The organism is Candidatus Palauibacter sp. (genome assembly GCF_965197445.1).
GTDB lineage: Bacteria > Gemmatimonadota > Gemmatimonadetes > Palauibacterales > Palauibacteraceae > Palauibacter.
The window spans coordinates 1-461373 of sequence record NZ_CBDANE010000003.1; the positions used below are offsets into that span (position 1 = coordinate 1).

Below are 461373 nucleotides of genomic sequence, written 5' to 3' on the forward strand. Positions count from 1 at the left end.
CGGCTCGCGGAGACACGGGAGTGGGCGCCGCGGCGCGGCGCCTCCGGAAGGCCGGGGCCGGACCGGTCAGGCGGGCGCGGGCGGCGGGAGACCGGTCCCGAGGCCCGAGGCTGGTCGCAGGAGGCCGAGGGCCGGTTCGCCGCGGGCGAACCCGAGCGAGGTTCGGCGGGCGTGGGAGGTGATCCTCGCGGGCGCGCGCAGCAGGCGCAGCCGGATGCCGCGCGGCTGCACCGGCGCGCCAGCGGCCGCCGAGGAAGTTCGCGCGCAGGATGTGAAGAAGCTGGTAGGCGAGCGCGGCGAGGCGCCACAGCAGGGCGTTGCCGCCGAGGTCGTCCACCGCGGTGCGGCCGGCCGAGAGCTGGCCCAGCTCCCCGATTCCGCTGCTCGACGACCGCGCCCCGCGTTGTAGGCGCGCCACGCCTCCACGGGGCCGGTGCCCTCGATGTTGGTCAGAACGTCGGCGCTCACCGTGGTCTCCCACGTCGCGAGATCGAGTTCCCCCTCCTCCGGTCCGGTCCGTCTCCCGCCTCTCGACCGAGAGAAGCCTGGTCCCCCACAGCTCGCCGGAGGCGGTCCTCAGCTCCCGGTCCCCGGCCTCGTCCCGGGCGGCGGTCTCCCAGGCGCCCCGGAAGCCGCCGAGCCAGGCGTGCCGCGGCACCTTGAGCAGATAGGACACGCCGAGCTCCTCCATGTGCCGCGCGATGGACCTGGAGAAGAACCCCTTGTCCAGCCGCACGGTGATCCGCCGCACCCCCGCCCCCCTCAGGCGGGCCACCAGCCCGGCCAGCCACGCCTCCGCCCCCCGGGCCGTGTGCGCGTTGCCCGGCCGCCAGCGCACCCCGAGGCAGTCGCCCGTCTCCAGGACGTAGGCCAGCAGGGGGTGGTGCGAGGGACGGCCCGGCTTCTTCGGGTTGTAGCCCCGCTCCGCCCCGGCCTGCTTCAGCCCGTAGCGCACCACGACGGTCGAGTCCATCACGATCGTCGCCGACCGGGGCGCCCCGCCGGCCAGCTCCCAGCGCCGCCGCACCATCCGCCACAGCAGATCGTCGAGCAGGGGGGACATCACCGCGGCCGAGCACCGCAGCCAGCGCCCGAACGTGGCCGGGTGCGGCACCCGCGCCCAGCCGAAGATGCGGCGCACGCCCCGCCGTTCCAGAAGCGGCAGGTCGTCCATCACCCCGCCGCCGTACAGGAGCAGCACCACCCACCAACTCGACCATCAGCGACGGCCGGTAGCGGCCGGGGACGTTCCGGGCCCGGTCGTCGATCCACCGGCCCAGCCCCAGCGCGTCCCACAGCCTCCGGACCACGACCAGGCCGCCCGCGTCGGTGATCCGCCCGCCGCCCCCGCGGACCCTCAGCGCGGCCGGCGATCCTTGCACGTGCGGGCGCCATCCGGTATAGTCGTTTCCACGCACCATTCGGGTGTCCTCCGTGACGCGGTGAACCTTCGCCAGTCCACCATGAACGTAGGGCCCCGGGTGGTGCTTTTCCATAGTCCGACACTATGATCTCACTATCGTCAAGGCCTCCACGGCCCGGCCACGGCCGCCCTCCCGGACGAACCCCGCGTCCACGATCGCAGGATCCGGGGTCAAGGATCGTCTTGTGGACGTCTTTGAAAGGCACAGCGATCTCGCCGCGCTTACGATGGAGATTCGTCTCGAAATAGGAGGAATCGGCATAATCGGCTCGCAACGACGCAAAGGGCTGGATGTTCATAGCAACTCCTGTAGTGGTCCCGGTTTTCTGGACAGATGGACGGCTTAACCATTAGGCCGCCCGCCGGCTGAGCTTCTCGCGGGCGCGGGCCGGGGTCAGGTACCCGTGCCGCTGGAGGAGCCAGCCGCTGTTGTAGCGCTCGACGAAGGCCCCGATCACGTCCCGGGCCTGCTCGAGCGTCTCGAAGTCGTTCAGGTATATGCACTCCTCCTTCAGGGTGCGGATGAACCGCTCGGCGACGCCGTTGCACTCGGGCTCACCCACGTACGCCGGCGTCGAGCGGATCCCGAGCCATTTGATCTCGGCCTGGAACGCCTTCGCCCGGTACTGCGAGCCCCAGTCGTGCCTGAGACCGAGGCCCGAAGCGATCACCTTTCCGAAGCCCCCCATGTGGGCCCGCACGCCCTGCCGCACCGGCTCCAGCGCCGCCCAGCGGTCCCCCTTCTTCGCCACGTGCCAGCCCACCACATCGGTCACGCAGTGGTCGACCGCCCCGAAGAACCAGCACCAGCCCTCCACCCGCGTCCAGAACCGCGCCGCGTCGGTACCCCACAGCTCGTCGGGCCGATCCGTCCGGATCCGGCCGCCGTGGCTCCGGTCGCCTCGCGGGTGCCCCCGCCTCACCGGCGCCAGCAGCCCGTTCTCCCGCATGAGCCTCAGGACCCGGTTCTTGCCCGCCCGGATCCCCTTGGCCGCCAGACGCGCCCTCACCTTCCGGTGCCCCTCGCCCACGAACGGACTCTCCGACAGCACCGTCCGGATCTCCACGACCAGTTCCTCGTCGCTCCACTCCGTCTTCGGACCGCGCTTGCCCGGCTGCGCCGCGCCACCGGGCGCCGAGCGCAGCGCGTACACGCTCGACCGTGGCACCCGCCACGCCGCGCACAGCAGCCTCAGAGGATACGTGCGCCCCGTTGAAGGACTCACCCGCCCGAGCGCCGCAAGAGCCTCCTCAGCTCGTCCCCGTACCCCCTTTTTTCCAGCAGCTCCGCCTGAAGCTCCACCCGCATCGTCATCTCCCCCAGCTTCGCACGCGTCCGCATCAGTGCCCCGTCCGGCGCGCTCTTCGCCTTCAGGCCCTCACGAGCCCCCTCCAGGAACCGTCGCCGCCAGCGCTCCAGTTCCGGCGGCGGCACCCGGATCTCCCGGCTCACCTCGCCCAGGTCCTCCCCCCGCAGCAGCCGAAGCACGATCTCGGCCTTCCGCCCAGCGCTCCAACGCTTCGGTAGACCCTCGCTCCCGCTCTCCGTCGGCTTCTCCGACATCCTCGCACCCCCTCTCTCCAGACCCCGTAAGGTTGAACCCTGCTAAACGGGTGTCCAGAAAAACCGGGTGCGCTATAACCTCACGCGAACGCCCGTCATGGAGGCGTCTGCTTCCTGCTCTTTAGGCGTGTCAGGGATGGTCATCTCAGTTCACCCAGCATTCATCAGCGGTCTGAGAATCTGGTTCCGGAACTTGGTGCGGTCCTTTCCACTCACCACTGCCATGAGCTGCGTGATGGGCCGTGGCGACAACGACTTCCGTAAAATCGCCACTTGGTGCCGACCTGGTGCCTCGGAGGTCGCGTCCGAAGCGTTCCGGTGCATCACCGCATTCGGGAGCGCCTCCCGAAGCGCCGACTCGGGCATCGGATAGCCGCGTTGGAACTGATGTCGAAGTCGATGCGCTTGTTCGCCGTCACGCCATCCCGGGTGCGGCGCGGTCGCCGAGCGTGTCGGTGATCCATTGATTCAGACTCTTCCCTTCGGCGGCGGCGGCGGCGGCGACGTTCGCGTGCAGCTCGGACGGGATGCGCACGTTGAACCTCCCGGAGTACCGGCGTCCGGGCTCGACGCCGTCCTCCTCGCACATCTCGAGAAACACCCTGAGCGATGCCGCGCCCTCCCTCTTGAGACCGGCGACATCGCGGGCGTAGAAGTCCGCGCCGCCGTTCAGGCCGACGAACTCGCCCCGGAACATCTCGATGTCGGGGTCGAACTGGACGATGGCCCGGTAGCCGTCGATCTCCATCGTGTTTCTCACGGCTCCACTCCGTTCTCCCTCAGCCAATTTCGAATACTCGCCACGGCGCCCTTGTCCGTATCGGGCGAGGGATGCGGACGGTGGAACACGCGCCGCTCGCCAAACAGCCTCACGCCGATGCGGGACCCCTTCCCGTTGGCTGATTTCCGCGCCCAACTCGGCAAGCAGCGCCTCGATGTCCCGCCACGGTATGTTCGCGCTGACGGGATAGCGGAATATCAGGGCGAGTGTTCTTCGATGCCTGCGCCTCACAAGACGTATAGTACCGAATAACAGTACCGCACGTCAACGGACGGCTCCAACGTTCCGGAGGGGCCGGGACCACTTCGTGGCGTCGATCACCCGCACCTTGCCCCGCCGGTGCTCGAGTTTCCGGTTCGTGAGTACCCAGACGTAGGTGGCGATGCCGGTGTTGTAGAACATGTTGAGCGGCAGGGCGACGATCGCCTCCAGCCAGTCGTTCTCGATGATCCAGCGGAACATGCTGCTTGGCAGGAGAAGGCGGCGGGGTCGTGTCGGCTTCCGAGCTACGTGCCCAGGAGCGGCACGGACTCGAACGTGGAGCGCGCCGGCATGGCCGGCGAGCGGGAACGCATCTGGCAGGGGAATCGGCTGTGACCGGAGTTCCCGCGACGTGCCGGGAATCGGATCCTCTCCCAGTCGATTGCGGCTTGACGCTCACGTTTCGTGCGGATACCGTCGACCGAATCGGACTCACTGGAATCCGGTGTCACCTCAGGACGGACGTGGGAGCATCGCTGCCTGTGGCGGATAATCGATTGTTTGGTCCAGACACGATCTGGAGGTGAAGAAGGCCTTTCCTCGAACTCCGAATGCGTTCCGTGTAGCGCGAATCGTGGAGCGGATGGTGTCCACTGGACTCCTTCTTCGCACAGGGCCTGGCAGCCCCTCCATTGTGGGGCTCCAAGACCACTACGTGTACATGCCGATGATCGAGGGATCACGGAGGGATCTGTTTCAACTGGTTCCCGTGCTTGGCGCCGAGTACCTATATCGGTTGTGTGCGCCGAGCTTAGTCCACATCGCGGGAACAAATGCCGGTGTTCCTGTAGCGGGAACCGGGCTTGTCGTTCAGGCCTCCCATATCCTCACCTGTCGTCATGTGGTCTCCGACATGGCACTCGACCAGAGCCAGGTGTTTCAGGGTAGGGAGTACGTGATCAACGCCGACTCGATCCACCGACACCCCGATCTTGACGTGGCCGTGATGCGTGTGGACGGCGTCTTCGCCTGGCCCACCACCTGGTTCGTCGACCGCGAGGGCCGCATCCAGTTCGTGCAGGTCGGCGCCAGCAACAGGCTGGACGAGGAGTTCATGTGGCGCGTCGAAGCGAGCCGGGAAGGCGCCGAGCCAGCGACGCCGTAGTCGCGTAGCGCAGCCCGCGCCGGCGAGCGTTCAAGGGCGGGGCCCGGTGTAGTGTCGCAGCCGAAGCGGACGGCCGCGTGCCTGATTCAGTGGGATCGCGGTTCGGCACACGTCGAGGCACTCTCGGTGGGAGCGACGGACGCCGACCTGCGTGAGCTGTTCAGGCGCGCGGACAAGACCCGGGGCGGTGCCTCTGCCTGACGGCGCTGGACTGGAATACTTCGTGCAGCGTACCGAGCACTCCGTCGGCCGTACCGGCCGGCCCCGCCGCCGGACATGTCACGCGAGGCCGAATCAAGGCGGGCCCCGAAGCAGTCCTCCGCGATCAGCTGGGCGATGCGGCTGGCCGGAGCACAAGGTCGGGCCGCATAAGGTATACTGGGGCAGGACGCATGCTGTATCTTTGGCGGCCATCCGGGTCCGGGAGCTTGCCCGGGCCCCGACGTGAGACGGATCCTGATGACGGCGATGGCGAGCACGCAAACCGACAGCGCTGCGACGACGGGTTACGAGGCCGAGTTGGGGGCGATGGCCGGCCCGCGGTGGGGGGAGTCCGTGAAGCCCGGAGGCGACTCGTGAACATAACCGACGGGGAGATCCGCCAGCGTTTGCGCCTGGGCGAGGACAGCGGGTGGGAGTTCAAGCAGATCGAGTTCAGCGGGGACCGCCCGACGAGCCCACGGCGCGAGGATCTCGCCGATGAGATGGCGGCCTTCGCCAACGCGACCGGGGGCGTACTTCTTTGCGGGGTTTCCGACGGCGGTCGGATTCAGGGCATGTCCCCGAAGCAGATGGCCACCCTTGACCGACTGTTGGTCGAAGTGAGCACGGATGCGGTGGAACCGCCCCTTCGCATCAACGTTCATCACCGAGAACTCGACGGAAGGGCCTTCGTACTCGTGGACGTGTCGCGGGGCGATGCCGTGCACGAGCGGGCCGGTCGCGCATACATCCGGGTCGGCGGGGCCAAACGCCGCCTTGGAGGCGACGAACGTCTGCGGCTGGCGCAGAGACGCGCCCAGAGCCGCTACCTCTGGTTCGACCAACAGCTTGTTCCGCAGACCGGCTTCCAGACCCTCAACGAACGCCTCTGGGAACCGCTGCTCAGTGTGGCGGGAGCGGCCGACCCTCGCCGGGCACTGATGAACCTGCGGCTGCTCGCGTCTGATGAAGCCGATGTGGACCGGGCCACGGTCGCCGGCGTGCTGCTCTGCACCGACTCGCCCCAGGAGTGGTTGCCGCAGGCAACTATCGTCGCGACCCGCTATCGGGGCAGGGACCGCGCCTCCGGCCAGTTGGACTCACAGGAGATTGCCGGGCCGCTTCCCAGCCAGATTGCCGACGCGGTGAAGTTCGTGGTCCGCAACATGCGGGTTGCGGCACGCAAGGCGCCTGCGCGGGAAGATGCGCCGCAGTACGGCAAGGCTGCCGTGTTCGAGGCAGTCGTGAACGCGATTGTGCATCGCGACTACTCCATGTCCTCGCGGCGCATCAGGCTGTCGATGTTCAAGGATCGGCTGGAGATCGACTCGCCCGGCCAGCTTCCCAACGGGATGACGATAGACGGCATGAATTCGAGCCAGGCGACACGCAACGAGGTGCTCGCTTCCATATTCGCAAGAACCCCCGTTGGCGACGTTCCCGGGTCGCGGCAGCGCCGATACATGATGGAACGGCGAGGGGACGGCGTCTCGATCATCCTCACGGAGACTCGTGAGACCGCCGGCATTGAGCCGGAGTACAGAATGATCGATGGGTCGAGTCTGGTCCTGGTCATCCCGGCCGCCAGACTCGAACTCACGCCGTCGGACGCCACGGTCACGGTGCACTCGGAGGGCGAACCGCTAGCCGATGTCGATGTCCTGGCCCTGTTCCCGAACAAGACCTGGCAGCGGGCAACAACCGATGAAGCTGGTGAAGCGGAGTTCGACCTGTACACGACGCACCTGCCGATGACGGTTTACGCCGCAGTGCGCGGGTATGCTGCCGGGCTGGCACGGGAGTGGACGCCGCGCCAGGGCGGCCTGGTGCTGGAATTGGCTCCGCTCCCAGCCGGAGGCGCCGTGATATTCCCAAAGGCCACCGGGCATATCCCGGGACTGCGCGGACGACTGAATCCGAAACGCGATGCGTCCGACCGGACCTATCTGTACGCGGACAACGTCGCAATCGAGGAGGGACGGCCGCAGCCCGTGTCCTTCCGGTTGGGCAAGCCGATGCGGCTCACGGACGCGTTCGGCGTCGAGATGTCGGTAACCATAGTCGACATCTTCGGGCGGGCGGCCCTGGTGGAGTACAGGCCGTTCGATAGAGGAGCGGAAGACTGAACGAGGCGGGACCGCGTCAGGCACCGGCGCCGGGCGCCATCAAACCGTGCGCCTTCGGCAGGAACTCCGACATCATCCTCGCATAGTGGCGATAGTACTCATCCCACGAGATCCCTTCGAAGTCCCTCGGGTTCGCGTCAATGTTCCCCTGTAGCCGGCGCGCGCACAGCGCCTCGGCCACCACCTCCGCCAGCAGCACGCGGAAGTGGAGGGTGTCCTGCTCCGGGTACTGCTCCGACTTCGGACCCAGGTAGCGCTTCAGCGAGGGGTGCCGGGCTCCGATTTCCAGCACGTTCTTGTTCCACCGGTAGCGCAGCGCGCCATGATCCACGTCCTCCAGCTTGATCACGATTCCCGAGCCCGCCGCGGGCGCGGCGCGGAGTTCCGTCTCGGCCTCGTGTTCTCCCAGGCGGGCAATCACCTTGGTTGGCGCGGCCTCGTCGTCCAGTAACGCCACCTTGAGCTTGCACAGGGCGATCCCGAGACTCGCGCTCAGGACCAGCTTCCTCGGCCCCGAGATGCGGAAGTCGTCCGATGACAGCTCGAGATCGAACTCACGGCCCGCCGCCCGCGCGAGCCCGACGGGGGCGAGTAGCCGGATGCTCCTGCGCGAGCCGCCGCGGATGCGATAGCTCTTCCGTTCGAACTGGAGTTCGGCGACGTCGGAGTACCTGTCCGCCTCCGAAGCGAGCACCGCAACCGTCGACTCCGCCTTGATGGGGCCGATGCTCGCCTCGAGCCCGGTCGCTACCGTCTCCTCCAACGCCTTGACCGACCAGGTCGCCCGCAAGACGCCCTCCTGCGCCTCGAGCCTCGCCAGAGGCACTCCGGTCGCGTCCGCCCGGATCTCGTCCGTCAGGCACCGCACCCGCACCGGCTGGCCTTCGCCGATCTCCGGGAACGCCTCCGACCTCACCGTCAGCCAGCACTTGAAGGAATGCCCTCGCACGACCTGCGCGTACTGCGGAGTCAGCGAATAGCCGCGAATCTGGAACTGGCTACCCCTCTCTCTACTCTTCGGGTCGCGGGACATCTCTTCGTCCGAGAAGTCCTCCATGAACTGGTTCGCGGCTTTCTCGAGCGCGTCGAGCCGCTTGCGCGTCTTCTGGCTCTCGACGCTGCGCGCTCTCTCTCGCTCCTCCCGTGTCCGTTCCTCCTCGACCAGGGGCCTGAGCATGGCAAGCGCCCTGGCGTAGAGCGCCTCCACGAACGGATGATCCGGGGTAAGCCCGGTCTTGCGTGACGGATCGAGAATCGGGACCGGGTTCTCGGGCGGATGCGGGTCGCCGCGCGCCTGGCGCTCGTCGTATTCGTTCCAGAGGTCGTCGATCGCTTCGCAGGTCAATCGGCCGAAGAACCACTGCGCATGGGAGTCCCATTCCAGCCCGCGGTCGAAGAGCGTCGCCTCGTGGATCGCATGCCGTGACTTGACCAGAATGCCGCCGAGCCGGAACCGGTTCCGCTCCGAATGGAACCGCTTTCGCGCTCTGAAGACGACAAGCTTCGCCTTTGCCCCGGGATATCCGGGTACGGCGAACGTCTTCGAGACACGCTTCCTGCCCGCGGGCCTGGGGAGGCCGACCGCGCGGTCCCCGTCCGCCTTGAGCCCCCGCACCACAAGCGTCGTTTGTTCCTGCCACACGATGTCACGGAGGCGCACCAGCCGCGCCACGTTCGGCACGAGCGTGTCGATCTTCGGAATCCGGTGGTTCCGTTCGATCTCGATGGTGACCACCGTGCCGGTGCCCTGGCCGATGCCCAACCGCTTGCGCACCTCGGGCAGGACCTCGAGGGAGTCTTCCGCCTCGTACTCCAGATTCGAAAAGATGCGGCAGGTGTGCATCCGGCCGTCGCCCGCGATCGACTCGAAGGTCACCGTCCCGAGCGCCGCGATGTCCTTGGCCCCCCGAGAATTCGTACCGCGGACGGGTTTGCCCACCTCCATCCCACTCACCCGCCCACCGATTCTCCCGAGCTTCCGGTTCATCTGTTCGGTGGTCATCCCGTCGGCGAAGTCGCGCACCCGCAGAATCGAGGGCTGCCCCTTGCCGCGTCGGCCGAGCTCGATTTCGACGCGCCCCTTTGTTCCAAGAATCTGATACCGGTCGTCGGAGTTGGTGACCAGTTCGACAATCGCGTCGTAGACGTCCCGTATGGCGAGCTTGGCGTCCTGTACGACGCGCCGCGACGCGACTTCAAGTGGTCTTCGGCTGACAGCGGTCATAGGCCGGGCTGGTGTCCAGGTGGGCGTGACAGGGACGAAGAATCTTCAACCGCAGTCGGTCGCAGGCAACGTGTTGGACTCTTGGGAGGGCCTTGCAACGGACCACGCCGCAGCGGTGCCCACGGCAGGGACGCGAGAGGGGCGACACCCCCTCACCGATGAGAGAGTCGCCGCCTGTAGTGGTCGCGGTTTTTCGACGGAAGGACGGCTTAACCATCAGATCGCCATGCGGAAGGAGCCAGCCCGGCTTCCCGGGCGTTGGACAACCCGCAACTGCAGCACGCGAACCTCGCCTATCCCGGCGCTGCGTCTCCCACGCAGGGTGCGCGGCCGACTTCCCGAACGAACAGATCTGGCTGCTTCTGATGCGGTATGGGAAGGACGCCGACGATTGTCCACGGGTTCGGCGCCCGCCTGTGCCAAGCGAGGGTGGTACCGAGGAAGAGGTGCAGGTCGGCCTTCACGAATTCGTTGAAGTATTTCTGCTTCACCTTCACGAGCGCCTTGGTCTCGTCACCTCCCGCCGAGCGCAGACAGTTCCGATACAGCGCTCCGAGCTGCCACTCAAGGATCCGCATGCGACTCGGCCGACCGTCGGCGTCCTCAATGCGGTAATAGAACTTGTACGGCACCTTGTCGACGATCCGAAACGTTCGACTCCACGACTGATCGTCGAACAGGTCCGGCTGGTTCGCGATCGCACGCATGGCCTCCAGTTTGCCGGTATCCCACTCGCGGTCGGTTTCTTCCCATTCGAAATCGATGAGCCTTGCGGGTTTGAAGACCGCGAGCGACGAGACGTTGTTCTTCGCGGCCCTGATGAGTTCGTCCAGCGACCCGTATACGTTTGGACGCCCGAGGAGAAGCTCCCGTCGTTCCCGCCAACTATCCGCCGTCCCGACGTGGTCAACCCGCTCGATCTCACCGGTCGGCCGATAGGATTCCGGACGCGGGTCCCGCGAGTGCTTAGCCAGAGGGCATGTGATCCAATCGTAAAGCCTGTACTGCTCGCCCTCGTCCAGTCGGCGGAACGGCACCGGATAGAGACGCACCCACGTACCATCTTCCCGGATTCCCGCCGTGCACACGGTCTCTCCGTATGTCTTGGACAGCTCGGGATAGGTCTTGACGGTCACGAGGATGCGGTCTTTCGTCACTACGCCGCCTACAGGTGCTTCGGCCGCAGAGGCCCGGCGGCGGTCGCGACGATGGCCCCGGCGAGACGGGAACGGTGACAGTCTCCGGAATCGCGTTCGTAGCAGGTGATCGCCACGCGTTCTCCGGCGTCGATCCATCCGGCGATTCTTGACACGGCGTCCCGACATCGAGGCAGGGTCGTGGCTTCGTACTGGGCAAAGAGGCGCTCGTACGCTGCGCGATCGCTGAGGTTCTCGCGCGCCCCGGATTCGATGCCGAGCTCCCGGAACGGCTCATACCGGATGCCAAGCTCGTCACAGCCTTGGGAGAGGAGTCGCTTCGAGAATCCCCACTTTCGACTGAGCGGGTTCCGGCGCACGTCGCAGAGGCGGGAGATTCCAGACTTGAGAAGTTCGTTGAAGTAGGCTTCGAAGCTTCGTCCCTCGTAACCGATCGTCGCGAGAAGGCCGCCCTTGGGGTGGGCGTTGTCTCCCGCAGCTTCGTCGCGGTCGCGATGGACAACCGGCGGTCGGTGATTCCCGCCAGTTCCAGGATCGCCCGGGTCTCGCCTCCGGAAGCGAGCCGCGAAAACGGATACGTCGCGGTTCTTGAGACTACGGGCGAGCCGATGGCCTTCCGGCGTGAGACGCCAAGCACCGGAGACCAGGATGCCACGGGACGCGAGTTTGTCCCGGTCGGCTACGGCGGTGAAGGAACGCGGCCCGTGCTCGTCGAGGATGAAGTCGTATGGCGGATCGCTGCCGCGCTCCCGACACCGGCGGCCGTAGTCGAAGAGGAGCCACTGGACATCGCTCTCACCCATCCTCCCTCCGAAGGTGCGCAGGAGAGAGAGAAGGACGCGTTGACGATGAAATAGCCGGGGGATTGCCGCACCGACTTCCTCACCCATGCCGCAGGTGGCCTCCGGACTTGGATGCACTCCGAACTCGAGCGCCGCGACGAGGGGACGGCGGTGCATACAGGAGCGGGAACGGAAATCGGCCAGGGGTTGTGAGCATGGCGAGCAACCTAGCCAAGCGACAGCTGCCGTACCACTTCCACGTACTCGCGGACGGCATCCGCGATGTTCGCCAGGGCTTCCTCCTCCGTCGTCCCCTGGGACGCACAATCCGGAAGCCCCGGAACCCAGACGGAGAACCCCTCGTCGGACTCTTGAAGCGCCACCCGGTATTTCATCCTTCATCCGCTGCGCGCGACGTCGAGTCACGCACGAACTCCACGGGTACCCGAGGCTCCAAGCCCTCCTCTGGAGAGATGAACCCTTCGATGAGGTTCCGGTCCGCGTGTTTCCCGTCGAAGTGCTGCCGCACGTCCCCATGGTCCGTGAAGTTCAACTGCACTTTCGATCCGCGACGGGATCCCCCCACGGTCCAGGTCTGGGGAGGCGGCCGGCGCTCCGGCAGCGGAGGGACATCGTAATACACGGCCGGCGAGATCGCGGCCCTGGATCGAACTCATCCTCCGCCTCAATCCAAGTGTGTGGCGATTTCGGCGCTGATACACGTCGGTGGACCACCGGATCCGTTGCACGGCGTCGGCCGGCGCGCGGGCGCCGGACCGCACTAGTCACGTCTTCCGTGGCGGTCGAAGAATTCGTCCGTGCGCGCGGGGAGGAGGAGATTGTCGGCGATGGCCGCGATCTCTTCCGCCTGCCTCCACGCCTGCTCCAGTATCCAGAGTTCGTCGTCGGGGCCCAGACCGCAGGCCCCGACGAACAGCAGCAGCAGGATGCTGCGCCTCACGATGGATCGACGCGCACGAAATCCAGTGCCGTCTCACCCTCGACCCGGAAGATGTTCGCCTCAACCTGCTGGCCTTCGTACCGGCTCGGGCGCCCGTCCTCAAAGATGAAGAGCAGGACGACGACAAACCTCTACCCGTTCACGTCGTAGAGGTTCTTCAGCCACAGCGGCCGCACCGCCCGGGGGTGGTTGACACCGGGAATCTTCGGCACGGCCTATACCGCAAGTTTGGGTGATCGCCGCTAGACACCGAACTGCCGGAGGTGGTAGTCGAGGTGTCGCCAGCAGACCAATCCCCATTCCGGCCCCGAGATCGAACCAAACCAGGGATGACGGCCCCACGCTTCGACCGGAGACCTGTCGCCGACGCGATCCACGAGAGCATGAAGCGAAGCGATATCCTCCCGCCACTCGCCCGGGGCGGTCTTCCGCATTTCGGGAGGAGCACCGAACCTTGCTCTCGGCCACGGCAGACGGTGAACGAAGAGGTGTCGAAACGGTTTGAGCCGAAGCAGTCCGGGGCTCACCGCGACTTCCCGGTCGCCAAATCGGAGCGCGAGTTTCCTGGGATTGACCTCCGTGTCGCCAAGCGCGACGCGCAGATGATCGGCCGCATGACAAACCATCTGCTCCGAGGACATCGTTCCCCAGCGGGGGTCGCTCTCCGGCGAGAGTCGGTCCAGCCGCGCGTGCATCCTCGCACACGCTGAGCGACTGAGGAGGGTGCGGCTCACTTGACGCCGAATTTCTGTAGTAACATTAATTCGTGAAGATCGAGTTCGACGAAGTGAAACGTGCGGATACGATCAGGGCCCGCCGGGGTCATCAGCATTAGGAAGGCCAATGAACGAGAACGACGGCCCTACGGCCCGCAGTCTTGATCCGGACACGGCACCCGACCTCTCGAAGGACGGCTGGCCGGAGAAGTTCGCCAAGGCGCCCGTGCGCCGGGGCCGTCCCCCCAAGGCGCGGCCAAAGGTATCTACGACCATTCGGCTGTCCCGAGAGGTCATCGACCACTTTCGGGCGGGAGGGCGCGGTTGGCAGACCCGAATAGATGACGCCCTGCGCGACTGGATCAAGCAGCAAGGCGTGGCCTGATCCGACCGCGCGCCTGCGGTCGCCTTCCCCGTCGCCTCTGTCGGCTTCAATCAACCCGCACGTTCCCGCCCTCAGGAACCCTCCGGCGGGCTGTTCAACCATTCTGACCAGGCTTCACGGTCCGGGCCGAAATCCTCCCCGCTCACGGTCTCGAGGAACTCCACGGCGGACTCGCGAGTTCCCTCGTGCTCCGCGCCGACGTACGCCAGCACCAGGTCCGGCGCCGCGCGGATCAGTTGTCTCCCGAACTCCGGCTCCATCCGGGTGGCGGTGAGGACCTTCAGCACCGTGGGGAACGCGAAGAGGTTGGTGCCGTCGAGCAGCGCCATGAGGGGCTCCCGGGCCGGAGCCCACCGGACGGGAGGGACCCTCTCCGTTGCGATGAACCCCTTCAGAACGGCCTCGGCAACCCCCTGAACCCGCTGCTGGGGATCGATCATCGTCGACATCAGGTCGTGCCAGACGGCGTCGTGGTCGCTGAAGTTGACGAGGACGGCCGCCGCGGTCGCGCGCGACGACCAGGAGGCGGCCCGGGTGAGCACTTCATGGGCGAGGCGACGATCCGCTTCCCCATCCATGCTTTCGAGCCGTTCCCAGATCGGATCGAGAACGGCCGGGTCCATGCCCATGAGGTCGGTCACCTGCCGCACGCTCTCGGGGTCGTGTCGCGAGTGGAACATCTGCGCGGCCAGGACCAGCGTCCCGAAGTTGTCCTCCACTACGGACTTCAGGGCCTGCCAGGGCTCCGGCAGCGCGATCGTCTCGCTCCCGGCGGTGCGGAAGCGGACCCGGGCACTGTCCTCTACGCCGACGACGACGGTGTACAGTTCGGCGTCACCGGACATGATGAGTTCGGGCGACTCGGCGTCGAAGTGGCCGAAGACGGCGGCATCGGGGAAGCCCAGCTCACTCTTCATGGTGGCCGCGCACGCGTGGAGGGGCTGGTCGGGAGCGATCCGCTGGATAGCCTCGAGCAACTCCGGCGCCTTCCAACGCTCCAGCCCGATGAATTCGACGGGCCCCAGTGGCCCGGAGAGGACCTGACCGACACCCTGTGCTGCTGTCGCAGCGAGGAGTATCACGGCGCAAAGGACGGATCGCAGCTTCGTCACGGTCTCACTCCCATTCCTGGCGTTCCCGGTAGTCATCGCCCGGTCACCGCGTCTCGATGCAGGACCCATCGATTGTCCTCGGAGGCGCCGGACGCGGCGCGCAATGCCGCTGCTGTCGCCTACGATCCCTTGACTGGATCGGTTTCGGCGCCACAGGCGGAGGCCCCATGGTCCCCAACCTTCAGCCCCCTGCGGCAGGCGCAACCCTTCCTGCGGTGGGCGCATCTACGGTGTCAACGTGGTCGACCGCGCCAGACTGAGGACACAATCCCCGGGGGGTGAGATGTCGCGACTTCTCCACCGCACCGGTCCCGCGGCCGGATTCGCCTTCGTGGGGCTCCTGCTGGTCTGTGGCGCCTGCGGGGACGATACGACGCCGGACTACACCGCCGAGGAACTCGCGGCGGCGAAGACCCAGCTTCGGGACCACGTACGCCTTCGAACCTCCGAGGCGGGTCTCCTGTTCGGCCGGGAATGGGTCGGGCGGGCGCCGGACGATGCCGAGTTGCGGGCGTTGTACGCGCGCCAGCTCTCCGCCTGGAGGCTGTCCAGGGAGATACGGGAACAGGCCGAGCTTGTCCTCGGGGAGGATCCGGAAGATCCCTGGGGCCTCTATATGGAGACGCTCGGACACTTCGCGGCGAACGATTGGGAACCTGCGCTGGAGTCCAGCCGCCGCGCATGGGAGGCGTCGCCGCGTCCGGAGTTCGCCGCCGCCCACCTTCGCGCCCTGAGCCGCCACGATTACGACGCGGCGTTCGCGTTCCTCGAGTCGCTGGACGCGGATACTCGCACCACCCCGGAAGTTTTCTCGGAGCGGGCGCAACTGGAGAGCCGGCTCCAGTACGACCGGCCGGGTCCGGCTTGGGCGGACTCGAGTCTCGCGACGTACGCGGAGATGCGGGAGCGATGGCCGGAATACGTGGAGGGCTTTCTGCATCCGGCCGAGGCTCTGTTCGGTGCCAACCGGTCCGGCGAAGCGCTGCCGCTGATCGAACGGGCGCTGGCGCTCGCGCCGGGATCCGCGGACGTGCGGCAGTGGCACTGGACCATCCTCTCGCAGTCGGACGTGCTCCCGGTCGAGGAACGTCGTCCGGCGGTCGAGGCGAGCCTCGCCGCCTTCCGGGACGCGGCTCCCGAGACCCTTCGCGGCCTTTCCATGATGGCGAGCGCGTACCGCGACCTGGAGGACGATGAGCGTGCATCGGAGCTCGAGGCCCTCGTCATCGAACGGGAGCCGAGGAGCCGGCACGCGTCGCTCGTGTATCTCCGTGAACAGCGGGCGGCGGACGCGGAACTGCGACGGGTTCACGAGGCGCACGGCGAGGGTTCGCCCGAATACCGCGCCCAGTTGGAGGCGGTCCGCGATGCCGTGTACCGGTATCTCGAGCGCCCGCTCTACGACGACACGTATATCGGCGGGGCGTACATGTCCCTCTTCAACGCCCTCAAGGAGATGGACCCGGTCCCGGCGGAAGAGCTGGCCGACGCGGTGCGCGGACTCACGGCGCATGCGAGGGGTACGCCCCCCTGGATCACCTATGTCGAGGCGCCCCTGGCCCTGGTCGAGCACACACCCCATGCGCTCGAAGCCGCGGAGATTGCGAGAGCGGGACTTCAGGCATCGCTCGACTACACGATGAGCTGGAGGGACATCTTCGACACCGAAGGAGAATGGGAACAACAGGTCCGAGCCACACTGAGCGCAAGCTACGATGCGATGGGCTGGGCCTACCTGAGTGCCGGACGGACCGATGACGGGCGACACACGCTCGAGCGCGCGCTCACCCTGTGGCCGGAGAACCCGACGGCTCTCCATCACATGGGACAACTGCACGAGCAGCTGGCCGCCGAAGCGGCAGAGCGAGGGGACGGCGAAGAATCGACACGCCGGCTGGACGAGGCCGAGGACGCCTACATCGTCGGCCTGGGGATCACGACCTTCGGCGAGAATCCAAACCGCGCGGCGCTCGAGAGCTGTACCAGAAGCGGTACGGGACTTCCGACGGGATCGACGAATACTTCGCGACCCTCGATGAACGGAACAGAATCCGGCGCCGCGAGCGGATTCTGGCGTCCCGCGTGGAGGCCGCGGGCACGTACGAGTCGTTCCGGCTCGCCCGTCTGGACGGCCAGGTGGTCGACTCCGGCGAACTCGAGGGGAAGATCGCGGTCCTTCATTTCTGGGGCACGTGGTGTGGGCCGTGCATCGTCGAGATGCCCGAATACCAGGAGTTCCACGAACGGTACCGGGAGGACGCCGATGTGGAGGTGATTTCGATCAGCAACGACCCCTCCAACACCGTCGTGGAAGAGTATCTGGCCAAGAACGAGTTCGACTTCACCGTGCTGTTGGACGACGGCTACGTCTCGAAGGCCGGCGTCTTCGCCTGGCCCACCACCTGGTTCGTCGACCGCGAGGGCCGCGTCCAGTTCGTGCAGCTCGGGGCCAGCAACAGGCTCGACGAGGAGTTCATGTGGCGCGTCGAAGCGATCCGGGAAGGCGCCGAGCCAGCGACGCCGTAGACCTGCGGCGCAGCCGGCGGCGCCGAGCGTTCAAGGGCAGGGCCTAGCAGCGAGGTGGCGGTCTCTGGCCTGGCCATGGATCTAGCAGCGACAGCTTCCGCCGAGCTATCTTCTCGGCCTGGACGGTGGTCATTCTTCTCTCCTCCGTGGTTGTCGAGTTGTTTAGAGCACTTCTCAACTAACCTCGTTGGAGGCCGGGTGGCCACCGTCCCCTTTTTCGGGGGCAGCTGTCAGGTGCTTACCGTATCAGAACAGGCGAAGGTCATGAGGGACCGGCGATGACAGCTCGTCAGACAGCGCTGGACCAAACGATTGGCAGGTACTACGACGAGTGTGCTCGTGATCCAGACGGTCGCGACCGGTCGTGGGAGCACTGCTACAGGTTCTTCCGCAAACACCGCAGCGACCTCCTTGAAGTAGAACGCGACGCTGCCCTCCAGCTGGGCTTCTACCTCGCGAGCTGGGGCATGTATCGGGGCTCGGCTTTCCTCCTGCAGCATACGTACACGGTCCACATTCCCGTCATCCGTGCCTTGGCGTCGTCCCAGTTCACGAGGCTCTGGCAGGTTGATGTCGGCACCAACGGTGATCACATCGGGCTCGCGTCGACGATCATGGACGTGGTGGACTCGGTCAAAGCGGCGTACAAGCCGTTCGGAAACGCGACAGACACGTTGGCCACGAAGGTTCTGCTCGGAACGATCGGCTGCCTGCCCGCGTTGGATCGCTTGTTCATCGATGGCTTCAGAGAACGGGGGTTTCCCTATTCTCGTTTGAATGGACTTTTCGTCGGTCGCATCCTGCGGTTCTCCATTGACCATCGACGGGAACTGGCCAAGATACAGTCCGAGATCATGGATCGTGGTGGCCTTCGGTATCCGCTCATGAAGCTGGTGGACATGCACTTCTGGCAGATCGGCGCCGACCTGGAATCCACATGACTCCCGCAGCAGGCTGGCCCCGGCAAACGATCCGCGTACCGGGCTACATGGAGACTTGGTGACGTCCGTCACGTTTTCCATCTCGCGGGTGAATCGGCTGCGGAACGCTGCCGCACGCGCCAGAGCGCCCGCCCCGCTCACCGAGCCGATCGGACCCGACGACCCCTGGCTGGAGCCCCGGGAGCGCGACGGCTGGTTCGTCAGCGATGGCGACCCGAACGATCTGATCGCGGTCTTCAAGGCGCTTCGGCTCAAGGCGGGATTCGCCGCGCACGCCTACGAGTTCAGGTCGGGCGGCAACGGAAACGGCATCATCTGGGCGGTCCCGACCGACGCCCCGCTGCTCGCGCCGGAGGACTGTCCCAAACTTGAGGGCGTGTTCCTGGACCCGCCGAAACCGCCGGCGGCGATCCCGCTGATGGAGGCGATCGAGGGGGACGGGAGTCCCTGGTCCTACCTCTCCGCGTCGATCCTGGGCCGCGAGGCGGCGGAGTTCGGGGCCCGGTGGCACGGCTGCGTCTGGAGTGCCCAGAAGATCATCGCCAAACCCCCGCGAGAGGCCGGAGGCCGCGAGCCGTCGCATGCGCCGGAATCGAGGGACGACGCACCGATGGGAGGCTGGTCTGGCACGGCCCCGTTCCTCGCACATGGTCGCCGGCCTATTCCGAGAGCGGTGCGACCAAGAGGATCGTGCTGTACATCCGGAATCCCGTCGGCCAGAACACGATCTACCGCGCCACGGACACCTACCGCGGCGACAGCTACGTCTGCGAGACCTCAAGCACCGAGGTCTGCACCGGCCCCGGCGGGTTCGTCTACTGACGGGGCCTGGCAACTGCGCCAACAGCGGCCGCGAGCCCCTCAATGCCACAGGGATCCGTCAGGCGCCGGATCGGGTTCAAGCCGATCGTCTTCTGCTTCGGTAGTTCCGGCTCCGGGATCACGTAGAACTCCCAAGTCGCCGGATCCCGCTGGTCTGCCGTTTCGCGCGGCGCTCCGTGCCAGGCGAAGACGTAGATGTGGGCATGGCGTCGCTCCTTGAACACCCAACTTCCCGTATCGTAGTCCCAGTACCTCGTGCGGGAGGCAACATCAAAGCGAGGGGCGCTGGGTTTCCCGTCGCTCCACCAGGACTGGGCGGCGGCGGACTGCTTGACCTCCAGCCTGAGTCCCGACTCATGCTCGCAGTCCCATGCGTCCCACGGCTCCATGCGGGTCCAACCGATGTCCCGGAGCGCCAAGCCCACGATCGCCTCCACGTACTCGGATCGGTGGACGTTGTTCATCACCCGCTTCGAGTACGGGCGACTGACCTCCGCCAGCACGCTGGCGGGAGTGAGTAACGATGTCACGCGAAATCCAGCGTGCCACTGATCCGTCCCAAGGCGGTCGCGACTCCCACGGTCGCTCAGCCGCCTCCCGTCCAATCGAATCGGACGTTCAGGGCCCGAAGCATGGCGAACGTGTTGCCGTGCTCGACTTCGAACTGATCGCACACATTGGGCAACTTGATCTCCCTCCGAGACTCCGGCGCACTCTGCTCGTTCGTCACGACGGTGTGGCCGTGGACCCGTGCGTAAGCCACGAGCCAGCCGTCCTCACCCTGTCGACGCTGAAGACTCGACCGTCCCGGTGGTGATGCAGCACGCTCTGCCAGAACCCGGGGCAGAGGTCGAACGCGTAGTACACGTTCTTAGCCGTGATGAAGACATCCGAGTCCACGAGGTAGATCCGGCTCGCCATCAGGGCAGATCCACGCCCAGCTGTCTCGCGTACTTCTGGAAGGATCCTCCACGCAGCCCTGTCAGGTCATAGGCCTGCTTGAATCCGATTCGGCCCTCCATCGCCGAACGCAGCACCTGGGTCGCAAACAGCTCGCCGACGCGCGTGTTCTGGTTGTTGTAGAAGTTCCCGCCCGTCGACTTCGTGCCACTCCTGCGTTCTCGATTCACATACTCTTCGTAGAAGTCGAAGAAGGTGCGGCGGTCAACGAGCTTCAGGTCGAGGGCACGGCGGGCGGCGACCACCGGGCTCACCTTGAAGGTCCGGGCGAGCGCCTCGAAGGGACTCGCCGTCCGTCGGACTTCCGGCCAGCGCGCCCGGACCTCCTGCTCCGGCGCGAGCAGTTCCGCCGCGGCCTGGTTGCACCAGTCCTCCACGTCCGTGCCGCCGGGAAGGAGCGCTTCGAAGCCGGAGAGCCCCTCCCTGCCCAACCAGATGTGCGCCAGTTCGTGAGCGAGCGTGAACATCTGCGCCGACTTGGCATCCGCGCCATTGACGAAGATGAGCGGCGCGTAGGGATCGGTGAGCGCGAAGCCGCGAAACTCCTCTACGCTCAGCCGACGATAGGTGTTGTTCCCCACCACGCCGTTGATCACCGCCATCACGCCGAGCTCCTCGATCGCTCGGCGCAACTCGCGCACCGCGTCCTGCCAGGTGGCGACGCCCGCTGCCCATTCGCCATCTAGGCCGAGCGACCGTCGCATCTCTCGACCCACGGCACCGGGGTCATCGGCAAGGCGGGCGCTCGCGACGAAAGCCAGTGGCTCCGCGTCGCTCTCGACGAGCGACTCCCGCAGCCACTCCTGCCGCCGTCGCATCGTGTAGAGCGTGTCGAGCAGGTCGGGACTTGGCCTGTCTCGCGGGGCGTCAGCCACGGTACGGTAGTCCGGAACGGGAAGTCGTTCCTCGGGGGGCTCGGGGAGAAACAGGTAGCCGAGCGGCGTATGCGTAACCTTGGCCAGATTCTCCAGTTGCCTAAGCGTGGGCAGTCTTTCACGCCGAACCCAGGCCTGAAGCTGGGGCACGCGCGCTGCGAGGTCCCCCACATCGTAGCCGGCGCGCCGGCAGGCCCAGCGAAGCATCTCGGGAGGCACGTCAACGCGGGTCATGGCACCAACCTCGCGACACCGACCGGTCGGATGCCCACGCAAGGCGCATCGTAGCGGTCCAGCTGCGCGCTGGCCCGCCTCCCCTCCCTGCCCTCCGCGGACAACTGCCTCATGGCTCAGACCTCCCGGCGACCCTATCCAGGCGTGGCGGCTGCCATCGCGTCATGAAGGAGCGATTCCCCAAGCCGACCGCGTCTGCAATCTACGGCGTTGAGCCCGGCTTCCAAACGAAACCTTCTTGACATCGAATTTTCGTAGTAACATTAATTCGTGAAGAGTCAGTTCGACGAAGCGAAACGCGCGGATACGGCCAGTGAACGAGAACGACGGCTCTACGCTCCGAGGTCTTGATCCGGACACGGCACCCGATCTCTCGAAGGACGGGTGGCCGGAGAAGTTCGCCAAGGCACCCGTCCGCCGGGGCCGGCCTCGGAAGGCGCGGCCGAAGGTCTCCACCACCATCCGCCTGTCCCCGGAGGTCATCGATCATTTTCGGGCTGGAGGCCGCGGCTGGCAGACCCGGATAGATGAGGTTCTGCGCGACTGGATCCAGCAGCAGGACGTGACCTGACCCGACCCGTTCGGGTGTCGGTCTCAGTTCCACAGGGCTCCGATCGGGACGGCGAAGAGTCCGTCGCCGAACGACGTGGTGTGATCTCCGTCGTAGAGGAGCACGCCCATCCGGAACCGCTTGCCCGCAATGCGCCGGAGGCGCTTCAGGCCGGTGAAGTCCCGGGAGCGAAGCGATGCCGCCGCCTTGACCTCGATTCCGTAGCAGTCGCCCGCGGCGTCTTCGATCACCACATCGACCTCGACCCTGTCCTTGTCGCGGTAGTGATGGAAGGTCAGGGGCTCCTCCGTCCACAGTGCCTGTTTCCGCAGCTCGTTGTAGACGAACGATTCCAGGAGCGATCCGAATTCTGCCGGATTGCGGAGCAGCCGGCGGCGGTTGATCCCTCGAAGGGCGCATATCATTCCGGTGTCGGCCGCCGGCCGCCGCGCGCTCGACATCGGCGCCCTCGGCTACGGCTCGGTGAAGTCCATCCTCGCCTCCGGCCTCGACCGCGCCGGCGATGACGAGGCGCGCACCGCGTCGCTGCCCGCCGACCACGCCCACATCCGGCGGGCCGGACGTACTACGCCGCCGCCCGCAACGGAACGTCCCCGAACCGAAAGGAGTCCTGACCATCATGCTTCGACAACCCACCCTCGACCTGCTCCACGAACTCCGGCTCTCCGGCATGGCACAGGCCTTCCAGGAGCATGCCGCCATGCCCGACATCGCCGAGCTGTCCTTCGAGGACCGCCTCTCGCTCCTCCTCGAACGAGAGAAGACCGACCGCGAGCGGCGCCGCTACCAGCGACTGAAGGACCACGCCAGGCTCCACCTCGACGCCGCCATCGAAGATCTCAACTTCAAGGCGCCCCGGGGCCTCGACCGCTCCCTCGTCCTCCGCCTCGCCTCCGGGCAGTGGATCAGGGACGGCCAGACCGTCCTCGTCACCGGCGCCACCGGATCCGGCAAGTCCTACCTCGCCTGCGCCCTCGGCCACCAGGCCTGCCGCAACGGCATCTCCACCCGCTACTACCGCCTCTCCCGGCTCCTCGACGAACTCACCCTCGCCCGCGGGGACGGCACCTATCCCAAGGTCGTCCAACGGCTCGCCAAAACCTGGCTCCGCATCCTCGACGACTGGGGCCTCGCTTCACTCTCCGGACAGGGGCGCCACGACCTGCTCGAGATCCTCGACGACCGCTACGCCCGGCGCGGCACGCCCTCAAGGGCGCTTCCATGAGGAGGCTCTACGACTCGACGAAGACCGGTGATAGCCGGTAGACTCCAACCCTCAACCCACACCCCGGCTCCGCTATGGACCCCCGTTCTCCAACGTGATCGGCATGGCTCGGAATCGCCGGTCGGCTTGTCGGAATCGGTGGTCGGCTTCGTCGGAATGCGCACAGGCGCGCGCGCACCTTCCGGTGCCCCTCGCTCACGAACGGGCTCTCCGACAGCACGGTGCGGATCTCGACGACCAACTCCTCGTCGCTCAGCTCCGTCTTCGGGCCGTGCTTGCCCGGCTTGCGGCCGCCGGCACCAGCCGAGCACAGCGCGTACACGCTCGAACGAGGCACCCGCCAAGCCTCGCACACCAGCGTCAGCGCATACGGAAACCCCAGGTCGATTTCCGCGGAGACCCCGGACCTGGAGTGGTCGCCGGCCCCTGTCGCGGCCTCGTACCCGGAGAGGGTGGCGCTAACGACGCCTCCCCTGAGGCCGATGGTCGTCTGCGCGGCCAGCGGCGCGGCCGCCAGCGTGAGGGATCAGGGGCACGAAGGCGGCGGCGACGCTGGAACGGCGACCTCCGGGCAGACCTCGGTCGGGCTGGCGGAGCCTTCCGTGGCCGATCAGGGGTGTTCCCGACCGTCGCCTGACTGCTGTGCCGCCAGAACGCGGAGGTGATCGCGGATCGCCTGCTCGCTCTGCGTGGTGCGGCGCCTGCACTCTCCGCTCCACTTGAACCCGTGGACCGCGGAGACGGCGAGCCCGCCTGCGTGGATCCCGCTACCCCATCGGTAGTTGTCGAAGGTTTCGTCCGAGTCGAAGTCGTCGCGCGATGGCCCGTAGACCCCGGCGGCGAGGGCGAGAGCGTTCAGAGCCAGGACGCCATCGATAATCGGCGCCGCCGCGCTGCGCGTACAGTGTCCACGCTCCACCGGTCCCTCGGCCTTGGGCGGTCTGGTCATGAAGAACATGGAGCATGCGCTCGAGAGCGGGGCGATGACGAGGACGGCGGCGAGCGTCGAACGACGGGTTCGGGACACGGTGTTTCTCCCTGCGGATGTGATTTGTCTGTCGGCAACGACAATGTCTCGCCACCGGAGCGTTCTCGCCACGTAGACGACCGATCCCCAGGCGGAGTCACCCCTCCGCCTCACCACAGGGCCGGCGTCGAGTTCCTCCCGTAATCGGTCGCTGAACGGTCTGCTCGTACGCGTACGGGTGCCGGTCTCAATTCCACAGGGCTCCGATCGGCACGGCGAAGAGTCCGTCGCCGAACGACGTGGTGTGATCTCCGTCGTAGAGGAGCACCCCCATCCGGAACCGCTTGCCCGATTGGCTTGTCGTCCAATCGTTATCGTGGATACGCCGGAACCCGGAGGTGGCGGAGAAGTTCCCGAGGTCCTTGTGACGTTTGACATCCGGGAGCGGTGCTGCTCAGGGTAGAACCTGGCAGACCGGAGGGAGGTCGACATGGCGCGGCGGCGGTACACACCCAAGCTGAAGACGCAGGTCTAAATTGCGCGCCATCCTCCTCCTTGCCTGTGTCGCGGCCTGCGCCGCGCCGGACGCCGGCTTCTCCCCCGCAGCCTTCGACCGGATTCAGCCGGAACTCTTCGAGACACCCGGAGCCCAGTCCAACTCCTGGATCGACTACGACGGGGACGGCGACCTGGATCTGTTCGTGGGGATGCGCTACACCCCGAACCTCCTCTACCGCAACGACGGAGGGCGCTTCGTGGATGTGGCGGCGGAGGTCGGGCTCGCGGACCTCGAGGACACGCGCGCGGGTGCCTGGGGAGACTACGACGGGGACGGCGATCCGGACCTCTATGCGGGGTATCCGGCGACGGCGGGCTCACCCAACCGCCTGTATCGCAACGACGACGGAAGCTTCGTAGACGTTGCGCCCGGCCTGGGCGTGGATCTGGTAGGCACCACCCGCCAACCCAGCTGGATCGACTACGACGGCGACGGCGACCTCGACCTGTTCGTCGCGCTGCGCGACCAGCCCAACCGGATGTTTCGGAACGACGGGGCTCCGGGGGATGGCGGTCCGGCGTGGATCTTCACTGACGTGACCGCGGAGTCGGGGGTCGGCGATCCCCGCCGCACCGTGGGCGTCGCGTGGTTCGACTACGACCGGGACGGCGACCTGGACGTCCACGTGTCCAACCAGAACGGCGACGAGGACGCCTTCTACCGCAACGAGGGCGACGGCACCTTCGTGGACGTCGCACCTGCGCTCGGCATGAACCACCCCGGTCGGGGGCCGGAATACGGCAGCGTGGCGGCGGCCGTGACCGACTACGACAACGACGGCGACCTGGACATCTTTGTCGCCACCTACGGGCCGGACATCCTGTGGAGCAACAACGGCGACGGCACCTTCACGGACGTGACCGATCCGGCCACGCTGGGGGTCGACTACCATTCCACCTCGGCCGTGTGGGGCGATGCGGACCACAACGGCCTGCCCGACCTGGTGGTGACGTCCTACCTGTCCGGCATCGCCGCGGTCGAGGACCACCTGTTCATGAACGCCGGGGGCGGCCGCTTCCACAACGCGCTTCCGGCCAGCCTCCTCGAGAACGGGCCGAGCCACGGCGTGGCCTGGGCGGACTTCGACGGCGACGGCGACCTGGACCTGTCGATCGCCAACAACCACGAGACCGGCGGCACCCACCACCTCTACCGCAACCTTCTCGACGCCGGCGCGGCCGCCCGCTCGCTGCAGGTCGTGGCCGTCGACGCCACGGGACGGTCGGTGGTTCCCGGCGCGGAAGTCCAGCTCCTCGACCCCGCGAGTGGGGGGCTGCTGGGCACCCGCCTGATCGACACGGGTGGCGGCTACTGCTCCCAGGGCGCCGCGCCGGCCCACTTCGGTCTTCCGCCGGGAGTCGAGCGCGTGGACGTGCGCGTGACCTTCGTGGCGGACGGGCGGCGGTCGACGGTGGTGCGGGAGGGCGTCCTGCCGGCGGACTACCAAGGGCGGTGGCTAATCGTGCCAGCTCATGATCAGAAACGGTAGGCTTCCGATGAAGTCTTCCGCGCAGCACGACATGGCATGACGCGTCAGGAAGTCGGCGTTACCGGCCGGGGGCAACCACAGGCAGATCCGTGGTCACGATGGCGAAGATGCCCTCCGCGTCCTGCGCCGGAACCGAGCGGGTGGTCATCCAGATCTCACCGCCGCCCGCATCGAAGTAGGGGGGCGTCCAGACGCTCCCGTCGGCGGCGAGCGGCATCGTGATCCACTCCTGCCCGTCGATGTTGTAATCGGGCTGGGCGAGATCGAGCGTTTGGAAGCCATCGGCCGCGCGATAGACGTACGGGCTTGCGGTGACGGCGCCGGCCTCGTCCAGCAGCGCGCCGGCTCTCGGTGACTCGCAGGGTCCACCGCAGCGGAAACGTCCACGGGTCGGCAGACTCGCCAAGGACGCTCCCCACCCATGTTCCGGTGATCGAGCCATGTGAAGGATCGAACAGCACCCCACAGGCCTTCGAGCGCCGGAAGGCTCAGCACGAAGCAAATCGCCAGCACTCCTCTCGGCTTCGCCCGAATCAACGCGAGCCCTCCTATCGCCCCCGATGGGCCAAAGGCACTGCTAGCAGAGATCCACGCACTCGTCCGGGTGGACGCGCGAGACCCAGAGCCATAGCGCCTCATCCTCGTAGTTGCGGGCATCGGCGTTGATCTCGAATCGCCAGACGGAGTGGCACCAGAACCAGTTACACTTGATGGGATTGGGACCGGTGATGTTTTCGGGGACCGCGCCAGCTGGATACGGAGCGCGCATGACGCGGGCCGTCCACTCCACGTCTGCCTCGAGATCCCATATCGCGAGGCCCTCGGCCACGACCCGGCCGTCGCGCCGGAGCCGCACAGCGCAATGGAGTCATCCGACTCGGTCCCTCCGGTAGCGGGTAATCGGTCGACCGGGGGGAGCCGCTCGCCCGGGCTCAGCCCTGATCAGGCGTACGCCCGTCTCTACCAGACCGAGCGGGATATGATCCGTCGACGGACGCGACGGGCTCGTGCAACGCCGCCGTCGTCGAGGCTAAGGGCCAGTGTCGGGATCGTAACTTGTCACCTGACAGGCGACGATCTAAGATGAGCAACTGGTGCGTGACCTTCCGGTTCGAGGACGGCGCGGCGGCAGATGTAGACTACGTGGATTATCACTGAGGAGAGTACGGATCATGGCCATGCACAACCCGCCGCATCCGGGCGGCATCGTGAAGCGGCAGTGCCTCGAACCTCTCGGTTTGACCGTGACCCGGGCCGCCGAGGGCTTGGGCGTGACCCGGCAGGCGCTCTCGGAACTCGTGAACGGGCGAACCGGGATCTCGGTCGAGATGGCGATGCGGCTGTCGAAGGCCTTCGGCTCCACGCCCGAGACCTGGCTGGGGATGCAGATGGCCTACGATCTCTGGCAGGCCCGCGACCGCGCGAGCGAGATCGCGGTGGAGCGCTTTGTAGCGGTATGACCGAGCCGAGTGACCCCGACACCGCGCCCGACCTCTCGAGGGACGGCTGGCCGGAGAAGTTCGCCAAGGCGCCCGTGCGCAGGGGCAGTCCCCCGAAGGTATCCACCACCATCCGGCTGTCACCGGAGGTCATCGATCATTTCCGGGCCGGAGGGCGCGGTTGGCAGACCCGGATCGATGACGCCCTGCGCGACTGGATCAAGCAGCACGACGTTTCTTGAGCCAAGCTGATCGCGACGTTTCACGATGGCACGGGGGCGGATCGATATTCCAATACTCCTGCTTCGTGATCGTTCCCGTCACCGCACCATCGGAACTCTCGGTGACGTCCAGGGTCCACGTCGGCGGAAACGGCCACCACGTGGCAGGCTCCTCATTCGGAAAACGACGCGCCCACGTGCCCGTAATCGATCCGTGGACAGGATCGAAGAGACCTCCACAGGCCTCGACCGCCGGCATGCTCAGCACCCGGCAGATCGCCAGCATGCGCCCCCGATGGGCCTTCAGCCGCACCGCTACTCCGGAAGGACGAAGTGAGTCAGAATCGTGTCGGGAGGCACCGGCGTGCGTCGCGGTATCAGGAATGCTACCGTTCTTCGTACTCTCCTCCCGTTCCGCATGTCATCCCGACTTCTTGCTCCCCACAGATGCAGACACCCTCGATCCGCCACGACCGATCCCCGGTGAACATTCTCGTATGCACCCAAAGAGTCGGTAGTTCCCCTGAGACTGATCCTGTATTGCTCACAGTCCCAAGTGAACAGGACATGAGATTCTATGTAGCCCTCGGGCACAGGATCCCCATCAGCGGTCTTCAGGGTCCCCACCAAATGATAGGCAACCTGTCTGATGTGAGTCGGAGCAGGGTATAGCGGTGTCGGGACAGGGGCGGGACGGACATCGACACCGGGGAACACGGAACCGGCCAACGACTGAGACACATGACGATTCAGTTTAGTACCCTCCTTTCGCACCGTTGGCCGGCTCTGCTCCATCGGCCGCCGTGACGGGGATCGCGCGGTTGATCCAGACAACCGCCGGTAGTTCCGCGGCCCTCGGCGGGCCACCCACGAAGCGGTTGGGCCGGGCGGCTAGGCCGCGGCCAGCACGTTCCGGCGGTGCTCGATCACCTCGGGGGCCTGCCACAGGTGGACCTGCTGCCGGCGTGAGCAGGCCGATGCCGCCGTGCCGGTGTTCGGTGTTGTACCACTGGAAGAACTCCCCAGAAGTCCTTCGCCTCCTCGATGAACGAACCGGCCGGGAAGCCACGGGTGGTACTTGGCGGTCTTGAAGTGCGCCTCCGAGAGGGGTTGTCGTTCGAGACCCGGGGGCGGCCCAGCGACTGCGTGACGCCGAGGTCGGCCAGGATCTGCGCCGTGCACTTGGCCGTCATGGGAGATCCCCTGTCCGAGTGCAGCGTGAGCACCCGGGGCTCAACACCGTGCTTGAGACACGTCTCGCCAACCAGGTGTCCGGCCAGGCCGGCGGTCTCGCGCTCCGCCACCAGCCATCCGGTGGCGTAGCGGCTGAAGATGTCCAGAATGACGTAGAGATAGAAGTACCGCCACTTCTCCGGCTCGAGGAGCCGCTGATATCCCAGGACCACAGTTCCCGATCTCGGGCTTCGGGTGGTTCGGGTGGCTGCGCTGGGCCCGGCTGCTCGACTACGGACCGCCCGGTGACGCGGTACATCGTCCGCTCCGACACGCCCTCGGCCAGCAGACTTCCGCGGGAGCGCGGTCCGCGAAGCGCGGCGAGCACAGCACGCCGAAGACGTCCGTGACGCTCCGTCGCCCAGGGACGGGCGGCGAGCCGGCCGGGGCCGCCGCTGCCCGGTCTTCGGCCTCCGGCGACGGTAGAACGTGGCGCGGGACCCCGAGGGGCACGCCTGCGCGTCCCACATCATCCCCGGCCGCGCTCAAGAGGTCGTTCAGGGTCCCCACCAGTTCCTCGCGCAGCACGCGCGTTCTCCCGCTCCAGCTTCCGCAATCACGCTTGCCGTCCGAGGGCCTCGGGCCGCGCTTCTTCGCCAGGCAGCGACCTGTCGACGATGTGAGCCCCTCGCAACTCTCCGATCTCGCCCAGCGTCCGGCTATATCGTGAAACGCCGCCGCGTCGCCTTCGGGACAGGGGCGGCCGGACATCGACACCGGCGGTTCAACTTCAACATCTCCCTGCCTCGCCCTACTCGACATCCGTGGGCACGACATCCACAATCAGAGGATTGGTTGCGACCAGGGGATCGTTTGGCCCGTCGATCGTAAACTCGACGGAATCTGCCGACACCGCTTCCAGACCGGACTCGTCCGGGGGTGTGAATTGCAGAGAAAGCAGTCCATCACACGGAGCCCCGAACACGGGATTGCTCACCCGCGCACGATACAGACCGTCTGGAAAAGTGTACCGTGTACGAACCTCGCCGGCTATGTAACCGCATGGCCTCTCCAACCCGCGAGACCATGCCCATCCGTTCACTCTGACACCGCTTACGGGACGTCCCGTGGAGTCTGTCACCATCCCGCCGATGTGCAGAAAACTGTACCGCGCAGGCTCAGGTTCAGGGACAGGGTCAGGATCGGAGGGGGGTGGAGGATCCAGGTGTCCTCCATCACAAGCAATCCCGCTCAGGATCCATCCCGTCAACAGGAACTTCCGGATCCGCACATTGTTCCCTTCGCCAAAGGCATGACAACTCCGGTCCGTACTCTCCCTTCCTACCGGACCGGGCGCTGTATGATCCTCCGAGCGAAAGACCGCTCAGTTTCGAAGCGGGCGGCTTGATTCACAGGTCCGCTGGTACAGTGCGCGGTCGGGGCCGTCTTCCGTATCCACCAGGTAGTAGCCCGTGATGCACCACCTGGACAGGTTCGGACACCGGTTCGCGGGACCGCACGGAGGGGGGCGTTCACTGGCCGCGAACACTCGCCTCACGTAGTCCGTACCGCCCGCCCGGACGACGTACCCGAGGGTGATCACCGCCCCGCCCGATCCTTCCGGTATCCCCTCGACCGCCCGTATCAGGGCGTCGAGCGCGCCGGCGTATGAAGTGCCGGTGTCCGTGGTGGGCAGTGCAGCGGCGAAGAGCGCTATGGAGGCGTTGCGATTCTGGACTTCGGTGCCCTCGAGAATCAGCCGTAGGAGTTCGTCGACAAGCGGCTCCAACTCCTCGGGCGGGTACCTGTCATACGATGCCCGCAGCACCGCCACGGCGGGCTCGATGGCCGTGACATCCCACTCCTCCCCGGTGGCCAGGATCTGCAGGGCTTCGGCGGTCGTGGGGATTCGCCATTCGCCTTCGCCTTCGTCAGGGACCATGCCGTAGGGGCCGCGCTCTTCCGGCTCGCCAACGAGACGGCCGATGACTCTGCCGCCCGATACAAGGTTGCCGTCGACGACCCGCGCACTGTCGAGTTCGTCCACATGCTCGAGGGGAACCCGGGCGAGGCCCTCATATCCTCGGCATCCGACCATAGCCACCGCGGCCAACACGACCGCCAGGGCGCTGCCTGCGTTACCCAACATCAGGCGCTGGCCTGCTCCACCTTGGCCCGCTCTTTCCCGTGGTCTGCGATTGCCTGGCTCCCGTTGGTGCTGCTGGTCGTCTGCGCGCCGAGCGGCGCGGCCGCCAGCGTGAGGACCAAGGCCACGACGCGGGTGGCGGCCCTCCCACTCCCTATTCTCGAAGCTCGTCGACCCTCAGGAAAGAATCTGGGCGCGGTCCGGGTCTCGCCGTTCCCCCCGCCTGCACCGCCTCGGCCTGCTTTACCTTCAGGCGAACGCCCGACTCGTGCTCGAAGTCTCATGCATCCCACGGAGCCTTGCGGGTCCAGCCGCCATCCCTGAGCGCGAGGGCCTCGACGTGGTCGGCGCACCGGCGCCAATGCCGTTACCGATGCGGTAGGCCTCGTAGCTATTGTCCGATTCGAAGGCATCACGCCTCTGGAGCCCATGGCGCCTGCCAGCCGATCAGCGTCGGGATCGCAAGTTTGTCACAGTCGGGGGCCGGAGGGCATGAATCTGCCGGGGTTCCGGTTGCACGCGCTCAAGGGAACCGCTGAAGGGGCATTACGCCGTTTCGGTATCCGGCAACTGGCGCGTGACCTTCCGGTTCGAGGACGCGCGGAGGATGAGAATACCGACCAATGGCCATGCACAACCCGCCGCACCAGGGCCGCCGAGGGCTTGGGCGTGACCCGGCAGGCGTTTTCGGAACTCGTGAACGGGCGAACGGGAATCTCGGTGGAGATGGCGATGCGGCTGTCGAAGGCCTTCGGCTCGACGCCCGAGACCTGGCTGGGGATGCAGATGGCCTACGATCTGTGGCAGGCCCGCGACCGCGCCAAGGAGATCGCGGTGGAGCGCTTTGTAGCGGTATGACGGAGCCAATCGACCCCGACACCGCGCCCGAGGTCGCGACCGCCGGAGCAGCCTCACCCGATCGCGAACACGAGCCCGCTCTGCAAGGCCACGTGTTGGTTCCTGGTCCCCTCATCGTCGATTTCGGAGAGACCCATGGCGTAGATCAGGTCGAACGCCAGACTGAGCGAATCTGACAGCTTCACCTCGAACCCTCCGCCAAAGGCCAGTCCGAAGTCGCTTGACCTGACGTCGCTGCTCCCGTCCTCACCGCATGCCACGCCCGTGTCCGGCGCAATCCTCATCCCCCCCGCAGCGGCGCGGTTGGGAACCCCCGGAGGGGCGGGAGGGCGGATGGGCGGAGGCTCGACTATCGTCACCGCCACGTTACACGAGTAGTTGAAGGCCACGTAGGGCCCGGCGAGGACGCCGAAGTTGAGACGCCCCTCTTCGGCGTCGGCGCTCGCGCGAAGGAGCATGGAGAATTGCAGGTAGTCCAACTCGGCCACTGACTCGACGAACGACCTGCTCGCTGTGATCGACGGCGGTACATCCGTGGCGCCACCCTTCTGGGCCAGCCCTATGCCGATGCGTACACTCAGGCCGCCGCTCAGCGGGATCCCCGCGTCGATCCCCGGCACGATCCCGTATCGGGGTCCGTCGAACGCGGATCCGCTCCGTGCTCCCGATCCCTCCCCGGACAGGGTTGCGGCGCCGACTCCGGCCCTGAGACCGATGGTCGTCTGCGCGCCGAGCGGCGCGGCCGCCAGCGTGAGGATCAGGGCCACGACGTGGGTGGCGGCGAGCGCGGAACAACGACCTGCGGACATAACGTCTCCCTCCATGCGGATGCGATACGCTGGCGGCCAACCCCGGAGTTTGGTACTCCCCCAGGAACGAAGCGGCGGCCCTCCCACTCCCCATTCTCGAAGCTCGTCGACCCACGGTAAAGCACCTGGGCGTGGATGACGCCGGGAACCTCGCGGCGGCTCACCCATCGCGGCGCCGTCGGCCAACCACCACGTCGTCGCCTACAACCAGCGGTTCGCCCTCGATCTCGTCCGGCTGGAGAACGGGCACATCTTCACCGACGAGACCGGCAACGCGGATGTCCATAGCTGAGAGCAGCCGCTCCTGTCGCCCGCGGACGGCAAGGTAGTAGTCGCGCGCGACGAGATGGAGGATGCCGACGGCGCCAACTTCGTGACCGATGCCGCGGACGCTGCGGGGAACGTCATCGGGGCACGGCCTATACGGCGACCTCGATCTCACGGATCATCATGCCAGCGGCATTCTCGACGGCCACTTCCATGTACTCGCGGACCGCATCCGCGATGTTCGCCAAGGCTTCCTCCTCCCAGCACGGTCCTCTCCAAGGGCTCACCCGATCTCGAACACGAGCCCGCTCTGCACGGCCAGGTGACGGTGCCTGGATCCGTCATCGTCGATACTGGAGAGACCCATGGCGTAGATCATGTCGAATGCCAGGGCGAGTGAATCGCTCAGCTTTACCTCGACCCCTGCCCCGAAGGCCAGCCCGAAGTCGGTTGACCTGAAGTCGGTGCCCTCGGCCTCGATGCATGACGTTCCCAGGTCTTGGCGAATGCCGAACAGCCTGGCAAATCCTGATCCGGGCGGAGGGCGATTTATCGCCACCGCCACGTCACACGAGTGGTTCAACGCCATGTAGGGCCCGGCGAGGACGCCCAACCTGAGAAGCCCCCGCTCGGCCTCCGTACTCGCGCGGAGAAGCGTGGAGAATTGCAGGTAGTCCAGTTCGGCGGTCACATCGAGGAACGACCTGCCCGCGGTGATCGACCGCGGTGCATCCGTGCTGCCGCCCTTCTGGGCCAACCCCAGGCCGATGCGTACATCCAGGATGCCGCCCAGCGGGATCCCCACGTCGATCCCCGATACGGCCCCGAATCTGGATCCCTTTTCTACTTGCGACCCGTCCACGGACATGACCCCGGACAGCGTGGCGTTGCTGATTCCGCCCCGGAGGCCGATGGTCGTCTGCGCGGCGAGAGGCGCGGCCGCCAGGGTGGTGAGCAGGGTCACGACAAGAGTCTTCTTCATGTGTTCACCAAGGTCGTTTCGGCTGGTCGCCCAGCTGCCGTGCCGCCAGAACGCGGAGATGGTCGCGAACCGCCTGCTCGCTCAGCGGGGTGCGGCGCCTGCATTCCGCACTCCACATGAAACCATGGATCGTGGAGACGGCGAACGCACCCGCGATAATGGCCGAGCCGATGCGGAGGTTGTCGTAGGCCTCCTCCGTGTCGAACTCATCGCGCGATTCCCCCCAGATTCCTGCAGCCTGTCCGAGGTGGCCCAATCCGACGACGCCATCGATGACGGGAGCGGCAAGGCTACGGGTGCAGTCGCCACGCGCCACCGGTCCATCGCCCCTGGGCGGTCGTCGCATGAAGAGCATGGAGCATGCGCTCGAGAGGAGGGAGATGACGAGGACAGCGGCGAGCGCGGAACGACGACCTCCCGACACCGGGTCTCCCAGTCAAAGAGTTTCGTGCGCGGAACAGCCTCTCCATGTAGACGACCGATCCCCGAGGCAAGTCACACAACTCCGTCCCCCCGGAGGGCCTTGGACTACCCGAGTCCGATTCCGGGTCCGGGACGGCCGAATCGAGATCGAGCCGGTACCGCTGGACGTCTCGCTCAAACGGCATGGCTCCACGGTGGTCGCGGTCCCACGAGGGGGACGACCCGTATTGACGGCATCGGAAGTCGAGGAGACGATCGCCGGCCTCCGCTCCGGCGCATCGTCTCCGGGCGGCACCTGACGACGGCTTGCCGCGTCCCGGCGCGGCGAGATCCGTCGGGCCTGAGGAAACCGTCCCTGGAGCCCGGCCGTAGAATCTGACGGATCTCATCCCTCGATACCTCGGAGGACGTGAGCGCTATGGGCAGGTGGTCGCGCAGGTGGTCGCCGAAGTATTGGCCGACATGGTATCGCATCCTTTTCGGCTGCTGCCTCGCAGTGATGCTGCTGGGGGGAGTCCTGGCCTGGTTCGGAGGACCATGGCTCTACACGAACCTCGTCGGCGTCATTCTGGTCGGCATCTGCATCCTGATCCTTCAGATGGGCCCCGACGACTTCGACGCCGACGACTGAACTCCGGCTCACCGCCGCGCGGGGGACGCGATATCACCCCGGCGGTGCCTGGGGTTCCAGCAACAACAGGCGGGCATGACGGTCGTTTCCTCCGGCCAGCAGTAGACCGTCACGCCATGGAGTGCGTCGGCGACGTAGGAATACTCGCTGACGCGTCCGTCCGGCTCCCAGCGCAGCCAGCTTCCTTCCCGGCTGCCCCGCACCATGGACCATTCGTGGATGGTGCCGCCCGGAAGCCAGGATACCCAGATTCCATGCTGCCGTACGTAGCGAAGAGCCCCCTCGTCGTCGGTGTGCAAGGGCCCTTTCCTGACGGTCCCGTCCGGTTCCCGTTGTACCCAATCTCCGCGCTGCTTCCCGTGTATCATGAGCCCTTCGGACTCCCCTCCTCTCGGGTGCGGCCGTACCCAGTGGCCGTGCTCCCTGCCGCCGACATAGGGACCCTCGAACGACTTCCCCGACGCCAGCCGGGTGACCCAGTGTCCCTGCCGTTTCCCATCGACCAGGAGCCCGTGAGCCGTGCGGTCCACCATGGGGAGGCGGCCGCCACGCCTGTAGCTGTACCCGATCGTTCCCGTCCCCTGGGCGTACCCGTCGGAACACTCCCCGCTCCAGGTCACGGTCGGATTGACGTGTCTCTGTACCCAGATGTAGCACTCCGGTTGATCGGCCAATTCCATCCAGCACGGGTAGGCACTCGGTCCCTGAAGGCAAACCTCCCTGCGGTCGGCCGAAGGGGGAGGCGCTGCGCCAGGGGCGTCGGCCGCGAAGCTGAAGTCCACGCTCCCGGTCTCGAACCGGGGCTCGTGCTGGTGAAGCGCGAAGATGTACTTCGTATCGGTCAGCGTCTCACCCGGCGCCGTCGGATTTCTGCTGCCCGTCCGCTGGATGAGACCGGCGACGCCTCCCCACCCGATCAGGTCGGGATAGCGCCCCGTCTCGGGCCAGCTCCAGTCCGTGCACGGCGGATTCTCGGACGCGATCCGGTAGTCCGCGATCAGGTGCTCGAGCGGCTCCCCGGACCCGTTGTACACGGAGAAGTCCAGCCGCCAGATATCGATGGGTCGGCCGTGGTTCGCCTTCTTCCGCTCGTACGACGCCGCCGTCTCCCGCGCCTCGGACACGTTGCACGTACCTGCTCCGGTTTCCACGAGCCGCGCCACACCCCGCAACTCGATCCCCTCCTCCTCCTCCTCAAGAAGGAGCTGAGCCTGCACACCCGGCGCCGTGAGCGGCAGCAACGCCGCGGCCATCAAGCGGACAACGTTCGTTCGAGTCATGGGGGAGCCTCCAACCATGATCCAGGCGGTCCTGCCGGACACTCGCGCCCCTCCGGCGAAGTTTCGCACCCTGCCCTCCTACGAATCCGATCCAGACGGCAACACGACGTTCAACTCCAGCGTATCCGTTTGGAGCGCCGGATCATTCACGTCGTAGAATGTCACCCGCAAGCTATCGATCGAGACGGTGCCCAGACCGGAGCTCTCCGGCGGCGTAACCGTCAGGGACAAACAGCCCCCGAAGGTTCCTCCGGGACGGCGGTGCCACCTCGCAACATATTGCCCGTCCGAACCGGTCGATGCCTCCAATTCGCCCGAAGCAAATGCGCATTGCCTACGGACCTCATCCGTGGCTCCGTATCCAGTCACAGACGCACCAACAACCGGGTTGCCGGAAGAATCCGTAACCGTACCGGATACCCACAACAAGCTCGGCCCGAACAGACTCGGAAGAGGAGGAGGAGGAGGGATGGCGGGACTGGGAGACGCTGAAGAGAGCTCGTCGGACTTATCCAGCACACCGTCACAGGCAGTCGACAACAGGACGGCGCACATCCCCGCGCATACCACTCCACGCCTGCCGTTTCTCAACCGTTCCATGTTACCCTTCGTTCAACACTACATTGACGACCACAGTATCCGGAGGTAGCGGATCTTCAATACTCCGTAGCACCACATCAGAGAGACTCCCGCGCCCCAGCAGATCGCCCTTCGTCGCAAACACACGGACGCATCCTCGACCCAGCCGGCCGTCCTCACCCCATCTGTTGAAGTACACTCCCTTCGAATCCGTGATTCCGCCCGTTACCAGCGCGGTGAAATCGCATTCCGTTCTATGCGAGTCAGCCGATACGTCAACGACAACCAGCGCGCCCTCCACCGGCTGCCCCGCTCTGTTCGTCACGGTGCCGGTCACATAGAGCCTCGCCAGGTACGGCGCCGGCACGGGAGGGTCGGGAGGTTCAGGCTCAGGACGAGTCGTTGCCAGCTCCGGCCCACACCCACTCATGCTCAATATCAGTCCTGCCAGCAATCGACGTCCCATGCCGCCCAATCCACCCACCTCGGTCACGAGTCCGACGCCGGAAGCACCACATCCACAACCAGAGTGTCGGCTACTCCCGCAGCATCGCGCGAGTCATAAAACACCACTTCCATTATCTGGAACGAGTACGAGGGCCCGGAGTCTTCCTCACGCGTGAGGGTCAGGCCGACACAATGACTCTGCCATATGCCGCGCAGTCTTGCCAGGTATTTTCCATCCGGAAACGTGGGTACGGTACGACCACTCAGGATAGTTGGCCTGCATACAGTGGATTCCTCGGGTTGAGTCAGTCCCATGTGAATGCTCACTGTTGCGTTCGACACCGGCGCCATGGACGAATCGACTACGGTTCCCGATACCAGACGCACATATGAGGGATGAGGACAGGAAGTCGTGACAGCCCTCGTCGACTCTGACGATCTGTTCGCCGGGTCCCAACATGAACCGATTCCCGTAGGCCCATCGCAGGCGACGATCGCCAGGAGTCCCACCCATTTGACCAGGCTAAGACGCATGTCGGGTCTCCGATCTCACGCCTTTCACGATCCGGACAGGACCATATCCACCACCATGGTGTCCGGGAGAAGGTCATCACGCAGCGGGACAAGAAAAGCGACACGCCTGACTTCCCGGTTGAGCTCCTGATGCCATGCCTCGACGGTCAGGCAACCTCGGTCCAGTTCCGTGTGCCTTACGATGGTCTTGCGGTATCGGCCGTCCGCATCCGTCTCCACCGCTGGTGGGGCATAGCGATCCCCCTCGCAATGAAAGCCGAACGTCAGACGAGTCCGAACGCCGGCACCCAGCACCGGTTGCCCATCATCTGTCACGACAATACCGGTCGCATGAATCCGGACTGGCGTTGTTTCGGCCGGCAACTCATATGGAAGCCCCGAATCGCCCCCGCACCCGGCCACGCTCGGCAGCAGGCAGCTGACGAAGACTCGAACTCGCCCAAGTCTCACGAATTCAACCGCGTCATCGTTCCCTCCCCATTCGAGACCCCGCGTAATCATCGGTGGTACCGACCCGGGTCCCGGCTGTTCCGCCGTTGAGGCGCCTCCTACCAGCCCTGATTCGTGCAGCCTCCTTCCTCTCCCCTGGCCGTATAGCCCTTTCGGACAACGACCGTACATCTGATCTCGAGGGGTCCGGACAGATGGGCGAAACGGTGTTCCCCTACCACAGTCACGTAACCCCATCCGCGGCTATCGAGTACGACCTTCACCGCATGATCAGCGCGACGACCTCGGTCACAGTTCGAGTGGGCGGTCCTCCTCATGGTATACACGGTCATTCTCACGGTTCGATCACCGGTCAACCGGAGATTCGTCGCTCCCTTCTCTTCGCCACAGTCCAGATATGTTCGGACGCGCACAAGAAAGGGTTCACCTGCATCAACCGTGTCCGGTACGCTGATGACCAGCGGGTAGATCTGATCTTCCAGCCTTGTGTCCGGAGCGTCTCCCCAGATCGTCGCAAGGAATTCCGGGCCTTCGCGTTCAAGTTCAGATTCCAGTAGCACGTATCGGCAACCAGCCGACCCGGCAGCGATCAACAGCGCGGCGAGCACCGTACCTTTCCTTATCGAGCGTTCCATGCTGTCCTCCGGGCGCTCCGTCCTGCACCTGCCCACTCTTAGGAACGGATATGACCGGCAACTCTTGGACACCCCGGGCCGACGGAGGGAGGAGGAAAGGGGGGGGAGGCGAGATGGCGGGCAGGGGGTGTGACCTGCTTCGTAAAGCGGTCGTCTAACACGTGCGAGTCACACGCCTTCACGGAGCTGCGGAGGAGAAACAATGCGCCTGCGGGCACAACTCTTGAACCTGGGCGGGATGGCGGCCGGGTTGATCGCCCTGGGCGCGCTGGTACCGGCGGCGATGTCGGCACAGGACCAGGGTGAGGCCGTCGCGGACCCGCCCTCGCGCGTCGGCGACGCACGCTGGGAGCTGGGCGCGGCCTTCACGATCATGTCTCCGCGGGGTCACTTCGGCACGCTGGTCGCGGAGCGTTTCGGCGCGGGACTAAGCGCCACGCTTGGATTCGATGACATCCCCGTCTTCCGGGTCCGGTTCGACGCCGGGTATGTGAACTACGGGTCGGAGACGGTCGAGTTCCCGTTGTTTTCGGCCACGGATCGAGTCCTGGACAGCATCGTCACCCTGAACCACATCCTGTACAGCGGCCTGGGGCCCGAAGTGCGGCTTCCTTACGGTCCGGTCCAACCCTACGTGAACGGTTTCGTCGGAATCGGCTATTTCTTCACCGCGAGCGCGAGCGACCACGCGATGACGGTGAACCTCGGCGACCTCCGTCCGGCATATGGGTTCGGCGGCGGACTCTCGATCCGGCTCAACCGCTCCGGGAGGCCCCTGAGACTGAAGCTCGACGCGCAGTACCGGCAGCACGGTCAGACGGAATACCTCATACCGGGAAGCATCGTGGAAGACGGATCGGGAGGTACCTCGGTCACTGCGATTTCCTCGGACGTCGATTTCCTGCTCTTCCAGGTAGGGCTTACAGTCGGCCTCTGACCGAAGCAGTGGCCCGCTTCACTGCCTCCTCACGCCCTCAGCCTGAAGCGCTGTATCTTCCCGGTCGCCGTCTTCGGCAGTTCCGCCACGAACCGGATCCAGCGCGGGTACATGTAGCGCGGGAGCGCCTCCTGGCAATGCCGGACCAGTTCCGCCGCCAGCGCGTCCGCAGCCGGTTCCGCGCCCACCGTCTCCGTGAGCGGCTCCGAGAGGACCACGTGCGCCTCCGGCTTCACCAGGCCGTGCTTGTCTTCGCGGCCCACGACCGCCGCTTCCAGCACCGACGGGTGTTCCATGAGCCGGGCCTCGATGTCGAACGGGGAACACCAGATCCCCCCCACCTTGATCATGTCGTCGGCGCGGCCCCGGTAGTGGAACCAGCCCTCCGCGTCGCGCACGTACTGGTCGCCCGTGCGGAGCCAGCCGTCCACGATCGTGCTTCCCTCGAGTTCGGGACGGTTCCGGTAGCCGGGGGTCGTCGAGCCGCCGCGGATCTCGAGCTGCCCCGCCTCGCCCGGGCCGGCCTCGGCCCCGTCCTCGCCCAGGATCCGCGCCTCGTAGCCGGGGACGACGCGGCCCGTGCTCCCCGGCTTCACGTCTCCCGGGGCGTTCGAGATGAAGATGTGGAGCGCCTCGGTGGAGCCGATCCCGTCCAGGATCTCGAGTCCCGTCGCCTCCTTCCAGCGCCGGAACAGGTCCGGGGGCAGCGCCTCCCCCGCGGAGACGCACAGCCGCAGCGAACCCAGATCGGGACCGCCCTCCCCTGCCGCGTCCAGCGCCTGAAGCTGGGCCGCGTACAGCGTCGGCACCCCGAAGTAGGCCGTCGGACGCAGCGTCTCGATCGTCTGGAACGTGGTGTCGGGCGTCGGACGACGCGCGTCGAGGATCGCGGCACCTCCCACCCACAGCGGGAAGGTCATCGCGTTCCCGAGCCCGTACGCGAAGAAGAGCTTCGCCGCGGAGTAGCAGCGGTCGTCCTCGCCCAGCCCCAGGATCCCGACCGCGTAGTGCTCGCAGGTGGCCGGCATGTCGCGGTGGCGGTGCGGCACCCCCTTGGGACGCCCCGTCGTGCCCGAGGAGTAGAGCCAGAACGCGATGTCCTCCGGTCGGGCCGGCGCCGCCGCCAGCTCGGGAGAGGCCGCGGCCACCTCGTCGAGCACGCCGTCCCCCGCCTCGAGCACGAGACCGCGGGCCCCCGTGCGCGCGGTCGCCAGCCCCGGCACGACCTCCGCCGCGAACTCGGGCGAGTAGACGACGGCCCGACACGCCGAGTCCGCGATGATGAACGCGAGGTCCCGCGCCCGCATGAGGTAGCTCACGGGGACGGGCACGATCCCGGCCTTGATCGCCCCCCAGAAGAAATAGAAGAACTCGGGACAGTCCTTCACGACCATCAGCATGCGGTCGCCCGGCTTCAGCCCGAGCCCGAGGAGGGCATTTCCCGCCTGGCCCACCCGGTGCGCCAACTCCCCGTAGGTGACCCGGGCGCCAGCCTGCTCGATGGCGACCTTCTCGCCCCGCCCCTCGACCAGGTGCCGGTCGATGTACCAAGACGCCGCATTGAATCCGTCTCCGTACCGGAGCCGTGCGGGGCTCGTCGAACGATCGATCGTCAGCTGGGCGGAATGCATGCCTGCCAGTCTACGGTTGGCCGTCCCCACTGGCGACCTGCGCTGTCGGCTCCTCAAGACCCTCATCGACAAGACCTTGACCCATGGCCGGCTCGATCTCGATTCGGCCGTCCCGGACCCGGCCAATGACTCATATCGTGCGGTGCGGTCGCACCACCATGGATGCTTCCCTGCGTTTCGGGACGAGAAGGTCGACCGGTTCAAGGTCGTATCTGGCCAGCCGATGGTCGTGGGCCAGGCAGGCGCGCACGACGATCCTGCCATCGTTCTGCCTGTGGCGATCGAATTGGAGCGTGCGTGCGACCATGATCGCAAACGTTACATGGCCCGGGGCGCTGAGATCACCGCGGCCGGCCCGCGGTCCCCCGGGGCGCTTACCTGCATCTGGAGCCGAACGATAGTCCCGCAAGCATCGACGGGAAGATCCCGTACACGCCTCGGTATTCCAGCCTGAAGCGGAGATTGCGTGCGATCGACAGATCCGCGCCGACGATCAACAATGGCGCCACGCCGATTCCCGTCTCTTCGTGGGGCATCGTGTCGGTTCGATACAGCGTGGCCCCCAGACCCAGCAACGGTGCCAGCCTGCGGTCCCTGAAGAAGAGGCGGGCCGCCGACACCTCCCCACCGATTCTCAGTGAGGAGTCCGATTGGAGTACGAGCGCGGCCGCGGAAGCTCGGTATTCCCAACCGCCGGGAGCCCATGACACGCCGGCCAGGAAGTACATCTCCTCGTAACCCGCATCACGGTCCCACAGGTCCATGGCGACTCCCCCGTGAACTCCGACCTGCGCCTGGAGCGGGAGCGCCAGCACCAACCCCGGGAAGGCGAGGATTCTTGCCCATCTCTTCATGTCCATTCGCCCATCGTTGGAGAGCCGCCCTCCACGGAGACGGCGAAGGCCTCCACCGCGCGGGAAGATCTGAGGCGCACGAACCGGATGCGGCCCCAGCGTGGCTCCGACATGCACGCGATCATGTTACGTCGCTTGCGGGCATGCTGCGTGATGGTCCAGCCGAGCAGCGAATCGTTCTTCCGCCAGATCATGAGCTGGGGCCAGAATCGCTCCTGGTTCGTTCCCGACACCAGTTCCCGCGATCGCCACCGCTTCCATGAGCGGCGGAGCAGGCGCCAGACGAGGATCCGCAGCGGCAGATCGAGCCACACGACGGTATCGAGGCGCGGCCACAGGATCAGCCGGGAGAACTTCTCGTACGAACCCGCGACGACCCAACGCTCGCCCGCAGTCGCCTCTCGAATCCGGCGCCCGGGGTGGCCGCCTCGACTCAGTTGCCCGACGTCCTTCTGAGCCGTCCCAGCGCCGTCAGGTCCATGCGCACCTGAAGCGGCACGGCATGCCCGGACATCATGTCTCCGCGGAATGCGCCGCGGCTGGCGCAGGCACCAGCACCAACGCGAACGGTCCGAGGATCGCCACCCCAGCGACGGTGCGAAGTGTTCTTGGTGTCATGATTCACACTCTCGAAATGGGTGACCGGCTCAGATCGAAGACCTGATCGAGGAAGGCATCACACGCCCCGTGCGTTGGCCGCCGCGCGCGGGGGCGGCTAGAATGGCATGTACCATTAAGGACAGGGGTTTCGGTCGATGAAAACCTATACTGCGGTCGTGGAGCGCTGCCCGGATACGGGCCTTTACGTGGGCTACGTTCCCGGCTTCCCGGGGGCGCATAGCCAGGGCGAGACGCTTGATGAGTTGAACGGCAACCTCAAGGAAGTGATTGCCATGCTTCTGGCTGAGGGACCGCCTGCGTTCGTGGGCGAGTATGTCGGTACCCAGACCGTAGTCGTGACCTAGCGTCGGGTGCCGCCGGTCCCCGTCCTCAAACCGCGTCAAGTCATCGCGATCCTCACCACGCTCGGCTTCAAGGAAGTGCGGCAACGCGGTTCTCACAAGCGGTTTCGGCATCCCGATGGCCGCGCGACCACCGTACCGGTCCACGGAGGCCGCGACGTGTCACCTATCCTGCTTCGTCGCATCGCCCGCGATGTCGGCATACCGGTTGACGAGTTCGTCGAATACCGCTGATCGGGAGAGCCGGAGGGCGGGCGTCCAACTCCTGGGGGGTCACTTCAAGATGCAAGATGCACGCAGAGTCGATACCGGACGGCCAGGCTGGCCGGCGTTCCGTGGCGGGGCCCTGCTCTCGTTCGGTGCAGCCCTCGCGCTCCTGGTCCTCGGGCTCGGCGGCTGCCAGTCCGACGGCACCGAAGGCGGAGCGGCGGGCGGCGGCGCGAGCGCCACGGCCAGCGCTTTCGTCGAGGCGGGCGGCGCCTTCCCTCAGGACTGGCCATTCGCCGCCGGAGACCAGCCCGTCTCGGCCACCGAGGGCATGGTCGCCTCGACCGATGAGTATGCGTCGCGCGTAGGCGTGGAGATCCTCGCGGCCGGAGGTAACGCGGTCGACGCGGCGGTCGCCACCGGACTCGCGCTCGCCGTCGTGAACCCCGAGGCCGGCAATCTCGGCGGGGGCGGGTTCATGATGATCCGCCTCGCCGACGGCAGCGTCTACGCGCAGGATCACCGCGAGAAGGCGCCCCTGGCCGCCACCCGCGACATGTACCTGGACGAGGACGGGAACGTGACGGACCGTTCCGTGCGGGGGCATCTGGCGGCGGGCGTTCCCGGGACGGTGTCGGGGTTGTGGGAGGCGCACCAGCGCTTCGGTGCGCTCGAATGGACCGACGTGATGGGGCCCGCCATCGACCTCGCGAACGGGTTCGAGGTCACCACGCGCCTCGTCTCGACGCTCGACGCGGCCCAGGAGGGGATCCGCGCCTTCCCGGCGAGCGCGCGTACCTTCCTCCCCGGCGACGCCGTTCCCCAGATCGGCGACATGTTCGCGCAGCCGGAGCTTGCCGCCGTCCTCACGCGGCTCCGCGACCAGGGGCCCGACGACTTCTACCGCGGAGAGACCGCCGCTCTGATCGCGGCCGAAATGGAGCGCGGCGGCGGGATCATTACGCTTGAAGATCTCGGCGGCTACGAATCGGTGTGGCGCGAACCGGTCGCCTTCGACTACCGCGGCTACACGGTGCATTCGATGCCGCCCCCGTCTTCGGGCGGCCTCACGATGGCCGCCATCGCCAATATCGTGGAGCGGTGGGATCTGGGCGCGATGGGGTGGAACAGCCCCGAGACGATCCACGTCATGGCCGAGTCCTTCCGGCGCGCCTACGCCGACCGCAACGAGTACCTCGCGGATCCGGACTTCGTCGAACTTCCCGTGGACGAATTCCTCTCGGAGGCGTACGCGGACAGTCGCGCGGCGACGATCTCCCCGGAGCGGGCGACGCCCTCCGCCGAGGTGCGGCCCGGGATCGGTGCCTTCCTCGACGAAAGTCACACAACCCACTATTCGGTCGTCGACGGCGAGGGCAACGCGGTCGCGGTCACGACCAGCGTCAACTCGTGGTACGGCGGAAAGGTCGTCGTGGAGGGCGGGGGGTTCTTCCTCAACAACACGATGGACGACTTCGCCGCCAAGCCGGGCACCCCCAACCAGTTCGGCCTCGTTCAGGGCGAGCGGAACGCGATCGGCCCCGGGAAGCGCATGCTGTCCGCGATGAGCCCCACGATCGTCGAGGGCCCGGACGGCGATCTCTTCCTCGTCACCGGAACCCCCGGCGGCGCTACGATCATCACCACGGTGCTGCAGTCCATCTTCAACGTCGTCGATCACGGGATGAACGTCGTGCAGGCGGTCCACGCGCCGCGGGTTCACCACCAGCATCTCCCCGATCTCGTCTTCTTCGAACACGGGGGACTGCGGCCAGCCACCGCGAGTGCGCTGGAGGCGCTGGGCCACACCGCCCTGGAGCGCGACCCCGGGCCGCCCGACGCCTATTTCACGGGTGGAATGTCGGGCGACCTGCAGCTGATCATGGCGATGCCCGACGGATCCTACGCGGGCTGGTCGGATCCCCGCCGCGGCGGGAGAACCCTCGGTCGCTAGCTCTGGATTTCAGGATGGTTGCCTCACGCTGCCTCGGCCCCGTGCGCGTCACAACGGGTCTGGTCGCCACGGCCCGCCTGAGCAACGGCGCGAGATCTCGATCAATCATGGGGGTGTCGGTGCCTCTGTCTTGTCCTATGCCAATTGAAAGTCTGATTTTGAATTGGCATAAGGCTTCACAGGGACTTCCAGCAACCACCCACAGGCAGACCCTCGGGTCGCGCTCGTCATGAGGACGATCCGGCCATGGGGCGAAGATCGGCCAGCTCATGGCCGACAACGGAGCGGCGTACCCCCTTCCCGCGCCTCGTGGAGGCCACCGGTCACCAATGTCCTTGTTACGCGCAGCTAGACGACGCCACTCTCGCGGGTCACCTCACGGGTGCAGCGCGAGGTCTCGCCCGTTCAGGGGCTGCACGGGGCGCGCGTTCATCGGATACAGTGCCGCGAAGACGTCGACCTGGGCCTGTGAGACGGAGATCGACTCCGTCATCACGACCCAGCTCACGACCTCCGAACAGGGCGGCGTGGTGAGCGAGCCCTGGTACCGGAAGTAGCCGCGTCCCCCGGGAAGCAGCGTGCCCGGATCGAGCGCGCCGACCGCGGCGGGCGACTCATCCGGGCCGGGAATCGCCTCCCAGAGGCTCTGGATCGTCGGGTCGGCATCGCCTGCCTCCATGAAGACGCCGATCACGGCGAGGTCTCCCTCCTCGGCCGCATGCACGAAGTGCACCTCCATCGGGGAGGCGGCCCCGTCGACCGTGTGTTCGCTCGGCAGGTGGAAGTGGAACTGCACGAGCGAGAACTGCCGCCCTTCCAGGACGATGGAACTCCCCTCCGCCATGTTGACCTGGATCGTGTGGCCGTTGTCCACGACCTCTGCTTCCGTGGCCTGCCACTCGATGTCGAGGCCGCCGGCATCCGCGTCGGCCGGTGTCGCAGACCGCGAAGGACGGGTCGAGCCCGCCCCGGTCAGCCCGTCAAGAGCCCGCGGTGCGGGTCGAGGGGACGGCGATTACGTTGCCTTCTCCACCGCCCACACCTGCTCCGCTTACCACTTTTCCAGGAGGCGACGCCTTGACGGCGGGACGAATCATCTCGCAATCCATCTCCCGCGCCGACCTCACGGCCATGGCCGAGGCCCAGTTCGGCGACTGGATCAAGGGGGTGGTCGACGTATCACGGGGCATCATGGCGGTTGGGGGAGACCTGCACGCGGACGATGAGGCGCTCCTCCTCGAGCACCGCTCCCGTCAGCAGGACCTCTGGGGAATCAACCTGTGTCTGGATGAAGAGGGACCGGACTGGATCGAGTTCGACTCGCTGATCAACATTCGGCCCGGGCAGGGGAACCGCTCCCGCGGTGTAGACGACGACGAGACGCGCCAGCGCATTCGCGCCCTGGTCGAGTCCCTCGTCATCGCCGAGTAGCCGCCGGGGAAGCGCGCGTAATGGGAAGCCCCCTGCACAGGCGGGCCGCCGAGGGCGGCTGGGCCAAGCTCGATCTGGTCGAACAGCTCGGAAACGTGGGCAGCGAGGTGGAGCGCGCCATTCGGGCCCACGAAGCCGGGCGAACGAGCCGATTCGAGGGTGCCTTCGCGCGGGCGCTCGAACTCTTCGACCTGACGGCCGCGGATCCCCGCTGGCACGGCCACCGCTGCCAGGAGGTCCTGCGGGCCCGCGAGGAGTTCTGCCGCCTCTTCTTCGACCCCGATGTCCCGCCCGGCTCGGCGGACGGCCTGCGCAGGTACTTCTTCGGCTTCGCCTACGCCGCGCGCATGCGTCACTACCGGCGTCTCTCGGACGCCACATAGCAACCCATCCCCCAAGGGGAATATCCTTGCCTCGGACCCTGGCTCTGCGGACATTCCGCTTGAACTGCGCTGACCGAACGGGCGTCGGCGTCGTGGATGCCAAGGTTGCGGAAGCACCCGGCGACAAGGTGACATGAGGCAAATGGACAGGTTCTCGTCTAGCGAGCCGACGTTGAGCGAAGCCTGGCCCCGTGTGGATGCTGCGAGGTTGGTAGGGGGCCTCCAGGAGTTCCTGCTCTTCGTCTTTGTTCTGGAATTCATCTTTTCGGTGCTCCAGTAAGTTCGCACGGACTCAGCCCGCCACCGCACCCTCCGCTTCACGCTCGCGTTGGTCTTGCCGAGGGGTAACGGACGTGGCGCATTGCCCCGCCCCCGCCCAGAGAACGGAGATGACCCCCATGTCCCACGTATCGGTGTCCCGCGGCTGTCGTTCCTTCAGCGGGCTGACCCCGCTGGCGGCGCTGCTTCTCCTGCCCCTGGCGGCGCCCACAGCGGCCCATGCCCAGGATCGTGACGTTCGCGTCACCGTGTCCGAGGGCACGAACATGGCCGCGGCCGTCTCCCCCGACGGGAGCCGGATGGTGCTCGACCTCCAGGGCACGCTGTGGGTGATGGACGCCGGGGGCGGCGAGGCGCGCGCGATCACGGACATGTACTACGACGCGCGGCAGCCGCAGTGGGCCCCGGACGGGAGCCGCATCGTCTTCCAGTCCTTCCGGGATGGGCGCTGGCACATCTGGTCGATCCGGCCCGATGGCTCCGATCCGGTGCAACACACCTTCGGCCCCTATGACGAACGGGAACCGGCCTACGCCCCCGACGGCGCCTCGATCGCTTTCTCCTCGGACCGCTCCGGCAACTACGACATCTGGACCCTCGACCTCTCCGACGGCCCCACCGATGGCCGCGTACGCCGGGTGACGAACGCCCCGAGCCACGAGTTCACCCCGCAGTGGTCGCCCGATGGGGACGCGCTGGCCTACGCCTCGGATCGCAACGGCGGATCGATCGTCGTGCGGCGCAGCAACGGCTCGGGACAGGTCGTGGCCGAGACGCCGGGTGCGGTCTCCCCCGCGTGGAGCCCGGACGGACGGCACATTGCCTACGCGGCCGTGGGCCGGGGCCAGACGGGACTCTACGTGGCGGCGCTCGAGGCGGGGGCCGACGCCGCGCCGCGACATCTCAGCGGGGACGGCGCCGATGTCTTCCCCTTCCGTCCCCACTGGGTATCGGGAGATGAGATCGTCTACACCTCCGACGGCGTGATCCGGACGACCTCGGTGGACGGGAGCGGGAGTTCCGTCATCCCCTTCGAGGCCACCTTCGCCTTCACCCGGCGGGACTACGAGCGCACGCCGCGTTCGTTCGAGGCGGGCGGGCCGGAGCCGGCGCAGGGAATCGTCGCCCCCGCCGTCTCCCCCGACGGCCGGCACATCGCCTTCACGGCCCTCGGCGACCTGTGGCTCCTGGACATCGAGTCCGACACCGAGTCCGACACCGGGGCCGGCAACGCGACACCCCGCCAACTCACGGACGACCCCTTCGTCGACGTGCTGCCCTCGTGGTCCCGCGACGGCTCGAAGCTCGCCTACGCTTCCGACCGGGCGGGCTCGCTCGACATCTGGATCCGCGACATGGACACGGGCATGGAGCAGCGCGCGACCACCTCCCCGGGCGGCGAAATCGCGCCGGTGTTCTCCCCCGATGGCGACCGGATCGTCTTCGCCTCCGTCATGGGTCTGGCGAGTGCGGTCCACGTGGTGGACCTCGCCTCGGGCAACGTACGCACGATCCGCGACGACCTGTTCGCCCCCAGCCGCCCCTCGTTCTCCCCGGACGGGCGGACGATCGCAATGTCCGTCCTCTCCCAGTACTCCTCGCGTTTCCGGGAGGGGCGGAACGAGATCCTCCTCCAGCCGCTCGACGCGGGCGAGACGCGCCGGGTCACGGCCGCCGAGCACAGGAACATGGGTGTGCGGGTGCTGGACGGCCCGGTGTGGTCGCCGGACGGACGGCGCATGGCGTACGCCAGCGAAGGCGTGCTGTGGCTGGTCGAGGTGGACGCGGACGGGGCGCCGAGCGGCCCGCCGCTGCGGCTCAACAACCACCACACCGACGCGATCTCCTGGACGGGCGACTCGCGCTCGATCGTCTATCAGTCGACCCGCGGCCTCCGCCGCTACCATCTCGACGACGGACGCTCCGAGGAGATCCCGGTGCGGATCGAGTGGCGGCGCCCCGCGCGCGAGGGTTCGGTCGTCGTACACGCGGCCCGCGCCTGGGACGGGGTCTCGGACGACGTAACGGAGAACGTGGACCTCATCGTCGAGGGCAACCGCATCTCCTCCGTCGTCCCTCACAGCGACGCCAACCACGAGGCGGGGGCGGCCAATGGGGGCGAAGTCGTGGACGCCGGCGACCACACCGTCCTCCCCGGCCTCGTCGACATGCACTCCCACATGGGCTACGGGATGGGCGAGGCGCTCGGCCGCACCTTCCTCGCCTACGGCGTCACGACGATCCGCGACCCGACCTCCGACCCCTATGAGATCGCGGAGCGCCGCGAGTCCATCGACTCCGGCCGCCGCATCGGACCCCGGGAGTTCGCCACCGGCCGCACGATGGACGGCAGCCGGATCTACTACTCGGGCGCCGGATCGCTCGGCCCCAACGGGAATCTCGAGCTGGAACTCGACCGCGCCGAGCACCTGCGATATTCCCTCATCAAGACCTACGTCCGCCTGCCGGACCTCATCCAGCGCCGGATCATCGACTTCGCGCATTCGATCGGGATCCCCGTTTCGAGCCACGAGATCTACCCCGCCGTCGCGTATGGTGCGGACCACGTCGAACACATCTCGGGCACGAGCCGCCGCGGCTACTCGCCCAAGGTGACGGCGATGTACCGCACCTATGACGACGTGATCCAGCTCCTCACCGCCTCGGGCATGACGATCACCCCGACCATGGCTCTCATGGGCGGCTGGTGGAAGTCCGTCGGAGAGGACTCGTCGTGGACGACCGAACCCCGCTTCCAGGCGCTCTTCCCGGAGGGAATGGCCGAGGCCATGGCCGCCCGCGCCGCCGCCCGAGGCCGAGCCAGCGGCATCGACGACATGCTCGCCGACGCCGGCCGAACCGTGACCCGCGTCGTCCGGGGCGGAGGCCGCGTCGTGGCCGGCACCGACTCCCCCATCATCCCCTTCGGCGCCGCCCTCGTCGCCGAGGTCGAGAACTACGTCTGGGGCGGCCTCACCGAGGTCGAAGCCCTGCGGACGGCAACCTCCGTCGCCGCCGAAGCCCTCGCCATGGAAGGAGAAATCGGAACTCTCACCGGCGGCGCGCTCGCCGACATCCTGATCGTTGAAGGCAACCCGCTGCAGAACATCGAGGACCTCCGCCGCGCCCGCATCGTGATCAAGGACGGAGAGGTCTTCCGCCTCGAGGAACTGCTGACGCCGCCGAGGGTTCTCGTGCCCTGAGCCTGCGCGCGTGCTCCGTTGAGACCGGATTGAGACCGGCCCGTGATATTGGTGCCAGACGTAATCGGCCGAAGCCGTGCGCGGAGCCGCGTCAGGTCGCAGGTTTCTTCCCTTACGTAACCGCAGTCCAGGAATAGCCGAAGCCAAATGAGCATCTACGAAACCCTCGGCCGAATCGACGCCGAGCTGGCCCTTGGGCACGGCGAGGAGCCGCAACGAGCCCTCACCGACCTCATCCGGAATATGAGCCGACCGGTGTTGGAAGAATGGCGCGTCGATCTCCAGGCACGGATCGATAGATTCCAGCGGAAGCGTCACCTCGAACTCCAGCAGCTCCTTGACGAGAGAACGGGCGTTCAGCCCGCCAACTACGCTGAGCGCACCGATGCCATGGTGAGAGAACGGCCCGCCGTGGCGGAAGACCTCTATTCCGAAGTTGACGCTGCGGATAGCGACTTCAACGACGCACTGAGAACGCTCGGCGAGAAACACATCTTTCAGTGGGCGACCTCATACACCCAATCTCTAAGCCATCACTTCAACTGCTACCTTCCACTACTTCAGTCGGAGTTGGCCGGTGAAGCCGCTCATTCCATCCAGCGGCAACTGGAGGAACACACGCGAGCGATCTTCACCCAGGGGTACAAGTACGGCCAGGAACAGGGCCTAACCCAAGAGATCTTGACGCAAAAGTCGATCGGGGGACTGGCCAGCCTGCTGGACCTGCCGCTCGAGTACTACTTGCAGCGTGCGAACTACAGCCACGCTCGCGAGGAAACCGTGTCGCTTCGATCCCTACTGTCGGCCGGCAGCAGGGGTATTCTGCGAGGGTACACTTCCCTCCGCCTCGGAGACATGGACGGTGCAACCCTCCTAGGGAGATTCCCCAACCGCTGGGCGTACCAACTCGCCTTTCTTTCCGCCGACGCCATCGAAGACATCGTCACTCAGCTGCCCGATGGTTCCTTGAAGGCCGGTCTCGAGACTGCGGCGTTGCCGCTCGCCGATTGTCTCGATTCCCTCATGTCTCGACCGCGGGAAACATATTTCCCGCTCCCGCTCTTCGGTCAGTTCTCCTGGGAGCACCGACGCTTGGACATCGGCGTGCGTTCACCCTCTGCGTGGGGATCCGACCGGCTGATCTACGCGCGTGCTCACCTTGCTGAAGCTTTTGTCTCGGAACGCGATCTGGACGAAGCCGCCGCTCGCCGCCTTGCCCTCGTTCTGGCGCCCCTAAAGCCGGATGTTGCCCACCGCGTCCGAAGCAGTGACCAGTTCGGAAGGATTGTGATTGAAGTCGGTGATGCGGATCGATCCGAGGTGGCTGAGCGCGCCACGGAGTTGCTTGCCAGACGTATCTACAAGCTGCGCAGTAAGATCGAGGGCGCGAGATCGATCACCTACAACGTTGCACGCGATTTTCCACTCCATATACCGGGGAAGTCGCCATTCTACCACGTTCGGCGCACAAGCGTCCGTGACGTGCTGGCTCGATTCGACCGCAAGAACGGCGTTCGGCTCTGGTGCAGCGTACGCCGCAGCGGCAAGACGACGGCCTGCTTCGACCTCGACGCCACGCCGGGAGGATCGGTGATTGTTTCGCAGACGTGCGGAACCGAGCAGACAACCAATGGACGGGTCTTCTACGATGGGGTCCGTAGGGCGATCGAATCTAGAACGCAGCTGAGAGCGACTTTCGTCAACTCGGTCGTCCGCGATTGCGCGCCGCTCTCCGTAGATCCGGCGAATCGTACGGTGCTGGTCATCGACGAATACGAGACTCTTTTCGGCCATCTTGGCTCCGCCGCGGAATCCGAACCCGCGATCCGCTATACGGTGGCCCAGCCGCTCCTAAACCAGATGGTCGAGTTCGCACGCGACAACCTGCTGGTGTTACTGGGTCAGCAGCCGGGCGCGCATTTCATCCTGATGGACCAGAATCAACTCGCGCCCTACGTGAAGCAGGATCCGTTCCCCTTGTTCGAACACCACTTGAAGACCGGAGAGTTCTCCCAACTCGTGGATAAGGTGCTGAGGGATCAGATTAGCGTCGATACAGGCTTTGTCGACGCTCTCCACACGGAGACGGCCGGCCATCCCTTCTTGACCGTCAACGTCCTCTGTGGGTTGGTGGATTGGCTGATCGAGCAGAAGCGTCCGGCGAGGGGGATCACCCTCGACGATGGAGACTTCGCGCAATTCCGGGCTGAAAAACTCGGACTTGAACAGGTGAGCCTGGGCCGCGACTACGACTTCTTCCGTGAGACGGCGAAGGCGGCGATGGCCGAGACCAGCTACCGTCACAACCCTTGGCTGTACACTGCTTACTGGCTCGTGCGACAAATCGCCCAGGCTGATTCGGAGAGATTCGCCATTCCGCGCGACGACTTGCCCGATGTGATGAAGAAGATTCCCGCTCCCGGCGTACTGCCGGAGATGAGCGAGATGTTGCGTACCGCGACACAGGCTAATTTCCTGTCGTATACGGACACAGCCGTCTTTGTGAAGGTGCGGACTCTGGGCCGACTCGCCGCATCGGTTCGCCCGGCATTGGCGTAGGGGGATGCGGCCCGGTCATGTCGTGGCGGAGGTGGGCAGGCGCTCTGGCACGCGGCGAGGTGAACTTTGCTTCTATTGGATCGCCGCCCAAGGCGACCGGGACGAGTTCGCGCGAGACCTGATCGAGCTGAGCGACGCCCTGCCGCTCTGCTCAATCGTCGTTCGCATAGAGGGGTTCGTTGATCCGAACGCGGTCGCGCACGACCTCTTGCGAGTGCTCGAGAGTGCCAAGGCCGAATTGGTTCGTCCGGATCTTGCGGAGCGGATTCGGGGGGCGGACTGCCTAGATGTGGTATTGATCGCGCGCCGAGAACTGGAGTTGGAGAGCACCTCATCGCCGATCGCCCTTCCGGAATGGTTCCCTCTCCGCCCGGCTACCTCCGTGACGGCGACAATCGCCGACCTTACCTGGTCAACGCGAGTTCCCCTTAGCGCGACCGAACTCCGCCTGGGCGAGCTGCAGAGTCTGCTATTCGATTTGGATCGGGAACTCCTCAGGAATCTGCGCACCAGTCACGACCGGGACTATCGACTGGTCAATTCACTCCACGACCGGCTGAAACCGAAACTTGACAAGCCCATTTCGTTCGACGAGCTATTGTCCCGGGCGGAGACGAAGCTCGATCGCATCCAGAACCCTCGCGACTACCGGCCGAGCGCGGCACACAATCCAACGATCATGGGCCACCTCTGGCGTCTCGCTAACGCTACATCGACCGACGGGCTAGTGAAGCTGGCTAAAGTCGTTGTCAAAGCCTTGGACATCTCACCCGCGGCCGTGGAGAACCGCCATGAGAGCATCGTCACGATACTCAACCGGCCGAAGGATCTGAGCAGTGACCCTTTGGAGCGGTGGGGCTTCAACCTAATCGTAACCATCCGCGGGGCCTGTCAGCTTGCCACGGCTGCGGCGCATGCGGACGAATACGCGGAGTATTCGTTGCCGTTGGTGCGTTCTCTCTCGCGCGACCTTCGCATCTCCATCGACGAATCCGTCAACGCGCTGGCCTCTCTGCGACGAGTCCGCAGCGCCGGATGAGTCATCACTTCAGGGCTCGGCGGCTGTGAACAACAGCGCGATCGCGGGCAGCCCCCAGACCACGCGGTCGCCGCGCTTCTGGAGCCCGCGCCTGTTGAGAGTCGCCCCGATCGGGGCGGTAAGGGCGTAGACGGCGAAGGACATCTGGAACATTTCCGACAATGCCCCCCCCCCCGGTTGAAGCCGCCTCCGGAGGCTTGGCCGACATCCTCATCGTCGAAGGCAACCCGCTGGAGAACATCGAGGACCTCCGACGTGCACGCATCGTGATCAAGGACGGCGAGGTCTTCCGCCTCGAGGACCTGCTGACGCCGCCGAGGGTTCTCGTGCCGTGACCCCGCCGCCGCCGGCCGCGATCCCGAAATCCATCGTCTTCACGTCCCCGCACCCCGATTCGACGATCAAGCCGGACTCCAGAAGGTCGGGATCGCTGCTTTCATTGCAGGAGACGCGGAAGGCTGTCCACGGGCCCGTCAGCGCACCGACGGATAGTCGGCCATTTCGGGACGTTCCCACTCTCGCCAGGGCCGACAATTGAAAATAGTCCAGCCCGCGACTGAAAAACCCGGCGCCCTTCTCACCCACGCTGTAGCCCTTTTGCGCGTACGCTCCCCCGACACGAAGCTCGATCGCATTTGCCAGAGGAAGAGCCGCATCGACCCCCAGGATCAGACCCTTGCGGGCGTCCTGGTGTCGAGGACCCCCGGTATTCGTAGACCGGTTCCATCCCGCTCGAACCCCTACCAGCGTCTGCCCCATCAGTGGAGCGACGACAAGCAGCGGGAGCAGTGACACGACAATTCTGCGTATCATCGGAGCCCGGGTTGTCTCTCTTTCTGGAGCCGATATCGATAGACGAGTGGGATGCCGAGGGCATCTTCTCGAACGCCCCACACGTGCTCTACGCCTACGTGGTGAATGACCAAGTCGTTCGGCGCCTCGACTTCCGCGATTCTCTCGCCGGATCGGTCGAAGACGAGCCACCGCGTGCCCGCGACATCCCGATGCCGCACCCAAGTCGTCCCATCCATCGCCACAATTGCGGCTCCCCCAGAAGCGGAGCGGGTCACGGCTTCAACGCCGGGGAGGAACTGGGGCGTGTACAGGGTCTCCGAGAGGGCGCGTCTCATCGAACGGAGATCCAGACGCATTTGCTCGGCCAGCCCTTCGGCGAGTCCTTCGCGAAGTGAATCGATCACTGTCTGGGCCAGTTCAACGCCGTGAAAAGGGACGAAAGCCGACCGCGTCGGCCCACCGTCAACGTCGAACCACGTGAGCGTATAGCGGCCGGACTCGTTTTCGGTCCCGCGTCCGCTGACGACGACGAACCCATCCCCCCGAGGAGACACCGCGAGCAGATCGTGCACGGACCAAGGCTGTACCGTAGCGGCAATCGTCTCGTTCGACAGGGATAGACGCAGCCACACCGTCGAAACAGCCAGCCTGAGGATGTCGTCACTGTTCCCATCATCGATCGACAGGAGACGGACCTCCGCACCCTCGGACAGATACTCGGCGCTCCAATGGGTCCCGACCGACTCCATCAGGAGCGCGGTGCCATTTGCCAGCAGCGCGGTCGGGTTCAGGAGGAACCCCTTGTTCGATTGAACCGCGCGTAGCTGCCTCCCGCCGACGAGGTCGCCGGAGAGACCAAATTGGGAGACGCGCCGGAGGCGCCGATCCAGGGCCCACAGCGTATCGGCGAGCAGGCCGATCTGCGGAGTAGTCCTGAACTCGCCGGGGCCATCGCCCTCCCGACCCATCGCGCGCTCGTACTGGCCGTCGCGGCTGAGCACGTGAATCGCCACATGCCCCTGCCCCGCGACGAAGACCGAGCCATCGGGCCCCGGAACAAGCTGATCGATGGACCCGAGGGGCAGTTCCGACGATCCGTCGAATCGAAACTCGTCGACCAGCTGCCACGCGTTGTCCTGAGCGTTCGCTGCAACCGGGACACCGAGAAAGGCGAAGGCCGCGAGCACGCGGCGCCGCACAGACGGATACCTGACTAACATTGCCGGGTCTCGTCAGCCTCCGAACGGAATCACGACCCCGGCCTGAACCCCCAGGTTCCGGTGCTTGCCCGCGCCCCCGCCCTCGGCCCACGGGCCCAGCAGCACGCCGAGCGATAGCGGGCCCTCTCGCGACGTTCCCACTCTCGCCAGGGCCGACAATTGAAGATAGTCCATCTCGAGATCGACCCGCCCAACGCTTTCCTCCACGCTGAGACCCTTTTGCACGTACGCCCCTCCGACACGAACCTCAAGCGCATTCGAGACGGGAAGACCCACATCGACCCCTGCGGTGAACCCCGTGCGGTGGGTGTCCAGGCCCAGGTCCGGGAAATCCTCTCTGCGCATCATCGGAGTCCCCTCGTCCAGGCGTGAATGATCCGTGAGCAGCTCTGCATCCTCAGACTCATGACGATTCCAACCGATGGATCGTCACCGCTGCTCAGAAGACGCCGATGGCCATGAACACCACGGCAACCGCGCTCAGCACCCAGATCACGCGGTCGCTGCGCTGCAGGAGCATGTGCTTGTTGAGGATCGCGCCGATCGGGGCGGCGAAGGCGTAGGTGGCGAAGAACGTCTGGAACATGTCCAGCGCGAGGGACCCCGGATTGAACCCGCCGGAGCTCCCGATGCCGAACGCCTGAATAAGATCGACACCCGTGAAGATGATCGTGAACCAGGCGCCGAGCTTCAGGTACATCCTGACCTCGGCGCGCCGCCGCTTGCGAAAGAAGGCGAAGAACGCGAGCACCTGACGGAAGGCGAGTGACAGCGCCCCGCCGGGATCGTTCGTGTAGTAGAACAGTCGCAGTCGGTGCGCCCAGCGATCGAAGCCCCGCAGGATCGGCAGTTCGGCGAGCGCGTCCCAGCGCGTCCCCAGCAGGATGATGGCAATGAGCGCCACCACCGCGATGATCGGCTCGTACACCCCGCTCTGGCGCGCGAAGGCGCCCATCGACCCCGCAGCCAGCATCATCACGATGGAATCGGCGACGAGACGGACCCGCGTCGACCGCTTCGCGGCCCAGTACGGCTCCGACGGGAGCGCCTCTCCCTTGGCCGGCATGAAGGCGAGCTGGCGCGGGGCCCGGCCTTCGAACTCCCGCTGCACCTGATCCGCGTTGAACTTCCGCACCATCTTGCCGATCAGGAAGACGTCGATCAGCGTCCACAGTCCCGCACCGCCCACGGTGAACAGCATGAGAAGACCGGTGCCCGTCCGGTCGAGATAGAGGCGGTGTCCCCCGAACAGACCCGTCAGAAGCCACAGCAGGTAGGCGACCGACGGCCGCTTGAGGGGATAGCTGTACAGCTTCTCGAGCACAGCGCGCGAGAAATCGAGATCTCCCCTGCCCTCAACCTGCAGCGGCCCGGCGTGGAGCGTGGACGGCTCGTCCGAGGTCCCGTCGCCTGAGGAACCGTCTCCCCGCATCTAGAAGGCGACCGGCTCCTTGAAGCGGCCGTACACCTTCTCCAGCACGATCCGGATCTCGCCCAGCGTCGCGTAGGCCCGCACCGCGTCGAGCAGCGGCGGCAGCAGGTTCTCGTCTTCGCGGGCGGCCCTTCCCAGGGCTTCGAGGCGGCGCTCGACATCCTCCGAATCCCGACGCCCCCGAACCTCCGCCAGCCGCGCCTCCTGAATAGCCGCGGCCTCCTCCCCGATCCTCAGAATCTCCAGCGGAGGCTCCTCGGCGTCCTGGAACCGGTTCACGCCGACGATCGTCTGCAGCTCCTGCTCCACCTCATCCTGGAACCGCCGCGCCGAAGCCGCGATCTGCGCCTGGAAGTACCCGGCCTCGATGCCGTACACGACCCCGCCAATGTCGTCGATCTCGCGGAAGATCTCCTCCGCTTCCTCCTCGAGCTGGTCGGTGAGGGACTCAAGGTAGTAGGAGCCCGCGAGCGGGTCGATCGTGTTGGGAACCCCTGTCTCGTAGGCGAGAATCTGCTGCGTGCGGAGGGCGATCTTCGCCGCCTCCTCGGTGGGAAGCGCCAGCGTCTCATCCATCGCGTTGGTGTGCAGCGACTGCGTGCCGCCCAGCGCCGCCGCCATCGCCTGATACGCGACCCGCACGATGTTGTTGTGGGGCTGCTGCGCCGTGAGCGACACCCCCGCCGTCTGCGCGTGTGTCCTCAGCCGGAGGCTCGCCGGGTTCCTGGCCCCGTACTCGTCGCGCATGTGCCGGGCCCAGATCCGTCGTCCGGCGCGGAACTTGGCGATCTCTTCGAAGAAGTCGTTGTGTACGTCCCAGAAGAAGGAGAGCCGCGGCGCGAAACTGTCCACGTCCAGCCCGCGCTCGATCCCCCGCTCCACATAGGTGAAGCCGTTCTTGAGCGTGTAGGCGAGTTCCTGCGCGGCGGTCGCCCCCGCCTCCCGGATGTGATAGCCGGAGATGGAGATCGTGTTGAAGCGCCGCGCCTCGACGGCCGACCACTCGAAGATGTCGGCGATGATCTTGAGCGCGGGCTCGGGCGGAAAGATCCACGCGTGCTGCGCCTGGTATTCCTTGAGGATGTCGTTCTGGATCGTCCCGCGAACCTGGTCGAACGGCACCCCCTGCTTCTCCGCCGTCACCAGCAGGAACGCGTACAGCATGAGGGCCGGCCCGTTGATCGTCATCGACACGGACACCTTGTCGAGCGGGATCCCGTCGAACAGCGTCTCCATGTCGGCGAGGCTCGAGATCGCAACGCCGCACTTCCCGACCTCTCCCTCGGAGCGGCGATCGTCGGAGTCGTATCCCATGAGGGTGGGAAAGTCGAACGCCACGGAGAGCCCCGTCTGCCCGCGCTCGAGGAGGTACTTGTAGCGCTCGTTCGTCTCGTGCGCGGTCGCGAAGCCCGAGAACAGACGCATCGTCCACAGCTTGGTCCGATACATCGAATGATACGGACCCCGCGTGAACGGAAACTCGCCCGGCGTCCCGAGCCGCTCCAGGTATCCCTCCGCCCCTGCGTCGAGAGCGCCACCCCGGCCGCCGCCGACGTCGAATGGTGTGTAGAGCGGCTTGATCTCTCGACCCGGAGATGCTGCGGAAGCTCGTGTCGTCACGCAGCGGACTCTGCCGGTAGACCGCCTCCCAAAGCTCGAGCTGATCGCTCAACGCACCGTGCCTGCTCGTCCCTGCGTCATCCGTCGTCATGTATCCTGGCTCCCGGTAGCTCCGATTCAGCGTGGTCCCGCGCCGCACCGCCTGCTCAGATTCTCAATTTAGGGAAGAACCGGCGCGCTGAGTAGACAGGAGCGAACGGCCGGGCGCAGCCTCCATCGACGTTTCCGCGGAAACGTGTTCGCGGCCGATGTCCCAAGGGATGAAGACACGCGGGTTGATACGCCGTTGACAGGCGACCCGAAATTATACCGAAAGCGGCTTCGGCTTCGCGTGCCGCGCCCGACCCTTGAGATTCGGATGGAACAACATGGCGCATGACACCCCCCACGACCCGCTCGGCGACGAGATCGCGGAACTCTGCGCCCACCTCGACGCCGGCCAGTACCGTCTGCTGCTTCTGCTCTACCGCTTCGACAAGGAGGAGCGCTGGACAGGTTGGCGCTCCTGCGCCCACTGGCTGTCCTGGCGCGCCGGGCTCACGATGAATCCGGCCCGGGAGCGGGTGCGAGTAGCGCGGTGCCTCGCCACGCTGCCGCAGATCGCCGCCAATATGGAGAAGGGACGGCTCTCCTGGTCCAAGGTCCGGGCCCTGACGCGGGTGGCGACGGCCGAGAACGAGGGGCGGCTGATCGAATTCGCCCTGCACCACACGGCAAGCCAGTTGGAGCGTTTCGTGCGCGCGTGGAGGAGTGCAGAAGCCGCGACCGCGACGGTGGACGGGGAGTCGGAGATGGCCGCGCGCCGCCACCTGTCGGTGCAGGTGGACGAGGACGGCATGTACCGGATCCGGGGGCGGCTCCTGCCGGAAGTCGGCGCCCTCCTCATGCGGACGCTGGACGCCGCCGGCGATGAACTGTACCGCGCCGAACAGGCCGCCGAACGGGAGGCCGAGGCCGCCCCCGAACCGGAGGCCGCGTGGGAGCCGGCCCCACTCAGGCTCCCGCGGACGCCCAGGGAGCGACACCACGACGCGCTCGGGGCGTGGCTGGAGGCGCGCACCGAGGCCAACGTGCAGCTCGTTGTCCACACCGTGGCCGGGAGCACCGGCATCGTGGCCACCGAGGACGGGTCATACGTTCCCGCGGAAACGTCCCGCCGCCTGACCTGCGACGCGGAGGCCGTGCGGGTCACGCGCGAGCTGGACGGCTCGGTGCTGGACGTGGGCCGGCGCCGCAGGACGGTGGACTGGCGGCTGCGGAAGGCGTTGGACGTCAGAGACGGGGGGTGCCGCTTTCCCGGCTGCGGATCGCGGTATACTCAGGCTCACCACGCGGTTCCATGGGCCGAAGGCGGGGAGACGACACTGGACAACCTGATCCTGTTGTGCCGGCTCCACCACCGGACCGTGCACGAGGGCGGCTGGCGCGTGGAGATGGGGGCGACGGGCGCGGCCCGGTTCCGCGATCCGGACGGCAGAGACGTCCCGGCGGTGCCGCCGGCGCGGGAGGACGTGAACGCGCCGCGGACGCCCGACGCGGGACTCGGGAGCTGGCACCGCCAGGCGGGTATCAACCCCTGGACGGCCGCAGGCAAGTGGGCGGGCGATCGGCTGGATCTGGACTGGGCCCTGTGGGTGCTATGGGGACAGTACGAGACAATCCAGGAGGCGGCATGAGGTGCGGAACGGTACGCAGATTGACCCGCAGACTATCGATGACTCTGGCTGGCGGGGCTGGCTGGCTACTCGCCGCGGCGGGCGACGGATACGCACAACGGGGGGCCCTGGTCGCGGACCGCCCGGATTTCACGGAGGCCCCGCAGACCGTGGGGCGCGGCGTCTTCCAGCTCGAGTTCGGCTATACGCTCGAGTACGAGGAGCTGGGCGACCGCAGCAACCATGCGGGCGGTGACGATGCCGCATGGACGCACTCTCTTGGGGAGCCGTTGCTCAGGGCGGGTGTCTTCGCCGACTGGCTGGAACTCCGGCTCGGGCTGAGCCCGGTGTCGCAACGCGTTGGCGTGGACGGCCGGAGCCTCAGCGAGACGGGAATGGAAGACCTCTATCTGGGCATCAAGCTGGCCTTGACCGGGCAGGACGGCGCCCGACCGGCCATCGCCCTCCTTCCTCAGATCACCGTCCCCACGGGGAACGAGGCGTTCTCGAGCGACCGCAACCTGCCGGGGGTGAACCTCATCTACGCGTGGGATCTCTCCGACGACGTCTCGCTCGCGGGCAGTACTCAGGTGAACCGCGCCGTGGACGAGTCGGCAAGCAGCTATGCGGAGTGGGCCCAGTCACTGGCGACCGGGCTGGGGATAGGCGCGCGCATGGGGCTCTATGCCGAGTGGTTCGCGCTGTTCCATGCCGAAGCTGGGGGGACCCGGGCCGAACACTACGCCAACGGCGGCCTCGCCTGGAGCGTGAACGATGATGTCCAGTGGGATATCCGCGCCGGGGTGGGGTTGAACGAAGCCGCCACCGACTTCTTCCTGGGGACGGGCCTCGCGCTTCGGATCCCGTGAGCGGGGGAGCCTACTCCAGTTCCTCGTACAGTCGGCGCGCGATGGCGTAGGGGGACGCCCCGGAATCCAGGATCTCGGCGGAGGCGGCCTGCCACACCCGCTCGGCGTCGCGGTGTGAGCGCCGGAGGAGGGCGTCGTGTGCCCGTCGGAGCCGCGCGGCCCGGCGGCGCGCCTCGAGCTCGCCGGTCGAGGTCAGCCACTCGAAGTGCTGATCCAGCCGTTCGGCGAACTCCTCGACGCCCCGGGCTTCCGAGGCGACCGTCTGCGTGATCGGCATACGCCAGTCGACCCCCGCACCGGCGGCAGCGCCCGGAGTCCGGTTCGCGAACCGGATCGACATGATGATCGCGATCTCCTTCTCGAGGCGGTCGGCTCCGGGCCGGTCGGACTTGTTGATGACGAAGAGGTCGGCCACCTCCATGAGTCCGGCCTTCATGGCCTGTACACCGTCTCCCGACTCCGGGACGAGGACGACAGCGGTGGTGTCGGCGGAGACGGCGATGTCGAGTTCCGCCTGGCCCACCCCCAGCGTCTCCAGAATCACGCGATCGTAGCCGGCGGCGTCCATCAGGTCGGCGGCTTCGCGGGTGGCCGTGGCCAGACCTCCCAATGAACCACGACTCGCCATCGAGCGGATGAAGACGCCGGGTTCGGTCGAGAGTTCCCCCATGCGGATGCGGTCGCCGAGCAGGGCGCCGCCGGTGAAAGGGCTCGTCGGGTCCACTGCGACGATCCCCACCTTCAGCGACTGGTCGAGGTAGTGCCGGGCGAGCGCGGCGGTAAGCGTGGATTTGCCGGCGCCGGGCGGCCCCGTGATGCCGATGCGACGCGCGCGACCGGTGCGCCCGTCCAGCCGCTCGAGAAGCGCCTCGAAGCCGACGCTCTCGTTCTCCACGTGCGAGATCCCCCGGGCCAGCGCGAGCGGCTCGCCGCCCGCGATGCGGTCGGCGAGCGCCCCCGGATCGAACCCCGCCCTCACAGCAGAAACTGGGTTGCCAGCCCGAGGAGCAGCACGAAGCCGAACAGATCCGTGAACGTGGTGACGAAGATCGACGAGGCCACGGCCGGGTCGACGCCCAGGCGCTCCAGCACGATCGGGAAGAACGCGCCCAGCGCGGACGCAACGGCCAGATTCCCCCACATCGAGATCATCACGACGAGCCCGAACACGGGCCCGGTGTTCGGAAGCAGGAACGACAGCGCGGCGACCAGCAGTCCGATCGCGAGCCCGTTCACGAGGCCCACGATCAGTTCCTTGACGACGGCGGACCAGCGCTCCTCCGGCAGTTCGTCGGCCAGCGCAATGCGGCGAATCGTGACGGCCAGCGCCTGCGTTCCCGCGTTCCCGCCCAGCCCGGCGATCACCGGCATCACCGCCGCGAGGATGGCCAGCTGTTCGATCGTGTCCTCGTAGGCCCACACCACGAGCGCGGCGAGCGACAGCGTCAGGGCGTTGGCCGCGAGCCATGGCAGCCGGCTTCGGATCGCGCCCAGTGTCGTCCCCCGGAGCTGTTCTTCATCCGACACCGAGGCGAAGCGCAGGATGTCCTCGGTAACCTCCGCCTCTACCACATCGATCACGTCATCGAAGGTGATCTGCCCGACGAGCCGACTCTCCGCGTCGACGACCCCGATCGCGGCCAGGTTGTAGCGGGAGAGAAGCCGCCCCACCTCCTCCTGATCGAGATCCACGGAGACCACGGCCGGCGGCTCCTCCAGCAGGTCCCCGATCCTCGTCCGCGGCGCGGCGAGGACCAGGTCCCGCAGCGTCACGACACCCTGCAGCCGCCCGCCCCGATCCACGACGAAGACGGTGTAGAGGTCCTCGCTCTCCTCCGCCTGCGCCCGCAACTCCTCGATCGCCTCGGCGGCCATCGCCTCGGAGCCCACCGCGCACAGATCGCGGGTCATGATCCCGCCCGCAGACTCCTCCGGATACTCGAGAAGTTGGCGGATCTCCTGCTCTTCCTCGTCCGGAACCGACTCGAAGACGCGGTCCTGTTCCTCCGGGTCGAGTTCGCCGATGAGGTCGGCCGCGTCGTCGTCCGCGAGTTCCTCGACCAGTTCGGCGATTCGCTCGGGGCCCATGCTCGCGAGCAGCTCGCCCGGACGTTCTTCCTCTTCCATCTCGGCCAGCGCGTACGAGGCGAGCGGGGCCGGGATGAGTTGGAGCAGAGCGATGCGCTCGACTCCGTCAAAGTGCTCGAGCACGTCCGCCACGTCGCTGGGATGCAGCGGTTCCACGAACGCGATGAGCGCGTCCGTATCGCCCGATTCCAGGCGGATCCGGATCTCGTCGATCAGGAGGTGACGCTGCTCTTCCGGGTTCTCGGGCATGCTCGCTCGCGCGCCGGCAGGTGGTGCAACAGACCGTGGAAAACCGTGGGAATGCTACGCGCGGTCGCGAACCTCGGCCAGCAGTCGTTCCTGAAGCTCGAACATCGGAGACGCGTAGCGCCCCTCGCCTTCCGGGTGGTCGTGACCCAGCAGGTGGAGGATCCCGTGGATGACGAGCCGCAGGATCTCCTCGTCCGGATCGAGGCCGAGTGCGCGCGCCGAAGCCTCCGCCACCTCGGGACAAATGTAGACGTCACCCAGCAGCGGGTCCTCGCCCAGCCCGAAGGCCAGCACGTCGGTAACGTCGTCGACCCCGTGATAGTCGCGGTTCAGTACCCGGATCGATTCCGCCGACACGAGGGTGATCGACAGCTCGGCGTCCTGCGTCGGCGCGCGCCCCCTCCCGAGCGGCGCGCGCGCGGCGGCCTCGAGGGCGAGTTCCGGGGGACCGTCCCACTCAGGCGGGAGGTTGAGGCGGATCGTGGGCAGTGAGGGCTCCGGCCGGGTCAATCCGGCTCGGCTTCCGGCTCCAGCGGCGGGATGGGGCCCGTGTCGCCCTGGGCCGCCTGCTCGAGATCGATCGCCAGCTGCCCACCGTCCTCCCCCGCGGCCGCAGATGGTTCCAATTCCTCCGGCTCCGGCTTGTCCGACGAGGGCTCGGGCGCGGCCTCGCCGGGCGCCACGGGCGTGGGGTAGTCGATCCGGTGGTGGTACAGCCCCGTGAGGACGTGGGCGAACTCCCGCTTGACGATACGCAGATCCCTGTAGGTGAGCTGACAGTCGTCGAGTTCGCCGTGGTCGATCCGGTCTCCCACGAGACGATCGATGAGCGCGCGGATCCGCTCCGGGCTCGGGTTCGTCAGCACGCGCGACGCCGCTTCCACCGCATCCCCCAGCATCGCGACGCCTGTCTCCCTGCTCTGCGGCTTGGGTCCCGGATAGGCGAAATCGTTGGGATCGATGTCGGCGCCCCCCTCCTGGGAACGCGCCTTCTGGTAGAAGTACTGGATCGTCTGGGTGCCGTGATGTTCGCGGATGAAGTCCTTCACGACCTCGGGCAGGCGGGCCTCCTCGGCCATCCGCAGCCCCTGCCGCACATGGTCGCGCAGGATCTCGGCGCTCTGCCACGGCGTGAGGCGGTCGTGCGGGTTCAGCCCGCGGGGCTGGTTCTCGATGAAGTACTGCGGCCGCTCCAGTTTCCCGATGTCGTGGTAGTAGACGCCGACCCGCGCCCGCAGCGAGTCGGCCCCGATTTCCTCGCACGCCGCCTCGACCAGATTCGCGACGTTGATCGAGTGGGCGTAGGTACCGGGCGCCTCGCGCGCGAGCCGTCTCAGGAGCGGCCGGTTCATGTCGGACAGTTCGAGCAGCGACTGATCGGTCGTCCGACCCGTGAAGACCTCGAGCAGCGGCAGCGCCACCCCCATGCCGAGCCCGGTGCACAGCGTCGCATTCAGGGCTCCGAACGCCGCGGTCGAGCCGAGATCACTGAGCGAATAGTGGCCGGTGAGGTTGAGAAGGACGCCGGCGCCGATGTAGGCCGCCGAAATCAGGACGATCAGCACCCAGCTCTGCGAGCGCGTCCGGATGCTGCTCATCACGAAGGCCGCCGTCACCCCGCCGGCCACCGTCACCATGGGCGCCGCGAGTCCCGTGAAATGCGGCTGGCCCATGAGGATCCCGGCGATGGTCGAGACGACGATCAGACCCAGCAGACTGTCGAACAGCGCCGCCGCGAGCAGCCCGGCGAGGGCCACGGGCACGAGCGCCGGGGAACTCTCCGTGGCGGCGACGACACCGGCCGCCGACATCACGACCACGATCAGGCCGAGGAGGACGCTGAAGCTGCGCAGGTCCTCGTAGATGTCACACCGGAAGCGGTACGTGGCGAAGACGAGGATCCCGAGCATGCTCATCACGAGGAGGATCATGCCCAGGTCGTGCACGAACCCCGTCCCCGAGGCGGCCAGGCCGCGTTCGATGAGTTGCGTCTCGTAGGCGACCAGGCGCCGGTGGGCTTCCTCGCTCACCACCTCGTTCTCGGTGATGATGCGCTCGCCCTCGAGCACGAAGCCCTCGAACTGGGGGATCGCGGCCCGGGCCAGGTCCCGCGTCTGGCGCGTCTCGTCCTGATCGATCCGCAGCGTCGGCTGCGCCTGAAGGATCAGCTGCTGGAAGATCATCGCCCCCTCGGGCTCCAGCCGACCGGTGATCCCTTCCCGCGCCTCCCGGGAGAAGTCGCCAAATCGGAGGAGGTCGGCGACGGGCCGCACGCGGTCTTCGCCCCCCGCGCCCTCGTGCACGACGACGTTGACGGAGCTGATGTCCGCGAGATCGCTCTGGCGGACTACCCCTTCCCGCAGTCTCTCGAACGCGGCCTCCAGTTCCGTGCGCAGCTGCTCGCGCGCGTCCTCGTCGAGGAAGTGGTCGATGAGGAGGGAGTCGATCGCCTGTTCGGCCGAGACGTTGATGCCCATCTTCCGCACCACTCCCTCGACGCCGGTGCGGACGAGCGACGCTCCGGCCACCGGATCCAGCCCTTCCTCGGCGGCCCGCGCTTCCGCCCCGCTGATGACCGTGTCGATTCGTGCGAAGAACGCGTTTGCCCGCTCGATGCTGCTGTCGGCGCGCGCCGGTTCGAAGCGCAGCGTCGGCGTGACCCCGGCCTCGGCTTCTTCCTGCTGTTCGCGAAGCCGGTCGGGATCCTTGGGGACATCGAAATCGAACGCGGCGTTCACCGTCTGCCGGGCGACGCTGCCGGGGAGGATGCCCTCGAATTCGGGCAGCGAGGTCTGCGGGAAAAGCAGGGGGACGGCGAGCGCGATGAGGAGTACGATCCCCGCCCGGAACCCGTGGTGGACCCACGCGTCCTTCCGCCCCCCGGCCGGCGGCCGGTTCACGGGGCGCAGGTAGTCTCGGACGCGGCGGAGCAGACTCAACGCTCAGACTCCCGGTACGCGCGAATGATCTCCTTCACGAGGCGGTGTCGCACGACGTCCGCGTCGTCCAGGTAAACGAAGTCGATCCCCTCCACGTCGCGCAAGACGTCCTCGATCTCGAGGAGACCCGAATCTTCCGGTTTCGGGAGGTCGATCTGGGTCTTGTCTCCCGTGATCACGGTCTTGGAGTTCAGCCCCAGCCGGGTGAGGAACATCTTCATCTGGGCCGTGGTCGCGTTCTGCGCCTCGTCGAGGATGAGGAAGGCGTCGGAGAGGGTGCGGCCCCGCATGTAGGCGAGCGGCGCCACCTCGATCACGCAGTCCTCGATCGACCGGCGGACGCGGTCCGGCGGCATCATGTCTTCGAGCGCGTCGTACAGAGGGCGCAGGTAGGGGTCGACCTTCTCGCGGATGTCGCCCGGCAGGAAGCCCAGCGCCTCGCCGGCTTCGACCGCGGGACGGGTGAGGATGATGCGCCGCACCCGCTTCCGGTTCAGTGCCTCCACCGCCGCGGCCACCGCGAGGTAGGTCTTGCCCGTGCCGGCCGGACCGATACCGACGACGATGTCGCGGTCGCGGATGGCGGCCAGATACTTCTCCTGCCCCGGAGACTTGGGCCGGATCGCCCGCCGCGCCCCCGCCAGCGCGACCTCGGCCTGCCGCGGGGCGGAGGATTCGGCGTCCCCGGCGTCCCCGTTCGGAGGGTCGAGGAACCGCTCCACATCCACGGCATCGAACGGGCGTCGCAGTCGGGCGTAGCGGATCATGCGCCGGGCCGTGGGCGAGGCGCGGTCGACGTCGGCCTGCGGCCCGGAGAGGATCATCTCGTCGTGGCGCAGCACCACGCGGATGTCGCAGTGGCGGGCGAGCGTGGTGAGGTGCGAGTCGTTCACGCCGGCCAGCAGTTGCTGATCGGCGCCCTCGATGGAAAGGCGTCTTTCTGTCGCGACGGTCACGCCTCGCTACTCCTGTGTCTTTCTCTGCGTGTTTCTCGGAGACGCCGAGATACCGACTTCCTCCAGTTCCGACGGGTCCACGGTCGAGGGCGATCGCTCGAGCAGCCCCCGGGCCGCTGCCGTCTTCGGGAACGCAATCACGTCCCGGATCGACGCGCACCCGACCATCTCGGCCACGAGGCGATCCATGCCGATCGCGAACCCTCCGTGCGGCGGGACCCCGAACCGGAACGCCTCGAGCAGGAAACCGAACCGCGTCTCGACCTCTTCCGGCGTCAGCCCCGTCGCTTCGAGGATTACGCGCTGAACGTCGGGAAGGTGACAGCGGATGCTGCCGCTCCCGAACTCGATCCCGTTGTAGACGAGGTCGTACGCGCGCGCCGTGACGGAGAGGGGATCCTCGCGCAGGCGCTCGGGGTCGGGGTCCGACGGCATGGTGAAGGCGTGCTGCGCCGGGACGGGGAGACCGGTGTCGGGGTTCTCCTCGTAGAGCGGGAACTCGGTGATCCAGAGCCATGCCTCCCGACTCTCGTCGAGGGCGTCGAGTTCCCGGGCCGCCGCGCGCCGCAGTCGGTCGAGGGCAGGCGAACTCTCCGAGTCCGTACCCGCGACCAGGAAGACGAGGTCGCCCTCCCCTACCCCGAACTTCGTTTCGAGCACGCTCGCCACCTCTTCGCTCACGACCTTCGCGGGGGGCCCGGACCAGCCTGCCGCGGAGCGCTTGAGCCACAGGGCGCCCTTGGCGCCGGCCTCGCGGGCAAGTCCGTCGTAGTGTGCGATCCGGGAGCGGGAGAGCGTCGCTCCGCCCGGGAGAACCAGCCCTCGCACGCGGCCCCCGGCTCTCGCCGCGCCATCGAATATGCCGAACCCGATGCCGGTCAGCGCGTCGGTGAAATCCCGGATCTCCCACGGGATCCGCAGGTCCGGCTTGTCGGTACCGAAGCGTTCCATCGCCTCCGCGTGGGGCAGCCGCGGGAAGGGCACCGGGAGGTCGAGGTCGAGTCCGTCCCGCCACACGCGCTGGAACATCTTCTCTGCGGCCAGGAATACGTCATCCTGTTCGACGAACGCCATCTCGACGTCGATCTGGGTGAACTCCGGCTGCCGGTCCGCGCGCAGGTCTTCATCGCGCAGGCACTTGGCGATCTGGAAGTAGCGGTCGAAGCCGCCGCACATGAGGAGCTGCTTGTACAGCTGCGGCGACTGCGGCAGCGCGAAGAACCGGCCCTGATGGACCCGGCTGGGGACAAGATAATCGCGGGCCCCCTCCGGCGTCTGGCGCGTGAGGAGCGGGGTCTCGATCTCGACGAACCCCTGTTCGGAGAGCGAGGCGCGCACCGCGTTCGTCGCCACGTGCCGGAGCCTCAGGTTCCGCTGCATCTCCGGGCGCCGGAGGTCGAGGACGCGGTGACGGAGGCGCAACTCCTCCGACGGCAGCTCTTCATCGGGAGGCTGGTACACGAGGATCGGCAGCGGGTCGGCGACGGAGATCCGCTCGAGACTCGACACCCGGAGATCGATCTCGCCCGTGAGCATGTCCGGGTTCGCCTCGGGCCGCGGCGTGACGACGCCCGTCGCCTGGACCACGTCCTCGGGGTTGAGCGCGGCTGCGAGTTCGAGAGCCTCCGGATCCGACCACTCCGGGCCGAACGAGAGCTGGAGCAGGCCGGTCCGGTCGCGGAGGTCGACGAAGAAGAGCCCGCCCAGGTCGCGCCTGCGGTGCACCCACCCGATGACCCGGACTTCGCGCTCCGCCCACGAGGCCTCGACCTGTCCGCAGCCGGCGTCGCGCCAAGCCGTTTCGAGATGGGCCGGCTCACGCCGTTCGATCAGGGGCGATAGTTTGGTCAGGGGAGTTCGTGGCACCAGGAACCGGGTTCGCAGAAGTGGTGAGAACGCCTGAAGATATGGCTTTTTCGACGACGCCAGCAAGGCGAGAGGGGGGGCGTGCGACCTGCGACCTGCCGGAGCTTCTCGCCGAGCCGGGGGAGGACACGCGGCAGCGGCTGGGCCGTTTCTTTCGAGAGCGGGGAGAGCCCGAGTACCGGGCCGGGCAGGTCGAGAAATGGGTCTGGGAGCGGGCCGCGCGTTCGTTCGATGAGATGACGAACATCCCCGCGGCGCTCCGGGAGCCGCTGGCGGAGGCGTACTCCCTCACCCCGATCGAACCGGACTACGTGGCCCGTTCGAGAGACGGGACGATCAAACACCTGTGGCGGCTGGACGACGGAGAACGCGTCGAGTCGGTGCTCATCCCCACGCGTGACCGTCTCACGCTGTGCCTGTCCTCGCAGGCCGGGTGCGCGCTCGCCTGCCGGTTCTGCGCCACGGGGTACTTCGGGTTCCGGCGCCAGCTGCGGGCCGCCGAGATCGTGGCGCAGTACCGGGAATCGCTGCGCGTGGCGCGCGAGGAACTGGGGCGGCCGATCTCAAACGTCGTGTACATGGGGATGGGCGAACCGCTGGCGAACCTCGACGCGGTCATCGGCTCGCTCCGGGCGCTGCACGAGGGGTTCGGACTCGGGGCCCGGCGGATCACCGTGTCGACGGTGGGGCTCATCCCCGGGATCCTCGAACTCGCGCGGCGTCCCGAGCCGTTCGAACTCGCGCTCTCGCTGCACGCGCCGACGCACGACCTGCGGCTCGAGTTGATGCCGATCGAGAAACGGTATCCGCTCCCGGAGCTGTTCGAGGCGCTACGGAAGTATCAGAGCTACAAGAACCGGCGCCTGAGCTTCGAGTACACGCTCATCCGAGGGGTAAACGACGACCCGGCGCTGGCCGACGCGCTCGCGGACCTGGCGGAAGGACTCATCTGCTTCGTGAATCTCATCCCCTTCAACTCCATCCCCTCCAGGCCGGAGTGGAGCCCGAGCTCTCCATCGGCGATCGAACGTTTCTCGGCGGGGCTGGCGGCGCGCGGGGTGGGCAACGCGGTGCGGAGGCCGCGGGGACGGGATATCGCGGCCGCGTGCGGGCAGCTTCGGCTGTCGCGGGAAAGCTGAGCGGGCGCCGGATCAGCGGGCGCCGGATCAACGGGCGCCGGATCAGCGGCGGCCGAACGCCTCCGGCCAGTCGCTCCCCACCACGACCGTCACATCGAGGTAGAGGTCGGGATTGAGCTCGACGGTGACCGAGTCCGTCTGCAGCCCGTCCGCGACTTCCACGGCGGCCCCGAGCCGGCCGGAGCGATCCAGGACGTGGGTGACGCCGTGCTCGAAGTGGTCGGCGTTGTCGGTGGCCACGACATCGAAGCCGAGTTCCCGTAGTCGGTTGGCGAACCGGCGGGCGAGACCCGCCTCTCCGACCCCGTTGAGAACCTCGACCTTGATCCGGTTGGAGAAGTTGAGCTGGGTCGACAGACTCTCCGGTGGCGGGGGCGTCGTTGGGTCCACCGCGGCTGGCTCGACCGCCGGATCCGCCGCCGGCGCCACCAGCCGCACGACCTGCCCCTCCTCCCAGAACAGACCGATGAGCGCACCCGCCCCGACCAGTACCGCCGTCGTGATCAGGCCCCGGAACGCGGAGACCACTTTCTGGAAGGGGCCCCGCCTTCTGCGATAGCGTTCGCGACCCTGGGGAACTCTTCGAACCTGCCGTCTTGACCTCGAACGCACCTAGCCGCCTCCCGTCGTCCTCCCCACCACCACCGACAGCGCTCGACCACCCTACACGTCCTCACTATACCGCGGGAGCCCACATGCTCCCTGAAACGATTTGCGCAAATCAGCGCGGGGACGCAAGCCCGGCGGCCAGTCTGGAGCCAGTCAGGGGCCAGTCCGCGGCCAGCCGGGGGGCGGCTCCGGCGCCGTGATCAGCTGCCAGAAGCCCGCCGTGATGGCGGGGATCGGGATTCGGCGCTCAAGGAGGGTCCCGATCTTTGCGGTCGCGATCTCGCCCAGCACGGCGTACCAGTCCCGGGGCATTCGGCGACGCCACTCGGCCCGCTCCGGCACCAGGCCCCGGCGGCCGGGCTCCAGATAGTCGGCCATGTAGAGCGCCTGTCCCAGCGCGCGGAAGTCGGAGTGACCGGTGGTGTGGTGTGCGATGGCCGTCAGCAGCGGCTCGTCGTCGACCCCCGCGGCCCGCAGCCGGCTCGCACACGCGGGGCCGTGGAGAAGTGACCCGGGCCATTCTTCCGCGTCGTCGAGATCGACGACCTCGGGGCGCAGGGTTTTCGGAGATTCGCCCTTGAGGGCGTCGTGAAGGAGTCCGGCCGCGCGCCAGCGGATCCGTTTCGTGGTGCCGTGGCCGAGGACTCCACTCCACTCCCACAGCAACTCGCCGACCCGCTCGGTGTGGCGGCGGCGGCGGTCGCTCATCACGGCCCATGCGGGGTGCCGCTGCTCGGCGCCGGCCGCGTGGATGATGGGGTGGATTGTGGAGTGGGGCTTCGCCAAGAGGGATCGCCTCGAGCGTGGAGTTTGTCGGGATCGCGCGGGGAGCCGAATATAGACGCAATGTCCGTCCGTTACGACTCGCTCCTCGCCCGAACCCTGGCCCGCGAGATTCTCGACCGCTGGCAGGGCTGCCGCATCGCCGGTCTCCGCATGGCGTCGGGGCGGCGCGCCCTTGAACTGGCCTTCGAGGACGGGTCACGGCTCGTCGCGATGCTGCACCCCCTGCACGGGTACCTGCTCGAACGTGCGCCCCACGCACCGGCCGCCGGAGTGGGAGGGAAGGCGCTGCGCGTGGGACGCCTGTCGCTCCTCGACGCGCGGGCTCCCGCGGACGAACGGGCTCTGCTGCTGACTTTCGGGGACCGGACGGGATGCCCGTGGGAGCTGCTGGCGATCGAACTTCAGACCCGCCGCCGGAACGCCGTGCACTGCCGCCGGATCGAGGACGGCGAGGGCGGTACGGACGGCGCGGGTGCCCCGGACGGCGACAGCTCCCCGTGGCGTATCGAGACGGCCCTGCTGTCGCGCGATGCGGGCGACCGCCCCCTGCGCCGGGGCGCGTGCTACGTCCCGCCGGCGTCCGCCCGCCGCGGGGTCGCGGCTCCACCGTCGGAAGCCGACTGGGCCGCCGTGCTGACCGGGGACGACGCCGGGCAGGCTCCGGACGACGCTGGCCGCCGCCGGGCCGTGCTGCAAACCTGGGCCTGGACGAGCGCGCTCAACGTCGACTGGATCCTGGCCGGCGAGGATCCGGCCGAAACGTACGCGCGATATCGCGACCTCCACGCGCTCGCGGCGGCACCTCCGGAGGGCCGCCGCCCGGCCTACCTGCTCGAACGCCGGGCAGGCCCCCAGCCCTACCCGCTTGCTCTCGGCCCTGGCCGCAAGGCGCAGGCCGGACTCCTCGATGCGGCCACGCAACTGGTCGCCGCGGCCGGCGGCCCCGCCTCGCTCCTCGACGCTCTCCCCGCGAAGACCGACGACGACGCCGACGGGGACGAAGCCGCGCAACTCGGAAAGCGGCTGAAGGCCCGCCGCAAGCGACACCAGCGTCGCGCCGCCGCCCTCGAACGACAGCTCGCGGCGGCCGGGCCCCCGGACGAACCGCGCCTCCTGGGGCAAATCCTCCTCGCCCGCAAGGACGAGGTTCGGAAGGGGGCTTCGACCGTCACCCTGGCGGGCTTCGACGGAGCGGATCACGAGATCGCACTCGACCCGGCGCGTGACGTCGTCGCCAACGCGGAGGGCTACTTCGACGAAGCCCGCCGCCGCGAGCGCGCGCTGGAACGACTACCCTCCGAGATCGCCGCGGCTGCGGAGCGCGCGGCCGAGTATGACGCACACCTCGAACAGTTCGCCGAGTCCGGGCCATCGGAGGCCCTGTGGGCCGTGGCCGGAGGGAAGCCTTCGCGCCCCGGGGCCCGCGGGGGGGCCAGCCGCCAGCCCGAACCTCGGCTGCCCTACATACGGCTCCGCACGTCCGGCGGCCTGGAACTCCGGGTGGGGCGCGGTCCCCACGACAACGACGACCTGACCTTCCGGCACTCCGCGCCGGACGACATCTGGCTACACGCCTCGCAGGCGTCGGGCGCCCACGTGATCCTGCGCTGGGGACGCAAGGACGAGAATCCCCCCCGCCGCGACCTGCTCGAGGCCGCCGTCGCGGCTGCGGTCCACAGCGGCGCGCGCCATAGTGGCACAGCCCCGGTCGTCTGGACCCGCCGCAAGTACGTGCGGAAACCTCGGAAGTCCCCACCGGGAACGGTCACACCCACCCGAGTCCAAACGATCTTCGCCAAACCGGACGGCAACCTCGTGAAGACGTTGCGCCAGGATGATCGTTGACGTTTCCGCGGAAACGTTTCGGGGCACGGATCCCCGTCCGGATCGCGCGCACGGCTGCCTTCTCGGCCAGCTCGCCGGGGATTCGCTCGGCAGTCTCGTCGAGTTCAAGGGTCCCGGGGAGATTCGACGCCTGTACCCCGAGGGCGTCCGCGACCTCGAAGACGGAGGGCCGTGGAACATCCTGGCCGGGCAGCCGACGGACGATTCCGAAATGGCGCTGGCGCTGGCCCGAACGCTCGTCGCACGCGGGAGCTATGACGCGGATGCGGCGGAGGCCGTGTACAGAGATTGGCTTGACTCCGGCCCGTTCGATTGCGGCGAGACCATCCGCCGGGGCCTGCAGGGGAACTCCAACCCGGACAGCCAGGCCAACGGGGCGCTGATGCGGATCAGTCCTCTGGGGATCTTCGGAGCACGCCTCCCGCTCGACACGGGACTCGAAACGATCGCGGCGTGGGCACGACAGGACTCGGAACTCACGCACCCAAATCGTGTGTGCCTCGACGCGAATTCTCTCTTCACCAAGGCGCTGGTACATGCCGGCGTCATGCGTCCGCGTCCCCAGGTGTATTGGCCAGGCGACGCCCTGGACCTCGCCGCGCAGTTGCTCGGACCTGATCCCGTTCCGTAGGCCGAAGCGCCGGGTGCAGGGTCCCGGAAGACGTTTCCGCGGAAACGTCCGGGGGAAGTCAGCGCGCCTCGAGGAGGGCGCGGATCTCGGCGAGTTCCTGGCGGATCGCGCTCAACTGCCGATCCTTCGCATTCTCTCTCGGCCGGATCACCCACGACACCAGCGTGGCCGTCAGCGTCCCGACCAGAGCCGCGCCGACCGTCATCAGACCGAGGCCGATCACGCGTCCTTCCGGTGTGACCGGGAAGGGGTCCGTCTGCTGGCCGGTCATGACCGTGAAGAAGGACCATCACAGGGCGGCCGGACCCGAGCCGATGTCGCCACCCGCCCCCCGTTCGAGATAGAGGACGGCGATGCTCGATCCCACCACCGTCAGGATCGCGACGGATACGGCGACCAGGGCCGACGACCCTCGCCGCGCGGACCCCTCTCAGGAGTCTCGGAATCCGCAGGATGCGTCCGATCCGGAACGCCCGGAGTTCGACGATCGCGGGCAGACTCGAGAGAAGATCGATCCAGCCCCAGGTGATCAGGTATCGCTTGCGATCTTCGGCACGCGCGAGGGAGATCAGGAAATCCATGAAGAAGACGCCGCAGAAGGCGGTGTCCAGATACAGGAGTATGCGCATGATCTCGGGTGACGCGGTGCGAGATCCCTGATCTCCTCCAGTCATGCTTCCTCCCGGTTTTCCTAGAGGCCGATCGAGCCTTCGAGGCAGAAACGGGGAACGTCGAACGCGTCCACGAGCGGGATCGCCTGCGGACGAATCTCTGCGCAGAGGGCGGTGACCATCTTGCGGATCGCCTTGCTCTTGGGCGGGTCCAGATAGCCTTGCTCGAGGAACCACGCCGCATCCCGCTCAATCGCTCCGAGCGCATAGAGACAGCGCAGCCGCTCGAGCCACTCGGCGACGCCCGAAGTGGGCGTTCGGGCCTCGGCTGCGATCGTCGACCGCAGGATCTCGCGCTCGACGTGGGCGCGGGCGGCGGTCAGAGCGTGATGCTGGCAGGCGGTGAGGGCGTCGAAGGAGGTCATTCCGCTCGCCGTCCGGTGTCGGATCCGCCGGGCGAGCGAGAGCACGAGATCCGAGCAGCGGGCCACGAGGAGCACGTCCTGAAACTCGGGGTCGCGAAGGTGGGCTTCGCTCGTTTTTCGAGAGACGATCGGGTTGCGGTCGGCCACGGCCCGCCGGGCGCGCTCCGCCGCGAAACGCGCCATGCCGAGCGCGCCCAGATCGCCGAACTGCTGGCGGAAGCCGGTGAGCAGATCCTTCGCCACGAGCTGCATGAGGACGGTGTTGTCGCCCTCGAACGTCGTGAACACTTCGGTGTCGGCCTTGAGCGCGGCGAAGCGGTTGTGCGCCAGATAGCCGCGGCCCCCGCACGCCTCCCGGCACGTCTGGATCGTGTCCGACGCGTGCCACGTGGCGTAGGCCTTGAGCCCGGCGGCGATCGCCTCCACGCGCCGGCGGTCCGCGCTGCCCGATGCCCCGGATTCCGCAGATTCCGCAGATTCCGCAGATTCCGCGGCGAGGTGCTGCGCCTGGAGGTCGTGGAGCGCGAAGTTGAGCGCGTACGTGGTGGCGAGGCGGGGGAGCAGGCGCCGCTGGTGGCTGGGATAGTCGAGCAATACTCGCTCCGGCTCCCCCGGCGGACCGAACTGGCGGCGGCGGGCGCCGTAACGGACCGCGATGGCGAGGGCCACCTTGGTCGCGCTCAGCGCGGCGCTCCCCACCGCCACGCGGCCACCCACCAGGGTGCCGAGCATGGTGAAGAACCGTCGGGCGGGGCTGGCGATCGAGCTCCGGTAGACCCCCTCGCCGTCGATGGAGCCGAACCGGTCGAGGAGGTTCTCGCTCGGCACGCGCACCTGATCGAACAGTAGCCGTCCGTTGTCCACGCCGTTCAGGCCCAGCTTCTCGCCGCAGTCTTCGATCGTCACGCCGGGCATCGGTGCCCCGTGCTCGTCGCGGAGGGGGACGAGGATCGCGTGCACCCCCCGCCCTTCGCCGTCCACCTCCAACTGCGCGAACACTGTGGCGAGGCGGCCGTCCCGGGCCGCATTGCCGATGTAGTCCTTGCGCGCCCCCGGGACCGGCGTGTGGACCACAAGCTCGCGCGTGTCGGGCTCGAAGACGGCCGTGGTCTCGATGTCATAGACGTTGGACCCGTGCAGCGTCTCGCTCATCGCGAAACAGCCCGCGAGTTCGAGCGTGCCGACGTCTTTCAGATATTTTCGGTGATGCCGCCGCGAGCCCAGTTGGTAGATGCTGCCGCCGAACAGTCCGAACTGGACGCCGAACTTCGTGAGCAGGCTGAGGTCGAAGAAGGCGAGCGTCTCGAAGGTGGCGACGAAGCCCGCGGGGTCACCGCCGCCCCCGTACTCCGCGGGATAGCCGAGGGCCCCCAGCCCCTCGTCGGCAAGCATGCGGCACCAGGCCGTCACCTGCGTTCGGTAGTCCGACGTGGACAGGCCGATCACATGTCGGAAGCGGCCGTCCGCCAGGAGTTCGCGGACCCGCCGCCGGGTTCCGGGGGCCGCGCCGCCGATGAAGCGCGCCATGGCCTCCTGGTCGAACCTCGTCGGGACGACAGGGAGCGGCGCGATGGGCCGGATCGGGTCGAACAGCGTGGCCACGGCGTCGGCCCCTCCCAGCCCCAGGGCCTCCTCGATGCGCAGGATCGCTTCGCGCTCCTCGCGCGTCGGGTGCTCCCCATCGGCCTCCGCGATCGCGATCCCCAGCTCGGTGAGGGAACGACGGCGCTCGGGCAACACCTCGGCTGCTCGGCGACGAACTGTACTGAGCAGGTGGACGAGACGATCCGCGGGAGGCGGCGCGTCGGGATCCAGCCACTCGGCCAGCGTCCCCTCGGGGAGGCCCGCCACGCGCAGGTGCCGCCGCAGCATGTCGAGTTCTTCGGCCGCGAGTTCGCCGTCCGCCCAGGCGATGTAGAGGAGGGGGTAGAAGGCGAGCGATCCCGGCTCAGCCACGGTCAGAGGCCTTCCGCCTCGAACTCGATCTCCTTGTGGGCCCCGTCGCAGAAGGGCTTGTTCTTCGAGGCTCCGCAGCGGCACAGCGATGGACTCGCGAACCGCGCGGTCCCCTCGTGCCCGGCACCGCTGAGTTCGATCACGCCGTCAAAACGGTACGGACCGTTCGCGTTCGCCCCCACGACGACTGCGGCCCGGTCCTCACCGACATGATCGCTGGCTACGGCGCGCGTCGTGTTGATGGGGCCCGACGCCTCGAACCCGGCGTCCCGGTGCGAGCCGTCGCAGAACGGCTTGTTGCCGGAGTGCCCGCAACGACAGAACCAGACCCGGGACTCCGACCGCGCGTCCTCCTCTCCCGGCACCCGCACCCGCAGCGGGCCCTGCGCCAGAAGGGGCCCGTCGCCCTCGCAGCGGACCGTGCAGACTTCGCCGCTGTCGCCATCGGTGTGTGTCGGCATCGAGATATTCGCCTCCGCGCCTCGGATTCCGGTGCGGAATCGTGATGGCTCGTCGTGGATCATCCTGGATCGACGAAAGGAAACCCCGCGACATCCCCTCTGCAAGGCGCCACAGGACCCCGCGGCGCGCTGGTTGCTACCCCTCTCAACCGCCGGTATCGTACCGGCGACGCTTTACCCGAGCAGGGACCTCATGTCGGGTCTCCTGCTGAATACAAGAGCCCATATCACGCCGAAGGGTAGCTCCCCGAGGCAGGGTGAATAGGCAGGACCAACCCGCAGTTATCCTGCTTGGGTGGCGTCAATGGCCCGACGCCATCTATCCAGGCAAGCCTGACGATGGCCGACCGGTAACACCCCGAAGCCGAATCATTGAACCCGGCCCCCTGCCCACTCGCTCCCGGGACCTGCCGATGGCGACAGATGCTGTCTCGCCGGACTCGAAGATGTGGACGATCCATCACCAGACCGACGCGGTGATGGACCCGTTCGATGAATCCGATCCCCTGAGCTGGATTCTCGGTTTCCCCAATGCCGAGGTCCTGTTCCTGGGCGAGATTCTCGGCAGAAACGCCCTTCTCTGCCGGGATGTGCGCAGGGATCGATTCCGTGAACTCGTCTCTCCGGAAGTATCGAACCGGGATCTCGAGACCCAGGCCCCCGGACCGGGAGAGAGTGCGGTTGTCCTCGAGGCCTTCGACGAGCGGCACGAGCCGCTGGGGCGATTGTGCGCCGCGTTCGCCCGGCAGGCGGGAGCCCTGACCTGGGCGGACCTGCATCTGAGCTTCCCCGGACCGCGAGGTCCCAGGCCGCTCTGGGAGGCGCACGACACTTTCGTGATGCAGATCGATGGCTCGACACGGTGGCGCATCTACGAGGGGGGTCGAGAGGCCCCGACGGGCAACCCGCCCCTGCACCCGGCGGCGTACAGGCCCGGGCCGGTGGCGGCGGAACTCACCCTGTCGGCGGGGGATGCGCTCTATGTTCCGCGCGGGATCATGCACGCCGCGGAAGCTCGGGAGAACGCCGCTCTCCATATCGCGCTGATCTCGCTCCCCTACACATGGTCCCAGTTCCTGCGAGACTGTCTCGAAGACCTGACATCGAAGTCGAGGCGGTGGCGGGACAGCCTCCCCTACGGCTTCCCGCAGCAGGCGGAGATGGACTTCGGCCCGATCCGGGACGAACTGAAGAGCCGGCTCCTGACCCTCCCCTACGAACTCGACTCCGCAGCCATACTGGCCGCGTGGCTGGATGAGGTCGGCGCCGCAGTCCGGCGCGATGATCGGTCGGGAGACGCCTGAGGTCACCGTCCGGGCACGGCGGTCGGTTGGTGGTCGAGGCTCGGCGTGGTACTCTCGGGGCGAACCACAAGCCGATAGAGGAGCATATGAAGAACCCGCCGGATGGCTGGCCGAGAATCGCGCCCGCCGTGTTCTACGACGATGCCGCCGCCGCGATCGACTGGCTGACGCGCGCCTTCGGATTCGACGTGCAGGAGAGAGTCGAGAACGAGCAGGGACAGATCGTGCATTCGCAGCTCGTCATGAACGGCGGCCTCATCATGGTCGGACAGGCGGGCCTGTCACCGGACCGGACATACCTTCGATCTCCCCGGGCCGTCGACGGCGCGAACACGCAGGCACTGGCCGTGTTCGTGGACGACGCCGACGTCCATTGCGAGCAGGCGCGTGAGGCCGGCGCCGAGATCGTGACGGAGCCGGCCACGCAGGACTACGGCGAGGGCTACTGGTCGGAGAGAGGCTACCAGGCCCGGGACCCCGAGGGTCACTACTGGTGGTTCATGCAGCGCCTGTGAGGCCGGCAGGGATCAGGGGACGAGTTCGGTTCGTCTCGGTTTGAGGAGGAAGACGCCCTCGAGCATGCTCGTCACCAGCACGGTCTCGCTCTCGAACCAGGGGAAGGCGGTCCAGGCGCCGTTGAAGCCCGGGGGATCCGCACCGTAGGGCGTGGTGTCGAAGAAGCCCACCTCCCGCAAGTTCTCGGGATCGCTGATATCGACGACGCGGAAGCCGGCCTGATAGTTGGCCTGATACATCCGGTCGCCCTTCACATAGAGGTTGTGGTCCGTCGCGTTGTTGGGTCCGTAGTACTCCGCGACCGCGACCGGGTCGTCGAGGTCCGTGACGTCCCAGACGATCGTCTTCGTGCGGTCCGTCGTGCCGACGAGTTCGTCGAGTTCGTCGTCCAGGTAGAAGTAGCGCCGGTCGTCGCTCAGCCACCCCTGATGGATGTACGCGACGCCGGGGTACGCGGCGGCCGAGATCGGGGTCGGGTTCGACTTGTCCGTCACGTCGACGATCCGGAGCGCGGTCTCGTTCGAGGCGAAGCACAGTTCCCGGCCCTGGTAGTCCATGTCGGGCCCGTCGTAGACGAGACACTGCGCGTCGTGCGTCCGCCCCTGGAAGAGCAGCCCCTCGGTGTCGGTGAAGCAGCCCGCGAACTCGGGCGACAGCGGCTGGCGGATGTCGATCATCACGAGCCCGCCGCCGCAGGTGTGACCGTCCCCGCTCGTGGAGACGGTGAACGCGGTGCCCGCGTCGGTGTCGATGATGAGGTTGTGCGCGCTCCCGATCTCGTCCCAGCGCAGGTCGGGGGTGAACTCGACCGGGGCGTTCGTCACGTCCCTCAGCCGGGTGAGATCGAACACGACGAGGCCGTGGTCCCCCGCCCCGTCGCCGGTGAAGAAGAGGTGGTCCGCGTAGACCTTGAGGTCGCGGGCGCCGCTGCGGTTCGCGGGGATGACGCCGAGGTAGACGGGGTTCACAGCGTCGGTGACGTCGACGATCGCCGCGCCGGCCGAGCGGCCGACGAGCCCGTATTCCCGGCCCGTCTCGGGGTCGGTCCAGCCCCACGCGTCGCTGACCCGTTCGCCGGGTTCGGCCCCGATCGAGGCGAGGGGGAGGTAGGCCTGGAGGTCGACGTCGGCGCAATCGAAGCCGGCGGCCCGGTCGTCCTCGCAGCGGACTTCCGCCGCTGTCACGGCCTCGGGCGGGCTGCCGGCGCGCAGCCAGACCGGCCCGGACCAGTCGCCATCGCCGGTCTCCTCGTAGACGGCGACCAGACCCGCGCTCCCCTCGGCCTCGGGGCTCCCGACGACGGCGAGGCCGGAGCGGAGGGACAGCGCGGCCCCGAAGCCGGCGACGGACTCGGTTCCCTCCGCGGTGAAGGAGCCGGTGCCCCGCCATCCGGACGCCATGTCCGCGCGAGCGAATCCGTCCACGCGGCCGCGGCCGTCCGTGGCTCCCGGGGCGCCGACGAGCAGTTGGAGCCGGGTGGCGGCGAGCGCAGCGCCGAAACGCTGGCCCGCTCCAGACTCGCGCGGCGCCAGCGTCGTGCTCTCGACCCACTCGCCCGTGGCCCGGCGGACGAACGGGATCACCCGGCCGGTGGAGCCGTCGGCGGCAGGCGCGCCGACCGCGAGTTCGTCGTCCGTGACGAAGAGGATAGTGGCCCCCAGACTCGCGCCGCGGCCGAGCCCGGGCGATGCGAGCGTGGCCTGGCGGTTCCAGCTCCCGTCCTCGCCGCGCGCGAAGACGTATACCGTCCCGGACGCTCCCTGGCCCGGCGCCCCCACCGCCGCGATACCGCCACGTACGGCCATCGCCGCCCCGTACCGTGCGGCAGCCTGAAGATCTCCGGCCATCAGCGACGCCGTGGCGCTCCACGCGCCGTCGCCGCCGCGCTCGAACACCTGCACGCCGGTTCGCGCGCCCTGCCCGTTTGGCGCCGCCACGAGCGCCACATCGCCGTCCGCCGCAACGACCCGTGCGGGGGGCCGCAGGATGGCCATGACCCGGCCCATACTCATCTCTTCCGGCGCGGCGGCGGCTTCGGACCGGAGCTCCAGCGCCCCCGACTCCGTCCAGTCTCCCCCCGTTGCGCGTGTGAACCCGTACGCTCCCAGCTTCACCTGCGGGTCCCCGCTCGCCACGAGAAACCCGCCCCTCACCGGCGACATGGTGCGGCCGAACGACTCTCCGAGAAGCGAGCCCGTCGACCACAGTTCCTGTGCCTGCGTCCAGCTGTCCCCGTTCTTCTCGAACACGAGAACCGACGCCGGCCCCCGGCCGAACTCGGGCTTGACCACGAGGATCTGGTCCGCCGCCGGAGCCCAGACCGCCGCTCCAAACCCGTCCTGTGCGGCGGCGGACCCAGCCGAGGCGGCCAGGAAGAGCACGAAGAGTGGGAGCAACAGAGCACGCTTTGTCATTGTTCTTTTCCGTTCAGTGCACGGCGGCGGCAAGGGCAGCGGACAGCTCCCCGAACGCGGCTTCGCTGCGGCCGAGCGCCGCGATGAGTGCGGATCCCACGACGACCCCGTCGGCCATGCCCGCGACCGCAGCCGCCTGGTCCGGCGTCGAGATCCCGAACCCCACGGCCACGGGCAGCTGCACCATCCTCCGGAGCTTGCCGACCTGGTCTTCGAGCGCGGCATCCAGCGCCTTTCGCGCGCCCGTCACGCCGAGCCGGGAGATGTAGTAGAGGAACCCCGAGGCGTGGCCGAGGATCGTCTCGAGCCGCGCCCGCGGCGTCGTCGGCGCCGCGAGGGGAATCAGATCGAGCGAGCCGGCAGCGATCCGACGCTCGAGCGGCGGGTGCGACCCCACGGGGAGGTCGGTGACGAGCAGGCCCGCCGCACCCGCGGCCTCCGCGCGCTCGAGGAAGCGTTCCACCCCCATGCGCAGGATCGGGTTCAGGTAGGAGAAGATGACGACCGGCGGCAGGTCGACCGAGAGTTCGGCGAGTTGGTCGAGCGCGGACTCGACCGTGACCCCCTGCTCCAGCGCGCGCCAGCTCGCGGCCTGGATCGTCGGCCCGTCCGCGAGCGGATCGCTGAACGGGATGCCGAGTTCGATGATGTCCGCGCCGTCCGCCGCCAGCCGCTCGAGTAGACGAGGCGTGTCCGCCGGCCGCGGAAACCCGCTGGACAGAAAGGGGATGAAGGCTTTGCGCCCGTTGAACGCCCCTTCGATCCGGGACGTCAAGAAGCGTCGTCCTCCGTCGTCACGGCCGCCCGGTGCGTCCCCCACTTCTCGAACCACTTCCTGAGGTAGAGCTGCGTGCGCAGGAAGTTGGACGGCTTCGAGCTCGTCCCGTGCCATTCGCCCTGGAATCGTACCATGACCGTCGGCACGCCCTCATAGTGGAGCGCCTGATAGAACTCCTCCGTCTGGCCCATGGGCGTCCGCAGGTCCATCTCCCCCGTCATCAGCATGGTGGGCGTCGTCACGTTCTCCACATAGAAGATCGAGGACCGGTCCATCCACTCGGCCGCGTCCTCCCAGAACGGCTTCTCGAACGTGCGCAGATAGCCGATCGCGTCCGACGTCCCCATGGCGGACATCCAGTTCACGATCGGACAGTTGGCCGACGCCGCGCGGAAGCGGTCGGTGTTGCCGACGATATAGGAGGTGAGGATGCCGCCGCCCGAACATCCATAGACGAAGAGATTGTCCCGGTCGATGTAGCCCCGCCGCAGCATCTCGTCGACGCCGCCCATGAGGTCGGGGAAGTCCGCGCCCGGATAGTCGTGGTTGATCGCGTTCGCGAACCGTGTGCCGTAGCCCGTGCTCCCCCGGGGGTTCGTGTAGAGGACCACATAGTCGTTCGACGCGTGTTCCTGGAAGGCGAAGTTGAACCCGCCGTTGTACATGCCGTGCGGCCCGCCGTGAATGGCGAGGACCAGCGGATATTCGCGCTCCGGATCGAAGTCGGGCGGCTTCACGATCCACCCCTGGATATCGAAGCCGTCCGTCGACTCGTACCAGACTTCCTCCACCTCACCGAGCGTCACGCCGTGCAGCACGTCCGCGTTGACCTCCGTGAGGCGGACCGCGTCGCGAGCGTTCGAGAGAGAGAACCGATACAGGTCGCCGGGCTGATGATCGGTCGAAATCGTGCCCACCGCCGTCCCGTTCTCCGCGAACGAGGAAAGCGAGAACAGTTGGGCCCCCTCCGTCAGTTGCGTGACCCCGCCGTCCACCGAAACGAAGTGGAGTTGACGATACCCCTCCCGGTTCACGTTGAAGTAGAGACCACTCCCGTCCGGCGCCCACTGGAAACCCCCGGACTGGCGGTCATAGTCACCCGAGATCAATCGCGAGCCGGACCCGTCGCGGTTCATGACGTAGATCTTCTGGTTCCGGTACGTGTCCCGGTGTTCGTCCCCCGCGGTGTAGGCGATCAGACGGCCGTCGGGCGAGGGGACGGGTCCCGCGTCGGGGCCGCGCCGGTCCGTGAGCCGCCGGATCTCGCCGGACTCCAGGGAGACGGCGTAGATCTCCGACTCCTGCCAGTTCGAGGGACGGTCCCAGTCGGGAGAGCGGTAGGACGTGAAGTAGATCTCGGTCCCGTCGGGGCTCCAGGCGATGCCCCCGTGGTTCCAGTCTCCGTCCGTGAGCTGGCGGGCGGCGCCGCCATCTGCCGGCACGATGAACACATGCGTCCAGCCCGTGTCCACGTAGCCCTGGCGGTCGCGCTTGTAGCCGGCGCGCTCGACGATCTTGGGGCCTTCCGTCCAGGTGGCCCCGTCGGGACGGGAGGGAAGGTCCACGCCCGCGAAGTCCGCCCGGTGGTCCACGCGGCTCGTGAACGCGATCCACCTCCCGTCCGGAGACCAGCGGGGCGACGACGGCCCGTTCTCGAGGCGTGTGATCTGGCTCGTGAGGCCCTCGTCGTCCATCCAGCGCACGAAGATCTGCGACCCCGAGGGCTCCCCCGCCGCCGTATACAGGATGCGGGTTCCGTCGGGGGACCAGCGCGCGCCGCCCCCGTCGATGAGCGCCCGCTTGCGGCCCCCGTCGGCGTCCATGATCCGCAGGGAGGACTCCCGCCGGTCATTGATCCTGTCCACCCAGCCGAGCGTGTACACGACCTGCGACCCGTCGGGCGAAATCCGGGGATCGGAGACGGATTCCATGTCCATGTAGATGTCGAGCGACAGCCGCCGGGTCTGGGCCTCGGCGTCGGCAGCCAACCCTCCGGCGAAGAGGGCCGCCAGGAGGGCGGCGCATCCAAGTCTCGTCTTCATCCTTCACTCCTTCAGCTTCGCGCAGCCCGCAGCCGCGCAATGGTGGGCGCTCAGCGCGCAGCCGCCGGACCATCGGCGTCCATGCCATGGCGGCAAGACAGGATTATCGGAGATCCGCGAAGGGGTGGCCAGACGGGCAGGATCTTGCCGCGGACCGGCTGCTAGCTCCGCCTGTAGACGGTCCCTCGATGAGCGACGCGTACGACGAGTACCACCAGCGCATCGTCAAGCACCTCGTACACCACCCGGTAATCGCCGACCCGGACGCGCCGAAGGCCGCGGAGGCCTCCTTTCAGGGAACTGCCCGGAGTATGTCACCCCTGACCTCATCCCAGTCCAGGACGGGATCGCTGGGATCGCGAAGTCGTTCCAGCGCGACCGTCAGATCATCGAAGTCTTCCGGATATCGCTCCAGAGCGTGGCGAACGACATCGGCCCGGCTTCGCCTCAAGGCGGCCGCCGCCGCATCCAGGGCTTCAACCATCGCAGGGGGCACGCGGGCGGTGATCTGATCCATTATCGAGTGTCTCCGACATTCATGTTGGGCCTGCTATGGGTCGATGCGACGGTAGCGCTCGAAGAGTTGCAGCTGCCGCGAGGTCGTGTCGACCTGCCGGCCGTCGATGAAGACGGTCTCGGCGTAGCCGACGAAGTCGAGCGGGTCGTCGGACCAGATCACGACGTTGGCCCGTTTGCCGGGCTCGAGACTTCCGACCGCGTCGTCGATCCCGAACGCGCGGGCCGGCGCCAGAGTGATGGCCTCCAGCGCATCGTCCCAGTCCATCCCGTACCGGACCGCGTTTCCGGCCTCGTGCGTGACCTGACCCACGCGGTGCGAGCTTTGCGTGGTGAGGATCACGTCGACGCCGGCCGCCGAGAGCAGGCCCGGATTCTCGTATCGGGTGGAGAGCCGGTCGAACTGCGTGGGCAGATTCGCGAGCGCCCGGACCATCACGGGCACCCCGGCCGCGGCAAGGCGCTCCGCCAGCAGCCATGCCTCCTCCCCACCGTCGATGACCATGCGAAAGCCGTATTCGGCCTGGATTTCGAGCGCCATTTCGATGTCGGTCGCACCGCTGGCCCGTACGATCAGGGGGATCTCGCCGGCGAGCACCGCGGCGACCGCCGCCTGGCCCGGCTCGCCTGCGTCCTCCTCCACGTCGTCCACCTCGTCCCGGGCGTCCTCGAGCGCTTCGCGAAGCTCCATGACCGCACCGGCCCGGCTCCCCCCGGCGGCCGCCCCGGGGCCGGGGCCGAGCGACGCGTAGAGCGCCACCGGATCGCGGAACAGCACCTCGGCGCGCGTGGCGCCGAGGGTCGTGAGCGCCGCGCCCTGCCCGGAGAGGACGCCGCCCGTGGGCGACGTGATCGCGCCGGTGACGCCGTCGGCCCGGGCGATCGCAAACAGCATCGATCGCGGGTCGAGCCCGTCGCTGACCCGGAACGCACTCCGGTTCGCGCCCCGGTCGAGACTCCCGTGCCGCGTGGACGCCACGGCGCCCACCTCGACGAGGCCCAGCTGCGTGCCGGCTTCGATGAGACCCGGCGTGACCACCTTGCCGGTCGCATCGACGATGGCCGCGTCTCCGACGGGCACCTCCGCGGCCGGCCCGACGGCGACGATGCGGCCGTCCTCCATGAGGACGACGCCGTTCTCGATCGGCGGCCCCGCGACGGGGTGCACGGTCCCGCCGGTGATCGCGATGGTCTGGGCGGCGGCGCCGGCCACGCCGGCCGCGCCCGCGAAGAGCGCCGAGAGTCCGAGCGCAATGCAGGCCCCGCGCCGGGTCGAGGTCATCGGCCGCCTCCCTTCTTCACCAGCCCGAGTTCGAAGTCGCTCACCCGCTGGTAGTCGGAGTCCTTCCGGTCCCAGCGCCGCGCGCCGTCGATCCACACCTGATCTGGAACGGAGTAGACCGAGAACGGGTCGCCGGACCAGAGCACGAGGTCGGCGTGCTTCCCGACCTCCAGCGTCCCCACACGGTCGTCGATCCCGAGGGCCCAGGCGGGGTTGGCCGTGACCCAGCGCAGCGCCTCGTCGCGCGAAATGTCCATCCCCCGTCGCCGGCCCGCCCACATCGACTTGGCGGCCTCGTGGTTCATGTACTGCGCGCGCATGTCGTCGTCGGAATGAACGATCGCGCGGGCGCCCGAAGCGGAGACGAGGGCGACGTTCTCCGGGATCCCGTCGATCGCCTCCATCTTGAATCCCCAGTTCTCCGACCACATGGAGGCGGAGGTCCCGCTCTCGGCCAGGAGATCGCGGATCTTGTAGGCCTCGACCGCGTGGTGGAATGACCGCACCTGGAAGCCGAACTCGCGTGCCACCTGGAGGTTGGTGGCCATCTCGTCCGCCGTGTAGCAGTGCCACTGCACGAGGATGTTGCCCCTCAGCACCTCGGCGAGCGTCTCCAGGCCCAGGTCGCGGTCCGGCGGCCCACCCCGGGGATCGGCCAGCCACGCGTCCCACTCGTCGCGGTACTTCGCCCCGGCGATGAACGCCTCACGGTAGCCGAAGACGTTGCCCATCTTCGTGGTGGGGAACTCGTCGCCGCGCTTCGGATTCTCGCCGCAGGCCAGTTTGACCGTGCGGGGCGCGTCGGGGAACAGCATCTCCTGGGGCGTGCGGGCGGGCACGGGCTTGACCGTCACCCCGCGCCCTTCGATGAGGTCGCCGGAGCCGGGCAACAGTTGCAGCGTCGTCGTCCCGCCCGCGAGGACGCGCACGAACCCGGGACCCTGCGGCCAGATCGAATGTTCGATCCAGACGCCGGGCGTGGTCATGCCGGTCTCGTTGTTGTCGAAGCTCGTCGGAACCTCGGGCGTCGCCGACACGCCGAGGTGAGAGTGCGAGTCGATGAGACCCGGCGTCACGAAGCGCCCGGCTCCGTCGAGGATCACCGCATCCGCCGGCGCCTCGACGTCGCGGCCGATCTGTACGATGACCCCGTCTTCGAACAGGATGCTGCCGACGTATTCCTCGCCGGCCGCGGTCATCAGCGTCGCGCCCCGGATCAGGGTCGGCGGATGCCCGGGGGCGGCGTAGGTCGAGCGCCACGCGCCGTTGGGGACGCCGTGGCGAAGGTCGGCCAGCTCCGCCGCAGTGGGTTGCTGCGCGTCTGCCGATCGGGCCGGCGCGGACCCGGCCAGCCCGGCGGCCGTGGCGGTCGCGAGGAGCAACCGTGCAATCGTGTCATGCATGTGACCCCCTCGATCGTGGTTCCCGCGGGGACCGCGGCGACCGAAAGAATCCGTCGGGCCGGCGCCGGGCCGCAAGTCGGCGGGGTCTCCTACAGAATCGTGGCGCCGAGAGCGGAGGCGACGAGACCCACGCCGAGCTGGGCGGTCTGGTTGCGGTCGTCGAGGACCGGGTTGAGTTCGACGAGTTCCAGGCTGACGAGCCGCCCGGAGCGCGACGCCTTCTCGCACACGAGGTGCCCTTCCCGGTAGGTCAGCCCCCCGCGCACGGGCGTGCCCACGCCGGGAGCGATGCGCGGATCGAGCGCGTCGAGGTCGAACGAGAGGTGGAACCCGGCGGTCCCCGCGTTGGCGCGCTCCAGCGCCTCGTCCATGCACGGCGCCGCGCCGCGTTCGTCGATCTCGGACATCGTGAACACGCGGATGCCGAGTTCGCGGATCAGGCGCTTCTCGCCGGCGTCCAGGGACCGCGCGCCCAGGACGCTCACGTTCCGGGGGCGGACGCTGGCCATCCCGCGGGTGAGCCGCGACTCCCCGTGCCCCAGCAGCACCGCGAGGGACATCCCGTGGATGTTGCCGCTGGGCGACGTGTGGGGCCGGTTCATGTCGGCGTGGGCGTCGACCCAGATGACGCCGATGGACGCCTCCTGCGGCCGATAGTGGTCCGCTACGGCCGCGACCGATCCGATCGAAAGCGAGTGATCCCCGCCGAGCACGAGCGGGGTGCAGCCCCGATCCAGACCCTGGCCCACGAGGGCGTGCGTGCCCTCGGCGACATGGGCGACCTCATCCAGAAAACGCAGTTCGCTCTCGCCCGCCGCGGTCGTTTCGAGTCCTCCGGCCGTCAGCGTGCCGAGCTCGGTGACGGAGTGGCCCATGGCCTCGATCTCCCGGCTGATTCCCGCGATACGCAGCGCGGAGGGGCCCATGTCCACGCCCCGCCGGCCGGCGCCGAGGTCGATGGAAACGGAGATCAGCGCGATGTCCCGATGGTTGCCCAAGGATCGTTCCTCTTTTGTTGGTCGCGAGTGCCAGCCGACACTACTATTCGGGGTTCAAACCGCAACCTCCGGAACGGAGTCGCCGTATGTTCTCCTTCCCTCGTCGCCCCTGGGCAGCCGCTCTGCTCCTGCTCATCCCCCTGTCCGCGCTCCCGGCGCAGGGCCAGGAAGAGGAGAAGAAGGATCCCGACCGGGGCCTTCCCCTGGAACCGGCCCGCTGGGCGCGCTTCACCACGAGCGAGGGGACCTGGATCTCCCTCGACGTGAGTCCCGACGGTCAGACGATCGTCTTCGACCTCCTGGGCGACCTCTATCGGATGCCCATCACCGGAGGCGAGGCGACGCGGCTCACGAGCGGTCTGCCGCACGACATGCAGCCGCGCTTCAGCCCGGACGGGTCGCGGATCGTGTACGTCTCGGACCGGAGCGGCGACGAGAACGTGTGGCTCATCGACGCGGAGGGGGGCGAGCCGACCCAGCTCAGCAAGGGGATCGGGAGCGTCTTCCTGTCGCCGGAGTGGATGCCCGACGGCAAGTACGTCGTCGTCTCGCGCTCGCGGGCCTTCTTCGGTCTGGAGAAGCTCTGGCTCTATCACATGGACGGCGGGACCGGCCTCGAGATGGTGGGTGGAGGCGGGGGTCAGCGCATGCTGGGCGCCGCGGTGGACGCCGAGGGACGCTACATCTGGTACGCGGAGCGCTTCGGCACCTGGCAGTACAACGCGATCTTCCCGCAGTACCAGCTCTGGGTCTACGACCGCCGAACCGGGACGCGCACACCGATGACGAGCCGCTACGGCTCCGCGTTCCGCCCCGCGCTCTCACCCGACGGCGAGCTGCTCGCCTACGCCACGCGCGAGGACGCCGACACGGGAATCCGGCTCCGCGAACTGGATTCGGGAGAGGAACGCTGGCTCGCCTACCCGGTGCAGCGCGACGACCAGGAGTCGACGGCCTCGATGGACGTGCTGCCGGGCTATTCCTTCACGCCGGACTCCGAGGCGCTCGTCATCTCGTACGGGGGCGGGATCTGGCGCGTCCCGATCGACGGCGGCGAGGCGACCGCGATTCCGTTCACGGTCGAGGCGGAGGTCGCCGTCGGCCCCGAGGTGGATTTCGAGTATCCGATCGAGGACACGCCGACCTTCGTCGTGAAACAGATCCGGAACACGCGGCCGTCGCCCGACGGACCGCGGATCGCCTTCACCGCGCTGGACCGGCTATATGTCGCCGACCTGCCCGACGGGGAGCCCCGCCGCCTCACGGAGGACGAGGTGGGGGAGTATCACCCGGTGTGGTCTCCCGACGGACGCTCCGTGGCGTACGTGACGTGGGATGACGACACGGGCGAAGGCCACATCCGGCGCGTGTCCGCAGACGGGGGCTCGAGCACGAACCTCACCCGGACCCCCGCCTACTACCAGCAGCTCGCCTGGTCCCCCGACGGCGGGCGCATCGTGGCGATCCGCTCGTCGCGACGGAACGTGCAGGAGGCCATCGATCCCTTCATCGGATTCGGCCTGGACTCCGAGTTGGTCTGGGTTCCGGCGAGTGGAGGGGAGCTGACCAGGATCGGGCCGACGGGCGGACGCAGGCAGCCGCACTTCACGTCGGACCCGGACCGCATCTACTACTACGGAACGGCGCGGGCCGACGCCGTGCCGGGTTCGCCGAACCCGCCCACCGTAACGACCGCTCTCTCCTCCGCCCGCTGGGACGACACCGACAGGCGGCGCCACCTGCAGGTCACCGCCCGGGCCAACCTCGACGCGGGCGGCGTCCCGCCGGGGTACGAGCGCTCCCCGCAGTCGGACCTCCCGATGCCGCGGACGTTCGACGACGACCAGCCCCGCGAACTCATCATCCGGCTCGGCGCCGGGTCGGTCGTCATGGCGCCGCAGGGTGACCTCGCGCTGGCGCACGTGGGCGATGACCTGTACGCGGTCACGGTGCCGGACCTTGGCGCCACGCTGCCGAGAATCGATGTCGCCAAGCCGGACTCGGCGGGCGTGCCCGTGTGGAAGCTCAACGAACTCGGGGCCGAGTTCCCCGTGTGGGGCGCGGACGGACGGACGGTCCACTGGTCGCTGGGCAACGCCCTCTTCTCCTACGACCTCGACGCCGCGGCCGGCGACACGGCCTACGCGCCGGCGGAGCAGCGGATCGAGGTCTCGGCGGAACGCGATATCCCGCGGGGCACCGTCGTCCTGCGCGGCGGACGGGCGATCACCATGAACGGCGACGAGATCATCGACAACGCCGACATCGTGGTCACCGACAACCGCATCGCCTCGGTCACCTCGGGGCCGGGGGCGGTGCCCGAGGGCGCGCAGGTCATCGACATCAGCGGCAAGACGGTCGTGCCCGGGTTCGTGGACACGCACTCGCACATGTGGAACCTGTGGGACTTCCACTGGGCGCGCCCCTGGATCTACCAGGCGAACCTGGCCTACGGGGTCACGACGACGCGCGATCCGCAGACGGCCACCACGGACGTCCTCTCCTACGAGGACATGGTGCGGGCGGGAAGAATGGCCGGGCCGCGCGTCTATCACACCGGCCCCGGTGTGTTCCAGTTCGACTTCATCCGCAGCTACGAGCACGCGCTCGATGTACTGCGCAAGTACAGCCAGTACTACGACACGAAGACGTTCAAGATGTACATGTCGGGCAACCGGCGGCAGCGTCAGTGGCTGATCATGGCGGCGCGCGAACTCGGGCTCATGCCCACGACGGAGGGTGGCCTGGAATATCGCCTGAATATGACGCACGCCATGGACGGCTATCCGGGGATCGAGCACTCGATGCCGATCGTTCCGGCCTATCAGGACGTTGTGGAGCTGTTCACGACCTCGGGCACCGTGAACTCCCCCACGCTTCTGGTCTCGTACGGGGGACCGTGGGGGGAGAACTACTTCTACACGCACGAGGACGTCTTCGGCGACGAGAAGCTGACCCACTTCACGCCGAAGCGGGAGCTCGACTTCAAGGCCCGGCGCCTGCAGACCACGGGGCCGGGACCGGGCGGCTGGTTCGCCGAGGAGGAATACGCGTTCCCGAAGCACTCGGCGTGGCTGGCACAGCTCGTCGAGAACGGCGGCAACACCGGCGTCGGCAGCCACGGACAGTTGCAGGGCCTCGGCTACCACTGGGAGCTGTGGGCGCTGCAGAGCGGCGGCATGGACGAGCACGACGCGCTGCGCGCCGCGACGCTCATGGGGGCGGACGCGATCGGCCTCAGCGGCGACCTGGGTTCCATCGAGGCCGGCAAGCTCGCGGATCTCGTGATCCTCGACGCCGATCCCCTCGAAGACATCCGAAACACGAACACCATCGACAAGGTGATGATGAACGGGCGACTCTACGACGGCGATACGCTCGACGAGCTGTGGCCCCGGCAAAGACCCGCGCCGGACGAACCCTGGAGGAACACGGCGCCCATTGTGAATACCGTGCGTGCGGGGCTCGGGGGAGGTGACCGATGAGGCGGCGGGCGAGGCTGACGAGGACCGCGGCGGCGGCGGCGCTGGGCGCGCTGATCGCTCCGGTGGCCGCGGCGGAGGCTGCGGCCCAGATGACGGTCGGCCCCGGCGGCCCCGGAAGGCCCGACCCACTCCCCCTGAGGGGTGCCCGCACGGCCAGTTTCACGGCCACGGAGGGCACCTGGATCTCGCTCGATGTCAGTCCCGACGGGACGATGATCGTGTTCGATCTCCTGGGCGACCTCTACACCATGCCGATCGAGGGCGGGGAGGCTTCGCCGCTCCTGACCGGCATGGCCTACGAGACGCAGCCCCGCTTCAGCCCGGACGGCGAGACGGTGGCCTTCATCTCCGACCGCAACGGGGGCGACGCGCTGTGGACCATGCGTCTCGACCGGACGGACACGACGCGGGTGGCCGGGGGCGGGCCGAGCCTCTTCCTGTCGCCGGAGTGGGCCCCGGACGGGGAGTTCATCGTGGCCAGCCGCGCGAGCGGGCTGGGCGGGGTCGCGCAGCTCGCCATGTACCACGCCGAGCGCGGCTCTCCGCTGTCGCTGCCGGGATCCATCTTCCTCAAGCGGATCGGGGCGGCGTTCAGCCCGGATGGCCGCTACATCTGGTACGCGGGCGGCTTCGGCGACTGGCAGTACAACGCGGCCCTGCCCCGCTACCAGCTCTATCGGTACGATCGCGAGCTGGGGGCCACCACGACGATGACGAACCGGTACGGGTCGGCGTTCCGTCCGGCGATCTCGCCCGATGGCCGCTGGCTGGTGTACGGGACGCGCTACAACGCGGACACGGGACTCCGAAAGCGCGACCTCGAGACGGGCGAGGAGACGTGGCTCGCCTACCCCGTGCAGCGAGACGAGCAGGAGTCGCGGGCGCCGCTCGACCTGTTGCCCGGCTATGCCTTCCTCCCGGACGGTTCGGCGATCATCGCCTCGTACGGCGGCAGGATCTGGAAGGTCCCCATGGACGGGGGCGAGGCCGCCGAGATTCCGTTCGAGGCCGAGGTCGAACTCAGCGTCGGTCCGGAGGTGAAGTTCGAGTATCAGATCGACACCATTGCGATGGTCACGGCGAGCCAGATCCGCAGCCCCGTCGTCGCGCCCGGCAACGGCCAGGTGGTCTTCACCGCCTTCGACCGCCTCTGGGTCCGCGACCTGCCCGAGGGTGAGGCGCGCCGGCTGACCGATGGCGACGCGGGTGAGTTCCATCCCCAGTGGTCGCCGGACGGCCGGTGGATCGCCTACACCACGTGGGACGACACCGAGGGCGGCCACATCATGAAGGTGCCGGCGGCCGGCGGTGAACCTGTCCAGCTGACGGCCACGACGGCCCTTTACTACAACGTGGCGTGGTCGCCGGATGGCCAGCGCATCGTCGCTTCGCGCGGAGCCGCTCGTCAGCTCAAGGAAGCGTCCGGCGCCTTCTTCGGCCCCATCGGCGGTGAGTTCGTCTGGGTGCCGTCGGCCGGCACGGCGCCGGCGGACGCGGAGGTGATTTCGCCCACCGGGCTCCGCGACGTGCCGCACTTCGCCGCGGACGATCCCGACCGCATCTACGCCTACAGCCCGATCGAGGGCCTGGTGTCCTTCCGCTGGGACGGCACCGACGTGAAGCGCCACCTGATCGTGCGCGGACGCCAGGGGATCGCCGGGATCGGCGACCCCCACCCCAACGAGTGGGAGTTCCTCCCCCGGCGCGTCTTCCCGTGGCGGCAGGGGCCCGACCCGACGGATCCCGATCCCCCGGCGGAGCCGGGCGGACCGGCCCCCGCGGGACTGGTGATGCTCTCTCCGGAGGGAGACCGGGCCTTCGTGCAGTTCGGCCGGGATCTCTTCGTCGTGGATCTGGCCGAGGTGGGGACCCAGCCCCCCGAGATCACGCTGTTCCGGCTGGACGACGCCCCGGTGCCCGTCCGGAAGCTCACGGATGTCGGCGGCGAGTTCCCCTCGTGGGCGCCCGATGGCGGCGCCCTGCACTGGGCCATGGGGAACGTCCTCTTCAGCTACGACCTCGACCATATCGAGGCCGAGGAAGCGGAGGAGGAAGAAACGGCGCACGCGCGGGCACTCCTCCGCGCGAAGGCGATGGCGATCACGGACACGCTCGAGGAGAAGCGGGCCGAGGCGGACAGCCTCGAGAAGGCCGACGAGGATCTCCCGGAGGAGCTGGAGGCCGAGATCAACCGGCTCGCGGCGGATTCCGTGATGGTCGTTGCGGACTCTCTGCTCGCGCGCGCGGACTCGATCCGGCGGGCGGCGGAGGAGGTCGCAGAGAAATCCAACGCGGTACGCGCGGGCGACGACGCGGTCCTGGCCGACACGACGGACACGTACGAGGCCGTCGAACGCAGGATCGAGGCCCAGCTTCCGCGAGACATCCCTCGCGGCACGGTCGCGCTGCGGGGCGGACGGATCATCACGATGACCTATGTGCCCGACGCGCCCGCTGATACCACCGGCGCCGCCCCTGACACCACCGGGGTGCCCGCCGACACCACGGGTGCGCCCAGCGACAGTACGGACGCACCCGACGACAGCCCCCGCGTGCGTGAACCGCGCGTGATCGAGAACGGCGTCGTGCTCGTGACGGACAACCGGATTGTCGCGGTGGGGCCCGCCGACTCGGTCGAGGTCCCGGACAGTGCCACGGTGATCGACGTCAGCGGAAAGACGCTCGTGCCGGGCTACATCGACACCCACTATCACGCGCAGTGGCTCGTTCCCGAAGTCCATCCGGAGGAGGTGTGGCAGTACCTCGCGACCCTCTCCTACGGGGTCACGACGACGCGTGATCCACAGACGGCTTCCACCGACATCCTCAGCTACACCGACCGGGTGCGGACGGGCGGCATGACCGGACCCCGCATCTATTCGACGGGCCCCGGGGTGTTCGCGGGCGAGAACATCCGCGACGCGGACCACGCCAGGACGATTCTGCGGCGCTACGCGGAGTACTTCGATACCAAGACGCTGAAGATGTACATGACGGGGAACCGCCAGCAGCGTCAGTGGATCATTCAGGCGGCGCGCGACCTCGAACTCATGCCGACGACCGAGGGCGGACTCGACTTCAAGCTCGACATCACCCACGCGATCGACGGATATCCCGGCATCGAACACAACCTGCCCATCGCGCCTATCTATTCGGATGTGGTGGAACTCTTCAAGACCTCACAGACGACGAACAGTCCGACGTTGCTCGTCTCGTACGGCGGCCCCTTCGGCGAGAACTACTTCTACGCCCATGAAGACGTACTGGGTGACGAGAAGCTCGCGACGTTCGTGCCCAAGGCGAATATCGACGCGAGGGCGAGGCGACGCGGACCCGGCGCGGGCGGGAGCCCCGGACAGGCCGGCTGGTTCCTGGAAGAGGAGTACGTCTTCCCGCGCCACGGCGAGTTCGTGAAGAAGATGCTCGAGGGTGATGCCCGCATGGGAGTGGGCAGCCACGGGCAGATCCAGGGCGTGGGATACCACTGGGAGATGTGGGCGATGGGCTCCGGGGGCGCGTCGAACTACGACATCCTCAGGGCCGCGACGATCCTGGGCGCCGAAGCGATCGGGTTCGGAAAGCAGCTCGGGAGTATCGAGGAGGGCAAGTTCGCCGACCTCGTGATCCTGAACACCAACCCGCTCGACGACCTGCGCAGCACGGTCGACATCCACTATGTGATGAAGGACGGGCGACTGTTCGACGGGACGACGCTCGACGAGATCCATCCCGAGGCGCGCACACTCGAGCGGCAGCGCCCCGCCGAGGAGAACGCGGCGGGCGCCGCCGCCGGGATCCGGAGGAGGTAAGTCCGCTAGCAGAGGCCGGGATCAGCGCATCAGGCACGGGGTCGCGTTCGCGATGGCCCAGGGGTGGATGATGCGCAGGGCGAGGCCGCCCGCACCGTCGTCCTGCCATTGGACCTGGAGACCCGTGAGGGCGCGCTGCGCACCGGCCTTCGGGTCCTCGAGCGGGTAGACGCCGAACGGGCCGAGCACGCTCTGGGTCATGGCCGTAAACAGGAAGTCGCGGATCGCGGTGCGGTCCGCGTCTCCCGTGGCGGATATCGCCTGGTCGATCCCCTCGGCCAGGAGTTCCACCGCCCCGAAGCCCGCGGCCGGATGGTAGCCGGGTGTCGTTCCGTGCGCCGCCTCATAGCGCTGGACCATCGTCTCGCTGTCCGAGATGAAACCCGACGTGCGGATCGTCGGGTCCCAGGGTGCGTTGCCCGCGACGCAGCGCCCCGCTTCGCCCACCGCGTCGATGAAGTCGGGTTCCGCGGGGCCGAGGAGAAGGCTCATCAGGCGCGGCTGGTAGCCCACGGCAGCCGCGGCCCTGGCGAATTCCATCGCGTCGGTGGCGTATCTCCCGCCGATGAATAGAGTCGCGCCCGCATCGCGGGCCGCGGCCACGACCGCCTCGTGGTCCGCCGCCCCGACCGCGTAGGACTCGTCCATGACGATGTCGAGCCCGTGCGCCCGGGCCACTTCGCGCACGCCGTCCGCCACCGCCGCCGGGAACGAGGTGTCCTCGTGGACCAGGGCGACGGCGCGAGCCCCCACCAGGGCGGCCACTTCCACGGAGCCCTTCAGATAGCTGGGGGCTGGGTTCAGCAGCTGGGCGCTCCACTGCCTCTGCCGTCCCGTCCACAGCTCGGGCGCCGCCGCCGGCGCCACCAGCGGGATGCCGGCGGCCTCGGTCACGGCCAGCACGGCCTCGGTGATCGGGCTGCTATATGGGCCCAGCAGGACGTCGATCGTATCCGAGGCGATGAACTCCGCGTACAGGCGGGCGCTCGTCTCCGCGTCGCTCCCATCGTCCCGCAGCACGAGCTGCAGCGGCCGGTCGCGGATGCCCCCCTTCTCGTTGATCATCTCCACCGCAAGGCGGTATCCGCGCGCGACTGCGCTTCCCAGTTCGCCGTGGCGTCCGCTCTGGGCCACGGCCGCCGCCAGCGTGATCGGTCCCCCCTCCGGCTCCGGCGCGGCCGGGTCATCGACGCAGCCGGCCGCCACCAGCGCCAGAAGGCCCAGGCCGACCAGATATCCGTGTTTCATGGAATCGTTGCTCCAACCTTGAAGGTTCGCCTCTTCCGCGACCGCTGCGAACTTGCGACGCGACACTTCTAGCGCAACTCCACCTCATCGCCGCTCAGGGTGCGGATCCCTGCCAGCAGCGCGGGCTCCGGTCCCTCGTCCACCTCGAGGGCCAGAGACAGCGCGGCCAGCGTGGAACGTACCGCGGCAGGGTCCGGATGTTCGGCTCGGAAGGAGAGCAGCTGCCCGCCCGCCGGCGTGGCGCGGGCCGGGTGCGGGGTTGTTCCCCAGTCGATGAAGAACGGCACGAGGCCATCGTGAAGGAAGGCGGTCAGGGCCGTGACTTCCCACCGAAGTTCACTCCCGTCGGGCCGAAGCCGCGAACCGGGCCGCACCGGCCCGAGGGGTACGCCCCGATCCGAAGCCTGTGCGGCGAGCGCGGCGAGGTTGGTCGCCCGGGCCGCCCATGTGATGAGCCTGGGTTCCTCGAGTTCCGCGATCCCGAACGGGGGCGGTTCGCCTCCGGATGGAGCTTCAGGGTCCGGGCCCAGAATCTCCAGATAGATGTCGCTGCCGAGCGACAGGAGGTAGTTCGCGGTGCCCAGGTTCGCGTGCCGGCCGCCAAACACGGCCTCGACACCGAGACGGTCGGCCACCCACGCCACGCCGTCGCGCAGGTCGGCGGTTCCCAGCAGTAGATGGTCCAGGTTGGGTGGCACACTTCCGGGAGCCGCCGGGGGGAGGGTAGCCAACGTCGTCAGCCTCTCTTGTCTTCGAGTTGTACGCCGAGCCCGTCGGCGATCCGATTCACGAACGCGTAGTAGGCCGTGACCGCGCAGATGTCGTGGATGGCACGATCGTCGAAACCATGCGTTCTCAGAGCCTCGACATCCGTTTCGGCGATCTCGCCGGGGGTGCGCGTCAGCCGCACAACATAGTCCAGCATCGCCCGGTCGGTCTCGTCCAGCTCCGCGGTGGCATGGTCCTCGGCCAGCGCGGCGACGAGCCGCTCGTTCTCCTCATCGGAGCGACCGGTGACTGCGAGCAGGCGACGGAGACCCTCCCCGTGATGGACGATTCAGTAGTGGCAGTCGTTGAGGCCCGATACCGTGACCGCGATCATCTCGCGCTGAGTGCGGGACAGCGGTCCTGCCCCGTACATGAGTTCACGGTAGAGATCGTAGTGGAGGGGGATGGTGCGACTATGGACTCCGTGAACGCGGATGATGTTGTCGTCATCCGCGACACGGTCCTGTTCGGGGATCTCCGACGGATCCGGAACGTCGATGAAGGCCACGGTCAACTCCCGCCCTGGTCGAGGATGCGGGCGACTTCCTCCACGTCCTTGTCGCCCCGTCCGCTGAGGCAGATGACGACGTTTCGTCCGGCCCAGCTCGCGGCCTCGCGCCGCAGGCCCGCCAGCGCGTGCGCGCTCTCGAGCGCCGGGATCAGACCCTCGAGCCGGCAGAGATCCTGGAATGCGGCCAGGGCCTCGTCGTCGGTCACCGACTCGTAGCGCACCTGACCTGTCTCCTTGAGCCAGGCGTGCTCGGGACCCACGCCGGGATAGTCGAGACCGGCCGAGACGGAGTGGGCGGGAATGACCTGTCCGTCGTCATCCTGGAGGAGGTAGCTGTAGTTGCCGTGAAGCACACCCGGCTCGCCGGCCGTGAGCGAAGCCGAGTGCCGCCCCGTGTCGAGGCCGTGGCCCGCCGCCTCCACCCCGACGAGCGCGACGCGCTTCCCTTCCGCGCGCTCCCGGTTGCCCTCGAGGAAGGGCGTGAAGATGCCGATCGCGTTCGAACCGCCCCCGACGCAGGCGAAGACGGCGTCGGGCCGCACCCCACGCTCGGCGAGCTGCCCGGCCGTCTCATCACCGATAATGCGCTGAAAATCGCGCACGAGAGCCGGATAGGGGGCCGGGCCGACGACGGAGCCAATGATGTAGTGGGTCGTGTCCACGTTCGTAACCCAGTCGCGGATCGCCTCGTTCGTCGCGTCCTTGAGCGTCCGGCTTCCGCTCGAGACGGGGATCACTTCGGCGCCGAGCAGTTCCATTCGCTCGACGTTGAGCGCCTGCCGGCGCATGTCCTCTTCGCCCATATAGACGGCACAGTCGAAGTCGAGTACGGCGCAGGCGGTCGCGGTCGCCACGCCGTGCTGACCCGCGCCGGTCTCCGCGATGATGCGGGCCTTGTTCATCCGCGTCGCGAGCAGCGCCTGGCCCATCGTGTTGTTGATCTTGTGGGCGCCGGTGTGGTTGAGGTCCTCGCGCTTGAGCCACAACTCGAGGCCGAGGTCCTCGCCGAGGCGGGACGCGCGGTAGAGGGGCGTGGGCCGGCCCACATAGTCCGCGAGGCTGGCTTCGAGGGCTTCCCGGAACGAGGGATCGCCGCGGGCGTCGGCCCAGGCCGCAGTCAACTCGTCCAGGGCCGGGATCAGCGTTTCGGGCACGAACTGCCCACCGAAGTCGCCGAACCAGCCGGTCCTCATGTCGCTCATTCGGCGGCCACGGGTTCCCGGACGGTCGCCAGGAACTCGAGGATCTTGTCGAGAGACTTCTCTCCCGGGGCTCGCTCGACACCCGAGGAGACGTCGACGATGTCGGGGCGTCCTTGATGGATCGCCCGCCGCACGTTGTCCGAGTTCAGTCCGCCGGCGAGTACGAGCGCGCACTCGTCCCGGTCCAGTCCCGCCAGCCACTCGTGCGGGAACGAGGCGCCGGTTCCACCGGGCCCGTGCGCCGAGAAGCCCTCGACGAGGATCGCGTCGGCCGCGTCCGCGTACGTTTTCCACTGCTGGAGCAACATGTCGGACGAGGCGGGCCGGATCGCCTTCCACACGCCCAGGCCTTCCGCCCGAAGGGTTTCGCAGGCTTCGGGCGGTTCCGTGCCGTGGAGCTGAGCGATGTGAAAGCCCGCGGTGTCCCGCCGGCGCAGGATGTCCGCCGGGCTCGCGTCCAGGAACACGCCCACCGCGCGCGCCCCGTCTTCCAGTGCTCCCACGACCGCCCCGGCCTGTTCGGCCGTTACCTCCCGCACCCGGCCGGCGAACACCACGCCGACGTAGTCCGCTCCCGCCCGGGAAGTCTCCACCGCATGCCGGGGGTTCCTGAGGCCACAGATCTTCACCTCAACCGGGGTCATGGCCCGCCGTCGCCATCGAAGGCGGCCTCGTAGTCAGCCTCGACGCCCGCCGCCTCCATCGCGCCGCTGCGAGGGCGCCGCGGGTGGCCGACGAGCGCCTCCACACCCGCCCCGGGGTCGCCCGCCATCAACCAGCCGCCGACGAGAACCGCGTCCGCCCCCGCCGACCCGGCCGCCGCCGCGTCTTCCGACGACCGGATCCCGCTTTCGGCCACCGCGACCACGTCCGCCGGGAGCCTCTTGATCAGACGCAGCGAGCCCTCGATATCGACTTCGAACGTCGCGAGGTCCCTCGCGTTTACGCCGACGATACGGGCACCCGCCTCCAGCGCCCGGTCGATCTCTTCCCCGTCGTGCGCCTCGACCAGCGCCGCGAGACCGAGTTCGCTCGACAGTTCGAGGAATTCGCGCAGCCGGGTGTCGCCGAGCGCCCGGACGATGAGCAGGATCGCGTCTGCGCCGGCAGCGCGTGCTTCGTAGAGCTGCACGGGGTCCAGGATGAAGTCCTTCCGCAGCATGGGGACGCCGACCGCGTGCCTCGCCGACCGGAGATCGTCGAGCGACCCGCCGAAGTACGGCTCGTCCGTGAGGACGGAGATCGCTGCCGCACCGGCCGACGCGTACACGCTCGCCACGCCGGCCACCTGCGCGTAGGGGTTGATCTCTCCGGCCGAAGGCGAGCGACGCTTGAACTCGGCGATCACGGAGACCTCACCCGGGCGCCGCAGGGCAGACTCGAACCCCCGCGGCGGAGGCGCCTCTTCAGCCTGCGCGCGCACCGCCCTCCGAAACAACTGGAGCCGCGCGACCTCTTCGCGCTTCGCCGCGAGGATCTCGTCGAGGATCGTGTTCGGTGTCATGGCGCCAAGCTGTACCTGTCGGCAGTTCGTGGCAAAACCCCGGATCGCGAGAAGTTTCCGCCCGTCGGGGTTGCGATTCGGTGCTTGTTCGGGTAGATTCGGGACTCGTTCGGTACCCCGCAAGGGGTCAGCAGCGGAATCAGCTACCGGAGGACGGGAAAACGATGGCGCTCACGAAGCGGCAGCGCGAGATGCTGGACTTCATCGAGGGGTTCATACGGTTCCGCGGATATTCGCCGAGCTTCGAGGAGATCGCGGAACATTTCGGCTACCGATCGCTCGCGACGGTTCACGAGCACCTCGAGAACCTCCGGACGAAGGGATACGTCCGCAAGAACTATAACGAGAGTCGGTCGATCGAACTGGTGGAGGGAAAACTCCAGGTCGCCGCGGTGGAGCTGCCACTGTACGGGAACGTGGCCGCGGGGCAGCCCATAGAGGTCATCGAGGAACAGGAGACGGTCTCCGTCCCCGAGGACATGATCTCAGGCTCCCTGAGCGAGCACTATGTGCTTCGGGTGCGTGGCGATTCGATGATCGACGAGCAGATTCGCGACGGTGACTATGTGATCGTTCAGTCACGGCAGACGGCACACAATGGCGAGATGGTGATCGCGCTTGTCGATGATGAGAGCGCGACCATGAAGAAGTTCTATATGGAGCGCGGACAGATCCGGCTGCAGCCCGCCAACCCGGCGCTCGCGCCACTGTACATGAACCCGTCGCAGGTCGCGATCCAGGGCGTGGTGATCGGAGTGATCCGCCGGTACTGACCCGCGGGGGCGCCTGCAGGACCTTTTCTCCGAGGTATCGACCTCGGACGCTGCAAAGACGGAGGACCGCTCTCAACTCCCCGAGAGTACCCGTCCCGACGGCCACCCACCTCCCACAATTAACCGTCGGGGCGGAGGTTCCCGTCACCGAAGCGATCCGACCCCTGGCTCAAACGCCTGCAGGACTTCCAGCTGGTCCCGTCCGGCCCCGGAATCGATCGATCGCTCGGCAGCGGCGACGCCTTCGGCTAACGTGTCGACGGTGCCCGCGACCCAGAAGGCGGCTGCTGCGTTGAGTACGACGGCTGCGCGGCCGGCCCCGCCCTCGGTCCCGCAGACAACCCGCCTCACCCGTTCCGCGTTCTCGGCCGGTTCGCCCCCCGCGAGATCACCCGGGTCGTAGTCCGGCCAGCCGAGGCCGGAGGGCGTGACCTCGAATTCGGAGAGGGTTCCGTTCTCCACCTGGAAGACGCGGGTCGGGCCGAGGGGACTCAGTTCGTCCATGCCGGGCTCCCCGTGCACGACCAGGGCCCGCTCGTGGCCCAGTTCGAGGAGGGCGTCCGCGACGAGGCGCTGCAGGCCGGGGTGCGCGACGCCGACGACCTGCCGTCGGACGCCGGCGGGGTTCGCAAGCGGTCCGAGCAGGTTCATGATCGTGGTGACGCCGAGCGCCGAGCGGACGGGCCCCACATGGCGCATGGCCGGGTGGTGCGCCGGCGCGAACATGAACGCGAAGCCGGTCTCCTCGAACATCCGTTTCTCGTCCTCGAGCGGGAGCTGGATCGGGACGCCAAGCGTCTCGAGCACGTCGGCGCTGCCGCACTTCGAGGTAAAGGAGCGGTTGCCGTGCTTGGCGATGCGGACGCCGCCGGCAACGGCCACGATGGAGGCCGCAGTGGAGATGTTGAAGGTCGTGAGCGTACCCCCGCCGGTCCCGCAGGTGTCGATGATGCGGTCGTCGTCGAGTTCCAGCGGGACCATCGCCTTCCTCAGGGCGCGGACGCCCCCGGCGACCTCGGCCGGGGTCTCGCCCCGCATCCGCAGGCCTGTGAGGAGCGCGGCCATCTCGGCCTGCGTGGCTTCGCCGCTCATGAAGCGGTCGAACGCGGCTTCGGCCGTGGCGGCATCGAGCGTCTCTCCGGAAAGCACGCGGCGGATCGTGTCCATCACCTGGTTCCCCTGCTAGTCTTCGCGGATGTCAGACCCCGCGGCCTCTCTCGCCCGTTTTCGGGCCACCATCGAGTACGATGGGACCTCGTTCCATGGCTCCCAACTACAGCCCGGTGTGCGCACCGTCCAGCGTGCGGTCGAGGGTGTGCTGTCGAAGCTCTTCGACCGACCCACCCGGATCGACCTCGCCGGGCGCACCGACAGGGGGGTCCACGCGACGGCGCAGGAGATCGCTTTCGGGGCTCCTCTTACGTGGGACCCGGACGAACTGGGCCGGGCTCTGGGCGCCACGCTTCCCCCTGATGTCGGCGTCCGGGAGGTGCGGGAGGCGGTGGGGGACTTTCATCCGCGCTTCGACGCGGAGGCACGTCGATACAGCTACGTGGTCGCGGAAGGCGAGCGGAAGCGGCCGTTGCTGCGCGACCGCTGCTGGAGCCCCGGCTGGCCGCTCGACCCCGAGGTGCTTGCAAGACTGGCCGCGGCCCTGCCCGGAGAGCGCTCGTTCGAACGATTTGCCCGCGCGGGCCAGCCCGAACGTGGCACGCGCTGCCGGGTCCGAAGCGCCGCCTGGCGCTTCGACCGCCCTCCCTTCGTCTTCCTCGAGATCGTCGCCGACCGCTTCCTTCACCACATGGTGCGGTACCTGGTGGGAACCTCCATCGAGATCGCGGCCGGACGACGGCCGTTCGAGGATTTCGAGTGCATGCTGGGAGGCGAAGCAGGCACGAGACCCGTCTTCCCCGCCCCGCCCGGCGGCCTCTATCTCACCGGTGTGCGCTACGCGAACGCGTGGAACGCGGACCCCGAGGTCCCTTGGCTCCCCGGATGAATCCTTCGACGTTGTTCCGCGTACAACTCTCGTGTGCGGCGGCGCGTTTTTTCTAATGAGGACGTCAAGCGGGATGATCACGAGCACGCAGACAGCGCCCACAGACGGACTGAACGGACTGAATCGATGACGGACGGAAGTCGAACCGGACGAACGATGGTTGCGGCCGCGCGCGTCCTCGTCGCGGCCACCGTGCTCGTCTTCGCCGGCCTCGGCGTGGGCGCGGTCGTGACGGCGCTCGGGAATCGCACGGCTGACCTCGAGGAGAGCCAGCCTGCGCAGAGTCCGTTTACGCAGACGTCGATGGCCGGGCCCGCGCTCGAGCCGCAGTCGCTCACGGATATCTCGGGCGCCCGGCGCACGCCGACGGTCGTCGCCGCATTCCGCGTGCTGCCGTCGGTGGTGAGCCTGCGCACCGAGCGGACCGTTCAGACACGGGACATGTTCGACCGCTTCCTGGGCCGTGGCGGGCGGGCGCGGATCGAGTCGGGTCTCGGGTCGGGGTTCGCCATCGACGATTTTGGGACGATCGTGACCAACGCCCACGTCGTCAGCGGCGCGGACCGCATCGAGGTGGTGGACGCCGAGGGTCAGCGATTCGAGGCGGAGGTGGTCGGTTTCGACGAACTCACCGACCTGGCGGTGGTCCGGATCCCCCCGAACCGTGTCCCCGGGGCCCCGCTCGGCACCTCCTCGAATCTCTTCATCGGAGAACCCGCCGTCGCGCTCGGTAACCCATCGGGCTATGCCCTCAGGAACACGGAGGCGACCGTAACCTCGGGGGTGGTGAGCGGTGTGGGTCGTGACATCCAGTCGTCGAGCGGACAGGAGGTTCTGTACGCCGACATGATTCAGACGGACGCGTCGATCAACCCCGGCAACTCGGGCGGACCTCTGGCCAACGCGGACGGCGAGGTCATCGGGGTCAACAGCTCGATCTTCTCGCGATCCGGCGGGTCCGAGGGCTTGGGCTTCGCGATCCCCATCGACCGCGCGCTCGTGGTCGCCGCCGAGCTCCTCGAGTTCGGGCGGGTGAGGCGGCCCTGGGCCGGCCTCCAGGTGCTCACCGACCGGCAGGATCCGGAATCGGTCTTCGGCCGGCCGCTGGTCGTTGAAGTCTACGACGGTACACCGGCCCAGGAAGCTGGACTGCAGGTGGGCGACGAGATCGTGACGCTCAACGGCCGCGACGTAAACCACGATCTCGACTGGCAGGTGGGGCTCGTGGATGCCGGCGTCGGTGCGACCGTGGACGTGTTGTTCCGCCGGGCGGGGAGCGAACTTCAGACTCAGCTCCGGCTCGACGAAGTGCCTACGGGTCGAGCCGAGCGGATCGAGGTCCTCGCGGGGCTGCGGCTGATCACCGTCACGCCGCAGATCCAGCAGGAGCGTAGTCTGGCCGTGGACTTCGGGGCGCTCATCGCCTCGGTCGGCGAGGAGGCGCGGAGCACGCGACTCCGCGAGGGCGACGTCATCATCAGCATCAACCGGAACGAGGTGCGATCCGCCGAGGAGGCGGGTGAGTTGTTCGGGTACTACGCCCGGGCGGGAGACGGCTGGGTTCAGCTCTACATCGCCCGCGGAACGGAGATCGGAAACCTCCAGCCGTTCCGCGTCCGGTGACGGCGGCGGGACTTTTGCCGGTGACGATCAAAGGCTAGACTTCGACCTTACGGCGACCGAGGTCGCCCCGGGAGGGCCGCTGGATCGGACTGTGCGCCGTGCAGCCCATTGCAACAACTCCGCTGCATTCGAACGGCGATCCATCGCCCGTGAACGCTTCGCTCATCGTTGCTCCTCGGTCACATAGCTCTGCTATGCTCCCTTGTCGCGCCTCGTCACGAGCGTGCCTCACCGCTCTCGGTGCGACGCGGGGCTGTGCCACGGACTGCTGATGGCGGAACGTCACTACCCACATCCTCTCATCGACCGCTACGCCTCTGGCGAGATGGCGGCAATCTTCTCCCCACGCACGCAGGCGCTCGTCTGGCGCGACCTGTGGATCGCGCTCGCGGAAGAAGAGCGGGCGCTCGGCGTCGAGATCCCCGACGACGCCATCGTGTCGATGCACGCGGCGCGGGAGCAGATCGACCTCGACCGTATCGCCGAGATCGAGCGGGAACTCCGGCACGACGTCATGGCGCATGTGCACCACTTCGGCGAAGTGGCGCCTGAAGCCCGGAAGTACATCCACCTCGGCGCGACGAGCGCCTTCGTTGGTGACAACCACGGGCTGATCCAGCATCGGCAGGGCCTCGAAATCGTGCGGGACCGGCTGCTGGGCACGATCGGCGACCTCGCCGCCTTCGCTCGGGAACAGGTGGGTGAGCCGACGCTGGGCTACACGCACCTGCAGCCGGCCCAGCCCACGACGATCGGCAAGCGCGCCTGCCTCTGGCTCCAGGACCTGCTCTTCGACCTCGAGCAGATCGAGGCCGTGCGGTCGGAACTCCGCTTCCGCGGCGCCCGGGGAACGACGGGCACGGAGGCGACGTTCCTCGAATTGTTCGAGGGCGACGGCGGCAAGGTGGACCGGCTCAACGAGCGGCTCGCGGAGCGGTTCGGGTTCGCGGGCACATACGACGTCATCGGCCAGACGTACCCGCGGAAGGTCGACCACCGGGCGCTCGCCGTCCTCGCCGGCATCGGCGCCTCGACGGCGCGCTTCGGTCACGACATCCGGATCCTGCAGGCGTTCGGCGAGATCGAGGAGCCGTTCGGGAAGCGGCAGATCGGCTCGTCGGCGATGCCCTACAAGCGCAACCCGATGCGGAGCGAGCGGATCTGCGCGCTCGCTCGGCACCTGTGCACGCTCGAGCTCAACGCCTCGTGGACCGCCTCGGTCCAGTGGTTCGAACGTACACTCGACGACTCCGCCAACCGCCGGATCTCGCTTCCCGAAGGCTACCTCTCGGCGGATGCGCTCCTCATCCTCGCGCGCAACGTGGGCGCGGGGCTCGTCGTCCACCCGGCCGTCGTGGCGCGCCGGCTGGGACGGGCCCTCCCGTTCATGGTCGCCGAGGAGATCCTCATCGCCGGCGTGCGCGGGGGCGGCGACCGGCAGGATCTGCACGAACGGGTGCGGGGGCACGCGCTGGCCGCGCGCGAACGGCTCGACGAGGGCGCGGAGGACAACGATTTCTTCACGCGCATCGCCGGCGACGGCGCCTTCGGGCTCACCATGGAGGCGCTCGACGGGCTGGCCGATCCGCACCGGCTGGTGGGCCGCTCCGCCCGCCAGGTCGAACGCTTCCTGGCCACCCGTATCGACCCGCTGTTCGAGGCCGCGGAGGCGCCGCGGCCCGCCGAGGAAGTGCGCGTATGAACCCGAGCTTCGCCCGAAAGGACGCCATGACCCACACCACGATCGGCACGAACCCGCCGACCGCGCTACATGACATCGACCTTCCGCTGCCGCTGCTCCGCAAGGGTAAAGTCCGCTCGATGTACGACCTCGGCGACCGGATCCTGATGGTCGCCAGTGACCGCATAAGCGCCTTCGACTGCGTGATCCCGAACCCGATCCCCCACAAGGGCGCCGTTCTGACGCAACTCTCGGCGTTCTGGTTCGACCGGACGACGGACATCGTGAGCAACCACCGCATCGCCAGCACGCCCGAGGGCATCGTCGAGGCGGCGCCGGAACTCGCCGACACGGTCGATGTCTGGGGCCATCGAGGGATGCTCGTCGAGAAGGCGCAGCCCTTCCCGGTGGAGTGCGTCGTGCGCGGCTTCATCTCGGGCTCCGCCTGGAAGGAATACAGCCGCCACGGGACGCTGGCGGGCGAACCTCTCCCGGAGGGTCTTCGGGAGTCCGAGGAATACCCGAGTCCGATCTTCTCACCCTCGACAAAAGCCGAACAGGGCCTCCACGACGAAAACATCACATTCGATCAGATGTGCGACATCGTGGGGACGGAACTCGCGACGGAGCTGCGGGACATCAGCCTCGCACTCTACACGGCGGGCCGCGACACGCTCCGTGAGCGAGGGATTATTTTCGCCGACACCAAGTACGAGTTCGGCCGCGCCCCGGACGGAAGGATCATCCTCATCGACGAGGTGATGACGCCGGATTCGTCCCGCTTCTGGCCCGCGGCTTCGTACCGGATCGGGGGCGGCCAGCCCTCGCTCGACAAGCAGCCGGTGCGCGACCACCTGCAGGCGATGGCCGGACGCGGGGAATGGGACAAGACGCCGCCGGCGCCCGCGCTGCCCGGAGAGGTGATCGACACGACGTCGGAGCGCTATCTGGAGGCGTTCCGGCGCATCGCGGGACACGACCTCTACGAGGCGCCCGCATGAGCCGCCCCAACCGCGTCTGGTCGGTGGATGTCCGGATCACGCCGCGCGGGGGGATCCTCGACCCGGCGGGCGAGACGATCCGCAGGGCGCTCGGCAACCTGGGCTACGACGGCGTGCGCTCCGTGCGCGCCGGAAGGCTGATCCGGCTCGAAGTCGAAGCGGAAGGGGCGGAGGCCGCGCAGGCCGCCACCGAGAAGATGTGCGAACAGCTGATCGCGAACCCGATCATCGAAGACTACGTCGTGCGCGTACACGAGGAGGGAACGGGGGGGTGAACGGATGAAGGTGGGGATCGTGCGGTTCCCGGGCTCGAACTGCGATGCGGACGTGTACCGGGCGGTGACGGAAGGGCTGGGCGAGAGCGCCACCTACCTGTGGCACAAGTCGAATGACCTCGAGGGCGCGGACGTCGTGGTGCTGCCGGGAGGGTTCTCGTACGGGGACTACCTGCGGGCCGGGGCGATCGCCCGCTTCAGCCCGATCATGCGGGAGGTGATCGACTTCGCGCGCGGCGGGGGCCTCACGCTCGGGATCTGCAACGGGTTCCAGGTGCTGTGCGAGGCGCACCTCCTGCCCGGCGCGCTCGTGCGCAACCAGGGACTCCGGTTCCGCTGCCACGATGTGGGACTCCGGGTGGAGAACGCGGACACCTCGTTCACGACGGCCTACTCCGAAGGCGACCTGCTGCACATCCCGATCGCCCACGGCGAAGGCCAGTTCGTCGCCGAAGCTTCGACCCTCGATGAACTGGAGGCGGAGCACCGGGTGGTGTTCCGCTACGCCGACGCCCGGGGGAAGGCGACGCCCGCCGCGAACCCCAACGGCTCCGCACGCAACATCGCCGGGATCACGAACGCCGAGGGCAACATCCTGGGGCTGATGCCGCACCCGGAACGCCATTCCCTGGCAGTCCTCGGCAATACGGACGGACTCGGCGTGTTCCAGTCGCTCGTCGCCGCTGTATCCGCATGGAGCCGCCACGGGAGCGAAGGGGCACCGCTGGCCGTCGCGGGGGTCTCTTCATGACCGACATCGCGCTCGATCACCGCGTACAGGCCCGGCCGGGTGACCCCGTCGTGAGCCCCGCGCTGGTCGCGGAGCACGGCCTGAGCCCGGAGGAGTGGGAGCAGATCCTCGACTTCATGGGACGGGAGCCCACCTTCACCGAACTGGGCGTATTCAGCGCCATGTGGTCGGAGCACTGCGGATACAAGAACTCGCGGCCCCTGCTGAAGACGCTGCCCACCGAGAGTGCCGCGGTGGTCCAGGGCCCGGGCGAGAACGCCGGCGTCATCGATGTCGGCTGCGGCTGGGGCGTCGCGTTCAAGATCGAGTCCCACAACCATCCGTCGGCGGTGGAGCCCTACCAGGGCGCCGCCACGGGGTCGGGCGGGATCCTGCGCGACGTGTTCACCATGGGCGCGCGGCCGATCGCCATCTTCGACAGCCTCCACTTCGGCTCGCTCGACTCGCCCCAGTCGAGGTACCTGTTCGACGGGGTCGTGCGGGGGGTCGGGGACTACGGAAACTGCGTCGGCGTCCCCACCGTGGGCGGCGAGGCGATCTTCGACCCGGCGTACGAAAAGAACCCGCTCATCAACGTGATGTGTATCGGCGTCCTGCCGCTCGAGCGCCTGATTCGGGGCGAGGCGGAAGGCGTCGGGAACCCTGTGATGGCCGTCGGCGCACGCACGGGACGGGACGGGATCCACGGGGCCACCTTCGCGTCGGAGGAACTGGACGAAGAGGCGGTCGACAGTCGGCCGCAGGTGCAGGTGGGCGACCCGTTCACGGAGAAGTTGCTCCTCGAGGCGAGCCTGGAGTTGATCGAACGGGACCTCCTCGTCGGGATCCAGGACATGGGCGCGGCGGGACTGACGTCGAGCGGGACGGAGATGGCCGCCCGCTCGGGGTCGGGGATCGACATCGACGTGGCGTACCTCCCGGTGCGGGAGGAGGGGATGACGCCGTACGAGATGCTCCTGTCGGAGTCGCAGGAGCGGATGCTCCTCGTGGCGAAGCCGGAGCACGAGGCGGACGTGCGCGAAGTGCTGGAGCGCTGGGACCTGCAGGCGGCGACGATCGGGCGCGTGACGGACGACGGGATGTTCCGTGTGCGGGAAGCGGGCCGGGTGCGGGTCGAGATCCCGGTGAAGCCGCTCGTGGACGAGTGTCCCACCTATGTCCGCGAGGGCGTCATGAGCCCGGCGGTGGCCGAAGCGCGCGCGGTGGACCTGGAGGCCTACGGGTCCTTCGCCGCGGACGGGGATGTGGACGAGGCGCTGCGGACGCTGCTCGACGCGCCGGTCATCGCTTCGCGCCGCTGGATCTACGAGCAATACGACACCACGGTCCAGACAAACACGCTCGCGGGCCCGGGCTCCGACGCGGCGGTGCTGCGGCTGCCCGCGGCGGGGCGCGCCCTCGCCGCGTCCACCGACGGGAACGGACGGCACACCTGGCTCGATCCGCGGACGGGCGGACGGGCGGCGGTCGCCGAGGCCGCGCGTAACGTGGCCTGCTCCGGGGCGCAGCCGCTCGCGGTGACCAACTGCCTCAACTTCGGGAGCCCGCTCCGGCCGGAGGTGTATTATCAGTTGTCGGGCGCCGTCCGCGGGATGGGGGAGGCGTGCCGAGCGCTCGGAACGCCCGTGACGGGGGGCAACGTCTCGCTCTACAACGAGACGGGCGGGCAGCCGGTCTATCCCACGCCGGTCATCGGGATGCTGGGGGTGATCGAGGACCTCGAGCGTTGCGTCCCGTCGGCCTTTCAGCGCGAGGGGGACGAGATCTGGGTGGCGGGCGCGACCCGCGACGAGATCGGGGGATCGGAATACCTCGCCGCCTGTCACGGCGTGGTCGCCGGGTTGCCGCCGGCCGTGGACCTCGAGGAGGCGTCGGCTCTGGTCGACTTCCTGGTCGAGGGAGCGGCGGACGGGGCCTTCGCCTCGGCTCATGACTGCTCCGACGGCGGGCTTGCGGTCGCGCTTGTGGAGTGCGCGATCCGCGCCTCGGGGGGGCCGCTCGGCTGCACGGTCGACCTGGACGCGGCGCCCGCCGAAGCCGACCTGACGGCGGCGGGGCGCTGGTTCGGCGAGTCGCACTCGCGCGTCGTACTGACGTGCCGGCCCGGCGGGGGAGAACAACTCGCCGCGCACGGGTGGCACCACGGCGTACCCGTGTCGCATGTCGGCACCGTGGGTGGGCCCGACGGCCCGTGCCGGCTGACCGGCGCCGGCCACACGATCGCTCCGCCGGTCCGGGAGCTTGCCCGGACCTACGACGAGGCGATCCCGCGTCGCATGAGCGAGGAGGCAGGCATCACCTCATGAGAAAGCTCCCGACGGACGTGACCGGGGACGCGACGCGCGAGCCGCCGGACAAGCTGCGCGAGGAGTGCGGCATCGTGGCGGTCAGCGGCTCGGGCGCGGCGGCCGAACTCTCGTTCCTGGCGTTGTACGCGCTCCAGCACCGCGGCCAGGAGTCCGCCGGGATCGTCACGGTGGATGACGAGGGGGCGTCGAGAGTTCACAAGGGCATGGGGCTCGTGGCCGACGTCTTCACCGACCAGGTGCTCGGTCGCCTGGAGGGCTCGATTTCGATCGGGCACGTGCGGTACTCGACGGCGGGCGACTCCAGCCTGCGGAACGCCCAGCCGCTCCTCGTACAGTACGAGGACAATCCGCTGGCCCTGGCGCACAACGGCAACCTCACCAACGCGAACCAGCTCCGGCGATCGCTGGCGCGAGACGGAACCATCTTCCAGACGGACTCCGACTCCGAAGTCATCGTCCACCTCATCGCCCGCTCCCGGCGCCGGGATCTGGACGGGAAGATCGACGATGCGCTGTCGCAGGTGGTCGGCGCCTTCTCGCTCCTGCTCTGCATCGGCGACACCATCTACGCGACGAGAGACGCGCGGGGGTTCCGCCCGCTCGTGATGGGGAGGCTCGGGGAAGCCGTCGTCTTCGCGTCGGAGACCTGCGCCCTGGACATCATCGGAGCCGCCTACGTCCGCGATGTGGCCCCCGGGGAAGTCCTCAAGATCCGCGCCGGCCACGTCGAATCCATGCGGCCGCTGCCTCCCGAGACGCCGAGTGCCTGCCTGTTCGAACTCGTCTACTTCGCCCGCCCCGACTCGCGCGTGTGGGGGTGCAGCGTGGACGAGGCGCGACGGGCGTTCGGGCGGCAGCTCGCCCGCGAGCACCCGGCCGAGGCCGATTGCGTGTTCGCCGTGCCGGACTCGTCGAACTCGGCCGCCCTGGGATACTCCGAGGTGAGCGGCCTGCCGTTCGAACTCGCGCTCATCCGCAACCACTACGTCGGGCGCACCTTCATCCACCCGACGCAGACCGGACGCGACTTCAAGGTGCGCGTGAAATACAATCCCGTGCGGGAACTGGTGGACGGGAAACGCATCGTCGTCGTGGACGATTCACTCGTTCGGGGTACGACGAGCTGCGGTCTCGTGACGCTGCTGCGCGATGCCGGTGCGGCCGAGGTGCATTTCCGGGTCGCCTCGCCGCCGGTGCGCTCCCCCTGCTACTACGGGATCGATATGCCCACGCGGGAGGAGCTGATCGGCTCCAGTCATTCGGTCGATGAGATTCGGCAGCATCTGGGCGTCGACTCGCTGGGCTATCTCAGCATGGAGGGGATGCGCGACGCGGTCGGGGACCACGGGCCGTTCTGTGACGCCTGCTGGACGGGCAACTACGCGGCGCCCCTCGTCGACATCGAGCGTCTCAAGGCTCTGCAGGGCACCTGATGGCCCGTCGTCTCGCCCTCTGCTGCCTCGCAGGCCTCACCGTCGCGGGGCTCTCGGGCTGTGAATCTCCTGGATCCGCGGACGTCACCGCGTCGGGCGACGCCCTCTGTGCGCAGATCTTTTCGACCAACGACACGCACGGACGCCTGCTGCCCGCCGTCCAGAGCTGGTCGGAGGGGCGGCCCGTCGGAGGGTCGGCCGCCCTGGCCGCGTACGTGGCCCGTGAACGCTCCTCGACTCCCGAATGCCCCCTGTTCATCGTGTCCGGCGGCGACGTCATGCAGGGCACGCTGATCTCGAACCTTACGGACGGCCGCTCGACGATCGAGGCCATGAACGGGATCGGCTACGACGCCGTCGCGATCGGAAACCACGAGTTCGATTGGGGCGTGGATGTGCTCGTCGAACGGGTCGCCGAGGCCGACTTCGCCATGCTCGGGGCGAACGTCTACCTGAAGGATACCGACCGGCACCCCGACTGGGTCCGGCCGTGGACGATCGTCGAGAAGGACGGCGTCCGCATCGGCTTCGTCGGGATGGTCACGCCGTCCACCCCGACCATCACGCGGGCCGCAAACGTGGTGGACTTCGAGTTCCGCTCCATCCCGGACGCCCTCGACCACTACATCCCCGTCGTGCGCGAGACGGGGGTCGATTTCGTCGTCGCCGTCATGCACGAAGGCGCCTTCTGCGAAGATGATGTGTGTGAGGGCCGGGCTCTGGAGGCGCTGGCCGCGACGACGGAGCGCTTCGACTACGCAGTCACGGGACACACCCACTCGCGGGTCGAGGCCGAGGTCGGCGGCGTGCCCGTGATCCAGTCATTCTCGAACACGACGGCCTATGGACTCGGCCGGATCGACCGGAGCGCGGACGGGACCGTGAGCGCGCGACGCCTCGGCATCCGACAGGTGTGGGCGGACGAAATTGCGCCGGATCCCGCCCTCGAGGAGGTAGTCGCCTCCTACACCGCCGAACTGTCGCACCTCATCGACCGCATCGTGGTGACACTTCCCGAGCCGCTACCGGCCCCGCGAAACGGTGACTTCGCTCTGGGCCGGATCGTGGCCGACGCGCAGCGGCACGCGAGCGGCGCCGACATCGCGCTCATGAACAACGGCGGTATCCGGCGGCCACTCCCCGCCGGTCCCGTCAGCTACTCCGACCTGTTCGAACTGCAGCCGTTCGCCAACATGCTGATCCGGCACACGATGTCCGGCGCACAGCTACTGCGGACACTGGAGCATTCTGTCCGGTCGTCCGGGGACGTGGACCTCCATGTGAGCGGGATCACCGTCCGCTACGATCCGGCCGCCCCCGAGGGCGAGCGGATCCTGCAGGTGACGCTCGACGACGGCTCCCCGGTTCGGCGGGAGGGCCGCTACGAGGTCACGGTCAACGACTTCCTCTCAACCGGGGGCGGTGGCTACACCACCTTCGCGGAGGCCGAGGCCGCCGAAGCCGTCGGTCTCGCGGATCTCGAGGCCCTCGTCTCATACCTGGAAGCGCAGCCGCAGCCCTTCCCCATTCCGCGCGACCCCCGCTGGATCGAGTCCCCCGCCCGCTAGCCCCGGCCGCTAGCCCCGGCCGTCAGGCGAAACAAACCCCGGAACCGCTCGCAGGTCCCTCACGTAGGGAGGTCGCTATCGCGGCGGGGCAGTGCTGGGCGTCGACGCCATCCCGAATGACAACCCGGCCATGCAATACATCATGAACCCGCAGCTTTCCGTGCCCATCGCCTCGAGTAGACGCGTGATGGCGTTACGAAAAACACCGTCCATCGTTACATTTTGAGGGAATTCTGCTGCATACCGTTTGGAGTGATAAACACCCGGCGCCTGCGCCCCGGAGTCTCTACCTCACCAGGCAGGAGTACGCCATGAAATACGCTACCCTCTTCAGAAGCCTGGCCCTCGTCGCTTTCGCGGCATTCGGCGGCCTCTTTCTGCCCTCGGGGACCCTCGCCCAGGGCGTCACCACCGCGGCCGTCAACGGGCGCGTGACCGGGCAGGATCTGGCCCCCCTTCCGAGCGCCGTCGTTACCGCCGTGCACGGCCCGAGCGGAACCTCCTATTCGACGCTCACGCGCGAGGATGGCCGCTTCAACCTTCCGGGCATGCGCGTGGGTGGACCGTACACGATCTCGGTCTCGCTCATCGGCTTTCAGGACGAGTCGCTGGCGTCGCTCACGCTCGCTCTGGGTGAAAACCGGCGGATCGACTTCGTTTTGGGCGTGCAGGCGGTCGCCGTGGGCGAGATCACGGTGACGGCCGAACGCGGCGCGATCCTCTCGAGCGGGCGTACGGGGCCCCAGCAGACCGTGACGACGCGCGAGATCGAGAGCCTCCCGACGATCGCCCGCAGCATCCAGGACTTCGCGCGCCTCACGCCGCAGGCGCTGGGGACGAACATCGGGAGCAGCGAGAACATCGGTGGGGTGAGCATCGGCGGAAAGAACAACCGTTTCAACAACATCTCCGTCGACGGCGCGATCCTCAACGACGTGTTCGGCCTGCCGGCCAGCGGCACGCCGGGTGGCCAGGCGAACTCGCAGCCGATCTCGCTCGACGCGGTCCAGGAGTTCCAGGTCGCGATCGCGCCCTTCGACATCCGCCAGGGCGGCTTCACGGGGGGCTCGATCAACGTGATCACGCGCTCGGGGACGAACGACTTCGACGCCTCGGGCTACTTCTTCGGACGTAACGAGAGTTTCACGGGCGCCCTCGACGAGAACGAACTCAGCCAGTTCAGCGAACTGCAGGCCGGATTCAGGGCGGGCGGCCCGATCCAGCGCGACAGGATCCACTTCTTCACGAGCGGCGAGATCAAGCAGTCGAGTCGCCCGCTGGCCCTCGGACTCGCCGGCAGCAGTCAGACCACGACGATCCCCATCAATTCGGCGTCGGTCAACGAGATCATCGACATCGCCAACGCCGTCTGGCGCCATAATCCTGGTTTGTTCGAGGAGGAACTCCAGCGCGAAACGGACGATCTCAAGCTCTTCGGCCGCCTCGACTTCAATCTGTCGGACGATCAGCATCTCACCGTGCGGCACAACCATGTGAACGCGAGTTCGGACCGCGGGATTTCCCGCAGCAGGTCGACATTGGGGTTGCCGAGCCAGGGGTACGAGTTCGGTGCCGTCTCCAACTCCACTGTGCTGCAGCTGGACAGCCGATTCGGGGCGAGCACCTCGAACATGTTGCGTGTGTCTTACCAGCGTCAGCGAGACATCCGAAACCCGGACTTCCCGAACTTCCCGTCGGTGACCATCGAACCGCCCGAAGGCCCGCGCGGCGAAAGCGTCAGGCTGGGCGTGGAGCGCTTCTCTCAGCAGAACGCGCTTGACCAGGACGTGTTCGAGATCACCGACGACCTTAGCCTCTTCCGAGGCGACCACACGATCACCCTGGGGACGCACAACGAGTTCTACTCGTTCTCGAATCTCTTCGTGCAGGATGCGTTCGGAGAATGGCTGTTCTCGGGAGATGACGCCCTCGAGAACTTCCGGAACGGGGTTGCGACCCGGTATCGGGCCTCCGTCTCGCGCCTGTCGGAACGATTCCCCCGGGCCGAATGGAGCGCCATGCAGTTCGGCTTCTACGCCCAGGACCGGATCGAGCTGAGTGACCGCTTCAACGTCACGCTCGGCCTCCGCGCGGACATCATGGCGATGCCCGGCGCACCGCTCGAGAACCCCAACTTCGCCGCCGCCTTCCCCGGCCGAAGCACGAGCGAAGTGCCGAGCGGGAACGTCATGTGGTCGCCTCGGCTCGGCTTCAACGCCGCGCTCGACGAAGACCGGACGACCCAGATCCGGGGCGGCACCGGGATCTTCACGGGCCGCAATCCCTTCGTGTGGCTCTCGAACCAGTATTCGAACACCGGGATGGACTTCATCCGCATCAACTGCCCCGTCTGGGAGGGCTGCACTCCGCCTCCGTTCACGGGGGATCCGGACAATCTGCCGAGCGCGCGCGAGGAGGCCACGACGGAGGTGAACCTCACTGACACGGACTTCAAGTTTCCCCAGGCGTGGCGGACGTCCGTCGGCATCGACCGGGAGCTTCGCGACGGGCTGGTGCTGACAGTCGAGGGGATCTATACGAAAAACGTCAACGATGTCATGTTCCAGGATCTGAGCCTCGTCCGCGAGGGGCGGGCGATCGACGGCCGCGTGTTCTTCGCCAGAGAGAGGGTGGACCCCGAGTTCTCGCCCGGCGTCTTCCTGCTCGACAACACGAACCAGGGCCGTCAGATGCAGTTCACGACCCAGCTCCAGAAGCGCTTCGGTGGCGATTTTATGCCCAACATGTTCGGGAGTCTCTCGTACACCTGGACGGACGCCACGGACGTGAACAGCGGCCAGTCCAGCCGCGCGATCTCGAACTTCCAGTACAACGAGGTCGGCGTCGACCCGAACGATCCGGGCGAGGGGACGGCGGACTTCGAGATCAAGCACCGGATCGTCGCCTCGGTCTCGCAGCGCATTGCCTGGAGCGAGGACGTGGGGACGACGATCACGGCCTTCTACGAGGCGCGGGCGGGCCGACCCTTCAGTTGGACGTACTTCGGCGACGCGAACAACGACAGGCGCAGGTTCAACGATCTCGTGTTCGTACCCGGTGACGCCGACGACGCGATCTTCGACACGGATTGCAGAGGGTGCCTGGACTTCGCCGCCTGGGACGCCTTCGTGAGCAACGTTCCCGACCTGGACGCGTCCCGGGGCCAGATCGTGGATCGGAACTCGTCGCGAGAACCGTGGGTGCGGAGCCTGGATCTGCGGATCGCCCAGGATCTGCCTCTGCCTGGCGCCGGCAGCCAGAACCTCCAGGTTACCCTCGACTTCATCAACGTGGGGAACTTCTTCAACGAGGAGTGGGGGCGGCAGAGGTACGCTCCCTTCCAGGCCCCCACGATTCTGTCGTTCCGCGGCTACGACTCCGACTCGGGACGTCCCATCGTCCGCTTCTATCAGGGCGACGAGAACGACGACGGCGTGGCCGACGCCAGCGATGTGCTTGACATCGACAACATCCTGTCCCGGTGGGCGATTCAGCTCGGCGTGCGACTCTCTCTCTAGCGGGCACCGGCCCGCAATGTGACCGGGGTTCCGGTCCTGAGCGCTGTACGGGGGGGGCCTTCGGGCCCCATCTTCGCATCCGCGGGCGCCGCGGGTCAGTCGTCCGCCAGATAGCGCTCCGCCATCTCGACCAGACCCGGGCTGCCGATGAACGTCGGCACGCGCTGGTGCAGCCCGGTGGGCTGGAGGTCGAGGACGCGGCTTCGGCCATCGCTGGCGCGCCCGCCCGCCTGCTCGCAGATCATCGCCATCGGAGCCACCTCGTACAGCAGCCGGAGCTTCCCCTCGGGACTCTTCGTCGTCGCCGGGTACATGAAGATCCCGCCGCGGAGGAGGGTGCGATGGAAATCCGCCACCATCGAGCCGACGTAGCGCGCGGAGAAGGGAGCGCCGCCGGTGGGAGGGCGCCGGAAGCGCTCGACCAGTCGCTGCTGGCCCGGCGTCCATTGATCGTGGTAGGCCTCGTTGATGCTGTAGATGTTCTTGCCGGGCGAGGGGATCCGCATGTTCCGGTAGGAGAGCAGAAACTCCCCGATCCCCGGGTCGAGCGTGAAGCCGTGTACCCCCGTCCCGGTCGTGAACACGAGCATCGTGGACGAGCCGTACAGGACGTATCCGGCCGCGAGCTGCTCCGATCCCGGCTGCAGCAGGTCGTCGATCTGCACCCGCGGGCCGTCGCTCCGCTTGCGGTACACGGAGAAGATCGTCCCCACCGAAATGTTCACGTCGATGTTCGAACTGCCGTCGAGCGGGTCGAAGGCGATGATGTAGGGCCCGGGGTCCCGTGATTCGGGGATCTGGATGAACCCCTCTTCCTCCTCGGAGATCATGCCGCTCAGGCTGCCGCAGCGGCCGAGAATGCCGACCAGCACGCCGTTCGCGTAGTCGTCCAGCTTCTGCACCGCCTCGCCGTGCACGTTCTCGGTGCCGCTCACGCCGAGGACGTCGATGAGGCCGGCCCGGTTCACCGCCGCGGAGATGACCTTCGCGGCGAGGCTGATCCCCAGGAGGATATCGGTGAAGGCACCGGTGGCCTGGGGGTGCTCGCGCTCCTGCTCGGCGATGAAATGTTCGACGGTGACGATCGGTCCGGTCACAGTAGCTCCGAGGACGGGGTATTCGGCCGCGCGTGGCTGCTCCTGCGGGTGGCGTCGGAGGTTAGGGAGAGTCGGTTTCGGGAGTCAAGGTGCGTCGACGATGCGCCAGCCGTCTGCGTCGATCTCGACGCACAGCGGGCCCTCGAGGTCCGTCCGCCACACGCGCTCCACGCGAGCGGAGTCGAGTCGCGCCAGCGTGGCGGCGTGCGGATGGCCGTAGCGATTGAGGGCGCCGGCCGAGATGATCGCGATATCGGGCTGCGTGGCCCGGAGCCATTCGAGCGAGGTCGATGTGCGGCTGCCGTGGTGGCCGAGCTTCAGCATGTCGGCCTCGGGCCGGATCGGGGCGAGCTGCTCCAGGATCGCCCGCTCGACCGGCTGGGAGGCGTCCCCCGTGTTCACATAGCGGAAGTCGCGCACGGTCAGCCGGAACGAGAGCGAGCCTTCGTTCGCGTCGGTGCCGGCCTCGTCTTCGGGCCACAGGAATTCGAGTTCGACGTCGTCGATACGCAGCCGGTCGCCGGCGCGGGGGGCGTGCCACGAGGCGCCCTCCAGCTCGAGCCGCTCGAGGAAGGCGAGGTAGGCGGAGCTGGGCTCGGGGACTCCGGGGTCGAGTACCCGGCGCACTCGTACGGCGTCGAATACGGCGGCGCCGCCTCCGAAGTGGTCGAGGTGGGGATGGGAGATGGCGAACAGCTCCACGGTCCGTACGCCCATCGCGCGCAGGAACGGCACCACGACGCGGCCACCGGCATCCGACATGGCGGGCGGGCCGGATGCCGTGCCGGCCGTGCGGAAGGCGTCGCCCGGGCCCGCGTCGAAGACGAGCCAACGGCCGGCGCCGGTCCGCGCCACGGCAGCGTCACCCTGCCCCACGTCCAGGGTGCAGACGAGCGCCGTACCGCGGTCGAGCATCGCCCGGACGGACGGCCAGGCGCTCGTCAGGGCAAGCGCGGCGCCGATGGCCACGATGCCCAGGCCCCGGCGCAGGCGCGTACGGTCGAGCGCGAGCCCGGCGAGCCCGGCGGCGACCAGCCACGCCCGGGGGCCGAGGCCGGGACCGGACCAGCTCAGCGGCAGTTCGGCGAAGAACGACGCGATCGCCGCCAGGCAGGCGAGCGAGATGTCCGCGGCGCCGGCGAACAGCACCCATGTGCCCCACGGCAGGATCAGCGTGAGCGCGAGGGCGGGGAGCGCGAGCCCCACCACTGCACCCGCCACGACGCTGGCCGGAATCGATGCGATCACGATGCGGTCGAAGTGGAACGCCGCGATGGGCGCGGTCGCGAGGAAGGCCCCGCAGCTCACGGCCAGCGCCCGAGCGAGCCCTCGCAGCCGGCGGGCCGAGAGCGGGCGCGGGAGCCTCAGGCGGCCTCCGAATACGACCCCCGTGAAGCCCGCGAACGAGAGCTGAAAGCCCGGATCCGTCACGATCAGCGGATCGGCCAGAATCGCGAGCATCGCGGCCAGCGCCGCCAGGTCGCTGATCCGTGCGGGCCGCTCCCGGCGGAAGGCGAGCGCCCAGCCCCAGAACATCAGCGCGGCGCGAACCGCCGATGGGGGTGCGCCGATCAGCACGACGTACGCGCTCGTACACCCGGCTGCCCACAGCAAACGCCGCGGACCGCGCACCCGGAGCCCGATCAGCCAGGCGAGCGACGCGCCGATGAGGCCCACGTGCAGCCCGGAGATCGCGAGCAGGTGGATGATCCCTGCCCCCACGAACGCCTCCCTCGTGGCCGGATCGAGCGTACTCCGGTCCGCGAGCAGCAGCGCCTTCCCGATCGCGCGGTGGCGTGGGGCGAGCCGCGCGTCGAGTCGGGCCAGCAGGGCCGCCCGCCACTCGATGAGCCAGCGGCGGACACCGCGGGGGCCCAACCTGCTTCCCGTGCCCTCGTGGGCATCAAGCGCTTCGAGCGTTGCGCCGCTCAGCCAGCCGAGCGCTTCGGGCGGCCGGGGGAGCCAGCCGGCCTCCGCCGTGCGCCACACGCCCCGGGCGAGCACCGCCGTGCCGGCCTCGTGCGCCGCTCCGGGCCGCACGAAGGCGCGCACCGCACCCAGGCGGCAGATCTCGCCACCCGAGACGATGCGGACGTCGCGGATCGACACCCGGACCAGGCCGTCCTCCGAGCCTGCGTCCCGCGCGGGCACGGCGTCTCCGACCGTGCCGGCCACCACGGCCGGCACATTTCCACGCAGTTCCGCCGCGCAGGCCCCCAGGGCGGCCGTCCCCCGCCGCAACCCGGCGTACAGCCCGGCCAGACCGATGAAGACGAGGGCCATCCCCACCGGGATCGCGCCCCCGCGGCGCCCCCGCGAGGCGTGGCCCAGCGCCGCGCGCCCGGCGAGGACGCAGAGGAGGCCGACTCCGGCGCCGACCGGAGCGTAGGAAAGCGCGGCCTCGCCCCGTGCCAGGGCGAGCCCGGCCACATCGCCGACCGCGAGGGCCAGCGCCGCCAGGAGCAGGGGTGAGAGCGAGAACGGCGTCGGTCAGCCTCCGAACGCAGGGGTGCGCCCCACGCTCGAAGAGATCGTCAACCGTGCATCAAGAGGGAGGGTTTCCCTCCGCAGGTTCCAGTCGCGACTCCGCCGGAGCCGGGGCCGGAGCAGGAGCAGGGTCCTCCCGGAAGTCGTGCATCGCTTCCGGGGCACGCCGCACAATCGCGGCGCGACTGGCCTCGCGGCGGGTCGCCCTGCGCTCCGCTCGCCACGCGAACGCCGCCGACAGGCCCATGCCTCCCAGAATAGACGAGAACACGACGAGGGGCAGCGATGCGCGGATCCGCAGAAACGCGAGGTCGACGTTCACGAGTTCGTTCGCGTTCTCCGTCGTGAACCAGAACGCCGCGAGAATGACGACGGCGAAGACGATGATGCGCATGACGAAGCGCATCAGTACCTCCGATGGCTCAGCACGGGCGCCCCATGAAGGTGGCGCCGGTCGTCCCCGTGAGCCGGACATCCATGTACGCGCCGATCCGCTCCGGCTCGCCGGGGAAGGCGACCACCTTGTTCTGTTCCGTCCGGCCGAGCATGTCGCCGCACGACCGCGCCGGCCGCTCGACCAGAACCTCGCGAACCGTCCCCACCTCGGACTCGTTGATCTCGCGCTGGATCGCGCGATGAACCTCGATCAGGCGCTCCAGCCGCTCACCGCCCACCTCATCCGCCACGAAATCCGCGGCCGGGAATCGGGTGGCGGGCGTCCCCTCCCGCATCGAGTACCGGTAAAGGTAGGCGTCGTCGAACCGGATCTGCTCCATCAACTTCAGGGTGGCCTCGAAGTCCTCCTCCGTCTCACCGGGAAAGGCCACGATGACGTCCGTGGAGAGCGCGATCCCCGGCACCTGCCGGCGCGTCGCCTCCACCTTCGCGAGGAATCCGTCGGTCGTGTACCGCCGCACCATCCGCTTCAGCACGCGGTCGGATCCCGACTGCGCGGGCAGATGGAGTTGTCGGCACACCGTCGGCTCCTCGGCCATCACTTCGAGCAGGCCCGGCGTGACGTCGTTGGGGTGGGGCGAGGTGAAGCGTACGCGACGGATCCCGTCCACGCGGCTCACCGAGCGCAGGAGCGTCGCGAAGTCCCAGTCGCCGGCCCGGTAGGAGTTGACCGTCTGCCCGAGAAGAACGACCTCGCTGAAGCCGTCCTCGACGGCCCGGCGGGTCTCGGCCAGAATGGCCTCGGGCGCGCGATTCTTCTCGCCCCCCCTCACGTAGGGGACGATGCAGAAAGTGCAGCGGTGATCGCAGCCGCGCTGGACCGTGATCCACGCGCTCACTCCCTGCCGCCTCACGCTGGCCACGCCCTCGTAGTTCTCTTCGGTATCGAGTTCGAGCAGCGTCTGGCCCCGCTCGATCGCGTTCGCCTGGATCGATCCGATCAGTTCCGGCAGCCCGCGATAGGCGTCCGGGCCGGCGACCAGATCGATCCCGGCGGCGGCTTCGATGAGACGGGGGCCGAGCCGCTGGGCCATGCAGCCGGTCACTCCGAGGACGAGTTCCGGGTGCCGCTTCCGGTGACGCTGCAGTTCGCCGATGCGCCCTCGCACGCGTCGCTCCGCGTGCTCCCGGATCGCGCAGGTGTTCACGAGAATCACGTCTGCGCGGTCGGGTCCGTCCACACGCACGAACCCCTCGTCGGCGAGGAGCCCCTCCATCAACTCGGTGTCGTTGATGTTCATCTGGCAACCGTAGGTCTCGATGTAGACCCGGCTGCCGAACGGGCGGGGGCCCCGGACGCCGCGTCCGCCGCGTCCGCCCACTGCTGCTCTCCGGGAGGTCTTCAGAGTTACGAGACTCGTATCCACGGGCTGCTAGCGCTGGCGCAGGGAGAAGGACAGCGTCACGCGCTGAAAGCCTTCCGCGAGCCCGACGGCCGCCACATCTCCGCGGGATCCACTCTCGAAGGCGAGATCGAACACGGCGAGGCCCTCCCGGAACTCCCAGCCGAAGCCCCCGGTGAATGCCTGTTCATCCAGGGCCTCGCCACCACGGCTGAACGGCAGGCCCCGCTTCCTCACGCCGATCCGCACGGGCAACCGGCCCCCGATAAGCGAAAGTCCGCCGTACTCCAATCCGCCGCCCATCCAGACGGTGTCGTGCGAGGTGAACTCCGACCCGGTCTGGCCGCCGAACGGCTGCACCGCAGACCATCCGGACCGGCCGCCGCCGGCCGTGACCAGCAGGTTGTTCGTCACACGCACGCTTCCACCGACCTCGATCGAAGTCGGCAGTTCGAAATCCGCGTCCGGTTCTTCGGCGTTCCCGACCGTCGCGTAGAGCGTTCCGCCGGTCCCGAAGGCGGCCCCGACGACCGCACGGTCGCCCACCTGGATCGAACCGCCCGCCTTGAACCGCCAGGCGCGCCACGACAGTTCCCGCGCGCCCACGACGGCTGCGAGCGGCGGGGCGCCGTCGAGCGGATCCTGAAACACGCGGAAGAACGACTGCCTCAGCGACCCCGTCAGCCGCTGCGCCGAGACTCCGACGCCGACCGGCCCCACCCGTCGCGCGATCGACAGGTCGATGTTGCTGATTCCGCCATCATGCTCACGGGTCTCCTCATACGGGACCGAACCGTCGCTCAGGGGCAGCGTGTCCCGCAGGATGTTCGACCAGTCCTGGTCGAACTCGCCTCCGAAGGCCAGACCGGCCGCCCAGTCGCCGAACGGGACCAGCGCCCGGATCGTGCTGAAACGCTCGCGTCCCGTATTCAGGGAGCTCCCCTCGCCCTTCACGGTGACCGCTTCGCCCAGCAGCGAGAGCGAAAAGCCCGGTTCATCGTGGAGGAGAAGATCGGCGGGATTCCCGACGCTGAACGAGCCGCCGAGCAGGCCGGTCCCGGAACCGCCGAGTGCCGCCGACCGGCCATCCACCGGCGCGACGGGATAGCCGAGGCCGATGGAAGTCAACGGCGTCTGGGCCGAGAGCGGAAACGCCGCGAGGGCAAACAGCACCGGGCCGGCCCAGAGCCGGCGGCCTTCGCGCATCACGGCACCCTGAAGTTCGGAGCCGAGCTGAAGACGACTCGGAGCTGGGGCTGGAACTCGACCGGCGATTCGGCCGAACCGAACTCCCAGTAGCCCAGAACCTGCGCGTCCGGGTTCGCGCGAAACCCGAACCGGATGCTGCCCAGGGAATCGCGTACCGCTCGCGCGAGCAGCAGCGTGATGTCGAGCCGCACCGGTTCGCCGCTCTCGAGCAGGCTGGGTTCGAGCGATTTCGCCACCAGGTCACCGCGCCCGATCGGCGTCTTCGCGCCCGTCACGAACGGGTCGCCGAGCAGGCTGATCTTCGTCGCTTCGATCGCGCGTTCGGCCGCGTAGAGCTCGGGCGCGGCGAGCGGATGCAGGATGACTTCGGCCTGGCTGATCGTCGCCCCTCCAAGCGAGGCGCCGCCCAGGCCTTCCGGAGGTGTGAAGTCGAAGTACATTCGCGACGCGGGCAGGCCGCCGATCCGGAGTGCGGAGCCAGTGGGCGGCAGGGGGGGATCCTGGATGAACGTGCGTTCGGTCCACTGCTCGACCTGAGGCACCGGAATCAGCCGTCCGACGAGCGTCGGATCGTACCGGAGGACCATCCGCGTGAGTCGCAGGCGCGTCTCCGGGCCTTCCAGGACGAGGGCGAAGCCATTGCCGCCGTCCCTGTCCTGCCACGCTTTCATGAGCGAGTCCTCGGGCAGCGCCACCGACAGAAACAGAGAGTCGGAGACCTCCTCGAAGACGCCCGAAGCGATCTCGGGTCCCAGATCGCCCCCCGGGACCGCCCACGGCACGCCCTCGCCCGCCTGCATCCATGTCGCGGAGTCCGTTTCGAAGGGCTGGTCCAGGGCGATCATGCGAAGCGTCAACGGGAAGCCCCCGAATTCGGAGCGGAGAGTGTCGACCCGCAGCAGCAGCTCCACCTCGGCGAACGTGGCGACCGGTAGCGTGTCGGCCAGCGTGCGGATGGTATCCGGAACGTTGAAACGCCCCAGCGCCCGGCCCGACACCTCGGAACCGTTCGACACGAACACGAACGGCGCAGTCGAAGGGCCTGCGAAGCCGGTCAGCGTCGTGTCCCGCCACCTCGCCAGTTCGGACACGGACACGGTGACATCTCGCGTCTCCGCGCCCGCGCCCGGCACCGTCTCGGAGCCGAGCGACAGAGGATCCTCGGTACACGCGCCGAGCGTGACCAGCGCCCCGACCGCCAGCGCACACCCCGGAAGCAGGAGACCGCGCGAACGTCTCACGATCCGGCCTCCGGCTGAGCAGCCACCCGCTCCAGGGATTCCAGGGACTCCGGGGAAAAGTGGGCCGGCAGCAGATCGCGCAGCCGCCACGTCGTCGCTTCCCCGCCCGCCCCGACGCTCATGACCTCGAGATCCATGCCGAACTCGGCGAGCGCCTGCCGGCACATGCCGCACGGAGACGCCGGAACGGCGCCGCTGGTCGCCACCACGATTCGCGCGAACGAACGGGCCCCCGACACGACGGCCTGACCCAGCGCCATCCGTTCCGCGCACGTCCCGACCGGGTACGACGCGTTCTCGACGTTGCACCCGGTGAACACCCGTCCGTCATCGGCCTCGAGCGCAGCCCCCACGAGGAAACGAGAGTACGGGGCGTACGCGCACTCGCGGGCGACGCTCGCTTTGGCGGCAAGATCGTCCCACGAGAGCGCGGCTCCCTCCGGCGGGCAGGTTTCGGTCATCGGCTCCGTTCACCGGCGACGTCCGGCCCGCCGACGTAGTGTCGGGGCAGGCGACGTCCGATCGCCGTCAGCACTTCGTATTCGATCGTTCCGGCGGTCTCCGCGAAGTCCGCCGGCGTAATCTCTTCGGTTCCGTCGCGGCCAAGCAGCGTCGCCACGTCCGAAGGTTCGACACCCGAAACCGAGGAAACGTCTACCGAGGTCACGTCCATGCACACGCTTCCCCGGATCGGCACGCGGATCCCGTGGATCAGTGCCTGTCCCCGGTTCGAGAGACGCCACGACAACCCGTCGGCGTACCCGATCCCCAGCGTGGCGAGACGCTCGACACCCTTCGTCGTATACGTCGCTCCGTAGCTGACGGTCGATCCCGGTGCCAAGTCACGGACCTCGAGCACCCGGGCCCGTACCCGCGCCACACTCTCCGGGTCCGCCAGCGAGCCTCCGATTCCCGCCCCCCGCCGTCCTCCGTACAGGTAGATCCCCGGTCTGACGAGATCTAGATGATACTGCGGATCCACCATCACCGCATCGCTGTTCGCCGCGTGGAGGAGCGGGACGTCGATTCCGATCGCTTTGAGACTGGAGATCGCGCCCCTGAGACGAGCCAGTTGCGCGCGCGTGGCCGCCGGATCCGCCGCCGCGGAATGGAAGTGCGTGTAGACGCTGGCGAGCGAGACCCCGCCTCCGGCCAGGATCGAGGCGACCTCGGGAGCCCAGGCTCCGGCCGCGGAGGCGGGGAGGCCCGCCCGGCCCATGCCGGTGTCGACCTCCAGATGCACAGGGATGTGGCCGGCCTCCGCCCTCGCCCGCTCCGCAAGCTTGCGGAGCGACTCCAGGCTGAGGGCCGCGCCTTCCAGCCGGGACTCGAGCAGTTCGGAGGCTTCGAAGGCAGCCGAGGGCGCGAAGACGATGACGCGCCGCTCGATCCCGCCTCGCCGCAGTTCGGCTCCCTCCGGCGGGGTGGCGACCCCGAACGCGCAGGGCTCCAGCCGGTCCAGCGTCCGGGCGACCCTGATCGCCCCCAGGCCGTACGCGTCGGCCTTGACCATTGGGACGAGCCGGGCGGGAGCCACATGATCGGCCACGCGTTGGGTGTTGCGCGTGAGCGCGGCCAGATCCACCTCCAGCCACGCCCGGGTTCCGGGATCTTCGGGGCTGCGGGTCAAGAGACACCGGGGGTCGCGGGGATCAGTTCCTGGCAGCCCGTGCCATACTGGAGTTGCCACCCTATCCCCCGTAGCTTCCGCGCGCCATGAAGAGAGATCCGGCCGCTACCGAGACCGACCGCCTGCACATGGAGCGGACGCGAGCGGGGGATGAGACCCTCGGCCGCGCCCTCGCCCTCGTGCGCTTCCTCCGCGTCCGCTGCCCCTGGGACGCAAAGCAGACTCCGCAGACGCTGCGTCCATATCTCCTCGAGGAGGCGCACGAAGTCGCCGACGCGATCCGCGGCGCGGATGACGAGGGCCTCTCCGGCGAACTCGGGGACCTGCTGCTCAACGTGGCGTTTCAGATCGTACTCGCCGAAGAGCGCGGCGCCTTTGACGCCGCCGGTGTCGTCGAGGCACTCGAAGCGAAGATGGAAGCGCGCCACCCGCACGTATACGGCGATGCGGAGGCACCGCCGGACTGGGAAGCGCTGAAGGCGGCGGAGCGCGACGCACGAGGCCGGACGGGATCCGCGGGAACGGACCCGTTCGCAGGCGTGTCCACCGGACTCGACCCCCTGAGCCGCGCCGCCCGCGTGCAGGAACGAATGGCCGCCCTCGGCTTCGACTGGCCCGATCTCGACGGCCCCCTCGAGAAGGTGCGCGAGGAGACGACGGAACTCGAGCGGGCCGCCGCAGGCACACAGGGGCCGACAGAGGGGCCAGCGGAGGGGCCAGCCGTCGCACGCCGGATCGGGGACGCGAGCGAGGCGGTCATCGAGGAGGTGGGAGACCTTCTCTTCGCGGCGGTGAACGCGTCCCGGTTGGCCGGCGTTCACCCCGCCAACGCGCTCCTCGGCGCGATCGAGAAGTTCGAACGCCGCTGCCGACGCCTGATCGAGTTGGCGGCGAGCCGCGGCATCGAGTGGGAAACCGCCGACCTCGATACGCTCGACGAGGTCTGGGAAGAGGTGAAGGCGGCCGAGTAACGCGGTCGCCCGGCAGCACCCCGCGGCTACGCCCGATCGGGCTCGCGAGGCGGTGTGCGCTCCTCCGTGCGTTCCCCCGTGAGTTCGTAGATGTTGCAGACCAGGCGGCCCGCGTCGGTCTCGACCGGGGCGAGGATCCTCCGGTAGGCCGCCCCCTCGAACGCGTCCAGCCGCTTCCAGGCGTCGGGCAGGGCCAGGCTCTCGAACACCTTCACGGCCAGGCGATCGCCCGGGATCCGGTGGACGAACCCGGGATAGCCCTCTCGCGAGGCCCAGCCCCGGTCGTGAAGCGTGCCCTCGACCGTACCGGGCACCCAGCGCCCCACCAGGGTCGCCACATGGCGGTGGTTGTTCTCGCCGGGGAGAAGTGACCCGTACGCGGCGAGGCGCCGCTCGGGATAGTCGAGCAGTCCTTCGACGAGCCGCTCGAGGATCGGTTCCAGATAGCTCCGCAGAGAGGCGGCACCGTCCCCCGCCCCCTGCGCGGCGAGAAGCGTCTCGAGTTCGGCGAAAGCGGCAGCGGCGTCCGGCCCCCGAACCCCGCCCGGCAGGGCCGTCACGAGCCCCTCGAACCCCGCCAGGAGTTCGCGCAGGCGGGTCGGACTCCGGTCCGGGGCACGCCGCCCCCGGTTGAGGCGGGAGAGCGCCCCTGCAAGTTGGTCCGGATCGTGGACCAGACCCGGCGCCGGGTCGCCCCCCGTCACGGAGCGTCCTGTCGCCGCCCGCTCAGGAAGCCGTGGATCGCCGCCCAGAGCGGCACCGGCTTCTCGATGAACGGGAAGTGTCCCGCGCCGTCGATCGTCACGAGCCGGCTGTCCGGCAGGGCCTCGTTCAGGGCTTGCACCATCTCCACCGGGATCGGGTCCTGTCTTCCATGGGCGATGAGCACGGGCACGTCGATGTCGCCGAGTTGGTCCCAGAAATCGAGGCCCTGGAGCGGCGTCATGAGCGCGGCCGCGACGCGCTGTCCCTGGCGCGCCGTCCTCTCGTGAAGCGCGATCCGCAGCAGGCTGTCCGCGACGCCCGCATCGGCGAAGGTGCCGCGGAACACGTGGAAGAAGATCTGGCTCAGCGCCTCCGCGTCCCGCTGCTCGAACGCCGGCGTGTTCCTGATCGAGTCAATGGCGGCGAGATCGACCGAATCCCTTCGGGCCAGCTGATTCCCGTCGGTCTGCTCGCGGAACCGGCTGCCGGGCTCGACGGGGGAGACGAGGATGAGGGCGTTCAGGCGTTCGGGCCGCTCGAGAGCGTAGAGCAGGGCCGGAATCGCACCCCACGAGTGTGCCAGGAGGGTGAACCGTTCCCGCTCCGCAACGCGCTCGCGGATCCGGTCGATGTCCGTCAGATACCGCTCCATCGAGATGCTCGCCGCGTCGAGCACTGCGTTGGAGGCACCCAGGCCCCGCTGATCGTAGAAAACGACCTGGTTGGTCTCGGCCAGAGGCCCGAACCAGGGGCGCAGGTAGGAGTGGTCGAGCCCCGGTCCGCCGTGAATGACGACCACGGGCTCTCCGACGCCGATCTTCTGATAGAAGAGTTCTGCCTCGTAGACCGACAGCGACCCGGCGCTGACGGGCGGTCCCGCCGCCGGGGCCGGGGGCTCGCACCCCGTGGCGAAAGCCCACAGGGCCAGCAGCCCTGCCGCCCGGCGCGTGCTCACTGCGCGACCGTCAGGATTCCCAGGCCACCACGTCGCCGAGCGCGAGCGGACCCCCGTCGAGCACCAACCCGTACGCGCCGCCGCGCCAGTCGGGTCCCAACGCCGCCTGAAGCCCCGGCGCCGCCTCCTCCATGCGCTCGCAGGGCAGCGTCTCCCCACGGATCCTGATGCGGCAGCCGGCGACTCGCAGGATCCGGCCCGCCGTGTCGGCAAGATCGACGCCCCGCAGCAGCAGATTGGCCCGGCGGGCTTCCGGGCTCACGTCGACCCCGATCTCACCCGTCGCGGTCTCCCACGCGTTCGCGTCGAGCAGCGTCACCTGCCGGTAGCCGCCGCGATTGGCGTTGCCCTCCAGCCCCTGCCCCGCGACGAGGGTGGCCTCCGACACGGGACGCATGGGTCCCAGCTTCGCCGACTTGAGCCAGATCGCCTCGAGTCGCGCCCTACCCGACTCAGCCATTGGACACCAGCGGCAGCCCGAGGGCCGACGCGGACAGGAGCCACCCGGCGGTCGCGAGGCGGACGCTCCGGACACGCAGTTTCGAGAGAGACAGCATGTTCAACCTTGCTCCGGTTTCAGGTTGTGTGGCCGATTTCGGCGGCATGATAGTCACTCCGGCGACGGCTCGCAGGTCTCGCAGCGCGTCAGTTTCAGCGAGACGACTTCGGGCGGCACGAGGAAGCGGACGCCAAGCCGGCTGGTCCCGACTCCGGTCGTCACGAACAGGTGTCGTCCGTCCTCCACCACATGGCCCGACGCATAGCGGTCGCCGAACCGGGAGGGGGTGATTCCGGGGCCGACGAAGGGGATGATCACCTGCCCGCCGTGCGTGTGTCCGGCCAGGGTCAGCGAGACGCGCGCGGGCACTTCGGGGAAGAGGTCCGGGTTGTGCGTGACCAGGACCACCGGCTCACCGCGGCGAGCGCCGTCGAGCGCATCTTCGATCGAGGGGTGGCCCGTCCAGTAGTCGGCCACACCCGCGATCCAGATGTCGTTCCCCCGCACGCTCACGCGCCGCCCCCGGTTGTCGAGCACTGCGATCCCGGCCCCGGCCAGCGCCTCCTCCACCCGCGCCGCCGACAGCCAGCGATCGTGATTTCCAAGCACGGCGTAGACGCCGTGGCGCGCGTCCAGGGCGGCGAGATCCTCCGCGATCTCCTCCGGCGGGACGAAGCGGCCGCCGACCACGTTGTCGATGGTCAGGTCGCCGGCGATCAGCACCAGGTCCGGGAGGGTCTCGTTTGCCCTCCGAACCACGCGCCTGAGGTTGTCGCGGCCGTTTCTGGGTGACCCGACGTGAAGGTCGGCGATCAGCGCGATGCGGGTTTCCTCGCCGCCAGGCCATCCCGGAACCTCGAGTTCGATCTCGTTGAGGACGAGCCGGCCGGGTTCCCACCAGAACGCCCACGCGGCCAGCCCGGCCGCGGCCGCGAGAAGGAAGAGCAGCATCCAGCCCGTCCAGCCGATCCTCGATCGCCGGGCCGCTATGATCCGCCGCCCCCGGGCTCGCCTTCATCCTCCGTCTCCTCGGGAGCGGTCCAGAAGTCCGACGACTCCGGCGTAGCATCGGCGAGTTCACGGCCGTAGAGCGCCGCGTTGAACAGGATCCGGAAGTTCCCGAACGGCTGTCCGCGCCACTGCGGCCGCATGCCCAGCAGCACGACCCGCCCTTCCCCGTGCGCCACGTCGACCGCCGCCGCGTAGCCCGCGAGATGTTCCGCTCCCAGCAAGTATCCCGAGATCAGCGGTGAACCTTCCGTCTCGTACCTGGCCATCACCCGTCCCTCGAACTCCTCCTCGGTCGTGAACACCGGGCTCTGTCCGACGACGACCGCCGCCCGCTCCGGCATCCCCGCCATCACGGGGTGCGACGGATCGACGAGCAACTCGACGATCGAGCCGCTCTGAAAGTAGTCCTGCCGGCTGAGCCCGGCGACGACGTTCCGAACGGGCAGGTGCAGCGCCTCGATCGCGAACATCGAACTCCGGTTGAGCGTGACCAGCGTGCCCCCGCCCCGCACGAAGGCGTCGAGTTCCCGTATGCCGTCCGGCCCGATCCCGCCCTCGTAGCGCGGCGGCACCGAGCCCTTCGCGAACCCGTCGACGATCTGGCCCCGCGACATGTCCGCCATGATGATCACGTCGTAGCGGCTGTCGAGGTCACCGGCGAGTACATCCGCGTTGTACAGGCTGGCGAAGTCGAACCCGTATCTCTCCAGCGTCCAGCGCGTCCACCCCTCGTCGCTGCTGGGGCTCCAGGGACGGTAGAGTCCGATCCGCGGCGGGCGCAGGTTCTCGCCGCCGGAGCCGCGCGTCGCCTGCAGCCCGAGGTCGCGCACGATCTGCGCCTCGCCGGGAAGCCCCGAGATCGCGTACCGGCCGCCGGTGCCCGGCTCCCCGTCCGCGCCCGTCCGACCCGGTACCCAGGAGACCCGCGCCCCCGTGGCCCACGCCCGGTTGACGGCCTTGAACGCGTTGTTCTGGGCCGGGTCCACGACGAGCGCCGATCCCCCGCCCGTGACCCGGCCGGCCGGCGGCACGATCGCCGCCGCGACGGGGTGCGAGTCGAACCCGACGCCGATCGGGGCGTCGAACGGCGCCGCATCCTCCACGGCGGCATCCCACGCGAGCGCCTCGCCCGACAGTGGCTCGAGCGCATCCCGCACCTCCGCGCCGAGCGGGGATGCCGCCTCGATCACGCGCACACCCATCTGGACGGGAAGCGTCCACCCCGAGACGTCATACGGCTGATCGGGCGGCCCCTCGGGATACTCCCTCAGGTCGGGATACTCCTGAAGCACGAACAGCTGACGCACGAAGTTGGCGAACTCCTGGTCCATGCGGATGACCCACGTACCCGCCGGATGGTCCAGGCCCTGGTGGTTCACCGCCCGCGCGAGCTGGTCGATCTCGATCCCGTTGAAGGCGAGCCGCCGCAGCAACTCCACAGCTGCGACCGGATCGCGTTGTTCCTGCGGCACGAAGTACGCGTAGGGTGGCCCTTCCTCGTACTGCGCGATGATGTCCCGGCCCGCCTGATACCGGTTATAGAGGAGATCCGTCTTGTACTTCGCCGCCACGTCCAGCACCGAGATCGACGCCGTGAGCATGTAGTCGACGGCGTCGCGAAGCCGCCACCACCCGCCCTCCCACGGACTCGAATAGAGCGATTCAGGCCTCAGGTCGCGCTCCGACGCCGGGAAATCTCCGATCGTGTAGAAACCCGGGGTCGCGTAGCGGTACAGCGCCGTCTCGGTGAGAAACGACACGACGTTGTGGAAGTTGTGCGCGTGGTCCATGAACCCCGGATACCAGTTGTCGAACCCCGTACCCATGTGCGTCGCGCCCCGCTGGCCCCGCTCCTCGAGCCCCTGCGACATCGCCATCCCGATCAGGTTCACCATGCGCCACATGAGCGGATGCACGTGCGGCGAAATCGGCTCGGCGAAGGGCGGAATCCAGATCCGGGTCGGGAACGGCGAACTCTGATGGTGGTTGTAGAGGATGTGCGGTTCCCACTGCCGCGCCACGCGGGTCGTGTACCGGGACTCGATCTGGTTGATCATGTAGCCGTCCCGGTTGTTGTCGTGCCCGACATACTTCTGATAGAGGAACGGCGCGGGCGCGACCTCGTACGGCGTCCCCAGATTCGATCGATACCAGTCCACGATGAGCGACTGCCCATCGGGGTTGATCGAGGGCCACAGCATGAAGATGACGTTGTCGAGGATCGCGGCGATCTCCGGGTCCGCGTCCCCTGTCACCAGGTCGTACGCCAGCTGGATCGTGTGCTGCGCGTGCGCCACCTCCGACGCGTGCAGCCCTCCATCGACCCAGACCAGTGCCTTCCCTTCCGCGGCGAGTTGTCGCGCTTCCTCGTCGGTCAGTCCGCGGGGATGCGCCAGCCGCTGCGCGATCTCGCGATGGCGGTCGAGGTTCGCGAGGTTCTCGGCGCTGGAGATCAACGCCAGGTAGACCGGCCGCCCGAAGGATGAACGCCCCACCTCGCGCAGCTCCAGACGGTCGCTCGCGGCGGCCAGCCGCTCGAAGTACTCGATCGATGTCTCGTACGTCGCGAGTTCGAAGTCCGCGCCCACGGGGTGCCCGAGGACCGACTCCGGCGTCGGAACCGAGTTCGGCGCCTGGGCTTCGGCCGGGCCGGCCCCGGTCACGAGCGCGAGGGCGCTGGCCACCGCCATCGTCCGTATCGTCATCGTCCGCGTCGTCATCGTCCGCGTCGTCATCTCCCGCCTCCCTCCGCGTCGATCCAGGCGTCGACCTGCCCCTCCAGCACGACCATCGGCACCGACCCGTTCCGGAGCACCACATCGTGGAAGCGGCGGATGTCGAACCCGTCGCCGAGTGCGTCTTCGGCCCGGGCCCGCAATGCGAGCAGCTTGCGCTTCCCCATCTGATAGGCGAGTGCCTGCCCCGGCAGATCTGTTGAATACCGCAGGGATTCCGTTGCGATCTGGGTCTCGGATTCGAGCGTGTTTTCGCGCATGAACTGCCGCGCCTCCTCCCGGGTCATGCCGAAGTAGTTCATCCCCGGATCGACGACGAGCCGCGTCGCCAGGAAGCTCCCCCGCCGTGGCGCGGACCAGCTGGATCACGGGCGTCAGGTTCTGGCTCGAGACGATGAAGTCGCGCTCGAACTGCCCCCTTACGTAGCCCTCGAGGTCGCGCACGTGGGACGGAACCTGCTCGACGAGCGACACGAAGCGGTCGAGATCCTCCTCATCCTCGAGCGGGAGAAGGGGGAAGAGTGCCTCGGCGTCGATGGCGAGGGCGCGGTCGAGCTGCCGCTGGAAGAAGGCCGCCCGGTCCTCCGCCTCCCCGTAGCCGAGGTTGGGGAGCCGCTCCACGTTGAGCCCCTCGCCGCCCGGATCGCCGGCCGGGGCGCCGCACGCCGTCGCCCAGACGGTCAACCCCACCCAGAGCCCGATCGACGTTCCGGGCTTTCGGAGGAGTGACACGTCAGCGGCCTCCGGCCTCGATCTGCGGGACCTCTTCCTCCGGCTCCTCCTCCCGAGGCCCGAAGCGGACGAGCAATCCGCCCAGGAACGAGGTAATCAACCAGACCACAAAAACCGGCCCGATGATTTCCTCGGCGAACAAGACATCCGTGGCCAGACCGCCCATCGCCACCCCGAACCAGACGGCGAAGTTCTGGAGCTGGAAGTCGAGCTGGTTGCCGCGCTTCAGGCTCTGCACGGCGCGCAGCATGAGGTAGATGACGGTAGAGCCGAAGCCCAAAGCCCCGCCCGCAGTCGATTGGGAGATGATGAACCCGAAGGCCAGGCCGACCGCTCCGCCCGCGACGATGCGGCCGGAGGAGGGCGAGGCCGAGGTCCCGGGCCGAGGCTCCGCGGCCGGCGGAACCTGTGGCTTCGCGGCGGGCATCTCCTCGGCGATGAATTCCGCGATCGCCGTTCTCGTCGCCCGTGTATCGATCCCGGCTTCCGCTGCGATGCGCTCCAACTCGTCGATCCTCATCGTGTCGCCGCGGGCGTCGATCTCGGCCGCGCGCTGGAGAATGAGGGAGACCTGCGAGGTGGTGAGCTTCATCGGTGCGTCATTCATGCGTCATCGCCCTCCGGACTCGATCTGTGGGACATCTTCCTCCGTCGTCTCTTCCCGGGGCCCGAAGCGGACGAGGAGTCCGCCGACGATCGAGGTGAGGATCCAGCCGAGCAAGGTCAACATAAACCCTTCGAACCCATGCGCGGCCGAGACTATCAGAGTCGCCATGAACCAGAGGGTGAAGTTCTGGAGCTGGAAGTCGAGCTGGCTGCCGCGCTTCATGCCCTGCACGGCACGCAGTATGAGGTAGATGACCGTGGCGCCGGATCCCACGATGGCGCTCCCCAGTGAAAGTGCGAAGAGGAACCCGAAGGCCAGCCCGACCGCCCCGCCCGTGAGGATACGCCCGGGAGAGGGAGATGCCGGGTTGCCGTCGCGAGCCGTGGTGACGGCCGGAGGTCGGGGCTCGGGGGCGGGGACCGGGGCGGGCATCTCCTCCGCGATCAATTCCGCGATCGCCGTTCGCGTCGCTCGCGGATCGATCCCCGCCTCGGCCGCGATGCGCTCCAACTCCTCGACGCTCATCGAGTCGCCGCGGGCGTCGATCTCGGCCGCGCGCTTGAGGACGAGCGAGACCTGGGAGGCGGTGAGCTTCATCGGGGGACCGGATACGGGCGGGTCGGTCATGCGTCTCGCCCTCCGCTGCTGTTGTCCGCCACTACGTCGGTTCCTGCCCGGCCACCCGCGCCTGGCCGGCGCGCCAGTGCGCACCCAGATACGCGATGTAGTGAACGCTCAACTGGTCCACCATACGGATTGCGTGATCGAGGAGCCTCCGCCGCGTCATCCGTTCGTCCCTTCCGAGCCAGCCGAGGACCAGCAGATCCACGCGCTCCTCGTGCTCCAGAGTCCGAATCAGCCGCAACAGCCTCCGGTACGTAGGCGATGTCCGGACGGAGTTCTCGACCATCCTGCCGTGTTCCGGCGTGATGATCCGAACCCCTGCGGTCGATTCCCCTGCGAAAGTGTCCTCCAGAACGCTTTTTTCCGTCGCTGCAAGACGGTCCCACGCCTGGATCAGTTCGCCGACGCTTTCCGGGCCAATGATCAGCCGAACGCCGGCGGCTTCGATCGCGGCCATCCCGTCCCCGTCTTCGAGGGTAACGGCCGTAACGGAGGGGGCCCATCGCGGTACGATCTCTGCCAGTCGGCGATCCGCCGTGACGAGGATCGAGTCCGTCTGCTTTGCGCATGCGATGTAGAAGCAGTCGTACACCGAGTGTCCGGCTTGAACGGCGATCATCGTCGCATCCCGTACCAGTTCCGCGCCGGGGTGAAGAACCAGGACCTCCGACAGTCTGGAGATCTCGTGAATGAAGGATTCAATTGAACGAACCTCTCCGCGACGGCTCTTCTTCCAGATCACGTTGGCGCACTCGGGCAACACGAGGTCCGGTGCGTGCCGCTCGATCCGGGCACCCGCCACCTTCAGTGCTTCGTGGCGTCCTTCCTCCGCCACAAACCACTTCACGGCGACGCTGGCGTCGACCGTGACTCTCACCGAACGCGGTCTTCCCTGACCAGAGCGGTACTGTCGGTCTGTCTGGCGTCGACCGTCGTCGCCGCCAAGGCGTCGGCACGTGCGAAGAACTCGGCCGCGCGGGGAGGTCTCGACACTTCTCGCTTGAGCACGTGACGGACTTCGCCCTCAAGGGAACGTTCGTTTTCCCTCGCCTGCGCCTTCAGCCGGGCGATTACCGCGTCGTCCAGGTTCCGTATCGTCAGACTTCCCATCCTGGTCTCCCATCTCCGGATCTCAGTGACGCTATCATAATGAGCGCATATCGCATGCGCGAGCACTCATGCGTCACGTCTCGACCGGATTCGGGGCACGCCGTCGTCGAGGATGGTCGACAGGCTCGACGGATCGAGATTTCCCCCGGAAACGATGCAGGCGATCTTTTCGCCCTTGACGGCGCCCGACAGGCCGGCGGCGACGCCGGCCGCGGCGGCGCCTTCGGCCACGACGCGGTTGCGGGTTGCGAGGAGCCGGATTGCGCTCGCCGCCTCGGAGAGCGAGACCTCGACCGAGCCCGCGAGCAGGTCCCGCGACAACTCCCACATGGCGGGCTCGACGTGCGGACCGCCGATCCCGTCGACGAAGGACGGCGTGTACGGGATCGAGACGGCGCGGCCCGCGCGCAGCGATTCCGCGAACGGGGCCTGTCCCGTGACCTCGGACGCGAACACGGGAACGTCCGGTGCGAGGGCGCGCATCCCGGCCGCGATCCCGCACGCCAGCCCGCCGCCGCCGAAGGGGACGATGACCGCGTTGACGTCCGGGAGATCCTCGATGAGTTCGAGCGCGATCGTGCCGTTGCCCGCCATCACGTCGCGGTCCATGAACGCGTGCACGAAGCGCCCTCTCATCCCCTCGAAACGCTGCGTTCGGAAGACCTCGAACCAGGAGGCGACGGAGGTCTTCACGGCGGTCGCGCCGAGGCGGGCGATCGCGTCCAGCTTGAGCCGCGGCGCCGTCTCCGGGACGACGACCGAGCACGGGACGCCGAGCCGGCGGGCGTTCCAGGCGACGCCCTGCGCCATGTTGCCTGCGCTCGCCGTCCACACGCCCGCCGCCAACTCCTCGGGAGGGATGAGACCGATCGCGTTCGCCGAGCCGCGGATCTTGAACGAGCCGATCGGCTGCAGGTTCTCCAGCTTGAGCCAGATCTCGGGTCCCTCGTCGACGCCGAGACGGACGAGCGGGGAGCGGAGCGCCGCCGCGTAGACCCGCTCCCGCGCCGCCTCGATGTCCGGCAGGCCGGGTGGCTTCACGCGGTCGAACCCGCGACCGCCCGCGGCAGGCTCGCCAGCGCCCGGTTCAGATCGGCCGCGAGGTCGTCGGTCCCCTCCAGCCCTGTGGAGAAGCGGATCAGGGCGTCCCTGATGCCGGCCTTGGCCCGCTCCTCGGCGGACATGCCCGCGTGGATGGCGGCGGCGGGCCGCACGACGAGCGACTCCGGGCCGCCGAGACTTGCCGCGACGGTCGGGATCGTGAGCGCAGCGATGAAGGCCTCGGCCGCGTCGACCCCGCCCGCAAGCTCGAACGACATCATCCCTCCGAAGCCGTCGAACAGGCGCGCCGCACGCGCGTGGTGGGCATGGCTCTCCAGCCCCGGATAGTGCACGACGGACACGGCGGGGTGGGCTTCGAGCAGCACGGCGAGCCGGCCGGCCGACGCGTTCTGCTGACGGACGCGCACGCTCAGCGTCTTCAGCCCGCGCTCGAGCAGGAACGCCGCGTGCGGGTCGAGCGAGCCGCCGAGGTGGTCGTGCAACACCTTCACGCGGCGCACCAGATCGGCCCGGCCGGCCACGCTCCCGGCCACGATGTCGCTGTGCCCGTTCATGTACTTCGTGCAGCTCTCGAGCACGAGATCGAAGCCGATTTCCGCAGGCCTGAAGTTCACCGGGCTCGCAAACGTGTTGTCGATCAGCGTCACCAGCCCGTGCTCGCGGGCGAACGCCACGACCGCCTCAAGATCCGCGACCTGCACGAGCGGATTCGTGAGTGTCTCCACGTACATGGCGCGCGTCGTCGGCCTCAACTGTGCGGCCCAACTCGACGGATCCTGCGGATCGATCACCGAGTGCTCGATCCGGAAGCGCGGCAGGTCCTGCTGCAGGAAGCTGGCCGTGCCGCCGTACAGCGTATCCTGCACGAGCACGTGGTCTCCCGACGAGAGCACCGTGAGCAGGGATCCGGAGATCGCCGCCATCCCGCTCGCGAGGACGAGCGCCGCCTCCGTCCCCTCGAGCGCGGCAATGCGCTTCCCGAGGACCCGATGGTTCGGCGTCGTGCTGAGCCGGATATACCCGATGTCGTGGTAGTCCTCGCCGCGCAGCAGGTAGTTGGCCGTCTGGTAGATCGGCGTCACGATGGCCCCCTCGGGCCTCGGCTCCTGCTGCCCCGCGTGTACGGCGTCTGTGGAGGGCGACCTTCCCGTCTTCTTCATCTTCATCGCGTCGGAATCTCCCGCAGAGTTGTCAGTGCGCGGCGACATGCGGCCACCCGGGCACGTTCCCGCGGGAACGTGTCGTCGCCGCGAGATCGCGTCCCGTAGCCGGTGCGGACGTTCCCGCGGGAACGTCTGCGCGCTAGTCCCACATCACGCGGTGGATGCGCCACCCGGCCGCCGTCCGCCTCCACACCTCGAGGAACTTGCCGCTCAGTTCGACCCCGTCGGGGCCCCGCACGCGGTATGTCCCGTTCGCGAAGGCCAGACGCCCGTCCACCTCGAGATCGTCGATAGTGAATCGGGCTTCGAGGAGCGGCGCGGAACCCTCGAGCGCGCGGGCGATCGCCTCGTGTCCCTGTACCGCGGGCTCTCCGGACGGCAGTCGTACCGCGTCCGGCGTGAAGACGTCCGCCACGGCCTCCTCCGGCGTCCCGGCGAGCAGAGAGGCTTCCCAGCGGAGGGTCACGGCCTCGATCTCCGCCCGCACCGTGGCCGCATCGCCAGACTGTCGCGCCGCTCCCGCGCCGGACCCATTGCCGGATCCGGCGCCGCACGCTGCCGTGAACAAGCCGCAGGCTACGACGATCCCCCGAAACTTCTGTTTCATGCGCCCTATTGTATCGGACGCGCGATGGACCGGCGACGCATCCCGCTTTCCCGGTCGGGGAGGCGAACGTAGGATGGCGCTCGCGCTGCGGGGATTCGCCGCCGCGCCGTTGAACGAAGCTGCCTCGTGCACCCCCTTGGAGGTTCGAATGAAGAAGATGTCTCGCTCGATTCCCTGCCTCGCCATCGCCCTCGGCGCCGCGCTCGCGTTCGCCACGGCCGCGGAGGCCCAGAACCGCCGCATGAGCCCGCGCGGCGAGGCCGCGACGCAGGTCGGCGGTTCCTTCGACGCGGAGGGGAGCTACCAGGGCGGGTCCTGGGTCGTCGTGACCTACGGCCGCCCCATCCTGCGGGGCAGGGATCTGTTCGGGTCGGGGGTTGAGTACGGACAGCAGTTCCTGCGCGGCGCCCCCCTGTGGCGCGTCGGGGCCGACCAGTCCACGCGCTTCATGACCGAGGTCGACCTCATGTTCGGCGGCGAGCGACTGCCGGCCGGAGAGTACAGCGTCTTCGCGGAACTCACGGAGAGCGAGTGGACGCTCATCTTCTCGAACTGGGGCGCGAAGCAGAGCTTCCGCGAGGATAACCCCGACGCGCTGTGGGGCGCCTACGAATACACGCCCGACCGCGACGTGCTGCGGACCACGATGGACGTATCGACGATCATGATGTCCGCCGACCAGCTCGTCATCTCGTTCATGGACATGACGCAGGAGGGCGGCGTGTTCACGATCTGGTGGGACGACCAGGTCGCGACCGTCCCCTTCCAGGTCGCCCGCTAGCGGAGCGAAATGTCCCCGATTCGCTTCAGCGGCAGGGCGGTGATGGTGTCGGTCAACGGGTACTCGACATCCCCGGGGTAGACGACCCATAGACGTTCGAGGCCCAGATCCCGGATCACGACGTGCATCGACTTCGTGGTCCGGGGAGCGTCCGTGCACTTGAACTCGAAGCCCCAGCGCCGCCCTCGCCGCAGAAGCAGCAGATCCAGTTCCGCCCCCCGCTGCGTGCCGTAGAAATAGGCCTCCCGCTCTCCGTGCTCGAGGAGCGTCTGCTCCAGGGCGAACCCCTCCCAGCTGGCGCCGTAACGGGGATGCACGGCCAATTCCATCGTTCCCTCGATCCCGAGCAGGGAATGCAGGATGCCGCTGTCTCGAAGGAAGACCTTCGGCGACTTCACCAGCCGTTTGCCCAGATTCTCGAACCACGGCGGGAGCAGGCGGATCATGAATGAACCCGCCAGCAGGTCGCGGTAGTTCCTCACCGCGGTCACGCTCACGTCCATGGAGCGCGCCAGTTCAGCCGCGTTCCACGTCTGCCCGTGGTAGTGCGCCAGCATCCTCCAGAAGCGGCCAAGCGCCGCCGGTGCGACTCTCGAACCGAGCCCCGGAATGTCCCGTTCCAGGAAGGTGCGCGCGAAGGACTCCATCCAGCGGGACCACGCCCCGCCCGAGGAGGCGAGGTAGGCTCGCGGAAAGCCGCCCCGCAGCCACAGGCGATCCTGGTTCTCCGGCCCGACCTCGGCGAGCGAGAAGCCGCCCACATCCACGAAGAGGACGCGGCCGGCCAGGGTCTCCGAAACGCCCTCGATCAGGTCCAGCGAAGCGCTACCCAGGACGAGGAACACGGCCTTGCGGGCGCGGGCGTCGCAAATCGGGCGCAGGACTTCAAACAGCTCCGGCATGCGCTGGATTTCGTCAATGACGACGAGCCCTTCAGTGCTGCGGAGCAGCCTCTCGGGCGTTGCGGTCAGGGCTGCCCTCTCGGCGCGCACTTCCAGGTCGAAGATGACGGCTGGCCCATTCCGGGCGGACACGACCTGCTCGGCGAGGGTCGTTTTCCCGACTTGGCGGGCACCCAGAAGAGCCACCACCGGAGCCTCGGACAGCCCCCGCCGGATCGCACTCTCGAGACGCGGTCTCGGTATAGATTGTTGCATATCGTACTCCAGCGATTCGATATTCAACAATCTTAGGGTACGACGATCAGATCCTCTTGTCCACCGGGCTGCCGCTGTAATTCCTGGCCCAGGCCCCGCGTCTTCAGGACGTTGTCGCCGAGTAGCGGCGGAACCACTCCAGCGTCGACAGCATCTTCCCGATGTGGTGGCTCGGGCGGCGGCGGATGCCGTGCGGCTCGCCCGGGAAGCGCACCAGCGACGTCTCCACCCCGAGCAGCTTCAGCGCCTTGAAGTACTGCTCGGACTCGGACATCGGCGTGCGCCAGTCCTCCTCGCCCGTCACGATCCGCGTCGGCGTCGTCACGTTCTCCACCACGCTCAGGAGCGAGCGCGACTCGTAGTGCTCGACGTGGTCCCAGGGCAGTCCCGGGAACCAGTATTTGACCCCGGAGGCGGACATGTCCGCCGTGAGGACGAAGCTGTACCAGTTGATGACCGGATACCACGACACCGCGGCCCGGAAGCGGTCGGTGCGGCCTACGAGCCACGCCGTCAGCACGCCGCCGCCGCTCCCGCCCACGACGTTCAGCTCGTCAGGGTCCGCGTAGCCGCGGTCGATCACTGCGTCGACGCCCGACATGAGGTCGTAGAAGTCGTCGCCCGGGTACGCGTGGTGGATGAGGTTCCCGAACTCCTCCCCATAGCTCGTGCTGCCGCGGGGGTTCGTGTACAGGACGACGTAGCCCTGCGCCGCCATGAGCTGCTTCTCGAGGTCGAAGCGCGCTCCGTAGTTGGAGAACGGGCCGCCGTGGATCTCGAGGATGAGCGGATACCGGCGCGACGGGTCGAAGCCCGGCGGCTTGATGATCCAGCCCTGGATCGGCCGTCCGTCGTGTGAGGACTCGTACCAGATCTCCTCGGCTTCGCCGATCTCCCGCTTCGCGAACAGGTCGTCGTTGATCCCCGTAAGCACCCGGATGTCGCTGCCGGGGCGACCCGTTGCGATCTCCGAGAGGACAGCGAGCGTCGTGTAGTTCATCGCGAAGCTGCCGTCCTGGGCCACGGTATAGGTCGCGCCGGCGTACGCCCGGCCGACACCGCCGACGTTCTCGGTCAGCACCCGGTGGTCGGTTCCGTCGTCCCCGGGACCGAAGAGCGCGAGCTTGGTCATTCCCTCGTCGTCGTACAGCGCGTACAGGCCCGACCCGTCGGGCGCCCACGTGGCGTTGTACACCTCGCGGTCGAGCCCGGCCGAGATCGAGCGCGGGTCGCTCCCATCACGGTTCATGACGTAGAGCTGCGTGAGTTGATAGCCCTGGAAGCGGTCGTCCATCCCGAAATAGGCGATGTGACGGCCGTCCGGGGAGACGATCGGCCCGTCGTCCGGGCCCCGGCGATCCGTCAACTGCGTCGCCGCGCCGTCGCCGACGGAAACCTCGAATACCTCCGTGTCCGCCACGAACACGCTCTCGGTGTCGCCCCCCCGCGGGTCGCGCGACATGACGAGGGAGCCGCCGTCCGGCGTCCACGAGAAGTGCGTCCCGCCGATCCCGTTTCCGGCCCAGTGGTTGTCGCCGCTGGTGATCTGGCGCGGCGTGCCCCCTTCGGCCGGGACCACAAAGACATGGACGAACCCGTGCGGCAGGTCTCCCAGCTGGTCGAAGCGATAGACCAGCCGCTCGACGACCTGGGCGGGCTCGGCCCACTCCGCTCCCTCCGGCGGGCTCGGCATCCCGCCTATGGCCGGGGCCGGCTTCGGCACCAGTTTGCCGAAGGCGATCCGGTTTCCATCCGGCGACCACGCGAAGGATCTCGGCGGTTCCGTCACGTTCGTGATCGCGGCGGTCTCGCCCGAATCCATCCAGCGGACGTGGATCTGCGCATCCCCGCTCCGGTTCGAGATGAACGCGAGCCGCGTCCCGTCGGGCGACCAGCGCGGCGAACTGTCCGTGAAATCTCCGGCGGTGAGCGGCCGGTGACCCGACCCGTCGGCGCCCACGATCCACAGGTTCGAGAACCGGCCGTCGGTCATGATGTCGGCGCGCTGCCGGACGTAGACGACCCAGCGGCCGTCGGGCGAGATCTGCGGGTCGGCCGCGATCTCGACTTCGAAGATGTCCTCCATGCGCAGCGGCCCGGACTCGGCCCCGGTCTGTGCTGCCATGGACGAGGTAACCGATAGAAAGACCGAGAGGAAGGCGGCGATCACGAGAAGCAGGGAGCGGACGAGTGGGACAGGGCGGCGGCGGGTCATGATGTTCTCCGTGGATCCGGGGTGCGGATCGATCCGCCGATCGCGACGAGCCGCTACGGCGGCGACCTCTGAATCATAACAAAAAAAGGGCCGCCCGTCGCCGGGCGGCCCTTTGCTGAATCACCGTACGCCTGGTGGCGGCCAGCGATCAATCGACGCGAATCACGTTCTCCGCCGCAGGACCCTTGGTCCCGTCAGTGACTTCGAACTCGACGGCCTCGCCCTCCTTGAGGGTGCGAAAACCGTCCGACTGGATCGCCGTGTGGTGAACGAAGCAGTCCTTACCACCGCTCTCGGGCGTGATGAAACCGAAACCCTTTTGGTCGTTGAACCACTTCACTGTACCTCTCGTACGCATTTCCTACTCCTTGCTGTAGTCACTGTCGGAGTTCGGAAAACCCGTACCTGCCGACCGCTGACCAGTTTGACGCGGTCTCCCCCGCGCCAGGGTCGTGGCACACGCCACGCAAAACAACGCAAAAAAAGGGCGACCCTGTTGAGAGGCCCCCCGATCCTGCGATCCTGCCATCTCAGTCTGTCGTCCGGCACGCGGCCGGATCGGTCCATACCGGCGCAATGATCGCTTGGTGGGGGCCTGACGTCAAGGGGCAGACCCCAGCGTTACCCGAAGCCCGGGTCGTCGATCCCCACGCGGGGGCACGCCGCGAGGTGCTCCCGGTCCCACGAGGCCCAGCTTGGGGCCTCGGTCTCGAAGGTCGCGTCCCCTGTCTCCATGCCCTGCACGTAGATCGTGCGCACCCCGTCCCAGTCCTCGGGCCGCAGCGGCCGAATCTCGATCAATGCCGGTCCTGTCAGCCCGCGAGGAGCTGCGCGACCAGTGCTTCGGTGACGGGCTCGAAGGGGTGGAAGCGGCCGCTCCAGTGTTCCCGGACGATGCCCTCCGCGTCCACGAGGAGCGTGTGCGGCACGCCCGGATAGAGCCCCATGGCCTCGAACAGGGTTGGGCCGTCGCCGATGAAGTTGGGGTAGGAGATCTCGTACTCCTCCAGGAATCCCTCCACGAGCGAGGTCTCGCCCTCGTCGATCGAGATCCCGACCACGGTGAACGCATCGGACGGATAGCGGCCGTGCATCAGCTCCAGCTCCGGCATCTCGTCGCGGCACGGGATACACCACGTCGCCCACATGTTGAGGACGACGACCCGACCCCGGAACTGGTCGAGGTCCGCCGTTTCTCCGCCGAGATCCGTCAGGTCCAGCAACGGGAGCGGTTCGTTCAACGCGGGAGAGCCCGGCATCTCGGCCACTGTCCTCGTCGCCGCGGCGTCGGCCCCCTGCTCCGCGCGCGGGGTGCCCTCGCCACACCCGGCTGCGAAAGCCGCAGCGATCAGCCCCCTCAGCAGCCCGCGCCGGGTCATCGGTCCAGCTCCATGGGGTCCTCCATCTCTCGTTCAAAGTCCAGGTTCGTGGGTGTCGGGAAGACGCCGAGCGGCCGCTCATAGGGCTGGTCCGTGATGACGACCTCGGGCTCCGTCGTGAGCTGCACGTCCCCGGAGACCGCTTCGAAGGCGAGATCATCCACCCACAGCGCGCCGTCGCCCGTGATCATCGCGCCGAGCAGGATCGTCACCGCCTCGGGCGGGATGTCGATCACGATATCCCGGGCTTCCCATTCCTGCGTCTCTTCGATGCGCCGGCCCTCGCTGTTATCCAGCGCCAGCATCGCGTACCTGCCCTCCAGGATGCCGTCCACCCGCACCCACAGGCCGCCCGAGCCCAGGTCGTCGCCGCGCAGGTATCCGCTGAGCCTCATCCGCTTCCCCCGATACGCGGTCGCGTCGACCAGTTGTACGCTCGCCGCCCACTGGCTCCGCCGCCGGTTGCCCCGCGCCGCCAGCCTCATGCTCGAGGCGCCCGAGTGTGCGACCTCCGCGTCGAGCCTCAGCCGGTAGTCGTCCGCGTCCTGTCCCACCAGCACCCAGGCGTGCGGCATCTGCGCGGACAGGCCGTACCCGGCACCGGCCGCCAGGATCGCGAGCGCGCCGATGGACCCCGCCAGCAGGCTCCGAACCACGGTTCTCGCCGAAGTCATCGCGGGATCAGCCACAGCTCGGTCTGACGGCCGTCGATGTACCAGGTGTGTTCGCCGTCGAAGAATGCGTCCTCCTCCAGCATGATCCGCACCGTCTGTCCGCCCCACTCCGGGACCGGGACCGCCGCGTTCAGTTCGATCGAGTGCGCCGTGTTCGCGAAGAGCGGATAGTCGCCGCGCCCCGGCACGCCGCCCTGCCGGTCCCAGAGCCCGATCGTGGGTCCGGCCCCGTGTCCGTGAAACCCGATCGGGTGCGTATAGATCGTCGCATCGATCCCCTCCGCCTCCGCCTGCGCGAGCGCGCCCGCCAGGATGTCGTTCCCCGAGCGGCCCGCCGCGAAGTTCTCCGTGAGGATGTCCTGGAGGCGATTCCCCGCCGCGAGCGCGCGCACCAGGCCCGCGGGGGCCGCGACCTCTCCCGGTCTCAGCACGTAGGCATGCTGCTGCGTATCGGTGTTCAGCCGCAGGTAGGTGATCCCGAAGTCGACATGCAGCAGGTCGCCCGGGCGGATCACGTTCTCGTCGGGACGGGCGGAGAAATCGCCCTCCCCTTCCCGCGCGCCGCCGGCCTTCTCGTGCCGCTGTACGGACACGCTGGGCTGGAACCAGGTGCCGAGCCTGAGTTCGAGGATCCGTTCGCGGTACCACCACACGACGTCTTCCGTCGTCGTCACCCCCGGCTGAATCACCTTCGCGCTGAAGCCTTCGGCGATGATCCGGTGCGCGATCCGCACGATCTGGGGATAGACCTCCATCTCCTCGGGCGTCCGCGTCTCGAGCCACCCGATGGCCAGCCGTTCGGCCGGCATCACTCGTTCGCGGTATTTCGCCGGGAGCGCGTCCATGAAGGCGTCGTACTCCGTACCCGTGAGCCCGTCCGCGAGGGCGAAGGTGGAGGAACGATTGACCGAGATCCGCTCCGGGTCGCGCTCCGCGATGATCTCCGCCACGCGCCCCCACTGGTCGGGCTCCTCGTCGGGATCCCACGCGCGCGGGAAGGGGCCGATGTCGTACCGGGCCACGGCGAGGCGTTCGAGCGTCTGCCCCGGCCCCCGGTCGTGGAGGATGAGCACAGTGCGACGCCGGGCCGCCATGTACGTGGACGGGAGCATGGTCTCGATGACCGGATCCTCGTTGTACTCCCGAGCGGCGACGATCCACAGGTCCACCTCCTCGCGTCGCATGATTTCGGGCGCCACGGTCTCGAGCCGCCGCTCCAGCCAGTGATCGATGACCTCGGCCCGCTCTCGAAGCGGAAGGACGACAGGCATCGCCGACTGCGCCCACGCGGGAGCCGCTACCGGCCCGCACCAGAGGCCCACTGACAGGCCGGCAAGCAGTACTCCAGGAACCGGAATCGAACCGCGCATCTCGAATCTCCGTAGCATGTCGAACGTCGAGCGCATGGCGCGCCCCGCGCGGCCGGAATTTACCAAATCGCCCCCGGCCCGGAGAGGGGGATGGCGGAAACAGCCTCCGGCGGGACATCGTAGGATGCCGTTCACCCAGCCGGAGGGAATCTAATGAAGGACGTGGACTCGGATCTCCTGCCGGACCTCTACACGCAGCGGGAGGTGGAGAAGACCCGCCGGCGACAGCGGACGCTCGGCCGCATCGAAGGCGTCGCCGCCGTCGTGGCCGCGGGAGCCATCTTCAATCTCCTGGGCTGGCTCCCCACGATTTTCGTGCTCGGCGTCGTCGGCTATCTCGTCTACCGTTTCGTCGCGAAGCCCCGGAAGTCGTCTGACGATCTGACGTAGGTGCCGTCATCATCTCAAGCGACTCTCCGAATCAGGTCCAGACGGAGAGGACCACGGCCTGTCCGACGAGCGAGACGGCGTTGAAGCCCATGCTGAGCCCGAAGATCCCCGGCTTCCGGTTCTCGTAGGCGACCCCCTGATACGCGACGTTGAGGACGAAGCCGACCGTGACGAGCAGCCCCACATGTACCCCCGCCATCGCGCCTCCGCCCTCCATCCCGGCGAGGAGCTGGGCCAGGACGTAGGCCGTGATCAGGGAGAGGACGAAGCTCGAGCCGTGCGTCTTCATCGGGTTGAAGTCCTTCTGGATCTCCTCGGTGGTGGTCTCCATGAGGGCGAGCCACTGCTTGCCGAACACGGGACCGTACCACAGAAAGCCGACGACCATCGGAACGATGCCGGCGACCAGGATGGCGAGCCAGTTCACGTCATGCATGAGGTTATCTCCGTTGGATGGGAAGGGTGATGGCCGACGCGAACGCGCCGGCGTGGTGGATCGTGTTTTCCGCCGGTGTCATGCGGGTGTGGCGGCCCAGCGGTTCGCCGGTGTTGGGGTTCACGTCGAAGCGGGGATAGTTGGAGCTGGAGATCTCGAGGCGAATGCGGTGGCCGGCCGCGAACAGGTTGGCGGTGGGAAAGAGCTGGATCCGGAACTCGTAGACGTCGCCGGGCGTCATCAGCGTCTCGCGTTCCCGGGACTCCCGGTAGCGGGCGCGAATGATCCCGTCCGTGATATTGAGGTCGAACCCCTCGGGATAGTCTTCATTGGGCGGATAGACGTCGACGAGCTTGGCGGTGAAGTCGGTGTCCGGGGCGCTCGATGAGGCCCACAGAGTGACGCTCACCGGGCCGATCACTTCCAGTTCCCCGGCCAGCGGCTCCGTCTCGAATACGAGAACATCGTCTCGGTCCGCGGTGCGGCGGCCGTCCACCTCGGAAGCGAAGAACCCGTTCTCCGATCCGCCCTGGAGCGACCTGAACGTCCGCTCCCGCTGATCGTAGCCGCCCCGCTTGAGGGCGCCCGAGAAGGCCCCGCCGATCGTGGGCGCCGGGTGCTCGGGATCGTAGGTGTACGCCGTCGAACCCTCGCCCTGGCCCGGCGGTTCGGGGGTCAGCCCACCCTCCGCGCGCAGGTAGAACGGCGTCATCTCGGTGTCCTCGAGGGGCCAGGCGTCAGCGGTGCGCCATTCGCCGCCGTGGAAGAGACGGCCGTTCTCGTCCCGGTGACCGTCGCCCCCGCCCATGACGAAGATGGTGACCGCGCCGGCGGCCTCGCCTCCCAGTCGCGCGGCGTCCTCGAACAGATCGTTCGCGCCCTGTCCCCGCAGCTGCCGGTCGAACCAGCGCAGGTGGAACTCGCGCGAGAAGTCCTCGATCGCGGCGTCGGCGCCGAACTCGATGTCGCCCGCGACCGAACGACTGTTCCCGCCGTGGGTCCACGGACCCATCACGAGCATCATGGGCGACGACTTCAGTCGCGACAGTTCGACGAAACTCTGTATCGTGCCGGGGGCGTAGGAATCGTACCAGCCGCCCACATGCAGCATCGGGATGTCCGCCGTCTGGTCATAGTACTCCGCCCAGTTGCGGCCGATGCCTCGGAAATAGTCGTCATAGTCCCCGTGGTTCTGCATGGTGAGGTAATAGTCCTCGAAATTCGAGGCCACGGAGAGCGGGTTCTCCCCCTTCCGGAACGGGGTGTCGGGGAACCAGTCGGACGGCGGCTCCTCCTGCAGCCGGAGCCGGATCTCGGGGTCGTCCGCCACGGCGGCGAGCTGAAGGTGGGCCCAGCCCAGTTGCTGTCCCAGTTCGAACGCGCCGTGGTTCCGCACCTTGTGCGTCCAGGCGTCGGAGAGCCCTCCCATGGTCAGGACGAGCGTGCTCAGTCCCGGCGGGTTCAGCTTGGCGGCGTCGGCCTGGGTGTGTGCGCCGTAGGAGGTGCCCCACATGCCGACGGAAGGCTCGGCGTAGTCGAGCCCGGTGAGCCATTCGATCGTGTCGTAGCCATCGGGGGCGTCGAACTCGTGGTACTTCTGGAACTCGCCCTCGGAGGCATAGAGGCCGCGCGTGTCCTGCAGCACGACGACGAAGCCGTGGGTCGTGAACCAGCGCGCCTGATCCACGAGCCCGCGCGAGGTCTTGTCATACGGGGTCCGGTGGAGGAGGACGGGGAAGGGCTCGTCGACCGGCTCATACTCGCGCGAGGGCCGGTAGACGTCGGTCGCGAGACGGACGCCGTCCCGCATCTGGAGCATGAGATCCATCTCGACCTGGAGCGCGTCGTAGGGGCCGCGCCCCGCCGCCTCGGCCGCTTCCTCCAGCGAGCTATCCCCCGCTCCCGAGCCCGCCGAGTCGCCGCAGGCCGCGACCCACAGCGCTCCCAGCAGGACGAACCCGCTTCGAGCCCGGCCGCAGCCGCTCACGCCGGGACTCCGGCCGGGGCTCGCCGACAACGCCCGCACCAGATCGTCGATGTGCACCACTTCGTCCACGTGTTCGAGTTGGTCGAGGGCGCCGTCGATCTGCTCGTCGTCCATCACGAGGCTCGCGCAGTCCCGGAACTTGCCGTGCAGTTCCTCCCGGCTGAGCGGCCGCTCCGGGCCACCCGGATACGTGTCCGCTTCGGTGTGGAGTTCGGTGCCGTCGCGGAGCCGGACGTCGATCGCGCTCCGCATGCGGTCGTAGCCGCGGGCATCGATCTCTTCGTCGAACTGGACGGTGACCCGGCTCATCATCTCCCCCGCCTCGTCCGAGAGGACGAAGTCGTCGTGGAACTCCCGGATCCCGGCTCGCCGCCGGAGGACGATGCTCGAGAGGACGAACGGGATGCAGAACTTCGCCTCCAGTTCGTTGTTGGGCACCGGATACCGGAGAGGGTTGAGGATGTTGTGCCCGGCGCGGAAGGTGATGTGGGCGATGTCGTCGGGGGCGATGTCGTGCTCGGTTACGAGTTCGAGCATGGCGGCCATGCTGGGGTGGCCGAGGCTCCCGGACGGAAAGGGTTTCACGGACACGCCGGGGTCGAGCAGCGTGTAGGGTGCGCCGAGCGCGCCGACCAGCCGCTCGGGCTCGAAGCCGCCGCCGAACACGCGGAAGAAGCCCCACGGCGCCTCCAGCGCGTCGTGGCCGGCCGTGTAGCCGCGCGCTGCGAGGTCGACGGCCAGGATGCCGTTCTCGGCCGCCCGGCCGGCGTGGAGCGGCTTGGTCATGGTGCCGAACCCGAGGCGGATCCCCGACGAGAGGCTGGCCGCGATGCCGAGCGCCATGGCGAGTTCGTCCGCCTCCAGCCCGGCCAGCCTGGCGGCCGTGGCGCAGGCGCCCAGCGTGCCGATCGTCGCGGTCGAGTGGAACCCCTCCATGTAGTGCCGGGGATCGATCGCCTCGGCGATCTTGCACTCGACCTCGAAGCCGATGAGGAACGCTTCCAGGAATTCGGCGCCCGTCGCGCCCTCCCGCTCCGCCGCCGCGAACCCCGCCGAGAGCGGCGCCACCGTGGGGTGCGTGAGGAGACCGAAGATGCGGTCGGGCGCGTTCGAAAGCTGTGTGTCGTCGAAGTCCATCGCGTGCCCGGCCGTCCCGTTCGCCCGCGCCGCCAGAGTGGCAGGCGCCCGCGTATCGGGGGGCCCGAAGATCGTCGCCTCCGCATGCCCGCCCTGCGCCCCGATCTGGTCCTGGACGATGCGGGAGCAGGCGTCCGTCGAACCGGCGAGGATCACCCCCGTACCGTCCGTGACGCAGCGTCGTCCTTCGGCCAGCAGCCGCTCCGGAAAACCGTCGATCGTCGTCTGTAGAATGAAGTCGATGACCGCGCCTGTCGCGCTCACTCGTGCTCCTTCTTGTCGGGTTCGTTGTTCTTCCCGCGTGCTCGCGCGGATATCAACCGGCTCCGGACCGCGGGCGCGGCAAAGCTGACGACTGCCAGCGCGAGCAGCACGAGGCTGATCGGGCTCTCGAGGAAGACCGAGTGCGACCCCGAGGACAGCGTCAGCGCCCGGCGATAGTTCGTCTCGATCATGGGACCGAGGATGAGACCGAGCACCGCCGGCGCCAGCGGGTAGCCGCCCCGCAGCATAGCGAAGCCGACGAGCCCGTAGAAGAGGGCCGCCCACGCGTCGGCCGGGTTCCCGCGCAGGGCGTAGGTCCCCACCAGCGAGATGGCCACGACGAGCGGCATCAGGATCGAGGGCCGCAGCCGCACGACGCGCGTCCAGAGGGGGATGCCGAGCCGTCCCACGGCCAGCATCATCAGGACCGCGACCACGAACCCGGCGTACAGCGCGTACACCAGCGAGGCACGCTCGGCCATGAGCAGCGGCCCCGGCGCCACCCCCTGCACCGTGAGGCCGCCGAGCAGGACCGCGGCACTGGCGGAGCCCGGGATCCCGAGCGCCAGCAGCGGGATCATCGCCGCCCCCACGCAGGCGTTGTTCGCCGCCTCGGGCGCCGCGATCCCCTCCGGCACGCCCGTCCCGAACCGCTCCGGCGTCTTCGACACCCGCCGTTCCTCGTTCCACGCCACGATGGAGGCGATCGTCGCCCCGGCGCCGGGGATGGCCCCGATCACCCCCCCGATCGCCGAGCCCCGCAGGATCGTGCGCCACAGCCCGAACAGTTCGCGGGCCTTCGGGAGCCGGCCCGTGATTCCGCCCCCGGGGGCCGTCGCCTTCCGACGGCCGGTCACAGCTTCCAGCGCCTCGGCGATCGCGAAGAAGCCGATCAGCATCGGCACCAGCCCGAGCCCGTCCATGAGCGCGCTCGTGCCGAAGGTGAGCCGCGGCGCCCCCGTGAGCACGTCGAGCCCCACCACGAAGAAGAGGAGCCCCAGCACCCCGCTGATAACCCCCTTGAGCGGATCGTCTCCCACGAGGTTCGCGACGATGGAGAGTCCGAACACCCCGAGCCCGAAATACTCCGCCGGCCCGAAGGCGATCGCCGCCCGCGACAGCGGCCCCAGCGCAAGCACGAGGAGCACGGTCCCCAGAAGCCCGCCCATCATCGAGGAGAAGAGTGAGATCCCGAGCGCGCGTCCCGCCTCGCCGCGCCGGGTCATGGCGTAGCCGTCGAAGGTGGTCGCGAGCGCCGGCGAACTCCCGGGCACGCCGATCGCGATCGCGGTGATCGATCCCCCGTACTCCGCCGCCATGTAGATCGAGACCATCATCAGGAGCGCCGGCGTCGGATCGAGCGCGAAGGTGACCGGGAGGACGAGCGCGAGTCCCACCGTGGAACTCAGCCCCGGCATCGCCCCGGCGAACACCCCGAGCAGGCTCCCCGCGAGGAGCGCCGCGAGGTTCCCCGGCTGGAGCGCCGTCAGGAGTCCGTCGAAGAAGGAGGTCACGCGCCGCCCCTCAGAAGCCGGCGGGCAGCGGCACGCCGAGCGCGACCATGAACACGAGATAGATGAACCCGGCGAAGGCGAGCGGCACCGAGACGAGCACCGCGCGCGAGCGCTCCCCCGTCAGCCACATGAGCCCAACGACGAGGAGGGGGACCGACACCACCGTCCCGAGCCGCGGCCATACGAGCAGAAAGGCCGCAATCCACGCTACGGCCAGCCACAGGTGGGCGCGGCGCCCGGCCCCGGAACCCGAAAAAACGTTCCCGCGGGAACGTCTCGCGTCCGGCGGCGGCCCCGACGGCGGGGACCATGGCTTGGTCCGGATCGCGAGCCAGACCGCGCAGGCGATGAGGAGCGTGGCGAGGAGCCGTGGGAAAAAAGCCGGGCCCGGCGCGCCCTCGGCCAGCGATCCCGGGTAGGAGCGTGAGTCGAGGAGAACCCCCGACGCTACGACCGCGAGAAGCGCGGCCTCCGCGAGCAGGCGCAGCGGCGTGGCCCCGCGCGCGGCGGAGTTACCCAACGCTACTCACCGCTACTCACCACTATTCATCCAGGAGTCCCAGCCGCCTCAGCAGATCCCGGCTCGTCGTCACCTCCTCCGCCATCCAGACCGCGAACGCGTCCGCGTCCTCCATCGTCGCGTATTCCAGCGCAGCCCGCTCCATGTATTCGCGGAACCCCGGATCCTCGATCGCGGCCAGCAACCGCACGCGAAGGTCGGCGCGGGCTTCCGGCGCCAGCCCCGGCGGTCCGACGACACCCCGCCAGTGCACGGGCGCCAGATCGTAGCCCTGCTCCGCGTAGCTCGGCGTCTCCGGGAGCGCCTCCACCGGCAGCGCCACCCCGAGGACCCGCATGGTTCCCGCGCGCAGGTGCTCGCGTACGATGTTGTAGTTCGTGTGCGCCGCGTCCGTGTGTCCCCCGAGCGCTGCCACCACCGCGTCGGCCGACCCCTCGTAGGCGATCCAGCGGATGTCCGGATCACCCGCCGCGGCCCGCAGCCGGGCGAAGCCGAGGAAGTGGGCCGACGCCGCCCCGAACCCCGACACCGAGACCTCGCCGGGCCGTGCGTGGGCCGCCTCGAACAGGTCTCCGAGCGTGCGGAACGGGCTGTCGTCCCGCACGGCGATCAGGAACGGGTCGATCTGGATGCGGAGGATGGGGGTGAAGTCCTCGGGCGCGAACGGGATCCGTCCCGTCGCCATGTTCACCGTGCCGCTCGCGGTGAAGACGCCGAGCACGTGGGGGTCCCCTTCCCGACCCTGCAGGTACTGCATGCCGGCCGCCCCCGCCCCGCCCTGCCGCGTCATCACAGTCACCCGCTGCCCCTCGAAGTGCGGCGGCGCGGCCTCGGCCAGTGCCCGCGAAAGGAGGTCCGTCGGCCCCCCCGGCGTCGCCCACGACACGATCTCGATCGGACGGCTCGGGAATGCCGCCTCGTCCCCCGGCGGCGAACACGCGACGGCCCCAAAGGCCACGGTGGCCAGACTCGTGAGGCGCACGACCGCGATCGCCGCGTGTGGCCGTTGCTGTCCGGATGACGGATCACACCATCGTCTGGTATTCATGGGAGGAATGTGAGGTGTCCGTCGAGAGCAGGCCACGGCAGGGCGGTCGAACCAGGTTGAAAAGACTGGTCTGACTAGTTATGGTAGTCCGATGCGACTACTCTATTCGACCTACGAGGCGAAGGCCCGTTTCTCCGAAGTGTTACGTCACGTCCGGGAGGGGAGAACCGTGACCATATCCTATCGGGGAGAGCCGGTGGCCGAGATCCGTCCGCTCAGGCCAGCGACCACGAAACTCGAGGAACGGCTGGCGGAACTGGAGCGGCGAGGGGTCCTGACCCCCCGTCCGGAGCACCGGGAGCCACTCAAGCCCGGTGAGCCAGTGCCGGGCGCGCTGGAACGGTTCCTGGCCGACCGCGGAGAGTGAGCACGGCCTATGTGGACACGTCCGCGATCGTCTCGGTCGCTTTTGCCGAGGCGGGCGCGGACGACATTGCCCGCCGATTGCGGGGGTTCCGGGATCTGATCTCATCCAACCTCCTGGAGGCGGAGTTGCGATCCGTCTGCGCCAGAGAGGGAAAGCCCTTTCCCGATATCCTCATTTCGCGTTTCCGCTGGATTCAGCCGAACCCGCCTCTGTCGAGAGAGATGCGGGCCGCGCTCCGGGCCGGTTACCTGCGGGGCGCGGATCTCTGGCATGTGGCCTGCGCCTTGTATGTCGCGCCGAAGCCGTCGGATGTCTTCTTCATCACCCTCGACGAACGACAGGCGGAGGTTGCGGCGGCGCTGGAGTTTCGGCTCGGGTAGCCTAAGTCATGATCGACCGATGCGACTGCGACTGCTCTACTCGATCCCCGCCGCTTCGAACCCCAATCGCGTGCCCGTGCGCGTGCACCTGATCCGCCAGAGTCTTGACCATTTTGTCCTGGGTCTCCGCGCCGGGTGGCTCTCTTCTCGAGGCAAACTCGCTCGACCAGCTTCATCAGCGCTTCCGCGATGGGGCCTTGGTCCGAGAGGCCCCTTGCTCACCGACGAACCGCACGTAGGCCATCACGTCCTCAACGCTGATCGTGTCCTGCACGAAGGTCCCTTGGCCATCGGGGGCCTGTACCATGCGCCGGATGTCCAATTTCGGGTCGATCGGCCCGAGTTCTCCCTCGTCGGTCAGGACGATGCGGTCTGCGCCCAAGGCGATCAGCGTTCCGGCGCTGTTAGCACGGAACGGGATGAGTACGCTCCACATATCGCAATGCTGCCGAAGCTGTCGGACCAGACGCCAAGGGACGTCTATCGTACAGCGGGACCAGATGATATGGACCCTTTGGCCGTCGCAGTGGCCCCTCACACTTGATCTTGTGCGGTGCTCCTGGATGACCAAGGGGCTTGGAGGATGGCGCTGGTACGACCTCTCCACGCAGCAATCGGGCACATCCCGGCGGCCCGGCACAGGCGGGCTGGTGGCGGCGGGCGGGAGTTCTGTAGACTGGCCGGCATGGACGAACGCATAAACGAGACGATGGCGGCGAAGACCGACGCCGGCTGGCGGCCGGACGTATGGCCCGGCATCCACTGGATCCAGGAATGCGGCGCCCACCGGGCCGGGATCGCGGGGGCCGTGCTGGAGAGCGGCGCGGACTGGTACACGCCCGGCCGCGAGCTTCACGTTCCGCAGAACGCGTACCTGCTCACGGGCGAGCGGACACTCCTCTGGGACACGCTCTCCCCGGCGTCGGGAGATGTCCTGCTCCCGGCGCTCGAGGAACTGCTCGGCGGGCGGCCGCTCGACTACCTCGCCCTCTCTCATCCCGACATCCCCCACGCCGGGAACACGATGCAGGTGCTGCGACGCTATCCGGAGTGCCGACTCGTGGCCCCGGCCGCGGGCGAGACACACGCGCTGTACCATCTGGACGAAGCGATGAAGGTGGGTCGCGAGGATGAGATCGATCTCGGCGGACTCCGGGTCCGGTTCCCCGAGGCGACCTTCCTCGACGCGGCCATCCACACCTGGATGAGCGAGGAGACGACCCGCACGCTGTTCACCGTCGACTGGATGGGCTTTCCGCACCAGGGCGGGGAGTGTCTGCGTCGCACCGACGAGATCGACACCGCGGTGGACGTGGGACGGCTCGAGGAGTTCCACAGCCGCGTCATGTTCTGGTTCCAGTACGTGGTTCCGGACAGGGTGAACGCGGCGGCCGACGCGCTGGCGGCCCGCTTTCACGGCTACGGGTTCGCCCCGGCGCACGGACTCCCGATCCCTGGCTCCGACGCGGCCCCGTACTACGGGCGCATGAACGAAGTCGTGCGGCGGGTGTCGGCGAGCGGGCGCGGAGGCGTCCTGTGAGCGCCCCGTGAGCGCCCCGTGAGCGCTATCGAGCTGGGCGGCGGGGTCTCCTGGGTGCACGAGTGCTTCGCCGAGACCGACGGCCACGTCCACGTCTCCGTCTACCTTGTCGACGCGCCGGAGGGAGCGATTCTCATCGACTCCGGCTCCTTCCATCACCGGCAGCGTCTCTCGGACCGGATCAGCGACGCCACGGCGGGTCGCGGGATCGGCGCCATCATCCTCTCGCACTCCGACTACCCGCACTCGGGGAACATCCCCGCGTTCCGCGCCGATTGGGGCGACTTCGAGATCGTCGCCTCCTGCGGCGACCCCGAACTTCAGGGCCTCCCCTACGCCCGCCGCACCCGCATCGGCGACGTCGCCGACGTACTGGGGCGACGCTTCGTGGTCCTCGATCCTCCGCTCGCCGACCGCAACCACACCACGTGGGTCTACGACGAGTCCTCGCGCACGCTGTTCGTGGCGGACGGTTTCGGCACGCTCCACGCCCCCGGCGCCTGCGACATCGACTGGGGACGGATCCCGGAGGACGGACGCGCGGAGGGCGTACACGAGTTCCACGCCCAGACGCTGCCCTGGCTGCGCTACGCCGACCCGGACCGCGTCATGGGTTCGCTGCATACGATGCTGGAGCGGCACCCCCCCGCATGGATCGCGCCGATCCACGGCCCGCCGATCGCGGAGGCGGACGTGGACCGCTACATGCAGGACCTCGGCAACGCATTGGCTCGCATCGCCGAACACCACCGCCGCTGACAATGCACGCGGAGGGACGGACAGATCGTGGGGCGCGGAGTCCGGGTCAGGCCGGGGAGGGCGAGGACGGGGAAACGCGCCGGGCAGTCGCGCGCGAATCCGTGGGCTCGGGTACGAGGACGCCGTTGTCGAGCATCGTCTCGATGAACAGGCGCTGCGCGCCACGCAACTCGGTCCGCGCCTCCGCCTCGGTCCGCCCCTGGGCGATACACCCTTCGAGTTCCACGATGCGAGCAACGTGGAAGGCGTCCTGACGGCGCTCGTCGCACTCGACCTCAATCGTGTACGGCAGTGCCATGTACCGGTCAGACTCGCTCATCGCTGTGTCTCTCCCCTGGACTGGCGCTCGAGCAGCTTGTCCACTGCCCTCAGCGCCGCCTTCGCATAAGCAGCGTCCAGCTTCGCGTGCCTGGCGACGATGCCCATGATGTCGGGATGCCGGGGATGATGGAACACCGTGTGATTGCCGCCCTCCCGGCTCTCGAACCCGTGTACTCTGTAGTAACGCACCACCTCGCGTCTCCGGCAAGCGCCTTTCGAGCGCTCCAGCCGCTCCCGGAGCTTGCGCCGGCGGGTCAAGGGATACCGCCGCTGTCGATCTCGATCGTAGCCATCCCACTCCGTCCGATTTGCCGGCCGCGGCCTATCGAGGCGGGACGTAAGCCCGGCCGGCCACGATGTGTCATCCAGGGTCGCCCAGGAGATCATCTCGGCATCAAACGGCCGCGGGGGCAGTGACGACCGACAACTACGCGGCCGGGTGCCGCACCCGGCGTGAGCTACCGAGAAGCGGGGCGTCGACCTTTGGCGCCCCACGGGTGGAGTCATGGGCGGTGGGGGCCATGGAACGCGGGCGCGATTCCACGCAGTTCTGGAGCGCCGGGTTGAGCCGGGTCGTGTCTCAGCCCTCGGCTTCGACTCGTTGCGCGAGCTTCTCAAGACTACGGGGGTGAGTCGGCGATACCGCCCCGACACGGACGCGTGGCTCCGGGTCGCCGCCAGCCTGACAGGTGGCCCGGCGTCTCCCGTGCGGTGCTTGATCGACGAAGGTTGCGGCGACGCGGGGGAACTTCGTGAATCTGGGCGTCATAGAGACCCGAGACCTGCCGCGGCTGAAAGCCAAGCCCGCCATCCACAGTGCGTGGCTGGACGCGGTGAGATTCTGACCAGCCTCGAACGTGGGCCGGGAGCCCCGTTCGCCCAGGAGGTGAAGCCGTAGTGCAGCCAGGCACCGTAGTAGGCGTCCTCGATCTGACCGTCGTCCGGGTTGACGGACTCGACTCCGGCCACTCCACCGGCGGCTCGCTGCGCTCCGGTGCCGGGCGGGGCCGCCGCAAGCAGGTTCTCGATGACGAATCCCTCCCAGCTCGCGCCCGACACGGGGTGTCCGGCGAGCGTGTCGAAGTCGCCGATACGGAGGAGCGCGTGCACGAGGCCGCTGTCGCGAATGTAGACCTTCGGTGATTTGACCAGGCGCTTGCGGACGTTCGCCACGAACGGAGGAAGCCGCCGCAGGATGAAGAGGCTGGTCAGCGAATCGATGTAGCGCCCCACCGTCGCCGTGTTGATCGCGAGGCTTCTGGCCAGTTCCGAGGCGCGCAACAGTCCGCCCTGCCAGTGCGCGAGCATCGTCCACAGTCGGCCGAGGGTCTCGGTCGGCAGGCGACTCGAGACGAACTCCGCCACGTCACGCTCCAGGTAGGTCCGAATGAAGTTCGTGCGGAAAGCGAAGCTGTCGTCGTCGCTCGAGGCCAGGAAGCTGTCGGGCAGACCTCCCCGGACCCACAGCGAGATGGCCGCCCTCCGGTCCGCCGCCACCTCGAGCACATCCAGAGGGGTGAGAGAAACGAACTCGATCCTGCCCGCGAGGCTCTCCCCGGCCTGTCTGAGCAACTCGACGGCGGCCGACCCCAGCACCAGAAAACGGCCGGTTCGGCGCCCATGGCGGCGACCCCGGTCGATGAGGCCGCGAAGCTCCGAGAACAGTTCAGGCACGCGGTGAACTTCATCGCAGAGCGCGCGGTTTACCGGCCGAGGAGGGTCTCGAGGTCGCCGTCCGACACCTCCCCGATCGTCCAGGCGTGTGCCGACACGAAAGTCGGGGTGGCGGTAACGCGCCAGCGGACGGCGAGCGCGGAATCACGGGTAATGCGTTCTGCCGTGGCCGTCGACTCCAGGCAACGGGCAAACCACGTTCCCGCGGGAACGTCCGCCGCGTCCGCGGTGGACTCCCACGCCGCTTCCTCCGTCACCCACTCGTCGTTCGTCATCAGGTAATCGTGCATGCGCGGGAACGCTCCCGCCTCCTCTGCGCAGATCGCCGCCCGAGCGGCTTCCCTGGAGCGATCCGAGAGCGGGACGTGAACCAGCACGATCCTCGCAGCCGCGGATGTCGCCCACCCGGCCACGGCCTCGTGTGAAGACCGGCAGAAGGGGCACTGGTAGTCGCTGAACTCGAAGATGACGGGGGCGTCGCCGTCGCTCCCGAGCGTACTTCTTCTGCTGGAAGCGGCCTCCCGCCACTCCGCCCGGTAAAGAGCGAGTACCTGCCGCTCGGCGTTCCACGCCTGCAGGCGGCTGCCCAGGACACCGGATGGCCGGAATGCGATCACGGCCAGGAGCAGGAGGCAGAGCGCGAGGCCCATGTCCTGGATGCCGGGGCGCTTCATGGCTCTCGACGCGTCTGAACCGCCGCCGGAAGCGGCACGATTATGACCTGCTCGACGTCGAACGGGTCGCGGACGATGCCGACCGCTTCCGTTCCGTCAGCCCACAGGAGATCGAAACGGCCGGGAAATTCGATGTCCCGGCCTCGGCTTCCCGGCCCCGAATACACGCTCCAGACCGACATGTCCTCCTCGACGCGGGACGAGTCCGGCTCCGGGGGTCGGTAGCCCCGCACCCAGACGCGGCCGTCGGCACCGTCGACGACCTCGCCCAGAACCGGGAACGAGTCGGGAAAGGGCAAGATGTCGAGGATTTCCATCTGACCCTGCAACAGGGAGGCAGGCAAGGGACGGCTGTTCAGGCGGCGGAGACGGTCCGCGATCTCCCACGCGCGGTGGGCGCCGGTAACCGGCACGGAGGCAACGGAGAATGTGATCGGGTCGAGTCGGGTTCCCCCGCCGGACACGTGCTCCGCCCGCAGGTGCTCAGTCGATCCATAGAGGATGACCGAGTCACGGGGAAGCACGAATACCTTGGGCGAGAACGGAGCCCTCCCCTGCTGGTAGTTGGAGGCTTCGTAGTGGAAATACCGCATGTCGGACGTCGCGGCGACGGTCTCAAAATCCGTGCCCCCGGGCGAGGTCAAAATGATGGCGCGCCGTTCCGGGTGCGATTCGCCGACTTCGTCCGGCTGCCGATATGGTAACTCCGCCGTCCACACCAGTCGGCCATCGGCCAGCGCGCCGTGTAACCGCGGGTAGCGCAGACTGTCGGGAAGGCTCGGCACGGCAACCCGACGCACGTCGCCTTCCGAGTACGGCCAAATGGACGCCTGGTCGCGGTCGCCATCCCACACGAGGAGGGAATCGCCCCGGTATTCGAAGAGCGCCGTCAGCTCCGCCAGCTCGCGCGGGCCACCTCCGATCCCCGCCCGCGTACTGTGCCACTCCCCGCCGAGACCGAACGTCCGAATCGTGGCGTCTCCGCGGTTGGCTACGATCAGAACCCCCGCGCGCCGGTCTACGATGACGCCCGCGATGTCGTAGAAATCCGTATGCCCGCCCCCGGACCAGTTCCCCAGAGTCAGTCGCGGAGACCCCGCGCGCAGGGGCGCGGGGTCCGCTTCCGGCTGCGTTGAACCGGCATCCCTGGCGCCGGGGCTTCCGTCCAGACACGCGACCGGCAGCCCCAGGGCCGCGAGCATGCAATAGCGGCGGTATCGGTTCAGAGTTTTCGAGTCCTGCGTCATGTGACCGCTACCAGATCTTCTTGCAACCCTTCTCGCACTCCGCATAGTCAGCCTCGCAGGTCTCGCCACCGCCCTCGTCGCAATCGTCCCAATCCGCGAGACACGCGCAGATGCAGACCTCAAAGTCGCAGGCCCACGAGGCCGCCGCGCCGGGTTGCACCAGGATGGCGGTGGCGAGCAGGAGGTTGAAGCCCAGCAGGGCCCATCGTCGCTTGTTCATGATCCTATCCCTTCTTCGAGTCAGGCGGCGCGGGTCACGACTCAGGTTGGCCAGCCGCGATCCTTCGGGACGGCCCCTCCGTCCGCTGCCTCCCGACGTGTGCTCTCCAGGTTGTTTCCATGCGTCAACGGAGCGTCAAACGGAGGCGGGCCGGGCCGAGGTTGAGGCCGCTCCCTACCGGATCGGCCAACACGTTTCCTCGAGGCAGCGGCTGAACCTGAAGTGGCAGTCCCAGCCCTCGTTCTCGACGCACGCGCTCCATTCCGCCCCACAGATATCCAGGCAGTCTTCGGAGTTGCGCGCGGAGGCCGCCTTGCCCGGCTGGGCCAGGATGGCGGTGGCGAGAAGCAGGTTGAGACCCAGGAGGATCCATCGTCGGGTGCCCATGATCTTGCCTTTCATCGGATCAGGCGGCGCGGATCCCGTCACCGGTATCGCGGTTCGGGTCCTTCGGGGCGGTCTCTCCGTCCTTTGCCTCCTGAGGTGTGCCCGCCAGGTTGTCCCGACGCATCAACTCAGCCTCAACTCGGGGGAATCGCCCATGCCGAGGGCACACATGGTCCGGGGGGGCCGCGGGAACGCCTACCGGTCACTCCTGACCGTCGCGCTGACGATCACTATCGCGTGTGCGCCCGATAGCGCAGATCCCGGCGCCGCGGTCGACGCACGGGCGGACTACGCCGGGGTCGCGGCCGCGCTCACCTCGATGATCGAGCGGGAACGCGAGCAGAAGGGGCTCGAGGCGTTCTCCATCGCGCTCGTGGACGGGGACGAGGTCGTGTGGGCGGCGGGCTTCGGGGAGCAGGATCCCGAGCGGGGCGTCCCCGCCTCGGCCGAGACCGTGTACCGGGTGGGTTCGGTGTCCAAGCTGTTCACCGACATCGCGGTCATGCAGCTCGTGGAGCGCGGCGAACTCGATCTCGACGCGCCCGTCCGGAACTACCTGCCCGAATTCGCGCCGGAGAACCCGAGCGGCACAGAGATCACCCTGCGCCAGCTCATGTCGCACCGCTCCGGCCTCATCCGGGAGCCCCCCGCGGGCCACTACTTCGACGACACGGGCACCGACCTCGCCGCCACGGTCGCGAGCCTCAGCGGCACGCCGCAGATCTACCCGCCGACGGAGCGCACCAAATACTCCAACGCCGGTATCGCTGTGGCCGGCTACACCCTGGAGGTCACGCGGGGCGAACCCTTCGCCGACTACGTGCGGCGGGCCGTGCTGGAGCCGCTCGGGATGACGAGCAGCGCCTTCACCCCCGAGCCGGAGGTCGTCGATGACCTGGCCGCGGCCTACATGTGGGGCTTCGACCGCGGCCTGTTCGACGCGCCGACGTTCGAACTGGGGATGGCTCCGGCGGGCAGCATGTATTCGACCGTGCTGGATCTGTCCCGCTTCATGTCCGCCCTCTTCCGCGGGGGCGAGGGCGTGAACGGCCGGATTCTGGAGCCCGGGACGCTCGAGTCGATGTGGGCGCCGCAGTTCGCGCCGGAAGGGGAGACGAGCGGCTACGGCCTCGGGTTCGCCGTGCAGGAGCGCTTCGGGCAGCGCTGGCTCGGCCATGGCGGCGCGATCTACGGGTTCTCGACCCAGCTCGCCTTCCTGCCCGAGGCGAAGATCGGGGCGGTGGCCGTCTCGGCGGTCGATGGCACGAACACCGTGACGGGGCGCGTCGCGGACGCCGCCCTCGAGCTGATGCTCGCCGCGAAAGCGGGCGAACCGCTCCCCGAGGCACCCCTCCTCGGCACCGACCCTCTCGATCCGGCGCGCGCCCTCGAGTTGGAGGGCGTGTACTCGACGACGGCATCGAACTCGACGAGCGCGGCGGCCGGCTCGCCCTGACCCCGCTCCTGGGCGCGACCCTCTCGCACCCGTGGCGACACCCGATCGTCGACGTTCGGCGCGCGCTACCTCCGCAAGGGAGATGACCTGCTCGTGCCGGGGAACGTGGCGGGAGGCGCGCCGCGTCGGCTGGCGCGGCGCCCCGACCCCGGCCCTCCGCCCGAGACCCCCGCGCACTGGGCGGGACTCATCGGCGAATACGGCCGGGACTACAACGTCCTCTACATCCTGGAGCGTGAGGGCCGCCTCCACGCCCTCATCGAGTGGTTCTTCCTCTATCCCCTGGAGGTAGTGTCGCGCGATGTCTACGCCTTCCCGGACTGGGGGCTCTACCACGGAGAGCGGCTCGTCTTCGCGCGTGACGCCGGCGACCGGGCCACCGCGGTGGAAGCCGCCTCTGTCCGGTTCGCGCGCCGGGAGGTGGGAACCGCGGCGGGCGGCACCTTCCGCATCGATCCCGTGCGTCCCGTCGAGGAACTGCGGGCGGAGGCGCTGGACGCCTCTCCGCGCTCGTTCCCGGACTACCCGGGCGGGACCTCCCGTCAGCGCTGGCTCCGCGAACTCCTGCGGCGGACGATGGAAGCGGAGGGGTTCATGGTGTACGAGGCCGAGTGGTGGCACTTCGACCACGAGGACTGGCGCTCGTACGCAATCCGGAACGCGACCTTCGACGAACTGTCGCGCTGAAGAAGCCCCGATCGGTACGTTCCGAAGCCCCCGGTCCCGAGAAAGCGAGTGGTACCATGCTCACGGCGTACATCTTCAGTCTCCTCGTGGGCGGCGGCTTCCTGGCGCTGTCCGTGTTCGGCGACTTCCTGGACGGCATGGACATCGATGTCGATGTTGACGGCGAACTGGATGTCGGCGGCGGAGCCGAGGTGGCGAAGCTTCTCTCCCTGCGCACGATCGTATATACGCTGTTCGGTTTCGGGGCGACCGGAGCCATCCTGCACGCCGTCTGGGGGGGCGCGAGTGCCGGCCTGACGGCGATCGTCGCCAGCGCCACGGGCCTCGCCTCCGGAGCCTTCATCAGCGCTGTGTTCCGCTACCTCAAGCGCTCCGAGGGCGGCGCCGAACTCGGAGAACGGTCCTTCGTCGGGTTGACGGGCGAGGTGTCGCTCGAAATAGCTGCGGACAGCGCGGGTACGGTGAAGGTGGTGCGGGGCGAGCGCAGGCACAGCGTTCGCGCCCGTCTGGACGCGACCTGCCCGGACGACCTGCCGCTGCGCGCCGGACAGTCGGTCGTAGTGGTCGGCATGGCGGACGGCATCGCGACCGTCGTGCCAGTGGACATGAAGCTGCTCGAGGAATGAGGTCGAAATGCAAGACTTTCTGAGTTTTCTGGCCGCCCCCGTCACGATGGCGGTCGTCTTCATGGTCGTCGTACTCGTCGCGATCATCACACTCAAGAACCTGATCGTGATCGTCCCCCCCAACCGCGCCGCCGTGATCACGGGCCGCAACCGGCTCCTGACCGCCGGCCAGACTGTCGGCTACCGCTCGATCTCCGGCGGGCGCACACTCCGGATCCCCATCATCGAAGCCGTCCAGCACATGAACCTCGAGACCATTCCCATCGAGGTCTCCGTCAACAACGCGTTCTCCAAGGGGAACATCCCGCTCAACGTCGAGGCGATCGCGAACGTGAAGATCGCCTCGGAGCCCGAGTGGGTGTTCAACAACGCGGTGGAGCGCCTGCTCGGTAAGGCGGAGGAAGAGGTGCGGGAGCTGGCCCAGGACACGCTGACCGGGAACCTGCGCGGCGTCCTCGCCACGCTCACGCCGGAAGCCGTGAACGAGGACCGGCTGGGGTTCGCCAAGGCGCTGTCGGAGGACGCGGGAGAAGATCTCGCGTCGCTGGGCTTCCACCTCGACGTACTCAAGATCCAGAACGTGAGCGACGAACGGGGCTACCTCGAGGCGATCGGGCGCGAGAAGTCGGCCGAGGCGATCCGGGCGGCGGAGATCGCGGAGGCCCAGGCGGAAGCCGACACCCGCGAGGCCCAGGCCGAGGCCAGGCGGCGTGCCGAAGTGCGGGAGGCCGCGGCCTCGATCAAGGTCGCCGAAGCGCAGAACGAGCTGCGCGTGCGCCAGGCCGAACTGGACCGCGAGGGGGAGACGGCCGAGAAGATCGCGCGCGTGAAGGCGCAGGAGGCCGAGGTCGAAGCCGAAAAGGTCCTCGAGATGAAGCGCGTGGAACGCGAGGAGCAGCGCCTGCGGGCGGACGTGATCGAGCCCGCCAAGGCCCAGAAGCTGGCGGCGTTCGCCCGGGCCGAGGCCGAGGCGGCGCCGATCCTGGAGCGCGGGAAGGCCCAGGTCGAGGTGCTGAGGCGGCTCTACGCGGAGGTCCAGACCGGAGGCGACGCGGCGTTCGCCGTGTTCATGGCCGAGAAGCTCCCCGAACTGCTCGAGATCGCCGTCGGTGCGGTGGAAGGCGTGGACATCGACCGCGTGGTCGTGATGGACGGTGGCCAGGGCGAGGGGGTGTCCAACGCCCTCAACCAGCGCGTGCGGGGCGCCTACGGGACGATGGAGGGGCTCGCGTCGGTGCTGGGGCTCGACATCCAGGAAGTCCTGCAGCGGGCCGTGGGCTCGGGGGATGCGGACGGCGGCGCGGGGTCAGCCCCCGAGCTTCCGCCGGGCTAGCCCGGGCATCTCACACGGGACACGCATGCAAGCCGCCGCGGGGCGCTCTGTCCAGCCGTTGTGACGTCCTCGCGGGTCCAGCCACGACAGCAAGACCCTCGCGCGTCAAGCCAAGCAGTTCGTCGCGCGTATAGAAGTGGACAGGCGTACTTCGTCACATCTCGTAGCTGAAGCGGCGTCGGCTGACGAACGTTCGGAAATCAGCGCAGACCAGGCGCGTAGACAGTACGGCGTGAGTTGGCGCAGTGAATCGGACCTGTCTTCGGTTGCGTCACGGGCTCCCACGCGTCGGTCCGCCTACCGCAGGGTCAGCCACGCCGGAGATGTCGTACCAGTCCACGCGGCGCTCTGCGACGACGCCGCCGACATCCCGCACGACGAGGATCGCAAGCGTGTCCCCGAGGACGTCCATCCCCACGACCTTGTCGGCCACCTGCAGCGTCAGCGCGTACTCGGGACCGTCATCCGCGAGGCGGAACATGTCGATATGGCTGAGCGGGGGGATCACATCGGACCCTGCGTTCCAATGCGACACCGCCCAGTACCGCCGCCGGTCGTCCACGACACTCGGCCCGTACCACCTTTTCGGTCTGGCTCGAATCTCCTCCTCGCCGGGAGGACCCCAACGCGCCGACCGCAGCGCCCGTCGCGTCGACGCCACGTCCTCCTCGGTCGGGTATCGCTCGACATACGTGGGGGACCGCACGATCGCGGCGGGCTCCTCCGAGTTCCGATCCGCGTACCAGATCAGAAACTCGCCGTGGCAGGCCAGGAACAGGAGATCGCCACTTCCATCCCCGTATCCGAACAGCAGCCGGGTGATCCTCCACAAGGGTGTCGAGCAATTCACCAAGTCCGCCTCGTGCGGGAACGCCCGCTCCCACTCCACCCGACCCGTCGCCACATCGATCTCCGCCTGCACCATCGGCCGGTCGCCGTTTGAGTCGAACTTCCTGTACGAACCAGACACCGTCCCGTCCATCACCTGGCGGCTGTGAAGGAAGAACCCGCGTGGAAGCCCTCCCGTGGAAGCGAGGAACTCCCCGGACGGGGAGAACATCGACAGGCGGTTCAGTCGCGAATCGAGTACCCCAATCGTACCGGACGCGCCGCGAAGTAGGTGGGTCGGGAACGCGAACTCGCCCGGCCCTTCGCCTTCGGCACCGAACTCGACGGACTCGCCGCCGGGATCGATGCAGCTCACGCGGTGCCGGTACGAATCGATGACGCAGGCCGCGCCGCCGGCCAGGAAAGTGAGCTCATTGGTTGTGCTCAGCGGTGACGGCGCGGAGGCGAGCGGATCGAGCTTGATGGGCTGAAATGCGACATCGGCCGGCCCGCCACACGCCGCCGCGAGCAGCGTAGTGACGAGCGCGGCCTGACGACGACGACTGGACACTACTGAGGCCCCTCGCAGAAGCCCATGCAGGGTCTGGAGACCGATCCGATCCGCCATGCCCGTCCATCCCCGAACGACCGTCATGTGTGCGGCTTGCCCCTCACAACGGCAGACAGCCTCGACCCGGCCTAACGACACCGTCGCTTCGCTCGAAGACACTCACATAGTGTTCGCCTAGCGCGCCCACGGACCTCGTGAGCACGGACGAACTCGCTGCATGCAGAAAACCATGACCGTCTGGAAGCTCCATCAGGCGTGTCGTTCCCTCGTACGGCCGGACCACGAGCCACGTCCTCGACGCTTCCTCGTCCCCGGCTTCCAGCTGCAACCACAGCTCGTCACGAACCCCACTCCTGATACTCCTTATCGGAGGCAGGACGTCACGCGCGGGGACAGCCTGTGCCCTTTCCCTCCAAAGCTCATACAGTTGCGACATTTGTGGTATCTCCTGCAGGTACTCGTACCGCTCGCTTCGCCTCTGTCTTTCCTTCTCCTCCAGCCCGGCCGGGACCTGTCCACCCTCCAGCCACAGGTGGATTCGCGTCGTCACCGTCCCATCCCCTCGCATGCCGATTATGGATGGCTCAGCCGTGTCGACGAGATAGAGATGATCGCCGTTGACCGTACCTATCGTCGTGGCCCCGAACAGAAGGCGTTCCGGGGACACGCGGTCGCCGAGGTCCACTGAATACATCTCCGGTCCGGGCACGTCCGCAAGAAGGGTCCAGCGACCGTCCTCCGGTTGCCGCAGATACCGAATCGTGTTCCGCCAGACACCCCTCCGCCGTTGGTCGGCCAGTCGCACCACCCGGGCCTGCGAAGCAACCACGGACCCGTCATCCAGGAGTCCAAACGCCTGGGGCGGCGGCGGATCACGAGAGTGCACCGCCCTGCTATCCAGGAGTTCACCATTCGGCGACAGCTCCGACAGGCGCTGCAGCAGGAGATCCCACACCCAGATATTCCCATCCGCACGCAATCCCATGCGGGTCGCCTGCTGAAACTCACCCGGCCCTTCCCCCTCTCCTCCGAACACTTTCGTCTGTCGACCGTCCGGCCCATAGATCAACAGTTGCTTCCAGCCCGACAACACCGCGAACTGCCCCGAGTCGAGCAACAATCCGGCTTGCACGCTCTCCAGTGGCACACCGGTGTCGTCATCGAGCCCACCGACCGTCACGACGTGTGTCGCCGTCGCTCTGGGAAGGTCGCTCACCGGTCGCGTGTCCCGGTACGTCCAGGTTCCCTGAGCGTCGATCGAACACTCACCGTACTGATCCGACTCCGGCGCTTCGCTCGAACACGCGGTCGAACCGATCGCCATGCACAGGGCCAGAACGGAGCGCGTCAACTTGTATTTGTACGATGTCATGAGATGATTATCTGCCTCCAAGAGTAAGATTTGAGCCTCAAGCGCCGTGCCCCACTGAGCGTAGCCTGAAACCTAAGGGCGTTCCCCGGCAAGCTCCAGTAGTTCTTTCACGGTGGGGATCCCCACGTGGATTCCGCGTCGAGATAGGAATGTGGGTGTGGCCGCAACGCCCAAGTCATTCGCCAAGAGATTGTCGCGCGAAAGTTTCTCGGTGATATCCGCACTATTGCGACACAGGTCCAAGTGACTGACGTTAAAGCCTTCCACGCTGTCAAGCAGTGCATCAAAATCTCCGGTGCTCTGCCATTCGTTCGTCATCATGAGCGATCGGTGAACGGGTTCGAAAAGACCTTGTACGTCTGCACACTCGACAAGAACTGCGGCGGCGCGAGCGTTCGCGTGGATAGCAGTCAGCGGGAATTGGCGGTGAGCAATGGCGACGGCGGGGTTGAGCTTCAGCACATGTTCGATTGTGTCGTTGGCAGCCCGACAAAACGGGCATTCGTAGTCAGTGAAGACAACGATCGTCGCGTCGCCGCCGCCGAGAATGGGCCGCTGGGAAAGAGAGTCCCAGACGGATCGAGCGAGCGCTGTTACGTTCTGTTCATGTCGATATAAGGCCCATTTGCGACCCAAGGGCCCTTGAGGCCGCAGAAAATAATAGACGGCAAATAATATCACCGCGATTGAAATGAAGGTGTTCAGTCGGTGCCCCTAAAGCGCCCAAGCGGCTGTGGGGCGACGGTGTCGTCATCAGATTTGATCCGAATCGGGGGAGGTAGGGGTGCCCGCCGATGCGCGCAGATGGCACCACACGGCGTGGAGGCACGCGACGATCGAAATCGTCGCGTGCCGCGCGACAACACTAGTACTAGTGCAGACACAGAAAGCCTAATGGTATACGATGCTCCGCGTCCACGATCGGCCCAGTCCTTCCGATGCAACGTAGGAGCGACGAGAGCGCGTTACGGGCCCGGGCGCGAAGCTGTGGGACGCCACAAGACTCCGCTATTGCGGGCCGGGGCATGCTACGCCCATCTGTCCAGGACAACTCCACGTGGTGCAAGGGCTGTCGTCGTACGTACAGACGCTGCAGGTGACCGTTTCTCCGTAGTAGTCAACTTCGTAGTCCTCACAACTTTGTCCTGTTTCCTGTGCTCGGGCGGTGGAAGCCGGAGCGGCGAGAGCCGCAAGCACCATGGCCAACAGAGCGGCAATTGCGGATCGCGGTCAAGCGTTTCATGCGAATCTCCTTTTGAGAAGGGCTATGGACATTCTGAGTTGAAGATCAGGTCAGGAGCAGATCCGTACTAGACCTCCCAGAATCGATGAATTGTGTTCGAGAAGTGATGAAGTTCGTTACGACATCGATGAGCGCGTACGGTCGAGCACCAGCTCGGCAGCGGACACAGGTCGTTGAGCGGCATCTCGTCAGCGGGTGCCGCCGTTCAGCAGCGGCTGCATGTGATCGGCGACGAACTTCGCGATGAGCTGTTGACGAGGGGTTCGTGCGAGCTGCTTCAGCGTCAGTCCCGGCCACTTCTTGGACTTGAGGTGAAGGGTTGGGCGCGTGAATCCCAGGCGCTGACTCACGATTTCCCAGCGGAGCCCCGCAGTACGGAGCTGATGCGCCCTCAGGATCACAAGGGCGCCGAGAAAACCGCCAAGGGTGGCTTCGCCCGGGCGGCTCCTCCGAAACGCCTGCGACAGTGTCACGGGGGAGCGACGGAAAACGTCCGCCAGCTCCGTCACGTTGCGCACCGGTCGGTCGGTGGCGGCGCGGAGGCTGTGCGCCAGGGCCGCGCGAAGGGCCGGGGACAACGTCGATCCCTGAATCTCCTGGGCCAATCCGAACAGCACGGCCGTTCGGCATAGCACTTCGATCCGGGGGCGGAGTTCGGTCCGGACGTCCTCGAACCACACGATGTCCGACACCCCGCTCTCGCCGAGCCACCGAGCGATGTCGGGCGCGGAATCCGTGACGAAGATGACGGGGGCCCAGGGCACTTCTCGTTCGATCTCCCGCACGAGTTCGAGCCGCCCAGGGGGTACCGGAGAGCGGCAGCCCAGAACCACGCACTCGACGTGGACATCGTCGCGGGTGAACGGGCCTGGCCCGTTGACCACCTGCGCCGCCGCGGCCGACGGTTTCCGCGATGAGCGCGGCGTCTTGAGAGGAATCCGCAAGAACTCTGATCATCCCATGCTCTCCCCGGCTCCCCCGTGGGCCGCTTGCACGATCAGGAGGGTCGCCTCCTCGGCGACCTCAATCCCGTTCACCGAGCGCTCGCCACATGCTGGGCGAATTCGGTGACGGCCCTCGAGAACTGAGGAGCGAAGCAGCTCTGTTCCTCGAGCGAGAAACTGCTCAGCGCCCGTTCGAAGTTGGGAACCTGCGACGCGAACGTCAGTTCGATCGCGAGCCAGTCTACCCAGCCCGCGTAGGAAATCGCCCTACTCATGTTCGGGTCCTGGCAGCCGGAACCGCGCCACCCACGGGCTGGGCTCGGGTCCGCTGGCGTAGAGCCACGCATCGGAGGCATCCACGGCGATCGTCTGCGCCGTTCTGTCCAGGTACAGGGTCTTCACGTACTCGCCTTCCCATGTGAAGACCTGCACCTCGTGGGTGGCCCATGGCGTGCCGTCCTGCATGACTCTCCCCCCGGAGAAGAGGCCGTACAGGTAGCGGTGCGTCGCTGCCAGATCCGTGAAGCCATAGCGCGTCTCGGCACCCCACCGACATCACGGCCCTGCCGCCCCGGGATCGCCCCTGTACCCATGAGGGTGGGAAGGGGTCGGGGACGGCCGCCCGAGCGGTCGGGACGCCCTCGTAGTCGAAGATCTCCAGCAGCCCGCCGAGGAGCGTCGCCGCGGCCAGACGATGGCCCGCGGGGTCGGCCACGACCCGGCTCTCGTAGGCCTGCAGGAGCGTCATTCCGGGCGCCTCCGCGTCGGGCGGAAAACCGAGGATCGTACGATCGTAGCTGCGGTCGGCGTGATAGCGGGCGATCCGGCCTTCCGTGATCCAGCCCCCGGCGAACCAGCGGCCATCCGGTACGAGGCGGCCCCGATCCTGGAGCGCGGAAAGGCCCAGGTCGAGGTGCTGAGGCGGCTCTACGCGGAGGTCCAGACCGGCGGCGACGCGGCGTTCGCCGTGTTCATGGCCGAGAAGCTCCCGGAACTGCTCGAGATCGCCGTCGGCGCGGTGGAGGGCGTGGATATCGACCGGGTGGTCGTGATGGACGGAGGCTAGGGCGAAGGCGTGTCCAATGCCCTCAACCAGCGCGTGCGCGGCGCCTACGGGACGATGGAGGGGCTGGCGTCGGTGCTGGGGCTGGACATCCAGGAGGTCCTGCAGCGGGCCGTGGGCTCGGGGGATGCGGACGGCGGCGCGGGGTCAGCCCCCGAGCTTCCGCCGGCCTAGCCTGGGCCGGCGGCTGGACCTTCCCGAATTGGAAGTAGGGAACCCACGCCGCAGGAGTAGTCGCAGGGGGAGGCAACGCGGTTTTCCCTACCGCACGATGTCGTACTGCACCACGTACGGGATGTCGAGCGCATCCTTCTCCACCACCCAAGCCTCGTTCTGGTTCGCGTAGGACACCCACGAGGTCGTGGGAAGCCGAAATCGGCCGATGGGCGATCCCGAGCCGTCCAGCACCAGCCACTCGCGCTCGCCGTCCTCGTCCACTCCCGCCAGCCACACGGTTCCGTCGCTTCCGAGCCTGACGCTCGTCACGGGAGGAAGATACCGGGTCTGCTCGTAGAACTCGCGCACAGCGTCCGCGACCTCACGCCGGTCAACGACGACGGGAGTATCCAGCCACAGATTGATCTCGTCATCGTAGTAACCGTCCGGCACGGGGCGCGGCTCGTAGGCGAGGCGGCGGTGAAACAGGGTGTCACCCTCCGAATCCACCTTCGTCACCCCGAACTCGGCGGGACCCCGGCCCGTCCAGCTCCCGCCCCCGACGATCGCGACGCTCGACCCGTCGCGCGCGAACTGCCATTTGTCCCCTGCCTCAAGGGGGTGGTGCAGTTGCAGCACCCCATCGTCCGCCACGCCGGCCGTGATCTCAACCGAAGTCGGCATCGAAAGCAGCGCCAGCGTGTCGCGCACGGTGCCCGCGGTGTCCAACACCACCATGGGAAACCTCCTGGGGGTTCCCCGCGCCGGGGCCGCGTTGGAGGGCAGCGCGGCGGCTGCCGCGCGGAAGTCGGCCATTGCGACTAACGGATCGAGCCTTGTCGTTTCGTGCGCGTCCGGCGCGTACACGTGAAACGGCATCGTCTCCACCTCCCCGGTCGCGACATCGTAGAACGTGAAGCGCCGCAAGACCGTGTCGGCGACCCATATCGTCCCCGGTCCGCGCCAGCCCATCATGGTCGGGACCGCCATCTCGCCGGGACCCTCCCCGCGACCGCCGCCGAGGTCGAGGACGAACTCCCCGTCACGCGTGAAGACGCGGATCATGCCCTCCTGGCGCAAGAGGACGTACACGCGGTCCTCATCGGCCAGCACGCTGCCGACAGCCGAAAACCCGTAGATCGGATCGTCCGGGCTTCCGAGGACGAGGCTCCTGCGGAGGGTCCACTCCAGCACCTGCCCGGGCGCCCGCTCCGGTGCCGGGGCGGCGCAGGCGAGCGCCAGCGGCACCAGGAAGATGCCCCCAACGAACCGCCGCACCGCCCGCATGCCCGTATCTCCCTGCACAGTTCCTACAGCCGCAGTTGAGCCGTCGCGCCCCGCGCCGCGCGCACGGCGCTGACGGAGTACCACTTCGAGATGATCCCACCATCGCACGACCGCCGCGTCTGCCGAGCGTTGCTAGGCGGGACCGGACCACGATCCGCGGAGGCGAACGTCGCTACGAACGCCGCCGCCCCGCCGGGTTGGTCAAAGCTGGGAGGTTCGGGCACTTCCGGTGCGGCCGAACGCCCGTCGAGCGACAGCTGGACAGAGCAGGGACCAAGGGCCCAGCAGCCGTTGCACGAGGACATGCCGCAGTTCTTGGCTCCCTCATCGCCCCCGGTGCAGACACCGCACCATTTCCAGTCGTCGTCGACTAGCATGAACCCCCCGGTGCAGGTCCAGCACTGAGCCGCCGCGTGTTCGAACGTCAGCGCCATTGCGAAGATGGCGGCGACGAAGCCCAGCAGGAAGATCCGAGTTGCCTTCATGGTCTTGCCTCCTTGTGCTCCAAGGTTGCTCCCGAGATCCGTTCCCAGGAGTACTTCACGAGTTCGCTGTCGTTCAGCGTCCGCATCGCAAGCATCACCGGCGCTTTCGCTGCGGCCGCAACGAACCCGAAGGGCGCGTTAACGGCGACATGCCGCAGGAATCGACCTCCCTGGTCGAACCAGAGGAGGAGTCGGTCGTCGGTACCGCGATTCGCCAACGTCTGGACATAGCCGGATCCGACAGCAACGACGGAAGTCACGCTCCAGATGTCGGGACTTGCGCGTAGCGCACTGGAAACATCGTCGTCAAACCAGTCGGCCGACACCCGCTCGAACTCTACGGACGTCCACTCGCGGCCCACGCCGATCCGCCACGCGCGAAAGGGACTGAAGCCCTGCCACACGAGGGCTCCCCACCCACCCACCGACAGCCCGAGAGTTCTCATGTAGGATGAGTCCGGCACCCAGGTGCCCTTTCCCTCCGGCAACCGCAGGTAGGAAGGCGTCGAATTGGAATCGGAAATCGCGAGGATCCACCCGGTCGCGGTACGCGCCGCCGCGGTGGCCTGCCGCGAACCCGGTAGACCGCGCCGAGAATGCGCGACTCCCGCCATGTCGGCCGTCACCACACCGCCGCTCGCGGCGTCAACGATTTCGAAGTGCTCCTCGTCCAGAAACTCAACGCCTGTCGCATGCCCGATCTCAGCCACGAGGATGTCCCTTGGAGCTGATCGGCCGTACACGCGGACGCCGGGACTGCCCGCAAACCAGGCTGCGACCAAGTCACCCGAGGGCGAGAGCGCTGCGCCGTTGAGCAGGCGATCTCCGGGCAAGGCGATGGCGGCTTGCTCGGTAAGCTCGATTTCCGGCGCGGCCTCCCGCCCCGCAGGGGCGACGCTCTCCGCGCCTGTCGGACGGTCGTCGGGGATCCAGTCCTGCACGCCGCCGCATCCGGGCACAAGAGCGCATGCAACGACGGACCACCTGAGCAGGTCTTGGACCCCGGCCCTCCGCATGGCTCACTCCTTTCGGGTTGGGAAGCCGAACTCGACGACTCTCAACTGTAAACTGGGTTTCGCGGCGGGCTACAACTATGGCAATAGTGTATGAATCTTGCTAAAGTCGACTACTTCTGGTCAAGAGTGGATACTCCGTCCGAAACGGTCGGCCCCCCCCCGAACATATTTCCAGAATACGAAGGCAGTACGGGTCGAACGTGCTCCGCCGTGAATGCCGCGAAGAGTGGGTCTGGGGCCATCCGCTCAAGCTCCGCGAGCGTGCAGCCCGGCCATGTCCTCACTCTTCGGGCTATGGTCGCCCGGCAAATCTCGGTGCGGTGAACTACGTGCTTCCAGCTCGCACCCGACCGTCGAAGCTCATAGACCCTGAGAACCGAGAGACCACGGATGAATGCGCTCAGCGTGGTCGCGCGTTCCGCTCGCGCCCCGAACTGCCGAAACAGCGTGACGGGCGCGCACCCGATGGCCTCGGCCAGCTCCCTCGCGTTGCGGGCCGGCCGGGTGGCGGCTTGCCGCACCGCATGAACAAGCGCCTTGCGGAGGGCCGGAGGCAACGACGAGCGCTCGAACGCTCCCGCCAGGCACCACAGGCCCCATGTCGCACTCACGGCATCGAGCCGGAGTCGAAGACGGGTCCGCAGCTCGGAAAACCAAACCACCGCCGCCACGCGCACGCGAAGCAACTGTCTGGCCAACTCGGGATCGGGGTCCGTCACGAGAACCACCGGCGTCCACGGGCGCTCTAGCTCGAGCCTCGCCAATAGGTCGATCCGCTCCGGCCGAACCCGCCCAAGGCAGGCGATCACCACCGTCTCGACCGCTCGATCCAAATTGGCGACCTCCCGGATTGAGTCCGCCGCCTGGGCACCCGGGCCCACGACTCGGCATATCTCCCGGGCTGTCCGCGACGTGTCCGCGACAACGAGGATCATAGCGGTTTCCTACTACCGCGGAGTGCGCGGCCATCCTCGCGGCCTACGGCGCCGGTGCCATAGGCCGGAGGAAGTGGGCGACGGAGAGAGTGATGGGACGGCGGAAAGAAGGCCTCGGCTTGGCGAGTGGTCTGCAGCACGTCGCGGTGGTCAGCGGCCCGTTCCGCGCCGACAAGCAATGGCCCTAGGCAATTGTCGCCGCGCGACGCCGAACTACACCGCAAAGATCCAGACCGGCGAACAGCGAGCGTGGTCCCGTTCGACCGTTCGGCTCGTTGAAACAGACTCCGTCCGGGAAAGGAAGGAGCCCAGTGGGGGTGGCGCCTCGCGCACCACGGTTTCAATGCCGGCCAGCCAGAGCGTTGACGAAATGCTGGGCTAGTTCGGTCACGGCCATGGTCAACTGAGGAGCGAAGCGGCTCTGTTCCTCGAGCGAGAAACTGCTCAGTGCCCGTTCGAAGTTGGGAACCTGCGACGCGAACGCGTCGACTTCCGCTTCGCCAATGCCTCCAGCGAGTCGACGGACCGTGTCCGTCATTTCATGCTTCAGAGACGGCGTCGCCGACTCGTGGAGTTCGGCGAAGATCAGTTCGATCGCGAGCCAGTCCACCCAGCCCGCGTAGGAAATCGCCCTACTCATGTTCGGGTCCTGGCAGCCGGAACCGCGCCACCCACGGGCTGGGCTCGGGTCCGCTGGCGTAGAGCCACGCATCGGAGGCATCCACGGCGATCGCCTGCGCCGTTCTGTCCAGGTACAGGGTCTTCACGTACTCGCCTTCCCATGTGAAGACCTGCACCTCGTGGGTGGCCCATGGCGTGCCGTCCTGCATGACTCTCCCCCCGGAGAAGAGGCCGTACAGATAGCGACGCGTCGCTGCCAGATCCGTGAAGCCATAGCGCGTCTCGACACCCACCGACATCACGGCCCTGCCGCCCCGGGATCGCCCCTGTACCCACGAGGGCGGGAAGGGGTCGGGGACGGCCGCCCGAGCGGTCGGGACGCCATCGTAGTCGAAGATCTCCAGCAGCCCCCCGAGGAGCGTTGCCGCGGCCAGACGATGGCCCGCGGGGTCGGCCACGACCCGGCTCTCGTAGGCCTGCAGGAGCGTCATTCCGGGCGCTTCCGCGTCGGGCGGAAAACCGAGGATCGTGCGATCGTAGCTGCGGTCGGCGTGATAGCGAGCGATCCGGCCTTCCGTGATCCAGCCCCCGGCGAACCAGCGGCCATCCGGTACGCGGACGAGCGAGCCGGCGTTGGGACCGTCCATGGGGAGCGTCTGCGGGTCGACCACAGCGCCGGCTTCAATCTCGTCCAGAGACAACCGGGTCAGGCGCTGATGGACGCCGTCCAGAATCCACACCTCGTCGGGCGAGTTCGGGGCCCCGGGCACGATCTGCTCCGGATCCTTGAACTCTCCCGGGCCATCGCCCGTGCGGCCGTAGGAACCGAGACGGCGCAGATTCTCGAGGTCGAAGACATGAACGCTCGGGTCAAGCAACGCGTCGAGCCCGACGAGCCGGCCGCCGACCGGCACGAGGTCCACGATCCATCCCAGCGCATCGTCCGAGAACACGGTCTCGGGGGTGAGCGCGCCCTGCGCCTCGCGACTCGTTTCCCTCGCTCCGTCCGCAGGGCCGCACGCGCAGATCGAAGCGGCCGCGAGTGACCACGCCCCCCAGCGGCGCCATGCAGTGCTCATTGGTCACTCATCGTCACATTGTGGCCAGTGGTTCGGTATCTGCAGGTCAGGACAGAGACAATCCATCATCGTCGGGTAGCCGCAGTCGTCCGCTGTGCACGATGCCGTCGACAATCCCAGGCCGAAATCGCGTCGATGTCACGGGTGATCGGAATGGTTGAGAAAGCAAGCGCGATCACGGTCGCTGCAAGCAGGCGTCTCTTGGTCATGGCTGGTTTCCTTTCCTCTTCGTTTGAACTGCGGAGACGTGAAGTGTCACATGGCGAGTACCAGTGAAATGCGGAGAGCAGTTTCCAGTTCCTCCCCGCGGTGGCGAAGCCTGCCGCCACGATTGAGGACGAAGTATTGCAGAGTGCGCCATGCCCCAAGCTCCTCCCAGACTTTGTAGTCTGGATCGTGATGGAACTGGTGGTCGAGCCCTCGACCTTCGCCCGGCGACGGATCCGGCTGTTGGGTTACGAGCACGATCCGGATTCCCGCCGAACCCAGTCGTTCGGAGTTCAGCCTGAGAAGCTCGAAGTCCTCATCGGGGACGAGGTTCGGACGCGTGGTGTAGAGGACCAGCGTCACGCCGCGGCCGGCGCTGACCCCTTGGTCGAGAACCAGATCTTCACCGGTTTCAGCCCACGGGCCCGTGTTGAGGCTGACGTGTTCGTCTAGGAGCCCCGCCACGATCTGTTCCCGCATGGTGCCCCGCGCCGCGGCCAGTTGGGTGTCAGATGGCCTGCGGGGCGTCGCATCGTCTCCGGGGGAGAGGTAGGGCTCCAAGGGGATCACTGGATCTACCTGTGCCAGCGAAATCAGTTGGGCCGCGCGCACGTCAGAACCCACCGAGCGATGGATCTCGGCCGCGCGCACGAATACCGGCGGATCCCAGGCCTCTCCAACGGACCGTTCCAGGGCGTTGACGCCGCCGGCAAGGTCGCCGCGGTCGAGGCGAATGCGCGACAGATAGAGGTAGAGGTGCGCACGGTTCTGGCGCGTCTCCGCTTCGAAGGTGTAACGCGACTGATCGAGCGGACGCGCAGGACCAACCCAGTCACGGCTGTAGGAAAGGCGGTCGATGATCCAGTGTTCGGCTAGCGGCCACAGTGCCTCCACTTCGACCAGATCTCGCGCCACCTGGGTATCGAAGCGCAAGCTCCGACCCGCAGCACTGGCCTGGTGCCTGCCCAACCATGCCTCGGTGAGGGTCGGGTCGGCGAACTCGTACGAGTATCGCAGCCCGAGTCGCGCGGTGGCCGGAGCCCCGACCCTCGCCCAACTATGCTCGAGGGCCTCCAGTTTCTCTTCGATCGCGGTCTGGGAGAGGACGATTGCCTGCAGGCTGACCAGAGCGGCAGCGCCATGGCGCGGATAGCGCGCGCGCAGCTCATCCCACCAGTAGTCCGCAAGGTCGGTGCGTTCGAGAAGTCTGGCGTAGCGGCTGAGCGCGTCGATCTCCACGGCCCCCGGAGTCCCGTCTCGCGCGGCGCGGTCGAGCAGGTCGAGACGCGCGGCGTGGGTCGGGAGCAGCGTGTCGAACGAGGGCGCCGGAGGCACGATAGCTTCGAACGAGAGGCGCCAGAACCAGAATTCGGGCTGCTCGGGGAACTCCGAGGCGGCTCGTTGGGCCAGCGCTGCGGCTCTGGGGACATTGAACTCGAGGGCCGCCAGAACCTGGTGGCGGCGCGCCTGCAGGGTCGGGCGCCCGTCCGCATCCGTCTCGAGGTACTCCCAGAACCGACCGAAATCACTGTCGAGATAGGTCCCCCTGAGATCTTCGACCGTGGCGGCCGCGTAGACGGTACCGGGCGGCAGGTCGGCGACTCCCGCGAATGTGCCGGGATCCTCGCGGGAGAGCGCGACCGCGCTGAACCCCGGCTCTGTTTGCGCGAACCGGAGCGAGTCGGGGATCCAGTACCGGATCCGCGCCCGGACGCTGGTTTCCGCCGCCAGCGGGGAGATGGTCTGATAGCGGAGGGCCAGCCGCCCGGTGTCGGCGCGCTCGATCGTCAGCGTGCTGGAGCCGGCCATGACCGGGTCGGAACCAACGGTCAGCAGAAGAACGGTCGCGACGAGCGCCAATCCGCATGCGGCGAGGGAGAGCCATCGCGGACGGAGGGATTTCCTGGGTGCCCCCCACGGACCCTGGAGGACGGGGATCTCCCGGTCGCTGGGCTGCTCGCCGAAGAGATCCTCGAACAGCTGTTCCGGTGGCCTCGGTGTCGGCAGGGCGCGAATCGCGTTTCCCAAGGTGCGTATGAACTGGACCTCTTTGCGACAGACCGCGCACGATCGAAGGTGCGATTGGACGGCAGCACGGGAACGTCCCGCCAACTCGCCGTCTGCGTAGCGGTTCAGCGTCGGATAGTCGATATGCGCGTCGTGCGTTTCGGATCCCATCTACATCTCTCCTGCTGCTCGAATCTCCCTACTGCTCAAGCGCGGCACGCAGCGCCATCCGCGCCCTGTACAGCCGTCCCGCCGGGGTTGAAGCGTTGACGCCCAACATCTCGCCAATCTCCCTGTGGGAATAGCCTGCCAGTTCCTTGAGAACGATCACTGTCCGCAGCTTCTCCGGAAGCGACGACAGCGCGCGTTCCAGTTCGATCGAGTCCAGGATGGGGAGCGTCCAGGGCTCTTCGTCCACAAGCTCATCGTGCAGCGGAACTTCGCCGCGCCTGCGTTCCTTCCGGAGCTGCTCGAGCGCGGCGCGCGTCGTGACAGTGCAAAGCCAGGGCCCGAGCGGCTTCTTCCGATCGAAGCTCCGAAGCGTATCGGGAAGTCGACAGAACACATCGTGCAGGACATCGCGGGCATCAGCCGATGACTCGGTCAAACGATACGCGACGGCGAACAACTGCTCCGAATAGGTCTCGTAGAGGTAGCGTAGCGCCTCCTGGTCACCGCGTGCCGCGTTACGGGCCAATCGCCGCTCCCGGGAAGACGCTGGCACGCTATTTCGTCCTGACTACGATCGCGCCGCAACCTTGAACTCGGCCCGGAACGGCGCGAATCCCCGGGTCCAACGATTAGCAGGCACAGCCACGGGGCCTCGTACAGCTCTTGCTCCTGCAAATGCCCGTCGTGCCTCGGTAGCCATCCGCACTTGGCGAGTTACCTCCTCGTGAGGGAAGTCGGTCAGGGCAACGAGGCATCGGCTTCGCACGATCCGGCATGCCCCTCTACTCTCTATATGCCACGAGTTGGCGAAACTTCACGCGAGCCGATCGCCGACTCGTGCTGGAGCGGACGATCTCCAAGGGCAGCGTCTCCGGTAAGTCTCACCTTGGTAGGCAGTTACGGGGGACGACGGTTGCGAGAAACTCGCTCGCACGACTACGGCGCCGATTGCCGTTGCGTAAGGATGGCCGCTCGAGAACGGAGGCGCAGCGTGCCCGAGACGGAGCGACGGCCGGTTGCACATCAATCGGGGGCTCGACGGATCGGAGCCTGAGGGCGCATACGAGCTCGTAGTCGGCACCCAGCGTCCGACCCTCGAGTCGCCAGCGCTACGGCGTCGGACCTTGTGGGGAGAAGGCTACCTGGTCCAGATCACGATGGCGCCGCAGCGGGAATCGGAGCCGGAGAACTCGGCCGGGAGCGACCCCGCGCCCCGGTACACCTCGATGCCTCCGATCTCGACCGGCAGTACGAAATCGTTGATGGATCCGGTGCCTCCGTACCAACGCTGATCGCTCTCCCGAACGACCAGGCTGCCGTCGAGATACACATTCATCAGGCAGCCCCCGCCGGCGAACCCGGTCGCTCCCCTCGAGCTGTATAGCTTGCAGCTGTATCCCCTGAGGGTGCAGCCCGCGAGACGCACGCCCGGGGCGTCGGCGATCATGTGCGTGATCCGGACCGGGTTCCGCCGCGCAATGTCCTCGGCGGTGAAGAACGTGCCGCCGCCGCTCAATTCGCCCCAGTACTTGCGCTCGTAGAAACCCTTGATCTCCAGGCGGCGCGGTCTCGTCGCCGTCGCGACGAGCGGTTCCAGCTCCACAGGGTCCGGCGACAGCCCGATCTCGACCTCGGTCGTGAGGCCCCGGGTCACCGTGACCGGGTGAGTCAGCGGAGCGTACCCGAGGTGCCGGACGGACAGTTCGTGCTCGCCGACGGGTAGCCCGCTCAAAACGAAGAGGCCCCTCCGGTTGCTCCCGGTCACCTCCGCCCGATGTGCGACGGAGACCTCGGCCGCCGCCACGGGCCGGTGGGTCCGGGCATCCCGCACGAGGCCGACCAACCGCCCGGTCCTCATCTCCCCGAACAGGAGGCGGAGTTCCACCTCATGCGCCATCCCCGGGTCGAGGGTGACTAGCGCCTCCTCGCTCGAAGCGTCACCGAACTCGGCCCACAGCGTGGCCTGCCGGGCGTCCCTGGGGACGCAGAGGAGGAGCCGCCCCTCGGAGTCGGCCGCTTTGCGCACGGGCCTCCGCACTGCGTCGGTCCAACGCAGCACCACCGTGGCGCCGGGCATCGGAACCAGCCCGGACTCGTCGCGGATGGCGATGGCAAGGGAGGCTCGATCGCCGCAGTCCCGCTCCTGCAATGCCGCTGCAGCATCGGGACTGACGGCCACGTGCAGCGCTGCCAGGGCCGACATCAGCAGCCAGCGCGGCGCAAAGCGCGGCACGCCGTACGGGTAGAGGGCTCGATACACTCCTTCTCCTTGCCGCGAGAGGGGGGCTCAGTTGCGAGCCACGGGCTGTATCATTGACGCCGCCCGTGGAACGCACGTCACATGGGCGGCGGACCCCGTCGGGCCGAGGCGAATTGCGACGCCTCCGGGAACATCACTTCGTCCACACCAGGACGATGCCGCATCGGTTCGCGTGTCCTCCGAACTCGGCGGGAAGGCTCGCCAGGCCCTTGTAGACTTCGACGCCGGCGATTTCGACGGGCAGTACGAAGTCGTTGATCGATTGACCCGCGAATTCGGAACCCAACCGGCTGAGATCGTAGGAGCGGGTTGAGGCCGAGCTCCGGAAGCGGCTGCTCCCCCGAACGACCGCGAGGCCGTCCAGGTACACGTTCATCTCGCAACCGCCGTCCGAACCGCCGATCGAAGACCTGGTGCTGTACAGCTTGCAGCCGTGTCCGCGCATGTTGCAGCCCCCGAGCCTGACCCCCGGGGCCTCCGCGATCATGTGCGTGATCCGGAGCGGACTCCGGCGTTCTATGTCCGCAGCGGTGAAGATCGTGCCGCCGCCGCTCAGCTCAGCCCAGTACTTGCGCTCGTAGAAGCCCTTCAACTCCAGGCGACGTGGTCTCGCGGTCGTCGCCACGAGCGGCTCGAGCTCGATGGGGTCCGGAGTGAGGCCGATCTCGATTTCTGTGGTGAGACCCTGGGTCACCCGGACGGGGTGCGTCAGCGGAGCGTATCCGAGGTGCCGGACCGAGAGAGCGTAGGCTCCGACGGGCAGCCCGCTGAGGATGAAATGGCCTCGCCGGTTGGTCTCGACCGCCTCTTCACGGTCGGCGACGGAGACCTCGGCCGCCGCCACGGGCCGGTTGGTCCGCGCATCCCGGACCTGGCCGATGAGCCGCCCCGTCCTGATCTGCCCGAACAGGAGCCGCAGTTCCACGGCGTGGACGTACCCCGCGACGAGGATCACGTGCTCTTCCTCGCTCGAAGCGTCGCCGAACTCCGCCCACAGGGTGGCCCGCCCCGCGTCCCGCGGAACGCAGAGGACAAGACGCCCATCCGAATCGACGGCCTCCCGGACCGGTCTCCGGTCGGCGTCCGTCCAGCGCAGCACCACCGTCGCGCTGGACATCGCAATCAGCCCGGAGTCGTCCCGGACAGCTACATGGAGCGAGGCCCGGTCGCCGCAGCGTTCCTCCTGCTGCGGCTCGGCTTGCAACGCCGCGGCGGGATCGGCGTTGGCGGCGAGGATCAGCGCGGCCAGCGCCGTCATCGGGACCGGGCGCGGTGTCCGGCGCTTCAGGCCACAGGGGCGGACAGATCGAGGTCGTCCTGGCTTGTCGCCCATGGACTATCCTTGTGCGCGCGTGGAGATGGCCCCTCAATCTCTGATAGGCCCGGCCTGGGCGAAAGCTCACGCAGGACGTACTTGTACAGTCCAGTCAGGCGGACCCTGCCGCGGCCATTGCCTCCTGGACCGCCGCTTCCATCGCGCGGACCTCGTCATCGGTCAGTTCGGCGAAGCTCCCGCGTTTCCTCGCCGCGAGCCGTCCGCCGTTCTGCATGCACAAGCGTACGAGCAGCGACGCACGCCGGTCGGGCATGTCCACGATCTCCTGGACACCCTTGAAGGCGCTCTCGAAGACCGCCACGAACCCGAGTTCCTCCTTCAGGTCGCGGCGCACCGAGTCGGCCACCCGGCCGTAGAGGTACTCCGCGAACGGGGTGGCGTCGAAATAGCGGTAGAGGTTGGCGCTTTCGTTCTTGACGACCATCTCCCGACCCGGCGTGCCGCCGCCCCGCCCCGACCATTCCCAGCGTATCAGGTCCAGCAGAGGCCGGGAGAAGCCGGAGAGGACATCGTCGTAGCCGTGTCGGTCGCGCAGGATTGCGGCGGAGACCGGGAGGATGGTGCCCGGGGGGCCGTATTCACGCCGGGCCAGGACGTGGTGCATGAGGAAGCGGTGGATGCGCCCGTTGCCGTCTTCAAAGGGATGGACGGCCGGTAAAGGTCTCGTAGAGGAACCACGCCCGCCGGCTGAAGGCGCCCGTCGGTTGCGCCCGCACCCAGGCTTCGAGTACCGCCGGGTCGATCTCGCGGAGGGCAGCGATCAGGACACCGAGGTCGAAAGCCTCGTGGCGCAGTGCGAAGCGGAGGTGCCGCACGATCGAGTCCTCCGTCGCGTACCGCACCGGGTAGGGTTCCGTGGTTCGACGGCCGTCCGTCTCGGTTCGCCGGGCACCCGCGACGACGTAGCTCTGAACGGCTGGCCTCGGCACCGCCAGATCGAAGTGGCGGACGAGCCAGGCCTGACCGACGGGTCTACGGGCTTCGTTGCTCATGGGTCGCCGTGGCAAGACAGTTAGGCAGGTGGCGTAACCATTACAATATCCACATGTCGTGGAACATCAATTCCAACATGCCGACAGGCCCCGAAGGTCACATCAGTGGTAGAAGACGTTCACCAGCGCGAGGGGGATCGCCGGCACGTACGTCACGAGGAGCAGCACGGCGACGAGAACCGCGATGAAGCGGACGTTGACCTTGCTCACCTCCCAGATGTCGGCCTTGGCGACGGAGCAGGCGGTCACGAGCACGCTCGCCACCGGCGGCGTCTGCTGTCCGATGCCGAGGTTCAGGGTGACGATGAGTCCGAAGTGCACCGGATCGATGCCGGCGGCCCGCACGAGCGGCATCACGATGGGGACGACGAGGATGATCGCGGCCGCCGAGTGCAGGAAGAGTCCGATCACGAGAAAGAAGACGTTGAGCAGCGCCAGGATGAGCCATTTGTTCGAGGTCAGGTCCATGATCCCGGCGGCGACCTGCTGCGGGAGCCGCTGTTCCGTGAGGTAGTCGCCGAGCAGGGCGGAGGTGGCGACGAGGAGCATGACGACGGCGGTCTGGACGCCGCCCTCGAGCATCGCCTCGCGCAGTTGGGCGAGGTCGAGTTCGCGGTAGATCAGCCCGCCCACGACGAGCGCCGCGACCACGGCGAGCCCTGCCCCCTCGGTGGCCGTCACCCAGCCGCTGAAGATGCCGCCGAGGATGATCGCGGGCAGGAGGAGGGCCCAGCCCGCGTCGCGGAACGTCGTCCACACGCGGCGGAGTTCGAACCTTCCCTCCACGGGGAAGTCGTGGCGCCGGGCATAGAGCCAGGCCACGAACATGAGGAGGAGCCCGCCCAGCACCCCGGGCACGATGCCGGCGACGAACAGCTCGACGACCGAGGCCTCGGCCATGACGCCGTACAGGATCATGGGAATGGACGGGGGGATGATGACGGCGAGCGTGGCCGACGACGACATCACGGCCGCGGCGAAGGGCGTCGAGTAGCCGCGTTTCTTCATGGCGGGGATGAGGATCGAGCCGAGCGCGGCGACATCGGCCACGGCGGAGCCCGAGATCTCGGCGAAGAAGAGCGACGCGGAGATGCCGACCATCGAGAGGCCGCCGCGGATGAACCCGACGAGCGCGGAGGCGAAGGCGATGAGCCGGCGCGAGATCCCGGTCGCGTTCATGATCGCGCCCGCGAGGATGAAGAGCGGGATCGCGATGAGCGGGAACGAGGTCGCGCCGGTAAACAGCACGAGTCCGGCGTTGGGGAGCATGGCGACCCCGCCCGAGCCGAGCATGGCCACGAGCGCGACGATGCCGAGTGCGACCGCGATGGGGATGCCGACAGCGATCAGGAGCAGCAGCCCCACGAAGAGGACGAGGAGCGTCACGGCTCGCCCTCCCCTGCCGGCGGGGCGTCCGCGGAGCGCGCACCCTCCGCGGCGAGCGCGTCTCTAAGCCCCAGAAGCTGCGCGACGATGAACAGGACGGCCCCGATGGGGATCACGGACTGCGCGAGCGCGGCCGGCACGGAGGGCAGGCTCACGAGCGACGTGCCCTCGAGTACCCGCACGACCTGCCACCCGGCCCAGGCGACGGCGGCGAAGAACCCGATGACCGCGGTCTCGGCCGCAAGCACGACGGCGAGGCGGACGCGGCCCGTGAGCCGCTGCGCCAGCGTAGGCACGCCGATGTGCGCCCGGCGCAGGGCGGCGAGCGCGGCCCCGTAGTAGGTGAGCCAGGCGAGCAGGATGGAGGCGACCTCGTCGTACCACACGAGCGCGGCCCCGGCCTTGCGGAACCCGACGCCGACCACGACGACCACGGCCAGCGCGGCGAGCAGCACGAGCACCGCCCCCTCGAGGAACCGGCGGACGCCCGTCTTCACTACGGGGTCCCGGCCTCGCGCGCCTTGTCGATGAGCGCCTGTCCGCCCGAGACGCTCGCCGCGAACTCTTCGTATATCGGCTCGCTGGCGGTCTCGAAACGGGCGGGGTCGGCCTCGTTGATCTCCATCTCGGTGGCCTCGAGCTGGGCGAGCAACTCCTCGTCCATGCGGGCAGCCGTCTCGTAGACGAAGGCCTGCATCTCGCGGGCGATCGCCGCCACCTCGGCCCGGATGTCGGCGGGCTGGCGCTCCCACGGACCCGCGCCCGTCGTGACGAAGGCGGGGCTGTAGACGTGCCCGGTGAGGGAGAGATAGTCCTGGACTTCGTGCAGCTTGGCGCTCGTCACCTGCGTAAGCGGGTTCTCCTGTCCGTCCATCACCCCCGTCTGGAGCGCCACGAAGACCTCGGAGAACGGCATCGGCGCCGGGTTGGCCCCGAGCGCCTGAAACAGCTTCACCCGCCATACGCCGCGCGGCGTCCGGAGCTTGATCCCGCGCAGGTCTTCCGGGCCCCGAATCGGCCGGCGGGAGTTGGTGATGTGACGGAATCCGTTCTCCCATACCGCGAGGATCCGGTATCCCGCCGCCTCCGCCCTCGGGGCAAGGTCGGGCCACACCACGGCCTCCTCGATCCGCTTCATGTGCTCGCGGTCGTGGACGAGATACGGCATCTCGAACAGGCCGAACGCGTCGACCATGGAGGACATGATGGTCGAGGGGATGGACATGTCGAGCGTTCCGAGCCGCAGCCGCTGAAGCATCGCGTCGTCGCCGCCCAACTGGCTGGCGCCGTATACGTGGAGTTCGGCCCGCCCCGCCAGACGCTCGTTCACGCGCCGCGCGAACTCGTTCGCCGTCACGTCGTAGAGTGAGCCGGGCGCCCCGACGTGTCCCAGCGAGAGTTCGACGACCCCGGGTTCCCCTCCCTCCCCGCCGCACCCCGAGCCGAGCGCGACGGCCAGGGACGCGAGGGTGAGCCGGGCGGGTCGGGGGGACCGCTTCATGCGCTCGCCAGGAAGTCGGCGGCCGCGGACAGTCCTCCGGGCTCGTGCGCGATGCCGCTCGTCTTCAGTCCCATCTCCACGCCGGCCAGCGCCCCCATCAGCATGAGTTCGTTCAGGTCTCCGAGGTGCCCGATCCGGAACACCTTCCCCTTCAGCGGACCGAGACCCGTCCCCAGCGACATGTCGAAGCGGTCCAGCGCCGCGAGCCGGAACGCCTCGGCATCTTCTCCCTCGCCGACAAGGACCGTCGTCCCGGCGCTCGACACCGCCTTCGGATCCTGACAGTAGTTGCGGAGGCCCCAACCGGCGACGGCTCTTCTCGTGGCTTCGGCCAGGCGCGCGTGCCGGGCGAACGTGGCGTCCGCTCCCTCTTCCCGCAGCATCGCGAGCGACGCCTCGAGACCGTACAGAAGCGTGGTGGGCGGCGTGTAGGGGAAGTAGCCGCCCTCGTTGTCCCTCGACATTTCCGTCCAGTCGAAGTACGCGCGGGGGCTGGCGGCGCGGGGGCTCGTCGCGCCCGCTCGATGACGGTCGAGCGCCTTCTCGCTCACGGCGCAAAACCCCAGTCCGGGGGGGAGCATGAGTCCCTTCTGGGATCCGCTCACGGTGACGTCCACTCCCCACTCCGCCTGCCGGTAGGGGGCCGCGGCGAGCGAGGACACGGCATCGACCATGAGAAGCGCGGGGTGATCGTGCGCGTCGAGGGCGGCGCGCAGGGCGGCGATGTCGCTGGTGACGCCGGTGGAGGTCTCGTTGTGGACGACGAGCACAGCCTGGATCTCGCGCTCCGTGTCCTCCGCCAGGCGCGCGGCGATGCGGGCGGGGTCGACGGGACGCCGCCAGTCACCCGCCATCACCTCGACCTCGAGTCCCAGCGCGCGGGCGAAGCTCCCCCACTTGGCGGCGAAGAACCCGTTCTCGAACAGGAGGACGCGGTCGCCGGGGGAGAGAGTGTTGACGAGGGCCGCCTCCCAGCAGCCGCTGGCGGAGGAGGGGAAGATGAAGACGTGCGCGGGGTCGCCGAACACCCACTTCAGTCCCTCGAACAAGCCGAGTGTCATGCGCCCGAACTCGGGTCCGCGGTGGTCGATCACGGCCCGGTTCATGGCGCGGAAGACGCGCCCGGGCACCTGGGTGGGACCCGGAAGCTGGAGGAAGTGCCTGCCGCTGCGGTAGGTCAAGGTGGTCTGCTCTTGTCAGGTCGGGGCTTCCGCCGATACAACTTGGCTCGTGACCCGCCCAATCTCTCACGACCGCGCCGGTATGCAACGGCCCCGGCCCCGACTCGAAGCGCGACTCCGCGCGGGCGTCGGCGGCGAGGTCCGGTTCGACCGCTTCACGCGGGGGCTCTACAGCACGGACGCCTCCATCTATCAGGTGGAACCGCTGGGGGTCGTGTTCCCGTCGTCGGCGGGGGACGTGCGGCGGACGGTCGAACTCGCGGGCGAGCACGACGCTTCGGTCGTCGTGCGAGGGGCGGGGACGTCGCAGAGCGGGCAGTCGATCGGGCGGGGGCTGATCCTCGATACGAGCCGGGGACTGAACGGGGTGCTCGACTTCGATCCGGTCGCGCGGCGGGTGGTCGTCGAGCCGGGCGTCGTGCTGGACCGGCTGAACGCGTTCCTGCGGCCGCACGGGCTCTTCTTCCCGATCGACGTGGCGACGTCGAGCCGTGCCACCCTCGGGGGCATGGCGGGCAACAACAGCGCGGGCGCGCGGTCGGTGCGGTACGGCCACATGGTCGAGCATGTGCGCGGCATCGAGGCCGTGCTCGCCGACGGGCGCCGCGCCGAGTTCGGCCGCGACGCCGCGCCGGGCCGGGAACCCGGGGACAGCCTGGGAGCCGACATGCTGGCGCTCTACGCGCGCGAGGCGGACGAGTTGGCGCGGCGCATCCCCGACGTGCCCCGGCATGTGGCGGGCTACGCGCTGCACCGGCTCGGGCGACGGGGCGCCGGCCTCTCGGACCTCCTTGTGGGCTCGGAGGGGACGCTCGCCGTCTTCACCGCACTCGAACTCGACCTTCAGCCCATCCCCGCCGTGCGCTCGCTCGGTGTGTGTCGCTTCGAGGGGACCGGTGAGGCGCTGGCGGCGGTTCCGGCGATCGTCGCGCTCGAGCCGACGGCGGTGGAGCTGGTCGACGCGACGGTACTCGGGCTGGCCGCGCAGATCCCGAGTTTCGAGAGAGTCCTCCGACAGCTTGGCGGCGACGGTCACCGCCGGCCGCGCGACATCCTCGTGGTCGAGTTCGCCGACGACGATCCGGACCGCGTCTCCGCGTCACTCTCGGCCCTTGAGTCGGCAATGGGGGGCGTCGCGGCGGGGATCGCCCGCGCCGAGTCCCCTACCCTCCAGGGACGGATCTGGGCGCTGCGCAAGGCGGGACTGAGCATTTCCATGTCGCAGCCCGCCGCGCGCAAACCGCTCGCCTTTATCGAGGACTGCGCGATCCCGCTCGAACGTCTGCCGGAGTGGTACCGTCGACTGACGGACGTCATCGAGCGCCACGCGACCCACGCGGTATGGTACGCGCACGCTTCCGTCGGCTGCCTCCACGTCCGGCCGGCGCTCGACCTGCGGGACGGGGACGATGTGGAGCGCCTCCGCGCGATCGCAGGCGACGCCTTCGCACTCGCGGGCGAACTCGGAGGCTCGCATTCCGGCGAGCACGGCGACGGCTGGATCCGGTCGGAGTTCCTCGAGCCGATGCTGGGGACGCGTCTCGTCTCCGCCTTCGGAGAGATCAAGCGCCGCTTCGACCCGGACGACCGCCTGAACCCCGGCAAGATCGTCGACCCGCCCCGCATGAACGACGCGTCACTGCTCCGGGCCCGCTACGGGCTGGAGGCCCGGAAGCTGCCTGCGACGCTCGACTGGGAGAAGTGGGGCGGCTTCTCGCGGGCCGTCGACATGTGCAACAACAACGGTACCTGCCTGAAGCGGAGCCCCGGGGTGATGTGCCCGTCTTTCCGCGCCACCAGCGACGAACGGCATTCCACGCGAGGCCGGGCGAACGCTCTGCGGCTGGCGCTCTCGGGACAGCTGGGAGAAGATCCGTGGACGTCGCCGGAACTTTACGACGCGATGGACCTGTGTCTCGGCTGCAAGGGCTGCCGGCGCGAGTGTCCGACGGGCGTCGACATGGCGCGCATGAAGATCGAGTTCCTGCACCGCCTGCGCGCCGAACGGCCGCTCTCCCCGCGCGACCGGGCGCTCGCCTGGCTCCCCCGCTACGCGCCGCTGGCTTCACGCGTCGCCCCGCTCGTCAACCTCCGGAACCGGGTCCCCGCCCTGGCGCAATTCGGGGAGCGGCTGCTGGGCCTGGCGGCGGACCGCCCGCTGCCGCGCTGGTCCTCGCGACCGTTCGCGGGGCCGTCACGCTCGCACACAGTCGAAGTCCGATCGCCGCCGCGGGGACGGGTCGCCCTCTTCGTCGACACGTTCACGCGTTACTTCGAGCCCGAGAACGGCCACGCCGCAGTCCGCGTACTCTCGCGCGCGGGCTATCGCGTGGAGGAAGCGTCCACCGCGGGCCGGCCGCTGTGCTGCGGCCGCACGTTCCTCAACGCAGGCCTGGTCGAGGAGGCGCGTGTCGAGCTCGACCGCACCGTCCGCGCGCTGAACCGGCTCATCGCGCGAGGCATCCCGGTGGTCGGGATCGAACCGTCCTGCCTGCTCACGCTGCGGGACGAACTTCCCGCGCTGGATCCGGGTCCCGAAGCCGCCGCCGTCGCCGACCGCGTCCGGCTGCTCACGGAATGGCTCCTCGAGGAGGGGGCGCTTGGGCGGCTGGATCTCGCCCCCCTGCCCGTCGGACGCGTCCGCGTCCACGGCCACTGCCACGAGAAGGCCTTCGGCGCGGACGGGCCGACGCTGGACGTCCTGCGTGCGATCCCGGATCTGGAGGTCGAACCGATCCCCGCCGGGTGCTGCGGCATGGCGGGCTCGTTCGGCTACGAGTCGGAACACGCGGATATCTCCCGGCGCGTCGCCGAACTCGAACTCCTCCCGGCGGTTCGTGCCCTCGGGGCCGACGAGTGGCTGGTGGCCAACGGCACGAGCTGCCGACATCAGGTCTCCGACCTCGCCGACGCCCGCGGCCGCCACGTCGTGACCGTGCTCGACGCCGCGGCCGACCCTGGGATTGACGCGAAAGAGTATATCTAACTAGATTGTTGACTAGTTAGAACCTGTGGCGGGAGGCAGGCATGCGCGAAGTCGGCACCTTCGAAGCGAAGACGCACCTCTCCGCGCTCCTCGACGCTGTTTCGGCGGGCGAGAGCGTGCTGATCACGAAACGGGGACGTCCGGTGGCGAAGCTCGTACCTCCGGACACCCTGGATCGGCAGGCGGTGGACGCCGCGATCGCGAGGCTGAGGGCGTTGCGTGACCGACACGGCACCCTCTCGGTCGCGGAGATTCTCGCCTTTCGGGATGAAGGCCGCCGGTGAGGTCGGCCGTCATCGACTGTTCCACCGCCATGGCCTGGGTGATGATGGATGAGTCCTCGGCCATCGCGGAGTTCGCGCTCGAACGGCTCAGGGTCGCCGGCGGCGTGGCCCCGCAGCTCTGGTGGGCGGAATTGCGTAACGCCCAGCTGATCGCGGAGCGAAGAGGCCGTACGACGCCCGCGATCACGGACGCGGCCCTCGCGGCTCTGGATGCGCTCCCTGTTCGGCTGGATCACAAGCTCCACGGACCCATGGTCCTTCGGCTCGCGCGAGAGCACGAGCTGACCGTCTACGACGCCCTCTATCTGGAGTTGGCCCTGCGCGAAAACCGTCCTTTGGCAACGCTTGACCGCAAGCTCGCGCGGGCCGCGGAGGCAGCCGGAGCCACCGTGCTCGCTACGGACGAATGATACGGCGCGGACCTGCCAGCCGCCGCGTCCGTTGCATCGGTGTGGGGCTGGTGCTCGGTCTGGTCCAGGCAGGACCGGCGGATGAGGTCGACGATTTCATCCGTGGGGAGATGGAGCGCCAGAATATTCCGGGCCTCTCCCTCGCCGTGGTGCGGCACGGGGAGAACGTAAAGGCGGCGGGCTACGGGCTGGCCGATCGTCGGCTCGGCCTCGAAGATTCCATTGGCCCATACCTAGGCGACGCGCCGACGGCGTGGGAGGGGATCACGATTCGGCACCTCCTTACTCACACGGCAGGCCTCGTACGCGAGGCGCCCGGGTTCACGTACTCACGGGCGCAGTCTGACGCGGACGTCATTCGTTCGGCACGCGATTCGCCGTTGCGCTTCATGCCGGGGGAGAAATGGGAGTACTCGAATCTCGGGTACTTCATGCTCGCCGAGATCATCCGCGTGGTGTCCGGGCGCCCGTGGACGGAGTTCCTGCAGGCCGAGGTGTTCACGCCTTCCGGCATGCGTGCGACATGGCCGACGAATACGACGGAACGCGTACTTGACCTCGCTCAGGGCTACGTCGACAACGACGAACTGCGAGACGCTCCCCACGTGCAGGCGTTACGGCCCAGCGGCGCTTTTCTCTCCACGGTGCTCGATCTCGCGGCCTGGGACGCCATGCTGTACGCGGATCGCGTCCTGACGGCCTCCTCGCGCCGGCAGATGTGGACGCCGGTCACGCTCAGCGACGGGACTTCCCACCCCTACGGCTTTGGCTGGCAGATCGCCGACGTGCGCGGTCACCGGATGGTCTTTCACCACGGGGGGATGCCCGGGGCGCGTTCGACGATGGCGCGGTTCGTGGACGAGGGGCTGACGATCGTCATCCTGATGAACCTGAATGATGCCGACGTCGGCGCGATCCTGAACGGTGTCGCGTCGTTCTATCTCCCGGCACCGAACTCGAACGCCTCCCGGTCGACCGCGCTCTCACAGCCGGTGAATGGCTGGAAGGCTGCGGGGGCGCCGTGGCGGCGATAGAAACGCTCGAAGGTCCGCCGGAGTCGAACCTGCACTGAACAGGCGCTCCAGGTGGTCGGTTCCTCCGCGGTCGTAGGACAGATCGGCGATCACGGCAGCCGCAGGGTAGAACAGCCGATTAGGTGACGCCGCGTCGAGCAGTGAGTCCAGCGTCAGGGATGGATCGGCTCGTAGCGCGACATCCAGTTCGCGAACCGCGCCTGCGTAGCCGTTCCCCAGCGTGCCCCCGAGCCACGTCGGCACGCCCTCGGACGGCGTACGAGGTGTCGGAACCCCTCGGGCCTTCCGCCAGGACCTCCCGGGACGCACGCCCAGGTAACGACCACAAACAGCGCGAAGCTGCCGAGCCGCCTCACGAATCGCGTTCGGACATCGTTTGGAGTTGGGCCCTGAGCGGACCCGGAATCTCGACACCGCGCCAGTCGAGGCTGCCGTGGTCGCGGCGGGCGCAGACGACGGTCCAGTCGCTGCGGGCCACGACCTCTCTTTCTCCGGAGCGTTCGATCGTGAACTCGGCAGCGTAGCGGATCGCCTTGCGGCGCACCTCTCGGACCCGAAGCCGTACGTCGACCTCATCGCCGTACCGGACCGCGCCCAGATAGTCGCACGAGACGGAGACGCGCGGCATCCCGAACACCGAGTCCTCGGTCCAGCGGAAGCCGACGAAATCCAGCGACAGCGACCGGTAGAACGCGTGCTCGGCCTCCTCCATGAACTTCAGGAGCGCCGTGAAGTGGATCAGGTTCGCGGTATCGGTATCCGCGAACTCGACTCGTCGTCGATACACGAACTCGGAAGCCATGGTTGTCGCACGATCGTTCTGGGGGCCGTGCCGGAGGCCGTCCGGTTGACGGCCGTGGCCCGGTCGCCCCGGGGATGGCAATCTATCACCCCTTCAAACCCGGGAGGCGTGGTGTCGATCGAACCCCGACACATGACGATCGAACGGCGGGTGAGGTACGCGGTTCTGGAGCCGCCGGAGCGGCCGATGACAGAAGTCTGGTTCGTCCTCCACGGCTACAACCAGCTCGCGCATCGATTCCTCCGCTACTTCCAGCCGATCCACACCGGGAGTCGTTGCGTGGTCGCCGCGGAGGGCCTGCACCGACAGTACATCGACCACGCGGCGCGCCGGATCGGTGCCTCGTGGATGACGAGCGAAGACCGGATCACGGATATCGAGGACTACGTCGCCTACCTCGACCGGCTCCACGCGCACATCCTCGCCGAGGAGTCGCGACCGAGGAGGGGCGGGTCGAAGCCCGTGCGGATCGTCGGCCTCGGCTTCTCGCAGGGCGTCCACACGCTCTGCCGCTGGCTGGCGTTCGGTCGCGCGCGCATCGACCGCGCGGTGCTCTGGGGCTCGACGGTTCCGCCCGACCTGGACCTGGCCGCGCATGGGGCCGCGCTCTCGGGCGCCGATCTCCAGCTCGTCGCGGGCGACCGGGACGAGTTCTTCGATTCCGACGCCATCGCGGCCCACGAGGAGAGGCTTCGGGAGGCAGGGATCGCGTTCACGGCCCACAGCTACGCGGGCGGACATCGGCTCGACGCGGGGGTCCTCCGACGTCTCGCGAGACCGACCTAGTTCCGCTCGGCTGACGCCCCGGAAACGTTCCCGCGGGAACGTCTCAGCTTGTCGGACCCCTCCAGTTCGAGAACTGGCTGGCTTGTTGGAAACCGAACATTTACCGAATATCGGGGTATGAGATGGGAGTCGCGAACGATTTCGGGTTCGCACCCTCTTTGACCCCGGACTTCGGAAGATTCGGAAGGAACACCCATGCCTCACGAGAAGTCCCACCACGCTCTGAGCGACCCTCTCGGCGACGAGATCGCCGAACTTTGCGCCCACCTCGACGCGGGCCAGTACCGGCTGCTGGCCCTGCTCTACCGCTACGACCGCGCGGAACTCTGGACCGGGTGGCGCTCCTGTGCCCACTGGCTCTCCTGGCGCACCGGGGTCACGCTCGGCCCCGCCCGCGAGCGGGTGCGGGTGGCCCGGTGTCTCGCCTCGCTGCCGCGGACCGCCGCCGAGATGGAGAAGGGGCGGCTCTCCTGGTCCAAGGTCCGTGCGCTGACGCGGATCGCCACGCCCGGGAACGAGGTCCGGCTGCTTGAGTTCGCGCGCGACGCGACGGCGAGCCAGGTGGAGCGTCTGGTGCGGGCGCAGCGTAGTGCGGAGGCCGCCATGGCTGCCGAAGACGGCGAATCCGAGATGTCGGCGCGGCGACACCTGACGGTACGGGTGGGCGAGGACGGCATGTACCGGATCCGGGGCCGGCTCCTGCCGGAGGTGGGCGCCCTGCTCATGGAAGCACTGGACGCGGCCGGGGACGAGCTCTACCGGGCGGAGCGGGCGGCCGAGGCTCCGGAGCCGAAGCTGCCGGCGACGCCGGCGGAGCGGCACCACGACGCGCTCGGGGCGTGGCTGGAGGATCGGACCGACGCGGAGGTGCAGCTGGTCGTCCACACCGTGGCCGTGGACGAGGGCGAGGGCGAGCCGGTGGTGAGCACGGAGGACGGTTCACACGTTCCCGCGGGAACGTCCCGGCGGCTGACCTGCGACCCGGAGGTCGTGGAGGTGACCCGGGGGCTGGACGGCTCGGTGCTGGACGTGGGAAGGAAGAGGCGCACGGTGGGGTGGCGGCTGCGTAAGGCGCTGGACGTGAGAGACGGGGGCTGCCGCTTTCCGGGCTGCGGGTCGCGGTATACGCAGGCACACCACGCGGTGCCGTGGGCCGAGGGGGGCGAGACGGCGCTGGACAATCTGATCCTGCTGTGCCGGTTCCATCACCGGACGGTGCACGAGGGCGGCTGGCGGGTGGAGATGGGAGTGGCGGGTGCGGCCCGGTTCACGGATCCCGCGGGGAGGATCGTGCCGGCGGTGCCTCCGGCGCGGCCCGATGTGAAGGCGCCGCAGACGCCCGACGCCGGGCTCGGGCGCTGGCACCGGCAGAAGGGGATCAACCCCTGGACGTCGACGAGCCGCTGGCAGGGGGACCGGCTGGACCTCGACTGGGCGCTGTGGGTCCTGTGGGGACAGATGGCGGCCTGAGCCTCGGCGGACGTTCCCGCGGGAACATTTCGCCGGGCTAACGCTCCAGGTCGCGGCGGCGGCGCTTGCGTTGGACCCGCCGGAGCAGGAGCGGACTCACGAGGCCGGATGTCGTGCCTCCGATCAGGGCGAGGATCCCCACGGGGCCGGGGTTCGAGAACATCGGTGAGCCGATCTGCGTGTTCATCCACATCCCGAGCGCCGCGAACACGCTCGCTCCGACGATGAACCCGATCCAGGTGAGCCGGATCACGGGCCGCCTCTGCCGCCGCCGGTCGCTAGCCGGATGAGCCGACCGTCGCGATGCACTCGATCTCGACGCGGGCGTCCAGGACGAGGGCACCCACCGCCATGGCGCTGCGGGCGGGCCGATGGTCGGGGAAGAAGCCCATGTACGTGCTGCTCATGTCGCGGAAGTCGGCGATGTCGGCCAGGAACACGGTGCACTTGACGACCTGGTCCAGCGACGAACCGTAGCGCTCGAGCGCGTCGGTGATGTTCCGCATCGTCTGCTCGGTCTCGGGGACGATCCCGCCCTCGACCAGTCCCTCTCCGGGCACGGTGCCGAGCTTGCCGGACAGGTAGAGCACGTTCCCCACTCGAACCGCCTCGGAGAACGGCGAGTTGGGCCGTCCGCCGAGGTACTCGACGGAGTGCATCGTCTCGGCCATCTGGTCGTGCTCCTGCGCTGCGGGCTGCTCCGCGCACGCCAGGGCGCCGCCGAGGGCCAGCGCCGGCCCGAGCCCCAGGGCCGCCGTAAGAAGCTGTTTCCCTGTCATGTGTCCTCCTCTACAGCGTGAACCGTCATGGTGTGACGCGGGTCATCATCCTGGGGAATGCGATCGTCTCGCGCAGGTGGTCGATCCCGCACATCCAGGTCACCGTGCGCTCGATCCCCAGCCCGAACCCGCTGTGGGTGAACGTCCCGTAGCGGCGAAGGTCGAGGTACCAGTCGTAGGACGCCTCCGGCAGCCCTTCCTCCCGAATCCGGGCCAGGAGCCTGTCATGATCGTCCTCCCGCTGGCTCCCGCCGATGACCTCGCCGTACCCCTCCGGCGCGAGCAGATCGTTGCATTTCACGGTGCGGGGATCCTCCGGGTTCTCCTTCATATAGAAGGCCTTGACCCCCTTCGGGTAGTCGAACACGAACAGCGGCTTGTCGCGGCCTTCCACCAGCCGGGTCTCGTCCGTCGCCCCCAGATCCGTCCCCCACTCGATCTTGCTTCCGTTCGCCTGGAGGAAGGCGACGGCGTCCGTGTAGCTGATGCGGTCGAAGGGCGGGGCGATCGCCTCGAGCTTCGAGACGTCGCGGCCCAGGATGTCGAGCTGCTCGCGCTGGTTGTAGAGGACGCGCTTCACGATCCAGCAGATGAAGCGCTCCTGGAGCGCCATGTTCCCCTCGGAGTCCAGCCAGGCGGCTTCGGGCTCCACCATCCAGAACTCGGTCAGGTGCCGGCGCGTCTTCGATTTCTCCGCCCGGAAGGTGGGGCCGAAGCAGTAGACCTTGCCCAGCGCCGCGGCGGCCGCCTCGACGTAGAGCTGTCCGGTTTGCGCCAGATACGCCGTCCCGAGGTCGAAGTACTCGGTCTCGAACAGAGTCCCGGCGGACTCGCCGATGGCCCCCGTGAGGATCGGGGTGTCGACGTGGACGAAGCCCTCGTGATGAAGGAAGGCGTGGATCGAGCGGATCACCTCGTCGCGGACTCTCATGATCGCGATCTGCCGAGGGCTGCGCAGCCACAGGTGCCGGTTCTCGAGCAGGAAGTCGACCCCGTGCTCCTTGGGCTGGATCGGGAAGTCCTCCGAAGGTCCGAGCACTTCGATACCCGAAGCCGTGACCTCGACGCCGGAGGGGGCGCGGGCGTCGGCGCGGACGACACCGGTGACGGCGACGCAGGCCTCGTGCCCCACCGTGGCGAGCCGCTCCCACGTGTCGGACGAGACGTCGTTCTTCACGAAGACGCACTGGACCTCGCCCGTGCCGTCTCTGAGCACGAGGAAGGAGACCTTGCCGCTGGAGCGGTGGCGCCGGACCCAGCCGCGGAGATTCACTTCGTCCCCGACTCGCGCCGGCAACCCGCGTACGGTGGCGGTGTCTTCTCCTACGTGCATGTGCGATTCCATGTGGGGGGTCCGCGCCGGCGACAAGTTGCGGTTCGCTCCGGGACGGAGCAATCGCCCGGGCCTCAGGCGTCGGGACGACTTGGTTCAGCCTACCTGGTAGAGCGCCTCGCGCTGGGCGTAGCGGACGTCGAGTTCGTGCCTCAGCGCGCGGTGGGCAGGCTTCTTGAGTCCCGGGTCGGCGTGGACGATGTCGCGTGCCCGGCGCCTCGCGTCTTCGAGCAGATCGTGGTCGCGGTCCAGCTTGGCGAACTTGAGCAGCGCGGCCCCGTGCTGCTCCCTGCCGAACAGGTCGCCCTGCCCGCGGATCCTCAGATCGTCCTCGGCCAGCTTGAAGCCATCGGAGGCCTTCTCGAAGGCGAGGAGGCGCTCGGAGGGCTCCGCCGTCCCGTGGAAGACGATGCAGTACGACTGCTCGGCGCCGCGGCCGACGCGCCCCCGGAGCTGGTGGAGTTGAGCGAGACCGAACCGTTCGGCGTCCTCGATGAGCATCACCGTCGCGTTCGGTACATCGATCCCCACCTCGATGACGGTCGTCGCGACGAGCAACTGCGTGTCCCCCGCGAGGAATCCGCGCATCGCGTCTTCCTTTTCGGCTGAGGAGAGTCGGCCGTGCAGGAGACGGACGGTGAAGTCGGCGAAGCGGGCCTGCAGACGCTCGAACATGACGGTGGCGGCGCGGGCTTCCAGGGTCTCGGACTCCTCGACGAGGGGGTAGACGACGTACGCCTGGTGACCCTCGGCGAGCTGCTCGCCGAGGAAGTCGAACGCGCCTTCGCGGCTCTCGGGTCCGCGCACGGCCGTCCGGATCTTGCGGCGGCCGGGGGGCAGTTCGTCGATCACCGACAGATCGAGGTCGCCGTAGAGGACGAGGGCGAGGCTGCGAGGAATCGGTGTCGCCGACATCACGAGCGCGTCGGGCGCCTGGCCGCTCTCGCGGAGCTTGCGGCGCTGCTCGACGCCGAAGCGGTGCTGCTCGTCGATGACGACGAGACCGGGGGACGCGAAGTCGACACCGCTCTGGATCAGCGCGTGGGTGCCGACGACCAGCCGCGCGCGGCCGTCTCCGATACGCTGGAGGGCGTCCTGACGGGCCTTGCCGGTGACCGATCCGGTGAGGAGCACGGGCTCTACGTCCAGCGGTCGGAGCAGCTCGCCGAGGGTGCGCTGGTGCTGCTCCGCCAGCAGTTCGGTCGGCGCCATGATCGCGGCCTGGTGTCCAGCCTCGATCGCCTTGAGCATGGCGAGGGCGGCCACCACCGTCTTGCCGCTCCCCACGTCGCCCTGGAGCAACCGGTTCATGGGCATCGGGCGGTGCATGTCGGCTTCGATCTCGGTCCAGCTCCGCCGCTGGGCGCCGGTGAGCTGGAACGGGAGCGCCTTCAGCAGGGCACGGGTGAGCGTGGGGGGGGCGTCGAAGGCAACGCCGCGCACCTCGTGCCGCAGGCGGGCCCGCGCGCGGGCGTGGAGGAGCTGGAGGAAGAACAGCTCCTCGAAGGCCAGACGCCGCTGCGATGGCTCGACCCGGTCGATGCCGGGGGGGCGGTGGAGCGTGCGGAGGGCTTCGGCGAGGGGCGGGAGCGACAGATGCTTCAGCCAGGCGCGCGGGATCGGGTCGTCATCCCCCAGTTCGGCGAGCAGGCGGGAGAGGTTGAGCTCGACGACCGCCCGGACCTGCCGGTGCGTGAGGCCCTGCGTGGCGGGATAGACCGGGAAGACGCGGCCCGCCGCAGGCCGTTCGCCGGACGCGCCGCCATCCGTGCCGCCATCGTCGGACGCGCGCGCCAGCACGGTGTGCTCGCGGGGCTGGAGCTGCCGGCCGTGATAGAAGCGCACGGGCCCGGCGGCGAGCAAGAGGTCTCCCTTGTCGATCGTGCGGTCGAGCCACGGCCGCCCTGGCCAGGCACACTCGATGTGCCCGCTCTCGTCCCGGAGCACGGCCCGGAACACCCGCAGCCGGCGCCGGGTGGGGATGACGCCCTTCGAGACGACCCGGCCGATGACCGTTGCGTCCTGGCCCACCTTCAGATTCGCGATGGGGTCGACCGTGGTGGCGTCCTCGTAGCGGTACGGGAGGTGATAGAGAAGGTCGCTCCCGGTGTGTACGTCGAGCTGGGCGAAGCGCTCGGCCCGCTTCGGGCCCACGCCCTTCAGGTACTGCACCGGCCCCCGCAGAATCGATTGCCCGGGCGTCACGAGGTCACGCGTCCGCGGCGAGGATCTTGTCGAGGTAGCGGTCGGGCGAGAATCGCTCGAGGTCCTCCGGCGACTCTCCGACCCCGAGGAAGCGGACCGGCACGGAAAGGTCGCGGACGACCGCGACGACGGTGCCCGCGCGGGCCGTGCTGTCGAACTTGGCGAGGACGAGGCCGGTGAGGTCGAGTGCGGCGCCGAACTGTCGGGCCTGGTTCATCACGTTCTGTCCGGACGTGGCGTCGACGACCAGCAGCCGTTCGTGCGGCGCCCCATCGACCTGGCGGCCGAGCACGCGGTCGATCTTGACTAGTTCCCGCATGAGGTCGCTCTGGGTGTGCAGTCGGCCGGCCGTATCGACGAGGACCCAGGACGTTCCCCGGGCACGCGCCGCCGCCACCGCATCGAACGCCACCGAGGCCGGGTCCGCCCCGGCCGTCCCGCCGACAAACTCGGCGCCGAGGCGCTTGGCCCACGCCTGCAGTTGCTCCTGCGCGCCGGCCCGGAAGGTGTCGGCGGCCGCGAGCAGCACTCCTTCCCCGCCCCGCTGCAACCGGGCGGCAAGTTTGGCGACGGTGGTGGTCTTGCCCACTCCGTTCACGCCGAGGACGAGGACGACGGCGGGCTCCGTTCCGGCGTGGAGCAATCCCGCACGCCCCGCGGCCGGTGCGCCGGGATCGGCCGACGCGAGGACCGCGGCCAGGCGGGCGCGGAGCACGTCGCGCAGATCGCTCTCGGTGGCGATGGCGCCGCGACTCGCCGCCCTTTCGAGATCGTCCACCAGTTCCATGGTGATGTCGACCCCGAAGTCGGCTTCGAGCAGCACTTCCTCGAGCCGTTCGATCGCATCGCCGTCCAGACCGCCCTCGACGAGCGTCTTCACATCTGTGAAGGCGAAATCGACGATCCGGCGCCACAAGCCGCGCTTCGGGCGGCGCAGGGTGCCGGTCATCGGAGCCCGATCCGGTGGCGCCAGACCCATTCGACGCAGAGGAGGAGGACAGCGAGAAGGAACGGCCACACGGGCCTCGGCGGGCGAACGTCCATCGGCGGCCTGGACGCGACCTGCGGCTCGATGTGCAGGAGTTCGGAGGCGGGGCCGGGCATCAACTCGCGGGGATCGGGCGTGACCTCGAATGGCCTCCGTAGTTCGACAGGACCATCGGGGCCGGTGGCCGCCACGATGGCTTCGTACCGTCCCGGTGGCAGGGCCGGCCCGACGATTTCCGGCGGCGGTTCGGCGGCGGAATCGCTCCACACCTCCGTGCCCTCTTCGTCCAGGAGACGGATCGACAGGTCGGTGGAGCCGGGGCGGAGCCGCCAGACCGGCGGCCGCCCAACCGTCGGCGAGCGGACGAGCGAGGCGAGCCGGGGCGTGGCGTCTTCGACCAGCCACCCGACGATGCCGCTGAACACGCCCTCGTAGACGCGTCGCGGCTCGTCTCCTCGGAGCGACCATCGCCACCAGCCTGAAGCCGCGGCAAGCGCCCAGCGGCGCGCGCCATCCTCTCCCGCCGTAAGCAGCGGTCGTCCCTCTCCGCGGCGGTTCCGGTGCGCGTTGATCACCGACCAGCGCCCCGCCGGTTCGACCGCATAGAGCTCCCGGACGGGCGGAAGAAGATCCAGGTCCGCCTCCGCGAGCAATGCCGAGGAGGGGCTGGCCGGCACCGGGCCCGCGGGATACCACTCGCCGGGCAGCGGGCCTGTCATCCGGGCGCCCACGCCCGGTACGTCGCCCGGCCCCTCGGTGAAGAAGAGCGTCCGCGGGTGCGCTCGCAGCGCTCCGGCCAACCAGGGCGGGATGTCCTCGGGAGCGCCCTGTACGGCAAGCAGCCGGGAGCCCTGCACCGCGTTCCGCACCCGCGACTCGTCGACGATCCGCGGGCTCGCGCCCATCTCGAGGAAGCGCCCGTCGATCAGCCGCAGGTAGCCCCGCGCTCCGCCCAGCACGAGCCGGTCGAGTGCGGGGACGAGGAAGCGCGCCTCCCAGTCGGGGACCATCGACACGAGCACCGCGCCCGCGGCGGACTCGGAGATCTCTATCCAGGCGCCGGCCCGGCTGGCGACGCCGAAGGGGTCGGGCGGATCGGTCAGCACGGCCTCGTAGCGCCGCCAGGCTGGTCGGTCGCCTTCGTTCCGCGGGACGAAGGCGAGTTCTGCCCGGCCGGTCCGCCCGGGAGCGGGGCGAGGGGCCCGCCCGGCCGCGACCACGTCTCCGTCCCGTTCCAGCTGGACGCTCACGCTGTCGGGCAGCCCGCCCACTCCTGCGCCCACCTCTCCGCCCGCCCGGAACTCCAGCGTGACGCGGACCGTGTCGCCCGCCCGGGCCCGGTCCGGTGCACGCAACCCCGCGAGGCCGACGCGGAGGGGTGGCGCGGCCACGCGAAGTTCCCGCACGCCGAGGCCGAGATCCTCAGCCGTCCCGGCCGCGGCTTCGCGGTCGGTCAGGTCACCGTCGGTGAGCACCCACACGCTGTCCGCCCCACCCAACCGCGCGGCCTCGAGCGCCGGCTCGAGACGGCTCGCGCCGTGGTCGGCGGCGACCGCGTCCAGCGAGTCCAGCCGCGAGGGCACCGGGCTGTCCCCGAACAAATAGATCCGGTCGGGCATCAGCTCGGGGAGCACGGCCAGCGCCGAGTCCAGTCGCATGCGTGCCGCCGGATCTCCCGCGCGAACGGGCAGCGCCATGCTCCCGGAAACATCGAGCAGCACCACGCGCTCCGGCGCCCCGACGCTACCTCCGCGCAGTGCGGGAAGCGCCAGGCCGCCGAGAATCAGGAAGATCGCCGCCGCGCGCACGGCGGCCGGGCCACCCCGGCCCGCGACGCGCTCCTCGCGCGTGCCATAGGCCCAGCCGGCGATCGCGACTGCGGCCAGCCCGACCAGAAGCCAGAGGCCGGGGGTCAATCCTGTGTGCGGCGCGCGCGCTGCCCGGGCTGAATGGGCATCGGAATGAGTCGAAGCCGCGTCAGGACGGCCTCGCGCACGGCCGCGAACTGTCCGCGCAACTCGGCGGGAACCGGCTCGGCTCTGGGCAACTGCAGCCGCGCCGGGTTCACCTGCACCCCGTTCCGCAGGAACTCGTAGTGCAGATGCGGCGCGGTCGCGAGCCCCGTGGCGCCCACGTATCCGATCACCTGCCCCTGCTCCACCTGGGTCCCGGCCCCCATACCCCGCGCGATGCCGCTCAGGTGCGCGTACCGGGTCCGGATATTGTTGGCATGACGGACTTCAACGGCTCGGCCGTAGTTGCCCCACGACCCTGCGCGGCCAACGCGGCCAGCGCCCGTCGCGCGCACCGGAGTGCCTCTGGGCGCCCCATAGTCGACGCCGAGATGCGGGCGCGTGCGCTTCAGGACCGGATGGAACCGCCTCAGGTTGAACCCGCTCGTCACGCGGGCGATATCCAGGGGCGCGAGGAGGAACTGGCCCCGCACCGCCTCCCCCGACGCATCGAAGTACTCGACCCGGGCGAGCGGATCGGGCTGGAATCGGACCGCGGTCAGCGTACGGCGATCGTTCCGAAAGTCGGCGGCGAGGACGCTGGCGCTACGCACCGATCCATCGGGGCGCACTTCCCGCGCGATCAGAATCCGGTATGCGTCGTTCCTGCGCAGATCCCGCCAGAAATCGATCTGCCAGGCGAAGACCTGCGAGACCTGGTACGCGACATCGAAGCGCGCTCCGTCACCCAACCGGTCCACATCACCCGACATCTCGGCGTCGAACAGGTTCGTCTCGATGAGCCCGGCGAGCAGGACGGTGTCCCGGATGATGGCGACCGAATCCAGTCTCGCCATCCATGCCGCGGCGACCCCGCCTTCGGACCAGAGGTGAAGTGTTCGGTCACGGTCGAGTTGGACGAGGATGCGGGCCGGGGGCTCGCCGGGCTGCCGCACGAAACGAATCTCGGTCCCGGGTCGCAGCCGCCGCGGGCTCTCGAAGGCCCCCATCGCCTGCACGATCCGGTGCGTTTCGCTGCGGTCGAGCCCATGGTCTTCGAACACACCTCCCAGGGTCTCGCCGCGGCCGAGCTGATGCACCAGCGTCTCCGGAGCGGGAGGCGTCGGCACTTCGACAACCTTGATCTCTTCGGCTCGCGGGGCGCCGGGACGGAAGGCGATCCATGCGATTGCGGAAAGGCCCGCGAAGACCGCTCCGGCCGCTATCAGACGTCTTGTATTCAAGCGCGCTCAGTCCATCTGCCGCCGTATGAACGTCGGGATCTCGAGATCCTCGAAATCGGGGCGGGCATCGACCCACGACTCCTTGCCGTTCTGCCCCGCCGCCGCCACTTCATCGGCCGCCTCGTCGACTTCCGGCTCGGCCTGCTCCTCCGCCTCGAGGATCCGGGGCCCTTCGTACCTCGATCCGATCACGACCCTGCCGGAGGACGGTACCGGTGCGACGCTCTCCATCGGGAGCGGCCGCTCGCCCTCTTCCTCCGCCTCTCCGAAGCCGGTCGCGATCACGGTGACACGCAGTACACCCTGGAGCTCGGGGTCGTGCACGACGCCGAAGATCATCTCGCCCTCTTCCCCGGCGGCTTCCTGAATGATCGAGTTGATGGTCGTCACCTCGTCGATCGTCATGTCCGGGCCGCCGCTGATGTTGATGAGGACGCCCGTGGCCCCGTTGATGGATACGTTGTCGAGCAGGGGCGAGCAAATCGCCTGCTGCGCGGCTTCGACGGCCCGCTCCTCCCCGGTTCCCTCCCCGGTTCCCATGAGCGCGGCGCCGCGATTCGACATCACGGTCCGGACGTCGGCGAAGTCGACGTTGACCTCGCCCGTCACGGAAATGAGGTCCGAGATGCCCTGCGTCGCCTGCAGGAGCACTTCGTCCGCCTTCTTCAGCGCATCGCGGAACGTCATCTCCTTCCCCACCACCGCGAGCAGCCGCTCGTTCGGCACGACGATCATCGTGTCCACGGCGCGGCGAAGCTCCCGGAGCCCGAGTTCGGCATGCCGCATCCGCTTCTTGCCCTCGAACAGGAAGGGCCGGGTGACGATCGCGATGCAGAGCGCTCCGATCTCACGCGCCATGCGGCCGATGACCGGAGCGGCGCCCGTTCCGGTGCCCCCGCCCATCCCCGCCGTCACAAACACCAGGTCCGCTCCAGCGATCGCGGCGTGCATCTCATCTACGCTCTCCGCAATCGCCTGTCTTCCGATCTCGGGTCGGGCGCCGGCACCCAGACCACGCGTGAGTTCCTTCCCGATCTGGACCCTCAGATGCGCACCGGAGCCGTGCAGCGCCTGCGCGTCCGTGTTGACGGCGATGAACTCGACCCCATCGAGTCTCTCGTCGATCATGCGGTTCACGGCGTTTCCGCCGGCCCCGCCTACACCCACAACCTTCATTCGCGCGTTGCGCGCGACACTATCGTCGAATTCGAATACCATGTGTCCGCTCCCTCCCCGTCAGAAGAACTCCCGTAGCCACCCTCCGACCCTCGCGAACGCCCGGGTCGCTCCCACAAACCCGCCGGCGGGGGCGCGCGTCGCGCCGTAAAGCGTCAACCCCACCGCCGTGCCGTAGGATGGAAGCGCGACGCTGTCCGCCATGCCGGTGATCCCGAGCGAAGGAACGCCGATCCGCACCGGCAGGTTGAAGACCGACCGGGCCAGATCGTCTGTGTGCGCGAGCGAGACGCCGCCTCCGCTCAATACGATCCCCGCTCCCAGCCGGTTGAGTGTACCACTTCCGTTCAGCTCGTCGTAGACAAGCCCCAGAATCTCGTCCAGTCGCTGTTCGATAATGTGCGCCAGCAGCTCGCGCGACACCCGGCGCGCGCCCCCGTGGCGAGCGCCCGACACGTCCAGCAGTTCCCTGGAATCGACCGCATCCCGCCGCGCCGATCCATACCGCTGCTTGAGCTGCGCCGCCTCGTCCTCGTGAAGCCCCAGGCCGCGGGCAATGTCCCTCGTCACGGTCCCGCCCCCCCAGGGCAGCGTCGCGGCGTGGAGGATGCGGTGTCCCCCGTATACGAGGACGTCGGTGGTCGCGCCGCCGATCTCGACGAGGGCCACTCCTTCTTCGCGCTCCGAGTCATCGAGTACGGCGAGCGCCGTGGCCAGCGGGGCCATGACCAACTCGTCCGGACGATATCCCGCCCGATCGATCACTCGGGAGAGGTCGCGGCAGATCGCCATGTCGGCCGTCACAATGCAGATATCCGCCTCGAGGCGGGTGGCGGACATCCCCAGGGGGTCCCGAATCCCGTCGCGGCCGTCGACCGAGTACTGCTGGGACAGGGCGTGGATCAACTCGTGGCCAGGCGGGATCGGGACGGCACGGCCGACTTCCTGGACCCGTTTCACATGGGCCTGGGTCACTTCCGAGCTGGAGACGGAGAGTACGCCCTTCGATCGCGAGGTTCGGACGGAGCCGCTGGGTACGCTGACGTAGGCGGCTTCCACCTCTCGGCCGGCCATCGCCTCGGCCTGTCCCACGGCGGCGCGGACCGAGCGGGTCGCAGCGTCGACATCGGCGACGGACGACCCGTTCATGCCTTCGGAGCGCGAGACTCCGAGTCCGAGGATCTCGAGAGGGTCGGTGCGTGCCCGCCCCGGATGCACGGCAACTACGACCGCACAGGTCTTGGTCGATCCCACGTCCACCCCGACAAGGCTCCCCGCCCCCTGGATCATCTCGCCTCCGCACGCGTCAGGACAACTTGGCCTTTGAAGCGCGCGTCCGCACGTGCGACGCGGTGATCTTCGATCTGTCCGAGCGCGACGGAGACCCGGTCGAGCGCCCGAAGGGGAGCCTCCCGAGGGAGCAGCACGACGTCCGCCTCGGCCCCCGGAAGGAGAAGGAACCGGTATCCACCCTCGGGGGCCGTAGTGATTTCCGAAACGAGCGACATGAACTCCCGCCTGGTTCGATCCAACCGCTGGAGTGTCGCGATGAGTTCTCGTATCTCCGGGTCGGTCACGAGGTTCCCGTCTGTCTCGACGGGGCCGCGGACGATGGGGAGATCCAGCGGCCCGGAAGACGGATCGAGCGGGAGCAGGTAACCGTCGCCGCTCACCGGACGCAGCTCGGGCGTTGCAACCAGCGCGATGGGACGTTTCTCCACCACCGTGATCTCGAGAGTGTGGAACCCCTGCCGGCGAGCTGTCGCCTCGCGGACCATGGGGTGTGTGCGGGCGCGCTCCTCCCACAGCCCGTGATCGTCCCACACCGATGCGTCGGGGGCCACCGCGACGATCCTCCTGATGTCTTCCGGCTGGACGTAGTTCGTTCCGACCACCTGAACGTCGGCGATGTAAAAGGCGGGGAGCGTGGCCAGGAGTCGGGGGACCCAGACAGGCACCGAGAATCCGATCGCGCCGGCCAGCAGGACAACGAAGAGTTTCCGGCGTCCCCGCCGCGTCAGCCGCCGGGAGCGCGAGGTGCCGCCCTCATCGCCCTCATCGCCCGCGGAGGGAGTGAGATCATCGGGATCCCACACGGGCGAGATCACGCGGCCCCCACGCAGGCCAGTTGCTCGGGCTCGAAACCCCAGAAGTGGATCTCGGGCTCGAGGGCGACGCCGAGCTGCACCAGCGCGCGGCGGCGGGTTTCGGCCATCAGTTCGAGCACGTCATCGGCGCTGGCGGCTCCCAGGTTGACGATGAAGTTAGCGTGCCGCGTGGCTACCTGGGCGCCGCCGACGCGCGCGCCGCGCATGCCCACCTCGTCCACGATCTTCCAGGCGGGCGGGTGCGGCGGTCCGGGGTTTTTCCACGTGGACCCGACCGAGGGCAGCTCGTATACCTGGTCGCGCACCTTTCGTTCGCGGAAGTTCAGGTGCGCCTCGCGGATCGCCGCAGCATCCCCCGGGGTCGCGCTGAAGCGCGCCCGCACGAACACCCAGTCGGGCGGTACGTCGACATGGCGGTAGGCGGGCGTCGCGTCCTCGGGTCGCAGCCGCACGAGTTCGCCGCCGGGCGTCACGACCTCCGCCCATTCGACACGGTCCCAGAGCCAGTCCTCTCGCGAGCCGGCGTTCATGCGCAGGCCTCCGCCGAGCGTCCCGGGCACGGCCTCGAGGAAATGGAAGCCGGCGCGCCCGGCGCGGCGGGCGGTGCCGGCCAGCGCGGGGAGTCGGGCGGCGGCCCGGGCCTCGATCGAGTTCTCGCCGAGTCGGATGGCGGAGAACTCGCCGTCGAGGACGAGAACAGGCTCCGCGGTCCCGGCGTCGCCGATGAGGACGTTGGCGCCGGTGCCCAGCACGCGATACCCGCACCCGGCCGTGTCGCGCAGGGCATCGGTGAGCTCCCGCAGCGAGTGTGGCCGTGCGAGCCGCGCCGCGGGTCCGCCGATCCCGTACCGGGCCAGCGGCCCCAGCGGGACATCACGCTCCCACCGCATCGCCCGCTCGCCGTTGGACCGCCGCGTGCGCGAGGTCGGTGACATCGCCGGCTCCCATGAAGACGAGAACTGCCTCGCCCTCGCCGCAGGTCGGCGGTACGAGATCGAGAGCGGCCCCTCGATCAATGAGCTTCGCGGCCGAGCCCGACGCGCCCGTGATGAGGCTCGCCGTGACGCCGAGGATCGGCGCCTCGCGGGCGGGATACACCGGGAGCACGCGGGCCTCGTCCGCCGCGGCCAGCGCGTCGGCGAACGCCTCGGCGAAAGCGCGCGTCCTCGTAAACAGGTGTGGTTGAAAGACGACCGTCAGCCGGGCGGCGGGGTGTGCCTGCCTGAGTGCCGCGATCGACGCCGCGACCTCGGTCGGGTGATGGGCGTAGTCGTCGAACACCTTCAAGTCCGGCCACTCGGCGAGGCACTCGAGGCGGCGGCCCACGCCACGGAAGTTCGCCAGCCCGCCGGCCGCTGCGCCTGGATCACCCCCCACCTGGACGGTGGCGAGGAAGGCCGCGGCGGCATTGAGCTGGTTATGGCGCCCGGGCACCCGGAGCGTGATGTCGGCAACGCCGTCGGGCCAGGTGAAACGGCAGTCGCGGGGCCCGGTCGCCTCGATCCGGCACCAGGCTCCCTTTTCGAAGCCGTATCCGCACCCGAAGCCCGCCGCCTCGGCCAGTCCTCGGGCGCCTTCATCGTCGTGACAGTAGATGAGGCCGCCGGCGCGGCGCGCGCGCTCCGCAAACTCGGCGAAGGCGGAGCGCAGGCTCGCGTAGTCCCCGTAGGTGTCCAGATGCTCTGCTTCGAGGGAGCTGACCACGGCGACGGTCGGTCGAAGTTCGAGGAACGAGCGGTCGAACTCGTCGGCCTCCACGACCGCGGGGCCGCGACCCAGGCGGACGAAACCGTCCCAGGCGGGGACGTGGCCTCCCACGAGGACGAGCGGGTCGATGCCCGCGGCGGCGGCGGCGTGCCCGGCCATGGCGGTGATGGTCGTCTTCCCGTGGGTCCCGGCGATCCCGACCAGCGTGCGGTCGTTGAGCAAGGCGCCCAGCGCCCGGGCGCGGCGCAGGACGGGGACGCCTGCCGCCTCCGCACCGGCCACTTCCGGTACGTCGACCGGCACGGCTGAACTCCTCACGAGCAGGTCCGCACCGGCGACGTGCGCCGCATCGTGCGCCCCCGCGACCCGGATGCCGCGGGCGGTCAGGTCTCCCAATGCATCGGCTGGGCCCCGGTCGCAGCCGCTCACGACATAGCCGGTGTGGTCCAGCAGCAGGGCCAGACCGCGCATGCCCGCGCCGCCGATCCCCATGAGGTGTACGCGCGCCCCGGGCGCGGGGAGGTCTGCGGTTCGCGCCAGCCGGGGAGCACCCGCCGCGGCCCCGATCATGCGGCGGACCGATCGAGAAGGAGCAGCATTTCACGCGCGATGGCGAGCGCCGCATCCGGCCGGCCCCGGCTTGCTGCCGCCTCCGACATCCCGGCCAGACGCCCGTCTTCGGTGAGGATGTCCCGGCAGGTCGACCACAGTTCGCCGGGCTCGAGTTCGCCCTCCTCGCGGACCTCGGCCGCGCCCGCCCGGGCCAGCGCCCTCGCGTTGGTCAGCTGATGTCCGCCGGCCGAAGTGGGGAGCGGCACGAGCACGGCCGGCCGGCCCGCGGCGCACAGTTCCGCCAGGGACATCGCGCCTGCCCGGCACAGCGCCAGCGTCACTCCGCCGAGTTGCCGGCCGAGATCGTCGATGTAGGGCACGACATGAATCCGGTCGGCGAACGGAAGCCTCGACACCCGCGCCGACAGGTCGGCGGCATGGGCGGGGCCCGCGATCCAGACCACGGACACGCCGTCCGGCCAGCCTGCGGCGTCGCGCGCCGCCCATTCGAGGTCGCGCAGGAAAGCCCGGTTGAGGCCGAGCGCCCCCTGGCTTCCGCCGAAGACGAGGAGGTTCCTGCCGGACGGCCATGCAAAGCCGGTGTCGGTCCCGCGGCCCACGCCGGGGGTGACGGGATTCCCCAGCGCGCAAAGCCGGGTCCGGTCGCGCACCCTCAGCCGGGCCTCGGCTTCCGGATAGCCCAGGTGGATCTGGTCGACCCCGGGCGCCATGAGTCGCGTCACGAGCCCCGGGGCCGCGTTCTGTTCCTGAATCGCCGCGGGGACGCGGCGCAGACGAGCGCAGGCGAGGGCCGGCCCCGAGACATACCCTCCGGTCCCCACCACAAGCCCCGGGTCGAAGTCGCGAAACGCACGGCGTACCCCGGCCAGGACAACGGGCGCCGAAGCGAGCAGGCGCCAGTTGCGCCACGGCCGATGCCGGTACAGCGGCTGCAGCGGCAGCAACCGGAACTCGTACCCGGCGTCAGGCAGCACTCGCGCCTCCAGGCCGCGCTGCCCCCCCAGGAACACACACTCGATCTCCGGCGCCAGCCGGCCGAACGCGTCGGCCAGGTTGAGGGCGGGATACAGGTGGCCCCCCGTGCCGCCCCCCGCGAGCAGGATACGAGACGCGGCCATGCGTCAGCATCTCCGCCGCGAGGCCACGTTGAGCAGCACGCCCGTGATCGCGAGCGCGGTAACCAGCCCCGTGCCACCCGCGCTGATGAAGGGAAGGCTCACCCCTGTCGTGGGCAGCAGCCCCATCGTGATCCCGATATGGCCGAACGCCCCGATCGCCACGATCGCGGTGAGCCCGATTGCGATGAGGCGTCCGAACAAGTCCGGGGCCGATCTCGCGATCCGCAGGCCCAGGTGCGTCCAGACCAGGAAGAGCACGAGCATCGTGACGGCGCCCACGAACCCCCATTCCTCGGCGATAATCGGGTAGATGAAGTCGTTCTGCGCCTCGGGCAGGTAGTGCAGCTTCTGGGTACTCTCCCCGTATCCCGCGCCCAGCACGCCGCCCGACCCGATCGCGATCTGCGCCTGCTGGAGCTGGTAACCGGCGCCGGACGTATCGGCCTCGGGATCGAGGAACGCGAGAATCCGCGTGAGCTGGTAGCTGTTCGAACGCACGAGCCACCACAGCGCCGGCCCGATCGGCAGGGCCAGCACCAGGAAGTGCCGGATCCGCATTCCCGCCGCAAACAGAACCGTTGCCACAAGCGCGGCGGTGATCAGCGTGGCCGAGAGATGGGGCTCCGCGGCGATCAGTACGAGCACCGGCCCGAGGATGAGGAGGAACGGAAGCACCCCGCCACGAAAGCTCTTGAGCGCGCACTGCTTGCGGACGGCGAGCGCGGCCGTCCAGAAGACCACGGCCACTTTCGCCAGCTCGGAAGGCTGGAAGGTCGCCGGCCCGAGCATCAGCCAGCGACGCGACCCGTTTCGCAAGGGCGCGATCTCCGACGTCCCGGGGAGAATCACGACGAGGAGCAGTGCCGCAACGACCAGCAGGATCGGCCATGCCAACCGCTCGTACAGGCGGTAGTCGACGAACGTCGCCACGATCAGCGCCACAGCTCCGATGGCGGCGCGGGCCAGCTGGCTCATCAGCACGTGGTTGCCGGGCAGGCCGCTCTGCTGCGCCGAGAACGAACTGGCGGAATAGACGGAGAGGAGCCCGAACACGACGAGAACGAGCGTGATCCCGAGCAACGCGTGCCGCACCCAGGCCGGCGAACCCGCGGATTCCTGGACGCGCGGCAGTTCCCATTCGAGGGCGTGATCCGTCATCCGCCTCCCCCTTCCGGCTCCCCGGCGCCGTATGACTCGACCACACACCGTTCGAAGGTCCGGCCCCGCGTCCGGTAATCCGGGAACATGTCGTAGCTGGAACAGGCGGGCGAGAAGAGGACGACATCCCCCGGACGGGCGGCGTTCCGTGCCAGACGCACCAGCTGCGGGACGCCGCCGGCGACGTCGATCGGCGCCGTGTCCCCGAGTTCACGTACGATCTGCGGGGCGGCTTCTCCGAACGCGATCACGGCACGAGCGTTCTCCCGCAGCGCGGGAATGAGCGAGCGATAGGACTCGCCCTTGTGCCGACCCCCGAGAAGTGCGACGAGAGGCCTGTGGAACGCGTTGAGGGCGACCTTGGTCGCGGAGACGTTCGTCCCCTTGGAATCGTTGATCCAGAGCACATCCTCGAACTCGCCCACTCGCTGCAGGCGATGCGGCAACCCCTGGAAGGAGGCGAGTCCGGCACCGATCGACGCGGCGTCACAGCCGACGAGGGCCGCACCGAGGCCGGCCATGAGCGCGTTCATGATGTTGTGAGCCCCGACCAGTTGCAGTTCCCCTGCCGCGATCCAGGTCTCCGGCGCCGCTTCCGCTTCGAGCCGCTGAACGAGATTCCCGGCCTCGTCGAGCCATGCACCGGGCCCCTCGTGCGTCTCGATCGAGGCCAGGTATCGCCGGCCCGCGGTCGTACCCGCCATCGCGAGCACTTCGCTGTCGTCCCCGTTCAGCACCCACTGACTGTCGGCGTCGGCATTCGAGAACAGACGCGCCTTGTCCTCGTAGTAGTGCTCGAGACTCGAGTACCAGTCGAGGTGGTCGGGGGCGAGGTTCACCAGCAGGCCGACCGTCGGGCGGAAGGCACGGAGATCGGCGAGCTGAAACGAACTGAGCTCTACCACGACCCAGTCGGGCTGCCGCGCCATCATGGGGACATCGGAGAGAGGCCGTCCGATGTTGCCCGCCGTGATCGCGTTTACGCCGGCCTGCTGCAGGAGATGCCCGCACAGCGCGGTCGTCGTCGTCTTGCCGTTCGTACCCGTGATGCCGATGACGCGCGACGTCAGGTGCCGGTACGCGATTTCGATCTCGGCCACGGTGGGGACGCCGGCGTTTGCCACGGTCCGCCGGATCTCCGCACTGGGTGCGATGCCGGGGCTGGTGACGACGAGGCGCGCGTTGAGAATGCGTTCCACGTCGTGCCGACCCACTTCGGCCGCGATCCCTTCGGCCGTGAGCGCTTCTACAGCCTCCCGCTGCCGGGGGCCCTCGAACGCGTCGCTCGCATAGACATCCCCTCCCAGAGAATGCACCAGCCGGGCCGCCGCGGTTCCGGACACTCCGAGTCCAAGGACGGCTACGGGATCGCCGGGGGCGAAGAGCGGGAGACGACCGTTGCGTCCCATCAGCGGATCTTCAGCGTCGCGAGGCCGACGAGCGCGAAGATGACGCCGAGAATGTAGAAGCGCGTGACGACGCGCGGCTCGGGCCAACCCAGTTTCTCGAAGTGGTGGTGCAGCGGGGCCATGCGGAGGAGGCGGCGACCCTCTCCCCAGCGCCAGCGGCTGAACTTGAACCAGCCGATCTGCAGCATGACCGACAGCCCCTCGAGGACAAACACGCCGCCCACCAGGAGGAGCAGAAACTCCGACTTGAGGAGCACGGCCACGGCACCGATCGCGCCCCCGAGGGCCAGGGCGCCGGTGTCGCCCATGATGACCTCCGCGGGATGGGCGTTGAACCACAGAAACCCGATCGCCGCCCCCGCCAGCGCGGCGCAGAACACCGACAATTCGCCCGCCCCCTCCAGGTACAGCAGTCCGAGATATGCCGACATATCCACGCGGCCGATCGCGTACGCGAAAGCACCGAATGTGAGGGCCGCGATGGCGGCCAGCCCCGTAGCCAGGCCGTCGAGTCCATCGGTCAGGTTCACGGTGTTCGCACTCCCGGCGACGACGACGGCCACGAAGAGCGGGAACAGGGCGGGCGCCAGGACGACCGTGAGATCCTTGAAGAACGGCAGCATGGTCTGGGTCGCGCCGTAGGTCGATGGGGGCTGCCAGAGGAGGAAGCCGCCGAGGGCGAGACCGAGCACGAACTGCCAGATGAGCTTGTACCGCGCAATGAGACCGCGGGAATGATGGCGCACGATCTTGAGGTAGTCGTCCATGAACCCGATCGCGCCCATCCAGGCGGTGACACCGAACACGATCCACACGTACGTGTTGTCGAGGCGGGCCCACAGGAGCGTAGGCAGGAGACAGGCGGTGAGGATGATGAGGCCGCCCATCGTCGGGGTGCCGGCCTTCTTCAGATGCGTGGCCGGGCCCTCCGCGCGGACCACCTGACCTATCCCGTGCCGGCGCAGCCGGGCGATCACGCCGGGGCCGACCATGAACGCGGTGAGCAGCGCCGTCACCATCGCCCCCGCCGCGCGGAAGGAGATGTACTGGAAGACGTTGAACAGGATATGCTGGTCCGCGAGCGGAAACAGGAAGTGGTAGAGCATCAGGTGCGGCCTCCGAAACGGGCCTCCAGGTCATCGATGACCCGCTCGAGCCGAGCGCCACGCGAGCCTTTTACGAGCACCACTTCATCGCCGGCGAGGGCTTCACCGAACGCCGCTATGGCCGTTGCGGGATCCTCTGCCCGGATGACCGAGCGGGCGGACGCACCGTCGAACGGGACGCTGCGGAACAGGCCGGTCGCGGCGATGACGTCGAACCCCGCCGCCTGCAGTTCATCTCCAATGTCCCGGTGGGCGCGGGCCTCCTCCGGGCCGAGTTCGAGCATGGAGCCTGCGAAGACGGCGCCTCGGCGGCCGTGGAGCAGACGGCGGACCTGCGCGATCGCCGCTCGAAACGAGTCCGGGTTGGCGTTGTAGCAGTCCGCCAGGACGGTGAGTCGGCCGATGCGCCGGATCGCGCCTCGCATGCCGAGCGGCTGGTAGCGGGACAGCCCGCGGGCGGCCGCGGCGGGCGGGACCTCCAGCGCCTCCGCTACGGCGGCGGCGATCAGGGCGTCCCGCAGGTGGTGTTCGCCCCCCACGCCCATCGAGACGCCCATCTCACCCCGCCGGAATTCGATCCGATCCGGCCCGGCCACATACTCGTCCGGCGCAAAGTCGGCTCCCGGCCCGATCCCGGCCACTATGGCGTCGGCCCGATGCGCGCGGGCGGCCGCCGGCAGCACGTCGGGTTCCTCGCCGACGATCAGCGCGCCGCGTCCCGAGGCCCCGTGCGCCAGCCGCATCTTTTCACGCAGCACCCCGGTCACATCGCCGAAAAACTCGAGGTGCGCGGCCCCGACCGTGGTGATGACGACGTGATCGGGACGCGCGATCTCCGCGATCCGACCGATCTCGCCCGGCTCGCTGGCACCGACTTCGAGAACCCATGTATCGGCGTCGGGAGGCGCACGGAGAATGGTGAGCGGCAGCCCTACCTGGCTGTTGAGGTTGCCCTCGGTCCGATAGACGCGTCCCACCTCTGATAGCGCGCAGGCGACCATCTCCTTGACGGTCGTCTTGCCCGAACTCCCGGTGATCGCCACGACGGTAGCCGCGGAATCCCGCCGGGCGCCCGCCGCCAGATCCCCGAGCGCCTGCAGAGGATCCGGTACACTGAAGTACTCCAGGGGCAGCGCGGGGTTTTCGCGGCCCGCGCGTACGATGGCGCCCGAGGCGCCTCGGGCCGCCGCCTGGGGGAGAAAGTCGGCGGCATCGTGCCGTTCACCCGCGAGCGCGACGAACAACTCGCCTGGCTTGAGCGTCCTCGAGTCGGACGATACACCTGCGTACGCGCGCTCCTCGCCGTCCTGCGCCCCGAGACCGAGGGCACACCGGATCCTGCCGGACCGCAGGGTCGGGAGATGTGTTGCCGCGCTCACGCCTGCCCACCGTTCGAGTTCGTGGGGGACCCGAGAATCTCGGCCACGATCCGACGCTCGTCGAACGGGAGCGTCTCGCCACCGATGACCTGAACCGTCTCATGCCCCTTCCCGAGGAGCGCGACCGCGTCGGTCGGCCCGGCTTCGGCGATCCCCCTCGCGATCGCCTCGCGGCGGTCTACGACGATTTCGTACGCGTCGGCCGGGAGGCCCGCGACCATCTCCCGGCAAATCTGTTCCGGATCTTCCGAGCGTGGGTTGTCGCTGGTCACGATCGCGACATTGGCCAGCCGGGCCAGGATGCGACCCATCTGCGGCCGCTTGCCGCGGTCGCGGTCGCCACCGCAGCCGAGAAGCGCGATGAGTCGGCCCGGCACGATCGCCCGCAGCGTGGAGAGCGCTCGCTCACAGGAATCCGGGTTGTGCGCGAAATCGCGGATCACCAGGACGGGCTCCCGCGAAAGCACCTCCATGCGTCCCGGAACCGGAGGGGCAGCGGACAACCGGGCGGCGATTCGCTCGGGCCGCATGCCGAAGCCGTAGGCGATGGCGGCGGCCGCCAGCGCATTCCGTACGTTGAAGTCCGCCGGGAGCGGCAGTGAAACCGGCGCCGCCTGATCACCCACCCTCAGGTCGAAGCGGGAGCCGCCCGCAGAGAGGACGAGTCGGTCCGGCCACAGGTCTGCCGTCGGCGCAAGCCCGTAGCGCAGCGTCGTCCCGCTCACCGGAGCGATACCCTTCCAGGCGGGTTCATCGTCGTCGACAGCGCACACCCCGCCGGGCGCGAGGAGCTCGAGCAAGCGGAGCTTGGCAGCCCGATAGGAGGCGAGATCCGCGTGGTAGTCGAGGTGCTCGCGGCTGAAGCTCGTGAAGGCCACTGCCTCGAAGGAGAAGCCAACCGCGCGCCGCTGGTCGAGCGCGTGCGACGAGACCTCGAGCGCGACCGTTTCAGCTCCGCTCGCCCGCAGCTCGGCGAGTTCGAGCCCCAGTTCGATCGGATCGGGCGTCGTCAGTTTCGGCATCCCGACCTCGCCGTCGATCGAGACTGCGCCCAGCGTGCCCAGAGCCGCGGCGGGGGCGGCATCGGCCAGGACCCACCGTGTGAGCCACGCCGTCGTCGACTTCCCGTTCGTGCCCGTGATCCCGATCAGGCGTAGAGCCTCACCAGGGTCGCCTGCGAAGAGCGCGGAGAGATGGGAAACGGCCGCGCGGGCGTCGCGCACCACCAATTGAGGGATGTCGTGCGCCGTGAAGCGTTCGACGACAGCCGCCGCCGCCCCCGCGCGTGCTGCGGCCCCCACGAACGCATGACCGTCGACACGCGTCCCCGGGATCGCGCAGAACAGGTCGCCGACTCCGACGAGGCGGGAATCGGAGCGAAGGGCCGGGAACGCCGCCGGGCGTGCGCTGCGCCAGCGCGGCTCCAGCCCCGCGCGGGCCAGTCGACGCTCAACCTGCTCGCTCGTGGTGATCTGCTCCGTCAAGGGCCGACACACCGGGCCGGGGTCCATGATCGATCGGTCGCGTACGGCCCGACCGAACGGCCGCGCCCGCGGCTTACGTCTCCTCGACCTTGTATCCCCTGAGACCCGCCTTCGTTCGCGTTCGCCTGCTTGCCGAGCCCGACCGCCGGGTCGACTCGGCGCGATCGGTCTATTTCAGTACGACGATCTCGCCCCGAGCCAGCTCACGGCCGGCGACCGGGCTCTGTGCGGCGACGACGCCCTGTCCCCGCCATTCCACGCGGAGGCCGAGTGCGTGCAGTTGCGCGGCAGCCGCGCGCGCGGACAGTCCGGCCAGATCCGGAACCGCGATGACTGGTTCGGCGGTGCCGCCTGCCGCCGTCCACATTTCCGTGCCGCCGCTGGCTGCCAGGATGACCGGTCCCGCCTGCGTTCCACGGGCCGGGCGACCCGACCACGGACGCGGCCGGGCGTCCGAGACGACAAGGCGCGGATCGAGCTGAACCCCGTCCGTCGCGAGCGCTGCTTCGAGCGCCGCCTGACTCGTCGGGGCCGCGATCGCTCCCCCGTAGTAGACCCCTCCGGTGGGATCTTCGAGCCGCGTGAGGATCACGATCCTCGGATCGTCCGCCGGAGCGAAGCCGACGAACGAGGCGCGGTAGCGGCCCTGCGCATATCGGCCGTTGACGGCGAGGCGAGCGGTTCCGGTCTTACCGGCCACCGCGAACTGGGCCATTCCGGCCAGCGTTCCGGTTCCATCGCGGACGACTTCCTCCAGCACGCCGCGAACCTCGGCGGCCACCTGTTCAGGGATCACCCGCCGCACAGGCTGCGGAGCGAAACGCTGGACGACGTGTCCCGACGGATCTCGAACTTCCCGTACGAGACTGGGCCGCATGAGGACGCCGCCGTTCGCAATCGCACCGTACGCGGAGGCGAGCTGCAGCGAGGTGGCCGACATCTCATACCCGATCGCATGAGAGGCCGGGCTTAGCGATGTCCACGATTCCGGCCGACTCAGCCGCCCCGGCGATTCGGCGAGGTGCCCCAGCTGCGTCCGCATGCCGAACCCGAAGTCCCGCAGGTAGCGGTGCTGGACGGCCGGTGTCAGCCGCTCGGCGAGCTTCGCGGCACCCACGTTGCTCGACTTGGAGATGATCTGCCGAACCCTGAGCGTGTCGTAGCCGTGCACGTCGGTGATCACGCGGGAACCGCTGTACAGCGTACCACCCTCGACATCCACGATCTCGTCCAGGTCGACGACGCCCTCGCTCAGCAGCGATGCGAGCAGGAACGGCTTCATCGTGGACCCCGGCTCGTACGGATCGGTGAGGGCGGACACCTGGTCCGGCGCCCCGTCGCTGCGCTCGCTCGCCACCGCAAGGATCTCGCCCGTGCGCGGGTCGAGGAGGACCATGTCGCCCCCGCTCGCCCCGGTCTTCGTCAGGGCTCGCGCAAGTTCGTTCTCGGCGATCCGTTGCAGTTCGGCGTCGACCGTGAGCACGACGTCGTGCCCCGCCACGGCCTCGATCACCTCTCCGCCGGGCGGGCGATAGGCGTTCCGGTGGCCATCCACCCGGACCTCGGCTCGGCCGGGTATCCCGGCGAGCCAGTCGTCGAGGTCGGCTTCGAGGCCCGTGCCTCCCCGCCCGTCCGCCCCCACGGCGCCGATGAGCCGACGGCCCATGCTTCGTGGATAGTCTCTCGCGGGCCGGCTCTCGAAGTGTACCCCGTGTCCGATCGTCCGCTGCATGCGCACGCGCTCTTCGTCACTCACATCGCTCGCCACCAGCGACCACCCGCCGACGGCCTCGGCGATGGCTTGCCGGCGCTCCGCGGGCACGGGGACAACCGCCGCCACGGCCTCGATCGCCTCGGCCCGCTCGAGCGTCAACTCATCGACGGCGAGGAAGGCCTGGTAGCGGGTGTCCGGCGCCGCGAGCACACGACCTCGCCGATCCAGAATCCGGCCGCGCGGAGCGGGCAACAGCTCCCACTCGGCGCTCTGGGCCAGCTGCTTCTCCCGGTGCGCGTCACCCTCGATGATCTGCAGTTCACCCAGGCGCACAGCGTACGTCACGGCGACGAGCGTGATCCCGAACCCAAGTACGCGCTGCCGGATACGGTGGGTACGCGCGAGGGCCGCACCCTGCGCGTCCCCCGCCGCCTCCTCCACCTGCGTGGCGCTATGAATGCCGAACCGCGTCACTTGTCCCCTCCCTCGGTGGAGACGTCCGTCCCCTCGCCGTCCCGCGAACTCGCCGCGTCGACCTGCAGCAGTTGTTCTTCCACCGCCCGGTGCAATCCGAGCATCTCCGCCTCGCGCTCGATCCGCGCCGGCGTCGTCAGTGAGTCAACCCGGGCGCGTTCCACATCGATCCGATCTCCCGCGATCCGAGCCTCCGCTTCCAGCTCGCCGAGCTCGGCCGTGAGCCGCCGCCCGTCCTCACCGCGCTGGACCACGGACGCGAGGGAGGCCGCCAGCGCCAGAACCGCGACGCCAGCGGTCATCCACCGCAGGAGCGTCCGGTGCCGAACCCTGCGCGCGCCCGCATCCTCGTCACCCATTCGCCGCGCGTTTCTCCCACGCTCTCAACCGTGCGCTGCGGGCCCTGGAGTTCCGGGCCACTTCCTCCTCCGAGGGTCGTAGCGGCCGGCGCGTCACGATCCGTCCCAGCGACACTCCCCGGCACCGACACTCCGGCAGACCCGGCGGACAGAGACAACTCGCGGCCCAGTCCCGAAACATCCGCTTCACCACCCGGTCCTCCAGGGAGTGGTACGAGAGGACCACCAGCCGCCCGCCCGGGGCGAGCCGGCCGCGGATCCCGTCGAGCGCCTCGCCGAGCGCGGCCAACTCGTCGTTCACTGCGATCCGCAGAGCCTGGAACAATCTGGCCTTCTGCTTCTCCTGCGCCGGACGACCCAGCACCGCGGACAGCACGGCCACGAGGTCGTCACTCGTGCTGAAGGACCGGATCTTCCTCCGCCTCACCACCTCACGCGAGAGCGCCCGCCACCTGCGCTCTTCCCCATCACGGAAGACCCGGCCCAATTCATGTTCGTCCGCCCGATTCAGCAGCTCCGCGGCGGACCCTCTTGCGCGCGCCTCATCCATTCGCATCCCGAGCGGTGTGCCCGGGCGGAAGGAGAATCCTCGCGCCTGTGTGTCGATCTGGTGCGACGAAACACCCAGGTCCATCAGGGCGCCCGCCACGCCGTCCAACTCCCCGTCGAACTCCGGGCGACCCACGTCCCTGAAGTTCGCGCGTATCAGCCTCACTCGTTCGCCCAGCGGTGCCAACCGCCGCTCCGCGGCCTCGATCGCTTCCCTGTCCTGATCGATCCCGACCACGCGCACGGCCGATCCTGCTTCCAGCAACCGGATCGCATGCCCCGCACCACCGATCGTCGCATCGAGGAAGACGCCTCCCCACTCCGGGCGAAGTATCCGCAGCACTTCGACCGGCATGACCGGCGTGTGCTGGAACGTCTCCTCCGTCACTCCGTCGGCACCCTCGACTTCCCCCACCGTGCCGTGATCGGACAACCCGTCAAGCGAACACCTTCTCTATCTGTCGATCGAACTCCTCGTCGCTCCCGCTCGTCGCGCTCTCGAACGTCTCCGGCTGCCAGATCTGGACGTGATTGATCGCGCCCACGACCAGCGCTTCGGTCCCGAGGGCGACGGCCTTCCGCATCCGCTCCGGAATCAGGATCCGCCCCTGTGCGTCCGGTGAGACCTGGACGGCTCCCGCCGTAACGCGCAGCACCTGGTGCCGAAAGCGCGGCTCCCGACTCGACATTTCCCGCAGCTCGGCCTGTACGTCCTGCCAAGCCTCGTCGGGGTAGAGAGACAGCGCGTCCGGCTGCGTCTGGAGGAGGACGAACGGCGACCCTGCCCGGCCCTTTCGAAAAGGCGCCGGCAGGCTCACTCGACCCTGCGAGTCGAGTTGATGTCGATAACTCCCCAGAAAGCCCGGCAAATCGTGCCTTCGACATTTCCTTTAGGGTGCCCCTCCCAGAACGACCCGTTTCCACCCACCGCGAGCCACAGTAGGTCCCTATGGTATGGGTGTCAACCCCTTTCTTCCCCATTTCATACCATCTCGGAGCCCGGAAAATGCCCGGCCCGCCGAGAAGCGAGCCGGGCACGAAGTCCCGTGCGTCAGGGCGCCACTTGCAGGCGCCGCCTCACCCTAGCGGCTGCAAGCCGACTCGATAATAGTCTCCTGACGGTACAGCTGGACGTCGATCGCCTCACGGATCTGCCGCTGGCTGTCCGCCTGGTAGCTGCCCGCTTCACCGAGGTGTGCGCTCACTCGCTGGAACGCGTTGAGGGCATTCCGCGCAGGACCGCACGCTTCGTCGTCTTCGTTCCGCCCGTCATAAGCGCTTCCCTGCAGGTAGTACCCGAAAGCCAGGAAGAAGTGGATCTGCTCCGCTATCGCGGGGGCCTGGGCAAACTCCGCGGCGGCATCGAAGAGCTCCAGTGCCTGGGCCACTTCGCCGACATTGATCGAGGCTGGCGTCCCCAGGAACAGCTGCTGGGCCTGGAAGTGGTTCGAGAACGCCAGGCCGAAGATCGCGTTGGCCACCTGATCCGCATCGGCCCCGTCCGCGACTGCGACCCGGAAATCCTCCATGGCCCCGTCAGGGTCTCCGGACTTCAGCTTGAGCGTTCCGAGCCGCTGGCGTCCGTTCACCACATCCGGGTTGTACGCGAGCGCCTGTTCGAGTTCCGCCACGCCCGTGGCCGGGTCATCCATGCGATCGTAGATCGTGGCGCGCGACGAGTGGACCTGAGCGAGCAGGTCTTCCTTCGACATCTCGGCGTCGGCGTCGGCGCCGTCCGAACTCGCGATCGCCTCGAGGGCCCGCTCCGAAAACGCGAGCGCGTTGTCGTATTCCTCGAGGAGCATGTAGGCGTTCGTGGCGTTGGACAGCGTGGAGGGCTTCACCGCGTCGCCCTGGAGTCCGACGAGCTTGTCGGACGCTTCGACGGCGACCCGGATCATGCCGGCATCCGTGACCTCGCCCGCGGCCTGTCCGGCCCGGAGCGCCGCGCTGGTCAGGTACTCGAGCAGGTCCGTGTTATCCGGGGCCCGCCCCACGCCATCCTGGAGGAGCTGTACGGCCTCGCCCCAGCGTCCGGACTGCGTGAGGTCGTAGGCGATCCGCATCCGGACGTCGACCTTGTCGGGCTGGAAGCCCAGAAACTGCTGATAGTAGCTGAGCGACTCGGGGCCGTTGCCCAGTTGGGCATGGGTGAAGGCGAGCGACTCGAGTGCCTCCGAGTGGGCACCGTTCCCGTCAACGACCCGCTGGAGGTCGCCCGCGGCGTCACCCCACGCCTCGTTCAGCATGAACGCGCGACCCCGCAGGTAGTGGGCCCGTTCGCTTTCCGGGCTCAGCCGCAAAGCCGCGTTGCAGTTGCTGATCGCGTCCCCCGGCTGCTCCGACGCGAGGTAGTCGGCGCAGAACGCGAGCGACCGGGCGTACTCGACGGCGATCCCGAACTGGCCCATGACCTGCTGCGCCGCCTCTTCGTGGGACCGGTCGTCCGCCACCGTGAGCGCTGCCATCGGCAGCTCGTCCCCCGTCGTCGGCTCCATGAAGCTGATGTCGACTTCGACGCCGCTTCCGCCCTGGGTTGCGGTTCCGACCATGACGAGGCTCGCGTCCAGGTGGATCGCCAGCTGACGCCACTCGATGGCGCTCATGGTTCTCTCGTCCAGATCGTTGTCGTCGATCAGGTCCCGGGCATCGTCGCGGTCGATGGCGATGTAGCCCGGAAAGAGCTCGAGCGCTTCCCGGATTTCCTCGGCGATCCGCTCGCCGAAGCGCCGGTCCACCGGCTCGGTTACCGCAACCGGAGCCACGAGGATGGTGAGTTCTCCGGTCTGGGCTTCCAGCGCCCGAGGCGCCGCCGGGACGGAAAGGACAGCCACGCCGGCCACCAACCACGACAGGATGTTGCGCGTGCTTCTCATCGAGTACCTCGGACCGTTCGTACGGGAACCAGCGCACGGACGAAAATGCCGTGCCACCCACAACAATCTAGCGACATCTCACAACAAAAGGGTATCAAGTTCGATTAACGCGAATCAACTCTGTACGCAAGTGACGGTCAACCCGCGCTGCCCCGCAAGTCCGGCGTGGTTCGAATCGGGACGGCCGCGCACCCACTCATACGACGTGCCCATGGCCGGTCGGGTCACTCGGCGAGCTTCTGACGGACGCAGCCCGTGAAGCGACCGAACATGACGTTCGCGACCGACTGGATCACGCCGCCACGACCGAAGGAGGCGAGCCTGCCGGTCAACGCGACCGACTGCGAGACCCAGATGCGGGTCCCCCCATTCCCCCCTTGCCGGAGGCTGCTCTTCATCGTCATCCGGACGTTGCCGCTGCCTCGCCGGTCCCTTCCCTCGCCGGTCAACACCATATGGTGGCGCTCGGCGTCGAGTTCGTCGAAGCGGATCTGACCCATGAACCGCGTTCCGATCGGTCCGAGTTTGAGACCAATCTCGCCCCGGAAGGTGTGTTCGTCGACGGCCTCGATCAGCCGGGCGCCGGGAAGACACTCGACGATGCGTTCGGGATCGGTGAGAAAGTTCCAGACCTCGTCCACCGGCTGCGGGACCTCGAAACTGTTCTCGATCTCGATCGCCATGGTTCGTTCCTCGGGATGGGACGCGGGCCGGCAGCGGCCGTAGCCGCGCCAGCCGGGCCAGGTGTCCGGGAGAGCGGTTATATTGCCGCGTGCGGGGAAGCTGAGTTTGCTGCGCGGCCCCCGCAACAGGGGACGTATGGAGGACACGCGGAGATGGCGTCCGGCAGCCCGCCGGCGCCGGCAACGCGAAATGGAGGGCGGAACTTTGCGATCCGACATCGCGAAGATCGTCGAGGGTCTCGAGTCGGCCGGCTATATCGCGGACCGGGCCATCGCGACGGCCGTACATCTCGGCCTCGCGATGGAAAAGCCGCTGCTCGTGGAGGGCGCGGCGGGGGTCGGCAAGACCGAGATCGCCAAGGCGATGGCCGCCTGGCTCGGGACCGACCTCATTCGCCTCCAGTGCTACGAGGGGCTCGACCTGCCGACGGCCCTCTACGAGTGGAACTACCAGAAGCAGCTTCTTCACATTCGGCTGCAGGGCCGTGACGGAGACGCGGAGTCGGTGCAGCGGACGATCTTCGGGCCCGACTTTCTGCTCGAACGCCCCCTGCTCCGCGCGATCCGGTGCGAGGAGCGTCCGGTCCTGCTCATCGACGAGGTGGACCGGGCGGACGAGGAGTTCGAGGCATTCCTGCTTGAACTTCTGTCCGACTTTCAGGTGTCGATCCCGGAGCTGGGCACGATCGAGGCCCGCACGCGCCCGGTCGTCGTCCTGACCTCGAACGGTACGCGCGAACTGTCCGACGCCCTGCGGCGTCGCTGCCTCTATCTGTGGATCGACTATCCCGAGCCGGAGCGGGAGATCGAGATTCTGCGGCGGCGGCGGCCGGACATTGCATTGACTCGCGTCCGGGAGGCCGTGGGGCTGGCACAGCAGCTGCGCGGAGAGCGGCTGGGCAAGCCCCCCGGCGTCGCGGAGACGCTCGATTTCGCGACGGCGCTGGAGGCCCTCGGAGCGGAGGCGCTGGGACCCGAGACAGCGCGCGACGCGATCGGGGCACTCATCAAGGACCCGAACGACCTGGCCGGGCTGACGGCCGAGCGACTCGAGGCACTGCTCCGCGTATCGGGGGGCCCGGGGGGTTGACCCCGGCGAGACTGGTCGACCTCGGCCGGCGGCTGCGCGGCGAAGGGGTCGGCTGCGCGCTGTCCGAGTCCACCGCGGCGCTCACCGCGCTCGAGCACCTCGACGGCGAAGATGTCGAGGATGTCCGCGCGGGGCTGCGGGCCGTGTTCTGCTCGAGCCCCGGCGATCTGCCGATCTTCGAACGATGCTTCCGGGCGTGGTGGCACGGGCAACGCTCGTCGTCGCCCGCCGACGACCTGCTGGCCAAGGCCCGGCCGGCTCCGAATCCCGTGCCCCCCGGCACCGCGCCCCACGACCGCGACCGCTTCGGCGCGGCTTCCGGAGACGAGGTCCGCGCCGGCGAGCGCGACGACGCTGAACCGAGCGTTCAACCGATGGGGGCGGCCTACAGCGCGGCGCACTCGCTCGCCCGGCGTTCGTTCGCCTCCATCGGAGCGGATGAACTGCGCGAGGTCGATGTCTGGCTTGAACGACTGATGGTGAAGCTCTCGACGCGGCGGAGCCGCCGCCTCGAGCCCGGCGGCCGGCGCGGGCCGATCGACGTCCGGAGGACGCTACGGTGGGTCGTGGCCCATGAGGGCGAACTCGTCCGCCTCGCGAGGCGGAGGCGGCGGAACGTTCCACCTCAACTCGTCGTGCTCTGCGACGTGAGCGGATCGATGGAGCGCTACAGCCGCTTCCTGCTGCGGTTTCTGCTGGGGTGTGGGCGTGCTCGTGAGATCCAGACGTTCGCGTTCAGCACCCGTCTCACACACCTCACTCCCTGGCTCGCGGGCGAGAGCATCGACCCCGCACTTGATCGGCTGCGCGCGCGCGGCTGGTCCAGCGGGACGCGGATCGGCGAATGTCTGGAGACGTTCGTGACCCGCTACGGCCAGCGGATGCTCGGACGCCGGACGCTCGTGATCATCCTCTCGGACGGACTCGACCAGGGGGAAGTGGAACCGCTCCGGCGTGCCATGGGCTGGATCCAACGCCGGGCCCGACGGGTCATCTGGCTCAATCCCCTCCTCGAGAGTTCTCGCTACGCGCCCGAGGCACGCGGGATGAGCGCAGCCCTTCCCTACATCGACCACTTCCAGTCGGGGCACAGCCTGGACGCGCTGCGAGCGCTTCCGGGGCTATTGAGATTGTAAAGGGGCGCCGGGCACGACGGGTGGGGAAAGGTGGCCACGGCGGGGCCCGGTGGCCCGGGCCCCGCCGCGGGGCAAGCTTCAGCCTCGGACGCGATCCTTCAGTCCCTTGCCCGCCTTGAACGTAGGCACGTTCATGGCGGCAATCTGGATCGACGCGCCCGTCTGCGGGTTGCGACCCATCCGCGCCTTGCGGTGTCGCGTCCCGAAGGTACCGAAGCCGGTGACCGTGAAATCGCGGCCGCCATCGAGTTCGCCTGCAATGATCCCCTTGCCTGCGTCCGTCGAGAAAATGCAGTCGATTGCATCCCGCGCGCTGGCTTTGCTCAAGCCCGTCTGCATGGCAAGCTTGGCCGCGAAATCGTCTTTGGTCATCCTGGGTTCTCCTGTTGAGGTCAGCTCAGGCTAGGGTTAGTGCCGCCATAATTCGCTGAGGCTGCGGCGATTGCAAGTGCGGGAGCTTTCCTCGCTGCGGATGAGCACCGCATTGACGGTCCCGATCGGGTTCCAAAGCACCCTGAGCACGGCGGAATTCCTTCAGCGCAAGCGGTACCGGAAACCCGCTCGAAGACAAGGTTGCTCCCGACACGGGCGGCTAGTGTAGTGCCGCTTAAGATGGAGGTACATAACGTGGAGAGCGTGCTAATCTTTTCATGCATTGCCCAAGATACGAAGGATCCGATTGTCGGCAATACGCACAATACCCTACCTCAATGCCGCGATATAATTATGCCATGCCAAGGACCAAGGAGCCGAGCCGTGGGGGCTGATAATTGCGGAGGCTAGCGAGTGGAGGGCGGAGCGGCTCGCCGTGACCAGCGTGAAGCAGCTGACCGACACGACCACGGCCTACATCGATGACCGAAACCGGGACCCGGCGCCGTTCAAATGGACCGCCGCCGTGGAGGACATCCTGGCGAAAGTGAGCCGTGCGAATGCCACTTTAGCGACACTACACTAGTGCGCGTCCGCCGAGAACACCTTCCGGGCCATCGTGACTCCGACCAACCCGAAGACGATGTTTCCGATTCGGCCGATGAGCATGGTCGGAATCCCGATGGGTAGGGCCAGCCCCCACACGGTGCCCAGGAACGCGCTGTCGCCTCCCAGCCCGCCGAGGGCGAGCCGGAGCCCCGCGAAGATTCCCAGGAAAACGGCGAAGTTGAGTACCAGCCCGAGCGCCTGACGGCCGGCGGACCCCGTCTCCGCGTCGTAGATGCCGCCGAAGAAGACGGCGGCGACGATCCAGAAAATACAGGTTGCGATGAGCCAGTCGATCAATTGAGCCTCCGCATCGAGAACCGGGACAGAACCACCGGGCGGGAAGATACGCCGAATCCGCCGATCGTCGAAACCCCGGCGGAGGGGTGTCGACGGCTGCGGAGACGGGGCTTAGCTTGGCCACCTCCAGCCAGGCCTGCGGTGTCGACATCGTTCCCCGAGAGGCTCCCATGAAAGCGCCCACGCTCACACTCGGCATAGAGGAAGAATACCAGGTCGTCGATCCCGAGACCGGCGAACTCACGTCGTTCATTACGGAGATCCTCGAAGGAGACGAGGAGACGCGTGAGCAGATCCACCCCGAACTCCACCAGGCCTGCGTGGAGACGGCGAGCCGAGTCTGCCGGGATGTCGGCGAAGCGCGCGAGGAAGTGCTTCGGATGCGCCGTCTCGTCAGCGGCAAAGTCGCCGAGAAGGGACTCGGCATCGTGGCCGCCGGCACTCATCCGTTCTCAACCTGGGAGCAGCAGGCCATTACTCCGCTCGAGCGCTACGCCGGGCTGAGGGAGGACCTTCAGCAGGTCGCCGAGCGCAACCTCATCTTCGGCACCCACATTCACGTGGGGATCGAGGATCGGGAGTTCATGATCGACGCCATGAACGTGTCGCGATACTTCCTTCCGCACGTCCTGGCTCTCTCGACGAGTTCTCCGTTCTGGGAGGGCTCGAAGACGGGGCTGCACTCGTACCGGAGCATCATCTGGCGCAATTTCCCGCGCACAGGGATTCCGATGACCTTCGGAAGCTGGAGTGAGTACGAGCATTTCATCGAAACCATGGTCCGCTCGAATACGATCCAGAACTCGAGCAAGATCTGGTGGGACGTCCGCCCCAATCACAACTTCCCGACGCTGGAGTTTCGCGTGTGCGACATGTGCACGCGCGTGGAGGAAGTCGTCTGCATCGCCGCAATCTTCCAGGGCATCGTAGCGAAGCTGTGGAAACTGCGGCGGGACAACCTCACCTTCCGCCTCTATCCCGAAGTCCTGCTGGCGGAGAACAAGTGGCGGGCAGCCCGATACGGGCTGACGGGCAAGCTCATTGATTTCGGACGGCAGAGCGAACACCCGGCCGCGGATCTCATCGTCGAACTCATCGAGTGGTTCCTGGATGACGTCGTCGACGAACTGGGCAGCCGGGCGGAGGTGGAATACGCGCTCCGAATCCTGAAGGAGGGATCGAGCGCGACGCGGCAGTTGGCCGTGTACGATGAGACCGGTGGTGACATGAAGGCCGTGGTCAGGCACCTCCTGGCGGAGACGGTGGAAGGACTCTGATCCGGATGACACTCTGCTTCTCGGGACGCTTGCCGGTCTTGTCGGCGTAGAAGGCTCGGACGCGCACCATGTCCGCGTCGACGTCGCCGCTGGGCAGAAAGGCGTCGCCGATCCCCACTTCGCGGTTCGAGTAGTCCACGAAACCGAGTGCCACAGGTACGCGGGCCCTGCGCGCGATCCAGTAGAAGCCGCTGCGCCAGTGGTCGCGGCGGCTGCGCGTGCCCTCCGGGGCCAGCACGAAGGTGAGTTCCGGTTCGCGGTCGAAGCGCTCGACGATCTGGTTCACAAAGTCGTGGGTGTGCGCCCGGTCGAGGGGGATACCGCCCAGGCGCCGCAGCAGACCTCCGAAGGGCCACCGAAAGATCGTGTGCTTCCCGACCCAGCGCGCGGGGATGGGCAGGCTCCAGAAGCAAAGAAGTGCGAGCGGGAAGTCCCAGTTCGAGGTATGAGGCGCGCCGATCACAACGGACCTCGGCCCGGGAAGCTCGCCGACCGCGCGCCAGCCGACGAGTCTGAGGACGCCCTTCGCCAGGCGCCGCATCACGGGATCCGGAACTCCGTCTCGGCCAGGATCCAGCTGCAGCGGGAGCCCCGGGGCGACGGCGCGAGATGTTCAGCCACCACCTGTCCTCCCATGCGGACTTCGACCCTCACGGGTCGCGGGGGACAACCTCCCGCGCCGGCGCGAACCCAGAGCCGTTCGCCGGGGTCCGCCCCGAAGTCCAGTTCCCACTCGCCGACGATGTCTCTCGCCCGCAGGACGCCGGTTTCGTCGAGGTACTGCACCCTGCACTCGTCGCTCACACTGCACGAGACGTGGTAGCCGACCCGATAGGTGAACTCCCGGGCCTCGGGCCGGGGCGAGACCGCCGGATCGGAGCGGGCGCCCGCCCCCCCGCAGGCAGCCAGACTCGCCCCGAGGATCGTTGCCCGGGCCGCTGCGCGGGCGACCTGATGCGCCGGACGTCGGTGCAGGACCACTACATCATGCCGAGGTCCCGCGCCGTCCGATCGATCCCCGCCCGGGCCATCGTCACCAACTCGTCGATCTCGGCGCGCGTGATCGTGAGCGGCGGGCTCGCACACACCACGTCCCGCATGGCCCGGAACACGACGCCTTCGGCGTAGAGGTGCTCGTGACAGAGAGCGCCCACCTGGCCCACGGGGTCGAAGAGCTCCCGGGTCGTCTTGTTCCTCGACAGTTCGATGCTGCCGAGGAGCCCGACACCCCTCACCTCGCCGACGAGCGGGTGATCGTTCAGCTCCCTTATCCTGGCCTGGAAGTAGGGTCCGGTGTCCTCTTTCACCCGCTCGACGACGCCTTCCTCCTTCATGAGCCGGATGTTCTCGAGCGCGACGGCCGCCGCGACCGGGTGCCCTGAATAGGTGTACCCGTGCGGGAGGACCCCACCCTCGGACAGCACATCGAAGACCGCGCCCGTCATGAGGACGGCCGACATCGGCAGGTAGCCGGAGGTCAGGCCCTTGGCGATCGTCATGAGGTCGGGCTCGATCCCGAACTTCTGCGAGCCGAACCACTCCCCCGTCCGGCCGAAGCCCGTGATCACTTCGTCGCAGACGAGGAGGATGTCGTTCTCGCGGCAGATCCGCTGAATCTCGGGCCAGTAGTTGTCGGGCGGCACGATCACCCCGCCTGCGCCGATAACCGGCTCACCGATGAACGCGGCGACCCGGTCCGCGCCGAGTTCCGCGATCTTCTTCTCCAGGGCCCGCGCGGCCCGAGCCCCGGTCTCCTCCGGAGTCTCGTCCGCCCGCCCCATCGCGAACCAGTACGGCGGCATGACATGCTCGAATCCCGGCAGCGGGAGGTCGCCCACCGCATGCATGGCCTCGAAGCCCCCCAGGCTGGCGGCGGCCATGGTGCTCCCGTGATACGCGTAGGTGCGGCTGATGAAGGTCTTCTTGGCTGGTTGCCCCTTGAGGTCCCAGTAGCGGCGGACGAGCCGGACGATCGTGTCGTTCGCTTCGGAACCGGAACTGGAGAAAAACGCGTGCGTGATATCGCCCGGGGTGAGGTCCGCCAACACGCGGGCGAGTTCGATCGTCGGCGGGGGCGCCGACCGGAAGAAGGTATTGTAGTACGGCAGCGCGACCATCTGATCGTAGGCCGCGCGGGCCAACTCCTCGCGACCGTAGCCGAGGTTCACGCACCAGAGACCACCCATGGCGTCGAGAATACGCCGCCCGTCGGAATCGACGAGGTGACGGCCGTCGGCGCCCACGATGACGCGCGTCCCTTTCTCGGCCAGGATCCGCGGATCGATGAAGGGGTGGACGTGGTGGCGGCGGTCGATATCCTGCCATGTGGCCGTGTCGGTCGGGGCGGTGTTCGCAGTTGGGGTCACGCTCTGCCTCCCGGGCTGGTGTGGTCGCGGCATAACATATCAGCCCGCCAGCCCGAGAGCCGCGTGAAGGAGCACGTTGGCTCCCGCCTCGGCCTGCTCCGGCGTGATGCGCTCCGCCTCGTTGTGACTCACGCCACCCTCGCAGGGGACGAAAATCATCCCGGTCGGGGCCACGTCGCTGGTATGCACGGAGTCGTGGCCGGCGCCGGCCATCAGGGACATCGACGAGTAACCGCAGCGCTCGGCCGCGGAGCGGATCGCGTCGATGCACCGGCCGGAGAACCGCACGGGAGGCGACCGCCACACCGGTTCGAGCCGCCATTCCGCCCCGCGCGCACTGCTCGCCCGCTCCGCCTCCTCGCGGAGACACACTTCCAGATCATCCAGCGCGGGCTCCTCCGGGTGACGGATGTCCACGCTGACCCTCACTCGACCGGGCACGGTGTTCCGGGAGGCCGGCATCGCCTCCAGGACGCCCATAGTCAGCCGCCCATGCGGCGCGAAGTCCCGTTCCACGCGACGATACAGGTCGACCACCCACCGACCAAGGACCGCCACGGGATCGGTGCGCCGGGGCATCGGCGTGGGCCCTGCGTGGGCCTCTTCTCCAACGATCGTGAGATCGAACCAGCGCGCTCCCTGGACCCCCGTCACGACGCCGATGTCGCACTCCTTCTCTTCGAGGATCGGGCCCTGCTCGATGTGGAGTTCGAGCGCGGCCGCCAGACGGCGTCCGCCGACGGCCGCCTTCCCCCGGTAGCCGATCCCCTCGATGGCTTCAGCCACCGTGACGCCGTCCGGATCGGCCGCGTTCAGTGCATCGGACAGTCCGAAACGAGAAGAGAACACGCCCGACCCCATCATGGCGGGCGCGAAGCGTGCGCCTTCTTCGTTCGTCCAGTTCGCGATTTCGATCGGCGCTGCCGTTTCGACCGCGTGGTCCTCGAGCGTCTGCACGACTTCCAAAGCGGCGAGGACGCCGAGAGCTCCGTCGAACCTGCCTCCGGTGGGCTGGCTGTCGAGATGGCTCCCCAGGAGCACCGGAGGTCGCTCGTCGTGCGTGCCCGCGCGGCGGGCGAACATGTTGCCGATGCGATCGACGGAGACGGCCAGTTCGAGTGACTCCGCCCACGCGCGGAACAGGTCACGGGCGCGCCGGTCCTCGTCGCTCAACGCGAGCCGGTGCACGCCGCCGGCGGCGGTAGCCCCGATCCGGGCCATCTCCTCGAGACGCCGCCAGAGCCGGTCGGCATCGACGCGGAGTTCGGAGATCGACGTCACGGCCAGCCCCCTACCGGACTCAGTGAGCGGGCGGCGGCGTGCCGGCCAGAACCGCCGTGATGAGCAGCAGCGCGACGGCCGTGATCAACTCGAAGGCCACAGTCGGCGGCAGGCGGGGTGGATCGGCCGAATCTCGAACCCGGCCGCGCGACCGCTTCCAGTTGTACGCGCCGCACCCGAGGATTCCCAGCAGCACGAAGAGCTTGAGACTCAGCCGCCGACCGTACGGTTCCGCCCAGAGCGACGACCACGCACCGAGATGGAGCCAGGCCGCGAACAGTCCGGTCGTAGCGATGACCGCTGCCGACCATAGGGCGAGCGGTGAGAAGGCGGTGATCCACTCGATGATCCGGCGGCGGGAGATCGGCGCGCCGCGCCGCCGACCCTGCCGCACGACGCCCGCCATCACCGCCAGCGTCCCCAGCCACGCGCCGCCGGCTACCATGTGGAACACATCGGCCGTAATCGCCGCGGTAACGTAGTGCTCGGCACCGGCCGCGTGCCCCGAGAACGCCGGCGTGTAGGCGAGCAGGGCGACGGCGGCCGTAGCCGCAACCCAGCCGGGTTCCGCGCGCCGACCCCGCGCGGAGGCCAGCGCGAAGGCCAGCAGAGAGAGGACCGCCGCTGTGACCTGACCCAGCCAGGCGCGTCCCCACGAGGTCTGGGTCAACAGAAGACGGACTTCGGCTCCGAGTGGTTCGAACGGGTCGCGAAACACGGCGATCTCCGCCGCCAGCCGGCCCATCACGCCCACGCCGGCGATCAGCACCGCCAGGCATCCGATCCGCGCGGCCAGCCGGGCGGGGTCGAAGGCGGCACCGTCCCCGGAGGGTTCAGGTCCGGAATACCGCCGGAGGATTACGATCTTGAAGGTCACCGCCCCCACCGCCCCCAGGAGGCCGGCGTAGAGCGCCCAGCGCGACACCGTTCCGATCAGAGGCCACATATCGGGCTTGAACCTGCTTTCTCGCGGATGGGCGAAGAGGGATTCGAACCCCCGACCTCCTGCTTGTAAGGCAGGCGCTCTGAACCGACTGAGCTATTCGCCCCGAATGCTGCCGCCCCGCAGCGCTTCGGCTGCAGTGCCGCCGGCCCCACCGCAGCTAGCCGAGCCGCCGCCAGCCCAGGATCAGTCCGGCGGGCAGGAGCACGGCGTAGCCCAGCACGAGGAGAAGCGGAGCGGCCGTCACGGATCCCCGGTCGAGCAGCACGTACCCGGCGATGATCGACGTCAGGCCGAGCGCAAACGCCGCGTAGTTGGCGGGCCCGAACTGCAGCCCTCGCGCGGCGCCTCGCTTCGTCTTCCGGTCCTGTCTTCCCTGCTTCATGAGCCCACGCTAGAGGGCCTGCCGGGACGCGTCAACCGCCTCACGAGGTGGATCGGGCCCATTCCACCGCCTCCAGCAGGGGAGACGGCAGCGACGAAGAGAACGAGAGCCTCTCCCCCGTGACAGGGTGCGAGAACGCGAGTTTCGCTGCGTGCAGGAAGAGCCGCCCCGCGCGCCGTCCGAAGGCCTCCGCCCAGCGGCCGCCCGCCCCTCCGAACCCTCTCTCCCAACCCGCCGCGTAAACCGGGTCCGCCACGACCGGGTGCCCGACCGACCTGAGGTGCACCCGCACCTGATGTGTCCTTCCGGTTCCGAGTCGTACCGCTACGAGGTCGGCGGCGTTCCACCGCTCCAGCCGCTTGAAGTGCGTGATCGCGGGTCGGCCGTCCTCCCGTATGGCCATGCGCTTCCGGTGCTGCCGGTCGCGCCCGATGGGCCGATCGACCGTGAACCGCTCCTCCTGAAGGTGCCCCCAGGCCGCCGCGAGGTATCCACGTTCGATCTCACGGCGGCGGAGGCCGGCCGACAGTCCGCGGTACGCTTCATCCCGCTTCGCGACCACCATGAGTCCGCTCGTATCCCGATCCAGACGGTGAACGATGCCGGGCCGGCGATCTCCCCCGATATCCGAGAGGCGGCCCAGGTGGAAGAGCAGCGCGTTCACCAGCGTACCGCGCGGATGACCGGGGGCGGGGTGTACGACGAGCCCGGCCGGCTTCTCGACCACGGCGAGGTGCTCGTCCTCGTACCGGATCCGGACCGGGATTGCCTCCGGTTCGAGACGGGTAGGCGTTGCGGGGGGGAGTTCTACTTCTATGCGATCGCCCGCGCGCGGCAGGTAGCGTTTCCTCGTGACGCGGTCGTTCACCGTGACGCGGCCGTCTGCGATGAGCCGGGCGGCGCGGGTTCGACTCAGCGCCAGACGCTCGCTGAGGAGGCGATCGAGCCGGTCCGAGACCGCTTCCTCGACCTCGATGAGCCGCCGTTCGCCCGCGTCCGTCGGGCCGGAATCGGGCGGGCTCACCTCACGCGCGGTCCGTCTCCGCGGCTTGGGCCGCCCTCTGCGCGTCGCGACGGCTCTCGAGCCAGAACGAGATGAGCAGCAGCACCGCACCCACCGTGACGGCGGAATCCGCGATGTTGAAGACGGGAAAACGATGCGTGCCGATCCCGAAGTCGAGGAAGTCGACGACGCCCAGCTCGAGCCGGATGCGGTCCCAGATGTTGCCCAGGGCGCCGGCGGCAACCAGGGAGATCGCGAGGACCCGAGGCCGGTCCGACGACGGCGTGCCACGATAGATGACGCCGAGTACGCCGAGCGCGATCAGGGAGAGGATGAGAAAGAAGATCCGCGAATACTCTCCGATGTCGATCCCGAACGCGGCACCCCGGTTGTGGGTGTAGGTGAATCGGAAGAAGTCGCCGATCACCGGCGTCTGCTCGTAGAGTTCGAACGTGTTCATGACCCACGCCTTGGTCACGATATCCAGCGTGAGTACGACCACGATCGGAACCAGGGTCAGCCAGAGTCGGGCGGCGAGCCCCGTTTCCGGGGTGGCGCCGTCCACCCCCCCGGAAGAATCAGACGGCACCCGTCTCTTCTTTCTCCTTGCAACGGATGCAGAGCCTCGCGTGCGGCAGGGCGTCGAGCCGCTCGAAGTTGATCTCCTCGCCGCAGTGCTCGCACTCGCCGAACCGCTTCGGGTTCCGGTAGAGCCGTCTCAGCGCCTCATCGATGTGATAGAGCAGCCGGCCCTCCTTGCTCGCGAACAGGAACGCCTTCTCCCGTTCCATCGCATCGGTGCCCTGGTCCGCCATGTGGAAACTGTATGCCGCGAGGTCGCTGTCGGCTCCCTGCAGTGCGCTCGTGAACGACTCGTCGTACTGCCCGAGTTCCTTGGTCGCGCGGGACCGTGCGGTCAACAACCTCTTTTCCAGGTGTTCGCGCTGTTTACTGTTCATCTCTCGCAATCACTCATCGGCGACCGTCAGCGTGTTCGACTCCGATGTCGAGCTCGAGGTCGCCGATCGTCAGCGGTCTCGTCTTCAGGCCCCCCAGCCGTTCCGTGCCGACCAGCACCTCCACCGCCAGCGTCTCGCCGGCGATGTACTCGGCATGTGTCGCGACTGCCCGCTCCAGCTCTTCCGACCCTGCGATCCCCAGACGGATTCGGTCGGCGAGTTCGAACCCCGCCTCACGCCGCAGCCGCTGGACGCGGTTCACGATCTCCCGGGCCCGGCCCTCGGCTCGCAGAGCGTCGTCCACCTCGGTGTCGAGCGCCGCCAGGTAGCCGGCATCGCTCGCTACGGGCAGATCGTCGAGGGTCTCCTCCCGTATCGAGACATCCGCGGGCTCGACCCGGACACGATCCTCCGCGACTTCGATTTCGACGGTCTCGCCGGCTCTCAGTCTCCGCAGCGCCGGCGCCTCCAGATCTCCGACCGCAGCCGCGACTGCCGGCGTGCGCGCCCCGTGTTTCGGACCCAGCACCCTGAAGTTCGGTTTCGCGTACAGCCTTATAAGATCTTCGCTGGCGCCGAGCGACACAACCTGTTTGAGGTTGAGTTCCTCCGTGACCAGCGCCGCCATGGAGTGGGCCAGCGTGCGCCCGTCGGGCAGAACTGCGTGCAGAGCCCGCAGCGGCTGGCGAGTGCGGATCCCCGCTTTCTCTCGCGCGGCGCGGCCGAGAGCCACCAGGCGACGGACATCATCCATCGCCTGTTCGAGTTCCGGCTCCCGCCGATTCATCGTCTTCGGATAGTCCGTCAGGTGTACGGACTCGCCGTCCGAGAGCGCGCGATACAGCCAGTCGGAGATGAACGGGGCGAAAGGAGCCAGTAGCCGTGCCGTGGCGACGAGGCACTCGTGAAGGGTCGCGAAGGCGTCCGCGCTCGATGCCGCGCTCCCCGGACGGGTGGCCCAGAAGCGGTCGCGACTGCGCCGGACGTACCAGTTCGACAGGTCGTCCAGCACGAACTCCTGGATCGCGCGGGCTCCCGCTGTAAGGTCGAACGCGTCGAGCGCTTCGCCCACCAGGGCCACGACCCGGTCGAGACGCGCCAGCAGCCAGCGGTCGAGGTCGCTCCGCTCGGCAACCGGCGCGGCGTCCGGGGCCGTGTGGGACCACCCTTCTTCGTTGGCGTACAGGGCGAAGAACCGGTACGTGTGCCGCAGTGTCGCGAACAGCTTCCGGTCCGTTTCCCGGAGCGCCGATGGATCCCACCGTTTGGGCACCCAGGGATTGGAACCGGAAAGGAAGTAGAAGCGCGTGACGTCGGCCCCGTAGGTGTCCAGCGCCTCCCGGGGATCGACCGCATTGCCGCGGGACTTCGACATCTTGCGTCCCCTGGCGTCGAGCACCTGGTCGTTGACGACGACGGCCCGGAAAGGGGCCCGGTCGAACAGGATCGTGGACAGCGCGAGCAACGAGTAGAACCAGCCACGGGTCTGGTCCACACCCTCGGCAATGAAGTCGGCCGGGAAATAGCGCTCGAAGGTCTCCCGGTTCTCGAACGGGTAGTGCCATTGAGCGTGGGGCATGGAGCCGGAGTCGAACCATGCGTCCGCGACTTCGGGCACGCGCCGCATCCGGCCGGTGCATGCCGGCGCGTCGCAGTCCCACTCGTAGCCGTCGATCCCCGGGCGATGGGGATCGAAGTCATCGGGCAGGCCGCCCACGCGTCGTCCCAGTTCAGCGAATGAACCGAGCACTACCCGGTGGCGCTCATCCTCGGAGCAAAGCCAGATCGGGAGCGGAGTGCCCCAGTAGCGTTCTCGGGAGAGCGCCCAGTCTACGTTGTTCTGCAGCCACTCCCCCATCCGGCCCGATCCGGTCTCCGGCGGGTGCCAGTCGATCGACGCGTTGTGCTCGAGCAGCCGCTCCTTCACCGCAGTCGTTCGGATATACCAGGAATCACGCGCCATGTAGAGGAGCGCGCTGTCGCAGCGCCAGCAGTGCGGATAGCTGTGTTCGTACATCTCGCGCAGATAGAGCTGGTCGTGCGCCACGGTCCAGTCGCGGATGGCTCGCTCGGTCTCGCGATGCTTCACGTGCATTCCGGCGAGCGCGCCCGGCACGGATTCGAGGAAGCGCCCATCCTCCCCGACCGTGTGCTGCATCGGGAGCCCGGCAGCCTGGCCGAGCCGGAAATCGTCCTCCCCGTACATGACCGCGGTGTGCACGACACCGGTCCCCTCGTCGACCGTGACGAAATCCGCCTCGAGCACCGTCCACGCGGAGGCGAAGCCCGCACCGTCCACCGCGCCCGGAAAGAGTGGCCGGTAGCGCTGCCCGACCAGTTCGGCGGCGCTCACCTCCCCGACGATCTCGTGCGGGTGTCGAAGCACCTGCCGTACGCGGTCCCGGGCCAGGATGAGCACCTCTCCGGGCGAGGCCCCCCCGGGTCCGTCGTGAACCCGAAGCGAGGCCGTAGCGCCGCGCCCGCCGTCGGCGAGGATTCGCACCCGGGCGTAGACGATGTCGGGGCCGACGGCGAGGCCGAGATTGCCCGGCAGGGTCCAGGGCGTCGTGGTCCAGCTCAGAATGCGCGCGTCATCCGGGTCGTCGACCAGGTGGAACTTCATATGAACCGCGGGCTCGTTGACGTCCCGGTAGCCTTGCGCGACCTCGTGACTCGAGAGCCCGGTCCCACAGCGCGGGCACGTCGGGAGGACCCGGTACCCGCGATACAGCAGGCCGCGCTCTTCGATCTCCGACAGCGCCCACCAGCTGGACTCGATGAAGTCCGCCGAGCACGTGACGTACGGGGCACCGTAGTCGAGCCAGTAGCCGATATCGCGCGACAACCGCTCCCATTCGTCCTGGTACCTGAACACGTTGCGGCGGCAGACGTCGTTGAACCGGAGGATGCCGAAGCGCTCGATGTCCGGCTTGCCCGATATCCCCAGCGACCGCTCGACTTCGAGCTCCACTGGCAGCCCGTGCGTGTCCCACCCGGCCTTCCGCGGCACGTGGCGGCCCGACATCGTGCGATATCGCGCCACCGTATCCTTGATGGTGCGCGCGAGGATGTGATGGACCCCGGGGTTGGCGTTCGCGGTCGGCGGACCCTCGTAGAACACGAAGTCCTCCGCGTCCTTTCGGGCCTCGAGGCTCCGCTCGAACGTCTTCTCTTCGTCCCAGCGCCTGAGGACTTCTTCTTCGAGTCCGCGTACGGACTCCGGTATCGGCCGGTAGGCCATCAGGTGCTCCGTCAGATGTGCGAGGTTGTGTTTCCCGGGAACGACGGGCGTGAACTGCGGTCAGGTCGACGCGGCGCCCGGACCACCGGCGTCGACCGGGGTAATCGATGCGGGTGCGATGGGGGACTGCTCGGGCGTGGAGACCCCTGCCGCGCCGGCGGCCTCCTCACGTCCGACTCGCCGAAGTCGGTCCATCAGCGGGCGAAGATCGCCGGGTCCGTCGCCGAACCGCGCGCTCTCGAACTCGAGGTATTCGTCGAACCGCTCGAACAGCTTCCGCAGCGATCCGAGGAACTTCCCCCGCGTCACAGTCAGGTCTTCGATTTTCTGCTGACAGAGACGGACCGCCTCTTCCGCGTCGCCGATCACGGCCTGCACGCGGGCCTCGGCCTCGCGCACCCGCACGGCGGCGTCCCGCTCCGACTGCAATCGGGCCTCCTCGCGTAGCTCCTGCGCGGCCAGGAGCGCGTCGTTGAGGGCTCGCTCGCGGGCTCGATAGGTCTCGAGTTCCCGTTCCTGCTGCTCGACCCGTTCACCGAGGACGACGCTCTCGCGCACGTAGCGCTCGAGACTGTCCGCCGCGACCGCGAGGAAGCCCTCGACCTGCCGCGGGTCGTACCCCCGCATGGTGCGCTTGAAATCGTCCTTCTTCTTGCGGACGTCAAGCGGTGTCAGGTCCATCATCTCTCCCCCAGTAGCACAGTCCCGAGCCGCAGACGAGTACTCCCTTCCTCGACTGCGATCTCGAAGTCGTTGCTCATCCCCATGGAGAGCACGCGGCCCTGGAATCCCGAGATCTCCGCCCGACAGCGGGCCAACAGGCCCGCGACGCCCCGGAAGACCGTCCGCAGCATGGCTTCATCGCCCGTAAAGGGCGCCAGGGTCATCAGCCCGCCCACGCGCAACCCGGGCAGGGCGCAGATCTCGCCCACGGCGTCGAGTGCTCCTTCCGGCTCCAACCCGGCCTTCGCGGCTTCGCCGGACGTGTTCACCTGCACGAGGATATCCACCGGCCCGCGCTGCTCCTCCTCCGCAATCCGGCTGAGGGTGTTCGCCAGCCGCACGCTGTCGACGGACTCGATGACATCGAACACGCGGAGGGCCCGCCGTGCCTTGTTGCGCTGGAGCCGGCCGATCAGATGCCAGGCGACCCCCGGCGTCGGGCCGAGCGCGGACCGTTTGGCTTCGGCTTCGGGTACGCGGTTCTCGCCGATCCGACCGACGCCAAGCTCCCGGACGACCTCGATGGCGCGGGGGGAATGACCCTTGGTCACCGGCAGAATCTCGACATCTTCGGCGCGCCGGCCGGCCCGTTCCGCAGCGGCCCCGATCCGCTCCATCACCCGGGCCAGCCGGGCCTCGACCTGGTCGTTCGTCACGCGGCATAGTCTACGAGCCCGCGCCCGGCGATGCGAGCCGCCCGCGGCGCCGCGAACTCCGCGCAGACGACCAAAAAGAGAGCGCCCGGCGCCGCGTGAAGCGGCGCCGGGCGCAGAAAGTCGAGTCGGGGAAGCGGCGGGTCTACACCACCTCGAACGTCACGAACTGCGAGACCCAAACCGCCGTCACCCTGTCGCGGTTCTTGGCCGGCGTGAACCTCATCACCTGTACGACCTCGCCCGCCGCCTCGTCGAGGAGCGGGTTTCCGGACGACGTCTTGACCTCGAAGTTCTCGACGGTCCCCTGCTCCGTCACGTACAGCCACAACTCGACGCGCCCGCCGATCCCGGCGTCCTTCAGCGTCCGCGGATACGCGCGCTCAAGGAGCGCCTGCACCTCACCGCCGTTCAGCAACACGGGGTTCGTATCGAAGGGGATGAACGACGGACGGTCCGCAGGGCTGCTGCCCGCGGGAGGCGGAGGCAGGTTCTCGGTCGATACCGCCTCGAAGGTGGTTGGCGCGATCGTGATGTCTTCCGACATCTCGACCTGGGCGACCCTGGGGGTGGCCGGACGGGCGATCTGTTCGGGCGGGGGCGGGATCTTTACCTCCGGCGGGAACGAAACCGCCTCGAGTTCGTCGACGACGACGCCCATATCCGCCGCCTCGAACGGTCGCACGAGGACGAACAGTCCAAAGTGGAGGGTGACCGCGGCCAGCAGGCCGATCTGCGTCCAGTTTGTGCTGGCTCGCTTGAACTGATCGTTCGCGGTGAGCCGAATGCTGGTGTCTTCCATTGAATCTCCTCCCGGTCCGTGCCTCAGGTGTTCCTCGGACTGTTGAAAGCCCTAGCGCCTCGCTCGCATGGCGCGCTGCTCGAGTCGGGTGGCGAAGGTGACGCGCACCGCGCCCGCCGACTGTAGTTCCTCGGTAATCGTGTTTATCTGCTGGTACGGGACCTCCGAGTCACCCCGAATCGCGACGACCAGTTCGCGATTCTCTGCGTAGATGGGGCGGACCACTTCGGAGATCTCCTCGAATGGCGTCAGCACATCGTTGATCCAGACCGAACCTTCGCGCTGAATCCAGATGTGCAGGATGTTCTTTCGCTTCTCGTCGATCTTCTCGGTGGCCTCCGCGTTCGTCCACTCGATATCGCGGTTCCGTTCTTTCCGGAACACCGTCGTCACCATGAAGAAGATGAGAAGGAGAAACGCGATGTCGGCCATCGAGGAGGTGGGGATCGTACTGTCCGACCCGGACTTTTTCTTGAAGCCGCTGTCCTTGATGGCCATCTAGTTCTCCAGCTCCTGTAGGGAGATACGCTCGGCGCCCGAGAGCTTCACCTCGTCGAGCACGTTCACCATGTGGCGGTAGGGGGCGTCCGGGTGCGTCTGGATGGCGGCGATGAGATTCTCGTTCCCGGCCAGTTCCGTCCGCAGGATGTTCGCCACCTGAGTGTGCGCCACCACCTGCTCCTGCTCGCTCTCGCCCCGCCGCACGACGACGCGGCCGTCAGGCTGCACGATGAAGAAGATCAGGTTCCTCCCGGACACATCCACTTCCTCGGACTGTTCCGGGAGCACGATCGGAAGCCCCCGCTCCTCGTTGAACACCGTAGTCGTGAGAAAGAAAACCAGAAGCAGGAACGCGATATCGGCCATCGAAGAGGTCGGGATCTCGTCCGACACCTTCTGTTTGCGCTTCATGATCGCCATATGGGTCTTCTCTCTCTTCCTGTGTTCGTCTCCCGGACCCGAACCGGGCTCGTCAGCCCTCCGGCTAGCTACTGGCGGTCTTCGATGTCCCAGATAAGCCCGAGCACCTCCAGTGCCCCCTCCTCCATATCAAGGATGAGGCGGTCGATGCGGGTAACGAAGTAGTTGTAGCCAATGTTGACCGGGATCGCGATCGAGAGGCCGGTCGCGGTCGTGATCAGCGCCACCTTGATCCCGCCGGCGACGAGGCCGGGTTCGACCTGTCCCGCGATCTCAATGGCCTGGAAGGCGAGAATCATGCCGATCACCGTGCCCAGGAAGCCCAGCATCGGGGCGACGTTGGCGATGGTCCCGAGGACGGTCAGGCCGCGCTCGAGGAAGTCCAGCTCGATCACGCCCGTGGTGGCGATGGCTTTCTGGATATCCTTGCCGTCAGTCCGGGCCCCGGCGCTGCGTCCGCGCAACCGGCGCAGGCCGGCGAGCAGGATCGCGGCGACGGGTCCGCGCGTCTCTTCGGCCGTAGTGATGGCCTCGCTGACGCGACCACTCATGCCGAGATTCTCGATCTCCTGGAGGAGCTTCTTGGAGTCGCGGTGGGCGATCGTGAGGGTCCACGCCTTGGCCAGCATGACGCCGATCGCGATCAGGGAGCAGAGGATGAGCGGGTACATCATGAACCCGCCGTCGGTGAACAGCGTCAGCAACTCGTACTGATTGCTCATATCGCCTGCCCGTGAGGGGTTTTGGCACAGCCGTAGCTGGCAATTTTAGGGGACCGGCCGACCGTCGTCAAACCGTCTGCGGCTCGCTCTCGTCGCGAGCCACAACTACGCCGACGCCCTCTCCGGGCGGGTCGGCGGCATCCGCGTCCGCCTCCGCCCCGGGGCGTCCCAGTTCGGGCGACGCGACGCCGGCGGCGAGGTGATCGCGCAGCTGCGCCGAGGTGAGGTTGCGGCGCAGGACGCCGCGCCGCGCGAGGGCGATCTGGCTTGTCTCTTCCGAGACGACGACGACATACGCGTCGGTCTCCTCCGACAGGCCGAGCGTCGCCCGGTGTCGCGTGCCCAGCGTCTTGTCGCTCAGCGGATACTGGGTGAGCGGCAGGTGAACCCCGGCCGCGACGATTTCGCCGCCGCGCACGACCACGGCCCCGTCGTGCAGGGGCGACCGCGGGGTGAACAGCGAGACGAGCAGGCTGGCGGACACGTCGGCGCGGAGGGGCGTCCCTGTCTTCTCGATGTACTCCTCCAGCGACAGTTCCCGCTCGATGGCGATGATCGCGCCGGTGCGCGTGCGGGACAGCTCCGCCGCCGCCTTTGCGATCTCGTCCGCCACCGCCTGGCTTCGTTCCTGGAGCCGCGTGAGGACGCTGAGGACGCGGCTGCGTCCGATTCGCGCGAGAGCGTTCCGCAGTTCGGGCTGGAAGACGACGATCAGCGCGAAGGCGCCGTACGTGAACGCCTGCGAGAGGATCGATTCGATGAGGCTCAGCCGCAGCCAGCCCGCCGTGGCGTAGACCGCGACGAGCAGTACGAGCCCGAACAGCATCTGGAACGCCCGTGTCCCCGACCACAGGATGAGGACGCGGTAAATCAGGATCGCGACGACCGTGATTTCGAAGACATCCAGGAGGTCGACCTGGAGCACCCGGATGTAGTTCCACAACCCACCCATCAGCCGTTTCCTCCCGCCGCGCGCGGCGGGGCGGGTCCCGCGCCGTCCGGGGCTCCCTCGGCGGCACCCCCTGCGGCACCGTCGGACCGGGCGGGCGGGCGGGCGAGACGGGCATCGATTGCGGCATCGACCGTCAGCGCCTCGCGCGTCTCCCGCACGTCGTGGACCCGCACCACGTCAGCTCCTCGGCGCACAGCAGCCAGGCAGGCGGCGACCGAACCGGTGAGACGCTCGCGCGGCCCGGCGCCGAGCAACGCTCCGAGAAACGACTTGCGGGAAGGCCCAACCCACACGGGCGCGCCCACGGCCGCGATCTCGTCGAGTCGGGCAAGCAATTCGAGGTTTCCATCCGGCGACTTGCCGAACCCGAGACCCGGGTCGATCGCGACCTGCGAGGGGTCGCAGCCAGCCTCGAGCGCGGCTCGGCGCGCGTGGACGAGGGCGATTCGGACCTCGCGCACGACATCCTCGTACTCGGTGTCGAGCTGCATGGTCCGCGGGGTGCCCCGCATGTGCATCAGGACGAGGCCCGCCCCCGTCCGGGCGGCGAGGCGGGCCAGCGCCGGGTCGCGCCGGAGAGCCGTGACGTCGTTGATCGCCGCGGCGCCCGCTTCGATGGCCCGTTCCGCCACCTCGAGCCTGGATGTGTCCACCGAGATCGGGATCGGCAGGTCGCGCAATCCCCGGAGAACCGGTTCGAGCCGGGCCCACTCCTCACCGGCCGGCACCGGCTCGGCACCTGGCCGCGTGGACTCGGCGCCGATGTCGAGAATGGCCGCGCCCTGCGCGGCGATCTCGCGGCCCCGCGCGATCGCTTCTCGCGACGCCGCGTAGCGGCCACCATCGGAAAACGAATCGGGGGTGACGTTGAGGATCCCGGCGATCGCGGGCCGGTCCAGGGAGATGTCCTGATCCCCCACTCTCCAGACGCGCGCCGGCCGGGTCACCGAAAGCACCATCCGCGCGCTCAGGCGATCAGGCCGGGGCCGGGGCGGGCTCGCCTCCGGCGCCTTCGAGCGGACGCTCACGCTGCGGCACCGGTTCGACGGCCACGGGCTCCTTCGCGGGCAGCGCGGGTTCCGGCGCGGGAACGGGCAACTCCTTGCCTTCCGCGAGCAGTTTGATGTCATCCGAATCGAGTGTTTCCCGATCCAGCAGTGCTTCCGCGATCGCTTCGAGAAGATCCCGGTTGTTGTCGAGCACCGCGCGCGTCTCCGCGTACGCCTCGTCGAGGATCCGCTTGATCTCGCCGTCGACCAGTTCGGCCGTCTTCTCGCTCACTTCCCGGCGCTGTGAGAGATCGCGGCCAAGGAACACTTCCTGTTCACGGTCGCCCACCGACATGGCGCCCACGGCGGGCGACATCCCGAACTGGGTGACCATGCGGCGGGCGAGATCCGTCACGCGTTCGATGTCGTTGCCCGCGCCCGTCGTGATCTTGCTGTCGCCGAACTTCATCTCCTCGGCCACGCGGCCGCCGAACAGCATCTTCAGCTGGCCTTCGAGCCACCCCTTGGTGTAGTTGTGGCGATCCTCCTCGGGCAGAGATGCGGTGAGCCCCATGGCCCGCCCTCTCGGGATGATCGTGACCTTGTGCAGAGGGTCCAGTCCGGGAACGCGAAGCGCGACCACCGCATGCCCCGCCTCGTGGTAGGCGGTGACTCTCCGCTCCTCATCCGATATCACCATGCTACGCCGTTCGGTGCCGAGCATGACCTTGTCCTTGGCCCGCTCGAACTCATCCATGTACACGCGGTCCTTGTCGTCCCTCGCAGCGAGAAGCGCGGCCTCGTTGACGACGTTTTCGATGTCGGCGCCCGAGAGTCCGGGCGTTCCCTTGGCCAGGACCGAGAGGTCGACATCGTCCGCGAGCGGGATGTCCTGCGTGTGTACCCGGAAGATCCCCTCGCGCCCCCTGATGTCGGGGTTGTCGACAACGATCTGCCGGTCGAACCGTCCCGGACGAAGCAGCGCGGGATCGAGCACGTCGGGGCGGTTCGTCGCCGCCAGGAGGATCACGCCCTCGTTCGACTCGAATCCGTCCATCTCGACAAGGAGCTGGTTCAGCGTCTGCTCGCGCTCGTCATGTCCGCCGCCGAGTCCCGCCCCCCTGTGGCGGCCTACCGCGTCGATCTCATCGATGAAGATGATGCAGGGCGCCTGCGCCTTCCCCTGCTCGAACAGGTCGCGTACGCGAGAGGCACCCACGCCGACGAACATCTCCACGAAATCGGATCCCGACATCGAGAAGAACGGCCGTGCGGCTTCTCCGGCCACGGCGCGGGCGAGCAGCGTCTTGCCCGTTCCCGGCGGTCCCACGAGCAGCGCGCCCTTCGGCAGACGCCCCCCCAGCCGCGAGAACTTTCGCGGATCCTTGAGAAACTCGATGATCTCCTGGAGCTCCTCCTTCGCCTCGTCACAACCCGCAACATCGGCGAAGGTGATTTTGGGCGTGTCGCCGCTCAGTAGCCGCGCCTTGGATTTCCCGAAGCTGAACGCCCGCGATCCGCCGGCCTGCATCTGCCGGAACACGAACAGCCACAGTCCGATGATCAGGATCCACGGCAGGATCGAGAAGAAGAGGTTGACCCAGTTGCTGCCGGCCGGGAGCGTTTCGATGGTCACTTCGGCCGCAAGGAGTTCGGCCATGAGCTCATCGCCGATCTCCCGCGTCGTCAGCAGAAGGTGGAACTCGACTTCCGCCTGTTCGGGTGAGATCGGATTCCTGAGCCGGCCTTCCACCTCCCCGGTCCCGAGGCGGACCTCGATCGACTCGATGTTCCGCTGCGTTACCTGCTCCCGAAATTGCGTGTAGGAGAGCTTGCGCTGCCGCTCTCTTCCGGCCCCCATGAACTGGAGGAGAGCGACGGGGATAAGAATGATCAGAGCCCAGAACGAAGCGGTCCTGAGCAGGCGATTCATGCGTCCCGACTGATCGTTCTTTTCCGGCCGCTGTGGCGGGTCTTGTCTCATCTCGATCTATCCAACTCCGTAGGTCCCCACGCTCTCACGCGCGGAGACTCGCTATGAACGGGAGGTGACGAAGATCCTCCGCGTGGTCCAGTCCATACCCCACAAGGAACTCATTTGGTGCATCGAAGCCAACCCAGCGCGGTTCCCACGACAGTTCCCGCGCGATCCGCTTGTGCAGGAGCGCGCAGATTTCGAGCGAGGCAGGCCCGCGGTCCCGGATGCCTCCACACAACTGGTTCAGCGTGGTTCCGCTGTCCACGATGTCTTCGACGATGATGATGTGCCGGCCTTTGATCGGCGCCCTCGGGTCGTAGAGCAACTCCACTGTTCCCGACGTGCGTGTGTCGGCCCCGTAGCTCGACGCGACCAGGAAATCGACCTGGAGGGGTCGTCGGATGCGACGCACGAGATCGCCCAGAAAGACGAACGAACCCTTTAGCAGTCCGAGCAGCAGGACATCGGCCTCCGCTGGATAGGCGGCCGTGATCTCCGCCCCCATCGCGGCGACGCGACCGGCGATCTCGGGCGCCGTGTAGACGATTCGCCCGAGGGTGCGGCCTCCCGTGTACTCCGGAAAGTCGCGCTCTGCGGCTTCCAGCGTTCCCACCCGGCCCGGCTCAGCGCTCAGTGAGTCCAATGGCGAACCACGCTCCTTCGGGGTCGGGGGGTTCGACGGCCAGCGCGGAGTGCCCCACGACCCACAGCACTCTCCGGTCGGCGGTGACGACGATCGGCACACTCGAGCGATCCGAGGCCGGCACGCGTCGTTCGTTCAACAGCTTTGCGACCTTACGCGACCCCGCCCGCGTGCGGATTCGGTCTCCCGGCCGCGGGCCTCTCACTCGAAGCGGGAAACGGATCGTCCCGGCGGGGAGCGCCGTCGCCCAGCGTTCGGTGCCCTCGAGCGCCCCCCAGCGCACTTCGTAGTGCTTCCCGCCGATACGCGCCGGCTCCCGGCCCGGTTCCGTCTCCTCGATCTCGACCTCGGTGTCGGGGTCCCGATTCCGGCGTCGCCGCACATGGAGCCGGTCGAACTCGCGCTCGATCCGCAGGCCCGCCGCGATGTCCACGCCATGCCCGCTCGCGCCGCTGTCCATGAACGTGACGCCGGCCGCCGTCCCCCTCCGCGTAACGCGAAAACCCATGTCCCGTGCGACCTTTCGCAGCAGGCGAGCCCGAGCCGCCCGATCATACTTCAGCACTGGGGACCGGGCAATTTGCGCTCCATCGGCAGTTTCCCGGAAATCCGCGGCTGAGAGAAGGCGCCGGGCACGCAGATCCAGGCCGCCCTCAGCCTCGAGTGCGTACCGGGCGAGATCGGCCGCCAGGCTGGGGAGACCCTCATCGCCACACCCGGACAGCGCGGGGATGAGGCCGTAACGAACCCGGGAGCGGCGATAGCGGAAATCCCGGTTCGATGGGTCGTCCAGCCATTCCTGTCCCGCCTCCCGCAGGTAGCTGCGCAACTCCTCGCGCCCGAAGCCCAGGAGCGGACGTACGAACGCGCCTCGACGTGCCGGGATGCCGGCCAGGCCGCGGAAGCCGGTTCCGCGCAGCAGGTTGAGCAGTACGGTCTCGATGTGGTCGTCGCGCTGGTGCGCCAACGCGATCCGGTCCGCCCCGAACCTGCGACGCACAGCGGTCAGGAACGCGTAACGCGCCGTCCGATACCCGGCCTGCCCGCCAGCGAGTCCGCGAGTGGCGCCCATCTCGCACGGCACGCCGGCGCTCCGGCAGACCTCCGCGGCGCGCGCGGCCCGGTCCGCGCTCCCGGCCCCCAGCCCGTGGTCGAAGTGGGCCGCAGTCAATTCCAGCGGCCAGGACTGCCGGATCCCGCACAGGAGGTGGAGGAGCGCCAGCGAGTCGGACCCGCCGGAGAACGCCACCAGGACCGCCGATCCCCGTGGCAGAAGATCGGGAGATGCCTGAAGAGCGCGTCGGAGGCGAGCCTGCACACCGTCGCGGCCGGTGCCGGCAGATTCGTCGCGGCTAGCAGCCGGTGGCAAAAGCCCCGCTGCATTCGAGCGGCGATCCATCTCTCGTGAACGCTTCGCTCATCGTTACTCCTCTGCTCGCGGGGCACGGTCCCGCCAGGCCGCCGGGCCTCGGCGGAAATCGAGATCCTCCGCGACGGCGACCCCGAACCTCGGCGGCGCGGGCAGACTCCCGAACTCGATGTCCTCCGAGGGACTTGCGGTCGGACCCAGCTTGCGGCCGTGTTCCCAGACGCGGTCCCGTCCCTGCACGTACGCCCGCAGGGCGTTGGCAACGCTGTGCGTTCGGCTCAAACCTCCATCACCTCCGCTTCCTTGCGCACCAGGAGTTCGTCGATCTTCTTCACGTACTCATCGGTGCCCGTCTGCAACTCGGCCATCGCGCGGCGCGAGACGTCCTCGCCGATTTCCCCGTCCCGCTGCATCCGGAGGAGCTGGTCACGAGCTTCATGCCGCGCGTGCCGGATCGACACCCTGCCCTCCTCCGCCATCCGGCGCAGGATCTTCACCATTTCGCGGCGACGCTCCTCGGTCAACGGCGGGATGGGCACCCGCACGATGGCGCCATCCACGGAGGGGTTGAGTCCGAGGTCGCCGCTCTGGATCGCCCGGGCTACCTGCGGAGCGATGTTCGGGTCGTAGGGCTGGACCAGCAGCATCGTCGGTTCGGGGGCACTGACGTTGGCGACCTGCCGCAACTGCACCAACGCGCCGTACGCCTCGACCCGCACCCCATCGAGAATCGCCGGCGTTGCCTTGCCGGTCCGAACCGTGGCGAATTCCCTCGAGATCGCGTCGATCGCGCTCTCCATCGCCCAGGTGGCATTGTCCAGCGTCTCCTCCGGCACCGTCCCCTCCGATGTCCGCGATCCCACGGGGCACAGAATCTTACCCCGGACTGCCGTCGACCCGGATCTTCTACGCGACCAGGGTCCCGATTTTCTCGCCCCGCAATGCAGCCAGGATTGCACCCCGTCGCTTGATGTTCAAGACGACGATGGGCAACTGGTTGTCCTTGCACAGAGAGATCGCCGCCGCGTCCATGACGCCGAGTTCCCGCGTCATCACCTCGAGATAGCCGATCTCCTCGATGAGGTCGGCGCCCGGGTCGGTCTCCGGATCCGCCGTGTACACGCCGTCGACCCTCGTCGCTTTCATGATCACGTCGGCTTCCATCTCGATGGCCCGGAGCACCGCGGCCGTATCGGTGGAGAAATACGGGTTCCCGGTCCCTCCGGCGAAGATGACGACTCGTCCCTTCTCGATGTGGCGCAGGGCCCGGCGGCGGATGTAGGGCTCGGCCAGGGCCTCCATCCGGATCGCGGACATGACCCTCGTCTCGACACCGGACTGCTCGAGCATGTCCTGAAGCGCCATCGCGTTGATGACGGTCGCCAGCATGCCCATGTAGTCGGCGGTCACGCGGTCCATCCCCCGCTTGCTGGCCACCGTGCCCCGGACGATGTTCCCGCCGCCGACCACGAGCCCCAGGCTCACGCCGCTCGCGTGAACGTCCCGGATTTCGCCCGTGAGTTCCTCGATGGCGGGGGGGTCGATGCCGAACCCCCGCTTCCCGGCCAGCGACTCGCCGGAGAGCTTCACGAGTGCGCGGCCGTACTTCAGATCCGGCACGGGAAGCCTCGCGGAATTCAGCCGCCCACCTCGAACCGGGCGAAGCGACGCACGGCCAGATCCCCACCCGCACCGCTCAGGAGATCCCTCACCTTGAGGTCCGGATCCCTCACATAACTCTGCCACAGGAGCGCGTTCTCCTCAAAGAACTTGCGCATGCGCCCCTCGACGATCTTTTCGGTGATCGAGGGCGGCTTGCCTTGCTCCAGAGCCTGCTCGGTGAGCAGCGCCCGCTCGCGCTCGACCACATCCGCCGGGATATCCTCGGGCGACAGCCCGCTCGGGTTCGTGGCCGCCGCGTGCATGGCGATCCCCCGCGCCGTCTCGACCGCTTCTTCGCTTGATTGCGAGATCTCGATGAGGACGCCGATGCGGCTTCCGAAATGAACGTACGAGGCGAACGCCCCACCTTCGCCGAGGTCGTACCGCACGGCGCGCCCCACCCGCACGTTCTCGCCGACCTGGACCCGGAGTTCATTGAGGCGGTCTTCGATCTCGCTCCCTCCCCCACTCGCTGCATCGAGACCCAGCAGCGCTTCGCCCTCGAGGATCTGTCCGTCCCCGAGCGGGACATCGAACAACCGCTCCGCCAGCTCCGTGGCGAAGGCTTCGAACGCTTCGCTCCGCACCACGAAATCGGTCTCGCTCAGCACTTCGACCATCGAAGCGGACCCGTCGCGTGTCGCGATCCGGATCGTGCCTTCCGAGACGTCCCGGGCCACTCGCTTGGCCGCCTTGGCCGCCCCGGCCTTCCTCAGCAGGTCGACCGCCCGCTCCGCATCGCCTTCCGCCTCAATGAGCGCTCTCTTGCAGTCCATCATCCCGGCGCCCGTCCGATCGCGGAGGGCCTTCACCGCCCCGGCCGTGATCTGCGTCATGATTCCTTCGTCTCCTTCTCAAAAAAAAGGGGCCACCGAAGCGGCCCCTTGTGGTCACTTCGAGGATGATTCTCCGACTCCGGCATCCTCCCCTTCGCCCCCCTCCGCTTCCGGGGTCGCCACCGGCGGGGGGGCCTCGGCCTCCTGTGCCTCCGATCCACCCTCCGCGGCGCCCGATTCGGCTCGCGCCTCCGCGCCCTCGATCACCGCAGGGTGGTGCAGGCGCTGGGCGATCACTTCGGGCCGCGGCTTGCGTCTCGGCCGCTTCCGCCGCGATCCGCTCGCGACATCGGCGACGCCGCCGGCATCGCTCGAATACGTATACGCCTTGGATTCGGCCTCGGCGCGGTCCATCTCCGGAATCTCCTGGCGAGCCGCTTCCACGACATCCGCGATCGATCCAGTAATGAGAGACACGGAGCGGATCGCATCATCGTTCCCCGCGATCGCGATCGTGAGGAGGTCCGGATCGGCGTTCGTATCCGCGATGGCAACGACCGGTATCCCGAGGCGGTTCGCCTCGCGCACCGCAATGTCCTCGCGGCTGGAGTCGACGACGAAGACGAGCCCCGGCAGTCGCGTCATGTCCTTGATTCCGGACAGGTAGCGATCGAGTTTCTCGCGCTCCCGCTCCAGCAGAAGCCTCTCCTTCTTCGTATAGAACTCGAAGGCTCCTTCCTCGACTCCGCGCTCAAGTTCCTTCAGGCGAGCGATGTTCTTCTTTATCGTCTGGAAGTTGGTGAGCATCCCGCCCAGCCAGCGTTCCGTGACGTAGAATGAACCGGACCGCTCCGCCTCGCCCCGCACGACGCGCGCGAGCTGCTGTTTCGTACAGACGAAGAGGACGGATTTTCCCGCGACCACGGTCTGGCGAACCAGCTCGTGCGCTCTCTCCAGCTCCCGCTGCGTCTTCTTGAGGTCGATGAGGTAGATCCCGCCGCTCTCGGCGAAGATGTATTTGCGCATCTTCGGGTTCCAGCGATGTGTCTGGTGCCCGAAGTGCACGCCGGCCTTCAACAGGTCCTTCAGCTCCACGCCCATGCGCCTGGCTTTCCGCCTTCCCGCTATCGTTTGGAGAACTGGAAGCGCTTGCGCGCCTTGGGACGGCCCGGCTTCTTCCGCTCGACGATCCGGGGATCGCGGGTCAGCATACCATGGGAGCGCAGCGTGCTCCGCCGTTCGTCGTCCATGGCAAGCAGGGCGCGCGCGATGCCCAGGCGCGTGGCCTCGGCCTGCCCGGTGACTCCGCCCCCGCGAACCCGCACCGTGACGTCGTACAAGCTCCTGGCCTCTGTCACCTCGAGCGGCGCCGAGATGAGGGAACGGTGCCGAGGTATCGTGAAGTACTCATCGACAGGCAGGCCGTTCACCGTGACCGTCCCGGTGCCCTGTCTCATCGTGATGCGGGAGACCGACTTCTTCCGGCGTCCTACCGACTGAACCTGCTCCGTTGCGGCCAACTCTCGTCTCCTCCGCTAGCCCGCGACGCTCTCGAAGGGGCGCGGGCGCTGTGGCGCATGCGGATGCTCCGGCCCCGCGTAAACCTTCAGTTTCCTGAGCATGCTCCGGCCAAGCGTGTTCTTGGGTAGCATGCCCTTCACAGCGAGCCGGATCACCCGGTCGGGGTGCCGTGCCAGCATCCGCCGGAAGGGGATGAACCGCTCGCCGCCCATGTATCCGGAATGCCGGAAATACGCCTTCTGGTCGGCCTTGTTGCCGGTCAGCCGCACGCGCTCCGCGTTGATCACGACGACGTAGTCGCCGGTATCGAGGTGCGTGCTGTAGATCGGCTTGTGCTTGCCACGAAGGACGGTCGCGACCTGGGTCGCGAGACGGCCGAGCACCTGGTCCGCGGCGTCCACCACGTACCACTCCCGCTCGATCTCTCCCGCCTTCACCGAGTACGTCTTCATTCGTTCTGCTCACCTCAAAAAAACCGCCCGGCAGGAACGTTGCCGAGCGCGTGGCGATCGCTGAATCCGCGCGGGAACCCCGAAGGCCGGCGAAAAAGCCCGCGAAGCCTTGCGCGATAGCCTGTAATGCTACTTCGGGTCTCGCGTGAAGTCAATCACCATTGGACGCCTCGGCAGCGAAGCGGAATCTTGCTCATCTCCCCGCCGCCGACAGCCCAGGGCAGGCCCGCCGGAATCGACGAATCCGCGGAGCCCGTGCCTCCGGGCGCCCGCACGAAGCCGAGACAGGCCGCGCTCCTTGAGTTGGCGCGCGCGCTCGCGAGAGACATCCAGTTCGATCGAGATCTCGGCCAGCGTCTGCGAGTCTTCGAATCCCAGGCCGAAATAGCGGCGCACGACCTCGGACTCCCGCGGCGGCAGATCGGTCAGGCTGGCCTCTATCGCGTCACGGAGCCTCTCCCGAACCAGGTCGGCGCCGGGTTCCGGCGTCCGCTCGTCCGGGAGGAGTTCGCCCAGCGTGCACGCGGCCCCCGGCGCCACGTCGTCGAGCGACAGCCTGAGCGGCGCGGGCTCACCGGGCTTCCGTCGTTCTTCCTGGACCGCGATGGCCTGGATCATCGCACGTCGTATCCAGAAATGTGCATAGCTGATGAAGCGAACGCCGCGCTCCGGGTCGAAACGGTCGGCGGCGCGTACAAGTCCGACGTTCCCCTCGTTGACGAGGTCCGCCAGCGACACGCCGCGGCCCCGGTAGCTTCTCGCGACCGAGACGACGAAGCGAAGATTGGCGCTGACCAGCCGGCTTCGAGCAGCCTCGTCGCCCGCCTGGCTCCGCCGTGCCAGATCCGTCTCGTCCTGTGGGTCGAGCAGGCGCTCGCGCCCTATGTCGGACAGGTAGCGTTCGAAGATCCGAACCATGGGGGCTGGTCAGTCGATCCCGCGGAGGATCCGGTTCCAGCGAATCTCGGTGAGCCACGACCAGCGGGCCCTCGGCTCGCGGTCGTAGGAGTAGTACACCAGCATGGGTCGGCCCTTGATCGCGTCTCTCGGGACGAACCCCCAATACCGGGAATCCTCGGAGTTCGACCGGTTGTCACCCATGACGAAGTAGTGATCCGCCGGCACGATGAGGGGACCCCAGTTGTTGCGGGTCGGCACATAGCCCGCGTGGCGCGCGCTCCCCGGCAGAAACCGGCGTTGCCACCCGAACTTCGGGCTGGGGGCGTCGGGGAAGTGCGAGGAAGCCTTCACGTAGGTCTCCTCGACCGGGGCGCCGTTCACGAAGAGCTGTGCGCGCCGCATGCGCAGGGTATCCCCCGGCATCCCGATGATCCGCTTCACGTAGTTGGTGCGGGGCGGCTGTTCGGCGGACTCCGGCGGCTCGAACACGATCACGTCGCCACGCGCCGGGGCGTCGAACGCCGGAAGCTCCAGGTCGGTGCCGGGGATCTCCGCGCCGTACACCATCTTGTTAACGAGAAGAAAGTCTCCGATGAGAAGCGTGTTTTCCATCGACGCGGTCGGGATCTGGAAGGCCTCGACCATGAAGGTGCGGATGAAGAGGAAGAGGACGAGTGCGATGAAGATGGACTTCGTCCACTCCCAGAGCCATCTGCCCACCGACTGGTCGCGACTCCGCCGCGCGCGAATGGTGGGCGCCTGCAACCTTCGTACCGCGGAGCCGGCCGGCTCGCGATGTTCCCGCGTCTCGGGATCGGCTCTCTCAGCCGGTCGTTCCTCCATTCGCCCCTTCCCTGTTCCGCACCCCGGTGATCGGCGTTCCCGCTCCAAACGATGTACGGGAAGCCTTCAACGGGCTCTCACCTCGCCGCAGCTACCAATCGACATCGATCTGCGCGCGCTGCAGCGTGCCGCTGTAGTCGACGTACGCGACCTTGGTCTCCGTGTAGAACTCATACACCTCCCACCCGCCTTCACGATGGCCGTTGCCCGTGCTCTTCACTCCGCCGAACGGGAGGTGGGCCTCGGCGCCGATGGTGGGGGCGTTCACGTACGTGATCCCGTTGTCGAGTTCCTCGACGGCGCGGAAGGACGCGTTCACCTCGTTCGTGTAGATCGACGACGACAGCCCGTATCGCACCTCGTTGTTGATGTCGAACGCTTCCTCGATCGTGTCGAACCGGATCACGGACAGCACCGGCCCGAAGATCTCCTCGACCGCCGTCCGGTGTTCCCTCTCGACACCCGTGAGCACGGTCGGCTCGAAGAACCAGCCATCGGCGAGGCCACTGTCGGAGGGCCGTCCGCCTCCGGTCGCGACCGTCGCCCCCTCCGCTTCGGCGATCGCGACGTACCGCTCGCACTTGTCCCGCGCCGCCTCGTGGATGAGCGGCCCGACATCGACCCCGGCCTCAAGCCCGTCGCCGAGCCGCAGCGACCGGGCCTCGTAGCACAGCTTTTCCACGAACTCGTCATGGATGTCGTTCTGGAGCAGTAGACGACTGGTGGCGGTGCAGCGCTGGCCGGTCGTGCCGAAGGCACCCCAGAGGACACCCTCGAGCGCCAGGTCGAAGTCCGCGTCCGGCAGGACGATCTGCGCGTTCTTGCCCCCCATCTCGAGCGAGAGCCGCTTGTGCATGCGTCCGGCGATCTCCCCGATGCGACTGCCCGTCTCCGTGGACCCCGTGAAGGACAGCCCCGGTACGCCGGGATGCTCGACGATGGCCTGACCGATCGTCTCGCCCCTGCCGTGGAGGAGTTGCACGCACTCCGGAGGCAGACCGGCCTCGAGCAGGATCTCGACGAACCGGTGGGCACTGTGCGGCACATCCTCGGAGGGCTTGTAGATGATGCTGTTCCCGCACAGGAGCGCGGGGAAGATCTTCCAGCTCGGGACGGCGATGGGGAAGTTGAACGGCGTGATGATGCCGAACACGCCGACCGGCCGGCGGAAGGACATCGCCCACTTGTTCCGCAGCTCGGACGGCGCCGTGCGCCCGAACAGCCGTCTGCCCTCGACCGCCGCGTAGTAGGCCGTGTCGATGGCCTCCTGGATGTCGCCGCGCGTCTCGTCGAGCACCTTGCCCATCTCGCGCGTCATCGTCCGCGCGAGGTCCTCCTTGCGGAGGGTGAGCAGATCCCCCGCCCTCTTGAGCACGAGGCCTCTTTCGGGAGCCGGGGTTCGGGACCAGCGCTCGAACCCTCGGTGCGCCGAAGCCACGGCTGCGTCCAGTTCCGACGGATCGGTGTCCGGGAACAGGCCGATCAACTCCGACGTGCGGGCCGGATTACGATTCTCGATGTATTCACCGCTGGCGGGCTCCGTCCATTCGCCGGCGATATAGTTGAGGAACTTCTCGGCCATGCCGGGGAGACTCCGTGTACGGGTCCGATTGTGGGTCCGGCGAGCCAGTGACCCGCCGGGCTGCTAACGGTGCATGAGGAGGATGATTTCCTCGTTTTCGACCCGAACTTCGGCGACGGTCGAAGGGATGTCGAAGAGCACGGTTCGACCGTCGGTCCGCAACCCCAACTGCTGCGCGGCCATGCCGAACAGCAGGGGAGGCACGGGAAGGACACCCGCCTGAAGGCTGATGAGATGGATGCGCCCCTCGCCGACTTCGCCCACCTCCGGGAACACTTCTCCGGCAATGCGAGCCGAGTCGCCGAGCATGCGGCCGAGGCTGGCCGCCGCGTCTCCGCCCACGGTGAGCCGCGTGAAGTCGACTTTGGCGGAAAACGCAACGGTCGAGTCGCGGAGTTCGATCGCGGGCTCCTCCACGCCGGTCGGCAACTGCGGAGCGAGCCGGTACTGGACGTAGCTCTGAAGTTCCGTCTCGGTGAACCGTGTCTCGACGCTGCCGCCTCCCGCCGCCAGTTCGTTCAGAGCGGCCTCAACCCGGGTCGCCGCCTCGGGATTCGGTTCCGACATGGCGATGTCGTCCCCGCCGACGTCGGCGAGCCAGGTCTCGATGTCCTCGCGGAAGATCCAGCCTGTGACCAGAAGGACCAGCAGGAAGGTGAGGAAGCCGAGGCCGGTGAAGAGTCTCCGGAAGATGCCCATCTTGTCGATCACCTCCGACAGGGATCGGGGTAAGGCTCAAAATCCCGTGCAACGTAGCACGGCAGCCCGCGAACTGCGTCACGAACCGCTCTCCGCCAGGGACCACGAGTCGACCTCCGTGTGCCTGGCGCCCCGGGGGAGAAGTTCGCTCCGCATGAGAGACACCCGGTCCACCTGCACGGTGGTCTCGAAACGGACACGGGTGATCTCTTCGGCGAGACCTACGGGCGGCGGGGTGCCGCGGATTCGCCCCACGGTCATGTGCGGACGGAAGGGCCTCCGCTCCGGAGCGACACCGGCCCGGACAACCGCGTCCTCGACCGACCGGTGAAGCGCGGCGAGCCCGGAGGCCTCGTCAACGCCCAGCCATATGACCTTGGCGCGGCGGAGCGAAGGGAAGACGCCGGCGGAGTGCAGCCGGAGCGCGAAGCGGGTGAGGTCGGCTGTACCCGCGGCGAGTTCCCGCGCGAGCGACGCTTCATGACTCCGTTCCATCTCGCCGATGAACCGCACTGTGAGGTGCAACTGCTCGACGCGCACGGGGCGAACACCCTCCAGCGTGCGCAGGGTCCTTGTGGCGCGCGCGAGGCTCTCTCGCACTCGAGGCGGGAGGCGGACGGCGACGAAGAGCCTCGACCGCGCGCGAGGCGCGCCATATCCTGCCGCCATGATCCTCCTCATCGACAACTACGACTCGTTCGCGTTCAACCTCGCGCGATATCTCGAGGAACTCGGCGAGACCGTGCGCGTCCGACGAAATGACGACGTCGACCCCGGGGCGCTGCGTGGCGAAGGGCTGACGCACATCGTGATCTCGCCGGGGCCGTGCACGCCCGCCGAGGCCGGGGCTTCAGTCGAGGTGATTCGAGCCGTGGGTGCGGAAATCCCGATTCTCGGTGTCTGCCTGGGGCATCAATGTATCGCCGCGGCGGTCGGGGGGCGGGTCATGAGGGCGACCCGACCCATGCACGGCCGCCTCTCCGCGGTGCGCCATGCAGGGCGTGGGCTCTTCACCGGCCTGCCCTCTCCGCTGGAGGTCACCCGCTACCACTCGCTCGTCGTCGACCCCGCCGATCCCGGGAGCGGCCTCCGCGTGACGGCGGCGACCGAGCAAGGTGAAGTGATGGCCGTCGAGCACACGTCCTGGCCCGTATGGGGGGTACAGTTCCACCCGGAGGCGGTGCTGACCGCCGGCGGCCACCGCCTGCTCGGTAATTTTCTCGCGCTCGGGCGCGGCGAGGTCCCGGCGGCAGAGCCTGTCGAGGCCAGCCGCTGTCCGGAGCTCCCGGCCTAGCAGTCCGGGGTTTTTTCCGGGGCTGCTAGATCGATCCGCGAAAGCGGATGGCTTCTGCGACGTGATCCTCGGACACGCGCGACCCACCCTCGAGATCGGCAAGGGTCCGGGCGACGCGGAGTGCGCGGTGGTAGCCGCGAGCGGTCAGATCGAGGCAGGTCACCGCCTTCCGTAACAGCGTCCGGCCGCCACGGTCGACCCCGCACGCTTGCTCCAGCCGGGCCGGCGGGAGGCGAGCGTTCGTGCTCCCGCGACGACGGATCGCGAGGGCGCGGGCCCGCGAGACACGCTCTCGAACGCGAGCGCTCGCCTCCACGGGACCGGTGTCGGCCAGATCCTCCCAGCGTACCGCGGGCACGTCGACGAGAAGGTCGATCCGGTCCAGCAGCGGTCCGCTGACCCGCCGGCGGTAGCGCTGTACGGATTGCTCGGAGCAGCGGCACCGGCCGGGTACGCCCCGATAGCCGCACGGGCACGGGTTCATCGCCGCCACCAGCGTGAACTCGGCCGGAAAGCTGGCCGACCCCGCAGCACGCACGATCCGCACCTGGCCCTCTTCGATCGGCTGGCGGAGCGCCTCGAGTGTGCGCCGGCCGAACTCGGGGAGTTCATCGAGGAACAGCACGCCGTGGTGGGCCAGCGAGGCCTCGCCCGGCCGCGGGCGACTCCCCCCTCCGATCAGCCCCGCCTCGCTGATGGAGTGGTGCGGAGCCCGGAACGGGCGGGTCCGCCGCAGGCCCGCACCGTCGGCGAGGAGGCCCGCCACGCTGTGGATCGCGGTCACGTCCACGGCCTCGGGAAGGGCGAGTTCGGGGAGCAGGCCGGGGAGGCAGCGAGCCAGGCTGGTCTTGCCGGAGCCGGGGCAGCCCGACAGCAGGAGGTTGTGGCCCCCGGCCGCCGCGATCTCCAGCGCGCGTTTGGCGACCGACTGCCCTTTCACGGCGGAGAGGTCGAAACCGTCCGTGGCCGGGGTCTCGCCGGCCGGCTGCCATCCGGCCGGTGGCGGGAGCGCCGCCGGGGGGAGGAGACAGTCGCCGTCCTTTAGTGCTGCGAGGATCCGGGACAGCGACTCCGACCCGCCCAGCTCGATGCCGTCGGCCGCCGAAGCCTCCCGCAGGTTCGCGCGCGGCAGAAGCAACCGGGTAACATGCGGATCCCCGGCCGCGTAGAGGGCAATGGGCAGAGCGCCACGGATCGACCGCAGCGAACCGTCGAGCCCGAGTTCCCCCACCGCCAGTGTGCCCTCCAGCGCATCCTGCGCGACATCTCCGTTCGCACACAGAATCCCGAGCATGATCGGCAGGTCCAGCGCCGCACCCGTCTTGGGGAGATCCGCCGGGGCCAGGTTCACCGTGATCCGGACCCCCGGCACATGAAGGTCCAACTGCGCGGCGGCGGCACGGATTCGTTCGCGGCCCTCGCGTACGGCGCTCTGGGCGAGACCGACGATCTGTATCATCGGCGTCCCGCGCGTGAGCGACACTTCGACGCTCACGGGCCGTACGTCGAGCCCCACGACCGCCGCCGACATCACCGCCGCTGATCCTAACGACTTCGCCATATCCTTCGTCGCTCCCGACCCTGCAACCTTGTACGTTTCGTGGCGGTCATGATGGGCGCGGGTATCACACGGATCTCAACGGACCTTCAAGCGAGGCGGGCGAGTGCGGAAACGGAGCATGAGTTCCATCGGTCGCGGGCTGGCGGTCTCGACGCTCCTGCTCGCCCCCCTGATGCTGAGCGCTCAGGAACTCGACGCGGGTCACCTGCACGTCCGAATAGACGGGCGGCGGGTGGGTACGGAACGGTTCAGAGTGTGGCTCACGGGATCTACCGTGAATGCCGTGGCCGCCATCGAGATCGCGCAGCGTCCGGCCTGGCAGGTGGGGCTCCAGATGGATCCGAACATGCGCCCGATGAAATATGAAGTGCGGGAGGGCCGCTCGGCGCTTGTGAGCGGAGAACGCTTCGCCGACCGCGTCCGCTTCCACTTCGTGACCCCGGAGGGCGAACGCTGGAAGGAACGCTGGAAGGAGTATCCGGTGACCGACGCGGCGGCGATCCTCGAGCCGGGTGTGGCGCATCACTATCTCCTGCTGGTGCGCGCGCTGCGAGAGGCGCCGGACGGGCGTCTGGACGTGCTTCTTCCACTCGCCGGGCGATCCGTTCCGATCCGTCTGACGAGACAGTCCGCCGAACCCGTCGCGATCGGGCAGGGGTCGGTGGCCGCGACCCGGTTCGACCTGGATATCGAGGGCATGCGACACAGCGTCTGGCTCGACGCGGACGACAAGCTCCTGCGGGTTGTGGACCCTCGCACCGGACGTGAGGCCGTCCGCGCTCCGACCGAAGGCTGACGGCCGCAACTTCCGGATAAGCAGGCAGCGGAACAGGAAACCTGGAGGAAACATGGAACAGATGCCCGACTCGAGCGGCGCCGCCCCGGCGGAGCACGCGATTCCCGCCCTTCCCGTGCGCATCGTGCAGGTCTTCGTCTCGCCGGCAAAGCTGTTCGACGCGCTTCGGGAACGGCCTGCGTGGATCGGGGCCCTGGTGGGACTGATGGTCCTGGGCATCGGGGCACAACTCCTCCTTCCGATCGTGGTCCCCGAGGAGGTTCGGCGAGCCATGATCGAGACCCAGATGGCCCAGTTCGCGGGAGCCGATCCTGCCGCGCTCGAACAGCAGATCGAGACTCAGATGGAACAGGGCCCCCTGTGGGGGAGTGTGAGCGTGATCGTGGTCACACCCATGTTCCTCGCCCTGATCGCCGGGTTGCTCGTGATCGCGTTCAGCGTCGTCATGGGAGGCGAGGGCCGCTTCAGCCAGCTCTTCAGTGCGGCCGCCCATGCTTCCTATATCGGCCTGGCGGGAGGGCTGCTCATGATCGGTCTGATGGCCACCGGAGCGGAGCAGGCCACGCTTTCGCCAGGGCTCTTTCTCCCGGACCTCGAGGGGTTCCTGGGGCGGTTCCTAAACGGAATCAACGTCTTCTCTGTTTGGACGTGCGGGGTTCTCGGCGTGGCGGTGAGCCGCATCTACCCGGGCCGGACCGTCGCGGCAGGCACGACGTATCTGCTGGTGCTCTACCTGCTCATGGTCGCGGGTTTCGCGGCTCTGGGCGGTCTGCTGGGCGGCCTGGGGTGAAACCGCGTGCGTCGCGGTGACGTACCGTTGGGCGCCCGGGTTACGTATCGCGCAGGCAGCCCACCGGATCCCGAAATAAAGGTTCTTGTGTCGTATGAAGAAAATACTCATCGCGGTGGTCGTCATCGGACTGCTCGCAACCATGGGATACCTGGCCACGCAGCGTGAAGGTCGCGGTGGCGTTGAGGTCAGCGTGCAGGAGGTCGGGCTGCGGAGTCTCGTCGCCGAAGTCTCGGCGACGGGCCACATCGAGCCCAAGACTCATGTCGACATCACGACCGATGTCGCCGGCCGCATCATCGAGCTCCCGATCGAGGAAGGCCAGGACGTGGAGGAAGGCGATCTCCTCGTCCAGATCGACCCTGCGCTCTTCCGCGCCGCCGTGGACCGCGCCGAAGCGGGCCTCGCGCAGGCGCGCGCCAATTATGCGCAGCAGGAAGCTTCCTATCGGCAGGCGCAGCGTGACGCCGATCGCCTCACCACGTTGCAGGAGCGCGGTACGGACTTCGTGACCGAGGCCGAGGTCGAACAGGCCGTGACCAACGCGGACGTCCAGAATCGCCTTCTGGAAGCCACGGACCATCAGGTCAACCAGGCGCGCGCGACCCTTGACCAGGAAGGGGACCGGCTCCGGAAGACGACGATCCGGGCGCCTATGCCGGGCCGCATCACCAGGCTCAACGTGGAGCGGGGCGAAACCGCGATCGTGGGAACGATGAACAATCCGGGGACCGTACTTCTCACCGTAGCGGACCTGTCCGTCATGGAGGCGGTGATCGAAGTGGACGAGACGGATGTGCCCTCGATCGCGATCGGCGATTCCGCATACGTCGAGATCGACGCGTTCCCGAACCGGCGCTTCGTGGGGAGGGTCACCGAGATCGGCAACAGTTCGATCGTGCCGCTGAACCCCGCTCAGGCGGGCGGCTCGGCGCAGGCCATCGACTTCGAGGTCAAGATCGAGTTGCGCGCGCCTCCCGAGGGCATCCGGCCCGACCTGTCGGCCACGGCCGACGTCATTACGGACACCAGAGACGATGTGCCCAGCATCCCGATCACGGCGCTCACGCTCATGGACGCGGACGAGTTCGAGGAGATTCCGAACGAGAACGTTCCGCCCGTCGAACGGCCGGAGAGCGTCCGGGACATCGAAGGGGTGTTCGTGGTGGAGGGCGACGTGGTGCGCTTCCGGCCCGTCGAGATCGGGGTCGCCGGCGAGAACTACTTTGAGGTGATCTCGGGAATCGAGGTGGGGACGACGATCGTGTCCGGGTCGTTCCAGGCGATCCGCGAACTCCGCGACGGGAGCCGGGTCACCATCGACCCGTCCCAGCGCCAGGACACCGCGGCCCTGAACGGCAACGAGGGGGACGGACGATGACCGGCAACGGCCCGGGGCCTGCAATGATCGTCACGCGTGGCCTCAGGAAGGACTACGTGATGGGGACCGAGGTGGTCCATGCTCTGGCGGGGGTGGACATCGAGATCCTGCGCAACGAATACGTTTCGATCATGGGACCGTCCGGGTCGGGCAAGTCGACGCTTATGAACATGATCGGCTGCCTCGATTCGCCGAGCGCCGGGGAGTACGTCCTCAACGGTCAGGCGGTGCAGGACCTGAGCGACGACGCGCTGGCCCGGATCCGCAACCGTGAGATCGGGTTCGTGTTTCAGACCTTCAACCTGCTCCCGCGCGCAACGGCGCTGCACAACGTCGAGCTGCCGCTCATCTACGCGGGGGTCTCGAGCAGAGACCGGCAGAAGAAGGCGGCGCACGCGCTCGAGATCGTGCAGTTGGCGGACCGCATGGACCACAAGCCGAACGAGTTGTCGGGAGGGCAGCGCCAACGCGTGGCGATCGCCCGGGCGCTAGTGAACGATCCCTCGATCCTCCTTGCCGATGAACCGACGGGCAACCTCGACTCCTCGACCTCCGAGGAGATCATGGATGTGTTCGACACCCTCCATAGCGAAGGCCAGACGATCATCATGGTTACGCACGAGTACGACATTGCGGCCCGTTCGCAGCGCGTGGTCACGCTCGTCGACGGCAAGGTCGAGGCCGAGATGTCCCCGGACTACTATCTCACCCGCAACATTGGTCCGTTCGGTGGAAGACCGGCGCAGGCGAAGGCAGACCCGCCGGTGGACACGGCACCTTCGACCGGCACAGGTCCCTCCGGGGCCGGAAGACAGCTTTCGAATCCGTGGGCGCCGCCCCGCACGCCGCCGCTCAAGGGCGGCTTCTAGCGGCACCAGGGTCCCCGCCAATGCGATTCTGGGAGGGCATCCGCCTCTCGCTGCACCAGGTCTGGGCGCAGAAGCTCAAGTCGTTCTTCGCGCTCCTGGGCATCAGCATCGGGATCACGTTTCTCATCGCGGTGATCACGATCGTCGAGGGCATGAACAGCTACGTTCGCGACGACTTCGCGAGTTCTCTGTTTGGCGTGAATACGTTCACGGTCGTGCAGCGCCCGTCGATTCAGACCGGTCAGGTCGACGAGGCGGAGCGACGCCGGCAGCGGCGTAATCCCGAACTCCGCATGCGTGATGTCGAGGTCGTGCGAGCCGCCGTGCCCGACGCCCGTTACCTCGCCTACTACGCGCAATCGGGGGGCTCCGTTCGCCGCGGCCAGTACGAGCGGCGCAATGTGCGCATCATCGGGGGATCGGCCCAGTACGAGGCCGTCCAGGGATGGAAGGTGGAAGAGGGGCGCGGCCTGTCTCCGATCGACGACAATCAGTCGCTTTCGGTCGCCGTCATCGGCTCGCAGATCGCGGAGCGGCTCTTTCCGACGACCTCTCCGATCGACAAGCAGATCCGCGCGCGAGGGCACCGGTTCCGGGTTGTCGGCGTGCTGGAAAGCCAGGGCGGCTTCGTGGGCAATCTGCGTGATGCGGCGGTTCTGATCCCCTTCGAGACGTTTCAGCGCACTGTGACGAGCCGACGACTGGAGGTCGACGGCATCACGGTCAAGATGAACTCGATCGAGCAACTCGAGCCGGCCATGGCGGAAGTGGAGGGCGCACTCCGCAGTGAAAGACGACTTCGGCCAGCGCAGCCGAACAATTTCGGAATCGACACTTCGAGTGACCTGCTGAGCGCATGGGAAACGGTGAACCGCGTGCTCATGACGGCGCTGCCCGGGCTAGTGGGAATCTCGCTCGTGGTCGGAGGCATCGTGATCATGAATATCATGCTCCTCTCGGTCACGGACCGGACGCGGGAGATCGGCCTCCGCAAGTCGCTCGGGGCCCGACGCCGGGACATCCTCCTCCAGTTCCTCACCGAAGCCTCGACGCTCTCGATCGTGGGTGCGGCGCTGGGGATCGGGACCGGGTTCGGACTCGCTCTGATCGTGGAACGGCTTACGCCGCTCCCGGCGGCGGTCTCGGTGCCCGCGTTGATCGTCTCCCTCCTGCTCGGACTCGGCGTGGGCGTGGCCTCCGGACTCTACCCGGCGTACCGGGCGGCGCGTCTCGACCCGATCGAAGCGCTCCGGTTCGAGTGATCTCACCGTGAGCGCCCGCGGAAGCGGTGGGATGGGCTTCGTCTCCACGATCTCCGAGGGGATCGCGGTCGCTCTCGATTCGCTCGGAGCGAACAAGGTGCGGAGCGGCCTCACGATCCTCGGGGTGACGATCGGGGTTCTCGTGGTGATGGTCATGGCGGCGGTGATCACGGGGATCAACCGGAGCTTCTCCGAATTGTTGGCCCCGAACGGGATGACGACGTTCTCGGTGGTGCACTTCGACTTTTCCGCGATGATGAACTTCAGCGGCCCCCTTGACGATCAGGAACGGGGCTTCATGAGGAACCCGCCGTTGCAGCCCGAATGGACAAGGGAACTCGGCCGACTTCCGGGGATCCGGAGCGCGGCGCCGATCGCGGAGCTGGGAGGCTACGAGGCCAACGTGGGGTCGGATCGGGTCGAGATTTCGCTCTACGGAGTGGGCGCCGACTACCTCGAGATCGACAGCGGCGACATCATGGCCGGCCGCTGGTTCACTCAGACGGAGGGCGACCGGCGCGCCGACGTCGTCGTGATCGATTCGGCCGCGGCCGTCGGGTTGTTCGGGAACCGGGACCCGCTCGGCCGGGATATCCGGATCAGCAGGCGCAACGAGAACGCGAGGGTCCGCGTGATCGGCGTGTACCGGCCCCCGGCCAACCTCTTCGCCGGCCTGGCGACGCACTACGTGTGGCTGCCTTTCGCGACCGCGGACAAGGTGCTGCGGGTGTGGGACCGGCAGATCAGCTTCAGTGTACGGCCGGACCCCGACGTGGACCTCGAGGCGGCACTCGACGCGACCCGGGCCCGGATGCGACAGCTGCGCGGCTTGAAACCGGGACAGGAAGACGACTTCGACGTTGTGACCTCCGACCAGATGCTGAACCTGTGGGGGCAGCTGACGAACGTTCTGTTCGCGGCCATGGTGGGACTGTCGAGCATCGGGCTCATGGTCGGCGGCGTCGGCGTCATCGGGATCATGATGATCTCGGTGACGGAGCGGACCCGCGAGATCGGGCTGCGCAAGGCGATGGGCGGGCGACGTCGCGACATCCTGTGGCAGTTCCTCGTCGAAGCGGCGACGCTCACGGTGGTCGGCGGAGCGACGGGGATGTTGATCGGGGGCGCCCTCGTGTGGGCCGTGAACCAGTGGACGCCGCTGCCGGCGGTGGTGCCGATGTGGTCGATCGTGGCCGCGCTGGGGGCTTCGGCACTGACCGGGGTGGGATTCGGACTCTACCCGGCCTCCCGGGCAGCGGGTCTGGACCCGATCGACGCGCTGCGCTACGAGTAGATCTGATCGCGACCGGCGGGACAACGGCGCTCGCCCGGTCTAGCGCGACTCGACCCGACCGAGGCCCGAGATTTCGAGTGACATCGCCATGAGCGCGCCCGCACGCGGCGGGATGGGTTTCCTCTCGACGATCAGCGAGGGCATCGGGGTCGCCCTGGATTCGATCGGAGCCAACAAGGTCCGGAGCAGTCTCACGATCCTCGGCGTGACGATCGGGGTCCTCGTCGTCATGGTCATGGCGGCCGTCATCACAGGCATCAACACCAGCTTCTCGCAGCTGATGTCGCCGCGCGGGATCACCACGTTCTGGGTGGCGCACTTCGACTTCACGTCAACGAACATCAGCGTGCTCGGCGAAGAGGAGTCTGATTTTCTCAGGAACGAGCCGCTGGAGCCGCAGTGGGCGGACGACCTCGGTCGCGTTCCCGGCATCAGGAGCGCGGCCGCGTTCGTGGATCTGAGCCAGGAGGGATACGAAGCCAGCGCAGGATCGGTGCGCGTGGAGATCTCGCTTCTCGGCGCGGGTGCCGACTATCTCGAGATCGACGGGGGTGACGTCATCTACGGACGCTGGTTCACGCCCTCGGAGGCCGACCGCCGAGTGCAGGTCACGGTGATCGATTCGGCCGCGGCGGTGGACTTGTTCGGGAACCGCGACCCGCTGGGGCGGGAGATCCGGATCGGGCGCAGAAACGAGAGCGCGATATTCCGGGTCATCGGCGTGTATCGGGTGCCGGCCAACCTCTTCGCCGGCCTCGCGACGCACTACGTGTGGGTGCCGTTCGCGACGGCGGACAAGGTTCTGCGAGTGTGGGACCGGATGGTCAGCTTCGTGGTCCGGCCGGAGCCCGAGACCGACCTGGAGACGGCGCTCGATGCGACCCGGGCACGGATGCGGCAGCTCCGGGGGCTGAGACCGGGCGAGGAAGAGGATTTCGCGATCATGACCGAGGACCAGTTGCTCGAGTTGTGGGGGCAGCTGACGGGGGTCCTGTTCGCGGCCATGGTGGGGTTGTCGAGTATCGGGCTCATGGTCGGCGGCGTGGGGGTCATCGGGATCATGATGATCTCCGTGACCGAACGGACCCGCGAGATCGGGCTCCGCAAGGCGATGGGTGGGCGCCGTCGCGACATCATGTGGCAGTTCCTCGTCGAGGCGTCGACGCTCACGCTGCTCGGCGGGGCCACCGGGCTCCTGATCGGCGGCCTCATCGTGTGGGCCGTGAACCAGTGGACACCGCTGCCTGCCGTTGTTCCGCTCTGGTCGATCGTGGCCGCGCTGGGGGCTTCGGCGCTCACGGGCGTCGGGTTCGGACTCTATCCCGCCTCCCGGGCAGCGGGGCTCGACCCGATCGAGGCGCTGCGCCATGAGTAGGCCGCTGAGCGATGGGCCGCTGGATCTCCTGGCCATAGCGGCGCACCCCGACGATGCCGAACTGACGTGTGGAGGGACGCTGGCGCGCGCCGCGGACGAGGGATATCGGACGGGGATACTCGATCTGACCCGCGGCGAGATGGCTTCGAGGGGGACGCCGGAGATACGGGCGGAGGAGGCGGCCCGCGCGGGGGCGGCGCTGGGCGTCGCGGTCCGGGCCAACGCCGGACTTCCCGACGCCAGGCTCGAGAACTCGCAGGAGGCACGACGCGTGGTCGTGGAGCATTTGCGGCGCCTCGCGCCGGGGACCGTGATCCTGCCGTATCCTCGCGGGCGCCATCCCGATCACCGGATTGCCTCGGAGCTCGCGCGGGACGCCTGTTTTCTGGCGGGACTGCGCCGCTATGAAGGGGGGCCTGGGCGGCGACCGACGAAGATCGTCTACGCCATGGCTTACCGGGAGGACGCGGTGAAACCGACGTTCGTCGTACCGCTCACGGAGGAGCAGTTCCGACGCAAGATCGACGCGGCCCGGTGCTACGCGTCGCAGTTCGACGGGGCGACTGCGGCGGGAGAGATCTTCCCCGCCGGGCAACCGCTCGTCGAACGGATCGAGACCGCTTCACGGCATTACGGCTCGCTGATCCGGGCCCCACACGGCGAACCGTTTCTCACTGACGAGACCATGCGGGTCGACGACATCATGAGCGTGGGCGTCGCCTCCATGTGAGGAGACGCGGCGGCGGGGGCGGCTTCGGGGGGGGGTCAGCCGCAGCGAACCTCGACGAGTAGCCGCTTCCAGCTCGGCACCGACTCGGGGCCGACCTTGATCACCTGAACGCGGGCGGATCCGCCACGCCGCATCCAGGGGGCGAGCCAGGCGCCAATCTCCCGCGGAAGGTGGCCGACGGGATCGCCGGTTCGGATATGAACCCACACATCGTCGGGCTGGCCGCCGGGCGGGTCGGGGATGAGCACCAACTCCTCCCGGGGGTTCACCGTGTGGAGGTGGCGGGCGCGATCTTCGAACGCGAGTCCGTGCACGGTCGTCCGGAACACGGGGGCGCCCATGGGTGGTATGGATTGCTCGTCAGAGGTCGGCGCCGGAGAGATCGGCCCCGGGGAGGTCGGTTCCGGGGAGGTCGGCCCCGGGCCGGACGGTGGTGGTTCCATGCACTCACTTCCGAGTTGCGGCGTCGTTCGAAGATTCGACACAATAGACAGTCATTGCCGAACGGGCGAATCCAGGCCAAAAATGACGACCATACAGCGGGACACAGAACGTCTCTATCTGGACTACGCGGCAACCTGGCCGATGCGCCCCGAGGTGTGGGAGGCCATGGGGGCCGAACTCCGGCACGGCTTCAATCCGGCCAGCGCGCACAGGCCCGGACGCCGAGCCCACCGCTGTCTCGAGCTCGCGCGCGGACGGATCGGGGAGTTGTTGGGATGCGAGCGATCGTGCCTCTTCTTCACGGGGGGCGGCACCCAGTCCGACAACCTCGCGATTCTGGGCTTCGTGCGGTCGCACCAGGATCTGAGCCCGCGGGTCTTCGTGTCGGAGATCGAGCACAAGGCGTGTCTCGAGGCGGCGGAGCGCGGCGAGGCGGAGGGAGCCCGGGCGTATCGCATTCCGGTGGATGGCTCCGGGGCGCTCGACCTCGAGTGGCTGCGGCGGGAGCTCGAAGCGGATCCGGCCGCGCCGACCCTGATCTCCGTCATGTGGGCCAACAACGAGATTGGCACCGTGCAGTCGATGGACGACATCGTGGCGCTGGGGCACGAGTACGGCGCGCTCGTGCATACGGACGCCGTTCAGGCGCTGGGCAAGGTCGAGGTCGACCTCGAGCGCACCCCGGTCGACCTGCTGTCCGCCACGGCGCACAAGCTTGGCGGACCCGTCGGCATCGGCCTGCTCTACCGCCGACCGGGAGTGACGCTGGAGCCGCTGAGTTACGGAGGTGGCCAGGAGAGGTCGATGTGGCCGGGCACGCAGAACCCGATTGGCGCCACGGGCTTCGCAACGGCGCTGGCGCTGGTGATCGGGGACCGTGAGTCAGAGGTGGCGCGCTGGACGGCGCTCCGCGACCACCTCGAGGCGCGGCTTATCGCGGAGATCCCGGACGCGCGGATTCACGGGCGCGAGGCGCCGCTGCGACTGCCGAACCTGGTGAGCGTGGGGATTCCGGGCTGCGACAGCGGCGCCGTTCTCGTCTCTCTCGACTTCGAGGGGATCGCCGCCTCGGGAGGATCTGCCTGCGGGTCCGACTCCAGCGTCGGCTCCGGCGTGCTGGACGCCATCGGGATCGCGGGCGATGCACCGTACGCCGCGGTGCGGTTCAGTTTCGGCCACGAGACGTCCCTGGCCGACATCGACCGGGCCGCCGACGCGATCGCGCGAGTCGCCGCGCGCGTGCTCGCCCTCACGGCATGACGAACCCCGCACGATGATCGCGCCCTCTCGTCTCGCGGACTCCGTGCTCGTCGCCATGTCCGGCGGCGTGGACTCGTCGCTCACGGCGGCGCTGCTGGCGCGTGAGGGTCGCCCGATCATCGGCGTGACGATGAAGACGTTCTGCTACTCCGGGACCGAGGGCCCCAGCCGGACCTGCTGCGGTCTGGACGGGATCGCCGACGCCAAGTCCGTCGCGGCACAGCTCGACATGCCGCATCACGTCTTCGATGTGGAAGCGGATTTCACGCGGGATGTGATCGACGACTTCGTTTCGGAGTACGCGGCGGGGCGGACGCCGATTCCCTGCGTCCGCTGCAACAGTTTCACCAAGTTCCGGGATCTCGTGCAGCGGGCAGACAACCTTGGCTGCCACTGGCTGGCGACGGGACACTACGCGCGCGTCGTCCGGCCCCGCTCCGGGCGTCCGGAACTCCGCCTCGGCGCGGACGACCGCAAGGACCAGACGTATTTCCTGTGGGGAATGCCGCGTCAGGCACTTGACCGTCTCCTCCTGCCGGTGGGCGACCTCACGAAGCCGCAGGTGCGGGACGAGGCCCGGCGGCTCGGTCTGGACACGGCGGACAAGCCGGAGTCGTTCGAGATCTGCTTCGTCCCGGACAACGACTACGCCGGGGTCCTTCGCCGCTACCTCCCCGACGACCACCCGGCCCTCTCACCGGGAGCGATCCGCCTCGAGGACGGCTCCGCAGCCGGAGAACATCTCGGCTACGCCCACTACACGGTGGGCCAGCGGAAGGGGCTGCCGGGGGGCTTTTCCGAACCGATGTTCGTGCTCGAGATCCGGCCCGAGTCGCGCGATGTGGTCATCGGCCCGCGGGAGTCTCTGGCGCGTTCCCGTGTCGCTGCGCAGGGCGTGAACTGGCTCGCGGAGCGCCCCGTCGCGGGAGAGCGGATCGGCGTGCGCATTCGGCACGGGGCCGCGATCGTCGACGGGGATGTGATCGAAGTGACGCCGACCTCGTTCTCGCTGAAGTTGCCCGCTCCCCAGTCGGCCATCACGCCGGGCCAGAGCGCGGTGCTCTATCGCGGTGACCTTGTTCTGGGCGGCGGCGTGATCGTGTCGAACTGACACCGCCTCAGTGCGGGAGGCCCTCCTGCTTCGCGAGATCCTGGACCGCCTTCAGGCCTTCGCCGGACAGGTCGGGAGTCTCCACGATGACCTTGACGAGTTGATCGCCGCGGTTGTCGCCGCGCCGGAGTCCCTGGCCACGAATCCGGAAGGCGGTACCGCTCTGCGTGCCCGGCGGGATCCTCAAGACCACCTTGTTCCCGTCAATCGTCCTCACCTTGACCTTCGAGCCGAGGATCGCCTGCGCGACGTTAATGGGCACTTCGCACGCCAGGTCCAGCCCGTCGCGCGTGAAGAAGCGGTCCGGTTCGACCCGAAACTTGATGATGAGATCGCCGGCCGGGCCGCCGCCCGGACCGCGCTCGCCCTGGCCCGACAGGCGCACCCTCGAGCCGGTCTCGACTCCCTCGGGCACCTTGACGCTGAGCTTTCGTCGTGTATTCACCTGCCCGCGGCCCGAGCAGCTGGAGCACGGCGTTTCGGGGACGGCGCCGCGCCCCACGCACACGGGACAGGGTCGACTCACGGAGAACCCGCCCTGCCCGAATGTGACCTCGCCCTTTCCCTCGCACTCGGGGCAGCGCTGCAGGGACGTGCCGGGGGCCGCGCCGTTTCCGTCGCAAGTGGCGCACTCCTCGCTGATCGGCACGGTGACCGAGACTCTGCCGCCACGCGCGGCGGTGCGGAGCGGAATCGTGACCAGGTACTCGACGTTTCGGCCCCGCTGGGGTCCCTCTGTCTCCGTCCGGGTTTTCTTTCCGAAGTCGAAAATGGACGAGAAGATGCCGCCGATGCCGCCGAGGTCGGACAGATCCTCGAACTTGAACCCGCCTCCGCCCCCCGGGGCTCCACCCGCCGGGCCCGGGCTGAACGCGCCGAGGCCGCCGTACTTGCGCACCCGGTCGTACTTCTTGCGCTTGTCGGGATCGGACAGGACACCGTGCGCCTCGGACACCTCCTTGAACTTCTCGGTCGAGGCCGGGTCTCCCGCGTTCGCGTCGGGATGGTGTTTCTTGGCGAGCGAGCGGTAGGCCTTCCGGATATCGTCGGCGCCCGCGTTCTCGGCGACCCCGAGAATCCTGTAGTAGTCCTTCGCCTGCGTGGCCATCGGATCAGGTGGCTTCTTCGTCGTGGCGGAAGACCGTTACGCGTGCGGGACGCAACAGCCTGTCGCCCAGCCGGTAACCGACGAGCACGACGTGCGAAACGAGCTCGTCGAGCGCGGGGTCGTCGGTCGGCGTCATCATGAGTGCGTCGTGGAGGGTCGGATCGAAGCGCTCGTCCACCGGATTCACCTGTTCGACGCCGGCGTCCGCCAGCACCTTGGCGAACTTGCGGGCCACGAGACTGATCCCCTCGTGCAGCGCCTCGGTCGTCGTGCCGTCGCACGGCGTGTCTGCCACGCGCTGCAGGTCGTCCATCACCTCGAGCAGCTTACCCGCCAGCTCCGCTCGGGCTCTTTCTCCGGCTTCGCCGAGCTCCCGCCTCGTCCGGCGCCGAAAGTTCTCGAACTCTGCCGCCAGGCGGAGATGACGGTCTCGCAGCACCGCGAGTTCGCCTTCCGCGTCGGGCGCCTCGTCGGGCTCCGGCGCGGCGACTTCATCGACGTGCCCGGGCGTTTCCGGCGCTTCCGCAGTGTCTTCGGCCTCGAGACCCGACACGTCCGGAGCGGACTCTCCCCGCTCCTCGCTTATCTTCTCCCGTTCACCCATCGACTATCCTCGTAAGCCCTGTCTAACTGCCAGGTAGGGGTACACGTGAACCCAGCCAACGCATCGCCTCCACGGCGGCGGCTTCGCGAATCTCATTCCGGCTGTCTCCGAAGTTATGACACCGGGCCTCGCTCGAGGGACCATCGAGAGCAATCCACACGGTGCCGACGGGCTTTTCTGCGGTGCCGCCCGAGGGCCCGGCGATGCCGGTGACGGCGATGGACCAGGTGCTCCTGGCTACGCGCCGCGCCCCCGCCGCCATCTCCTCCGCCACGGCTCGCGAAACGGCACCGTACCGGCGGAGGGTTGCTTCCGATACCCCGAGGAGTGCTCGTTTGGCGGCGTCATCGTAGCTCGTCAGCCCGCCCCAGAACACCTCCGAAGCCCCCGGCACGGCAGTGAGGGCCGCACCGATCAGACCCCCCGTGCAGCTCTCGGCCAACGCCAGCGTATGGCCCCTCTCGCGCAAGCGCCCGATGAGTACCGCGGCCTCGTCGAGCAGCGCGTGACTCCCGCTACGAATTACGCCCCGCCATGACGCGCGAGAACGTGCCGACGTAGGTCACGGCCGAGGCCAGGGTGAGCAGCACCGCGGCGGTGAGGAGGGTCGTGGTGAACCAGCCGTGGAGCGCGGAGAACCAGCGCCAGGCCGATCCGGATGGTGCTGCGAACCCGGGGGTCAGAAAGGCCACCCAGAGAATCGCCGAGCCGATGAAGATGTTCTGGGCGAGGGTCTTCCTCTTCCCGAGGCTCCGAGCCGCCACGATGCGGCCGCGCCGCGCTAGGAGGAATCGCAGAAGCGTGATCAGCAGTTCGCGGCCCAGGAGGACCACGACAGCCCAGAGCGGAACCACGCCGAGCAGCGGCAGAGACCCCGTGTCCGACTGGCCGAGGTTGATGCTGTAGACGGGAATCAACGCCGCGACGAGCAGCAGTTTGTCCGCCAGGGGATCGACGATTTTGCCGAACGAAGTCACCTGTCCGCGGGACCGGGCCACGTGCCCATCCCACAAATCGGAGAGCGCGGCGCAGACGAACAGGACGAACGCGAGGAGTCGGGACAGCGGGCTCGGCTGCAGGAGCAGAACGGTCACGATCGGCGCCGCCAGGATTCGTCCCGTGGTGATCGCGTTCGGGAGGTTCAGTGTGGTTCCCCGCTCTCAAGTACGCCGTCACCCACCAGCACGGCTTCGAGACCGCTGAGGACGGCCGAAGCTCTCTTGCGAAGCAGCGGACGCTCCTCCCAGGCCAGATAGTCTCGAAGCAGAGGAAGGTCGTCCACCGATGGATGCGACTTCAGATAACCGAGCGCAGCCAGCCGCCGGAGAGGGTGCGGACTGAACAGTTCGCGGCGGTGTCGACGCATCTGGTCGCGCGCAAGATAGATGCCCAGTCCGACCGCGGCAGCGGCGCCCAGCAGGGCGGCCGCGGCGATCTTCCAACCCGTCGCTGCGCCGCGATCGGGGTCTCTGTATTCGATCCGCGTGGTCATGGCATCTCCCGCCGGCCGGCGAACGCCTCGGCGATGGTCACGCCGTCGGCGTATTCGAGGTCTCCCCCCACGGGCAGCCCGCGGGCGAGACGCGTAATCGATACATCGGCGGATGACGTCAGCAGACGCTGTAGATACGTCGCGGTGGCCTCCCCCTCGACGCTCGCGTTCGTGGCGATGATCACCTCCCGCACCGGGTCGCCGAGGCGCCGAAGCAGGCCCCGGATGTTGAGGTCTTCGGGCCCCACCCCGTCCAGCGGAGACAGTCGCCCGCCAAGTACATGATACAACCCCCCGAAGTTCCCCGAGTTCTCGATCGCCGGGATGTCCGAGGCCTCCTCGACCACGCACAACTGGGCCGGGTCCCGTCGCGAACTGCGACAGAATTCGCATGGATCCACATCGCTGAGATTCCCGCACGCCCCGCAGACCCGCACTTCCGACGCCACCCGATCGATGGCTCGGGCCAGCCGCCGCGCGTCGTCCTTCGAACTCTTGAGCAGATGATAGGTGAGCCGCCGCGCGGTCTTGCGGCCGATTCCCGGCAGCCGGCCCAGCTCGCCGACGAGGGTCTCGATCGCGTTCACGAGCGACCGAACAGGTTGCCGAGACCCGGCATCGGCAGCCCTCCGGCGGCCTGGCGCATCTCGCTCTCCATCCGCTCGCGGGCTCGGCGCTGCACCTCGGAGGCGGCGGCAACGATGAGGTCCTCCAGCATCTCCACTTCTGCCGGGTCGACCACGGCGGGGTCGATGGAGACGGCCTTGATGTTGCCCTGGCCGTCCGCCGTGACCTCGACCATTCCGCCGCCCGAGGCCGCGATCATCGTCTGGCGCTCGAGCTTCTCCTGCATCTCGGTCATCCGAGCCTGCATCTGCTGGCTCAGTTGCATCAACTGCTGGAGGTTCACGCCTTCCACGGCCATTACTCCTTCAGGATGAGGCCAAGCTCGTCGACGGCTTCCCTCAGTTGTGGATTCCCGTCCATGAGCCGCTCGACGCGGGTCCGGGCCGCCTCTCCGGCGGTCATCCGTCCGCCCCGGTTGTCGACGATCTCTACGTCGAGACGTTCACGGCCGAGACGGCTCGCCAGGTTCGCCCGGAGCGGATCGGATCGCGGCCGGTCCTTCAACAGTTTCTCCAGATCGGGGCGCAACCCGGCCGACACACGGAGCGTGAGGCGATCTTCGACCAGCCCCTGCACCTCGGCGCCCCGCAGGGCGACCACGGCGACGCCTCCCAGGCCTCGCGTCTCGGCAACGGCCGCGGCCCACGCGTCGCGAACTCGAGCGGAGCCGTCCGCGCCGGTCGACGGTGTCTCTTCCGCAGCCGGTTCAGGTCTCCGGGGCGGGTCGTCGGTGACCGGAGGCGCGGATGGCCGGCCAGGGGCTGGAGACGGAGCGGCGGGGGCGGAGTCGCCTGTGCCGCGAGGTTTGCGCGGCGCTTTCGTGCGCGCCGGAGGCGTGTCGACGGACTCTCCCCCCAGCGCGGCCAGGAGTTCCTCGAGTGCGACCGTCGACTCCATGCGTACGAGCCGCAGGAGCAGCACCTCGAGCTGAATTCGCGGCTGAGAGGACCGGTGCAGGGTGCCGGAAGCCTCGAACTCGCCGACCGCGGCCAGCATCCTCAGGAGGTCCGCCGGGACCATCGCCTCGCCGGCCTGGAGAAAACGCTCCCGCGACTCGGGGAGGAGTTCTGCGGAATCGGCCTCCGGGTCGAGACGCAGGACGAGCAGGGTCCGCAGCGCCTCCCCGAGTCCACGCAGGAACTCCGCCGGGTCGTATCCGTCGTCGAGGAGGGTTTGGACGAAAGCAAACACTCGCGCCCGATCGCGGCCCGCCGCGATCTCGAAGAACTCCAGATAGCGGTCCTCATCCACGAGCCCCAGCATGAGCCGCACATCCGCCAGTTCGACCGTGTCGCCCCTGAACGAGAGCACCTGGTCCAATGAGGAAAGGGCATCGCGGACTCCGCCCTCGGCGCGGCGCGCGATGGCCCGGAGCGCTCCGGGCTCGGCCGGAATGTCCTCGCGCTCGAGGACCGTTTCGAGCCGGCTCGTGATGTCCCCGACGGAGACCCGCCGGAAATCGAACCTCTGGCAACGCGACATGACGGGGGCCGCCCCGCGCTCGATCTTCTGAGGCTCCGTGGTGGCGAAGGCGAAGATCACCCGTGGCGGTGGCTCCTCGAGGATCTTGAGCAGTGCGTTCCACGCGTCGCGGGTCAACATGTGGGCTTCGTCGAGGATATAGACCTTGTAGCGCTCCTCGCTCGTGGGCGCGTACCCCGCCCGACGCCTCAGGTCGCGCGCGTCCTCGACGCCGCGATGGCTGGCGGCATCGATCTCCACGACATCGAGCGAGGCGCCCCCGGACCAGATCCGCTCACACGACTGGCACACGCCGCACGGTTCGCCCGCCGCCTGCTCCGGGCAGTTGAGCGCCATGGCAAGGACACGAGCGGTCGTCGTCTTGCCGACCCCGCGGGGGCCGCAGAAGAGGTAGGCGTGCCCCACCCGGCCGGACTCGATCGCCGCCCGGAGCGTGGGTCCGACGTGGTCCTGCCCGATCAGCTCCGAGAAGCTGCGGGGCCGGTAGGTTCTCGCAAGCGCGGTACGGTACACGGGCTCGTGCGTGGTCTGGACCGGCGGGGTCGCGGCCCCGGCCGGTGACGAATTCTCTCGGTCTGACGCCGCGTGAACGACCCCAGGCGTGCCGTGGCGACCGTCACACGCTTACCGCTGCTACCTTCACGGTCCTGACGGGATTCACGCGCTCCGGCCCCACGGGCCTGGGGCACCGGTATCTTAGCGGCCCGTTGGGGCGGCGGCCAGAAAACTCCGTCAGAAAAGGTCGTCGCCGTAGAAGGCTTCGGGGATATGCTCGATCCGGTGGCTCCTGCCGGGGTCGAACTCGACCGCAACGAGGTCGAACCGGAATTCCGTCCCAACGCCGGGATGCTGCCGGATCCACGCACCGGCCGCGCCGCGAATCCTTCTGCGCTGCGCGCGCGACAGCGCCTCGGAAGGCGACTGCACACCCGACCGCCGCGTCTTCACCTCTACGAACGCCACTGTGTCGCCGGTGCGGGCGACGAGGTCGATCTCCAGTCGGCCGACGCGCCAGTTGCGATCGAGGATCTCGTATCCCTCCGCCGCGAGGTGCCTGGCCGCCAGGCGCTCGCCGAGGTTGCCCGTGGCTCTGGCTGGGACGCGGCGTCCGGTCCGCTCAGCCGTGAGCCGGAACCGCGGCGCGGGCGATTCTGCGACCGATGGCGTCGGCGATCGCATTGAGCTCGATCATCAACCCGTCGAATTGCTCCAGTGTGAGGGACTGCTGGCCGTCCGAGGCCGCCGAGGCCGGATCGGGATGCACCTCGAGGATGAGCGCGTCCGCGCCAGCCGCCACCGCGGCCCGTGCCATGGGCCCCACCTTCGACCGGGCACCGGTACCGTGGCTGGGGTCGGCGACGATCGGCAGGTGCGAAAGCTCCTGGATGGTGACGATCGCGGTAAGGTCAAAGAGATTGCGCGCGTGCGTGTCGAAATTCCGCACGCCGCGCTCACACAGCATCACGCGCGGTTCGCCTTCGGCCACGATGTATTCCGCCGCCAGCAGAAGTTCCTTGATTGTCGCCGCCATTCCCCGCTTCAGCAGCACCGGCTTGCCCGCCCGGCCCGCCGCGCGGAGGAGCGAGTAGTTCTGCATGTTGCGGGCGCCGATCTGGATGATGTCGGCATATTCGCTGACCAGGCCCATGCTGTCGGTGTCGAGCGCCTCGGTGACGATCGCGAGCCCGGTCTCTTCGCGCGCACGGGCGAGCAGTTGGAGTCCCTCTTCCCCCAACCCCTGGAAGGAGTACGGTGAGGTACGCGGTTTGAACGCGCCCCCGCGCAGGACCGTCGCTCCGGCGGCTGCGACCCTGCGGGCGGCCTCGAGGATCTGTGCGCGAGATTCCACGGCGCACGGGCCGGCCATGATGACGACATCATCGCCGCCGATCCGGACCCCGTTTTCCAGTTCGATGATGGTGTCCTCGGGGCACCACTCCCGGCTGACCTGCTTGTACGGCTGGGAGACGTGGATCACGCGCAGGACTCCCTCGATCCCCACGAGGCGACTCTCCTGGACGCGTCCGTCGTTGCCGACCAGCCCGACGGTCGTGCGCTGGGAGCCCGGCATGGGCCGCGCCCGGTATCCCATGTTCTCTATCGCGCGGACCACGTCCTCGATCTGTCCGGACGTGGCACCGTGCTTCATAACCACCAGCATGGTTCCCCCTGTGAGTGATTCTGTGACGGAGCAGGATAGTCTGGTGGGCTCACCTGTTCGTCAACGTGACCCGGAGCCCCTCCCTCGCCAGACACGTCTCTCCCGTGTAGCCGGCCTCGGCCACGAGTCGGACGACATCACGACTCAGCCGGAAGTGCGGGTACACGTGCGTGACGATGAGGAGCCCTGGTCGCGCGGCCGACGCCACGGCGGCGACACGGGCGGGAGACAGGTGGTTGTCGGACGCCTGCGCGTCGTCGAGCGAGCATTCGCACACGAGCGCGGTCACGCCGTTCATGAACGGCCCCAATGCTCTGGAAGGGCCCGTGTCGCCGCTGTAGCCGAAACTGGACGTCGTTCCGTCGAGCCGCCATGCGACGCTCTCGTCCGTGTGCGGGGTCTTGTGGGCTTCGAGCCGGGGACCGGCGGGCAGAGCGCGGGGTTTTCCGGGCGTCAGTTCCTCGATGCGCAGGGGGAAGCCGGGGTCCAGGACGAACTCGCCGTACGCGTGCGCCAGCTTCTCGAGGAAATGCGCCGTGCCGGTGGGACCCCAGACCGTGAGTGGACGCTCCCGGGGCGTTTCCAGCCCATGCCGGAAGGCGAAGAAGAGTCCGGGCAAGGCGCCGACGTGGTCCGCGTGGAAGTGGCTGATGACGAGGTCGGTGAGGCCTCCCCACGGCAGCCCCAGTCTCGCGAGCGTCTGGACGGCGCCGGGCCCGCAGTCGAACAGGACGCGTGCGTCCTCCGCGGATACCCAGTAGCAGGAGGCCGCCCGGTCGCCCTCGGGCACGACCGTGCCGCAGCCGACGACGGTCAGTTCGTCAGCCGGGGACTTCGCGGTGCTCAAGCCGGCTGCGTGGCCGGGTCCAGCTCTACCCCGACGATCGAGGAGACCCCGGCTTCCTGCATCGTCACGCCGTAGATCCAGTCGGCGTTGGCGATGGTGAGCGGGTTATGGGTGATGACGATGAACTGGGTTTCCTGCTTGAATTCCTCCAGCATGCGGACGAAGCGGAGGATATTGGTCTCGTCCAGCGGCGCATCGACCTCGTCCAGCAGGCAGAAGGGACTCGGCTTCGCCAGATAGATCGCGAAGAGGAGTGCGAGCGCCGTCAGGGCGCGCTCGCCGCCCGACAGCAGGTGGATCCGCTGCGTCCGCTTGCCGCGGGGACTGGCCGAGATCTCGATCGGCGAATCGAGCGGGTCCTCGGGGTCTTCGAGCCAGACATCGCACTCGCCGCCCTCGAACAGTGCGTCGAAGGTCCGATGAAAATTGGACCGCACCTGCTCGAACGTCTCTGACAGCGCCGCGGCTGCCCGCCGGTTGATCCGCCGAATAGAGGCGCGCAGGTCGTCCCGGGCGCGATTGAGGTCGTCGCGCTGGCTGGTCAGAAACTCGAGACGCGTCTGCTCTTCCTCGTATTCCTGCTGGGCGAGCAGGTTGACCGGACCGATGCGCGCGATCGAACGCCGTGTCCGCTCCAGTTCCTCCTCCCACTCGTCGGGATCCGTGTCTTCGATGGGCTCGACACGGTCGCGAAGCTCCGCGAGCGGGGCGTCCCACTCCGCCTCCAGACGTCCTCGGACGGTGGACTGGGCCGCCTCGAGCTGGGTGATCTCCAGTTCGAGCCTGTGATGGGTCTCGACCCTCTCCCGCTCGAGTCGTCGCGCATCTCTCAGGTCCGCCTCGAGTCGTTCCAGCAGCTCCCGGCGCTCGGAGATGCGTTCCTCGATGGTCGCCAGATCCGTGTCGCGGCGGGCTCGGGTCTCGAGCCCGGTCCCGATGAAGGTCTCCGCCTCTTCCGAATGGCGTTCGCTTTCGGCGATGAGCGCACGGAGCCTTTCGTCTTCCCGGGTCAGCCCGCCGGACCGCTCCTCCACGTCCTCGACCGCCTCCGCGAGACGCTCCTCGATCTCCCGTCGATTCTCGACCTCCGCCTCCCGACGCGCCTGGGCGAGTTGGGCCTCGTGAAGCTCGGCTCTCGCCGCCTCGGCCTGGTCGCGGGCCGTCGCGGCCGCGTCCCCGGCGGTCGTGTAGGCGGACTCCAGTCCGGACACGCTCCGCTTCAGTTCTTCGGCGCGCGCTTCCCCGCTCTCGGAGAGACCGACTTCGTCCTCGCTGAACGCTTCGAGCTGTTCGATGCGGCCGGTGAGATCTGCGCGTTCCTGGTCAAGCCGCTCGAGGCGGGCTTCGGCGGACGCCCGGTCGGCTTCGGCCTCGCGCCGGGCCGCTTCCGCGTCCGAGACCGCTTTCTCGCGAGAACTGGCCCGAGCGCGTGCTTCCGCCGCTTCGGATTCGAGTTTCTTCAGGATTTCCCTCGACCGGGCGCGCGTCCGTTCCAGCCTTTCGACAGCCTCGCGGTGCTCTCGCAGTTCGGCCCGTCGGCTCAGCACACCCTCGCCTCCGGCTGCGCGCCCAAGGTACACGGCGCCCCAACGGTCCTGGCGCCGACCCTCGGAGTCGACCCACGGGTGCGGACGTCGGGTCAGCTCGCCGTCGGGAGGGACTTCCACGCCCGCGAGGAGCGCTCTCACCCAGACTGCGCCGGCGCCTTTCACCCGCACGTGGTTCAGGAGCGGCGCGTCCACGGCCTCGGCGGCCGGGAGCGGCCCCGGCTCGAGAGGCAGGACCACGACACCCTCTTCCCCGCCGCGACGTTCGAGCCACGTCTCTACGGCGCGGACCGCCGCCCAGTCTCTGACGACCACCCCGTGCAGATAGGGGCCGAGGTGGGACTCGACGGCCGGCGCCCACGGGCCGGGAGCCTCCATGAACTCCGACAACGTGCCGTGGAGACCGGGAATCGCGGATCGATCCTGCAGCAGCTCCGCGACGGCTTCGGGCAGCAGCGCGCTCGACCCTACCAGCGACGCGAGACTCGAGGCCCGCGCCCGTGCGGTGGCGAGCCGGCCTTCCAGGCTGGCCCCCTCTTCGCGGGCGCGCCGGAGCGCCTCGTTGGCCTGGGAAGCGGCGTCCATCGCCGCCTGAAGACGTGTGCGTTCGCGTCCAAGACGATCGTTCAGTTCCGACTCGAGGTTCGCGGCCTTCGCCGCCTGCGCACGGAGTTCGCTCTCCTGCCCGGCCAGCGAATCGAGCGCGGGGCGTCGGCGTTCCAGTTCCTCGCTTCGGTCGCGGGCCCGCGCTTCGCTTACGCTGAGCTCGAGTTGCCAGCGCTCCGCCTCTCGCCGTGCGTCCTCAAGCTCCTCGCGGGCGGCGTCGCGCGCCGAGGCTGCAGCGCGCGCCGCCACTCCGAGGCCATCGGCCTCCGCCCGGAGTCGGGCCGCGATGCCGGCACCTTCGACCGCGAGCGATTGTCCCGTCTCCAGCGACGTTCGCGCCTCCGCTACGCGCACGGAGAGATGCGCTCGCCTCTGTTCGATGAGGCGGGCTTCGGCACCGAGCGCGGACAGGCGTTCGCGCGCGGTCGTGATCCGCTCGCGCGCCAGGAGACGCGTACGTTCCCGCGCCTCGACGGCCCGTCTTGCCTCCTCGACCTGGCGGGCCGCTTCGGCCCGCTCGCGCTCCATCTCGGCGTGCTCGATGCGGAGCCTCTCCGCCTCGGTCTCCGCCGTCCGCACATCGACGTGCCCCGAGGGCGTCGCGCGATCGAGGCGCGCCAGTTCGCCCTGGGCCTCCGCCAGTCGCCTTCCCGTCTCCTCCAGTTGTGCGTCGGCTACGGCCACCTCGAGTTGCAGAAGTCGGGCCCGGAGCTTCGAATGGCGTTCGGCCCGGCCCCGCTGCTGGCCGAGGGACCGCACCTTCGATCCGACCTCGATGAGCACGTCGTCGAGCCGCTGCAGGTCATTCTCCGCCTGTTCGAGCCTGCGCATCGCGATGCGACGCCGGTCCTTGTAGCGCCCGATTCCGGCCGCCTCCTCGAACAGCGACCGCCGCTCTTCGGCGCGATCCGAAAGGATGGCGTCCACCATGCGCCCTTCGATCAGCGCGTAGGCGTTCGCGCCCAGGCCGGTGTCGCGGCAGAGATCCAGGACATCCTTGAGCCGGCAGGCCGCGCCGTTCAGCGTGTACTCGCTCTCGCCTCCGCGATAAACGGTCCGGCCGATGGCGACTTCCGGGTAGGGCACGGGCAGCACCCCGTCCTCGTTGGCGATCTCGAGGAGGACCTCCGCGCGGTGGATGGGCTGGCGTGCCTCCGTCCCCCCGAAAATCGCCTCCTCCATCCTCGAGCCGCGGATCGCCGTCGGGCGCTGCTCCCCAAGCACCCAGCGCAGCGCGTCGGAGATATTCGATTTCCCGCAGCCGTTGGGGCCGACGATGGCCGTGATCCCATCGTGAAGTTCGATTCTCGTCCGGTCGGGGAACGACTTGAATCCACGCAGCGTCAGGGCTTTGATCTTCAAGTGCGCTCAGGGGGTTGAGGAAGCTTCGTCACCGCGTCTCGCGATCAGTGTCGCGGCTTCTCCGGCGGCCTCCAGTATCTCGGCCATGGGGACGGCGGCGTCCTCGTTTTCGTACGCGCCGCCGTATACACGAAAGATGGTCCTTCCGTCCAGCGATGTCTCGAGGCTGTAGGCCGCGACGCCGCGCGACGCCAGACCCGCAATGCGCGCCTCGACCTCGGTCCGATCAGTGAACAGACCCAGATCGTACGCCAGCCGAACGGGGCGAAGCTGCCACGCGTTCACCTCCTCCACTTCCCCCGCCAGCGCGAAGACGTCCAGGAGAGCGGCAGCCTCCGCTTCGCTCTCGGCCGCTCCCGCGAGAACGCGGTGGTAGAGGATGTCCCGCACCGAGGTCGGTGCGATGAAATACAGCGACCCGGCGGAGGCGGCGCGGAGGTCTTCCACTCGCCCTTCGGCGTCGCTCCGAGACGCGAAACTTCCGAGGAGCACGGAGAACGGCCGCTCGCGCGCGGCGTCGAATGCGAGGCTCAGCGCGTCCGGTTCGGTCTGGGCGGGGGCGGGATCCCCTGCCGCCTGGCCGGCGTCCGGCGCAGCCCCGGCCTCGTCCAGCTCCCCCGGCCCGCCTGCCACGGTCTCGGCGGCGATATCGGGCCTCATGTTCTCGAACGCCCGCCATCCGCCCACCGACAACCCGATCACGACCGTCGCCGCCAGCACGAGCCGCGTGGGCGAGTGGGCGCCGGAACCCTCTCCGGGTGTGGACTCGGGCGTCGTCGGCTGAGGCCCGGCCGGTTCGGCAGCCGCCGTCTCGGACGCCGCGGTCTCGAGGTCCGCTTCCGTGCCAAACGGGACAGAGCCGTAGGACTGTAATTCGTGGCCGTCCCCAACCGGGGTCTCGCCGAGGAAGACGCATCCGTCGACGAGCCGGCGCAGACCAGGCGAGAACCGCATCCGTTCCGTCACGACAAGGAACGCCGTTCCGTCCCGCTCCCGCACGCGTGACAGGAAAGTCTCCAGGGCATCGCCTTCGCGCAGCGCCGCCGCGGCCGCGGGATCCCGGCCGGCCGGGAGGTACACGTAGGGGGAGTCCTCACCCTGAACGGCCACTTCCGCCAGGCTCGCTCGACCGTCGAGGAAGGCCGCCATGCCGGCCGACTCCCCAGCGCCCGTCAGTTCGTCGAGTGGAGAGGGGCCGGGCTCCGTGTTCAGCAATAGCGTGTGCTCGCGGCGCCGGGCGATCGATGTCGCGATAGCGTCCACCACAGTCGCGCTTCTCTCCGCCTCCGATTTCTCGTGCAGGAGCGCCACGATACGGGCACTGTCGGGCAGGTCCCACGCGAAGGGCGCTGCCTCTCGATTGCCCTGTTTCCGGTCGTCCGATGGGGTGGCGTCGCCGCTCAACGCCGCAGCCCGGTCGCCCGGTCCCCTTCTTCTTCATGGATCCATGCATCGATGCCGCGCTCGCGTCGCAGCTCTCGTGCCACGGCCTCGGCATCCGGTCGGGACGTGTATGGGCCGACCAGCAGCCGATACCACGTGTCGTTGGCCTCGTCCACGCGCCGGAGCACATGCGTCGAATATCCCGAACCGTCCAGCAACTGTCGTATCCGTCCCAGGGTGGTCAATTCGCGGGAGGAGACCGCAACGGCATAGAAGCCGCCGGGCAGTCCGGGCAGTTCCGGCGCGGGCGACGCGGCGGGCGGGTCCTCGCCCGGCGGTGCATCCCCGATTGGAAGATCCGCCGGGGCGCGATCCGGAGGGGTCCCCATCGTCAGCAGCCCGATGCGATCGAACGCGAAGGGCACGCTGTCCGCGATCGCCTCAAGGGCCTCATCCGTGTCTCCCATCGTATCGTCCGCGGCCACGGCGAGCGCGGCAACCGGGCGTCGGCGTCCCCACCTGAAGGGGAGCCACCAGGCGTCGACGGGACCATCCACGATCTCCAGCTCGCCGGTCGCTTCGGAGACGAGCCCCAGCTCGGCGCCGGTCGACACGAGAACCCCCGTCCCGGGTAGCGCGAGGGGGAGATCGGCCCGCCACTCTCCGGGCACGGGCTCCGGGTCGGTCCGGCCCGCAGTCACCGACCATGCGACCGAGCCATCGAACGCGACGAGCCTGTCTCCCGTGATGCCGGGCCGCAGCGCCTCGAACGGAGCTTCGACTCTCGATGACCCGGCTTCTTGCCATGCGTATCGATCGATCGTCGCAAACCGGGGACGGTCGGTCGAGGCCGCGAACACGCGGTGCTGGGAGGGCGAGGTGGCCAGCGCGACCGCGGGGCCGTCGAGCTCCATTCCGTCCCCCGCTTCGAGGTCGGGAATCGACCACGCCGTCAAGCGGCGGTCTTCCTCCGACGCCACCACGACCTGCCGCCCCCACCCTGTGAGTACGACCGGCCCCCGCGTGTCCACGGCCCGGGTCGCGGCGGGGGCGGCGTCGCCCGACTCCCACACCGCGAGCTCGGGTCCGCCCGAGCCTTCGACGAGCGCGACCACCCGACCGCTCGCGGCGGGCGCCGCCCAAAGCACCTCGCCATCAGCGGTGATCTCCGACGCACTCGTGGCCGTAAGCGCCAGGATCCGGTTGTTCGCCACGAAAGCGCCGCCCGTGGCCGAGGCGATCCACCGCGCGCCCCGGGGCGCGTCCGGGAGCCGCTTCACCGCCTCGACCGGCGAGGTGGTGTAGAGCTGGAGCCGTTCCCCACGCCGGAGTACGGCTGCGGACCCCAGTGAGTAGGCCGACGTAACAGGGCCGAGATTCAAACGCCCGGTCCACCGGACCGCTGACGGATTCCCGATCGCACGAAACTGGGCAGGACCACCCTGAGTCGGGATGACGAGAAGTCCGTACCGCGCGAGCGATGAGCCGGATACCAGGGCTGGTCCGTCGAGGGGGTCGGGCTGATCGTCCGGAGGACTGCCGCACGCCGCCGCCGCCCAGAGAGTAGAGAGGATAGCCAACAGCGCCGCCGGATTACCCGCCCCGCGAGCGACGAAGCGAGAGGAACAGACTCCCAATGAACTCGTCACATCAGCCACATCCACCGGCCCACCCTCAGAGGTACGATTGTAAAGCTAGCGGAACCGTCAAAAGAGCCGCAAGAAATCGGAGCGGCCCCGGCCTCGGTTCATTCCAGCTGGAACAGGGGGGCATCGCCCCACAGGCGCTCGAGTTGGTAGAATTCCCGCACCTCGCCGAGGAACACGTGCACGATGAGCCCGACATAGTCCATCAGTACCCATCGTCCCGCGGTCAGCCCTTCCACTCCGACGGGACGGAAGCCGTCCTCGCGCGTCCGATCGAGGATATTCTCACTGATCGCCCTCGCGTGCGTGTCCGAGTCGCCCGTCGCGATCACGAAGAAGTCGGTCACATCCGACAGCCCGCGCAGATCGAGGATCGTCGGAACGCGCGCGTTTCTCTCGAGCGCCGCCTGCGTTACGCTGCGGAGTTCGGGAGACGGATCCCCCCGCTCCGCGAGCCGACGCCACACTTCCTCCAGAGGGAGTGGACCCATGACGGGCGGCCGCAGGCCGCTATTCCTCCGCGATGACCCACACCTTGAGCGCGGGTTCCACGTCTGGGTGGATGCGGAGCGGGATGTCGTAGACCCCGAGATCCTTGATCGGGTCGTCCATCCGGATCACCCGGCGGTCCAGTGAGACGCCTTCCTTTTCCAGTTCCTCGGCGATGTCGGCCGACGTGACCGAGCCGAAGAGCCGGCCACCCTCGCCCGCCCGCCGAACGAAAGTGATGGATCTCCCTTCGAGCTCGCTTGCGAGCTGCGTGGCCGCCTCGCGTTCTCGCGCGGCCGACTGCTCGATCTGTCGCCGCTCTTCCTCGAACCGCCGCCGGTTGCCCTCGTTCGCGGCCAGCGCAATCCCCTGCGGAATCAGGTAGTTGCGCGCATAGCCCGGCCGCACGCTCACCATTTCGCCCGCGAGACCGAGGTCGGCGACGTCCTTTCTCAGAATGACTTCCACCATCGATGCCTCCATTGGAGCCCGCCGGCTGTCCGGGGGCTCACTCTCCGTTTGTTTCCACCCCCAGGCGCGATCGGAGGTCCAGCCACGTATCGCTGACGCCGACCACGAGGGCCGCCCCGATGGTCACCGGATACAGCAGCAGCGCCGCGAGAGCCCAGACTGCGATGACCCAGCCGGAGCTTATCACCGAAGTCCCCAGCCACACGAGGACCGCGGCGCCTCGCAATACGTAGAGGCCACCCATGATCGTGACCAGGTTGGCTCCCGTGCGCGGAGCCCACCCTCCCGCTGGGAGGACCAGTAGCGCCAACCCCAGGACCAGGATCCAGGCCAGGTGCTCACTGAACCGAAACTGGCGCAACGGCGGCAGCGGCGCCTCCTCTCCCCGGATCCGACCGAGGACATACACGGCGATGGCCAGCGCCGCGACCGAAGCGAGCACGAGCATGGCGGGGTAGACCGCCTTCCACAGCTCCGCGACCCACCGCACGGCGTCCTCCACCACGCGTCCACCGAGTATCTCCAGATCCCACGTCGCCAGCGCCCGGTCGAACTGTCCCGAGACCTGCCAGTGGAGGTCCGCCAACAGTTCGGGCCGCAGGACCCCCAGCACCCCCACCGTACCCCCCGCGATCGCGACGGACGCGATGGATCGATTGAGAACGGGTCGGGACGGCGCCAGCGCCATGCTGACGGCGAAGCCGCCTGCGAGGAGGGCCGCCCAGCCCCGCTCGAGGTACCACAGCGGAGTCGGATCCTGAAACCCCATGGCCGCTCCGGCCAGGAGCAGCAGCGCCAGAACGACCGTACCCGGCCGCGGCGGCTCGAACGCCAGGATCGCGACGGAGGTGGGGATGGCCATGATGGCCATGAGCCCGAGGGGCGACGAAGTGAGCGGCGACAGCAGGATGATCAGCAGGACGAGCCCGACCGCCCGCCAGAGGCCGCGTCGACGCTCCGTCAGCGGCCGAATCCTCGCAGCCTAGTCGTAGTAGCCGCGGATATACGGCAGCAACGCAAGATATCTCGCCCGCTTGATGGCCGTCGCCATCTGTCGCTGGTGACGCGCACACGTCCCCGTAGCCCGTCGTGGCAAAATCTTGCCGCGATCCGAAATATAGCGATCCAGCATGCGGTCATCCTTATAGTCCACACGGGGGATCCTGCCCTCGCAGAACCGGCACGCCTTCCGAAAGGCCATCTACTCCTCCTTCGCGTCGGATCCGGACTCATCTTCGTCGGGCTCGGGGTCGACCTCCGCCTCGGCCGCCTCGCCCGCCTCGCCCGGTTCGGCATCCGGCGAATCCGTCTCGTCCGCTGTGTCTTCCTCGTCCGCCGTGTCCGTCTCCTCCGCCGTGTCCGTCTCCTCCGCCGTGTCCGCCACATCCTCCTCGACGTCAGCATCCGCCGAGGTCGGCTCTTCGGCCTCGGGCTCGGGTTCGGGCGGAGCCTCCTCCGCAGGAGCCTCCTCTGCGGGAGCCTCCTCTGCGGGAGCCTCCGGCGCTGCAGCAGCCTCGGGGGCCTCCTCCGGGGTCGGCAACGGACGCTCGGCGAGGACGATCAGGTAACGGAGCACCTCGTCCTCGAGCTTCAGCACCCGCTCGAGTTCGGTGAGGGGATCCGGACCCGAAGTGAACTGGGCGACGACGTAGTAGCCGTTCTTCTGCTTCCGGATCGGATAGGCGAACTGACGCTTGCCCCAGTGGACCGACGCCGTGATCTCGCCTGGGCCGTCGCCGGCGACGATGGCGTGGTAGCGCTCGAGCTTCGCCTCGATCTCCTCGGAGGTCAGGCTCGAACGGAAGATGTACACGATTTCGTAATCGCGCATCGAGCAGCTCCTCTGGTCTCGGTCGGCCCCGACCCGTGGTCGGAGCAGGAGTCTGATGTCATTGGTCGACCCGCCTCTGAAGGGGCGGGAAGATCGCAAAAGCTAGGTCATGTGGCCCCGGTGTCAAGTTTGTCGGCGGGGCCTTCGTCAACGGACCGCTAGAAGAGTCCGAAGGCACGCAGGACGCCGCTGACGGCGGTGAACGCCGACTCCGCGGCCCCCGGCACGGCTTCGGCCATCCCGTGCACGTCCACGAACCACGGCGCGAGGACGAGCGAAACGACGCTCATCAGCTTCACGACGATGTTCATCGATGGCCCGGAGGTGTCCTTGAAGGGGTCGCCGACGGTGTCGCCCACCACGGCCGCCTTGTGCGGCGGGGAACCCTTCCCTCCGTGCGCGCCTGTCTCGATGTATTTCTTGGCGTTGTCCCACGCGCCGCCCGAGTTGGCCATGAACAGCGCGAGCAGCACGCCGCTCACGGTCGCGCCCGCGAGTGCCCCGCCCAGGGCCTCGATCCCGAGGAAGCGGCCGACCGCGATCGGGACGATGATGGCGACCAGGCCCGGCACGATCATCTCGCGCAGCGCCGCCCGCGTGGAGATGTCCACGCAGCGCGCCGAATCGGGCTTCGCCGTGCCTTCCATGATCCCCGGGATCTCACGGAACTGGCGCCGCACCTCCGCCACCATGCCGGCCGCCGCACGTCCCACCGCCGTCATCGTGAGCGCGGCGATGAAGAACGGCGTCACGCCCCCGACGAAGAGCCCCATGACCACGAGCGGATCGATGAGGTTGATCCCGGTCTCGCGCAGCCCCACGGCGTTGGCGTAGGCGGAGAAGAGGGCCAGCGCGGTGAGCGCCGCGGAGCCGACGGCGAACCCCTTGCCGATCGCCGCCGTCGTGTTGCCGAGCGCGTCGAGCGAGTCGGTGACGGAACGGACATCCGGGCCCAGTTCCGCCATCTCGGAGATGCCGCCCGCGTTGTCCGCCACCGGGCCGTACGCGTCCACCGACATCGTCACGCCGACCGTGGCCAGCATGCCGACCGCGGCGATCCCGATCCCGTACAGGCCGGCGAAGTTGAAGGCGAGGAAGATCGCGGCGGAGATCAGCAGCATCGGAATCGCGGTGGATTCCAGGCCTACCGCGAGACCGGTGATGATGTTCGTGGCGGACCCCGTCTCGGACGCTTCGGCGATCTTCCGGATGGGCTTCCCGGCGGTGTAGTACTCGGTCACGAGACCGATCGCGATCCCCACCAGAGATCCGAACAGCATGGCCCAGAACGGGCCGGCATTCGGATGGACCAATACCCACTTGCCCTGCGCCACGGCGTCGAACAGTTGGAGGTTGACGGTGATCGCGTAGGCCACGACCCAGAAGATCACCGCCCCGATGACCGGCGCCCAGCGAAGAGCCGCGGCGGGGTTCATCCGCTCGAGTGCGCGGATCGCGAATATCCCGAAGAGGCTGGCGAGGAAGCCCGCCATGATGTAGAGGATCGGGAGCGCTACGGCCGCCAGCCGCGACCCGTCCAGAATCATCGAACTCGTCACGCCGATGACGATGGTCGCGATCACCGAGCCCACGTACGACTCGAATATGTCCGCGCCCATGCCCGCGACATCGCCCACGTTGTCGCCCACGTTGTCGGCGATCGTGGCGGGATTGCGGGGATCGTCCTCCGGAATGCCGGCTTCGACCTTGCCGACCAGATCCGCGCCGACATCCGCCGCCTTCGTGTAGATCCCGCCTCCGACGCGAGCGAAGAGCGCGATCGACGAGGCGCCCATCGCGAACCCCGAGATAATCTCGCCGAAGGGCCGGAAACCGATTGTCTGCGGATCGTAGATGGTGATGACCGCACCGATCCCGAGCAGGCCGAGCGCCGCCACGGCCGTCCCCATGACCGCGCCGCCCGAGAAGGCGACCCGGAGCGCCTTGGCCTGGCCGTCCGACCGTGCCGCCTCCGCGGTCCGCACGTTGGCTGCGGTCGCGGCCCGCATCCCGAAGAAGCCGGCCAGGATCGAGCACGCCGCGCCCAGGCCGTAGGCGAGGGCAGTCCGGGGGCCGACCAGCCAGAACAGCAGGGCCGCAACGATCACGATGAACGGCAGCAGTACGGTGTACTCACGTCTCAGGAACGCCATCGCGCCGGCGTGAATCGCCTCGGCCAGCTCGGCCATCCTTTCGTTCCCGATGGGCTGGTTCTTCACGTACATGAACAGAGCGAACGAGAAGAAGAGCCCGATCACACCGAGCCAGATCGCGAATTCGATGGTTCCGACCACGTTTGTCAGCTCCCTTGGTTAGCGATTGTTGAAGCGGTTCATCGCCGCTTCCATGCCATTCTCCAGCCAGTATTCGACCGCCTCCACCGCGTGGGGGAAGGCGCCCAGCGCTGCTTCCTCGTCTGCCCGTGGCATCCGGGACAGCACCCAGGCCGCCAGATCGATCCGGTCGTCCGGGGGACGCCCGACGCCCAGCCGCAGCCGACTGTACGCGTCCGAGTCGAGCTTCGCGGAGATCGACGCCAGTCCGTTGTGGCCGCCGGGCGATCCGCGCCGCCGCAGGCGGAGGCGCCCGGGCGGCAGCGCGACATCATCGACGAGCACGAGCATGTCGACCGCCGGATCGAACCGCCGCGCGGCGAGGAGCGCCGTCAGCGCTTCGCCGCTCCGGTTCATGTACGTCAACGGCTTGTGGATCTCGACGCCCGGACGCCTGGACCCCTCGGCCCGGGCGGTGGGACCCTCCGCGCGAAACGGTCCGCCGCACCACCGGCGAACCAGCCGGTCGGCGAGCCACCAACCGATATTGTGCCGCGTGTCACGGTACTTCGCGCCAGGGTTACCCAGCGCCAGAACCAGTCGCACGCCGGCGCTCCCGGGGTTGCGGTCAGCCCTGCGCTTCCTCGCCGCCCGACCCCTCGGCCTCCCCGGCGGCCCCTTCGACGGTCTCGTCCTCTCCGGGCTCGCCCTCCTCCTCCTCCGCCGCCTCCTCCTCTTCCTCAATCGCCGGTGGGACGACCGTGCAGATGGTCAGACTCTCATCGTCCAGAATCGTGACCCCCGCGGCGTCCACGTCCGAGACGTGGATCGCCCCGCCGATATCGAGCTCCGAGATGTCCACGTCGAACGCGTCCGGAATCTCGTTCGGCAGACACTCGACCTCCACTTCGTGCCGCATCTGCTGCAGAATCCCGCCCATCTCCACGCCAACCGGGGTCTCCACCAGATGGACCGGGACCTGAACTCGAATCGCAACGTCCGCGCGGATCTCGAAGAAATCCACATGCAGCATCTGGGGTCGGTACGGATGCCGCTGGATCTCGCGGATCAGCACGGGGCGGGGGTTCCCGCCGTCGACCTCGAGGTCGATCACGGTCGTGGCCGCCTTGATCCGGCTCAGGAGGCGTGAGAGTTCATGCTCGTCCAGCGCCAGCGACTCTGCTTCTTCGCGGCGCCCGTACACCACGGCGGGCAGTTGTCCACCCCGGCGGAGCTGTCTCGCTGCGCCCTTCCCCGACACCGTCCGGGTCTGCGCACTCAGCCTTGCAGATTCCTTCATCATCTCTCTCTCGATTCGTTCACTTGAACAGCATGCTCACGGAACTGTTCGTGTGTGTACTCTCGATGGCCTGGGCCAGCAGGCTCGCCACCGAGAGAACCGTCAGGTTGGGGAGCGCATCCTCAACCGCAGGGTCGATCGGCACGGTGTCCGTCACCGTGATCTCCTTGACGTCGGCCTTCGCGAGGCGTTCCGCCGCCGGTCCCGAGAACAGGGGGTGCGTGGCCAGGACGTAGATGTCCAGCGCACCGCGCTCCTTGAGGACCTCGATGGCCGACGTCATGGTGCCCGCCGTGTCGATCATGTCGTCGGGGACAATGCAGTGTTTCCCCTCGACGTCACCGACGATGTTCGAGACCTCGGCCTCGTTGGGCGCCGGACGCCGCTTGTCGATGATCGCGATCTCACCACCGAGCCGGCGGGCATAGCCTCTCGCCATCTTCGCGGCGCTCACATCCGTCGCCACCACGACCAGGTTCTTCAGCTTCTTCATCTCGTAGTAGCGTCGGAACACCGGAGCCGCGTACAGGTGGTCCACAGGGATGTCGAAGAAGCCCTGGATCTGGTGCTGGTGAAAGTCGATGGAGAGGACCCGGTCGGCGCCGGCGGCCGTCATCAGGTTGGCGAGCAGCTTCGCCGCAATGGACACGCGGGGCTGATCCTTGCGGTCGGAGCGCCCGTATCCGTAGTAGGGCACGACCGCCGTGACTCGCGTCGCGGAGGCCCGCTTCGCGGCGTCGATCAGGATCAGGAGTTCGAGCACGCTCTCGGCGGGCGGATTCGTGGGTTGGATCAGGAATACATCTCGCCCGCGCACGTTCTCGTTGATGCGGACGAAGATCTCCCCATCGGCAAACCGCTTGATGGTGACGTCACACAGCGGCTCGTCGAGTACGTCCGCGATCCCCTGCGCCAAGGCGGGATTCGCCGTGCCCGAGAGCAGCATGATCGGACTCGTGTGAAACGAGAAGTCCGTGGTGTCCATGCGTGTCGACTGCTTCGCTGATCTGGTTCCGGCACGTTCGCGTCCGCTGCGGACGCAGAGATCCTGCCGGAAAGAGAAGAATGTGTGGGTCCCGAACCCGTGTGCCGCGGGCGCCCCGCCCCCGAGCGACAGCGGCCCAGACTACGGATACAACCGCACTCCTGTCAACGAGGACGGGAGGTCCCGTGCCGGTCCGCGGCGGTTCGGCTACTCCTCGGCCGCCGGGGCATCACCACGAGTTGAGTCCGCCGGGTCGGCAGGGATCGTGTAGACGACCCGCGTCGGGTAGGCGAACTCGACCCCGTGCCGGTCGAACCGTTCGTGGATCGCGAGCAGGACCGCCTGCTTCGTGTCCATGAACCGGTCGTACTGAGGCACGGTCATGTAGAAGATGGTATCGAACTCGATGGCGGACTCCCCGAAACCCGAGAGATGGCAGCGATCGAAGCGGGAGTCCTCCTGCGCCTCGACGATCTCCTCGATCCAGCCCGGGATCTGCGCGAGCACCTCGCGCGGCGTGTCGTAGGTGACGCCGACCTGCAGCGACGCGCGCCGGTCCGCCATGCGTCCGAGGTTGCGGATTCGGGTGTTGATCACATCGCTGTTTCCGAGGATGAGTTGCTCGCCCCCGAGACTTCGCAGGCGCGTCGTCTTGAGGCCGATGCGCTCCACCGAACCCTGGTACTCTCCAATGACGAGGAAGTCGCCGATCACAAACGGTTTGTCGAGGATGATGGAGAGGGATGCCAGCAGGTCGCTGAGGACATTCTGGGCGGCGAGGGCGACGGCGATGCCGCCGATGCCGAGACCGGCGAGCAGGGCCGCGACCTCGACTCCGAGGTTGTCGAGGATGAGGAGGAGGACGACGGACCACACCGCGAGCCGCCCCACGAACGAGAGCGCACTCACCATGGTCACGGCTTCCGCGTCCTCGCCCGCCATGAGGTCCACGAAGCGCGTAACCCAGAAGGCGATGGCTGCGCTGGCCCAGATGCCGCCCTGGACGACGACGGCGATGGCCGCGGCGCGGCGAATCACGAGCGACACCGTGGGGTCGAGTTGGAGCGCGAGGGAGGCGGCGAAGAGCGCGACGAAGAGGATGAGGCCGAACTTCGTCTCGCCGAGGATGTCGGCGACGAGATCGTCGACCGAGGTCTGCGTGTTGCGGGCGAAGCGGGCGAAGGCCCGTAGCGCGTAGCGTTCGATCAGCCACAGCGACAGCGTAGTCGCTGCGTAGATGCCGGCGGCGATCAGCCACGCCGAGAGCGCGTTTCCGTAGATGGTCTGGTCCAGGCCCATGCGCCAGGCTCCCGGGAGTCAGAAGAGGTGAGGTCGACGGCTGGGAGCATACACGGTCGGGCGCGGCGCCGCATCGCCCGGGCTCCGGGGCCAACCGGCCGGCAGCGGTGGGCCGCAGGGCCGGTCAGCCGAGCTGGCTCAGCATCTCCGAGGCGTCGGTCGTCGGACGCTGGCAGGCGAAGTCGGAACAAACGTACGCGGTCGCCTTTCCCGCCGTCAGGTCGTAGCCCCCCGTAAAGGGCGCAATCTCCTCGAGGCGGGCCGCCACGCGCTCGTCGCCCGCGGGCTTGAAGAGAACCGCCGTGCGGGGCGCGTAGCGATCGGCGAGCGCGGCCAGCAGCCGCTGTGTATCGGCCGAGTCCGGGTCCCCTGTGACGACGACCTCGTGGGCCGGCCCGAGTGCGAGGTCGAGCGCGACGAGCGACATCGTGTGCGCGGAGGGGGCGTTGCCGACCGGGCCCGAGAGCGCGTGGCGCAGCGCCTCCGCCCGGTCGAGAAGCCGCGGGTCGCCCGTGAGCCGACCCAGACGGAGCAGCACGTACCATGTGGCCGCGTTGGCCGAGGGTGTGGCCCCGTCGTACAGCTCCTTCTGCCGCACGGGCACGTCGCGCTGCTCCGCGTCGACGTTGAACACACCGTCGCCGTCGGGATCCCAGAACCGCTCGACCAAGTCGTCCAGCAGACGGCGAGCCGCGTGGAGCCAGCCGGGATCCCGGGTAGCCCCGTAGAGTTCGATCAGCCCCCAGATCAGGCAGGCATGGTCCGCCGCGCCGGCCGTGAGGGCTGAATCCCCGTCCCGATGGCGATGGAGCAGGCGCCCGCGGGTGTCGCGAAGCCGCTCCAGGATGAAGTCGGCCGCCCGCGCCGCCGCCGCGATCAGCGGCTCGTCGCCGAACACGGCTCCGCTCCGGGCCAGGGCGGCAATCATGAGCCCGTTCCAGTCCGTGAGGATCTTGTCGTCCAGGAGCGGCCGCACCCGCCCCGACCGCCGCTCGAACAGCGCTCGGCGGATCTCCTCCAGGCGGTCGTCGATCCGCCGCGGGTCCGCGCCGACCGCCGCCGCAATGTCCGCGGACGTCTCCCTGAGGTGGAGGATGTTCTCACCGGTGCGGAGTCCCGACGCTTCGTCAGCGAAGTTTCCCCGCCCCTCGACCTGGAACGCGCGCCTTGCGAGCCGGGCGGCCTCCTCGTCGAGCGCACTCGTGAGCGCCTCATCGAGTTCGTCGCGGGTCCAGACGTAGAACGCCCCCTCCCGTCCCTCGCTGTCGGCGTCTTCCGCCGAGTAGAACGCCCCGCCGGGGTCGGTCAGGTCACGCGCCACGTAGTCGAAGATCTCCCGGGCCACGGTCCGGTGAGCGTCGTCGCCGGTCAGTTGCCATAGTTCCGTGTACGCCATGGCGAGGAGCGCCTGGTCGTACAGCATCTTCTCGAAGTGTGGAACCAGCCAGCGGGCGTCGGTCGCGTAGCGATGGAACCCGTACCCGACATGGTCGAAGATGCCTCCCCGCCGCATCGAGACGAGCGTCTTCTCGACCATTTCCACGCCCCGGGGATCGCCGGTGCGATCGCTCCACCGAAGGAGGAAGAGGAGCTGGTGCGGCGCCGGAAACTTCGGAGCCCGCCCAAACCCGCCCTGGTGCGGGTCGAACCGCGCCATCAGTTCGTTGAAGCCCCGGCGCAGCGTCTCTTCGTCCAGTGCGCCTTCGGCCGAGCCCATGCCCCGCGTCTCGACCTCGCGCACCGCCTGAAGCGCCGAGACGCCGGCCGCTTCGACATCGGCACGCCGCTCCTTCCAGATCGCCGCCAGTCGCGGAAGCAGATCGAGCATCCCGGAACGGCCCGGCACGCTCTCGCGGGGGAAATACGTGCCCGCGAAGAAGGGCTGCTTGTCCGGCGTCATCACGATGGTCAGCGGCCAGCCGCCCTGTCCCGTCATCAACTGACACACCGTCATGTAGACGCCGTCGACATCGGGTCTCTCCTCGCGGTCCATCTTGATCGCGACGAAGTCCCGGTTGAGAAGCGCCGCCACGTCGGGGTCCTCGAACGACTCGCGCTCCATGACATGGCACCAGTGGCAGGTGGCGTAGCCGATGGAGAGGAAGATGGGGCGATCTTCGGCACGAGCGCGCTCGAACGCCTCGTCGCCCCAGGGATACCAGTCCACTGGATTGAAGGCGTGCTGGAGAAGATAGGGGCTCTTCTCGCTCGCCAACCGATTGGGGCGGGGGTCGGGGCGGGACATAAGTTGGCCCCCCAGGGGTCGAACCTGGATTACCGGCTCCAAAGGCCGGTGTCTTGCCATTAGACGAGGGGCCAGAAGCGCCGAAGATGGCCCGCCGCGGCCGGCCGAGTCAAACGCCGGGAGCGCGTCCCCCAGCCTCAGACGGGGAGTTGGACGTCTACGAGATTCGGGTCGCCGGCACTGCCGGAGTCGGTGAGTCGGTGTCGCGCGCGTGCGCGTGCCTCGGCGTCGCGAAAAACCGCGAACAGCGCTGAGCCCGACCCCGTCATCGCGGCCGCCGCCGGATCGCATGCCCGCAGCCGCTCGAGAATCGACGACAACTCGGGATGGTGCTCGAGGACGGGGGCCTGGAGATCGTTCCGAATCAGGCGCTCGAGCGACGCCCAGTCCGCCAGCCGCACGGGGCCCGGGAGAATCGACGCCGCCCCGGGGTCTGCATCCGTCCTTCCGAGCCAGCGGTAGGCTTCGGGCGTCAAAATGTGGATCGGGGAGAAGACGAGCAGCGCCGGCCGGGGCCGTGGGGGCCTGAGCGGCAGGAGCCGGCGGCCACGTTCCCACCCCAGAGCCATCGGCACGCCGATCAACGCGAAGGGGATGTCGCTTCCCAGTTCTCCGGCCAGTTCGACCAGTTCTCGCTCGTCGAGGCGGGGCCAGCGGTCGGCGAGCAGGCGCAGTGTCGCGCCCGCGTCCGTGCTTCCGCCGCCCAGGCCCCCGCCCATGGGGATCCGCTTGGTAAGGCGGATGCATACCGAGGGGCGAGTCCGTCTCCCGAACACCCGGTCGAAGAACAACTCCGCCGCCCGCCAACACAAGTTGTCGGGGCCGTCCGGTACGCCGCCCGCCAGCGGTCCGTCAACGGACAGACTCACTCCGGAGGACGTCACGCCCGGCTCGGCCACGGACAAGCTCACGGTGTCGGTCAGGCTGGTCCGGGCCAGCAGCGTCTCGACGCCGTGAAACCCCGTCGCATCCCGCGCGAACACGCGGAGCCGCAGATTGATCTTCGCGTGGGCCTCCGCGGTTCCGATGAGCCCGCTTGCGTCCCCTGGGGGCGTCATTCCGACACCTCCGGCGGGGCAACCTTCCCCCGACCGAACTCTTTGCGGCTGATCCCCAGACGCCTCATGTACCAGATCCCCAGCACCGTAATGGGGATGAAGGTGAGGATGTGGTAGCCGGCGGCGAAGCTGATGATCCGTGCCGGCTCGATCTGGTGGAGTTCGAGGGCCACGCGGGCCGCCGTCTCGAAGGGGCCGAAGAACCCCGGTGTGGACGGGATGGCGACCGCGAAGCCGATCGTCGTCTGGAGAACCAGTGCCCCTTCGAAACCGGGGCCGTGAATGTCGAAGGCGAGGAACCCGAGGTAGAAGGACAACGCGTTCCAGCCCCAGACCGCGAACGACCACAGCATCGCCCGGGCGAACACATGCGCGTGGCGGAGCGCGCCCAATCCGTCCACGAAGGCGGCCAGGATACCGGTCACGCGGTCGGCGACGCGGTCGGGACCTAGCCGGTGTAACCATTTCGCCGCCAGGCTCAGGAAGCGGCCCGGGAAGCGAACGAGCAGTCCGAACGTCACGAGGCTCAGGGAGACCAGAATCACGGCCACAGTAAAGAGGTCGCGGAGAGTGCCGGGCGCGGCCTGGTCGACGCCGCCGAGGAAGAAGGCCGGAACCAGCAGCACCATGAGGACGACCCCGTCCAGCAGCCGCTCGACCACGAGCGAAGCCAGCGCACTGCTCAGCGGTACGGGCTCGATCCGCGACAGCGAGTAGGCTCGGGCGAACTCCCCCAGACGGCTGGGCAGGAGGTTGTTTGCCATGAAACCGATGCATACCGCGGCGTATCGCGAGCCGAAGGGGAGCGACCCGGCGGACGTGCGGAGCAGAGTCCGCCACCGAATCGCGCGCAGATGGAAGGTGAGCGTCGCGACGACCGTCGCGGCGATCAGCAGCCACGGATCGGCCTCGCCCAGGTGCCGCAGCAGTTCACGGGCCGAAACATCTCGAAGCGCGTAGAAGAGGAAGGCGACCGAAATCAGGGCGCCGATTAAGACCGTGATCCTGCTCCTCACCCGCGCGCCTCGCGCACGAGAGCAGACATCTCGAGCACCGCCCGTTCCATGCCCACGAGCACCGCCCGGCTCACGATCGAGTGCCCGATGTTGAGTTCCTCACACTCGACGATCGCCGCGACCGGACGGACGTTCTCGTAGGTAAGACCGTGTCCCGCGTGCACGCCGAGCCCGGCCTCCGCAGCCCGCGTCGCCGCGTCCTCCAACCGCGCAAGTTCGTGGTCGGCGCTCGCCTGGTGCGGGGCGTTTGCGTATTCGCCGGTGTGAAGTTCGATGGCGGCGGCACCCGCCTCGACGGACGCGTCGACGGCGGCCGGGTCGGGGTCAATGAAAAGCGACGTTCGGATCCCGGCTCCCTGCAACCGCGCCACTGCATCCGCGATGCGAACCGGGTCGGCCGACACGTCCAGCCCCCCCTCCGTCGTCAGCTCTTCCCTCTTCTCGGGCACGAGTGTCGCCTGGCCCGGCTTCCAGCTCTCGGCGAGGGAAATAACTTCGTCCTCGGCCGCGAGTTCGAGGTTTACGAAGGTCCGGACCGTGTTCAGCAGCAGTTCCACGTCCCGATCCTGGATGTGGCGGCGGTCCTCTCTCAGATGCACGGTGATGCCGTTCGCTCCACCGAGCTCGGCCAGCACCGCGGCCCGCACCGGGTCAGGCTCGTCGGTGCCGCGAGCCTGTCGCACGGTCGCGACGTGATCGATGTTCACGCAGAGTCGGCAGTCGATCAGATGCAGGAAGCTGGTGTTCGCCATCGCGTACTCCCGTTTCAGCCTGGCAACCGGTGACTCAGGCGGCGTCCGCCTGCTCTACGACGAGGCCGCTCTCGCGCCAGCGGCCGGCCACCCCGGCCGGCACGCGCGCCAGGATGACGACGTGTCCCGCTTCGTACGCGCACTCGAGCACCTCGCCCTCGCGGTAGGCCTCGGCGAGCCGCGCGCCGTCCCCCGCAGGCAGACTCACTCGTACTGTTTCCAGGCGGGCCCGCATCGCGGCCTTCAGCGCCTCGCGCAACGGGTCCAGCCCACGCTCCTCCACCACCGAAGTCAGTACGTGGGATCGCATCCCGGCAGCCGTCCGCTCTCGCAGCGCTCGCTCTTCTTCGTGTGTGAGGCGATCGATCTTGTTGAAGACCTGAAGCACCGGACGGTCCGTCACGCCGACCTCCTCGAGCACTGCTTCCACGGCATCTCTCTGCGCCTCCCAACCTGGCGCAGACGCATCGATGACATGCAGGAGCAGGCCGGCCTCCGAGATCTCCTCCATCGTAGCCCGGAAGGAGGCGATCAGATGGTGTGGGAGCTTCCGGATGAACCCGACCGTGTCGGTGAGCAGGATCGGACCCGGACCCTCAAGATCGCAAATCCTGGTGGCCGAGTCGACAGTGGCGAAGAGCCGGTCCTCCACGAAGACCTCGGCGCCTGAGAGGCCGCGCAGGATGGACGACTTCCCGGCGTTCGTATATCCGACGAGGGCGACGGTGAACTGTTCCCGCCGCGCCCGGCGCTGAGTCACACGCGCCGTCGCGATGTGGTCGAGTTTGCGGCGGAGCCGGGCCAGCCTCCGGTCGATGAGGCGACGGTCGGTCTCGATCTGCTGCTCGCCGGGGCCGCGGGCGCCGATCCCCCCACCCTCACGCGAGAGGTGGGTCCACATCCGCTTGAGCCGGGTCCGCAGGTACTGGAGCTGGGCAAGTTCCACCTGAAGCTTCGCCTCCGCCGTTCGGGCCCGGAGCGCGAAGATGTCGAGGATGAGTTCGGTCCGGTCCAGCGCGCGCACGCCGAGTGCCGACTCGAGGTTGGCTCCCTGGGCGGGTGTCAGCTCATCGTCGAAGATGGCGAGCGTCGCGTCGTGGTCCCGGAGCGCCCCGGCCAGTTGTTCGACCTTGCCTTTCCCTATGTACGTCGATGCGTTGGGCCTGCCGAGGCGCTGAATCACCACGCTACGCACATCCGCGCCGGCCGTACCCGCAAGACGGGTGAGTTCCTCGAGGTGCTCGTCCACAGCCTCCTGGGGCGTGCCGATGGACGGCGCGCCGACCAGAACGGCCCGTTCCCCCGTGCCATCCGAAGTCACTCTGTCGATGACCCTTCCTCCTCTTCCGCTTTTTTCGCTTCCGCGGGGGCCCGGGAACGACGGATACGCTCCAGTCTTCGTCGCGCCTCGACCTCCCAGCCCCGGTCCCCGGGATCGTACCAGATCTTCCCGCGCATCGATTCGGGAAGGTACGACTGGGCCGCCACTCCGTCTTCCTCGTCGTGGTCGTATCGGTACCCCGACCCGTAGCCGAGTTCCTTCATCAGGCGCGTGGGCGCGTTCCGGATGTGGAGCGGCACGGGCTCGGCGGGGGTCTCTCGGGCGGCCCCCGAGGCGGCGCCGAAGGCTCGGTAGACCGCGTTGGACTTGGGGGCGATCGCGAGATAGGTGACGGCCTGGGCCAGAGCGAGATCTCCCTCCGGACTCCCGAGGAAGTGGTACGCGTCCCGCGCGGCGATGGTGACCGCGAGCGCATCGGGGTCGGCGAGTCCGACGTCCTCCGCGGCCATGCGCACGACGCGGCGGGCCAGATACATCGGATCCTCTCCGCCGTCCAGCAACCGGGCGAGCCAGTAGAGGGCCGCATCCGCGTCCGAGCCGCGCACCGCCTTGTGGAGGGCGGAAATGAGGTTGAAGTGCTCCTCGCCCGACTTGTCGTAGCGGGCGAACCGCTTCTGCAGCGCGGCGGCGACATGCTCGCCGCTCACCGCCTGCGCCTGGTTCGCCCGAGCCAGGTCCACCGCCGTCTCGAGCGCGTTCAGCGCCCGTCGGGCGTCGCCATCCGACTCGATCCCCAAGCGGGAAAGGGCATCCGGATCGATGGAGAGGCGCGAACCCCCGAGCCCGCGTTCCTCGTCGGCGAGCGCGCGGGCACAGATCTCCCCGACCTCTTCCGGCGCCAGCGGGTCGAGCACGAACACACGCGTGCGCGAGAGCAGCGGACCCACCACCTCGAAGCTCGGGTTCTCGGTCGTCGCCCCGATCAGTGTCACGGCACCTCGCTCGACGTGCGGGAGGAGGGCGTCCTGCTGGGCTCGGTTGAATCGGTGGATTTCGTCGACGAACAGCACGGTGCCCCGGCCGGTGGCGGCCCGGCGTGCCTTCGCTTCCTCGAGGATCTTCCGTACGCGGGGGATGCCACCGGTCACCGCCGAGAAGGGGACGAACGCTGCCTCCATCCGGCTGGCGAGAAGCCCGGCCAGTGTGGTTTTGCCGGTCCCGGGCGGTCCCCAGAAGATGAGGCTCGGGACGCGGCCGGTCTCGATGAGCTGGCGCAGGGGCCGGCCGCGGCCCACGAGCCTGGACTGGCCGACGAACTCGTCCAGAGAGCGTGGCCGCATGCGGGCGGCGAGCGGGGCGTCGGCAGCCCGGGCAATGTCGCCGCTCCGCCGACCGCTCTTCCCCGCTCCGGCGGCGCCCGGGCGGGCCTCGCGCTCCAGATCCGCGAACAGGCTCGGTTCGTCAGGCATCGGCGAGCGAGCCGATCTCGATCAGCCGCCGGGCCTCTTCGAGGAGGGACACGCGTTCGTTGCGATCCGGGTCCTCGATCACCTGCTCCAGCAGCTCCTCCAGAAGGAGCCTTACGATGGGGCCGCGCGACAGGCCGAGATCGAGGAGATCGTCGCCCTTGACCGCGAGGGCGACGAGGGTGAGCGGCGGCTCGCGGAGCCACTCATCGTGTACCCGGTCCCGGGTCGCCGCGAGGTAGCGCTCCGCCTCTTCCGTTCCCTCGGCGCGCGCCCCCGCAAAGTGCAGGTCGAACACATCCTCCCACTCGTCGCCGGCCGAGGCGAGCCAGCGGCGGTGCTCCGCAGCGGAGTCGACCGGCCCCACAAACGGGAGATACAGCCGCGCCAGCCGCGTGACGTAGCGGCGATCCGCGTTCGAGAACCTGAGTCGGGACAACAGCGACTCGGCCGCCTCGGCGCGCCCGTCGGGCGTATCGGAGGCCCGCACGAGGAGTTGCGCCAGGCGAACATTGGCGGCTCCGGCCGAGCCCGCATCAACGGCGCCGAGCGCGGCCAGCCACGCGTCGCGGTCGGCGGCCAGCCCGGCCAGCTCCGGATACCAGTGGGCCAGCGCCCCCCGCGTCGCATACAGATCCAGCGCGGCGGATGGCGCCGGATCGCCCAGCACCTTGGTCAGCTCCTCGCGGACGCGCTCGGCCGACAGCACGGACAGGCCGTCCACCGCTTCCCTCATGGCCTCGTCCGTCTGCGACTCCACCTCCCAACCGAAACGTCCCGCGAACCGGAACCCGCGCAGCACCCTCAGATAGTCCTCCCGAAAGCGGGCGGCGGGATCGCCCACTGCGCGCAGGATCCCCGCCTCGATGTCCTCCGCGCCGCCGTACGGATCGCGCACCTCGCCAGACTCCGGTCGCCAGGCCATCGCGTTCACCGTGAAGTCGCGGCGCCCGAGATCCTCATCGATCGACGCCGCGAACACCACGCGGGCGTGACGGCCATCGGTCTCGATGTCGCGCCGGAAGGTGGTGACCTCGTACCGGTCCTCTCCTTCGAGCACGGCGACGGTCCCGTGCGATACCCCCACGGGTACGGTGCGTCGAAACAGGGCCATGACCTCTTCCGGACGGGCGTCCGTCGCGAGATCCCGCTCCCCCTTGGCCGGGCCGGTATCCCCGCCGATCTGGCGCACCAAGGCGTCCCGGAGAGAGCCGCCCACGACCCAGGCCTCGAAGCCCTCTTCTTCGAGCCGCCGGGCGATCCCGCGAAAGCCTTCCCGCGGTGAGAAGCGGCTCGGATCGAGCCGGGTCACGGCGAGCCCGCGGGTGTCCCGGACCGGACGGCCCCTGGCTGCGGACTATCGGAACTCAGCCACACAGGACGCTGCCGCCGTTCACGTTGAGGATCTCGCCGGTGATGTGGCGGGCGGCGTCGGACAGCAGGAAGCAGATAGGCCCGGCGATGTCCTCGGCCGTCGCCACGCGTCCGAGCGGGATCAGGGCCAGTGCGTCGCGACCCGCCTCACCCTGAAGCGCCGCCGAGGACATGTCCGTGTCGACCCAACCCGGAGCGACGGCGTTGACGTTGATCGAGCGCGGACCCAGTTCGGTGGCGATCGACTTGCAGAAGGCGTTGATGGCGCCCTTGGACGCCGCGTAGTGGCTGTGTCCGGCTTCGCCCCGCTGCGACGCCGTCGAGGAGACGAGGACGATGCGCCCATCGGCCCCCATGCGACGCGCCGCCTCGCGCGTACTCGCATAGATCGACGTGAGGTTCGTCTCGAGCATGCGGCGCCATTCGTCCGCGCCGAGCGTCTCCAGGGGCTTCGCTTCCACATTCCACACGCCGGCGTTTCCGACGAAGCCGTCCAGCCCGCCGAACTCGGCGTCGGCACGCTCGAACAGCGCCCGACACTCCGCAGGCTCTGCCAGGTCGCCGCGGGCGCACCAGTGCGTCCCGTCCGGGGCAAGCGACCGCGCTTCCGCCACCGCCCGCCGCGCCTCCTCGTCGGCTCGATGGTAGGCGACCCCGACGGACGCGCCGGACGCCGCAAGCCAGCGCACCGTGGCCCGGCCGATGCCGCGCGACCCCCCCGTCACCAGCACGCGTTTCCCCTCGAGTCCGGGCAGTTTCGTACTCATTCGGCCTCTTTCATGGCGCCGAACCGCGCGCCGATGCGGCCATGCGGGCCAACCCACTCCGCGAGCCGAATCGCCCGGGCCGCGCTCCCCCCGAGCCGAGGATCGGCGGCAGCTTCGAAGGCGTAGGTGAGAATCGCGTCGGCCGCCAGCAACGTCGGGGCGGTCGAACGCGTCGCCAGGCCATTCGCCACGGTCTCGAACGCGTCCAGAGCTACAGTCACGAGCCCCTCCACTCCTCTCTCAGGAACCCCGCCCAGGAGCGAGCGAATCGTCTCAGCCAGCTCCGGCGGCGCCGTCCCCAGCTGTTCTTCCAACCACGCTTCGAGCGTGACGGAGGTTGACGCCGCACTCAAGTGATCAACCGGAGAGCTCCGGAATCCGCTCGGAGGCCCAGGTCCTCGCGGCCCCGAGCGCTTCATCGGCCAGCGCGGGATCGCCCACGCCGCCCTGCGCGAACCGAGCCCCGCCGCCGCCACCGGATCCGGTGGCCTTGCTCGACACGCGTACGAGATCGCCCGCCCGGAGCCCATGCCGAATGAGGTCGTCCGAGACGACGGACATGAACGCGTGACGGCCATTTTCGGGATAGACGATGTGCAGAATCGCAGCCCCCGACCCCAGTCCCCCGCGCAGCCGGTCGGCGAGCGTGCCCAGATCCGTCCCCGCAGGTATTTCGAGGCGCCCCGACACGAAACGAGCCCCGTTCGCTCCGGCGCCGGCCAGGAGGATGTCGATCTGCCGGGCGGTCGCCGCGCCGCGCCGCCCCTCCACCTCATGCGCCAGCCGGTCGCGCTCCTCGAGGAGTCGTCCCATGCGCGCCGTGAGGTCGTCGGGGTGGCACCGCAACTGCTCCGTCAGCTCCGTGAGCAAGCGGTGCCGAGCGAGTTCACGCTCATAGGCTCCGTAACCGGTCACGGCTTCGATGCGTCGGATCCCCGCCGCGACGCCCGTTTCCGACACGATTCGGAACGACCCGACCTGCCCGGTCGTGCGCGTATGCGTGCCCCCGCACAGCTCGAGGCTCAGGCCGGGAATCTCGACGACCCGTACGACATCCCCGTACTTCTCTCCGAACAACGCCATCGCCCCCGCCGCGATCGCCTCGTCGTATCCTCGCAACGAGGAGATGATCTCCGGATTCGAGAGGATCCCTTCGGTGACCTCCCCTTCGACGTCCGCCCGCTCCTGCTCTGTGAGCGGCCCGCGGTGACTGAAGTCGAACCGAAGCCGATCCGGCGCCACGAGCGAACCGGCCTGAAAGACGTGTTCCCCGAGCCGGCTCCGAAGTGCGGCGTGCAGGAGGTGCGTCGCCGTGTGGTTACGCTCCGTCTCGCGTCTCACCGGGTCGACCCGGGCGAACACGGAGTCCCTGACCACGCCTTCGACATCGGGTGGCGTCCCCTCCGCCAGGGGCCCCGCCACGACGGTCCGCCCATCATCGCTCCAGACCGAGGTGACATCGACGGCCCAGCCGTCGCCCGTCACACTGCCAATGTCCGACACCTGGCCGCCGCTCTCGAGATAGAACGGATTCCGTTCCAGCAGAAACGTGTGCACGCCGTCGCGGGCCCAGTGCTGGCAGTCCGTCTCGACATCCAGATCCGCGTAGCCCACGAACGTCTGGTCGAGAGCTTTGTCCCAGCCTGGACCGACCGTACCGCGGGCCGCCGAGAGCCTTACGACGGCGACGACCGGATCAGCGTCGGCAGAGCGGGATCGGGCGCGCTGGGCCTCGAGGGCCTGGTCGAAGCCCTCCCGGTCGATGTCGTAGCCGCGCTCGCGGGCGATGAGGCCGGTGAGGTCTTCAGGGATGCCGTGGGTGTCCTTGAGCTTGAAGACGACGTCGCCGGCCAGCGTGCCCGAACCGCCGGGCGGCATGGCCCGGTCGATCTCGCTCATCCCGCCCTCGATCGTCGACAGGAAGAGCTCCTCCTCCGCCTCGGTGGTCGCAAGCAGATGCTCCCGCCGCGCCTCCAGTTCGGGGAAAGTGTGGGACATACGGTCGACGACCACGCCGACGAGATCGTGGAGCAGCGGGTCACGGCGACCGAGCAGCCAGTAGTGCCGGACCGCCCTCCGGAGGATGCGCCGCAGCACATACCCCCGTTTCTCGTTCGACGGGAAGACGCCGTCGGCCAGCAGGAACGCGACCGCCCGCGCGTGATCCGCCAGCACACGGAACGCGACCCCGTCCTCCCAGTCCTCGGGGGCCAGCGAGTACCGGAGACCCAACCCGTCCTGGGCTGCCTCGATGAGCGGGAGGAAGAGGTCCGTGTGGTAGTTCGTGCCGACGCCCTGCAGCAGGGCCGCGATGCGCTCGAGGCCGGCGCCGGTGTCGATCGACGGCGCCGGGAGCGGTGTGTCGGTCCCGTCGGGGGAGCGGTCGAACTGCATGAACACGAGGTTCCAGAACTCGATGATCGCGTCCGCCTCGCCGGCGGCCTCGAACTGTGCATCCGTGATGCGATCGTCCTGATCCGTCCGCAGGTCGTAGTGCAGTTCCGAGCACGGGCCGCACGGACCCGTGTCGCCCATCTGCCAGAAGTTGTCCTTGTCCCCCATCCGGCGAATGCGCGTCTCCGGAATCGAGGTCAGCTCCAGCCACAGATTGAACGCGTCGTCGTCGTAGTAGTGGACGGTGGCCCACAGACGATCGGCCTCGAGCCCCAGCTCTCCCGTCACGAACTCCCACGCGAACTCGATCGCTTCGCGCTTGAAGTAGTCCCCGAAGGAGAAGTTCCCGAGCATCTCGAAGAATGTGTGGTGCCGCGCGGTCCGCCCCACTTCCTCGAGATCGTTGTGTTTGCCGCTCACACGCAGGCACTTCTGGGAAGTGACGGCGCTCGGGCCTGGACGGTCCGCCTCGCCCGTGAAGATGCCCTTGAACTGCACCATCCCCGCGTTCGTGAACATGAGAGTCGGGTCGTCCCGAGGGACGAGCGGGCCACTCGGCAGATGCAGGTGCCCCTGCCGCTCGAAGTAGGAGATGAACCGGCCCCTGAGTTCGTCCGCCTTCATCGTGTGATCGTCTGACCCACTGCGTTCGTATTCCTGTGTGTGCCGAATCCGCCGGCGCGGTCCGGATGGCCCGCCCCTACGTCGCCGGCCCGCTGTCTTCCGGCCAATATGCCTCGATCCAGGCTCGAATGCTGACCGCTGCGAATCCTCTTCTCGCCAGATAGCCGAACAACCGGCGACGAGACGCCACCGGGTCCGCCCCTTTCAGCCTCGACGCCCGCGCGGCGGCGACGCACTCGAGGAGCTCGTCCTCCGTCACGCCTTCCTCCGCCATCGCCGCGAGAATTCCGGACTCGGCATCCTCCGGCGCCACGCCACGGGAGAGAAGGTCCGACCGCATCCGCCGCGCACCGCAGGGCCGCAGCCGAATGCGGTCCCGCGAGAACGCGGCCGCGAACTCCTCGTCGTCGAGATACCCGAGCGCTTCCAATCGTTCCAGCGTCTGCTCGATCGCTTCGCCGTCGATGCGATCGCGCCGCAGCCGCCGCTCGACTTCTCGACGACTTCGCGGTCGGACGGAAAGGTAGCGCAGCCCGACTCGCATTGCTTCGGCCCGGGCCGCGGAGGCGCGCACCGCGTCCACTTCGACTTCCCGGAGCTCGACGCCGACCTCGATCCGAAGATGGTGCACGTCCTGATCGGGAAGCAGGCAGAGGGGGACGCCATCCAACTCGACTTTCGTCCAGCCGAACCGCCGGCGGGCCGGGGCGAGACCGGTTACTTCGGGCACTGGCGGCGAAAGGGGCGGCGTGGGCCACCCGCCACGCCCGACGACGGGCGGTCGCCGAAGCTGCGGCTCAGCGCGGGGCCGCCCGCTGCGTGGCGGGCTTCACCCCGTCGGCCGCGGCGTTGGCGGCGGTCTTGCCGGAATCCCGGGCCGGCTTCGGGAGGGTCATGCCGAGTTCCTCGCGGATCCGGGCCTCGATTTCCTCGGCGATATCGGGATTCTCCCGCAGGAAGGCCTTCGAGTTCTCACGGCCCTGGCCCAGCCGGACGTCATCGCCGTACGAGTACCAGGCTCCGGCCCGGTTTACGATCCCGATGTCCTCGCCCATGTCGACCAGCAGCCCTTCCCGGCTCACGCCCTGATTGAACATGATGTCGAACTCGGCCTGCTTGAACGGCGGCGCGCACTTGTTCTTGACGATCTTCACGCGCGTCCGGCTGCCGACCAGGTTGCTCCCCTCCTTGATTGACGCGATCCGGCGGATGTCGAGCCGTAGCGACGCGTAGAACTTCAGCGCTCGACCGCCGGTCGTCGTCTCGGGGCTGCCGTACATCACCCCGATCTTTTCGCGGATCTGGTTGGTGAAGATGACGGCCGTGTTCGAGCGGCCGATGGCGCCGGTCAGCTTGCGAAGGGCCTGCGACATGAGGCGCGCCTGAAGGCCGACGTGCGAATCTCCCATCTCGCCCTCGATCTCCGCCCGCGGCACCAGCGCGGCGACGGAGTCCACGACGATGACGTCGAGCGCGCCGGACCGGACCAGCACCTCGGCGATCTCCAGCGCCTGCTCGCCGGTGTCGGGCTGCGAGACGAGCAGGTTCTCGATATCGACGCCCAGCTTCTGCGCGTAGCCCACATCGAGCGCGTGCTCGGCGTCGATGAACGCGGCCACGCCCCCGTCCTTCTGCGCGTTGGCGATCACATGAAGCGTGAGGGTCGTCTTCCCCGAGGATTCGGGACCGAAGATCTCGCTCACTCGGGATCTCGGGATCCCGCCGATTCCCGTACCGTAATCCAGATTGAGCGCCCCGGTCGAAATGGCCGGGATCCGGACCCGCGCGCCGTCGTTCCCCAGCCGCATGATGGCCCCTTTGCCGTGGGCCCGTTCGATCTGGTTGAGGGCCAGGGACAACGCCTTTTTCTGTTCCTGATTCATCTCCACACCCATTTCACGCTCTCCCGGCTGTCCGAGGGTCCGCACGGCTGATGATCGAGGGCCGATTCGATCTGCAGGGGGCCTGCCGCGGCGGAGGTTGACAATATCACGATTCGGGCACTTTCGCAATTTATTCGGTTTTAGATTTCGCCCCGGGGCTGCAGGCGACGGACCAGTGTAAACGGGGGGTCTCAACGGCATCTCAACCAGACGCTTCTACCGCAACTCCGCACGCCGGGCAGAAGGTCTCATGGCCGGTCAGCGCCACTCCACACGCCCCGCAGAGGACCGTGGTCCCGGCACCCCCGGAGGTCGCGGCATCCCGCGCTTCGACGGCCTCCCGTTCCAGCCGGGCTCGGAGGGCCCGGTATTCTTCGTCGGGGAGCTTGCCGGTGTGGTAGTCCAGCTCGAGATCTCGGAGCGCTTCGATGGCGGCGTCCCGGCGGTCGGCGGGCCCGAGGGCGGCCCCGGTGTCTTCCCCGGCCCTGATCGCGGCCCAGACGATCGTGGACAGCAACACCAGCAGGATGCCGCCGAAGAGCACGAAGCCCGTCACGCGAGCGCCCTCCGCCGCTCCGCCGCGAGCTCGAGGGCTCGCGCCGCCGCTTCCGCCGCGCCCCCGACGATCTCGTCGAGCACGCGTTCCGGCAGCGTGGACGCCAGCCCGACGACAGGAATCCCGAACTTTCGGCAGAACGCCGCCTCGCTCAGCGTCCCCCACTCACCCGCGATCGCGACGACGGCCTCCGAGGCTCGCGCCACGAGCACGTTTCGCGCCTCACCCAGTCCCGTCGGGATCGGGATCGTGACCCCGCCGGCGGCCTGGGCCGGATCGCCGCCGGGCAGGATCCCCACCACGGTCCCTCCCTCGGACGCCGCTCCGTCCGCCGCGGCCTGCATGACCCCGCCCATGCCGCCGCACACGACGACCGCGCCGGCGCGGGCGACGGCCACTCCCACAGCGTGTGCCAGGCCGGCCTCCCGCGCGGTCGCGGACCCGGACCCGATGACCCCGATCCTCAGCGGGCGCATCGTCAGCGTTCCAGTTGCAGGGTGACGGGACCGTCGTTCGTCAACTCCACTTCCATCATGGCGCCGAACTCCCCTTCCGCGACCTCGCCACCCGCCCTGCACAACTTCACGAACCGGTCGTACAGGGCGCGGGCGGCCTCGGGCCGCGCGGCGCCTGCAAAGGACGGGCGTCGGCCGCGTGACGCGTCTCCGTAGAGCGTGAACTGGGAGACGATGAGAAGGGCCGCTCCGACATCGCTCGCCGACCGGTTCATCCGCGCCTCTCCATCCGCGAACACGCGCAGGCCCCAGAGCTTGTCCGCCATCCACTTCATCTGCGCCTCGGAATCCCCCGCCGCGAAACCCACGAGGACGACGAGGCCGCGCCCGATGGCGCCCACCACTTTGCCATCGACCCGGACCCGGGCTCGACTGACTCGCTGGATCACAACTCGCAATTGCGCCGCCCCGATGATTCGCTCCACGTCGGTTTTCCACACGAAGTAGAAAGCCGGGAACCGCCGAAAGATGCGGCGGGCCTGCGCGTTCAGCGACTCCACTTCGCGTGAGGAATATATTCCACTTTTTTTGGACATAGTTTGGACATGTTATCCACATCCTTTTCTTGAAAAAATGACCGCGGTATCCCATCTTCTCGGACTCGCTCACCCATGCGTGAGAGGTGATTGGGGGAGGGCGCCTGGGCGGGTTCGCAGGAACTCGCAGAGAAGGGGCACCCCCTGCGGGGCATGTACGACCGAACGACAAGAGTGAGCAGATGCACTCAGCCCCTGGCCACCCAATGGGTGTCAGGGGCTGAGCGAGGAAGCTCTTTTACGGCCATTGCCGCCCGATCCTGTTAGCTTGCGCGGTCTTCCAGGACCTCTGCGAGTTTTGGTACCGTCTGCCCGATCAGCTGTGCGTGATCCCGCGCCCTTCGGCTGCTTCGTCCCGTTGCCGGGCCTCCGCTGCTTCCGGACCCCGGGGCGCGCGCCCCGGCTTGCGATCTCGCGTCGGACAACTCGCGGTGCGGTTGCCGGCCTCGACCTCCGGTCGGTCGGTGCCGCCTCCCTTGGCACGTTCGAATTGTAAAAAGATTTTTTTACACCGTCAAGCGTCGACGGCAGCCAGTTGCATTTTTTTCAAAAACTCATCGACAAGAGGCCCGGATTTCACCGCAATTCACGAACGAAAGGCCTCGTTTTGTGTGACCTCCCGTCCGGTCGGCTTGTCGCCGCTCCTGCGGCCTCCCTGCCGATGCGGCCCGGTTGAGGGCGTCTACCGGCAGTGTCTACCGGCCCCGCCACAGGCCGGAGGGGCGAACAGCCGTGCGCGCACCCGATTGTTCCAGGTGTGCGAGGAGGCGGTTGAGAAGCGCCTCCGGCGGGAGAGTTCGCCGAAGCCCGGAGATGGTGGCCACGATGACCAGCCTCTCCTGCGCCCGAGAGAGCGCGACGTTAAGCAGCCGTGGGAAATCGCGGTTCCGGCGCTCGTCCAGAAACCAGCTGCGTCCCGGCGGCGCGTCGACGGTATCGATCACCACGAGCCGCTTCTCGCGGCCCTGGAAACGATGAATGGTGCTCACCTCGAGCCCGGCAGGCGCCGCGCGCCCGAGCCGGCGCCCCACGAGATCTCGCAGGTGCCGGGTCTGCGCTCTGTACGGGCTTACCACGGCGATCTCGCCGAAGCCGTCCCGGGCCGCCTGTGCCAGGAAGTCCGCCACGACCTCGGCGTGGACGGGGTTGCGCCGCGACCCGTCGGCGCGCTCGACCCGCGGATCGAGGCCGCTGGTGTCGAGTACCGTCACGGATCGCTCCTTCATCACCCGCTCCGCAATCTCGGGCGCATCCCTCAGACGGCCGCCGTAGAAGAACTCACTCACCAGCTCACGGATGTCCGGCGCCATCCGGTACTGGAGGTCGAGCATCGCGCAGAGCCCGTCGTTGGGAGACGGCAGGCCGGAGCTTCGCTGGTCGTCCACGACGCCGACTTCCCGGAACAGGTCCGTGCGGAGCCACCGGTCGGCCGTGGGTGTCGTACTCGAGACCACCGGCGGGAGCTGCTGGAAGTCGCCCACGGCGATCGCCGGCCCGGCCACCCGCGAGGCCGCGAGGGCGACGTAGGGGAGCGGCGCCGTGCTCGCCTCATCGATGAGGAGGGACTCGAACCGGAGTTGGCGGAGCTCATCCCTGATCGAGAGCCGCGCGAAAGTCGTGAGAATTACGTCAGCCTCCTCGAGCACGCGCTCGGCCTGGCGCGCGATTTCGAGCATGACGCGGCCGAGGGTTCGCGCGGCTTCCGCATCCTCGCGTGACCTCGCGAGCGAGAGCAGGCGACCCGCACGGGCGTAGGGGTTCAGCGCGGGAGCAGCCCCGCGCGCGCCGGCCGGCGGGTCGACCTTCAACCGCGCCTCGAGGTCCCCGAGTGTACCGTCCACGCCCCCGGCCCCGCCCTCGATCCGCCGCGCCAGGGCGGCGCCCAGATCGATGCGCGCGTCCGGCGCCGCCCCCAGATCGAAGCCGACCCGGATGATCCGATCCTGGTCGAGCATGGCCGGATCCGCGATGGTCGCAAGACGACCGGCGATCTCGTCCACCGCCCCGTTCGTGGTCGCCGCGACAAGCACCCTGCCGCGGAGCGCGAGTTCGAGTGCCGCCCTTGCCACAAGCCGAGACTTGCCGGTGCCGGGCGGCCCCCACACAAGTTGGACGCTGCTTCCCAGCACTCGTTCGAGCGCGTCCCGCTGTGGTCTGTTCAGGTCGTCCGACGACGCGAGTCTGGCGGCGTCCCTGCCGAGCTGCGGCGGCAACCTGCCGAACGCACTCAGCACCGTGCGCGGGAAGAAACGCTCCGGATCTTCGCCCACTTCGGCCAGCCGCGTGGAGAGCTCACGAAGGAGCCATGTGGGGTCGAATTCGAGTTCCGCGCCATCGAGGCGCTCGCCCAGCCACTCGGGGCTCACGGCCTGCAGCAGGCCCAGTGTGCGGTCGAAGCGGTGGACCGCGCCGAGCGCCTCCCGGCCGGCGGCGTGAATCCGCACGCGGTCGTCGGCGCGGATGTCGTACATTCCTCCCGCGATCTGGAAGGCGTACCGGTATCCCTTCGCCCCCTCTCCCCGCGAACGGCCGGAGAGCGCGGGGACCGGCCGGTCCAGGCGACGGCGGACAAGATCCGCCGACACCGCGTCGATCTCCTCCTCGATCGCGAGCCGGAGATCGGCCAGGAGACGCCACAGCGACTCCAGCGAGTCAGGAGTGTCCATGCCGGACCATACGGATCGGACAAGCGGGGACTGGGGACCCGAAACGCTTCGCGCGGCGCTCGAAGCCGCCGCCGAGTGGACCGTGGACTACCGGCAGCGCGTCGGGGGACTGCCCGTCTTCCCGGTGGTCGAGCCCGGTGGTGTGCGACGCGCGCTCGGGGATCGGCCGCCGCGCGAACCGCAATCGTTCGAGCGCGTGCTGGCCGATTTCGACGAGCACATCGTTTCTGGTCTCACACACTGGAATCATCCGGGTTTCCTGGCGTACTTCTCGAGTTCCACGCGGGCGCCGAGCATCGTGGCGGAGCTTCTGATCGCTGCCGTCGGGGTCAACGCAATGTTGTGGCGCACCTCGCCCGCCGCGACCGAGGTCGAGCGAACCGCGGTGGACTGGTTGCGGCAGGCCGTCGGCCTGCCGGCTTCTTTCTCGGGCGTGATCCTCGACACGGCGTCGACCTCGACCTTCACCGCCCTTCTCGCGGCGCGGGAGCGGGCCGGGACGGCGGTCCGCACGGATGGCCTCGCGGGAGGCCCGTCCCTAGCGGTCTATACCTCCGAGCAGTCGCACTCGTCGGTGGAGAAGTCGGCGCTCGCGGCCGGACTCGGGCACCGTGCGGTACGGCGCATCGAAGTGGACGACGCCTTCCGCATGCGGCCCGAGGCGTTGGAGGCCGCCATCGCCGCGGACCTGGCGAAAGGCGTGCGGCCGGCCATGGTGTGCGCGACGGTCGGCACCACTTCGACCGCGAGCGTGGACCCGGTGGAGGCCCTCGGCGCGGTCGCCCGACGGCACGGGGTGTGGTTGCACGTCGATGCAGCCTACGCGGGCCCCGCTGCCATGGTCCCCGAGCAGCGGGCGAACTTCCGTGGCTGGGAGACGGCGGATTCGATCGTGCTCAACCCCCACAAGTGGCTCGGGACTTCGCTCGACTGTTCAGTGCTGCTGTACCCCGAGGCAGCCCCTTTCCGGGCGTCGCTGGCACTGACCCCCACCTACCTTGAATCGGAGGACGACGAGACCAACCTCATGGATATCGGTCTCGCGCTGGGCCGACGCTTTCGAGGGCTCAAGCTGTGGGTCCTTTTCCGCTGTGTGGGGACGGACGGCCTGGCCGAGACACTGCGGCGGCATATCGCGATGGCCGAGGCGGCCGCGGCCCGGCTCGTCGATGGCGGCGTGTTCGAACTTGCGGCCCCCGTTTCCTTCAGCACCGTCTGTTTCCGCGCCGCATGGGCGGGCGATCAAGCGACGGGTGACCGCTGGAACCGTGAGATCATGGCCCGTGTCAACGCGGGGGGCCGCTCCTTTCTCTCGCACACAGAACTGGGCAGACGTTATGTTTTGAGATTGTCCGTCGGGAGCGTTCATACCGAGGAGCGCCACCTCGACGAGGTGCTCGATGCGCTGCACCGGGCCGCCGACGAACTCTCACCGGGAGAACCGGGTTGAACGCCAAGTCACGTTTTGGAGCCGTCGCGATGCTCTTGCCGGGCATCGCCCTCGCCACAGGAGCCTGTGCGACGGAGGCCGGAAGCACGCAGGAAAGCTCGGTGGTACCTGTCGATGCCGAGGTCGCCCGCGACCGCGCCGACCGCGGCCGCATCAAGGGCCGGGAGGGAGCGCCCGTGCGCGTGGTCGAGATCTCCGACTTCCAGTGCCCCTTCTGCCGCCAGTTCCACGAGGAGACGCTTACGAAGATCGACAGCGCCTACATCAGCTCGGGCAAGGTCAGCTACCTGTGGATCGCGTACGCCAACCCCGGGCATCCCCAGGCCTTCGTCTCGACGGAGGCCGCCTTCTGCGCGGGAGCCGTCGGCAAATTCTGGCCCATGCACGACATCCTGTTCGAACGTCAGGAAGAGTGGAGCGGTACGGCCGACCCCTACGCGCTCTTCATGGAGTATGCGGCCGAGATCGACATCGATCCGGACTCGTTCGGCTCATGCGTGCGCAACAGCACCCTCGCCCCGCTCGTGCTCCGCGACTATTCCAGCGTGACCCAGGCCGGCATCTCGAGCACGCCCTACTTCATCCTCGCCGACAGCGTGGCCATCCGGGGCGCCGCCGACTTCGGCACCTTCTCCACGGCGATCGACACCCTGCTGGTCCTGAAGGGCGGCGGCACACCTTAACCGTCAGGACCGGAGGCGGTCGCAGGGCGATCGTCTCAGTCGCGCGAGTCGGGGATCGTCGATGGAATGGCCGGCGGACAGTTCCACCGCGATCTCGCTCCCCATCGGGGTGAGTCCGAGAGCCGCGGCCACGAGCGCTTAATCGACCCGGTGGTGGGTGGCCGGATCTACGACCAGGACCAGTGCGGCGACCCGTCCGCGGAACTCGGGCCGCGGCTCGCCCACGGGATTCACGCGAAGGACCAGCGGCGTCGGTGAGAGGGAGCGTGTGACCAACATCGAGCCGGCGTGGCTCTGGACACCGGACGAGGGCAACGCGTTCGCCAGCAAGCGCGACAGCTCGGCGTTCTCCATCGGCAACGGGGCGCTCAGGAGTCCTCCGTCGTCGCCCAGCCCATCGCGCTCTTCGAGGAAGCCCCGCGCCCGGTCGTTCGCCGCGACGATCCGTCCTCGCCGGTCCAATTGGATGACCCCCAGACGGGTGCTGTCGAGCAGCCCGGCCAGGGATGTCCCGAGCGCCCGGGCCGCAACGAGTTCCTGGCGAGTACTCAGGTACTGTAGTACGTGCTGCCGAAGGTATAGGATCAGGCGGAGTTGAGCGGACGTCCAGCTCTCTTCCAACGAGTCCGCAAGGATCCACACGACGTCGGATCCGGAAGGCCCCGCCTGGCGCACATGGAGGCCGTTTTGCGCCTCGGTATCGCGTAGCGCCTCCCTGTATGCCGGTGACTCCCTTTTCTCCCGCTCCGTATACAGATCGGACGTGTGCCACAGTTTTCCGGAAGGCTGTTGAAAGAAGCGCGGGACACGTGGGTCACACGGAAAATAGTCCTCCAGGTACTTGCGCTCCCAATCCTCGCGGCGTTGTTCATTCAAGCAGAAGCGGCCGAAGACGAACTCCACATCGGCCGGAGAACGCCCGCGCAAGAGAGACAAGACACTTCCTCGCGTCCGGCAAGTCTCATTCAACTGGCAAGCGGCATCGAACCAACGCGTATCGTCGAGCGCGGCCTCGTGCAGCAGTGCCAGAGTACGGTTCAGCGGATCCTGTGCCCTCACGAGTCTCCCGTTTCGGTCGATGATCTAAACAATCTCAAGAGCCCCGGGTGTCCGACATACAGAGCCCGGAATAGCCCGGATCGGGTAGCCGGGATTCACCCGCGAGACTCCGGAACGCCCCCCAGCTTCAGCACCCGTCGCACCAGATCGACCTGCCGTGAAATGCCCTGCTTGCGGAAAATCTGCTTCATGTGCCAGCGTACGGTCTGCTCCGTACGGCCCGTCGAAAGGGCGATATCGCGCACAGTATGGCCGGCGGCCAGCGCAACGGCCAATCGGCTCTCCGTCGGCGTGAGGCCCAGAACCACGGCCACGAGCGCAGGATCGACCGGGGCCGGGGTGGCGGGATCCAGGACCAGCACGAGCGCCGCGACCCTCCGAGCCTGGCAATATGGTTGTCGTTCGCCCACGGGACTGATGTGAAGGATCAGCGGCCCGCGGGAGGAGGAGCGCCCGAACATCATCGAACCGGCGGCGCCCGGGGTCCCGAACGGCGGAAGCGCACAGTCCAACAACCGCGACAACTCGGCGTTCTCTGTCCGCACCCGAATCCAGAGGAACCCGCGTTCGTCCTTGAGGCGATCGCCCTCCCGAAGCAGCTTCCGGGCGCGGTCGTTCGCCGCCACGATCCCGCCGTCCCGGTTCAGCTGAATGAGGCCGAAGCGGGTGCTCTCGAGCAGCTCACCGAGTGACGCACCCAGCGCTCCGGCTTCGGCAAGTGCCTGGCGCACGATCACGTACTGGCGCACATGCGGCAGAAGGCGTTTGATCAGCTCGACTTGATCGGCCCCCCAGCCCCCCCGCTCGGTGGAGTCGCACAGAACCCACAAGATGTCCGATTGCTCCGGACCGTCGAGGCGTACGTGGAGACCGTTCTGTCCCTCGACGTCGCGTAACGCCTCGTTGTAGGCGCGGGAGGTCTTCTTCTCGCGATCCGTGTACAGGTCGCCGGTCTCTACCAGTTGGCCGTGGGGTAGTTGAGGGATGCGGAGAATGCGTTCGTCCTCCGGAAAGTAGTCCTCGAAATACGAGAGCAGAAGATCCTCGCGGACTTGCCCGCGAAGACAAACCTGGGTGTGGAAGAGTTCCAGGTCGGCCCGAGTGTGCCCTGTAAAGAACGCCAGGCCACTGCCTCGCGTCCGGCTGACTTCACTGAGCAGGCAACCCGCCTCGGGCCAATCGGCATGGCCCAGGGCCGCCTCCTGCAGCGATGTTACGATACGCTCGAACGCATCCGGTGAACTCATCAAACCTCGGTTACCGGGAGGATTGGCGGCGCGATGAAATACGCCGAAGCCCTATGTACTACCCAGTCTGGGGGATCGAGTGCCGAGAGACGCCCCCCAAATTGGGTGAGGTTGATCCCGCATTCTTCCCGGGCGTTCAGATGCCGCCAAGGCGGATGTTGGGTCGCTCCAGCGGTTCGGCGGTGCCGATGCCTTCGCGGATCCGGTAGGCGCGGTCGAGGGCAATGTCCGTCAGTCGGTCGATGGTACCCGAACCCGGCCAGCGAATCTCGAGTGACTCGATTCGCGTCGCCCGGCCCAGCCCGATCTCCTGGCGGAGCGGGTTCGACCCGAAGCTCCCGCCCGTGCCCGCCGAGCGGTGGATCTGTCGCGGGCCGTCCGGTCCGTCGACCGTGACAGTGATGCGCGCCCCGATCCCCGGCCGGTTCGCCAGGTCACCCTCCAGCGTGAGCGCGATCCAGCGGTTGTCGAACCCCGGGTTCTCGTACAGGGCGTTCGGGGAGAGATCCCCCTCGTTGGCGCCGCCGAGTTCCATGTGGACATCCGTATCCCCGTCGTTGTCGATGTCCACGAAGGAGACGCCGTGCCCCTTGTGCAGGCTTCCGAACCCGCCGGCCCCGGTCACCTCCACGAACCCGTCGCCGAGGTTGCGGAACATCCGGTTCGGCATCAGCTGCCGGAAGTCGGGGTCGCCGGTACCGACGAGGAAGTCGAGCCGGCCGTCGCTGTCGAGATCGCCGTAGTTCGACCCCATCGCGTACATGATGCGGTCGAGCCCCTGCTCAGCCGTCACATCGGCGAAGGTGCCGTCTCCCAGGTTCCGGTACAGGCGCGGGAGTTCGGCCGAATGCGGTTCCCCCGTCATCTCCCGAACGAGGTCGGCCGTCTGGGCGAGGTAGCCCGCGACGTAGATGTCCAGGCGACCGTCGTTGTCGAAGTCCCAGAACCAGGTCGGGAAGCTCGCCAGCGGCTCTCCCACGCCGGCCTGTTCGGTCACGTCCTCGAACCTCCACTGTCCGGATGGGTCGGGGCCCAGATTGCGGTAGAGACGGTTGGGCGCATGGAGCACCGAGAGGTAGAGATCGGGACGCCCGTCGTCGTCGTAGTCCCCCCAGGTCACGCCCTTCACGAACGCGGTCACATCAAGACCGACCGCCGCCGCCACCTCTTCGAACGTGCCGTCGCCCCGGTTCCGGTAGAGTTCGCTGCGGTGCGTGAGACTGTCCCTCGACTCGTTTCCGATGAAGAGATCGAGCCAGCCATCGCCATCGAAGTCGACCCACGCTCCGGTCTGGGTCGGATGCTCGGAGTAGAGGCCGGCCTCCCGGGTCACGTCCGAGAAAAAGCCGTCGTCGTTCCGGAGGAGTGAGTTGGGATACGCCTGGACGAGCCACCCGCCGCGGAGGACGAATACATCGGCGTCCCCGTCGTTGTCGTAGTCGGTGTGGACGAGGTTGAGCCCGCCCAGCAGCCCTTCCAGCCCGGCCGCCACCGTGCGGTCGAGGAACCGGCCCGCGCCGTTGCTCTCGAAGTAGCGGAGCTGGTGCCGCAGGCCCCGCGAGGACGTCATGACATCGGGGAGGTCGTCGCCGTTGAGGTCGTCCACGATGGCGCCACCGGAGAGCGAGACGGCGTCCAGGCCCACCCGGGCGGCGACATCCTCGAAGCGGGGCAGCTCGCCCGATCCGCCAAGCGCGGCCTCCGAGAGCCGGTATTCGGGCGGTATGCCATCGGGCCACTCGCCCGCGATCATGGCTGCCAGGTTCAGGATCCAGCGGGCGCGGAGATCGTCGGGCCGCAGTTCCAGGAGCGAGAGGTGCCACCCCCTCGCGGCACCGAGTGCCGCGCGCGCCGAGTCGGAGACCAGGGCCGGGCCGGCCGGAGGCACTGCCGGCCAGCATGGGAACTGCTCCACCGCCCCGGTCACCGCCCCGGCGCGCGGCCGGGCGCGTGGGCAGGTGAGTTCTGCGCTCAGCCGCAGGAAGGCGATCCCGATCTGTTCCTCGACCGTGCGGCGGAAACCGCCGAACGGCTCGGCGGGCGACTGCTCCAGCGCCTGGTCGACGAAGATGAACTGCTCGAGGGCGGGCTGCGTGTGGCCCGCGTTGAGGAGTTCCAGCGCCGTGCGTTCGGCGCGCACGATCATCTCTGCGGGGTTCGTCGACGGCGGCAGGTTCGTGAGGTACCGGAGGCGCCCGGTGTTGAGTTGTTCGTCGAGGAGCGGGTCTGCGGAGTCGGCCAGCGCGACCAGGCGGGCGGCCATTTGGATGGTACCTCGCGACGGACTTCCGGAAGCCCCCCCTGTCTCACCGCAACCCGCCACGATCGACGCCGCCATGATCGACACCGCCAGCCGGACGCGGTTCACGACCCTTCCCCTCTTCTCAACGTCACCTCCATCGCTCCGCTCTCGATCGTGAACACCTCCTCCGTACCGTCCGCCCAGCGGACTGTTACCGCCCGGATCTCGGCCGCGCGCCCCAACACCTGCACCGGGCCGTTCAGCGACCAGTACCCGCTCCCCGCCTGGACCTCGCGCGCGGGCCCCCGGCTCCCGTCGGCGTAGCTCGCACGCACGCGCGCCCCGATCCCGCCGGGGCGCCCGGGGGCCGCCGACAGCCGGACGCGCAGCCCCGGTGCCCCTCCCTGCCCCCGGAAGATGAGCGTCTCGGCGCCATTCTGCCCAACCGCCAGATCCCAGCGTCCATCCGCGTCGAAGTCCGCCACCGCTGCACCGCGGGCGTCCCCGTACACCGCAACGCCGCTCTCGCGGGAGTCGATCGCCCGGAAGCCACCGGCTCCGTCGCCGAGCAGGATCGCGCCGCGTCCCGCGTCGTGACGGGCGAGGCCCTGGGGAGTCGCGAGATAGTTCTGCGCCAGGAACAGGTCCTCGTGGCCGTCCCGGTCGAAGTCCGCGACCGCTGCACCGAAGGCGGGCGCCAGCTGTGCGCTCGCCGGCAGGGGGCGCGCCTCGAACGAGCGTCCCGTGTTGATGAACACTGTGTTCCGCAGGGTCGCGGCGCTCGCCCGATACAGCCCGGAGCGGCCCGGCCCGACCAGCTCTTCGACGGTGGCCCGCGCGAAGGTTTCGAACGTTGGGGCCGCCCTCCGCAGGAAGGGGAGCGTGCGGCTGAGCGTCAGGTAATCGCGGACGGGGCGCCGGTTTCCGTCCACTCCGGTCTCGAACTCGATAAGGTCGACAAGTCCGTTGCCATCGAAGTCCGACGCGACCACGCCGATCGGGCGCTCCGGGGTCGCAAACAGCCCGGTGTTGTCCCCCCAGGCCGTCACCACCAGATCTGAGCGGCCATCCCCATTGAAATCGCCCGACACGATGCCGTTCCAGCGGCCGGTGTGCGCTCCGAGACCCCAGTCGTCGGTCGCATCGGTGAAGCGCCCCTCGTCATTCAGCAGGAGCCGCACGGGTCCCCACTCCAGCGCGAGAGCGAGGTCGGCGTCTCCGTCTCCGTCCACATCGGAGAAGACGGCCCCCGAGACAAGCCCGATCTGTCGCAGGATCCCGGTCGCTTCCGTGTCGACGACCCACCCGTCTCCGTCGGCGAGCAGGAGCCTCGAGTCGGCCGGACGGGGATAGGCTCCGGGGGTCGCGCGGGCGCCGACGAAGAGGTCGAGGCCGCCGTCTCCGTCGACATCGGCGGCCGCAATGGGCCCTGTCGCATGGGGGCTCGGCGGGAGGGCCGGTTGGGGCCCGGCATCGAGGCGGGCGAGGGGCGGGATCACATCCAGGTCGGCCGGCGACCGGGCTTCCCAACTGCTGACGCCCGCGATGATGACCGGGCGACCCGCCGTGGGGAGCGCGAGGATGGACGTATGGTCGCCGACGGCGGTTGCGCCGATGGGCACGGGGTCCGCGAGCCGCCCGGCTTCGTTGACCGCGAGCTGCGCGCGGCCTCCAGCCCCCGCGCCAGTGAGCAAGTCGGGGTCGCCGTCCGCATCGACGTCCGCCCACGCCACGCCGGGGCCGCCCCGCGACAGCTCGAGCGGCACGAGCGGCTGCCGGGCCAGCTCATCGAACGCCGATTCGTCGTGCCGGCCGATCGGCTCCGCCCCCGCGAACAGCGCCGCGCCGGCTCCCGGGCCCGCAGGCTCGCTCCGCCCGGCCACGTGGCCAGGCGCGAGCCCCCCGGCCCCCGGAGGCGCGACCTCGTAGGCCCGATTCGCAGACACCAGGAACGTCCGGCGCACGCCCGAGGGCCATGTGACCGTCGCCTCCGCCTCCGTCCCGTCTCCCATGGCGAACGTGAGCCCGGGATCGGAACCCGCCAGGTACAGACCTCCCGATGTCACCTGGCGCGTCTGCCTCGGGGCCGCGCCGCCGGCCAGCACCACCCGGGCCCCGATCGCCTGGGTGTTACTCCCTTCCCCCAGCACGCGCACGGAGACCCGCGACCCCCCGGCGTCGTTCCTCAGCAGCAGCGGCGGCTCGTTCAGCCGCGTGATAATGACATCCCGGTCCCCGTCCCGGTCGAAGTCCGCCGCAGCGATCGCGTGGCTCACGTCGGGCTCCGCCCCGTAACCCCAGTTCCGGCTCACCTCGACGAACGTCCCATCGCCCCGGTTCCGGAAGGCGAGGTTCCGCACCCGCAACGGCGGAAACACGCCGAGTTCGTCGCGCCAGTCCATTTCGATACGGCCGGTCCGCAGCGCCTCCTGCGTGTCCCCGTCGAGCGGATCCCATCCGTGCCCGTTCGTGACGAGCAGGTCCTGGTATCCGTCGAGGTCGACATCCAGGAACATCGCCCCCCACGTCCATTCCGAGGCGTCGATCCCCGCGGCCCGCGCCGTCTCGGCCCAGGTGCCATCGCCACGGTTCAGCTGGAGCGTGTTGCGGTCCGCCGAAGCCCGTGTCGCGTGGCCCCCGGGAAGAGTGTATCCCGCCGCTCCGAGCGCGACCTGTTCCCGTCTCCGCACGGGGTCCGGGGACAGCATCTCCATCGTCACGAAATCGGTGTCGCCGTCTCCGTCGATGTCCGAGAAGTCGACTCCCATGGAAGAAGCGCTCTCCGTCCGGAAGGAGAGACCAGACGCGGCCAGGAACGTCCCGCCCTCGTTGAGCCAGAACCCGTCCCGGCTTCCGAGGTCGTTCGCGACGAACAGATCCGCGTCCCCGTCATCGTCCGCATCGAAGAACCGCGCGGCCAGCCCCCAATCCCGGGGCACCTCGGAGATCGGCCCGCCCTCCGGGGTGCGGAACACGCCACCGGCGAGGTCGACGGGGTCGAAGCGACCCGATCCGCCATTCAGATACAGTTCGTCGGGGTCGGCGAGTTCGAACCGCAGCACGCGTTCTCCCTCGAGCTCCATTCGGTAGTGCTCATCGAGCGGTGACGCGATGACCAGTTCGTCGCCGACTCGCTCCACGTTGCCGCGCAGGCTGCGGTCGGCCGGGCTGAACAGATCATCTCCCTGAACCGTCTTGTAGTTGGCGAAGTAGGCGTCAAGATCACCGTCGCCCTCGAGATCGGCCAGCGCCAGAGTGCTGCTTCCCCAGGCGCCCTCGAACCCCGCGTCCCGCTCCTCGAACACGCCGTGCCCGTCATTCAGAAGGAGCGCGTTCGTTCCTCCGTGCACGGCCACGAACAGGTCCAGATCGCGATCTCCGTCCGCGTCGGCGAGGACGGCTCCCCGCGACACACGGTCCCCCAGGCCGGCCCCGGAGCCCTCCGTCACGTCCTCGAACCGCCACCCTCCCAGGTTCCGGTACAGGACGTTCGGACGGTCGAGCATGCAGAGATAGAGGTCGACCCAGCCGTCGCCGTCCACATCTCCAACCGCTACGCCCGCCCCGTGGATGAGGGTCCGGTTGCGGAGCTGCGCTTCCCTGGAGACGAACGGAGTCGCCTCGATGCCGGTCCTGCCCGGCGCCAGGGGTGTGAAGCCGCCCGAGGGTTCTCCCTGGAAGGAGAGCACCCGCTCCCGATAGCCGTCCGCCTCGACCCACTCGATGGAGACGGGAGGCGGAGACGCGTCGCAGGCAACCGAGAGCCCGCCCGCGACGGCCGCCGCCAGAGCGGCCGCCAGGAGGGTGCGCGCGACGGCTATGCCCCCTGAGCGCGCCCCGTCAGGCGAGCGCCTCCCCGGAGCCCCCCCCGCTCTCGACGCTGCGCGGGGTTCTGCCACGGGCTGTCAGTCGGTGTCCCCGCGGAAGACGGACCGCATCCCCTCGACCGCTTCGCAGGCCGCCTCCGCCGCACGCGAGAACACCTCGGCGAGTTCCCGCTTGCCCGTGCCGACCAGCGGGACGTCGAAGCTGAAATGCACGGCGACGCCGGCGGGCCGCACACTCTCGCGCGGATCGCTCCACCCTCCATCGGGATCCAGGGCACCCTCGATGTGGACTTCGACCGTGTCGGAGACAGCGCCCACATCCTGCGCGACCTTCGAGAGCCGCGACGCGAGCGCATCGTTCCGGGAGGGGTTCGACTCCCGCTCGTCCAGCCACAGGGCGGGAGGCGCCACGTCGATGTGGACGAACCCGAGCATCACCTCGGAATCGAGTTCGAGCTTGGCCCGGCCGGGCACGTCGCCCTCGGGCTGTGCAAGATACGTCGCGAGGCCCTCGGTCCCGATGTGGGCCAGGCCGAGGGCCAGCTCGTCGATGACCAGCTCCACCATGGCGGAGGGCGCATGGAGCGTATCGAGCGCACCGGACTCGAGGATGTCGAGTTCCGACTGGTCATACGCGACGACCCGGAAGAACCAGGACAGCGGTTCCTGGCGCCCCTCGAACAGGTCGCGCACACCCATGCCCCTGTCGCGGAGCGCGCTCAGCAGGAGCGCACCCAGCTGATGTCGCGTGAGTTCGGCCACGGCCCGCGAAACGACGCTCTCGGTCAGGCCCTAGGGCGTGATCATGATGTGCGAGTTCGCCATCCCACTCGCCATCAGCCACGCGCCGTTCGTGCGCTCAGTGGGTAGACCCAGGTCCTCGGCCTTCGCGAACGGGGTGTAGATGACCGAGAAATGGGCCTGCACGGCCTCCATGTCTCCGGACCAGCCCTCAGCCGCGAAGATGGAGTGCAGGAAGGCGTAACTGGGCATCTCGAGCGTGCCCGCCTCGATCTCGGCGATCCGCGTCTGGACGCTCTCCCCGCCCGTGGCCCCACCTGCCGCCAACTCGCGTCCGCGCGCCATGTAGGGCTCGAGCGACTTGTGGTAGCAGGAGGAATGGAAGCGGTCGTCGCTCGCGTCGTCCGCGATGCAGATGAACATCCCCGTGCCTTCGCGGAGCGTCACCCATTCGGAGCCTTGTTTCCGGATCACCTTGGCGCCGGCCTGCTCGCCCGCGGACGGGAGGGGCGCGACGGCGAGGGCGATGGCGTCCTGCGCGGCGAGCTCCGCGGGCGCGGCGATCAGCAGCGCGGGGATCAGCGCGGTAAGGGCGGTGAGCGAACGGCGAAACATTAGGTCCTCCTTGGTAGGGACATGCGGTGCCCTGCCGCAGCGCTTCGCGCGCGGGGGCGGGCCGCATGAATAGGCCACGGCAGCCGCCCCGGCGCAATCTGAGCGCCCGAGCGCGGCGAACCGGGGGCGGCGCGTTGCGCACGGCGGTCGCGCTCTCAAGATTCGCGCCCGGATCGGAACACAAGCACACCACATCTACCGGAGCGGCCGTTGAGCGTTCGAATCTGTGTCCCGCGCGAGACTGCCGACGGGGAGGCGCGGGTCGCCCTCACGCCGGACGGAGTGAAGCGTCTCACCTCCGATCACATCGTAGTCGCCGTGGAGGCAGGGGCCGGTGCATCGGCCGGTTTCCCCGATGCGGCGTACGGGGAGGTCGGTGCGGAGATCGTTCCGGACGCGGACCAGCTTCTGGGCGAAGCGGACGTCGTCTTCAAGGTGGGTCCCCCGACGGAGGCCGAAGTGGATCGGCTCAGGGAAGGGTCGGTCCTGGCCTGCCTGCTGCGACCTCACGAGAACGCGGCGCTGATCGAGCGGCTGGCGGCGCGCCGGGTCACGACCCTGGCGCTGGAACTCGTCCCCCGGATCACGCGCGCGCAGTCGATGGATGCGCTGTCGTCGCAGAGCAATCTCGCAGGGTACAAGGCCGTCCTCCTCGGCGCGAATTCGCTGGGACGGATCTTCCCCCTGCTGATGACGGCGGCAGGCACCCTTTCTCCGGCGCGGGTGCTCGTACTCGGGGCAGGGGTCGCGGGTCTGCAGGCGATCGCGACCGCGCGGCGCCTGGGCGCGGACACCTGGGGCTACGACATCCGCGCCGCCGTACAGGAAGAGGTCGAGAGCCTCGGTGCCAAGTTCGTGGATCTCGACGAGGGAGCGGGGGACGACGCGGAGACCGAAGGCGGCTACGCGAAGGAACTCGAGGAGGCGGAGCAGGCGAGGCAGCGGGAGTTGCTGGCCCAACACATCGCGAGGGCGGACGTCGTCATCACCACCGCTCTTGTGCCGGGGCGTCCGGCGCCGGTGCTGATCACCGATGATGTGGTCGACCGGATGAAGCCGGGTTCCGTAATTGTCGATCTGGCGGGCGAAGCGGGGGGCAACTGCTCGCTCTCGACACCCGGAGAGACCGTGGTGGAGCGCGGGGTGACGATCCACGCCCCGCTGAACGTGCCCGCGTCGCTCCCGTACCACGCGAGCCAGCTCCTGGGCCGCAACCTCTCCGCGCTCGTGAAGCCGATGATCGGCGAGGACGGCGTGACCGTGGATCTGGAAGACGATGTGATCGGACCCTGCTGCGTCGCGCACGCGGGAGAGGTCCGGTTCAGCGCATGAGATTCGAGTTCGGGGTCACCGACCCCGTGCGCACCGCCCCGCCGCGTTCGAGCGGGGGTACATCACACACGAGGCCTGGCGGATGACCGGAGCGCTCCTGATTGGACTCTATGTGTTCGTGCTCGCGATGTTCATCGGGTTCGAACTCATCACCAAGGTTCCCCCCACGCTGCACACGCCGCTCATGTCCGGCTCCAACGCGATCTCCGGGATCTCGATCGTGGGCGCGCTGCTCGTGATCGGTCGCGGCGGAGACTCGCCCCTGATGCGCTGGATCGGGCTGGCGGCGCTGATTCTAGCCACGATCAACGTGGTCGGGGGCTTTCTCGTCACGGACCGCATGCTCCAGATGTTCAAGAGCAAGGACGCGAGCTGAGCCATGGGCGCGACAGGACTGACGACGATGATTCCGCTCGCCTATCTGGCGTCCGCCGTCCTCTTCATCCTCGGCATCAAGCGGCTCAGCCACCCGAATACGGCGGCGGGCGGCAACCGGCTCGCCGGCATCGGGATGCTGCTCGCCGTGATCGCCACGCTCCTCGACGGCGAGATTCTCGACTACACCTGGATCATCGTGGGCCTCGCCGTGGGCGGCCTCATCGGCCTTTTCATGGCCCGGACCGTGAAGATGACCTCGATGCCGGAGATGGTGGCCGTGTTCAACGGGTTCGGGGGCGCCGCGTCGGGGCTGGTCGCGGTGGGAGAGTACCTGAGGGTCCTCAACGGGGCGGAGACGCTCGCGCTGGATTCGGGCGTCTCGATCATGGCCGGGACGCTGATCGGCGCTGTCACCTTCTCGGGAAGCATGATCGCGTTCGGAAAGCTGAAGGGGTTCGTGACCGGCAACGCGATATCCAACCCGCTCGTACGATTCTCGGCCGGCTTCCTCCTTGCGATCTCCCTCGTGACCGCCGTCTATCTGGTCGGATTCGAATCGAGCCTCGCCTTCTACTGGGCTCTGATCGCGGCCGCACTCATCCTCGGCGTGCTGTTCGTGATCCCGATCGGGGGCGCGGACATGCCGGTGGTGGTCGCGCTCCTCAACTCGTATTCGGGGCTCGCGGCGGCGGCGGCCGGGTTCGTGCTCGAGAACAACGCGCTCATCATTTCCGGCGCGCTCGTCGGGGCCTCGGGGCTCATCCTTACCGGCATCATGTGCCGCGCCATGAACCGCTCGCTGACCAACGTGCTGTTCAGCGCCTTCGGTACCGGCACGGCGACCGCAGGGAAGGCCGCGGACGGCGACCGGGTCGCGACCCCGATCGAGGCCGAGGACTCGGCCATGGTCCTGGGGTACGCCTCCCGGGTCATCTTCGTGCCGGGCTACGGACTCGCCGTGGCCCAGGCGCAGCATCGGATCCGCGAGCTGGCGGACATGCTGACCGAACGCGGCGTCTCGGTCCGCTACTGCGTCCACCCGGTCGCGGGGCGCATGCCGGGTCACATGAACGTGCTGTTGGCCGAGGCCAACGTCCCCTACGAGCAACTGTGCGAGCCCGAGGACGTGAACTCCGACATGGAGAACATCGACGTCGCCGTGGTCGTGGGCGCGAACGATGTGGTGAACCCGCTCGCGCGGGACGACCCCTCGAGCCCGATCGCCGGCATGCCGATCATCGAGACGGACCGGGCGAAGACGTGCATCGTCATCAAGCGCTCCCTGTCCGTGGGTTACGCCGGCATCGACAACCCGCTCTTCTACCTGCGGAACAACCGCATGTTCTTCGGGGACGCGGCGGACGCGCTCGCCCGAATTGCGGCGGAAGTGAAGCAGCTGTGACCCGATCGCGGTGACGGTCGACCGGCGCGGGTTCGTGATCCGGACGGGAGCCGGGGCCGCCGGCCTCACCATAGGTCTCTCGGGGTGCGAGCCCGGGTCAGGCGGAAGCGCCCGGAGCCCGGTGCAGGACAACTGGCCTACCGACCCGGACGCGCTCGCTGCCGCCTACCGCGACAACATCTACACCCGGCTCCTCGGCATCCGCCCCCACCTCCCGGCGCACGAACACGTATCCCGTCTGGGCGGCGGCCGCATGGACCCCGAAGTCATCGCGGCGATGGCCGAAGCCAACGCCTTCTTCGTCGACATGCATGAGCTCATGGCCGCGGCCGGAGCGCGGATCGCCGAGCTTGTGGGGGCCGAGGCGGCGCTCGTCACCAGCGGCGGGTTCTCGGCCATGGTGCTGGGGGCGGCCGGCTGCCTTACGGGCACCGACTCCGAGCGGGTCCACGCCCTTCCCCTCCCCACCTGGCCGCGTCGCGAGTGTCTCATCCAGACGCCCCATCGGTTCGGATATGACCGCGCCTACCGCGACGCGGGGATGACGATCGTCGAGGCCGGGACCCGCGAGGAGTTCCGGGCGCAGCTCTCGGAGCGCACCGCGATGATCGCCGCCCTCGCGACGGCCGAGCGGCAGACCATGTTCGCGCCGCCCGCTCCTGTCGACTGGGCCCCGGCCCCGGGGCCCGAAGTGATGGCCGTGCGCGAGCAGATCGAGATCGGACGGGAGGCGGGCGTGCCGGTGTTGGTGGACATGGCGTCAGATCTTCCCACCGGTGTCGACCTGCGCGAGTTCGTCGATGCCGGGGCCGATCTCATCGTGATCAGCGGCGGCAAGGGGATCGGCGGGCCGCAGTCGTCGGGTATCCTCGCCGGCCGCGCCGACCTCATCGAGGCGGCCCGCCTCAACGCCTCGCCCAACGACGCCATCGGCCGGGGCATGAAGGTCGGCAAGGAGGAGATCGTCGGTCTCGTGGTCGCGCTCGAGCGCTACGTGGCGCGCGATGTCGAGTCGTGGGTCGCGGGCTGGTCCGAGATGGCCCGCCACATCGCTTCCCAGCTGGCCGATGTCCCCGGGCTCACGGCCGAAGTCGTGACGAACACGGCGGGCTACGAGGACGTGGAGCTGACCTGGGATCCCGAGATCATCCCCCTTACAACCGACGAGGCCAAGGCCGGGCTCATGGCCGGGGAACCCCGCCTCGCCTACCTGATGACCGTCCGCACGCGCCTTCTGCGCGAGGGTGAGGACGCACTCGTCGTCCGCAGTTTGCGAGACCTCTTCGCGAGAGCCGCGGCTACCAGCTAGCAGTCCCCCTTTCGCGCACCGCGCGGACGTCCCGTCGCAACCTGCGATCCAACCCCGTGTTCGTCCGCCTCGCGGAACCAATTCCGCGAACGTCCAGTATCTCCTGATGAGACGTCTCACCAGCGACACAACGACAGCGGGAAAGACCCCAAGTCATGATCCACAACGAAATCATGATTCCAGGACACCGGAGAATTCCAATGAAAGCCGGGGTCGAGAATGCAATTCGCCTCCAGAAGGTTTATAGATCACGAGCAGGCAACACACCTTTCTTCTTCAACGCGGCCGTGGGAAAAGTACCGTCTTCAACGACTTGCGCTGCCGCCGCTCCTGATCGCGGCAGCGATCATTGTCGGCCCGCCCCTGCAGGCCCAGACGTCACCCGCAACCACTGAGGAAACCGCACTACAGGGGACTTCCGCGCGGGTGGCTGCCGATCAGGTCACGGAGCCGGCGTTCCACCCGACCGCACGAATCCATCGAAGTGCAGACCCGCGGATCACCATCCAGGCCGTCCGGGACACGATCTTCGCGGGCCTGGAACAGTTCTCCCTGCTGCTGGAACGCGAGACACCGGGGAACCGCCTGACGGTGACGGTGAAGCTGGAGCAGGAGGAGGAATGGCTCGCCGACAGGTCGCGCGAAGTCACCTTCAGCGCTGGCGACAGCATCGCGTTCCTCGATATCCCCGCCGGTGACTTCAACGAGCGCGTCACCCGGAGCGGCGATCTCAAGGTGACGGTGGATGACGTGAGCGGCTACGACACGTCGGACGCCGAGGCGACGCTATTTGTCGTCTCGTCGGAGGGCCCGGTGGTCACGTACTCCCTCTCGCAACCCTCGTACACGTTTGCGGAAGACGTGGGACGCGCGCGCGCGCAGCTGGTCGCGCGAATGGCGTCCGGCATGCCCCGCGGGGTGACGGTCGGCGCCTCTATCGGCACCAGAGGAAACGATGTTTCCGGCAGCGGGTTCACCGCGACTCCGGGCGAGGACTATGAGCAGGCTGGGGGGACGGTACTCATGGTGGCGGAGAAGTACGGACTCGAAGACGGTCGGTGGGTGGGCCGCACCAGCGTGATCGTCCCGCTCCTGGACGACGATGTCCGGGAAGGCACCGAGGCCTTCGAGTTGAACCTGCGGCGGCCTGCCACCCAATCCGACAAGGCCCGGCTCCTGAACTCCGACGGCAGCACGTGCGGGGACCGCTGCCGACACCTCATTCACATCAGCGACGACGAGGACAGCCCCGCGCTGGATCTGTCGGTGAGTCCGAATGAGATCATGGAACAGGGCGAGACGTCTGCTACCGCGACTGTGTCGATCACCGGCAGCAAGTCCTTCGCGGCCGACCAGTCGCTGACCCTGGCGCTCACCGGCAGCGCGACCGAGGGGGCCGACTACGTGGTGTCGCCCGCCGATGCCGACGAAGAGACCGCGGACTACCAGATGATCCTGCCGGTGGACTCGACCTCGGTCGAGGTGACGTTCAAGGCGATGCGCGACGAAGTCGACGATCCGGGCGAGAAGATCGAGGTATCCGTCAAGGTCGACGGGAACCCGAGGGGCGACAAGCGCGACATCCGGATTGTGAATCAGCGGATGGATCTGCCGAAAATCACTCTCGTGGCGGACCGTGACACGGTCCTGGCGGGCCTGGAGGATCTGGAGCTGACGGTCACGCTCGCGGAGCCGTCGGACGAGCATCTGACGCTGACGGTGCGGCTGACGCAGGAGCAGAACTGGCTGCGCAGCACGTCTGTCCAGCTGAACTTCCCGGCAGGCAGCGCGATCCACGAGTTGGGGCTTGGCGAAAGCGTATTCTCCTCGGCAGTGACCCAGAGCGGCACTCTCACGGCGACGGTAGACTCGCTCGAGGGCTACGACACGGGGGAGGCGTCGGTGACCGTTTACGTCGTGTCACGGCCGGGGCCGGCGATGAAAGTCTTCTTCAGCGAGGAGGTGTACCAATTCGCGGAAGACGGGGAGGATCCGTTCGCACTCATGGTCGTCGAAACAGCCCCGGGTATGCCGCGCGCCGCGACCGTCACGTTCGCGGTGAGCGCCAGGGCCGGGACCGCGAAGTCGCCCGGGGACTACGGGGCCTTGAGCGCCGTGATCACCGTCCCGGCGGAGGACTTCACGTCAGAGGGCGGCCTGTGGCGGACCCGGCATCGCGTGCCGTTGACGTTGCTCGACGACGAGGTCCGTGAAGGAACCGAGAGTTTCAGGCTGCTCCTCGAGCGTACACCGAGCCACCCGCGCGAGCTGCAGCTCTCGAACGTCCTCGGCAACTCATGCGAGGGCGAGTGTGCGGTTGGGGTGAGAATCAATGATGACGAAGACATCCCCGAGTGGGAGTTGTCGTCGAGCGCGGAGGAGATCCGGGAAGAGGGCGAGACGTCATCCACCGCGACCGTCTCCATCACCAACGGCAAGACCTTCGCGGACGATCAGGTGGTGACGTTCGAGCTCGGCGGCGACGCCATCCCGGAGCACGACTACCGCGTCGCACCGGCCGACGCCGCCCAGGCAGTCGAGGGTCATCAGGTGACACTGTCGGCCGGTTCCAGCTCTGTCGAAGCGACCTTCACGGCGGTCGATGACGAACGCGAGGAAGGGGACGAGAAGATCAAGCTCCGCGCGATCCACGACGATAACGCGATCGGCCGCGGGACCATCCGCATCATCGACCGGTTCCCGGGTCCGAGGGTGGAGATCACTTTCGAGGAGGTCCAGCCGCCCCGTGACGAGTATGACGACGGGATCGCGACGGGTCCCTTTTCCACGCGGATCACCTTCAGCGAGCAGGTCGAAGGCTTCACGCAGGAGGACATCGACTGGCAGACCCATTCGGGTACGACCGTGGACACCACGAATATCGGAGTCCTCCTCTGGGACTACACAGAGGTCCGCGCGGGTCTGGAATACACGGTCAGGATGATGCCGGACCAGGACGGTCGCTTGCACATAGTCGTCTTCCCGGACTCGGCCAGGTCCGTGGCTACGGGCGACGGGAACCAGTTGGGGCACGGCAGCCTGCAGGTCGAGTTGCCGCCGGACCGCATGTTGGTGGAGCCGAGGACGCTGACCGTGGATGAAGGGGATGCGGACGGCGCCCATTTCGTGGTCTTGCTGACCAGCGAGCCGACGGGCCCGGTGACCGTGATGGTCACGGGAGCGGAGGGCACCGACCTCACGGTCGATCGGCCGACGCTGACGTTCAGTCTACCGTACTGGAACGGCGGGTGGGGCGTGAAGGTGTCGGCGCTGGATGATGCGGACGCGGCGGGCGAGCAGGTGAGACTCCGGGTGAAGGCGTCCGGCGGCGGATACGACGGGCGAAGCGTAGACCTCGTCGTCAACGTCAGGGACGACGACGGGGCCTCGGCGGACCAACCTCGAGGCGTGGGCCCGTTGCAGACCGGGTCGGAGGAGGCGCTGAAGCTGCTCGGCAATGTAACACCGGACGCGGCGGCGGCGGCGCTGCTCGGAGAGGGAGGTCTCAGCGAAGCGCAACTGAACGCACTGGACCGTCTGGGCAACCGCAACGGACGCTATGACCTCGGTGACATGCTCTCCTGGGCCGTCCGCTGCCGGCGAGCCGAGCGGTCCAACCGTCCGAGGAGACGGCGGTCTCGCTGCCATCCCCGTGGCCATCGACCGGACGGGCGTGGCCAAAGGCGCAGAAGCCGGACTCGGACCGCGCTCGCGTTCCTCGCGGCCGTCACCCTCGCGTGGGGCTGCGACCACGGGCGCGGCCTCGTTGAGCCTTCCGTGGCGGAGCCGGAGCCCGGTTTCCTCGCGGTCGAGTTGACGGCGCCAACCGGTGAGCGCCTCAGCGGCGCACGGCTAGCCATCGAAGGCCCGGACATCGGGGCGCTCCACGCGCCAGGGTCGGAGGTGTTCGAGTCCGACGATGGAACCCGGAAGGAGGTCATCGTGGCGGGCGCGCTCTCCGCGGGGCGCATCCTGGAGTTCCGCGTCCCCGATCGGCGACTCGACTCACACTATCGGGTCCGCCTGATCGAGGTCACGGGAGAAGACTACCAACCGAGAGACGCGTCGGCCTACTCGACGCGGATCTCACGCTAGGGCCGCAGCACCGGGTGTCCCGGCGCGCACGATGTCTGTGCGCGCCGGGGGACCTGCCCCTCCGTTCATTCCGGGATGAGTTCGGCCGTCCCCTCGAGGCCATCCGGAATCAGTTCCGAAACGCCACGGTCGAACGTGGCGAGCCGCCCTTTCCTGCTGATCGCGAGCGCCAGCAGGTGGGCATCCGTCACCTGGCGGTATCCGACGACCCGCCCGAACGGCGTCGTGCCGCCCATGCCCGGCGACACGTCGTCCGTCCAGAACACATGTCCCGGCAGGGCTCGAATGCGCCGCAACAAGGCGATGGCTTCGGAGGGCGTGCGCGCGTCCGGGATGGCCCGCGGGTTGCTTGAGACGCGGACGAAACCGGTTTCCGTGACCGGGCATGTCGCCCACCTCTGGCGCTGAATCGCCGGGAACCACGCGTGTGCACGGCCGTGATGGATATGGTTCGGCCAGGCGAGGGCGACGAGAACGTTGACGTCCAGCAGCCGGATCAGGTCTCCTCCAGCGCGTCGGCCACCATCTCGGGCGTGATCGGGGGCGCACCCTCGCGAACCTCGAAGACGGGGAAGCCGCCGACCTGCGAGAAGCCGGGGTTCTCGGGGCGCAGAGCGGACCGCACCAGCGTGGAGACGACCGAACCCATGCTCGCGCCGCGCTCGCGCGCGATGCTCTTCACGGCCCGATGAACATCTGAATCAAGATTGAGCGTGGTTCTCATGCCGTGAATCGTGTCACCATAACACCATCGCGTCAAGGTGTCATCCCGTCCTGCCGTCGGTCCTCGGTGATTGTCGTGATGGCCACCTGCCATCTACGTTGCCGCCCTCGGGGTCTCGGCCGCCGCGCGCGGTCCGGCCCATGCAGATTTGACCGGATTCCTTGTGTCGCCGGAACAGGAGCAATAGTCCCATGCGCAAGCAGGCTGTCGTCACACTCGCCACGCTCACCCTCGTCTCGGCGGGCTTCGCCACGGCGCCCCCGGCGCTGGCCGCCCAGGAGGCCGTGGTCTTCGACTCCGCCGATGTCGCGGGACTCAGCTTCCGCTCCATCGGTCCGCCGCGGGGCGGACGGAGCACGGCGGTAGCCGGGATCACCGAGCAGCCGCTGACCTACTTCATGGGCGCGACCGGCGGCGGTGTCTGGCGCACGGACGACGCCGGCCTCAACTGGAGCAACATCTCCGACGGCTACTTCGAGACCGGCTCCATCGGGGCCATCGACGTGGCGGACGGCGACCCCAACGTCATCTACGTAGGGACGGGTTCGGCCTGCATCCGAGGCAACGTGTCGAAGGGAATCGGCGTCTACCGCAGCACCGACGGCGGCGACTCCTGGAGCCATATCGGTCTGCCGAACGCAGGCCAGATCGGCCGCATCGAAGTCCACCCACGCGACGCGGACATCGCCTTCGTGGCGGCGATGGGCGATCCGTTCGGTCCCAACCCCGAGCGTGGCGTCTTCCGTACGACGGACGGCGGGGAGACGTGGGACCACGTCCTCGCCATCTCCGACTCCACGGGTGTCGTCGACCTGGCCATGAACCCGGGCAACCCGCGCATCATCTTCGCGGCCGCGTGGCGGGGCGAGCGCAAGCCGTGGACCGCGATCTCCGGCTCCGAGGAGTCCGGCATCTTCCGTTCGACCGACGGGGGGGACACGTGGGACCGGCTCGAGGGCGGACTCCCCACGGGCCTCGTGGGCAAGGCCGCAGTTACGGTCTCCCGCGCCAACCCCGACCGCGTGTGGGTGCTCATCGAGGCGCCCGACGACCGCGGCGGCGTCTACCGGTCCGACGATGGCGGCGACAGCTGGCGGCGGGTGAACGACGACCGCGGGCTGCAGCAGCGCGCGTGGTACTACACGCACATCTACGCCGACCCGGTGGACGAGAACACGGTCTACGCCCTCAACGTCGGCTACAACAAGTCGATCGACGGGGGCGTGACCTGGCAGGGCTACAGCGTCCCTCACGGGGACGTGCACGACCTCTGGATCAACTACGAGAACCCCGATTTCCAGGTCGTGGCGGACGATGGTGGCGGGCAGGTCACGACGACGGGCGCGGAGAGCTGGTCCACCTACTACAACCAGGTCACGGCTGAAATCTACCGGGTCTTCGTCGACAACCAGTTCCCCTACCGCGTGTACGGGTCGCAACAGGACAACTCGACGATCATGGTGCCGAGCCGGGGGATGCCGGCGGTGCAGCCGGCGCAGCACTGGTCTGCGGTCGGGGGCTGCGAGAGCGGGCACATCGCGATCGACCCGCGCAACCCGAACGTCACGTACGCGGGCTGCTACGGCGGCAGCATCAACCGGGTCGATCGCGGCACGGGCGACGTGCGGCAGATGCTTCTCTACCCGCAGTTGCAACTGGGGCACGCTGCCAAGATGATGCGGCACCGTTTCCAGTGGAACGCGCCGATTCGGATCTCACCGCACGATCCCGATGTCGTTTATCACATGTCCCAGTTCGTGAACCGGACGAGTGACGCGGGATATTCCTGGGAGACGATCAGCCCGGATCTCACGCGCAACGACACCACCAGGCAGGACTACGCCGGGGGTCGCATCACCTGGGACAACACCGGCGTGGAGGTCTACGGGACGATCTTCGCCTTCGAGGAGTCGCCGCACGAGGCGGGCGTCCTGTGGGCGGGCTCCGACGACGGGCTCATCCATGTGTCGCGCGACGACGGGGCGAACTGGACCGACGTGACCCCCGGCGATCTGCCGGAGTTCTCGACCGTCAACATGATCGACCTCTCGGCGCATGGGCCGGGCCGGGCGCAGGTCGCCGCCTACCGCTACCGGATGGCGGACAACACGCCCTACATGTGGCGGACGGATGACTACGGAGAGAGCTGGACCCGCCTGTCGACGAACGGAATCGAGCCGGGCCACTTCGTGCGTGTCGTCCGCGAGGATCCGGTGCGCGAGGGCCTCCTCTACGCCGGCACGGAGTACGGGCTGTACCTGAGCTTCGATGGCGGCGACAGCTGGCAGCGCTTCCAGCAGAACCTGCCCATCACGCCAATCACCGACATGCGCGTCCACGAGGGCGATCTGGTCGTGGCGACGCAGGGCCGCTCCTTCTGGATCCTCGACGACGTGTCGCCGCTCAGGACCATGTCGAGCGCTTCGCTCGCCGCGAACGTGCATCTCTACGCATCGGGCGACGCGGTGCGCGCGCAGGGCGTGTTCCCCAACGGCGCGGTGATCCACTTCGCGCTCGGCGAAGATATGGAGGAGACCGTCAACCTCGAGATCGCGGACGCGCGCGGAGAAGTGGTGCGCGTCTACTCCTCCAACCCCGGCTCGTGGGACGACGAGGCGAAGGCGGCGGTCGGCCGCGCGTCCACCTGGTCGCCGGGCCGCCTGCAGACGAGCGCCGGCCTCAACCGTCTGGTCTGGAACCTTCAGGGCGAAGGCCCGGACCTGGTCGAGGGCGCCCGGATCTGGGGCTTCGCGGGCCGCGTGCCCGCTGTGCCCGGAAGCTACGAGGTACGTCTCTCCGCGGGTGACGTGACGCAGACCCAGCCGCTTGAGGTCCACATCGACCCGAGGGTCGCCGACCAGGTCACCGTCGCCGACTTGCAGGCCCAGCACGATCTCATGGTCCGCGTGCGCGATCTCCTCCAGCAGTCGCACGACGCGGTGCGGGACGCGCGCTCCATCCGTTCGCAGATGCGGGACATCGCGGGTTCCGTGGAGGAAGCCGGATACGGAGACGACTTCACGGAGATGGCCGACGCGACGGGCGAGAAGCTCACGGACGTCGAGGAGGAACTCTTCCAGACGAAGAACCGGGCGGGGCAGGATCCGCTCAACTTCCCGCCCATGCTCGACAACGAGATCGTGAACCTGTACGGCTACATCTCGTCGACCTACGACCGCCCCAACCAGGTGGCGGGCACCCGGGCCGACGAACTCGAGGCCGAACTCGGGGAGTGGCTGGGGACGCTCCAGCAGATCATCGACACCGACGTCGCCGCGTTCAACAACCGGCTGCGCGAGGCCGGGGTCCCCGGCGTCATCGTACGCACCCCGCCCCGCGCGACCAGTTGACCGATTCGACCGGTTCCGATGTCTCGATAGACAACCTCGCGCGCCGCTGCTTCGAGCGAAGCGCGCGGGAGCGCGAACGGCTGCTCGCCAGGCAGATCGCCCGTTCGCGCTCGACGGCCGACGAGGCGACGTCGGTCGTCGGACGCGCGTTTCCATTTGTCCTCGTCGGATCCATGGTCGCGGGCATCTTCGCGGGCGCCGGGGCAGCACTCGGAGTCCTGGGAGCGTCCGTGGCGATCTGGATGGTCACCGCCTTCGCCAGGCAATACCCCAAACAGCAGAAGCGGGCGGAGATCCGGAACTCTGTGGAACACGGCATCGCAGCCTACCGAGGCGGCGAACCCTGGGCTGTGCTCCACGTTCACGAGTTCGCCGTGGCAGAGTTTCGGGAGCGGATCGCGGCGCACCGCGACCGGACGCTGGGGCGGGGCTCGGAGTGGGGGCGGGCGCGCGCGTCGCTCGCCAAGGCCGCGGACGAGGCGCAGCGCTCCGCCGCCTACTGGCGCGAGCGGCTTCGCGGGGAGCCTGAGAGCGAACTCGCGCAAACTCAGGGTATCGTGGCGGACAGGCTCGAGGCCAAGCTCGGAGAAGCCCTCGAGAAGCTCGACGCGCGGGCGGCCGCGCTGCGCAAATTCTACAACGATTGCGATGCGAGGCTGGCGGTCATGGACCGCTGCAACCGCGACCTGGAAGAGTCCCGGCGTCTCGAGGAGCTGTCCGGCCGGGCGGACATCGTCATCGCCGAGGCGGAGGGCATGATTCAGTCCATCGCGCGGCAGTTCGTTGAGGAGGCACGGACGATCGGAGAGGCGCTGGGAGGCGTCGCGACGGTGGGCATCAAGTCGCTCGCGGGCGAGGCTCCGGTCGAGAACATCGAGTACCTCGCCGACCGTATCATCGAGAGTTCCGACCGGGAACGCTCCACCATCGAGGATCTCGACCGGCAGCTGCTGCACTTCACGGGCTGACCCACACCGGAGGCGGTCTGGCCCGAGCCCTCAGCTGGGTCCATCCTCCGTCTCAAGGGTTTATCGCGCAGGCACTCACTCTGAGGTTCCCGGACTCATGCAGATGAAGAGAACCGACTCTTCCGTCGTATGCCTGGGCCTGCTCGCGATCGCCGCCTCCTGGGCGGTGGCGTGTGGGGACGAGCCGACGGCACCGCCTTCCTCTCCCAACCAGCGGCCCGTGGCGACGAGCATAATTCCGGCTCAGGAACTCGCCGCGGGCGACACGCTCACGGTGGAGGCTGCCTCATACTTCACGGACCCGGATGGGGATGCCCTGACTTTCGAGGCGGCAAGCTCGAACACCAGCGTCGTCACGGTGGCGCTCGCCGGTAGTTCCGTCGCCGTCGTCGGGGTTGCGTCGGGCGAAGCGAGGGTCACGATTCGTGCCCGGGACCCTCGAGGCCTTCAGGCTTTGCTGGAGTTCAGTGTTCTCGTGCCGACGCCGCGGACGGAGGACCACGCCCCTCTCATCGCGTTTTACGAGGCGACGGGCGGCGCAAACTGGTCCGCTAACGACAACTGGCTGACCCCGCGCCCGGTCGAGGTCTGGCATGGGGTCGAGGTGGACGCCGAGGGCCGGGTTGTCGGGCTCGACCTCGAATTCAATCGCCTGACGGGACAGCTTCCGCCGGAGTTGGGCGAACTCTCGCGCCTCCGCTCGCTCATCCTGTCGCGAAACGAACTGGCGGGCACCATCCCTTCGGAACTCGGCGACCTGCCCGACCTCCGGCAGCTGAATCTTCGCGACAACGGGATCGCGGGTGAGATCCCGCCGGCTCTGGGCCACATCGCCTATCTGGACCAACTGGACCTGCGCGGGAACCAGCTTGAAGGGGCAATCCCCGCCGCTCTTGGCAGCCTCGCCAGCCTGCGACGCCTCTACCTCAGCGGCAACAACCTCACGGGGGAGATCCCTCCCACCCTCGGTAACCTCGCCAGCCTGCAGAGCCTGTTTCTCAGCAACAACGATTTGGCGGGGGAGATCCCCTCTGCGCTCGGCGATCTCACCAGGCTGGAGCAGCTCTACGTCGGCAACAACGGCATCACGGGAGAGATCCCTGCCGAGTTCGGCAATCTCGCCAGCCTCCGGCAGTTGCTGCTGTTCGGCAACGCACTGGCCGGCCCGGTCCCGCCCGAACTCGGGCGCCTGACACAGCTGCGGTTGTTGAGTCTGAGAGACAACCCTGGGTTGTCGGGAGCGCTCCCCAGTGCCGTGACCTCGCTCTCAAGCATCCGCGAGCTGCTGCTGCAGGGTACCGGTCTCTGCACGCCGCTCGAACCCACCTTCCGCAACTGGCTGGACCGGATCTGGAAGTACCGGGTGTCTCCCTGCGGGGGCGCAGGGCTCCCCGTCTATCTGACCCAGGCCGTGCAGTCCGCCGAGTTCCCCGTCCCGCTCGTCGCAGGCGATTCCGCGCTACTCAGGGTGTTCCCAACGGCTCCCGAGGGCGCGGTCGTCGACTTCCCACCCGTACGAGCCAGGTTCTATCTGGACGGCGTGGAAGCGCATTCCGTGGACATTCCCGCGCAGGCCAACCCCGTCCCCACCGAAGTCGACGAGAGTTCCCTCGCGATGTCCGCCAACGCGGTGATCCCGTCGCGCGTCGTGCAACCGGGGCTCGAAATGGTCGTCCAGGTGGACCCGGACGGCACGCTGGACCCCGCCCTCGGCCTCACACAGCGGATCCCCGAGTCCGGACGGCGTGCCATCGACGTGCGGGCGATGCCCACCTTCGAACTCACGCTGATTCCCTTCCTTCGGGAGGGCAGTCAGGACCGGTCGATCGTCGCATTCGTACGGGACCTGACCCCGGACCACGAGTTCCTGTGGATGACGCGCACGCTGCTACCGGTTGGGGACTTTGTACTGAACGTGCACGAGCCCGTGACGGCGTCGACCAACAACCAGGGTGCACTGCTCAGCCTGACGAATGCGATTCGGGTGATGGAAGGCGCGAGTGGCTACTACATGGGCACGATGACGGGGAGTGACGGCGGCGGGCTGGCCCAGATCGGCGGGAGGTCGAGCTTCGCTCACATGCGCGAGGACATCGTCGCACACGAACTCGGGCACAATTTGAGACTGGAGCACGCCCCGTGTTCCGCTGTAGACCCCGATCCCTGGTTCCCTCACCCCGACGGCTCCATCGGGGTGTGGGGATACGACTTTCGCGACGGCGGCACGCTCATTCCTCCGGACAGGCCGGACGTGATGTCCTACTGCTACCCCGGATGGATCAGCGACTACTACTTCGGCAACGCGATGCGTCATCGGCTCCGGGTGGAACGCGCCGAGGCCGCGGCGGCGCAGCGCGTGGTCACCACGGGGCGGAGGACGCTCCTCCTCTGGGGCGGCGTGGACGAGCGAGGGGTTCCGTACCTGGAGCCGGCTTTCGTCCTGGACGCCCCGCCCGCTCTGCCACTCGCGGCCGGTCCCTACGAGATTCGCGGCGCGACAGCTGCCGGAGAGCCGCTATTCTCGCTGACCTTCGCCATGCCGGAGGTGGCCCACGGGGACGGGAGGTCGAGCTTCGCCTTCGCTCTGCCCGTTCAGTCCGGTTGGGCGGGCGCCCTGGCGAGCATCTGGCTCTCCGGACCCGGCGGCTCCGTCACGCTGGACGACGAGACCGAGCGTCTGGCCGCCATCGTCCGCGATTCTGGCACGGGCCGTGTACGCGCGATCCTTCGAGACGCGTCCCCCGCCGAGTTGGCGCGCGGCGTGGCGGACGCGCTGTCTCTCGAACCCGGCCTGGAAGTGCTGGTCAGCCGCGGGATCCCCGATCCCGCAGAATGGAGGCGGTAGGGCAGCCGGATCCGCCGGGCGCAGCCAGTAACTCCTGGGTCAGCCCTCGCGGTCGCGCATGTCGGCCAGAGCGCCCGTGTCGATCGCGTCTCGCAGGTTGTGGAGTTCGTCCATCGTCAGGTCTCGTCCCTCCAGAGAGACGACGAAACGTCCCTCCACGAACCAGGTGAACTTCGCCCGGCCGCGGTCACCGCTGGTGCGGCGGAACTCTTCCATGGCCGGATACCCCTCGTGCTCCAGCGTGCGCTTCCATCCGCGCTCGCTCTCTTCATCGATCTCGACGTCCAGCCAGTCCAGGAAATCCTCGGACCCGACGATCGGGATGGCCCCAATATCAGCGATGGTGACGTCCACGTCCGCCCCGTCGCGATTCTCGTACTCGGCTTCGACCTCCGAGATGTGAAACCCGAACGCTCCAGCGGTCGCCCCTTCACGAGACGAGAGCGTGAGCCCCCCGGCTCGTTGCGGAAGAACGGCGTACAACTCGCGGAAGTTGATCGGCCTCTCAACCAGGGCCTCGCCCGACAGATCCACGTCGATGTCGCGCAGCGCCTCGCTCAGCTGCTCCGCCGCTTCGGCCAGACCATCGGCGAGCTCGTCGGCGGCCTCGTGCAGGCTCTCCCTCACCTCCTCCATCTCCGCTTCCTCGCGCGATTCGTCGTCGCTGATGAAGAAGCAGCCCGTTGACATGAGGCCGACGAACAGGGCACCCGCGAGGGCGAACGGCCGCGGCTGGCGGCCAGGAACTCGACGCTTCCAGGACATCTCTTCCTCCCGACGCTTCATCATTTGGGGCGGGTGCCTGTCCGCGTCTACGCGCCCGGCCGCGGGGAAGTGTCAGGTCATTTCGTGGCGGAGACGCCGGCGACCGCAAGTTCGACGCCCTCCTTCTCGTCCACCCTTGCGAGCAGGACCAGGCCGACGACGAGGAAGACGATGATCGAGGCGATAGCCCAGCGATGGCTGCCGGTCGCACCCAGGATCAGCCCGTAGGAGAGCGGTCCCAGGACCGAGGAGAGCCGGCCGGAGAACGCATAGAAGCCGAACAGTTCGCCCTGCTTGCTTTTGGGAACGAACGAACCCAGGAGGGCGCGGCTCGCCGCCTGGTTCGGCCCGACCATCAGGCCCAGGAGGATGGCCGCGGCCCAGAACACGCCCGGCGTCCGGGCGAAGAAGGCCAGGGCCGTCGCCACCATCAGCAGCACCAGCGTGATCGCGATGGTGCGCTTCCCGCCGATGCGGTCCTGGATGAAGCCGAAGCCGATCGCGCTCGCCCCGGCCGTCGCGTTCACGACGATGCCGAGAACGAGCAGGTCCGCCGTTTCCATCCCGAACTCGGCCGCCGCGAAGATCGCCGCCATGGCGAAAGCGGTGGCGAGCCCGTCGTTGTAGACCAGCCGCGCAACCAGGAGGCGGACGGCCTGACGGTAGCGGCCCAGCTCACGGGCCGTGTCCCCGATACGGCCGAAGCCCATTCGGACGTACGTACCCACGGCCGCGCGGCGCCGGGGCTGCCGCTCCCGCAGGAAGACGAAGGTCGGAATCGAGAACACGAGCAGCCACCCGGCGGCGAGGAGGCTGGTGGCGCGCACGTTCAGCCCCCCCTCCTCCGGCAGCCAGCCACTGACCATCCCCAGAGCCGGGATGAGACAGAGGAGGCCGCCGAAGTAGCCGAGACCCCAGCCAAGACCCGATATCCTTCCCATGTTTTCTCTTGTGGAGAGCTCGGGCAGGAACGCGTTGGCGAGCGACTGCATCGACTCGTAGGCGACGCTGGCCCCCACGAACACGAGCGCGGCGATCCACACGTCCCCCGGCCCCATGCGAAACAGACCCGCCGTGAGAGCGACGCAGACCAGGGTGGCGATGAGGAGAAACCGTTTCTTGAGGCCGCCGAAGTCGCCTATCGCGCCGACGACCGGCATCAGGAGCGCGGTGATGATCGCGGAGGCGTTGACCGCACGCGTCCACCAGATCGCGCCCTGGATCGGATCGGAGGCGATCGCCTGGGCGTAGTAGGCGGAAAAGATGAAGGTGACAACGAGCGTCCCGAACGCCGAATGGGCGAAGTCGTACATCGCCCAGGAGACGATCTCCCGCCGCGCAACGTAGGGGGTCTGAGGGTTCGGGCTCACACGAAGCGGCCTTTCGGAGCAGGCGGGGGTCCGTCCCGGACATTGGGGGGAACGATATCGGAGCGCACAGTTTGTCGCGAGCGCATTTGGCGGGGCGTCGCGCGTTGGCGGCGAACCGTCGGGCCGTTGACCGGCGACCCATGCGGTTCGATGGTGTTCCCATGAACAACCCCCCCTCCCGTCCCGCCGTTTCCCCCAAGGAACGCATCGCGGCGCTGGCTCGGAACGACAAGTGGTTCCTGGGGGGGCTGGACGGCGTGGTGTGGGCGCCGCCGTTCCCGCAGTGGCTTCACCGGCCGGGGTTCTGGGATCCCGTTCACCTGCTGCAGCACGAGGTCGGCCCGGGGTTCTCGGTGGCCTTGGTGCGCCCCGACGGGCTGGAAAGCCCTCTCCGTAGAGCGACCTGCGGCCCGGGCGGTCGCGAGCTGACGCCACGCAGGTGGCGGCCCGGGCGGCTGGTCGCCACGTGGTCGGATGAGCGAGGCGTCATCGTCGAGGAGCGCCGCCAGGTGCTGCCGGGCGGAATCCTGGAATCATCCTGGCGCGTCCCCCGCGAGATCGAGGGCCACCTCGTCGGCTTCACCGCTCAGCCAGCCGACGCGACCGACGGGGCGGAACCCACGGCAGCCGGCGTGGGATGGACGCGGGCCGTCACGGACCGGCGCGGGCAGGAATTGGTCCTGAGCCTGGAGCTCGCGGGCTCCGTTTCGCCCGCGTGGCGGCGCATAGTGCCCTCCGAGGGGCGCGGCGCGCCCGAATGGCGGCATTCGCCCTTCGCGGAAGACGGCGGCGGGGCCCCGGGGAGCGCCGAGACCGCCTGCGCCGGCGCCGACCCCGCGTCCGGCGCGGCCCCCGACCCGAACTCCGGCCCGGACGCACGCCGCTTCGGGTGGATCTGGATCGCCATCGCCCTTCCGCTGGCGGGGATCGACGACGGCGGCCCGCCGACCTTCCGGCTAACCCTCCGCCTTCGGCGCGCCGAAGCTCGGCGCACGGCTCCAACGTCCTCGACGCCCCCGGCCGGCGAGACCCCGACAGCCTCCGCCTGGGAGTCCTTCTTCGGCGGTTTTCCCCACTTCCAGTGCGGCGATCCATATCTCGACCGCACCTTCGACTACCGCATCTACGGCCTTGGCCTGAACCGCATCGAGGGTCCATGGGGCCCCGTGCAGCACCCCGCCATCGCCGAGGGCCCGGAGTACTTCCACATGCCGATCGCCTACAGTGCGCAGTGCCACATGATGGAGATGCGGTGGCGGAGGGGCGGGCGCGAGGCGTGGGGCTCACTCCTGAACTTCATCGACAACCAGAAGCCCGACGGCTCCTTCCACGGGCGCCTCTATCCCGAGCGCCTTGAAGGAACCGACTTCTACCACGCCAACTGGGGCGACGCGCTGCTCGCGGTCGACGACATGCACCCCGATGCGGCGGCGCTGGCCCGCTGTTACGAGGGACTGTCGCGCTACGCCCGCTGGCTGACGGCGGCGCGCGACCCCGAGGCGTCGGGGATGTTCACCGTCACGAACCATTTCGAGACGGGACAGGAGTACATGTCGCGCTACATGGCCGTGGACGAGGAGGCCGACGTGGCGGGGTGGCGTCCCCGCCTCCGCCTCAAGGGGATCGACGTCACGGTGTACGCGCACCAGCTGTTCCGCGCCCTCGGCTCGGTGGCGCGCCGCTTGGACCGGGCGGGGGACGAGACCGAGTGGCGCGGGTTCGCGGCCCGCTGCTGGAGGGCGATCGACGAGCGCATGTGGTCGGCGGAGGCCCGGTTGTTCACCGACGTGGACGGGCGCACCGGCGAGTGCACCGGCGTGAAGGCGGCGGTGGGGTTCTACCCACTGCTCACCGCACGGGTGGGCGGCGCCCGCCTCGACGCCCTGCTTGACCACCTAGAAGATCCCGGGACCTTCGGCACGCGCTTCCCCCTGCCTTCGTCCAGCGTGGACGATCCGCGATTCTCGGCGGAGGGCATCTGGCGGGGGAAGCGGCGCAACTGCCCGTGGAACGGACGGGTATGGCCGATGACGACGAGCCACGTGATCGAAGGGCTGCTGCGCTGCTGGCGCGGCGGGAGCGCGCGGGCCGGCATGCTGGCGGCCGACATGCTCAACCGCTTCGCGCGCATGATGTTCACCGACGGCGATCCCTCGCGCCCCAACTGCTTCGAGCACTACAACCCGCACACGGGCCGCGCGTGCCACTTCCGGGGCATCAACGACTACCAGCACTCCTGGATCCTCGATCTGCTGGCGCGCGGATTCGCCGGGCTCCATGTGGACGCGTCGGGAATCGAGGTGCGGCCGCTGCCGAACGGTCCCTCCCGCGTGTCGCTGGGACCGGCAATCGCGCGGGGTCGCACCGTGCGCGTCGACCTGGAACCCGAGCGGGTGAGCGTCACCGTGGACGGCGAGCGGCTCGACGGGCCGCGCGGCGAGGCCTTGCGAGTTCCGTGGGTTCCGTGAGTCGCGCTACGCAAGGCGTCGTGCTGCGCGGCGTGGAAAAGCGGTACGGCAAGGTCGTGGCCGTGCGGACGGTGGACCTCGAGGTCCGGCCGGGGGAGCTGATGGTGCTGGTGGGCCCGTCGGGGTGCGGCAAGAGCACCCTGTTGCGCCTCATCGCCGGGCTCGACGAAGCCACCTCGGGGGAGGTGTGGATCGGGGGACGGTGCGTGGACGACGTCGAGCCGGGCGCCCGGGACGTGGCCATGGTGTTCCAGAGCTACGCGCTCTACCCACACATGACCGTGGCCCAGAATCTGGGCTTCGGCCTGCGCGTGCGCGGCACGCCGCGCGCCGAGCTCGAGCGGTGCGTTGCCGAGGCCGCCGCCGCTCTCGGGCTCGCCGATCTGCTGTCGCGGAGGCCCGGCCAGCTGTCCGGAGGCCAGCGCCAACGGGTGGCTCTGGGACGCGCCATGGTCCGCGACCCGGGCGTGTTCCTGTTCGACGAACCGCTCTCGAACCTGGACGCGGAGTTGCGCTTGCGGACACGCGACGAGATCGCCGCCCTGCACCGGCGCCTCGGCACGACGATGATCTTCGTGACGCACGACCAGGTGGAAGCGCTGTCGCTGGGCCAGCGGGTCGCGGTCATGGATCGCGGCCGACTCCAGCAGGTGGGCACGCCGCATGAGATCTACCGCCGACCGAGCAACCTGTTCGTGGCGGGCTTCGTGGGGTCGCCGCCCATCAACCGCATCCCCCTGTCCCGCGACGAAGGGGGGCACCTCGCGGGCGGTCCGTTCGCGCTCGCGGAGCCCCCGGAACCGCCGCGCCTCGACCGCGCCACGCTGGCGGTGCGGCCGGAGGACCTCGCGGTGAGCGAGGCCGGCGACTTCCGGGCCACCGTGCTCCGCGTGGAGGCGCTGGGCAGCGAGCAGCGTGTGCATCTGGACGGCCCCGGCGAGGCGGCGTGGGTGGCGCGCGCATCCCCCGCCCTGCGGGTCGCCCCTGGCGACCGCGTGAGCGTCTCCGTCGCATGGGACCGCAGCCACCTGTTCGGTCCACACGGCCGCCGCGAGGAGGCCGTGCCGCGACCGATGGGCCAGCCGGCCTCGCAGTGACGAGCCGTCGGCCGCGCGCGCGCCGGCCCCTCCGGGCCGCCACCGGTTACGCCACCGTCGTCCTCGCGACGGTCGCCTGCGGCCCCGGCGAATCGGGCGGCGCGTTGCGCGTGGCCCTCTGGGCCGGAGGCCACGAACTCGAGATCGAGCGGCAGGTGGCCGACCGCTACGAGGCCTTGCACCCCGGCGTGCGGGTCGTGCTCGAATCGGCCCCTAACGGATACGAGGAGCGGCTGCTGACCTCGATCGCGGCGGGGCGCCCGCCCGACGTCTACCTCATGGACTCGCCCGACATCCCCACCTTCGTGGAGCGCGGGCTGGCGCTGGACCTCGCGCCCTACCAGGAGGCGCTCGGCTTTCGACCGGACAGCGTGTTCGGGCGGGTGGCGGACGCGTTTCGCCGGGGCGAATCCATGTTCGCTCTGCCGAAGGACTTCACTCCCATGGTCCTGTACGCCAATCGGGGTGCGCTCGCCGCCGCGGGGGTCGAAGACCTTCTGCCGGCCGCGCCGTCGCCCACCGCGCCGCCGGCCGGCTGGACCTGGGGGGACTTCCGGCGGGCCGCCGAGGCGGTCGTCGCGGACACCGACGGCGACGGTCGGAAGGACGTGTTCGGGTTCGACTTCCCGCGCAACCTGTACCAGTGGGTTCCGTTCGTGTGGTCGGCGGGAGGCGACATTCTGGCGCCCGACGGCAGCGGGGCGGCGGGTTACCTGGACGGGCCGGAAGCGCTGGAGGCCTACCGCTTCCTCACGGCCCTGGCGGAGGACGGCCTCACCCCGGGCGCGCAGTTTGTCCAGCAGGGAGACCCCGCGCGGGAGGCGCGCTTCGCATCGGGCGGACAGGCGTTCCTGCTGTCGGGCCACTGGACGCTCCCCGTGTTCCGCGATTTGGTGAACGCGGGCGCCCTGGACCTGGCCATCGTCCCCATTCCGCACCATCCGTCCCGGACGGCGGCGGCCAGCGTGCTGTACGCGTCGGGGTGGGCGGTGCCGCCCAACGCGCCGCACCTGCGCCGGGCCATCGACCTGGCTGGCTTCCTCGCCTCGCCCGAAGCGCAGCGCATCCGGGCGCGGTCGGGACTCGCCATTCCCGCGCGGATGGATGTGGCGGCGGAGATCGCCGCGGCGGACGGCACGGGGGTCGAGGGCGCGTTCATCGCGCTGGTGGAGGGAGCACGGATGACGTGGGGCGCCCGGGTACGCGACTTTTCCCGTATCGAGGCGCTGGCGGTGGAGATCATGGACCGCCGGTTGGTGCGGGGAGAGCCCCTCGCATCGAGCGCCTCGGACGTGGCCCGCCGCATCGACGCGGAGTTCGGGTGGTGACCGGCGTGCGGCAGCCGGTCCTCGCCGCCCTCGCCGCCCTCGCCCTCGCCGTCGGCTTCGGGTTGGTTCTGGCCGTCGCCGCGGGCCGGGTGGAGGGCGCACGGGTGGCGGCGGCGGAAGCCGAGGCGCGCATGGCGGCCACGCTGTGGGAGGAGGAGGGGGGCGGCACCCAGGCCGTGGCCAGGCTGCTCGGCGAACGGGCGGCGATCGTTGGCGCGGGCGCCGGAGGCGCCGGGCCGGGGGCGCACGCCTACGAGGCCGGGGCGCTCGACCCCGCCGCCTGGATCGCGGTCGCGCCGCGCCGCGCCGGCGGCCCCTGGGCCGCCTTCCCCGCCATCGCCACCGCCATCGCGCTGGCGGGCGTGGCGCTCATCTCGGGCTGGGCCGCAGCCCGGCGCCGCGGGCCGACGCGCTCGCGCTACCCGGCGGGCATCGCGCTCCTCTCCGTCGGCTGCATCGCCCTGACGGCGGTCGCCGCCGACCGGTGGGCGGACCGCGAACTCCGATCGCTGAGCGCCGTCACGGTGGCCCAGGGCGCGCGAGCCGTCGAGCTTGCCATGGCGACCGGCGCGGATCCAGCCGGCGCCGCCCGGGTCGCCCACCTCCCGTGGGCCGAGGACCGCTCGCTGGAGTCTGCGAACCAGCGGTGGACGATGCCGGCCTCAATCGCGGCTGCCATCGCCGCCTCGCCCCAACGAGACATGGAGACGCCCCCCGCGACGCCCGCCGGCACGCCGTACACGGTTGAAGCGGACGGCGCCACCTACCACGCGGCCCGCACCGCCGACGTCCACCTCGCCTTCCTCGGATACGAGCGCACCGCCGCGCCCGCCCTCCCGCTGGCCGCCGCGGGCGGGCTCGCCGCCCTGCTGGTGGCGCTGGTCCTCCACCTCGCGCAGCTCGCGGCCCGCCCCCGCGCCTTGCGCCGAACCCTGGCGGCGTGGGGCCTCCTCGCGCCGGCGGCGGCCCTCATCCTCGCGTTCACGCTTGGGCCGCTCCTCTTCTCCCTGTGGATCTCGCTGCACGAATGGCGTCTCATCGACCCCGCGCCCCTCTTCCTCGGACTCGACAACTATGCGGCGCTGCTCTCGAACCGAGATTGGTGGTCGGCGATCGGGAACACGGCGCTGTTCACGCTGCATGTGCCCGCCGCGATGGCCGCCGCCCTCGCCCTGGCGCTCCTCACCCAGGGGTCGCGCCGCGCGCTGCGCTGGGCCCGGCTCGCCCTCTTCCTGCCCGGCATCACCAGCGTGGCGGCGATCGCGGTCGTGTGGAAGTGGCTGTTGAGCGACCAGTACGGACTGCTGAACCAGGTTCTGGAGCGCGCGGGGCTCGAGTCCGTCCCGTGGCTCACCTCGCCCGACACCGCGCTCATCAGCCTGATGATGATCGGCATCTGGATGGTCGTGGGCTATCAGATGGTGGTCTTTCAGGCGGGCCTCGCCGCTATCCCGCGCGACTGGTACGACGCGGCCCGGGTCGACGGCGCGGGGTCGTGGCAGCGCTTCCGCCACATCACCCTGCCCGGCCTTCGCCACACGCTGTTCTTCGTGCTCGTCACGTCGGTCATCGGGTCCTTCCAGGTCTTTGGACTCGTCTATGTGATGACCGAGGGCGGCCCGCTGGGCGCCACCGATGTCGCCGTCTATCACATCTACCGGGAGGCGTGGGAGTTCCTGCGCTTCGGCAACGCGGCCGCCATGAGCTGGCTGTTGTTCGCGGTCGTGTTCACCGCCACTTGGCTGCACTTCCGCTTTCTCGACACGAGCCGCGCCCATGGCTGACCGCGCCATGGCGCCGCGGACGGCGCGCGGGCTGCTGCTCGCCGCGGCGTGCCTCGCCATGGCCGCGCCCTTCGCGTGGATGGTGCTGACCAGCCTCATGGGACAGCTCGAGGTGTTCGCGGGCGGGGGCATTCTGCCACGGGCGCCGCGCTGGTCGAACTACCCGGAGGCGCTGACCGTCCAGCCCTTCGCGCGATACTTCCTGAACTCGCTCGTGTTCGCGACCGCGGTCGCGGTGGGCCAGGTCGCGACCGCGGCCACGGCCGGCTACGCCTTCGCCCGCCTCGAATTTCCGGGGCGGGACGGGCTCTTCATGCTCTTCCTGTCGACGATGATGGTCCCTGCGGTCGTCGTGCTCATCCCCCGCTTCCTCATGATCGAGACCCTCGGCTGGATCGACACCTACCAGGGGCTCATCTCAACGGAACTCGTCTCGGTGTGGGGCATCTTCCTCATGCGACAGTATTTCCGGACCGTGCCCGGCGAGCTGGAGGACGCCGCGCGCGTGGACGGCGCCGGGCGCCTGCGCATCTTCTGGAGCGTCGCCCTGCCGCTCGCCAAGCCCGCCGTGGCCACCCTCGCGCTGTTCGCGTTCGTCGACGCGTGGAAGAACCTGCTGTGGCCGCTCCTCGTCACCCGGTCCATGGAAATGCGGGTGGTCGAGGTGGGGATCGCCGCCTTCCATTCGACCTACGAGATCAACTGGCCTTACCAGATGGCGGCCGGCGTCGCCGCGGTGCTGCCCATCGCGCTCCTGTTCCTGTGCACCCAGCGGTATTTCGTGCGGGGGATCCAGCTGGAAGGGATTCGGTAGCGTGGCGCGCGCCAAGACCCGGCCCGGCATGATGCGCGTCGGAGCCCTCGAGGCGCGCCGCTGGGCCGGCCTCCTGTTCGCAGCCGGACCCGACGACGGCATCGGCCTCCGCCTCGTCTTCACCACGCCGGGCGGCCAGCGCCGCGAGTTGGAGGACTGGTACTGGATGGTCTCCCGCGTCGGTCCCCACGCGCCGGACGGATGCTACGCGCGAATGGAGTTCGACCTCGCCGCCGAGCCGTCGCCCGCGTCCCGCCCCGGGGAGAGCACGCTGATTCTGGAGTGGTCGCGCCGCGAAGACGCCGTGGCGCTGCGGGCGGTGGCGCGCGCTCCGGGCCAGGTGGAGCTGGTGGGCGACGATCCGTGGGGGTGGAAGGCACGGTGGGAGGAAGCTTCCGACGGCTGGCGCGCGACGCTTGGAAGCGTGGAGATCGCCGCCGCCTTCGGGCCTCGGGCGGGGGAACGCGCGGCCACCGTGGTCGCCTGGGAGCCGAGGGGGGCGCCGTCTCGGTCCGCAGCCGCCCTGGCCCGCGCCCAACGCCTTCTCCCCGGGCTGGAGCGCTGGATCGACGACGCGCGCGCCGACTGGGACCGTCGCCGCCCGAGTTCGTCGGGAGCCGGGGAAGGACTGGTCGAAGCCGTCGCGGACAACCTGACGTGGACCGTCCTCCTCCAACCGGAAACCGGACGCCTGTACGCGCCAGCCGGCCGCCGCTGGATTTTTCCGAAGCCGGGGGACGGCGCACGGGAGGGCGCGCCGGCTCCCGACGATTGGACGGTGTTTGGGTGGGATTCCTTCTTCAACGCCCTCGCGCTCGCCACCACATCCGGGCGCCTGGCCTGGGACGTTCTCCTCGCCGGGCTCGAGTCGCGCTACCCGAACGGGAACGTGCCCAACTGGAGGAGCCGGCTCGGCGGCACGCCCGACCGTTCCCAGCCCCCGGTCGGGTCCTTTGCGGCACTGAAGCTGCATCTTACGTGCCCTGATGTGGACGCTCTGGCCGCCGCCTGGCCCGGGCTCCGCGCGTGGAGCGACTGGTGGGTGGCCGACAAGCGTGGACGCCCGCGCCGGGAGGGCCTCTCGCCGGGACTGTTGGCGTGGGGCTCGGATGCGGGGCTGGTTCCGGGGCGCGAGCAGCTCCCGGAGTGGGAAGTGGGCGCGAACGGCCACCAGCGCGCGGCGTGGGAATCGGGCCAGGACGACCTGCCGCTGTGGGAAGAGGCGGAATGGGATCCTCGGCGCGAAGTCCTTGCCATGTCCGCCGTCGATCTGTGCAGCTACCGCGCCCTGGACCTGGAGTGCCTGTCGCGGATTGCCCGCATCCTAGGCGACCCGGCGGCCGCTCGACGGCTGGAGGCCGAGCGCCGCCGCCTCGTCGCGGCGATGAACGGGGTGCTGTGGTCCGACGACGCCGGGCTCTACCTGGACGAGCTGCCTGCGGGTTTGTCTCCGCGCGTGGCGGCGTCGAACTTCCTTCCCTTGATTGCCGGCGTGCCGTCGGCGCGGCGGGCGCGGCGCATGGTCGGCGTGCTGCGCGACCCCGCGCGCTTCTGGGGCGAATGGGTGCTGCCCACGATCTCGCGCGACGACCCGGCGTTCGGCGACCAGCAGTACTGGCGCGGTTCCATCTGGCCGCCCATGAACTACCTCGTGCTGCAGGGACTGCGGCGCTACGGGTTCGACGAACTCGCCAGCGAGCTGGCGTGGAAGGGAGCGCTCATGTTCCTGGCCGACCGCCGGCGGACGGGGTTCTGCCGGGAGAACTTCGACGCGCGCAGCGGGCGGGGGCGGGGCCGCCGCTTCCAGAGTTGGGGGCCGCTGTTCGTGCTCGGCGCAATCGAAGAGTTCGTCGACGCCTGTCCATGGCGCGGACTGTGCATCGGCTCCCGGCTGCCCGCGTTCGTCGCCCGCGAGGCCGCCGCCTGGGCCCGCATCGAAGGGCTCCGCGTGGCGGGTCGGGCGCGGACGGTCGAGCTGTCGCGATGAAGGGCACGGAGCCGGCCGAACGGCCGGAGCGGCCCACGCTCGTGATCCTCGCCGCCGGGCGGTCCACCCGGTTCGGTCGCGCCAAGCAGCTCGAGCCCGTGGGGCCGGGCGGCGCATCGCTGCTCGAATACGCGATTCACGACGCCTTGCGCGCGGGTTTCGGGCGCTTCGTGCTCGTGGTGAGGGAGAGCCGACGCCACGAGTTCGATGCGCGCCTGGCTCCGCTGCGGCGGGCGGGGGTCGCGCTCTCCTTCGCCTGCCAGCGCCTCGCGCACGCCGACCTCGTGCCGCTCCCCCCGCCCGGGCGCGTCCGGCCCTGGGGCACGGGATTCGCGGTGCTTGCCGCGGCGGCCGCCCTGCCCCGCCGGGGTCCGTTCGCCGTCTGCAATGCGGACGACTTCTACGGGCGGGCCGCTTACGAGAGCCTAGCGCGCTCGCTCGCGGCCCCTCCCCCGGGCGTTCGCGCCTTCACCGTCTCCTACCCCTTGGCCGGCACCCTGTCCGCCTTCGGCGGCGTGTCGCGCGGCCTCTGCGAAATGAAGCCGGACGGCACGCTGCTCCGCATGACCGAGGGCCTGGACCTGCGCCTCGAGCGCGAGGCGACGCGGACGGGTTCCGGCGCCGAAGCCACCGCCGCCGTCGGGCGCAGTGCCGTTACTGGAACCACCACCGCCGGGACGTCGATCCGCGTTGACGCGGACAGCCAGGCGTGCATGGGGCTGTGGGGGTTCTTCCCCGAGATCCTGCCGCTGCTGGCGGAACGCTTCCGCGCCTTCCTCGCCGCCTGCCCCGGGGCCGATGACGAGTTCTACCTCTCCGAAGCCGTGAGCCACCTGGCCGCCGCCGGACGAGCGCGCTGCGGCCTTCTGCCCTCAGGCAAGGGTTGGATGGGGCTCACCTTCCCCGGTGATCGCGCGGGCGCCGCGGCCTCGCTCCGCCAACTGACCACGGCCGGGGCCTATCCCGCCGATCTCCGGACGTCGCCCGTACACCCGGAGCCGGCCCCGCGCGCGCAGGCCCCACCCGTCCACCCGCTTCAGGCGCCGCGCCGAGGGGTCGCAATTGCTCCCGGGCGCATCAACCTGATCGGGGAGCACCTCGACTATAACGGCCTCTCCGTGCTCCCGATGGCGCTCGAGCGGAACATCCGCCTGGAATTCGAGGTGCTGCGCCAGCCGGCGGTCGAACTCACAGGCGATGCCGACCATGGCCCCTTCGCCTTTCGCCTCGACCGGCCGATCGAACCCGCGCCCCAGGGCCACTGGTCCAATTATGTGCGGGCCGCCGCCAAGGGGTTGCTGGACCACGACGTGGAACTGAAACGAGGCATAGGGGGGAAGGTCGCCGGCACGGTGCCGGTGGCGGAGGGGCTGTCGTCCTCGTCCGCCCTCGTTGTGGCGTCGGCGCTGGCCCTGTTGCACGCGAACGGGAAGCATGTGGAGGTGCTGGAGCTGGCGGCGTTGCTGGCCCGCGCCGAGCGTTTCGTCGGGTTGCAGGGCGGCGGGATGGACCAGGCGGCGTCTCTCTGCGGGGCGAAGGGGCACGCGCTCAGGATCGACTTCGGGCCGCTGCGCGTGACGCCGGTGCCGGTGCCCGAGGGATGGCGGTGGGTCGTCGCGTCGTCGCTGGCGCGCGCGAAGAAGGCCGGGTCGGCGCGCGAGCCGTACAACGAGCGGCGGGCCCAGTGCGCGGAGGCGCTCGAGCGGCTGGGCCGGGCATCCTGGTTGGAGGTGGTTCAGGCCGACGAGGTCGAGTTCGCATCCATCGTGGCCGGGGGGCGCCGGTCGCTGCCGCCCACGTTGTGGCGGCGCTTTCGCCATGTGGCGACAGAAGGCCGCCGAGTCATCGAGGCCGAGGCCGCGCTGCGCCGGGAGGACATGGCCGCCTTCGGGAGTCTGATGAACGCGTCGCACGCCAGTCTGCGCGACGACTTCGGCGTGAGCACGGCGGCGCTGGACGAGATCGTGGAGGTGGCCAGGGATGCAGGCGCGGCGGGGGCGCGGCTCACGGGCGCGGGATTCGGCGGCTGCGCGATCGCGCTCTGCCGGGAGAGCCGGGCGGAGGGCGTGATGGGCGCGCTGCGAGAGCACTTCTACGCGCCCCGGGGCGGGGTCGGCGAGGCCGCACTGTTCGTGGCCGCAGCGTCCGGCGGAGCCACGGTGACCTGCTAGCAGCAGGGGGTGCCACACATCGAGGCAGATCCCCCGGGGTCCAGGCGGCGTCACGGCACTCCGCAACGGACACCGTCCATTTTGCATCCCCTGTGGTAGCACCACTGCGTTCGGCACGAGCCCCGGGCCGGGCAGAATCACCTACGCCACGGGGGTGGACATGATCGAGACCAAGTCACGTCCGCAGCCGGAATCCGAGTTTGCCAGACGCGTCGCGACCTGGGTTGCCGTTCTTCTCGCCGTGTACCTCGCGTATTCGGCAACCCACTTCTGGGGCCGGCCGGATGCGGTCGCAGACTTTTTCGCGATGCTGGCCAGACGTCTCCCCGTCATGGTTGCCCAGATCCTCCCGCCCGCGGTGTTCGCCGGTGCTCTGAACGGGTGCGGCATCTTCGGCGGGGGTCCTACCGGTTCGCCGCGGCGTCACTGGGTCTTGCTAGCGATGCTGGCCATGGCGGCATATGCCCTGCCGGCCCTTGTCGCGCCCATGTCCGCGAAGTGGACCGGCTCCGACTGGCCGTTTCCCGCCTCTCTCCTCGAATTCGCGAGGTCCGCGCGCGCTGCCGCAGAGGCCGCGTTGGGGAACGAGACCGCAAGGCATTTGCGTCGAGCGGCGAGCGCTCTGGCGACTCTGTTCGTACCGATTGCGAACGCGGCGTTTGTGTTGCTGGCGGCAGTTCTGGGCGATCTGACCGGAAGATCGACCCGCAGGCTGTCCACCTGGCCCCGCTACGCGACGCGGTGGCTTTCGGGCGGACTCCTGTTCGCGACTTTCTGGATTCCTGCGGCGATGGCCGGCGAATTGGTCGGATACGACGCGGCCTGGGGGGGCCTGCTGTTCGTGCTTCCCCTGTGCGTGCCTCTCGCGGCAGCAGGGATCCTGTTCGCCGTCGTCCGCCCTGATCGCGGGTCCGCCCGTTGACACCCCGCGATGGCAAAACCGGCTTCGACCGGGGGCGGTTTCATGCGGGAGACCACGCGCTGTTTCGCCGTCTGGTGCGCGAGACGTCTCCGCGAATGCTGCGAGTGATCCGCAGCTACGCTCGGGATGACGACCACGCGGCCGATCTGTTGCAGGTCTGCTGGATCCGGATCTACCGGAAGCGCAGGCGATTCTCCGGTACCGGGTCCTTTCTCGGGTGGGCTCTGACGGTGTGCAGGAATGTCTGCAGGATGGAGGCGCGCAAGCGGCACCGCGCCCCCCTGACCCGCCTTGACGAGCGCGGCGATCTCCCCGACCCCACACCCGGCCCATCTGAACAGTTGAGACGCCAGGAGCGGGCGGCCGCCCTTTACTCGGCGCTTGACCGGCTCACGGCGCGGGAGCGGGACGCCATCATGCTGCGCATTCTCGAAGGTCTGAGCACGGCCGAAGTGGCGCGAATATTGGCGGTCAAGGAGGTGTCGGTGCGCTCGATGATCCATCGGGGCCTCAAGAAGCTGCGCCAAATGGATGAACTGATCGAACGGATCCATTGACGACGGAGAACCCCCTATGCTCAAGAAGACGCTCAAGAAGACGCAATGGCTACCGGGTAGGCGGACCGGCGGGCGCACGGAGCCGGACCAGGAGGCAACCGACCGTCTTGTCTCGGCCGTCGTGGCAGGCGATTCAGGACAGGTCGCGGATCCGGCGGACGGAAACACCGATGAGAAAACACTCGAGTTGCTGCGCCTTATCGCCTCGATCCGACGAGTCGGGGCCTCCGATTCGCCGCTCTCGGAGTCCGGCGTGGACGCCATCATGGGCGCCCTGGAGCGAGAGACGCGAGGCGTTCCTCGCCAAGCTGCGTGGCGGGAGTGCCTAGGCATGGCCTCCGGCTTTCTCACGTGCACGTTGACGCTCGGTTCCGGCCTGCTCCTCACGGGTGGAACCGGCGAACTCCAACCTGCGGGTGCGGTCGCGACACCGGTTCTGGCCGCCGCCGTCGCGTCTCTCGCGGCCCTGGCAAGCGTACTCCTTCACAGACGATCGACGCTGCGACTCCCGATCCTCCCCCTGCTGGTCCTCGGTACGCTCGTCATGGGGTCATGCGCCCCCAAGCCCCCGGACACAGCGGCGGTTGAGGTCGAGATCGCCCCTTCGGCGGTCACGACCTTCGACGAAGGCGAAGAGTTGTGGGGGGTGCGCGACATCATCGAGTCCGGCGAAGTGATCTGGGCGCTGACCGAAGCCGCACCTTTTCTGCGGGCGTACGATCGCTCCGGCCGAGTGCTCGCCGACTTCGGCAGATCAGGCCAGGGTCCGGGGGAACTCTTCAACCCCTGGATCCTGTCCGCAGCGACCTCGCCCGGCGAAGTGATCGCGTGGGATCTCGCTACTCGCAGGCGTTCCCGGTTCGATGCGCGAGGCAACTTCGTGACTTCGACGCCCACCCTCATCAGCCCGGGAGGGACCATTCGTGCCGATATCAGGAGCGTGACCTTCGGGGATCCGTTCCGAGTCGCCGAGGACGGCACCGGAGTCCGGGTGGCCAGCTATCCCGGCGGGATCAACCGGGGCGACGACTTCTGGGGCGGCAAGATCCTCGGCATCACGCACGGCGATGCCGAACCGGCCGTGCTCGTGGACTTCGCGGCCGACCTTCCCGGAGCCGCGACCCGCGTTCCGGTCATGGGTCTCGCCCCCGTGCCCCTCTGGGACGGCTGTGCCGATGGCATCGTTGCCGTTCTCGACCCGGTCGACCGCAGCCTTCACCTCTTTGCGTCCGGCGGCATGAAAGACAGGCACATTCCGCTGCCGTGGACAGGTCGACTGCTCTCGCACGAGGAGCGATTGGGCTACGTGCGGGGGATGATGCGGAACGAGATGCGAGACACCAACATCACCGAGGCGGAGATCGAACGCGCCGCCGCGGACGTACTGGCCCGTGCGGGCGATCAGCTGCCGGCGGAAGCCCCGGTTGGCATAGATCTGCGCTGCTCTCCCGGACGGATCTGGATTCAGGAGTTCGATGGTTCGTCTTCTCATCCCCTCGGATATGGAAGGGCGTGGAGGACGGTGTCCCTGACCGACGCGGTGCCACAATTCCAGAGGGTCATCTTCCCCGAAGGGTTCACCCCCTATCGCTTCACGGACTCCGCGGCGATCGGCGTGCTGACGAACTCCATGGAGTTACAGCGCGTAGCGGTTATGCGTCTGGCCGGCGTGTCCTCCCAGCCCGCGCCCACTTCGTCAGATCCTCGGAAGATTGCGACGACTACCCCATTGGGATACCATACGTTGCATGCAGACCGTTGCCGAGACTCCAACTTTTTCCCGCCAGGCCGACAAGCTGTTCAGTGAGGACGAGAAGCGTGAACTGATCGACCATCTGGCGGAGAATCCCTTGGCGGGTGACCAGATTCCGGGGACGGGCGGAGTCCGAAAGATGCGATTCGGGGCCTTGGGCCGCGGCAAACGAGGTGGTGTCCGGGTGATCTACTTTCTACGGAGGTGAAGGAGTGCCAGTCTATGCGCTTCTCGCCTATCCGAAGTCCGCCAAGACCGACTTGAGCCCGGGCGAGCGGCGAGCGGTAGCCGCACTCGTCGAGGCGATCAAGAGTCAGGGGAAGGAAACGCAATGAATACGTTCGGAGAAGACCTGATCCAGTCCCTGAACGAAGCCCTGGCACATGCGAAGGGCGAAGGCCCCGCCATTGTTCACGAGGCCGCAGCCCCGCGCGAGGTCCGGAAACGGGCGAGGCTGACACAGGCTCAGATGGCGGCCCTGATGGGCATGAGCCTGTCCGGCTACCGAAAATGGGAGCAGGGGACACGCCGCGTCAGTGGGCCGGCCGCGACGCTCCTGCGCATCATCGAGCACGAACCCAACGCGGTCGGGCGCGCACTGCTGTCGTCGCCATGACGGACGCTATCGTGCCGCCCTTCGACAGGCGGACCGTATCCGGGGGGCGGGCGGCCCCTCCGTACTTCCTACGGGTTTGACGTGTCGCGACTCACGGTCCTCCGCGCCCGGGCTACCCCCTTAGGGCTAAACGCGGTCGTCTTCTGCACCGCCCTGACGACCGTCTCGTGCGCCGGCCCCGGACCCCGCGCCCGCATCTCGGAGGAGGTGCGCGTCCTCGACACGTACCCGTTCTCGGAGCCGAACCCTGTGCCGGCGCTCGCCACCGACCGCCGGCTGTACCCCTACCACACGTTCGAGGGGTACGCCGCGACGTCGGAGCCCCGGGAATGGAAGGTCGTGAGGATGGAGAACGACCTCATCGAGGTCTTCGTCCTTCCCGAAGTGGGCGGCAAGGTGTGGGGGGCCGTGGTGAAGGAGACCGGCCACGAGTTCATCTATCGGAACGAAGTGATGAAGTTCCGCGACATCGCGCTGCGCGGACCGTGGACCTCCGGCGGCCTCGAGTTCAACTTCGGCGTGATCGGGCACACGCCGGCCACGGCCACCCCCGTCGACTACCTCGTGCGGGAGAACGCGGACGGCAGCGTGAGTACCATCGTCGGCGCCATGGACCTCCCGTCGCGCACGCCGTGGCGGGTCGAGATCCGCCTTCCCGCGGAGCGGGCCGCCTTCGAGACGCGCGTCGTGTGGCACAACCCGACCCCGCTGGAGCAGCCCTACTACAACTGGATGACGGCCGCGGCCTTCGCCCGGGACGACCTGGAGCTGTTCGTGCCCGGCAACGCCTATCTGGAGCACTCCGGTCGGGCGCTCCCCTGGCCCGTGGACGAAGACGGGCGCTTCCTGCCTCTCTACCGCAACAACGCGTTCGGGGGACACAAGTCCTACCACGTCGTGGGGGCGCTCAACGACTTCTTCGGCGGCTACTATCACGACGAGGGCTACGGCTGGGGGCACTGGGCCCCCCACGAAGAAATGCCGGGACGCAAGATGTGGTTGTGGGCGCTCTCCCGTGCAGGCGGCATCTGGGAGGACCTGCTCACCGACACGGACGGACAGTACATCGAGTTCCAGGCGGGACGGCTGCACGTACAGTACTCGCCGGGAGCGGACCGCAACCCCATCTCGCAGGCCGGGTTCGATCCCCTCTCCGCCAGCCGCTGGACCGAGACGTGGTTCCCGCTGGAAGGGACGGGCGGCCTCACCGACGCTTCCCCACACGGCGCCATGCACGTCGAACGGGAGGGTGGCCGCCTGAGGGTGGTGGTCCAGGCGTTCGGGGCCGCGGCCGACACGGTGAGGGCATGGTCCGACGGCGAACTGGTCGCCGAGCGGCCGGTGGCGCTCGAACCCCTCGATCCGGTCGTGATCGATTTCGATGTCGCGCCCGGGCGCCCGTGGCGCTTTTCGGTGCCCGGACTCGGCCTGGAAGCCTGCTCGAACGCGGAAGAACCCGGTCTGGTTGGCGTTTGCGGATTCGGGGGGGAGCCCTCGGTTTCCCGGCCGTTTGCGATGGACCCCGAGGCGTGGGACGCTCTCACGGAGACAGATCGCCTGGTGTTCGAGGCGAGGGAGTTGGCGCGGGGACGCCGCTACGCTGGAGCGCGGACGCTCTACGAGCGGGCGGTCGCGGCCGAGCCGTGGAACCGGGAGGCGCTGCTCGGCCTGGGCGCGCTGGCGCTGAGGTCGGCCCGCCATGAAGAGGGCCTCGCCCACGCGCGGCGCGCGCTCCAGCTCGACACGTACGATCCCGAGGCCAACTTCCTTGCCGGCAACCTCTATCTCGCCCTGGGGCGCCGCGCGGATGCGCTCGACGCGTTCGGCTGGGCCTCCCGTTCGGTGGCTTACAGGGCCGCGGCGCGCATTAGGCTGGCGGATCTCGCGCTCGACGCAGGGGACCTGGCCGAGGCGCGCCGCCACGGCGCGCTGGCGCTCGACCACGACCGGGGGAGCATTCCGGCGCGCGAGGTGCTGGCGATCGCGGCCCGCCTGGAGGGGGACGAGCCCGGCGCCGAGCGGGTGCTGGCGGAGCTGCTCGAGCTCGACCCGCTTAACCATTTCGTGCTGGCGGAGCGATACCTCGCGGCCCGGGCCGCAGGATCCGAGGGCGAAGAGGCCGCGGACGTCGAGGCGACTCGCCTCACCGCGTCGATGCGGAGCGAATATCCGGGGCAGACGCTGCTGGAGCTTGCCGTGGGCTACGCGAACCGTGGGCGGCCCGGCGATGCCGCACGTCTGCTGGAGCTGGCGGATGAGGTGGGCGGAGGCCCCGTAGCCGCGGCGTGGCGCGCCTTCCTGAGGGACGAAGCGGAGATGCTGGGGCCGGGGGCTGATCCCGACTTCGCCTTCCCGTTCCGCGCCGAGACCCTTCCGGTCCTGCGCTGGGCGACCCGCGAAGACCCGCACTGGAGTTGGCGCTACCTGCTCGGCCTGAACCTGTGGGCGCTCGACCGCGACGCGGAGGCCGCCCAAGTGTTGGCGACCCTCGGCGACGAGCCCAACTACGGACCGGCCTATGCGGCCCGCGCGCACCTCACGAAGGCCATGGGAGGCGACCCGGAGCCCGACTTCCGGCGCGCGGTCGAGGTGGATCCCGGCAGCCGGCTCCTCCGCGTCTTCCTCGTCCGGCACCTGCAGGAAACGGAACGCTGGACGGAGGCACTCGAGGCGTCCCGCCGGGGACGGGAGCTCTTCCCGGGCGACTTCAACTTCGACCTCCTCCACGTGCGCGGGCTCCTCCAGGCGGGCCGCCACCGCGACGCCCTCCGCATCCTCGGCGACACCCGCGTCCTCCCCTCGGAGAACTCCGGCGAGAGCCACCGCATGTACGAGTTCGCGAATGTCGGGGCCGCGCTGGACGCATTCGAAGCCGGGGACCGCGCGACCGCCCTCCGTCACCTGGAGGCCGCGCTGTTGTGGCCGGAATCACTCGGTCAGGGCCGCCCCTTCGATCCCGACGAGCGGCTGGTGCGGTTCCTGCTCGGAGCGCTGTCGGAAGGTATCCCGGGCGGGACACCGCCCGGGCCTGTCGAGGCCGAAGCCGCTGCGCTGCGCGCCCGCATCGAGGCGCTCGCCGACACGACGTCCCCGACCGCAGTCATCGAGCGAGCCCTCGTGCGCCGGGCGCTCGCCGCGGCCGCGCGCTTGGAACGCTAGGCTCTTCAGCTTCCGGATCCCTGCCTTGAAGACCTGACAAGCCTCGACCCGGCCTGGTTGGAACTCTCCCTGACCCGTGGCGTAGTGACCGGACAGGGCGGCTCATCGGCCAGGTGCTCGACGGCCGGACCCACCAGCCCGTGGCGACGGCCGCGGTCTCCGTGGCGGAACGTGAGGAGGCGGCCGAGACCAATCGGAGAGGCCGCTTCGTCCTCAGCGGACTCCCTGTCGGCGACTACGAACTCTCGGTTCGGCACCTCGGGTACGCCCCGCTCACGCATCCGGTCACGGTCAGGCGGGGGCTGACGACAGAAGTCGAGGTCGACCTGTCGCCGGATCCCGTGGCGCTGGAGCCCCTCGTGGCGACGGCGACGAGACCCCGCCGCCTGGAGATCAACGGCTTCTACGAGCGCAAGTACTGGGGCGAACTGGTCGCTGGCGGCACGTTCTTCACGGCCGAGGACATCGAGCGCCGAAGCCCCCTCCGCATCACCCACATGATCGCGGACGCCCCCGGGGTCCGGCTCGCGAACTGCGACATGCGGGGTCACGGCTGCAAGCTCTACAGCACGACGAAATCGCGGGGGTTCTCGGACCAGGGCTGCAAGCTGAACATCTACCTCGACGGCAACATCGCCATCCGGGGGAGCAAGGAGCGCTGGAGCCTCACGTCGGGAGGCGGAACCGACGTGAACCCCCGGGAATCGATCAACGATCTCGTCCTCCCGACCGAAATCGCGGGAATCGAGGTGTACACGGGCGCGGGGGCGCTCGCGGCCGAGTTCGGTGGCCCCGATTCCCGCTGCGGCGCCGTCGCGATCTGGACGAAGTAGGACCGGAATGATCCGGGGCAGCCGCATGACCGCCGACCTCCCGGGGATCAGGCTTGCCCCACAGACTGCGGGATCACGTCCCGACCTTCCTCCACGGAGTGTCGCAAGAGCACGCGTCGCTCCCATCAGATCACCGATCCTTCCCCTCTCTAGATGGACGGCACTAGCTGGCTAGCCGCCCGCGGGCGTCCCCTCCTCCGCCGCCAGCGCCGCGCCCTCCTCCTCGTCCACCCGCAGCAGTAGCAGCAACCCCGCGGCGAGAAACACGATGATGGAAGCGATGGCCCAGCGGTGGCTGCCCGTGGCGCCGAGAATGAGCCCGTAGGAGAGCGGTCCCATCACCGAGGCCAACCGTCCCGAGCAGGCGTAGAAGCCGAACAGCTCGCCCTGTTTGCTTCGGGGCACGAACGACGCGAGCAGCGCGCGGCTCGCGGCCAGGTTGGGGCCCACCATGAGGCCCAGGAGGATGGCCGCGGCCCAGAACATGGTCCGGTCGCGCGCGGACCACGCCAGCACGATCGCCACGGTCAGCAGCAGGAGCGTGATCGCGATCGTCCGCTTCCCGCCGATGCGATCCTGGACGAACCCGAAGCCGATCGCGCTCGCGCCGGCGGCCGCGTTCACGACGATGCCGAGGACGAGGAGGTCGGCCGTCTCCATGCCGAACTCGGCCCCGGCGTAGATCGCGGCCATCGTGAGAGCCGTCATGAGGCCGTCGTTGTACACGAGCCGCGCGATGAGGAGCCGGATCGCCTGACGGTAGCGCCGCAGGTCCCGGGCCGTGTCGCCGATTCGCCCGAAGCCCCGGCGCACGTACTCGAAGGCCGACGCTCGCCGCCGCGGCTGCCGTTCGCGCAGGAAGAGGAAGATCGGGATCGAGAACACGAGCAGCCAGCCGGCGGCGAGGAGGTTCGTGGCGCGGACGTTGAGGCCGCCCTCCTCGGGCAGCCAGCCGCTCACCATTCCGAGGGCCGGGAGGAGGCAGAGCAGTCCGCCGAAGTACCCGAACCCCCACCCGAGCCCCGATATCCGTCCCATGTTCTCCCGCGTCGAGAGCTCCGGCAGGAAGGCGTTGCCGAGCGACGAAATGTAGACCGCCCGCGTCCACCAGATCGCGCCTTCGACGGGGTCGGGGGCGATCACCCGTGCGTAGTAGGCCGAGTTCACGCGCGGCGGCCTTTGGGAGCGGGCGGGGGTCCGTTTCGAGGGCTCAAGGGTACGGTCCCGGTGAGGCATCGCGCGATCCGTCGGTTTGTCGCGAACGTTTGTCGCGAACGCATGGCGCGGGGTAGGTTTGTAGGAGTGCCGCCGTAGAGGGCGGCGTCCCCCAGAGGAGGCGGAAGAGGCGGAAGATTCACATGTCCCCACATACAAACGCGAGCGCCAAATCCCACGTCAGCGAGGCCGAGGCCCGCAAGGTCGCCGAAGCCGCGCGCGAGACCGACTGGTCGGGCCGCACCTTCGTCCGAAACCTGTTCCTGGGGAAGTTCCGGCTCGACGCGATCCACCCCTATCCCGACCCGGGAGAGTTCATTTCCGAGCGTGCCCGCGCGTGGACGGAAGACCTCCGCGTCTTTCTCCGGGACGAGGTGGACTCGGACGGCATCGACCGCGACGGCAAGATCCCGCCGGCAGTCGTCGAAGGGCTCGCCGAGCGCGGGGCCTTCGGCATCAAGGTGCCGACAGAATACGGCGGGCTGGGCTTCAACCAGACGGAGTACGCCAACGCGATGCGGGTCGTAGGCTCCGTGGACGGCAACATCGTCGCCCTGCTCTCCGCCCATCAGTCGATCGGCGTGGGACAGCCGCTCAAGATGTTCGGCACGGAGGCGCAGAAGGAGGCGTACTTCCCCCGCCTCGCGAAGGGGGCCGTCAGCGCCTTTGCGCTCACCGAGAACGACGTGGGTTCGGACCCGGCCCGGCTTACGACCTCCGCCGAGCGTACGGAGGACGGGTCCGCCTTCATCCTCAACGGCGAGAAGCTGTGGTGCACGAACGGCACCCTGGCCGAACTCTATGTCGTGATGGCGCGCCACCCCGACACGGGACGCATCTCCGCATTCATCGTCGAGCGCGACTGGCCGGGCGTCGAAGTCGTGAAGCGCTGCCATTTCATGGGGCTTCGGGCGCTCGAGAACGGGATCATCCGTTTCACCAACGTGCGCGTCCCGGCCGAGAACATCCTCTGGAAAGAGGGGAACGGGCTCAAGCTCGCGCTCATCACGCTGAACACGGGCCGGCTGACGATCCCCGCGTCGTCGGTGGGCGGGGCACAGGCCGCGCTCGAAGCGTGCCGGCGCTGGTGTAACGACCGGATCCAGTGGGGCGTGCCGGTCGGAAAACACGAGACGATCGCACACTACCTCACGTCGATCGCGACCCGAACCTACGCCATGTCCGCGATCGCCGACCTCGTGCAGTCGATGGCGGACCGGGGCGGCTACGACATCCGGCTCGAGGCCGCCATGGCCAAGCTCTGGAACACCGAGACGGGCTGGCAGCTGGTCGACGACGCGCTGCAGGTCCGGGGCGGCCGCGGGTACGAGACCGCCGACTCGCTCACGGCGCGGGGAGAGGAACCCGTCGCGGTAGAGCGCTGGCTGCGCGACTTCCGCATCAACCGGATCTTCGAGGGCTCGAGCGAGATCCTGCGGCTGTTCATGGCCCGCGAGGCGGTCGACCGGCACCTCCAGGTCGCGGGCGACCTCGTCGACCCCCGGCTCGGTCTCGGCGCCAAGCTCAAGGCCCTGCCGAAGGCGGCGTGGTTCTACGCGACCTGGTATCCGACGACGTGGATCGGCTGGAGCCTGCCGCCGCGGTTCGCGAGCCACGGGCGTCTGGCGAAGCACCTCCGCTTCGTCGAGCGCAACAGCCGCAAACTGGCCCGGACGATCTTCCACCTCATGGTCCGCCACGGACCGGGGCTCGAGCGGCGCCAGGGGCTGCTCTTCCGCTGCATCGACATCGGGGCCGAGCTGTTCGCGATCGCGGCCGCAGTCACGCGTGCGGACATGTTGCGTCGCCGCGCGGGTGACGCAGCAGGGGACGAGACACGCGAAGCCGTGCGCCTCGCCGACTCGTTCGCGGCCGAGTCACGCCGCCGCGTGGGCGAACTCTTCCGACGGGTCCGCTCGAACCACGACGCGGCCGACTACCGCATCGCCCAGGACATCATGGCCGGCGACTTCACCTGGATGGAGCGCGACATCGTCGGCCTCCAGAAGGCCCAGCTCGAAGCCTGGAAGGGCGCCTCGCCGGAAGTCCATCCGGCCGCCGACACTTCGCACGCGGACACCGCACCGGCCGCACCGGAAGCGGAGGACGTCCGCGAACCCCGACCCAGGGAGGCGGTAGCCGAGGGCGGCGTGTTCTAGGGCCTCAACTCACGCAAACGCTTGCCGGCCCGCCAGATTTCCTGATCGGCCATCTCGCTCAGTTCCGCCTCGAGGCGCTCCCGATAGTCCGTCCTACCGCACGCCTCTATGACGATCCTGGCCTCTTCACCCGTCCGGACGCTCTCGTACAGCTCGTCGAACAGAGGGGTTACCGCCTCACGGAATCTGTGCCGCCAGTCCAGAGCGCCTCTCTGCGCGGTCGTCGAACAGTTCTTGTACATCCAGTCCATCCCGTTCTCCGCGACCAGTGGCATGAGGCTCTGGGTCAGCTCTTCGACGGTTTCGTTGAAGGCCTCCGAGGGCGAATGACCGTTCTTCCGGAGCACCGCGAACTGGGCCTCGAACACGCCGGCGATCGCCCCCATCAGAATGCCGCGTTCCCCGGTCAGATCCGACCACACCTCTTTCTGGAAGTCGGTCTCGAAGAGATAGGCGGACCCGACACCGATCCCCAGCGAGACGACTCTCTCCCTCGCCCGGCCGGTGGCATCCTGGAAGACGGCATAGCTCGAGTTCACGCCCTTCTTCGCCACAAACAGGCGGCGGAGCGACAGTCCGGATCCCTTCGGGGCCACCAGGACGACATCGATCCCGCCCGGCGGGATGATTCCGGTCAGCTCATTGAACGTCACGCCGAAACCGTGGGAGAAACAAAGGCATCTTCCCGGCGTCAGATGAGGCTTGACCTCATCCCAACGCGCGATCTGACCCGCGTCGGACAGCAGGTATTGAATGATCGTCCCCCGACGGGCCGCCTCCCCGATCTCGAAGAGCGTCTCACCCTCGGTCCAACCGTCCTCGATCGCCTTGTCCCACGTAGGAGAACCCCGACGCTGCCCGACGATCACCCTGAAACCGTTATCCCTCAGGTTGAGCGCCTGCCCCGGCCCCTGGACCCCATAACCCAGGACCGCGATCGTCTCGTCCCTGAGGACTTCCGCCGCTCGTTCGAGCGGCCACTCACCGCGCGTAACTACAGTTTCTTCCGCGTCGCCCACACGTATTTTCGCCACAACATGTCCCTCCGTGCTCGAGCGGGTGCTCGTTCCGCTCTCAGGTCAACCTTGCGCGCGGCCGGCCGGACTCAGCCGCCCGCTTCACGACTCACGTCGCTCTCCACTACACGACAGGTAATGCTTACGACCCCTACGAAAGCTCCAATCTGCTTGACCGCCCGACGTACCCGTTCAGCCTGCGCCCGGACGATCAGTTCATGTTCGTAGATTGTGCTGCCCGGGGGGTTGATCAGGCTGAAGCTCTCGATCTCGATCCGATGGCGGCCCAGACACGCCGCGAGGCGGAGCAGCGAAGCGATGTCATGCTCCGTCAGCGCTGAGACTCTATATCGGGTAATCACGGGATCACCTCTGCCGCACGGGGGACTGCCGGTGCGCGGATCGTCGACCCGCCACACTCTATTCGAGGCGAATCTCCGAGCAGCTTGCGCCGGCCGGGACCATCGGGAAGACATTTTCCTCGCGTTCGACGACGACTTCCAGGACAAAAGCCGACTTCGACGCCAGCATCTCGTTGATCGAGAGATCGAGATCAGCCCTGTCGACGACCTGCCTGCCCTCCAGCCCGAAGGCCCTCGCGATTTCCGCGAAGTCGGGATTCGACAACTCGATGGCGGAATAGCGGCGCTCGAAGAACATTTCCTGCCACTGCCGGACCATCCCCAGGTATCCATTGTTCAGGACGATCGCTTTGACAGGTATCCCTTCCTGCTTGATGGCCCCCAGTTCCTGAAGCGTCATCTGGAAGCCGCCGTCGCCGATGACCGCAATAATCGGATGATCCGGCCTCGCGACCACGGCCCCCATCGCGGCCGGCAGGGCGAACCCCATCGTACCGAGGCCGCCCGACGTGATGAATCCGCCACTCTCGTCGAACCCGTAGTACCTCGCCGCGGCCATCTGGTGCTGGCCCACATCCGCGACGAGAATCGCCCGGCCTTCGGTGCGCTCGGAGAGCCGGTGAATTACTTCGGCCATCCGGATTCCGGGCGAACCCGGGCGGAGATCTCCGTCGATCACGCGCTCGCGCTCGATCGCGAGGCACTGGCCGAACTCGGCAAGCCAGGCGTCGTGTGAGCAGCTCGCTACGCCCCTCGCGAGGGCAGCCAGAGCCTCTCTTGCGTCTGCGAGGATCCCCACGTCGGCGGGCACGTTCTTGCCGATCTCGGAGGCATCGATATCCACGTGCACGACCCTCGCCTGGCGTGCGTACTTCGTGAGGTCCCCGGTCACGCGGTCGTCGAACCTCATACCGACGGCGACGAGCACATCGCACTCGTTCGTCTTGAGATTGGGTCCGTAGTTCCCGTGCATGCCCAACAGGCCGACGTACAGAGGGTGCCGGGTGGGTATGGCGCCCAGTCCCAGCAGAGTGCAGGCAAATGGTAGTCCCGCTCTCTCCACGAAGTCCCTGAGTTCGTTCTGCGCCCGGGCCAGCAGGACGCCCTGGCCCACGAGGACGAGCGGCTTGCGCGCCTCGTCAATGAGGCGGCACGCGGCCTCGACGCTATCTTCGTTCAACGTCGGACGGGGCTGATACCCGCGCACCTCGGGCACCGGTGCGACGGAAGGGTACTCGAGGCTCCTGAACTGGGCGTCCTTCGTGATATCGATCAGGACGGGGCCCGGGCGACCGCTGCGGGCGATGTACAGCGCCTTCGAGACGACCGCCGGGATCTCGTCGGGATCCGTGATCTGATAGTTCCATTTTGTCAGGGGCGCGGTGACGGACATCACGTCGGTTTCCTGAAATGCGTCCGAGCCCAGCGCGGCCGACGTAACCTGTCCGGTGACGCACACCACGGGCGTACTGTCCAGCTTCGCGTCGGCGATTCCCGTGACCAGGTTGGTCGCCCCCGGCCCGGACGTGGCGATGCACACGCCAGTTTCCCCCGACGCGCGGGCGTACCCCTCCGCCGCGTGGACGGCGCCCTGCTCGTGGCGGACCAGCACGTGGCGGATCCTGTCGTCGAAGCCGAGCAGCGCATCGTACACGGGCATGATCGCGCCGCCGGGATACCCGAAGGCGACACGCACGCCGCCCCGTACAAGCGAAAGCACCAGAGCTTCGGCCCCCGAGATCGTTCGGGCTTGCCGGACCGGGTCTCCCTCGGCGTCCGGCAGTCCGACGTCCCCACCCGCTCTGATTACGGCTGTTTCGCGCTCAACCATTGCACGTCCGATCTGTAGTGCAGCCTTCCGAGGCCGGGGATACGGTGCTGGCATACCTGAACAGAGCACCGGAAGACGCCCGCAGGGGGGGCGCCGTCCATGCGTCCCGGCGGGCTTCGATTTCCGCTGACGGGATGTCGACGTCGATCGTATTCTCGATCGCGTCGATCCGGACGCGGTCGCCATCGGCGATGAGGGCGATCAACCCGCCCTCCTGCGCTTCAGGTGTGATATGCCCGACGACGAATCCATGGGTGCCGCCGGAAAAGCGGCCGTCCGTGATCAGGGCGACGTCACCCCCCAGGCCTCTCCCCATGATCATCGAAGTCGGCGTCAACATCTCGGGCATGCCGGGGCCGCCTCGCGGTCCCTCATAGCGGATGACGATCACGTCACCCTTCCGGATCCGCCCCTCGCCGATCGCGCAATTTGCCTCGGCTTCGCTGTCGAACACCTTCGCCGGCCCCTCGAAGACCTCGCCTTCCTTGCCCGTGATCTTCGCCACCGCTCCGCCTTCGGCGACGTTGCCATACAGAATCCGCAGGTGTCCGGAGGCCTTGATGGGATCGGCCGTGCCATGGATCACGTCCTGATCGTCGGCCAGCGACGGGACCTCGGCAGCGTTCTCGGCCAGCGTCTTCCCCGTCAGGGTCATGCAGTCGCCGTGAAGCAGGCCTTCCGCCAGCAGCATCCTGATGACGCCCGGCATCCCGCCGATGGCGTACAGATCTTGCATGACGTAGGGCCCGCTGGGCCTGAAGTCCGCGAGTAGCGGGGTCCGGTCACTGATCCGCTGAAAATCGTCGACAGTCAGGTCCAGCTCGAGCGTCCGGGCTATGGCGAGCAGATGAAGAACGACGTTGGTCGACCCTCCGATTACGATGGCGAGGGTGATGGCGTTCTCGAGAGCCTCGCGCGTCAGGATGTCCGAAGGACGAAGGTTCCGCTCGAGCAGGAGGCGAATCGCCGCGCCGGCCTTCCGACATTCGGCGATCTTCGCTTCACTTGTCGCCGGGTTCGACGAACTGTAGGGCAGACTCATTCCCATGACTTCGATGACCGAAGCCATCGTGTTGGCCGTGAACATCCCGCCACAGGCGCCGGCCCCCGGGCAACTCAGGCGGACGATGCGGCCGAATTCCTCGGAAGTGATGGTCCCCGCCAGGTGCTGTCCGAGCGCCTCGAAGGAAGAGACCACATCCAGCCGGTCCCCGTTGTGATGTCCGGGCGCGATGGTGCCGCCGTAGATCATCAGGGAGGGCCGGTCGAGTCGGCTCATGGCGATCATGGCGCCGGGCATGTTCTTGTCGCAGCCCATGATCGTGACGAGACCGTCGTAGTGCTGCGCGGAGGCGATGGTCTCGATCGAATCCGCGATCAGGTCACGCGAAGGGAGCGAATAGCGCATGCCGGGCGTTCCCATCGAGATTCCGTCGCTCACACCGATGGTGTTCGAAATGAAGCCGACCAGCTCCTCTGACCCGACCCCTTCCTTGACCACGGCGGCCAGGTCGTTCAGGTGCATGTTGCAGGGGTTGCCTTCGTAACCCGAACTGACGATGCCGACCTGGGGACGCTCGAGATCAGCTTCGGACAGCCCCGCGGCAAACAGCATCGCGCGGGCCGCCGGCCGGTCCTGTCGTTGCGTCAGTTCCCTGCTGACTCGATTCAGCATCTCTGCTCTCTCTTCGCTCGTTTCGGGGTGCCGAGAGCGCCGACGACCAAGGTCCCCATTTCCGCAGTCGACACCGGGGCCCGACCGCCGGCAGCCCATAGATCGGCCGTTGCGTAGCCGTCCCGCAGCACCCTGGCCACCGCGTCACCGATCGCGTTCGCCTCCTCCGGCAGCTCGAAGGTCAGATCAAGCATCATGGCCACGGAGAGGATCGCGCCGACCGGGTTCGCTATTCCCTTGCCCGCGATATCGGGGGCGGTCCCATGAACCGGCTCGTAGAGACCGACATCGCCGCCCACGCTCGCCGAGGGCAGCATGCCGAGGCTACCACAGAGCACGGCCGCTTCGTCGCTGAGAATGTCGCCGAACATATTGTTCGTCAGAAGGACATCGAACTGACGTGGATTGGAAATCAGCTGCATCGCACAGTTGTCGACGAACATGCTTGCGAACTCTATGTCCGCGTATTGGCCGGCCACTTCGCCGGTAATGCGGCGCCAGAGGACGGACGACGCCAGCACATTCGCCTTGTCGATCGACGTCACCTTCCTGCGTCGCGTGCGGGCAAGTTCGAAGGCCGATTCGGCGATTCGCCGGATCTCGGCCTCGCTGTAGATCTCGGTATCGTACGCGACACCGTTTTCGATCCCGCGCGGGCGTCCGTAGTAGATGCCCCCCAGCGCCTCGCGAACTATGACGAGATCTACGCCACGAACGTGATCGGCACGGAAGGGAGATGTACCGACGACCGTATCGGGCACCGCAATCGGCCGGAGGTTGGCGTAGTTCCCCAACAGTTCCCGCAACTCCAGAAGCCCCTTCGCGGGGTCGACCGTCGGCCCGTTTGCAGGCTGCACGGCGAACCCGACGGCTCCGAGGAGCACGGCGTCGACACTGACTGCCAGCTTGCGCGTTTCTTCGGGAAGCGGCGTGCCGAAACGCTCGATCGCTTCCGCGCCCATCGAGCCCTCGATGATGTCGAACCGATGTCCGTACAGCTCTTCGATGGCTGCGAGGACCCGGCGCGCTTCGCGCAGGACCTCGGGGCCGACACCATCGCCGGGCAGAACCAGAATGCGCCCGTCCATCTGTCTAGCGGGCGCCCTGGATGGCCGCGGCGGCTCCCCCCCGCGCCATGTGCGAGGGTAGCAATGCCGCCTTGTTCATCGCATCCAGATACGATCGGGCCGCGGCGATGTTGAGATCGGTGCTGGCGGCGCGGCCCAGGACCTCGGTGCCGCCGAAGTCCGCGCGGATAAAAACTTCACCGACGTCCCCATCTCTGAGTGTGGTGTCGAAGATCGCGACGCGAGGCATGGGTTACTCCCGGGAACGCCTGGAAGGATGATAAAAAGTGTCGGAACATAAGCCGGGCGGTGTGCTGCGCAAGCTGCGCGCGCGCTGCCGGTTAGCCCGCTTGTCCGATTTCCGGTCCTACCCGCTACCCGAGACGGCACGAAACGTGCCCGCGGGGACACAGACCCCGTTAGCCGAAGCCGCCGCCGAACCTTTCGATGAAAGTTCGTTCCCGCTCGGTGAGGGCGGACCATCCGAGCCCTTTGACCTTTGTGGAGATCCGCTCGTACTCATCTCGGTTCACCGGGTGGAGCGAGGCCGGCTCGATCTGACGCCACTTCACGGTCAGCTCGCGCTCCCCCAGGCTCGCGCCGGGACTCTCTGACTGCTTCCGGAACTGCGCCGCCGGGGAGCGGGCGGCCCGGACCCGAAGGTAGAGCCAGCCGCCGAGGAAGCCGCCCAGGTGGGCGAAGTGCGCCACGCCGCCGCCGACGCCGCCGAGTCCCGACCACAGCGAGATGAGCGTGAAGAAGATGACGAGGAAACGGATCTGGACCGGGATGACGAACCAGATCAGCACGCGGTCGCGCGGCCAGAACCGGGCGTAGGCAAAGAGCACGCCGTACACGGCCGCCGACGCCCCGACCATCGGCACGTAGAGGCCTCCCTGCGACATCATGAGGAAGGTCCAGAGGATGTGGACGATGGCGCCCACGAGCCCCGCGGTGAGGTACAGCTTCAGGAACGTCCCCGACCCCAGGCGCATCTCGAGCTTCGGTCCGAAGAAGAAGAGCGCGAGCATGTTGAAGAAGATGTGGGAGAACCCGCCGGGGTCATGCAGAAACTGGTAGGTGATGAGGGTCCACGGCTTGACCAGCACCTGGGCCGGAACCAGCGACAGCTGCGAGAACAAGGTGAGGTTGCCGCGTGTCACGACGAACATGAGAAGGTTGGCCAGCAGCAGCTGGCCGACGACGCGGGTCATGAGTCCATCATCTCCGTGAACTTTCCGGCCAGCGCGGGGCCCACGCCCGCATCCTCGTGCTTGAAGAAGGCGTATGCGCGCGTCCAGTCCGAGGCGCGCAGCCGGGTGGCCCAGGACTCCAGCTCCTCGTCCGAGTACGCGCTCCGTCGCAGCCGCAGGTAGGTCCAGTCCGCCGTCTCGACGAGCGGCGCGTCATCCCCGTCGTCCGTCTCCGCGAGGCAGAGGGCACAGTTCCTGGCCCGCAGGATGTCGAACACCCCGTCGTCGAACCACGAGGCGTGCCGGAACTCGAACGCCGACGTCCCGGGATTCGGAAGCTGGCCCACGAACCGTGCGAGCCGTTCATCATCTCGTTTGAAGTTGGGCGGAAGCTGGTACAGGATCACGCCGGCGCGGTCCGCCAGCGCGGCCGCCGTCTGTACGAGATACTCCGTCTCCTCCTCCGCGTTCTGCAGCCGCTTGAAGTGGGTGATGCGACGCGAGGCCTTGAGCGAGAACCGGAACCCGTCCGGCACCGCTTCGGCCCACGCCTCCAGCACGTTCTCGCGCGGCATGCGGTAGAAGGTGTTGTTGATCTCCACGGATCGGAGCCGGCGGCCATAGAAGGACAACATCTCCTTGTTGGGGAGATCCTCCGGGTAGAAGCTCCCCTTCCACGCGGGGTAGCTGTAGCCGCTGGTACCGATCCAGACCTGCATCCGTGTTCCTGTAGTCCCGTTCCTGCGGAGGGTGGCGGGCGGGGAGGGATCATACGGCGTCAGCCCGGCGGGGCCAACGCGCAGGCGGGGTGGTGGCCGGTTCAGAGGACTCGGATCGGTCCCGGATAGCGCCCCAGGATTTCGTCCGCCGTCCACAGGGCCAACCCTTCGAGTTGTGCCTGTGCGACCAGTAGACGGTCGAACGGATCCTTGTGGATCGGCGGTAACAGATCCACAGCCGCCGCGTGGGCCCCCGTTACCGACAACTCGGTGTACCCGTGCGCCAGCAGCCTGTGGCGAAGGATGCGCGGATCAACGCTGAAATCGGCCCGCCCCTGTCCGCTCTTGATTGCGATTTCCCACAGAGAAGCGGCGCTGTAGAGCAAAGCTGTCCCGGGATCTTCGATCGTTGCCCGCGCGGCGGAAGGCAGCCGGTCTGGAGTACCCGCGGCCCAGAGCAGGACGTGAGTATCGAGCAGCACCGTCACGCATCACCTTCGAACATCGCTTCAATCTCCCGGGACCCCATGCGATCAAAGTCGGCGGGCACGGAGATTTCTCCGGCCATGAACCCGGTGCGGCGGGCTTCGCCTGGCTCGGGCGTATCGATCGAAACGACCCTGACCAACGGCTTTCCGGCGCGCGCGATCACGAACGGCTCGCCATCGACGGCCGCCCGGACGAGACGGGAAAGGTGCGTCTTGGCCTCGTGCATGTTGACGGTGCGCATCACTGCCTCCTGGACTTAGTCTTGTGAACCTAGTCCAGTCGCGCATCCGCGTCCACTGAATCCTGCGTCGATATCGAGGAGGACCTTGCCGAAGGATCGGTTGGACTCGACGTAGCGGTGCGCTTCCGCGGCCTCCGTGAGGGGGAACGCGCGGTCGATGACGGGGCGGAGCCGGGAGGAGTCCTCGTCGGGGGCCGTGAACCCGGGGAGAAAGCGCGTCGCGAACATCTCCGTCAGCTGCGCCTTCTCCGCCTTCGAACGAGCACGGAGGACGGTGCCCACCACCGTGGCGCGCTTGCCCATGAGCTGGCGGAGGTCCGCCTGCACCCGCATGCCGCCGAGGACGCCGACGATGACGAGGCGGCCCAGCGTGGCCAGGCTGGCCATGTTCGCCTCCCAGTACGGGGCGCCGACGGTGTCGACGATGACATCCGCTCCCGCCCCGCGGGTGTGACGCGCCACCTCGTCGGCGAACGAGCCCGCGTGGCGGTCGACGCCGAGATCGAGCGGCAAGCCCGCTTCACGGATCTTCTCGATCTTGCCCCCCGACGCCGTGCCGATGATCGAGGCGGCGCCGATCGCCCGCGCGAGCTGGAGCGCCGCCGTCCCGACGCCGCCCCCCGCCGTGTGCACGACCACTCGCTCGCCCGGTCGCAAGCCGCCGCGCTCGACGAGGGCATCGGCCGCTGTGAGGAACACCTCCGGGATGGCGCCGGCTTCGAGCCAACCGAGGCCCGGCGGGACGGCAAGCAGCTGCCCGGCCGGGACCGCCGTGCGCTCGGCGTACCCGCCCCCGCCCAGGATGCCCATCACGCGGTCGCCCGCCGACCACCCCGAGACGCCGGCCCCTACGGTTTCGATCTCGCCCGCGAACTCGAGCCCCGGGATATCCGCGGGGACGTCTCGCGGCGCGGGGTAGCGTCCGAGGCGCTGGAGCAGATCGGCCCGGTTGATGCCCGCGCATCGGACGCGCACGACCACCGCGCCCGCCCCGGCCACCGGGTCGTCGCGCTCGACCAGTTCGAGTACATCGGGGCCCCCGGGCTCGCGGATCCGGATCGCCCTCATGCGCCGGCGCTCCCGCCCGAGGGGGTTGCCCCGGTCGCGGAACCGGCCGCGAAGGCGCGCCGGGCCGCGGCCAGCCGCTCGGGGGTCCCGATGTCGTACCACGGCGTGCCCGTCGCGTCGAACACCCCTACCCGCTCGCCGTCACCGATCCAGTCCATGTAGGAATCCATGATCGAGAAAGTGCCGCCCTCCGCGGAGCGCTCGAAGACACGCTCGGAGAGTACGTGGATGCCGCAGAAGCCGTATTCCCGGGTCTCGCCGCCGGGCGAGGGCGGGCGGGCGATGACCTCCCACCCCTCCGTGTGGTTCGCGCGGCCCACCACACCGTCGCCGTCCAGCAGCAGAGGACGCGTCGTCGCCCGCTCCGCCACCACCAGCGTCGCCAGCCGTCCGTCCCGCGCCTCGCCCTCGACGTGCGCGTGGTATAGCGCGGCCAGATCGACAGCCGTCGCCACGTCGCAGTTGTGGAGCAGAAACGGCGCCTCCGCCTCGAACAGCGGCCCCGCGTGGAAGAGCCCGCCGCTGGTGTCGAGGGGAGCCGGCGAGACCTCGTCCTCGCGCGACACCACCACTGGTACGCCCAGGGGCGACGCCGCCGCCCATTCCGCGACCTGGTGAGCCAGGTGGTGGGCGTTGACGATCACGCGGTGCGCGCCGGCCGCGACCAGGTTTCCGGCGACCCGCTCCACCAGCGGCACTCCGCCGAAGTCGATCAGCGCCTTGGGCGTCGTATCCGTGAGCGGCCGCAGGCGGCGGCCCTTCCCCGCCGCGAAGATCATCGCTTCCATCGACGCTCCCGGCCTTCCGGTCAGACCCGCGCGGGGCGGCGCGGCCAGTCCGCCGACTCCCGGTGCGTCAGCGTCACGCGCACGTCGGGATGGCTCATGAGGATGTGCTGGCTCAGACGCTCGGCCATGTAGACCGAACGGTGCTGGCCGCCCGTACACCCGAAGTGGACGCTCAGACTGTGGAACCCACGCTCCACATAGTTGGCGATGTGCTCGTCCACGATCCCGCGCACCTGCTCCCAGAACAACTGCGCCTCGGGTCGCGCCGCGATGAACGCGATCGTCTCCTCATCGAGACCCGTGAGCTGGCGGTACGCCTCCTCCCGTCCCGGGTTGGGGAGCCCGCGGCAGTCGAACACATGTCCCCCGCCGTGCCCCGAGGTATCCGCCGGATAGCCGCCCGAGAAGCGGAAGCTCGAGAGCGTGATTTCGAGCCCCCCGTCGACGTCCGCCGCACCTTCGGCGCGGCCCCAGCGGTCGGCGATCGCCCCCAACGCCCCTTCGAGCTCGGGGACATCGAGCGGGAGACCGCCGTCGAGCAGTCCGCGGAGGTTCTCGGCCGCGTACGGGACGCTCTGCAGAAAACCCGGCTTTCGCTCGAAGAAACCCCTGTAGCCGTAAGCCCCCAGCGCCTGCAGGACGCGCACGAGGACGTAGCCGGGCCACAGTTCGAGAAACTCGTCCCGCTGCGAGATCCCGCGCGCCTCGAGGCCGTCGATGTAGTGGTCCAGCAACGCCTCCCGGTGCCGCTGGGCGAGATTCGCCTTGGCGTCGTAGAGAAGCGACGCGACGTCGTACTGGAGCGCCCCGCGTCGTCCGCCCTGGTAGTCGATGAACCAGGGTTCGGGGCCGTCCGGTCCGGGCCGCACCATCACGTTCCGTGACTGAAGATCGCGGTACAGGAATCCGGACCGCCCGTACGCGAGCAGATGGCGCGCGAGCCGCGAGAAGTCCCGCTCCAGGCGGGCTTCATTGAACGGGATGTGGGCCAGCTTCAGGAAGTGGTACTTGAAGTAGTTGAGATCCCAGAGGATGGACTGGCGGTCGAACCCCGCCCTGGGATAGGCGCGACGGAAATCGATCCGCTCTCCCCCCTCGATCTGAAACCGGGGCAGGATCTCCAGCACCCGCCGATAGAGAGGGAGTACAGCCTCCGGAAAGGCGTCCGAACCGGGACCGCGCGCCTCCTTGATCGTGTCGAAGAGTGTCGTGTCGCCGAGGTCCTCGAGGAGCCAGACGCCGGCCTTCTCGTGGGCTCCGTACACCTCCGGCACCGGCAGGCCGAGTTCGTGCAGCGTGCGGGAAAAGGAGAGAAACGCCCGGTTCTCATTCGAGTCGGGCCCGTGGGCGCCCACGGCGGACGTGCCATCGCGGGCCGTCAGGCGCCAGTAGCTGCGGGCCGACCCGTCCGGGGCGACCGGGCGCACGTCATCCGGCAGTTCACCGTGCCAGTCGACGAAGAGCGCCGAAGCAAGATCGACGAGCGTTGTGCCCGGAGTCACCGCCTCCCCCCTTCCCGCCTACCCGGCCGGCATCGCGGGCCCGGCCTCGGGCCAGGCGCGCAGCGAGCCGACGAGATCCTCGAGTCGCGGAATCCGCTGCGACGCGAGGTAACGCGACAGGCCCTCGTGGACCGACACCGCCGCGTCGGGATCGACGAACGAGGCGGTCCCGACCTGGACGAGACAGGCGCCCGCGAGGATGTACTGGAGCGCGTCGTCGGCGTTGCGAATGCCCCCGATGCCCATGATCGGCAGCTCGCAGGACTGGCGGGCCCGCCACGTCGCGTAGACCCCCATCGGCAGGATGGCGGGCCCGCTCACGCCGCCGGACCGGTTCCCGATCAAGGGCTCCCGGCGAGCGATGTCGACGACCATGCCGGGGAAGGTGTTGATCGCGCTCAGGCCGTCGGCGCCCGCGTCCTCGCAGATACGGGCGAAGTCGCCCACGTCGGGCACGTTCGGCGTGAGCTTGATCACCAGCGGCCGCTCGGTACGGGACCGTAGGAGGCCCACCAGGTCGGCGAGCGCGGTCTCGTCCGTCCCGAACATCGTCCCGCCCTTCACGTTGGGACAGGAGACGTTGATCTCGTAGCCGAGGAAGCCGTCTTCCCCGTCGAGGCCGGTCACGACGGCCGCGAAGTCCTCGGCCGAGCGGCCCACCACGTTGACGAACACGTGCGCCCGCCCCAGGTGTTCGCGAAGCCACGGGAGCTTCTCGGCGATGAACCCGGCCAGTCCCGGGTTCTCGAGGCCGATCGCGTTGATCATGCCGCCGGGTGTCTCGGCGACGCGGTGGGGCCGGTTGCCCGGCCGCGGCTCGAGGCTGACCGCCTTCGTGACGATGCCGCCGAGTTCGTCGAGAGGGATGAGGTCGGCGTACTCCCGGCCGTATCCGCAGGTGCCGGACGCCAGCAGCACCGGGCTGCGGAACTCCGCGCCGAACACGCGCTGGACGAGGCCGGGGACCGACCGGGCCGCGCTCACATCGCCCCCCAGTCGAGTTCTTCGGCGGGAAAGACGGAGCCCTCGATGCAGGCCTTCACCCAGCGTCCGTCCGCACCTCGCACGACGCACCCCTGGCAGGTTCCTATGCCGCACCCCATGTGCTCCTCGACGGACACCTGCAGGTGTCGCCCGTGCTCGCGCGCGAACGCGGCCAGGGAGCGCAGCAGCGGCGTGGGGCCGCAGCCGAGGAGCCACGCGGGCGAGGCCGGGTCGAGGCCGGCCGTGACCAGGCCGCGCCGGCCCGCGCTCCCGTCTTCCGTGAACAACTCCGGCTCGTGGTCCGTGAGGCGCCCAATGAGACCCGGGTCGAACACCGCCTCGGCGTCCCGCTCGCCATACACGAGCCGCACCCGCCGTCCCTCCGCCGCCTCACGCGCGGCGAGAAAGATGAACGGCGCCAGGCCCACGCCTCCGGCGATGCACTCGATGGGGCTTTCGGGGGCGTCGCCTCCCGTCTCGAACGGGCGGCCCAGCGGGCCGAGAAGGAGCGCTTTCTGCCCGACTTCCAGCCGCGAAAGCGCCCGGGTGCCGCCTCCGTACGTGCGCAGAAGGATGCCGACCTCGCCGCCGGGACCCGTCCACCCGACGCTGAACGGACGGGGCAGCAGCCAGGACCCCGGCGCGTCGAGCCCGAAGCCCAGCATGACGAACTGACCGGGCAGCGCGGCGGCGGCGATGTCCGGGCAGGCGAACTCCTGCCACCAGGTATCGCGGGCCACAACGCGCGTGGAGAGCAGGGTCGCCCGCCGGCGCACCGGCGTCGCGCGCCGCGCCAGCACCTCGCCGGCGGCGCTCAGCAATGCTCCTCCGGCGCGGGCGCGTAGCGACGCAGCACGTCTTCGCGATACGCCACGATCGCGTCCGCGATCGCCCGCGCGATCACCCCCTGCCCCTCGGCTCCGTTCAGATACTCCTCCTCGCCGTCGTTGGAGAGGAACCCCACCTCGACAATGACGGACGGCATGCGGGCCAGCGCGCCGAGCAGCACCCACCACGGCCCCTGTATCACGCCGCGGTCGGGCGACCGGCCGTGCATCGCCGCGCGGATGGAGTTTTGGACGAACCCGGCGAAGAGGCGCGACTCGTCCATATTCTCGGTCCGGTCCTGACCCGTGAGAATGAACTGGATGTCCGCGGGCGAACTCGCGGCGTCGTCCGCCCCGGGGCCGCGGTTCTCGCGCAGCGCCACGTCGCGCGCTTCCTCCGTGCGGGCCGGGCCCAGAAAGATGGTCTCGAACCCGCGCGCGCGCTCATCCGCCGCGGCGTTGGCGTGGATCGAAACAAACAGGTCCCCGGCTCGATCCACCGCGAACTGCGACCTCAGGTCATGCTCCACGTAGACGTCGTTGTCTCTCGTCAGGTGGACCTCGAGCATGTCCCGGCCCTGGAGTTCCTCGTGCAGACGTCTTCCGATCGCGAGCACGATGTCCTTCTCGTAACTGAGCTTCCCGAGCGTGCCGGGGTCGCGTCCCCCGTGCCCCGGGTCGATGATCACGCGCCAGGGAACCGACGGATCGACGCGCGCCGGCAGCGGTTCGTCGACCGGAGGCGAGGGCGCAGGCCGGGGCGCCACGGCCACCTTCGGCGCGCGATCGGACAGCCACCGGGTGATGAACTCGGCCGGAAGCCAGAAGGCGCCGCTCTCTTCGTAGGGGGGGTTCGGAAGCTGGAACGTCCGCTCCCCGCGCCGGAAGAAGGGGGATCCGGCCTCGAATGCCAGCTCTTCGTCGAGGAATCGGGCCTGGAGGAAGACGCCGCTCCTCCTCACGTCCTCCCAGACGGTGGCCAGTTCCGCCGCGTCGACCACCGCGTAGGCACGGTGCCGCGCGATCGGCAGGCTCAGGCTACGGCCCGCCACCCTGGCTTCGAGCGTCTCCTGGCCCGCCTGCGCCACAACGGCCGCCGCGCTCCCCACAACCAGCGCCTGTGCGAGTGCCGCAATTGCGAATCCGCGCCGGAGAGTGTCTCCGCGCTCACCCGTCACGCACGGCCTCCCGCTTCGCCCTCTCGACCTCCCGCTGCATCGTCTTCCTCTTCAGGTCCTCACGCCGATCCCGGTGCTTCTTCCCGCGTGCCAGCCCCAGCGTGACCTTCGCGAAGCCCCGCCGGAAGTGGATATCCAGCGGCACCAGCGTCAGTCCGCTCTCCCGTGTCTTCGAGCGCAGGCGATCGATCTCCCGTCTGCGGAGCAGGAGTTTCCTCGGCCGCACCGGGTCGGGCGCATCGATCGTCGCCTTCTCATAGGGAGAGATATGGAGATTGTGGAGCCACGCCTCCCCGCCGTCGATCCGCCCGAACGAGTCCGTGAAACTGGCCTTGCCGTCGCGCAGCGACTTCACCTCCGCCCCCCGCAGTACGATGCCCGCTTCGAACTGCTCGAGCACCTCGTACTCGTGGCGGGCCTTCCTGTTGCGGGCGATGACCCGGACACCCTCGCGCTTCTCCACGGTTCACTCGGGCGCCGCCCCGTCGCCTTTCTCACCGGCCTCGGCGTCGGCACCGGTCGCATCCCCGGGTTCTTCCTCTCCCGCTCCCTCACCGTCCGCAGCGGCACCCTCGGCGAGCGCCGCCCTGTACGCCGCCTTTGACTCGGCGACGCGCGCCTCCAGATCGGAGCGGGCCTGTCGTGCCGCGTCCTTCCCCGCCTTGAGCGCCTCCTCGGCCTTCTGCTGCCGGTCGCGCACATTCTTCCGGATGGCTCCCATGCGCTCGCCCATCTCCTCGCGCGTGCGCCCGTACCGGTCTTCAACGTTGTCGCGAAGATCGGTCAACTTCTCTCCCGCCCCTTCCCTGAACCGTCGCGCCCCCTCGCGGAGATCGGCCTGCGTCTCCTCGCCGGACTTGGGAGCGAAGAGCAGCGCGACGCCGGCGCCCACCAGCGCGCCGCACAGAAACGCGACGACGCCGCCCCCGCCACGTTCGACGATGACGGTTGGCTGTTGATCCTGGTCTGTCATGTCACACTCTCCTGGCTGCCCTGGCTGCCCGTGGCTGCCGGCGGCCCCCTGGCTGCTACCCACGACCGCCCTCTACGACCCGCCTGTACGCGGCCGGATCCCACTCGGGCCGGCCTTCGGCGTCCGCGATCCGACGTCCCAGGTGAAAGATGAGGCGTGTGATGCGCGCCGTCTTCTCGTACAGGATGCGGTCGGCTTCGTCGTTGGGGCCGTGATAGTCCTCATGCGTGCCTGTGAAGAAGAAGAGGATGGGCACGCCCTTCCTCGCAAAATTGTAGTGGTCCGAGCGGATGTAGAAATTCTCCTCCGGCCACGGATCGTCGATCATCTCGAGACCCAGCTCCGGGTGTTCCCGCAGCGTCTCCTCGAGCGCCGTTCCAAGGGTCGACTCGTCGCGGCCGATGGCGACGACGGTATCACGCCAGTTCCGCCCGATCATATCGATGTTGAGGTTGGCCACGGTCGCGCCAATGGGAAACAGCGGGTTCTCCGCGTACCAGGCGGAACCCAGGAGCCCCCGTTCCTCCCCGCTCACGGTCATGAATACGATCGATCGGCGGGGCGGCGTTTCGAGCGACGCGAACGCTTCGGCCAGTTCTACGATCGCTGCCGTGCCCGACGCGTCGTCGTCGGCCCCGTTGTAGATGGAGTCACCGTTGATGGGTCGGCCGACGCCGACGTGGTCCATGTGGGCGGTGAGGACGACGAACTCGTCACGGAGGTCGGGATCGGAGCCCTCGATCCAGCCGATGGTGTTGAACGCCCGTTCCTCGCGGAACTCGGAGTGGGTGCGCACAGTCGCCTCGTAGGCGTTCGTGCTCCCGCCGGCTGAAAGCGCGGCCTGAAGCGTCTCCGGAAGTGCGATGGCCCGGACGAAGGCGATCGGGGCGCCCAACTCCTCGGGTACGCCGACGGAGAGCCGCTCCCCTTCGTAGAAGCGGCGGATCGCCTCGAAATAGTCGTCGGACGCGTCGATCGCGAGCAGGACGGCGATCGCGCCGCTTTCCAGGACTCCACGGATCGATTCGAGCGCGCGCCTGGTGTCCTCCGGGGTCACGCGCATGAGGGCGATGGCGCCGGTCGGCGGGTCCGCGGCGGTGAGTGAGGCGATCGCCAGTGGTCCGGCGGCCTGACCTCTGCCCCCCGCGACGGCGATGTAGTCCGACTCGGCAAGCGCGCCGCCACCGGGCCCATCGATCTCCACCAACTGACGTCCGGGCGCGCCGGCCCGGGATGCCGTCAACGGGTATGCCTGCAGATACGAATCGCCGTCGGCGGGCTGGAGCCCGAACTCCTCGAACCGGCGGGCGATGTGGCGGGCCGCCTTGTCCAGTTCCGGGCTCGGTGTCGCCCGGCCGCGCATCGAGTCGTGCGCGAGAGCACCGATGCGGAATCGCAGGTCGGCCGCGGTGATCGTCTCGGCCCCCGCCGCGGCAGCCTCGGCCTGTGCCGCCAGGCTCCCGGGCGCTCCGTTGACCGCCAGGGCGGCGGCAATCACGGCGAGTGACATGCGGATCGGCTTCATTGCCATTCGAATCCTTTTTCCGAAAGACGTGCTGAGGGGCTTCGGCGGCGTGTGGCGGGGCTCCGCCACGGGCTGCTAGTCTTCTGCGATGACCGAAGGCACCGCAACCATCACGTCCGCCCTTGAAGCCTCCCGCCAGCGTCTCGATCTCGCGAGCCCTCGCGAGATCGCGGGCCTGTCGCACCTCGAACTCGTGGCGCGCCACATCGTCGAGGGGTTTCTGATCGGACTGCACGATTCGCCGAAGCGCGGCTTCTCGGCTGAATTCGCCGAGGACCGACCCTATAATCGCGGGGACGACCTCAGATACCTGGACTGGAAGGCCTATGCCAGGACTGACCGCATGTTCATCAAGCAGTACGAGGAGGAGACGAACCTGCGGGCCTACCTCCTCGTCGACGTGAGCGGGTCGATGGGCTGGGTCTCGGACCCGGAGCGCTTTCCCACCAAGCTCGCCTACGCGCAGCTGCTCGCGGCCTCGCTCTCGCTGCTCCTGGTCCAGCAGGGGGACGCGACGGGGCTCATGGCCTTCGACGAGGTGCTGCGGGCGCACGTGGCGCCCCGCACGACGCGCCGCCACTGGCGAAGGCTGCTGGCCGAACTCACACATCTTTCCGCCAACGGAAAGACCGACGCCGGATCCGCGCTCAAGGAGTTGACGGGCCGGCTTCAGCGGCGGGGTCTCGTCGTCCTCATTTCAGATCTTCTGGTCGATCCGGACACGACTCGGATGGCGCTCCGCTATCTCCGACATCGCGGGCACGAGGTGATCCTGTTCCATGTCATGGATCCCGGCGAGCTGGAGCTGCCGGCGGAGGGCGAGGCGATCTTCTTCGATCCCGAGACCGGCGAGGAGCTGGGCGCAAACTCGGCGGCGTTGCGCAGGCAGTACAGGGAGGCCGTCCAGGCGGCCATCGACGGCTGGCGCAAGGAGGCGCTGCGCTGGCGTGCCGATTACGCGCTGCTCACGACGGACACACCGCTCGGCCTCGCGCTCAGACAGTTCCTCCGCAGACGGTCCCGGAGCTCGTGAGTTTTCTCTACGTGTGGGCGATCGCCCTCGGGTTGAGCGCGATCGTACCTCTCATTCTCCACCTTCGCCGCCGCCAGACCGACCGGCGTGTGTCGTTCCCGGCGCTCCGGTACCTGAGCCGCGCGGAAGACGCGCGCTCGAGATCGCTCGTCGCGTCGGATCTACTGCTGCTCGCCGTGCGCATCGGGCTCCTGATCGCACTCGCGCTTGCGGCGGCCGGGCCGCTGCTGGGGCGTGGGGGCGCCCGCGACCACGAGCCGACCGACATCGCGCTGATCGTGGACAACTCCGCGAGCGTCGGACGGCTGGACGGAGACCGTCTCCTGTTCGAATCGCTCGTCGAACACGCCCGGGCGGCGCTCGCCGCCGCGCGGCCCGAGGACCGAATCTGGCTCTTCCCCGCCGTCGGTGAGCCGCTCGCGGCCGGCGTCAGCGCAGCCCGGGCGGCGGCAGCGCTCGGACAGCTGCGGCAGACCGACGGCGCGGCAGACCTGGCCGCCGTCGTCACGCAAGCCGCCGGGGCGCTCCCCGCCGACGGCGATCGGCGGCGCGAAGTGCAATTGCTGTCGGATCTGCAGGCTTCGGCCCTGACGGCCATTCCGCCGGCGGGCGGCGATGCCGCCCCGCTCGTGGCCTACACGCCGCGGCCACCGGGCGAGCCGAACGGCGCACTGATCAGCATCGAACTGACCGGCGGCACGACGGCGCCCTCGGGCCTCGGGCATGGCGTGATCGTACGCAGCGCGCGGGCCGGAGCCGGGGCGCCGACGGACACGCTCGACGGAGGCGACGCCGACATCCGGCTCGAACTCGACGGCCGGCTCGCCGGGGCCGCCCGGACGCCGTGGGGCACGAGCGCGGTCCTCGGGCTCCCCGAACTCGAGGTCGGACTCCACGAGGGACGGCTGGAGGCGGATCCGGCCGGGGCGCGCGCCGACGACCTTCGCTACTTCGCGATCCGGGTGGTACCGCCGCCGGCGGTCCGTTTCCACGGCGCCGCGGCGAGCTTCACCGGGGTCGGAATCGAGACTCTCCGCGCGGCCGGCCGCCTGGGTTCGGCGTCGAACGGTGCCGTGGCGGTCGTGGACGGCGACGCGACGCTCGGCGCCCCGTGGCAGGGGGCATCAACCATCGTGTTCGTCCCGCCGGCGGACCCCGTCGACCTCGCGGCGTTCAATCAGGGGCTGGCCACGCTCGGCATCGGCTGGCAGGCGCGCGTCGATCCGGGATCGGGCGACCTCGGCCTCGAGGAACCGGAGGCGGCCTTCTCGCTTTCGGGCGTCCGTGTCCGGCAGCGCTACGCGTTGAGCCCCCTCGGGGGCGGCTCCGAGGCCGACACGACACTGCTCCGGACCGAGGACGGCGAGCCCTGGCTTGTCCGCACGGAATCGGGCGGGCGGCTGGCGCTGATCCTCGCTTCAGCTCTGAACGCCGAGGCGAGCGATCTGCCGGCGCATCCGGCCATGATCCCGTTCCTGGAGGCCCTCCTCGTACACTGGTCGCACCTCGCCACATGGCCGTTCGCCGATTTCGGCGCCGGGGAGGCACTGACGCTCCCCGAGTGGGCGAGCGAGGTCGAGTCGCCGGACGGATCGGCGCGGAACGTCGAGGGCGGCGCGCCGTTCACGCCGCTCCTCGCGGGCGTGTACACCGTTCGCGGCACAGCGGGAGACGGGGCGACCGCGGAAGCTCACTTCGCGGCGAACGTGCCGGCGACGGAGGCCGACCCGACGCCCATCGCGCAGGATGACCTGGAGGCACTGTTCGCCGGCCGCCCGGTATTCACTGCGGGCCCGGAGGCGACGGCCTGGGAAGAGGGTATCTTCCGCGCGCGGAGAGGTTGGGATATCGCACCGTGGCTCATCGCGCTCGCGCTCGCGCTGGTCGGGATCGAGCTCTTCCTGGCGACTCCGGGCCGGTCGCGCCGCCCGAGTGCGGATGGCGAAGGGAGCGAGGTTACATCGGGCGTTTCGAGCTGATTCGAGCGTCGTTCGTCCAGCTCGCGCGAGCCGCCGGAATCCCGGAGGCGCTCTCGCGGCGTGGGTCTCGTGCGCCTGTACTTCACTTGCCGGGCGCGTCACCGGCCGCACTCGCGCTCGCACTCGACGAACTCGCGACGGGCGCGCCGATCGTCCTCGTGGCCGATGTGCCCGAACGAGCCGACGCGCTATACGAGGATCTGCGCACACTCGGCGGCACGGGCGTTCGCTGTTACCCGCAGCGCGAGACGCTCCCGTACGAGGACGCGGATCCTCACGTCGAGATCGAGGCCCAGCGCGTCGACGCCATGAGTGCGCTGCTTTCAGGTCACTGCCGGATCCTCGTGACGACGGCCCGCGCACTCGCGGAGCGCGCCCCGATCCCGGTCGGCGCCGGCCGAACGCTGGCCCTGCGGATCGCTGATGGTCAGACGCACCCGCTGGCCGATCTCGGCGACCGCCTGGAAGGCATGGGATTCTCACGCACTTATACGGTGCGCGAGGTGGGCGACTACGCGATTCGCGGCGGGATCGTCGACCTCTTCCCATTCGGCCATTCCGCGCCCCTCCGGATCGAACTGTGGGGGGACGAGGTCGCGTCGCTCCGCCGCTTCGACGCGCTCACGCAGCGCTCGACCGAAAGGCTGGAGGCCGCGGAGGTGCTCCCGATCGCACTCCGGGCACCGGGGAGCGGCGGCGACTTTGAGCGACGCGCGCTGGTCGAAACGCTGCCTCCCACGGCCGCGGCGCTGGTCCTGGATCCGGAGGGCGGCGCCCGCGCCCGCAGCCGGTTGTGGGATGAGGTCCGCGACGCGAGACGGCGGGAGGACTCCGATGCCGAGCCTGTCGAGGGACTCGTCGTCCCGCCGCCCGAGGCGGAACGGCATCTGAACGGACTCCGCCGCGTGGAGTTCGTCGAGGACGACGTCGAGTTCCCGACCTCCCGGAGCGCAATCCGGCTCCCCGTGGAACCGCCGCCGGCCATTGACCGTGACATGAAGCGCCTCGTGGCCGAGATCGGCACGTCGCGGGCCCGCGGTGAACGGATCGTCATCTTCTGCGACAACGACGGCCAGGTCGAGAGGCTGGAGGAGATCCTTCGCGAGCGCGGCGGCGAGACACTGGCCGGGGACGTCACCCTCGCCATCGGATCGTTGAGCGGCGGGTTCAGGGTCGGGGTCCCCGGCGTCGTGCTCGTGCTCACGGACCACGAAGTCTTCCGGCGCAGATATCGCCGCCATCGCATCCGGCTTCGCGGTGCCGCCACCATCGAGTCGATCGCGGCCGTCGAGCCCGGGGACTATGTGGTCCACATGGAGCACGGGATCGGCCGCTACATGGGGATGGAGCGAGTCGAAGTCCGGGGCGAGACGATCGAGACGATGGAGATCCAGTACGCCGACGGCGAGATTCTGCGACTCCCCCACTACCGACTCGATCTCATCGAACGGTGGGGAGCCTCCGGCTCGGAAGCCCGTCCCCCGGCGGTCCACAAGCTGGGCCGCCGGAAGTGGAAGCAGCTCAAGCAGCGGACGGTCGCGGCGATCGAGGCGACGGCGGTCGAACTTCTGCAGCTGTACGCCCGTCGGCAGCTGTCCCCGGGCCGCGCGTTCCCCGCCGAGACCGCGTGGCAGCGCGAGATGGAGTCCGCGTTCCTCTACGATGAGACGCCCGACCAGCTCAGTGCCTGGGACACCGTACGGCAGGACCTCGAGGCCCCGGTCCCGATGGACCGCCTCGTGTGCGGCGACGTGGGGTTCGGGAAGACCGAGGTCGCCATACGGGCCGCGTTCAAGGCCGTGCAGGATGGAGCACAGGTCGCCGTGCTCGCCCCCACCACGATTCTGGCCGACCAGCATCTCGGCACCTTCCGCGAGCGTCTGGCGAGCTTCCCCGTCCACATCGAAGGGTTGTCGCGTTTCCTCACCGCCGCGGAGCAACGCGCCGTCATCGCGGGTCTCACCGCCGGAACCATCGACATCGTGATCGGCACGCACCGGCTGCTGTCGAAGGATGTCGGGTTCCGCGATCTGGGGCTCCTCATCGTGGACGAGGAACAGCGCTTCGGCGTTCGTCAGAAGGAACGGTTGAAGGAGTTTCGCGAGACCGTGGATGTGCTCACGCTGACCGCCACGCCGATCCCGCGCACGCTCCACCTCGCGCTGGGCGGCCTGCGCGACCTCTCGACGATTCGTACACCGCCGCGAAACCGAATGCCCATCATCACCCATGTCCTGCCGTGGGACGACGGAATCCTGGAGGAAGCGCTGAGGCGGGAGTTTGACCGCGGCGGCCAGGTATTCTTCGTTCACGACCGTGTGGAGACGATTCGCGCGCTGGCGAGCCGCGTCCGGAAGCTGATGCCCGAAGCGCGAGCCGAGATCGCGCACGGCCAGATGCCGGTGCGAGAGCTCGAGGACGTGATGCACCGTTTCGTGGGCGCGGAGATCGACCTCCTCATCTGCACGTCGATCATCGAGAACGGACTCGACGTGCCCTCGGCCAACACGATGATCGTGCACGGAGCACACAATTTCGGTCTCGCGCAGCTCTATCAGCTGCGGGGCCGCGTCGGACGCTCGCACCGGCGGGCCTACTGCTATCTCGTCGTCCCCTCGACCGTGGCTCCGGAGGCCACGCAGAGACTCCGCGTCCTCGAACACCATACGGAGCTTGGATCCGGATATCAGGTGGCGCTCAAGGATCTCGAACTGCGCGGCGCGGGCAATCTTCTCGGTGGAGAGCAGAGCGGTTTTGCGACCGCGGTCGGAATCGAGACGTACCAGCGGCTGGTCGAGAGCACTCTGCGGAGGTTGAAGGGAGACTCCGCGGATCCCGTCCCGCGCACGCGCGTTTCGGTGGACGGAGAGTCGTTCCTGCCGGACTCGTACGTTGCCGGGTCACAACTCAAGATGCATCTCTATCGCCGTCTCTCGCGTCTCACGAAGTGGGAAGAAGTGAAGGAGTTCCGGGCGGAACTCGAGGATCGCTTCGGCCGGCTGCCGGCGCCGACAGCCCGGCTGCTCGGCGCGGCCGAACTCCGGATCCTCGGGGCGGCGGTCGAAGCGGCCTGGATCAGGGTGTCGGACGACGACGCCCGGATTTCGTTCGAAGAAACGGCGGCGCCGCGACTGGGACTGCTCACGAACGCCCTCGGAGACCGCCAATTGCACGTTGAAGTGCGGCGGCTGGAACCGTTATCGTTGGTGCTTGAACGCGCGGGAACCGAACCCCTCCTTCCGACGCTGGTAGAGGCCCTGGGGATTCTGGCGACCCCGGGTCGCCCGGAGGCGGAGGCGGCGAGAGCGGCGGCACCTGTGGGAGGAGTCTGCTAGTGAACCAGCTTCGTGTTGGAAGCAGGGCCCGCCGGGCCCCGCTCTGGCTTGCCGTCGCGCTCGCGACGTTCGTCGCCCCGGCCTCCGCAGTGCAGGAGAACGAGCCCGCACCGGCGGACACGACGGCCTCGGCGGAGTTCCCCCCGTTCGTGGAGGAGCTGGACCGTATGGTGGCCGTGGTCGGCGACACGGCGATTCTCATGTCCGACCTCACGATCACACTCTACCAGCTCCAGGGGCGCGGGGCGCGCATCCCCCCTGAGGGTTCGGAAGAGTGGCTCCAGTTCGCGCGTGAGGTGCTCGAGGCGATGGTCGATGACCTGATCTACCTGCAGCAGGCGAAGATCGCCGGGGTCACGGCGAACGAGGATCGAGTGGCCGAAATGGCCGATCAGTACTTCGCGCAGACCCGATCCCAGTTTTCAACAGACGAGGAGATGATGCTGGCGGTGGAGGAGACGGGCATGAACATGCTCCAGTACCGCCAGATGCTCACCGCCCAGGCCGAGGCCGAGGCGCTGCGGCAGTCCTATCGGTTCCAGCTCGAGGAGCGCTCCGACCTGCCGCCGGTCATCGTCAGCGAGGAGGAGGTCGAAGCGGCGTTCGAGGAATTTGCTCAGAGCCAGCCGCCGCGACCCGCGCTCGTCTCGTTCAATCGGCTTGTCGTCACCCCGACTCCGAGTGGTGAGGCGCGGGACAGCGCGCGGGCTCGAACCCTGGTGATTCAGAACGAACTGACGAACGGGGAGGAGTTCTCGGTCATCGCGCGTCGCCATTCCGACGACGAAAGCACGAGAGAACAGGGAGGTGAGCTGGGCTGGATGAGCCGCGAACTGCTCGTGAAACCCTTCGGCGATGCGGCGTGGGGGGCGCGGCCAAGCCAGGCGGTCGGTCCGGTTCAGACGCAGTTCGGCCTTCACTTCATCAAGGTCGAGCGACAGCGTGGAGGAGAGCGTTTCCTGCGACACGTGCTTCTGCGCCCCGAGATCAAGCCGGAGGACGTTGAGGAGGCCCGGACGCTCGCGGTCCAGGTCGCCGACAGCCTGCGCGCCGGCGTCGACCCCGAGCGGCTGGCCGCATGGTTCCGCGGGCGGGTGGCCGACGACGCGATTCGTTTCGACGACGTCCCCCTCGGCAACCTTCTGGGCCAGTTCATCGCGGCGGGGGACTCCGAGCTCACGAATCCGACGCCCGGGACGGTGTACGGGCCGCTTGAGATGCAGCGCGGCGGACCCACCGAGTTCGGCCTGATCCATGTGCTGTCCTTCCGGTCCGAGGGACCGCTCGAAATCGACGATGTGCGCGACGCGATCCGACAGAGTGTGCGGACGCGGAAGCAGATCGACATTCTTCTCGAAGAGGTGCGCTCCAGTACGTACATAGACTTGAGACTCTGACCGGGCGGCAGTCCGCGGGATCGGGAGGGCGATGAAGACGCCACGCGTCGGGATAACGCTGGGTGACCCGCGCGGGATCGGGCCGGAGGTGACCGCGGCGGCGCTCGCCGAGGCGGACGGGATCGAGGCGGTGCTGGTCGGGCCGCGAGGCCTGGGGGAGATCGAGGACCGGTTGCCGGGGGTCGCTCGCGATCGGGTAGGCGACTGGGATCCCGCGGGCGGCGTGAAGCTCGCGGGCGAGCTGTCGGGGCGGGCGATAGAGCGCGCCGTGGAGCTTGCGCAGGCGGGTGAGGTGGACGGGATCGTGACGGCACCGATCAGCAAGACGGCGCTGCGGGCGGCGGGTTACCCTCACCCAGGCCACACGGAGTTCCTGCAGGAGCTGACCGGCTCGCGCGAAGTCACGATGATGATGTCCGCCGAGCGCACGCCGCTGGGCGGTCCGCTGCGGCTCGCTCTCCTGACTGCGCATCTGCCGCTCCGGGACGTACCCACCACGCTCGATGTGGAGTTGTTCGCGTGCAGGTCCCGGATCGCGATCGACGCGCTGCGCGACTGGTGGGGGATCGAGCGGCCCCGTCTCGCCTTCGCGGGACTCAATCCGCATGCGGGCGAGGGCGGGCTCTTCGGCGACGAGGAGATCGAGGTCTTCGAGCCGGCGCTCGAGCGTCTGGCGGTCGATCCCGATGTGGATCTGCTCGGCATTTTCCCGGGCGACACGGTGTTCCTGAAAGCGCTGGGAGGACAGGCCGATCTGATCGTCACGCCCTATCACGATGTGGGCCTCGCCGTCCTGAAGACGATCGCCATGAACGAGGGGGTCAACGTGACCGCCGGACTCCCCTTCCCTCGTACATCCCCCGACCACGGCACCGCCATGGACATCGCGGGGCGCGGGATTGCGGATCCGGGCGCGATGCGGGCCGCGATCGCCCTCTGTGCCCGTTTCTGCACGGCACGGACGGCGACGGCATGATCTGGATGCGGGACGTCACCAAGGTGTACCCGCGGACCGGGGCCGCCGCGCGGGACGTCTCCTTCCGCCTCCGCAAGGGCGAGTTCGCGTTTCTCACCGGCCCGTCCGGTGCGGGCAAATCGACAGTCCTCGAACTCATCCACTTCCAGACTCGGCCGACCGAGGGCGAGGTGCAGGTCTCGCGCTACAATTCGCAGCGGATGCGGCGGCGCGACGTGCCCGAGCTCCGGCGCCGCGTGGGGTTTGTGTTCCAGGACTTCAAGCTGCTGGAGCGCCTGACGGCCGCCGAGAACGTGGCCTTTGCGCTCGATGTGATCCGGACGCCGAGGCGCGAGATCAGCGGCCGCGTCGAGCGGCTGTTGAGCCAGGTCGGTCTCGCCGCCAAGGCGCGCTCCCGGCCTTCCGAGCTGTCGGGCGGCGAGCGCCAGCGGGTCGCGGTCGCGCGGGCCCTGGCCACAGAACCCATGATCCTCCTCGCCGATGAGCCAACCGGTAATCTGGATCCTCGCGCGGCGCGCGGCGTGTTCGAGCTCTTCCGTACGCTGAACCGGCTCGGCACGGCGGTGCTCATGGCGACGCACGACGCTCAGTTCGTGCGGAGTCATCCCGCGATCCGCGTGATCGAGATGGAGGGCGGCCGCCTCGTCCGCGACTCTGCCGCCGACCGGGCCGTCCCGCAGACGGCCACTGCGGCGACTACGGTGGCGACGCCCGGGGGGGCGACGTGAGGCCGCTGCGCGAGGCGCTGGCCGGCTTCCGCCGCGCCCCGCTTCTGTGCGGACTCTCCATCGGCGCCGTCGGGCTCAGCCTGGTGATCCTCGGCCTGTTCGGCCTCGTGGCGCACAACATTGGCGCGGCGATCAGCGACGTGGAGCGCCGCGTGGAGGTCGTCGGCTACCTGCTCGACGACGCCAGTCCCGAACAGATCCGGGTCGCCCGCCGCGAGCTGGGCGCGCTCCCCGCGGTGGAGGAGGTGCGCTATGTGTCGAAGACCGAAGCGCTGGCCAACGCGCGGCGCGACCTGGTCGAATTCTCGAACGTGTACGGCGACCTTCGGGTGAACCCGTTGCCCGCGTCCTTCCATCTCAGGCTCCGCGAGGGCTTCCGTACGCCGCAGGCGGCAGCCGGGGTCGCCGGCGGACTCGCGGCGTATCCGTTCATCGAAGAAGCGCGGTTCGGCGACGAGTGGGTGGAGCGGCTGTTTTCGCTCCGGCGCCTCGCGACAGGCACGGCCGTCGCGCTCGGCAGCGGGTTTGCCATCGTGGCCGTGCTCCTGGTCGGAACGGCCGTGCGCATGGCCGTCCTCGCCCGCGGGGAAGAAATCGAGATCATGCAGATCGTCGGCGCCAGGGATGGCTACATCCGGCGGCCCTACCTGGTCGAAGGCGCGATCACCGGGCTCGCGGGCGGCCTGGTCGCGCTCGGCGTCACGCGCCTCGCCTATATCGCCTTTCGCACGCGCTTTGCCGGGTTCGACGGGCTCGACGGCTTCGAAGCGCTCGCGTGGCTGCCCGATGTCTGGGTCGGCGGCGGCGTCCTCGCGGCCTCCGCCCTGGGCATGCTGGCCGCAGCCTTCTCGGTGAACCGCGAAGTGGGGCGAGCATATGGTGCCTAGCAGCCCGTGGCGAAACTCCGCGGCGTTCGCGATGCTCGCGATCGTGACGTGGGCCGGACCCGCGCCCGGCGCTGCTCAGGACCCAGCGGATGTGCGCCGCCAACTCGACGAGAGTCAGATCCGCCTTGAACTGATTCGCGAGGAGCGGCAGCAGCTTCGACGCCAACTCGACGGGATTTCGGGCCAGGTGAGCGGCGACTCGGCCGAACTCGTGAACATCGAACGCCAGATCGCGGCCTCCGCGAGTGTGCTGGCCGAGTTCGACATCCAGCTGCGCGTGCTCACGGACCAGGTGACGAGCATGACCGGCGAAATGCTGCGGACGCGCGACGAGCTGACGGCGCGTCAGGTCGTGCTGAACGGGCGGTTGCGCGACATCTACAAGCGGGGTCCCCTACGAACCGTGGAGGTGCTCCTCTCGTCGCGGTCGTTTTCGGACCTTCTGAACCGGTACAAGTACCTCCACGCGGTCGCCCTGTTCGACCGCATGCTCGTGGAACAGGTGGAGGATCTGGAACGGAGGGTCGTCGACCAGCGAAGCCGGCTGAGCCTCGAGACCGACCGCATGGCACTGGTGCGGGCCGAGAACCTGCGCGAATACGATGAGTTGGAGCGACTCGAGCGGCAGCGGCAGCGGCGACTACGCACTTTCTCCGACCGGCGCGCCGAGGCGCAGTCAACTCTCGCCCGTCTGGCGAGCGAAGAGGCGCAGCTCCGGGGCGTGATCGCGACCCTCGAGGAGCGACGCCGCGCGGCGGAACGCGAAGCCGGCGCCGCAACCGTTTCGTCGCTCACGACCTCGGACCTGGGTCGCCTGGCCTGGCCGGTCGAGGGTGACATCCTTTGGCGGTTCGGTCCCGAACGTAAGGGACGCACGACGATCCCCCGCGAAGGGGTCGGGATCGCCGCCGAGCGCGGCACGCCGGTGAGCGCGGTGGACCGCGGTACCGTCGCGTCCGTCGTCGCGCGGGCTTCGGGACAGACCGTGATCATCGACCACGGAGGTGGCTTCTACTCCTCCTATCGGAAACTGCGGGACGTCATCGTCCGCGAGGAGCAGGAGGTCCAATCGGGCCAGGTGATCGGACGCGTGGGCGGCGACGCGACCAACCCGCACATCGAGTTTCAGATCTACGAGCCGGGTGCGTTGGGCCCCCGCGCGGTGGATCCCGTGCGCTGGTTGAGGGGCCGGCCGTGAGCCCGGAACCCTGGGGGCAGGAAGACCTCCGGCATCGGGTGGGGGCGGCAATCGGATCCGGGAGGCTCCCGCAGTCGCTGCTGATCCTTGGACCGGAAGGCGTCGGCAAGAGGCTGATGGCCCTGTGGATCGCGCGGGCGCTCCAGTGCGGCACCGGAGACTCGCCCTGCGGGACGTGTCGGAGTTGCCGCATGGCGGCGCGGTTGGAGCACCCGGACATCCACCTCCATTTCCCCATGCCGCGCCCGAAGCGAGCCGCCTCGCGGGCGAAACTGCGGGAGGCGATCGAGGCGCAGCGGCATGAACGCCTGGCGCTGCTGAGAGAAGACCTTCACGCGCGCCTGGATCCGGAGGTCGTGAAGGGACTCTACGTGGCCGCGGTGGAGAACATCCGGGACCAGGCTTCCCGGCGTCCATCGATGTCGCGGAAGTCGGTGTTCGTGATCGAGGATGCCGACCGGATGGTGCCGCAGAGCTCGAGCCCGGAGGCGGCGAACGCGTTTCTCAAGCTATTGGAGGAGCCGCCGGAGTTCGCGTACATCCTCCTCACGAGCAGCCGGCCCGACGCGCTTCTGCCCACCATCCGGTCCCGCTCCGTGCCGCTCCGCGTCGCACCCGTGCCGACGCCCAGGGTGGCGGCCTACCTGACGGAGCAGCTTGACGTGTCGGCCGATCGTGCCCTCGCGGTGGCCCGGAAGGCCGACGGCGCGGTATACCAGGCCCGGCGCCTGCTGGACACGGACGCGGACGACTCGGGGACGGCGGCCGACGATCTGCTGGCCGCCGCCCTCGACGGTACGTCGCGTGCGAGGTATCGCGCCGCCAGCCGCTATTCGGCCCGAGGGGCGCGGGGGGAGCTGGCGCCGGCTCTCGAGGACCTGCGCGTGCGTCTGCGGGACCTGCTCTGCGTAGCTTCGGGGGCCACCGGAGAGACGTTCGACCCCACTCGCATAGCGTCGCTTACGAAAGGGCGCACGGTGACAGATAGAGCGGTCCTCGAGGCTCTCGCGTCGGTCGATGCCGCGCTCGAGGGCGTGGGTCGAAACCTGAACCCGCAAGCGACGATCGCCCTGCTGCTCGAGGAGATGAGTACCGCGTTCGCGGGCGAAGCAGCCGACACTACGCCATTATCGTTCTAGGATCGGGAGGCAGGCTCGTGGATCGACTCACACATCTGGACTCGGCCGGGCGGGTACGCATGGTCGATGTCGGGGAGAAGCCGTTGACGCGACGCGTGGCGGTCGCCGAGGGCCGGATCCGGATGCGGCGCGCGACTCTCGAGGCGATCCGGGATGGCGAGATCGAGAAGGGCGAGGCGCTCGCGGTAGCCCGCATCGCGTCGATCCAGGGCGCCAAGACCGCTTCCGCGCTCGTCCCGCTCTGCCATCCGATCCCGCTCGACGCAGTGGATGTGGAACTCGAGGCGGTGGAAGCTCTGCCGGGATACAGACTGAGCGTCCGCGCATCGGCCGAGTGGCGGACTGGTGTCGAGATGGAGGCGCTGGCGGGCGTAGCGGCGGGCCTGCTGGCCCTGTACGACATGTGCAAGGCGATCGACCGAGGCATGTCGATGGGTCCGATCCGGCTGCTCGAGAAGCGCGGGGGGCGGTCGGGCACCTGGACGGCCGAGCCGGAGGAATAGTGCGAGGGCTGCATTGAACCAGCGACAGGCGTTGCTCGGGAAGATCGAGTCGGGGGCGGCCCGCGTGGGCGTGCTCGGGCTGGGGTACGTCGGTCTGCCCGTCGTGACGGCCTTCGCCGGGGCAGGCTTCCGGACGCTGGGCTTCGATGTAGACGAGCGTGTGGTCCGCCGGGTCCGGCGCGGCGCCTCGCACATCGGGGACGTCGCACCGGAGACCGTCGCCGACGCCGTCGAAGCCGGTCTCCTCGACGCGACGAGCGATTTCGGCCGACTGGGCGCCATGGACGCGATCCTCATCTGCGTCCCCACCCCGCTCGCGAAGACCGGGGATCCCGACGTTTCCCACATCCTCGACGGGCTCGAGCAGATCCGTGCCAGCCTCCGGCCCGGGCAGCTGATCGTCCTCGAGTCCACGACCTATCCGGGGACCACGCGCGACCTGCTCCAGCCGGAACTTGAACGGGGCGGGTTACGGGCCGGGGAGGATTTCTTCCTCGCCTTCAGCCCCGAGCGCGTCGACCCGGGCAACGCGACGTACAACTTCACCAACACAGCCAAGGTCGTCGGGGGGCTCACGGCAGCCTGCCGTGAACTTGCGGCCGCACTATACGAACGGGTCGTCGAAGAGGTGGTGAGCGTCTCCTCGCCGGAGGCCGCCGAAATGACCAAACTGCTCGAGAACACGTTTCGAGCCGTCAACATCGGGCTCGTGAACGAGATGGCGGTGATCGCCGACCGGCTCGGGATCGACATCTGGGAAGTCGTCGAGGCGGCGTCCACCAAGCCGTACGGATTCATGCGGTTCACGCCGGGACCCGGCCTCGGGGGGCACTGCCTGCCCGTCGACCCCCAATACCTCGCCTGGAAGATGCGTACGCTGCAGTACCGCACGCGATTCATCGAACTGGCTTCGGAGGTCAACGCGGAGATGCCGCGCTATGTGGTGGACCGGATCGCGCAGGCCCTGAACCGGCAGCGTCTGCCGGTCAACGGCAGCCACGTCCTCCTGCTTGGCGTCGCTTACAAGCCGGATGTCGGCGATGTCCGGGAGAGTCCCGCGCTGGACGTCATCGAACTTCTGCGCCGTCGCGGCGCCGAGGTCGCGTATCACGACCCATTCGTCCCGCGGCTCACGCTCGACGCGGGAGGCCTCGACTCCGAACCGCTGACTGCGGAACTCCTCGAAGCCGCCGACGCCGTCGTCCTCGTTACGGACCATCAGCAGGTGGACTACGACCTGGTGCTGGAGAAGTCGTCGATCGTGATCGACACGCGAAACGGCCTGCGGGGACGGCAGGGGAGTGGGGCCTTTTATCCGCTCGCGGGCCCACCGCGGAGCGGATTAGCCCCGGATCTCGAGCCGGTCCCCGGGGCGGATGAGCGTGGACGAGAGGCGATTCCACTCGATGATCTGACGCGTCGATACCGAGTGTCGGCGGGCGATCAGCCATAGCGAGTCGCCGGGTCGGACCACGATCGTCAGCGGGTCGCCGTTCGCCGCCGCCGTGGATGTTCGAGCGGAGCCCGGGATCACCAGTCTCTGCCCGATCTGGAGCCGCCGCGGGTTGACGTTCCCGTTCGCCGCCCGCAGGGCCGCCACCGACACGCCATACCGTTGCCCGATGACGTCGAGTGTCTGGCCTCGGTGGACGGTGACGACCGTGCCCGACCCCCCATGGTTGCTGGAGGTGCGCCTGGCGGATGGCCGACCGGCCCTGGGAATCACCAGCTCCTGCCCGATCTGCAGGCGCCGCGGGTTCACGTTGCTGTTCGCCGCGCGCAGGGCCGTCACGGTCACCCCATACTGCTGACCGATCCATCCCAGCGTATGCCCCCGCTGGACGGTATGGAACGTCCACGTCACCCGTTCTTCCGCCGGAACCGAGGCATAGCGAACTGCGAACTGCTCCGCTCCGTCGACCGGGATCCGGACCTCGACCTCCCGCTTCGGCGGCGTCACATCTCGTGGGAACTGCGGGTTGAGCCGGTCGATGGTTTCCTCGTCGGTACCGGCGATTTCCGCGAGTACATCGAAGCTCGTCGCGTCCGGCACCTTCACCGTCGCGAAGCTGGCGGGACCCTCCCCGACCGGATCCGGGAATCCGTACCGCGCGGGGTCGTGTCCGATCATGGCGGCTGCGATGATCTTCGGGACATAGTCACGCGTCTCCCGGCGGAGCAGACGACGGTCGGCGAGATCCCAGAACGTCGCCCCCGGGGCCCTCCGGAGCCCGCGCCGCACCCTGTTGGGACCTCCGTTGTAGGCGGCCGCCGCCAGATACCACGAGCCGAACTCCTCATAGAGATCCTTCAGGTGACGAACCGCCGCGTCGGTCGCTTTCTCGGGATCCCTCCTCTCGTCGACCCAGTACGAGACCTCCAGGTCGTACATCCGCGCGGTGCCCGAGATGAACTGCCACAGGCCCACCGCGCTGGCCCGACTGTAGGCATTCGGGCTCATGCCGCTCTCGATGAGGGCGAGATAGATCAGGTCCTGCGGCACCCCCGCCTCGCGCAGCTTCTGGCGGATCATCGGCTCATAGCGGGCCTTGCGTCCGAGGTAGAGCGCAACGCGGTCCCCGATGACGGTCTGGAAGTAGTGAATCCAGGACCGGACCCGATCATTCATCTCGAGCCGGAAGACGCGCGCATCCTCCCCTTCGTGGATCAATCCGAGGGGATCCCCGGCGAGCATGTCGCGGATCGCGCGATCGATCTCTTCCGGGGTCGGCCCGTCGAAGTTGTCGCCGACCGGCTCCGGTACACGCGGATCCTCCGGCATCAAATCGTCGTTCGGAGCGCGCGTGGCCTCGGACTCCGCCGAGGTCGCCGGATCCGGGGCCGATTCGGATGGAGTCTGCGGCGGTGTCTCGACCGCGGGCGGTGCCTGCTCGGAGTTCGCCGGCCCCGGTCCGATGTCGGGCGTGCGATGGATGAAGGCGCAGCCGTTCAGAAGCAGCGCCGAGAGCGCCAGTCCGGGCCCATGAAGGCGTACATACGAAGATTTATCAGTCATTCGCGGCAATCTCCCGTGATATCCCTACCTGATATCCACTACCCCGCAACTGCCTCGCCGCTCCACCACCGCGCCGCCCCGGAGTCAGGCCCGGTCGCCGCGCTGACATGGTACCGAACCACACGGGGGATGACTAGACGTGGTAGTTGGGGGACTCGCGCGTGATCACGACATCATGGGGGTGGGACTCGCGCAGGCCACCGGAGGTAATGCGAAGGAAGCGGGCCTCGCGCCGCAGTGCGTCGATCGTGGCGGCGCCGCAGTAGCCCATCCCGCTCCGGAGGCCGCCGACGAGCTGGAATACCGTGTCCGATACCGGCCCCTTGTAGGGGACCCGGCCTTCGATCCCCTCGGGGACCAGTTTCTGGATGACCGAACCCTCCTGGAAGTACCGGTCGGCCGACCCCGCCTGCATGGCCGCGAGCGAGCCCATGCCGCGGATGACCTTGAAGCGGCGGCCCTCCAGCAGGAACGTCTCGCCCGGACTCTCGTCGGTGCCGGCGAACATGGACCCGAGCATGCAGGTCTCGGCGCCTGCCGCAATCGCCTTCACGATGTCGCCGGAGTACTTGATGCCGCCGTCGCCGATGACGGGGACGCGCCCCGCCACGCCCGCCACGCTGTCCTCGATCGCGGTGATTTGCGGGACTCCGACGCCCGTCACAACGCGCGTCGTGCAGATCGACCCCGGACCCACACCTACCTTGACCGCGTTCACGCCCCGCTCGACCAGCGCCGCCGCGCCCTCGCGCGTGCCGACGTTGCCGGCGATGAGGTCGGTGTCGGGCAGCGCCTCCCGCACGCGTGACACGGCCTGGAGCACGCCCTCCGAGTGTCCGTGCGCCGTGTCCACGACCACGACATCCGCCCCCGCCGCCGCCAGCTCGCGCGCCCGCTCGAGTTCCGTGCGGCTCGCGCCCACAGCCGCGCCCACACGGAGCCGCCCGTGGTCGTCTTTCGTCGCGTTGGGAAACTTCCGTCGCTTGAAGATGTCCTTGACGGTAATCAGCCCGGCCAGCCGCCCGTCCTCTCCCACCACCGGCAGCTTCTCGATCTTGTGGCGGCGCAGGATCTCCTCCGCTTCGCCGAGGGACGTCCCCGCGGGCGCCGTGACCAGATTCTCGCTCGTCATCACGTCGCGGACCGGCTGGGAGAGGTCGGTCTCGAACACGAGGTCGCGATTGGTGAGGATGCCGATGAGTGCGCCGGTCTCGTTCACGATCGGGACGCCGCTGATCGAGAACTCGCGCATGCGTCGCCGGGCCTCGCCCAGGGTGGCGTCGGGACCGAGCGTGATGGGGTTCAATATCATCCCGCTCTCGGACCGCTTCACGCGGTCGACCTGCTGGGCCTGCGCCTCGATCGGCATGTTCTTGTGGATGATGCCGATACCGCCTTCGCGCGCGAGCGCGATCGCCATCTGGGACTCCGTGACGGTGTCCATGGCCGCGGAAAGCAGCGGGATCTGGATCCGGATGCGCTCGGTCAGACGGGTGGAAACGTCGACGTCCGCGGGGTGCACGAAAGCGTGGCCCGGAGCCAGCAATACGTCGTCGAAGGTGAGCGCTTCGCGCAGCGGGCGCGTCATCGCCGTGGAGACCGCAAGGGGTTGCGGCGCGCGCGTGGGCGTGGTGCTGGAGCTTCCATGCGCCATCGTAGGCGACTTCGGGGACGACGTCAACGAACGGCGGCAGCCCTCCGGGGGATCAGCCCGTCAGTCGACGACGACCTCGCGCGTCTCGGGCGGAGGACGGTCATCCTTCGGGGGCGGCTCCGGGTTACCGGCCTCGAGTTCGGCGAGGAACCCGCGTCCGGCTTCGCGGAACGACTCGATCACGCGGTCGGCGGCGCCGAGGACTTTCATCGTTCCCTTGACGGCGGTCGTCGAGGCCCGGGTCCTGCGCAGCCCTCGGTGGACGGATTCGGCGAAGTGCTGGAAGGGATCCGCGCCCGGGGCCGGCCGCTGAGCGTACCTGGACGACAGATAGTCGATGAAATCGACGACCTCGTACTGCTTGTCCTCGGGAAGAGCCTGGAGCTTCCGCCAGACTTTCTTCTTGAGGATCTCGTTCATCCCTTCCTCGACCATGGCGCGTCGTCCACCTCGAGTTGCCGCCGGGCAGCCCGGCGTCGCCCCCCTTCATGCTCCATCATACTCGGTCAAACGAGGGGCAGGTTTCAAGTACGGGCAGCCGGGGGGTTCCGTCTCCCGGCGCGGGAAGCATAACATACTCTCGTGGAAACAGAATACGCTCTCGCCTGCGAGGAGTTGCGGGCGGCCCCCCGCCGTTGGCTGGTCACGGGGGCTGCCGGCTTCATCGGATCCAACCTCCTGGAGCAACTTCTGCGCCTGGGGCAGGAGGTTGTAGCGCTCGACGATCTCTCCACGGGACGCCTGCACAACATCGAGGAGGCCGTGGCCGCGTCGGGAGCTCCCGCAGACCGGTGCCGGTTCATCGAGGCGGATGCCGCCGACCGCGACGCTGCGCTTGAGGCCTGCCGCGGGGTCGACATCGTGCTCCACCAGGCCGCGATGGGGTCGGTACCCCGATCGATCGAGGAGCCGCTCGCGACCTACGCCTGCAACGTCGAGGGTTTGGTCAGCGTGCTGGACGCGGCCCGCGAGAGCGGCGTCCAACGTCTCGTCTATGCCTCGTCGAACTCCGTCTATGGCGATTCGACCCACCTGCCGCAGATGGAGAACCGGATCGGCACCGCGCAGTCGCCGTACGCGGCGTCCAAGCGGGTGAACGAAATGTACGCCAACATGCATCGTCGGAGTTACGGCGTCGAACTCGTTGGCCAGCGATACTTCAATGTGTTCGGGAAACGGCAGAACCCGGACGGACCCTACTCCTCCGTCATCCCGAGATGGATCGGGTTGCTGCTCGATGGGCAGCCGTGTCGCATCTACGGAGACGGCCGGTCGAGCCGGGATTTCTTCTACGTAGACGACGTGGTCCAGGCGAACCTGCTCGCCGCGACGGCGGAGGCGAGCGCCACCGGCGCCATCTACAACGTCGCGTCCGGCGACCCCACGACCCTCAACGAGTTGTTCGGCATCATACGGGACGGACTCTCCAGGACGCGGCCGGAGCTGAGGGACGTGGAACCGCTCTACGAACAGTTGCGAGCCGGGGAAATCCGACATTCCTACGCCGACATTTCGAGGGCGCGGCAGCGACTCGGCTATGTCCCCACCCACTCGCTCGCCCAGGGTCTCGAACGCACCCTGGACTGGTACACCGCCCACTGAACGCACGGGAATGGCCCCGGGCGCCGCATTCTCCGGGGCGGCCCGGCGCCGATCTTCACGTGTGGAGAATCGACCTCGAGGCCGGCGACGAGGGGGGCGGTGTCGAGTTGCTGAGTCCGGACGAGGAAGCGCGCGCCGCGCGGCTCGCCACGGCCAGGGGACGGACCCGGTTCCGCCGCGCCCGCATCGCGCTCAGGCGCCTTCTGGGCGCGTACCTTGGCCTCCCCCCCGGTGAACTCGTGCTCGAGTACGGAGAGCACGGGAAGCCGCATCTGACGGGCGGGGCGCAGGGCTACCTTCCCCCGCTCTTCTTCAATCTCAGCCACTCGGGCCACCTGGCCCTCTTCGCGGTGGGGGAATCGGGAGAGATCGGCGTCGACATCGAGCGGATTCGTCCCCTCACGTATCCGGGGCGGCTCGCGCGGGACCATCTGTCCGCGGAGGAACAGGAACTGTCGCCGGACTGGAGCACCGTCGCGGCCCGGCCGGAGTTCTTTCGTATCTGGGCCCGAAAGGAGGCCATCCTCAAGGGCGCGGGACTTGGCCTCTCACGCCCGCTGGGCCGCGTCGATACGATCCGCGGGGTCCTCGATGGACGATCCTGGTGGCTTCTCGACCTCCTTCCCGAAGACGGGTTCGCCGGCGCCGTGGCGTGCACGCGCGCGCCCGCTGCCGTGCGCCGGTGGAGCTGGCCTTGATCGGGCGGAGCCGCACGCAGGTCCGCGGCCCTCCGAAAGAGGTTGACGATAGCGTACCTGCTCCCGATAATGCCCCGCGACATTGCGGGTCGTGCTCGACCGCCCGGCGCGGAACCGAACGTACGGACCCCCCCTTGCAGCCCGCCCCATGACCCGGAGGTCGCACCATGTCCGACGCCGTTTTTGCGGCACCCAGTGAGCACTCCTCGCAGGTTCGATACGACGACTACGGGAGCACCGTCGCCTCGGCCGACCGCGACGCCCTCCTGAAGCTGTGCGAGGAGCGGAACGTCCGGTTCCTTCGTCTCGTCTTCATCGACCTCAACGGCTTTCCGAAGAACGTCGAAGTTCCGGCAAGCAAGTTCGGCGATGCCTTCGACGCGAAGATCATGTTCGACGGCTCCTCGATCGCGGGTTACGTCCGCATCGAAGAGAGCGACATGCTCCTCAGGCCGGACCTGGACACATTCCGGATCTTCCCGTGGGGGAACCCGGAGGCCCGCGTGGCCCAGATGTACTGCGAGGTGCGTCGCCCCTACAACAAGCCGTTCGGTGGCTGCCCGCGCGCGGCGCTCAAGCGGGTCGTCGCGAGGGCCGAGTCGATGGGCTTCAAGATGTACGCCGGCGTCGAGGCCGAGTTCTTCCTCTTCAATAAGAACGAGGACGGAAGCTGCAACATGGTCACGCACGACAACGGGGCGTATTTCGACCTCACGCCGTCGGACCTCGCGGAGCGCGCGCGACGCGAGATGGTCACCGGCATGGAGGCGATGGGCATCGATATCGAGGCCGCGCACCATGAGGTCGCCGAGGGCCAGCACGAGATCGACTACAAGTACGGCGAGGCGCTGCGGACGGCCGACGACCTGATCACATTCAAGTTCGTCGTCAAGAACATCGCGCTCGCGCACGGGCTCCACGCGACGTTCATGCCGAAGCCCATTTTCGGCGCCAACGGGTCGGGCATGCACACGCACCAGTCGCTGTTCAGGGACGGGAGGAACGTCTTCCACGACCCGGACGCCGACTACGAGCTGGCGGACGTGATGCTCCACTACATCGGCGGGCTGAAGAAGCACGCGCGGGCGATCGCGGCGGTCTCGAACCCGATCGTCAACAGCTACAAGCGGCTCGTGCCCGGCTACGAGGCGCCGATCTCCATCGCGTGGTCGCAGCGCAACCGGTCGCCGATGATCCGTATTCCGGACCAGCGGGGTCTGGGGACGAGGGCGGAGTTCCGGATGCCGGATCCGGCGTGCAACGGATACCTGGCGCTCGCCTGCCAGCTGGCGGCCGGTCTCGACGGGATCGAGAACCAGATCGATCCGGGTCCCCCGCTCGACACGAACGTGTGGCAGCTTTCCGACGAGGAGCGCGAGCGGATCGGGCTCGAGGTGCTGCCCGCGAACCTGGGCGAGGCGGTGGCCGAACTCGAGGCGAACGAAGTCATGAAGGACGCCCTCGGCGACCACATCTTCGAGCAGTTCGTCAGCCGCAAGAAGGCCGAGTGGAGCGACTACGTGGCGTCGGTCTCCGAGTGGGAGATCGACCAGTACATCGACTACTAGCTAGTTCCCGTCCATTAACTCTTAAGTCGTTGTCACCATTGAAGAAACGAGGGCAGGAGGACGGTGGATCGGGTGGAATGGGGTCGGGCAAGCGGTTATCTTTAGTCATACGACAAGGGTTTGTGCCGACGCCAGGGGGAGTTGCCGATGCGTGCAAAACGGGCACCGCAGCGGTTTTCGATGCCGGATATCCTGATCACGACATGGGGCGGGCGCTGGGCCTGATGTCGAGGCTTCTGGACGAACACCCGGAGTTTCTGGAGTGGATCGCCGCGGACGTGGACCGCGGGGTCGTGTCGTCCGTGGGCCGGCGCGGCTTGCCCTGCGAGGTGATCCTGCGCTGCGGGATCCTGAAGCATCTGTGGCAGTCGGACTACCGGGAACTGGAGTTCGTGCTGGTCGACTCCGCCTCGGCGAGGCGGTTCACGCGCGTCGATCCGCTTCGGCCCCCGAAGCGCTCGGCGCTGCAACGCTGCATCGGGGCCGTCCGGGCCGAGGTGTGGGAGCGGATCAACCGGGTCCTGCTGGGCGGGGCACGCGACGACAAGATCGAGGCGGGCCGCAAGGTGCGCATCGACAGCACCGTGACCGAGACCCATATCCTGGATCCGAGCGACAGCCAGCTGCTGTACGACGCGGTGCGCGTGCTGTCCCGGCTGCTGGCCCGGGGCCGCGAGAAGCTGGGACCCGATGCCTTCCTCTTCCACGACCACCGCCGGGCGGCGAAGCGGAGGAAGTGGAAGATCCCCAAGGCGCGGATGAAGCGTAAGGTCAAGCTGTACCGCGAGTTGCTGGCGGTTGTGCGGCGGACGCTTCGGTACGCCGATGGTGCCCTGGCGGCGGTCGAGGGCCGCGAAGAGCCGTGGCTGGAGGACTGGCGCACGCAGGTCGCACACTACCGGGACCTGGCCGGGGCGGTCGTCCGCCAGACGGTACGGCGGGTGCTGAAGGGCGAGACGGTGCCCGCGGAGGAGAAGGTGGTGAGCCTGTTCGAGCCCCACACCGACATCATCCGCAAAGGCGGGCGCCGGGTTCAGTACGGACACAAGGTGAACCTGGGCAGCGGTGCGAGCGGTCTGGTGTTCGATGCCGTGGTCGAAGCGGGCAATCCGGCGGACAGTTCGCGCTGTCTGCCGATGATCGAGCGGCACGCCGCAATCTACGGATCGGCACCGGACCAGGTGGCGTTTGACGGGGGCTACGCCAGCAAGGACAATCTGGCGGATGCGAAGGCGCTGGGAGTGCGCGACGTGGTCTTCCACAAGAGGAAGGGCCTCAAGACCACGGACATGGCCTCGTCCCCGAGGGTCTACGGGCGGCTGAGGAACTTCCGGGCCGGAATGGAGGCCGTGGTCTCGTACCTCAAGCGCTGCTTCGGCCTCGGCCGCTGCAACTGGCGCGGGCTGGAACACTTCCGGGCCTACGTCTGGTCGGCCGTCGTCACGCACAATCTGTGGGTGATCGCGCGTCGCAAGTTGAAGCTGAAACCGGCCTGAACCGGCAACGGGCCGCTTCCGCGGAACCCGCCTGTCCCGGTTCGGCCGAACCGGGACAGGCTTCGCATCCCCCGATACTGGAGAAAACGCCACTTTGACGGCCGCTACGGCGGAAAGCCCGTACTCATCGGCCCATTTACGCCCAAGACCGCCTTCCCGGCCCCAACAAACACCGAATCCCCCGCAGCATTGAGCCCCTCCGACGACAGAAAACGGACAAGAACTAGCTAGCGGCCACGACCAGCAGCCACCGCGCCTGAGCTGATCAGCGATCCGGGGGTTCGAGGATCCCCGGATCGTTGACGGCGTCCACGGCCACGACCAGGCCGGAGAGACGATCTCCTCCCGCACTCCGGATGTCGGAGATCACATTCCGGATCCGGCTCAGACCCACCGCGTTCCGCCGCCGGAACGCCCGCATCGCGTCGTCGATGGTCGACTCTCCGGCAGCGGCGATCACCAGGGCCGCCATTCGCGAGCGCGCACGCTCGAGCCTCGTCACCAGGACCCGCGCGGCGCGCTGGTCCCACGGGTCGTCCGTCATGAGTTCGTACACGCTGGACCGAAGCCACGGGAAATCGATGTCTTCGGCGAGGCCCAGATACACCGCGCCGACCTGTATCGTGGGGGCGCCGGTCTCCCGAATCAGGTGGGCGATGGGCAGCAGTTCGTCCACGTAGCGGAAGGTCGCCAGCTGCGCGGCCGCCTCCGAATCGAGCCCGTCCATCTCGTGCAGCGAACAGGTGGACTGGAAGCGCTCCAGCCGTTCAGCCGTGAGCAGTTCCGGCAGCGCCGCGCGGATCGCCCGCACAGGTTCATGTAGCCACTCGATCGCGTCCGCGATGGGCTGCACGGGGTCGGAGCGCTGCAGCAGCCACCGGGTCGCGCGGGTCAGCGCGTCCGCCATCGCCAGGTAGCACTGAGACTGCGCCCCGCTTCGCATCCGGGTCTCGGCCACGCGGAGTCGCTCGTACAGGTCCTCCGCGTCCGCGATCCGTGACGCGACATACCAGGTGCGGGCAACGGTTGCGGCGGCCCGGCCCGACTCCTCCATGAGCCGTATGTGGCTCGTCGCGCCCATGCGGTCGACGAAGCGATTCGTCAGCAGCATGCTCGAGATGTGGGGCCGCAGCCGGTGCGCCTCGAGGTCCGCGGTTTCGACTTCCTTGAGGGCGCCGAACGGGAAGTAGTCCTCGACGAGTTCCATCATGGCCGGGTCCCGCGACACGCTCGACGCGGTGAGCGAGTGCTTGAGGTGGAGCTTGGAGTACGCGAGCACTGTCGCGAGTTCCGGGCGCGTGAGGTGCGCCCCGACGTTCTCCCGTTCGATCAGTTCGTCGCCCGTGGGCAGATATTCGAGCGCGGGGTCCAGGATCCCTTCCCGCTCGAACCGCTGGATCACCTCGCGGAAGGCCGCCGGGATCCGCCGTGCCCTGCTGTAGTCGAGGCTGATGGCCAGGCTCTGGCTGTAGCAGTTGCGGAGAACCTTGTAGGCGACCTCGTTCGTGCATTCCCTCAGCAAATCGTTCCGGCTCTCGAAGTCTATCTCCCCGCGCGACAGCGGCGCGCCGAGCAGGATCTTGAGGTTGACCTCGTGGTCGGACATGTCGACACCGGCGGAGTTGTCGACCGCGTCCGTATTGATGCTCCCGCCGGAGATCGCGAACTCCACCCGCGCGCGCTGGGTGAAGCCGAGATTGCCGCCCTCGCCGACCACGCGGGCCTGGACCTCCGTGGCATCAACCCGAACCGCGTCGCCGCTGGGGTCGCCCACATCGGCGTGGCGCTCGGAGTCAGCCTTGACGTAGGTACCGATGCCGCCGTTCCACAGCAGGTCGACCGGCGCCATGAGGATGGCGCGGATGAGGTCGTTCCCGTTCACCACCTCCCGGTCGAGACCCAACCGCCCCTGCGCCTGCGGCGCGAGCTGGATCTGCTTCTCGGTGCGGTCGTAGACTCCGCCCCCCTCGCTCAGGAGGCTCGCGTCGTAGTCGGCCCACGACGACGCCGGCAGGTCGAACAGGCGCTTGCGTTCAGCCCACGCGACCCCCGGGTCCGGGTCGGGGTCGAGAAAGATGTGACGGTGATCGAATGCGGCGACGAGCTGGATCTGCTTACTGAGCAGCATCCCGTTGCCGAACACATCGCCGCTCATGTCGCCGATGCCGACCGCCGTGAACGGCTCGTTCTCGTAGTCGATGTCCAGTTCACGGAAGTGCCGCTTCACGCACTCCCATGCGCCGCGGGCCGTGATCCCTTCCTTCTTGTGGTCGTACCCCTGCGATCCGCCCGAGGCGAAGGCGTCTCCGAGCCAGAAGCCCGCCTCCACAGCCAGTTCGTTTGCCGTGTCGGAGTTCTTGGCGGTCCCCTTGTCCGCCGCGACGACCAGATAGGGGTCGGCCGCGTCATGGATGACCATGCCCTCCGGCTGTTTCACCTCGCCGTCCACCACGTCGTCGGAGATCTCGAGCAACCCGCGGATGAAGTCCCGGTAGCTGTCGAGGCCAGCGGCGAGCCGCGCCTCCCGGTCCTCCGGCAGCCCCTTGACGATGAAGGCCCCCTTCGCACCGCCCGGCACGATGACGGCGTTCTTGACCCGCTGGGTTTTCACCAACCCGAGCACCTCGACCCGGAAGTCCCCGTAGCGGTCGCTCCACCGGATGCCGCCGCGCGCCACGTCGTCCATGCGCAGGTGGGCAGCCTCCGTGCGGTGCCCGCGCAGGTAGACCTCGTGCTTCGGCTTCGGTTCGGGGATGAAGTCGACGGTCCGGCTCGAGATCTTGAGCGCGAGGAGCGGTGAGCGCCGCAGTTCGCCCCGGTAGTAGTTCGTGCGCACCGTCGCATGGACGAGATCCATCATCCGACGCAGCGTCCGGTCGTCCTCGATCCCCCGTACCGAGGCCAGCCCGCGGTTGAATTCGCGGTTGAGACGCAGGATCGTCTCGTCGGCCCCCTCCCGCGCCTCGGGATCGAAGCGCGCCTCGAAGGCACGGAACAGGCAGCGCGCGATCGCGGGGTACATCGTGAGCGGGAACTGTCCCCCCGTCGGACTCGCGACGGCGCCGATCCGGAAGCTGTAGCCGGCGTAGGCCCGAAGGACGGCGACTTCTTCCCACGAAAGCCCGGCGGTCACGATAAGTTCGTTCAGGCGGTCGTCCTCGGCGACCCCCGCGTGGATCGCCCGCAGGGCGTCCGCGATCCGATCCTCCGCCTCCTCCATGTCGATGTCGTGATCCCGCCGCGCCTCGGCATCGAAAACCTGGATCTTGGCGGCGATCGTTTCGTCTTCGGCGGCGCCCGTCTCGTCCTGCAGCCGGACCCGGAATCGCACCGAGTCGAGCACCCGGAGCCCGAGGTTTTCGAGCGTGGGGACCACGTCGCTCAGTACGTAGTGCCCCCGCTCGGAGAACAACCGCAGCTCGTAGTGGCGGCCCGTCCCCGAAACCGACCGGCTGAGCCGCATCTGGCTCTCGCGCGTCTCGGCCAGCCGGGCGAGCTGGGCGACATCCCCGACGGCAGTGCCGACGTCCAGCGCCCCCTGGTATCCCGACGAGAAACTCACGAGGTGCGTCGCCAGGTGGTGGCCTCGCGTCGCCCCGTGCACGGCGACGAGGGCGTCCTCCAGGCGCTCCTCCCAGGTGCGGACGATCGAGCGGACGACGGACTGGACGGCCTCGAGGTCGACCGGACCCGTCTCGTCCGCGTCGTGCTCCAGGTAGAAGTGCAGCCGTGCCTGGTCGCCCTGGCCCAGGGCAAGATGGTAGTTGAGCAAGCCGCCCTGATACGCCTCGATCAGCGCCGCCTGCAGTTTCCTCCGCACCTGTCCCGAGAAATGGCTCTTGGGGAGGATGACCAGGATCTGGACGCCGCGTCCGAGCTGGTCGGGGCGCGCCGTGACCCGGACATCGTCCCCGCCTCCCGTGGCCATGACCGCGTCGATGACGGAGCGGATCTCCTCGACCGACGCGAGGAACAACTCCTCCTTCGGCATCGAGTTGAACGTCTGCAGGATGACGTTGTAGTCGTGCGATCCCGCCGGCGCGGCTTCAAGCTGCAGGATCTCGCGCAGTTTGCGGCGCAGAATCGGGATGGAGGAGGCGTCCTGCGAGAACGCCTTCGCGGTGAACAGACCCAGGAAACGGTGTTCTCCCCCGACCGTCCCGTCCGGACGGAGACGCTTGATGCCGACGTAGTCCATGCGAACGTGTCGTCGGATGGGGCTCTCGGCGTTGGTCTTCGAGATGATGAGCAGCGGCCCGCCCAGTACGCGCGCGCGCAGGTCGGGGGCGAGCCCGGAGAGAGGCCTGGGTTCGTGGTACTTGGACCTGGCGTCGTCCCTCAGAATCCCGAGCCCGCTTCCTTCATCGACTTGGATCCAGTCGCGCCCGGACTCGTCCTCCTTGATGTTGTACGCGCGGTAGCCGAGGAAGACGAAGCCGGGGTCCACCAGCCAGCGGAGGAGTTCCTGGATCTCCTCCAGTTCGCCCGCGCGCCAGGGAATCTCGCTGCGCTTGGCCTCCAGTTCGCTGACGAGCGTTCCCGCCTGCTCGAGCATGGCCGGGAAGTCCTGGGTGACGGCCTTCACCAGTTCGAGACGCCGACGTACTTCGGCCTGCAAGGTCTCCCGACTCGGCGCGTGGTGCGCCCCGTCGAGGACGACGTGGACCACCGACATCCGCGCGCCGTCGGCGGAGCGATCGCGGATGTCGACCACGCGGCCGGACCTGTCGCGGTCGACGACGACGACGGGGTGGAGGAGGTGAGGGATGTCGAGCCCGATGGAGTGCAGGTACTCGCGCAACGTGTCGACGATGAACGGACGGTCCTCCATCACGGTCTGCAGCACGCCGCGCGAAGCATCCTCCGGATCCCAGTCGATCCGGATCGCGATGTCGCCGTCGGCCGCGCTTTCCAGGAGCCGGTAGAGGGCCGCGACATCGTCCGCGAGACCGTCCAGCGGGCGACCGTCCGCGATATTGGCGTAGCCGCGGCTGAACAGCCGCCGCGCGAGCCCTCGTACGGCTTCGGCCGGCGCTCCCGGGAGGCGCGCCTCCACCTCGCGAATCAGCGGGTCGAGATCCTGTTGCCGGGCAGGCTTGTGTTTCATGCCCGTAGATACCCCATTGTTCCCGTCAGAGTCAACGGCGAGCGTGCCGGGAGATCGGAACCGGGAGAAAGACGAGACGGATGCACATATCCATCGAATACTGCACTGCTTGAAACTACGAACCGAAAGCCGTCAGTCTGGCGGCCACCCTCGGAGAACGGTTCGACAACCTCGAGATCGAGATGCTCCCGTCCGGCGGCGGCCGGTTCGAGGTCGTGGCGGACGGCAATCTCATCTACTCGAAGGCGGCCACAGGCCGTCATCCCACCCATGAGGAGATCCTCGCCGCGCTCGCTTGAAGGCCGGCATTCCCGTGGGAACGTCCGGGAGGGCGCGCGGCGGGACGCGCCAACTCAGTCGGCACGCCCGTAGCGGTCCTCGAGTCTGACGAGGTCGTCGAGTTCCGGCGTGCTCACCTCGAGGATGACGCTGTCCTCGAGCGCCTCCATGCGGTGGACGTTACCGGGCGGGATCGAGACGACCTCGCCCGGCCTCCACTCGAATACTTCGTCGTTGAGGGTGAAGCGCATGCGTCCCGACTGGAGCAGCATCGTCTCGTGCTTCACGAGATGCTTCTGCAGCGAGAGGACGTGCCCCGCGTCGACCTCGAGGATCTTCCCCGCGTAGCGCCCGGTGTGGGCATACCACACTTCGCGCCCCCACGGTTTGTCCACGATTCCGGGTTCGCGGCGGCCCGCCTGCTCCCGCCCGTCTGACTGCTCGGTGTACCGTTCCATGGTGGCATATGATACACCTGCGGCCGCCGTGACGCCGGACGCGGATCACGTGAAGTCGGCGCTGCCGCTGGGGCCGCAACATCCAGCGCCGCCGGCGGCACGAGCTTAGGTTGGTCGTCTTCGTGCGGCGGTCGGCCTTGGGCGCGGATGGAGGCGCGGCGTATCGTATATCGTTTCCGGGAACAGAACCACGCGGTGTGATGGGCCGTCACCCCGGCGTCACTCGAAACCGGAGCGCATCTGCTGAGCACGCAATCCTACAGATTCCGGCTTGCCGGACTCCAGGAAGCCGAAGGTCATATCAAGGCGGCGACGCTGGAGCGCTCCGTGCGGGCCCTCCTTCGCACCGCCGAACGGGCCACCCGGCTGCTGGCAACGGGAAGAAGCGGCGGCAAGGGCCGCAAGCCCGGCTGGCTCAGCGCCGCAGTGGACTTCACGATTACGGGACTCCGACCCGGCTCCACGATCCTCGATATTGAGGCACCCCGGCTGGGGGGCGTGGCGGGTCTCGATCTGGATCAGCAGGACTTCTGGCTCCAGCAGCCCGATGTGGACGACACAGCGCTCGATCTCGCAGCCCTCGCCATTAGCGAGGCCCAGAACGCCGAGGCGTCCGGCGATCGCTTTGACAGTTCCGTACTGGAGGCGATTCTCGAACTCGGGAACGCGGCCCGGACGGGGGGCGTTCGCTACGAGCTCGTTCCGTGCAAGTCCGGGGGCCGCCGGTTCGTGCTGGAAGATACCGCTTGCCCACGCATCAGGGAGCGGATCAGCCTGATCCCGGCCCCGAGCGCCGCGGTCGTAAGCGGACAACTCGATGAGATCGGCCACGACCAAGGCAGGTTTCGCCTTCTGCTCGGCAAGCACGGGACGCTACCGGGACGACTGGACCGGGCCGTACTGGATGTGGAGACATTGCGACCGCTCTGGGGCAGGCAGGCCACGGTCGAAGGTCTGGTGCACTTCAAGTCCAACGGCCAACCCCGTCTCATCGAAGCCCGCCGGATTACGACTGGCGCCGCGCATGACGCCATATTCGAGAAACTGCCGATCGCCGTCGCGAGTGGATCAAGAGCCCGCACGACCCAACCCGTGGCGAAGAGGCTGCGCCACGTCGATCCAATGGTTCTTTGGGGCGCTTGGCCGGGGAACGATTCCATCGAGGAACTTCTGGCTGAACTCGATTGATGCCCGCGTCCCATGACCGCGTTCTCCTGGACACGAACATCCTGCTGGGCCTTACAAGGAAGGCTCCGTGGGCCGAGCACGCCTACCGGGAGTTCGATCTGGGGAACCGCGAAGTCGTGACTTTCACATCAATCGTATGCAAGGGAGAAATCCTCGCCATCGCCGAGAAGCGTAGATGGGCCCGGGCGAAACGGCGCCGCCTTGAACAGGTCCTCGATCAATTCCCCACGGTCTCAATCGACGATCCGCAGATCGTGCGTGCCTATGCACGGATCGATGCATGGACCCGGGGAGCCGCGGTGGACTCTCCAGGCGCGGCGCCTCCGCCCAAGCCTGCGCTTCCGATGGGGAAGAACGACCTCTGGATCGCCGCTACGGCTCACGCCGCCGGGGCTGCGCTATTGTCGACGGACGGGGACTTCACACGCTTGGATGGAGTGTGGCTCAAGTTCTCGCTAGTCGACCAGAGTCCGATCAACCCGGATATGCCCTCCAAGTGAGGGATCAATTGATGGTCCGGGCAACACGGAACCCGATACTGCTGGCCCGTGTGTCGGTGCGGAGCCAGCCCCGGCTGGCCGAGCGGAGGAGCCCCGGGTAGTTGACCCACGAACCGCCGCGCAGGGCACGGCGCTCACATTCGCCGGAGTGCCGGGCGCTCCCATCCGTCGGCGCGCCCCCGTAGCTCCGGTTCCGGCAATCCTGCGTCCACTCCCGGTTGCCGATCACGTCGTACAACCCGAACCCGTTCGGCGCGAACGACCCCGCCGGAGCCGTCATCTCCGTTCGCGTGGCGGTACTGGTCCAGTTCGGTCTCGCCCCAGTAGCGCGCGGTCTCGGTGCCCGCCCGCGCCACGTATTCCCATTCCGCTTCACTCAGGAGCCGGTATCGCCGGCCCGTGTGCCGTGACAGCCACCGAATGTAGGCCTGCGCATCGTCCCAGCTCACGTTGATCACCGGACGGCGCCCCCGCCCCCAACCCGCGTCGTCCGGCGTGTAGCCCCGCAAGCCCCCGCGCGCACGCACACGTCCCAAAGGTCCCCGCGGGCACGACGACCACCTCCGGGCACGCCGGGCAGTCTCTCGACACCTCCCCCGGCGCGGTTTGGGCGGCGACCGGCAAGGAGCCGGCGAGCAGGAGGAGTCCGGCCAGGAACGGGCGGTGGATCGGCATTCGGCTTCGGCCGTCGTCAAGAATCACCTGAACGGGGCGATGAACCAGGAACCCCCGCGACCGAAGCGGAGGCCGGGACGCTCCCGGAGAGCAGCATGAGGCCCACACCCACACTTGCGGCAGCGCCTCTGAAGCTTGTTGTCGAAGATCCATGTCGGGCGCCTCCCCATATGCAGCGGCTGATCGTCGAGTGCGCCAGGCCGGGCCACCGCAGCAAGAAATGAGGGGGGACCCTTGAGCGGCTGATGGGTATGTGACGGAGTAGAGTCGCACGGCGGCGGCAGCCGTACCGAAGGAGGACTCCAGTGCGCACCAGAAGCTCCGCTCCCTTCTTTCTGCTGACCCTGGTCTTTGCCGGCTGCGGCCGTTCGGTGGAACCGGACGCGCCCGCATACCTCGAGATCCGGGAGGTGACCGTCGGCCCCACCCTGGCCAAGTGCTACGGCGTGGGCCTGCGGTCATGCATGGTGGTCAACGGTGAGCTGTTCTACGATGGAATCGAAGGATTCCAATACGAGGTCGGCTACGACTATCGCCTGCGGATCGGAAAGTACGATCCCTGGGATGGGAGGGAGCCGCCGCAGGATGCCGGCCGGTATGCCTACCGTCTGCTGGAGCAACTGGAGAAGACCCCGGCACCATCCACCCCCGAAACCCTGTCGGTGGGTCCGACGCGGGTGAGTTGCGCCCGAAGTGACGACTTCTGCCTGGTAGTGGACGGCGCGCCGTACGACGACCTGGTCAACCGCTTCGAATACGAGGCCGGCTACCACTACATCTTCGAGGCCGACAGATATGGCGACGGCCGGTACGTGTTGAGTGAAGTCGTCTCGAGAATCAGGGCCGCGGGCACGGAAGAGGAGATCACCATCGATCGCCACAGGGTCGAGTGCGACGATGGCTATCCCGGCTACTGCAAGCTCGTCAACGGCGCCCCCTACCGCGGCGAGATCGTGGGCTTCCAGCCCGCCCACGACTCCGGCTACCGCCTGCGCGTCGAGAGGTTCGACATGTTTCCCGACGGGTTCACCGGGTCACCCCGGGTTCCGGCCTACGGCTATCGCTGGCTGGAGACGCTCGAGCGTACTCAAAACGGTTAATTCCCTCCTGACGAAGGGTCGCGGACCGCCACCGGCGGCCCTCGCCGCGGCCCCGGCTCGACCTCTCCACGCTGGAAGCCGAAGCCCTGCCGCTGCGATCGTATCGCATCGCCTGACGTTGTGCCGGTGGACCATGTCGTCCGCGTAGCGCGGCGTGTGCGGGTCTGCGCGCGCGTTCTACACTACAGCGAGGCCAGCCGGTCGAGCGTGTCGGGGTATTTCCGGGCCATCAGAATGAGCGCCGCGGCGGCGTGAGGCGGATTCGACCTCCCCTGCTCCCAACCCTCGAGGGTTCGAACCGGCACGCGGAGCAATCGTGCGAATACCGCCCTCGACACGTTGAACTCCTCGCGAACCTCCCTGATCTTTTTGGCCGAAAGTCCGGGCAACGGCGCCGGGAGCCGTATGGTCCGAAGACTGAGCTTTCGCGCCCGGTGCTCGCGGACCTCCCGGAGCCCCTCGAGGACGCCAGACGGCCCGTTCGGCCGGAGTCACGTCGTCACGTACTCCCTTGCTGTACAAGGTGAGCAAGTAGATCCGGCCTTCTGGAGCGCGCCAGTAGTAGATGACCCCCCCCCCCCCCGATCCGCGAATGACCGGCCCGGCGTGCGGCCGTACGGCGAGCAACACCTGTAGGGCGGCGTAGTTGTCGTCATCGAGATGCGCTGGCAGGTGCTTCGTGAACACCGATGTCTCAACGAACAGCATTCGCAAAACTATACGTGATCCGCGTTGTCATGTGAAGGTGTCTCCCCAGCCGACGATCCGCGCGAGCTGCGACGAGACCGATCGCGACGTGGCATCCCTAATAGACATCGGGTTTCGCGATCGAGTTCGTGGACCCGGATTCCTCCGCCATAGCGCTAGCGGCAGCCCCCGCCGCGGCCCCAGCTCATAGCGGGGGGCGGGTCGCGTCTGAGCGCTTCCAGATACGCGAACGGATCGGGACCGGCGAGCCGATTGGCTGCGGCGGCGATCCGGTTCGGGCTACGGTCGGCCGGGGGGACCGTCTCGTGGCCCAGCCGGAGTTCGGGGCTCAGCCGCAGCGGATACACGCCCTTGGCGATCACATTGTACGTCGCGCCGTCCTTCTGGAGCGTCCCGTCGATGTAGAGGAAGGGCTCCAGCCGGATCGCGGTGCGGCATTCCTGATAGACGTCGGGCTTCACGATCGCGTTGATGGGACCGGACTCGTCCTCCATGAGGATGAAGATGGTTCCCTTCGCCGTGTGCGGACGCTGGCGGGCCACCACGATCCCCGCCACCCGAATCTCGCTCCCGTTGGGGAGGTCGGCGAAACGGGCCGAGGAGACGGTGCGCTCGGGCAGGTGGTCGCCCACGAGCGCGAACGGGTGATGCAGGGAGGCGGCGAAGGAGAGGATGCGGTACTCCGCGATCATCTTCTCCATGTCGTGCGTGCCCGCGAAACGGAGATCGGCGTAGGGGTCGTCGAGCCCGAGTTCGATCTGGCCCTGGTCCGACCGGTCGGTGTTCCGCCGGCCCCGCACCGGCGGCGCGTCTCCGCCCAGCCCCGCGGCGCTCGTCGCGAGTTCACGGCGTCGGCGCTCCGTTTCCGTCTCGGCTTCGGGGCCCAGCCACAGCCCCGTCTGCCACAGCAGGTCGCGGCGTTCGATCCCCAGCGAATCGAGCCCGCCGACCCAGATCAGGTTCTCGATCGCGGCCCGCTTGAACGCGGCCGGGGTCCGGCGCAGAAAATCGGGCAGCGACGTGAACGGACCGCCGCGCGCGCGCTCGGCCACGACGAGTTCGGCCACCTCGGTCCCCAGATCGCGGACCATGCCGAGCCCGATGCGAATGTCGTCCCCCTCGGCGGTGCAGGCGACCTCACTCGCGTTCAGGTCCGGCAGCCGGACGCCGACCCCGTGCCGGCGCGCGTCGCGGCCGATCGCGTCGAGCGAGTAGAACCCCATCGGCTGGTTGTTGAACAGCCCCACGTAGTACTCCGTCGGGTAGCGGTCGCGGAGCCACGCGGACTGGAAGGCGAGGAGCCCGAACGCCACCGCGTGCGACTTCGGGAACCCGAACTCCGAGAAAGCGACGACCTGCTCGAACACCTTCTTCGCGGTGGGGCCGTCGACCCCCTTCCCCATCGCGCCGTCGCGGAACGCCTCCCAGTACTCGAGCAGCGCCTCGCGCGAGCGCTTGCGGCTCATGGCGCGGCGCAGTCCCTCGGCCTGCCCGTCGCTGAACCCCGCGAGCGCCCTGCACACCTGGAGCACCTGATCCTGGAAGATGATCACGCCCAGCGTCTCCCCAAGCGCCTCCTCGAGCAGCGGATGGTCGTAGGGGACGACGTAGCCCGGGTCCTCGCGCAGCTTCTCGCGCCGCCGGACGTAGGGGTTCACCGCCCCGCCGACGATCGGGCCCGGCCGGACGATCGCGACCTGGACCGCGAGGTCGGCCAGGTTCCGGGGCCTCACCCGCCGCAGCATCTGGATCTGGGCACGACTTTCGACCTGAAAGAGGCCCACCGTATCTCCCGAACAGATGCGGTCGTAGATCTTCTCGTCTTCATAGTCGATGCGGGAAAGATCCGGGATCTCGCCGTGGCGCACGTGAATCGTCTCCACCGCCTCCTCCACGAGCGACATCATCCCCAGCGCGAGGAAGTCGATCTTGATGAAGCGCGCGTCGTCGCAGGAGTCCTTGTCCCACTGGCAGAGGACGCGCCCCTCCCAGGCGGCGGGTTCGAGCGGGACGATCTCCACCAGCGGCCGGCTCGAGATGATCATCCCGCCCACGTGCTGGGAGATGTGCCGCGGCAGCCCCTTGATCTCCTCGGCCAGCTCGGCGAATACCTGCCAGATCCTCGCGTTCGCGCGCGCTTCGAGGCCGGGGATCCGCTCGAGTTCGGCCATGAACCCGTCCGAGCCGGGTTCGGCGAGTTTGGCCAGCTTCTCGATGTCGCCGGCCGGGAGGCTGAGCGCCTTGCCGAGTTCGCGCACGATCGAACGCGTGCGATAGGTGGGAAAGGTGCACACGAGCCCGACGTGATCGTACCCATAGCGTTCATAGACGGCGAGGATCAATTCCTCACGAATATCGCGTGCAAAGTCGATGTCTATGTCCGGGACACTTTCCATGGCGTCATTCAGGAACCGGCCCAGAAAGAGGTTCGTCTGTACCGGGTCCACATGGGAGAGCCCGATCAGATAACAGATGATGGAGGAGACGGAAGACCCCCGTCCGCGGCCGGGCGGGAGCAACTGGCGCGGCATCGAGTCGCCCCGTACGCGGTGCGCGACCTCTCGGGCCAGTTCGAGGATGTCGTGATAGACGAGGAAAAATCCGGCCAGTCCGTGGCGGTCGACGAGCGCGAGTTCGGTGGCGAGCCGCTCTTCGGCTTCTTTCCGGTATCTGCTGCCGGGAGGATATCGGGTTTCGAATGCCCTGTGGCACACATGGTGGAGCACGCGCATGGCGGGAGCGAAGCCGCTCCCCTTGAAGTCGGGGAACCGGTAGCCGAGGTCGGCCGTGAGATCGAACGCCTGGCAGCGCTCGGCGATCGCCCGCGTGTTCCGGAGCGCGTCGGGCCGCGACGCGAAGCGCCACTGCATCTCCCGCGGCGAGGCGAGGTGGAAGCAGGCGTTGGGACGGCGGAGCGCGTGCGAATCGTCGACCGTCGTCCGGTTCCGGATCGCGACCAGGATGTCCTGGAGACGGTGCCGGTCCGCGACGTGGTAGTGGACGTTGCCCGTGGCCACGACCGGGATGCGGAGCCGGTCCGCCAGCGCCCCCAGCGCCCGGCCGCGCGCGAGGTCGCCGTGGACCGCGTTGTGCTGCAGTTCGACGAAGAGGTTGTCGGGACCGAACGCGTCGCGCAGGCGGCCGGCCAGCCGCTCGGCCTCGTCCCTCCCCCGATCGAGCGCCGCCAGAAGCGGACTCCGGCGGCACCCGGTGAGGAGGATGAGCCCCTCGGATCGCTCGAGAAGCGCGTCGAGGTCGAGCCGGGGGTCGCCGCGCGGGTTCTCCATGTGCGCCTGCGTGATGAGCCGGCACAGGTTCGCGTATCCCCGCGCGTTCTCCGCCAGCACCGTGACGTGGCAGTCGCCCGTTTCCGCCGCCCGTTCAGCCATCGCGCGGCCTCTGGACGTTCCCGCGGGAACGTCTCCGGCGCCTCCACCATGTCCTTCGGTGCGTTCGGCGGCGGCGAACGGCGGGGCGAGGGTGAGTTCGGCGCCCGTGATCGGCTGCAGTCCGTGGGCCCGGGCGAAGCGCGCGAACTCCATCGAGCCGTACAGCCCGTCGTGGTCGGTGAGCGCCAGCGCGGGATATCCCAGTTCGAGCGCGCGCACCGCGAGTTCTTCGGGCCGCGACGCCCCATCGAGAAAGGAGTAGGCCGAGTGCGCATGCAGTTCGACGTAGTCGACGGTGCGCCGGGGAGCCGCGGGCGGCAGCGAGGCCAAGCGCGATCGGGCGTCCAGGGGCGGCCGGGCGTCCACGGACGACTATTCCGGCTGCAGAAACCAGCGATCCAGCATCAGATCGTGGTAGGCCGTGAGCTGCGCGCCGGTCTCGAGCACGATCGAGAAGTAGGCGCGCGAGATCGGTTCCCTCCACCACTCGTCATCGATTCGCCACTGGTCGAGCACCGTGCCGATCCGCCGCCAGCGGCCCCGGATCTCGAGGCTCACGGGCACGCCGGCGCCACCGAGCCGGACCCGCACCGGACGCGGCCGGTTGAGCGGACGCAGCTTCCCCGCGGGCGGCTTCGGCCTCGTCGCCACGGGCTGCTCAGGCCAGTTCCATGAGCGCGTGACGCCGCTCGGGCAGACGTGACTCCGGCTCGAGTTCGAGCACCCGGTACAGCGCCGCGCCCCCCAGCCGTAGCCGCAGCAGGCGCGCCGCGCGTCGGAACGGCGGCAGAAGCTCGCCGTTTCGCGTCTCCAGCGAACCGAGCACGCGGGGAGCGCCTTCCCTCGGGTCGAAGAGCCCGGTCTGCGTGCTCGCCGGACCGAAGCGGAAGAACTCGAGCCGCAACGTCTCGACCGCGCGCCGGGGCCGGTCGAGCGCGATCCGCGAGCGCAGAAACGCCCCGAGCCGCTCAGGCTCGCTCGTGGGTTCCCGCGCGATCGTGCGAATGGACCAGGAGCCGCCGCCCTCGAGGCTCGCCGACACCCTGAGCCCACGGACGCTCTTGCCTCGCCGCCGCGGATGCTCGAGCGCGCGGGCGATGAGCCGATCGAGTGCGGCGTGCAGCAGTTCGACCTGCCCGATCGGGCTCGGGAAGTCGAGCGCGACGCGGATCGGCCGGGCCGGCGCCTCCGGCCGCACATGGTCGATGCGCAACCCCCGCGCCCAGGCGAGCGCCCGGCGCCCATCGGCCCCGAACTGCGACACGAGCGCCGGCTCGGGCATGCGGACCAGCTGCCCGAGCCGCTCGACCCCGAGCCGCTTCAGCCGCCCGACCATGCGCGGCGACACCGGCAGCACCTCGACCGGCTGCGGCGCGAGAAACGCGGCGAGATCGGTCGACGCCGCGCAAGCGATCGCAGCCGGCCGCGCGGAACTCGCCGACTCTGCGAGCCCTGCAGATCGGACCGCGACCCAAGCCGCGAACTTCCCCGGCGCGTAGCCGATCCGGGCGCTCAACGCGAGCCACGGCGACAGCGCTTCGAGCCTCGCCCGGAGCCCCGCGATCTGACGCTCCGGCGGACCGTACAACCGTTCGAGTCCGTCGACCCCCACGAAGAACCGCCCCCGATCCACCGACCGTTCAACGACCGGACTCCACATGCGGAGAATCTCCAGAAACCGGTCGCACACCGCGTCATGGAAATCCGGATCCGGTTCGCAGAGGATGAGCGACGGACAGAGCGCGATCGCCTGTGAGACGATCATCCCGGGCTCGACCCCGAACGAAGCCGCGACCGTACACCCCATTTCGATGCGGCGCCGGTCCCCCACCGTCGGCAGCGCGAGCGGCTGATCCGCGAGTGACGGCGTCCGAACCCGCTCCAGTTCCAGCTCGAACCCCGGCCACCAGAGGCAGAGCGCCATCCGGCTCCCGCGCCCCGCATTTTCTCTGCTGTCGTAGCCCATGAAATTCCCATAAACCGAAGAAAAACCGAAGATCGGGCCAGCTAACCTAGTCGGTTCGAAACGGGATGCAAGGGAGCCGTGACGCGTCGCTGGCCGGGGCAAACCCGGATACTTTCGATCCATGAACTGGGGATTCAAGACGGGAGAAGCGGGAGAGGCGATCACACCGAGGAGCTGGGCCGCGTTCGTGGCCCGGACGATCCTCGGCCTCATCTTCTTCATGGCCGGGTTCTGGAAGGTGTTCGAACTCGGGGCCCTCCGGCACGCACGGGCCGGGTTCGTGGAGCCCTACGCCGACACGTTCCTCCCCGCCTGGTCGCTGTGGGTCGCCGGGGTCGCGACCCCATTCATCGAACTGGCCGCAGGTGCGCTGATGCTGGTCGGGTGGCGGCGCCGGATCGCCGCGTTTGCACTGGGGGGTGTCCTCATCCTCGTCACCTTCGGCCACCTGCTCGCCGAACCGCTTTATGTGTTCAGCGCACACGTGATCCCGCGGACGCTGCTGCTTGTCATCGTCCTCCTCCTGTTCGAGGACGACCGCCTGAGCCTGGACGGCTGGCTCGCGCGCCGCACCATCCCCCGCTGACCGCCTCCCCCCGTCACGCCCACAGCCCTGTTATCTTGTCCGGGGCGCGTTCGCAGAACCCATGCGCGTCCGTGAACGGCGGGGGAGGCGAGGATGCCTGACACGAAGAAATCAACGGCCACGCGCGGGGCTGGGCGTTCGCTCGATGGCGCGACGCTGGACGATATCGTTCGGCGTATCGTCGCCGCGTCTCAACCGGAAAAAGTCATCCTCTTCGGCTCCGCTGTCCGAGGCGAAATGGGCCCGCACAGCGATGTCGACCTCCTCGTTGTCAAGCAGTGCGACAACAACTGGGACGTGATGGGCGACATCTACGAGGAACTGTACGGCGTCGCGGCCGCGGTCGATGTCGTCGTCGTGACCCCCGGCGAGGTCGAGCGCTACCGGGATGCGCACGCACTGGTCATCAAGCCGGCCCTCCGGGAAGGCCGGGTGGTCTATGACGCCGCCTGAGCGTCATCCATCGACCGACCCGCGCGAATGGCTCAACCGCGCGCGGAGCAATCTCGCCCAGGCGGGGAGCCGCCTTCCCGGCGTCTACCTGGAAGATCTCTGCTTCGACGCGCAGCAGGCGGCGGAGAAGGCAATCAAGGGCATGCTGATCTCCCGCAACATCGAGTTCCCCTACGTGCATGACCTGGCGCGCCTGCTCCTGATCCTCGAATCGCACGGAGAACGCATCCCGTCCGACCTTCGCCGCGCGGGACGCCTCACCCCCTACGCCGTCGCGACTCGCTATCCCGGTCCGGGAGTGCCCGTCTCCGAGGCGCAATACCTCGAAGCTCTCGAGATCGCCGAGACCGTCGTGAACTGGGCCGAGGAGCTTTTGCGCGGGACCGGCTCCGACCGCTAGAAACCGGTCCGCGTCGGGGGGAGCGAGATGCCCGTTGATACGGTGTTGACACGACGCAACACCGTGGGGCATGATCAGGCTCCGGAGGCATCCGAAGAAGGACATCGAGAAGGCGCTGGCCGTCGCCCGAAAAGCCGGGTGGACCGTAATACCAAAATCCTCCGGGCATAGCTGGGGCGTGATGTACTGCCCGGCGACCGGTACGGGTGGCTGCCGGAGGTTTATCGCTTCCACGCCGCGGAACCCCGGCGATTATTCCAGAGATCTGCGGGAGACCGTGCGCCGATGCCCTCACGAAAGAGGACAGGAAATAGAAGAATGACGACCCATAGCTTCACGCTGATCGTCGAGGGAGCAGATACCAACGACCCGGACGTGTTCGATGCGCTCTACGAAGCCGGCTGCGACGATGCGCTGATCGGAACCACCAGCGGAATCCCGGTCATGGACTTCAGCCGCAAGGCAGCGAGCCTCTACGAAGCAATCTCCTCCGCGATTGCCGACGCCGAATCGGTCGACGGTCTCCGGGTGGTTCGGATCGCAGACCTCGATCTGGTGTCGATGTCTGAAATCGCGGCCCGCATTGGGCGCTCGCGCGAGTGTGTCCGGCTGTGGGTGCTCGGAAAACGCGGACCGGGCGGCTTTCCGCCGCCCCTCAACGATCCTCACGACCGGTACCGGTTCTGGCGCTGGTCCGACGTGGAAGGCTGGCTGAGAGGCGTCCTTGGAGGCGAACCGTGGTCTTCCGAGGATCATCTGCGGGCGGCGATCAACGCGACGATCGAGCTCCGCCACCACTTCCGCCAACTTGATCCGCAGGACCGCCCCGACCTGCGCGCGCTCGCCGGCCCCGCCCTCGGCGGCTGACCCGCCCCTCCCCGGCCCACGCAGGGAACCAAAACGCGGCTCGTCGGTCATATGCCGGCGACCTTCACCGAGGAGCGGGGCATGGCCGGAACCACACGGAGTACGAGGAGAATCCGGAACTCGCTTGTGTCGGCCACGATCGCGGGTCTGACGCTCGTCGCGACCGCCGACGCCCAACAGCGGCCGGGGAGTGCCGGCGGGGTCACGACCAGAGAGACGCTGCCCTCGGGCATCGAGCAGGTCACAAACGTCCTCCCCGACAACCCGTCTCCGACCTGGACGCTTATCGAGGAATTGCGCGTCGGATCCGTGGACGGAGACGGCCCCGACACCTTCGGCGAGCTGAGGGGCCTGGTCGTATTACCCGATGGGGGTTTCGCCGTTCTCGATTCGCAGGCGCAGGAAGTCCGCGTGTTCGCGGCCGACGGCTCCCATCGGGCCACGTACGGGGGAAAGGGAGAAGGCCCCGGGGAGCTCCGCGACGCCCATGGCCTCATGCTCGATCCGCAGGGCCGTCTCTGGGTGACGGACCCGGCCAACAGCCGCATGTCGGTGTTCGACCCCGACACCGGGTTCCTGGATTCCTTCCGATACCACTTCTCCTATTACAGTTACGTCTTTCGAGGAGCCATGACGACGGATGGCCGCATCGTTCGCCCCACGCTGGGACGACGGGGCTTCGAAGTCTATGACCTGAACATGGAGCTGGTGGAGTCGTTCTCCCGGGAGCGCAACCTGGACGTCGAGGCTTTGGCGCGGGCGTACGAAGAGCAGCGGAGACGGGGCACTCCCTCCAGCTTCGCCTGGCAATCCGGTGACGGCAGTTCAGGCTACATCCCCGTCCCCTTCTATCCGGGAGGTGCGCGCCACTATGATCGCGAGGGGACTGTCTGGATCGGCCTTCACGAGCATGACCCGACAGGTTATCGGATCAGGAGGCAGAACCTGGCCGGGGACACGACACTGATTGTCGAGACCTGGAAATCACTCGTCCCCGTCACACGGGAAGAGCGCGAGGCGGCGATTCAAGAGGTCCGGGAATACCTCCGGGAACGGGGTGCGGACACCGACCGCGACTGGTCGGCAATCCCGGACGTCAAGCCCTCCATCACGAACCTCTTCACGTCCGAGGAAGGGAACATCTGGGTCCGCACGTCATCATCCGGCGGAGATGCGACCTGGGATGTCCACTCGGCGGACGGGGCCTGGCTCGGCACTGCGTCGGCCTCCGGGTTCGCCCCCTCGATCTTTGTGAACGCCATCGTAAGCGGCGACGAGTTCTGGGCGGTGGTCACCGACGCGTTCGACGTTCCGTACGTCGGGTCTCACGTCCCGCTTGGGGAAGCCGCCCTGGATCTCGCGGATGTCTTCCTTGAGACGGCGGATCATCACGGCGTCGAGGTCCCTCTTCCCGCGCACCTTGACGCCTCGCGTGAAGCGATGCGGGTCGAGCAGTTCCAGCAGCGTTGAGAAGCTGTTCGAGTGTCCGTTGTGGGGCGTCGCGGAAAGAAAGAGACGGTGCTCGAAGCGGTAGCACAGATCCCGAATCGCGCGCGTGAACTTCGACTCGATGCCGTACCGCCCGCCGTGGCTGGGGGCAGCATGATGCGCCTCGTCCAGAATCAGCAGACTTCCGGGCGACATCGTTCCGAGCCACTCCCGCATCGGATCCGCGTAGGCGGGATCGGCCAACAGCCGGTGCGAAACGAGGAACCGGCTGTGCGTGCGCCACGGGTTCACGCCGAAGCCGCGCTCGCGGCGCATCGTCGCCACGTAGTGCCGGTCCAGGATCTGGAAGACGAGCCCGAACCGCTCCTCCATCTCGGCCTTCCACTGCTCCAGCACTGAGGGCGGCGCGGCAACGACGATGGTCTTCGCCTTCCGCCTCAGCAGAAGCTCGCGCGCAATGAGTCCGGCCTCGATCGTCTTGCCGAGACCGGTGTCGTCCGCGATGAACAGGTTCACTCGCGGGAGGCGCAGGGCCTTCCGGAGCGGCTCCATCTGGTAGGCGTCGAGGGTGATCCCGGCCCGGAACGGGGCCTGAAACAGCGACGGATCGGTCGCGGTCGTGCAGCTCCACCGCAGCGTGTTGAGGAACGCCGCGAAGTATTCCGGCGAGTCGAAGCCGCGCTCCGCCAGATTCTCCCACGGCTCATCGTCGAGGATCGCGCGGTCGAGCTCGTAGCTCCAGAAGACCTCAAGCTCCTGCCCCTGCGCGTCGTCGTCCGCACACGCCAGCCGAACGCGCGCCGATTCGCAGGGCTGTCGGCCCTCCGTCACCTCCTCCACGAGCCAACGGCGCGTACGCACGCGCACCATCTCCCCCACCTCCGGATCCCGGCTTGGCAAGCCACGGGAAAGCCGGGTGTCACCGTGGGCGTTAGCTGCGGCAGGGGAACCGAGCGGTTCCAGTTGAGGCGTCATGAGGCGCGTCCAGGGCACGACCGGCTCATTCCGGTTGGGCCACAGGATGACCGGAAACCGGAACTCTCGGCAAGCCGAGGCACCGTCTCGCCCCTGGCCCAAGACCGCCGGATCCCCAAGAGCATCGGCATCTCGACCCGACCGCTGGAGCCACCCCGGCGCGACGGCGTATCTCCCTCCGTCAACAGGCGGTGCCGGTTTCCCGGGATTTGCACGGAGACAGGCATCGCTAACAGACTCTGGCGTGGCACGCGAGCAAAGGCGGACCACCCCGAACGATCCGCGACGACAGGTAGAGGACACCTATGCTATTTCGCGACATAGAGCAGATCCCGGATGGCCACGACGCCTACATCCGTCCGGGCGAGACGACGTTCCGGTGGATCGAATCCCACGAGCGCGCGGCGAGTGTCCGCGAGGAGCTGGAGACGCTCTTTGCGCTATTCCCGCCCCGGGGACAAGAGGCGTTGCGCGGCCGGCTTCGCAGCAAGCGCCCAGGACAGTTCGAGGGGGCCCGGTTCGAGATGCAGATGTTCGGAATACTGCACCGCCTGGGACTGGAACCACACTACGAAGCCCCCGAGGGTGGGGCGGACTTCCGGTGCGAACGCTTCCAGGTGGAGGCCACCCATGTCCGGGGTTACGATTCCGGAAAGACCGACGCCGAGGAGGACGTCATTCTGCGGCTTCGGCGACACTTCGACAGCAGCGAGACTCCCCTGGGCCTGTGGATCGGGCTGGAATCGCGCGGCAAGATGCGCGACACACCGTCCGTCAAACGTCTTGTGCCGGGGATAAACGACGCAATCAGTCATTTTCGCGCTGCCGGCGTCCGCTCGCACTATTTCGATGTCCACGGCATATGGGGCCTGTACGGGGTGCAAACTCGGCGACCAAACTGGGATGCGTATGGCTACGGATTGCCCGTATACCGACACCCGACGGAGGATTGGACGCTGTTCGTGAGAAGCATCCGCCACGCCTCGGAGGGCCATCGGGGAGGCATCGGCAGCTTCCCCTCAGCCGAGGTCGCAATCGGCGACGACACAGCCGACCGAGTGCTGAACGCGCTCCGCCGCAAGGCGAAACAGATCCGCCAAACGTTCTCGCCGCTATACGTCGCGGTGCAGGTCGGTGGCTTGGGCTGGGATACGCGGGACACCGAGCGCGTCCATGCCTGTCTCTCGCGCGACCAGTCCGTTGCAGGTGCACTGTTAGTGTGGCATAACGCGCTCGGGGGACACGGCATGGTGCAACTCGTATCCCCCTTGCGGACGGATTCGCCATTCGAGGCGCTGCGCGAACCCCATTCCCTGGAACAGCTCCTCTCATTTTGAGGGACGCCCTCAGGTGATCGCGTTACCGCGCCAAGGCGGGCCGATCGTGACCTCGCGCGCGGGGCCTCAAGAGGCCATCGGCGTACACCACGCGCAGGACGGCACCGATTCCGTCGCGGTTCTCCGCCGTTCCAGCGACGCGAACCCGTAGACCCGGCGAGCTCCCGGCCCCGCGGAAGAGGCGCGCCGCACCGCCGTTCAACCCCAGCACGAAATCGAGCCAGCCGTCGCCATCGATGTCCGCGGCCGCCGCGCCGCGCTGGTCTCCGTAGGCGGCGACCCCCGACTTCTGTCCCGAGACCGGGCGGAATCCGCCGCGCCCGTCCCCCTCCAGCCACAGCCCGCGGCCCGCGTCGTAGCGCGGCGCTTCCTCGTCCGTGGCGTAGAAGTTCTGGGACAGGAACAGATCCTCCCGTCCGTCTCCGTTGGCATCGGCCACGAGAAGCTCAAGGGAAGGCGCACGCACTGGTCGCGCGGCACGCTTACCTTGTTGCGATAAGCAAGGCAATACTGCATACTGTAAGGTGAATTGATGTACTGTAAGGCAAACGGAGGTACGGCCATGCTCGAATCTGCGGTAACCAAAAAGGGACAGACCACGCTCCCCAAGCCCGTCCGGGACACCCTGGGCGTACAGGCCGGTGACCGCGTGCGTTACATCGTTCTTGACGGCGAGGTGCGCATACTGCCCGTACGGCCTATTCATCGGCTGTTCGGCGTACTGAAGCACGATGGCCCACCCGTCACTGTGGAGGAAATGGAGCAAGCCGTAGCCGACGGGGCGTCTGAGGAATGATCGCCCTCGACACCAACGTCCTCGCCCGCTACTTGGTGCGCGACGACCCGCAGCAGGCGGAGTCCGCTCGCGCGTTGTTGGAATCGCTCACGACCGAACGCCCAGGCTATGCCTGCCGCGAGGTTGTCCTCGAACTCGTCTGGGTCTTGGAACGGGCCTACGGGGTTTCCCGCGAACGCATTGCGACGATCCTGCAGGAACTCGTGGCGACGCAGAGTCTCGTTATCGAGGCTGCGGACGCTGTGGCCCGAGCCGCCTTTCGCTACCAAGCGGGTGGCCCGGGATTCTCGGATCTGATGATCCTTGCCGCGGCGGAGCGGTCTGGAGCGCGGCCACTCTATACTTTCGATCGGAAGGCGGCGCGACTAGAGGGTGTCGAATTGCTGCGATGAGGACCGACAGCGTCCAACTCGACGCTGGCCCCTCCCCGCCGACGCCGCATAACGTGTCGCCCCTCAACCGGCGCGGTCCGGGCAACTTGGATGGCACTGCGATGTCGCGAGCCATGCTCGGATCATTGGTAGGCAGCCCGTCGGACAGATCACCGTGCATGCGCCAAGACCCGAGACCGCGCAACAACAGAGCTTCACCGGTGATAGGCCAAGTCGTTAAGCGATTGCCCCGTCACGGCGGGCCGATCCTGACCTCGCGCGCGCCGGGGGGAATCTCGACACGCTCGACGGCGCCGCCCGGCCACCGGACCTCGACGGCCATCGGGTCGGCCCCGAGACCCATGATCTGCACCGGGTCGTCGTGGGAGCCCGTTCCCGAGCCCGCCCTGATCTCGCGCGCGGGGCCTAGTAGGCCGCTGGCGTACACCACGCGCAGGACGGCCCCGATGCCGTAGCGGTTCTCCGCCGTTCCAGCGACGCGAACCCTTAGACCCGGCGAGCTTCCGGCCCCACGGAAGAGGCGCGCCACGCCGCCATTCAACCCCAGCACGAAATCGAGGCGGCCGTCGCCGTCAACGTCCGCCGACGCAACACCTCGCTGGTCCCCGTAGGCGGCGACCCCCGACTCCTGTCCCGAGATCGGGCGAAATCCGCCGCGCCCGTCCCCCTCCAGCCACAGCCCGCGGCCCGCGTCGTAGCGCGGCGTGTCCTCGTCCGTGGCGTAGAAGTTCTGGGACAGGAAGAGGTCCTCGCGTCCATCCCCATTGGCATCGGCCACGAGAAGCCCCAGGGACGGCGCCCGCTGCGCCTCGTCCGGGAGCGGCACAGCCTCGAAGCCGTCGCCCCGGTTCAGGAACAGCATGTGCCTGAGTTCGATCGCCTCCAGCCGTCCCTCCGGCCGGGAGCCCAGCGCCTCCTCCAGATCCGCCTCCGCGTAGAGGGCGCGGGTCGGCATCCGCTCGGCGACGGGCGGGATGTGTTCGGCGAGACGGCCCAGCGAGGCCAGCGGCGCCACCGCGCCGAGACGCTCATCCCGCTGTGCCTCGATCAGGTCCAGGGTGCCGTTCAGGTCCACGTCTCCGAAATGGAGTTCAAGCGGCGCCTCGGCCGTCGGGCGGTATTCCGTGTTGTCCCCCCAGGAGATGGCCACGAGGTCCGGACGCCCGTCCCCGTCGAAGTCGCCGGCCGACACGCCGTTCCACCGGCCGACGTGCTCCCCGAGCCCGGCCTCCGAGGTCACCTCCGTGAACCGCCCCCGGTCGTTCCGGAGCAGCCGGAGGGGACCCCAGTCGATGGACAGGGCGAGGTCCGGATCCCCATCGATGTCGTAGTCCGTGAACACGGCCCCTGTCACCATGCCCAGGCGCTCGAAGACGGCGGCGTCTCGCCGGTCCGCCTCGAAGCCGCCCCCCGGACGGCCCCGGAAGACCCGCGAGGGGCCGGAAAGCGGATATCCGCCGGGCACGACTCGCGCGCCCGTGAACAGATCCAGCCGTCCGTCCAGGTCATAGTCGGCGACCGCCAGGACGCCGGTGGACGCCGACCCTCCCGGCACCACGCCGCGGGTGTCCGGAGTCAACGTCACGCCACGCATGGCGTCGACGGGCCATTCGATCGACACCACGCCGGGCACGGCGGTCACCTCGGCGGCGGGGGCCTCGTAGCTCGACAGACCCAGCAGCACCCTCGCGCCGCTCTCGCCCGGCAGCGGCACGAGCCCGGTCTGGTCCACGGGTGCCCGCGGCCCGGCCAGGGTCACGCGGGCCAGCGCTCCGCCGTCGTTCCGGAACAGCACGGGGGGCGCACCCGCCCCCGAGCCCAGCAGCAGGTCGGGATCGCCGTCGCCGTCCAGGTCGTGCCACGCGACGCTCGGCCCCATGCGCGCAAGCCGCAGGGGCAGAAGCGGCTGCCGCGTCGCCTCGGGGAACGGCGGCTCGTCGTGCAGCGGACCGAAGCTCTCGTCCAACTCGAACCACGGCGTCCCGCCGGGGGCAGCCCCCGAACCGCCTGCATCCCCCGCCTCGGAGGCCTCCGTCTGGAACACCTCGTACAGCCGGTTGGCGCCATCCACATGGACGACCGAGCGGTCGCCCCCGGGCCAGTTCACGCCGAGCGTGCCTTCGGCTGCCTCGGCCATGGCGAACGAGACCAGTTCCTCCGACCCCGAGAGATATCCGCCCCCGGCCGCGATCTCCTTCGTCTGTCGCGGAAGTCCGGGCGCTTCCAGCCACACCGTGGCCCCGACCCCGGCCGTATTGGGCGGTGCCCCGACGAGACGGACAGCCAGCCGGGGCGCGGAGGCGTCGTTTCGGAGCAGCAGTGCCGGGCGGTCGAGGCGGTTGATGACCGCGTCCAGATCCCCGTCACCGTCCAGGTCCGCCAGAGCCGCGCCGTGCGAGACATCCGCTTCGGGCGCCACGCCCCACTCGCGCCCCACCTCCTCGAACCCCGCACCGGCCAGGTTCCGGAACGCCACGTTCGCCAGCGGGAGCGGACGGTAGAGGAGCGTCGACTCGCGCTGGCCGGAGAGGCCGGCCTCCCGAATCCGGATCTGCGTGTCTGCGTCCATCAGATTCCGGATGTGGCCGTTCGGGATCAGGAGGTCCTCGAAGCCGTCCAGATCCACGTCCAGAAACAGGGCCGACCACGACCATCCAGAGGCGTCGACCCCCGCCTGGCGCCCGATCTCCGCCCACGTCCCGTCCCCGCGGTTCGCGAGCAGGGTGTTCCGGTTCACCTGCTGGGCGTGGGAGGCCTCGCCCGGCGGCGTCTGCTCCACCCTCGACACCGGATCCTGTGTCTTCCGCGACCTCGAGTCCCGGGCCAGCATGTCGAGCACGAACACGTCGGCGTCCCCGTCCCTGTCGAAGTCGGAGAAGTCCACGGCCATCGAGGACGCGCTCGTGGTCGGGAGCGCGTGGGAAGCCGGCAGCCGGAAGGTCCCATCTCCCCGGTTGATCCACAGCCGGTCGGGACTGTGGAGATCGTTCGCCACGTAGAGGTCGGGGTCTCCGTCCGCATCCAGATCTCCGAAACGGGCCGCCAGCCCCCACTCCGCCGGGGCCTCCGCCAGCGGCTTGCCGTCCGCGTCGAGGAAGGCGCCGGAGGTGAACGGGACATGCCGGAAAGCTCCGCCGCCCTCGTTCAGTTCGTTGAGGTAGAGTTCGTCCGGCTCACCCCGCTCGAGCCGGGCGACGCCGTCCGCCCGCCAGAAGAGGTCGTAGTGCTCGGTGAAGGGCTCCACGACTTCGAATCCCGTCTCCGTGCGCCGCACCGTATTGGGGAAGGCGACCTCCTCCGGGGTGAAGCGGTCGAGGACCGAGCGGCTCTTGTACCGGGTGAGATAGAGATCCAGATCCCCGTCGCCGTCGATGTCGGCCAAGGCGGTGGACATGCCCCCGGGCGAGTCCAGCAACCCCGCGCCGGCGGCCTCCGTGAAGCGTCCGGTTCCGTCGTTCACGAACAGGGATTTCGGACCCTCGATCGAAGTGAGGATGAGATCGCGGTCTTCGTCCCCGTCCACATCGACGAGCGTCGCGCCGGTCGAGAACCGGTCCGCGGCCGCCATTCCGCTTTCGGCGGCCGCCTCCCGGAACCGCCAGTCCCCGAGATTGAGGTACAGGGCGTTGGGGCCCTCGAGCCGAGCCAGGTAGAGGTCGGGGCGTCCGTCCCCGTTCACGTCTCCCGTCGCGACCCCGGCGCCGTTCCCCCGCATCTGGTTCTCGATGAAGCTCGCGTCTGAAAGCGCGTTGGCGAAGTCCACGCCGGACCAGGAGGAAGGCACTGCGGTGAACCCGGCAGCGCCTCCCTCCACCGCGAGATCCCGCCACCGCGCGCCGGGCACCTCGCTCCACTCCGCAGGCTGCGCGGGGGCGGAGAAGTCGGCCGGCCCGCAGGCGGCGAAACCGGCCAGCGTCGCCATTGCGCGCAGATTTCGTCGGCTCACGAGGCGGGGAGGTCCCTCAGAAGCCGGAGAGGATGGCATCCGCGCGGCCCACGAGGGCGCGGTTCAGTGAGAGCCAACTCTCCACGGTGGCGGGATCGGCCCACGGCGAGGCGCCGGCCGGCGCGAGGCCCGAACCCTCGGGCCAGGGGTGACGCCCGGCGAACTCCATGACGGCTTCGAAGACGGCGAGCACAGTGGGGTCCACCTCGGCGCCGATGGAAGCGAGCCGCTCCGAGACGGCCCGCCACTCGCGCCGCGTCGCCTCGTCGACGGCCAACTGGGGCAGGCGGATCGCGCCCGCGAGCGAACCTGAGAGCGGACTCGTGCCGGCTTCGGCGGAAGCCCCGGGGACGACCCAGGTCACGATCTGGCCTTCGAGCCCGAAGCGCCGGAATTCCTGTAGACGGTAGAAGAGCGCCAGCGCGAGTTCGCGCTGCAGCTGGGCCGACTGGTCCGCGACCTGCGTGAGTCGCTCCAACTCTTCGTCGTGCCGCTCGGCCATGCCCGCGAGGATGTCCGCGGCCTCGCCATCCGCGCCCGGAGATCGCGCGTCGCCGCCCCAGAGCAGAAATCCCGCGGCGGCGCCGACGAGAAGACCCGGAAGGAGGCCCAGACCCGCGGCCCGGACCGATTTCATATCTCGCAAGCCAAATCCACTCATCAGGGTTCAACCGCCACGAGATCACCGCGTCGCCGGCGGGCGTCAGCGGCTTCGGGCACAACGTAACCGCCGTCTATGGCGGCGGCATCTGTATGGAGGCGAACTATCGGCGCTGGTGGTGCTCCTCGTAGTGCTTGCCGAGCCAGTCCTCGCCGTAGTCGTTGCCCGGGTCGCGCATGATGCTGTGCACATGATTGGCCGCGCCGCCCCCGACGCCGCGCTCGACGATGTATTCGATGAGGACGGACGGTCCGTGGACGCGGTAGTAGTAGCGCGCCGACTTCTCGTCCACGGGCCCGATCCAAGCGAAGTGCAGCGCCGCGAGACCGTCCCGCCAGATCTTCTCGAGCTGCGCGTCCGCCGCGGCGTGGTCCGCGTTGGCCGCATATTCCTCCACGAGTTCCCACAGTAGTGCGCGCTGGGGGTCCGTGAGCGCGGACGCGGAAAGCCCGGCGAACTCGCTCAGACTACCCTTGCGGCCGGGGCCGGTGAGCACGTCGCGGGGGATGTCGTCTCCTAGAACCGCCCGGGCGCGCTGCCCGTCATCCAGCGCCTGGAGCAACCTCCAGCCGCGTTCCCCCTCGTTGGCGAGCACCCGCCACCCGGCGTCCAGCCCATGCATGATCTCGTGCGGTTCCGCGCCCAGAAACAGCGGGGTGAAGCTGATCCGGCCGTCCGCCACGGTGAAGTTTGCCGCCAGGTGGTGACCCGAGATCTGCCAGCCCCAGGTCGGTTCCTCGCCCGGACGCCCGAAGAAGGAGACCCAGTAGTTGGCCGATGTCCAGCTCTCGACCAGATCGTCGGGGAGCCTGCGTTCGCCGCTGGCGACAGCCGCCACGGCCTCCTCGTGCAACACCTCATCCAAACGCACGACCCCGGCCATCTTCTGGTATCCCTGGCTGCTCGTCGACGCCCGCAGGAGATCGTGCAGGTGTCTTCGCTGCAGATCGGTGAAGTCGCCGACCCGTGCGCCATCGCGGACCACGATACTCGCGGGAAGGTTGCTCCAGCTGGTTCGGGCGGTATCGGCGTCGAAGGGGAACTCCGCCGCCGCACGCTGCTCCGGCGACAGCGAAGCGAGGAACGCGCGGGCGGCCTCGGCCATGCGCGGGGGTGACACTTCGGCCTCGCCGACTGCCGCCATCGGGGCGGCCCGCGCTTCAACGGTTTCTCCCCTACAAGCGACCGCCAGGCACGCGACCGCGATACCGGCGATTGCCGACACGGTCCGGCAGGTGCCGCCCGTCCCTCGATCCATGGAGTCCTCCTTCGACAGAATCAGTTCCTCGTGGAGCAGTCTCGCCTTCCCCCGCAGCATCACTTTAGCTTGCACTCCCGGTCCCCCGGAAGGAGGCACCCCATGGTCTCGCGCGGAACACCCCTGAGCGCACTCCCGTCCGTCATCGCGGTCTTCTGTGTCACTGCGGTCTCGCTCCCGACCCGGACGCAGGCCCAGGAAACCGCCCCCGCCATCGAATCGATCACGGGGGCCGACCTCCGCGCCGACCTCTTCTTCCTCGCGGGAGACGAGATGCGCGGCCGCCTCGCCGGTTCGCCCGAAGGACGCCTCGCGAGCGCCTTCATCAAATCACGCTTCGAGCGGCTCGGGCTCACGCCGGTGGCCCCCGGCGGCTCCTACTACCACTCCTTCAACGTCGTCCAGGCCGAGGTCGGGGAGGACAACGGCCTGGTCGTCCACTACGCCGATGGCCTCACGATCTCGAAGGAGCGCGGCCAGGAGTTCTACCCCCTGCGCGAGAGCGGGAGCGGCGCGGCCGGGGGCCAGGTCGTGTTCGCCGGTTTCGGGATCTCCGCGCCTGAACTGGGTCACGATGACTACGGCGGCGGGGTCGCGGGCAAGGTCGTGCTCATCCTCGATCACGAACCGGAAGAGACGGACCCCGAGAGCGCCTTCGACGGCCTCGTCACTTCGGAGGCCTCCGCCGCCTACCGGAAGCTCGCCGCCGCGCAGGAGGCCGGGGCGGTCGCGGCCCTCCTGGTAACGGACGTCCACAATCACCCCGAACCCGGCAACTTCAGCACCGAGGCCGCCGGCTACTGGCCCGAGACCGTCCGCCGCGGGGGACGCTACACGCTCGAGAGCCGCCTGAACCGGATCCGGATCCCCGCCGTCCGCATCTCGACGGCGCTGGCGGAAAGCCTGGTCGCGGGGACCGGTCGCGCGCTGGCGGAGCTGGCGGGCGGCGCGGAGACGGAGGGGGGCGCGGCACCCATATCCCTCCCCGGTCTCGAGGTGATGGTCTCCGCGGACGTGCGCCGGGAGGTCCACACCGCGCGCAATGTCGTCGGGCTCATCGAGGGCTCGGACCCGGAACTGAAAGACGAGTGGGTCATCATCTGCGCGCACTTCGACCACGATGGCGCCGACGGGGGTGTGATCTACAACGGGGCGGATGATGACGGCTCGGGCACCGTGGCCCTGATCGAGATCGCCGAGGCCTACGCCGAGGCCGCACGCAGGGGCGAGGGCCCCCGCCGCTCCGTCCTGCTCGCGGCGTGGGACTTCGAGGAGAAGGGACTGCTGGGCGCGTGGGCCTACGCCGAGAACCCGCTCCATCCTCTCGAACAGACCGTGGCCGTCCTCAACATGGACATGATCGGGCGCAACGAGGAGGTCGTCGTGGGAGGCGGTCGCCGCTTCCGGGGGCTCGACATCCAGTCCTCCGAATCCAACGACAACGCGATCAACATCCTCGGGACCACCCGGAGCGACGACCTGCTGTCCGAGGTCCAGCGGGCGAACGGGGAGATCGGACTCGATCTGCGCTTCCGCTACGACAACCACCCGATCCAGCTGCTGCGCCGCAGCGACCACTGGCCCTTCATGCAGGTGGGCGTGCCCGCGCTCTTCTATCACACGGGGCTACACCCGGACTACCACCGCCAGGACGATATCCCGGAGCGCATCAACTACGAGAAACTCGAGAAGGTGGTCCGCCTCGTGTACCAGACGAGCTGGAGTCTGGCCCAGCGTCCAAGCGGGCCGGCGAGGATCAGCATGCGTTAGCGACGCGGGGGCCCGGAAGGCCGGCGCCACGGCGTCAAAGCGAGACATCGAGGAGGCAACAATGTTACGGAGATACGGAATCCGGGTCGCGCTGTTCACGGCGTTCGCGATCACAGCCACCGTGAGGGTCGCCGTCGCACAGGGAACCCTTGAAGGGACGGTGCGGGACGGCGCCGGCCAGCCCGTGGCGGGGGTCGGCATCACGCTCTCGGCGCTAGACCTCACCGGCGTCACCGGGGCTGGCGGTGCGTACCGGATCGCCGGGGTTCCAGCGGGTGCCCACGAGGTGCGGTTCGCCCGCATCGGCTACGAGACCCAGACGCTCGAGGTCGTGGTGCGCGCGGAGGGGACGCTACGTGTCAACGTGACGCTGATCGAAGCGGCGATAGCGCTGGAAAGGCTCGTCGTCATCGGCTCGCGCGCCCGGCCCCGGACCGCCACGCAGTCGATGGTGCCGCTCGACGTCGTCCCGGTGTCCGAACTCACCAGCCAGGGGACGCCCGATCTCAGCTCGCAGCTGAGGAGGGTCCTGCCCTCCTACAACGTGGCTGATGAACCGATCAGCGACGCGGCCACGATCGCGCGCCCGGTGCATATCCGGAACCTGGCCCCGGACCAGACGCTGGTGATGGTGAACGGCAAGCGCCGCCACCGCTCCGCCGTCATCGTCCTCTGGAATGGCAACGGCGTCGCGGACGGCGCCCAGGGTCCCGACATCTCTACGCTTCCGAGCATCGCGATGAGCCGGGTCGAGGTCCTCCGGGACGGCGCCTCCGCGCAGTACGGTTCGGACGCCATCGCGGGCGTGATCAACGTCGTGCCGAAGAACAACCGTTCAGGCGGCAGCGTGGAGGTGCGGGGCGGTCGTTACCAGGAGGGCGACGGCGACATGTTCACGACTGCCGCGAACGTCGGCCTCCCTCTGGGCGAGACCGGATTCCTCAGCTTGAGCGGCGAATTCGGCCAGTCCGATCCCACCAGCCGCAGCATTCAGCGGAATGATGCCGCCGCCCTGGCGGCTGCGGGCTTCCCCGTGCGCGACCCGGCCCAGATCTGGGGATCCCCGGAGGTGGACGACAACGTCAAGCTGTTCGCGAATACGGGCTACACCTTCGGCGGCGGCGTGGAACTGTACGGATTCGGCAGCTACCACACGAAAAGGGTCGAGGGTGGCTTCTACTTCCGGAACCCCAACACCCGCGATGCCGTGTTCAGTATCGACGGCGGAGAGACTCTCCTCATCGGCGATGTCCTCGACGCGCAGGATGGCGTCGTCGACGGCTCGGCGAACTGCCCCGTCGTGCGCATCGTGAACAACGTGCCCGACCCCGTGGCGATGGAGCGCGTCCGCAGCGACCCCAACTGCTTCTCCTTCCAGGAGCGGTTCCCGGGCGGCTTCACGCCGCAGTTCGGCGGGGACGCGTTCGACGCTTCCGCGGTCGGCGGGATCAAGGGCACGACCGCGGGCGTGGAGTGGGACCTGAGCGCCGGCTGGGGCACGCACAAGATCGACTTCTTCATGATGAACACGGTCAACGCGTCGCTTGGGCCCGAGACGCCGACCGACTTCAGGCCCGGCATCAACCAGCAGCGGGAGTTCAACCTCAACCTCGATCTGCACTACGCGCTCGGCGAGCGGACCCACGTCGCCGGTGGCTTCGAACACCGCGTGGAGAGCTTCGAGATCGTGCCGGGGGACACGGCGTCATGGGAACTGGGACCCTATCTGGAGCAGGGGTTCAGCGCCGCGTCCAACGGGTTCCCGGGGTTCGGCCCGCTCTCCGAGGGACGCTGGGACCGGCGCAACGTGGCGGTCTACGGGGATGCGCACCACGACGGAGCGGACGACCGGTGGCAGGCCGGCCTGGCGCTCCGCCTCGAAGATTTCGAGGACTTCGGGACGACGTTCAACGGCAAGCTGTCGGGACGTCTGCGGGTCGCGGAAGGGTTCGCGCTCCGCTCCAGCGCGAGCACGGGGTTCCGGGCCCCGACTCCAGGGCAACAGAACCTCCAGCACATCGGGACGATCTACGACATCACACTCATGGATCTGGTGAACAGCGGCACGATCCCGCCGACATCGGCCGTCGCGCAGCGCCGGGGCGGCATGCAGCTGCAACCCGAGACCTCGGTGAACCTGGCGCTGGGCGCCGCGCTGACCCAGGGGCCGCTGATCGTGACGGCAGATTACTTCCGGGTCTCGGTCTCCGACCGGATCAACCTGAGCCCCGACTACACACTCGAGCCGCATGAGATCGAAGAACTCATCGCCGAGGGCGTAGAGGGCGCGCGCAACCTGGCCAGGTTCCGCTACTACAACAATGACTTCTCCACCCGCAGCCAGGGCGTAGACGTGGTCGCCAGCTACTCGCCGCCGACCCTCAACGGGAATACGACCTTCAGCCTGCTGTTCAACTACACCGGCACGGAAGTCACGGAATACGCCGGAGAGGATCCGAACCGGCTGTCCGCCGGGGAGCTTCCGCTGCGCGTTCGGCAGCTGCGGGAGGCTCTTCCCACGACGCGGGGCAGCCTCTCCGCGACCCACCGGGCGGGACGCCTGCGTTTCTTCGGCAAGGTGGGCTACTTCTCGGGCTGGTACGACTGGCTCGACGACCACACCTACGGGGGCAAGGCCCTCGTGGACGCCGAAGTGGCGTACACGCTCGCCAATTCCGTGACCCTCACGGTGGGCGCCGAGAACCTCTTCAACACGTTCACGGACATGAATCCGGGCGCCGCGGCGAACGTCGGGAATCTGTACAGCCAGCAGTCGCCGTTCGGGTTCAACGGCGGTCTGTACTACGTCCGCGCCAGCTACGCCTTCGACTGGTGATCCCGCGCGCTACGGCCTCGAATCCCACTCCGACGTTGCGCGGGGTTCGGGGCCGTCTCCCTTCACGTAGCGGTCGAACCAGTCGATCCAGCGCGCCCACATGTCGAGGTTGTTCTCGATCGCGCGCGGCGTGTGCGACTCGAACGGATACTCGAACAGGGCCGCCGTCTTCCCGAGCCCGGTAAGGGCCTGGATCATTCGCCTCGACTGTATGGGATACGTGCCCGAGTTGTTGTCGTCCGCCCCGTGGTACAGGAGAAGCGGTGTGTTGATCTGGTCCGCCTTGAAGAAGGGGGACATCTCCATGTACACGTGCGGCGCCGCCCAGATGTCGCGCGGCTCGGCCTGGAACCCCATCGGCGTGAGCGACCGGTTGTAGGCGCCGTCCCCCGCGATCCCCGCCTTGAAGAAGGGCGTGTGCGCGAGGAAGTTCGCCGTCGCGAAGGCGCCGTAGCTGTGGCCCCCGTGCCCGATCCGGTCCATGTCGATCACGTCGAGGCCGTCGACGGCGCGGATCGCCGCGTACATCCCGTCGACCATGTTCGAGATGTAGTAGTCGTTGTAGTTCTCCCCGACGATCGGGATGTCGGGATAGACCAGCGCGTACCCCTGGGTCAGCCAGATGTCGGACCAGCGCAGCCAGGTCAGGTGCGTGTACGCGTTGTGGTTGCGCGCGCGGATCGTCGCGTTCTCGAAGTCGTCCTCGCTCCGGTACTCGCGCGGATAGGTCCAGAAGATGGCGGGCACCCGCGTGCCCTCGACGTAGTCGGCCGGCAGCGACACCCGCCCCTGGATCTCCAGGCCGTCGCGACGCGTGAACTCGAAGTCGATGCGGCGCGCGGCGGTCAACCGAGGGAACGGATCCATGTTGCGGGTCAGATTCTCCATCCCGCCGTCCCGCGTCCACATGTAGCTGTCCGGGAACGTGTTCTTCCCCTCCCGGCCCACGATCATGCGTTCCAGATCGGCGTCGAGCGGCACCAGCGGCTGGTCGAAGCTGTCGCGCGAACCCTCGAACAACCGCTCCGTGGCCCCATCCGCGATCGACAGGAGGTCGACGAAAGGCTGCGGCCGTAAGTCCTCCTTCAAACCGTCGCCGCGCAGGTAGGCGCTCTCCCCGCCGGAGGACAGCCACGCGTACTCGATCCCGTTCCCGGTCCGGGCCGTGAGGAGGTCGCCCGGCAGTTCGACCGCGTCGTCGGGATCGTGGAACGGGACGAGGACGCTTCCCTCCGCGTCGCCGTCTCCCAGCGCGTAGTGCACCAGCGCGGCCTCGCCGTCCCGGCGCACCGAGGCGAAGGCGTGGCCCCCGTCCGCGGAATAGGTGACGCCCGAGATCCGGTCGTCGCTCGTCGCCACCACCTCCGAATCTCCGTCACCGAACGGGGCGCGCAACAGCATGATGCGGTCGGGGCGATCGTCCTCCCCCTCGTCGCCGTCCTCGCCGTCCTCGGCTTCCGCGCGGTGCAGGTAGGAGATCCCGCTCCCGTCCGGACGCCACGCCCGGTCTCGCGGTCCGTTGTCCGGGCCGCCGCCGGAGCCTTCCCGCAGTTCGCGCTCCTCGAGCGTGGCAAGTACGTCACCGCTGCCCACCTCCATCACCTCGGTCACGCGCGGGAATCCGGTGTAGCTCGCGATGTAGGAGAAGGGGCGCGCGAGGCGCGTCGCCATCACGTGACGTCCGTCGGGACTCAGCGACAGCGACTCGTACATGCCCGGCTCGCCGATCGTCCGCGCGGGCCGGCCGGGCGCCAGCTCGACGATCCGGCTCCGCGTGTAGTACTCGAACAGATCGCCGCCGTGCTCGTCCTCGAGCAGAAAGGGCATCGTGCGCGTCGGCGTGGCGGCCGCACGCGTGTGACGGATGGTTGGGCCCGAGGGCAGCGCAGGAGGCGGAGGCGGGGCTCCGCGGTCCGCCGGCGCCGCGAGCGTGAGGATCGAGCCCGAGGGTGTCCACTGCAGCATGCGCGAAGGCGCCGATCCCTGTCCCCGCGACGAGGTCCCGATCGTCGCGATCACCCGCGCGTCGCCGGCCGGCGTCACGCTGCCGTCGCTCGTGTCGGCGATCCAGACTTCGGTGCGTTCCTCGAGGTGCGCGAGGAAGGCGAGCCGGGAGCCGTCCGGCGACCACGTGAGGTCGCTCACATGGATGCCTTCGGGCAGTTGCACGTCGGCGAAGGCGCGCGCGCTCAGCGAGTAGAAGCGAAAGCCGTACAGGCCGTAGATGTCGAGGTGCCATGGGCGGTCGGTGCGCGCCCGGATCTCCAGCATCCCGAGGCGCAGCGTCTCCTCCCCCACCTCCGCGAGCGTCGAGAGTTCCGTCGAGAGCGGGACGACGAAGTGGTCGCCGTCCGGACTGATGTGGTCCAGCGTGGCGTAATTGGGGTCGGTCGCGAACAGATCCTGCACGGTCTGGTCCGGGAGGATGTACCCGGACGGAATGTCCAGCTCCTGCACCTCGTCGGGCGCATTCTGGGCGGCGAGCGGGGGCGCCGATGACACTGCGATCGTCAGGGAGAGCGCCGGCAGGACGTAACGAAGACGACGGAAGACCCTCATGGTCTGGCTCCTGGGCGGGGTGGGAGGCCTGTAAGCCCAAGCTGGACCGCCCGAACGACCCTCCGCAAGCGGCTGCGGCCCGATGTCGATGGCGTCGTGGGCAAGCCGCAGGTGTCAGCGGTCTTCGGCTTCCTGTTGCGCACGCTGGAGGATCGCCCGGTCGAGCACCGACTGGACCGATGGGCCCACGCCTCGCAGGCGGATCGCGCTCATGAATCGCAGGGCCCCTATTCGTACGAAGAGTTTGCCCAGGAACTCATCGGCAAAGCTGCTCGAAACCACGGATATGCCGTCGAAATCAACGTTGGCCGGGTATCCCGGGTACATCGACATGAGGTTCTCGAGCTTGGCCCGGGCCAGTCTCCCGGCGGACCTCGACCCGACCGAACCGGCTTCGTGCCTCACGACGAAGTTGAGCACGTCATCTGTCTTGTCTTCGTAGCGATTCTCCACATAATCGCCTGTGTCCAGCCGATCACCTGCCCCAAGAGCGCGCCATAGCGCTTCCGGATCCGAGTAGTCCAGCCGGACAACCACGAGCGTGCCGACGACGGGGATCGTCTCCTCACGGGTGCCGAAATCGGAACCGATACTCGCGTAACCGGAGTGGATCGCGAAGCGCCCGGTACCCACCCGTGACACCTGATGAGTGCCGAACAGGCCGTTCCCCTGCCCGAGATCCTTGTCTCTTGTGATACCGCGCTCGATGGAGAGGTTGAGAGCCTCCGCGTCGGACATCCCGGCCCTCGTCGTCCTCATGGTTTCGGGGATTCCTTGCCCCGCATCGGCGACAACGAACTCCACCTGCTGCTTCTTGGGGTACTGGCTCAGTTGCACAACTCCGCCCTGCGCCGAGTCGGCATGCTGAAGCACGTTGTCGGTGATCTCGTTCACCGTCCACTCGAACGCAGCCAGATTCGGACGCGTCAGGTCCGCGGGAGAGGAGAGCACCGCATCAACGATTCGGTTCACGATGTCGTCCTGCTCGGCAGGCGAGGTAAACCGCCGCGCCGGCATGACGTGGGTCGGTTCCCACGTCGATCTCTCAAACTTCTGCGGAGCCGCCATGTGCGCCCAGTTGGCGTTGAAGAACAGCCGTCGCAAGCGACGATCCGTCGGGCGAATCAGAGAGAAATTCACGTCCTGTTCGTCCCGCAGGCGGGCACACGCCGCCAGCACCGCGAGCATCGGACCGGGGAAAGCGCTGGTCGTCCCGGAAAAATCCAGCGTGATGTCCGTGAACCCCTTGTCGCTCGTAACCTGGTGTACCGCCGCGAGAACACGCCGGAACGAACCCAGGTTCAGGTCGCCCGCGATCTGAACCCGACCGCCGTCACGATCCACCTGTAGACTGCTCGGGTTCATGGCACCAATGTGGGAGGATGACCGGTCAACCCTGTGGCGGATTGGAACCGGCTGCGAATTTTGGGATTACCCGGGCCCGGGTCAACCTGCTGAGTCGAACTATGACAGGACGGACATGAAGAACCTGGTGAAGCTCTGCGCATCTCTCGGCGTCTGGTTGTGCCTCGGGTGCCAGCCGGAGGCTGCGCCGCTCACTGAAACGCATGCCTCGGCAATCCGCGACAGCGTGGCGACCGCGATGGACACCTTCCGGGAGATCGGCTCGGGCCCGGACCCCTCGGCGGTCGCCGGCCTCTATTCCGAATCGCCGACCTTCCGCTTCTACGAGAACGGGGAACTGCGCTACCGCTCGGCGGCCGACGTACGCGCCGCACTCGAGGGTCTTCCCCCGGGCATGCGGATCTCGACCGAATACTCGGACACGGACATCGAGGCGCTGGCGCCGGGTCTCGCGCTCGTCCGGTCCCTGTACGAGAGCACGATCGAGGGCGAGGGCGGGTTCGAGTTCGGCTATGGCGGTGCCGTGACGATACTGTGGGCCCACGAGCCCGGGGGCTGGCGCATCCTGACCGGCCACTCCTCGGCCCCCGTGCCGCGCGGAGGGTAGCGGCCCGTGGCAAGCCGGGAGTGATTGCGGCGGAAGCGGGGGATGGTCCCCGGGAAGCCGTCGAGTCGCTCTTCCAGCGGGGCATGGCCGCGCGGCGGGAACGCCGCCCGGGCGAGGCCATACGCCACATGGAGGCGGCGGTCGCACTGGCCCGGCGGCACGACGATCCCGTGGCGCTCGCCCGCGCCCTGCACGGCCGGGCGAACGTCGAACGCGACCGGGGGCGGCGCGAGGTCGCCCTCCGGCTCTATCGGGAAGCCGTCCCCCTCTGCCGGCGGGGGGACGATCCGCTCGTGCTCGCCCACACCGTGCGCCATCTGGGCGACGTGTTGCGGGAGATGGGCGATCTCGAGGGGGCGGAGCCGTGTTACACCGAGGCGCTGGCCCTTTACCGGGTGCACTCGTCGCCCCCGTTACTCGATGTCGCCAATGCGGTCCGACGTATGGCCATCCTCAGGGAGACGCGCGACGAGCGCGAGGAAGCCCGGGCGCTGTGGCGGGAGGCCCGCGACCTGTACCGTGAGGCCGGTATCGAAGCCGGCGTGTCGGAAAGCTCGGCCCACCTCGAGCATCTCGGCTGAGCCGCGCCGGCGTCCGCCGCCATCCGTCCGCTCCCCCGCCGTCTTGCCAGATCGGCACGTTTGGACCACCGTGATTCGGAACCATCGCAACAACAGGTCGCAGGGCGGTCGCAACGCCGCCATCCGGGAATGTCGAAGGAGGACACGCAAATGCTGCGGAATCACGGGCTGAACCGTCGGGCGTTTCTCAGGAGCACCGGAGCCACCGCCGTCCTGGGCGCCGTCGGCGCGCGCTCGGCGCTGGCGAGCGAGGTGGCCGCGACGAAGGCGGCCGCAACCGGGCTCGGCCCCGCTCGCGCAGACTTCGACTTCGATGAGATCTACGACCGCCGCGGGAGCGACTGCGTCAAGTGGGACCGGGCGATCGAGCAGTACGGCCCGGAGATCGAGGTCGGCATGGGCATCGCCGACATGGACTTCCGCGCCGCGCCGTGCATCACGCAGGCGATCGCCGAGCGCTGCAGTCACGAGAACTGGGGCTACCAGCACCGCGACAGCTCGTTCACGGACGCGGTCGTGGACTGGAACCAGCGCCGCTACGACCTCGACATCGACCCCTCGACGATCGTCTGGACGTCGGGCGTCCACCCCGGGATCATCGCCGGACTTCACACCTTCACCCCTCCCGGCAGCCGGGTCCTCCTGACGACCCCCACCTACAACGGCTTCTACTCGGACCTGCGCTTCACGCGGACGATCGCCGAAGACAGCGAGATGAAGGTGGTCGACGGCCGCTACGAGATCGATTGGGAGGACTTCGAGCGCCGCGTACAGCGGGTCCACGCATTCATCCTCTGCAATCCCCAGAACCCGACGGGGAACTGCTGGTCGGCGGAAGACATGACGCGGATGGGCGAGATCTGTCTCGAGCACCGCGTGCCGGTGCTCTCTGACGAAATCCACTGTGATTTCGTGATGAAGGGACAGAAATACACGCCGTTCGCCAGCCTCGACCGGAAGATCGCCGACAACAGCGTCACCTTCAAATCCAACAGCAAGACCTTCAGCCTCGCCGCCAACAAGGTCGCCTGGTACTTCTCGACCAACCCCGCCTTCATGGAGCGACTCCGCCCGTACACGCGAGCGGACCTGAGCACGATCGGGATGGTCGCCGCCCGCGCCGCCAACAACGAGGGCGAGGAATGGCTCGACCAGCTCCTCGTCTACCTCGACGGCAACCACGACTTCACAGAGTCCTACATCGGCGAGAAGATCCCCGGCGTAGAGTACACGAAGGCGCAGGGCACCTTCCTCGCGTGGCTCGACATGAGCAGGCTGATGGACCGCATCGACGCGCAGGGCAAGGCGGACTACGAGAATCGCACCGCCGCGCAGCCGGTCGAGCCCGCGACGATTCTGCAGCGCTGGCTGGCCGAGAACGCACGCATCTATCTCAACAACGGGCCCAGCTATGGCACGGGCGGCGCGGGACACATGCGGATGAACATCGCGACCTCGCGGCAGCTCGTGCAGCGCGCTCTCGACAACCTGTCCGGCGCGATCGCGGCTCTCTAGAGCCTGACATGCCGCGCGCCGTCGCCTCGTTCGACGTCACGGGCTGGGACCAGGGCGAACCGGAGTCGGAAGCCGGAGGCCCCACCCTCTCGCAAGCCGTGGTCCGCAAGCAATTTGACGGGGATCTTGCCGCCGAGAGCGAGGCCCGGCTGATGATGTGCCAGGCCGACACGAGCGACATTTCGGCGGGGGCGGGCTACATCGCCAGCGAAGTCGTACGGGGGTCGCTCGGGGGGAAGCAAGGCACGTTCGTGATGCAGCACTGGGGCCTCAGCGCGGACGGCCGCGAGCGGACGGGCGGGCACGTCGTTCCCGGCTCCGGCACCGGGGATCTGAAGGGGCTGACGGGCTCCGTGGAGATCTCGGTCGACGGCGACGGTACGCACACCCTGACGATCGACTACGAACTCCCGGACGGTTGACGACGGCTCCGGGTTTAGGCACCGTAACTTCAATGCCGGTCGAGGTGGTCCGGCGTTTCTTCCTGAGAGGGATAGTACGATGAAAAGATGGTCCATGGTCCTGATGGCGTTCCTCCTCGTCGCGACGCTTTCGATCGTTCCCGGGAGTGCCGAAGCGCAGTTCGACGAGGTCGGGTCGATCGACTTCCCAACCTCCGCCACCGGCGAAGCGCAGCAGCATTTCCTCCGCGGCGTGGCGATCCTGCACAGCTTCGGATGGAAGCAGGCCCGCGAGCAGTTCCACGCGGCGCAGGAACTGGATCCCGACTTCGCGATGGCCTACTGGGGCGAGTCGCTGGCGTACAATCATCCGCTCGTCTCACAGATGGACGCGACGGATCCGCGCAAGGCGCTGCAGAGGTTGGGGGCGACCCCGGCGGAGCGCATGGCGAAGGCGCCGACGGATCGTGAGAAGGGGTTCCTGAAGGCGGTCGAGATCCTGTGGGGCGAGGCGGACCACACGGAGCGGCGCGTCGGGTACATGGAGGCGATGCGTGAGCTGTACGAGGCCAATCCCGAGGATTCCGAGGTCTCGGCCTTCTACGCGCTGTCGCTGCTCGGGGCAACCGCGGCGACGCGGGATCTGAGCCAGCGCTGGAACGTCATGGCGGGTACGATCGCGCTCAAGCTGTTCAACAGGAACCCGATGCACCCGGGCGCGGCCCACTACACGATCCACTCGTTCGACAACCCGATCCTGGCGCCGCTGGCGCTCGACGCGGCCTACGCCTTTGCCGACATCGCGCCGGCCGTGTCGCACGCCCGCCACATGCCGACCCACATCTTCATCCAGCACGGGATGTGGGACCGCGTGTCCGGCAACAACCAGTCGGCCTACGGCGTCGCGCAGGAGCTGTGGCAGCCGGGCGACCCGGTGGGTGATGCCGTGCACGCGCTCGACTGGGGGCAGTACGGTGACCTGCAGCGGGGCGACTACGCCAAGGCGCAGCTCTGGATGGACCGTCTCGGCGACATGGTCGACAACGAGGGGTTCGGGACGGCGAGCGGCGCCCGCGGCGCCGCCGGGATCGCGCGAGCGCAGGGCGCGGTCTCGCTCCTCAAGGCGCGCTACATCGTCGACACCGAGGAGTGGGAGGTGCAGCCGATTACGGAGGACTCGCCGGCGCACGAACTCCTTGCCACGGGGCTCAGCGCTCATCGAACGGGCGACCAGCTCATCGTCGCCGAGGTGGAGGCCGCGCTCGGGGAGCTGTCCGACGGCAGCGGCTACACGCATGTGATGCACAAGCAGATCGGCGCGCTCCGGCACGCCGCGATGGGCCACCCGGACGTGGCGATCGGCCTCATGGATGAAGCCGAGGCCGAGATCATGACCATGGCGCCGCCGCGCGGTTCGGCGAGCCCGGTCAAGCCGCTGCACGAACTGTACGGCGAGCTGCTCCTCGACCTCGACATGCCCGACAAGGCAGTCGAGAAGTTCGAGACCTCGCTGCTGCGCATGCCGAACCGTCCGCGTTCCCTGCTCGGCCTCGCCCGCGCGCACGCCGCGAACGGCGATGCGGCGATGGCCTCCGAAGCCTATGCGAAGGTCGCCGATCTGTGGCAGGGTCGCGCACACGCCGGCCTGCAGGAGGCGGAGAACTTCCTGAACGAGGCCATGAACGACGGCAACCGCTGATCGGCTGGCGTCGTTGCGCTCAGAACAGCGCTAGGAGATCCAGCACCGGGACGCCCATCAGCGCCGACCGGCCCGTTCTGACCTGCACGAGGATGTCGATGATCTGGAGAGGCCTGAGTTCCTTGGCTGCCTCGAGCAATTCCTCGGGGACCGCGACATAGATGAGACCGTCACCGGGGTCCGGCGCCCGCGCGAGGAGGAACGGCTCGCCCTCATAGAAGTCGATACGCTCGGGCTCGGCCTCCTCCAGGGCCAGGAACTGAACGGTCCAGCGCAGCCGGACACGGGCGTAGTCGTCCGGACTCGCGCGCAGGGCGGCGGCGGACACTCCGGCGACCACTGAATCGCGATCCGCGATCACCAGCCGTTCGGAACGAGCCCAACCCTCGACGCGCACCCGCGTCCAGCCGCTGCGGCGCTCCAGCACCGTGACGGGCGTGCCCGTCTCGACGGTCACGGCGGCCCGACCCTCCGGTGCGGCGTGCAGGACGAGCGCGGCCTCTCCGGCCGTGAGTTCGCGCCCAGGGGCGACCAGGGACGGCCGTCGCTCTCCCTGGTTTTCCGCGGGACCCAGCGATGTGGAGACGGCGGTCAGCGCCGCCTCGCGCACCCACCCCGAGCGACGAACGCGGCTCCAACCGTCCCGGTCTTCCACCCGGTCCACCAGGAAGCCTTCGAGGAGCAGCCCCGTTGCGGGCCCCTCAGGCTCGACCCTGAGCCGTTCACCCCCCTGCGTGGTGATGATTCCGTTGTGGCCCTCACGCGTCGTCTCGGCGATGGTACCGGACGGGACCCAACCCTCGATCCGGACTTCCACCCAGGACCCGTCGGTGCGTTGGACGATGACTCTCGTGCCGTGCGCCAGCTCCGCGAGGCGTCGGCCGTCTGCCGTCTTCCGGAAGGTCTCCCCATCGAGGACGATTTCGCGTACCTGTGCCGACGTCAGCGAGGGCGAGCAGAGGACGAACACTGCGACCGGGAAGAGAATCCCGCGTCGCAAGCGGTTGCCGCGAGACGTTTTTCTGGAAAGGACCCCGTCCACCACCTACATTCCCCGCGCCGCGACCCCGTCTCGAGATGGGGTCTGTTCGATCCAGGAGCATGATCATCGAAGATATAGAAGCCGCGTCAAACCAGTGTCAAACAGACTGAGTCCGCGCCGGCGCGGCCCACTGGCCACCGGCCTGTTCCTGATCGGGCTGGCCGCGCTCGGTTCCTATCCCGCCACGCTCGAAGCGCAGGCCGAACGGATCGACTCGCCGTTTCGCTGGCGCGAGACGGGTCTTCGCGTCGGACTCTTCGCGGGTCACCACGCGGCGAACCGGGGCCGGCTCGAATTCGGACAGGGCCCGACTCAGGTGGTCGGCGCCAAGATGCGCGTCCGGGCGTCGAGCCCGCTCTCGCTCGAACTCGGCGCCACGTACGGAGCCGCGAATCGCTGGACGCTGGACGTGATGGCCGACGGCGGGCCCGCGATCGTCGACACCGTCGCCGCAGGCTGGCTACGGGCCGACGTCGGCGCGCAGATCGGCCTCACCGGAGCGCGGACCTGGAACGGATTCCACCCCTACGGGATGATCGGCGGGGGGTTCGTGTTCGGCATCAACGAGGGGGCCTCGGAGGCTCTGGCCGATCAGGCCCTGGAGCCGTTCCGCTATGACATCTCCACGGCCCCGCACATCTACGTGGGGCTCGGGTTCGAGATCTTTCCATCGGAGAAGATCGGCATCGGCTTCGAGATCCGGGACTACCTGCTTCGCCTGACGTCCCCGGATGGATATCTGTTCCCCGCCACTCTCGATGTGTTCGAGGCGTCGGGCGGGCCGGCGCCCGAGGGATCGGTGTGGGGGCACAACCCGGAGTTCGGCATCTCGATCTGGTACTACTTCTAGGGTTCGCGGACAGCGCGGGCCGACGCGGAGCGGGCGAGAATGAGCGACGCGGACTGGATCTCCTTCGAACAGGCGCTCGATCTCGTGCTGGGGGCCGTTTCGCCGCTCGGGACCGAGCGGGTTCCGCTGCCCGACGCCCTCGGCCGGGCTCTCGACCGGCGGGTCGAAGCGCTTGCACCGCATCCGCCGTGGGACAACAGCGCCATGGACGGGTTCGCGGTGCGGGCGGACGACGTACGAGGGGCCCGGGCGGATCGGCCGGTCATCCTGCCCATCTCCGACGACATCCCTGCGGGCGCCTTCCCCCGCGGCCCGCTCGATCCCGGCTCGGCCGCGCGGGTGATGACGGGCGCGCCGGTCCCCGAGGGCGCGACGGGCGTGGTGCGGGTCGAACATACGGACGGCGGCCCGGACGAGGATGTGCGGATCTTCGACGACGCCGACGCGGAGCGCCACATCCGCCTTCTCGGCGAGGATGTGAAGACGGGCGATACGCTCCTCGAACCCGGCGAGGAACTGGGAGCGGCGGCGGTCGCGCTGCTCGCGACGGCAGGCCGGGGCGAGGTCGAGGTAGGGCGGCGACCTCGCGTCGGTGTGCTCTCCAACGGAGACGAGCTGGTCGACCTGGACGAGTTCGAGGAGGTGCTTGCCGGCCGCAGGATCATGAATTCGAACGGGCACGCGCTGGCCGCGCAGCTCGCGGCCTCCGGTGCCGATCCCGTGCGGCTCGGCATCGCCCGTGACGACCCCGTCGACCTCCGACGACGCCTTGAACGCGCGGACGACTGCGATGCGATCGTGTCCGCCGCGGGGGTGAGCGTGGGCGAGCACGACTACGTAAAGCGTGTTCTCGACGAACTCGGGTTCGAGCGCTCGTTCTGGCGCGTGCGGATGCGGCCGGGGAGCGCCACGGTCTTCGGCACGCTCGGCGGCCGGCCCTTCTGGGGCGTCCCGGGCAATCCGGCCTCGGCGCTCGTCACCTTCGAGACGCTGGTGCGCCCCGCCATCCGGAAGATGGCCGGGTTCGCGCGACCGTGCCGTCGCTCGGTCACCTGTGTCGCGGGACAGGATTTCCGCGGTCCGCGGGCTGTCGTTTCCTTCCTCCGAGTGCTCGTCGCGTCGACGGAGTCCGGTGATCTCGTCGCGCGGCTGACCGGCCCGCAGGGTTCGGGAAATCTCGGCTCCATGCTGGCGGACGGGCTGCTCGCGCTGCCGGCCGGCACGGATACGGTCAGGGAAGGCGCACGGGTGCGGGTGATTCCGCTCAGGGAGTGGGCGAGCCCAACCGCCTGAAGATCAGACGCGAACTACCGCCGCCGCCATCGTGTAGCCACCACCGATCGCGGTCAGCACGATCGTGGCCGGATCGGGTACGGGCCCATGCTTCCCGCGTACGACTTCGTCCAGGGCGACACCCACGGTCGAAGCCGACATGTTCCCGTAGCGGGCGATGTTGTGCACGACCTGCCCTTTCGGCAGCTCCAGCTGCTTCTCCAGGCCGCGCGTGATCCGCATGTTCGCCTGATGCGGAATGACGAAATCCACGTCGGCCCAGCTCAGTCCCGCGTTTTCGAGCGCCTGCTCGGCGACCTCGGCCATCTTGATGATCGCGTTTCGCAGGATCCGCGGGCCGCCCTCCATGTGAAGGATCGGGATCCGGTCATCGTCCCGTCGCCAGCTCTGACCCACGAGGTACAGCGGGTCGCGGGCGAACAGGCCCGATGCCGCCGGCGGCCCGAGCACACCTCGATCACCCTCGCAGCGCTCCAGCACGGCGGCCCCTGCGCCATCGGCGAACACGGCCGCGGTACGCACGTCGGTGTAGTTCACCAGGCGGGTGAGGGCGTCGCCCGAAATCACGAGCACCCGGTCCGCCATTCCGCTGACGATGGCCGACCACCCCGCACCGATCCCGTACACGAATCCGGCGCAGGCCGCGTTGATCCCGTACCCCCCCAACCGCGGATTTCCGATTTTCCTGGCCACGGTGCACGCGACGTTGGGGACGTCGTCGGAGGGAGACACGGTGGCCACATAGACCTGGTCGATCTCGTCGGCCCCGAGACCCGCCGCCTCCAGCGCGGCCAGACCGGCCTGGGAGCACATATCTTCCGTGGTCATGTCGCTGTCGGTGGGGATTCGCCTGCGCGACTCGATGCCGGTGACCTGGCGTGCCCACTGGTCGAAGACCTCCGGCCCGGAGAGTCCTTCCGCGCCCTCGACGTGCCTGAGTGCGGATCGAGCCTGCTCGACATCGAACGACTCGCGGAGGGTACCCATCTCGTAGAGTTGGAAGTTGTCGACGGTTTCAGGTGGAAGGTAGCTCCCCGTACCCGTCACGGCCGCACTCATTCTGGCTCTCAAGGCCCCTCCATCAGACGCAAGATGTGACGATCCCCATTGAATTTGGAGAGTCCGAGAGTATACGCGGGGGGTGGGGAGCGCTGCTAGCCTGCCGCCGCGACGAGAGAGCGGTTGGCAGATCGCGCGAGCAGGGAGCGCTCCGCAGCCGAGCGCGCGGCTTCGGCCAACGCTCGAGTCGGGCACGCCCTGGTCGGCATTACGCGGGCGCATTCGCGTATGGTCGCCCGGGACCAGCACGACTCGGGCTGTCCCGCGCCGCACTCGCGTACGAGCAACTTCACGCTGGCGGGTAGTCGAAGTACGGCGTCGCTGTCAAACTCTTGCGAGACGGCGTACCGGACCAGATCCTCGGCCAGTTCCAACTCGACCCCGGCATCGAGGAGTTCCTCGAGCGAGACCACCAGAATCGCGAAGTCGGCCGGCCGGTCGCGGCCGAGGGTGGCCAGGAGTCCGCGCGCCACACCGCGGCGCAGCGCATCAGCCGCCTTCTCGAGCGCGATCGGCTCCGCTTCGGGACCCACAACGGCCGCCGCAGCCCGCAACTCTTCGGCGAAGGTGTTGACCGCCGTGAGGACGACCTCGGGGTCCATCCCCTTGGCGACCCCCTCCATGGCCTTGTCGATCAACAGGCCGCGGGGAAGACCATCGCGTACGCCGGCCTCGATGACCGAGAGAGTACGGGCCGCATAGACCGCGCCCAGATGACGGCTGAAGCGGGCCCGGGTATCCTGGCCCGCGAGCGGATCACCTGCCAGCACCGTCGCGCCGAGGAGCACGGCGCCCAGGAGACGACCCGAAATCGAGCGCCGGGGCATTGGGAGCACCCGGTGCTAGGGAGCCAGCGAGCGGGCACCCGCACCGCCGGTAATGGCGATCACCGCGTTCTGGTTGCCGTATCCGTCTTCCACATAGCGTTCCGCGTCCGGATCCGTGATCCAGGTCTCGCCGTCCACGAGGAACATGTACTTGTGGACCCCAGGCGGGAGGCGCACCCGACCGGACCACACGCCGGTCCCGTACGGATCGGCCAGCGCAATCTCGGGCTGCCACTCGTTGAAGTCGCCGGCGACGTGGACCGATGTCGCGCCCGGCGCCTCGAGGCGGAACTGCACGTAGTGCATCTCCTCTCCCAGGAATGTCGTGGCCGCTCCCGCAGGTTCGGACAGCACGTCTTCACGAGGCAACAGCAGGAGAGTCGCCAGCACGGCCGCGGCCGCGAGTCCGAGCCAGGGTCGCACGCGTACGGACCGCGGGTGCACCCACCAGTCGACGAGACCCAACCACGGGCGACGCCCTTCCGTCCGGATCGCGTCGAGGACTCTCGACTCGAGCCCGACCGGGGCACCCTGCACTCCCGACTCGCGGACATCCGAGAGGAACAGATCCCACCGTTCGGCGTCCCCCGCCAGGTCCGGCGGAAGTTCCGAGCGCTCGATTTCTCCGTCCAGATACAGCTTCAGATCGTCGTTCATCGATAATTCTCTAACAGCACCTGTAACTGATCTCGCGCCCGATGGACGCGCATCTTCAATGCGGACACGGAAGCTCCAAGCTGCTCCGCCATCTCTTCGTACGACCACCCTTCCACATGCTTGAGCACGAAGGCTTCGCGCTGCTCATCGCTCAACGACTGCAGGGCCCGGTAGATCTGTTCGCCTATCTCCGCCCGCTCCGCCCGCGCCTCCGGGAGGCCCCGCGTCGCGGTCAAGGGTCCGACCGACTCCAGCGAAACTTCCCGCTTCGCTCGACCCTTCAACTGATCCTTGCACAGGTTGACGGCGATGCGAAACAACCAGCCTCCTACCCGCTCCGGATCACGGCATCGGTCGAGTCTGCGGAAGCCCCGGATGAACGTGTTCTGCACAACATCGGCCGCGTCGTCGGCACGACCCGTCATCCGCTCCGCGTATCGGTACAGCACGTCCTTGTATCGGCGGACGAGAACCCCGTAGGCATCCCGGTCGCCAGCCAATACCGCCGACACCGCCTCCGCGTCGCTCGGTTCTTCGCGTGGAACCCGACCCTCCGGCCCGATCCGAAAGATCTTCTCTTCGTGGATAAGACGACCTCCACGGGGTTGGGGTCACTCGATCCGATTCTCGGGTCCCCTACAGCACTCCTTCGGGACCCGGAACCCAACCGTTGGAACTTAGCGGAACCGTGGTTCCGCAACTACCTTGCGCGCGTGAACGCCGGGAACCACGTCACCGACGAAGGTCACGACTCCGCGAGGCGGGCGGCGCCGGACCTGGTCGATCTCCCCACGCCCGCGCTCGTCCTCGATCTCGATGTCCTCGAGAACAACCTCCGGATCATGCAGGCGCGGGCGGATGCGCTGGGAGTGCGGCTCCGCCCTCATGTGAAGACCCACAAGTGCGTGGAGATCGCTGAACTGCAGCGGGCCGGCGGGGCGACGGGGTTCACCGTGTCGACGCTGGCGGAGGCCAGGGTCTTCGCCGAAGCCGGATTCGACGACATTGTCTGGGCCTTCCCTCTCAACCCATCCCGGATCGCGGAGGCGGCCGAACTCTCGCGACATACCGCACTGGGCGTGACGGTGGACTCCGAGACGGCGGTGGACGCGCTCGAGGCGGCGGGCGCACGCTTCTCCGTATGGCTCGAGATCGACTGTGGATATGGTCGGTCGGGGATCCCGCACGACAGCGAACGCGCCGTGAAGCTCGCAGCACGGATCTCGGCTGCGGGGACGCTCACTCTGCGAGGTTGTCTGACGCACGCCGGCCACACCTACGCGGCGGACTCGCCCGCCGCCATTACGGCGCTGGCGGAAGAGGAGCGGCGGGCGATGGTGGCGGTGGGCCGGGCGCTCCGCGCGGCGGGGATCGAGCCCGGCACGCTGTCGGTCGGCTCCACACCCGGCATGAGCCGGGTCGAGACGCTTCGGGGCGTCCACGAGGCGCGACCGGGCAACTACGCCCTCTACGATTACTCGCAGATGCGTCTGGGCTCCTGCACTCTGCGGGATTGCGCGGTCACGGTGCTGTCGACGGTGGTCTCCGCCAGCGGCGGATCGAGCGAGGCGATCGCCGATTGCGGGGCGCTGGCCCTCTCCAAGGACCTGGGGCCGGACGACCCGCCCCACTATGGGCGGCTCTTTCGCCATGTGGCGGGACACGAACTGGGTGACCACCGTGTGACCTCGGTGAGCCAGGAACACGGGCGCCTTTCCGGCCCCTGCGCGGTCGGGGAGAAGATCCGCGTGCTCCCCAACCACGCATGCCTCACCGTCGCGCACTTCGATCACTTCGATGTCGTGAGAGGGCGTCGCGTGGTCGATCGCTGGAGGATCAGGCGCACGCGGGACTAGAAGCCCGCCGGGCCTGCCGCGCGGTCAGGGGGCGCGTGCCAGGGCGATGAGCTGGGCGAGGATCGAGACCGCGATCTGCTCGGGCGACCGGGCCCCGATCTCGAGTCCGACCGGACCGTGGATGCGGTCGCACACCGCCTCGTCCAGGCCGCGCGCCAGGAGGGCTTCCCTGCGCTTGCGCTGCGTCCGGCGTCCGCCCAACAGGCCGACGTAGCCGCAGCGGGAGGTGAGCGCGGCCTCGAGCGCCGGCTCGTCCAGCTTCTCGTCGTGCGTGAGGACTACAACGCTTGTGCGCGGGTCGAGATCGAGCGTCGCCATCGCCTCGTCGGGCCACCGGGCATCGAGCCTGGCGGCTGCGGGGAAACGTTCCGGCCGGAGGAACGCCTCCCGCGGGTCGATGACTACGACCTCGAAGCCGGTCCGGTGCGCCATGGCGCACAGCGCGTGCCCAATCGGCGTCGCCCCCACGATGACGAGGCGGGGCGGAGGGACGAAGGATTCGACGAACACGGCGCTGTCGGGGTCCCCATGCACGAGTTCGACGACGTGCGCGTCCGACCGGCCGAGCCACTCGGCGACGCGGGAGCGCGCAACCCGGTCGAATTCCGCGGATCCCAGAGTTCCCAGCGACCGGTCCGTCTCGAGGAGAAGTTGGCGCGAGCCCGTCGGCGCCCCGATGCCGGTGAGGAGGACGCCCGGCGCGCCGGCCTCGTGGAGCTGCCACAGCCGCTGCCACACCGGGTCCCCGGGATCGTGCAGGTCGAGCAGGACGTCGATTTCCCCGCCGCAGGAGAGGCCCACGCCCGCGGCCATCTCGTCCGTGATCCCGTAGGTGACCGTGGCTGGCGCGTCGCCACCCAGCAGAGCGGAGAGCCGTTCGTGCAGATCGCCCTCCACGCAGCCGCTGGAGATCGAGCCGCTCAATTCCCCGGCCCCCGAGATGGCGAACCGCGCGCCCGGTGGAAGCGGCGCCGACCGGCGCACCGCGATCAGCGTCGCGACGGCGATCGGATCGCCCCGCCCGGCCCAGCGTGCGAGATCGTCGCGGACGGCCCGGAGACTCAAGCCGCTAGTCGCCCTGCCGGGCTTCGCGAACCGCCTCGGTAAGCGCCGGTAGAACCTCGAACACGTCCCCTACAAGGCCATAGTCCGCGACACCGAAGATCGGAGCGTCGGCATCGCGGTTGATCGCTACAATGACCTTCGCCGTGCGCATGCCCGCCAGGTGCTGGATCGCCCCACTGATCCCGACCGCGAAATAGAGGTTGGGCGACACCGTCTGGCCGGTCTGCCCCACCTGTTCACCGTGCGGGCGCCAACCCGCGTCCACCACTGCCCGGCTGGCACCGAGCGCGGCCTCCTCGCCCAGAGCTTCCA

The 461373-nt window shown here is 68.3% G+C and carries 421 protein-coding genes, 2 tRNA genes, 1 other RNA gene and 6 pseudogenes (1 of these 430 only partly in view); 140 read left to right on the forward strand and 290 right to left on the reverse strand.

All coding sequences use genetic code 11. From position 1 onward, the window contains the following. The 6 genes and pseudogenes from ACN9M6_RS00570 to ACN9M6_RS00595 form a co-directional block, all read right to left on the reverse strand. The coding region (locus ACN9M6_RS00570) for a transposase (protein WP_419160970.1) at nt 1-1204 on the reverse strand (1204 nt) is incomplete at its 3' end. A 569-nt stretch (nt 1205-1773) separates the two neighbouring features. Continuing rightward, nucleotides 1774-2592 carry a transposase gene (locus tag ACN9M6_RS00575; RefSeq protein WP_419160971.1) on the reverse strand — a complete coding sequence of 273 codons (819 nt, stop codon included), beginning with the start codon at nt 2590-2592 and terminating at the stop codon, nt 1774-1776. Nucleotides 2593-2645: 53 nt separating this feature from the next. Next, nucleotides 2646-2987 (reverse strand): helix-turn-helix domain-containing protein, encoded by a 342-nt coding sequence (locus tag ACN9M6_RS00580; protein WP_419160972.1) that lies wholly within the window; start codon nt 2985-2987, stop codon nt 2646-2648. 415 nt (nt 2988-3402) lie between these two features. Next, a complete protein-coding gene (locus ACN9M6_RS00585) occupies nt 3403-3747 on the reverse strand; it encodes a type II toxin-antitoxin system HicB family antitoxin (RefSeq protein ID WP_419160973.1) in 345 nt (114 codons plus the stop codon). Continuing rightward, nucleotides 3744-3999 (reverse strand): annotated as a pseudogene (locus ACN9M6_RS00590) (type II toxin-antitoxin system HicA family toxin). Before ACN9M6_RS00590 ends, ACN9M6_RS00585 begins: the two are co-directional and overlap by 4 nt. Before the next feature lie 45 nt (nt 4000-4044). Beyond that, nucleotides 4045-4236, reverse strand: a pseudogene (locus ACN9M6_RS00595) (N-6 DNA methylase); the annotation flags it as partial. A 460-nt stretch (nt 4237-4696) separates the two neighbouring features. Here ACN9M6_RS00595 and ACN9M6_RS00600 point away from each other — a divergent pair. Together ACN9M6_RS00600 and ACN9M6_RS00605 are read left to right on the forward strand one after the other, a co-directional pair. Beyond that, nucleotides 4697-5134 carry a trypsin-like peptidase domain-containing protein gene (locus ACN9M6_RS00600; protein ID WP_419161574.1) on the forward strand — a complete coding sequence of 146 codons (438 nt, stop codon included), beginning with the start codon at nt 4697-4699 and terminating at the stop codon, nt 5132-5134. Between the two features lie 575 nt (nt 5135-5709). Then, nucleotides 5710-7461 (forward strand): ATP-binding protein, encoded by a 1752-nt coding sequence (locus ACN9M6_RS00605; protein WP_419160974.1) that lies wholly within the window; start codon nt 5710-5712, stop codon nt 7459-7461. A 16-nt stretch (nt 7462-7477) separates the two neighbouring features. On the opposite strand, the gene ACN9M6_RS00610 is transcribed toward ACN9M6_RS00605, so the two are convergent. The 7 genes from ACN9M6_RS00610 to ACN9M6_RS00640 form a co-directional block, all read right to left on the reverse strand. After that, nucleotides 7478-9685 (reverse strand): hypothetical protein, encoded by a 2208-nt coding sequence (locus ACN9M6_RS00610; protein WP_419160975.1) that lies wholly within the window; start codon nt 9683-9685, stop codon nt 7478-7480. 293 nt (nt 9686-9978) lie between these two features. Then, nucleotides 9979-10842: a hypothetical protein gene (locus ACN9M6_RS00615; protein ID WP_419160976.1), complete on the reverse strand. Its 864-nt coding sequence runs from the start codon at nt 10840-10842 to the stop codon at nt 9979-9981. Between the two features lie 8 nt (nt 10843-10850). After that, nucleotides 10851-11645 (reverse strand): DUF488 family protein, encoded by a 795-nt coding sequence (locus tag ACN9M6_RS00620; RefSeq protein WP_419160977.1) that lies wholly within the window; start codon nt 11643-11645, stop codon nt 10851-10853. Between the two features lie 206 nt (nt 11646-11851). After that, complete coding sequence (locus ACN9M6_RS00625; RefSeq protein ID WP_419160978.1) at nt 11852-12019, reverse strand: type II toxin-antitoxin system HicB family antitoxin; 168 nt, start codon at nt 12017-12019, stop codon at nt 11852-11854. Continuing rightward, nucleotides 12016-12177 (reverse strand): hypothetical protein, encoded by a 162-nt coding sequence (locus tag ACN9M6_RS00630; RefSeq protein WP_419160979.1) that lies wholly within the window; start codon nt 12175-12177, stop codon nt 12016-12018. The genes ACN9M6_RS00625 and ACN9M6_RS00630 overlap by 4 nt, the downstream gene beginning before the upstream one ends. Nucleotides 12178-12405: 228 nt before the next feature. After that, nucleotides 12406-12585: a hypothetical protein gene (locus tag ACN9M6_RS00635; RefSeq protein ID WP_419160980.1), complete on the reverse strand. Its 180-nt coding sequence runs from the start codon at nt 12583-12585 to the stop codon at nt 12406-12408. 242 nt (nt 12586-12827) lie between these two features. Beyond that, nucleotides 12828-13280 (reverse strand): hypothetical protein, encoded by a 453-nt coding sequence (locus ACN9M6_RS00640; protein WP_419160981.1) that lies wholly within the window; start codon nt 13278-13280, stop codon nt 12828-12830. A 148-nt stretch (nt 13281-13428) separates the two neighbouring features. On the opposite strand from ACN9M6_RS00640, the gene ACN9M6_RS00645 reads away from it, so the two are divergent. Further along, entirely contained in the window at nt 13429-13686 is a 258-nt protein-coding gene (locus ACN9M6_RS00645; protein ID WP_419160982.1) for a BrnA antitoxin family protein, read from the forward strand. Nucleotides 13687-13757: 71 nt separating this feature from the next. Here the strand turns inward: ACN9M6_RS00645 and ACN9M6_RS00650 are convergent, their stop codons facing one another. Then, nucleotides 13758-14798 (reverse strand): hypothetical protein, encoded by a 1041-nt coding sequence (locus tag ACN9M6_RS00650; protein ID WP_419160983.1) that lies wholly within the window; start codon nt 14796-14798, stop codon nt 13758-13760. Nucleotides 14799-15081: 283 nt separating this feature from the next. On the opposite strand from ACN9M6_RS00650, the gene ACN9M6_RS00655 reads away from it, so the two are divergent. The 4 genes from ACN9M6_RS00655 to ACN9M6_RS00670 all read left to right on the forward strand — a co-directional run bounded on the left by ACN9M6_RS00655 (nt 15082) and on the right by ACN9M6_RS00670 (nt 19087). Continuing rightward, a complete protein-coding gene (locus ACN9M6_RS00655) occupies nt 15082-17073 on the forward strand; it encodes a hypothetical protein (protein WP_419160984.1) in 1992 nt (663 codons plus the stop codon). Then, nucleotides 16965-17324, forward strand: a complete 360-nt coding sequence (locus ACN9M6_RS00660; RefSeq protein ID WP_419161575.1) for a TlpA family protein disulfide reductase — start codon at nt 16965-16967, stop codon at nt 17322-17324. Before ACN9M6_RS00655 ends, ACN9M6_RS00660 begins: the two co-directional genes overlap by 109 nt. A 278-nt stretch (nt 17325-17602) precedes the next feature. Then, nucleotides 17603-18265: a hypothetical protein gene (locus ACN9M6_RS00665; protein ID WP_419160985.1), complete on the forward strand. Its 663-nt coding sequence runs from the start codon at nt 17603-17605 to the stop codon at nt 18263-18265. A 690-nt stretch (nt 18266-18955) separates the two neighbouring features. Continuing rightward, nucleotides 18956-19087, forward strand: a complete 132-nt coding sequence (locus tag ACN9M6_RS00670) for a hypothetical protein (RefSeq protein ID WP_419160986.1) — start codon at nt 18956-18958, stop codon at nt 19085-19087. Here ACN9M6_RS00670 and ACN9M6_RS00675 read toward each other — a convergent pair. The 4 genes from ACN9M6_RS00675 to ACN9M6_RS00690 are packed head-to-tail and all read right to left on the reverse strand — an operon-like array spanning nt 19081 to nt 21156. Next, nucleotides 19081-19617 carry a hypothetical protein gene (locus ACN9M6_RS00675; RefSeq protein ID WP_419160987.1) on the reverse strand — a complete coding sequence of 179 codons (537 nt, stop codon included), beginning with the start codon at nt 19615-19617 and terminating at the stop codon, nt 19081-19083. The two genes, ACN9M6_RS00670 and ACN9M6_RS00675, sit on opposite strands and share 7 nt — an antisense overlap. 56 nt (nt 19618-19673) lie before the next feature. Continuing rightward, nucleotides 19674-19850, reverse strand: a complete 177-nt coding sequence (locus ACN9M6_RS00680) for a DUF4411 family protein (RefSeq protein WP_419160988.1) — start codon at nt 19848-19850, stop codon at nt 19674-19676. Continuing rightward, entirely contained in the window at nt 19814-20008 is a 195-nt protein-coding gene (locus tag ACN9M6_RS00685; RefSeq protein ID WP_419160989.1) for a DUF4411 family protein, read from the reverse strand. The genes ACN9M6_RS00680 and ACN9M6_RS00685 overlap by 37 nt, the downstream gene beginning before the upstream one ends. Then, nucleotides 20008-21156: an ImmA/IrrE family metallo-endopeptidase gene (locus ACN9M6_RS00690; protein WP_419160990.1), complete on the reverse strand. Its 1149-nt coding sequence runs from the start codon at nt 21154-21156 to the stop codon at nt 20008-20010. The genes ACN9M6_RS00685 and ACN9M6_RS00690 overlap by 1 nt, the downstream gene beginning before the upstream one ends. 313 nt (nt 21157-21469) lie before the next feature. Here ACN9M6_RS00690 and ACN9M6_RS00695 point away from each other — a divergent pair, with 313 nt between their 5' ends. Further along, nucleotides 21470-21727, forward strand: coding sequence for a BrnA antitoxin family protein (locus ACN9M6_RS00695; protein ID WP_419160991.1), 258 nt, complete (start codon nt 21470-21472; stop codon nt 21725-21727). Between the two features lie 23 nt (nt 21728-21750). Here the strand turns inward: ACN9M6_RS00695 and ACN9M6_RS00700 are convergent, their stop codons facing one another. Then, nucleotides 21751-22167 carry a DUF4143 domain-containing protein gene (locus tag ACN9M6_RS00700; RefSeq protein WP_419160992.1) on the reverse strand — a complete coding sequence of 139 codons (417 nt, stop codon included), beginning with the start codon at nt 22165-22167 and terminating at the stop codon, nt 21751-21753. A 179-nt stretch (nt 22168-22346) separates the two neighbouring features. Between ACN9M6_RS00700 and ACN9M6_RS00705 the strand changes: the two genes are divergently transcribed. Then, the gene (locus ACN9M6_RS00705) at nt 22347-22952 is read left to right on the forward strand and encodes an ATP-binding protein (protein WP_419160993.1); all 606 of its coding nucleotides are present in this window, start codon (nt 22347-22349) and stop codon (nt 22950-22952) included. Between the two features lie 610 nt (nt 22953-23562). On the opposite strand, the gene ACN9M6_RS00710 is transcribed toward ACN9M6_RS00705, so the two are convergent. Further along, nucleotides 23563-23979 carry a hypothetical protein gene (locus ACN9M6_RS00710; protein WP_419160994.1) on the reverse strand — a complete coding sequence of 139 codons (417 nt, stop codon included), beginning with the start codon at nt 23977-23979 and terminating at the stop codon, nt 23563-23565. A 476-nt stretch (nt 23980-24455) separates the two neighbouring features. Here ACN9M6_RS00710 and ACN9M6_RS00715 point away from each other — a divergent pair, with 476 nt between their 5' ends. Continuing rightward, nucleotides 24456-25967: an FG-GAP repeat domain-containing protein gene (locus ACN9M6_RS00715; RefSeq protein WP_419160995.1), complete on the forward strand. Its 1512-nt coding sequence runs from the start codon at nt 24456-24458 to the stop codon at nt 25965-25967. Between the two features lie 58 nt (nt 25968-26025). Here the strand turns inward: ACN9M6_RS00715 and ACN9M6_RS00720 are convergent, their stop codons facing one another. Together ACN9M6_RS00720 and ACN9M6_RS00725 are read right to left on the reverse strand one after the other, a co-directional pair. Then, nucleotides 26026-26373, reverse strand: a complete 348-nt coding sequence (locus ACN9M6_RS00720) for a cache domain-containing protein (protein WP_419160996.1) — start codon at nt 26371-26373, stop codon at nt 26026-26028. A gap of 171 nt (nt 26374-26544) precedes the next feature. Next, entirely contained in the window at nt 26545-26823 is a 279-nt protein-coding gene (locus tag ACN9M6_RS00725) for a hypothetical protein (RefSeq protein WP_419160997.1), read from the reverse strand. A 316-nt stretch (nt 26824-27139) separates the two neighbouring features. Here ACN9M6_RS00725 and ACN9M6_RS00730 point away from each other — a divergent pair, with 316 nt between their 5' ends. Then, entirely contained in the window at nt 27140-27427 is a 288-nt protein-coding gene (locus ACN9M6_RS00730; RefSeq protein WP_419160998.1) for a HigA family addiction module antitoxin, read from the forward strand. Next, the gene (locus tag ACN9M6_RS00735) at nt 27424-27648 is read left to right on the forward strand and encodes a BrnA antitoxin family protein (RefSeq protein ID WP_419160999.1); all 225 of its coding nucleotides are present in this window, start codon (nt 27424-27426) and stop codon (nt 27646-27648) included. Before ACN9M6_RS00730 ends, ACN9M6_RS00735 begins: the two co-directional genes overlap by 4 nt. 905 nt (nt 27649-28553) lie before the next feature. Here the strand turns inward: ACN9M6_RS00735 and ACN9M6_RS00740 are convergent. Together ACN9M6_RS00740 and ACN9M6_RS00745 are read right to left on the reverse strand one after the other, a co-directional pair. Further along, nucleotides 28554-29033, reverse strand: a complete 480-nt coding sequence (locus ACN9M6_RS00740; RefSeq protein ID WP_419161000.1) for a DDE-type integrase/transposase/recombinase — start codon at nt 29031-29033, stop codon at nt 28554-28556. 1151 nt (nt 29034-30184) lie between these two features. After that, nucleotides 30185-30949, reverse strand: coding sequence for a hypothetical protein (locus ACN9M6_RS00745; RefSeq protein WP_419161001.1), 765 nt, complete (start codon nt 30947-30949; stop codon nt 30185-30187). Between the two features lie 489 nt (nt 30950-31438). Here ACN9M6_RS00745 and ACN9M6_RS00750 point away from each other — a divergent pair, with 489 nt between their 5' ends. Further along, nucleotides 31439-31804 carry a HigA family addiction module antitoxin gene (locus ACN9M6_RS00750; protein ID WP_419161002.1) on the forward strand — a complete coding sequence of 122 codons (366 nt, stop codon included), beginning with the start codon at nt 31439-31441 and terminating at the stop codon, nt 31802-31804. Nucleotides 31805-31857: 53 nt separating this feature from the next. On the opposite strand, the gene ACN9M6_RS00755 is transcribed toward ACN9M6_RS00750, so the two are convergent. From ACN9M6_RS00755 to ACN9M6_RS00770, 4 genes are all read right to left on the reverse strand, one after another. After that, complete coding sequence (locus ACN9M6_RS00755; RefSeq protein ID WP_419161003.1) at nt 31858-32613, reverse strand: porin family protein; 756 nt, start codon at nt 32611-32613, stop codon at nt 31858-31860. Between the two features lie 160 nt (nt 32614-32773). Continuing rightward, a complete protein-coding gene (locus ACN9M6_RS00760; RefSeq protein ID WP_419161004.1) occupies nt 32774-33055 on the reverse strand; it encodes a hypothetical protein in 282 nt (93 codons plus the stop codon). A 108-nt stretch (nt 33056-33163) separates the two neighbouring features. Beyond that, entirely contained in the window at nt 33164-33862 is a 699-nt protein-coding gene (locus ACN9M6_RS00765) for an outer membrane beta-barrel protein (protein ID WP_419161005.1), read from the reverse strand. A gap of 4 nt (nt 33863-33866) precedes the next feature. Then, on the reverse strand, nt 33867-34286 hold the full coding sequence (locus ACN9M6_RS00770) for a hypothetical protein (protein ID WP_419161006.1): 420 nt from the start codon (nt 34284-34286) through the stop codon (nt 33867-33869). A gap of 417 nt (nt 34287-34703) precedes the next feature. Between ACN9M6_RS00770 and ACN9M6_RS00775 the strand changes: the two genes are divergently transcribed. After that, nucleotides 34704-34916 carry a hypothetical protein gene (locus ACN9M6_RS00775; protein ID WP_419161007.1) on the forward strand — a complete coding sequence of 71 codons (213 nt, stop codon included), beginning with the start codon at nt 34704-34706 and terminating at the stop codon, nt 34914-34916. Nucleotides 34917-34924: 8 nt separating this feature from the next. Here ACN9M6_RS00775 and ACN9M6_RS00780 read toward each other — a convergent pair whose 3' ends face one another. Together ACN9M6_RS00780 and ACN9M6_RS00785 are read right to left on the reverse strand one after the other, a co-directional pair. Further along, on the reverse strand, nt 34925-36196 hold the full coding sequence (locus ACN9M6_RS00780) for a toxin-antitoxin system YwqK family antitoxin (RefSeq protein WP_419161008.1): 1272 nt from the start codon (nt 36194-36196) through the stop codon (nt 34925-34927). 2108 nt (nt 36197-38304) lie between these two features. Next, nucleotides 38305-38841, reverse strand: coding sequence for a hypothetical protein (locus ACN9M6_RS00785; RefSeq protein ID WP_419161009.1), 537 nt, complete (start codon nt 38839-38841; stop codon nt 38305-38307). A 202-nt stretch (nt 38842-39043) separates the two neighbouring features. On the opposite strand from ACN9M6_RS00785, the gene ACN9M6_RS00790 reads away from it, so the two are divergent. After that, the gene (locus tag ACN9M6_RS00790; protein ID WP_419161010.1) at nt 39044-39778 is read left to right on the forward strand and encodes a hypothetical protein; all 735 of its coding nucleotides are present in this window, start codon (nt 39044-39046) and stop codon (nt 39776-39778) included. Nucleotides 39779-39807: 29 nt separating this feature from the next. Here ACN9M6_RS00790 and ACN9M6_RS00795 read toward each other — a convergent pair whose 3' ends face one another. The 3 genes from ACN9M6_RS00795 to ACN9M6_RS00805 all read right to left on the reverse strand — a co-directional run bounded on the left by ACN9M6_RS00795 (nt 39808) and on the right by ACN9M6_RS00805 (nt 42577). Then, entirely contained in the window at nt 39808-41409 is a 1602-nt protein-coding gene (locus ACN9M6_RS00795; RefSeq protein ID WP_419161011.1) for a benzoate-CoA ligase family protein, read from the reverse strand. 374 nt (nt 41410-41783) lie between these two features. Further along, a complete protein-coding gene (locus tag ACN9M6_RS00800; RefSeq protein ID WP_419161012.1) occupies nt 41784-42269 on the reverse strand; it encodes a hypothetical protein in 486 nt (161 codons plus the stop codon). Beyond that, entirely contained in the window at nt 42260-42577 is a 318-nt protein-coding gene (locus tag ACN9M6_RS00805; RefSeq protein WP_419161013.1) for a hypothetical protein, read from the reverse strand. Before ACN9M6_RS00805 ends, ACN9M6_RS00800 begins: the two co-directional genes overlap by 10 nt. 441 nt (nt 42578-43018) lie before the next feature. On the opposite strand from ACN9M6_RS00805, the gene ACN9M6_RS00810 reads away from it, so the two are divergent. From ACN9M6_RS00810 to ggt, 3 genes are read left to right on the forward strand one after another with little or no spacing between them, the layout of a single operon-like run. After that, nucleotides 43019-43228 carry a type II toxin-antitoxin system HicB family antitoxin gene (locus ACN9M6_RS00810; RefSeq protein WP_419161014.1) on the forward strand — a complete coding sequence of 70 codons (210 nt, stop codon included), beginning with the start codon at nt 43019-43021 and terminating at the stop codon, nt 43226-43228. Nucleotides 43229-43234: 6 nt separating this feature from the next. Beyond that, complete coding sequence (locus tag ACN9M6_RS00815) at nt 43235-43459, forward strand: type II toxin-antitoxin system HicA family toxin (protein ID WP_419161015.1); 225 nt, start codon at nt 43235-43237, stop codon at nt 43457-43459. A 49-nt stretch (nt 43460-43508) separates the two neighbouring features. Next, nucleotides 43509-45386 carry a gamma-glutamyltransferase gene (gene ggt / locus ACN9M6_RS00820; RefSeq protein ID WP_419161016.1) on the forward strand — a complete coding sequence of 626 codons (1878 nt, stop codon included), beginning with the start codon at nt 43509-43511 and terminating at the stop codon, nt 45384-45386. Nucleotides 45387-45762: 376 nt separating this feature from the next. On the opposite strand, the gene ACN9M6_RS00825 is transcribed toward ggt, so the two are convergent. Then, a complete protein-coding gene (locus ACN9M6_RS00825; protein ID WP_419161576.1) occupies nt 45763-46362 on the reverse strand; it encodes a carbonic anhydrase in 600 nt (199 codons plus the stop codon). 101 nt (nt 46363-46463) lie between these two features. Between ACN9M6_RS00825 and ACN9M6_RS00830 the strand changes: the two genes are divergently transcribed. From ACN9M6_RS00830 to ACN9M6_RS00850, 5 genes are all read left to right on the forward strand, one after another. Beyond that, nucleotides 46464-46817: a DUF5674 family protein gene (locus ACN9M6_RS00830; protein ID WP_419161017.1), complete on the forward strand. Its 354-nt coding sequence runs from the start codon at nt 46464-46466 to the stop codon at nt 46815-46817. Between the two features lie 20 nt (nt 46818-46837). Continuing rightward, on the forward strand, nt 46838-47200 hold the full coding sequence (locus ACN9M6_RS00835) for a hypothetical protein (protein WP_419161018.1): 363 nt from the start codon (nt 46838-46840) through the stop codon (nt 47198-47200). A gap of 398 nt (nt 47201-47598) precedes the next feature. Continuing rightward, nucleotides 47599-50682, forward strand: coding sequence for an amidohydrolase family protein (locus ACN9M6_RS00840; protein ID WP_419161019.1), 3084 nt, complete (start codon nt 47599-47601; stop codon nt 50680-50682). 147 nt (nt 50683-50829) lie between these two features. Then, nucleotides 50830-53241, forward strand: a complete 2412-nt coding sequence (locus ACN9M6_RS00845) for a hypothetical protein (protein WP_419161020.1) — start codon at nt 50830-50832, stop codon at nt 53239-53241. 4 nt (nt 53242-53245) lie between these two features. After that, nucleotides 53246-54280 (forward strand): hypothetical protein, encoded by a 1035-nt coding sequence (locus ACN9M6_RS00850; RefSeq protein WP_419161021.1) that lies wholly within the window; start codon nt 53246-53248, stop codon nt 54278-54280. 9 nt (nt 54281-54289) lie between these two features. Here the strand turns inward: ACN9M6_RS00850 and ACN9M6_RS00855 are convergent, their stop codons facing one another. Continuing rightward, complete coding sequence (locus ACN9M6_RS00855) at nt 54290-54424, reverse strand: hypothetical protein (RefSeq protein ID WP_419161022.1); 135 nt, start codon at nt 54422-54424, stop codon at nt 54290-54292. Between the two features lie 17 nt (nt 54425-54441). On the opposite strand from ACN9M6_RS00855, the gene ACN9M6_RS00860 reads away from it, so the two are divergent. Next, on the forward strand, nt 54442-54615 hold the full coding sequence (locus tag ACN9M6_RS00860) for a hypothetical protein (RefSeq protein ID WP_419161023.1): 174 nt from the start codon (nt 54442-54444) through the stop codon (nt 54613-54615). A 474-nt stretch (nt 54616-55089) separates the two neighbouring features. Here the strand turns inward: ACN9M6_RS00860 and ACN9M6_RS00865 are convergent, their stop codons facing one another. From ACN9M6_RS00865 to ACN9M6_RS00880, 4 genes are all read right to left on the reverse strand, one after another. Further along, entirely contained in the window at nt 55090-56295 is a 1206-nt protein-coding gene (locus ACN9M6_RS00865; protein ID WP_419161024.1) for a hypothetical protein, read from the reverse strand. Nucleotides 56296-56307: 12 nt separating this feature from the next. Further along, a complete protein-coding gene (locus tag ACN9M6_RS00870) occupies nt 56308-56643 on the reverse strand; it encodes a hypothetical protein (protein WP_419161025.1) in 336 nt (111 codons plus the stop codon). 91 nt (nt 56644-56734) lie between these two features. Beyond that, nucleotides 56735-57727 (reverse strand): TM2 domain-containing protein, encoded by a 993-nt coding sequence (locus tag ACN9M6_RS00875; RefSeq protein WP_419161026.1) that lies wholly within the window; start codon nt 57725-57727, stop codon nt 56735-56737. Further along, entirely contained in the window at nt 57728-59347 is a 1620-nt protein-coding gene (locus ACN9M6_RS00880; protein ID WP_419161027.1) for an acyl-CoA mutase large subunit family protein, read from the reverse strand. Nucleotides 59348-59715: 368 nt separating this feature from the next. Here ACN9M6_RS00880 and ACN9M6_RS00885 point away from each other — a divergent pair, with 368 nt between their 5' ends. Together ACN9M6_RS00885 and ACN9M6_RS00890 are read left to right on the forward strand one after the other, a co-directional pair. After that, nucleotides 59716-61023 carry a DUF222 domain-containing protein gene (locus tag ACN9M6_RS00885; RefSeq protein WP_419161028.1) on the forward strand — a complete coding sequence of 436 codons (1308 nt, stop codon included), beginning with the start codon at nt 59716-59718 and terminating at the stop codon, nt 61021-61023. A gap of 38 nt (nt 61024-61061) precedes the next feature. Continuing rightward, nucleotides 61062-61871, forward strand: coding sequence for a transporter (locus tag ACN9M6_RS00890; protein ID WP_419161029.1), 810 nt, complete (start codon nt 61062-61064; stop codon nt 61869-61871). A gap of 10 nt (nt 61872-61881) precedes the next feature. Here ACN9M6_RS00890 and meaB read toward each other — a convergent pair whose 3' ends face one another. From meaB to aspS, 6 genes are read right to left on the reverse strand one after another with little or no spacing between them, the layout of a single operon-like run. After that, the gene (gene meaB, locus ACN9M6_RS00895; RefSeq protein ID WP_419161030.1) at nt 61882-62850 is read right to left on the reverse strand and encodes a methylmalonyl Co-A mutase-associated GTPase MeaB; all 969 of its coding nucleotides are present in this window, start codon (nt 62848-62850) and stop codon (nt 61882-61884) included. Continuing rightward, nucleotides 62847-64208 (reverse strand): magnesium transporter, encoded by a 1362-nt coding sequence (gene mgtE / locus ACN9M6_RS00900; RefSeq protein WP_419161031.1) that lies wholly within the window; start codon nt 64206-64208, stop codon nt 62847-62849. Before mgtE ends, meaB begins: the two co-directional genes overlap by 4 nt. 54 nt (nt 64209-64262) lie before the next feature. Then, nucleotides 64263-64718 (reverse strand): rRNA maturation RNase YbeY, encoded by a 456-nt coding sequence (ybeY, locus tag ACN9M6_RS00905; protein WP_419161032.1) that lies wholly within the window; start codon nt 64716-64718, stop codon nt 64263-64265. Continuing rightward, nucleotides 64715-67147, reverse strand: coding sequence for an HD family phosphohydrolase (locus ACN9M6_RS00910; RefSeq protein ID WP_419161033.1), 2433 nt, complete (start codon nt 67145-67147; stop codon nt 64715-64717). The genes ybeY and ACN9M6_RS00910 overlap by 4 nt, the downstream gene beginning before the upstream one ends. Further along, nucleotides 67144-68103 (reverse strand): PhoH family protein, encoded by a 960-nt coding sequence (locus tag ACN9M6_RS00915; protein ID WP_419161034.1) that lies wholly within the window; start codon nt 68101-68103, stop codon nt 67144-67146. Before ACN9M6_RS00915 ends, ACN9M6_RS00910 begins: the two co-directional genes overlap by 4 nt. Before the next feature lie 6 nt (nt 68104-68109). After that, complete coding sequence (aspS, locus tag ACN9M6_RS00920; protein ID WP_419161035.1) at nt 68110-69969, reverse strand: aspartate--tRNA ligase; 1860 nt, start codon at nt 69967-69969, stop codon at nt 68110-68112. Nucleotides 69970-69992: 23 nt separating this feature from the next. Between aspS and rlmN the strand changes: the two genes are divergently transcribed. Beyond that, nucleotides 69993-71108 (forward strand): 23S rRNA (adenine(2503)-C(2))-methyltransferase RlmN, encoded by a 1116-nt coding sequence (gene rlmN / locus ACN9M6_RS00925; RefSeq protein ID WP_419161036.1) that lies wholly within the window; start codon nt 69993-69995, stop codon nt 71106-71108. Between the two features lie 42 nt (nt 71109-71150). Here rlmN and ACN9M6_RS00930 read toward each other — a convergent pair whose 3' ends face one another. Both ACN9M6_RS00930 and ACN9M6_RS00935 read right to left on the reverse strand, forming a co-directional pair. Continuing rightward, a complete protein-coding gene (locus tag ACN9M6_RS00930) occupies nt 71151-71720 on the reverse strand; it encodes a LytR C-terminal domain-containing protein (protein WP_419161037.1) in 570 nt (189 codons plus the stop codon). Between the two features lie 150 nt (nt 71721-71870). Beyond that, nucleotides 71871-72503: an HD domain-containing protein gene (locus tag ACN9M6_RS00935; protein ID WP_419161038.1), complete on the reverse strand. Its 633-nt coding sequence runs from the start codon at nt 72501-72503 to the stop codon at nt 71871-71873. Between the two features lie 60 nt (nt 72504-72563). Between ACN9M6_RS00935 and ACN9M6_RS00940 the strand changes: the two genes are divergently transcribed. Beyond that, a complete protein-coding gene (locus ACN9M6_RS00940) occupies nt 72564-74348 on the forward strand; it encodes an NFACT RNA binding domain-containing protein (RefSeq protein ID WP_419161039.1) in 1785 nt (594 codons plus the stop codon). After that, nucleotides 74338-74979: an ADP-ribosylglycohydrolase family protein gene (locus ACN9M6_RS00945; protein WP_419161040.1), complete on the forward strand. Its 642-nt coding sequence runs from the start codon at nt 74338-74340 to the stop codon at nt 74977-74979. The genes ACN9M6_RS00940 and ACN9M6_RS00945 overlap by 11 nt, the downstream gene beginning before the upstream one ends. Before the next feature lie 58 nt (nt 74980-75037). Here the strand turns inward: ACN9M6_RS00945 and ACN9M6_RS00950 are convergent, their stop codons facing one another. The 4 genes and pseudogenes from ACN9M6_RS00950 to ACN9M6_RS00965 form a co-directional block, all read right to left on the reverse strand. Then, a complete protein-coding gene (locus tag ACN9M6_RS00950) occupies nt 75038-75202 on the reverse strand; it encodes a hypothetical protein (RefSeq protein ID WP_419161041.1) in 165 nt (54 codons plus the stop codon). Between the two features lie 193 nt (nt 75203-75395). After that, nucleotides 75396-75653: pseudogene (locus tag ACN9M6_RS00955) on the reverse strand (ion transporter); the annotation flags it as partial. 17 nt (nt 75654-75670) lie between these two features. Further along, nucleotides 75671-77971, reverse strand: coding sequence for an acyl-CoA dehydrogenase (locus ACN9M6_RS00960; protein WP_419161042.1), 2301 nt, complete (start codon nt 77969-77971; stop codon nt 75671-75673). A gap of 2 nt (nt 77972-77973) precedes the next feature. Continuing rightward, a complete protein-coding gene (locus ACN9M6_RS00965) occupies nt 77974-78432 on the reverse strand; it encodes a CDGSH iron-sulfur domain-containing protein (protein ID WP_419161043.1) in 459 nt (152 codons plus the stop codon). A gap of 413 nt (nt 78433-78845) precedes the next feature. Between ACN9M6_RS00965 and ACN9M6_RS00970 the strand changes: the two genes are divergently transcribed. Both ACN9M6_RS00970 and ACN9M6_RS00975 read left to right on the forward strand, forming a co-directional pair. Next, on the forward strand, nt 78846-79736 hold the full coding sequence (locus tag ACN9M6_RS00970; protein WP_419161044.1) for a JmjC domain-containing protein: 891 nt from the start codon (nt 78846-78848) through the stop codon (nt 79734-79736). Between the two features lie 86 nt (nt 79737-79822). Then, a complete protein-coding gene (locus ACN9M6_RS00975) occupies nt 79823-80251 on the forward strand; it encodes a VOC family protein (RefSeq protein WP_419161045.1) in 429 nt (142 codons plus the stop codon). Between the two features lie 12 nt (nt 80252-80263). Here ACN9M6_RS00975 and ACN9M6_RS00980 read toward each other — a convergent pair whose 3' ends face one another. The 8 genes from ACN9M6_RS00980 to rocF all read right to left on the reverse strand — a co-directional run bounded on the left by ACN9M6_RS00980 (nt 80264) and on the right by rocF (nt 89685). Next, nucleotides 80264-82666, reverse strand: coding sequence for a choice-of-anchor B family protein (locus ACN9M6_RS00980; RefSeq protein ID WP_419161046.1), 2403 nt, complete (start codon nt 82664-82666; stop codon nt 80264-80266). 13 nt (nt 82667-82679) lie between these two features. After that, nucleotides 82680-83441 carry a tryptophan synthase subunit alpha gene (trpA, locus tag ACN9M6_RS00985; RefSeq protein WP_419161047.1) on the reverse strand — a complete coding sequence of 254 codons (762 nt, stop codon included), beginning with the start codon at nt 83439-83441 and terminating at the stop codon, nt 82680-82682. Continuing rightward, nucleotides 83438-85486 carry a prolyl oligopeptidase family serine peptidase gene (locus tag ACN9M6_RS00990; RefSeq protein ID WP_419161048.1) on the reverse strand — a complete coding sequence of 683 codons (2049 nt, stop codon included), beginning with the start codon at nt 85484-85486 and terminating at the stop codon, nt 83438-83440. The genes trpA and ACN9M6_RS00990 overlap by 4 nt, the downstream gene beginning before the upstream one ends. 161 nt (nt 85487-85647) lie before the next feature. Beyond that, complete coding sequence (locus ACN9M6_RS00995) at nt 85648-85782, reverse strand: type II toxin-antitoxin system RelE family toxin (protein WP_419161577.1); 135 nt, start codon at nt 85780-85782, stop codon at nt 85648-85650. Further along, nucleotides 85779-86003, reverse strand: coding sequence for a ribbon-helix-helix protein, CopG family (locus ACN9M6_RS01000; protein ID WP_419161049.1), 225 nt, complete (start codon nt 86001-86003; stop codon nt 85779-85781). Before ACN9M6_RS01000 ends, ACN9M6_RS00995 begins: the two co-directional genes overlap by 4 nt. Before the next feature lie 33 nt (nt 86004-86036). Continuing rightward, nucleotides 86037-87284: an amidohydrolase family protein gene (locus tag ACN9M6_RS01005; RefSeq protein ID WP_419161050.1), complete on the reverse strand. Its 1248-nt coding sequence runs from the start codon at nt 87282-87284 to the stop codon at nt 86037-86039. Next, the gene (locus ACN9M6_RS01010) at nt 87281-88687 is read right to left on the reverse strand and encodes an amidohydrolase family protein (RefSeq protein ID WP_419161051.1); all 1407 of its coding nucleotides are present in this window, start codon (nt 88685-88687) and stop codon (nt 87281-87283) included. The genes ACN9M6_RS01005 and ACN9M6_RS01010 overlap by 4 nt, the downstream gene beginning before the upstream one ends. 89 nt (nt 88688-88776) lie before the next feature. Next, complete coding sequence (gene rocF, locus ACN9M6_RS01015; RefSeq protein ID WP_419161052.1) at nt 88777-89685, reverse strand: arginase; 909 nt, start codon at nt 89683-89685, stop codon at nt 88777-88779. Between the two features lie 86 nt (nt 89686-89771). Between rocF and ACN9M6_RS01020 the strand changes: the two genes are divergently transcribed. Beyond that, nucleotides 89772-93170, forward strand: a complete 3399-nt coding sequence (locus ACN9M6_RS01020) for an amidohydrolase family protein (RefSeq protein ID WP_419161053.1) — start codon at nt 89772-89774, stop codon at nt 93168-93170. Next, nucleotides 93167-96979 carry an amidohydrolase family protein gene (locus ACN9M6_RS01025; protein ID WP_419161054.1) on the forward strand — a complete coding sequence of 1271 codons (3813 nt, stop codon included), beginning with the start codon at nt 93167-93169 and terminating at the stop codon, nt 96977-96979. Before ACN9M6_RS01020 ends, ACN9M6_RS01025 begins: the two co-directional genes overlap by 4 nt. 21 nt (nt 96980-97000) lie before the next feature. Here the strand turns inward: ACN9M6_RS01025 and ACN9M6_RS01030 are convergent, their stop codons facing one another. The 7 genes from ACN9M6_RS01030 to trpC all read right to left on the reverse strand — a co-directional run bounded on the left by ACN9M6_RS01030 (nt 97001) and on the right by trpC (nt 102212). Continuing rightward, nucleotides 97001-98227: an amino acid ABC transporter substrate-binding protein gene (locus ACN9M6_RS01030; protein WP_419161055.1), complete on the reverse strand. Its 1227-nt coding sequence runs from the start codon at nt 98225-98227 to the stop codon at nt 97001-97003. Between the two features lie 68 nt (nt 98228-98295). Next, a complete protein-coding gene (locus ACN9M6_RS01035) occupies nt 98296-98925 on the reverse strand; it encodes a VOC family protein (RefSeq protein WP_419161056.1) in 630 nt (209 codons plus the stop codon). A 38-nt stretch (nt 98926-98963) separates the two neighbouring features. Then, a complete protein-coding gene (locus ACN9M6_RS01040; RefSeq protein ID WP_419161057.1) occupies nt 98964-99152 on the reverse strand; it encodes a carboxymuconolactone decarboxylase family protein in 189 nt (62 codons plus the stop codon). 132 nt (nt 99153-99284) lie between these two features. After that, nucleotides 99285-99503, reverse strand: coding sequence for a hypothetical protein (locus ACN9M6_RS01045; protein ID WP_419161058.1), 219 nt, complete (start codon nt 99501-99503; stop codon nt 99285-99287). Nucleotides 99504-99505: 2 nt separating this feature from the next. After that, nucleotides 99506-100708, reverse strand: a complete 1203-nt coding sequence (gene trpB / locus ACN9M6_RS01050) for a tryptophan synthase subunit beta (protein WP_419161059.1) — start codon at nt 100706-100708, stop codon at nt 99506-99508. Beyond that, nucleotides 100705-101352, reverse strand: a complete 648-nt coding sequence (locus tag ACN9M6_RS01055) for a phosphoribosylanthranilate isomerase (RefSeq protein WP_419161060.1) — start codon at nt 101350-101352, stop codon at nt 100705-100707. The genes trpB and ACN9M6_RS01055 overlap by 4 nt, the downstream gene beginning before the upstream one ends. Further along, nucleotides 101349-102212: an indole-3-glycerol phosphate synthase TrpC gene (gene trpC / locus ACN9M6_RS01060; RefSeq protein ID WP_419161061.1), complete on the reverse strand. Its 864-nt coding sequence runs from the start codon at nt 102210-102212 to the stop codon at nt 101349-101351. The genes ACN9M6_RS01055 and trpC overlap by 4 nt, the downstream gene beginning before the upstream one ends. 164 nt (nt 102213-102376) lie before the next feature. Here trpC and lexA point away from each other — a divergent pair, with 164 nt between their 5' ends. Beyond that, a complete protein-coding gene (gene lexA, locus ACN9M6_RS01065) occupies nt 102377-102985 on the forward strand; it encodes a transcriptional repressor LexA (RefSeq protein ID WP_419161062.1) in 609 nt (202 codons plus the stop codon). 144 nt (nt 102986-103129) lie between these two features. Here lexA and trpD read toward each other — a convergent pair whose 3' ends face one another. Continuing rightward, nucleotides 103130-104152 carry an anthranilate phosphoribosyltransferase gene (trpD, locus tag ACN9M6_RS01070; protein ID WP_419161063.1) on the reverse strand — a complete coding sequence of 341 codons (1023 nt, stop codon included), beginning with the start codon at nt 104150-104152 and terminating at the stop codon, nt 103130-103132. Between the two features lie 28 nt (nt 104153-104180). Here trpD and truA point away from each other — a divergent pair, with 28 nt between their 5' ends. The 10 genes from truA (at nt 104181) to ACN9M6_RS01120 (ending at nt 119143) form a co-directional block, all read left to right on the forward strand. Then, complete coding sequence (truA, locus tag ACN9M6_RS01075) at nt 104181-104984, forward strand: tRNA pseudouridine(38-40) synthase TruA (protein WP_419161064.1); 804 nt, start codon at nt 104181-104183, stop codon at nt 104982-104984. Between the two features lie 156 nt (nt 104985-105140). Next, entirely contained in the window at nt 105141-106607 is a 1467-nt protein-coding gene (locus tag ACN9M6_RS01080) for a trypsin-like peptidase domain-containing protein (protein WP_419161065.1), read from the forward strand. 271 nt (nt 106608-106878) lie between these two features. Continuing rightward, a complete protein-coding gene (gene purB / locus ACN9M6_RS01085; protein WP_419161066.1) occupies nt 106879-108309 on the forward strand; it encodes an adenylosuccinate lyase in 1431 nt (476 codons plus the stop codon). Continuing rightward, complete coding sequence (locus ACN9M6_RS01090) at nt 108306-109289, forward strand: phosphoribosylaminoimidazolesuccinocarboxamide synthase (RefSeq protein ID WP_419161067.1); 984 nt, start codon at nt 108306-108308, stop codon at nt 109287-109289. Before purB ends, ACN9M6_RS01090 begins: the two co-directional genes overlap by 4 nt. Continuing rightward, a complete protein-coding gene (gene purS, locus ACN9M6_RS01095) occupies nt 109286-109564 on the forward strand; it encodes a phosphoribosylformylglycinamidine synthase subunit PurS (RefSeq protein WP_419161068.1) in 279 nt (92 codons plus the stop codon). Before ACN9M6_RS01090 ends, purS begins: the two co-directional genes overlap by 4 nt. Before the next feature lie 4 nt (nt 109565-109568). Further along, nucleotides 109569-110315 carry a phosphoribosylformylglycinamidine synthase subunit PurQ gene (gene purQ, locus ACN9M6_RS01100; protein WP_419161069.1) on the forward strand — a complete coding sequence of 249 codons (747 nt, stop codon included), beginning with the start codon at nt 109569-109571 and terminating at the stop codon, nt 110313-110315. After that, entirely contained in the window at nt 110312-112621 is a 2310-nt protein-coding gene (gene purL / locus ACN9M6_RS01105) for a phosphoribosylformylglycinamidine synthase subunit PurL (RefSeq protein ID WP_419161070.1), read from the forward strand. The genes purQ and purL overlap by 4 nt, the downstream gene beginning before the upstream one ends. Next, nucleotides 112618-114057, forward strand: a complete 1440-nt coding sequence (purF, locus tag ACN9M6_RS01110) for an amidophosphoribosyltransferase (protein WP_419161071.1) — start codon at nt 112618-112620, stop codon at nt 114055-114057. The genes purL and purF overlap by 4 nt, the downstream gene beginning before the upstream one ends. Then, nucleotides 114057-115625, forward strand: coding sequence for a bifunctional metallophosphatase/5'-nucleotidase (locus tag ACN9M6_RS01115; protein ID WP_419161072.1), 1569 nt, complete (start codon nt 114057-114059; stop codon nt 115623-115625). Before purF ends, ACN9M6_RS01115 begins: the two co-directional genes overlap by 1 nt. A 311-nt stretch (nt 115626-115936) precedes the next feature. Further along, nucleotides 115937-119143 carry a TonB-dependent receptor gene (locus ACN9M6_RS01120; RefSeq protein WP_419161073.1) on the forward strand — a complete coding sequence of 1069 codons (3207 nt, stop codon included), beginning with the start codon at nt 115937-115939 and terminating at the stop codon, nt 119141-119143. A gap of 95 nt (nt 119144-119238) precedes the next feature. Here ACN9M6_RS01120 and fbp read toward each other — a convergent pair whose 3' ends face one another. From fbp to alr, 8 genes are all read right to left on the reverse strand, one after another. Further along, on the reverse strand, nt 119239-120240 hold the full coding sequence (gene fbp / locus ACN9M6_RS01125; protein ID WP_419161074.1) for a class 1 fructose-bisphosphatase: 1002 nt from the start codon (nt 120238-120240) through the stop codon (nt 119239-119241). A gap of 84 nt (nt 120241-120324) precedes the next feature. Next, nucleotides 120325-122670, reverse strand: a complete 2346-nt coding sequence (locus tag ACN9M6_RS01130) for a DNA internalization-related competence protein ComEC/Rec2 (RefSeq protein WP_419161075.1) — start codon at nt 122668-122670, stop codon at nt 120325-120327. A 115-nt stretch (nt 122671-122785) separates the two neighbouring features. Beyond that, entirely contained in the window at nt 122786-123133 is a 348-nt protein-coding gene (locus ACN9M6_RS01135) for a hypothetical protein (protein ID WP_419161076.1), read from the reverse strand. 16 nt (nt 123134-123149) lie between these two features. After that, nucleotides 123150-124505: a tRNA (N6-isopentenyl adenosine(37)-C2)-methylthiotransferase MiaB gene (gene miaB, locus ACN9M6_RS01140; protein WP_419161077.1), complete on the reverse strand. Its 1356-nt coding sequence runs from the start codon at nt 124503-124505 to the stop codon at nt 123150-123152. A gap of 51 nt (nt 124506-124556) precedes the next feature. Then, entirely contained in the window at nt 124557-125732 is a 1176-nt protein-coding gene (locus ACN9M6_RS01145) for a hypothetical protein (protein ID WP_419161078.1), read from the reverse strand. Further along, nucleotides 125732-126976, reverse strand: coding sequence for a hypothetical protein (locus ACN9M6_RS01150; protein WP_419161079.1), 1245 nt, complete (start codon nt 126974-126976; stop codon nt 125732-125734). The genes ACN9M6_RS01145 and ACN9M6_RS01150 overlap by 1 nt, the downstream gene beginning before the upstream one ends. Beyond that, nucleotides 126973-127437, reverse strand: a complete 465-nt coding sequence (cdd, locus tag ACN9M6_RS01155) for a cytidine deaminase (RefSeq protein ID WP_419161080.1) — start codon at nt 127435-127437, stop codon at nt 126973-126975. Before cdd ends, ACN9M6_RS01150 begins: the two co-directional genes overlap by 4 nt. Then, nucleotides 127434-128606 carry an alanine racemase gene (gene alr, locus ACN9M6_RS01160; RefSeq protein WP_419161081.1) on the reverse strand — a complete coding sequence of 391 codons (1173 nt, stop codon included), beginning with the start codon at nt 128604-128606 and terminating at the stop codon, nt 127434-127436. The genes cdd and alr overlap by 4 nt, the downstream gene beginning before the upstream one ends. A gap of 86 nt (nt 128607-128692) precedes the next feature. Here alr and mazG point away from each other — a divergent pair, with 86 nt between their 5' ends. Next, a complete protein-coding gene (gene mazG, locus ACN9M6_RS01165) occupies nt 128693-129577 on the forward strand; it encodes a nucleoside triphosphate pyrophosphohydrolase (RefSeq protein ID WP_419161082.1) in 885 nt (294 codons plus the stop codon). A 26-nt stretch (nt 129578-129603) separates the two neighbouring features. On the opposite strand, the gene ACN9M6_RS01170 is transcribed toward mazG, so the two are convergent. The 6 genes from ACN9M6_RS01170 to ACN9M6_RS01195 form a co-directional block, all read right to left on the reverse strand. Beyond that, entirely contained in the window at nt 129604-130281 is a 678-nt protein-coding gene (locus tag ACN9M6_RS01170) for a gamma-glutamylcyclotransferase family protein (protein ID WP_419161083.1), read from the reverse strand. Further along, nucleotides 130278-131237 (reverse strand): alpha/beta fold hydrolase, encoded by a 960-nt coding sequence (locus ACN9M6_RS01175; protein WP_419161084.1) that lies wholly within the window; start codon nt 131235-131237, stop codon nt 130278-130280. Before ACN9M6_RS01175 ends, ACN9M6_RS01170 begins: the two co-directional genes overlap by 4 nt. Before the next feature lie 10 nt (nt 131238-131247). Beyond that, a complete protein-coding gene (locus tag ACN9M6_RS01180) occupies nt 131248-131697 on the reverse strand; it encodes an MOSC domain-containing protein (RefSeq protein ID WP_419161085.1) in 450 nt (149 codons plus the stop codon). A 150-nt stretch (nt 131698-131847) separates the two neighbouring features. Beyond that, nucleotides 131848-132687 (reverse strand): metallophosphoesterase, encoded by an 840-nt coding sequence (locus tag ACN9M6_RS01185; protein WP_419161086.1) that lies wholly within the window; start codon nt 132685-132687, stop codon nt 131848-131850. Between the two features lie 35 nt (nt 132688-132722). Further along, the gene (locus ACN9M6_RS01190; RefSeq protein WP_419161087.1) at nt 132723-135482 is read right to left on the reverse strand and encodes a M14 family metallopeptidase; all 2760 of its coding nucleotides are present in this window, start codon (nt 135480-135482) and stop codon (nt 132723-132725) included. Further along, nucleotides 135479-135814 carry a DUF885 family protein gene (locus tag ACN9M6_RS01195; RefSeq protein WP_419161578.1) on the reverse strand — a complete coding sequence of 112 codons (336 nt, stop codon included), beginning with the start codon at nt 135812-135814 and terminating at the stop codon, nt 135479-135481. The genes ACN9M6_RS01190 and ACN9M6_RS01195 overlap by 4 nt, the downstream gene beginning before the upstream one ends. A gap of 112 nt (nt 135815-135926) precedes the next feature. Here ACN9M6_RS01195 and ACN9M6_RS01200 point away from each other — a divergent pair, with 112 nt between their 5' ends. Then, nucleotides 135927-136211 carry a hypothetical protein gene (locus ACN9M6_RS01200; protein WP_419161088.1) on the forward strand — a complete coding sequence of 95 codons (285 nt, stop codon included), beginning with the start codon at nt 135927-135929 and terminating at the stop codon, nt 136209-136211. Nucleotides 136212-136215: 4 nt separating this feature from the next. Here ACN9M6_RS01200 and ACN9M6_RS01205 read toward each other — a convergent pair whose 3' ends face one another. The 7 genes from ACN9M6_RS01205 to ACN9M6_RS01235 all read right to left on the reverse strand — a co-directional run bounded on the left by ACN9M6_RS01205 (nt 136216) and on the right by ACN9M6_RS01235 (nt 141387). Further along, the gene (locus ACN9M6_RS01205; RefSeq protein ID WP_419161089.1) at nt 136216-136821 is read right to left on the reverse strand and encodes a hypothetical protein; all 606 of its coding nucleotides are present in this window, start codon (nt 136819-136821) and stop codon (nt 136216-136218) included. A 3-nt stretch (nt 136822-136824) separates the two neighbouring features. Further along, nucleotides 136825-137448, reverse strand: a complete 624-nt coding sequence (locus tag ACN9M6_RS01210; protein ID WP_419161090.1) for a hypothetical protein — start codon at nt 137446-137448, stop codon at nt 136825-136827. A 31-nt stretch (nt 137449-137479) separates the two neighbouring features. Further along, nucleotides 137480-138322, reverse strand: coding sequence for a type II toxin-antitoxin system VapC family toxin (locus tag ACN9M6_RS01215; RefSeq protein WP_419161091.1), 843 nt, complete (start codon nt 138320-138322; stop codon nt 137480-137482). After that, nucleotides 138319-138555 carry a FitA-like ribbon-helix-helix domain-containing protein gene (locus ACN9M6_RS01220; RefSeq protein ID WP_419161092.1) on the reverse strand — a complete coding sequence of 79 codons (237 nt, stop codon included), beginning with the start codon at nt 138553-138555 and terminating at the stop codon, nt 138319-138321. The genes ACN9M6_RS01215 and ACN9M6_RS01220 overlap by 4 nt, the downstream gene beginning before the upstream one ends. A gap of 66 nt (nt 138556-138621) precedes the next feature. After that, nucleotides 138622-139596 (reverse strand): threonine ammonia-lyase, encoded by a 975-nt coding sequence (locus ACN9M6_RS01225; RefSeq protein WP_419161093.1) that lies wholly within the window; start codon nt 139594-139596, stop codon nt 138622-138624. Continuing rightward, nucleotides 139593-140783, reverse strand: a complete 1191-nt coding sequence (locus ACN9M6_RS01230) for a trans-sulfuration enzyme family protein (protein ID WP_419161094.1) — start codon at nt 140781-140783, stop codon at nt 139593-139595. The genes ACN9M6_RS01225 and ACN9M6_RS01230 overlap by 4 nt, the downstream gene beginning before the upstream one ends. Before the next feature lie 136 nt (nt 140784-140919). Next, a complete protein-coding gene (locus tag ACN9M6_RS01235; RefSeq protein ID WP_419161095.1) occupies nt 140920-141387 on the reverse strand; it encodes a YybH family protein in 468 nt (155 codons plus the stop codon). 148 nt (nt 141388-141535) lie between these two features. Between ACN9M6_RS01235 and ACN9M6_RS01240 the strand changes: the two genes are divergently transcribed. Then, nucleotides 141536-142168 (forward strand): DUF2911 domain-containing protein, encoded by a 633-nt coding sequence (locus ACN9M6_RS01240; protein WP_419161096.1) that lies wholly within the window; start codon nt 141536-141538, stop codon nt 142166-142168. Here ACN9M6_RS01240 and ACN9M6_RS01245 read toward each other — a convergent pair. The 7 genes from ACN9M6_RS01245 to ACN9M6_RS01275 form a co-directional block, all read right to left on the reverse strand. Beyond that, complete coding sequence (locus ACN9M6_RS01245) at nt 142165-143325, reverse strand: ATP-binding protein (protein WP_419161097.1); 1161 nt, start codon at nt 143323-143325, stop codon at nt 142165-142167. The two genes, ACN9M6_RS01240 and ACN9M6_RS01245, sit on opposite strands and share 4 nt — an antisense overlap. A gap of 103 nt (nt 143326-143428) precedes the next feature. Next, on the reverse strand, nt 143429-145540 hold the full coding sequence (locus ACN9M6_RS01250) for a prolyl oligopeptidase family serine peptidase (protein ID WP_419161098.1): 2112 nt from the start codon (nt 145538-145540) through the stop codon (nt 143429-143431). Nucleotides 145541-145688: 148 nt separating this feature from the next. After that, nucleotides 145689-145898 carry a cold shock domain-containing protein gene (locus tag ACN9M6_RS01255; protein ID WP_419161099.1) on the reverse strand — a complete coding sequence of 70 codons (210 nt, stop codon included), beginning with the start codon at nt 145896-145898 and terminating at the stop codon, nt 145689-145691. Nucleotides 145899-146161: 263 nt separating this feature from the next. Continuing rightward, nucleotides 146162-146341, reverse strand: a complete 180-nt coding sequence (locus ACN9M6_RS01260; RefSeq protein WP_419161100.1) for an N-acetyltransferase family protein — start codon at nt 146339-146341, stop codon at nt 146162-146164. 11 nt (nt 146342-146352) lie between these two features. Continuing rightward, nucleotides 146353-146919, reverse strand: a complete 567-nt coding sequence (locus tag ACN9M6_RS01265) for a TlpA disulfide reductase family protein (RefSeq protein WP_419161101.1) — start codon at nt 146917-146919, stop codon at nt 146353-146355. Continuing rightward, on the reverse strand, nt 146916-147593 hold the full coding sequence (locus ACN9M6_RS01270; RefSeq protein ID WP_419161102.1) for a hypothetical protein: 678 nt from the start codon (nt 147591-147593) through the stop codon (nt 146916-146918). The genes ACN9M6_RS01265 and ACN9M6_RS01270 overlap by 4 nt, the downstream gene beginning before the upstream one ends. Continuing rightward, nucleotides 147590-148963, reverse strand: coding sequence for a M24 family metallopeptidase (locus ACN9M6_RS01275; protein WP_419161103.1), 1374 nt, complete (start codon nt 148961-148963; stop codon nt 147590-147592). The genes ACN9M6_RS01270 and ACN9M6_RS01275 overlap by 4 nt, the downstream gene beginning before the upstream one ends. Nucleotides 148964-149116: 153 nt before the next feature. Between ACN9M6_RS01275 and ACN9M6_RS01280 the strand changes: the two genes are divergently transcribed. Then, the gene (locus ACN9M6_RS01280; protein ID WP_419161104.1) at nt 149117-149353 is read left to right on the forward strand and encodes a hypothetical protein; all 237 of its coding nucleotides are present in this window, start codon (nt 149117-149119) and stop codon (nt 149351-149353) included. Between the two features lie 31 nt (nt 149354-149384). Here ACN9M6_RS01280 and ACN9M6_RS01285 read toward each other — a convergent pair whose 3' ends face one another. From ACN9M6_RS01285 to ACN9M6_RS01305, 5 genes are read right to left on the reverse strand one after another with little or no spacing between them, the layout of a single operon-like run. Beyond that, entirely contained in the window at nt 149385-149789 is a 405-nt protein-coding gene (locus ACN9M6_RS01285; protein WP_419161105.1) for a DUF1761 domain-containing protein, read from the reverse strand. Nucleotides 149790-149793: 4 nt separating this feature from the next. Beyond that, nucleotides 149794-153177 (reverse strand): CocE/NonD family hydrolase, encoded by a 3384-nt coding sequence (locus ACN9M6_RS01290; protein WP_419161106.1) that lies wholly within the window; start codon nt 153175-153177, stop codon nt 149794-149796. Further along, nucleotides 153174-154691 (reverse strand): tripartite tricarboxylate transporter permease, encoded by a 1518-nt coding sequence (locus tag ACN9M6_RS01295; protein ID WP_419161107.1) that lies wholly within the window; start codon nt 154689-154691, stop codon nt 153174-153176. The genes ACN9M6_RS01290 and ACN9M6_RS01295 overlap by 4 nt, the downstream gene beginning before the upstream one ends. A 10-nt stretch (nt 154692-154701) precedes the next feature. Next, nucleotides 154702-155211 carry a tripartite tricarboxylate transporter TctB family protein gene (locus ACN9M6_RS01300; RefSeq protein ID WP_419161108.1) on the reverse strand — a complete coding sequence of 170 codons (510 nt, stop codon included), beginning with the start codon at nt 155209-155211 and terminating at the stop codon, nt 154702-154704. Nucleotides 155212-155233: 22 nt separating this feature from the next. Further along, nucleotides 155234-156259: a tripartite tricarboxylate transporter substrate binding protein gene (locus tag ACN9M6_RS01305; protein ID WP_419161109.1), complete on the reverse strand. Its 1026-nt coding sequence runs from the start codon at nt 156257-156259 to the stop codon at nt 155234-155236. A 91-nt stretch (nt 156260-156350) separates the two neighbouring features. On the opposite strand from ACN9M6_RS01305, the gene ACN9M6_RS01310 reads away from it, so the two are divergent. Together ACN9M6_RS01310 and ACN9M6_RS01315 are read left to right on the forward strand one after the other, a co-directional pair. Further along, nucleotides 156351-156626 (forward strand): type II toxin-antitoxin system Phd/YefM family antitoxin, encoded by a 276-nt coding sequence (locus ACN9M6_RS01310; RefSeq protein WP_419161110.1) that lies wholly within the window; start codon nt 156351-156353, stop codon nt 156624-156626. Continuing rightward, nucleotides 156623-157006, forward strand: coding sequence for a PIN domain-containing protein (locus ACN9M6_RS01315; RefSeq protein ID WP_419161111.1), 384 nt, complete (start codon nt 156623-156625; stop codon nt 157004-157006). The genes ACN9M6_RS01310 and ACN9M6_RS01315 overlap by 4 nt, the downstream gene beginning before the upstream one ends. 175 nt (nt 157007-157181) lie before the next feature. Here ACN9M6_RS01315 and ACN9M6_RS01320 read toward each other — a convergent pair whose 3' ends face one another. Then, a complete protein-coding gene (locus ACN9M6_RS01320) occupies nt 157182-157442 on the reverse strand; it encodes an SDH family Clp fold serine proteinase (RefSeq protein WP_419161112.1) in 261 nt (86 codons plus the stop codon). 249 nt (nt 157443-157691) lie between these two features. On the opposite strand from ACN9M6_RS01320, the gene ACN9M6_RS01325 reads away from it, so the two are divergent. Both ACN9M6_RS01325 and ACN9M6_RS01330 read left to right on the forward strand, forming a co-directional pair. Beyond that, nucleotides 157692-158546 carry an MBL fold metallo-hydrolase gene (locus ACN9M6_RS01325; protein ID WP_419161113.1) on the forward strand — a complete coding sequence of 285 codons (855 nt, stop codon included), beginning with the start codon at nt 157692-157694 and terminating at the stop codon, nt 158544-158546. An 18-nt stretch (nt 158547-158564) separates the two neighbouring features. Beyond that, on the forward strand, nt 158565-159305 hold the full coding sequence (locus ACN9M6_RS01330) for an MBL fold metallo-hydrolase (protein ID WP_419161114.1): 741 nt from the start codon (nt 158565-158567) through the stop codon (nt 159303-159305). 46 nt (nt 159306-159351) lie between these two features. On the opposite strand, the gene ACN9M6_RS01335 is transcribed toward ACN9M6_RS01330, so the two are convergent. The 7 genes from ACN9M6_RS01335 to ACN9M6_RS01365 form a co-directional block, all read right to left on the reverse strand. After that, nucleotides 159352-159624: a type II toxin-antitoxin system HicB family antitoxin gene (locus ACN9M6_RS01335; RefSeq protein WP_419161115.1), complete on the reverse strand. Its 273-nt coding sequence runs from the start codon at nt 159622-159624 to the stop codon at nt 159352-159354. After that, a complete protein-coding gene (locus ACN9M6_RS01340) occupies nt 159621-159815 on the reverse strand; it encodes a hypothetical protein (RefSeq protein WP_419161116.1) in 195 nt (64 codons plus the stop codon). Before ACN9M6_RS01340 ends, ACN9M6_RS01335 begins: the two co-directional genes overlap by 4 nt. Before the next feature lie 576 nt (nt 159816-160391). Continuing rightward, nucleotides 160392-161426 carry an ATP-binding protein gene (locus tag ACN9M6_RS01345; RefSeq protein WP_419161579.1) on the reverse strand — a complete coding sequence of 345 codons (1035 nt, stop codon included), beginning with the start codon at nt 161424-161426 and terminating at the stop codon, nt 160392-160394. Then, nucleotides 161330-161974: a DsbA family protein gene (locus tag ACN9M6_RS01350; RefSeq protein ID WP_419161117.1), complete on the reverse strand. Its 645-nt coding sequence runs from the start codon at nt 161972-161974 to the stop codon at nt 161330-161332. The genes ACN9M6_RS01345 and ACN9M6_RS01350 overlap by 97 nt, the downstream gene beginning before the upstream one ends. Beyond that, a complete protein-coding gene (locus ACN9M6_RS01355) occupies nt 161971-163221 on the reverse strand; it encodes a hypothetical protein (RefSeq protein ID WP_419161118.1) in 1251 nt (416 codons plus the stop codon). The genes ACN9M6_RS01350 and ACN9M6_RS01355 overlap by 4 nt, the downstream gene beginning before the upstream one ends. Nucleotides 163222-163228: 7 nt before the next feature. Further along, the gene (locus ACN9M6_RS01360) at nt 163229-163441 is read right to left on the reverse strand and encodes a hypothetical protein (protein ID WP_419161119.1); all 213 of its coding nucleotides are present in this window, start codon (nt 163439-163441) and stop codon (nt 163229-163231) included. A 174-nt stretch (nt 163442-163615) separates the two neighbouring features. Further along, entirely contained in the window at nt 163616-163828 is a 213-nt protein-coding gene (locus ACN9M6_RS01365; RefSeq protein WP_419161120.1) for a hypothetical protein, read from the reverse strand. 154 nt (nt 163829-163982) lie between these two features. Here ACN9M6_RS01365 and ACN9M6_RS01370 point away from each other — a divergent pair, with 154 nt between their 5' ends. From ACN9M6_RS01370 to ACN9M6_RS01385, 4 genes are all read left to right on the forward strand, one after another. Next, nucleotides 163983-165284 (forward strand): serine hydrolase domain-containing protein, encoded by a 1302-nt coding sequence (locus ACN9M6_RS01370; protein ID WP_419161121.1) that lies wholly within the window; start codon nt 163983-163985, stop codon nt 165282-165284. 93 nt (nt 165285-165377) lie between these two features. Continuing rightward, nucleotides 165378-165971: a M15 family metallopeptidase gene (locus tag ACN9M6_RS01375; RefSeq protein WP_419161122.1), complete on the forward strand. Its 594-nt coding sequence runs from the start codon at nt 165378-165380 to the stop codon at nt 165969-165971. Nucleotides 165972-166027: 56 nt separating this feature from the next. Further along, a complete protein-coding gene (locus ACN9M6_RS01380) occupies nt 166028-166597 on the forward strand; it encodes a hypothetical protein (RefSeq protein ID WP_419161123.1) in 570 nt (189 codons plus the stop codon). 7 nt (nt 166598-166604) lie between these two features. After that, nucleotides 166605-167930 carry a flotillin family protein gene (locus ACN9M6_RS01385; protein WP_419161124.1) on the forward strand — a complete coding sequence of 442 codons (1326 nt, stop codon included), beginning with the start codon at nt 166605-166607 and terminating at the stop codon, nt 167928-167930. Nucleotides 167931-168201: 271 nt separating this feature from the next. Here ACN9M6_RS01385 and ACN9M6_RS01390 read toward each other — a convergent pair whose 3' ends face one another. From ACN9M6_RS01390 to ACN9M6_RS01415, 6 genes are all read right to left on the reverse strand, one after another. Continuing rightward, nucleotides 168202-169386, reverse strand: a complete 1185-nt coding sequence (locus ACN9M6_RS01390) for a hypothetical protein (protein WP_419161125.1) — start codon at nt 169384-169386, stop codon at nt 168202-168204. 43 nt (nt 169387-169429) lie between these two features. Beyond that, on the reverse strand, nt 169430-170701 hold the full coding sequence (locus tag ACN9M6_RS01395; RefSeq protein WP_419161126.1) for a hypothetical protein: 1272 nt from the start codon (nt 170699-170701) through the stop codon (nt 169430-169432). A 72-nt stretch (nt 170702-170773) separates the two neighbouring features. Further along, nucleotides 170774-171337 (reverse strand): DsbA family protein, encoded by a 564-nt coding sequence (locus ACN9M6_RS01400; protein ID WP_419161127.1) that lies wholly within the window; start codon nt 171335-171337, stop codon nt 170774-170776. 795 nt (nt 171338-172132) lie between these two features. Further along, nucleotides 172133-172828 (reverse strand): hypothetical protein, encoded by a 696-nt coding sequence (locus ACN9M6_RS01405; protein WP_419161128.1) that lies wholly within the window; start codon nt 172826-172828, stop codon nt 172133-172135. A 149-nt stretch (nt 172829-172977) separates the two neighbouring features. Beyond that, a complete protein-coding gene (locus ACN9M6_RS01410) occupies nt 172978-173163 on the reverse strand; it encodes a hypothetical protein (RefSeq protein ID WP_419161129.1) in 186 nt (61 codons plus the stop codon). Beyond that, the gene (locus ACN9M6_RS01415) at nt 173156-173353 is read right to left on the reverse strand and encodes a hypothetical protein (RefSeq protein ID WP_419161130.1); all 198 of its coding nucleotides are present in this window, start codon (nt 173351-173353) and stop codon (nt 173156-173158) included. Before ACN9M6_RS01415 ends, ACN9M6_RS01410 begins: the two co-directional genes overlap by 8 nt. A 229-nt stretch (nt 173354-173582) precedes the next feature. Here ACN9M6_RS01415 and ACN9M6_RS01420 point away from each other — a divergent pair, with 229 nt between their 5' ends. Continuing rightward, the gene (locus tag ACN9M6_RS01420) at nt 173583-173954 is read left to right on the forward strand and encodes a hypothetical protein (RefSeq protein ID WP_419161131.1); all 372 of its coding nucleotides are present in this window, start codon (nt 173583-173585) and stop codon (nt 173952-173954) included. A 9-nt stretch (nt 173955-173963) separates the two neighbouring features. Next, nucleotides 173964-174125, forward strand: a complete 162-nt coding sequence (locus tag ACN9M6_RS01425) for a hypothetical protein (RefSeq protein ID WP_419161132.1) — start codon at nt 173964-173966, stop codon at nt 174123-174125. 87 nt (nt 174126-174212) lie between these two features. On the opposite strand, the gene ACN9M6_RS01430 is transcribed toward ACN9M6_RS01425, so the two are convergent. The 16 genes from ACN9M6_RS01430 to ACN9M6_RS01505 form a co-directional block, all read right to left on the reverse strand. Beyond that, nucleotides 174213-175394 carry a hypothetical protein gene (locus ACN9M6_RS01430; RefSeq protein ID WP_419161133.1) on the reverse strand — a complete coding sequence of 394 codons (1182 nt, stop codon included), beginning with the start codon at nt 175392-175394 and terminating at the stop codon, nt 174213-174215. Nucleotides 175395-175417: 23 nt separating this feature from the next. Further along, the gene (locus ACN9M6_RS01435; RefSeq protein ID WP_419161134.1) at nt 175418-175879 is read right to left on the reverse strand and encodes a hypothetical protein; all 462 of its coding nucleotides are present in this window, start codon (nt 175877-175879) and stop codon (nt 175418-175420) included. Next, nucleotides 175876-176820 (reverse strand): hypothetical protein, encoded by a 945-nt coding sequence (locus ACN9M6_RS01440; RefSeq protein ID WP_419161135.1) that lies wholly within the window; start codon nt 176818-176820, stop codon nt 175876-175878. Before ACN9M6_RS01440 ends, ACN9M6_RS01435 begins: the two co-directional genes overlap by 4 nt. 185 nt (nt 176821-177005) lie before the next feature. Further along, nucleotides 177006-177830, reverse strand: coding sequence for a hypothetical protein (locus ACN9M6_RS01445; RefSeq protein WP_419161136.1), 825 nt, complete (start codon nt 177828-177830; stop codon nt 177006-177008). A 340-nt stretch (nt 177831-178170) separates the two neighbouring features. After that, nucleotides 178171-178470, reverse strand: a complete 300-nt coding sequence (locus tag ACN9M6_RS01450; protein WP_419161137.1) for a hypothetical protein — start codon at nt 178468-178470, stop codon at nt 178171-178173. Next, entirely contained in the window at nt 178463-179530 is a 1068-nt protein-coding gene (locus ACN9M6_RS01455; RefSeq protein ID WP_419161138.1) for a BF3164 family lipoprotein, read from the reverse strand. Before ACN9M6_RS01455 ends, ACN9M6_RS01450 begins: the two co-directional genes overlap by 8 nt. A gap of 255 nt (nt 179531-179785) precedes the next feature. After that, entirely contained in the window at nt 179786-181915 is a 2130-nt protein-coding gene (locus ACN9M6_RS01460; RefSeq protein ID WP_419161139.1) for a zf-HC2 domain-containing protein, read from the reverse strand. Nucleotides 181916-181943: 28 nt separating this feature from the next. Continuing rightward, complete coding sequence (locus ACN9M6_RS01465) at nt 181944-182441, reverse strand: RNA polymerase sigma factor (protein WP_419161140.1); 498 nt, start codon at nt 182439-182441, stop codon at nt 181944-181946. A gap of 612 nt (nt 182442-183053) precedes the next feature. After that, nucleotides 183054-184175, reverse strand: coding sequence for a carboxypeptidase regulatory-like domain-containing protein (locus ACN9M6_RS01470; RefSeq protein WP_419161141.1), 1122 nt, complete (start codon nt 184173-184175; stop codon nt 183054-183056). 133 nt (nt 184176-184308) lie between these two features. Further along, on the reverse strand, nt 184309-185433 hold the full coding sequence (locus ACN9M6_RS01475) for a TonB-dependent receptor (RefSeq protein WP_419161142.1): 1125 nt from the start codon (nt 185431-185433) through the stop codon (nt 184309-184311). Between the two features lie 169 nt (nt 185434-185602). Further along, nucleotides 185603-186115, reverse strand: a complete 513-nt coding sequence (locus ACN9M6_RS01480; RefSeq protein WP_419161143.1) for a hypothetical protein — start codon at nt 186113-186115, stop codon at nt 185603-185605. A 31-nt stretch (nt 186116-186146) separates the two neighbouring features. Further along, the gene (locus ACN9M6_RS01485) at nt 186147-186503 is read right to left on the reverse strand and encodes a hypothetical protein (RefSeq protein ID WP_419161144.1); all 357 of its coding nucleotides are present in this window, start codon (nt 186501-186503) and stop codon (nt 186147-186149) included. A gap of 102 nt (nt 186504-186605) precedes the next feature. Next, nucleotides 186606-187889 carry a TRAP transporter large permease gene (locus tag ACN9M6_RS01490; protein WP_419161145.1) on the reverse strand — a complete coding sequence of 428 codons (1284 nt, stop codon included), beginning with the start codon at nt 187887-187889 and terminating at the stop codon, nt 186606-186608. Beyond that, complete coding sequence (locus ACN9M6_RS01495) at nt 187886-188386, reverse strand: TRAP transporter small permease (protein WP_419161146.1); 501 nt, start codon at nt 188384-188386, stop codon at nt 187886-187888. The genes ACN9M6_RS01490 and ACN9M6_RS01495 overlap by 4 nt, the downstream gene beginning before the upstream one ends. Further along, complete coding sequence (locus tag ACN9M6_RS01500) at nt 188386-189390, reverse strand: TRAP transporter substrate-binding protein (protein ID WP_419161147.1); 1005 nt, start codon at nt 189388-189390, stop codon at nt 188386-188388. The genes ACN9M6_RS01495 and ACN9M6_RS01500 overlap by 1 nt, the downstream gene beginning before the upstream one ends. After that, nucleotides 189387-190571, reverse strand: a complete 1185-nt coding sequence (locus tag ACN9M6_RS01505; RefSeq protein WP_419161148.1) for a pyridoxal-phosphate-dependent aminotransferase family protein — start codon at nt 190569-190571, stop codon at nt 189387-189389. The genes ACN9M6_RS01500 and ACN9M6_RS01505 overlap by 4 nt, the downstream gene beginning before the upstream one ends. An 82-nt stretch (nt 190572-190653) precedes the next feature. On the opposite strand from ACN9M6_RS01505, the gene ACN9M6_RS01510 reads away from it, so the two are divergent. The 4 genes from ACN9M6_RS01510 to ACN9M6_RS01525 are packed head-to-tail and all read left to right on the forward strand — an operon-like array spanning nt 190654 to nt 195285. Then, entirely contained in the window at nt 190654-193557 is a 2904-nt protein-coding gene (locus ACN9M6_RS01510; RefSeq protein WP_419161149.1) for an FAD-binding and (Fe-S)-binding domain-containing protein, read from the forward strand. A 41-nt stretch (nt 193558-193598) separates the two neighbouring features. Then, nucleotides 193599-193841, forward strand: coding sequence for a type II toxin-antitoxin system Phd/YefM family antitoxin (locus ACN9M6_RS01515; protein ID WP_419161150.1), 243 nt, complete (start codon nt 193599-193601; stop codon nt 193839-193841). Beyond that, entirely contained in the window at nt 193838-194251 is a 414-nt protein-coding gene (locus ACN9M6_RS01520) for a type II toxin-antitoxin system VapC family toxin (RefSeq protein ID WP_419161151.1), read from the forward strand. Before ACN9M6_RS01515 ends, ACN9M6_RS01520 begins: the two co-directional genes overlap by 4 nt. A 50-nt stretch (nt 194252-194301) precedes the next feature. Continuing rightward, nucleotides 194302-195285 carry a serine hydrolase domain-containing protein gene (locus ACN9M6_RS01525; protein ID WP_419161152.1) on the forward strand — a complete coding sequence of 328 codons (984 nt, stop codon included), beginning with the start codon at nt 194302-194304 and terminating at the stop codon, nt 195283-195285. A 352-nt stretch (nt 195286-195637) separates the two neighbouring features. Here the strand turns inward: ACN9M6_RS01525 and ACN9M6_RS01530 are convergent, their stop codons facing one another. Beyond that, nucleotides 195638-196087 carry an acyl-CoA thioesterase gene (locus tag ACN9M6_RS01530; RefSeq protein WP_419161153.1) on the reverse strand — a complete coding sequence of 150 codons (450 nt, stop codon included), beginning with the start codon at nt 196085-196087 and terminating at the stop codon, nt 195638-195640. A gap of 111 nt (nt 196088-196198) precedes the next feature. Between ACN9M6_RS01530 and ACN9M6_RS01535 the strand changes: the two genes are divergently transcribed. Both ACN9M6_RS01535 and ACN9M6_RS01540 read left to right on the forward strand, forming a co-directional pair. After that, nucleotides 196199-196873 (forward strand): alpha/beta hydrolase, encoded by a 675-nt coding sequence (locus ACN9M6_RS01535; RefSeq protein WP_419161154.1) that lies wholly within the window; start codon nt 196199-196201, stop codon nt 196871-196873. A 195-nt stretch (nt 196874-197068) separates the two neighbouring features. After that, entirely contained in the window at nt 197069-198343 is a 1275-nt protein-coding gene (locus tag ACN9M6_RS01540; protein ID WP_419161155.1) for a DUF222 domain-containing protein, read from the forward strand. Nucleotides 198344-198380: 37 nt separating this feature from the next. On the opposite strand, the gene ACN9M6_RS01545 is transcribed toward ACN9M6_RS01540, so the two are convergent. The 24 genes from ACN9M6_RS01545 to ACN9M6_RS01660 form a co-directional block, all read right to left on the reverse strand. Next, a complete protein-coding gene (locus tag ACN9M6_RS01545) occupies nt 198381-198596 on the reverse strand; it encodes a hypothetical protein (RefSeq protein ID WP_419161156.1) in 216 nt (71 codons plus the stop codon). A gap of 25 nt (nt 198597-198621) precedes the next feature. Next, nucleotides 198622-199122, reverse strand: a complete 501-nt coding sequence (locus tag ACN9M6_RS01550) for a RidA family protein (protein WP_419161157.1) — start codon at nt 199120-199122, stop codon at nt 198622-198624. Between the two features lie 25 nt (nt 199123-199147). After that, nucleotides 199148-200455 carry an asparagine--tRNA ligase gene (gene asnS, locus ACN9M6_RS01555; RefSeq protein WP_419161158.1) on the reverse strand — a complete coding sequence of 436 codons (1308 nt, stop codon included), beginning with the start codon at nt 200453-200455 and terminating at the stop codon, nt 199148-199150. 96 nt (nt 200456-200551) lie between these two features. Continuing rightward, nucleotides 200552-202660: an ATP-dependent DNA helicase RecG gene (recG, locus tag ACN9M6_RS01560; RefSeq protein WP_419161159.1), complete on the reverse strand. Its 2109-nt coding sequence runs from the start codon at nt 202658-202660 to the stop codon at nt 200552-200554. 4 nt (nt 202661-202664) lie between these two features. After that, nucleotides 202665-203609 (reverse strand): signal recognition particle-docking protein FtsY, encoded by a 945-nt coding sequence (gene ftsY / locus ACN9M6_RS01565; RefSeq protein WP_419161160.1) that lies wholly within the window; start codon nt 203607-203609, stop codon nt 202665-202667. Next, complete coding sequence (locus ACN9M6_RS01570; RefSeq protein ID WP_419161161.1) at nt 203606-205564, reverse strand: vWA domain-containing protein; 1959 nt, start codon at nt 205562-205564, stop codon at nt 203606-203608. Before ACN9M6_RS01570 ends, ftsY begins: the two co-directional genes overlap by 4 nt. Beyond that, nucleotides 205561-206844, reverse strand: coding sequence for a M23 family metallopeptidase (locus tag ACN9M6_RS01575; protein WP_419161162.1), 1284 nt, complete (start codon nt 206842-206844; stop codon nt 205561-205563). The genes ACN9M6_RS01570 and ACN9M6_RS01575 overlap by 4 nt, the downstream gene beginning before the upstream one ends. Before the next feature lie 6 nt (nt 206845-206850). Further along, complete coding sequence (gene ftsZ / locus ACN9M6_RS01580; protein ID WP_419161163.1) at nt 206851-208062, reverse strand: cell division protein FtsZ; 1212 nt, start codon at nt 208060-208062, stop codon at nt 206851-206853. An 18-nt stretch (nt 208063-208080) separates the two neighbouring features. Beyond that, nucleotides 208081-209310: a cell division protein FtsA gene (gene ftsA, locus ACN9M6_RS01585; RefSeq protein WP_419161164.1), complete on the reverse strand. Its 1230-nt coding sequence runs from the start codon at nt 209308-209310 to the stop codon at nt 208081-208083. Continuing rightward, the gene (locus ACN9M6_RS01590) at nt 209307-210128 is read right to left on the reverse strand and encodes a cell division protein FtsQ/DivIB (RefSeq protein WP_419161165.1); all 822 of its coding nucleotides are present in this window, start codon (nt 210126-210128) and stop codon (nt 209307-209309) included. Before ACN9M6_RS01590 ends, ftsA begins: the two co-directional genes overlap by 4 nt. Beyond that, the gene (locus tag ACN9M6_RS01595) at nt 210125-211063 is read right to left on the reverse strand and encodes an FAD-binding protein (RefSeq protein ID WP_419161166.1); all 939 of its coding nucleotides are present in this window, start codon (nt 211061-211063) and stop codon (nt 210125-210127) included. Before ACN9M6_RS01595 ends, ACN9M6_RS01590 begins: the two co-directional genes overlap by 4 nt. Further along, nucleotides 211002-212405, reverse strand: a complete 1404-nt coding sequence (murC, locus tag ACN9M6_RS01600; RefSeq protein ID WP_419161167.1) for a UDP-N-acetylmuramate--L-alanine ligase — start codon at nt 212403-212405, stop codon at nt 211002-211004. The genes ACN9M6_RS01595 and murC overlap by 62 nt, the downstream gene beginning before the upstream one ends. Then, nucleotides 212402-213526 carry a UDP-N-acetylglucosamine--N-acetylmuramyl-(pentapeptide) pyrophosphoryl-undecaprenol N-acetylglucosamine transferase gene (locus ACN9M6_RS01605; protein ID WP_419161168.1) on the reverse strand — a complete coding sequence of 375 codons (1125 nt, stop codon included), beginning with the start codon at nt 213524-213526 and terminating at the stop codon, nt 212402-212404. Before ACN9M6_RS01605 ends, murC begins: the two co-directional genes overlap by 4 nt. A gap of 3 nt (nt 213527-213529) precedes the next feature. Continuing rightward, complete coding sequence (locus tag ACN9M6_RS01610) at nt 213530-214684, reverse strand: FtsW/RodA/SpoVE family cell cycle protein (RefSeq protein WP_419161169.1); 1155 nt, start codon at nt 214682-214684, stop codon at nt 213530-213532. After that, complete coding sequence (gene murD, locus ACN9M6_RS01615; RefSeq protein ID WP_419161170.1) at nt 214681-216093, reverse strand: UDP-N-acetylmuramoyl-L-alanine--D-glutamate ligase; 1413 nt, start codon at nt 216091-216093, stop codon at nt 214681-214683. The genes ACN9M6_RS01610 and murD overlap by 4 nt, the downstream gene beginning before the upstream one ends. Next, on the reverse strand, nt 216093-217199 hold the full coding sequence (mraY, locus tag ACN9M6_RS01620) for a phospho-N-acetylmuramoyl-pentapeptide-transferase (RefSeq protein WP_419161171.1): 1107 nt from the start codon (nt 217197-217199) through the stop codon (nt 216093-216095). The genes murD and mraY overlap by 1 nt, the downstream gene beginning before the upstream one ends. Beyond that, nucleotides 217199-218578 (reverse strand): UDP-N-acetylmuramoyl-tripeptide--D-alanyl-D-alanine ligase, encoded by a 1380-nt coding sequence (locus tag ACN9M6_RS01625; RefSeq protein ID WP_419161172.1) that lies wholly within the window; start codon nt 218576-218578, stop codon nt 217199-217201. The genes mraY and ACN9M6_RS01625 overlap by 1 nt, the downstream gene beginning before the upstream one ends. Further along, nucleotides 218575-220062: a UDP-N-acetylmuramoyl-L-alanyl-D-glutamate--2,6-diaminopimelate ligase gene (locus tag ACN9M6_RS01630; protein ID WP_419161173.1), complete on the reverse strand. Its 1488-nt coding sequence runs from the start codon at nt 220060-220062 to the stop codon at nt 218575-218577. The genes ACN9M6_RS01625 and ACN9M6_RS01630 overlap by 4 nt, the downstream gene beginning before the upstream one ends. Nucleotides 220063-220231: 169 nt before the next feature. Beyond that, nucleotides 220232-222250 carry a peptidoglycan D,D-transpeptidase FtsI family protein gene (locus ACN9M6_RS01635; protein WP_419161174.1) on the reverse strand — a complete coding sequence of 673 codons (2019 nt, stop codon included), beginning with the start codon at nt 222248-222250 and terminating at the stop codon, nt 220232-220234. Beyond that, nucleotides 222247-222609 (reverse strand): hypothetical protein, encoded by a 363-nt coding sequence (locus ACN9M6_RS01640; RefSeq protein ID WP_419161175.1) that lies wholly within the window; start codon nt 222607-222609, stop codon nt 222247-222249. Before ACN9M6_RS01640 ends, ACN9M6_RS01635 begins: the two co-directional genes overlap by 4 nt. After that, nucleotides 222602-223591, reverse strand: a complete 990-nt coding sequence (gene rsmH / locus ACN9M6_RS01645; protein WP_419161176.1) for a 16S rRNA (cytosine(1402)-N(4))-methyltransferase RsmH — start codon at nt 223589-223591, stop codon at nt 222602-222604. Before rsmH ends, ACN9M6_RS01640 begins: the two co-directional genes overlap by 8 nt. A gap of 4 nt (nt 223592-223595) precedes the next feature. Then, nucleotides 223596-224027, reverse strand: a complete 432-nt coding sequence (locus ACN9M6_RS01650) for a division/cell wall cluster transcriptional repressor MraZ (protein WP_419161177.1) — start codon at nt 224025-224027, stop codon at nt 223596-223598. A gap of 213 nt (nt 224028-224240) precedes the next feature. After that, nucleotides 224241-226034: a tetratricopeptide repeat protein gene (locus ACN9M6_RS01655; RefSeq protein ID WP_419161178.1), complete on the reverse strand. Its 1794-nt coding sequence runs from the start codon at nt 226032-226034 to the stop codon at nt 224241-224243. A gap of 224 nt (nt 226035-226258) precedes the next feature. Continuing rightward, nucleotides 226259-226717: an SRPBCC family protein gene (locus tag ACN9M6_RS01660; protein ID WP_419161179.1), complete on the reverse strand. Its 459-nt coding sequence runs from the start codon at nt 226715-226717 to the stop codon at nt 226259-226261. Between the two features lie 205 nt (nt 226718-226922). Between ACN9M6_RS01660 and ACN9M6_RS01665 the strand changes: the two genes are divergently transcribed. Together ACN9M6_RS01665 and ACN9M6_RS01670 are read left to right on the forward strand one after the other, a co-directional pair. Continuing rightward, nucleotides 226923-227807: an AAA family ATPase gene (locus ACN9M6_RS01665; protein WP_419161180.1), complete on the forward strand. Its 885-nt coding sequence runs from the start codon at nt 226923-226925 to the stop codon at nt 227805-227807. Continuing rightward, nucleotides 227804-228943, forward strand: coding sequence for a vWA domain-containing protein (locus tag ACN9M6_RS01670; protein WP_419161181.1), 1140 nt, complete (start codon nt 227804-227806; stop codon nt 228941-228943). The genes ACN9M6_RS01665 and ACN9M6_RS01670 overlap by 4 nt, the downstream gene beginning before the upstream one ends. Nucleotides 228944-229021: 78 nt before the next feature. On the opposite strand, the gene ACN9M6_RS01675 is transcribed toward ACN9M6_RS01670, so the two are convergent. After that, complete coding sequence (locus ACN9M6_RS01675; RefSeq protein ID WP_419161182.1) at nt 229022-229315, reverse strand: HU family DNA-binding protein; 294 nt, start codon at nt 229313-229315, stop codon at nt 229022-229024. Between the two features lie 436 nt (nt 229316-229751). Here ACN9M6_RS01675 and ACN9M6_RS01680 point away from each other — a divergent pair, with 436 nt between their 5' ends. Continuing rightward, nucleotides 229752-229901: a hypothetical protein gene (locus ACN9M6_RS01680; protein ID WP_419161183.1), complete on the forward strand. Its 150-nt coding sequence runs from the start codon at nt 229752-229754 to the stop codon at nt 229899-229901. Here ACN9M6_RS01680 and ACN9M6_RS01685 read toward each other — a convergent pair. Beyond that, nucleotides 229898-230221 (reverse strand): hypothetical protein, encoded by a 324-nt coding sequence (locus ACN9M6_RS01685; RefSeq protein WP_419161184.1) that lies wholly within the window; start codon nt 230219-230221, stop codon nt 229898-229900. The genes ACN9M6_RS01680 and ACN9M6_RS01685 overlap by 4 nt on opposite strands. Before the next feature lie 170 nt (nt 230222-230391). Between ACN9M6_RS01685 and ACN9M6_RS01690 the strand changes: the two genes are divergently transcribed. Further along, the gene (locus tag ACN9M6_RS01690) at nt 230392-231498 is read left to right on the forward strand and encodes a carboxylate-amine ligase (RefSeq protein ID WP_419161185.1); all 1107 of its coding nucleotides are present in this window, start codon (nt 230392-230394) and stop codon (nt 231496-231498) included. Here ACN9M6_RS01690 and ACN9M6_RS01695 read toward each other — a convergent pair. The 34 genes and pseudogenes from ACN9M6_RS01695 to thpR all read right to left on the reverse strand — a co-directional run bounded on the left by ACN9M6_RS01695 (nt 231461) and on the right by thpR (nt 260532). After that, entirely contained in the window at nt 231461-232039 is a 579-nt protein-coding gene (locus tag ACN9M6_RS01695) for a lysophospholipid acyltransferase family protein (protein WP_419161186.1), read from the reverse strand. The genes ACN9M6_RS01690 and ACN9M6_RS01695 overlap by 38 nt on opposite strands. After that, nucleotides 232039-232479: a hypothetical protein gene (locus ACN9M6_RS01700; protein ID WP_419161187.1), complete on the reverse strand. Its 441-nt coding sequence runs from the start codon at nt 232477-232479 to the stop codon at nt 232039-232041. The genes ACN9M6_RS01695 and ACN9M6_RS01700 overlap by 1 nt, the downstream gene beginning before the upstream one ends. Then, a complete protein-coding gene (locus ACN9M6_RS01705) occupies nt 232479-233897 on the reverse strand; it encodes an aspartate aminotransferase family protein (protein ID WP_419161188.1) in 1419 nt (472 codons plus the stop codon). The genes ACN9M6_RS01700 and ACN9M6_RS01705 overlap by 1 nt, the downstream gene beginning before the upstream one ends. A 6-nt stretch (nt 233898-233903) precedes the next feature. Continuing rightward, a complete protein-coding gene (locus tag ACN9M6_RS01710) occupies nt 233904-235151 on the reverse strand; it encodes a Zn-dependent hydrolase (RefSeq protein WP_419161580.1) in 1248 nt (415 codons plus the stop codon). A 13-nt stretch (nt 235152-235164) separates the two neighbouring features. Then, nucleotides 235165-236091 carry a copper resistance D family protein gene (locus ACN9M6_RS01715; protein WP_419161189.1) on the reverse strand — a complete coding sequence of 309 codons (927 nt, stop codon included), beginning with the start codon at nt 236089-236091 and terminating at the stop codon, nt 235165-235167. A gap of 28 nt (nt 236092-236119) precedes the next feature. Beyond that, nucleotides 236120-236194: transfer RNA gene (locus tag ACN9M6_RS01720), tRNA-Val, on the reverse strand. A gap of 54 nt (nt 236195-236248) precedes the next feature. Beyond that, a complete protein-coding gene (locus tag ACN9M6_RS01725) occupies nt 236249-236473 on the reverse strand; it encodes a hypothetical protein (RefSeq protein WP_419161190.1) in 225 nt (74 codons plus the stop codon). A gap of 40 nt (nt 236474-236513) precedes the next feature. Next, nucleotides 236514-237497: an RluA family pseudouridine synthase gene (locus ACN9M6_RS01730; protein WP_419161191.1), complete on the reverse strand. Its 984-nt coding sequence runs from the start codon at nt 237495-237497 to the stop codon at nt 236514-236516. A 1-nt stretch (nt 237498) separates the two neighbouring features. Next, complete coding sequence (lspA, locus tag ACN9M6_RS01735; protein ID WP_419161192.1) at nt 237499-238065, reverse strand: signal peptidase II; 567 nt, start codon at nt 238063-238065, stop codon at nt 237499-237501. Beyond that, complete coding sequence (locus ACN9M6_RS01740) at nt 238055-238435, reverse strand: TraR/DksA family transcriptional regulator (protein WP_419161193.1); 381 nt, start codon at nt 238433-238435, stop codon at nt 238055-238057. The genes lspA and ACN9M6_RS01740 overlap by 11 nt, the downstream gene beginning before the upstream one ends. 13 nt (nt 238436-238448) lie before the next feature. After that, nucleotides 238449-241676: an isoleucine--tRNA ligase gene (gene ileS, locus ACN9M6_RS01745; RefSeq protein ID WP_419161194.1), complete on the reverse strand. Its 3228-nt coding sequence runs from the start codon at nt 241674-241676 to the stop codon at nt 238449-238451. A gap of 60 nt (nt 241677-241736) precedes the next feature. Then, the gene (locus tag ACN9M6_RS01750) at nt 241737-242357 is read right to left on the reverse strand and encodes a DivIVA domain-containing protein (RefSeq protein ID WP_419161195.1); all 621 of its coding nucleotides are present in this window, start codon (nt 242355-242357) and stop codon (nt 241737-241739) included. After that, nucleotides 242357-243055 (reverse strand): YggS family pyridoxal phosphate-dependent enzyme, encoded by a 699-nt coding sequence (locus tag ACN9M6_RS01755; RefSeq protein WP_419161196.1) that lies wholly within the window; start codon nt 243053-243055, stop codon nt 242357-242359. The genes ACN9M6_RS01750 and ACN9M6_RS01755 overlap by 1 nt, the downstream gene beginning before the upstream one ends. 142 nt (nt 243056-243197) lie before the next feature. Further along, the gene (locus ACN9M6_RS01760) at nt 243198-243854 is read right to left on the reverse strand and encodes an energy transducer TonB (protein ID WP_419161197.1); all 657 of its coding nucleotides are present in this window, start codon (nt 243852-243854) and stop codon (nt 243198-243200) included. Nucleotides 243855-243905: 51 nt separating this feature from the next. After that, nucleotides 243906-244352 (reverse strand): ExbD/TolR family protein, encoded by a 447-nt coding sequence (locus ACN9M6_RS01765; RefSeq protein ID WP_419161198.1) that lies wholly within the window; start codon nt 244350-244352, stop codon nt 243906-243908. After that, nucleotides 244353-244766: an ExbD/TolR family protein gene (locus ACN9M6_RS01770; protein WP_419161199.1), complete on the reverse strand. Its 414-nt coding sequence runs from the start codon at nt 244764-244766 to the stop codon at nt 244353-244355. Nucleotides 244767-244843: 77 nt separating this feature from the next. Beyond that, a complete protein-coding gene (locus ACN9M6_RS01775) occupies nt 244844-245497 on the reverse strand; it encodes a MotA/TolQ/ExbB proton channel family protein (RefSeq protein WP_419161200.1) in 654 nt (217 codons plus the stop codon). A gap of 67 nt (nt 245498-245564) precedes the next feature. Beyond that, on the reverse strand, nt 245565-246449 hold the full coding sequence (gene cdaA, locus ACN9M6_RS01780) for a diadenylate cyclase CdaA (RefSeq protein ID WP_419161201.1): 885 nt from the start codon (nt 246447-246449) through the stop codon (nt 245565-245567). Continuing rightward, nucleotides 246449-247396, reverse strand: a complete 948-nt coding sequence (gene folP, locus ACN9M6_RS01785) for a dihydropteroate synthase (RefSeq protein ID WP_419161202.1) — start codon at nt 247394-247396, stop codon at nt 246449-246451. The genes cdaA and folP overlap by 1 nt, the downstream gene beginning before the upstream one ends. A 28-nt stretch (nt 247397-247424) precedes the next feature. Then, nucleotides 247425-249371: an ATP-dependent zinc metalloprotease FtsH gene (gene ftsH, locus ACN9M6_RS01790; RefSeq protein ID WP_419161581.1), complete on the reverse strand. Its 1947-nt coding sequence runs from the start codon at nt 249369-249371 to the stop codon at nt 247425-247427. 85 nt (nt 249372-249456) lie between these two features. Further along, nucleotides 249457-250059 (reverse strand): hypoxanthine phosphoribosyltransferase, encoded by a 603-nt coding sequence (gene hpt / locus ACN9M6_RS01795; protein WP_419161203.1) that lies wholly within the window; start codon nt 250057-250059, stop codon nt 249457-249459. Then, the gene (gene tilS, locus ACN9M6_RS01800; RefSeq protein ID WP_419161204.1) at nt 250040-251308 is read right to left on the reverse strand and encodes a tRNA lysidine(34) synthetase TilS; all 1269 of its coding nucleotides are present in this window, start codon (nt 251306-251308) and stop codon (nt 250040-250042) included. Before tilS ends, hpt begins: the two co-directional genes overlap by 20 nt. A 174-nt stretch (nt 251309-251482) precedes the next feature. Then, a complete protein-coding gene (locus ACN9M6_RS01805) occupies nt 251483-251710 on the reverse strand; it encodes a hypothetical protein (protein ID WP_419161205.1) in 228 nt (75 codons plus the stop codon). Beyond that, on the reverse strand, nt 251707-252264 hold the full coding sequence (gene frr, locus ACN9M6_RS01810) for a ribosome recycling factor (RefSeq protein WP_419161206.1): 558 nt from the start codon (nt 252262-252264) through the stop codon (nt 251707-251709). Before frr ends, ACN9M6_RS01805 begins: the two co-directional genes overlap by 4 nt. 70 nt (nt 252265-252334) lie before the next feature. Further along, nucleotides 252335-253048, reverse strand: a complete 714-nt coding sequence (gene pyrH / locus ACN9M6_RS01815) for a UMP kinase (protein WP_419161207.1) — start codon at nt 253046-253048, stop codon at nt 252335-252337. Between the two features lie 17 nt (nt 253049-253065). Continuing rightward, a complete protein-coding gene (gene tsf, locus ACN9M6_RS01820) occupies nt 253066-253926 on the reverse strand; it encodes a translation elongation factor Ts (RefSeq protein WP_419161208.1) in 861 nt (286 codons plus the stop codon). 354 nt (nt 253927-254280) lie between these two features. Beyond that, a pseudogene (rpsB, locus tag ACN9M6_RS01825) lies at nt 254281-254967 on the reverse strand (30S ribosomal protein S2); the annotation flags it as partial. Nucleotides 254968-254990: 23 nt separating this feature from the next. After that, on the reverse strand, nt 254991-255386 hold the full coding sequence (gene rpsI, locus ACN9M6_RS01830; protein WP_419161209.1) for a 30S ribosomal protein S9: 396 nt from the start codon (nt 255384-255386) through the stop codon (nt 254991-254993). Nucleotides 255387-255401: 15 nt separating this feature from the next. Next, nucleotides 255402-255839 carry a 50S ribosomal protein L13 gene (gene rplM / locus ACN9M6_RS01835; RefSeq protein WP_419161210.1) on the reverse strand — a complete coding sequence of 146 codons (438 nt, stop codon included), beginning with the start codon at nt 255837-255839 and terminating at the stop codon, nt 255402-255404. Between the two features lie 129 nt (nt 255840-255968). Then, on the reverse strand, nt 255969-256757 hold the full coding sequence (locus ACN9M6_RS01840) for a sigma-70 family RNA polymerase sigma factor (protein ID WP_419161211.1): 789 nt from the start codon (nt 256755-256757) through the stop codon (nt 255969-255971). A 9-nt stretch (nt 256758-256766) separates the two neighbouring features. Beyond that, nucleotides 256767-257459, reverse strand: a complete 693-nt coding sequence (gene lepB, locus ACN9M6_RS01845; protein ID WP_419161212.1) for a signal peptidase I — start codon at nt 257457-257459, stop codon at nt 256767-256769. A 214-nt stretch (nt 257460-257673) separates the two neighbouring features. After that, nucleotides 257674-259164 carry an aldehyde dehydrogenase family protein gene (locus tag ACN9M6_RS01850; protein WP_419161213.1) on the reverse strand — a complete coding sequence of 497 codons (1491 nt, stop codon included), beginning with the start codon at nt 259162-259164 and terminating at the stop codon, nt 257674-257676. A gap of 63 nt (nt 259165-259227) precedes the next feature. Then, entirely contained in the window at nt 259228-259875 is a 648-nt protein-coding gene (locus ACN9M6_RS01855) for a hypothetical protein (RefSeq protein WP_419161214.1), read from the reverse strand. A gap of 66 nt (nt 259876-259941) precedes the next feature. Further along, nucleotides 259942-260532, reverse strand: coding sequence for an RNA 2',3'-cyclic phosphodiesterase (gene thpR, locus ACN9M6_RS01860; RefSeq protein ID WP_419161215.1), 591 nt, complete (start codon nt 260530-260532; stop codon nt 259942-259944). Between thpR and ACN9M6_RS01865 the strand changes: the two genes are divergently transcribed. Next, the gene (locus ACN9M6_RS01865; RefSeq protein ID WP_419161216.1) at nt 260531-261157 is read left to right on the forward strand and encodes an anthranilate synthase component II; all 627 of its coding nucleotides are present in this window, start codon (nt 260531-260533) and stop codon (nt 261155-261157) included. The genes thpR and ACN9M6_RS01865 overlap by 2 nt on opposite strands. A 25-nt stretch (nt 261158-261182) precedes the next feature. On the opposite strand, the gene ACN9M6_RS01870 is transcribed toward ACN9M6_RS01865, so the two are convergent. Next, nucleotides 261183-262718 (reverse strand): YifB family Mg chelatase-like AAA ATPase, encoded by a 1536-nt coding sequence (locus ACN9M6_RS01870; RefSeq protein ID WP_419161217.1) that lies wholly within the window; start codon nt 262716-262718, stop codon nt 261183-261185. Between the two features lie 118 nt (nt 262719-262836). Here ACN9M6_RS01870 and ACN9M6_RS01875 point away from each other — a divergent pair, with 118 nt between their 5' ends. The 8 genes from ACN9M6_RS01875 to bshB1 all read left to right on the forward strand — a co-directional run bounded on the left by ACN9M6_RS01875 (nt 262837) and on the right by bshB1 (nt 271215). Further along, nucleotides 262837-263514 (forward strand): hypothetical protein, encoded by a 678-nt coding sequence (locus tag ACN9M6_RS01875; RefSeq protein WP_419161218.1) that lies wholly within the window; start codon nt 262837-262839, stop codon nt 263512-263514. A gap of 52 nt (nt 263515-263566) precedes the next feature. Then, nucleotides 263567-264304, forward strand: coding sequence for a YIP1 family protein (locus ACN9M6_RS01880; protein ID WP_419161219.1), 738 nt, complete (start codon nt 263567-263569; stop codon nt 264302-264304). Nucleotides 264305-264398: 94 nt separating this feature from the next. Next, nucleotides 264399-265685 carry an efflux RND transporter periplasmic adaptor subunit gene (locus ACN9M6_RS01885; RefSeq protein ID WP_419161220.1) on the forward strand — a complete coding sequence of 429 codons (1287 nt, stop codon included), beginning with the start codon at nt 264399-264401 and terminating at the stop codon, nt 265683-265685. Then, entirely contained in the window at nt 265682-266554 is an 873-nt protein-coding gene (locus tag ACN9M6_RS01890; protein ID WP_419161221.1) for an ABC transporter ATP-binding protein, read from the forward strand. Before ACN9M6_RS01885 ends, ACN9M6_RS01890 begins: the two co-directional genes overlap by 4 nt. Before the next feature lie 20 nt (nt 266555-266574). Then, the gene (locus ACN9M6_RS01895) at nt 266575-267816 is read left to right on the forward strand and encodes an ABC transporter permease (RefSeq protein ID WP_419161222.1); all 1242 of its coding nucleotides are present in this window, start codon (nt 266575-266577) and stop codon (nt 267814-267816) included. A 31-nt stretch (nt 267817-267847) separates the two neighbouring features. Next, nucleotides 267848-269110: an ABC transporter permease gene (locus tag ACN9M6_RS01900; RefSeq protein ID WP_419161223.1), complete on the forward strand. Its 1263-nt coding sequence runs from the start codon at nt 267848-267850 to the stop codon at nt 269108-269110. 88 nt (nt 269111-269198) lie between these two features. Next, nucleotides 269199-270485 (forward strand): ABC transporter permease, encoded by a 1287-nt coding sequence (locus tag ACN9M6_RS01905; RefSeq protein ID WP_419161224.1) that lies wholly within the window; start codon nt 269199-269201, stop codon nt 270483-270485. Then, complete coding sequence (gene bshB1 / locus ACN9M6_RS01910; protein WP_419161225.1) at nt 270478-271215, forward strand: bacillithiol biosynthesis deacetylase BshB1; 738 nt, start codon at nt 270478-270480, stop codon at nt 271213-271215. Before ACN9M6_RS01905 ends, bshB1 begins: the two co-directional genes overlap by 8 nt. A gap of 35 nt (nt 271216-271250) precedes the next feature. Here the strand turns inward: bshB1 and ACN9M6_RS01915 are convergent, their stop codons facing one another. Together ACN9M6_RS01915 and ACN9M6_RS01920 are read right to left on the reverse strand one after the other, a co-directional pair. Continuing rightward, nucleotides 271251-271556, reverse strand: coding sequence for a hypothetical protein (locus ACN9M6_RS01915; RefSeq protein ID WP_419161226.1), 306 nt, complete (start codon nt 271554-271556; stop codon nt 271251-271253). Between the two features lie 19 nt (nt 271557-271575). Then, on the reverse strand, nt 271576-271662 hold the full coding sequence (locus ACN9M6_RS01920) for a pentapeptide repeat-containing protein (protein WP_419161582.1): 87 nt from the start codon (nt 271660-271662) through the stop codon (nt 271576-271578). A gap of 78 nt (nt 271663-271740) precedes the next feature. Here ACN9M6_RS01920 and ACN9M6_RS01925 point away from each other — a divergent pair, with 78 nt between their 5' ends. Both ACN9M6_RS01925 and mnmA read left to right on the forward strand, forming a co-directional pair. Continuing rightward, nucleotides 271741-272919 (forward strand): cysteine desulfurase family protein, encoded by a 1179-nt coding sequence (locus tag ACN9M6_RS01925; RefSeq protein WP_419161227.1) that lies wholly within the window; start codon nt 271741-271743, stop codon nt 272917-272919. Nucleotides 272920-272932: 13 nt separating this feature from the next. Beyond that, entirely contained in the window at nt 272933-274030 is a 1098-nt protein-coding gene (gene mnmA, locus ACN9M6_RS01930) for a tRNA 2-thiouridine(34) synthase MnmA (RefSeq protein ID WP_419161228.1), read from the forward strand. Nucleotides 274031-274037: 7 nt separating this feature from the next. Here mnmA and dnaJ read toward each other — a convergent pair whose 3' ends face one another. The 42 genes from dnaJ to ACN9M6_RS02140 form a co-directional block, all read right to left on the reverse strand. Next, nucleotides 274038-275138: a molecular chaperone DnaJ gene (gene dnaJ, locus ACN9M6_RS01935; RefSeq protein ID WP_419161229.1), complete on the reverse strand. Its 1101-nt coding sequence runs from the start codon at nt 275136-275138 to the stop codon at nt 274038-274040. Between the two features lie 4 nt (nt 275139-275142). After that, on the reverse strand, nt 275143-275742 hold the full coding sequence (locus ACN9M6_RS01940; protein WP_419161230.1) for a nucleotide exchange factor GrpE: 600 nt from the start codon (nt 275740-275742) through the stop codon (nt 275143-275145). Nucleotides 275743-275764: 22 nt separating this feature from the next. After that, nucleotides 275765-276265 carry a CinA family protein gene (locus ACN9M6_RS01945; RefSeq protein ID WP_419161583.1) on the reverse strand — a complete coding sequence of 167 codons (501 nt, stop codon included), beginning with the start codon at nt 276263-276265 and terminating at the stop codon, nt 275765-275767. Continuing rightward, nucleotides 276258-276887, reverse strand: a complete 630-nt coding sequence (gene pgsA, locus ACN9M6_RS01950; protein ID WP_419161584.1) for a CDP-diacylglycerol--glycerol-3-phosphate 3-phosphatidyltransferase — start codon at nt 276885-276887, stop codon at nt 276258-276260. Before pgsA ends, ACN9M6_RS01945 begins: the two co-directional genes overlap by 8 nt. Then, nucleotides 276884-277234 (reverse strand): hypothetical protein, encoded by a 351-nt coding sequence (locus ACN9M6_RS01955; protein WP_419161231.1) that lies wholly within the window; start codon nt 277232-277234, stop codon nt 276884-276886. The genes pgsA and ACN9M6_RS01955 overlap by 4 nt, the downstream gene beginning before the upstream one ends. Continuing rightward, the gene (recR, locus tag ACN9M6_RS01960; protein WP_419161232.1) at nt 277231-277821 is read right to left on the reverse strand and encodes a recombination mediator RecR; all 591 of its coding nucleotides are present in this window, start codon (nt 277819-277821) and stop codon (nt 277231-277233) included. The genes ACN9M6_RS01955 and recR overlap by 4 nt, the downstream gene beginning before the upstream one ends. After that, the gene (locus ACN9M6_RS01965) at nt 277818-278144 is read right to left on the reverse strand and encodes a YbaB/EbfC family nucleoid-associated protein (RefSeq protein ID WP_419161585.1); all 327 of its coding nucleotides are present in this window, start codon (nt 278142-278144) and stop codon (nt 277818-277820) included. Before ACN9M6_RS01965 ends, recR begins: the two co-directional genes overlap by 4 nt. A 14-nt stretch (nt 278145-278158) precedes the next feature. Continuing rightward, on the reverse strand, nt 278159-279856 hold the full coding sequence (dnaX, locus tag ACN9M6_RS01970; RefSeq protein ID WP_419161233.1) for a DNA polymerase III subunit gamma/tau: 1698 nt from the start codon (nt 279854-279856) through the stop codon (nt 278159-278161). Nucleotides 279857-279933: 77 nt separating this feature from the next. Continuing rightward, an RNA gene (gene ffs, locus ACN9M6_RS01975) (signal recognition particle sRNA small type) lies at nt 279934-280029 on the reverse strand. Between the two features lie 46 nt (nt 280030-280075). Further along, nucleotides 280076-280522, reverse strand: a complete 447-nt coding sequence (locus ACN9M6_RS01980; RefSeq protein WP_419161234.1) for a YraN family protein — start codon at nt 280520-280522, stop codon at nt 280076-280078. Continuing rightward, nucleotides 280461-281504, reverse strand: coding sequence for a 3-deoxy-7-phosphoheptulonate synthase (gene aroF, locus ACN9M6_RS01985; protein ID WP_419161235.1), 1044 nt, complete (start codon nt 281502-281504; stop codon nt 280461-280463). Before aroF ends, ACN9M6_RS01980 begins: the two co-directional genes overlap by 62 nt. A gap of 49 nt (nt 281505-281553) precedes the next feature. Beyond that, nucleotides 281554-282351, reverse strand: a complete 798-nt coding sequence (locus ACN9M6_RS01990) for an MBL fold metallo-hydrolase (RefSeq protein ID WP_419161236.1) — start codon at nt 282349-282351, stop codon at nt 281554-281556. Then, nucleotides 282348-285866: a chromosome segregation protein SMC gene (gene smc / locus ACN9M6_RS01995; protein ID WP_419161237.1), complete on the reverse strand. Its 3519-nt coding sequence runs from the start codon at nt 285864-285866 to the stop codon at nt 282348-282350. The genes ACN9M6_RS01990 and smc overlap by 4 nt, the downstream gene beginning before the upstream one ends. A gap of 6 nt (nt 285867-285872) precedes the next feature. Then, on the reverse strand, nt 285873-287270 hold the full coding sequence (locus ACN9M6_RS02000) for an SPOR domain-containing protein (protein WP_419161238.1): 1398 nt from the start codon (nt 287268-287270) through the stop codon (nt 285873-285875). Then, entirely contained in the window at nt 287267-288631 is a 1365-nt protein-coding gene (locus ACN9M6_RS02005) for an SPOR domain-containing protein (protein WP_419161239.1), read from the reverse strand. Before ACN9M6_RS02005 ends, ACN9M6_RS02000 begins: the two co-directional genes overlap by 4 nt. Before the next feature lie 365 nt (nt 288632-288996). Beyond that, nucleotides 288997-289386, reverse strand: coding sequence for a ribosome silencing factor (gene rsfS / locus ACN9M6_RS02010; protein WP_419161240.1), 390 nt, complete (start codon nt 289384-289386; stop codon nt 288997-288999). Between the two features lie 19 nt (nt 289387-289405). Further along, nucleotides 289406-289855, reverse strand: a complete 450-nt coding sequence (gene rplI / locus ACN9M6_RS02015) for a 50S ribosomal protein L9 (RefSeq protein WP_419161241.1) — start codon at nt 289853-289855, stop codon at nt 289406-289408. A gap of 37 nt (nt 289856-289892) precedes the next feature. Then, nucleotides 289893-290828 carry a DUF2232 domain-containing protein gene (locus tag ACN9M6_RS02020; protein WP_419161586.1) on the reverse strand — a complete coding sequence of 312 codons (936 nt, stop codon included), beginning with the start codon at nt 290826-290828 and terminating at the stop codon, nt 289893-289895. A gap of 9 nt (nt 290829-290837) precedes the next feature. Next, nucleotides 290838-291056 (reverse strand): 30S ribosomal protein S18, encoded by a 219-nt coding sequence (rpsR, locus tag ACN9M6_RS02025; RefSeq protein ID WP_419161242.1) that lies wholly within the window; start codon nt 291054-291056, stop codon nt 290838-290840. Continuing rightward, the gene (gene rpsF, locus ACN9M6_RS02030) at nt 291057-291686 is read right to left on the reverse strand and encodes a 30S ribosomal protein S6 (RefSeq protein WP_419161243.1); all 630 of its coding nucleotides are present in this window, start codon (nt 291684-291686) and stop codon (nt 291057-291059) included. It abuts the gene before it with no gap. Nucleotides 291687-291844: 158 nt separating this feature from the next. Further along, nucleotides 291845-293980, reverse strand: a complete 2136-nt coding sequence (locus tag ACN9M6_RS02035) for a sodium-translocating pyrophosphatase (protein ID WP_419161244.1) — start codon at nt 293978-293980, stop codon at nt 291845-291847. An 18-nt stretch (nt 293981-293998) separates the two neighbouring features. Continuing rightward, entirely contained in the window at nt 293999-294565 is a 567-nt protein-coding gene (gene pth / locus ACN9M6_RS02040; RefSeq protein ID WP_419161245.1) for an aminoacyl-tRNA hydrolase, read from the reverse strand. A gap of 22 nt (nt 294566-294587) precedes the next feature. Further along, complete coding sequence (locus ACN9M6_RS02045; protein WP_419161246.1) at nt 294588-295262, reverse strand: 50S ribosomal protein L25/general stress protein Ctc; 675 nt, start codon at nt 295260-295262, stop codon at nt 294588-294590. 16 nt (nt 295263-295278) lie between these two features. Then, nucleotides 295279-296244: a ribose-phosphate diphosphokinase gene (locus ACN9M6_RS02050; protein ID WP_419161247.1), complete on the reverse strand. Its 966-nt coding sequence runs from the start codon at nt 296242-296244 to the stop codon at nt 295279-295281. 207 nt (nt 296245-296451) lie between these two features. Further along, nucleotides 296452-297543, reverse strand: a complete 1092-nt coding sequence (locus ACN9M6_RS02055; RefSeq protein ID WP_419161248.1) for a mechanosensitive ion channel family protein — start codon at nt 297541-297543, stop codon at nt 296452-296454. A 124-nt stretch (nt 297544-297667) separates the two neighbouring features. Beyond that, nucleotides 297668-299788 carry a thioredoxin domain-containing protein gene (locus ACN9M6_RS02060; RefSeq protein WP_419161249.1) on the reverse strand — a complete coding sequence of 707 codons (2121 nt, stop codon included), beginning with the start codon at nt 299786-299788 and terminating at the stop codon, nt 297668-297670. A gap of 3 nt (nt 299789-299791) precedes the next feature. Then, nucleotides 299792-299862 (reverse strand) — tRNA-Gln (locus ACN9M6_RS02065). A 63-nt stretch (nt 299863-299925) separates the two neighbouring features. After that, nucleotides 299926-300846 (reverse strand): 4-(cytidine 5'-diphospho)-2-C-methyl-D-erythritol kinase, encoded by a 921-nt coding sequence (locus ACN9M6_RS02070; protein ID WP_419161250.1) that lies wholly within the window; start codon nt 300844-300846, stop codon nt 299926-299928. Continuing rightward, nucleotides 300843-301862 carry a lysylphosphatidylglycerol synthase transmembrane domain-containing protein gene (locus ACN9M6_RS02075; protein ID WP_419161251.1) on the reverse strand — a complete coding sequence of 340 codons (1020 nt, stop codon included), beginning with the start codon at nt 301860-301862 and terminating at the stop codon, nt 300843-300845. The genes ACN9M6_RS02070 and ACN9M6_RS02075 overlap by 4 nt, the downstream gene beginning before the upstream one ends. Next, entirely contained in the window at nt 301859-302614 is a 756-nt protein-coding gene (locus ACN9M6_RS02080) for a pyridoxine 5'-phosphate synthase (protein WP_419161252.1), read from the reverse strand. Before ACN9M6_RS02080 ends, ACN9M6_RS02075 begins: the two co-directional genes overlap by 4 nt. A gap of 34 nt (nt 302615-302648) precedes the next feature. Further along, nucleotides 302649-303935: a GTPase HflX gene (hflX, locus tag ACN9M6_RS02085; protein WP_419161253.1), complete on the reverse strand. Its 1287-nt coding sequence runs from the start codon at nt 303933-303935 to the stop codon at nt 302649-302651. Continuing rightward, entirely contained in the window at nt 303932-305365 is a 1434-nt protein-coding gene (locus ACN9M6_RS02090; RefSeq protein ID WP_419161254.1) for a replication-associated recombination protein A, read from the reverse strand. Before ACN9M6_RS02090 ends, hflX begins: the two co-directional genes overlap by 4 nt. Then, entirely contained in the window at nt 305358-306674 is a 1317-nt protein-coding gene (locus tag ACN9M6_RS02095) for a CCA tRNA nucleotidyltransferase (protein WP_419161255.1), read from the reverse strand. Before ACN9M6_RS02095 ends, ACN9M6_RS02090 begins: the two co-directional genes overlap by 8 nt. A 55-nt stretch (nt 306675-306729) precedes the next feature. Then, complete coding sequence (locus ACN9M6_RS02100; RefSeq protein WP_419161256.1) at nt 306730-307503, reverse strand: SDR family NAD(P)-dependent oxidoreductase; 774 nt, start codon at nt 307501-307503, stop codon at nt 306730-306732. Further along, nucleotides 307500-307856, reverse strand: a complete 357-nt coding sequence (locus ACN9M6_RS02105) for a hypothetical protein (protein ID WP_419161257.1) — start codon at nt 307854-307856, stop codon at nt 307500-307502. The genes ACN9M6_RS02100 and ACN9M6_RS02105 overlap by 4 nt, the downstream gene beginning before the upstream one ends. 4 nt (nt 307857-307860) lie before the next feature. Beyond that, nucleotides 307861-310521, reverse strand: a complete 2661-nt coding sequence (alaS, locus tag ACN9M6_RS02110; RefSeq protein WP_419161258.1) for an alanine--tRNA ligase — start codon at nt 310519-310521, stop codon at nt 307861-307863. A gap of 76 nt (nt 310522-310597) precedes the next feature. Next, nucleotides 310598-311191, reverse strand: coding sequence for a regulatory protein RecX (locus tag ACN9M6_RS02115; protein WP_419161259.1), 594 nt, complete (start codon nt 311189-311191; stop codon nt 310598-310600). Nucleotides 311192-311318: 127 nt separating this feature from the next. After that, nucleotides 311319-312416, reverse strand: a complete 1098-nt coding sequence (recA, locus tag ACN9M6_RS02120; RefSeq protein ID WP_419161260.1) for a recombinase RecA — start codon at nt 312414-312416, stop codon at nt 311319-311321. A gap of 190 nt (nt 312417-312606) precedes the next feature. Beyond that, on the reverse strand, nt 312607-312960 hold the full coding sequence (locus tag ACN9M6_RS02125; protein ID WP_419161261.1) for a hypothetical protein: 354 nt from the start codon (nt 312958-312960) through the stop codon (nt 312607-312609). Continuing rightward, nucleotides 312957-313436, reverse strand: a complete 480-nt coding sequence (locus ACN9M6_RS02130) for a TIGR00725 family protein (RefSeq protein ID WP_419161262.1) — start codon at nt 313434-313436, stop codon at nt 312957-312959. Before ACN9M6_RS02130 ends, ACN9M6_RS02125 begins: the two co-directional genes overlap by 4 nt. A 2-nt stretch (nt 313437-313438) precedes the next feature. Beyond that, a complete protein-coding gene (gene dtd, locus ACN9M6_RS02135) occupies nt 313439-313900 on the reverse strand; it encodes a D-aminoacyl-tRNA deacylase (RefSeq protein ID WP_419161263.1) in 462 nt (153 codons plus the stop codon). Between the two features lie 806 nt (nt 313901-314706). After that, nucleotides 314707-316677: a DEAD/DEAH box helicase gene (locus ACN9M6_RS02140; RefSeq protein ID WP_419161264.1), complete on the reverse strand. Its 1971-nt coding sequence runs from the start codon at nt 316675-316677 to the stop codon at nt 314707-314709. Here ACN9M6_RS02140 and ACN9M6_RS02145 point away from each other — a divergent pair. Further along, nucleotides 316676-318127 carry a pyridoxal phosphate-dependent decarboxylase family protein gene (locus tag ACN9M6_RS02145; RefSeq protein WP_419161265.1) on the forward strand — a complete coding sequence of 484 codons (1452 nt, stop codon included), beginning with the start codon at nt 316676-316678 and terminating at the stop codon, nt 318125-318127. The two genes, ACN9M6_RS02140 and ACN9M6_RS02145, sit on opposite strands and share 2 nt — an antisense overlap. Further along, on the forward strand, nt 318124-318810 hold the full coding sequence (locus ACN9M6_RS02150) for a DsbA family protein (protein WP_419161266.1): 687 nt from the start codon (nt 318124-318126) through the stop codon (nt 318808-318810). The genes ACN9M6_RS02145 and ACN9M6_RS02150 overlap by 4 nt, the downstream gene beginning before the upstream one ends. A 138-nt stretch (nt 318811-318948) precedes the next feature. On the opposite strand, the gene ACN9M6_RS02155 is transcribed toward ACN9M6_RS02150, so the two are convergent. From ACN9M6_RS02155 to ACN9M6_RS02180, 6 genes are all read right to left on the reverse strand, one after another. Continuing rightward, nucleotides 318949-319746 (reverse strand): hypothetical protein, encoded by a 798-nt coding sequence (locus tag ACN9M6_RS02155; RefSeq protein ID WP_419161267.1) that lies wholly within the window; start codon nt 319744-319746, stop codon nt 318949-318951. A 218-nt stretch (nt 319747-319964) separates the two neighbouring features. Then, nucleotides 319965-321116 carry a helix-turn-helix transcriptional regulator gene (locus ACN9M6_RS02160; protein WP_419161268.1) on the reverse strand — a complete coding sequence of 384 codons (1152 nt, stop codon included), beginning with the start codon at nt 321114-321116 and terminating at the stop codon, nt 319965-319967. A 136-nt stretch (nt 321117-321252) separates the two neighbouring features. Continuing rightward, nucleotides 321253-323484 carry a CRTAC1 family protein gene (locus ACN9M6_RS02165; RefSeq protein ID WP_419161269.1) on the reverse strand — a complete coding sequence of 744 codons (2232 nt, stop codon included), beginning with the start codon at nt 323482-323484 and terminating at the stop codon, nt 321253-321255. Further along, entirely contained in the window at nt 323481-327257 is a 3777-nt protein-coding gene (locus ACN9M6_RS02170; protein WP_419161270.1) for an FG-GAP-like repeat-containing protein, read from the reverse strand. The genes ACN9M6_RS02165 and ACN9M6_RS02170 overlap by 4 nt, the downstream gene beginning before the upstream one ends. Before the next feature lie 6 nt (nt 327258-327263). Continuing rightward, entirely contained in the window at nt 327264-327947 is a 684-nt protein-coding gene (locus ACN9M6_RS02175) for a hypothetical protein (RefSeq protein WP_419161271.1), read from the reverse strand. Nucleotides 327948-327977: 30 nt separating this feature from the next. Further along, nucleotides 327978-328541, reverse strand: coding sequence for a hypothetical protein (locus ACN9M6_RS02180; RefSeq protein WP_419161272.1), 564 nt, complete (start codon nt 328539-328541; stop codon nt 327978-327980). A gap of 210 nt (nt 328542-328751) precedes the next feature. Here ACN9M6_RS02180 and ACN9M6_RS02185 point away from each other — a divergent pair, with 210 nt between their 5' ends. The 5 genes from ACN9M6_RS02185 to ACN9M6_RS02205 all read left to right on the forward strand — a co-directional run bounded on the left by ACN9M6_RS02185 (nt 328752) and on the right by ACN9M6_RS02205 (nt 337057). Continuing rightward, a complete protein-coding gene (locus ACN9M6_RS02185; RefSeq protein ID WP_419161273.1) occupies nt 328752-329873 on the forward strand; it encodes a Re/Si-specific NAD(P)(+) transhydrogenase subunit alpha in 1122 nt (373 codons plus the stop codon). A gap of 82 nt (nt 329874-329955) precedes the next feature. Then, nucleotides 329956-330249 (forward strand): NAD(P) transhydrogenase subunit alpha, encoded by a 294-nt coding sequence (locus ACN9M6_RS02190; RefSeq protein ID WP_419161274.1) that lies wholly within the window; start codon nt 329956-329958, stop codon nt 330247-330249. Between the two features lie 3 nt (nt 330250-330252). Beyond that, on the forward strand, nt 330253-331653 hold the full coding sequence (locus ACN9M6_RS02195) for an NAD(P)(+) transhydrogenase (Re/Si-specific) subunit beta (RefSeq protein ID WP_419161275.1): 1401 nt from the start codon (nt 330253-330255) through the stop codon (nt 331651-331653). A 10-nt stretch (nt 331654-331663) separates the two neighbouring features. After that, a complete protein-coding gene (locus tag ACN9M6_RS02200; RefSeq protein WP_419161276.1) occupies nt 331664-332962 on the forward strand; it encodes a hypothetical protein in 1299 nt (432 codons plus the stop codon). 426 nt (nt 332963-333388) lie between these two features. Beyond that, nucleotides 333389-337057, forward strand: a complete 3669-nt coding sequence (locus tag ACN9M6_RS02205) for a Calx-beta domain-containing protein (protein ID WP_419161277.1) — start codon at nt 333389-333391, stop codon at nt 337055-337057. A gap of 65 nt (nt 337058-337122) precedes the next feature. Here ACN9M6_RS02205 and ACN9M6_RS02210 read toward each other — a convergent pair whose 3' ends face one another. Both ACN9M6_RS02210 and ACN9M6_RS02215 read right to left on the reverse strand, forming a co-directional pair. Continuing rightward, nucleotides 337123-337557, reverse strand: a complete 435-nt coding sequence (locus ACN9M6_RS02210) for a TA system VapC family ribonuclease toxin (RefSeq protein ID WP_419161587.1) — start codon at nt 337555-337557, stop codon at nt 337123-337125. Next, nucleotides 337554-337739, reverse strand: coding sequence for an antitoxin (locus ACN9M6_RS02215; RefSeq protein ID WP_419161278.1), 186 nt, complete (start codon nt 337737-337739; stop codon nt 337554-337556). Before ACN9M6_RS02215 ends, ACN9M6_RS02210 begins: the two co-directional genes overlap by 4 nt. 233 nt (nt 337740-337972) lie before the next feature. On the opposite strand from ACN9M6_RS02215, the gene ACN9M6_RS02220 reads away from it, so the two are divergent. The 3 genes from ACN9M6_RS02220 (at nt 337973) to ACN9M6_RS02230 (ending at nt 344944) form a co-directional block, all read left to right on the forward strand. Then, entirely contained in the window at nt 337973-341131 is a 3159-nt protein-coding gene (locus ACN9M6_RS02220) for a VPS10 domain-containing protein (RefSeq protein WP_419161279.1), read from the forward strand. Beyond that, a complete protein-coding gene (locus ACN9M6_RS02225) occupies nt 341128-342099 on the forward strand; it encodes a hypothetical protein (protein ID WP_419161280.1) in 972 nt (323 codons plus the stop codon). Before ACN9M6_RS02220 ends, ACN9M6_RS02225 begins: the two co-directional genes overlap by 4 nt. A 103-nt stretch (nt 342100-342202) precedes the next feature. After that, nucleotides 342203-344944: a leucine-rich repeat domain-containing protein gene (locus ACN9M6_RS02230; RefSeq protein ID WP_419161281.1), complete on the forward strand. Its 2742-nt coding sequence runs from the start codon at nt 342203-342205 to the stop codon at nt 344942-344944. Between the two features lie 39 nt (nt 344945-344983). Here ACN9M6_RS02230 and ACN9M6_RS02235 read toward each other — a convergent pair whose 3' ends face one another. After that, nucleotides 344984-345709, reverse strand: a complete 726-nt coding sequence (locus tag ACN9M6_RS02235) for a hypothetical protein (RefSeq protein WP_419161282.1) — start codon at nt 345707-345709, stop codon at nt 344984-344986. Between the two features lie 77 nt (nt 345710-345786). Beyond that, the gene (locus ACN9M6_RS02240; protein WP_419161283.1) at nt 345787-347079 is read right to left on the reverse strand and encodes an MFS transporter; all 1293 of its coding nucleotides are present in this window, start codon (nt 347077-347079) and stop codon (nt 345787-345789) included. Nucleotides 347080-347240: 161 nt separating this feature from the next. Between ACN9M6_RS02240 and ACN9M6_RS02245 the strand changes: the two genes are divergently transcribed. The 14 genes from ACN9M6_RS02245 (at nt 347241) to ACN9M6_RS02310 (ending at nt 366568) form a co-directional block, all read left to right on the forward strand. Further along, entirely contained in the window at nt 347241-349547 is a 2307-nt protein-coding gene (locus tag ACN9M6_RS02245; RefSeq protein WP_419161284.1) for an MGH1-like glycoside hydrolase domain-containing protein, read from the forward strand. Then, entirely contained in the window at nt 349544-350644 is a 1101-nt protein-coding gene (locus ACN9M6_RS02250; RefSeq protein WP_419161285.1) for an ABC transporter ATP-binding protein, read from the forward strand. The genes ACN9M6_RS02245 and ACN9M6_RS02250 overlap by 4 nt, the downstream gene beginning before the upstream one ends. After that, complete coding sequence (locus ACN9M6_RS02255; RefSeq protein WP_419161286.1) at nt 350641-351972, forward strand: ABC transporter substrate-binding protein; 1332 nt, start codon at nt 350641-350643, stop codon at nt 351970-351972. The genes ACN9M6_RS02250 and ACN9M6_RS02255 overlap by 4 nt, the downstream gene beginning before the upstream one ends. Beyond that, complete coding sequence (locus tag ACN9M6_RS02260; protein ID WP_419161287.1) at nt 351969-353756, forward strand: carbohydrate ABC transporter permease; 1788 nt, start codon at nt 351969-351971, stop codon at nt 353754-353756. Before ACN9M6_RS02255 ends, ACN9M6_RS02260 begins: the two co-directional genes overlap by 4 nt. Next, nucleotides 353749-354570 carry a carbohydrate ABC transporter permease gene (locus ACN9M6_RS02265; protein WP_419161288.1) on the forward strand — a complete coding sequence of 274 codons (822 nt, stop codon included), beginning with the start codon at nt 353749-353751 and terminating at the stop codon, nt 354568-354570. The genes ACN9M6_RS02260 and ACN9M6_RS02265 overlap by 8 nt, the downstream gene beginning before the upstream one ends. Nucleotide 354571: 1 nt before the next feature. After that, nucleotides 354572-356557, forward strand: coding sequence for an MGH1-like glycoside hydrolase domain-containing protein (locus tag ACN9M6_RS02270; protein ID WP_419161289.1), 1986 nt, complete (start codon nt 354572-354574; stop codon nt 356555-356557). Further along, nucleotides 356554-358728, forward strand: a complete 2175-nt coding sequence (gene galK / locus ACN9M6_RS02275; RefSeq protein WP_419161290.1) for a galactokinase — start codon at nt 356554-356556, stop codon at nt 358726-358728. The genes ACN9M6_RS02270 and galK overlap by 4 nt, the downstream gene beginning before the upstream one ends. A gap of 160 nt (nt 358729-358888) precedes the next feature. Continuing rightward, nucleotides 358889-359650 (forward strand): hypothetical protein, encoded by a 762-nt coding sequence (locus ACN9M6_RS02280; protein WP_419161291.1) that lies wholly within the window; start codon nt 358889-358891, stop codon nt 359648-359650. After that, complete coding sequence (locus ACN9M6_RS02285) at nt 359647-360207, forward strand: RNA polymerase sigma factor (RefSeq protein WP_419161292.1); 561 nt, start codon at nt 359647-359649, stop codon at nt 360205-360207. Before ACN9M6_RS02280 ends, ACN9M6_RS02285 begins: the two co-directional genes overlap by 4 nt. A gap of 16 nt (nt 360208-360223) precedes the next feature. Next, the gene (locus ACN9M6_RS02290) at nt 360224-362014 is read left to right on the forward strand and encodes a hypothetical protein (protein WP_419161293.1); all 1791 of its coding nucleotides are present in this window, start codon (nt 360224-360226) and stop codon (nt 362012-362014) included. A 158-nt stretch (nt 362015-362172) separates the two neighbouring features. Next, on the forward strand, nt 362173-362295 hold the full coding sequence (locus ACN9M6_RS02295; RefSeq protein WP_419161294.1) for a hypothetical protein: 123 nt from the start codon (nt 362173-362175) through the stop codon (nt 362293-362295). Continuing rightward, nucleotides 362292-362576: a helix-turn-helix domain-containing protein gene (locus ACN9M6_RS02300; RefSeq protein WP_419161295.1), complete on the forward strand. Its 285-nt coding sequence runs from the start codon at nt 362292-362294 to the stop codon at nt 362574-362576. Before ACN9M6_RS02295 ends, ACN9M6_RS02300 begins: the two co-directional genes overlap by 4 nt. Nucleotides 362577-362657: 81 nt before the next feature. Beyond that, complete coding sequence (locus tag ACN9M6_RS02305; RefSeq protein ID WP_419161296.1) at nt 362658-365735, forward strand: DUF5107 domain-containing protein; 3078 nt, start codon at nt 362658-362660, stop codon at nt 365733-365735. A gap of 113 nt (nt 365736-365848) precedes the next feature. Next, nucleotides 365849-366568 carry a carboxypeptidase regulatory-like domain-containing protein gene (locus ACN9M6_RS02310; RefSeq protein WP_419161297.1) on the forward strand — a complete coding sequence of 240 codons (720 nt, stop codon included), beginning with the start codon at nt 365849-365851 and terminating at the stop codon, nt 366566-366568. 171 nt (nt 366569-366739) lie between these two features. Here the strand turns inward: ACN9M6_RS02310 and ACN9M6_RS02315 are convergent, their stop codons facing one another. Continuing rightward, nucleotides 366740-367735 carry an MFS transporter gene (locus ACN9M6_RS02315; protein ID WP_419161298.1) on the reverse strand — a complete coding sequence of 332 codons (996 nt, stop codon included), beginning with the start codon at nt 367733-367735 and terminating at the stop codon, nt 366740-366742. 191 nt (nt 367736-367926) lie between these two features. On the opposite strand from ACN9M6_RS02315, the gene ACN9M6_RS02320 reads away from it, so the two are divergent. Next, nucleotides 367927-369942 (forward strand): acyl-CoA dehydrogenase family protein, encoded by a 2016-nt coding sequence (locus ACN9M6_RS02320; RefSeq protein WP_419161299.1) that lies wholly within the window; start codon nt 367927-367929, stop codon nt 369940-369942. On the opposite strand, the gene ilvC is transcribed toward ACN9M6_RS02320, so the two are convergent. From ilvC to ACN9M6_RS02415, 19 genes are all read right to left on the reverse strand, one after another. Then, nucleotides 369939-370976 (reverse strand): ketol-acid reductoisomerase, encoded by a 1038-nt coding sequence (gene ilvC, locus ACN9M6_RS02325; protein WP_419161300.1) that lies wholly within the window; start codon nt 370974-370976, stop codon nt 369939-369941. The two genes, ACN9M6_RS02320 and ilvC, sit on opposite strands and share 4 nt — an antisense overlap. 71 nt (nt 370977-371047) lie before the next feature. Continuing rightward, nucleotides 371048-371320, reverse strand: a complete 273-nt coding sequence (locus ACN9M6_RS02330) for a hypothetical protein (RefSeq protein ID WP_419161301.1) — start codon at nt 371318-371320, stop codon at nt 371048-371050. Between the two features lie 58 nt (nt 371321-371378). After that, nucleotides 371379-373151, reverse strand: a complete 1773-nt coding sequence (gene ilvB / locus ACN9M6_RS02335) for a biosynthetic-type acetolactate synthase large subunit (protein WP_419161302.1) — start codon at nt 373149-373151, stop codon at nt 371379-371381. Next, the gene (gene ilvD / locus ACN9M6_RS02340; RefSeq protein ID WP_419161303.1) at nt 373144-374826 is read right to left on the reverse strand and encodes a dihydroxy-acid dehydratase; all 1683 of its coding nucleotides are present in this window, start codon (nt 374824-374826) and stop codon (nt 373144-373146) included. Before ilvD ends, ilvB begins: the two co-directional genes overlap by 8 nt. Then, nucleotides 374820-375914 carry a 3-isopropylmalate dehydrogenase gene (gene leuB, locus ACN9M6_RS02345; protein WP_419161304.1) on the reverse strand — a complete coding sequence of 365 codons (1095 nt, stop codon included), beginning with the start codon at nt 375912-375914 and terminating at the stop codon, nt 374820-374822. The genes ilvD and leuB overlap by 7 nt, the downstream gene beginning before the upstream one ends. A gap of 4 nt (nt 375915-375918) precedes the next feature. After that, nucleotides 375919-376143, reverse strand: coding sequence for a hypothetical protein (locus tag ACN9M6_RS02350; protein ID WP_419161305.1), 225 nt, complete (start codon nt 376141-376143; stop codon nt 375919-375921). Nucleotides 376144-376312: 169 nt separating this feature from the next. Further along, entirely contained in the window at nt 376313-377107 is a 795-nt protein-coding gene (locus ACN9M6_RS02355; protein ID WP_419161306.1) for a rhomboid family intramembrane serine protease, read from the reverse strand. Next, nucleotides 377104-377805, reverse strand: a complete 702-nt coding sequence (locus ACN9M6_RS02360) for a DUF72 domain-containing protein (RefSeq protein ID WP_419161307.1) — start codon at nt 377803-377805, stop codon at nt 377104-377106. The genes ACN9M6_RS02355 and ACN9M6_RS02360 overlap by 4 nt, the downstream gene beginning before the upstream one ends. A gap of 101 nt (nt 377806-377906) precedes the next feature. Then, nucleotides 377907-378293 carry a type II toxin-antitoxin system VapC family toxin gene (locus tag ACN9M6_RS02365; RefSeq protein WP_419161308.1) on the reverse strand — a complete coding sequence of 129 codons (387 nt, stop codon included), beginning with the start codon at nt 378291-378293 and terminating at the stop codon, nt 377907-377909. Next, nucleotides 378290-378535: a type II toxin-antitoxin system Phd/YefM family antitoxin gene (locus ACN9M6_RS02370; protein WP_419161309.1), complete on the reverse strand. Its 246-nt coding sequence runs from the start codon at nt 378533-378535 to the stop codon at nt 378290-378292. The genes ACN9M6_RS02365 and ACN9M6_RS02370 overlap by 4 nt, the downstream gene beginning before the upstream one ends. 15 nt (nt 378536-378550) lie before the next feature. After that, nucleotides 378551-379603, reverse strand: a complete 1053-nt coding sequence (locus ACN9M6_RS02375) for an NAD(P)H-quinone oxidoreductase (protein ID WP_419161310.1) — start codon at nt 379601-379603, stop codon at nt 378551-378553. Next, nucleotides 379600-380391 carry a nucleotidyltransferase family protein gene (locus ACN9M6_RS02380; protein ID WP_419161311.1) on the reverse strand — a complete coding sequence of 264 codons (792 nt, stop codon included), beginning with the start codon at nt 380389-380391 and terminating at the stop codon, nt 379600-379602. Before ACN9M6_RS02380 ends, ACN9M6_RS02375 begins: the two co-directional genes overlap by 4 nt. Before the next feature lie 20 nt (nt 380392-380411). After that, nucleotides 380412-381893, reverse strand: a complete 1482-nt coding sequence (locus ACN9M6_RS02385) for a RapZ C-terminal domain-containing protein (protein WP_419161312.1) — start codon at nt 381891-381893, stop codon at nt 380412-380414. An 18-nt stretch (nt 381894-381911) separates the two neighbouring features. Continuing rightward, a complete protein-coding gene (locus ACN9M6_RS02390) occupies nt 381912-382877 on the reverse strand; it encodes a dihydroorotate dehydrogenase (protein WP_419161313.1) in 966 nt (321 codons plus the stop codon). Continuing rightward, a complete protein-coding gene (locus ACN9M6_RS02395; protein WP_419161314.1) occupies nt 382874-383698 on the reverse strand; it encodes a hypothetical protein in 825 nt (274 codons plus the stop codon). Before ACN9M6_RS02395 ends, ACN9M6_RS02390 begins: the two co-directional genes overlap by 4 nt. Continuing rightward, nucleotides 383692-384882 carry an N-acetylmuramoyl-L-alanine amidase family protein gene (locus tag ACN9M6_RS02400; RefSeq protein ID WP_419161315.1) on the reverse strand — a complete coding sequence of 397 codons (1191 nt, stop codon included), beginning with the start codon at nt 384880-384882 and terminating at the stop codon, nt 383692-383694. Before ACN9M6_RS02400 ends, ACN9M6_RS02395 begins: the two co-directional genes overlap by 7 nt. Continuing rightward, nucleotides 384872-385345, reverse strand: a complete 474-nt coding sequence (gene smpB / locus ACN9M6_RS02405) for an SsrA-binding protein SmpB (protein WP_419161316.1) — start codon at nt 385343-385345, stop codon at nt 384872-384874. Before smpB ends, ACN9M6_RS02400 begins: the two co-directional genes overlap by 11 nt. A 3-nt stretch (nt 385346-385348) precedes the next feature. Next, complete coding sequence (locus ACN9M6_RS02410) at nt 385349-385855, reverse strand: YtxH domain-containing protein (RefSeq protein ID WP_419161317.1); 507 nt, start codon at nt 385853-385855, stop codon at nt 385349-385351. 55 nt (nt 385856-385910) lie between these two features. Beyond that, the gene (locus ACN9M6_RS02415; RefSeq protein WP_419161318.1) at nt 385911-387380 is read right to left on the reverse strand and encodes a M28 family peptidase; all 1470 of its coding nucleotides are present in this window, start codon (nt 387378-387380) and stop codon (nt 385911-385913) included. 88 nt (nt 387381-387468) lie between these two features. Between ACN9M6_RS02415 and ACN9M6_RS02420 the strand changes: the two genes are divergently transcribed. The 11 genes from ACN9M6_RS02420 to ACN9M6_RS02470 all read left to right on the forward strand — a co-directional run bounded on the left by ACN9M6_RS02420 (nt 387469) and on the right by ACN9M6_RS02470 (nt 402008). Then, on the forward strand, nt 387469-388413 hold the full coding sequence (locus ACN9M6_RS02420; RefSeq protein ID WP_419161319.1) for a DUF58 domain-containing protein: 945 nt from the start codon (nt 387469-387471) through the stop codon (nt 388411-388413). Beyond that, nucleotides 388410-390392 carry a BatA domain-containing protein gene (locus ACN9M6_RS02425; protein ID WP_419161320.1) on the forward strand — a complete coding sequence of 661 codons (1983 nt, stop codon included), beginning with the start codon at nt 388410-388412 and terminating at the stop codon, nt 390390-390392. Before ACN9M6_RS02420 ends, ACN9M6_RS02425 begins: the two co-directional genes overlap by 4 nt. Before the next feature lie 86 nt (nt 390393-390478). Then, complete coding sequence (mfd, locus tag ACN9M6_RS02430; RefSeq protein WP_419161321.1) at nt 390479-393727, forward strand: transcription-repair coupling factor; 3249 nt, start codon at nt 390479-390481, stop codon at nt 393725-393727. Next, nucleotides 393727-395124: a peptidylprolyl isomerase gene (locus ACN9M6_RS02435; protein ID WP_419161322.1), complete on the forward strand. Its 1398-nt coding sequence runs from the start codon at nt 393727-393729 to the stop codon at nt 395122-395124. Before mfd ends, ACN9M6_RS02435 begins: the two co-directional genes overlap by 1 nt. A gap of 31 nt (nt 395125-395155) precedes the next feature. Beyond that, the gene (locus ACN9M6_RS02440) at nt 395156-396100 is read left to right on the forward strand and encodes a PdxA family dehydrogenase (protein ID WP_419161323.1); all 945 of its coding nucleotides are present in this window, start codon (nt 395156-395158) and stop codon (nt 396098-396100) included. Further along, on the forward strand, nt 396097-396828 hold the full coding sequence (locus tag ACN9M6_RS02445; RefSeq protein WP_419161324.1) for a cell division ATP-binding protein FtsE: 732 nt from the start codon (nt 396097-396099) through the stop codon (nt 396826-396828). The genes ACN9M6_RS02440 and ACN9M6_RS02445 overlap by 4 nt, the downstream gene beginning before the upstream one ends. Continuing rightward, on the forward strand, nt 396825-397715 hold the full coding sequence (locus tag ACN9M6_RS02450) for a cell division protein FtsX (RefSeq protein ID WP_419161325.1): 891 nt from the start codon (nt 396825-396827) through the stop codon (nt 397713-397715). The genes ACN9M6_RS02445 and ACN9M6_RS02450 overlap by 4 nt, the downstream gene beginning before the upstream one ends. After that, complete coding sequence (locus tag ACN9M6_RS02455) at nt 397705-398913, forward strand: murein hydrolase activator EnvC family protein (RefSeq protein WP_419161326.1); 1209 nt, start codon at nt 397705-397707, stop codon at nt 398911-398913. Before ACN9M6_RS02450 ends, ACN9M6_RS02455 begins: the two co-directional genes overlap by 11 nt. Beyond that, a complete protein-coding gene (locus ACN9M6_RS02460; RefSeq protein WP_419161327.1) occupies nt 398910-400052 on the forward strand; it encodes an ATP-binding protein in 1143 nt (380 codons plus the stop codon). The genes ACN9M6_RS02455 and ACN9M6_RS02460 overlap by 4 nt, the downstream gene beginning before the upstream one ends. 17 nt (nt 400053-400069) lie before the next feature. Further along, on the forward strand, nt 400070-400555 hold the full coding sequence (gene moaC / locus ACN9M6_RS02465; RefSeq protein WP_419161328.1) for a cyclic pyranopterin monophosphate synthase MoaC: 486 nt from the start codon (nt 400070-400072) through the stop codon (nt 400553-400555). 13 nt (nt 400556-400568) lie between these two features. After that, entirely contained in the window at nt 400569-402008 is a 1440-nt protein-coding gene (locus ACN9M6_RS02470; protein ID WP_419161329.1) for a nucleotide sugar dehydrogenase, read from the forward strand. Here ACN9M6_RS02470 and ACN9M6_RS02475 read toward each other — a convergent pair. From ACN9M6_RS02475 to ACN9M6_RS02485, 3 genes are all read right to left on the reverse strand, one after another. Continuing rightward, the gene (locus ACN9M6_RS02475) at nt 401898-403571 is read right to left on the reverse strand and encodes a LysM peptidoglycan-binding domain-containing protein (protein ID WP_419161330.1); all 1674 of its coding nucleotides are present in this window, start codon (nt 403569-403571) and stop codon (nt 401898-401900) included. The genes ACN9M6_RS02470 and ACN9M6_RS02475 overlap by 111 nt on opposite strands. A gap of 133 nt (nt 403572-403704) precedes the next feature. Beyond that, nucleotides 403705-405159 carry an IMP dehydrogenase gene (gene guaB, locus ACN9M6_RS02480; protein WP_419161331.1) on the reverse strand — a complete coding sequence of 485 codons (1455 nt, stop codon included), beginning with the start codon at nt 405157-405159 and terminating at the stop codon, nt 403705-403707. A 126-nt stretch (nt 405160-405285) separates the two neighbouring features. Next, nucleotides 405286-405645 carry a hypothetical protein gene (locus tag ACN9M6_RS02485; protein WP_419161332.1) on the reverse strand — a complete coding sequence of 120 codons (360 nt, stop codon included), beginning with the start codon at nt 405643-405645 and terminating at the stop codon, nt 405286-405288. Nucleotides 405646-405807: 162 nt separating this feature from the next. On the opposite strand from ACN9M6_RS02485, the gene ACN9M6_RS02490 reads away from it, so the two are divergent. The 4 genes from ACN9M6_RS02490 (at nt 405808) to ACN9M6_RS02505 (ending at nt 410589) form a co-directional block, all read left to right on the forward strand. Beyond that, entirely contained in the window at nt 405808-406827 is a 1020-nt protein-coding gene (locus ACN9M6_RS02490) for an NAD-dependent epimerase/dehydratase family protein (protein WP_419161333.1), read from the forward strand. A 59-nt stretch (nt 406828-406886) separates the two neighbouring features. Further along, the gene (locus ACN9M6_RS02495) at nt 406887-407525 is read left to right on the forward strand and encodes a 4'-phosphopantetheinyl transferase family protein (protein WP_419161334.1); all 639 of its coding nucleotides are present in this window, start codon (nt 406887-406889) and stop codon (nt 407523-407525) included. A gap of 167 nt (nt 407526-407692) precedes the next feature. Then, nucleotides 407693-409093: a type I glutamate--ammonia ligase gene (gene glnA / locus ACN9M6_RS02500; RefSeq protein ID WP_419161335.1), complete on the forward strand. Its 1401-nt coding sequence runs from the start codon at nt 407693-407695 to the stop codon at nt 409091-409093. A 203-nt stretch (nt 409094-409296) separates the two neighbouring features. Further along, the gene (locus ACN9M6_RS02505) at nt 409297-410589 is read left to right on the forward strand and encodes an ISNCY family transposase (RefSeq protein ID WP_419161336.1); all 1293 of its coding nucleotides are present in this window, start codon (nt 409297-409299) and stop codon (nt 410587-410589) included. Nucleotides 410590-410854: 265 nt separating this feature from the next. Here the strand turns inward: ACN9M6_RS02505 and ACN9M6_RS02510 are convergent, their stop codons facing one another. Beyond that, nucleotides 410855-415696, reverse strand: coding sequence for an NAD-glutamate dehydrogenase (locus ACN9M6_RS02510; RefSeq protein ID WP_419161337.1), 4842 nt, complete (start codon nt 415694-415696; stop codon nt 410855-410857). Nucleotides 415697-415821: 125 nt separating this feature from the next. Here ACN9M6_RS02510 and ACN9M6_RS02515 point away from each other — a divergent pair. After that, nucleotides 415822-415995, forward strand: a pseudogene (locus ACN9M6_RS02515) (SelT/SelW/SelH family protein); the annotation flags it as partial. Between the two features lie 54 nt (nt 415996-416049). On the opposite strand, the gene ACN9M6_RS02520 reads toward ACN9M6_RS02515, so the two are convergent. Beyond that, the gene (locus ACN9M6_RS02520) at nt 416050-416433 is read right to left on the reverse strand and encodes a cupin domain-containing protein (protein ID WP_419161338.1); all 384 of its coding nucleotides are present in this window, start codon (nt 416431-416433) and stop codon (nt 416050-416052) included. Between the two features lie 327 nt (nt 416434-416760). Between ACN9M6_RS02520 and ACN9M6_RS02525 the strand changes: the two genes are divergently transcribed. Both ACN9M6_RS02525 and ACN9M6_RS02530 read left to right on the forward strand, forming a co-directional pair. Further along, nucleotides 416761-417621: a hypothetical protein gene (locus ACN9M6_RS02525; RefSeq protein WP_419161339.1), complete on the forward strand. Its 861-nt coding sequence runs from the start codon at nt 416761-416763 to the stop codon at nt 417619-417621. After that, nucleotides 417621-418121, forward strand: coding sequence for a PIN domain-containing protein (locus tag ACN9M6_RS02530; protein WP_419161340.1), 501 nt, complete (start codon nt 417621-417623; stop codon nt 418119-418121). Before ACN9M6_RS02525 ends, ACN9M6_RS02530 begins: the two co-directional genes overlap by 1 nt. A 4-nt stretch (nt 418122-418125) precedes the next feature. Here the strand turns inward: ACN9M6_RS02530 and ACN9M6_RS02535 are convergent. Further along, nucleotides 418126-418648, reverse strand: a pseudogene (locus ACN9M6_RS02535) (formylglycine-generating enzyme family protein). A 453-nt stretch (nt 418649-419101) separates the two neighbouring features. Here ACN9M6_RS02535 and ACN9M6_RS02540 point away from each other — a divergent pair. Then, complete coding sequence (locus ACN9M6_RS02540; protein WP_419161341.1) at nt 419102-419896, forward strand: DUF4377 domain-containing protein; 795 nt, start codon at nt 419102-419104, stop codon at nt 419894-419896. Between the two features lie 182 nt (nt 419897-420078). Here ACN9M6_RS02540 and ACN9M6_RS02545 read toward each other — a convergent pair whose 3' ends face one another. The 4 genes from ACN9M6_RS02545 to ACN9M6_RS02560 all read right to left on the reverse strand — a co-directional run bounded on the left by ACN9M6_RS02545 (nt 420079) and on the right by ACN9M6_RS02560 (nt 425917). Next, a complete protein-coding gene (locus tag ACN9M6_RS02545) occupies nt 420079-420285 on the reverse strand; it encodes a helix-turn-helix domain-containing protein (RefSeq protein WP_419161342.1) in 207 nt (68 codons plus the stop codon). A 474-nt stretch (nt 420286-420759) separates the two neighbouring features. Next, nucleotides 420760-424323 (reverse strand): DNA polymerase III subunit alpha, encoded by a 3564-nt coding sequence (locus ACN9M6_RS02550; protein ID WP_419161343.1) that lies wholly within the window; start codon nt 424321-424323, stop codon nt 420760-420762. Between the two features lie 42 nt (nt 424324-424365). Beyond that, nucleotides 424366-424644 (reverse strand): hypothetical protein, encoded by a 279-nt coding sequence (locus ACN9M6_RS02555; RefSeq protein WP_419161344.1) that lies wholly within the window; start codon nt 424642-424644, stop codon nt 424366-424368. 7 nt (nt 424645-424651) lie between these two features. Further along, nucleotides 424652-425917: a DNA polymerase Y family protein gene (locus ACN9M6_RS02560; RefSeq protein ID WP_419161345.1), complete on the reverse strand. Its 1266-nt coding sequence runs from the start codon at nt 425915-425917 to the stop codon at nt 424652-424654. A gap of 163 nt (nt 425918-426080) precedes the next feature. On the opposite strand from ACN9M6_RS02560, the gene ACN9M6_RS02565 reads away from it, so the two are divergent. The 4 genes from ACN9M6_RS02565 (at nt 426081) to ACN9M6_RS02580 (ending at nt 428265) form a co-directional block, all read left to right on the forward strand. Then, nucleotides 426081-426545 carry a DoxX family protein gene (locus ACN9M6_RS02565; RefSeq protein ID WP_419161346.1) on the forward strand — a complete coding sequence of 155 codons (465 nt, stop codon included), beginning with the start codon at nt 426081-426083 and terminating at the stop codon, nt 426543-426545. Between the two features lie 93 nt (nt 426546-426638). After that, nucleotides 426639-426998 carry a nucleotidyltransferase domain-containing protein gene (locus ACN9M6_RS02570; RefSeq protein ID WP_419161347.1) on the forward strand — a complete coding sequence of 120 codons (360 nt, stop codon included), beginning with the start codon at nt 426639-426641 and terminating at the stop codon, nt 426996-426998. Continuing rightward, nucleotides 426985-427398: a HEPN domain-containing protein gene (locus tag ACN9M6_RS02575; protein WP_419161348.1), complete on the forward strand. Its 414-nt coding sequence runs from the start codon at nt 426985-426987 to the stop codon at nt 427396-427398. Before ACN9M6_RS02570 ends, ACN9M6_RS02575 begins: the two co-directional genes overlap by 14 nt. Nucleotides 427399-427716: 318 nt before the next feature. Further along, complete coding sequence (locus ACN9M6_RS02580; RefSeq protein ID WP_419161349.1) at nt 427717-428265, forward strand: helix-turn-helix transcriptional regulator; 549 nt, start codon at nt 427717-427719, stop codon at nt 428263-428265. Between the two features lie 1158 nt (nt 428266-429423). On the opposite strand, the gene ACN9M6_RS02585 is transcribed toward ACN9M6_RS02580, so the two are convergent. Beyond that, entirely contained in the window at nt 429424-430584 is a 1161-nt protein-coding gene (locus ACN9M6_RS02585) for an SNF2-related protein (RefSeq protein WP_419161350.1), read from the reverse strand. 410 nt (nt 430585-430994) lie between these two features. Between ACN9M6_RS02585 and ACN9M6_RS02590 the strand changes: the two genes are divergently transcribed. After that, on the forward strand, nt 430995-432026 hold the full coding sequence (locus ACN9M6_RS02590; protein ID WP_419161351.1) for a hypothetical protein: 1032 nt from the start codon (nt 430995-430997) through the stop codon (nt 432024-432026). 22 nt (nt 432027-432048) lie between these two features. Here the strand turns inward: ACN9M6_RS02590 and ACN9M6_RS02595 are convergent, their stop codons facing one another. After that, a complete protein-coding gene (locus tag ACN9M6_RS02595; protein WP_419161352.1) occupies nt 432049-432465 on the reverse strand; it encodes an FG-GAP repeat domain-containing protein in 417 nt (138 codons plus the stop codon). Between the two features lie 123 nt (nt 432466-432588). On the opposite strand from ACN9M6_RS02595, the gene ACN9M6_RS02600 reads away from it, so the two are divergent. Continuing rightward, nucleotides 432589-432822, forward strand: a complete 234-nt coding sequence (locus tag ACN9M6_RS02600) for an AbrB/MazE/SpoVT family DNA-binding domain-containing protein (protein ID WP_419161353.1) — start codon at nt 432589-432591, stop codon at nt 432820-432822. After that, the gene (locus ACN9M6_RS02605; protein ID WP_419161354.1) at nt 432819-433214 is read left to right on the forward strand and encodes a PIN domain-containing protein; all 396 of its coding nucleotides are present in this window, start codon (nt 432819-432821) and stop codon (nt 433212-433214) included. Before ACN9M6_RS02600 ends, ACN9M6_RS02605 begins: the two co-directional genes overlap by 4 nt. A 232-nt stretch (nt 433215-433446) precedes the next feature. Here ACN9M6_RS02605 and ACN9M6_RS02610 read toward each other — a convergent pair whose 3' ends face one another. The 3 genes from ACN9M6_RS02610 to ACN9M6_RS02620 all read right to left on the reverse strand — a co-directional run bounded on the left by ACN9M6_RS02610 (nt 433447) and on the right by ACN9M6_RS02620 (nt 439154). Next, nucleotides 433447-437160, reverse strand: coding sequence for an FG-GAP-like repeat-containing protein (locus tag ACN9M6_RS02610; RefSeq protein ID WP_419161355.1), 3714 nt, complete (start codon nt 437158-437160; stop codon nt 433447-433449). A gap of 16 nt (nt 437161-437176) precedes the next feature. After that, entirely contained in the window at nt 437177-437797 is a 621-nt protein-coding gene (locus tag ACN9M6_RS02615) for a hypothetical protein (RefSeq protein WP_419161356.1), read from the reverse strand. Between the two features lie 127 nt (nt 437798-437924). After that, nucleotides 437925-439154: a DUF3500 domain-containing protein gene (locus ACN9M6_RS02620; protein WP_419161357.1), complete on the reverse strand. Its 1230-nt coding sequence runs from the start codon at nt 439152-439154 to the stop codon at nt 437925-437927. Between the two features lie 27 nt (nt 439155-439181). On the opposite strand from ACN9M6_RS02620, the gene ACN9M6_RS02625 reads away from it, so the two are divergent. After that, entirely contained in the window at nt 439182-440849 is a 1668-nt protein-coding gene (locus ACN9M6_RS02625; RefSeq protein ID WP_419161358.1) for a M28 family peptidase, read from the forward strand. 61 nt (nt 440850-440910) lie between these two features. Then, nucleotides 440911-443685: a TonB-dependent receptor gene (locus ACN9M6_RS02630; RefSeq protein WP_419161359.1), complete on the forward strand. Its 2775-nt coding sequence runs from the start codon at nt 440911-440913 to the stop codon at nt 443683-443685. 9 nt (nt 443686-443694) lie between these two features. On the opposite strand, the gene ACN9M6_RS02635 is transcribed toward ACN9M6_RS02630, so the two are convergent. Together ACN9M6_RS02635 and ACN9M6_RS02640 are read right to left on the reverse strand one after the other, a co-directional pair. Further along, nucleotides 443695-446244: a prolyl oligopeptidase family serine peptidase gene (locus ACN9M6_RS02635; RefSeq protein WP_419161360.1), complete on the reverse strand. Its 2550-nt coding sequence runs from the start codon at nt 446242-446244 to the stop codon at nt 443695-443697. A 114-nt stretch (nt 446245-446358) separates the two neighbouring features. Next, nucleotides 446359-447588 (reverse strand): STAS-like domain-containing protein, encoded by a 1230-nt coding sequence (locus ACN9M6_RS02640; protein WP_419161361.1) that lies wholly within the window; start codon nt 447586-447588, stop codon nt 446359-446361. A 136-nt stretch (nt 447589-447724) separates the two neighbouring features. Between ACN9M6_RS02640 and ACN9M6_RS02645 the strand changes: the two genes are divergently transcribed. The 5 genes from ACN9M6_RS02645 to ACN9M6_RS02665 all read left to right on the forward strand — a co-directional run bounded on the left by ACN9M6_RS02645 (nt 447725) and on the right by ACN9M6_RS02665 (nt 452412). Further along, on the forward strand, nt 447725-448216 hold the full coding sequence (locus ACN9M6_RS02645; RefSeq protein WP_419161362.1) for a DUF4440 domain-containing protein: 492 nt from the start codon (nt 447725-447727) through the stop codon (nt 448214-448216). Between the two features lie 20 nt (nt 448217-448236). After that, the gene (locus ACN9M6_RS02650; protein ID WP_419161363.1) at nt 448237-448797 is read left to right on the forward strand and encodes a tetratricopeptide repeat protein; all 561 of its coding nucleotides are present in this window, start codon (nt 448237-448239) and stop codon (nt 448795-448797) included. A gap of 150 nt (nt 448798-448947) precedes the next feature. Then, the gene (locus ACN9M6_RS02655) at nt 448948-450312 is read left to right on the forward strand and encodes an aminotransferase class I/II-fold pyridoxal phosphate-dependent enzyme (protein ID WP_419161364.1); all 1365 of its coding nucleotides are present in this window, start codon (nt 448948-448950) and stop codon (nt 450310-450312) included. Nucleotides 450313-450320: 8 nt separating this feature from the next. Then, nucleotides 450321-450734 carry a DUF3224 domain-containing protein gene (locus ACN9M6_RS02660; protein WP_419161365.1) on the forward strand — a complete coding sequence of 138 codons (414 nt, stop codon included), beginning with the start codon at nt 450321-450323 and terminating at the stop codon, nt 450732-450734. Between the two features lie 79 nt (nt 450735-450813). Further along, entirely contained in the window at nt 450814-452412 is a 1599-nt protein-coding gene (locus ACN9M6_RS02665; RefSeq protein WP_419161366.1) for a tetratricopeptide repeat protein, read from the forward strand. A 19-nt stretch (nt 452413-452431) separates the two neighbouring features. Here ACN9M6_RS02665 and ACN9M6_RS02670 read toward each other — a convergent pair whose 3' ends face one another. Continuing rightward, entirely contained in the window at nt 452432-453412 is a 981-nt protein-coding gene (locus tag ACN9M6_RS02670; protein ID WP_419161367.1) for an SH3 domain-containing protein, read from the reverse strand. Nucleotides 453413-453548: 136 nt separating this feature from the next. Between ACN9M6_RS02670 and ACN9M6_RS02675 the strand changes: the two genes are divergently transcribed. Both ACN9M6_RS02675 and glp read left to right on the forward strand, forming a co-directional pair. Continuing rightward, nucleotides 453549-454304: a hypothetical protein gene (locus tag ACN9M6_RS02675; RefSeq protein ID WP_419161368.1), complete on the forward strand. Its 756-nt coding sequence runs from the start codon at nt 453549-453551 to the stop codon at nt 454302-454304. Nucleotides 454305-454343: 39 nt separating this feature from the next. Further along, nucleotides 454344-455597, forward strand: coding sequence for a gephyrin-like molybdotransferase Glp (gene glp, locus ACN9M6_RS02680; RefSeq protein WP_419161369.1), 1254 nt, complete (start codon nt 454344-454346; stop codon nt 455595-455597). 3 nt (nt 455598-455600) lie between these two features. On the opposite strand, the gene ACN9M6_RS02685 is transcribed toward glp, so the two are convergent. The 4 genes from ACN9M6_RS02685 to ACN9M6_RS02700 all read right to left on the reverse strand — a co-directional run bounded on the left by ACN9M6_RS02685 (nt 455601) and on the right by ACN9M6_RS02700 (nt 458640). Next, entirely contained in the window at nt 455601-456656 is a 1056-nt protein-coding gene (locus tag ACN9M6_RS02685; RefSeq protein WP_419161370.1) for a 3-oxoacyl-ACP synthase III family protein, read from the reverse strand. A gap of 95 nt (nt 456657-456751) precedes the next feature. Further along, nucleotides 456752-457483 carry a hypothetical protein gene (locus ACN9M6_RS02690; RefSeq protein ID WP_419161371.1) on the reverse strand — a complete coding sequence of 244 codons (732 nt, stop codon included), beginning with the start codon at nt 457481-457483 and terminating at the stop codon, nt 456752-456754. Nucleotides 457484-457498: 15 nt separating this feature from the next. Next, nucleotides 457499-458140, reverse strand: a complete 642-nt coding sequence (locus ACN9M6_RS02695) for an isoamylase early set domain-containing protein (RefSeq protein WP_419161372.1) — start codon at nt 458138-458140, stop codon at nt 457499-457501. Then, nucleotides 458137-458640 carry an RNA polymerase sigma factor gene (locus ACN9M6_RS02700; RefSeq protein WP_419161373.1) on the reverse strand — a complete coding sequence of 168 codons (504 nt, stop codon included), beginning with the start codon at nt 458638-458640 and terminating at the stop codon, nt 458137-458139. Before ACN9M6_RS02700 ends, ACN9M6_RS02695 begins: the two co-directional genes overlap by 4 nt. Nucleotides 458641-458721: 81 nt before the next feature. Between ACN9M6_RS02700 and ACN9M6_RS02705 the strand changes: the two genes are divergently transcribed. Continuing rightward, a complete protein-coding gene (locus tag ACN9M6_RS02705) occupies nt 458722-459996 on the forward strand; it encodes an alanine racemase (protein ID WP_419161374.1) in 1275 nt (424 codons plus the stop codon). 24 nt (nt 459997-460020) lie between these two features. On the opposite strand, the gene ACN9M6_RS02710 is transcribed toward ACN9M6_RS02705, so the two are convergent. Beyond that, nucleotides 460021-461061, reverse strand: coding sequence for an XdhC family protein (locus ACN9M6_RS02710; RefSeq protein ID WP_419161375.1), 1041 nt, complete (start codon nt 461059-461061; stop codon nt 460021-460023). 4 nt (nt 461062-461065) lie between these two features. After that, a protein-coding gene (locus tag ACN9M6_RS02715) for an electron transfer flavoprotein subunit alpha/FixB family protein (protein WP_419161376.1) crosses the window boundary here: on the reverse strand, nt 461066-461373 show its end. Its footprint extends 676 nt past the window's final position; the window shows 308 of its 984 coding nt (coding positions 677-984); the start codon falls outside the window, past its right edge; it ends in the stop codon at nt 461066-461068.

What these genes read in the sequence shown, in the direction of transcription:
- ACN9M6_RS00580 (WP_419160972.1), bottom strand. Translation starts at nt 2,987, where the DNA reads ATGTCGGAGAAGCCGACGGAGAGCGGGAGCGAGGGTCTACCGAAGCGT.
- ACN9M6_RS00600 (WP_419161574.1), top strand. Translation starts at nt 4,697, where the DNA reads ATGATCGAGGGATCACGGAGGGATCTGTTTCAACTGGTTCCCGTGCTT.
- ACN9M6_RS00610 (WP_419160975.1), bottom strand. Translation starts at nt 9,685, where the DNA reads ATGACCGCTGTCAGCCGAAGACCACTTGAAGTCGCGTCGCGGCGCGTC.
- ACN9M6_RS00620 (WP_419160977.1), bottom strand. Translation starts at nt 11,645, where the DNA reads ATGGGTGAGAGCGATGTCCAGTGGCTCCTCTTCGACTACGGCCGCCGG.
- ACN9M6_RS00625 (WP_419160978.1), bottom strand. Translation starts at nt 12,019, where the DNA reads ATGAAATACCGGGTGGCGCTTCAAGAGTCCGACGAGGGGTTCTCCGTC.
- ACN9M6_RS00640 (WP_419160981.1), bottom strand. Translation starts at nt 13,280, where the DNA reads ATGCACGCGCGGCTGGACCGACTCTCGCCGGAGAGCGACCCCCGCTGG.
- ACN9M6_RS00645 (WP_419160982.1), top strand. Translation starts at nt 13,429, where the DNA reads ATGAACGAGAACGACGGCCCTACGGCCCGCAGTCTTGATCCGGACACG.
- ACN9M6_RS00655 (WP_419160984.1), top strand. Translation starts at nt 15,082, where the DNA reads ATGTCGCGACTTCTCCACCGCACCGGTCCCGCGGCCGGATTCGCCTTC.
- ACN9M6_RS00665 (WP_419160985.1), top strand. Translation starts at nt 17,603, where the DNA reads ATGACAGCTCGTCAGACAGCGCTGGACCAAACGATTGGCAGGTACTAC.
- ACN9M6_RS00685 (WP_419160989.1), bottom strand. Translation starts at nt 20,008, where the DNA reads ATGGCGAGCCGGATCTACCTCGTGGACTCGGATGTCTTCATCACGGCT.
- ACN9M6_RS00690 (WP_419160990.1), bottom strand. Translation starts at nt 21,156, where the DNA reads ATGACCCGCGTTGACGTGCCTCCCGAGATGCTTCGCTGGGCCTGCCGG.
- ACN9M6_RS00700 (WP_419160992.1), bottom strand. Translation starts at nt 22,167, where the DNA reads ATGTCGAGCGCGCGGCGGCCGGCGGCCGACACCGGAATGATATGCGCC.
- ACN9M6_RS00705 (WP_419160993.1), top strand. Translation starts at nt 22,347, where the DNA reads ATGCTTCGACAACCCACCCTCGACCTGCTCCACGAACTCCGGCTCTCC.
- ACN9M6_RS00730 (WP_419160998.1), top strand. Translation starts at nt 27,140, where the DNA reads ATGGCCATGCACAACCCGCCGCATCCGGGCGGCATCGTGAAGCGGCAG.
- ACN9M6_RS00735 (WP_419160999.1), top strand. Translation starts at nt 27,424, where the DNA reads ATGACCGAGCCGAGTGACCCCGACACCGCGCCCGACCTCTCGAGGGAC.
- ACN9M6_RS00745 (WP_419161001.1), bottom strand. Translation starts at nt 30,949, where the DNA reads ATGTTGGGTAACGCAGGCAGCGCCCTGGCGGTCGTGTTGGCCGCGGTG.
- ACN9M6_RS00750 (WP_419161002.1), top strand. Translation starts at nt 31,439, where the DNA reads ATGAATCTGCCGGGGTTCCGGTTGCACGCGCTCAAGGGAACCGCTGAA.
- ACN9M6_RS00755 (WP_419161003.1), bottom strand. Translation starts at nt 32,613, where the DNA reads ATGTCCGCAGGTCGTTGTTCCGCGCTCGCCGCCACCCACGTCGTGGCC.
- ACN9M6_RS00765 (WP_419161005.1), bottom strand. Translation starts at nt 33,862, where the DNA reads ATGAAGAAGACTCTTGTCGTGACCCTGCTCACCACCCTGGCGGCCGCG.
- ACN9M6_RS00775 (WP_419161007.1), top strand. Translation starts at nt 34,704, where the DNA reads ATGGGCAGGTGGTCGCGCAGGTGGTCGCCGAAGTATTGGCCGACATGG.
- ACN9M6_RS00780 (WP_419161008.1), bottom strand. Translation starts at nt 36,196, where the DNA reads ATGACTCGAACGAACGTTGTCCGCTTGATGGCCGCGGCGTTGCTGCCG.
- ACN9M6_RS00785 (WP_419161009.1), bottom strand. Translation starts at nt 38,841, where the DNA reads ATGGAACGCTCGATAAGGAAAGGTACGGTGCTCGCCGCGCTGTTGATC.
- ACN9M6_RS00790 (WP_419161010.1), top strand. Translation starts at nt 39,044, where the DNA reads ATGCGCCTGCGGGCACAACTCTTGAACCTGGGCGGGATGGCGGCCGGG.
- ACN9M6_RS00795 (WP_419161011.1), bottom strand. Translation starts at nt 41,409, where the DNA reads ATGCATTCCGCCCAGCTGACGATCGATCGTTCGACGAGCCCCGCACGG.
- ACN9M6_RS00800 (WP_419161012.1), bottom strand. Translation starts at nt 42,269, where the DNA reads ATGGACATGAAGAGATGGGCAAGAATCCTCGCCTTCCCGGGGTTGGTG.
- ACN9M6_RS00810 (WP_419161014.1), top strand. Translation starts at nt 43,019, where the DNA reads ATGAAAACCTATACTGCGGTCGTGGAGCGCTGCCCGGATACGGGCCTT.
- ggt (WP_419161016.1), top strand. Translation starts at nt 43,509, where the DNA reads ATGCAAGATGCACGCAGAGTCGATACCGGACGGCCAGGCTGGCCGGCG.
- ACN9M6_RS00835 (WP_419161018.1), top strand. Translation starts at nt 46,838, where the DNA reads ATGGGAAGCCCCCTGCACAGGCGGGCCGCCGAGGGCGGCTGGGCCAAG.
- ACN9M6_RS00840 (WP_419161019.1), top strand. Translation starts at nt 47,599, where the DNA reads ATGTCCCACGTATCGGTGTCCCGCGGCTGTCGTTCCTTCAGCGGGCTG.
- ACN9M6_RS00845 (WP_419161020.1), top strand. Translation starts at nt 50,830, where the DNA reads ATGAGCATCTACGAAACCCTCGGCCGAATCGACGCCGAGCTGGCCCTT.
- ACN9M6_RS00850 (WP_419161021.1), top strand. Translation starts at nt 53,246, where the DNA reads ATGCGGCCCGGTCATGTCGTGGCGGAGGTGGGCAGGCGCTCTGGCACG.
- ACN9M6_RS00855 (WP_419161022.1), bottom strand. Translation starts at nt 54,424, where the DNA reads ATGTCCTTCGCCGTCTACGCCCTTACCGCCCCGATCGGGGCGACTCTC.
- ACN9M6_RS00860 (WP_419161023.1), top strand. Translation starts at nt 54,442, where the DNA reads ATGCCCCCCCCCCCGGTTGAAGCCGCCTCCGGAGGCTTGGCCGACATC.
- ACN9M6_RS00865 (WP_419161024.1), bottom strand. Translation starts at nt 56,295, where the DNA reads ATGTTAGTCAGGTATCCGTCTGTGCGGCGCCGCGTGCTCGCGGCCTTC.
- ACN9M6_RS00870 (WP_419161025.1), bottom strand. Translation starts at nt 56,643, where the DNA reads ATGATGCGCAGAGAGGATTTCCCGGACCTGGGCCTGGACACCCACCGC.
- ACN9M6_RS00875 (WP_419161026.1), bottom strand. Translation starts at nt 57,727, where the DNA reads ATGCGGGGAGACGGTTCCTCAGGCGACGGGACCTCGGACGAGCCGTCC.
- ACN9M6_RS00885 (WP_419161028.1), top strand. Translation starts at nt 59,716, where the DNA reads ATGGCGCATGACACCCCCCACGACCCGCTCGGCGACGAGATCGCGGAA.
- ACN9M6_RS00890 (WP_419161029.1), top strand. Translation starts at nt 61,062, where the DNA reads ATGACTCTGGCTGGCGGGGCTGGCTGGCTACTCGCCGCGGCGGGCGAC.
- mgtE (WP_419161031.1), bottom strand. Translation starts at nt 64,208, where the DNA reads ATGCCCGAGAACCCGGAAGAGCAGCGTCACCTCCTGATCGACGAGATC.
- ACN9M6_RS00940 (WP_419161039.1), top strand. Translation starts at nt 72,564, where the DNA reads ATGTCCGTCCGTTACGACTCGCTCCTCGCCCGAACCCTGGCCCGCGAG.
- ACN9M6_RS00945 (WP_419161040.1), top strand. Translation starts at nt 74,338, where the DNA reads ATGATCGTTGACGTTTCCGCGGAAACGTTTCGGGGCACGGATCCCCGT.
- ACN9M6_RS00965 (WP_419161043.1), bottom strand. Translation starts at nt 78,432, where the DNA reads ATGCCGACACACACCGATGGCGACAGCGGCGAAGTCTGCACGGTCCGC.
- ACN9M6_RS00970 (WP_419161044.1), top strand. Translation starts at nt 78,846, where the DNA reads ATGGCGACAGATGCTGTCTCGCCGGACTCGAAGATGTGGACGATCCAT.
- ACN9M6_RS00975 (WP_419161045.1), top strand. Translation starts at nt 79,823, where the DNA reads ATGAAGAACCCGCCGGATGGCTGGCCGAGAATCGCGCCCGCCGTGTTC.
- ACN9M6_RS00980 (WP_419161046.1), bottom strand. Translation starts at nt 82,666, where the DNA reads ATGACAAAGCGTGCTCTGTTGCTCCCACTCTTCGTGCTCTTCCTGGCC.
- ACN9M6_RS00990 (WP_419161048.1), bottom strand. Translation starts at nt 85,486, where the DNA reads ATGAAGACGAGACTTGGATGCGCCGCCCTCCTGGCGGCCCTCTTCGCC.
- ACN9M6_RS01000 (WP_419161049.1), bottom strand. Translation starts at nt 86,003, where the DNA reads ATGGATCAGATCACCGCCCGCGTGCCCCCTGCGATGGTTGAAGCCCTG.
- ACN9M6_RS01005 (WP_419161050.1), bottom strand. Translation starts at nt 87,284, where the DNA reads ATGACCTCGACCCGGCGCGGGGCCTGCATTGCGCTCGGACTCTCGGCG.
- ACN9M6_RS01010 (WP_419161051.1), bottom strand. Translation starts at nt 88,687, where the DNA reads ATGCATGACACGATTGCACGGTTGCTCCTCGCGACCGCCACGGCCGCC.
- ACN9M6_RS01020 (WP_419161053.1), top strand. Translation starts at nt 89,772, where the DNA reads ATGTTCTCCTTCCCTCGTCGCCCCTGGGCAGCCGCTCTGCTCCTGCTC.
- ACN9M6_RS01025 (WP_419161054.1), top strand. Translation starts at nt 93,167, where the DNA reads ATGAGGCGGCGGGCGAGGCTGACGAGGACCGCGGCGGCGGCGGCGCTG.
- ACN9M6_RS01030 (WP_419161055.1), bottom strand. Translation starts at nt 98,227, where the DNA reads ATGAAACACGGATATCTGGTCGGCCTGGGCCTTCTGGCGCTGGTGGCG.
- ACN9M6_RS01040 (WP_419161057.1), bottom strand. Translation starts at nt 99,152, where the DNA reads ATGCTGGACTATGTTGTGCGGCTGACGCGCACCCCCGGCGAGATCGCC.
- trpB (WP_419161059.1), bottom strand. Translation starts at nt 100,708, where the DNA reads ATGAGCGACATGAGGACCGGCTGGTTCGGCGACTTCGGTGGGCAGTTC.
- ACN9M6_RS01055 (WP_419161060.1), bottom strand. Translation starts at nt 101,352, where the DNA reads ATGACCCCGGTTGAGGTGAAGATCTGTGGCCTCAGGAACCCCCGGCAT.
- trpC (WP_419161061.1), bottom strand. Translation starts at nt 102,212, where the DNA reads ATGACACCGAACACGATCCTCGACGAGATCCTCGCGGCGAAGCGCGAA.
- lexA (WP_419161062.1), top strand. Translation starts at nt 102,377, where the DNA reads ATGGCGCTCACGAAGCGGCAGCGCGAGATGCTGGACTTCATCGAGGGG.
- trpD (WP_419161063.1), bottom strand. Translation starts at nt 104,152, where the DNA reads ATGGACACGATCCGCCGCGTGCTTTCCGGAGAGACGCTCGATGCCGCC.
- truA (WP_419161064.1), top strand. Translation starts at nt 104,181, where the DNA reads ATGTCAGACCCCGCGGCCTCTCTCGCCCGTTTTCGGGCCACCATCGAG.
- ACN9M6_RS01080 (WP_419161065.1), top strand. Translation starts at nt 105,141, where the DNA reads ATGGTTGCGGCCGCGCGCGTCCTCGTCGCGGCCACCGTGCTCGTCTTC.
- purB (WP_419161066.1), top strand. Translation starts at nt 106,879, where the DNA reads ATGGCGGAACGTCACTACCCACATCCTCTCATCGACCGCTACGCCTCT.
- ACN9M6_RS01090 (WP_419161067.1), top strand. Translation starts at nt 108,306, where the DNA reads ATGAACCCGAGCTTCGCCCGAAAGGACGCCATGACCCACACCACGATC.
- purS (WP_419161068.1), top strand. Translation starts at nt 109,286, where the DNA reads ATGAGCCGCCCCAACCGCGTCTGGTCGGTGGATGTCCGGATCACGCCG.
- purQ (WP_419161069.1), top strand. Translation starts at nt 109,569, where the DNA reads ATGAAGGTGGGGATCGTGCGGTTCCCGGGCTCGAACTGCGATGCGGAC.
- purL (WP_419161070.1), top strand. Translation starts at nt 110,312, where the DNA reads ATGACCGACATCGCGCTCGATCACCGCGTACAGGCCCGGCCGGGTGAC.
- purF (WP_419161071.1), top strand. Translation starts at nt 112,618, where the DNA reads ATGAGAAAGCTCCCGACGGACGTGACCGGGGACGCGACGCGCGAGCCG.
- ACN9M6_RS01115 (WP_419161072.1), top strand. Translation starts at nt 114,057, where the DNA reads ATGGCCCGTCGTCTCGCCCTCTGCTGCCTCGCAGGCCTCACCGTCGCG.
- ACN9M6_RS01120 (WP_419161073.1), top strand. Translation starts at nt 115,937, where the DNA reads ATGAAATACGCTACCCTCTTCAGAAGCCTGGCCCTCGTCGCTTTCGCG.
- ACN9M6_RS01135 (WP_419161076.1), bottom strand. Translation starts at nt 123,133, where the DNA reads ATGCGCTTCGTCATGCGCATCATCGTCTTCGCCGTCGTCATTCTCGCG.
- ACN9M6_RS01145 (WP_419161078.1), bottom strand. Translation starts at nt 125,732, where the DNA reads ATGCGCGAAGGCCGCCGGCTCTGGGCCGGCCCGGTGCTGTTTGCCCTC.
- cdd (WP_419161080.1), bottom strand. Translation starts at nt 127,437, where the DNA reads ATGACCGAAACCTGCCCGCCGGAGGGAGCCGCGCTCTCGTGGGACGAT.
- mazG (WP_419161082.1), top strand. Translation starts at nt 128,693, where the DNA reads ATGAAGAGAGATCCGGCCGCTACCGAGACCGACCGCCTGCACATGGAG.
- ACN9M6_RS01180 (WP_419161085.1), bottom strand. Translation starts at nt 131,697, where the DNA reads ATGGCTGAGTCGGGTAGGGCGCGACTCGAGGCGATCTGGCTCAAGTCG.
- ACN9M6_RS01185 (WP_419161086.1), bottom strand. Translation starts at nt 132,687, where the DNA reads ATGCTGCTCTTCCTTCTCGCGGCCGCGGCCGGGCTGGCCGCGTGGGCG.
- ACN9M6_RS01190 (WP_419161087.1), bottom strand. Translation starts at nt 135,482, where the DNA reads ATGACGACGCGGACGATGACGACGCGGACGATGACGATACGGACGATG.
- ACN9M6_RS01205 (WP_419161089.1), bottom strand. Translation starts at nt 136,821, where the DNA reads ATGAATGACGCACCGATGAAGCTCACCACCTCGCAGGTCTCCCTCATT.
- ACN9M6_RS01210 (WP_419161090.1), bottom strand. Translation starts at nt 137,448, where the DNA reads ATGACCGACCCGCCCGTATCCGGTCCCCCGATGAAGCTCACCGCCTCC.
- ACN9M6_RS01220 (WP_419161092.1), bottom strand. Translation starts at nt 138,555, where the DNA reads ATGGGAAGTCTGACGATACGGAACCTGGACGACGCGGTAATCGCCCGG.
- ACN9M6_RS01230 (WP_419161094.1), bottom strand. Translation starts at nt 140,783, where the DNA reads ATGAAGATGAAGAAGACGGGAAGGTCGCCCTCCACAGACGCCGTACAC.
- ACN9M6_RS01235 (WP_419161095.1), bottom strand. Translation starts at nt 141,387, where the DNA reads ATGAAACAGAAGTTTCGGGGGATCGTCGTAGCCTGCGGCTTGTTCACG.
- ACN9M6_RS01240 (WP_419161096.1), top strand. Translation starts at nt 141,536, where the DNA reads ATGAAGAAGATGTCTCGCTCGATTCCCTGCCTCGCCATCGCCCTCGGC.
- ACN9M6_RS01245 (WP_419161097.1), bottom strand. Translation starts at nt 143,325, where the DNA reads ATGCAACAATCTATACCGAGACCGCGTCTCGAGAGTGCGATCCGGCGG.
- ACN9M6_RS01250 (WP_419161098.1), bottom strand. Translation starts at nt 145,540, where the DNA reads ATGACCCGCCGCCGCCCTGTCCCACTCGTCCGCTCCCTGCTTCTCGTG.
- ACN9M6_RS01255 (WP_419161099.1), bottom strand. Translation starts at nt 145,898, where the DNA reads ATGCGTACGAGAGGTACAGTGAAGTGGTTCAACGACCAAAAGGGTTTC.
- ACN9M6_RS01265 (WP_419161101.1), bottom strand. Translation starts at nt 146,919, where the DNA reads ATGACCCGGCGCGGGCTGCTGAGGGGGCTGATCGCTGCGGCTTTCGCA.
- ACN9M6_RS01270 (WP_419161102.1), bottom strand. Translation starts at nt 147,593, where the DNA reads ATGACTTCGGCGAGAACCGTGGTTCGGAGCCTGCTGGCGGGGTCCATC.
- ACN9M6_RS01275 (WP_419161103.1), bottom strand. Translation starts at nt 148,963, where the DNA reads ATGCGCGGTTCGATTCCGGTTCCTGGAGTACTGCTTGCCGGCCTGTCA.
- ACN9M6_RS01280 (WP_419161104.1), top strand. Translation starts at nt 149,117, where the DNA reads ATGAAGGACGTGGACTCGGATCTCCTGCCGGACCTCTACACGCAGCGG.
- ACN9M6_RS01285 (WP_419161105.1), bottom strand. Translation starts at nt 149,789, where the DNA reads ATGCATGACGTGAACTGGCTCGCCATCCTGGTCGCCGGCATCGTTCCG.
- ACN9M6_RS01305 (WP_419161109.1), bottom strand. Translation starts at nt 156,259, where the DNA reads ATGAATACCAGACGATGGTGTGATCCGTCATCCGGACAGCAACGGCCA.
- ACN9M6_RS01310 (WP_419161110.1), top strand. Translation starts at nt 156,351, where the DNA reads ATGCGACTACTCTATTCGACCTACGAGGCGAAGGCCCGTTTCTCCGAA.
- ACN9M6_RS01320 (WP_419161112.1), bottom strand. Translation starts at nt 157,442, where the DNA reads ATGTGGAGCGTACTCATCCCGTTCCGTGCTAACAGCGCCGGAACGCTG.
- ACN9M6_RS01325 (WP_419161113.1), top strand. Translation starts at nt 157,692, where the DNA reads ATGGACGAACGCATAAACGAGACGATGGCGGCGAAGACCGACGCCGGC.
- ACN9M6_RS01335 (WP_419161115.1), bottom strand. Translation starts at nt 159,624, where the DNA reads ATGAGCGAGTCTGACCGGTACATGGCACTGCCGTACACGATTGAGGTC.
- ACN9M6_RS01350 (WP_419161117.1), bottom strand. Translation starts at nt 161,974, where the DNA reads ATGAAGCGCCCCGGCATCCAGGACATGGGCCTCGCGCTCTGCCTCCTG.
- ACN9M6_RS01355 (WP_419161118.1), bottom strand. Translation starts at nt 163,221, where the DNA reads ATGACGCAGGACTCGAAAACTCTGAACCGATACCGCCGCTATTGCATG.
- ACN9M6_RS01360 (WP_419161119.1), bottom strand. Translation starts at nt 163,441, where the DNA reads ATGAACAAGCGACGATGGGCCCTGCTGGGCTTCAACCTCCTGCTCGCC.
- ACN9M6_RS01365 (WP_419161120.1), bottom strand. Translation starts at nt 163,828, where the DNA reads ATGGGCACCCGACGATGGATCCTCCTGGGTCTCAACCTGCTTCTCGCC.
- ACN9M6_RS01370 (WP_419161121.1), top strand. Translation starts at nt 163,983, where the DNA reads ATGCCGAGGGCACACATGGTCCGGGGGGGCCGCGGGAACGCCTACCGG.
- ACN9M6_RS01380 (WP_419161123.1), top strand. Translation starts at nt 166,028, where the DNA reads ATGCTCACGGCGTACATCTTCAGTCTCCTCGTGGGCGGCGGCTTCCTG.
- ACN9M6_RS01385 (WP_419161124.1), top strand. Translation starts at nt 166,605, where the DNA reads ATGCAAGACTTTCTGAGTTTTCTGGCCGCCCCCGTCACGATGGCGGTC.
- ACN9M6_RS01390 (WP_419161125.1), bottom strand. Translation starts at nt 169,386, where the DNA reads ATGGCGGATCGGATCGGTCTCCAGACCCTGCATGGGCTTCTGCGAGGG.
- ACN9M6_RS01395 (WP_419161126.1), bottom strand. Translation starts at nt 170,701, where the DNA reads ATGACATCGTACAAATACAAGTTGACGCGCTCCGTTCTGGCCCTGTGC.
- ACN9M6_RS01410 (WP_419161129.1), bottom strand. Translation starts at nt 173,163, where the DNA reads ATGAGTAGGGCGATTTCCTACGCGGGCTGGGTAGACTGGCTCGCGATC.
- ACN9M6_RS01415 (WP_419161130.1), bottom strand. Translation starts at nt 173,353, where the DNA reads ATGCAGGACGGCACGCCATGGGCCACCCACGAGGTGCAGGTCTTCACA.
- ACN9M6_RS01420 (WP_419161131.1), top strand. Translation starts at nt 173,583, where the DNA reads ATGGCCCGCGGGGTCGGCCACGACCCGGCTCTCGTAGGCCTGCAGGAG.
- ACN9M6_RS01430 (WP_419161133.1), bottom strand. Translation starts at nt 175,394, where the DNA reads ATGCGGGCGGTGCGGCGGTTCGTTGGGGGCATCTTCCTGGTGCCGCTG.
- ACN9M6_RS01435 (WP_419161134.1), bottom strand. Translation starts at nt 175,879, where the DNA reads ATGAAGGCAACTCGGATCTTCCTGCTGGGCTTCGTCGCCGCCATCTTC.
- ACN9M6_RS01445 (WP_419161136.1), bottom strand. Translation starts at nt 177,830, where the DNA reads ATGATCCTCGTTGTCGCGGACACGTCGCGGACAGCCCGGGAGATATGC.
- ACN9M6_RS01450 (WP_419161137.1), bottom strand. Translation starts at nt 178,470, where the DNA reads ATGAGTAGGGCGATTTCCTACGCGGGCTGGGTGGACTGGCTCGCGATC.
- ACN9M6_RS01455 (WP_419161138.1), bottom strand. Translation starts at nt 179,530, where the DNA reads ATGAGCACTGCATGGCGCCGCTGGGGGGCGTGGTCACTCGCGGCCGCT.
- ACN9M6_RS01460 (WP_419161139.1), bottom strand. Translation starts at nt 181,915, where the DNA reads ATGGGATCCGAAACGCACGACGCGCATATCGACTATCCGACGCTGAAC.
- ACN9M6_RS01475 (WP_419161142.1), bottom strand. Translation starts at nt 185,433, where the DNA reads ATGACGGCGCTGGCCGCGCTGATCCTCGCCGCCAACGCCGATCCCGCC.
- ACN9M6_RS01480 (WP_419161143.1), bottom strand. Translation starts at nt 186,115, where the DNA reads ATGCACCACGTCCTGGCCCGGCGTGAATACGGCCCCCCGGGCACCATC.
- ACN9M6_RS01485 (WP_419161144.1), bottom strand. Translation starts at nt 186,503, where the DNA reads ATGAGCAACGAAGCCCGTAGACCCGTCGGTCAGGCCTGGCTCGTCCGC.
- ACN9M6_RS01500 (WP_419161147.1), bottom strand. Translation starts at nt 189,390, where the DNA reads ATGAAGCGGTCCCCCCGACCCGCCCGGCTCACCCTCGCGTCCCTGGCC.
- ACN9M6_RS01510 (WP_419161149.1), top strand. Translation starts at nt 190,654, where the DNA reads ATGCAACGGCCCCGGCCCCGACTCGAAGCGCGACTCCGCGCGGGCGTC.
- ACN9M6_RS01515 (WP_419161150.1), top strand. Translation starts at nt 193,599, where the DNA reads ATGCGCGAAGTCGGCACCTTCGAAGCGAAGACGCACCTCTCCGCGCTC.
- ACN9M6_RS01530 (WP_419161153.1), bottom strand. Translation starts at nt 196,087, where the DNA reads ATGGCTTCCGAGTTCGTGTATCGACGACGAGTCGAGTTCGCGGATACC.
- ACN9M6_RS01540 (WP_419161155.1), top strand. Translation starts at nt 197,069, where the DNA reads ATGCCTCACGAGAAGTCCCACCACGCTCTGAGCGACCCTCTCGGCGAC.
- ACN9M6_RS01550 (WP_419161157.1), bottom strand. Translation starts at nt 199,122, where the DNA reads ATGACAGGGAAACAGCTTCTTACGGCGGCCCTGGGGCTCGGGCCGGCG.
- asnS (WP_419161158.1), bottom strand. Translation starts at nt 200,455, where the DNA reads ATGCACGTAGGAGAAGACACCGCCACCGTACGCGGGTTGCCGGCGCGA.
- ftsY (WP_419161160.1), bottom strand. Translation starts at nt 203,609, where the DNA reads ATGACCGGCACCCTGCGCCGCCCGAAGCGCGGCTTGTGGCGCCGGATC.
- ftsZ (WP_419161163.1), bottom strand. Translation starts at nt 208,062, where the DNA reads ATGGTATTCGAATTCGACGATAGTGTCGCGCGCAACGCGCGAATGAAG.
- ftsA (WP_419161164.1), bottom strand. Translation starts at nt 209,310, where the DNA reads ATGATCCAGGGGGCGGGGAGCCTTGTCGGGGTGGACGTGGGATCGACC.
- ACN9M6_RS01595 (WP_419161166.1), bottom strand. Translation starts at nt 211,063, where the DNA reads ATGTCACCGACCTCGCGCACGCGGCGGTCCAACGGCGAGCGGGCGATG.
- murC (WP_419161167.1), bottom strand. Translation starts at nt 212,405, where the DNA reads ATGATCGGGGCCGCGGCGGGTGCTCCCCGGCTGGCGCGAACCGCAGAC.
- ACN9M6_RS01605 (WP_419161168.1), bottom strand. Translation starts at nt 213,526, where the DNA reads ATGGCCGCGTCTCGTATCCTGCTCGCGGGGGGCGGCACGGGGGGCCAC.
- ACN9M6_RS01610 (WP_419161169.1), bottom strand. Translation starts at nt 214,684, where the DNA reads ATGACGGATCACGCCCTCGAATGGGAACTGCCGCGCGTCCAGGAATCC.
- murD (WP_419161170.1), bottom strand. Translation starts at nt 216,093, where the DNA reads ATGGGACGCAACGGTCGTCTCCCGCTCTTCGCCCCCGGCGATCCCGTA.
- mraY (WP_419161171.1), bottom strand. Translation starts at nt 217,199, where the DNA reads ATGCTCTACCACTTCCTGTTTCCGCTCGCGGACCAGCATATCCTGTTC.
- ACN9M6_RS01640 (WP_419161175.1), bottom strand. Translation starts at nt 222,609, where the DNA reads ATGGGTGACGAGGATGCGGGCGCGCGCAGGGTTCGGCACCGGACGCTC.
- ACN9M6_RS01655 (WP_419161178.1), bottom strand. Translation starts at nt 226,034, where the DNA reads ATGAGAAGCACGCGCAACATCCTGTCGTGGTTGGTGGCCGGCGTGGCT.
- ACN9M6_RS01660 (WP_419161179.1), bottom strand. Translation starts at nt 226,717, where the DNA reads ATGGCGATCGAGATCGAGAACAGTTTCGAGGTCCCGCAGCCGGTGGAC.
- ACN9M6_RS01675 (WP_419161182.1), bottom strand. Translation starts at nt 229,315, where the DNA reads ATGACCAAAGACGATTTCGCGGCCAAGCTTGCCATGCAGACGGGCTTG.
- ACN9M6_RS01690 (WP_419161185.1), top strand. Translation starts at nt 230,392, where the DNA reads ATGAAAGCGCCCACGCTCACACTCGGCATAGAGGAAGAATACCAGGTC.
- ACN9M6_RS01695 (WP_419161186.1), bottom strand. Translation starts at nt 232,039, where the DNA reads ATGCGGCGCCTGGCGAAGGGCGTCCTCAGACTCGTCGGCTGGCGCGCG.
- ACN9M6_RS01705 (WP_419161188.1), bottom strand. Translation starts at nt 233,897, where the DNA reads ATGCCGCGACCACACCAGCCCGGGAGGCAGAGCGTGACCCCAACTGCG.
- ACN9M6_RS01715 (WP_419161189.1), bottom strand. Translation starts at nt 236,091, where the DNA reads ATGTGGCCTCTGATCGGAACGGTGTCGCGCTGGGCGCTCTACGCCGGC.
- ACN9M6_RS01725 (WP_419161190.1), bottom strand. Translation starts at nt 236,473, where the DNA reads ATGAAGCAGGGAAGACAGGACCGGAAGACGAAGCGAGGCGCCGCGCGA.
- ACN9M6_RS01740 (WP_419161193.1), bottom strand. Translation starts at nt 238,435, where the DNA reads ATGAACAGTAAACAGCGCGAACACCTGGAAAAGAGGTTGTTGACCGCA.
- ileS (WP_419161194.1), bottom strand. Translation starts at nt 241,676, where the DNA reads ATGGCCTACCGGCCGATACCGGAGTCCGTACGCGGACTCGAAGAAGAA.
- ACN9M6_RS01750 (WP_419161195.1), bottom strand. Translation starts at nt 242,357, where the DNA reads ATGGACCTGACACCGCTTGACGTCCGCAAGAAGAAGGACGATTTCAAG.
- ACN9M6_RS01760 (WP_419161197.1), bottom strand. Translation starts at nt 243,854, where the DNA reads ATGGAAGACACCAGCATTCGGCTCACCGCGAACGATCAGTTCAAGCGA.
- ACN9M6_RS01765 (WP_419161198.1), bottom strand. Translation starts at nt 244,352, where the DNA reads ATGGCCATCAAGGACAGCGGCTTCAAGAAAAAGTCCGGGTCGGACAGT.
- ACN9M6_RS01770 (WP_419161199.1), bottom strand. Translation starts at nt 244,766, where the DNA reads ATGAAGCGCAAACAGAAGGTGTCGGACGAGATCCCGACCTCTTCGATG.
- ACN9M6_RS01775 (WP_419161200.1), bottom strand. Translation starts at nt 245,497, where the DNA reads ATGAGCAATCAGTACGAGTTGCTGACGCTGTTCACCGACGGCGGGTTC.
- cdaA (WP_419161201.1), bottom strand. Translation starts at nt 246,449, where the DNA reads ATGGGTGGGTTGTGGAACTACATCCGGGTGCTCCAGGTCGACCTCCTG.
- ftsH (WP_419161581.1), bottom strand. Translation starts at nt 249,371, where the DNA reads ATGAATCGCCTGCTCAGGACCGCTTCGTTCTGGGCTCTGATCATTCTT.
- tsf (WP_419161208.1), bottom strand. Translation starts at nt 253,926, where the DNA reads ATGACGCAGATCACGGCCGGGGCGGTGAAGGCCCTCCGCGATCGGACG.
- rplM (WP_419161210.1), bottom strand. Translation starts at nt 255,839, where the DNA reads ATGAAGACGTACTCGGTGAAGGCGGGAGAGATCGAGCGGGAGTGGTAC.
- ACN9M6_RS01840 (WP_419161211.1), bottom strand. Translation starts at nt 256,757, where the DNA reads ATGGTTCGGATCTTCGAACGCTACCTGTCCGACATAGGGCGCGAGCGC.
- ACN9M6_RS01850 (WP_419161213.1), bottom strand. Translation starts at nt 259,164, where the DNA reads ATGGCCGAGAAGTTCCTCAACTATATCGCCGGCGAATGGACGGAGCCC.
- ACN9M6_RS01865 (WP_419161216.1), top strand. Translation starts at nt 260,531, where the DNA reads ATGATCCTCCTCATCGACAACTACGACTCGTTCGCGTTCAACCTCGCG.
- thpR (WP_419161215.1), bottom strand. Translation starts at nt 260,532, where the DNA reads ATGGCGGCAGGATATGGCGCGCCTCGCGCGCGGTCGAGGCTCTTCGTC.
- ACN9M6_RS01870 (WP_419161217.1), bottom strand. Translation starts at nt 262,718, where the DNA reads ATGGCGAAGTCGTTAGGATCAGCGGCGGTGATGTCGGCGGCGGTCGTG.
- ACN9M6_RS01875 (WP_419161218.1), top strand. Translation starts at nt 262,837, where the DNA reads ATGAGTTCCATCGGTCGCGGGCTGGCGGTCTCGACGCTCCTGCTCGCC.
- ACN9M6_RS01880 (WP_419161219.1), top strand. Translation starts at nt 263,567, where the DNA reads ATGGAACAGATGCCCGACTCGAGCGGCGCCGCCCCGGCGGAGCACGCG.
- ACN9M6_RS01885 (WP_419161220.1), top strand. Translation starts at nt 264,399, where the DNA reads ATGAAGAAAATACTCATCGCGGTGGTCGTCATCGGACTGCTCGCAACC.
- ACN9M6_RS01890 (WP_419161221.1), top strand. Translation starts at nt 265,682, where the DNA reads ATGACCGGCAACGGCCCGGGGCCTGCAATGATCGTCACGCGTGGCCTC.
- ACN9M6_RS01895 (WP_419161222.1), top strand. Translation starts at nt 266,575, where the DNA reads ATGCGATTCTGGGAGGGCATCCGCCTCTCGCTGCACCAGGTCTGGGCG.
- ACN9M6_RS01900 (WP_419161223.1), top strand. Translation starts at nt 267,848, where the DNA reads ATGGGCTTCGTCTCCACGATCTCCGAGGGGATCGCGGTCGCTCTCGAT.
- ACN9M6_RS01905 (WP_419161224.1), top strand. Translation starts at nt 269,199, where the DNA reads ATGAGCGCGCCCGCACGCGGCGGGATGGGTTTCCTCTCGACGATCAGC.
- bshB1 (WP_419161225.1), top strand. Translation starts at nt 270,478, where the DNA reads ATGAGTAGGCCGCTGAGCGATGGGCCGCTGGATCTCCTGGCCATAGCG.
- ACN9M6_RS01915 (WP_419161226.1), bottom strand. Translation starts at nt 271,556, where the DNA reads ATGGGCGCCCCCGTGTTCCGGACGACCGTGCACGGACTCGCGTTCGAA.
- ACN9M6_RS01925 (WP_419161227.1), top strand. Translation starts at nt 271,741, where the DNA reads ATGACGACCATACAGCGGGACACAGAACGTCTCTATCTGGACTACGCG.
- mnmA (WP_419161228.1), top strand. Translation starts at nt 272,933, where the DNA reads ATGATCGCGCCCTCTCGTCTCGCGGACTCCGTGCTCGTCGCCATGTCC.
- dnaJ (WP_419161229.1), bottom strand. Translation starts at nt 275,138, where the DNA reads ATGGCCACGCAGGCGAAGGACTACTACAGGATTCTCGGGGTCGCCGAG.
- ACN9M6_RS01940 (WP_419161230.1), bottom strand. Translation starts at nt 275,742, where the DNA reads ATGGGTGAACGGGAGAAGATAAGCGAGGAGCGGGGAGAGTCCGCTCCG.
- ACN9M6_RS01955 (WP_419161231.1), bottom strand. Translation starts at nt 277,234, where the DNA reads ATGACCACGCGGATCGAATACAGAGACCCCGATCGCGGCGCAGCGACG.
- ACN9M6_RS01980 (WP_419161234.1), bottom strand. Translation starts at nt 280,522, where the DNA reads ATGCGATCGCCGACGCCATCGGTCGCAGAATCGCCCGCGCCGCGGTTC.
- aroF (WP_419161235.1), bottom strand. Translation starts at nt 281,504, where the DNA reads ATGCTGGTGGTTATGAAGCACGGTGCCACGTCCGGACAGATCGAGGAC.
- rsfS (WP_419161240.1), bottom strand. Translation starts at nt 289,386, where the DNA reads ATGGGTCCACTCCCTCTGGAGGAAGTGTGGCGTCGGCTCGCGGAGCGG.
- rplI (WP_419161241.1), bottom strand. Translation starts at nt 289,855, where the DNA reads ATGGTGGAAGTCATTCTGAGAAAGGACGTCGCCGACCTCGGTCTCGCG.
- rpsR (WP_419161242.1), bottom strand. Translation starts at nt 291,056, where the DNA reads ATGGCCTTTCGGAAGGCGTGCCGGTTCTGCGAGGGCAGGATCCCCCGT.
- rpsF (WP_419161243.1), bottom strand. Translation starts at nt 291,686, where the DNA reads ATGCGCGATTACGAAATCGTGTACATCTTCCGTTCGAGCCTGACCTCC.
- ACN9M6_RS02045 (WP_419161246.1), bottom strand. Translation starts at nt 295,262, where the DNA reads ATGATGAAGGAATCTGCAAGGCTGAGTGCGCAGACCCGGACGGTGTCG.
- ACN9M6_RS02050 (WP_419161247.1), bottom strand. Translation starts at nt 296,244, where the DNA reads ATGGACACCACGGACTTCTCGTTTCACACGAGTCCGATCATGCTGCTC.
- ACN9M6_RS02055 (WP_419161248.1), bottom strand. Translation starts at nt 297,543, where the DNA reads ATGGGCCTGGACCAGACCATCTACGGAAACGCGCTCTCGGCGTGGCTG.
- ACN9M6_RS02060 (WP_419161249.1), bottom strand. Translation starts at nt 299,788, where the DNA reads ATGTCCCGCCCCGACCCCCGCCCCAATCGGTTGGCGAGCGAGAAGAGC.
- ACN9M6_RS02070 (WP_419161250.1), bottom strand. Translation starts at nt 300,846, where the DNA reads ATGACGCCCCCAGGGGACGCAAGCGGGCTCATCGGAACCGCGGAGGCC.
- ACN9M6_RS02080 (WP_419161252.1), bottom strand. Translation starts at nt 302,614, where the DNA reads ATGGCGAACACCAGCTTCCTGCATCTGATCGACTGCCGACTCTGCGTG.
- ACN9M6_RS02090 (WP_419161254.1), bottom strand. Translation starts at nt 305,365, where the DNA reads ATGCCTGACGAACCGAGCCTGTTCGCGGATCTGGAGCGCGAGGCCCGC.
- ACN9M6_RS02100 (WP_419161256.1), bottom strand. Translation starts at nt 307,503, where the DNA reads ATGAGTACGAAACTGCCCGGACTCGAGGGGAAACGCGTGCTGGTGACG.
- alaS (WP_419161258.1), bottom strand. Translation starts at nt 310,521, where the DNA reads ATGAAGGCGGACGAACTCAGGGGCCGGTTCATCTCCTACTTCGAGCGG.
- recA (WP_419161260.1), bottom strand. Translation starts at nt 312,416, where the DNA reads ATGGGTGTGGAGATGAATCAGGAACAGAAAAAGGCGTTGTCCCTGGCC.
- ACN9M6_RS02130 (WP_419161262.1), bottom strand. Translation starts at nt 313,436, where the DNA reads ATGCGCCCGCTGAGGATCGGGGTCATCGGGTCCGGGTCCGCGACCGCG.
- ACN9M6_RS02145 (WP_419161265.1), top strand. Translation starts at nt 316,676, where the DNA reads ATGCCGGACCATACGGATCGGACAAGCGGGGACTGGGGACCCGAAACG.
- ACN9M6_RS02140 (WP_419161264.1), bottom strand. Translation starts at nt 316,677, where the DNA reads ATGGACACTCCTGACTCGCTGGAGTCGCTGTGGCGTCTCCTGGCCGAT.
- ACN9M6_RS02160 (WP_419161268.1), bottom strand. Translation starts at nt 321,116, where the DNA reads ATGAGTTCACCGGATGCGTTCGAGCGTATCGTAACATCGCTGCAGGAG.
- ACN9M6_RS02180 (WP_419161272.1), bottom strand. Translation starts at nt 328,541, where the DNA reads ATGTTTCGCCGTTCGCTCACCGCCCTTACCGCGCTGATCCCCGCGCTG.
- ACN9M6_RS02190 (WP_419161274.1), top strand. Translation starts at nt 329,956, where the DNA reads ATGACCGGAGCGCTCCTGATTGGACTCTATGTGTTCGTGCTCGCGATG.
- ACN9M6_RS02195 (WP_419161275.1), top strand. Translation starts at nt 330,253, where the DNA reads ATGGGCGCGACAGGACTGACGACGATGATTCCGCTCGCCTATCTGGCG.
- ACN9M6_RS02220 (WP_419161279.1), top strand. Translation starts at nt 337,973, where the DNA reads ATGCGCAAGCAGGCTGTCGTCACACTCGCCACGCTCACCCTCGTCTCG.
- ACN9M6_RS02230 (WP_419161281.1), top strand. Translation starts at nt 342,203, where the DNA reads ATGAAGAGAACCGACTCTTCCGTCGTATGCCTGGGCCTGCTCGCGATC.
- ACN9M6_RS02235 (WP_419161282.1), bottom strand. Translation starts at nt 345,709, where the DNA reads ATGTCCTGGAAGCGTCGAGTTCCTGGCCGCCAGCCGCGGCCGTTCGCC.
- ACN9M6_RS02245 (WP_419161284.1), top strand. Translation starts at nt 347,241, where the DNA reads ATGAACAACCCCCCCTCCCGTCCCGCCGTTTCCCCCAAGGAACGCATC.
- ACN9M6_RS02265 (WP_419161288.1), top strand. Translation starts at nt 353,749, where the DNA reads ATGGCTGACCGCGCCATGGCGCCGCGGACGGCGCGCGGGCTGCTGCTC.
- galK (WP_419161290.1), top strand. Translation starts at nt 356,554, where the DNA reads ATGAAGGGCACGGAGCCGGCCGAACGGCCGGAGCGGCCCACGCTCGTG.
- ACN9M6_RS02280 (WP_419161291.1), top strand. Translation starts at nt 358,889, where the DNA reads ATGATCGAGACCAAGTCACGTCCGCAGCCGGAATCCGAGTTTGCCAGA.
- ACN9M6_RS02290 (WP_419161293.1), top strand. Translation starts at nt 360,224, where the DNA reads ATGCTCAAGAAGACGCTCAAGAAGACGCAATGGCTACCGGGTAGGCGG.
- ACN9M6_RS02300 (WP_419161295.1), top strand. Translation starts at nt 362,292, where the DNA reads ATGAATACGTTCGGAGAAGACCTGATCCAGTCCCTGAACGAAGCCCTG.
- ACN9M6_RS02320 (WP_419161299.1), top strand. Translation starts at nt 367,927, where the DNA reads ATGTCCCCACATACAAACGCGAGCGCCAAATCCCACGTCAGCGAGGCC.
- ilvB (WP_419161302.1), bottom strand. Translation starts at nt 373,151, where the DNA reads ATGGTTGAGCGCGAAACAGCCGTAATCAGAGCGGGTGGGGACGTCGGA.
- ilvD (WP_419161303.1), bottom strand. Translation starts at nt 374,826, where the DNA reads ATGCTGAATCGAGTCAGCAGGGAACTGACGCAACGACAGGACCGGCCG.
- leuB (WP_419161304.1), bottom strand. Translation starts at nt 375,914, where the DNA reads ATGGACGGGCGCATTCTGGTTCTGCCCGGCGATGGTGTCGGCCCCGAG.
- ACN9M6_RS02350 (WP_419161305.1), bottom strand. Translation starts at nt 376,143, where the DNA reads ATGCCTCGCGTCGCGATCTTCGACACCACACTCAGAGATGGGGACGTC.
- ACN9M6_RS02355 (WP_419161306.1), bottom strand. Translation starts at nt 377,107, where the DNA reads ATGACCCGCGTCGTCGGCCAGCTGCTGCTGGCCAACCTTCTCATGTTC.
- ACN9M6_RS02360 (WP_419161307.1), bottom strand. Translation starts at nt 377,805, where the DNA reads ATGCAGGTCTGGATCGGTACCAGCGGCTACAGCTACCCCGCGTGGAAG.
- ACN9M6_RS02370 (WP_419161309.1), bottom strand. Translation starts at nt 378,535, where the DNA reads ATGCGCACCGTCAACATGCACGAGGCCAAGACGCACCTTTCCCGTCTC.
- ACN9M6_RS02375 (WP_419161310.1), bottom strand. Translation starts at nt 379,603, where the DNA reads ATGAGGGCGATCCGGATCCGCGAGCCCGGGGGCCCCGATGTACTCGAA.
- ACN9M6_RS02380 (WP_419161311.1), bottom strand. Translation starts at nt 380,391, where the DNA reads ATGGAAGCGATGATCTTCGCGGCGGGGAAGGGCCGCCGCCTGCGGCCG.
- ACN9M6_RS02410 (WP_419161317.1), bottom strand. Translation starts at nt 385,855, where the DNA reads ATGACAGACCAGGATCAACAGCCAACCGTCATCGTCGAACGTGGCGGG.
- ACN9M6_RS02415 (WP_419161318.1), bottom strand. Translation starts at nt 387,380, where the DNA reads ATGAAGCCGATCCGCATGTCACTCGCCGTGATTGCCGCCGCCCTGGCG.
- ACN9M6_RS02420 (WP_419161319.1), top strand. Translation starts at nt 387,469, where the DNA reads ATGACCGAAGGCACCGCAACCATCACGTCCGCCCTTGAAGCCTCCCGC.
- ACN9M6_RS02440 (WP_419161323.1), top strand. Translation starts at nt 395,156, where the DNA reads ATGAAGACGCCACGCGTCGGGATAACGCTGGGTGACCCGCGCGGGATC.
- ACN9M6_RS02445 (WP_419161324.1), top strand. Translation starts at nt 396,097, where the DNA reads ATGATCTGGATGCGGGACGTCACCAAGGTGTACCCGCGGACCGGGGCC.
- ACN9M6_RS02455 (WP_419161326.1), top strand. Translation starts at nt 397,705, where the DNA reads ATGGTGCCTAGCAGCCCGTGGCGAAACTCCGCGGCGTTCGCGATGCTC.
- ACN9M6_RS02475 (WP_419161330.1), bottom strand. Translation starts at nt 403,571, where the DNA reads ATGACTGATAAATCTTCGTATGTACGCCTTCATGGGCCCGGACTGGCG.
- guaB (WP_419161331.1), bottom strand. Translation starts at nt 405,159, where the DNA reads ATGACGCGCCCGCTGCGCGAAGCGCTCACCTTCGACGACGTATTGCTG.
- ACN9M6_RS02485 (WP_419161332.1), bottom strand. Translation starts at nt 405,645, where the DNA reads ATGAACGAGATCCTCAAGAAGAAAGTCTGGCGGAAGCTCCAGGCTCTT.
- glnA (WP_419161335.1), top strand. Translation starts at nt 407,693, where the DNA reads ATGTCCGACGCCGTTTTTGCGGCACCCAGTGAGCACTCCTCGCAGGTT.
- ACN9M6_RS02505 (WP_419161336.1), top strand. Translation starts at nt 409,297, where the DNA reads ATGGGGCGGGCGCTGGGCCTGATGTCGAGGCTTCTGGACGAACACCCG.
- ACN9M6_RS02510 (WP_419161337.1), bottom strand. Translation starts at nt 415,696, where the DNA reads ATGAAACACAAGCCTGCCCGGCAACAGGATCTCGACCCGCTGATTCGC.
- ACN9M6_RS02520 (WP_419161338.1), bottom strand. Translation starts at nt 416,433, where the DNA reads ATGGAACGGTACACCGAGCAGTCAGACGGGCGGGAGCAGGCGGGCCGC.
- ACN9M6_RS02530 (WP_419161340.1), top strand. Translation starts at nt 417,621, where the DNA reads ATGCCCGCGTCCCATGACCGCGTTCTCCTGGACACGAACATCCTGCTG.
- ACN9M6_RS02560 (WP_419161345.1), bottom strand. Translation starts at nt 425,917, where the DNA reads ATGGCGCTCTGCCTCTGGTGGCCGGGGTTCGAGCTGGAACTGGAGCGG.
- ACN9M6_RS02565 (WP_419161346.1), top strand. Translation starts at nt 426,081, where the DNA reads ATGAACTGGGGATTCAAGACGGGAGAAGCGGGAGAGGCGATCACACCG.
- ACN9M6_RS02570 (WP_419161347.1), top strand. Translation starts at nt 426,639, where the DNA reads ATGCCTGACACGAAGAAATCAACGGCCACGCGCGGGGCTGGGCGTTCG.
- ACN9M6_RS02575 (WP_419161348.1), top strand. Translation starts at nt 426,985, where the DNA reads ATGACGCCGCCTGAGCGTCATCCATCGACCGACCCGCGCGAATGGCTC.
- ACN9M6_RS02580 (WP_419161349.1), top strand. Translation starts at nt 427,717, where the DNA reads ATGACGACCCATAGCTTCACGCTGATCGTCGAGGGAGCAGATACCAAC.
- ACN9M6_RS02585 (WP_419161350.1), bottom strand. Translation starts at nt 430,584, where the DNA reads ATGGTGCGCGTGCGTACGCGCCGTTGGCTCGTGGAGGAGGTGACGGAG.
- ACN9M6_RS02590 (WP_419161351.1), top strand. Translation starts at nt 430,995, where the DNA reads ATGCTATTTCGCGACATAGAGCAGATCCCGGATGGCCACGACGCCTAC.
- ACN9M6_RS02600 (WP_419161353.1), top strand. Translation starts at nt 432,589, where the DNA reads ATGCTCGAATCTGCGGTAACCAAAAAGGGACAGACCACGCTCCCCAAG.
- ACN9M6_RS02605 (WP_419161354.1), top strand. Translation starts at nt 432,819, where the DNA reads ATGATCGCCCTCGACACCAACGTCCTCGCCCGCTACTTGGTGCGCGAC.
- ACN9M6_RS02615 (WP_419161356.1), bottom strand. Translation starts at nt 437,797, where the DNA reads ATGAAATCGGTCCGGGCCGCGGGTCTGGGCCTCCTTCCGGGTCTTCTC.
- ACN9M6_RS02625 (WP_419161358.1), top strand. Translation starts at nt 439,182, where the DNA reads ATGGTCTCGCGCGGAACACCCCTGAGCGCACTCCCGTCCGTCATCGCG.
- ACN9M6_RS02630 (WP_419161359.1), top strand. Translation starts at nt 440,911, where the DNA reads ATGTTACGGAGATACGGAATCCGGGTCGCGCTGTTCACGGCGTTCGCG.
- ACN9M6_RS02635 (WP_419161360.1), bottom strand. Translation starts at nt 446,244, where the DNA reads ATGAGGGTCTTCCGTCGTCTTCGTTACGTCCTGCCGGCGCTCTCCCTG.
- ACN9M6_RS02645 (WP_419161362.1), top strand. Translation starts at nt 447,725, where the DNA reads ATGAAGAACCTGGTGAAGCTCTGCGCATCTCTCGGCGTCTGGTTGTGC.
- ACN9M6_RS02655 (WP_419161364.1), top strand. Translation starts at nt 448,948, where the DNA reads ATGCTGCGGAATCACGGGCTGAACCGTCGGGCGTTTCTCAGGAGCACC.
- ACN9M6_RS02660 (WP_419161365.1), top strand. Translation starts at nt 450,321, where the DNA reads ATGCCGCGCGCCGTCGCCTCGTTCGACGTCACGGGCTGGGACCAGGGC.
- ACN9M6_RS02665 (WP_419161366.1), top strand. Translation starts at nt 450,814, where the DNA reads ATGAAAAGATGGTCCATGGTCCTGATGGCGTTCCTCCTCGTCGCGACG.
- glp (WP_419161369.1), top strand. Translation starts at nt 454,344, where the DNA reads ATGAGCGACGCGGACTGGATCTCCTTCGAACAGGCGCTCGATCTCGTG.
- ACN9M6_RS02685 (WP_419161370.1), bottom strand. Translation starts at nt 456,656, where the DNA reads ATGAGTGCGGCCGTGACGGGTACGGGGAGCTACCTTCCACCTGAAACC.
- ACN9M6_RS02690 (WP_419161371.1), bottom strand. Translation starts at nt 457,483, where the DNA reads ATGCCCCGGCGCTCGATTTCGGGTCGTCTCCTGGGCGCCGTGCTCCTC.
- ACN9M6_RS02695 (WP_419161372.1), bottom strand. Translation starts at nt 458,140, where the DNA reads ATGAACGACGATCTGAAGCTGTATCTGGACGGAGAAATCGAGCGCTCG.